A 452,964-nucleotide genomic window follows, 5' to 3' on the forward strand; every position below is an offset into this window, starting at 1 on the left:
AGCGGCATGATGGCCGCCTGGCTGGCGAGCTGGTAGCTCGCGGCGTTCTGGGAGCCGACGGCGGCCGCCGCCCAGGTGTAGCTCGACGCGTCCGCGGAGAGGAGTGCACTCACCTGGCTGCTGACGGTGGCTCCGCCGAGAAGCCCGCCACCACCGGCGCCGGCGCGCGTGCCCGTGCCGCCCCTGGTCGTACCGGTTCCCGTGGTGCCGGTCGCGCCGGGAGCTGTGCCAGTTCCCGCACCGGGAGCCGTGCCGGCTCCACCACCGGTGGTCGTTCCGCCGGGCGGCGTGCCGCCGGCCTGACCGCCCGTGGTCGTGCCACCGGGCCGCGCGCCTCCGGCGAAACCGCCGGCCCCGCCGAAGCCACCGCCCCGGCCGAAGCCGGTGGATGAGGCGACCGTCGGGCCGGCCGTCACAATGGAGCCGGTGTGCGCGGTCGTGAGGGTCTGGATCGTGTACGCCGTCGGGGCGAGCAACGAGGCGGTGAGCGCCACCGCGAGGGTCGCCACACGGAGGGTGCGACGCTTCCAGCGCACCACGAGCATCCCGGCACCCACGATCGCGAGCGCAAGCACCACGAACTTCAGCCAGGGCAGCCAGTCGACGGCCCGGGTGAGGAGCGCGTAGGCCCATACTCCGGTGCCGAGAACGATGACGGCGGCGACGATCCGGGCCCAGAGGTACCGGCGCGTGTTCCAGAGCAGGATGGCCCCGGCGCCGACGGTTCCGGCTATGGCCGGGGCGAGCGCGACGGTGTAGTACGCGTGGAAGATGCCGGCCATGAAGCTGAACACGAGACCGGTGATGACGAGCCAACCGCCGAACATGATGAGGATGGCGCGGCGGGCGTCCACCCGCTTCTGGCGTCGCAGCAGCACGAACCCGACGACGAGCAGAACGAGCGCGGCCGGGATCAGCCAGGCGATCTGCCCGCCGAACTCACCGTCGAGGAGTCTGGTGATGCCGGTCGCACCCCACTGCCCACCCGTCGCGGCCGCACCGCCAACACCACCGGTGACGCTGCCGGTCTCCGCGCCGGTGAGACGACCGAATCCGTTGTAGCCGAAGGTCAGCTCGAGGAAGTCGTTGTTCTGGGACCCGCCGATGTAGGGCCGCATCGACGCCGGCACGAGTTCGACGAGAGCGACCCACCAGCCGGCGGAGACGATCACGGCCGCCAGGGCTGCGAGCAGATGCAGCAGTCGCTTTCCGAATTTCACCGGACCCGCCCAGCCGTACGCCAGCGCGAGCGGGGGCAGGATGACGAAGGCCTGGAGCTGCTTCGTGAGGAACCCGAAGCCGATCATGGCCCCGGCCAGGAGCAGCCAGCGCACACGGCCGCTCTCGATGGCGCGAAGGGTGAAGTAGACCGACGCGGTCATGAGGAGGACGAGCAGTGCGTCGGGGTTGTTGAAGCGGAACATGAGCGCGGCCACGGGGGTCGCGGCGAGCACACCCCCGGCCAGCAGGGCCGCTCCCGCGGAGAAGTGGCGGCGCACGATCACGTAGACGAGCGCGACGGTGACGAGCCCCATGATGACTTCGGGCATGAGGATACTGAAGGAACTCAGGCCGAAGACGCGCACAGAAAGGGCCATCACCCAGAGCGAGGCCGGTGGCTTGTCGACGGTGATCGAGTTGCCCGCATCGGACGAGCCGAAGAGGAAGGCCTCCCAGTTGGTGGATCCGGCCTGCACGGCTGCCGAGTAGAACTCGTTGGCGTAGCCGCTCGCGGTGAGGTTGTAGAAGTAGGCGATCGCCGTGACGAGGAGGAGCCCGAGGAAGGCGGGGCGCTCCCAGGCTGCATGGGTCGCACGGCCACGGATGACGGAGTGGCCGAGCGACCGGATGCGGCCGCCGAGCGCGGATGCTCCCGGCGCGGTGGGCGCGGAGGGCGCGGGAAGAGTGCTGCTGGTCATCAGGCGGCGCTCGCTTTCTGTGAAGAGGAAGAAGAGGAAGAAGAGGAAGAGGAGGAAGACGGGGAAACGGAGGATGCGGAAACGGAGGAAGGGGAAACAGAGGATGCGGACGATTCGGGCGTGGCCCCATCCTGCGCGAGCGCGACCGGTGGCCGAGCGCCCGCCCCAGAATCTGTGGACAACGACGCGGAATCCGCCGCTGGGGAGGAGGAGGTCTTCGGCGCCCGGAACACCCAGCGACGGAGCAGAACGAACCGCACGGCCGTGGCCACCAGGTTCGCTGCGGTCAGCGTGACCAGCTCGACGGCGGTGGGAGCATCCGGAGCAAGCAGGTTCAGAGCCACGAGCGAACCCGACGTGATGCCCCACGCGATCGCAAAGACGATCAGGCCCTGGAACTGGTGGGTGGCAGCCTTCTCGGGCCCGCGAATGCCGAACGTGAACCGGCGGTTCGCCCACGTGTTCGCAATTGTCGTGAGCAGCAACGCCGTGAAGTTGGCCCCCTGGGCCCCGAGCACACCCTGGAACAGCAGGTAGAGCAGGGCGTACGCCAGCGTCGACGCCACCCCGACGACGCCGAACCGGACCACCTGGCCGAGGAACGACGGGCGCGCCACAGCGCCGATCGGCGACCGTCCGAGCTCGGCATACACCGACTGCACGGGAATGACGCCGCGCATCAGGTCGCGCCCCACCCGCACCACACCGCGAAGGTCTTCCATCGCGGTCGGAACGATGTCCACCCGGGAGTCGAGGTCGTCGATCCAGTCCACCGGCACCTCGTGGATGCGGAGCCCACTCCGCTGCGCGATCACCAGCAGTTCGGTATCGAAGAACCACGCGTCATCCTGCACGAGCGGAAGGAGTTTCGCCGCGACATCCGACCGGATGGCTTTGAAACCACACTGCGCGTCGGAGAAGCTCACCCCGAGCATCCCGTGCAGCAGCACGTTGTAGCTGCGGGAGATGAACTCGCGCTTTCCGCCACGCACCACGCGCGACGAGCGCGAGAGCCTCGTTCCGATTGCCAGGTCGGAATGCCCCGACAGAAGCGGAGCGATCAACGGGGGCAGCGCAGACAGGTCGGTCGAGAGGTCGACATCCACATACGCAAGCACCTGCGCCGTCGATGTACCCCAGGCGAGCTTCAGCGCATGACCGCGACCCTTCCGCGCGGTGTGGATGACGCGCACATTCGGATACCGGTCGGCCAGCGAATCGGCGATGGCCGGCGTCTCGTCGACGCTCGCGTTGTCGGCGATCGTGATCTGCCACGGAACCCGCACGGCATCGGTCAGATAGTCGGCGAGCCGCCGGATGCTGGGCTCGAGCGCCGCCTGCTCGTTGTACACGGGCACCACGACATCCAGAGCGAGGGAAGTGTCTTGCGAGGTCATGCAGACACTCTGCGCCCGCAGTCTCCCGGTGCCCCATGGTTGAGCTATGAGAAGGCTATGACCTTCAGGCGGTGGATTCCGCTGGTTTTCGGGGGCAGATGCGGGTAGGGTGTGGTCAGACCACATGGTCTGACCACACCACCTGTACGCCCTCACAGTCGAAGGTTCTGGATGATCGGCGAAACCACCGCCCCCGCGAGCACCCGCGCGTGGCAGGACGTGCTCACCCACATCGAGAACGACCTGCTCTCGGGCGCACTCGCCCCCGGCGACCACCTCCCCTCGGAGCGCACACTGGCTGTCGAGCTCGGCGTCGGCCGGTCATCCGTTCGCGAGGCACTGCGGGTACTGGAGGTGCTCGGGCTGCTCCGCACGCAGACCGGATCGGGTCCCGGGTCGGGGGCGATCATCATCGCGCGGCCGGGCGGCGGAATGTCGTCGCTGATCCGACTGCAGGTTGCGGCTCAGGGATTCCGGGTCGACGATGTCGTGTCGACCCGGCTCATCCTCGAGACCGCCGTGGCCGGGCAGCTGGCCGGCCAACTCGCCGGACAGCTGGCAGCGCAGTCAGCCGGGCGACCTGCCCAACAATCCGCCAGCGCCGCCCCAGACCTCTCACCCGCGGTCGAGATCCTCGACGCCATGGAGGCGACCGGCGACGCCGAGCCGACCCCCGAAGAGTTCCTGGCCCTCGACGCACAGTTCCACTTCTCCCTCGCCGAGATCGCGGGAAACGAGGTCATCGCGGCCATGATGACCGGCCTCCGCAACTCGATCGAGAGCTACGCGCTCGCGGGCGTGCCGAACCTGCCATCGTGGCGCGAAACCTCCGACCGTCTCAGACAGGAGCACCGCGCGATCGTTGCGGCGATCCGATCCGGTGACCCGGCCGCGGCGCGCCAGACCGTCGACGATCACATCACCCAGTACTACGCGGAGGCCGGTTTCGGCACCCCCGCGACATCCACCCTCCCGAAAGGACCACACCATGGTTGAACGACGCCTGCCCAAGATCCGCGACCTCGCACCTCTCATGCAGTTCAAGGCTCCCGACCTGAACGCGAAGAGGCGTCGGCTCGAGTCAGCCCTGACCATCGCCGACCTGCAGAAGATCGCCCGGCGGCGCACACCGAAGGCCGCCTTCGACTACACCGAAGGGGCCGCCGAGGGCGAGATCAGCCTGGCCCGGGCGCGCCAGGCCTTCGAGGACATCCAGTTCAACCCGGCGATCCTCCGCGACGTCTCCGCCGTGAAGACGGGATGGGATGTTCTCGGGGCCCCGGTCTCGCTGCCGTTCGGCATCGCGCCCACCGGCTTCACCCGCATGATGCAGACCGAGGGCGAGATCGCCGGCGCCGGCGCTGCAGCTGCGGCGGGCATCCCGTTCTCCCTGTCGACGATGGGTACGACGGCCATCGAAGACGTGAAGGCGACCAACCCGAACGGCCGCAACTGGTTCCAGCTGTACATGTGGAAGGATCGGGACCGCTCGATGGCCCTCGTCGACCGGGCAGCGGCCGCCGGCTTCGACACCCTCCTCGTGACGGTCGACGTGCCCGTCGCTGGCGCGCGGCTCCGGGACAAGCGGAACGGCTTCTCGATCCCGCCGCAGCTCACACTCGGCACCGTCGTGAACGCGCTGCCCCGGCCGGAGTGGTGGATCAACTTCCTCACCACCGAGCCGCTCGCGTTCGCATCCCTCGACCGTTGGTCAGGCACCGTCGGCGAACTGCTCGACTCGATGTTCGACCCGACCGTGACCTTCGAAGACCTCGCCTGGATCAAGGCGCAGTGGCCGGGCAAGATCGTCGTCAAGGGGGTGCAGAACCTTGCGGATGCCCGTCAACTCGCCGATCTGGGCGTCGACGGCATCGTGCTCTCGAACCATGGTGGGCGCCAGCTCGACCGCGCTCCGATCCCGTTCCACCTGCTGCCGGAAGTCGTCCGCGAGGTGGGATCCGAGTACGAGGTGCACCTCGACACGGGCATCATGTCCGGGGCGGACATCGTCGCGGCCGTGGCGCTCGGCGCCCGCTTCACGCTGGTCGGCCGCGCCTACCTCTACGGCCTGATGGCCGGCGGGCGCGAGGGAGTGGATCGCATGATCCAGATCCTGAGCGGAGAGATCACCCGCACGATGCGCCTGCTCGGCGTGAACTCGCTCGAAGAGCTCGAGCCGGGCCACGTGACGCAGCTCGAGCGCCTCATCCCGCGCGCGCGCGCCGAAGCCGCGGAGCGGGAGCCGAGCGCCCTGTAGACGAAGCGCTCAGCGCACGCCGGCCATCAGGCGGCGCACGAGGGGCGTCGAGAACGCGAGCAGCAGGCCGATCACGATGGCGATGCCGCCGAGAACGCCGAAGTAGGGGGCCTGGTTGGCGGGGTTGTAGAGCGCCGCCAACTGGCCCGAGATGGCCGTGCCCAAGGCGATCGAAAGGAAGAACAGCGCCACCATCTGCGTGCGATAGATCGCGGGGGCGAGTTTGGTGGAGATCGACAGGCCCACCGGCGAGATCAGAAGCTCCGCGATCGTGAACACGAAGAGGATGCCCACCAGCGCCAGCAGCGGAGTCGAGTTCGCCCCGCCCCCCGCGAACGGCAGGAAGAGCAGGAACGCGACCCCCATCACGATGGTCCCGCCAGCGAACTTCAGCGGCGTGGCGGGCTGGCGCGATCCGAGTTTCGTCCAGATCGCAGCGAAGACACCCGACAGGATGATGATGAAGATCGGGTTGATCGACTGCACCCACGACACCGGCATCTGCCAGCCGAAGAGGTCGCGGTTCAGCTGGCTGTCGGCGTAGAGCGTCACCACGGTGAACTGCTGCTGGTAGAGAGACCAGAAGGCGACGCTGGCGATGAACAGCGGAATGAAGGCGAAGACCCGGCTGCGTTCCGTCTTCGTGATGAGCTTGCTGCGAAGGATCACCGCGAAGTACGCGATCGCCGCGATGAGCGTCAGCCCGATGACGACCGTGACGAGGTTCCCGACGTTCAGGATGCCCGTGGCGACGGCGATCGCAACGATAACGACGGCGACCACCGCGACCACGACCGCACGTGTGCGGTGACTGGCCGGCAGCGGGTTCGGCACGATGCTCGCGGCCTTCGGCAGGTGCCGGCGGCCCACGCTGTACTGGATGAGTCCGGCCGCCATCCCGATCGCGGCGAGGCCGAAGCCGTAGTGGAAGCCGAGAGTGGTCTGCGCCAGTCCGGTCAGGAGCGGGCCGACGAAGGCACCGAGGTTGATCCCCAGGTAGAACAGCGAGAATCCGGCGTCGCGCCGCGGATCATCCGCTGAGTAGAGCGTGCCGACGATCGACGTGGCGTTGGCCTTCAGGCCACCACTGCCGATCGCGATGGTCACCAGGCCGACGGCCACGCCGAGCCCGCCCGGGAGGAGCGCCAGGGCGATGTGGCCGAACATGATGAGGATGGCGCTGAAGAACAGCACCCGTTCGGAACCAAGAATCCGGTCGGCGAGCCACGCGCCGAGGATCGTCGAGAGGTAGACCGCCCCGCCGTAGGCACCGACGATGCCGGCCGCAGTGTCCTTCGGGATGCCGAGGCCGCCCTGGTCGGCCGGGTAGAACAGGTACAGCAGCAGGATGCCCTGCATGCCGTAGAACGAGAACCGCTCCCACATCTCCACACCGAAGATGTGGGCGAGCTGTCTCGGCTGGCCGAAGAACGTCTTCGTGCCGCGGTTGGCGTCATCGAGTTCGGTGGTGGTTCCTGCGCTGGTCACAGTCGTATCTTGGCACGCAGATGCACCCCGCACCATGGATCTGGATCGACGTTCGCCCGGACGGGGGGTGACGAGGGAACTAGGGCATTCGCCACGGAAGTCGGGCGGGGCTACGCCCCGCCGAGCTCCTCCAGCACCGCGGCGAGCTGGTCGACCGCCCAGTCGAGGTCGGCCTCCGAGACCACGAGAGGCGGCGCGAGGCGGATGGTCGAACCGTGGGTGTCCTTTGCGAGCACGCCGCGCTCCATCAGTCGCTCGCAGACCTCGCGGCCGGCGGCGAGCGCGGGGTCGATGTCGATCCCGGCCCAGAGACCGGCGGTGCGCACGGCGAGAACTCCGTGGCCGAGGAGCGCCTCGAGGCGCGCCGCGAGAAGGGCGCCCCGGGCATCCGCGAGCCGCTGGTACTCGCCGGTGGCGAGCATGGCGACGACAGCGCTGCCGACCGCGGCGGCGAGCGGATTGCCGCCGAACGTCGAGCCGTGTTCGCCGGGGCGGAGCACCCCGAGGATGTCGGCGTTGCCGACCACAGCGGAGACGGGAACGATTCCGCCGCCGAGCGCCTTGCCGAGCAGGTAGAGGTCGGGCACGACGCCGACGCGGTCGCACGCGAAAGTCGTTCCGGTGCGGCCGAGGCCGGACTGGATCTCATCCGCGATCATCAACACGTTGTGGGCGGTGCAGATGTCACGCACGGCGGGCAGATACGACGCAGGCGGCACGATGATGCCGGCCTCGCCCTGGATCGGCTCCAGCAGAACGGCGACCGTGTTCTCGTCGATTGCCGCCTCGAGCGCCGCGGCATCGCCGTACGACACCGAGCGGAAACCGGGCGTGAAGGGGCCGAAGCCGTCACGTGCGGAGGCGTCGTCGGAGAAGCTCACGATCGAGATCGTGCGCCCGTGGAAGTTGCCGTCGGCGACGACGATGTTCGCCCGCCCGTCGGCGACACCTTTCACGCGGTAGCCCCAGGCGCGGGCGACCTTGATTCCGGACTCCACCGCCTCGGCACCGGTGTTCATCGGCAACACCATGTCCTTGCCGGTGAGGGCGGCCAGCGCCTCGACGAAGGGGCCGAGCTGGTCGTTGTGGAAGGCGCGCGAGGTCAGGGTGATGCGGCCGAGCTGGGCGCGGGCGGCATCCAGCAGCACCGGGTTGGAGTGACCGAAGTTCACGGCCGAGTAGGCGGCGAGGCAGTCGAGGTAACGGCGACCGTCGACGGCTGTGACCCAGGCCCCGTCGCCGGATTCCACCACGATCGGCAGGGGGTGGTAGTTGTGCGCGGCGTGCGCCTCCTCGCGGGCGATGGCCCGGTCGGTCGCGGTGGCGTCCCCGGTGAGGGTGGCGTCCCCGGTCAGGGTGGCGTCCCCGGTGAGGGTGGCGTCCCCGGTCAGGGTGGCGTCCCCGTTCAGGGTGGCGGGCGAAGCGGCTCCGGATGCCGTACCGACCGTGCTCATCGGCGCAGCTCCAGCGTGCAGCACTTGACCCCGCCGCCGCCGAGCAGCAGCTCGGACAGGTCGACGCCGATCGGGTTGTAGCCGCGCTCCCGCAGCTGCGCCTCGAATCCGGTGGCACGCGACGCGATGACCACGTTGTACCCGTCGGAGATCGAGTTCAGCCCGAGCACGGCGGCGTCGGTCTCGCTGACGAGGATCGCGTCGGGGTACCGCCGCTGGAGTTCGGCGCGGCTTGCGGCGTCGAAGGCGCTCGGCAGATAGGCGATGGTCGCGGCATCCGGAGCCTCATCGGCGGACTCGTTCAGCACGGCGATGGCGGTGTCGAGGTGGTAGAAGTTCGGGTTCACGAGGTTCAGGGTGACGACTTCACGGCCGTAGAGCGCTGCGACCTCCTCATGCGAGTTGGATGCACTGCGGAAGCCCGTGCCGGCGAGGATCGTGTCGCCCACGAGCATGAAGTCACCTTCGCCCTCGTTGATGTTCTGCGGTTCGGCGACCGCGAAACCGGCGCCTTCGAACCAGCGCATGAATGCCGGCCCCTCGGCCTGGCGCTCGGCATGCGTGAAGCTGGCCCCGTAGGCCACGTTGTCGATGACGAAACCGCCATTGGCCGTGTAGACCATGTCGGGGAGGCCCTCGATCTGGTCGATGAGTTCGACGGTGTGGCCGAGCGCGATGTAGGTGTCGTACAGCGTCTGCCACTGGGCCACCGCGAGGGCGGTGTCGGTGGGGAGGGCCGGATCCATCCACGGGTTGATCTTGTAGGTCACGGTGAAGAACTCGGGGCGGCACATCAGGTAGGTGTGGGGTTTCGCCTGGCGAACGCGAGGTTCGGAGGGGAAGACCTCTTCGAGAGTGGTGGAAACGGGCAACGAGGTAGACACGGGCATCCTTCGTTCGACGGATGGCGGACGTCGTCCTGAGGCTCCGAGGAGCACGCCAGGCAGCTAGTCTGACACGCTCGTAATGTCAATAGTCGATCATCCAGCGCTGAAAAACTGCGTTGAATGCGGCGCGATGCAACAAAACGTCGTATGCTCGATCGAATGGACAACCTCGATTTTCGCATCATCGACCTCCTGAAGCTCAACGCCCGCACGGGATACGGGGACATCGGGCAGGTGATCGGGCTGTCGGCCTCGGCCGTGAAACGGCGCATCGACAGGCTGATCGCCGACGGGATCATCCGCGGCTTCACCGTTCTGCTCGACACCTCGCTCGACGGGAAGGTGACCGAAGCCTACGTCGAACTCTTCTGTCGGGGAACCGTCGCGCCGGCTGAGCTGAAGCGCATCCTGTCGGGCGTGCCCGAGGTCGTCGACGCTGGCACGGTGACCGGCAGTGCCGACGCCATCGTGCACATGCGATCGCGCGACATCCCGAGCCTGGAGCTGGCACTCGAGAGGGTTCGCATCGCGCCGAACGTCGATCACACGCGGAGTGCGATCGTGCTGTCGAACCTCATCAAACGGTAGGGGCCGAGTCGCGGTCGGGGCTGCGTCGCGGTAGGGGCCGAATCGCGGTCGGGGCCGAATCGCGGTCGGGGCTGCGTCGCGGTGCGACTCGCCCGCTCAGCCGATCCGCACAGCCGCGACGGGGCTGGCTCCGCCGAACCGCCGCGCCGCCACCGTCACCACCTGCGGCGCGAGGAACGGCAGCAGCTCGATGCGGCCCGCCCGTGTGACGTCTCCCGCGTAGACCGTCACGTCGGGCGAACCGCCGAGGGCTTCGGCCAGGGCGCGTGGATCGCCCCCGATCATCCGAATCCGGGACGCACCGTCGCCCACCTTCGCCGCCCGTTCGAGCCACGCCGCGTCGTTCTCGACGAAGACGCGCACCCGCCGCTCCTTCAACAGTGCGCGGAGCGGACGCGGCAACTTCAGTGCTGTGCTGAGGCCGAGGGATGCCCGGGCCCGCGTTCCCGCGGCGAGAACCCGCACGAGGGCATCGAACGGCTCACCCTCGGAGAGCCGCACCACGACGGGAACCGGGCGGTGGCGGAGCACTGTGCGCGTGCCGCCGGAGTCGGGCGCCTCGCCGAGGTCGGGTGCACCGCCGAGGTCGCGCGCCGCGAACACCGCGCCCCACGCCTCCTCGTCATTGAGCGCTGAGCGCCGCACCATGTCGAACTGCCGCCAGTCGAGCCCGGCTGTCGCCGATTCGATGAGCTCCCGCACTTTCGGGTCGAGAGCGCCGAGCGTCAGGTCGGTGCTCTCGGTTCCGGGTTCGGTGGTCCAGGTTCCGAGGCGGAAGAGGGCGCCGGTGCCGGCCGAGCTCTCGTCGCCAGATGCTCCGCTGCCCTGCGCAGCCGGGCCGACGGATGACCGCTTCCAACCGCCGACGGCATGCCGGCCGCTGGCACCTCCCGCCAGGGCGCCGTTCACGAACAGGTTCCCCGCCTCGACGCCGGCGAGCCACGCCTCGACCTCGATCGGATCGAGAGAATGGAGCCCTGCGCTCCACCCGAAGTCGCTGCTGTTCTGCAGCGCGAGCGCCTCGTCGAGCGTTGACGCCTGCATCACTCCGAGCACCGGCCCCGATGGCGCTCCGAGGTGGAACGGCGAGCCGGCCGTCACACCCGACCGCACGCCCGGCGACCACAGGAGTCCCTGATCGCCCGACTGCCTAGGTTCGACGATCCTATGGTCGTCGTCGTCGAGCTTCGTGAGGGCATCCGACACTCGCCCTTCGGCGGGGTGGATGAGCGGACCGACCTCGCTCGCCGCATCCCCCGCCGCCCCGACCTTCAGCGAGGTCACGGCGTCGACGAGCTGGCGCGTGAACCGGCTGGACTTCGCCGCCGACCCCACCAGGATGACCAGGCTCACCGCAGCGCGGCCCTGGCCGGCGCGACCGAAAGCGCTCGCCACGATGTCGGCGACGGCGAGGTCGAAATCCGCGCTCGGGGTCACGACGATGGCATTCCGGCCGACCGTGGAGGCGAGCAGCGGCAGGTCGGGGCGCCACGAGCGGAGGAGTTCCGCCGTCTCGTACGTGCCCGTGAGCACAACGCGATCGACGCGCGGGTCGGTGAGGAGCTGGCGCGTGAGGCCGACAGGGCGGGCGGGCTCGGGGGCGACCGAATGGGCGTCGTCGTGGTCGGTGGCGGCGTCGTCGGTGGTGGCGTCGTCTGCGTCGGCGTCGTCGTCGTCTGCGGCGGCGGCGTCTGCGGCGGCCGGGGCGGGGAGGGCGACGGCCGGGTCCGTCGCGAGGTCGGCCGCGGCATCCGGATGCCCGCCCTCGGCCGCGCGCTCGGCGAGGTCGACCAGCAGCAGCACCTCCCGTGGGATCCCCGCCTCCCAGAGCACCTCGCAGAACACCGCGGATGCTCGGCGAACCTCGGGCGGTGGCGAGAGCACGACGGCCGCGCCCGCCGCGAGCGCGGAGAACACGCCTTCCGCCGCATCGGCGAGAGGCGTGGGTGCCGCCGGACGGACGACGATCAGGGCCGGCGGGACGAAGCGCGCCCCGTCCACCTGTTCGAGTCCGCTGGCGGCCGCCGCGAACCGAACCGCTCCGTCGACTGCCTCGCTGACCTCGGAATCACCCTCGCCGAGGATCGTGCCGACCTCGCTCGCCAACACCTCGACCAGGCGATCGCGGCCCGCTTCGAGCGCGAGGCCCGCGTGCCGGAGTGCTGCGGAACGCGTCTCAGCCGGTGCTGCGCCCCACTGCGCGCCCGCCACGGCGGCTCGCTCGAGGAGAGCGTCGAGCGTCGCCGGTGCGAAGATCCGGGCGGCGGCTATCGTCTCGCTGCCGAGCCGCGAGCCCTCGACACGCGCCAGGATCTCGCGGGCGCGATCGCGGTCAGCCGGCACCGCCGGGTCGAGCCCGCGCCGAGGAGCACGAGTCGAGGTGGCGTCGGATGCTGCGTCGGGCGCGACAGCAGCCAGCCCGTCGGCCCCAGCCAGCCCGTCGACAGCAGCCAGCCCGTCGGCCCCAGCCAGCCCGTCGTGCGCTGCCGACCCCGCAGCGCCATCCAGACCGCCACCTGCGTCGGGCCTGCCCGATTCGCCGAGCGAAGCGAGGAACCGGTCCCGCTCCCGCACGAACACCGGCTGGTCCGTGGCCGGGTCGAAGCCCTCCGCGAGGAGGTTCTCGTCCCGGGCGTCCTCACCGAGGCGCTTCACAAGATCGGCCGCGACGACCGGGAAGTCCCGGGGAGCCACGATCGGCGCAGTGATCACGAGCCCGCCGACCTCCCGGCGCACGGCAGCGGCCACGCCGGGCGACACCCCGAGCTGCAGTTCGACGGCCAGGCGATCGGAGACCCCCCGCTGTGCGGCCAGAAGCCACGCGTATGCCGCATCGAACAGGTTCTGGCCCGCCACGACCACGCGCACGGACTCGGTGCGCTCCGGGGTCAGCGCGGCATCCACCAGCCCGAGGAGTCCGGGCCCCGCCACAATTCGCACCGTGAGCGGAGCTCCGCCGGCGTCGACGCGCACCCGCGCCCACTCCATCAGTCGTTCCAGCGCGGCAGGCGCTTCGGGTGAGCCCGCTGGCAGCGTGATGCCGGCCTCCAGCGACAGCAACTGCGGTCGGGAGAGGATGCTCTGCAGCACGGCGATCGTCAGGTCGAGGTCTGTGGGCCTGCGCACATCGAGCGTGATCATCTTCGGCGCTGAGCCCGCCCCACCGCCGGCCAGCGCCAGCTCGTAGACCGGCAGGAGCGCTTCGGCGACACGCTCGACCGCCTCTTCGAAGGCCCAGGGCGAGGGGGAGGCCGCGACATCCGGAACCGCGAACATGACGCGGTCGACGTTGCCGCGCACCAGCAGCTCGCGGATGCCGTCCCGGCGGCTCGCCGCCCCCGCCCCGCCGAGCACGGGTTCGCCCAGCTGGGTCAGGTTCAGGCGGGAGCCGTCAGCGGTGAGACGTGCGATCGTCTCGGCCAGCCGCGACGGGGTCGCGTCGGCGACGAGGTGCCCGACCATCCGGCGCAGCACCCGTTTCGACGTCGGCACGACGGCCCAGGGCAGCGCCTCTCCGACGGTGCTTCCGACCCGGATGGCCGACCGCAGTCGCGCGGGGAACAACTCGGGTGTGAGCGCGCTGAGCCGCTCGAGGTTCCTCGCGGCGACCGCGTTGTCTTCGGGGCGCACGACGCCGTCGACGAACGCGGTCACGAAGGCAAGCCCGGCGGGTTCGCGCACGACGTGCAGAAGGCGCGTCGCCGCAGAATCGGGGCCGGAACCCGTCTCGCCCGCGGCCCCGCGTGCGGGCGCGTCGCCTGGAGTGTCACCGGGGGTGCTGCTCTCGTTCAGCCAGCGACGCACCAGTGCGACGGCACCGGCACCGAGGCCGTCAGCACTGGGGTCACCGGCACCAAGGTCACCGGCACCGGGGTCATCGGCCCCGAGGTCATTGACGCCGTCACGATCGTCGTCGGCGGCGAGGCCATCAGCTTCGAGGTCATCAGCCTTGAAGCCATCAGCACCGGGGTCATCAGAACCGAGGCCATCCCGCCCGGCGGACCGGTCGCCCCGGGGGTCGCCGCCGACTCCCTCGTCCGTCTCGGCCGCGCGTTCCTCGGACTTCTGGTCGACCATGTTCCGACCCTAACGCGGCGCGACAGGCGCGCACCGGGGGGACACGCCCTCGGCGCACGTCAGCTAGTGCCAGCGGTGATCCTGGATGGTGGCGCGCGGCCCGAACTTCGGTTTCGGAACCCCGCTGGCGAGGATCAGGCGCACCACGCGCTGCCGGTGCCCGCGCCACGGTTCCAGCAGTTCGAGCATCCCGTCGTCGTCGACCGGTTCGCCGATGAGAACCCAGCCGACGTGGGCGGCGAGGTGGAAGTCGCCGACGCTCACGGCATCCGGATGCCCGTGGGAGCGCTGGCTCGTCTCCGCGGCCGTCCACGCGCCGACGCCGTGCACGGTCTGCAGCTTCTCGAGCACGCCCTCGTGCGTGCGAGCGGGGCGCGCACTCACGCCCGCCGCCTCGCCGGCCAGCCCACCGCGCTCCCCCGACACGTCGACTGCACCGGTGCCACCCGCACCCGCCCTCTGCGCCAACCGGTCGAGGCCCGCCGCCACCGCGGCCGCCGCCAGCACAGCGCGCGACCGGTTCGGGCCGACGCCGGCCCGGTGCCACTCCCACGACGGGATCAGTGCCCACTGCCGGGGGCTCGGCTGCACCCGCATCCCCTCCGGTGCAGGGCCCGGCGGGATTTCACCGTACTTGCCCACCAGATAGCGCCACGCGCGGCGGGCCTCGATCGTGGTGACCTTCTGCTCCAGGATGGTCGGCACGAGCGACTCGAAGACAAGCGCCGTCGAGGTGAGCCAGAGTCCCGGATGCTGCCGCCGCACCTCAGCCAACGGCGGAACCCGCGACAGGTCGAGCCCGCTCCAGTCGTCGCCGGCTCCGAGGAGCTCGGGGAGAGCATCCAGAACCCACTCGGCCCCGGCGCCCCACGCGGTCGCGTGCACCTGCCCGTCGCCCGAACGCGTCTCGGCATGCAGGGTCGCGGTGCCCTCGGGCGTGCGGATGACTCGCCAGAACCCGTTCGGAGTGAACCGCATCGTCGGCTCCTGCTGGCCGCGCAGCAGCGGCCCGACCGTCTGGCGGAGGTTCACCGGGCGCGCGGGCGCGTACGCGCTGGTGAGGGGCCGGGGATCGGCGAGCAGAGCATCCATCCTGCCCGCCACCCTAGTTCGCCCGCCCGACACTCGCACCCTGCGCGCACCAGACTCGCGCCCTACTCGCGCCCCGCTCGCACCCCCGCCCACGCCACGCCCCCAACCCGCCCACGCCCAAGGGACCCATAACGTCCCAACGCGACCGCCGCAGCGCGATCTGCGACCCTTCGCGTCTCGCAGCCACGTACGCGGCACCGCTCACGCGGAGAGGGAGGCGACACGCGACGAGATGCGGGTGGATGCCGCAGCCGCGAGTTCCGCGAGGAGCACCGCCGTGGTGGCCCAGTCGATGCACGCGTCAGTGATGCTCTGGCCGAAGACGAGCGACGACGCATCCGCACCCGGCTCGAGCTTCTGCGACCCCGCAACGAGGAAGCTCTCCATCATGATCCCCGAGATCGCATCGCCCGCGAGAACCTGCGCGGCGAGCTCGCGCACCACCGCTACCTGGCGCACGTGGTCCTTGCCGCTGTTGGCGTGGCTGGCGTCCACGATCACGCGGGGCGGCAACCCGGCCCGAGCGAGCAGCGCGGTCGCCGCCGCAACGGAAGCCGACGACGAGTTCGGGCCTCCGCGCCCACCCCGCAGGATGACGTGCCCCGCAGTGTTGCCCGTCGTCTCGACGGCGGCAGCCATCCCGAGCTCGTCGATGCCGAAGAAGACGTGCGGCTGCGCCGACGACACGCACCCGTCGACCGCCACCTGCACATCCCCGTCGGTGGCGTTCTTGAAACCGACCGGCATCGACAGGCCCGAGGCCAGCTGGCGGTGGATCTGGCTCTCCGTCGTGCGGGCTCCGATCGCGCCCCAGCTCACCGCGTCCGCGATGTACTGCGGGCTGGTCGGCTCGAGGAACTCGCACCCCACGGGCAGCCCGAGGTCGAGGATGTCGCGGAGCAGCAACCGCGCAATGCGGAGCCCGTCCGCCACCCGGTGCGTTCCATCCAGGTACGGATCGTTGATGAGACCCTTCCATCCGCCCGTGGATCGAGGCTTCTCGAAGTACACCCGCATCACGATCAGCATCGAGTCCGCGACGGAGGCGGCGATCGGGGCGAGCCGGCGCGCGTACTCGAGTGCGGCATCCGGATCGTGCACGGAGCACGGCCCGACCACCACCAGCAGCCGCGGGTCCTCTCCACGCAGGATGGCTTCGATCTCGGCGCGCGACGACGACACGAGCCCGGACTGCGCCGGTGTGAGCGGCAGTTCGGTGCGGAGCGCCAGCGGTGTCGGCAGCGGAGAGAAGCGGGTGACGCGGAGGTCTTCGGTGGTGCTCATGAAACGGTTCCGTTCCGGCGAGCGGCTTCCAGGCCTACCCGCCCGTTAAAGGCGAAAGGCAGAGACGGGTGTCTCTGCCTGGATGGCTCTGGAGGATGGTGCGCGCGACTACAGCGTCAGCCCTCCCAGAGCCAACCCGAAATACGCATACCAACGACCGTGCATGCCACCACTGTACCCCGCCCGAGCGGCGTGCGTATGCTCAGCAGATGAACGAGCATCCGGAACCCGCCGTCGGCGACGCCGCGGCTGACGCCAGCGCGATCGCCGCAGATGCCGTCGACGCGGCCGTCGACGTCGCGATCGTCGGCGGCGGCCACAACGGTCTCGTCGCCGCGGCCTACCTCGCCCGCGCGGGCCTGGCCGTCACCGTGCTCGAACGCCTGCCCGAGGTGGGCGGCGCGGCCGTTTCGGCGTCGCCGTTCGAGGGAGTGGATGCCCGGCTCTCCCGCTACTCGTACCTCGTGAGCCTGCTCCCCCGGAGGATCATCGACGACCTCGGCCTCGACATCACCCTGGTCAGGCGCCGTTTCTCGTCGTACACGCCCGTTCCGGGGTCGGATCGCGGCCTCCTCGTCGACACCGCCGACGTGGAGGCGACCACCGCCTCGTTCGCCGCGATCGGCGCGGCTCGGGACGCCGCCCTCTTCCTCGAGTTCTACGATCACTGCGCTGCCCTCGCCCGCGAACTCTGGCCCACGATGACCGAGCCGCTCCGCCGCCGCTCGGAGCTTCGGGCGCAGGTCGTCGACGCCGGCGCACCGCACGTCTGGGAGGCGATGGTCGAGCATCCGATCGGCGAACTCATCGAGGCGCACATCCAGAACGACACCGTGCGCGGGGTGATGCTGACCGACGCTCTGATCGGCACTTTCGCGCGCGCACACGACGCGGATCTCGCCCAGAACATCTGCTTCCTCTACCACCTCATCGGCGGCGGAACCGGCGACTGGGACGTGCCGGTCGGCGGCATGGGCGCGGTCACGGCGGCGCTCCACACGGCGGCTCTGGATGCCGGAGCCACCGTCGTGCGGAACGCCGAGGTCACCGCGCTGACGCCCGACGGCGTGGTGACGTACCGCGCCGCGGCGGCCCCCGCTGCGCCCGCGCCCGCTGGCGCGCCCGCGACCGCCACCCTCGCCGCCGCCGCGGCTCCAGCCGGCCCGACCCGCACCCTCCGCGCCACCACCGTGCTCGCCAACGTCGCGCCCGCCGTGCTGACCCGCCTGCTCGCCGCGGCGACTACCCCCACTGCGCAGAGGTCCCCCGCCACCCCCGCCCCATTTGATCGATCGAAAGGACCCGAACTGCTCGAAAGGGGCGCCGATGGAGCAGTTGGCGTCCTTTCGACCGATCCAATCGCGGCGGCGGGTGCGGCGTGGGCGGAGCGCGGGCCGGAGGGCGCGCAGGCCAAGGTGAACCTGCTGCTCTCGCGCCTCCCGCGGCTCCGCGACGAGACCGTCACGCCCGAGGCCGCGTTCGGCGGCACCTTCCACATCAACGAGGGCTACCGGCAGCTCGACGACGCCTGGCTCGCGGCCGACGGCGGCGCCCTACCCGATCCGCTGCCCGCCGAGATCTACTGCCATTCGCTCACCGATCCGAGCATCCTGTCGCCGGAACTGCAGGCCGCCGGCGCCCAGACCCTCACGGTGTTCGCGTTGCACGTCCCGCACCGGCTGGTCACCGAGGCCACGAACGACACCTTCCGCGCTGAGGTGCAGGCCGCCGTTCTAGCCTCGCTCAACAGCGTTCTGGCCGAGCCGATCGAAGACTGCCTGATGCTGGATGCCGCGGGCGAACCGTGCATCGAGACCAAAACCACGCTCGACCTCGAGCACGCGTTGCGGATACCCGGGGGAAACATCTTCCACGGCCCGCTCTCGTGGCCGTGGGCCGACGACGACGAACCGCTCGACACGCCCGCCGAGCGGTGGGGCGTCGCGACGGAACACCGTCGTATCCTTCTCTGCGGCTCCGGTTCGCGCCGGGGCGGAGCGGTGAGCGGGCTCGGCGGGCACAGTGCCGCCATGGCCGTGCTCGAAGCGCTCGGCCTGCAGCTTCCCGGCGCAGAATGAGCAGCGGGCGTGCCGCAGGGCACCTTCGCGAGACGAACAACCAGGAGACGGGCATCCAGTGACCATCACAGACAACGCGGTGTACGTCGACGGACAGCGGAAGGTCGACCCGAAGACCCTCGATGAGACGTTCGAGGTGATGCGTGCCGCCGGCGGCGTGGCGTGGATTGACCTGAGCCACCCCGACAGGAAGGAGCTCGAGGCCGTCGCCGACGAGCTGGGCCTGCACCATCTCGCGGTCGAGGATGCCCTCACCGGCCACCAGCGCGCCAAACTCGAACGGTACGGCGAGACGCTGTTCGTCGTGCTGCGGCCCGCGCACTACCTCGACGATGTCGAGAAGGTGAAGTTCGGCGAAGTGCACGTGTTCATGGGGCAGGACTTCCTCGTGTCGGTGAACCACTCCGACTTTCCCGAGATCGCGGCGGTGCGGAAGCGGTTGGAGGAGCATCCGCAGCTGCTCGCTGAGGGTCCGCACACGATCCTGTACGGCATCCTCGACCTCATCGTCGACGAGTACGCGCCCGTTCTGGCGGGGCTCGAGAACGACATCGACGAGATCGAAGACCAGCTGTTCAACGGCGACCGCGCGGTCTCGAAGCGCATCTACGACCTGCTGCGCGAGGTGATCGCCTTCCAGCGCGCGACACGCCCGCTCGAGGACATGGTGTCCCGTCTCGTCGACGGCCTGCAGGGCGAGGCCGAGCTGGAGATCAAACGTCACTACCGGGACGTGGCCGACCATGTGGTGCGCATCACCGAGCGAACGGATTCCTTCCGATCGCTGCTCGAGAACGCGCTCACCGTGCATTCGACCCTGATCGCCGAACGGCAGAACGACGAGATGACGCGGATGACCGAGACCAGCCTCGCGCAGGGCGAACAGGTCAAGAAGATCTCGTCGTGGGCGGCCGTGCTGTTCGCGCCGACCCTGGTGGCGGCGATCTACGGGATGAACTTCGCCAACATGCCCGAGCTCAAGTGGCCTCTCGGCTATCCGTTGGCGCTGGGGCTGATGCTCGGGTCTGGGGTGGCGCTGTATTTCGCGTTCAAGAAGCGCGGGTGGCTGTGAGAGAGAAGATCAGTTCCAGCTCGTGAGCTTCTCCGGGTTCAGCACCATCCACACGTCGACTATCCGGCCGGCGCGCACCGCCAGCGTCGCCACGCCTGTCACCCGGCCGCTGACGACGGTCACATAGCCGAGGCCGTCGGCCGTCAGTCGTTCCTCGACGACCGCCCCCGGGTTCTTCCTCAGCACACCCAGCAGGAAGCGTGCAACGTTCGATGCGCCGCGCACGGGGTGCCGGGCAGCGCTGACGAACCCGCCACTGTCGGATCGCACGACCACATCGGGGTCGAGGAGGGTCATCAGCGTCGCGATGTCTCCGCCACGCGCCGCCGCACCGAACGCCCGGGCCACCTCGGCGTGCTGGCGAGGGCTGACCTCGCCGCGGCGATCCTCGCTGACGCGGCGCCGTGCAGAGACCGCCAGCTGCCGCACAGCCGCGGCTGACCGCCCGACGACCTCGGCGATGTCGGCGAACGGCACCGCGAACACGTCGTGCAGAACGAAGACCACCCGCTCGGCGGGAGTCATCATCTCGAGCACTACGAGCAGCGCCGTGCTGACGCTCTCGTCGAGCGCGGCCTCCTCGAGCGGGTCGCCGCTCCCGTTCGCGGCGCGCACGGCTCCGGATGCTCCCCCGCCCGCAAAGGCCGGCAGGGGTTCCGGCAGCCACTCACCGACGTACCGCTCCCGGCGTGCCCGCGCCGTGCCGAGCGCATCGAGGCAGACTCGTCCCGCGGCCCTGGTCAGCCAGGCGGCCCGATTGGCGACGGCGTCACGTTCGGACGCCGGCAGCCGGTACCAGCGCAGGTAGGTCTCCTGCACGGCGTCTTCCGCATCGGCCACGGTTCCGAGCATCCGGTAGGCGAGTGAGGCCAACTGGCGTCGTTCAGCAGCGTCAGCGTCGTTGTCGCCGATCATCTCTGTTCCCCCCTGCGGCAGGCTGCTGCGCCCGCACCTCACATTCGGTGCGGCTCTGTCGTCGAACAGAGTATGAGAGAACTCCATCGGATCGCGCTGTTTCTGTCGATCATCGATTACGACCGCGCCCACCTCAGCAGTACGACCGCCGGCCGGCGCGGAGCCATCCAGTGAGGATCGCCATCGCCGGAGCCACCGGAACCGTCGGCCGCCACGTCGTGACCGTGGCCGCCCGCCGCGGTCACGACGTTGTTCCGCTCTCGCGTTCGACCGGGCAGAACGTCATCACGGGCCGCGGAATCGACGAGGCACTCACCGGGGTCACCGCCGTGATCGACGTCACGAGCATCCAGAGCACCTCCGCGGATCGGTCGCGGGAGTTCTTCCGGGCCGCGACCTCCACACTCCTCGACGCCGCGCGCCGCGGTACCGTCACGCACCACGTCGCGCTGTCGATCGTCGGCATCGACGAGCTCCCTCTCGGGTACTACGCGGGGAAAGTCGAGCAGGAGAGACTGGTTTCCGACGCGACCGTGCCGCACAGCATCCTGCGTGCGACGCAGTTCCACGAGTTCGCCGACCAGATCCTGGTGCGCGGCGCGGTCGGCCCGCTCACCCTCGTTCCAACCGGGCTGCTGCGGCCGGTGGCGGCTCTGGATGTCGCGGAAGCACTCGTCGCCATCGCGGAGGCACCCGCCCCCGCCGACGGACGCCACCCCGACCTCCGCGGACCGCGCGACGAGATCCTGCTCGACATGGTGCGGAGGGTGGCCCGGAAGCGGAACTCGCGAAAGCCCATCGTCGGCGTCTCGCTTCCCGGCGCGTACTGGCGCGGGATGCGGAGCGGTGTGCTGCGGGGTGATGCGTCTGCGACGGAGGGTTCCGCGACGTTTGCGGAGTGGCTCGCGCGAGAGGCATGAGCGCCCCGGCGATCGGGGAGCCGGGCATCCGGAGCCTGTAAAATCGGGGGGTGGCCGTTTCGAAGATCATCCTGTTCTACGTGTTCGCGCCACTCCCCGACCCCGACGCGCTGCGGCTCTGGCAGCGCGACCTCTGCGAGAGTCTCGGGCTCCGCGGCCGCATCCTGCTGTCGGCGCAGGGCATCAACGCGACGCTCGGTGGCGAGCTCGACGCGGTGAAGAAGTACCTGCGGAAGACCCGCGAGTACCCGGCGTTCAAGGGTGTCGACGTGAAGTGGAGCGAGGGCAGCGGGCTCGATGCCGCGGGTCGCTCGCTCGACTTTCCGCGCCTCAGCGTGAAAGTGCGTGACGAGATCGTGAGCTTCGGCGCTCCCGACGAGCTGGTGGTGGATGACCGGGGTGTCGTCGGCGGCGGGACCCGCCTGTCGCCTCCCGAACTGCACGCCCTGGTCGACCAGCAGCGCCTGGCGGGCGACGACGTGGTGTTCTTCGACGGACGGAACGCCTTCGAAGCACAGATCGGCCAGTTCGAGGGGGCCGTCGTGCCTTCCGTTGCGAACACGCGGGAGTTCGTCGCCGAACTCGACAGTGGCGCCTACGATCACCTCAAAGACAAGCCTGTCGTCACGTACTGCACGGGCGGGATCCGCTGCGAGGTGCTCTCGTCGCTGATGGTGTCGCGCGGATTCTCGAACGTCTACCAGCTCGACGGCGGCATCGTCCGCTACGGCGAAACCTACGGTGACGCGGGGCTCTGGAAGGGCTCGCTCTATGTGTTCGACGACCGGATGTCGGTCGATTTCACTCCGGATGCCCGGCCGATCGGCTCGTGTGTGCACTGTCGAGCATCCACCAGCCACATGCAGAACTGCGCGGACCTCGCCTGCCGCACCCAGCTCGTGGTGTGCGCGGCCTGCTCCTCCACAACCACGGTTTCCTGCGAGTTCCACACAGCCCTCGCAACCCCCTGACCTGCTCGCGGGCCTCCGTTCTAGGCTGAGGACATGACCACTTCGATCCAGTCCAAGGCCGACGAGCTCCTCCGCCTGCACACCTCCCCCGAGATCCTCACCGTCGTGAACGTGTGGGATGTGATCAGCGCCCGCGCGATCGCCGACATCCCCGAGACCACCGCCCTCGCGACCGCCAGCCACAGCATCGCCGCACTCTACGGCTACGAAGACGGCGAGAACATCCCCGTCGAGCTGATGATCGACATGGTCGGCCGCATCGCCGCATCGACCTCCCTCCCCGTCAGCGCAGACCTCGAGGCCGGCTACGGCGCTCCCGGTGAGACCGTGCGCAAGGCGATCGGGGTCGGCATCGTGGGCGCCAACCTCGAAGACCAGATGAAGCCGTTCGACGAGGCCGTCGCCGCCGTCTCCGCCGTGGTCGCCGCCGCGGCCGCCGAGAACGTGAACTTCGTACTGAACGCCCGCACCGACGCCTTCGTCAAGGCTGGCGACCGCCCCCACGACGAGGTCGTCGCCGACGCCATCGCCCGCGGTCGCGCCTTCCTCGACGCCGGCGCCGCCTGCGTCTTCGTGCCCGGCAAACTCGACCTCACCACCGTCGAACGTCTCGTCGAGGGCATCGGCCAGCAGCGCGTCAGCGTCATCAACGTGCCCGGCTCCCTCGCCCCCGCCACCCTCGAGAAGCTCGGCGTCGCGCGCATCTCCTACGGCCCCTGGACCCAGCGCGTCGCTTTGACGGCCCTCGCCGACCTCGCGATCAGCCTCTACGCGAACGGCGAGCTCCCGGGCGGCACCCGCCCCCTGAACTGACGCGGGCCGCCTACGCGCACCGAGATGATCGAGTGGGCAGTTTGGGCCCTAAAATCCGCGGGGTGGGGCCCAAACTGCCCACTCGAAGTGGCGAGATTCCGTTCCAGGACGGAGGCATTCGCAGAGCGGAGGTGCAATGAAGCCAAATGTGGCGCAGATCTACAGAGCGAAGATTCGGATGAGCACCAGGATGAGTGCGCCCGGAAACTTCATCTGAGCGTCGATCATTCGAGGCCTCCCGGTATCGCGCCTTCGTTCGCGCGGTCCAGTCGAGAGCGAAGGTGGAGAGCGCCGCCGCAGGCGAGCACGCAGACCGCCGCCGCGAGCTCGACCAGGTACTGCGGGGAAGGAGTATGGATGTCCAGATCGAAGATTCCGTACATCCAGATGGCCAACCACACTCCCGGCGCACTGCCCAGCGCAAGGACCACCGCAGCAGTGAGCGGGCGCACTCCGACCGATCGGTCGTTGCCAACCCGTCGCACGGCGAGGTGCGCGCTGAGGCCGCTCACCGCTCCGGAAATCGCGCCCAGGGGAGCGCACACCAGCCCGAAGAAGAAACCGAACTCCACGAAGTAGGACTGGTTCTCCGGCGTGAAGACAGCAGCAACCTGGAGAAAGGCCAGGCAGGCGGCAAGGAACATACTCATGACGACGGCGTAGCCGACTATGCCCAACCGACAGCTCTCGTCGTGCCGGCCACCCTCGCTCGCAGTGGCCGGAGCGAGCAGGCATCGCGTCGACCCTGACCCTGACCCGGACCGATCAGTTCTTCCTCCGACGGTTTCCCCTGTTGCGGTGAACACGAAATCGGCGATTTCGAAAGGCACTCCGACCGGTTCAACTCCCGGCGCCAACGACTGATGAAACTCATACACTGACCCGTGGGCCGCCACTGAGACGATCGCGACCGCGCCCATCCGGCGCAGGGCCGTGTACGACACTTGCTGCCCGTTCTTCGTCAGCCCCGACTCCCACGTCGACAGGTCGTACAGCAGCTCGATCCAGTTGCTCTCAACGGAATCCGCCGGAAGCATCGCCAATCTGTCTCCCGAATCGACGACTCTGATCGTGAGGTCGAGTTGATGGAGCTTCTGATAGAGATCGTCGATGTTCAGGGGGATCGGCAGCGATACAGCGATCCGGACGCAGCAACCAAGTGGACCCCTCTGTCGTGAATCGAGATTCCCATCAGATTCACCCGAGGGGGAATCTGCACTCGACCGATTCTGTAGAGCGCACGAAACAACAGGCCGAGAGTCGACATCTCGCTCACGTTTCACCACCATTGCGACTGACTCGTGACGCAACCTCGCGTCGGAGGTTGAGGGCTTGGGCCACTTCCTCCGTCGCCCGTGCGCCAGGCGGCGTGATGCCGGTAAACCTCGTTTTCTGCAGGACGATCTGGAGCCGCTCGGTGCGATCTGAGAGAAGTATTGGAACGCCGATCCCGTTCGAGGCAGTGGTCTGCTCCATGACCGAGATCGGTTCGATTTCGCCCGCTACTCGCGACCACGGAACGTTGAGCACATCCTGCGGTTCTCTCCCTCCTCCGACGACTCGTATTCCGTGATCATCGCCGATCAACGTCAGGAAGTAGCCCCCGTACCGAACAGTCTGCGAGTCCGAGATCAGGGCGAGCGATGGTTTACTCACTGCTGCCAGACGACAACCCACTATGAGTGCATGGGGTTTCGAACGCTCATATCTTCGTTCCCGAGTTCTCGAAACGGCTCTCATGACGATCAAAATCCCAAAGGCAATCCCGAATCCGGCGACCGAAAGAGCAGGGATGAGGATGGCGCCAGACGCCTCGCCGCCCCCTCCGTTACGAAAGAAAACGATAAGCGACCCCACAGCGATCACGAGTGAGCCCACAGATCCCGCAGTACCGGCCGTCCCGAACCGAGAACCCTTCTGCCAACGGGCTCTCATCTCGTCCCCTCCGATAAGCGAAAAAGAAAGGCCAGGATGCTGGCGGCGACTCCGACGCCCAACAACGTCCACTGCCACCGGCTGCGGTACTGCCGATATGGATCGCTCGGCACCGCTGCTGCGGGGCTGTGAGCCGAAAGGTCGAATCCCGTAGCAATCCGGTCGGCTCTTGTCTTCTGATCGAGGTACGGTTCCCCCGCAGCTCTTATCGTGCGGCCCGACACCGGATCCAACTTCTCGACTTCTTGATAACTGCGCTCGAGGGTCGTGTACCCATGACGCACTTCGTCAGCAGCCCGGTAGAACGCGACATAGTGCAAAGTGCCAGCGCCAAGGACGCTTGTGCCGACCACACCCAAGACCACAAAAAAGACAAGCTCGCTTCCCGGGTAACGGTGTATACCCACCACCGTGAGAATCAGAAGCACGACTATAGATCCGATCGCGAGTCGTGCAATCTCCGCGGCAGGCCGAGCCAGAACACCGGCGGACCTGCCAGGGATCATCAATCGCGCCATCTGTCACTCTCGCCATTGAGCGGGCCTGATAGCACCAGGTCTAGATACTGTTGGAGTTCTCTGCTTCGCATCGGAGTGAACCGGAACAGTCTCGCGCTGAACAGCACCAAAGGTATCGGCTGCGATCGACCTCCGAGAGTGAGCAGAATCGCAGCGAACCTGCGATTCGCCCTCACAACTCCGAGGGTGATTTTCGAGATATCGACGTAGGCAATCTCAGCACGAGGGGCCTTCTCGCCGACTCTTCCCCAGAACTCAAGTGACTTTTGCGTGGGCACCAAGGCGTAGAAATCCGGAACGACCTCTTCAGAAGCCTGCCACCCGCTCTGCTCCCTTAGACCACTCGTCAGCGAGGGAAGGTTCATACCCAACCTCGCTCCGCCGCGCCAGCTGCGGGACATCAGGCGTCGACTTCGTCGCTTCAGTAACGCAATCCAAAGCCAAGCAGCTGCGATAACACCGACGGCCGTCAATGCCCCATTCCCAAGGAGTTCAAAACCCCTGTTGGCCGACTGATCAAATCCAGCCGTCACACGGAAAACCAAAGCCCCGATCAAGAGCACAAAAAACAGGACTGGGGCCGCGCGTAGTTTCAGGCGACCGTTAGGCATCACGGGCAACCATCGCGCAATACCTTAACCGCAATGATGCCGCGAGAAGTTGTTCTCGATGAGCCCATCGATTCCTCCCGTTGTATTGACGGCGGTTGACATTGATATTCATGATCGTTAGCGCCTTTCCGTCCGCGTCACGCCCCCAGATGGCTACCGCGAATGGCCCTAGTCAGCCCTGAACGGCGGAAGTTTGCACGGTAGGCCAGGCATGAACGACTTCCCATCATTGTTGAGGAACAGTTCATGCGTTCCTATGTTGATTGTCTGTAGGGCGTCTCTCAGTTCGAGCACTAGGTCGGAATCTTCACCATTGGCAGACTCGCCCTCAACGATGCGCGCCAAGGCCCGATTTCCAGGCATGCTCAATGCGGCTCCCAGTGACTCCTTGTTTAAATGCACCACAATCGCCCAGCCTTTGCTTACTGGAGAGAAAGCTCGAAGTTGAAGCGCAGCGTCATCTGAACTCATCACCTCAGCCAGCTGAGCGAGATAGGCGAAGAGCTCGCGTACCTGGCTGTACGACGGTATGTTCATCGGTTATTGCCAGGAGTATTGGGGTACGTCGTACCTATCTGCTGGTCTGAAACGACAAAAACGTGATCAGAATTGTTGCTATCGGCAGAAACTCGCACGGCCCTAGCTAGCAAACTAAGAGTGCTCACGGCACCGTATCGAGGTGCTCGATGCCGCAGATCGCGGGCGCTCTTGTTCCGCTCGCCAACCACACTCCGCCCGACCGGCTCAACCGTCTTCGCCGCCTGCTCCGCGAGGTCAGCACGTTCGGTACTCATTTGAGCACACCGGTGCGAACCAGAACAGCCAGCACTCCAGCAGCAATTCCCATACTCCAGACGACCCATTGTCCTGGCGTTCGCCTGCGCGCATACGGGTTGCCCGGTCTAGCGGGGACAGAACTTGACTCGGAGAGGTCGAACCGATCCTCGATTCGTCGGGCTCGTGTTTGCTTGTCTAGGAAGGGTTCGCCGGCACCGCGGATCGTTCGACCCGTTGCCGGATCGAGCTCCTCCACCTCCTGATGCGCCCCTCGAAGGGTGGTGTAGCCGAACCGTACTTCGTTGGCGGCTCGGTAACCCACAATCCCGTAGAGGACGGCCGTCGCACCCACACCAGAAAGCGCGATTGCCACGAACGTGACTACGACAATCACACCCGGATGAGTCTCCGGCAGACCAATCGCAATTGAGGCCACGACCATAAGAAGGAACAGGAAACTGATCTGGCCAATGATCGCGAGCGGGACCGCTAAGGCCCCGGCCGAACGGCCGGGCAACATTGATCGCGCCACAACACACTCCGTCCTGAATGTACGCAAAGTCTCACGGCTGCCACGTCGCAGAGATCGATCCCCGGTCCGCAAGCCCAAATATGGCTGCGGCCGCAGACCACTGACCGCCCCAAATCGCCGTGAACGACGAGGAAGCCTCCGAAATCGACCTCATCTTTGCTAATCGGAATGCATCGCCGACTGCGGGAAGCAGGAAGATCGCATCTAGCGAGACGATACCCCACGACGCACCGGCTACACCGCTCGCAGCTCGCGTCGTATCAACGCCTGTCGCCACTCCTCCGAGGACGAGAGATACTCCCGCTAGGGGGATCGAAGTCGGGCCTGGAACTAGGCTCGCGAACGAGGCGATGCTTGCTGCGAAGTTGTCGATCGATGCCACCGTCCGCCAGTACCAGTCGTTGTCGAAGTGGCCCGACCATGGCGTCCTAGCTTGCCAAGTCCGCTGCGTGATCATGGCCCTGCTGAGCTTCTGGGCTCCGCCACTCACGCTTCCGTTCCGACCGATCGCGAGACCGTTGCACTCCGAGCCGACGCAACCGCGGTTGCCGGACAGGTCGAAACCGTTGATGGTGTCAGTGGGGTAGGTGTAGGCGTTCGAGTTGCCGCCCTCGACGGCGTCGACGCCGAGGAAGCGGCCGAGGGCGGGCACGTACTGGCGCGCGCCCATTTCGACGGTCGCCACGGAACCTTCGTGCTCGTACAGCTTGCTGTTGGCGCCGACCCAGGCGTGGTCGGCGGAGCCGGGGAGGTTGTCGGGTGTGGCGTCGTCACTCGTTGCGGTGCCGATCGCGCCGGTGGCGGAGAGGGGCTGGCCGAACGGGTCGTAGCGGTACTGCGGCGAGCGCGCGCCGGACTGGTTCGCGGTGACGATGATGTCGCCGTGGATGTTCGGGTACGACCAGGTCTGGTTGTACGTCGGCGGGATGACCACGCTGACGCCGCCGGGGAGGGAGAGCATCCGTGAGGGTGCACCCGACCCGTCGACAACCATGACCGGCACGCCACCGCCGGCGTACAGGTAGGTGACCGTCGAGGTGCCTGTTCCCGGACCGGTGCCGGGCACGACGGTGGTGCGCGAGATGACCCGGCCGGAGGCGTCGCGGGAGTAGGTGATCGTGGTTCCGCTGGCGAGGATGGTGACCATGTGGCGGTTGGCGGAGTCGTAGCCGAGGGTCTGGTCGGCGAGCTTCGTGATGTTGCCGTGCGCGTCGTAGGCCAGATCACCGGCCGCCAGGCCATCGCTCACCGGGTTGGCACCCGAAACGGGATTCGTCACGCTGGAGGACGTGAGCCGGTCAGTGTTGTCGTAGCAGTAGTCGGTGGTGGTCGTCACGCCGCCGGCGGTGTCCGTCGAGCTGGTGCGGTTGCCGTTCAGGCCAGCCGCCCTGCTCACGCCGCATCCGCCCGCCGCAGCATAGCCGTAGGTCAGATCGTGGCCGGGGATCGCTGCGGTGGCGAGCCGGCCAGCGGTGTCGTACGAGTAGGTGGAATTCTCTGCGGCGGCTGTGCCGTCGGTGGTGCTGTCGCGAAGGATCCGGCCGGACTGCGAGCGGATGACCGCGTCGGTCATCGCTGCCCCCGCCGGGAAGGTCCAGCTGAGAGACGATGTCGCACCGACGCTGTTTCGCCCGACGCCCGCCAGGGCTGATCCGTTGCCGCCCCCGCCGGCAGCCGAGGGGTAGGCGACCGACACCAGCTGCCCGAGGCTGACTCCTGAGGTGCCGTACGCAGGCGCGGCCACGACCTTGCCGTTGTCGGTGACGCGGATGGCCCGGCCCTCGGCGTCGTAGTCGTATTCCTCGGTGGATGTCGCGGTGCGGCCGTTCGCGACCGTCACCGTGCGCGTGACCTGCCCGAGCGCGTTGTAGCTGGGTGTCGTGACGGTGTTCCACACGTCGGTGTACGACGTGGTGCGACCGAGGAAGTCGACGGTCGAGGTGACGGCGCCCGCCGTGGTCGTCGAGCTGACGCCCGAGTCGGTGATGCTGTTGCGGAGGGGATCACCCCCGACGGCGAAGTTCGCTGTGACGGTGCGGGCGGGCTGGAGAGTGGCCCCCACGCCGAACGCTGGGACGGTCGTCTTGACGACCCGGCCGCGGGCGTCGTAGGTGATGCACGACCAGGTGCCGGAGTCGTCGTCGGTGGTGCCGACCACTCTGCCCATCCGGTCGTAGAGGTACCACGTCGACACGGGGACCGTGCTGCCGGCGGAGAGCGGGCTGGTCACCTTTCGGAGCAGTCCGTACTGCGGGGTGCCGAGGGCGACACCGCACACCGGGCCCGTGTAGTGGGCGGCGGGGTAGAGCTCCTCGAACGCGCCCCTCGGGCTGTAATAGCTGTAGGTGGTGGACCCGCTGCCCGCCGGGAGCGTGCGGGAGGTTCGCCGCTGGTAGCCGTCGGCGGATGTCTCGTAACCGGTGGTCGTGGTGAGTTTGACGCCCTCGGGGTTGACGATCGTCGCGGTCACCTGGCCGAGCCAGGGCGAACTGCCGTAGTCGGTGCTCGTCTGGATGCCGGGCACCCGCGCGCCGCTGATGCCCGGGATTCCGGGGGGCGCGGAGTCGAAGGAGCTGGTTGTGGTGGCGAGGCCGTAGTCGGGAGTCAGCTGTGCGGCGGGAATCGTGACCGGTGCGGATGCTCCGGGTGGCGTCCATTCGAGAACGAGACTGGCACCGGGGCCGGTCTGGTTAGCGTAGTCGAGTCTGATCGGAAGGCTCTGCCCCGCCGTGACCGCTACACGGGTACTGGCCGGCGAGCGATGCGCCGCAGACGAGACGTTGTCGTCGATTCTCTGCACGTTGTCGATCCACAGCCGGGTGCCATCGTCAGCGACGGTGCTGAAGGTGTAGTCGCCTGCCACCGGGAAGCTGATCCGGCCCGTCAGGCGGGCCGCCCACGCGGAGGCGGGGATCCCTGTCGCTGGGGAGGTCGTACCCCACGTTCTGCTGATGACGCCAACACCCGCACTGCCGGGGATCCCCAGACTGTAGGCCTTCGGTGCGCCTGAGAAGGAGGCGTTGTCGTAGTAGGCGACGTTGAGGCTGGTCAGCCCTTCGTCGTAAGCGGTCGTCGTGTGAGCAGTGGTGGTCAGACAGGCTGCATCGGGGATGTAGCGGCCCGCCGCGAAGCAGCTCGTCGCCGCGGGGCCGTAACTCTCGCTCGGTCGGTTGGCCCTGTCGTAGAGGGTGGTGCTCGTGAGTCCCTGCGCACTGGTGACGGAGAGCGTCTGGTCCCGCTCGTTCCAGACGGTCGAGGCGCGGAGACCCGTGGCCGACGTGGCGCTCGTCGCCCGGGCATTCGCGTCGAAGGTGACGGTCTGGGCGTGCCCGGTCGTGCCCGTGGTGTTCGGCAGGGCAGCGCCGGTCGAGAAGTCGACGAGGTCGACGAAGGTCGTGCCGTCGGCGGCCGCCACCCCGGGTGCTGCCGCGACCGGCGCGCTGGAGTAGGTGTACCTCTTCGTCGGCTTGTCGGTGGTGCTGGATCCGTCCGCCGACGACAGCGAGACGCTCACGACCCTGTTCCTGGCCGGATCCGGGTCGTAGGCGATGTCCGTGCGGTTCTGCCCGCCCCCGGTGTGCGAGCTGTCGGCAAGCAGCCAGTCGTTCTGGAGCACATCACGGGTGGAGGCGAGCCGGCCGGCACTGTCGTACGCGAAGGAGGTACGGGCGCTGCCCGGGTTCGTGATGCGCGCCAGGTAACCGTTGGTGTCGTATTCGAGCTCGGTGAAGTCCGGTGAGCCGACCTGGTGATTCGGATAGACGATCCGGCAGAGCAGGGGCCCGACGCTCTGCCGTGCCGCGGGGGTGAAGGTCGCCGGGTTGGTCTTGCACACGCGGGAACTCGAGAGATCCGCCGCATCCAGTCCTGCCGTCGCTGGCGTGTCGGTCGTGTAGATGAACCTCACCTGTCGGTCGTAACCGCCCGACGAGTTCGCCGAGAGCCGGTCGCTGATCGTGTCGACTGCTCCCGTGTCGCTCCGGAAGCGCACGACGGGTGCTGCCGGCTTCCGGGCCTCCGCCGGGTTGGTGACCTCCCTCACCTTCCCGTCTGCGCCGAACAAGTAGGTTGTGCCGGCCTCGTCGGTCAGGCTGATCTGCCCCGAGGCGTCGATGGCGAGAATCCCCGCCTCACCGACGGGCGGCGTGTACGTGCCGGCGCTGGTGGCGGACTTCGTATACGTGTGCGTGGCACCGGCGGCGTCGGTGAGGATGACCGAACCCTCGGCCACTCGTGCGCTCGAGTAGTACCCGCTCGGCCCCGCGATCGGGGTGGAGCTCGACCAGCCGGAGGGGAGCGTTGCGACGCTTCTGGTGAACCAGCTCGCCGGCACGATGAAGCCCGCCCCGGTGTCGCCGGTCTTGCGGGCGAGCAGATGGAAGGATGCACCGCCCTCGTTCTCGTAGTACTGCACGTTCAGCGCAACCGGGATGCGGGACAGGGAACTGGAGGTACCCCACCCGCTGCCGGCGCTCGTCGTCCACTGGTCGATCACTGTGCTGCCGCCGACCCGTGCCCGGACCCCGTCGTCCCTGCTCCAGCCGAACTGGTAAGACGTGGCCGTCTCGTCGGGTGAACGTACGAAGCCGTCCCATTCCGCCATGAAGTGATCGACGTCGACCCCTGCGGCAGGCGAGCCCACACCCCAGCTGAAGTTGATCGACGGGTCCACCCGGGACATCACGGATGTCGCGTGGTCGATGTCGTACGTCGGCGACGTTGCCCCGGGGGCCTGGGCGTTGAAGTACCGCGCGTTCAGACCGGCGTTGGACGGGGCCTGCGAGTTGTAGCTGAACGACATCCCCATCGGTCCGCCCACCGTCGTCACCATCGGTGACGCGACCTGCATCGACAGGTTTCCCGTGGCGAGGTTCACCGAGACCGGGCCCGCCGAATCAGAGGGTGAGGGCCCGCCGGCGCCGAGCCGCTTGTTGACCGTGAAGGTGCTCACCCAGCTCGGCCCGTAGATTCCGCTCGAATCCTTCGTCAGGACCGACCAACTGTACGTGCCGCCGTCCTGGAGGGATGTCGCGTCGGTGGGCGTGAAGGTCGTGCCGGTCTGCCAGCCGGAGTCGAGCACGGCGCCGGTCACAGCATCCGTTCCCGTCGCGATGCGAAAGTCGTAGGTGAACGCGAGACCGTTCGGATGCGTCGTCGGCGCGACCCGGAAGTCGGGTGTGGTCGTCGAGACGACGGCTCGGTCGACCGGTGATGCCGTCGACTGCAGGGTGACGGCCGGATTGTTCGTGGTGAACGAGTAGATTCTGCTGTTCGGCCACACCGGATACGCCGGGTAGACGTTGAAGTACCCGTTGTAGACATGCTCCTTCCAGTAGTAGGTCGTGTTCGGCCTCAGGCGGAGGGCCGGCACCACAATCGAGTCGGTCGTTCCCAGCCAGCCCGAGTCGTAGACGATGTCGAGATCGGGATTCGGATTCGTGCTCAGCCGGAACAGGTGATTCAGCGGCAGACCGTCCGGCGAGGTCGATCCGTCGACCTTGAGGGTGGGCGTCAGCCCGACGTTCTTCGAGCCGGACGCGATCGAGGGGCTGTCCCCGGTCGACGGGTAGTCGAGGTACTGCACGAGCAGGCGGGTCTCGACGTTCTTCAGGGTGAACTGACCCGGGGTCTCATCGCCCCCGAGCATGAACCGGAAGCCGGAACTGCCGCCGCGGATCCAGTCGGCGATCTTGTACTGCAGCCGTGGGTCGGCAGGGTTGGTCTGCCCACCGGTGACATTGTCGGCCGGGATCGTTCCGAGCCCTGTACCCGGGCAGGGGAAACCCGTGCAGGTGATGTCACTGACGTTGATGGGGTGCGGATCCGAGCTGTAGCCCGGGTACACACCGGTGACGCCGATGGTTGCTCCCAGCACCTGTTTGCCGAAGAACTGCTCGTAGTTGTAGTGCACGATCGTGCGCCACATCCCGTGGCCGTTCGAATTGCCGGCCCACACACCCGCATTCGTGTTCGTGAGGTTGACGGTTCTGCCGTCGCTGCTCCGGTAGGCGAGCTCCTCGTCGTTGTCGCTAGAACCGACCGCTGGATCGACGGAGACGGGGAAGACCCTGGCCGGGTCTTCCAACCACGCGGCATCCGGGCTGACGGTGACGAGTTGGTGGCCGTTCTCCTGCCGCAGGCCGAGTCGAACGGGCCCGGCCGCAGCGTCGCCCATCCCACCGGAACCGGAGGAGTCCCACATCGTCGGCGCCGGGATCGAGAAGGCCGGGGCGCCCGAGGCGTCGGAGAACGTGATGCCGCCGTCGGCATCCATCGCGCCCGTGAGACCGCGCGCATCCACCTCCCAGGTCCAGGTCGGGGTGTCGGCGGGCCGCTGGTTGAGCCGCAGGACCTCGTTCACTCCGGCCGGATGGACCTCGTAGAGGAGATCTGTGGACGGAAAGACGGCGCGGTACTCCAGATGGTTCTTCCTCGACGACCACGGGGCGAGATCCCGCTCCAGCACGGAGGCCGACGCGCCGCGGAGAGTGAACCCGATCGTCTCGCCGCCTTTCGTCAGGCGGAGCAGATTGCGATCGTCGGCGTGTTCGGCGAATTCCGGATGGAGCGGATGGTCGTCGACCTTCGCACCGCCCTGCCCGAAGAACGACAGGGCGCCGGTGGTCTGCAGGTCGGTCTGGATCGGAACCCATGCGCCGCCGGCGTTCTGCACGTTGATCGGCGTCGACGACACCGCCGAGATCCTCGACCCGTTCGGGCCCTCGTACGAATCCGAGTACTCGTCGTGCGCGACCACGGCACTGCCGGCCGGGTCGAAGTCCTGCAGGTCGTCATCCGTCGGAACCGGCAGCGCTGCATCGCCCGAGGGACCTGCGGGCGGCACATCGGGTGAAGCCGTGTCAGGCGGAACATCGGCCGCAGAGACCGTGGGAGTCTCGGCGACCGGGAGTTCAGGAGACGCGGAGAGGTCGACGGGAGAGTCCGCCGCCGGCACGGCAAGCGTCGGCTCTGGATGCTCGACCGCCGTCGCACGCACGGGCGAGCCCACCAACAGCACCGCCGCGAGCGAGACCGCGAACGAAACAGAGACAACAGAACGCGTCGACCGCACTCCCACACCCCAACTGGCCGAAGCCCTCAGATCCTCCCCACCGAGGACTATACTGAGGGAACGTCAGTTTAAGAAATGCGAGATGTCAGGAGGCGAGTTCCGCCCGACCCACGGTCAGCGCAGCATTGCGGCGCGCCTCGCGAGCTGCCAGACGTCGGATGCGGCGCTGGCGCGCGAACACCCGCGCGTCTGCGCTCGACAGCGAGAACAGCACGAGAATGTCGAAGGAGAGGTTCACCAACCCGGTCGTGAGCGTGATCGCTGTGCCATTCGTGAAGTAGTCGATCGCCACGGTACCCGCACCCAGCAGGCTGATGCCGAGCACCAGGAAGCGGGCCCAGTTGAAGCCCGCGAACACGAGTTGGGCCAGCAGCAGGTAGACCAGGTACCCGAAGATCGCTGCACCGATGACCGCCCAGAGCACGGCGTTCGCCAGGTCATGGGAGTCGACATCCAGACCGACGGGGAGCTCGATGGTGACAGTGGCGATGTTCTCGGCCCAGGTCGTCAGCACCGCGATGACGGAACCCACTCCGATCGCGCCGCGCACCACCATGAGCAGGTAGCTCACGTAGATCGAGATTGGCCGTTTGACGCGGTTCGACGACCCCGAGTCGCGGGCTGTCTGGATCACGTTCTGCCCGAGCAGCAGCGCATCGGCAGGCAGGAGAGCGGAGTCGACCACGGTGGCGCTCTGGAGACCGGCCGCCGAGGCAGGCACCGCGCGGAGGTCGATGATCGGCAGATCGCCGTCTGTCGTGATCGCGTCACCACCGCCGTTCACTGCGTGGTAGCCGGTCGAGAAGTTGCGGATCACCTCGAAGACGCCCTGCGGGTTCGCCTGCTCCAGCGTGGTCACGATGTGGTCGCGCTCGATGTCCGTTTCGCGCTCGATCCGGTGTGTGACTTGCAGGGTGAAAAGTGAGAGACCGACATTGCGGTCGTAGGTGCCGGCGGCCATCCATTCGGCCGAATACCCGCCGGGCAGCAGCCACCCGGTCGGCGTCTTCCAGAACCTCACATGGTGGCGCTTCGCGGGATTGCCGGCGACCTCCTGCTGGTAGGTGAAGTCCTGGATGTTGCCGAAGAGGTAGAGGGGGCTGACCGGCGCATCGGAGTAGCTGCGGCGGAAGATCGTCGACGTCACGATGCGGAGCGCACTGCGGAAGCCGACCTCGTCGGCCTTGTGCCATCCGGCGGCCAGCATCGCCGTGTGCAGCTGGGCCTCCGACCCGAACAGCGCGAGGTTCACCGGGTCGCCGAGCAGTCCCTCGTGCGTGCGGGCCCGCCCGATGAAGTAGTCGGGCACGTAGATCAGCGTCAGCATGCTGTGGATGCGCGGCAGCAGCAGGTACGCGAGCAGCAACCAGAAGACGAGGAGGAACCAGACGTACTCGAACCCGCGACTGAAGGTCTCAGACAGAAGGAGATAGGCGAGCCAGGCCGCGGCCACCGCACCCAGGAAGAAGAAGACGTTGTCGAGAACGATCTCGAGCGACGCCCGGCGGCGCTCCGGCACGGGAAGACCGCGGGTGGAACGCGGCACGAACGGCACCGGCGAGGGCTCCGCCGGGGGCGTCTCGATCTGCGTCATGCCTCAACCGTAGGGCACCGCCGGCGCCACGACCACGACTGGGAAGCAACTGAGTAAGTTTCACATTACGCTCGTTTGTGCTCTAGCATTCGGGGTGGGACAACCCACGACCAGAGAGAAGCCCATGTCGAGCAGCACGACACGCTCGGTGACCCGTGATCACCGCAGCCGGGAGACGGGTGCCTACTCCGTGGGCGTGGCCGTCGTGCACTCGCGGGCGGCGCGGTCGACGCGGGAGGTGCGCGGTTCGCAGGGGGTGCGCGGGTCGCAGGGGGATGGCCCTGACGGCGACGACGATGGCGGGCGCGCTGGTGAGGACGCGCGCACCGGTGACGGCGGGCGCACCGGAGACGGCGCTCGCAGGGGCGGCTGGTTCGCGCGGACGCCCGAGCGCCTGTTCGGTGGTGCCCAGCGGATGATCGGGCTCGACGTCGCGCGCGGGCTTGCCGTGCTCGGGCTGCTCTTCGGGGTGCTCGCAGGGATGCCCGGCGGGGCGCTGCCGTCGGAGGGCTCGGGGCTGGCCGGCGAATCGGGACTCGCAGCCGGACCAGGACTGGCGGGCGGAGTGGGACTGGCCGCGCTGGTGACCACGGCCCTTTTCGTCTTGGTCGGCGGGGTCTCGGTGTCGCGGATGCTCGTTTCGGCAGGCGACCCGGATGGCATCGTCTCCGATAGCATCGACCCGCATGGCGTCATCCCGGGGGCCGGCGGCAATAGCGCCGCTCTCCGGGTGGCGATGCGCGCCGGAGTGATCTTCGCGCTCGGTGCTGTCGCGGGAGCAGTCGGCACGGGCGTCGGGTCGGTCGTCGAACCTGCTGTGCTGCTCCAGCTTCTCGGAGCACTGGCCTTCCTGGCGCTGCTGGTCCGGCGCTGGCACGCGCGAGGCCTGTTCGTGCTCTCCGGGGTGTGCCTGGTTCTGCTTCCGGCCGCGAACGGCCTCCTGCTGCTCTGGGCAACCGGCGCCGGTGCGGGTGAGACAGCTGGCTCCGGAGGAGCGCAGGGCGATGCGGCGCCAGGGCTCACGAACGGCAGCGGAGCGGTCGCCCCGCTCCACGATCTCATCACCCTTCTGGCAACAGGTGCCTTCCCGTTGTTGACCTGGTGCGCACCGTTCCTGGCCGGGCTGGCGATCGGCAGGTTGCCCCGGGGTCGCCTCTGGCGGCTCTTCACCCTTCTGGCTGTGGGAGGAGGCCTGTTCGCCGTGGCCGTGGGTGGTTCGTTTCTCGCCGATGGTGCCCTGCGAACCGAAAGTCGGAGCCAGGTGCTGATCGGCTTCCTCCTCTCGACGACACCGGCGTCGACTGACGCGGTCGGGACGACGGGCGTTGCGGGCGCGCTCGAGGTGCTCGGTGCGACAGCGGTGGCGCTGACCCTCCTGGCGCTCTGCCTCCTGGCGTCACGGGCTCTCCGCTGGGTGGTGTTCCCCGTCGCGGCGCTCGGCTCGCTCGCGCTGACGGCGTCGACCGCGCTCTTCACGATCATCCTGCTCGCACCAGCGGCGGCGGGTGAAGCGTGGTCCGCCCTGTCCACCCGGGCTGTTGGAGTCTCGCCGGGACTCGGCCTGACCCTTGCCGCTGCGGTGGTGCTGGTCGCCTCCGCCCTTCTCGCTGCGCTCTGGCGGGCGTTACTCGGTCAGGGGCCGGTGGAGCGGCTGGTTTCGGCCGTGGGATCGCTCGCTGCAGCCGGCAGCGGCATACCCGCGGATGACGGCGTGGGCGCACTCCCGCCCCTGCGCCGATCGTCCTTCAGTGCGGCGGACGAGCAGACCCCACTTCCGCCGAACGATCATCCGGTCGACGCACGAACAGAGCGTCCACAGCCTCGACCCCCGATGACCCCCGACCGCCAGACTCAGAATCAGGCCGAGCAACCCCCGTTGGAGACTGCGACCGCACCGCGGGCTCGCTTCTCGCTGAACCGGACAGCCGCCGATGCCCAGCCCGTGCCGCAGGCCGGGCGCCAGATCCAGCCCGAAGCACAGCCACGGGTTCAGCGCCGGGTTCAGCCTCGGATTGAGAGGCCGGAACTCGTCGAGCCGACCGACACGAACGGAACCCCCGGTCGCGGCCGACGGGCTCCGAAGCAGAAGACGAGGCGACCGGAACGGGAGCCCCGGCCGAAGCGCTTCCGCAACAGTCGCGAGCCCGAACCCGCCCTCACCCCCGACCATCGCCCGGAGACTCCCCGCTCGGACACTTCCGGTGCCCCACCCGGTCCCCGCTGGAGCCCCGGCCAGTCGCTCGGCCGGCTCCCCTACTGACCCCCCGACCCGCTCGTCGGCGAGACCCTGTCCGCGACGATCCAGAGTAAGAGAGCCGGGTGAGAGACCTCCTCCATGCAGTACGAAAAGCATGCCGAGCGCCTTCTCCGCGAGAGTGACCGTCTGCCCGCGGGCACGCTCCGACGCGAGCTGCTCGATGAAGCGGTGCGCGTTGCCCGCCTCTCGGGTGACGAACGGTTGCACTACAGCGCGCGCCTCCGGGTGGTGGTGGCCTCCGCGCAGTCGGGCGACACCAGCGAACTGCTCGACACCATCGAATGGTGCCTCGACACGCACCTCGAAGACCCAGAGAGATTCCCCGCCGCACCGCAGAGTTTCGGGGGTGACGTCGACCTCGCCGAGCAGTTCGCGGCCGTGCCACCGGCGCTCGCCCGGAGCCCGCGCCATTCTCTCGAGCTGGTGGACCAGGCCCTTGCCGAGCTCAGGCAGTTGCTCGACGAACGCTCGGGCCGGGCAATCGAGACCCGGGCCATCGAGGCCGGGGAGATCGAGGCCCGGGCGATCGAGTCCGGGGACTGCCAACGTGAGGCGGACATCCTCCTCGCGGCAGCACGCTCGGAGACATTCGAGGCCTGCGGACGAGCGAGGGAGGCGAGCGAACAACGCGCACGGGTGCTGCGCCTGGTCGAGGAGTCCGACACGGGGTCCGCCGGGCATCCACTGCTCCAGAACCGTGGCGCCTTCACTCCCGCCCGCCGGATCGCCGAGTCGCTGGCACCACTTCTCGACGGGGGGCAGCTCTCCGACGCCTACCTCGAGCACCTCCGCGGCTACGAACTGATCCGGGAGGATTCCGGCCAGCTCTCGGTGCTCGCGCTTCATCTCAGATTTCTCCTCGAGAGCGGCAGCATCGAACGCGCGCTGCTGCTGGTGGAGCGACATCTCGACACGATCGCCTGGGATCCGCTCGACGAGTCGGGCCAGTTCGATGTGCTGATCGCGATCGGCGAACTGCTCGACGTGGTCTGCGAGACGGCGACGGTGCCCGCTGCGGGGGGCGGTGTCCGCGCGCTGGGGCCGGGGCTTCGGATGCTCGCAGCCGAGCATCCGGCGCTGCAGGCGGTTCTCGGTGAGCTCGCCGCGCCCGTCACGGCCGAGGCGTTGGCGGACGCCTGCTGGGCCGCAGCCGGGCGGCTTGCCGCCGCCTTCGACCGGCGGAACGGGAACACCTCCTTCGATGACCGGCTGGCGCGCGCCGAAGCCCGGAGCGACGCGCGGTGCGAGGCGTTGGCCAGCCACGCATCACACCGTTCGGCGCCGGTTCCCGCCCCAGCGTCCGGGCGTGCGCCGGCCTCTGGGACGACGCTGGCGCACGCGGCCGAGAATTCGACGGCCGGCCGCACGTCTGCACTCGATCTTGCGTTGACTCCGTGGTTCGGTGAGGCGCAGGCCGCGCTCACGAGCGCCGACTGGCTGCGGGCAGCGAGGGAACGGGCGAGCGTCGAGGATCGGGGCGGGGCAGAGGAGGCCCTCCGGCGCGCACACGAAGAGCTGGACCGGGAGGATGCTGAGCGCGGCCGGGTGATGCAGTCCAGCTCGCGGAGTCTCGCGCGACCGAGGGCGCGGGCCCAGGCGCAGCCGCCGCCGCAGCCGCAAGCGCAGGCGCAGCCGCAGCCGCAAGCGCGGGCCCGGGCCCGGGCCCGGGTGCAGGATCAGACGCACGCGCTGCCGGAGCCGGAAACATCGGCGGCGACCGCTCGGACGGGGCCCCTCGAGCATGCTGACGCGCGGTGGGGAACGCAGCCTTCGCGATTCGACGACCTCCTCTCGGGTGCGACATCCGCCGGCAACAGCAGCAACAACAACGCACCTCATCCGCTGACTCGCCCACCCGGCAACCCGCCCGCCGCAGGAGCGACTCACCCGGCCCGCCTGCCCGGCAACCCCACCACGGACGCACGGCTGGCCCTGTGGGACCTCGGGATCCGGATCGCCGTCGAGGCCGACGACCTCACGGGTGCCGAACGACTCGCTGCCTGCCGCATCGACCTGCTCGAAACCGGCGGCAGGCAGGACCAGGCCGACGCCGAGCGCGAGCTCGGACTTCTGCTGTTCGGCGTCGCCCCCCAACGCCGGGAGGGAGACCTCGAACGCGCGCTCGACATCGTGCGCGACGACGGCTACGGCGCGGACGTGGAGCTGGGCATCCTGAATGCCCTCGGCGAACTGCGCCTCCGACGGCGGCAACCTTCCGAGGCCATAGGGTACCTGCTGTCGTCGGTCGGGCTGTGCGGGCATGATCCCGACAGCGTCGCGGTGCAACGACCGCTGGCGCTGCTCGCGCACGCGCAGGTCGAGGCCGGCCAGGCCATCTGGGCGCGGGCGACGCTCGACCGTCTGCTGCGGCACGACCTCGACCGGGCGCTCCGCGCGAACGCGCTGTTGATGCGGGCGCGCGTGCTGCAGCAGGCCGCGGACTTTCGCGCGGCCGTCGAGGATGCCGACCGCGCGCTCTCGCTGTACCTCGAACTGCGCTACAGCAAAGGGATCATCGACGCCTGCGTGGCGCTTGCTTCGCTGCTCGAGGCGCTGGGGATCCGGGCCGGGGTGGCCGAGGCGTGGCGGATGGCGGTCGCCGAGGCGGTACGCGGATCTGCGCCGACTGGGGCCGGGGGAAACGCCGAGGGGCAGGGAGGCCAGCACCCGGAACTGCCTGCCCTGCGGTTCCGGCTCGCCCGGGCTCTCGTCGCTGCCGATCGGGGCGAGGAGGCTGTGGCGGAGCTGACGCGTATGTACCGGTCGCTGGCCGACGCGGGCGGAATGGGCACGCCAGCCGGCCCGGCACATACCGACGAACAGCCCGACCGAGCCGAGGTGCTGTTCTGGCTCGGGCACGCCCAGCGGCTCTCCGACGACGACGCCGCCGCCTACGCCACCTGGAGCCTGGCGCTGCGGCTCACCTCCGCTGCCCGGGATGCCCGGCGGGCCGTTCGCACAGGGCTCGCGCTCGGCAGGCTCCTGCTCGACGACGACGACACCGACAGCCTTGACGTGCTGGCGCATGCGCTGGATCAGGCGCGCCTCGTTCTGGATGACCCGGGCCCGGAGATCGACACGCTGCACCTGCTCGGGGTCGCCCAGTGCGCGTTCGGCGATACCGCCGGACTCGCGACGCTGGACCGGTCTCTCGATCTGGCCTCGGCAACGGCTTTCGACATCGATGGGATCCTCGCTGACATCACCGAATCGCGCGCCCGGGCCTACGACGACCTCGGTCTCGATACGGAGGCGCTGGCCAGCGCGGCGCGCGCGGCGTGGCTCTACGAGCGGCTCTCAGACCGGGCATCCGCCGGCCGCGCCCACCTGTTCACCGCGCGGCTGCTCGTCACGCTCGGACGACACGAGGAGGCGTTGCCGCTTTACCGCCGGTGCCTCGACCTGCTGCCGGCCGATACACCCGTCGTGGAACTGGCCGCCCAGGAGTGGCAGTCGGTGCATGCAGGGCTGGCCGCGATCGCCGCCGGAAAGAGACCGACGCCCGCGGTCTCGGTCTGACCTGCGGGGTGCCCGGAACGCCTAGTCGGCCGCGATCTCGGTGGCGTGCGCTGCCTCGACCGGCGGAAGCCGCAGGGCGCGCAACAGTGTGAGCGAGTGCCTCGTCGTCACGATCACGCGCGAGAACTCCGCACCGTCGAGATCGATCACGACAGAAGTGCGTGTGCCCTTGATCAGCAGGAAGTCCTTGCCGTCGTGAAACTTCCACGAACCGACGGCGAGCGTCAACGGGATCGCCGTGCCGGGAGCGCGGATGCCGCGCACCCAGATCCACGGATCCTCGGTCAGCACAGCCGAACGGATGCTGTCGAGCGGCACCTCGATGTCGCTCCGCCGCAGCGACATCAGCTTTTCGGCTCGCGTCAACCGGATCTCGAGACGATCGGGGTGAACGAACAGAACAGCCATGCGACTAGTCTGCCCGGGAAACCTCGGCAGCGGAACGAGCCGCGCCCGGGAGCGCCGAGACGATGCGGTCGATTGCCGCGTCATCCAGTGCCGCGGACACGAACCAGGCTTCGAAGACCGACGGCGGGAGGGAGATTCCTGCGTCGAGCATGGCGTGGAAGAAGGGCGCATAGCGGAACGACTCCTGCGCCTGCACCTCGGCGTAGGTGCGCGGTCCGCCGCCAGCGAAGTCGCCGAACGCGAAGCTGAACAGGTTGCCGGCGCGCTGCACCGAGTGGGCGACGCCCTCGGCTGCGAGGGCATCGGAGACGGCGTTCGAGAGAGCGGATGCCGCGGAGTCGAGCTTCGCATAGACAGCATCGTCGGCGAGCCGCAGTGTGGCCAATCCCGCAGCGACCGCCACCGGATTGCCCGAGAGTGTTCCCGCCTGGTAGACCGGCCCGAGGGGGGCGAGGTAATCCATCACGTCGGCTCGCCCGCCGAGGGCGGCGAGCGGCATGCCACCGCCCACCACCTTGCCGAACGTGAAGAGGTCGGGCCGGTACGGCAGTTCGGCGCCGCGGTCGCGCGCGTCGGCCGCGTCTGCTCCGGATGCTCGACCGACGCCCGGGGCAGCAGACCCCGCCGCGCGAGGCGTCGATCCGCTGCCGGAGGTACCGCCCGAGACATCCAGCCCCCACCAGCCGGCCGGGCCGACCCGGAAGCCGGTCAGCACCTCGTCCACGATGAGCAGAGCGCCGTTCTCGTGCACGATGTCGGCGAGCGCGGCGTTGAAGCCCGGGTCGGGGGCGACGACGCCCATGTTCGCGGCTGCGGCCTCGGTGATGACGGCGGCGATGCGACCCTCATTCGTGGCGAAGACCTCCCGTACGGCATCCAGATCGTTGTAGGGAAGCACCAGGGTCTGGGCGGCCGTCGCCGCGGTCACCCCAGCGGAGGCCGGCAGAGCGAGCGTCGCGAGCCCCGAACCCGCCTCGGCGAGCAGGGAGTCGGAGTGGCCGTGGTAGTGCCCGGCGAACTTGACGAGCAGGTCACGGCCGGTGAATCCGCGGGCCAGCCGGATGGCCGTCATCGTAGCTTCGGTACCGGTCGACACGAGCCGCACCTTCTCGACTGGAGAGAGGCCTGCCGCGGAGATCCGCGCCCTGATGGCCTCGGCGAGCTCGGTCTCGCCCGGGGTGGAGGCCCCGAACGAGAGGCCGCGGGCCGCGGCATCCTGAACCGCCTGCACCACCTCCGGGTGGGCGTGGCCGAGGATGGCGGGACCCCACGAGTTGACAAGGTCGACATATTCCACACCGTCAGCGTCGGTCACGTGCGGGCCCTTGGCCGAGACGAGGAAGCGCGGCGTGCCCCCTACCGAACGGAACGCGCGCACCGGCGAGTTGACCCCACCCGGGATGGAGATGCTTGCTCGGGCGAACAGAACGTCGGACTCGGACACGGAGGGCCTTTCGAAAACGGTTGGGGAATATGTCACTGGTCGCGGAGCGTCTGGGCGATCTCGGGTGCGTAGTAGGTGAGAACGGCGTCGGCACCGGCCCGGCGGATGCCCGTGACCGACTCGAAGATCGCCCGTTCACGGTCGATCCAGCCGTTCGCTGCCGCGGCCTCGATCATCGAGTACTCACCCGACACCTGGTAGGCCCACACCGGCACCGTGGACACAGCTGCCACGTCGGCGAGCACGTCGAGGTAACTCATGGCAGGTTTGACCATCACGATGTCGGCACCCTGCTCGAGGTCGAGGAGCGTCTCGCGGAGGCCTTCGCGGCGGTTCGCCGGATCCTGCTGGTAGGTCTTGCGGTCACCCTTCAGCGTCGAGCCGACGGCTTCCCGGAACGGCCCGTAGAACGCCGAGGCGTACTTGGCCGAGTAGGCCAGGATCGCGGTGTTCTGGAAGCCCCGCGCATCGAGCTCATCGCGCACAGCAGCGACCTGGCCATCCATCATGCCGGAGAGACCGACGAGCTCAGAACCGCTCTCGGCCTGCGCCACGGCCATGTCGCGGTAGCGCAGCAGGGTGGCGTCATTGTCGACGCGCCCCTCGGAGTCGAGCACGCCGCAGTGCCCGTGGTCGGTGAACTCATCGAGGCAGAGGTCGGTCTGCACCACGAGCGCATCGCCGACCTCCGCCGCCACGACGCGCGTCGCCTGGTTCAGGATGCCGTCGGGGTCTGTCGCCCCCGACCCGATCGCGTCCTTCGCATCGGGAACACCGAACAGCATCACGCCGCCGAGCCCGAGGTCGGCCGCTTCGTTGACGATCGCGCGCACGCTCTCGGTGGTGTGCTGCACGATGCCGGGCATCGAGCTGAGCGGCCTGGGCTCGGTTCCCTCCCGCACGAACAGGGGAAGGATGAGGTCGGCGGCGTGCAGGCGCGTCTCGGCGACGAGGCGGCGCATTGCCGGCGTGGCGCGGAGACGGCGGGGACGCACGGTCAGATCGGCGCGGGCGCCGTCCCGGGGGGAGTTCATGCCTCAAGCCTACGCTCCGCGGCTGGGCGCAGGATGCCCGGTGCGGGGTGTCGGCGCAAGGGGAGGCGCGGCGCGGCCGGGGCTGGCAGAGTCGCAGCAGCGAGGTCGGGGCGGAGCCCGGGCCCCGCGATCATCCAGAGCCGCAGGAATCGGCCCCGCGGCCGACCGCAGCTGACAGCCTCACCCGAAGGAGTGCACACCGTGCCCGTTGCCGCCATCGATTTCGCCCACCTCCGCCTGACCGTCACCGACATCGCCCGGTCGCGCGCCTTCTACGACGCGGTGTTCGGCTTCGACGTGCTGGTCGAGGCGCCCCCTGCCGATGCGGATGCGGAGACCAAGGAGAAGCTGGCCTTCGTGTTCGGCGGGGTGATCTACCAGTTCGGCGGGGGTGTGCTGGGTCTCCGTCCGGTCGCGCCGGCCCACGACGTCTACGACGAGGACCGTGTCGGGCTCGACCACCTCAGCTTCGCCGTGGCAGAACGAAGCGATCTCGACGACGCCGTCGAACTGCTCGACGGTCTCGGTGTGAAGCACGAGGGTGTGAAGGACATCGGGTCGGGGTTCATCCTCGAGTTCCGCGACCCCGACAACATCGCGCTGGAGCTGACGGCGCCGAAGCCTGCCGCCTGACACCCGACGCGCGTCAGCGCAGGGTGGCTCAGCGCGCGGACGGCGGCGCGTCAGCGCAGGGCGGCCGCGGCCTCGATCAGCGTCTCGATGAGCGACTCGGCCGAGCGTTCCGCCGCGACGAGGTCGACGCGGAGGCCGTAGCTGCGGGCATCCTGCGCCGTTACCGGGCCGATGCAGGCGACGATCGTCGTCTCTGGAATCGGCCCGAGTTGCAACTGCACCTGCTCGGCGACGCTCCCGGAGGTGACGAGGATGGCGCGGATGAAGCCCGCCATCACCTCTTCGCGGATGTTCGGATCGACGGCGACGCCGATCGTGCGGTAGGCGACCACCGACTCCACCGAGTGCCCGCGCTTGATGAGCCCCTCGGTGAGCACCGGCTTCGCGATCTCGCTCCGAAGGGTGAGGATGCGGAGCGAAGCGCCGGCCTCCTCGAACTGTTTCATCTCGCTGAGCAGGCCTTTTGCCGAGTTGTCCTCGAGCGGAACGAGGTCGACGCGGTAGCCGGCCGAGGTGAGCGCGGCGGCAGTGGTCTCACCGACGGCCGCGATGCGGGTCGACGTGGGCACGAGCGCCTGGTGCGCCGAAAGCACGTCGACCGTGGTCGCACTGGTGACTGTCAGCCAGTCGAAGGCACCGGAGGCGAGGCGTTGCAGGGCGCTCTCGAGTGCTGCCGAGTCCTCGGTGGGCGCGAAGTTGATGAGTGGAGCGACAACGGGAACGGCGCCGACGGCCCGCAGGTCGGAGGCGACGCCGTGGCCCCAGGGCCCGCCGCGGGGAACGAGGATGCGCCAGCCGGCGAGCGGTTTCGGTGCCGAAGAGTGGGACGTCATCGGATGCTCGACCCCAGCTGCGCGAGTTCGCCGGCGCCATCGCCCAGGAGTTGAGTGGCGATGGCAGAACCGAGCCCGACAGCGGCGGCCTCGTCGGCGGCGAGCGCCGAGCCGGCACCAGCACCAGCACCACCACCACCCAGCGTCACCGACCGCGTGCTGCCGAGCTCCGCAGAACCATCCGCGCTGTAGACCACGGCGGTGAGGGTGAGGGTGTCACCGTCGAGCGTCGAGGAGGCACCGATGGGCGCGCTGCAACCCGCCTCGAGTGCGGCGAGCACCGACCGTTCCGCCACAATGCGGACGCGGGTGCGTTCGTCCTGGATCTGCGTCAATTCGGGAATGCTGTCCTCCTCGCGTGCTTCGATCGCCAGCGCCCCCTGCCCGGGCGCGGTGGGCCAGACGGAGAGATCGAAGAATTCGGAGACAGCATCAAGTCGTCCCAGACGAGTGAGACCTGCGGCAGCGAGCACCACAGCGTCCAATTCCCCGCTCGACACCTTTGCCAGCCTGGTGTCGACATTACCTCTAATGTCCACCACCGTCGCATCCGGTCTCAGGCTGAGGAGCTGGGCGACACGGCGGGGAGAGCCCGTGCCGATACGCGCACCCTCGGGGAGGGCATCCAGAGTCAGCCCGTCGCGGGAGCAGAGAGCATCGCGGGGGTCTTCGCGGAGAGGCACCGCACCCAACACGAGACCCGGGTACGGAGCGGTCGGCAGGTCTTTCAGCGAGTGCACGACCAGGTCGCAATCACCGGCTGTGAGGGAGGCCCGGAGGGCACTCGCGAACACCCCTGTGCCGCCGATGCTGGCGAGCGACGCCCGCGAGGTGTCGCCCTCGGTGGTCACGACCGTGATGGTGACCTCGACCCCCGTGAGTCGTCGGAGTTCGTCGGCGATCATCCCGGTCTGGGCCAACGCGAGCGCGCTCCCCCGGGTGGCGATTCTGAGCGTTCGCGTCATGTGGACCTACCGATCATCGTGCCGCACCACTCATAGAACAGGTCCGGTCACGGGGCCAGCCCGGCGAGCGCGGGCTTGAAGCCGAGGCGCACGTTCTCACAGCAGCCCGAGCGACAGACGTCGTACCAGGGCCCGAGGGGGGTCAACGAAGGCCGGTCGGCGGTCGGCACACCGTTCACCCGTTCGAGCACGAGGTCGATGAGCCCGCTGACGTACTGCTGGTGTACTCCCGGCGTCGGCACGCGAACACTGTACAACGCATTCTCGTTCGCCGTGTCGGTCGCCTCCTTGTCGAGGTCCCACTTCACTTCCATGTGGTCGCTCACGAAGCCGAGCGGCACGATCACGACGGCGCGGATGCCACGGGCCGGCAGCTCGCCGATCGCATCGTTGATGTCGGGGTCGAGCCACGGCTGGGTGGGCGGGCCACTCCGGCTCTGGAACACCAGCTGCCACTGCGGCAGGGATGACCGGCCGACGCCGACCGCCTCCATGACCACCTCGGCCACCGCCAGGTGCTGCGCCTGGTAGGCACCGCCCGGGCCGAAGCCGCGTTCGGGCGGGCCGGAGCGGTCGGCATCCGTCGACGGGATGGAGTGCGTCGAGAACAGCACCTCGACCTCGGTGCCCAGGTCGATGCCGGGCAGGGCTGCCTCGATCTCGTCGAAGACCGCCGAGACGCCGTCGATGAACGGGGCGACGAAGCCGGGGTGGTCGAAGAACTGGCGCACCTTGTCGATCTGCAGGGTGCCCTCGAGCCCGGTCTCGGTGAGCGCCTTCGCGTAGTCCTCACGGTACTGGCGGCAGCTGGAGTACGAGCTGTAGGCGCTCGTTCCGATGGCGATGAGCTTGGTGAAGCCGCGCTCGTTCGCCTCGCGGAGAGCCTCCGGCAGGTAGGGAGCCCAGTTGCGGTTGCCCCAGAGCACGGGCAGATCGATTCCGCGGCGGGCCAGTTCGGCCTCGAGGGCCGCCTTCAGCTCGCGGTTCTGCTCGTTGATCGGGCTGATGCCGCCGAAGGCGCGGTAGTGGTGGGCGACCTCCTCGAGGCGCTCATCCGGGATGCCGCGACCGCGTGTGACGTTGCGGAGGAACGGGATCACATCGTCCTGGCCCTCGGGCCCACCGAACGAGGCGAGCAGGATCGCGTCGTACGCGACGGCCTCCTCGACGTGTTCGGCTCCGGATGCCGCGGCGGAGGTCGCCGCGCGAACGATGACGCCCTCGGGGAAGGCGTTCGCATCCGCGGCGGGAGCGGTGTCGGTGGCGGGACCGACCGGCGCAGGACGGTCGACGGCTGCTGCATCACTCACTGGAGTACCTCCACGATCTCGGCGGTGCCGATGCGGCGCCCGGTGTAGAACGGAACCTCTTCGCGAACGTGCCGGCGGGCATCCGTCTGCCTGAGGTCCCTCATCATGTCGACGAGGTTCAGCAGCTCGTCGTCTTCGAGCGCGAGGATCCACTCGTAGTCGCCGAGCGCGAAGCTCGCGACGGTGTTGGCCAGCGTCGTGCGGAACGCTGCGCCCTTCATGCCGTGGTCGCGGAGCATGGCGCTCCGCTCCTCCTCCGGCAGCAGATACCACTCGTACGACCGCACGAAGGGGTAGACCGTCACCCAGCCCTGCGGCGGCTTGCCGAGCATGAACGACGGCATGTGGCGCTTGTTGAACTCGGCGTCGCGGTGCACACCCATGGCATTCCACACCGGCAGCAGGCTCTTCAGCAGCGTCGTGCGACGGAGCTGCCGGAGGGCCCACTGGAGGGTCTCGGGAGTCTCGCCGTGGATCCAGACCATCAGGTCGGCGTCGGCGCGGAGCCCCGAGACGTCGTAGAAGCCGCGCACGGTGACGTCTTCACCCTCGATGCTCAGCACCGCGTCATCCAACTCTTCGACGACAGACGGCACGTCATACCCGTCGATCTCGAACGGCGCGTCGGGGTTGCGACGGAACACCGCCCACAGGGCGTACGCGGTGACCAGTTCACCCATCGGCTCGGATGTCGACGGAATGGTGCTGGGGGCAGGGTCTGTCATGGTCTTCTCTCTGGAGCGGCCGCGACCCCCCGCGCCCGATGCTGGTGGTAACCCCCGCTGTGTGTCTGTGCTGGGCTGTGTGGTGTTCGGAGCTGGTGGCGCTCCGGTCAGCGGCGGGTGGCCGAGCGCACGCCGAAGAAGATGCCGGTGCCGACGAGCGCTGCGACTCCCGCGATGCCTGCCACCAGGGCGGCGGGGTTCTCCTCACGGAGAGCCAGCACCTTCGCCTTCAGCTGCGCCGTCTCGTACTTCGCGCGCTTCGGGATGTTCAGCTTGAACTCGATCGCGTCGAGCGTCTGCGCGAGGCTGTCGCGGTTCTTCACGACGTCGCTCTTGATCTGCTCGTGCGAGCGGGTGTCCTTCGGCTTGTCGGGTTTTGGCGGCTGGTTCTTCTTCAGCCCGGCGGCAGCGGCCTTCGACGCCGCACCCGTCCGCGATCCGGCAGTCAGCGCCTTCTTGTCACTCATGGGTCTCACCCAGTCCCTTCACGGCGTTGACGTCTTTCTTGAGGCTGGTGATCGAATCCTCGGGCACAGGAGGCACGCCCTTCTTGATCTGCGCGAGGCCGATCAGCGCCAGGATGATCGCGACGACGAGCAGCGCACCCGCCACGATCAGCGCCGAGAGCCAGGCGGGAAGCGCGGTCGCGATGCCGAGCACCGCTGCCGCCACCAGCACGGAGAAGACGAAGAAAAGCAGGAACAGCGCCGCAGCGATGAGCCCCGCTCCGATGCCGAGCTTCGAGACCTTGCTGATGACCTCGGACTTCAGCAGGGTCAGCTCGTCTTTGACCAGCGTGGTGAGCAGGCTGGGCAGAGCGCTCACCAGTTCGGCGAGGGACTGCTTCGTCTTCGGGTTGCGGGGGTTCGTGTACGACGCGCCGGGATCAGCCACAGTGAACTCCGACTACTCGACGAAACCGGTCAACGGGGGAACGACGGAACCCGATCCGGTGCTCGTTCCCGCGCCACCCGCGCGGGCACCGGGGGTGCTGCAGGCGGAGTTCTTCTGGGCGCTGGCAGAGGACTTGTCGAGGCGGAGCACAGCTCCGAGACCCTTGCGCACGCCATCGGCGATCCTGCCCGAAGCGGCATCCAGTCGCTGGTTGGCGAAACCCTGCACCTGGCTGACACCGGCCTGCACGGGCTGGGACTGCCAGACCTTGTCTGCGCCCGCCTTGATCTGCTCGTACCGCTGGCGACCTGCCCGGGAGCCCAGCACATAGCCTGCACCGATGCCGACCACGAAAAGTAGCTTTCCGCGCATGATTACTCCGATCAGTCGTGAATTGCCTGTTGGTAAATCGTAGCCCTATGAACTGAGGAGACTCGCAGCTAGCTCTGAGGCCTTGACCTTCGCTCCGTCGATGACGTAGGCGAGGCCCGTGCCCGAGATCCAGGCCCCGACGACTCCGAGCCCCGGATGCTCGTGCACCGCCTCGACCAGAGCGTCGACCCGCGCGCGGTGGCCGCCGGTCGCGAACGCGAGGGAGTCGCGCCACTCCACGAGGGCGAAGCCGCGCACCTGCGCGTCGGCGAGGGGAAGGCCGAGGAGGGTGGAGGCGTCGCGGAGGGCCTGGGCGCGCGTGACGGTGGGGGCGGCGGCGGTGCGCTGGGCCGGGCGGCCGGTGGCGGTGGGGCCGGTGGCGGTGGGGGCGGTGGATGTCGCGGGGCTGGCGCCGGGCGGCACTGGGCCAGCGCCCGCACTCTCGCCCCGGCCGTACGACAGGCGCACCACGTGCCGGCCCGGGCCGGCGGCCGCCGCGAGCCACGGCCACTTGGCGGTTGCGTGGGTCAGCGCCTTCGCGCCGACGCTCCTGACATCCTCCGCGACCAGCACGCCGGTGCCGCGCGGGGCCGCGTCGAGCTCGGGGGCGTCGAGCACGAGGGTCGCGAGGGTCACGGCCGAGGAACCTGGCCAGCGTGCATCCGACGCCTGCTCGCTCAGTCCGTCGAGCCCCTGCAGCAGAGTGAGGGCCGCCCGGAAACCGGCCGCGACCATGACCGCGTCGGAGCCCAGCACCGAGCCGTCGTCGAGCACGGTCATCCACTCGGCAGGCGCCGCGCCACCCGCGCCAGCGCCGCCCACCCCGCCCGCACCCGCGTCACCCGCGCCGTCCGCACCCGCACCCGCACCCGCGCCAGCCGCATCGGCGCCGCCCGCATCGCCACCCGCGCCGTCATCACCGCCCGCACCAGGCGCCGAAAGGACGCCAACTGCTCCAAGGGCGTCGCTTTCGAACAGTTCGGGTCCTTTCGGCGACGCGGATGCCGCGTGCGACATGTCGACGCGGCGGATCCCCCGCACGCCGACGCCGAACCGCAGGTCGACGCCGAACCGTTCGCAGTCGGCGACGAGCGCCTCCACGAGTCGGAACATTCCGCCGTCGATGCCGCCCACCGCCGAGCCCGCCTTCGCGCCTGCACCGGTCGCGGGGTCGGGGCGACCACCCGAGGCGGCTGCCGCCGGCTTGCCGCGACGCGCGATCAGCGACATCACGGCGCCCGAGAGGGAGCCCTGCACGCCCATCGCCGCGAGGAGTCCCGGCGCGACGGCATCCACGTCGACGAGGTCGGGGTGAGCGGAATGCACCCCCGAGACGATGGGTGCGACCAGCCGGTCGAGTACCTTCTGGCCCATGCGCCGCCGCACGAGCTCCCCGAGTGACGCCGACTTGCCGACCCGCACCAGCGGCGTGTAACGGTCCAGCTGGGCGCGCAACACCCCCGACCAGCCGATGATGCGGCGCACGTCGTCCGCGAGCGGAACGCCCGGGATGCCCAGCACCGTGTTCTTCGGCAGCGGGGCCGCATCGCCCTCCAGCTGCACCCAGGCGCCCTTCGGATTCGGGGTCACCACGGTTCCACCGAGACCCAGTCCGTCGAGGTACGCGGCGACCGTGCCTCCGCGGGTCGCGAAGCTCTCGGCTCCCGCATCGAGACGGATGCCCGCAACCTCGTGGGTGGCGACGCAACCGCCGGGCGTCGCCGACGCCTCGAGAACGGTCACCCGCAGACCCTTCCGCGCGAGGGTGCGCGCGGCGACGAGGCCGGCGACGCCAGCCCCGACGATGACGACACTCCGACCGGCGGGCACGCGCGTCAGGAGGCGGGGTTCGCGGTCGGGGCAGGAGCCGCAGCCGCAGCCGCCTCGCCCGCCACCTCGTGCACGAACGACACCACGCGCGTGAGCACGGCGGGGTCGGCGTCGGGCGGCACGCCGTGCCCCAGGTTCACCACGTGCGACGGCGCGGCCTTCCCGCGCTCCAGCACGTCGAGCACATGCGCCTCCAGCACCGGCCACGGCGCAGCAAGAAACGCCGGGTCGATGTTGCCCTGCAGCGGCACCGTTCCGCCGAGGCGGCGGGAGGCCACGTCGAGCGGGATCCGCCAGTCGACGCCCATCACGTCGGCGCCGACGTCGTGCATCGCGCCGAGCAGCTCGCCGGTTCCCACGCCGAAGTGCACGATCGGAACGGTGCGGGTCGCGGCATCCGGCGCCGTGTACTGCAGACCGTGCACGCGGCTGAGTGCGAGGGCGGAGGCGGGGGCGACCTTTGCGGTGTAGTCGGCGAGCGAGAGTGCTCCCGCCCAGGAGTCGAAGAGCTGCGCGGCGCTCGCCCCGGCGAGCAGCTGGGCGCGGAGGAACGCGCCGGTGACGGAGGCCGTCCACCGCATCAGAGCCTGCCAGGTCTTCGGGTCGGAGTGCATCATCGTGCGGGCGGCGATGTGGTCCTTCGACGGCCCACCCTCGACGAGGTAGGCGGCAAGGGTGAACGGCGCGCCGGCGAAACCGATGAGGGGGGTGTCGCCGAGCGCGGCGACCGTGAGCGCGACGGCCTCGGAGATCGGTGCGAGAGCTTTCTCGTCGAGCTCGGGGAGGGCCGCGACATCCAGAGCCGTGCGCACCGGATGCGGCAGAACCGGACCCTTGCCGGCGACGATCGACACGTCGACGCCCGCCAACTTGATCGGAACGACGATGTCGCTGAAGAAGATGCCGGCATCGACGCCGTGGCGGCGCACCGGCTGCAGGGTGATCTCGCTCGCCATCGCAGGGTCGAGGCAGGCGTCGAGCATGTCGGTGCCCACACGGAGCGCCCGGTACTCGGGGAGGGAGCGGCCGGCCTGCCGCATCATCCAGATCGGGGTGACCGGCCCGCGGGTACCCTGATACGTGGTGACGAGGGGGCTCGCGGATGTTCGGCCGCTCTGCAGCGGATGGTCGGCCGGAAGCACCTGCACATCGGCCTCAATCGTGGGAAGACTCACGTACTCCAGTGTCTCAGGGTTTGCTCCTGTTTTCCCCAACGGGCCGTCGGGCGGAGTGCTGGTGTTCGCAGCGCTGGTGTGAGTTCTACAAGACGTCGTAGATCCTCGGCAATCTCGCATACGATGTATTGGTGCTGATCTGCCTGACTGCGAGCCATCGCAATGCGAGCTTCACCCTTCTGGAGAAGCTCTCCATCGGCGCACCGTCCGTGGCTCCTTCGCTGGTCGGCGACAGCGACTTCATCCAGGGTGCTGTGGTTCTCGCGACCTGCAACCGCTTCGAGGCCTACCTCGATGTCGACGAGCCGCTGACCGCCGGGAGCGCCCTCGCGGCGAGCGAAGTGATCGAGGCCGTGAGCCGGGCATCCGATGTCGACGCCTCCGACGTCTTCGAGGCCGTCACCGTGCTCTCGGGCGACGCCGTGGCCGAGCACCTCTTCTCCGTGTCGAGCGGGCTCGAGTCGGTCGTCGTCGGCGAAGACGAGATCGCGGGCCAGGTGAAGCGTGCGCTGCAGACCGCCCGGGTGGAGGGCACCACGTCGTCGGCGCTCGAGCGACTGTTCCAGCGGGCATCCCACACCTCCCGCGACGTCAAGACGAAGACCGGTGTCGGCGGTGCCGGCAGGTCGCTGGTGCGACTCGCACTCGACCTGGCCGAGAGCCGCGTGACAAGCTGGGCGGGCACGCGCATCCTGCTCGTCGGCACCGGCAAGTACGCGCGCGTCAGCCTCCTCGCCCTGCAGGAGCGGGGCGCCACCGATTTCTCCGTCTACTCCCCCTCGGGCCGGGTCGCGCCGTTCGCCGCGCGCCACGGGATCCCGCAGGTCTGGGCTGACGACCTCGTGGACGCCATCGCCGCCTCCGACGTGATCGTGACCGCCAGCCAGTCACCCGTGGCCGTTCTCACCGCTTCCCACTTCACGGAAGCGCAGGCGGTTCCGGATGCCCTGCAGCGCCGCCTCGTGATCGACCTCGGCCTGCCGCGGAACGTCGACGGAGCCGTCTCGTCGGTCACCGGCGTCGAACTGCTCGACCTCGAGACGATCAGCCTGCACGCGCCCATCGACGAGTTCGCGTCCACCACGAGCGCGCGCGCCATGGTCGACGAAGCCGCCGCGGAGTACAGCGCCGCCCGAGTCGAGGCCGAAGTCACCCCCGCCGTCGTCGCGCTGCGCTCCCACTTCTTCGACGTGCTCGATGCCGAGATCACCCGCGCCCAGGGTCGCGGGGACAGTTCCCCCGAGACGGAGGCGGCGCTCCGCCACCTCGTGGGCGTGCTGCTGCACACCCCGTCGGTGCGCGCCCGCGAACTCGCCCGCGCCGGTGAGGGCGAGGCGTTCGTCGCGGCCCTCGAGTCCCTGTTCGGCGTGAAGCCGGCCGCCGTCGTGCTGCCGCTCGCAGCCCGCACCGCCGTCGCACCCGCGGCCTCCGGCTCGACCGCCGCCGACGCTTCCTGACCCACTCCCGGCGCCTGCGCCGCGGGTCCCGCCCACCCACTCTCCGCGCGCGCCGTACTCGAGTGGGCGAAAAGGGCTCTAAAACTGGGTTTTTGGGGCCCAAATTGCCCACTCGGTGCCGGGCCCACGCGCGGGGTGGCGTCGTGTGCGGGGGTGGGTGCGGCTGGGAGGGCGACTGCGGCACCCACTCCCCCACACGCGCCGTGCTCGAGTGGGCGAATTGGGCCCTAAAGCAGGGTTTTTGGGGCCCAAATCGCCCACCCGGTGCCGGGCCCACGCGCGGGGTGGCCTCGTGTGCGGGGGTGGGTGCGGCTGGGCGGGCGGGTGGGGGGCGGGTGGGGGGCCGGGAGGCGGGCGGGCTGGCAGAGTGGAGGCATGACCACTTTTGCGCCGATCGAGACCGCGCGGCTGCGACTGCGACCGCTGCGGGAGAGTGACGCCCGGGACATCCACTCCTACCAGCGGCTGCCCGAGGTTGTCGAGTACATGTTCTGGGAGGTGCGAACCCTCGAGGAGACCCGCGAGCATCTCGCCCGCCGGCTGCTGACAACCGGACTGGAGAACGACGGCGATGTGCTGGTGGTCGGGGTCGAACTCGGTGGGGCCGACGGGATCCCGGCGCAGGCACCTCGGCTGATCGGCGAGATCACGGTGTTCCTGCACAGCGTCGCCAACGGGCAGGCCGAGATCGGCTGGGCGTTCCATCCCGACGTCCAGGGTCGCGGGTATGCGAGCGAGGCGGCGGGCCGGATGCTCGACTGGGCCTTCGCGGAACTCGACATTCACCGTGTCGAAGCCCACCTCGACCCGCGGAACACCGCCTCGGCGGCGGTCTGCCGACGACTCGGGATGCAGCAGGACGCCCTGCTGCGCGAGAACCTGCTCTTCAAGGGCGCGTGGGCGGACACCGCGATCTACGGGGTCCTGCGCGACGAACGCGCGGCCTTCGTGGCCGACCGGGGCGGCGCAGACGGCGGGGGCGGCGCGTGAGCGTGCTCCCTCCGATCCGCGTGGCGGCGGTCGTGCTGCTGCGGGAGCGACGGGTGCTCATGGTGACGGCCCGGGCCCGCGACGTGCTCTACCTCCCGGGCGGCAAGATCGACGCGGGTGAGACTGCCGCCGAAGCGCTCGTGCGGGAGTGCCGCGAGGAGATCGCGGTCGGGCTGGAGGGGGCGAGCATCCAGAGCCTGTTCACGGTGACAGTGCAGGCGCACGGCGAGCCGGAGGGGCGGATGGTCGCGATGGAGCTCTTCGCTGCGACGACGCCCGACGAGCCCACGGCGTCATCCGAGGTCGACTCGGTGCACTGGGTGACCTCGGCCGACGCGGGCCGCTGCCCACCCGCCGGGGTCGAGACTCTCGCACGCCTCGTCGCCCTCGACCTGATCGACTGAGCCCGGCGCCCCGGCCCGCGCCGCCGCCCGGCACCCGCCACCCGTCGACCGCCCGGCCGCAGCTCAGTACACGTATTCCAGGATGTCCGTGCCGAGCGTGCGCATCCCGTCGAGCACAGCGAGCCGACCGGTCAGCTCAGCGTCATTGAAGCGCATCGTGATCGCGTACGCGACGCTCGCGCGGGGGCCGCGCAGCACGCCGACCTCCGAGCGGATGCCGTCGCCCGACCCGGTCTTGTTGACCAGCAGCAGCCCGTGGTCGGAGTGCACGTGCGACAGCGGATCCAACCCGAACGCACTCGCCACCATCGACAAGTCGCTGCCGAGGCCGAGCCAGGCGAGCACCTGCTGGCTGGTCGCCACATCGACGATGCTGCCCTCCGCGAGGTTGCGGAACAGTGTCGCGAGCTCACGCGCCGAGCCGACGGAGAAGTGCGGGGCGTCATCGGGCCCGCGGAAGTCGCGCACCTTGTCGAGCAGGAACGTGCGGTGCAGCCCCAGCGATTCGCCGCGCGCCCGCACCGCGTCGAGCCCGATGTGCCGGAGCAGGACATTCGTCGCCAGGTTGTCGCTCGACGAGCCGACCAGAACGGCCAGGTCGGCGATCGGCAGGGTCGGCACCTGCAGGTGCTGCCAGAGGCCGGTGTCGGCGGCCGAGTCCACGACGGTGCGGTCGAGGAGGCCGTGCGCCGAGATGTCACGCTGGGTGAGACGTGCGGCGACCTCGATGAGCAACAGAACCTTGCCGAGACTGGCGGTCGGCACAGACAGGTGGTCGTCGATGGAGAAGAGCACCTTCTCGCTCGCGACATCCAGAGCCGACGCCGTGATCTGCACCCCGGACAGCGCCAACTTCGTCAGCGAGACGAAGCCGCGCTTGAACGTCTCACTGTCGTGCGGCGCGCTCGAGCGTCGCCCGCTCGGCAGACCGGGCGACGCTCGCCGCCGGTCTTTGCGCATCGGTTGTGCCACCGTTGTTTCCTTCGTCTGCGGCCGTCGGGAGCCGCGTCACCTGCACGGGTGCCGGGGCCCCACGACCCCAGCGGTAAAACCTCGAAGCTACCAGATGGTCACACGGTCATCCGGAGCCAGCCAGAGCGCATCGGTCTCACCGACAGAGAACGCTTCGTAGAACTCACCGATGTTCCGCACGATCTGGTTGCACCGGAACTCGTTCGGCGAGTGAGGATCGATCGCCAGCAGGCGGATCACCTCTTCGTCTCTCGACTTCTGCTGCCAGGCCTGCGCCCAGGAGAGGAAGAACCTCTGGGCACCGGTCAGACCGTCGATCACCGGCGGTTCTGCGCCGTCGAGCGAGATCAGGTACGCCTTCCACGCTATGCCCAGTCCGCCGAGATCGCCGATGTTCTCACCGATTGTCAGCGAACCGTTCACGTGATGGTCGGGAACCTGTGCGGGCGCGAGCGCGTCGTACTGCGCAATCAGCGAGGCCGTCAGCTTCTCGAAGGCTTCGCGGTCTTCGGATGTCCACCAGTCCGTCAGGCGTCCGTCGCCGTCGAAGCGGGAACCCTGGTCGTCGAAACCGTGGCCGATCTCGTGCCCGATGACCGCTCCGATCGCGCCGTAGTTGGACGCGGCATCCCGTGCCTCGTCGAAGAAGGGGTACTGCAGGATGGCGGCCGGGAAGACGATCTCGTTGAACCCGGGGTTGTAGTAGGCGTTGATGGTCTGCGGGGTCATGAACCACTCGTCGCGGTCGAGCGGCTTGCCGACCTTGCCGAGTTCGCGCTGGAACTCGAATTCGCTCGTCGCCCGAACATTGTCGAACAGGCTCGACGCGTCGAGGTCGAGGTTCGAATAGTCACGCCACTTCGCCGGAAAGCCGATCTTCGGCGTGAACTTGTCGAGCTTCTCGAGCGCCCGCTCCCTTGTCGACGGCGTCATCCAGGAGAGATCGGTGATCGACTGACGGTAGGCCTCGATGAGGTTGGCGACCAGGATGTCCATCGCGGCCTTCGCCGTGCTGCCGAAGTGGCGGTCGACGTAGATGCGCCCGACGGCCTCGCCCATCGACCCTTCGACGAGCGAGACGCCGCGCTTCCAGCGGGCACGGATCGACGGTGTGCCGGTGAGGGTGTGGCCGTAGAACTCGAAGTTCTCGGTGACGAAGGCGGACGGCAGGAAAGCCGCGGCGCCGTGGATGATCTTCCACGACAGCCAGTCCTTCCACTGCCCGAGGCGGTCCTCGGTGAGGAGGCCCGACAGGCCCTCGAGGAAGCTCGGCTCGCGCACGACGACCTCATCGAGCACCCCCGGCGGGACGTCGAGCGCGTCGCGCCAGATGGTGAGGGCGCCCGCGGGCGAGTCGTCTTCGGCCGCGCCGGCGAACAGGGCGAGCAGGTCGGCCCAGGAGAGCAGGTTGTAGGTGGCCTGCGCGTCACGGGTCTTCACGTTGTCCCAGTGCTTCGACGCGATCGCGGTCTCGAGATCCAAGACGCGCTGGGCGCGGTCAGGCGCGCTTCCGGCGTCAGCGTCAGCGGTGGCGGTCGATCCGCTGGCGGCAAGCTCGAACAGCCGCTGGATGTGCGCGACGTACGCCTCCCGGATGCCCTGGAACTTCTCCTCGCGGTAATAGCTCTCATCCGGCAGGGTGATCCCGCCCTGCTCGACGAACACGAGGTACCGCTCGGGGTTGCCCGGGTCGTTGTCGACGAACAGGTGGAAGAACCCGCCCACACCCTGCCGCTCGAGACGCCCGACCGTGCGCACGAGGTCTTCGACGGATGCGATGGCGTCGACCAGCGCGAGCTGCGCGTCGATCGGTGCCGTGCCGAGCTCTTCGATGCGCTCCTCGTTCATGAAGCTCGTGTACAGGTCGCCGAACTTGCGTTCCTCCGTGCCCTCATCGGCACCCTGCGCCTCGACGATGATCTGCTGCACAGCCTTCTCGGCCTCTTCGGCGAGCTCGTAGAACGACCCGTAGCGCGCTTTGTCTTCGGGGATCTCGGTGCGCGCGATCCAACGCCCGTTCACGTGCCGGAACAGGTCGTCCTGCGCACGGGTGTCGGGGTCGAGTTCGGTCGTGTCGATGCCGGTTTCGCTCATGCGTCCAGAATAGCCGCGCGGTCTGACAGTGCCGCGAGTGTCGGGAGGGCTGGCTACGGTTGGTGGATGCCCCGCCCGAGCCTCGACCGCGACATCCTTCGCCTCGCCGTGCCCGCGCTCGGCGCACTCGTGGCCGAGCCGCTCTTCCTGCTCACCGACACGGCGCTGATCGGTCATCTCGGCGAGGTTCCGCTCGCGGCCCTCGGCATTGCGAGCGCGATCGTGCAGACGGTGATCGGGCTGCTGATCTTCCTCGCCTACGCGACCACTCCGGCTGTGGCCCGGAGGCTGGGCGCGGGCGATCGCACCGGCGCGATCCGGGCCGGCATCGACGGGCTGTGGCTCGCCCTCGGGCTCGGCGTCGTCGTCGTGCTGCTCGGCCTGCTGTTCGCGCGACCCGTGGTCGGCCTGTTCACCGGCGATGCGGATGTCGCGGCCGATGCCGTGACGTACCTCACTGTCTCGCTCGCCGGGCTGCCCGCCATGCTGCTCGTGATCGCGGCGACCGGGCTCCTGCGGGGGCTCCAGGACACCCGCACCCCCCTCATCGTCGCCGTCGCCGGTTTCGCCGCGAACGCCGGGCTGAACGCCGTGTTCATCTACGGGTTCGGCTGGGGGATCGCGGGATCCGCCGCCGGCACCGTCGTCGCCCAGTGGGCGATGGCCGCGGTCTCCATCGTGATCGCGGTGCGGGCCGCCCGCGAAAGCGGAGCGCGGCTGCGGCCGGGACTCGACGGGGCTCTGTCGGCCGCAACATCCGGAGCCTGGCTCTTCGTGCGCACGGCATCGCTGCGGGCGGCGATCCTCGCGACGGTGGCCGTCGCTGCGACGTTCGGCACGGCCGAGCTCGGAGCGTTCCAGATAGCGCTGACCCTCTTCACGACGCTCGCGTTCGTGCTCGACGCCCTCGCGATCGCGGGCCAGGCGATGATCGGCCACGGGCTCGGAGCGGGTGATGTGGTGCGAGTCGGCCTCATCACACGGCGGCTCGTGCGCTGGGGCTGGGGCGTCGGCGCGCTGCTCGGGGCGGGCATCGCCCTGGTCGCCGCGCTCGGGCTGCTCGGGCCGGTGTTCACCTCGAGTCCGGATGTCGCGGCAGCACTCGCTGTCACGGCGCTGGCGATGGGGTTCGGCATCCCGCTCGCGGGGTACGTGTTCGTGCTCGACGGGGTACTGATCGGAGCGGGCGACTCCCGGTACCTCGCGCTCAGCGGGCTCGCGAACGTCGCCATCTACGCGCCGCTGCTCGCCCTCGTGGTGCTGTTCGCGCCGGACGGCGACGCCGGTCTCGTCTGGCTGTGGGCGGCGTTCGGCTACGGCTACATCGGTGCGCGCGCCCTCACCCTCGGCCTCCGCGCGCGCACCGACAAGTGGATGACCGTCGGCGCGCCCGCATAGGCCCCTCCCGCCTGCGCCCTCCCCCGCGCGCACCAGCGCACCTCGCGAGGCGCTCGCATCGAATCGATTCGATGCGACCCGAAGTGCTCGAAACGGGCCGCAAAAGAGCAGTTGGCGTCCTTTCGAATCGATTCGACGCGGCGGGCAGGGGCGCGCGGAGGGGAAGTGCGGCGCGGGGGGCGGGGAGTGCGAGTGCGGGGTGCGGGGGAGCGAGGGGGGAGTGCGTGCGAGGCGCGAGGGGGAGGGGGGAGTGCGCGGGGGCGGGGGCGTCAGACCGTGAAGGTCGCGCCGGACTTGGCGGCGCGGATGTCTCCGGCGAAGGTGGTGCGGGCACGGGCGACGGCTGCGGCGGGGGCGAGGTTCTCGGCGATGTGGGTCAGCACGAGCATCCGGACGCCGGCCTCGGTGGCTTGGCGGCCCGCGTCCTCGGGGGTGCAGTGCACGTATTCGCCGGAAGCGGCCTCGCCGGACCCGGAGGGCGCGACGTCGTAGCCGGCCTCGCAGAGCAGGGTGGCCGACTCCTCGGCGAGCTCGACGAGCGAGATGCAGGGGGCGGTGTCGCCCGAGTAGGTGAAGGCCGTCCGCGGTGTGCCGGCGGCGACTCCGCCGGTTCCGGATGCCGCGGCCGCTCCCGCGCCCGGAGCGCCGTCGGCGGCAGCAGAAGCAGAAGCAGGGGCAGCGGCGGCGGGCACGGCAGCAGCAGTAGCAGTAGCGGAAGCGGAAGCGGCAGCGGCAGCGGGCACGGCAGCAGCAGTGGCGGCAGCAGCAGCGGGCGCGGACGCGCCGCGCTCGACGACCGTCAGCCCGAACGCCGGCACCCCGTGCGACACCGGCCCCCACGACAGGTCGAGGTCTCCCACGCGGGCCTCGCCCCAGCCGTGCAGCTCCGTGAACTCGAAGACCGACTCCAGGCCGGCGAGCGCGGTGGGCCCGAGGTACTCGGCGAGGCGCTCGGCGAGGCCTTCCGGGCCGAACACCGGGATGCGGCGTGAGCCGCGGGCCGCGAGGGCCGGCGCGGTGCTGAACCGGTAGGCGTAGGAGGCCACGAGGAGGTCGGCCGTGTGGTCCGCGTGCCGGTGCGAGACGAAGATCGCGTCGAGGTCTCCCGGCGCTAGGTGCCGCTGCAGTTCGGCGAAGGTGCCGGTGCCGGCGTCGATCCAGAGCGAGGTGGGGCGGGCATCCGGAGCCACCGGCCCGGCCATGGGGAGCGACAGGGCAGAACCCGCGGCATCCGAAGCCACCGGCCCGCCCGACCGCAGGAGGTAGCCCGAGCAGGCGTTTCCGGGCACGGGGAACGGGGCGGACGTGCCGAGAACGGTGAGCTGCATGCCTCCATCCTGCCGTGCGCCGCCCGTTTCACCCGCGCCGGAGCGTCACCGCTTCTGCGGGATGCAGAGTGGGGACTGCCCCACGTGCTGGCCGCAGCTGAAGGCGCTTGCGGCCCCCGCTCCTGAAACCGACATCAGTGCGGTGAGCGCGACGGTCGCTGATGCGACAGCGACCGCACGGCGGAGCGCGTTGGCCTTCTTCATGGTGGGACATCCTTCTTCGACGGGGCCCGAGCGGAGCTCGACGGCCAGTGGTTGGTTCACTTGGGAGATACAGAACGACTTCATCCATTACGCGGGACCGGGAAATAAGCTGGTCGCCCGCAGCGGCCGCAGGCGTTGAGCTGCGGGCGGCCAGTCACGTTGCGACCCTTGTTTAGGGGATGGCAACAAGTCATGTTTGAATGGTCCGGCTTGTCACATCTCACAGCGGGGGTTCACGTGAGGCTCTTCGAAGCCATTCGGCGCCACAAGGCGACGTTTGCTTCGGTGGCGACGGTGTCTGCCGTGTCACTCGCAGTGACGACGATGGCGATCTTCTACCAGGGCGTCTCGACCGCGAATGTGCAGCTGAACGACGGCGGCGTCTGGGTCTCGAAGCCGAGCGGGCTACTGCTCGGCCACCTCAACTACCCGTCGCAGGTGCTCGACAGTGGGCTGCGGATGACGAGCGGCAACTTCGGCATCCTGCAGAACGGCGACACGGTTATCGCCGTCGACCCGGCCTCCTCGACGATGCAGACGGTCGACCCCGCGACGGTCTCGGTCGGCAACCCGGTCGCCGTGCCGGCCGATGCGCAGGTCTCCCTCGGTGCCGACACCGTCTCGGTGCTCGACCCGGCGAGTGGGATGCTCTGGGCCACGTCGCCCGGGTCGCTCGCCAGTTTCCTGCCGGCCCCGCAGGCCCCGCTGTACCGGCTCGGCTCCGGGGCTTCCGCCACGGTCGACAGCAGCGGCGGTATCCACGGCCTCTCGCTCACAGATCGCACGCTGGTCACGATCCCGGCGGATGCCCAGGCGGCACCGGTTCCGGATGAGCAGAGTTCCGACGCACCCGCCTCCGAGACGGCCAGCCCGGCGGCCACCCCACCGGCCGGCACCGCGACCACCGCGGCCGGCGCGACCCCGACGCCCACCCCGACCCCGACCCCGACCTTCGACGGCCGCACCGGAACCACCTCGAAGAGCCCCGACATCACCACCAGCGAACTGCCGGCCGTCGCCGACGACGCCAAGCTCAGCCTCGCCACCGTCGGCACCGACGCGGTCGTCTTTGACAGCGTGAACGGCACCGTCTTCCTGCCGGGCGGCAAGACGGTCACGCTCGACGCCGCCAAGGGCGGCATCCTGCAGCAGAACGGCCCCGAGTCCGGAACGGTGCTCATCGCGACCGCGGGCGCGCTCCTCGAGCAGCCGCTCGACGGCGGTGAGGCAACCACGGTCGACGCTCCGCCGTCGAGCACCGGTGGAGCGGGCCGGCCGACGGCACCCGTCTCCCTCGGCGGCTGCGCCTATGCGGCCTGGTCGGGCGCCTCCACATATGTGCGCGACTGCGACGGCACGGCAAACGACGTCGCGCGGTCGATCGACGGGCTGGCCGACAACGCCGACCTGCTCTTCCGAGTCAACCGGAACGTCGTCGTGCTCAACGACCTCACAAGCGGAGCGGTCTGGCTCGTCAACCAGGACATGAAGAAGGTCGAGAACTGGGACGACGTCGTGCCTCCCGCCGACCAGACCCAGAAGGACGACAACGACGACACCCCCGAAGACGTGCTGCAACAGGTGCTGCCGAACCGCACGGAGCAGAACAACCCGCCGATCGCCGAGAACGACAAGTTCGGCGTGCGGGCCGGTCGGACGACCATCCTGCCGGTGCTCGACAACGATTCAGACCCCGACGGCGACGTTCTGACGGCGAGCCTCGCGGGAGGCCAGCCCACTCTCGGCACGGTGGAGCCGATCCTGAACGGCGCAGCCCTGCAGATCAGCGTGCCGGCCGGCGCGACAGGCGGCACGACGTTCGGCTACACGGCGGATGACGGGCGAGGCGGGCAGGACGCGGCATCCGTCACCCTCACCGTCAGCGCCACCGGCACCAACAGCGCGCCCACCGAGAAACGCATCGGCAGCGTGCCCGTCGAGCAGGGTTCGACGGTGTCGTACAACGTGCTGCCCGACTGGATCGACCCCGACGGTGACGACGTCTTCGTGACGAGCGCGACGGCCGACGGCGCCAACCAGGTGCAGTTCCGCGCCGACGGCCAGATCACCTTCACCGCGCTCGACGCAGAGCCCGGTCGCAAAGACGTGAAGGTCACGGTCTCCGACGGCACGGCCGAAACCGAGGGCACGATCCACTTCGAGATGCGGGCCGCAGGCACTCTGCCGCCCGTGACGAACGCCGACCACTACATCACCCGGCCCAACCAGCAGGTCACCGCGTCCCCACTGCTGAACGACCTGAGCCCGAGCGGCACGCAGCTCCGGCTCGCCAAGGTGAACGAGGTCGCCGGGGCCACCGTCGTGCCGGACTACACCACGGGCACCTTCAGCTTCCTCTCTGCAACTCCCGGCACCTACTACGTGCCCTACGCGGTCACGAACGGCCCCAAGTCGTCGACGAACCTGGTGCGGGTGGATGTTCTGGCCGACGTGCCGACGGATGCCGCACCCATCGCCGTGCGCGACGTCGCCCTGCTCACCAAGGGTCACAGCGTGCTGGTGAACGTGCTCGGCAACGACTTCGACCCGGCCGGCGGCATCCTCGCCGTGCAGTCGATCGACAACCCCGCCGATTCCGGGGTGGGCGTGGAGGTGCTGGAGCACGAGACCCTGCGCGTCACCGATGTTCCCGGCATCACGAGCCCCACGACCATCCGGTACACCGTCACGAACGGTTCGAAGTCGGCTGTCGGCGAGGTCTACATCATTCCCGTGCCGGCCCCGGCGAAGCTGCTGCCCCCGGTGGCCGTCGACGACACCGTGACCGTGCGCGCCGGGGATGTCGCGACCATCCCCGTGCTCGCGAACGACTACAGCCCCAACGGTGACACGATCACCCTCTCGCCGACGCTCGTCGAGCCGCTCGTCGACCCGGCCGACGGGGACATGTTCGTCGCGCAGGACACCCTGCGCTTCAAGGCCGGCCCCGTCGCGAAGACGGTCTACGCGACCTACGAGGTGGTCGACAGCCAGGGCCAGCGTGACGCCGGCTACGTGACCATCCAGATCGTCGGCTCCGATGCCGGCGCGAACTCGCCGCCGCGACCCCGCGACGTGACGGTTCGGGCGCTGCAGGGAACGACCGTGCGGATCCCCATCGTGCTCGACGGCATCGACCCCGACGGCGACTCCGTGCAGCTGGTCGGCCAGGCGAGCGCGCCGACCAAGGGCCGCATCGTGAACGTCGGCGAATCGTGGCTCGAATACGAGGCCTACCCGGTGTCGACCGGCACCGACACCTTCACCTACAGCGTGCGCGACCGCCTGGGGGCCGAAGCCACTGCGACCGTGCAGGTCGGGATCGTGCCGAGCTCGGCCGCGAACCAGAACCCCTACGCCGTGCCGGATGCGGTCAGCGTGCGGCCCGGGCGGAGTGTGGCTGTCGACGTTCTCGCGAACGACTCCGACCCCGACGGCGACCCGATCGCCCTCCGCGAGAACGGACTCCAGCTGCCCGAGGGCATGACCGCCGAGATCAAACGCGGTCGGGTCGTCGTGAATGCTCCGACGACCCCCGGCCAGTACACCGTGCAGTACACGGTGGTCGATCAGTACGGCGCGACCGCCGTCGGTGCACTGCTGGTGAGCGTCGACCCGAACGCGCAACTCATGGCGCCGATCGCGCGCGACGACATCATCGGCGTCGCCGACGTGATGGGCAAGGCGTCGACGACGGTTCCGGTTCGGGAGAACGACGACGACCCCGACGGCACCGTCGACGACCTGACGGTCTCGGTGAACGACCCGAATGCCAGTGTCACTGCCGACAACCAGCTGACGGTCATCCTGCAGCCCGCCGCCCAGATCATCACCTACACGGTGACCGACGTCGACGGCCTCACCGCGTCGGCGTTCGTCTACGCGCCGGGCACCGACACCGAGGCGCCGACCCTGAAGCCGGGTACGAAGGCGATCACGGTCAACAGCGGCGAGACCGTGAGCGTCGCCCTCAGCGACTACGTTCTCGTGGCACCCGGTAAGACGGTGCGCATCACCGAGGCCGGCAAGGTGAGCGCCTCGCACGCGAACGGCGCCTCGCTGGTGACGGATGCCATGACCCTCAGCTACACGTCGAACGCCGACTACTTCGGACCCGACGCCCTCAACTTCGAGGTGACCGACGGTTCGGGGCCAGACGATCCCGCCGGGCACAAGGCCACCCTGGTCATCCCGATCACCGTGGTGTCGACGGTCAACCACTCGCCGACCTTCATCGGCGGCAGCCTCAATGTCGCCCCCGGCGAGGACGCGAAGACGCTGAACCTCCGCACCCTCTCCCGCGATGCCGACAGGGGCGACCTCGACAAGCTCGTCTACAAGGTCACGAACGATCCTGCTTCAGGCATCGACGCGAAGATCGACGGCAACACGCTGACCGTCTCCGCGAGCGCCTCCGCCGCGAAGGGGCCGTCGAGCCTGCAGATCTCGGCCGACGACGGCCAGAGCGAGCCAGGGACCGGCGTCGTCACGGTGAACGTCCTGACCTCCACAAGACCGCTTCCGCTGGCCCGCGACGACAGCGTCGCCAAGGCCGACCAGGGCAAGACCCGCACGGTCGATGTGCTCGCGAACGACTTCAACCCCTACCCCGAGACCGCGCTGAAGATCATCGACACCTTCGTCGAGACCGGCAATGGCTCGGCCCAAATCAACGGCAGCCAGGTGGACGTGACCCCCTCCGCGGACTTCGTGGGCACGATGGTGGTGCGGTACCGCATCTCAGACGCCACGAACGACCCGTCGCGCGAGGCGGACGGGCGCATCCAGCTCACGGTGCAGGGCCGACCCGACAACGTGACCACGCCGTCGGTGACGTCCATCCAGGACAGGACGGTCGTGCTCTCCTGGACCCCGCCGAGCGACAACGGAGCCCCGATCACGGGCTACACGGTGTCGAGCCCACAGGGCTACAGCAAGCAGTGCGCTTCGACCACCTGCACGCTCAACGGCCTCACGAACAACGTCGAGTACACCTTCACTGTCACCGCGACGAACGCGGTCGGCGTCTCCGATCCGTCTCCCGCGTCGGCAGTGGCGAGACCGGATGCCCGCCCCGACCGTCCCGCGGCGCCGACGCTCGTCTTCGGAGACAAGAGCCTCACCGTGAACTGGGTCACGCCGAACACCACCGGTTCGCCGGTGACCTCCTACAACCTCGAGATCTCGCCCGCGCCGGCGAAGGGCGCCATTCAGAAGACCGGCGTGACCGGCAACACCGTGAAATGGGAGGGGCTCGAGAACGGCACCCCCTACGAGGTGCGTGTGCAGGCCGTGAACCGGGCGCCGACCCCCAGCGACTTCAGCCCGTACTCGGCCGCGGAGATCCCCGCCGGCAAGCCGGATGCGCCTGCCGCACCCACTGTGACCCGCCTCGACCCGGTCGGCAACCAGGCACAGCTGCGGGTCAACTGGGATGCTCCCCGCAGCAACGGTGACGCCATCAAGGGCTACACGCTGAAGGTGCTGAAGGGCGGATCGGTCGTGCGCACCCTCACGCCGAGTGCGGATGCGACATCCCAGGCCGTCTCGGTGGACTACTCGGAGACCGACTACACCTTCTCGCTCACCGCCTACAACAAGGCCGGCACCAGCGACAGCTCGGGTGAGTCCGCTCCGCGGCGGGCCTTCGTGGCCCCGGGGGCACCGTCGAACGTGCAGGCCACGGCGGGCGACAACACCGTCACGATCTCGTACGGCGCGGCCGACGGAAAGGGCGCAAGACAGAGCGAACTCGTCTACCAGTACAGCGTCAACGGCGGTGGCTGGACCGGGATGCCCGGCGACAAGGTCATCCGGAGCGGCGTGCCCAACAACGGCTCCTACAGCGTGAAGGTGCGCGCCGTCACCCAACTCGACGGCGAGACCTACGAGGGACCGGCGAGCGGGGCGTCCAACACCGTCAGCCCGTACGGCGCGCCCGGCAATCCCACCGCGAGCGCGAGCGACAACGCGAAGAGCGTCACCGTGACCTGGGGCGCACCCGACCGCAACGGCCAGGACTTCCACATCGAGATCAGCATCGACGGCGGCGGCTGGGAGAACGTGGGGGCCGCGGGAGGCAGCCGTGTGGTCGGTGACGGCTACAGCCAGCGGCACACCATCGACGCCCGCACGGTCGACAATGCCGGCCAGGTCAGCGGAACGGTCTCCGCGGCGGCGACGAGCCGGGCCGAACCGATCACGACGGCGGTGAGCGTGTCGAAGGGTGGCTCCGTGCGGAACTCCGAGTGCTCGAGCGCAGGCTGCGCCTACGTCAATGTGAGCATCACCGATGCGAAACCCGGTTCCTACACGCTGACCTACCGCAGCAACTGCGCCAACGGCGGTGGCTGCAAGACGACCTGGCTGACCAAGACGGTCAACGTCGGATCGAGCGGCAACGCCACCCTCACCAACAACGCCTACTTCGGCTACACCGGATCGTCGGTCTACGTGACCATCGACGGCCCCGGCGGAACCTTCGAGTCCAACCACATCACCTGGTAACCCGGGTCAGGAGAAGAAGACATGAGCATGACCACCGAGCAGGCGACCTGGTTCGCCGGAACGTTCGACCGACTCGTCGGCAACGTCGGGCAGGCCGTCCTCGGCAAGCAGGGCGTCATCCGGCTCACGATCATGGCCATGATCGCCGAGGGGCACGTGCTGCTCGAAGATGCTCCCGGCACCGGCAAGACCTCGCTTGCGCGGGCGATCGCGGCCACCGTGCAGGGCACGCACCAGCGCATCCAGTTCACTCCCGACCTTCTTCCGTCGGATGTCACGGGCGTCACGATCTACGACCAGAACAGCCACGCGTTCGAGTTCCACAAGGGCCCCGTGTTCGCCTCGATCGTGCTCGCCGACGAGATCAACCGTGCGTCGCCGAAGACGCAGTCGGCGCTGCTAGAAGTCATGGAGGAGTCGCGGGTGACCGTCGACGGCGTGGGGCACAGCGTCGGCCGGCCGTTCCTCGTGATCGCGACGCAGAACCCCATCGAACAGGCCGGCACCTACCGGCTGCCCGAGGCGCAGCTCGACCGCTTCCTGATCAAGACGTCGATCGGCTACCCCGACCTGGCGTCGGCGGAGCAGATTCTGGCCGGCGCGTCGATCCGCGACTCATCGGCGGCGCTCACACCGATCATCACGACGAGCGCCGTGGCGGACATGGCCGACCTCGCCGCGACGGTGCACGTGGACAGCGCGATCCTGCGGTACACGGCTCAGCTCGCCGAGGCGACGCGGGATGCCCCCGAGAGCCGGGTCGGCGTGTCGGTGCGAGGAGCGATGGCCCTGATCAGGGCCGCGAAGGTGTGGGCCGCGGCCCAGGGCCGGCACTTCGTGCTGCCCGACGACATCAAAGAACTCGCGCCGCACGTCTGGACGCACCGCTTCGTGCTCGACCCCGAGGCCGAGTTCGCGGGCACGACCGCCGCGCAGGTGCTCGCGCGGGTGCTTGCCGACGTGGCGGCACCGCAGGCGCGGCAGCCGGCCGCGGCCGGCGTCTGACGCGCCGCCCGCCGCGCGGCCCCCGCTCCTCCCTCCTCCCGACGAAACAGGCCCCCCCGATGACCGCACCCGAACCGCAGAGCGCCGCCGGCGCGCCCGCGGCCTCCGGCGCGCCCGGCACGGGTGCAACCGGTCCCGGGCAGAACACAACCGGCGTCCCCAGGCGAAACCGCCGCGCTATTCGCGCCGGAGCGGAGCAGGGTCGCCCATTCGTCGATTCCGCCGCCGTGGGTCGGTCGGGGGAGGGCCGTGGCCTGCGCGCCGCCGCGGGTCGAGCGGGCGCCCGGGCGGGGCGCGCCACGCGGATCGTCGGCGACCGCGTCGGCCGGCCGGCGCTGCGGGCGGCGCAGCCGGCCTGGCGCGCCACCTCACGCGCCGTCTGGCCCGTGCTCTCCCCCGTACTCACCGTCGTCTCGCCGTTCGGCTGGGTCGTGCTCGCCTCAGGGCTCGCCGCCCTCATCGCGGGCACGGTGTTCGGCTGGCAGGAGCTCCTCGTCATCGCCTTCGCCTGCTTCGCCGTGCTGGTGCTCTCCGTCGCCTTCGTGGTGGGCCGCTCGGCGTACACGGTGAAGCTCAACCTCGCGACGAACCGGGTCGTCGTCGGTACCCGGGCGGTCGGCAGCATCGTGATCGGCAACTCCTCGACCCGCTCGCTGCTGCCGTCACGCATCGAGCTCCCCGTGGGAGCCGGGCTCGCCTCGTTCCACGTGCCGCGCCTCGCCCCGGGCGCCGAGCACGACGACCTGTTCGGCATCCCGACCGCCCGCCGTGCCGTGCTGAACGTGGGCCCGGTGAAGTCGGTGCGCGGCGACCCTCTGGGGCTGCTCCGTCGCGAGATCCGGTGGACCGACGCGATCGAGCTGTTCGTGCATCCGCGGACCGTGCGCCTCGAAGGGTCGTCGTCGGGATTCATCCGTGACCTCGAGGGCCAGACCACGAAAGACCTGTCGAACGACGACGTCTCGTTCCACGCGCTCCGGGAGTACGTGGCCGGGGATGACCGGCGGAACATCCACTGGAAGACGAGTGCCCGCACGGGCACCCTGATGGTGCGCCAGTTCGAGGAGACCCGCCGCTCCCACCTCGCTCTGGCCCTGTCGACGAGCCTCGCGGACTACGGCGACCCCGACGAGTTCGAGCTCGCCGTGTCGTCGTGCGGGTCGCTCGGCATCCAGGCGCTCCTCGAGGAGCGGGACGTCACCGTGATGGTGCAGTCGCAGACGCTCCACACCGAGACCGGCCGGCGCCTGCTCGACGACCTCTCCGCCGTGGAGCAACGAACGCACCGCGAGAGCATCGTGCACCTCGCCAAGACCGCCGGCGAAGCCGTGCCGAACGCCTCGGTCGCCGTTTTGCTCTTCGGCGCTTCGGTCACCCCCACCCAGATGCGGCAGGCCTCGGTGCAGTTGCCGTTCGGGGTGAGGGTCATCGCTGTGCGATGCCAGCCGGGCGCACCGGTCGGGCGACGGATGATCGGGGAACTCACCCTCCTCACGATCGGTGACCTCACCGAACTCGCCCCCGCACTCCGGCGGGTGAACGCCTGATGGCGGGCAGACGGGTGCAGGGCACCGGACGTACGACCGCGCCCCGACCGTTCTGGCGGCCCGCGCTCGACTGCGCGGCCATGCTCGCGCTCCTCGTCGCGGGGCTCGTCGGCTTCGGGCCGGCCTTCGGCGGCAGCGGCTACCTTCTGGCGGCCGGCGGCGGCCTCCTTCTCGGAAGCGCGATCGCCGTCATCGGTGCCCGGTTCCGGCTCAACCTGTTCATCCTCACCGCGCTCACCCTGGTGGCGTACCTGCTCTTCGGCTCGGCGCTGGCCACGCCGTCTGCGGCCCTCGCGGGGGTCGTTCCGACCCTCGATTCGCTCCGCCAGCTCGTGCTCGGCATCGTCTTCTCGTGGAAGGACGTGCTGACCCTCCAGACGCCGGTCGGCGGTTTTCCCGGCACGCTCGTGGTACCGCTCCTGCTCAGTCTTGTGGCCTCGGTGCTCGCGCTGAGCCTCGCGCTCCGGTTCCGACGCGGCGCAGCCTGGGCGCTCATGCCTGCAGCGGCATATTTCGTGGCTGCCATCGTCTTCGGTACCCGGGATGCCGCTCTGCCGGTCGCCCAGGGCATCGTGTTCATCGGGGTGGCCCTGCTCTGGTGGGCCGTGCGACGCGCCGAGCTGGCCTCCGATCGGCGTACGGGGGTCGATCGAGCGCCCTCCGCGGGCGGGCCGAATGCCGCTGGTGACGGGGCCGATGCCGCCCAACTCTCCGCGGCGCGCTCCCTCCGCACGTCCCGTCTGGCCGGAGGGGCCGGCCTCCTCGTCGTCGCCCTCGCGGTGGGTGCCGTTGCGGGCGGAGTCGCCGGGACTCCCGCCACCCGCGACGTGCTCCGCGACCAGATCGACCCGCCGCTCGACATCCACGACTACGCCAGCCCGCTGGTCTCGTTCCGCAAGTACGTGCGCGACGACAAGGCGAACGTGCTGTTCACCGTGCAGGGCCTTCCCGACAATGCGCGTGTGAGGCTGGCCACCCTCGACGCCTATGACGGCATCGTCTACAACGTGGCCGCCGACGGGTCGGCGGCATCCGGAGACTTCAAACGGGTCAGCGAGGAGGTGCCGGCCTCCGCTCAGACCAGCCCCGTGCCGACCACCCCCGCCACCCTCAATGTGACGGTCGGTGACCTCACGGGGCCCTGGGTTCCCGACGTCGGCGCCGTCGACAAGGTCACCTTCACGGGCGGCAGCGATCGCGCCTCGACCCTCGCGAACTCGCTGCACTACAACGCAGCGACCGGCGTCAGCCTCAGTACGGTCGGACTCGCGAAGGGCGACACCTACACGATGGATGTCGCGATCCCCGTGATTCCGGGCGATGACGTGCTCGTGACCGACTCCGTCGCCGGTGTGGCGATGCCGAAGGTCTCCGGTGTGGCCGACGCTGTCAGCTCGCTCGGCTCGAACTACGCCGGCGACGCCTCCGACCCGCTGACCCAGCTCCGGAACGTCGCCACCTCGCTCAGCCAGAACGGATTCTTCAGCCACGGGCTCGAAGGGGAGTCGCCCTCGCGGGCCGGCCACGGTGAGGAACGGCTCGCATCGATGCTCTCGGCGCCCCAGATGGTGGGCGACGACGAGCAGTACGCGGTCATGATGGCCCTGATGGCACGCGAGCTCGGGTACCCGGCCCGCGTGGTGATGGGGTTCTACCCGGAGAAGTACGCGGGAGCATCCGCGAGCCAGGAGATCACCGGTGACGATCTGCACGCGTGGGTCGAAGTCGACTTCCAGAAGGCGGGCTGGGTGACGTTCGACCCGACCCCGCCGAAGAACCAGGTTCCGACCGCCGAGGCACCGAAGCCGCGCTCCGACCCGAAGGCCCAGGTGCTCCAGCCGCCGCCCCCGCCGCAGGAGCCGGCCGAGTTGCCGCCCGACGTGCGCACCGACAACTCCGACGAGAACCAGCAGCCCCAGCAGGACGGTTTCCCGGTCTTCGTCTACTACGCGGCCGGTGGAGGGCTTTTGCTCCTGCTCGCACTGCTCGCGCCCCTCATCATCATCGGGGCCCTGAAAGTGCGTCGCCGCAATCGCCGTCGCACTGCAGAGCGTGCCGCTGACCGCCTGAGCGGCGGATGGGACGAGATCGTCGACCGCGCGGGAGACCTCGGCACTCCCGTTCCGCAGGGGGTGACCCGGCGGGAGTCCGCGAACACTCTCGCGACCGTCTATCCCACCGTCGGCATGGTGGGTGTCGCGGAACGTGCCGACAACGGCATATTCGGCCCCGGCGAACCGACACCTACCGATGTGGACGGTTTCTGGGCCGAAGTTGAGGCTATCGTCAGAGGTATGGGGAGCTCACAGAGTGGTTGGCGGCGTCTCCGCGCTCGCACCTCACTGGCCTCGTTCCGGGCCCGGCGGGCGGAACGCCGAACGGCCCGACGCGCAGCGCGAGCAGAGGAGCAGCGCCGGTGAGCGGGGGCGTCGGAACGTCGACCCCCGGAGGCAGCTTTCCCTGCACCCAGTGCGGATCCCCCGTACCCGCGAACGCACCGTTCTGCCTGGCCTGCGGCACGCCGGTGTCGTCGCGCACCCGCGCCACCGCTCTCGGGCTGGCGACGGTGCAGGCGGCTGGCGGGGCAGATGGTGCTCCGGCGGCCAGTGGGGCTGCGGCTGGTGGGGTTGCGACCGGTGGGGTGGCGGCCGGTGGGTTCGCCGCGGCTGCAGGTGACTGGCGACCGACCCCGGTCGTGCCGCCCCTCCACGCCGACACCCTCGTCGCCGCGAACTACGGCCGCCGCGTGCTCGCCTACCTCATCGACGGCGCCTTCGCAGCGGTCATCTCGAGCATTGTCGCAACCGTCGTCGCGCTGACCGGCGGATTCACGTCCGCCCGCCCGGGTTCGATCGCGATCAACGGTTGGAGCTTCGTGATCGTCGTCGCCGGCTCCCTGCTCTACCCCCTCCTCACACTGCTGATGCAGGCCTTCCTCGGCTACAGCTTCGGCAAACGGATGCTCGGCCTCCGCCTCGTGCGCTCCGACACGTTCACCACCCCCGGGCTGCTCCGGATGATCGTGCGCTCCCTCATCGTCGCGGCCGGCAGCCTCGTGCTCGGCGTCGGCCGGCTCGTGGTCTACCTCTCCGCGCTCTGGGACCCCGCCCGCCAGAACCGGGGCTGGCACGACCGGGTCGCGAAGACCTGGGTCATCGATGTCGTGCGCGGACCCGACCCGCTGCGGATCGGCACCGGCGAGATCGTCGGCACGGCCGCACTGTCGTCGAGCACCCCGCTGCAGCAGCCGAGACCCGCGACATCCATCGCACCCGAGCCTCCGGCGACGCCTGACGCACCCTCTCCCGCCTCATCCCCGACACCTGCACCAGCACCTGCACCTGCACCTGCACCTGCACCTGCACCTGCACCTGCACCTGCACCGATCATCTCGGCCGTGCCCGGATTCGGCCCACCCGCGACATCCACCGCCCCGGAGACCCTGCCCGCAGCCGACGAGCCCGACGTCGACAGCACCCGCATCGCCGCCCCGGCTCCCTCCCGCCCGGCCGGCATCGCCTTCCGGCTCGACACCGGGGAGCTCCTGCCGGTCGACCGGGCCGGCGTGCTCGGCCGTGACCCCGTCTCACCCAGCGGTGACCCCGCCGCCCTGCTGCTCCGCGTACCGGGGGACAGCGCATCCGTCTCGAAGACCCACCTCGACGTCGACCCTGCTCCGTGGATCAGCGACCGCGGTTCCACCAACGGCACCCGCCTCGTGCGCGGCACCGTCGTCACCGTGGTCGTGGCAGGGGAGCGCACCGCCCTCCGCGTGGGCGACACCGTCCGGATCGGCACCCGATCCTTCACCGTCGTGGAGGTACCCGCCCGATGACAGCTTCAGAGTCCCTCCCCCTCAGCGACCTCGGCGTGCGGGCGGGTTCGGCCACCGACATCGGCCTCCGCCGTGCCGCGAATGAAGACGCGTTCCTCGCCGAGTCCCCGGTCTTCGTCGTGGCCGACGGAATGGGCGGCCACGACGCGGGCGAGGTTGCCAGCGCGTTGGCCGTCGAGGCGTTCCGCATGCTCGTCGGAGCACCGTCCGCGAGCCCCGCGGAGGTGCGCACAGCCTTCGACAAGGCGGCGGCCGACATCGCCGCCATCCTGCCGGGAGGGCAGCGCCGCGCCGGAACCACCGTCACGGGAGTCACGGTCTCCGAGGTGGAGGGGCAGGCCTACTGGCTCGTCTTCAACCTCGGCGACTCCCGCACCTACCGGCTCGCCGGCGGCACGCTCGAGCAGATCAGCGTCGACCATTCCGTCGTGCAGGAACTTGTCGACGAGGGGGAGATCGACCGCGCGGCGGCGGCCGTGCATCCGGGGCGGAACATCATCACCCGGGCGCTGGGCGCGGGCGGCGTCTACCGGCCCGACTACTGGCTCGTGCCCGTCGAGCCGGGAGACCGACTGATGCTCTGCTCCGACGGTGTCTCCGGCGAACTCGACGACGAAGCCATTCTCGAGGTGCTCCAGCAGGAGCGGGACCCGCAGACAGCGGCAGACCGCCTGGTGCGCGAAGGCGTGCTGCGCGGGGGTCGCGACAATCTCACGGCCGTCGTCATCGATGCTTTCGATGCGACTCTGGATGCTCGGCCACAGCCCGGGCACGACGGGCCGCCCCTCGACACGCACAACCGCCACGACTCCGACGAGGACACGATCCCGCGAGCACCGCTCTCCGCCGGAAAGGCACCCTGACATGCCCCGACAGACGTATGTCCCCGGAACCTGGTTCGCCGTGGTGAGCGAGCGCGGGGTCGCGCTGCTGCCCGGCGACGTACCGGCGACTCTGGCCGAGACGGTCTGGGCGGCGCTCGACGGCGGACGTGGGCTCGGCGCGGTCCTGGAATCGCTCACCGGCGCCTTCGGCACGAGTCTCACCGCCATCCCCCCGTTCGCTGTGGCCCTCTTCACCGGCCCGGAGGTTCGTCTCGCCGTGCGCGGCCCTCTCTCGATCGTGGTGACGGAGCCCGGCAGCGCACCCCTCACGGTCTCCGGTGCCGACATCACCACGTGGAGCGAACGTGTGGCCACAGGCGCAGAGTCCCTGCAGCTCACCGCCGAAGATGCGACTCCGGATGATCGTGCCTCTGCCTCCGCGCACGACCTCCGTATCGGCAGCGGTGTCGTGCTCGCCCGCTCGCTGCGGGTCGATGTGGCCGCGACCAGCAGCGCAGCCCCCGTGGCGGCAGCGGCCGATTCCGCTCCGACGAACATCCTCGCCGTCTCTGCGGTGGAGTCGCGTGCGGTCGCAGAAGACACCCTGGCCGACACGGGGACAGTTCAGGCCGCTCCGTCGCCGGCGGAGCTCGAGCCCGTGCAGCCGACCTCCGTCGAGGAAGTTCACGAACCTCTCACCGATCCGGTCGAGGACACGCGCACGGACATTCCCGATGAGGCATACGACCATCTGTGGGGGACGACGGTGGTGAAGTCCGTCGAGTCGGCGGCGGTGCGCGACCTCGATGACGACGAGAGCGAGAGGCCCGATGCGGCGGCCGTCGCTCCACCCCGCTCTGGCGTCACTCCTGGGGAGTCCGGGGATCCGGAACCCGTTGCTGCTCCGGAGACACCCTCCGCCCCGGCCCAGACGCCCGCCGCTCCGGCGGACTGGACCGCCCCACCCGCAACCGGGCTGATCGACCGCGTGCCCGGGTTCTCGGCCGCCATCGGTGCGCCCGCTCCGGCCCCCGGCGCACAAGTTCCCGTGCCCACCCCTGCTCCCGCCCCCGACCCTGCCCCGGCTGCTGCGTCTGCCGCGTCCAGCGCGGATGTCGACCATGACGGCCTCACGATCACCGTCTCGGAGCTCGACGCACTGCGGCGCCTCGGCGGAGCCGCATCCGCATCCGGAACCGGAACCGGATCCGACCAGGAGACGGGCTCCCAGGCAGCCCCGGTCTCGCACGGCAGCATCCGCCTCTCCACCGGCGACACCGTCACCCTCGACCGCACCGTCATCGTCGGTCGCCGGCCGCGCGCGAACCGCGTCGACGCCGACCGGATGCCCGCGCTCATCACCGTGCCGAGCCCCGAGCAGGACATCTCCCGCAACCATCTGGAGGTGCGCATCGAGGGGCGGCACGTTCTCGCGGTCGACCTCGACACCACGAACGGCTCCGTGCTGCACCGCGAGGGAACGCCTCCTGAACGCCTCACACCGAGCGAGCCGGTGCTGCTGCTCGATGGTGACGTGATCGACATCGGGGACGGCGTGACGCTCGCCTTCGAAGGCCTGTCGTGAGCGCGCGCCGCCCACCGTCGCTCCCACCCGAGATCGCCGGGTTCAGCTATGTCGAGCTTCTCGGATCCGGCGGTTTCGCCGACGTCTTCCTCTACGAGCAGCGGATGCCGCGCCGCCGTGTCGCGATCAAAGTCCTCCTGCCCGAGACCCTCTCGGCGGGAGCCCGCGCCAGCTTCGACGCCGAGGCCAACCTGATGGCCCAGCTCTCCACCCATCCGTCGATCGTCACGATCTACCAGGCCGACATCTCGGCGGACGGCCGGCCGTACCTCGCCATGGAGTACTGCCCGCGGCCGAACCTCGGTGCCCGGTACCGCCGCGAGAAGATCGGCGTCGCCGAAGTACTCCGGATCGGGGTGCAGGTGGCCGGCGCCGTCGAGACCTCGCACCGGGCCGGGATCCTGCACCGGGACATCAAGCCGGCGAACATTCTCACAACGGAATACAACCGTCCTGCCCTGACCGACTTCGGAATCTCCGTCGCCCTGGTGGGTGGGGACGAGCGGGAATCCGTCGGCATGTCGATCCCGTGGTCGCCTCCCGAGGTCTTCGACCAGACCCCGACCAGCAACGCGGCGGCGGACATCTACTCCCTCGGCGCGACGGTCTACACGCTGCTCGCGGGCCGCTCGCCGTTCGAACTGCCGGGGGCGTCGAACGCCGGGCTCGACCTGATCGCGCGCATCCAGAGCGGCCGGCTCGAACCGACCGGCCGGGCCGATGTTCCCGAGTCGCTCGAGCGGGTGCTGGCGATCGCGATGAGCCGGCGGGAGACCGACCGCTACTCGTCGGCGCTGGAGTTCGCGCGGGCACTGCAGAAGGTGCAGCTCGAACTCAGCCTGTCGGTCACCCCCGCCGATGTGCTCGACGACGCGCTGCCGGCGCGCACCGAGGAAGACGAGGACGACGGGAACACCCGCATCCGCGGCATCGTCACGATCGACCCGACCGCCCCCGCGCCGACGGCACCCGCACCCGCACTGCGCGCCCCCGTGGCGCCCATGGCACCCGTTCCACCCGTGATCGTGCCACCACGGATTCCCGAGGTGTCCGCGACCGCCGACGGAGACACCGTCCGTCCGCAGCCGTCCGCAGCCACCCCGGCAGGGCCGGGCCCCGCCGCCCCGCCCGTCGAGGAGACGGTGCGCCGCGAGCAGAGGCCAGCCGGGAACGACCCGCAGCCGTCCGAGGCCCCCGCCCGTCGCTCGCGCCTGCCGCTCCTCATCGGCGGCGCGGCCGTGCTTGTCGTCGTCGTGGTTCTCGGGGTGGTGTTCGCGGTGAACTCCGGCGGCGGCAGCCCCGCAGCGCAGGTCACCTCGTCCGCTGATGCGCCGGTCGACATCCAGCCGGCCGAACGTGTTCCCGCCGTCAGCGGCATCACCGCCGAGACGTCTGCCGCAGGCGTCGTCTTCACCTGGCAGAACCCGAAGCCGGAGGCGGGCGACGTCTTCCTCTGGGGAACCGTCACCCCGGGGGCCGAACCGAAACTCGTGGCCATCACGGAGCCGACCGTCACCGTGCCCGCCGCGGCGTCGGGCCAGGTCTGCATCGAGGTGAGCATCCGGCGAACGGATGGCCGGGCCTCCGATCCCGTCACGAAGTGCCAGCCGTGACCGACCAGAATCTGCCCGGGGACGGCAACCAGGCCTCCGTCGAGTACTGCGGCGAGTGGTACCGGCTCGACCCCGCGACGGCGTTCACCGTGGGGCGCGACGCGGATCTCGACATCGACGACAACCAGTACCTGCACCGGCAATTCCTGCAGATCACCTTCAGCGACGGGCTGTGGTGGCTGAACAACGTGGGGTCGCGGCTCTCGGCGTCGATGTCTGATTCGGCCGGCGGGGTACAGGCGTGGCTCGCCCCGGGCGCGCGACTGCCGATCGTGTTCCGCCTGACGACTGTCGTGTTCACCGCCGGGCCGACCAGTTACGAGTTCGCGGTGCACACCTCGCTGCCCCCGTTCATCGACACCTCGACGACGCCCGACGGCGACGGCGCCACCACTTTCGGGGCGATCGCGTTCACCTCGACGCAGCGGCTGCTCATCCTCGCCCTGGCGGAGCCGATGCTGAAGCGCGACGGGTCGGGCACGAGCGAGATCCCGTCATCGGCGGCCGCCGCCGAGCGGCTCGGCTGGGCTCTCAGCCGGTTCAACCGCAAACTCGACAACGTCTGCGACAAACTCGCCCGCTCCGGTGTCGACGGCCTGCGGGGTGGTGTCGGCGCCCTCGCGACGAACCGCCGCGCGCGGCTGGTCGAATACGCCGTGCTCTCCCGCATCGTGACCCGCGACCAGCTTCCCCTGCTCGACCAGCCGCAGGACGCCTCCGAGAGGGCAGCACCCCGGGCATCCGTGGCCCAGCCTGCCGCTTCCCAGACCCCCACCGACCGGAACGCGAGACTGTAGACCGTGCGAATCAAGATCACCCTGCAGCGCCCCGGTGGCAGCCGCGCCGACCTCGCCGTCACCGCCGACGCCACCACCCGGGTCAGCAACATCGCCGACGCACTGTTCGCGGCCGACCCGCAGAACGCCGCAGCAGCGGCAGCCGCAGCGGGCGCGGGCGGCAGCAGCACCCCCGCGGCAACCCGCCCGCGACTCACGCTCCAGGTCACCGGCCCGACCGGCGAGGCGCGCGTGCTCGACCCCGAGTCGAACCTCCTCGAATCCGGCTTCCGCTCCGGCTCCGTCGTCGAGCTCTGCCAGTTCAGCGAGAGCTTCCAGTCCGGCCAGGGGCGGGGGCCTGCCGCGGCGACCCTCCGCGTGCTGAGCGGCCCTGACGCAGGAGCCGAGTTCGAGCTGCCCTTCGGCTCCAGCCACATCGGCCGCGAGCGCGGCATCGACGTGCGCCTCAGCGACACCCTCGTCTCCAAGCGCCACGCCCGCATCAACATCGGCGAGAACGTCGAGATCATCGACCTGAACTCCGCGAACGGGCTGCTGATGGGCGGCGAGCAGGTCGCGCGCACGGTGCTCGGCCCGGCCGACGTCGTCGTGCTCGGCGACACGGCGGTGAGCGTCATCCCGTTGCAGCGTCTCGGGGGAGCCGCGCCATCCACGCCGGTCATCGAGTACAACCGTTCACCGCGGGTCGTCGCGCGCTACCCCGGCGCCGAGTACCCTGCGCCGGCCCCGCCCACCCGGCCGCAGCAGCAGCGCTTCCCGCTGATCGCACTCCTCGCGCCGCTGGTCATGGGCCTCGTGCTCTTCATCGTCACGCAGTCGATCCTGAGCGTCGTCTTCGTCGCCCTCAGCCCCCTGCTGATGATCGGCACGTATGTGGATCACCGCATCACCTCCCGGCGGCAGCTCCGCGACGCGATCAAGCAGTTCACGGCCTCCCTGAACGCCTACGTGACCAAGCTGCACGACCGCCAGCGCGTGCAGCGGGCCGTGCGGCTCACCGAGGCACCGGCCGTCGCGGACACCGTCGAGGCCGCCCTCCGCCTCGACTCCCCGCTCTGGACGCACCGGCCCGAACACGACGCTTTCCTGACCGTGCGGCTCGGCATCGGGCGCGCCTTCAGCCGTGACCGGGTCGGGCTGCCGTCGAACAACGACACCCTCCCCGAGTACTGGGCGCAGCTCGAGGAGGTCGCCGAGCAGTTCGCCGTGATCGACGACGTGCCTGTGGTGGTCGAACTGCGGAGCGCCGGGGCGCTCGGCGTCGCCGGCCCGGCCGAACTCCGGAGCGGCGTCGCCCGCTCGCTCGTCGCGCAGTTGGCCGGGCTGCACTCCCCCGCCGAGCTCGTCATCTGCGCCCTGGTGTCGCCGACCTCCCGCGCCGCCTGGGAGTGGCTGCAGTGGCTGCCGCACACCTCCTCCCCGCACAGCCCGCTGAGCGGGGACCACCTCACCGACAACGCCGGCAGCGGCCTCGCCCTCCTCGCCCGGCTCGAAGAACTCGTCGCCGCACGCACCCGCAACGCCGTCTCGCTCCGCGGCCCCGTCGGCGCGGGCGGCCCTGCAGGCGGTTCGGCCACCGGCGTCACGATCGGTTCCAGCCGTGCAGCCGGTGCGGCCACGGGCGGCCAGGCCAAGCAGGACGAACAACCCGCCCCGATCGTGCCGGCGGTCATCCTCGTCATCGAAGACGACGCCCCCATCGACCGCGGTCGGCTCACCCGGCTCGTCGAGCGCGGCGCCGACGCGAACATCCACATCGTCTGGTCGGCCCCCTCGATCGGCAGCCTGCCTGCCGCCTGCCGCAGTTTCGTCAGCATCGAGCAGTCCCCCGAAGGTGCGACGGCCGGCCAGGTGAGGCTCGGCGAGAACACCTTCCCTGTCGTCTGCGAGGTCGTCGACGCGGCCCTCGCCCACCGCTTCGCCAAACAGCTCGCCCCGGTCGTCGATGTCGGCGCTCCCATCGACGACGCCTCCGACCTCCCCCAGTCGATCTCGTACCTGGCGCTGGCGGGCACCGAGCTCGCCGAGGCTCCGGATGCCGTGCTCGACCGCTGGCGCGAGAACAACTCGATCAGCCGCCGTGACGGGTCCCCGCACATCCGTCGCTCGAAAGAGGGCAACCTCCGTGCGCTGGTGGGGCACACCGGCACCGAACCGTTCTATCTGGACATCCGCAGCCAGGGCCCGCACGCCCTCGTCGGCGGAACGACCGGCGCCGGCAAGAGCGAGTTCCTGCAGTCCTGGGTGCTCGGCATGGCCGCCGCCCACTCACCCGACCGCGCGACCTTCCTTTTCGTCGACTACAAGGGTGGCGCGGCCTTCGCCGACTGCGTGGGACTGCCGCACACCGTCGGCCTCGTGACCGACCTCTCGCCGCACCTCGTGCGCCGCGCGCTCACGTCGCTGCGGGCAGAGCTCCGCTACCGCGAGCACCTCCTCAACAGCAAGAAGGCCAAGGACCTCGCCTCGCTCGAGAAGACCGGCGACCCGGATGCCCCGCCGAGCCTCCTCATCGTCGTCGACGAGTTCGCCGCCCTCGTCAACGAGGTGCCCGAATTCGTCGACGGCGTCGTGGATGTCGCGCAGCGAGGTCGCTCGCTGGGGCTCCACCTCATCCTCGCGACGCAACGCCCGGCCGGCGTGATCAAGGACAACCTGCGCGCCAACACCAACCTCCGCATCGCCCTCCGGATGGCTGACGCCGACGACTCCAGCGACATCCTCGGCAACCCGAGTGCCGCGTACTTCGACCAGTCCATCCCCGGGCGCGGGGCTGCGAAGACCGGGCCCGGCCGCATCGCTGCCTTCCAGACGGGCTACGCCGGCGGCTGGACCACAGACGAGCCCCCCGTTCCCCGCATCGACATCGTCGAGATGAACTTCGGATCCGGTGTCGCGTGGGAGGCCCCCGTGCCCGAAGACGCCGCCCCCCTCACCGACCAGGGGCCGAACGACATCGCGAGGCTCGTCACGTCGATCACCGCCGCCTCCGCTCTCGCGCGCATCCCCGAGCCCCGGAAGCCCTGGCTCGACGAACTGGCCCCGCTCTACGACTTCTCGCTGCTGCCGAACCCGCGCACCGACGAGCGTCTGCTGCTCGGCGTGATCGACGAGCCCGAGAACCAGGCCCAGCCGACCGTCTTCTACGAGCCCGACCGCGACGGCAACATGGCCGTCTACGGCACCGGTGGATCAGGCAAGAGCGCGACCCTCCGGAGCATCGCCGTCGCCGCCGCCGTCACCCCCCGCGGCGGACCCGTTCACGTCTACGGTCTCGATTTCGGCTCCAGCGGCCTCGCGATGCTCGAAGAACTGCCGCACGTCGGCGCCATCATCGCGGGAGACGACCAGGAACGCGTCATCCGCCTGCTCCGGATGCTGCGCGACCTGGTGGATGACCGGTCCACCCGGTATGCGGCGGTACGGGCCGGCTCGATCGGGGAGTACCGCGCCATGGCGTCGGAGCCCTCCGCCGCGTCGGAGCCGCGCATCCTCGTGCTCGTCGACGGGATCGGTGCGTTCCGCGAACAGTACGAGTTCGGCGGCCACTCCGCCTGGTTCACGGTGTTCTCGCAGATCGCCACCGACGGACGCCAGGTCGGCGTGCACATCGTCGTCGCCGGCGACCGCCCGAACGCCGTGCCCGCCTCGCTCGGCTCGACCATCCAGCGCCGCATCGTGCTCCGGATGGCGAACGACGACGACTACTCGCTGGTCGGGGCGCCCAAAGACGCTCTCTCCGCCGTCTCCCCACCCGGTCGCGGCCTGATGGGCGGCAACGAAGTGCAGATCGCCGTCCTCGGCGGCGACTCCAACATCGCCGTGCAGGCCCGGCAGATCGCCCGGCTCGCCGACTCGATGCGCCGCCAGGGTGTCACCCCCGCGACGCCCGTCGGGCGCCTCGCCGACGCGGTGTCGCTCTCAGAACTGCCGGTGCTCGCCGGGTCGGGCGCATCCGGCCACCCCACTCTCGGCCTCCGCGACGAGGACCTCGCCCCGTTCGGCGTGGCCCAGCGCGGCGGGTTCCTCGTCGCGGGCTCCACCGGCAGCGGCCGATCGAATGCCCTCGCGACCATCGCCACGGCCATCCACCGCGCCCGCCCCGCGGTCAGGCTCGTGCACGTCTCGCCCCGCCCGACCACCCTGACGAAGCTGCCGTTCTGGGCGCTGTCGATCTCCGACCCCGCGCAGCTCACCGCGTTCGCCGACGACGTGGCCGCCCAGCTCGACGCCGGCACCCTCGCGCCCACCGACTTCGTGCTCGTGTTCGAGAACATCGGCGAGCTCAACGGATCCCCCCTCGAAACCGACGTCGACCGCCTCGTGAAACGGGCCCTCCGCGACGACGTCTTCGTCATCGGCGAGAGCGAATCCTCCACCTGGTCGGGCGCCTGGACCCTCGCCGGCCCCTTCAAGACCGCCAAACGGGGCCTGCTGCTCGTGCCCGGCGAACTCGACGGGGACTCCCTGCTCGGCACTTCGCTCGGGCGCTTCAAGCGCACGGACTTCCCGCCGGGGCGCGGCTTCCTCGTGCAGCAGGGCCGCGTCACGAAAGTGCAGATCGCCCTCGCGAACGCCTGACCGCCCCTGCCGCCGCCTGCCGAGAACGGTGCGCTTTGGCCACCACACTCGAAGCGGGCTGGCTCGGAGCCAGCCCAACGGCATCTGAGCGACCAATCGAGTCGAATACTCCTCTTTGGCAGGTTTCGTGAGCTAATCAGTGCTTACGACCCGGACTGGACTCACAATCGGTAGTGACGAGACAGCGGAACTCCCGGTCCCCTACAGTCGACGTATGGGGCGGAAATTGATCGGCAGACGTATTTTCGTTGCCTCGCCGGGAGACGTTGCTGATGAGCGCAAGTTGGTGAGCCAAATTGTCGACGAGTTTAACTCCACGGAAGGCTTCAACCAGGGGACGGCATATTTTGTCCGAGGTTGGGAGCATCTCAGCGGGACTGTACAACGCCCGCAGGAAGCAATCAATGAACTAGTTCTGCGTGACTGTGACTATCTCATTGTTATCCTCGGATCGCGCTGGGGAACTCCGCCTCAAGTTGGCGGGGGATATGACTCCGGCACTGAAGAAGAATTCTTTGAGGCGCTACGCCTTCTCGCTGACATCAAAGCGCCGATGAGAGACATGCTCGTCATGTTCAAGGATCAAGGCATCAAGCCGGATTCCACCGCCCAGAGCAAGAAGGTTGATGAGTTTCGCGACCGGCTCGAACGAAGCCGTCAAATCCTGTTCAACGTGTTTGACAATGAATTCGCATTTGCTGGCTTTGTCCGAGGAGCACTTCAGAACTGGGCGCCTCAAGACATCGCCCCATTTGCTCGAGAGGTAACTTTGCCTGAACCCTCTTCTTTGCCCGAAATATCTGGCGATCGCCAGCCGAGGGAACTCCTGGACATAGCGCAATCCAAGTTAAACAGTGGATTGGTGGTGCAAGCCGAGCGGCTCTTCGACGCTGCGATTGCAGACGGAGATCCTGACAGTCTTGCTGCTTACGCAAAGTTTATGAGACGAGCAGGCCGTTACGAGCGATCTGAAGAGCTCAACAATCTCATTCTTACAAGTCCCAGCATAGCTGATGGACTTGACAACGAGTCCGCGTCTCGAAGAGCAATGGCACTTGCGGGTATTGGAATCGTGAAGCGCAAACTTGGTGAGCTCGGGGCTTCCAAAGCGGCGCTTGAAGAAGCGGTTGGGGAAGCGCAAAAGTCAGGCTCCGCCTCTACCGAGGCTTACGTGATCGACAACCTCTCTCACACACTCCGACAACTCGGGGATGTAGCTGGCGCTCAGAGGTCTCTCGATCGCTCAGAGGTACTTCGTGATGACAACGCCCTCGAAGTTGACACGATGACGCTTGTAAATGAGGCGCGGGAAAAGCTGCGATCCCGAGATCGCAAGGAGTCACTGAGGTTGATCGAAGCGGTTCTCAGCAGGTTCGAGCCGGATCAAGATCCGGCAATGTTCGCCTCTGCAAAGGCGGTAGAGGCGCGAGCTCTGTTCGAACTTGGAAACTATGAAGCATGTATTGTCTCCGCCGGCGAAAGTTTGACGTCGAACGAGAAGGTGAAGAACGATGATGGCGCCGCAATTTGCGAGTCACTAATCTCCCGTGCTTATTTGTCTCTCGGAGACAAACGTCAGGCCCGTACCTATGCTGACAGGAGTCAGCAGCGCGGGATCAAATCTGGCAACCGGACCGGAGAAGCTTCCGGATACTGGAACTTGGCGCAAATAGCCGCAGCGGAGGATGATCTGACAGAAGCCGCTGAGCTGACCGAGTCGGCCCTGCGAGTTGCTAGAGATGGAGCGAACAAACCACTAGAAACAGCCATCGCTCACTGGTTCGAAGCCTACATTGACCAGAAGAACCGTACATAAGGTGCTGCGGCGGCGAATGGATTAGGTATTCCACCGAGAGCAGGAAATTAAAGCCAGGCGTCTGATTGCCACCATTCTTGTGTGGGCCACACGAAGCACGTCAGGCGCCCACCTGCGACTGTCCCGCAGCCCGTGTCGATTAGTGCGGAGGTCTCAGATATTTTCGGGATTAACTCTGCCTGTGTGATGTGCCCAGAAACGACGAATGCACCACTGTCTGGCGCCAACCTTGCGTCATGAACTGCTACTAAACCCCGCTCGAAGTAAGCCGGTTTAAGTGATCGGAGAAAGGATCTGTGCGACTCAGGCACGTCAGCGCGGAATCGTTTGATCGAATTCGAAAATGGGGGAGTGAGATATGACCGAATCGTCTTCGCCCCGCCCATCTTGAGGAAATCGTCTATCTCTCCGTCGCCATCCAAGGCCTTCAAAAAAGCCAAATCATGATTTCCCTGCAAGAAAGTGGTTCGGGCCGGAAATCGCGCCTGAAGTTGTACCAGCTCTTCTATAACCAACCTAGAGTCCATCCCCCGGTCGACATAGTCCCCGAGAAATACTATGTGGTCGGTCGTCAACAACGCCTGTCGAATGACGCTTCGCAACTCGATGATGCATCCATGAATGTCACCGATAAACGCAGTCTTCAAAGGATCACCCTTGGAATGATCGTGTAGGGGGAGCCGTCGTGGTTACCAAGAATCAGGATCGCCGCATCTCCCAAGTCAGTGTCATCGAACTCTACGATGACGTCAGTCAGAGTTTCGGCGGCGAGCGACTCGATTTCTCCCGACAAAGTCTCAATCCTGACCCTTAGTTCGTACAGCAATTCTGGCGTCGGAGGCCCTTGGACGTCAGAGTGCGACGACAGTAATTTGATGAGATCGGGGTCTTTAAAACGTCCCGCAAGCTCTGCAACCGAAAAACACGGAGAGCCAGTTTCGAAGGCTCTCGCGTAAGTTGCTGTCCGAAGTACGTATCTCGCGTGCCGCACAAACCCATCGAGTCTAAAGTGCTGTTCGTCAATGGGGAGGGTGAGCAGTTTGGCCAAGTTCCGTACGCGACTCCAAAGCCGTTCGAGATCGATGCCACCAAACGTCGCCAGTTGATCGATAACGACACCGTCACTGTCATGTAGGACGACGGCGTCCCGTGCCAAATGAGCTCCAAAAAGGGTGTGTATCGCAGTGGCAAATTGTTCAAGATCATACGTGGAGAGATTTGCTCGTCCCGATGCGATTGTCGATCCAGGATGCTGACTCACAGCCAGAAGGTCGATGTCCGACGATGCGGTGTAGTCCCCCCTCGCATAGCTGCCGTACAGGATTACTCCGACCGCGCGAGTCGGCAACGCGACGACAATCTCCTCTACCACCTCGTCGGGTAGGTTACGAACACGCAGAGCGTTGCGTACTGCAGATTCGGAAATCAGCCTCGGAGAACCAAATTGCTCCATCAAATCACGCCCCCCTTGTTCTGTCTCTGCCGCACTGATGCACCGCACCGAGGGGGCTAAGCGGGTTAACTGATTGGATGAGACCAATCAGGCGCCAGCCGGTCAAAGGCCCAACACCGTCCCGTGGATTTCAGTCCAGCTTGCCACAAGGGAGCTCGAAACCAGCGACGTCGGATTTCGTTTTTGAGGCAAGCGACGATTCAAATTGAGCCAAAAAGCGGGTCGGGGATGGCCGCGGACGGGTTGTGCGAACCCGTAACGCACTGACGCGATCCGCAATTCCGATGAGGGATCGCGGTGACCCGTGGCGCGATACCCGGTCGTGACCAGAAAGCGGCCGACGACTCGCAATCAAGAGACCGAAAACCTCGCGACTCGAGCTTGTTCGGCCGACCGTAAATCGAGAGCGTCGTTTCGTATATCTGTTCACGATGATCCTCATTGACGAAAATTAGCCCTAGCCTTGAGGCGAGCGGGCTGATCGTGATGCGATCAACTATCATGATTCCCAAAAGCGATAAGTCTTCACCAATTAGGCGCGTTGTCTGGGTACGTTGGTGGCATGCACTTCGTCGACCGCGACCCCATGGATGCACCCCCGCCCGAGACCGCCGACGCCGCGGCCGCGCGGTTCGGGGTGCCGCTGATGGGCTTCGCGAGGCAGGCGTCACTCACCGAGTTCGGGGTCTCGACGGTCGGATCGTCTTCGAACGGCGGGCCGACGTCGCTCGACTCGGTCGCCCTCAGCTACACCGTCTGGCGGAATCCGGCCGATCCTGCCGACCCGGTGAACCTCGCGGACCTCACCGATGCCCTGCGCGAGTCCCTCGACGCTGAGCCGATCAAACCGCTGCCACCCTGGATGCTCGAACTCCGCCGGCTGATGCACTACCCGGCGCTCTGGGAGGGCACGCTGACGACGCGGATGCCCGCAGCCGCCGGCCAGACCCCGGAAGCGGTTCTCGTGGCGCACGCCAACCACATCCTGACCAACACCTTCCGCGACGAACGGGTCGTCGGCGCCTTCCCGGGGCAGCTGGACTCTCCCGTCGAGCAGCGCCACATCCGGCCGACAAGCGTGCGAATCGACGGCGTCGACGTTCCGGGCCTCGGCATCGACACCGACCCGCACGTCTACGCTGTCGGGGCCGACCTCGGAGACAGGATGCTGACGGCTGTCGTCGCTCGCGACCACCTCCCGTACGTCACCCTCGCCTTCGAGACGCGCCGCCCGCGCGACGCTGCGTGAGCGCGGACGGCCGAGCCGCCGTCAGCGCGAGCCGCCGGCGACCTCGTAGCTCCAGAGTTCGCTGCTGACACCGACATGGGCGGGCGCAGGCTTGCCTTCACGCTCCGCTTCGCTCCGGTGCCCGTGGCTGAAGGCGGGGGAGCTCACCCAGGCCTGGAAGGACTCCTCATCGCTCCACTGGGTGACGACGAGCCAGGTGGTGCGATCATCCACCGGCTTCAGCAGTTCGAAGCCCTCGAAGCCGGCCTGTCCGTCGACTGCCCCGGCGCGGGCGGCGAACCGGTGGGCGAGCTCGTCGCCGCTGTCGGCTGCCACGGTGATGGCGTTGATCTTGATGACCGTCATGAGTCGTTCGTCCTCTGCTCTGCGTCGGCGCGGTCTGCGCCGAAGACCATCGTGGCAGCGTCCGCTGCGAATCCCCCGCGTCCCGGGTCGACCTGTACAGCGTTCCGCGCGCGGACTAGCGTTGAACAGAAGCCTGAGGAGGCTCTCATGATGATGTTCTGGTTCACCGTCGGTTTCGCGGCACTTCTCGTCCTGATGTCGGTTCTGCTGATCATCCGCCAGCACCGGTCCAAGGACTTCCAGGAGAAACTCGACCCGCACGATCTGCCCCGTCAGAAGGACGCTCTGAGCCGGGAGTTCGATGCCGGCATCCACCGGGGCGGCGGCAACGGCGCCGGCCCTGGCGGCTTCTGACTCGGGAGCTTCAGCGCGGGAGCAGTATGCCGAGCGCCGCCCCGACCTCGGCGAGGTTCCGGTCGAGAGAGCGCAGAAGTTCCTCCCGACCGTCGTCGGTGTTCCGGGGGTCGCGGAGCACGGACAGGAAGACGCCCTGGAAGGCCCCGGCGATCGCCATCGGCACCGCGCCGGCCTCGACCTGACCGCAACGGGCCGAGACGAACCGGGCGAGCACGAGCTTCCACAGCTCCCAGTGCTCGTGTGCTTCGGCACGCAGGTCGGAGGTGCCATCGAGCAGCTGGAAGCGTTCGAGCCAGACCTCACTGGAGCGCACTGCGGAGAGGGTCGAGGTGACGACGGCGTACCGCAGAGCATCCATGGTCCCCACAGAGGGAGCCTGGCTGTCGACCGCTGCCTGCAGACCGGCGATCGTGGCGTCGAACGCCGCCCAGATGACGCCTGGCTTGGAACCGAAGTAGCGGAAGAACGTGGTGCGACTGATTCCGGATGCCGTCGCGATGTCATCGACGTTGACCCCGTCGTACCCGTTCCGCAGCATCAGCGTGAGTGCGATCTGTTCGACGTCTGCCCGCGAAGCCGCGGGCGGTCGTCCCGGGCTGCGGGGAGCACCGTCGGTCGTCATGCCCCCAATCTAGGCGCGACGAGCGAACAGGGCGCCATTGGAGGCCGCTTCACAGCATTGTGGTACTGAGGCCCACTATGCTGAAAGGTGCCGACAGGACCCCATGAGGGCCGCTACCGACTCGGTTCCGCACAGGGTGGTGCCGACAGATCCAAGGAGAATCCCGACATGGGAAAGCTAGACGGCAGAGTTGCAATCATCACCGGCGGAGCACAGGGAATGGGCGAGGCGCACGTTCGGCGCTTCGTCACGGAGGGCGCAAAAGTGGCGCTCACCGATCTGAACGAGGAGCGCGGCCAGAAGATCGCTGAAGAACTCGGCGAGAACGTCTTCTACGTCAAGCACGACGTCACCTCGCTCAGCGAATGGAAGCGCGTCGTTGCGGAGGTCGAGGAACACTTCGGCGACCCGGTGACCGTTCTCGTCAACAATGCGGGCATCATCGGCCCGGTCGTTCCGACCGTCGAGTTCGACGAGGAGGACTACCTCAAGGTCGTCGCCGTCAACCAGCACTCGCAGTTCTACGGCATGAAGACGGTCATCCCCTCGATGCAGAAAGCGGGCGGCGGCACGATCGTCAACATCTCGTCGACCGCTGGCATGGTTTCGATCGTCGGGGCGCCGAACCTCGCTTATGTGGGAAGCAAGTTCGCCTCCCGCGGCATGACCAAGCATGTCGCCGTGCAGTACGGTCCCGACAACATCCGCGTCAACTCGGTGCACCCGGGCTACATCAAGACCCCCATGATGGCGGCGGCGACGGATGCCGACGGCGGCGGTATCGCTGCGATGGTACCGATCCGACGCATGGCCGAAGCGGATGAGGTCTCGAAGCTGGTGCTGTTCCTGGCGTCTGAGGACTCGTCGTACATCAGCGGCATGGAGCACGTCATCGACGGCGGCCTCACCGCGTCCTAGACAGCCGCCGGGGGGCGGGACCCCCCGATGGGGAGTTCTCCCCATCGACCAGACGGCCTCACGCCCATACTGTTGAAACGTGAGAGAAAAACCTCACAGGATTCAGGGGGAACCGGAGTTTCCGGTCTCACGCTAACAAAGGAGAGAAAAATGGCCGTATGGGGTCTCGACGTCGAGCAGGTTCGTTCACTCAGCAAGCAGCTCAACACTCAGTCGCAGCAGGTGCAGCAGATCCTCACCACGCTCACCAGCGCCCTGCAGAACGTGCAGTGGACGGGTCCTGACGCTGAGGGCTTCCGCAGCGAGTGGAACACCACCCACACCGCCGCGCTGAAGCAGGTCATCTCAGCTCTCGAAGACGCGTCGCAGAAGTCGGCGAAGAACGCTTCCGACCAGGAAGCAACGTCGAACGCGTAACACGCATCGGAGGCGGGGACCGATCGCTGGTCCCCGCCTTCGTCGTCTCCGGATTCGCTGAAGACACAGATTCGACAGACACAGATTCGATATGCACAGAGGAGTGGTTGGAATGGCCGGTGGTTTCTACGGAGCGGATATCGCGTCCCTCCGCACCCTTGCACAGCAGTTCGACACCGCCGCCACCCGTCTGGCGGGCCTGACGTCGACACTGACGACGAACGTGAACGCGACGCATGCCTGGCAGGGTCCGGATGCTGAAGGCTTCCGAAGCGACTGGAACGGCACTTACACCTCGACCCTGAAGGCCGCGATCCGGGCGCTCTCGGCGGGAAGCGCCGACCTGCTGCGGAACGCCGACGAACAGAACACGGCGTCCACCGATGGGGTCGGCGGGGCGGGCGGCTCCGGCTCCGGCGGCCCGGGCGGCACCGGATCGGGTTCAACGCCGGGCACCGGCCCCGGATCGGGCACCCCCTCTGTCACACTGCCGGGGGGCATCCACATCACCCCCGACAAGGTCACCTGGGGCACCACCGGCCCGATCAAGGGGGACGGTGCGGCCGGCGGCGGTTCGCTCTACATCCAGAACGGCGAGGGCCACGCCAATGCCGGGACCACCTACGGCCCGAACGGCGCCACCGATCACAGCGCCACCGCGGGCTGGGGCTGGGGTGTCGGTGGGGAGGCGCACGGCAACTTCCGCTCCGGAGACATCGTCGGCAGCGGCAGTGTCGACGAGTTCTACGGCGTCAAGGGGGACTCCGGTGCGCACGCCGGTGTCACGAAAGACGGCCAGTACTACGCGAATGCCGACGCCAGCGGCATGGTCGGCGCAGAGGCCAATGCCACGGGCGACGTGAAGCTCAACGAGTTCAGCAGCCTCGGCGGCAACGTCAACGCGCTCGCCGGCGCAGCGGTCGACGCGAATGCCGGCGGCACGATCGGCCCCCAGGGTGCGGGCGTCAACGCCGGCGGCGAGGCCTTCGCCGGTGCCAAGGTCGGTGCGGACGGCACGATCACCGTGGGCGGCATCAGCGAGAAGGTGGGCTACGAGGTCAGCACCGGGATCGGCGCCCACGCCAACGTCGACGCCGACGTCACCTGGGACAAGGTGCAACTCGGCTGGGATGCGGGTGTCACGTTCGGCATCGGCGGCGGCTTCTCTCAGGAACTCTCCTTCAGCCCGAAGGACATCGTCAAGAACGTCGGCGACGTCTTCGGCTTCTAGACCACACACGCGAGAAAGGCTCCACCCGTGACATCCACTCTCACCTTCCCCAGCGACTCGGCACCGGCGTTCCCGGCCCTCAGCCTCGAACTGCCCGAGAGCTGGGCCTCGTTCGGCACGGCCGGGGCGGTCATCGCCGCCGGACGCGCCGTGCCCTCGGGCGAGTTCCGCCCGAACGTCATCGTCGCGGTCTCCCGCTTCGGCGCCGGCTACACCCTCGAGCAGGCGACCGCCGAGGTCACCGCGCAGGTCTCCGCCATCGACGGTGTGGTCGAACTCGGCCGCGACACCCTGCCCGTGCTCGGTGGTGAGGGCTTCCGCATCGAATTCAGCTACACGGATGCCCGGGTCGGCACCCTCATGCAGGGTGTCCGCATCGCGGTGGTCGAGAACGGTCCGGTCGCCGACCTCGTGCAGATCACGGCGACGGCTACGGGCGAGCAGGCGACGACCCTCTGGGGTGAGCTCCGCGACATCCAGGCTTCCGCCGCCCGCGCCTGACCCCCCTCCCCTCCAACCTTAATCGAGTGGGCAGTTTGGGCCCTATAACGGTGATTTTGGGGCCCGAACTGCCCACTCGATCAGGTCGAGGTGGGAACCGGGGAGGTGGGGCGCGCGGTGGGGGGCGCTGTGGGGGGCGGGGCGGCGGTGGTGCCGGGGTGCAGGGTGCAGGCGAAGTGCACGTCGGGTGGATGCCCGCCGGCCAGCAGCTCGGTGACAGCGCGTCCGGCGGCCCGGCCCTTCTCCGTCGCGGGCTGCACCATCGTCGTCAGATCGTGGTCGCTGAGCCCCTCGATGCGGGCACCGTCGAACCCGACCACGGTGAGGTCGGCCGGCACCCTGAGCCCCAGGGACTCCGCCGCGCGGATCACCCCGACCGCGAGCAGGTCGCTCTGCGCGATGATCGCGGTCGGCCGGCCCCGCCTAGATGAGCCCGCACCGGCACCGGCACCGGCACCCACGGCCCCGCCTGAGCCGCCTGCCCCGCCCGCCACATCCGCACCGCCCAGCAGCAGCAGCCCCGCCGCGAACCCGTCATCGCTCGACGAGTTCGCCGCCACGTACCCCCCGAGCCCCGCGTACACCTCCCGCGCGCCCGCCAGCCGGTCCATCGACACGGCCGTCGTGGCATCGGCGACGATCTCGTCGGTCAGCGGGCGCAACTGCCGCAGGGCATCCATCGGCAGAGCGACGACCGCAACCTCCCGGTGCCCGAGGTCGTACACATGCTGCGCGAGCCGCGTCGATGCCTCACGATTGTCGAGGGCGACGCTCAGCACACCGTCGAAGTGCTGGGCCTCGATTGCCACCATGGGTACGTTCCGCTGCCGCATCACCTCGATCGACCGCGTCAGCCGTGGGCTGCAGCCGAGGAACACCGCTGCGTCGAAGACCGCGCTCTGGATGCTCGACTCACCGATCCCGGTCGACGTGAGCAGCAGCAGCCCTCCGTTCTCGTTGCCGAGCTCCTGCGAGATGCCATCGAGCACGGCGATCGTCATCGGGTCGCGGAACGAATGGATGACACGATCCTCGAGCACCACGCCGACGATCCCCGAGCGGCCCTGGCGGAGGGACCGGGCCCGCGGATCGGGACCGAAGTACCGCAGCTCAGCGGCGGCCTGCAGCACGCGGTCCCGGGTCGCAGTCGCGATCGAGCCGATGCCGCTGAACGCGATCGAGGCCGTCGAGACCGACACGCCCGCCCGCTTGGCGACGCCGGCGAGTGTGGAACGCGAAGGGTCTGGCGCCCCCGCCGACTCCCCGGAACGGGCACCGTCGACGGGGTGAGGTTGATTGTTTGCACTCACATCCCATAGCGTAGTCGTATCGCAATCGAATCGATTCGATCCCAGTCTTTTGCAAGGAATACCATGTCACCGTCAGCCGAGTACGGCCCCACGAACCTCGCCGTTCCCGTCACCTCCGGCGCGACATCCGCGAGCCTGAAGCCGTGGCGCAACGCCGTCTTCGTGATCTTCACGCTGAGCGGCCTGGCGATCTCCACGTGGGTCTCGCGCCTGCCTGCCGTGCGAGACGACCTGCGCCTCGACACCTCACAGGTGGGGCTGCTCATCCTCGGCCTCGCCGTCGGTGCGGTGCTCGGTCTCATCGCCTCGCAGCAGTTGCTGCACCTGCTCGGGCCGCGCGCCGGAATCGCGCTCTGCATGGTGCTCGTCGCGATCGGACTCGGCGGCATCGGCATCACCGCCACCTTCGTGCCCGAACTCGCCCTCGGCATGGTGTCGCTCGCCGTGCTCGGTTTCGGCAACGGCGCGATAGACGTGATGATGAACCTCGAGGGCGCGGCCGCCGAGCGGGCCATCGGGCGCACCCTCCTCCCCCTGATGCACGCCTTCTTCAGCCTCGGAACCGTTCTCGGCGCAGGGCTCGGAGCCGCGGCATCCGCCCTCGCCGTCCCCGTCATCTGGCACCTCGTCGTGATCGGGCTGCTCATCGCGCTCACCGGTATCGTCGTCGTGCGCTTCCTGCCCAAGCACGTCGAGACCGAGGCCGAAGTGTCGGGGGGCGCCCGTCCCAGACTCCCTTTCCGCGAGCGCCTCCGCGACAGTCTCGCCGTCTGGGCCGACACCCGGCTGCTGCTGATCGGCCTGATCATGCTCGGAATGGCCTTCGCCGAGGGCAGCGCCAACGACTGGATCGCCATCGCCACCGTCGACGGGCACCACCAGTCGAACACCACCGGCGCCATCGTCTTCGGCGTGTTCGTCGCGGCGATGACCGTCGGCCGGGTCGCCGGCGGCCCCGCGCTCGACCGCTTCGGACGCGTGCCGATCCTCCGCTGGTCGGCCCTGCTCGGCGCAGTCGGCCTGCTCGGGTTCATCCTCGCACCCAGTCTCTGGATGGCCGTGGTCGGCGCCGTGCTCTGGGGCCTCGGTGCCTCCCTCGGCTTCCCGGTAGGCATGTCGGCCGCCTCCGACGACCCCGAGAAGGCCACGGCGAGCGTCAGCGCTGTCGCGATGATCGGTTACATCGCCTTCCTCGCCGGCCCGCCGCTGATCGGATTCCTCGGACAGCACTTCGGCATCCTGAACGCCCTGTTCGTGATCCTGGCGCTGCTGATCGTCGCCGCCTTCGCCGCACCGGCTGCCCGCGAGCGCTCGGGCCGGTTCGCCCGCGCCTGACTCGCGCCTAAACTCGCTGTGTGCGACTTGTAACTGCCCGATGCGCTGTCGACTATGCCGGAAGACTGAGCGCCCACCTCCCCCTCGCAACCCGGTTGCTCATGCTGAAGAACGACGGCAGCATCCTCGTGCACAGCGACGGCGGCTCGTACAAACCACTCAACTGGATGAGCCCGCCCTGCACCCTGCAGATCATGGAACCCGACGACGAACAGCGGGATGCCGGCATCACCGAGCTCTGGAAAGTCACCCACGCGAAAACGGCCGATCTTCTCGTGGTCTCCATCCACGAAGTCTTCACCGACACGTCGCACGATCTCGGGGTCGACCCCGGGCTCGTGAAGGACGGCGTCGAAGCGCACCTCCAGAAACTCCTCGCCGAGCAGATCGAGCTGCTGGGCGAAGGCCATGTGCTGGTGCGGCGCGAATACATGACGGCGATCGGGCCGGTCGACATCCTCGCCCGCGACGCGAACGGCGCAGCGGTCGCCGTCGAACTGAAACGCCGCGGCGACATCGACGGCGTCGAGCAGCTCACCCGATACCTCGAGCTGATGAACCGCGACCCGCACCTCGCCCCCGTGACCGGCATCTTCGCCGCCCAGGAGATCAAGCCGCAAGCACGCACACTCGCGCACGACCGCGGAATCCGCACCCTGCTGCTCGACTACGACGCGATGCGCGGCCTCGACGACAGCGACTCGCGGCTGTTCTGAATATATTCGTGCGCCGCCGCCTCTGCGGCGCACCGTGGGGATACTTCGGGCACCAACGCTCGGCCCCTTCCAACGGTGGGGGCGACGTACACGCCGCCGCCCCCACCCGAGCCCGCTGCGCGCGGCACCGTCCCGCTCGACCCCGGCACGCACCGCCCCGCCCCGCTGCGCGCGGCACCGCCCCCACCCGAGCCCGCTGCGCGCGGCACCGTCCCGCTCGACCCCGGCACGCACCGCCACCTGACCCCTCGCGGAGTCGATTTGTGCCCTAAGACGGTGGGTTTGGGGCGGATTTCGACTCCCGGATGGTGCCAGCCCGGCTGAGGGCGACAGGGTTGGGGGCGGGGCTAGGGGGCGCCGGCACTCAGCCAGAGGGCGAGCACCGCGAGCGGCACCGTCACCAGCACCGCGACCAGGCCGGCGAGCATGAACCGACCCCAGCGGATCGAGATCCCCTGCGACACCACCTTCTGGTGCCAGAGGAGGGTCGCGAGCGACGCCCACGGGGTGACGAGCGGGCCGAGGTTCACCCCGATCAGCAGGGCGATCAGCCGCACCGGCGACCCGGCGGCGGGCTCCAGCACGAGGTAGGCCGGCAGGTTGTTGATGCCGTTCGCCGACACCACGCCGAGCCCTGCCAGCTGCAGCAGGTCGGTGAAGGAGGACCCCGATCCGGCGACCGCACCGACCACCGAACCCAGGCCGTGCACCTGCGCCGCCTCGACCAGCACGAACAGCCCCGCCGCAATGCCGACCGGCGCCCACGGGATCAGCCCCGGTCCGAGCGCAGACCGCCGCCGCAGGGCGAACGCCGCGACCAGCACCACCGCGCCCCCGGTCGCGGGAATCCAGACCGGCAGCCCCGACACCAGCAGCGGCAGCAGCACGACCACCACGACGGCTGACACGATGAGCAGCACCCGGTCGTCGATGGATGCCCGTTCCGGAACCCGGTACGTTCCGCGGAGCTGCCGGCGGAACAGCAGCGTCAGCAGCACGACGGGCACGATGATCCCCACCAGCGCGGGCGCCCACACGATGGACGCGAAACCGAACGGCGACGCCAGATCGACCGTCGAACCCGTCGGCGCCAGCCCCGCGATCTTCGTTGCAGCCAGCAGGTTCGTGAGGTTCGAGATCGGCAGCAGCAGCGACGCCGTGTTGGCCAACCACACCGTCGCGAGCGCGAAGGGAATGGGCGGTAGCCCGGCGTCGAGCGCGAGCAGCACCACGACGGGTGTGACGAGCACCGCCGTCGTGTCGAGCGAGAGGAAGATCGTGCTCAGCGTCGCCAGCACGATGACGAAGAGCCAGAGCATCCAGACCCGACGGCCGCCGCGCCGCGCGAGCCACCCGGAGAGCACGGAGAACAGCCCGGCGCCCGCCGCCAGCTCGGTCACGATCGTGATCGCGACGACGAAGCCGAGCACCGGCACGACCCGGTCGGCGAGGGCCGCGGTGTCCGGGCCGGGAAGTACGCCTGTGGTGATGACCACGAGTGCGGCTACGACGAGTGCGAGGCTCAGGATGCCCGTGGCCGACGGTCTCGCGCGCCGGGGACGGGGGGATGCAGTGGTCTCGATCAGGCGATTTTACACGCGCGCCCTAGAATGTCGTGCGATGACTCAAACACCCGCGTCACCCCAGAAACCGTGGTCGTGCATCCTCTTCGACCTCGACGGAACAATCACCGATTCGGCTCCCGGCATCATCGGCAGGCTCTCCCGTACGCTCGTCGCGCTCGGCCGACCCGTCCCCCCGCCCGCCGAATTGGTGCACTTCGTCGGGCCGCCGATCCTCCAGGGCTTCGAACTCGTCGCCGGCATGAACGAGGCGGAGGCGATCGAGGCCCTGCACATCTACCGCGGCCTGGCCGCGAGCGAAGGGCCGCAGGACGACGCGGTCACCTTCCCGGGCATGGTCGGGCTGGTGAAGTTCCTGCACAAGGGCGGCATCCCGCTGGCCATCACCACCTCGAAGTCGGAGGTGCAGGCGCACCGCATCCTCGAACATCTCGGGCTCGAGCATGCGTTCGTGGTCATCACGGGCGCGAGCGAAGACGAGACCCGGAGCGCCAAAGCCGACGTGATCGATGAGGCGCTGCTGCGACTGCGCGCCGCGAACGTCGACCTGTCGAACCTCGTGCTGGTGGGTGACCGGATCCATGACATGGAGGGCGCCGCCGAGCACGGCATCCCGCCGATCATGGTCGAGTGGGGTTACGGATCCCCGGCCGAGGCGGCCGGCGCCATCGCGGTGGTGCACTCGGTCGACCAGCTCCGCGCGCTGCTGATCTAGCCCCCACCGCACGCCCCCACATCAGCCCACCCCGCCCCGCTTCGCGCTCGGAGGGGACCCATATCGTCGTCCCGCCCTTCGGTTGGAGCGATATGCGTCCCTTCGCGCTGCGGAGGACAGGGGACAGGGACACGGGGACGCGGGCGGAGTGTGACGCCGCGTTACGGCGCACAGGATGCACGGCGGACGCCGACGTACTCTCAACCCATGTCGAACGCACCGAGCACCATCACAGCCCAGGTCACCGAGTTCAACGAGGGCTTCGAAGCCCAGATCGGGCCTGACCTCTCCGCCGTCTTCGCCGCCGAGCAGGCCGCCCTCATCGCGAGCGGAGTCCCCGCCGGCGCTGTCGCCGTGGGCGACACCGTACCCGACGCCGATCTCGTCACACCCGAGGGTGGCAGCACGTCGCTGTCGGCGGCGATCGGCGGGAGCCCTGCCGTGCTCGTGTTCTACCGCGGTGCCTGGTGCCCGTACTGCAACCTGACGCTGAAGACCTACCAGAAGGACCTGCTGCCGGCCCTCCGCGAGCAGGGCGTCGGCCTCATCGCGATCAGCCCGCAGACCCCGGACGGATCGCGCGCGGCGGTCGAGGGCGGCGAGCTCGAGTTCACGGTGCTCTCCGACGCCTCGAACGTGCTCGTGCGCCAGCTCGGCCTGCTCACCGAACCGAGTGCCGAAGCCCGCACCGCCCACACCGCCCTCGGCTTCGACGTGGCAGACAGCAACGCCGACGCGACCGGCGACATCCCGTTCCCGACGGTGCTCATCGTCGACGCCGACCGCACCGTGCGGTTCGCCGACGTGCACGTCGACTACACCACGCGCACTGAGGTTCCGGCGATCCTCGACGCTCTGGCGGGCATCCGCGTCTGACGACCCGCCTCAGCGGGGCGCCGCCACCAGCGTGCGCCCCGCGACCGGCGTGCAACCGAGAAGCACCTGCGCCTCGTGCTTCCCCGGCTCGGACAGCATCGATACCGCGATCCGCCCCATCTCGCGCCGGGGCAACTCGAATCCGGTGAGCCCGTCGGGTGCGTCGGGCGACCCCGACAGCGACACGAGCGAGAAGGCCGAAGGCACGGCCAACCCCTCGGAAGCGAGCGCAGCGGTCAGCTGCTCGACCTGCTCGTGCTGCTCGACGAACACCACGGTCGCCCCCGCCTCCCGGATGACGCGGATCCACTCGTGCGAGTCCCCGACGGGCGGCAGATGGATGCCCGCCCGGCCCGCCTGCGCATCGAACCCCTTCGCGCGGTCGACATACGACTCGACGCCACTGCCGTAACCGAGATAGACGAACCTCTCGTGGCCGAGGCTGCGCGCCCGGTCGACGAGCTCGCCCACCGCGTGTTCGTAGTCGGCCGCCACGTACGGCAGCGGCCCGCCGGCGTCGTCGCGCCGCCCGATCGACACGAACGGGAACCCGCTGCCCACCAGGAACTGCAGTTCCTCTGAGGGCATGTACTGCCCGAGCAGGATGCAGCAGTCGGCGAGCCGCAGCCGGGTCGCCCCCGCGCTCAGACCGAGGTTCCTGCCGCCGGCGCGACCGCTGGTGAGCAGCAGCAGGTCGTGGTCGAGCCGCTGCGCCTCCTCCTCGATTCCCGCGAGGAAGGGGTAGAAGAAGTCCTCCCGGTCGAGCGGGAAGAGTGCTTCGTAGGTGTAGACCCCGATCATCCGGTTGCCCATCTGCTTCAGACGGCGGGCGATCGGGTCGGCGACGTAGCCGGTCTCCCGGATGATCCGCAGCACCCGCGCGCGGGTCGCCTCCGGCACGCGGGCAAGGTTCTCGTCACGCTCGTTGAGCACGAAGGAGACGATCGTCTGGCTCACACCGGCCAGCCGCGCGATGTCCTTCTGGGTGATGCGGGAATTCATCGGACCGACCTCGATGTCGTTGGCGAAGTTGCTGGATAATAGGTATTACGTCTTGACGATCATACGCGGATGCCGCAGGGTTCGTAAGAGACAGAACCGACCATCCGTACCGAAGGACAGCACACCATGTCAAAGATGACAGAGCGTCGCGCAGAATCGAAGGCCCTGAAGGGCGCACCTCTCAGCGAGTTCGGCACAGGCCGCCGCAACTTCCTCGCGGGAGCAGCGATCGCCGCGGCGGGAGTGGTTGCGGCTGCAGCGCCGGCGCGCGCAGACGCGGCAACCCCCGACAACACCGGCACCGCGGCTGCGGCCGAAGCGGCGCGGAAGGGAGGCCCCCACCAGACCCCGATCACCGTCACGGAGGGCCCGATCTCCCCCCTCGACCCCGAGTTCAACTTCAACCAGACTCCCGGCGCCGACAACACGGCCGCCATCCAGGCCGCGATCACCAAGGCGATGACCGCCCCGGGTGGTGAGGTCGCCCTGCCCGCCGGTGAGCTCTACGTGTCCGGCCTCGCCGTCGACTACCGCGGAACGCCGACCCAGCCCTCGAATGGCCTGCCGTACGGCTACGCCGGCCCGAAGATCGTCGGTGCCGGGATGCGGAAGACCCGCATCATCCAGATCGCCGGTTCGACGAAGGACATCTTCACCGTCTGCGGCCAGGTCGACGACAAATCCGGCCCGGCGAACAACAACAAGGCCACGGGCGTGATGCTCGCCGACTTCGAGCTGACCGGTACGCCGGGCGGCGGCAACGGCCTCTACCTGCGGTCTCTGGTGAACTGCGAGTTCCGCAACCTCTGGATCCAGAAGACCGGCAAGTCGGGCATCTTCCGCGAGCGCGCCACGTTCGTCGGCGGCGTGAACGACGAATATTCGTACGCGAACGCGTGGAACAAGATCAAGATCGTCGCACCGGGCGGCTGGGGCGTCGAGGATTCGGGCCTCGCCTCGATCGGCGGCTCGATGACCAATGTCGAGGCGATCAGCCCCGGGCTCGGGGGCTTCCTGCTCGCACCGACGAACATGACCCTGCTCGACTGCCAGGCCATCGGCGGAACGGTCGGCCTGCAGTCGGTGCGCAACCAGAACCTCCGCTCGGTGAATTCAGGCCTGACCCTTCTGAACTTCCGTTCGGAGGGCTCCCGTGGGCCCTACGAGATCAAGATCGACGCCGGCATCAGCCACATGATTGTGAACCCCAACTTCTTCCCCACCTCCGGAGCGAGCTGCCTGGCGGTCGGTGTCGACAACCGCGGATCCGACTACTACGTGCGGAACCTCACGGTCGTGGGCGGCTACTTCGGTGTCATCCGGAGCCAGTTCCCGAACCAGAAGGCGATGGTGCTGGGTTCGGATGCCCGGTCCACCCGTTTCATCACACCGACAATCGAGCTCGGGGCCGGCGTCGACGACGAGTACGCGCTGGTCACCGACGGCGGGTACCGTTCCTCGTTCGACCTGCCCGGAACGACGTCGGTCGCCGCGCAGGGATACACGACGCAGAACCGCTTCGCCGACGCCGTCCCGACCCCGGCCGCCGGTGCGGTGAACGAGGGGTGGGAGAAGAATGGTGCAACGTGGCGGAAGGTGGCCGTGTTCCCCGACGGGCACCGCGTCGTCATCGCGTCGTAACGCACTCCCACACCCCAAGCATCCGGCACAGAGAGCACCCGCACCCCATGCACTTCAGCACCACCCAGATCCAGCAGCGTGTCGAACGGTTCCGCCGGGAGCGCATCCTGCCGGCGCTCCACCGCGCCACGGCACCTCTGAGCATCACCGCGTGGAACGTGCCCGACGAGCCGGTGCCGTTCAGCGGGATGCTCGAGCACCTCGGCGACTTCGAGCCGTTCGCGGTGGGCCGGCTCTGGGGCAAGCCCTGGGGAACGGTGTGGTTCCGGGTCACGGGGGAGATGCCGGCAGAATGGGCGGCCATCGAGGGCACACAGACCCAGCTCGTCGTCGACCTCGGTTACACGGGCGCGCAGTCCGGCTTCGAGGCGGAGGGAACGGTCTACACCGTCGACGGCCGCATCGTGAAGGCGGTCGAGCCGTTCAACAGGACGGTGCCGCTCGGCGCGGCGCAGACGATCGACCTGCTCATCGAAGCCGCCTCGAACCCGAACGTCACCGGCGACTGGTCGTTCGCCCCGACGCCCTACGGCGACAAGGCCACCGCGGGTGCCGAGCCCATCTACCGCCTGGCCCGCCTCGAACTGGGCCTGCTCGACGAGACCGTCTGGGAGCTCGAACAGGACTTCCGCACCCTCGTCGGTCTCGCCGCCCAACTGCCGGAGTCGTCGCAGCGCCAGGCCGAGATCATGGTGGCGCTCGACCGGGCCGTCGATGTGCTCGACCCCGAGGATGTCGCGGGCACGGCCGGCCTCGCCCGCGACATCCTCGCCGTGCCGCTCTCCAAGCCGGCCGGGGCGAGCGCCCACCACCTTCACGCGGTCGGCCACGCACACATCGACTCCGCCTGGCTCTGGCCGACGCGCGAGACCGTGCGGAAGGTGGCGCGAACCTTCTCGAATGTGTGCGACCTCATCGACGAGCATCCGGAATTCGTGTTCGCCGCCTCCTCGGCCCAGCAGTACGCCTGGCTGAAGGAGTTCTACCCCGAGCTCTTCGAGCGGGTGCGCGCGCGTGTCGCATCGGGCAACTTCGTGCCGGTCGGCGGCATGTGGGTCGAGTCCGACACCAACCTGCCGGGCGGCGAGGCGCTGGCCCGGCAGTTCGTCGAGGGCAAGGCGTTCTTCCTCGAGGAGTTCGGGGTCGACACCGAGGAGGTCTGGCTGCCCGACTCGTTCGGATACTCGGCCGCGCTCCCGCAGATCGCCGTCGCGGCCGGGGCCCGCTGGTTCCTGACGCAGAAGATCTCGTGGAACGAGACCAACGTGATGCCGCACCACACGTTCCACTGGGAAGGGATCGACGGCACCCAGATCTTCACGCACTTCCCCCCGGTCGACCTCTACAACTCGGATCTGTCGGGCGAAGACCTGGCGCGCGCCGAGCGCCAGTACGCCGAGAAGGGCCGAGGCACCATGTCGCTGGTGCCGTTCGGCTACGGCGACGGCGGCGGGGGACCCACCCGCGAGATGCTTGCCGCGGCGTCGCGGGCCGAAGATCTCGAGGGCTCCCCGACGGTCGAACTGTCGAGCCCACGACGGTTCTTCGAGGCCGCAGAGGCCGAATACCCGCAGCCGCCCGTGTGGTCGGGCGAGCTGTACCTCGAGTTCCACCGGGGCACCTACACCTCCCAGGCCCGCACCAAGCGCGGCAACCGGCGGAGCGAACACCTTCTCCGCGAGGCCGAGCTCTGGGCCAGCACGGCGACGGTACGCGTCGGTACGCCGTACCCGGTGGATGCCCTGCAGCAGTGCTGGCACACCGTGCTGCTGCAGCAGTTCCACGACGTGCTTCCGGGCACCTCGATCGCGTGGGTGCACCAGGAGGCCGAGCGGAACTACGCCCGCGTCGCCCGGGTGCTCGAGCAGATCATCCGCTCGTCGATCGAAGCCCTCGCCGGCTCCGGAACCGCGGAGTTGACCGTCAACGCCTCGCCGTTCGCCATCGACGGGGTGCCCGCTCTCGGCGGCTCGATGCTGCCCGCGCCGGTCGGTACGGTGGATGCCCGGGCCTCCGCCGACGGCTGGCTGCTCGACAACGGGGTTGTGCGGGTCGGTGTCGACGCGAACGGCCTCATCCGGTCGCTGTTCGACCTGCGGATCGGGCGTGAACTCGTTCCCGCCGGCACCGCCGCCAACCTGCTGCAACTGCACCGCGACACACCCAACAAGTGGGACGCGTGGGACATCGACGACCACTACCGGCACAACACGGTGGACCTCACCGAGGTCGATTCGGTCGAGCTCGTGGCTGCAGGTTCCGGCCCGGACTCCGGCCCCGGCCCCGGCTCGGCCTCGCTCCGCATCGCGCGCTCGTTCGGCTCGTCGACCATCGTGCAGACCCTGACCCTCCGGCCGGGAGCAGCGACCCTCGACATCGAGAACGTCATCGACTGGCACGAGCGGCAGAAACTGCTGAAGCTCGCCTTCCCCCTCGACCTGCACGCCGACCGGGCTGCCTCGGAGATCCAGTTCGGCCACATCTTCCGCTCCACCCACGCCAACACGTCGTGGGATGCGGCCCGCTTCGAGACCTCGGCGCACCGCTGGGTGCACGTCGGCGAGCGCGACTACGGCGTCGTCATCGCGAACGACTCGACGTACGGGCACGACATCGGCCGCACGCGCCCGCCCGCGTCATCCACCCCGCCCGCGTCGCCCGGGTCACCCGCGCAGCCGGGCTCCCGCGCGTCGGCCACCACGGTGCGCCTCTCACTCCTCCGCGCGCCCACCTTCCCCGACCCGGCAGCCGACCAGGGCCTCCACACCCTCAACGTCTCGGTCGGACTCGGCGCGAACATCCTCGACGCCGTCGAAGCCGGCTACCGCAGGAACCTCCCGCTCCGCACGTTCGAGGGGGTGGGTTCCCGGATGATCGAGCCACTCCTCACCGTGGACAACCCCGCGATCGTGGTCGAGGCCGTGAAGCTCGCCCGCGACGGCAGCGGTGACGTCGTCGTGCGGCTCTACGAGTCGACCGGATCCCGTTCCCGCGCCACCGTCACGGCCGGATTCGCCACCTCGGGCATCCACGAGACCGACCTGCTCGAACGTCCCGTGCCGCCCGTCGCCCTCGTGACGCCCGCCACTGCGGTCGGCGTCACCGACGTGCGCCTCGAGCTCCGTCCGTTCCAGCTGCTCACCCTCCGCTTCACTAGCCCCCGCCCCTGAAGACCCCCCCAAGCGGGCTCCAACCCCGCGTCCCCGTCGGCCCCATCCCCCCTCGGGAGGACGTCAGCAGATCCGACCCCGTATACGCCGAGGTTCGGCTGAGCTCCTCCCGGGCGGGACGTGGCACGGCGCAGCACAGCGGCCTCAGCCCCGCAGCACCTCCGCGAACACGCGGAGCGACGCCGCGCGGTCCTCCATCGCCCCGCCCTCGTGCCCGTTGTACGGCCACACCGTCATCTGTTTCGGCCCCGCGTACTCGTTGTACGACGCGAACACGGTCGACGGCGGGCAGACCGGATCCATCAGCGCAGCGCTGTACCAGCCGGGAGCGGAGGCCCGCCGCGCGAAGTTGACCCCGTCGAAGTACGCGAGCGTCGACGCGACCTCCTCAACACGTGAACGTTGCGTCGAGAGGTAGTGCGCGATCTCGGCGTACGGGTTCTCGTTCGTGATCGTGGTCGCGCGCATGATGTCCGACAGGAACGGCACGAAGACCACGGCCGCCGCCAGGTCGTCGCGGAGCCCCGCCACGGCGAGCGCGAGAGCCCCGCCCTGGCTGCCGCCCACCACGCCGAGCCGCGACCCGTCGACGAACGGCAGTGCCGCAACCACGTCGACCGCCAGCACCGCGTCGGTGATCAGGCGCCGATAGTAATAGCTGTCGCGGTCGGCGATGCCCCGTGTCATCACTCCGGAGAACGCCGGCCCGGAGCCGTGCGGGTCTGCGGTCGATCCCGCACCCTGCCCACGGCCGGAGCCCTGCCCGCGCGAGTCCATCACGAAGTGCACGAACCCCGCTGAGGCGTACAGCAGGTGCGACAACGGGTTGCCCCGCCCGCCGCCGTAGCCGAGGTACTCGATCACCGCGGGAAGCTGCGCGCCGCCATCCGCTCCGACCGTGGCCGCGACATCCACGCCCGCCGGCGCGATGAGCCACCCCCGAACCTCGTCGCCCCCGAAACCCGCGAACGCGACATCCGTCACCGTCACACTCGTGAGCGCCGTCGCGAAGGGCGTGAACACGGGCGGCCGCGAGGCGGCGAGCGACCGTGCCGACCCCAGGGTCGCCTCCCAGAACTCGTCGAAGTCGACAGGGTCGACGACGGCGCTGCGGAACGTACGCAGCGCCGCCTCGGGCAGATCGGTGAACATGGCCGTATCTTCTCAGCCTTTGAGGCCGGAGTGGGCGAGACCCTCCACGAACTGCCGCTGCGCGATCAGGAACACGATCAGCACCGGCACCACCGTCATCGTCGCGGCGGCCAGCTGCACGTCCCACATCTCGCCGCCGTAGGCATCCGTGAACCGGGTGAGCGCCTGGGGCAGCGTGAACAGCTCTGGGCTCGTGAGGTAGACCGTCGGTTCGAGGTACATGTTCCACGACCCGAGGAAGGTCAGGATGGCCACCGCCGAGAGCGCGGGTTTCGCCAGCGGCATGCAGATCCGCCACCAGATGGCGATCCGCCCGAGCCCGTCGAGCCGCGCGGCCTCCTCCAGCTCCACCGGCAGCGAGATGAAGAACTGCCGCATGATGAACGTGCCGAGCACCGCCGGCGCCCCGAACGCAGGCACCAGGATCAGCGGCAGATGCGTGTTGATCAACCCCAGCGTCTTGAAGATCTGGAAGAGCGGGATGATCGTCACCTCACTCGGCACCAGCAGCCCGGTCAGCACGATGAGGAAGAGCACGTTCTTGCCGGGGAACCGGATGCGCGCGAACGCGTACCCCGCCAGGCTCGACACCGCCATGGTGACGACCGTGACGATCGCCGCGATGTAGAGGCTGTTGAGGTACTGCCTCGCGAACGGCTGGAACGTGAACGCCTCGGCGTACGCCGACGTCGTCGGGTTGGCCGCGAACAGCGTCGGCGGGGAGGCGAAGATCTCGTTCAGCGGCTTGAACGACGAGGTGATCATCCAGATCGTCGGAACGGCGAACGGGATGACGAGCACGACCAGCGCGGCGATCAGGATGACCGACCGCAGCCGCGAGCGCACGGGCCGGGGCTTCCGGATGCCCGACGGCACCGGCGCCCGGAACGCCGCAGCCGGCGCGGAACCCGTGGGCCGCGCGAGAGTCTCAGTCTTCATAGAACACCCACTTGCGTCGGAGCTGCCACTGCACGATCGTCAGCACCAGCACGAAACTCAGCAGCATGAGTGCGAGCGTCGAGCCGTAGCCGATGTTGTTGAACTGGAACGCCTGCTGGAACACGTAGTAGACCAGCACGGTCGTCGAGAGTTCCGGGCCGCCCTTCGTGAGCACGGCCACCTGCGCAAAGGCCTGCAGCGAACCCACGATCGTGATCACCGACGTCAGCAGCAGGGTCGGCGAGATGAGCGGCAGCGTGATGCGGAAGAAGATGGCCCGCGGGCTGGCTCCATCGATGTGCGCCGCCTCGTACAGATCGCTCGGCACCCCCTGGAGTGCCGAGAGGAACAGGATCATGTTGACCCCGACGCTCCGGATGACCTGGGTGACGATCACGCTGACCATCGCCGTGCCACCGTTCTGCAGCCAGTTCGGGCCGTCGACCCCGGCGAGCGCGAGCAGGTTGTTGATCGCGCCGTTGTCCTGCAGCAGGAAGCCCCAGACCAGCGTCCACGCCACCACCGAGATCACGACAGGGGAGAAGAACAGCGTGCGGAACAGCGCCCCGCCCCTGATGCGCCGGTTGAGCAGAACCGCGAGCCCGAGCCCGACAGCGAGGTTCAGCACGACCACGCCGGCCGAGAAGATCCCGGTCGCGGTCAGCACACTGGACAGCTGCGGGTCGTTGATCGCGGCCGCGTAGTTGTCACCACCGATGAACGTGAGCTTGCCGGTGAAGATGTTCCACTTGTTCAGGCTGAACCAGATGCCGAGCCCGACCGGGATCAGCACGAACGCGATGATCCCGACGAACTGGGGAGCTATGAACAGGTAGCCGGCCAGAACATCGCGGCGCTTCATCGTCCAGAAGCTCCGCTTCCCCTGGCGTACGGCCGTGGTCACGGCGTCACTCCGCCGTCAGCAGGGGCTTCAGGGCCGTGCACATGTCGGTGAGCACCTCTTTCACATTCGCGTCGGGTGTCCACATCCGGTCGAGAACCGTCTTGCCGGTCTGGGCGATCTGCGCCGGCCCGGTGTGCACGGGGGGTGACACCGCCTCGGGCAGCTCATCGACCACGACACGCTGCAGCTGGTCGGCAGTGAGCTTCGTGTTCACGGCGGCGAGCTTCTCACCGGTGAGCAGCGACTGGCGGGGCGGCGGGAAGAACTGGGCCAGCTGGGCCGAGTTCGTCGGGTTGGTCAGGAACGCGAGGAAGTCGGTCGCCTCCTGCGGGTGCTTGCTCGTCTGGAGCACACCCATGCCGGCCTGGCCGAGCACCGAGTAGTCACCCACCGGGCCCTTCGGCAGCGGGTAGATGTCGTAGTCGAACGAGCCGTCGAGCAGGGATGCCCGGCTGACCTGTGCGGTCGTGAAGGCCGAGTCCCCGGCGAAGAAGTCGGCGGTCGTGCCCGGCCCCGGCATCGACTTGTTCACGTAGATCGAGTCGTGCAGGAACTGGAACGCGTCGACCATCTGCGGGCTGTCCATCTCGCAGGTGTCGCCGGCCGCATTCCACGCCTCGGCGCCCCAACCGGTCCAGACCGTGGGCAGGGTCAGCCACGATGAGTAGTTGAAGTCGCGGATGACAAAGCCGGCCTTGCCCGTCTGGGCGTTCACTGCGGCGCCCATCTTCGACACCGTGTCCCAGGTCAGGTTCGCCGGATCCACCGTCTGGCCGGCCTGGGCGAGCAGCGTCTTGTTGACGTACAGCGCGAACGGCGAGTTCGAGAACGGGTAGGCGTACAGCTCGTCGTCCTGCGAGAACGACTTCGCGACGCTCGGCAGGATGTCGCCGTAGTCGTAGCCTTCGGTTGCCTTGAACGGTTCCGTCAGCGGAACCATCGCATCCGACACGATCAGGTCTTTCGCGATGTCGCCGACCCACGCGAGGTCGGGTGCGTTGCCGCCGGCGACCTGGGTGGTGAGCGTGGTGTTGTAGTCCGCGAACGGCAGGGATTCGAAGGTGATCGATTTGATCTCCGGATGTGTCGTCTTGTACTGGTCGGCGATCGAGGTGAAGAGCGCCAGTTGCTTGGCGTCAGAGGTCCACACCGACATCCGCAGGTCGACACTCCCGGGCGCGGCCGAGGTCGGGGCCGCGTTCGGCGACCCTCCCGAGCACGCGGAGACGAGCAGAACCCCCGCCGCAATGGTGGCGAGCGCCGCCAGCTTCCTTGCTGATTTCATTGCCTCTCTCATTCCTTACTAGTAGCCCAGAATCTCGGGCCAGTGGATTTCGATGCCGGACGCCTCGAGACGCGTCTGGAATTCCTCGGTCAGGCTGTCGTCCTCCCACACGGCACACGGGGTCTTCCCCGTTGCCAGGCAGAACGCCGCCAGTTCGCCGGCAGACTCGCCCACATTCCATTCGACAGGATGCAGGCGGTACGCACCGTTCGTGATGTGCGTCGTACCGATGTTCTTCGATGCAGCAAGCAGGTTCACCGTCTCCCGGGGAATGAGGGCCCCCAACGGGATCTCGAACGGGCAGCACTCCACGTCGATGTAGTTGTCGCCACCGGTCGAGGGGTGCAGGTCGATACGGTACATGCCCACGCCGACCGACTTCCCGAAGGTGGCGGGGGCGTCGCTTCCGCGGCTCGCCACCGAGATGTCCTGCTCGACGATGGTCGTGAGGGCCCGGATGCGCCGGGACTCGCGGATGTACGGTGCCTGCGCGAGCCCGTCCGCCGTGCCGAGCACATCGCCGCGGAGGCGGAGCCCCGGCCATCCGAAGCCCCCATCGGGCCGTGGCGCCTCGGTCTGCAACCAGTGGAAGTACGCCAGCGAGAGCTGCCTCGTCGCCTCGAGGTGGGTGGCCGCATCCGGAGCGTCGAGAATCGAGGCGTCGAGGTAGTCGAGCATCGGCCAGTTCGCCAGCACGATGTCACTGTCGTACGTCCCGGGCGTGAAGTTCGACCGGGCGATGATGCGGCGGAACATCCACAGGTCGCTGTCACCGCCCGACAGGCTCTGGTCGGAGTCGAGGCCGTCGACGAGCGGGGGATTCACCACCATCGTGCGGCGTTCCGGTCGGAGGGTGCGCGGGTTCGGGGCGATGAACGACAACAGCCGGTCCCCCCAGAACGACGGTTCGTAGTTCTTCCAGTACTCGTAGTCGGCCGGCCGTTCGATCGTGTTGTCGCCGGGCGCCCAGTCGAAGGCGAAACACCAGGTGACCGCCTGCACATTGTTCGGATCTGCCGTCGCGGGAGCACTCGGCTCACCGTACTCGGCGGCCGATTCCGCGCCCGTGACGTAGGCCGTGCCGGTGAGGGGCAGCAGTTCGCCGGTCTCCGTGGCGTCGAGCACGTATGCCGCACTCACCCTCACCTCGTCGCTGTTCCGGATGTCGCGGAGCAGCACACTCGAGACCCGGCCCTCTGCGTGCTCGGCCGAGACCGGCACGTACGGCTGCAGAACTCGCAGCAACCCGCTCGAACGGAAGGGGGCGAGCAGTTGCTCGATCACAGCTGCCGCCACACGCGGTTCGTGGCAGAGCTTGCTGACCAGGCCCCCGCCGGGGTTCAGCCGCGGATCGCGGCGCGCAGCATCGGTGAGCGGATAGAAGTCCCGGTAGTACTGCCGGATGCTCTCCCTCAGTGTGCGGTAGGAAGCCGTCACGCCGAACTGCTCCACCCACTTGTGCTCATCCGGTGGCACCGCCTGCGAGGTCAGCTGCCCACCGAGCCAGGGGAACTCGTCGCTGAGCACGACGGAACGGCCCCTGCGGAGCAGCGCGAGCGCGGCCGCGACGCCGCCGAGGCCGCCGCCGATCACGGCGACGTCGGCGGTGAGGGTGTTCACGGTCACGCGGGTACCGCGCTCAGCTTGGCGGAGAGCACGCGCCCCATCTCGTGGTACCCGGCATCGTTCGGGTGGATGGTGTCATAGAGCCAGTGATCGGGATCGGATCCGCCCGGGCCCGCCAGCTTGGGGATGTACGCGCCGAAGTCGAAGTAGTCGACGGTCGGATCCGCCGCCGCAACCGACTGCAGGGTGGTGCGGAGCTGCGCCCAGGTGCAGTTCGTCCCGTCGGTCGCGCGCTGGAAGGGAGGCGTCAGCAGGATCGGCGCCGCGGTGTGGGTGCGGAGCAGGTTGATCACATTCTTCGTGTCCGTGTAGATCTGGGCGGGCGTCTTCGAGGAGATGTCGTTCGTTCCCCAGGCCATCGTCACCAGCGAGGGCGAGAACCGGTCGATCGAATCGATCCAGGTGCTCACGCCCGACGAAGCAATCGAGAACTGCCAGGTGGCAGAACCGGACTGCGCGCCCTCCACCACGTGGATCCCCTTGTTCTCGTCGCCGTTGAACAGCCAGACGCCCTCGACGAATGCCGTGCCCACGCCGTAGGTCACTTCGATGAGGTGGGAGGTCGGAGCGTACGAGGCCGAGGTGTACGTGCGGTCACCGACGTTGTCGGCGGTCACCGTGATCCAGGCAGCCCCGTCGACGCGCACCTTGATCTGCGAACCGACCGATTGCGAGCGCCACGCGAGCTTGAAAGAGGTGAACACGGCAGCTGGAAGGGAACCGACGCCAGCAGCGGCCGTGAGCGGCACACACCGACGGCCCACACCGTACTGTGTACCGTTCACCGGCGTGCCACTGAAATCGAATCCGGCTTCGGGCGGCATCTGCTTGTTCTGGGCCACCGTCGTCTGGTGCCGTGCCGCAATGTAGTCGAGGCCGCCGACCGCGCCCGACGAGTAGCTCTGCCGCAGGATGTCGCGCACCTGCGCCGGGTACCCCTTCTGCAGGGCCGTCGCGCCCTGCCCTTCGGTGATCGAGTCACCGAGCATCAGAATGGTGCACTTCTGTGAGCCGGCCAGATTCCGCTGGGCATAGAACGAGGCGAGCTTGTCGTTCGGGCCGTAGGTGAACTGCGGGAGCACCGCCGGAGCGGCGAGCGCGGCCTGCGCCGGACCCATCGCGGCGAGGCCCACCGTCAACGCGGCCGCGCCGCTGCCGACGATGAACGATCTTCTCGAGAATGGTCTGTCGAACGATCCCATGACACTGCTCCTTTGCAGGTAATTCGTATTGTGCGCCGATCTCGCCGGTTCCCCAGTGACTCTAATGCGCCGTCGCACGCAGAGAAAGCTTTACGTCAGGTAATCTTCATTGCCTGCCTGGGGGCCTCGCGGACTAGCTGCGGGCACGCATGAGCCACCCCAGCTCTCGGGGCAGGGGCTCAGCCCTGGCGGCGCTTCTGCTCGCGAATCAGGTCGGCAGCCGTGAACTTGTGTGTGCGACCCGGGATCATGTCCGGCGTGAGCCCCGTCACCCACTGGCCGGGGTCCGCGTTCATCGCCCCTGCGAGCGCCACGATCGTCGACAGGCTCGGGTTCGTCTGGCCCCGCTCGATCTTGCCCACGTTCGTCACATGCATTTCCGCAAGCTCCGCGACATCCTCCTGGCTCAGCCCGAGGCGCTGCCGCGTGTCCCTCATGCGTTCGCCGACCAGGCGCGCAGCTTCGGAGTGGGGTTCGGCCATACCTCAGGACTACCCGCCCGCCCATTCTGCAGCCAGAGTGAATACACCTGAGGTCTATGAGCCTCAAGCCCAAGAAACCTGTTCGAGGCCGGAAGCTAAGCTCAGAGCCATGACCGACTCCGACCCTGCCGGCGCCCCGCGCCGCTCCGCCCCCGCGACCCTGCTCGCCTACGGCTTCCTCATCCTCGCCTTCGGCCTGCTGGTCACGACTCTCGGCCTCGTCTTCAACGGCGCGATCGTCTCCTTCGGCCTCGCGCTGGCCGCGTTCGGCGGCATGTTCGCCGCCTTCGGCGCCTTCCTCACGTTCTTCCCCCGCCGCCCCTGACGACGCACTCCGTCGGCCCTCGGCTCCCTCGCCGAAAAAGAAGAAGGCCCCGGGCCGGATTACCGGTCGGGGGCCTTCTTCTGTGCTGGTGCGCGAAGGGGGACTTGAACCCCCACGTCCTTACGAACACACGGACCTGAACCGTGCGCGTCTACCAATTCCGCCACTCGCGCCAACTCAGCGAGATTAGCACTGATAGAGCGGAATCCGAAAACGGCCGTGCCGGGCATCCTCTCGTCCACAGGCTGCAGATCGACCGGAAGATACTCACTGCAGGCCTTTAACACGTAGGGCCAGTACTATCTGTCGTAGCATTCATGCCGGCACCTTGTGCGCGACGCGACGTCTGGCACACAGAAAATGGGAGACGCGTGGGAATACTGGACAACTTCGAGAAAGGTCTCGAGCGCGCTGTGAACGGCGCGTTCGCCAAGACCTTCCGCTCGGGGCTGCAGCCGGTTGAGATCAGCTCCGCCCTCAAGCGCGAGCTCGACACCAAGGCGGCGGTGGTCTCGCGTGACCGCATCCTGGTGCCCAACAGCTTCCGCGTGCTGGTCGGTTCGAGCGATTTCGAGCGCATGAAGAGCCTCGGCCCGACACTCGTCGACGAGCTCACCCAGGTGGTGCAGAAGCACGCGGGTGCGCAGGGCTTCCAGTTCGCCGGCAGCGTCAGCGTCACCCTTGCCGAACAGCCACGCCTGAGCGCAGGTCTCCTCGAGATCGAGAGCTCGACGGTGCAGCGCGACGTGGTCTGGGCTCCGGTTCTGGATGTCGCGGGGAAGCGCTACCCGATCACCCGGTCCCGCACGATCATCGGCCGCGGCCGCGAAGCCGACATCACCGTCGAAGACACAGGGATCTCGCGAAAGCACATCGAGATCCTCTGGGACGGCAGGCACGCAGAGGTGCGCGACCTCGACTCGACGAACGGGTCACAGCTGAACGGCCAGGCGGTCACCCGGGCCGTCGTCGAGCCGGACTCCGTCATCCAGATCGGGCGCACCCGCGTCGTGTTCCGTGTGCTGGCGCAGGCCTCCGACGTGCAGGCCTTCGATGCGGCGAGCCCATCCGGTGCCACGCACAGTCCCGCACCGCCGGCCGCCGTTCCTCCGGCCGCGACACCGCCGGTTCCTGCACCCGCTCCTGCTCCCGCACCCGCTCCCGCAGAATCGCCTCGCAGGGCCGCCGCAGCCGAAGCCGCTGCCGCTGCTGACCACGACGACGATGCCCCCCGACGGGCGAAACGCGCACCCCAGCGGCCGCGACGCGCCTCCCGTGACGAGCCGGCCCCCGGGGCGGCAGCGCCCTTCCCGCTCGACGACCCCGCACCGGAAAAGGGCCAGCCGCCGGAGCCCGGCGGATTCCGGTGGAATCTATGAGCGAGCTCACCCTCCTGATCCTTCGTTTCGGTTTTCTCGCGTTGCTCTGGGTCTTCGTCTTCGTGATCGTGTACGCGATGCGTTCCGATCTGTTCGGACAGCGCGTGCGCAAGATGCGCGACCCGTCGGGCACAGCGTCCGCCGGCAGCGCGCCGGGCTTCTCGCCGCCCCCGGCCAACGCCGGCATCGGCGCGGCACCGGCCCAGGCGTCCGCCGCGCCCGTCGCACCGTCTGTACCGCAGGGCATCGTCGTCGGTGCCGCCGCATCGGCCGCCGGCCTGCCGGGCACATCGCACCCGCCGACACCGCCGCCGCAGTCGAAGGTCCCCGTGTTCACCCCTCTCGAAGGATCGAGCGCGGGAGTGCATCCGCGGGCCACCACAAGCAACGCCCACAAGCTCGTCATCACATCCGGCACCAAGGCCGGAACCGAGATCGAACTCGGGGTCGACCCGCTCACGATCGGCCGTTCGACGGACTCGAGCGTGGTCATCCGCGACGACTACACCTCGACCCACCACGCACGCCTCCTCAACTGGAACAACGAGTGGGTCATCCAGGATCTCGACTCCACCAACGGCACCTACCTCGACGGCAAGCGCGTCACCCAGCCCACGCCCGTCGCCCTCAACACTCCGGTCAGAATTGGGTCCACCAGTTTTGAACTGCGGCGCTAGGCGACCGGGGGCATCATGGCATTGGTGACGGAGAGCGCTGCGGTCTCGCATGTGGGCCGGGTACGGGCGAACAACCAGGACAGCGGGTACGCCGGCCAGTCCCTGTTCGCCGTGGCCGACGGCATGGGTGGGCACGCCGGCGGTGACGTCGCCAGCGCTCTCGCGCTGAACAAGCTCCTCGAGATCGACGGCGAGTACAGTTCCGCCGTCGACGCGGAGTTCGCGCTGCAGGAGGCCATCGTCAGCGCGAACGCCATCCTCGCCGAAGCCGTGTACGAGCATCCGGAGCTCACCGGAATGGGAACGACCCTCTCAGCGCTGGTGCGGGTCGGCCACAGTGTTGCCCTTGCCCACATCGGCGACTCCCGCATCTACCGGTTCCGCGACGGCAAGCTCAGCCAGATCACCACCGACCACACCTTCGTGCAGCGCCTCGTCGACAACGGCCGCATCACCGCCGAAGAAGCCAAGGTGCACCCGCGGCGCTCCGTTCTCATGCGGGTTCTCGGCGACGTCGACTCGACGCCCGACGTCGACCTGCAGGTGATGGACACCCGGCCCGGCGACCGCTGGCTGCTCTGCTCCGACGGTCTCACCGGCGTGGTCGACAACGACGACATCGCGAAAGCCCTCACCGACAACCCTGCACCGCAGGCTGTCGCCGACCTGCTCGTGAAGCAGAGCCTCGACCATGGGGCACCCGACAACGTCACGATCGTGGTCGTCGACATCAGCGAGTCCTTCACGGGCAGCACCTACATCCCGCAGACGGTCGGTGCGGCATCCCGGCCTGTCGCCTACGGTGGCGCGCAGAACCGCAAGTCGACGCGGATGCCCGGGCTCCGCCTGCACCCCAGGGGAAGCGGCTCGCAGGAGCCGTCGCACTTCGAGGCGCAGGGCGATGACTACCTCGACGAGTTGATCGATGAAGACCGCCGCCGGAGCCGCAACCGCAGGATCACCTGGCTCGTCGGCAGCATCGTCGTGGTGCTCGCCATCGCCGCCGGTCTCCTGCTCGGCTACCAGTGGACGCAGTCGCGCTACTTCGTCGGCCAGACGAACGGCCATGTCGCGATCTACCAGGGCGTTCAGCAGACCATCGGGCCGATCACCCTGTCGCACGTGTTCGAAGACACCGGCATCAGCGTCGACACACTTCCGGCGTACATGCAGAGCCAGGTGCAGAACACGATCAGCGCGGACACGATCGATGCGGCGCGGGCCACCGTGCAGAGCATCAGTGACACGGTGCCGAGTGGCTAGCGGCGGTGTCGCTGTGGCATCCACCACAGAGGGAGCGACCCGGGCGAAGCCGGTGCGCCGCATCCACGTGCCCGAGAAGCTCCGCAATCTCGAGCTCTTCCTGCTGCTCTTCGCCTGCCTCGTGAACGCCGGCGCGGTGGTGCTCGTGCAGCTCGGAGCAGAGGGGGCCGTGGACTACGGGCAGGTCGCCCTGCTCGGGGCCGGCCTCTCCGTGCTGGTCATCGGCGCCCACATCGCGCTTCGGTTCGTCGCGCCGAACGCGGATCCGTTCATCCTGCCGATCGCCACCCTCCTGAACGGGATCGGCATCGCCGAGATCTACCGCATCGACCTCCAGATCCCCGGGTCGACGGGCTGGGACAGCACCGCCGTGCGCCAGGTCGTCTGGAGCGCCATCGCGATCATCGCCGCGCTAGTCGTGATCGTCGCGCTCCGCAACCACCGCGTGCTGCAGCGGTACACCTATGTGTTCATGGCCCTCTCGGGCGTGCTGCTGGTACTCCCTCTCCTGCCCGGAATCGGCAAGGAGATCTACGGTGCACGGGTCTGGATCGGCATCGGACCGCTCTCGTTCCAGCCCGGCGAGGTCGCGAAGATCGCCCTCGCGATCTTCTTCGCCGGCTACCTCGTCTCCCGGCGTGACAGCCTCTCGGCCGTCGGGCGCAAGTTCCTCGGCATGCGGTTCCCGCGCGGGCGCGACCTCGGGCCGATCCTCGTCATCTGGGCCGCCTCGATGTCGGTGATCATCTTCCAGCGCGACCTCGGCACGGCACTGCTCTACTTCGGGCTCTTCGTCGTGATGATCTACGTGGCGACGGCACGCCTCAGCTGGGTGATCATCGGTGTCGGCCTGTTCCTCGGTGGCGCCCTGATCGCCAGCCGGGTGCTGGTGTACGTGAACGACCGCTTCTCCAACTGGCTGGATCCGTTCTCGACCACCAACTACGACGCCCAGGGCGGCAGCTACCAACTCGTGCAGGGTCTCTTCGGGCTCGCCAACGGCGGACTCATCGGTACGGGCCTCGGGCAGGGGCAGCCCGACATCACCCCTCTCGCCCAGAGCGACTACATCGTGGCGAGCCTCGGCGAGGAGCTCGGCATGGCCGGTCTGTTCGCGATCCTCGCGCTCTACCTGCTGTTCATCGCCCGCGGGCTCCGGATCAGCTTCGCGGGCAATGACGATTTCGGCCGGCTGCTCGGCATCGGCCTCACGTTCGTGATCGCGCTGCAGTGCTTCATCGTGATCGGCGGCGTCACCCGCGTCATCCCGCTCACCGGGCTCACCACACCGTTCCTCGCCGCGGGCGGCTCGTCGCTCGTCGCGAACTGGATCATCGTCGCGCTGCTGCTCCGGCTCTCGGACACCGTGCGCAACCAGCCCAGGCTGGTGGTGTAGCCGCCATGAACCGTGAGCTCAAACGCGTCACCATCGTCATCCTGGCGATGTTCGCCGCCCTCTTCCTGTCGGTGACCACCATCCAGTTCTTCTCGGCGGACACCCTGGCCGGCGACTCGCGGAACGCCCGCACCATCAACAACAGCTACTCGAACCAGCGCGGCGCGATCCTGGTCGACGGGCAGCCCATCGCCCAGAGCGTGCCCTCTGCAGACCAGTACAAGTACCAGCGCACCTACACGAACGGTGCCCTCTACAGTGCGATCACGGGCTACTACACCCTCGACCAGGGTTCCAGTGGAATAGAGGACGCCCTCGACGAAGAACTCAGCGGCACCTCCGGATCGCAGTTCCTCAGCCAGCTGAACAACATCGTGACCGGCCAGAATCCGCAGGGCGCGTCGGTCGAGCTGACGATCGACCCGAAGGTGCAGCAGGCCGCCTACGACGCTCTCGGCGACCAGCAGGGCGCCGTGGTCGCCGTGGAACCGAAGACCGGGCGCATCCTCGCCATGGTCTCGAAGCCCGACTACGACCCCAACGTGCTCGCGGTGCACGACTCCGCGGCGGTCATCCAGCAGTACCAGGCCCTCCTCGACGACTCCGGCAATCCGCTCATCAACCGCACGCTCGGGGGCGACCTGGACCCGCCCGGTTCGACGTTCAAGATCGTCACCTCTTCAGCGGCACTGCAGAACGCCGGTCTCACCGCAGACCACCAGCTGCCGAACCCGGCGCGGTACCAGCTGCCCGGCAGCACCAACACCGTGCAGAACGCCGGTGGCGGCACCTGCGGCGCCGGAGACACGGTGAGCATCAAGACGGCGTTCGTGCTCTCCTGCAACATCCCGATGGCCGAACTCGGCGTCGAGATGGGCGAGAAGGGCCTCACCGACATGGCCAAGGCCTACGGCTACAACACCGGCTTCGACTCACCGATCCCGGTCGAGGCGAGCCAGTTCCCGGCGATCGCCGACGACGCCGGCCTCGCGCTCTCGTCGTTCGGCCAGGCCAGCGTGCGGGCCTCTCCGATGCAGATCGTCGAGCAGTCGATGGCCGTCGCAAACGGCGGAACCATCATGCAGCCGAACCTGGTGGACGACATCCGGGCCCCCGACCTGACGGTGCTGAAGCAGTTCGAGCCGAAGACGCTCGCCCAGCCCATCACGTCGGTAACAGCTTCGACACTTTCCTCATGGATGGTCGAGGCTGTCAATTCCGGCGCAGCGACTAATGCAAGAATAGATGGAGTCAGTGTGGCCGGTAAGACGGGAACAGCGGAAAACGGGACGGGCGATCCGTACACCCTCTGGTTCACAGGTTTCGCTCCTGCAGACAACCCACAGGTTGCAGTTGCAGTAGTGGTACAAAATGGCGGCGGACTAGGCGAATCCGGCTCTGGCAACGAAGTTGCTGCTCCGATCGCCAAAAAAGTACTTGAGGCGGTGCTGAACAAATGAGACCCACAGCAGGGCTCACCTTCGGGGGAAGGTACGAGCTGTCCACGCGTATTGCGATCGGTGGTATGGGCGAGGTCTGGCAGGCGACCGACCTCGTCATCGGCCGGAACGTCGCCATCAAGATCCTGAAAGACGAGTACCTCGGCGACCCGGGTTTCCTCGAGCGTTTCCGCGCTGAGGCGCGCCACGCGGCCCTCGTGAACCACGAGGGCATCGCGAACGTCTTCGACTACGGCGAAGAGGAGGGCAGCGCCTACCTCGTCATGGAGCTCGTTCCGGGCGAAGCGCTGTCGGTCATCCTCGAGCGGGAGCACGTGCTCTCGACCGACCGGGTGCTCGACATCATCGCGCAGACGGCCTCGGCCCTCCAGGCAGCCCACAACGCAGGCCTCGTGCACCGTGACATCAAACCCGGCAACCTCCTCATCACACCCGACGGCCGGGTGAAGATCACCGACTTCGGAATCGCCCGGATCGCCGACCAGGTTCCGCTCACCGCGACCGGCCAGGTCATGGGAACCGTGCAGTACCTCTCGCCCGAACAGGCGAGCGGCCAGTCGGCCTCGTCGACCACCGACATCTACTCGCTCGGCATCGTCGCCTACGAGTCCCTCGCCGGAAAACGTCCCTTCACCGGCGAGTCGCAGGTTGCCATCGCCATGGCGCAGATCAACGATGCACCGCCGCCCCTGCCCGCGACGATCGCGGAGCCTGTGCGGAACCTCGTGCTCAGCTGCATCGCGAAGAAGCCCGCCGACCGACCCGCCTCCTGCGCTGCTCTCGCCCGCGCGGCGACAGCCCTCCGGCAGGGAGATGTCGCGCTGGCGGCCGCCGCCGTGCCCGCTGTGATCGGCAGCGGCTCCGTCCCGGCCGACACCGCGACCATGCTCATGCCGACGGCCGGCAACGCCGCGGCTGATCCCACCCAGGCCACGACGGTGCTCGGAACCGCCGGTGCTGCAGGCGCCGGCGCCGCGTTCGGCTCGCTCGTGGGCGGTCCGACCAACGGATCCGGCGTGCCGGGCGGCCCCGGAACGGCATCCCTCGCGACCGCCGCAGGCGACGAGGAGCCGGCAAAGAAGTCCCGGAGCCCGTGGACCTGGCCCCTCATCGTGCTCATCATCATCCTCGTCCTGGTTCTCGGCGGCACCATCTACGCCCTCACCACCAGCAACAACTCCGGCAACCAGGTTCCGTCGACAGGCACGACGACTCCGTCGACCTCGGCGACTCCCAGTTCGCCCCCGCCGACGACGCCGACCCCGACGGCCACCTCGAACACGGTGGTCGTGAACGACGCCGATCTCAAGGGCAAGACCTTCGACGCGGCTGCCGCCGTGCTCTCCGCCCAGGGTCTCGGAGCCGAGCGCATCACCAAGAACGCGGCACCGAGCCCCGACCTCGTCGATGTCGTCTACACCGTGAGCCCCGTCGGCAACATCGCCAAGGGTACGACGATCGGCCTCACCGTCTATGGCGAGACCGTCGCACCCGCCACACCGACCTCGACCCCGACGGCGACCCCGTCGTCTGTCGCCGCCGGCGCGCAGTTCCAGGTCAAGTGGGGGGCGTACACCTGCCCGACCGGTGCGAACCTCACGAGCTACAACCTGAACGCGGGCGATGCGACGGTCGACATCGCACCGGGCACGAACCCGGCTGCGACCCTCACCGCTCCGGACACGGCCGGAACGATCAGCATCTCCTACACGGTCACCTGCACGTCTTCGACCGCACCGTCGGCGGCATCGCCTGCGGTGTCGGTCACCGTGAAGGCCTCCCCGTCGACGCCGACGCCGACTCCGACTCCCACCGACGGATAGAGCCCACCGTGAAGCTGCTTTCCAGCCGTTGGCTCCCCGCCCGCGCAGCCCCCACCCCCGCCCCTTCTTCCGCCACCTGACCCCCGACACTGGCTTCCCGCCAGCAGAGCATGGAGCCTCACCGTGACCGATGACAATCGCCTTCTCGCCGGGCGATACCGCATTGGTGAGATCATCGGTCGCGGCGGCATGTCGAACGTGTACGTCGGCCGCGACGAACGCCTCGGCCGTCCGGTAGCGATCAAGCTCCTCAAGTCTTCGCTGGCCGGTGACCCGATCTTCCGCACGCGTTTCCGCCAGGAGGCGCAGGCCGCCTCCCGTATGGCGCACCCCACCATCGTTCGGGTGTTCGACGCCGGCGAGGAGCGTGTCGCCGAGGCGGGCGGCAGCGAAGCCATCGTGCCGTTCATCGTGATGGAGTACGTGCAGGGCATCCTGCTGAAAGACCTCATCCGGCAGGGCCCGGTCGATCCGGCCGAGGCTGTGCGCATCACCGACGGCATCCTCACGGCCCTCGAGTACTCGCACCGCGCCGGTGTCGTGCACCGCGACATCAAGCCCGGCAACATCATGCTCACCAACTCGGGCCAGGTGAAGGTGATGGACTTCGGCATCGCCCGGGCCATCTCCGACTCCTCCGCCACGGTCGCGCAGACCACCGCGATCCTCGGCACAGCCCAGTACTTCTCACCCGAGCAGGCGCGGGGCGAATCGGTGGATGCCCGCACCGACCTCTACTCGACCGGCATCGTGCTCTTCGAACTGCTCACCGGTCGTGCGCCGTTCCGGGGCGAGACCCCCGTGGCTGTCGCCTACCAGCACGTCAGCGAGGCACCGGTCGCACCGAGCTCCATCAATCCGAAGGTCTCACCGGCGCTCGACCAGGTGGTCGCCCACTCCCTGGCGAAGGATCGCTTCGCCCGCTTCCAGAGTGCCGCAGACTTCAAGGTCGACCTGCAGATCGCGGGTGCCGGCAAGATCCCCTCGAAGCGCCTGCCGCGGGAGGATTTCCAGTCCTCGCTCTTCGGTGCACCCCCCACGCTGACCTCGGGGTCGGATGTTGCACTGACCCAGCTCGCCGGAGACGACGAGTATGCGGTGCGCACCCAGTCCCGCCCGCCGGTGATCTGGATCTGGGCCGGCATTGCGAGCGTCGCAGTGATCCTGATCGCGATCCTGTTCTGGGTGTTCACTCTCAAGGAGACGAACATCGTCCCGGATGCCTCCCGGGTCATCCCGGTCACCGCCGGCCAGACCTACGACGGTGCGAACGCGACTCTCCAGCAACTTGACCTCGTGACGCAACGCTACGACGTCAACGACCCGACCGTTCCGGTGGGCGAGGTCGTGCGCACGGACCCCGGCGCGGGAACAGTGGTCCAGCCGAAGACCCTCATCAGCGTTTACGTCTCGCTGGGTCCGAAGCCTGTCGCCATGCCGAGTGTGGTCGGCAGCTCTGTCGCCGCGGCGACGCCGACGATCACGGCACTCGGCATGAAGATCGGCGCCACCACCAAGGAGAACTCGGCCACGGTCGCAGCCGATGTCATCATCAGCACCACCCCGGCCGCCGGTGCGCAGAGTTTTGCGGGCGACACCGTGAACTTCGTCGTCTCGAACGGCCTCGTCACGGTGCCGAACGTGGTGAACGTGCCGCTCGACCAGGCCACGGTGGCCCTCCGCGCAATCAACTACACCGTCAACACCACCAATGACGACACCTGCCCCACCAGCGGGCAGAACCCGGTCACAAATCAGTCCATCCCAGCGGGAGACGGCGCCCAGGCCGCGGAGATCACGCTCACCTACTGCACCGGGGCCGTCGTTCCCCCGACGACACCGACGCCCACGCCGACAGCCACCCCCTAGGGCTGACCGGCGCGCGAGACTGACGCCTCCGGCTGTCGTCTGTAGGCTCAGCCGATGCGAACGAGCGGGCTCAGCCCGTCGGCGGCCGCCTGCGCCGAGGGGAGTCCGGCCACCGCGAGCCAGTTCGCGAGCATCCGGTAGCCGCCCTCTGTCAGAACGGATTCGGGGTGGAACTGCACTCCGAAGACCGGGGCGTTCGCGTGGCGGAGCCCCATGATGACCCCGCCCTCGGTGCGGGAGGTCACCACGAGCACCTCTGGGACCGTACCGTCGACGACCGCCAGTGAGTGGTAGCGGGTGGCAAGGAAGTTCTGGTCGACCCCCTCGTAGAACGGGCTCGCGTCGTGCACGATCACGGACGTCTTGCCGTGCATCAGCTCTTCGGCATTCGTCACCGTGGCACCCATCGCCTCGGCGATCGCCTGGTGACCGAGGCACACGCCGAGCAGCGGTGTCGAGGATGCGATGGCGGCATGCACGACCGCGATCGACACACCGGCGTCTGCCGGCTTGCCGGGGCCGGGCGAGATGAGCACGGCGTCGTAACGCTCGAGCGCGGCTGCCGCATCCTCGATCGAGAACGCGTCATTCCGAACGACTGTCGTCTCGGCGCCCAGCTGGTGCAGGTAGCCGTTCAGCGTGTAGACGAAGCTGTCGTAGTTGTCGATGACGAGCACGTGGGTCATGGGTTAACCGTAACCGGTTGGCTAGGCGTCAGCAGCCCGTCGACGAAGGGGAAGACCCAGGTGGAGAGGGCGAAGAGGATGATTGCCAGAGCGACGACCAGGATCAGGATGCGCAGCCAGACCGGCCCGGGGAGCACCCGCCAGAGGGAGACGTACATGCTCAGGCCCCCTTTCCGGTGAGGCCCGCGATTTCGGCGGGGGCGCCCGCGCTCCGCGGGGTGAACGAGTCGAGCACACCGTAGGCGATGATCCGCTCCGAAGCTATGTAGAGAGGATTGCAGCTCGTCAGGGTGATGAGCCGGTCGGTCGGTGCGGCATCCGGAACCTGGGGCACCGCACTCAGTACGTCGACACCTTCAGGGGTGACGTACTCGGTGTCGCGGTAGCGGTAGGTGTACCAGCCGTCCTGGGTCTCGACGTAGATCGGGTCGCCGATCTTCAGTTCGTTGATCTTGATGAACGGACTGCCCCAGCCGTCACGGTGGGCCGCGATCGCGAAGTTGCCCATGGCACCCGGCATCGCGCTCTGTTCGTAATGACCGGCGCCGCCCGCGTTCAGCACCGCCTTCGCGTCCACACCCTCGGCGATCGTGCGCTTGTAGTCCGCCCCGAAGCGCGGAACGTAGAGCACCGCGAACTGTTTGGTCTCAGCGGGTGCCGCCATCACGACGGGGGCGGCACCGTTCGAGCCGTCCGCGGGCGCGGCGCCCGTTGCCGGGGCGGCAGGGTCGGTGCTGCCTGGAGAGACAGGGCCGACCGGCGAGGCATTCCACTGTTGGGATAACCCCGACGCCTCGTTCGTCTGCGCACTGTTCAGCGCGATGCCCTGGATCCAGAGCTGCCAGCCGAGGAAGAGGAACACCAGCACACCTGCGGTGATCAGAAGCTCACCGGCTACGCCGATGACGCCACGGACGATCGACTTCGAGCCCCGTCGATTGTCACGGGGACGCCTGTCGCCGGGCCGACCCTCGCCGGCCTCGGCAGGCACGGCAGATCGGCCGGTGTCCTGGGGTTCCGGCTCGTCCGGATAAAGTGAGAATATGTCTGTCACGCCGGCCATCTTAGGAGAAGTGGATCGCGGGATGCTGAATCCTTCCCCAGCGTATCAAGGGCCCCCATACTGCAGGCCGCCAGTATTCCCAGCTAGAATCATCGGCATGGCCCGCGAAAAGACCCGTTCCCAGCAAGTCGTTCAGCGAACGAGCGATGAGTCGAGCCCGAACCCGGTGTGGTTCAAGCCGGTGATGTTCGGCTTCATGCTGCTCGGCCTGACCTGGATCATCGTGTTCTACGTGAGCCAGGGTGTTCTGCCCGTTCCCGGCCTCGGCAGCTGGAACATCCTCATCGGCTTCGGGATCGCCTTCATCGGCTTCCTGATGACCACGCGCTGGCGCTAGTCGATCCTCGGCGCTAATTACACGGGTGTAATTATCCCCAGTGTTAATAACCCTGTGGATAACTCGTCTCTTTCCACAGCTGAGTGCACAGGGCCTTGTGTATAACTCAGACTAAAGATCGCACGAGCGTCGCCGCAACGATGACGACGAAGACGGCGGCGGTGAGCAGGATCTGCGCTGGCTGCAACTGCCGCTTCCGCGTCTCGATGTAGATCAGCCCCACCAGGCCGCCCGCGATCAGTCCGCCGACGTGGGCCTGCCACGAGATACCCGGAACCAGAAAACCAATCGCCAGATTCAGCACGACGAGCACAAGCAGCTGTGACGTGTTGCCGCCGAGCTTCCGGGCGATGATGAAGAAGGCCGCCATCAGGCCGAAGATCGCACCCGATGCGCCAATGACCGGCTGTCCCGCGTCGTTGAGAAGATCGACGGACAGCGCGCCGCCCACCGTCGAGATGATGTAGAGAGCAAGGAACCGCCACCGCCCGATCATCGGTTCGAGGATCCGGCCGAAGATGTACAGCGAATACATGTTGAAGAGGATGTGCAGGATCGAGAACGGCGCGTTGATCGAGAACGGGGTGTGCACCAGCGCATAGGTGAGCATGCGCCACGGTTCGAAGCCGAATGCATAGCCGGGGTCCGGCTGCACGTAGGCACCGGCGAACTGCAGGGCGCCCGTGACGCCGAGTCCGGGGATGGCCTGCAGGATGAACACGAAGACCGTGACGGCGATGATCGCGTACGTCACCACGGGTGTTCCGGATGATCGGCCGGCCGATCTCACAGCCCTCACGAACGCGGGGCGTCGCTTGTACTCGCCGCCCTGCCTGGCATTCCGGGCACAGTCGACACAGTGCACACCGACCGCCGCCTGCACCGAGCACTCCGGGCAGACCGTCTTGCCGCAGCGCTGGCAGAGGATGTAACTCTGCCGGTCGGGGTGGCGGTAGCAGACGTTCGACGACGTCTCGGGAACGGATGTCACAGCGAGACCGTCACGGCGCTTCGCCGGCTTCGATCCTTCGTCACTTACGCGTCAGCGACCTCGACGCTCTCGATGACGATGGCGTCGAGAGGGCGGTCGTAGGAATCCGTGGCCACCGCTGCGAGCTTGTCGACGATACGACGCGACGAGTCGTCGGCCACCTCGCCGAAGATCGTGTGCTTGCCCTGGAGCCACGTGGTGGCACCGACGGTGATGAAGAACTGGGAGCCGTTCGTTCCCTGCCCGCCCTGGATGCCGGCGTTGGCCATCGCGAGGATGTAGGGCTGCGTGAAGTCGAGGTCGGGGCTGATCTCGTCGTTGAACCGGTAGCCGGGGCCGCCGGTGCCGTTGCCGAGCGGGTCGCCACCCTGGATCATGAAGCCCGGGATGATGCGGTGGAAGATGCTGCCGTCGTAGAGCTTGGCGGTCGTGGCCGTTCCCGTCTTCGGGTCGGTCCATTCCCGCGAGCCCTCAGCGAGCCCGACGAAGTTCTTGACAGTCTGTGGAGCGTGGTTGCCGAAGAGGTTGACGGTGATGTCGCCGAGGTTCGTGTGGAGGGTCGCGACGTGGGTGTGCTTGGCCATGGCTCAATTCTCACACATGGGCTGGCGCACACAGTCAAGGGTCAGCGTAAAGTCGGATGATAGTCAGGTCGCGATGTCGGGCCGGACTCCATTGCGTGGCAAGATTGTCCCGACCGCGTTCTCAGCCTATGGAGGTTTCTGATGAGTCTCACCCGTAAACGCCAGAAGGCGCTCAAAAATCTGCGTTCGAGTGCAGACAAGCTCTGGAACGACCAGCAGGAAATTCTGGATCGTGCCAACCACGTCGCTCGCGAGGCGAAGCTTCAGCTCGGTGAGCTGACGAAGGAGGAGGTCGTTCCTCGCGTGCGCACTGCCACCAAGAGCGCCTCCGACACGATCGCCCAGTCGACGGCTCACAGCCTCGCCTCGGTCAAGGTCGCAAGCGACCAGGCCAAGAAGCGTTTCAACTCCGATGTGCTCCCCGCGATCGGCGGCGGGCTCGCTTCCGCTGCGGGCGCGGTCGGCCTGAGCGACAACAAGACCGTCAGGAGTGCCATCGCCAAGGTGAGCCCGAAGGCTGCGAAGAAATCGTCGCATGCCGGCACCTATGTCGCGCTCGTCACCGGCGCGGTCGCCCTCGTCGGTATCGGCTACGCCGTCTGGCAGACTTTCCGGGCCGACGACGAGCTCTGGATCAGCGAAGACGAGATCGACACCCCCTCCGCCTGATCTTCACAAAGAAAGGCCCGGCCACCGTAAGGTGCCGGGCCTTTCTCGTGCGCACGATGGCACAAAGAGAAAATGACCGACTTCTCGTCGGTCATTTTCAGCGTTCGCCCGGCAGGGACGGGCGAAGCCAGCATGTATTCGAGTGGAGCCTAGGAGAATCGAACTCCTGACCTCCTGCTTGCAAAGCAGGCGCTCTACCAATTGAGCTAAGGCCCCGGATGGATCGGGTGGGGGTACCGGGATTTGAACCTGGGACCTCTTCATTATCAGTGAAGCGCTCTAACCAACTGAGCTATACCCCCGTTTGGGCTGTCACGCCTCCCGGGACTTTCCGGGAAACGCAACTTTACGATCTTACCCAAAACCTACTTGTTTGTGAAACCGAGCATCACTCCGCCGGTGATCTTGACCGTCAGGTTGTACAGAACGGCTGCGATTGCCCCGAGGGCGGTGATGACGATCACGTCGAGAATCGCCACGATGATCGCGAATCCCATGACCTGGCCCAGGGACGCGAACTGGTTGATGTCGAAGCCACTCGCGGTTCCGGCGATCTCTGTCAGCACCTTGTTGATCGAGTCGAAGACTCCGGTCTGGTTGAGCAGCGACCAGATCAGGAATGTCGCCACGACGGTCACGATACCGAGGATGATCGACCAGAGGAACGACAGCTTCAGGATCGACCAGAAGTCGACGTAGACCAGGCGCAGGCGCACCTGCTTGGCCTGGGCGGGGCGTGATGATTTCTTGGCGAGCTTCTCGGCCACATTACTCATGGGTCTAGCTTTCCTCTCCAGCATCCGCGGCTTCGCCTGTCGGTTCTTCCGCCGCTTCCGCGTCGGTGGTCTCCTCCAGAACAACGGTGCGTTCGGTGTTCTTGGCCAACGCGATGATCCGATCGTCTTCAGCGAATCGTGCGAAGACAACACCCATGGTGTCTCGGCCCTTGGCCGGGACTTCGGCCACGGAGGAGCGTACCACCTTGCCGCTGGCAAGAACCACCAAGACCTCGTCTTCCTCGTCGACGATCAGGGACCCGGCCAGGTCGCCTCGCGCTTCCTGCAGTTTCGCCACCTTGATGCCGAGACCGCCCCTGCCCTGCAGGCGGTACTGGTCGACCGAGGTGCGTTTGGCGTAGCCGCCCTCTGTCACCACGAAGACGAATCCGTTGTCGGAGACCACCGAGGCGTCGAGCAGGTAGTCGTCGTCACGGAACTTCATGCCGATCACTCCCGCCGTCGAGCGTCCCATCGGCCGGAGCGCGTCGTTCGAGGCGGTGAACCGGATGCTCATGCCCTTCTTCGACACGAGCAGAACATCGCTCGTCTCTTCCACGAGCAGCGCCGAGACCAGTTCGTCGCCTTCACGGAGGTTGATCGCGATGATCCCCCCGGAGCGGTTCGTGTCGTATTCGCTGAGCGCCGTCTTCTTGAGCAGACCGTCACGCGTGGCGAGCGTGAGGTACGTCGCCGTCTTGTAGTCCCTGATGTCGAGGATCTGCGCGATCTGCTCGTCCGGCGCCAACGCGAGAAGGTTGGCCACGTGCTGGCCCTTCGCGTCCCGCCCGGCCTCCTGCAGCTCATACGCCTTCGCGCGGTAGACCCGCCCGGTGTTGGTGAAGAACAGCAGCCAGTGGTGGGTCGTGGTCACGAAGAAGTGGTCGACGACGTCATCCGCCCGCAGCTGGGCGCCCTTGACGCCCTTGCCGCCGCGGTGTTGGCTGCGATAGTTGTCGCTCCGGGTGCGCTTGATGTAGCCGCCTCGGGTGACCGTGACCACCATCTCCTCTTCGGGGATGAGGTCTTCCATGTTCATGTCGCCGTCGAAGCCGAACATGATCTCGGTGCGCCGGTCGTCGCCGAACTTCGTCGCGATGTCGGTGACCTCTTCGATGATGATCTCGCGCTGGCGTTCCGGGCTGCCGAGGATGACGTGGAAACCGTCGATCTCGACCTGCAGGTCGGCTGCCTCGTCGACGATCTTCTGTCGTTCGAGAGCTGCCAGGCGCCGAAGCTGCATCGTGAGGATGGCGTCGGCCTGGATCTCGTCCACGTCGAGCAGCTCCATCAGCCCCGAACGCGCATCGTCGACGGTCGGCGAACGGCGGATCAGCGCGATGACCTCGTCGAGAGCATCCAGAGCCTTCAGGTACCCGCGCAGGATGTGCATGCGCTCTTCGGCCCGGCGCAGACGGAACTGCGTGCGCCGCACGATCACGTCGATCTGGTGGGCGACCCACTCGGTGATGAACCCGTCGATCGGCAGCGTGCGCGGGATGCCGTCGACGATCGCCAGCATGTTGGCGCCGAAGTTCTCCTGCAGCGAGGTGTGCTTGTAGAGGTTGTTCAGCACCACCTTCGCCACGGCGTCGCGCTTCAGCACGATGACGAGGCGCTGTCCGGTTCGACCCGACGTCTCGTCGCGGATGTCGGCGATTCCGCCGATCTTGCCGTCTTTCACGAGTTCGGCGATCTTGATCGCGAGGTTGTCGGGGTTCACCTGGTAGGGCAGCTCGGTGACCACGAGGCAGGTGCGACCCTGCAGCTCCTCGACGTTCACGACTGCACGCATCGTGATCGAACCGCGACCGGTGCGGTAGGCGTCGTGGATGCCCTTGACACCGAGGATCTGGGCGCCCGTCGGGAAGTCGGGCCCCTTGATGCGCTGGATCAATGCGTCCTGCAGTTCTTCGCGCGTCGCGTCCGGGTTCTCGAGGTACCAGACGGCACCGGAGACCACTTCACGCAGGTTGTGCGGCGGGATGTTCGTGGCCATGCCGACCGCGATGCCGACCGACCCGTTCACCAGCAGGTTCGGGAACCTCGACGGCAGAACGACGGGCTCGAGCGTACGGCCGTCGTAGTTGTCCTGGAAGTCGACGGTCTCCTCTTGGATGTCGCGCACCATCTCGAGCGCAAGCGGAGCCATCTTCGTCTCTGTGTACCGGGGGGCGGCAGCGCCGTCGTTGCCGGCCGAACCGAAGTTGCCCTGGCCGAGGGCCAGCGGATAGCGGAGGCTCCACGGCTGGATCAGACGCACCAGCGCGTCGTAGATCGAGGTGTCGCCGTGCGGGTGGAACTGACCCATCACCTCGCCGACCACGCGGGCCGACTTCGAGAATGCGCGATCGGGCCGGTAGCCTCCGTCGTACATCGCGTAGATCACGCGGCGGTGCACCGGCTTCAGTCCGTCGCGCACATCGGGCAGCGCACGCCCGACGATGACGCTCATCGCATAGTCGAGATACGAACGCTGCATCTCGAGCTGCAGGTCGACCTGCTCGATGCGGTCGGTCGTCATGCCGCGCGAATCGGGTGCGATGGAGTCGGCAGGTACGCCCGGGTCGCTCGTGGGAGTTTCGTCAGTCATAGGTCTCTTCGATCAGTTGGAAGGTAGACAGCGGTCGAGGGAGCGTCAGATGTCGAGGAAACGAACGTCTTTGGCATTCTTCTGGATGAAGTTGCGTCGGGACTCGACATCTTCGCCCATCAGGGTCGAGAAGATCTCGTCGGCCGCCGCGGCGTCATCGAGGGTGATCTGGCGGAGGGTGCGCGTCTCAGGGTCCATCGTGGTGTCCCAGAGTTCGCGGTAGTCCATCTCACCGAGACCCTTGTACCGCTGGATCGCGTTCTCTTTCGGGATGCGCTTTCCCGCCGCCTGGCCATGGGTGAGCAACGCGTCGCGCTCCGCGTCGGAGTACACGTACTCGTGCGGCGCATTCGACCATTTGAGACGGTAGAGCGGCGGCATCGCCAGGTAGACGTAACCGAGTTCGATCAGCGGACGCATGTACCGGAACACCAGCGTGAGCAGCAGGGTCGTGATGTGCTGACCGTCGACGTCGGCATCCGCCATCAGAACGATCTTGTGGTACCTGGCCTTGTCGGGGTTGAAGTCCTCACCGATGCCCGCGCCGAACGCGGTGATCATCGCCTGCACCTCGTTGTTGCCGAGGGCCCGATCCAGTCGCGCCTTCTCGACGTTCAGGATCTTGCCGCGGAGGGGCAGGATCGCCTGGGTCTCGGGATTGCGGCCCTGGATCGCGGACCCGCCGGCCGAGTCACCCTCGACGATGAAGATCTCGCTCTTGACGGGGTCACGGCTCGAGCAGTCCTTGAGCTTGCCCGGCATACCGCCGCCCTCGAGGAGGCCTTTGCGCCTGGTCTGCTCGCGTGCCTTGCGAGCGGCCATCCGCGCCTGTGAGGCCTGGATGGCCTTCCGAATGATCTCGCGCGCCTCGGTCGGCTTGCGGTCGAACCAATCGGCGAGTTCCTTGCCTGCCACGCGCTGCACGAAGGCCTTGGCCTCGGTGTTGCCGAGCTTGGTCTTCGTCTGGCCCTCGAACTGCGGTTCGGCGAGCTTGATGGAGACGACTGCGGTCAGACCCTCACGGACGTCGTCACCCGTCAGGTTCTCGTCTTTCTCCTTCAGGATCTGCTTCTCGCGGGCGTACTTGTTCACCAACGAGGTCAGCGCAGCACGGAACCCCTCCTCGTGCGTTCCGCCCTCATGCGTGTTGATGGTGTTCGCATAGGTGTGCACACTCTCTGTGTACCCGTTGGTCCACTGCATGGCCACTTCGAGCGAGATCTTGCGATCGGGAGCTTCGCTCTCGAAGGAGATGACCTCCTCGTGCACCAGCTCGTTCTTCTTGGCCCGGTTGAGGTACTCGACGTAGTCGACGAGACCCTTCTCGTAGAGATAGCTGACGACGACGTCTTCGTCACCGCGCTGGTCGGTCAGGGTGAGGCGGAGCCCCTTGTTCAGGAAGGCCATCTGCTGGAATCGCGCTCGAAGGGTCTCGTAGTCGAACTCGACGGTCTCGAATGTCTCTCGGCTCGGCCAGAACGAGATCGTGGTTCCGGTCTCTGTCGATGTCTCGCCCTTCTCGAGCGGCGCCTGTGGGATCCCATGCTTGTAGCTCTGTCGGTAGACATGACCCTGGCGACGGACCTCGACATCCAATTCGGCAGAGAGCGCATTGACCACCGAGCTGCCCACCCCGTGCAGACCGCCTGAAACCGAATATCCGCCGCCGCCGAACTTGCCGCCAGCATGCAGGATCGTCAACACCACTTCGACGGTGGACTTGTTCTCGTGCTTGTTCAGGTCGACAGGGATGCCCCGGCCGTTGTCGACCACGCGCACCCCACCGTCTTTGAGGATGGTGATCAGGATGGTGTCGCAGTACCCGGCCAGCGCCTCGTCGACAGAGTTGTCGACGATCTCATAGACAAGGTGGTGGAGCCCCCGTGGACCGGTCGAACCGATGTACATTCCGGGACGTTTACGAACCGCTTCGAGGCCTTCGAGGATCTGGATGGCGTCGGCGCCGTATTCATCTTCGGAGTCGGCTTGGTCAAGTGGGGATGTCATGGATATATGGGCTCCAAAGCAGATTGGCAGACCCTTCATTCTACCAAAACAATGCTTCGCCCGGCGGCTTTGAAGCCCTTCTGGGGCGTTTATTTCTGCCCGGTGACCTGTTTTGCCTTGCTACCCGTAGGTATCGCGAGGGCCCCGCCCTGGAATTGATCTGGAGCCTCTTTTCCAGGACGGGGCGTCAGGGGCCAAAAACCGCACTGACTCGATTCCCGCCTCCGGGTACTCCTGGGCGATGCGTGTCATGATCATCGTTCGCATCAATCTCAACTGAGTTGCCCACGCCGTGGAATCGCATTGAACGCTCAGAACCTGGTCTGTAATTCCTACCGGTCGACTGTGCTCCGCGGTCTCCTCGCCGGCAATCTCCTTCCACGCCAGCATGAGGTCGGACTTGGCCAGGGAACCCGACCAGCCGAGTTCGTTGGTGAGGGCATCCATCACCGAACTGATGCCCTTCGGGTCGCGCCCCAGCCCATACGGAACGGTCTCACCCGTCGGCTGTCTACGCTGCCGCAGTCGCGTGCGACTCATCAGGCGGGAATCGCCGAAGACCTTCTTGAACCGGAGGTACACCGACTGCGACTCGTTCTCCGGAAGGGCGGAAGTCTCGGCGGAAGCCTCGACGGGCTTGTCGCTCGGCGTCTCGCCGCGGGTCTCCTCAGGCATCGGCCGGCTCGGAGACGATGGTTCCCGCAGAGATGTGAACCGTGTGTGCGGTGAGTTGCTCAGGAACATCCCCAAAGACGGCGGCGGTGATGAGCACCTGCTCGTAGTCGGCCACTGCAGCGGCCAGACGCGCACGCCTCGCCTTGTCGAGCTCGGCGAAGACGTCGTCGAGGATGACCACCGGATCCCCCAACGCCGAATCGGTGCGGAGCAGGTCGGCCGACGCGAGCTTCACGGCAAGTGCGAACGACCAGGATTCGCCGTGACTCGCGTAGCCCTTCGCGGGAAGACCGTTCAGCTCGAACAGGAGGTCGTCGCGATGGGGGCCGCAGAGCGTGATCCCCCGGTCGAGCTCCTGGCGGCGGAGGTCGGCGAGCGCCGTGCGGAACTGGATTTCGACATCGGCGCGACGGAAGGGTGAACCGAGTCGCTCTGCGGATGCGCCCGGCTGGTCATCCAACTCGTCATCCGACGAAGACGTCGACGACAGGGAGAGGATACTCAGTCGGCTGCTGATCTTCGGTGAGTGGTCCGACCCCGCCACAGCGAGGTAGGCCTTCTCGATGTAGGGCCGCAACTGGAAGACGAGGGCGTCGCGTTCGGCGATGAGTTCGGAACCGAGCACGACGAGCCGATCATCCCAGATCTCGAGCGTCGAGAGCTGGTTCGCCTTGACGCCCGAGTTGCGTGCCGACTTCAGAAGGGTGTTGCGCTGGCGGAGCACCCTGTCGTAGTCGGTCGCGACTCCAGCGAGCCGAGGGCTCCGCGCGAACAGCAGCTGGTCGATGAACCGGCGACGGCCGGACGGGTCGCCGCGCACGAGCGCCAGGTCTTCAGGCGCGAAGAGGACGCTCGAGAAGAACCTCGGAATCTCACGGATCTTCGTGACCGACCGGTTCACCTGCGCGCGATTCGCCTCAGAACGATTGATCTGAACCTCGACCAGCACCTCGCGGCCAGCGTGTTCGAGGCGGGCCCGGATGATCGCCGCCTGCTGCCCCATCCTGATCAGGGCCTGGTCGCTCGAGACCCGGTGCGAGCCGAGCGTGCTCAAGTAGCCGAGGGCCTCGACCAGGTTCGTCTTGCCCTGGCCGTTGCTGCCCACGAACAGGTTCGGACCTGCACCCAGCTCCAGTTCCGCCACGGAGTAGTTGCGGAAGTCGGAGAGACTGAGGTGTCGTACCTGCACGGAAAGCTCCGGGGGGAGTGGATGCCGCGCGCTGACGCGCGCGGTCTCGCTCCTCCGCTCAGTCGGCCTTCTTGACCGCGTGGCCACCGAACTGGTTGCGGAGGGCGGCGACGGCCTTCATCGACGGGGAATCCGCCTGGCGTGAGACGAACCGAGCAAAGATCGATGCGCTGATCGTCGGAACCGGCACCGCGTTCGCGAGGGCCTCCTCGATGGTCCAGCGACCTTCGCCGGAGTCCTCGACGTACCCTTCGATGTCCTCGAACTCGGGATCCTGTTCGAGGGCGAGAACCAGCAGCTCGAGGAGCCAGGAACGGACGACCGTGCCGCGCTGCCAGGCCTTGAAGGTGCCCGTGACATCTTTGATGATGTCCTTTTTGGTGTCGAGGAGTTCGTACCCCTCGGCATACGCCTGCATCAGGGCGTACTCGATGCCGTTGTGCACCATCTTGGCGTAGTGGCCGGCACCGACCTCACCGGCGTGCACGAAGCCCTCATCGCGCGGCCCCTCGGGGCGGAGCGCGTCGAAGATCGGCATGGCGCGGTCGACATCCTCCTTCTTGCCGCCGACCATCAGGCCGTAGCCGTTCTTCAGTCCCCAGATTCCGCCTGACACGCCCGCGTCGACGAAGCTGATGCCCTTCGGGGCGAGGAGCTCTGCGTGCTTGAAGTCTTCGGTGAAGCGGGAGTTGCCACCGTCGATGATGAGGTCGCCCTCGTCGAGCACACCGGCCAGGTCGTTGATGACCGAATCCGTGATCACGCCGGAGGGAACCATCACCCAGACGATGCGGGGTGCAGGCAGTGCTGCGGCGAGTGCAGCGAGGTCGGCGACGTCGCTCACGGCGGGATTGCGGTCGTAGCCCACGACGTCGATGTCCGCCGCGCGAAGACGCTCGCGCATGTTGTTGCCCATTTTGCCCAGGCCGATGAGTCCGAGGTTCATGATGTCTCCTCTTAGCGCAGAAGTAGGTTCGGTTGGAGCAGGTACTTGTAGTCGTCTGAACCGGGCTGGTCCTTCGATGACTGGCTCGTGATCAGAACCGGGCCCGGTTTGTTCGGGTTGTCGGTCTTGGTGAACGAGATGCGGACGTACTCGGAGTGCACGGCCCCCAGACCGTCGAGCAGGAACTGCGGCTTCAGCGAGACGACGGTGTCTGTGCCGGTGAGAAGAGCATCGATGGACTCGGAGGCCTGTGCCTGCTCGGAGCCGATCGCTTCGAGGGTTACACCGTCGATGGTGAACGTGAACCGAAGCGCAGCCTCCCGCTCGAGCACCAGGGAGACACGCCTCGTCGCCTCGATGAGGTCGGCGGTGTTGATGACCGCGTAGTTCTCGACCGATTCCGGGAAGAGACGCTTGACCGGCGGGAAGTTTCCCTTGATGAGCAGGGAGGTCACGGTCTTCTTGTCGGCTCTGAACGCGATGAGCTCACGGTCGTCGGTGTTCGTGATGGCGACGGAGATCGTGCCGCTGTTGCCGAAGGTCTTGCCGATCTCCTGGAGGGTCTTCGCCGGCACGAGTGCCGTGGCCGTCCCGATGTCGGAGGTTCCGGAATCCCAGTCGATGTTGCGCACCGCGACACGGTAGCGGTCGGTGGCCACCAGGGAGAGGCTGTTGTTCGAGATCTCGAGCTGCACGCCGGTGATGACAGGCGTGACATCGTCGCGCGACGCAGCGACGGCCACCTGGGCGATCGCCGCGGAGAAGTCGTCGGACTTCAACAGCCCGGACTGTTCTCCGACGACGGGAAGGCTGGGGTATTCCTCGACGGGCATGTTCAGCAGGGTGAACTTGGCCGAGCCGGCCGTGACGATGATGTGGGTGTCTTCGGTGTAGAAGCGCACCGGTGCGTTCGGCAGGCGGTTGGCGATGTCGGAGAGCAACCGGCCGGAGACGAGGACCCGACCGGGCTCTTCGACGTCGGCCGTGATCTGCGTCTGCGAGGAGACTTCGTAGTCGAACGACGACAGAGTGAGCCCGTCACCGCTGGCTTCGATCAGTACGCCGCTCAGGATCGGCAGGGTGGTTCGTTGCGGCAGCAGCTTGACGGCGAAGGATACGGCTTCGCTGAAAACGTCTCTGTTGGCTTGGAACTTCACTCTTCACCTCAGTTTGTACGTGTCTTGGTCGGTCAATGCTAGCCCGTGGAGGGGTGTTGCGTGTGCGCTCTGCCTGGGCCGCACGATCGGCGGTAGAAGTTGTTGGGCGGAATGATTAAAGGTTTAAAGATTAATCTTCTTAACCGACGTGGATATGTGGACAACTGCTTCGGATCACAGTATTCGACAGGGAACTACAACGGTGTGAGATGTAGAAACTCTGCGGAGAACTCTTGTCATTCGGCCAGTGTGGAGGAGTGGGCGAGTGACCCCATCCCACAACTCCCCACAGCCCGTCAACAATTCGGAGCGTGTTATGCACAGGGTTGTGCACAACATGTGGAAACTGGGTCTCAGATGCCCTTGTAGCGCTGGTTGTGCTTGATTCTGCTGCTGATCTCGGTGACCTGGTTGTAGATCGAACGCTTCTCGGTCATCAGCTTGCCGATCTTGTTGTTGGCGTACATGACCGTGGTGTGGTCACGTCCGCCGAAGAGCTGGCCGATCTTCGGGAGAGACAGGCTGGTCAGTTCCCGACAGAGGTACATGGCGATCTGGCGCGCTGTGGCGATGGCCTGCGAGCGGGAGGAGCCGTAGAGATCATCCACCGACAACTTGAAGTACTCGGCGGTGTGGCCGATGATGTCGACCGGCGCGATGACGTTGTCGTCGTCGAGGGTGATCAGGTCTTTGAGCACGGTCTGCACGAGCGAGAGGTCGACCGGGTTCCGGGTCAGACTCGCGTACGCCGTCACCCGGATCAGTGTGCCTTCGAGTTCCCGCACGTTGGAGGAGACCTTCGACGCCATGTACTCGAGGATCTCGTCGGGCACCTGGAGTCGCTCGCTCTGCGCCTTCTTGCGCAGGATGGCGATCCGGGTCTCGAGGTCGGGCGTCTGCACATCGGTGATGAGACCCCATTCGAACCGGGTACGCATCCGGTCCTCGAAGCCCGTCAGGTGCTTCGGAGGCAGGTCGCTGGTGATCACGACTTGTTTGTTGTGGTCATGCAGGGTGTTGAAGGTGTGGAAGAACGCTTCCTGCGTCTCCGCCTTCCCCTGCAGGAACTGGATGTCATCGATCAGAAGCAGATCGATGTCGCGGTAGCGCGAATGGAAGGCCGCACCGCGGTTGTTGGCGATGGAGTTGATGAAGTCGTTCGTGAATTCCTCAGAACTCACATATCGCACGCGAACGCCCGGGTAGAGGCTCATGGCGTAGTGGCCGATGGCATGGAGGAGGTGGGTCTTGCCGAGCCCCGAGTCGCCGTAGATGAAGAGCGGGTTGTAGGCCTTGGCGGGAGCCTCAGCCACGGCGACGGCCGCAGCGTGGGCGAAGCGGTTGGAGCCGCCGATCACGAAGTTGTCGAAACTGTACTTCGGGTTCAGCCGAGTGTCGTTGTTGCGGAGAGGGCCGACCGTCTCCTGCACAGGAGTCGTCTCGACGTATCCCGCGGGCGGCGTGGGGACGATCTCGATGACCTCGGCCTGCTGCAGGTAGTCGTTCCCGCTGATGTCGGGGTTCACGACCACGGCGAAGTTGTTGACACCGTAGGACTCATCCAGCCGGCCGAGAGCCGACAGGAGCGGGACGCGGATGCGTTGCTCGAGCATCCCTCTCGTCAGGTCGTTGGGGACCTCGAGGTAGAACGACCCGGCCATGATGCCCTTCGGCACCACCAGCCCCAGGAAACCGTGGAGTTGCGGCGTTATTCTCTCGTCAGTCGACAGAGCATCGAGGACGGTGCGCCAGTTGGCTTCCGGTGAACCGGGATCGTCGGCCATGGAACTCCTGTCGAAAGGGCTGAGTGAGTCCAAGCGGATGCCAGGGAGATCACATGAAGTGCGTGACCGATTCCCCAAGACCACTGTCACAAACCTAGGGATCTAAGCTAGTGACTGCACAGACGCAGATCAAGTTGATTGTGGGTCACCTCCGCGTGTCACTGCGGACCTCTGGTAATCGACTGTGGATAATTGGGCGTTTGCGCCGTTTGAGTTTGACCATTCGCATCTCAAGCCGTAGTTTTAATCAGTTGACTTGTGTGCAGCAGCACACCTTACGAAGCTTCCCGGCGCACATGGCTGGGCCACGGAGAACACATCATGAGCAAAAGAACTTTTCAGCCGAACAACCGTCGTCGCGCCAAGGTGCACGGCTTCCGCCTGCGTATGCGCACCCGTGCCGGACGCGCGATCCTCTCGGCTCGCCGTCGCAAGGGCCGTACCGAGCTCTCCGCGTAGTTCGTAGCGCGAAGACCTTCCAGACGATCCCCCCTCCCGGTGCTGGCCAAAACCGCTCGCGTGACGACAGCAGACGAATACCGTTCTGCCGTCCGTCGCGGTGCCAGATTCTCGGGGCCGAACACGGTGACATACGTGCACCGTGAAGATTCGGCCGGCCATCGGGATGGTTCGCCGGCACGATTCGGTTTCATCGTCTCGAAAGCGGTTGGTGTCGCAGTGACACGCAACCGCATTCGGCGACGGTTGAAGGCGGTCTGCTATTCGCTCCAGTCCACGGTCGAGCCGGGCATCGATATCGTCATCCGGGCGCTTCCGAGTGCCGCGACATCCAGTTTCGCCTCGCTCGAACGTGAAGTGACCCGTTCGTTCGCCAAGGCGAAGGTGTTGTCGTGAGTTCCTTAGCGGCTGGCCAGGGCGTGTCGGCCCTGTCGGTCATCCGTCTCTTGGCGATCGGCGTCTATCTCCTGCCGCGGAATGCTGCCGTTCTGCTGTTGAAGCTCTACCGGGCGGTCATCTCGCCGCTCTACGGTGATGTCTGCCGGTACTACCCTTCATGTTCGTCGTATACCCTGCAAGCGATCCAACAGCGGGGAATCCTGCTGGGAATCGCCCTCGGTCTGTACCGCCTCGTGCGCTGCCACCCGTGGGCGGCCGGCGGGATCGATGATGTTCCCCGCCCCCGCACGCAACACTTCCGTGTCACCAGATTCGGTTTCGTCGTAGCCAGTAGCCACGGAAAGGGCTAATCCGAAGCATGGACATCCCCGGTTTCATCAGCACCATCCTCTGGCCCATCAAGTGGGTCGTCGAGGGACTGCTCGTGCTCTTCCACACCGTGCTCACAGGGCTCGGGATGGATCCTGCCGAGGGTCTCACCTGGGTTCTGTCGATCGTCGGAATGGTGTTGGTCATCCGTGCTGCCCTGATTCCGATCTTCGTGCGCCAGATCAAGAGCCAGCGCAAGATGCTCGAAGTCGCGCCACAGCTGAAGAAGATCCAGGACAAGTACAAGGGCAAGAAGGACCAGTTCTCCCGCGAGGCCATGTCGCGCGAGACGATGGAGCTCTACAAGAAGACCGGTACGAACCCTCTGAGTTCGTGTCTTCCGCTGCTCCTCCAGATGCCGATCTTCTTCTCACTGTTCTCTGTGCTGAATGACGCCCAGAAGGGCACGGCCGGCGTCTTCTGGCTGAACTCCGACCTGGCCCTGCAGTTCGGAAACGCGAAGCTCTTCGGTGTTGCACCTCTGCACGAGAGCTTCCAGCAAGCCACCGTGACGGGTGATGTCGCCGTCATGATCATCGCGGTCATCATGGTGGTCCTGATGACCGGTTCGCAGTTCATCACGCAGCTGCAGATCATGTCGCGCAACCAGTCCCCGGAGGCCAAGAACAGCCCGATGTTCAAGCAGCAGCGCATCCTGCTGTACATCCTTCCGCTCGTCTTCGCGTTCTCCGGCTTCAGCTTCCCGCTCGGTGTCATGTTCTACTGGCTGACCTCGAACTTCTGGACGATGGGCCAGCAGTTCCTGGTGATCCGCAACATGCCGACACCGGGCAGTGAGGCTGCCAAGGCCCGCGAAATGCGGTTGGCGAAAAAGGGTAAATTGAACATCGCGACCGCCGCTGACGGCACCGTGAACCATGTTGTTCTCGAGGCGCCGAAGACGACGCAGCGTCAGCAGCCGGTCGGCAAGACCAGAGCGAAGAAGCAGGGTGAGAAGAAGTGAGCGACGTGAGCGAGATCAGCACGACCGACATCGAGCAGGACGTCGTGTCCGACGGCGCTGCTGGACTGAATGACTCCGCTGTGGTGGACGGTGCGGCTGCGGTGGATGGTGCGGCTGAGTTGAATGGTACGGCTGAGCTGGACAGTGCGGCTGAGCCGGGTTCTGCGAAGTCGGATGCTGACCCGCACGCTCTCGAAGACGAGGGCGACATCGCGGCGGACTACATCGAAGAGCTGCTCGACATCTGCGATCTCGACGGTGACATCGACATCGATGCCCGGGGCGGCAGAGCCTATGTCTCGGTCAATTCATCGGAAGACAGCAATCTCCGTCTGCTCTCCCAGCCCGACACCGTGCAGGCGCTACAGGAACTGACCCGTCTCGCAGTGCAGACTAAAACTGGCGGCTTCTCGCGGCTGATCCTGGATGTCGGTGGGAGCCGCAAGATTCGGGAAGCAGAACTGGCGCGCCTGGTGGCCTCAGCCGTCGATCGCCTCGAAGTCGGTGGCGAGGCCAGCGTGGCACTCGACCCGATGTCCTCCTACGAGCGCAAGGTCGTTCATGACCTCGTTGCCGAGCGCGGCTTCGTGTCGAACTCGGAGGGCGAAGGTCGCGATCGCCACACGGTGATCACTGCGGCCTGAATTGGATTTTCCAATTCAATAGTTTCACGTGAAACAGTCTGGCTTGCTTCAAGAATCTGAGTCGCTTCAAAAGGCTGAGTTGATCCGAGAGACTGTGGCCCGACAGATTCTTGCCCCGACCCACCGCAGCGCCACCTGGGTCGTCAGATATGAAAGGTCGTCGGTGATCGATGCCTGAGCTTCCTGAAGACCTCGAAGCAGAACCCAGCGTTGCCCCTGACCTGTTCGGTGACACGATCGCGAAGGCACGTCGTTTCACGGCAAACCTCGCTGTGCACGGGGAAGAGTACGGACTCATCGGTCCCCTGGAGCTGCCGCGTCTGTGGACCAGGCACATTCTGAATTGCGTGCTCGTGGCTCCCCTCCTCAACCCGGGTCGGGTTGGGGACATCGGCAGTGGCGCGGGTCTACCGGGTCTGGTCTTGGCAATAGCGCGACCCGATGTCGACTTTGTACTCATCGAGCCCATGGAGCGCCGGGTCAAGTGGCTGAACGACCAATCAGCCGAACTCGAGCTGGGCAACGTGACTGTCATGCGCGGGCGGGCCGAGGATGTCGGCTTCACGGGTGGACTGGATCAGATCACTGCTCGTGCGGTCAGTGCGTTTGCGAAGCTCATCCCGATGTGCGCTCCCCTGCTCCGTCCTGACGGTGAACTGGTGTTGATGAAGGGTGCTGGCGCTGCGGCGGAAATCGAAGCCGCCGCGAAGCAGATCAAGCGATTCAAGCTGACCGACGTCCAAGTGCGGGAACTCGGTACGGGCGTGCTCGACGATGTGACGCGGGTGATCACGGCTACGGTGCGTTGACGAGTGCTTCTGCCTTCGTTGCACCGTGTGCACAGTGCGGCCAGACACGCCGCCCGACTACGCGTTTACGGACACAGCCGGTACCTTGGTTGAGGCATGTTTCACGTGGAACATAGCAACAAACCGCTTCCACCCGCTCGTCGTTACCAATCCTCATAGCTACCACCCGTTCCATAATCACCACCCGTTCCACAGAGAGACCACATGACAAGCGAACCGATCGGCTACGACGCCTCGACACCGCTCGCGCGTGAAATCGCCGATCTCTCGCGCCGCCGTAAGGCTGCCGCAGCCGCAGAGTATCCTCTCCCCCGCCAGACTCGCGTGCTCACGATCGCGAATCAAAAGGGCGGCGTCGGTAAAACCACCACGACGGTGAATCTTGCGGCTGCAATGGCGAAATCGGGTGCGAAAGTACTGGTGGTGGATCTTGATCCTCAGGGCAATGCTTCGACAGCTGTCGGAGCCGACCATCGCGCCGAAATACCCAGCGTGTACGACGTACTCATCCATGACACTCCGCTCGAAGATGTCGTGCAGAGAAGTGCAGAGTTCGAACGACTCTTCTGTGTGCCGGCCACGATCCACCTTGCGGGCGCCGAAATCGAGCTCGTACCCATGGTCGCCCGCGAACTGCGCCTGAGGGAGAGTCTCGATGGCTACCTCCGGCGCGCAGAAGAGGCTGGCGATCCCTACCACTACGTGTTCATCGACTGCCCGCCATCGCTCGGCCTCCTGACCATCAATGCCTTCGTGGCCGCCCGGGAAGTGCTCATCCCGATCCAGTGCGAGTACTACGCGCTCGAAGGATTGAGCCAGCTTCTCTCCAACATCGCGCTCATCGAGAAGCACCTCAACCCGCACCTCGGGGTTTCGACCATTCTTTTGACCATGTACGACGGTCGGACCCGCCTGGCCACACAGGTTGCAGAGGATGTGCGAAATCACTTCCCCTCCGAGACGCTCACAGCGATCATCCCCCGTACTGTGCGCATTTCGGAGGCGCCCAGCTACGGACAGACGGTCATCAGCTACGATCCGCAGTCGACAGGTGCACTCTCGTACCTCGAAGCCGCATCAGAAATTGCACGAAGAGGAGCAGAACAACATGGCTAACCCCAAAAGGACAGGACTCGGTCGGGGAATCGGCTCCCTCATCCCCACACTCGACGAATCGCGCTCCGGAAGCCCAGTCGACGTCTTCTTCGCCGACCGGGGCGAGGCTGAGCCGGAACTGGTGTCCGTGCCGGGCGCACGCCTCGCGAGCCTCGACCCACAGAGTATCGTTCCGAATGCCAAGCAGCCCCGCACGGAATTCGACGCGGATGACCTCGCCGAGCTTGTCGCGTCCATCCGCGAGGTGGGCGTGCTCCAGCCGATCGTCGTACGCGAACTGACGAAGGTCGGCGCGGCCGAACAGCAGTACGAACTGGTCATGGGGGAGCGCCGGCTTCGGGCCAGCAAGGAACTCGGCCTCGAAACCATTCCCGCGGTGATCAAAGAGACCGCGGACGAGAACATGCTGCGGGATGCGTTGCTCGAGAACCTACACCGGTCGCAGCTCAACCCGCTGGAAGAGGCGTCGGCCTACCAGCAGCTCCTGGCGGACTTCGACATCACGCAGGACCAGCTCGCAACGCGCATCGGACGGTCCCGCCCGCAGATCACGAACACGATCCGGCTCCTGAAGCTCCCCACCGCCGTGCAGAAGCGAGTGGCAGCGGGTGTTCTCAGCGCGGGCCATGCGCGTGCGATCCTCTCGGTGGTCGACGCCGATGAGATGAACCGTCTCGCCGAGAAGATCGTCAACGAGGATCTTTCCGTTCGTGCCGCGGAGGCCGTGGCATCCAGAGCGCCGAAGTCGAAGCGGGTGCGCCCCACCGCCGGACGCCGCAACGATCACCTCGACGAGATCGCCGAGCGCCTCGGAGATCGCCTCAACACGCGGGTGAAAGTGAGCCTCGGGGCGACGAGGGGTCAGATTGTGATCGACTTCGCGACGATCCAGGATCTCAACCGGATCCTCGAAGAGATGGGCGAACCGACTTTCGGAACGCAGGAACCTCGGGGACCACGCTTCCAGTAGAGGGGTCAGCGGGCGTCGCGGATCGCGACCTCGCCGATCGCCTCATACACCGCGCCGAGGTCGAGCCCAGCAGCGAGGATCCCTTGCGGAACGAGAGAAGTCTCCGTCAGACCCGGGAGCACGTTCGCCTCGAGGAACCAGGGGGTACCCTCTGAATCGATGATCAGGTCGATTCGGGAAAGGTGCCGGAGGCCGAGCGTCTGGTGGATGGCGAGGGCCGCTTCGGATGCCACTTCTGCCACCGAATCATCCAACCGCGCGGGCGTGAAGAACTGGGTCTCGCCGGCACTGTACCGCGCCTCGAAAGAGTAAACCCCTGATCGGGGCACGATTTCGACAGCAGGAAGAGCGAACGGACCCGACCCGGTGTCGATGACACCGATCGAGACTTCGGTGCCGAAGACCTTGCGTTCGATGAGCGCTGTTTCGCCGTAGGTGTAGGCGTCGACGACCGCACGCGGCAGATCTCCCGCTTCGGTGACCACGGTGACACCCTGCGCTGAACCACCCATCGCCGGCTTCACGACGACGGGTGTGCCGAGGTGCTGGAGTACCCCTTCGAGAACCTGCGTCGCACCGAGCTCGCGGAACGTCTCACGAGGAAGGGTGATCGACTCAGGCGTCTGGTACCCGGCGCGAGCCACCAGCACTTTCGCGGTTGGCTTGTGCCAAGCCAGTTGGGCGGCCGCGGCCTCAGATCCGACGTAGGCGAGGCCCTGGGCATCCAGAAGCGCTCGAAGCGACCCGTCTTCGCCGCTCGCACCGTGCAGCGCGGGCCAGACCAGGTCGGGAGACTGCGCGGCCAGCGACGCGAGGAGGGTGGAGTCGGGCTCGCGCATGGTCACCCGGTGACCACGAGAGATCAACGAATCGGCAACCCGCCGCCCGGACCGCAGCGATACGTCACGTTCGTGGGAGAGTCCCCCGGCCAGTACGACGACGGTTCGGGGTGCTGTGGTGTCGGTCATTGTCAGTCCATGTCTGGTGGTGGGGCAGAGAACGAGGGGGAAGTCCGGATGGTCGCGAGCGGACCCGTCGCGTGGAATGTCTCGAGCAGGTCGATCTCGCCGTTGATGACGGTGGTGAGCCGACGGATGCCGAGTTTGATCTGGTCGGGTGTCGGGTAGCAGTACGACAGCCGGATCTTGTTCCGCCCTCCGCCGTCTGCGTAGAACGCGGTGCCCGGCGTGTAGGCGACGAGCTCCTTCACCGCGCGGGGGAGCATCTGCTTGGTGTCGAGGTAGTCGGGCAGGGTGAGCCAGACGTAGAAACCGCCGTTGGGGTTGGTCCAGCTGAGCTCCGGCAGGTATTCGGTGAGAGCGGAGAGCATCGTGTTCTTCCGCTCTTCATAGACACCCCGGAAAGTGTTGATCTGACCTTTCCAGTCGGCCGTTTCGAGGTATTCGGAGATGACGAGCTGGCTGAAGGAGCTAGGGCAGAGGATCGCGGATTCTGCGGCCAGAACCAGCTTCTCCCGAATCGCATGCGGTGCGATTGCCCATCCGATGCGGAATCCGGGTGCCAGGGTCTTGGAAAACGAACCCAGGTAGATGACACCCTCGTCTTCGGTACTGCGGAGGGACTGGGGTGGCGGGCCATCGAAGTAGAGCAGGCCGTAGGGGTTGTCCTCGAGCACCAGGATGCCCTCCGACCGGCAGATCTGCAGAACCTCTTCGCGGCGGGACGCGGAGAGTGTGACGCCGGCGGGGTTGTGGAAGTTGGGGATCGTGTAGAGGAACTTGATCGTACGACCGGACGCGCGCACGCGCGCGATCGCCTCCCGCAGGGCATCCGGAATCAGCCCGTCGTCGTCCATCAGCACATGCTCGATGTCGGCCTGGTACGAGCGGAAGACGCCGATGGCCCCGACGTAGCTCGGCGCTTCGGCGAGGATCACATCGCCCGGATTGATGAAGAGCTTGGTGATCAGGTCGAGTGCCTGCTGGGAACCCGTCGTGACGACGACATCGTCGACGCTGCCCCGGATGCCCTCCAGAGCCATCACTTCGAGGATGTGCTCGCGGAGCTTCGGTACGCCCTGCCCGGAGCCGTACTGCAGCGCGACGGGCCCCTGTTCGACCATGACACGATTCATGGCATCGATGACGAGTTCGCGGGGGAGGGCGGAGACGTAGGGCATCCCGCCGGCCAGGGAGACGACCTCGGGCCGCGAGGCCACGGCGAACAGGGCCCGCACCTCGGAGACAGAGAGGCCGGCGGCCCGTTCTGCGTAGTTGTTGTACCAGGGATCGAGGTTGGTTCCCGATGACGACGGGGTGTTTTGGCTGCTCACGTGCACTTCCATCAAGAGGCGAAATTCCATGCTATCGAAAAAGAAAAAGGGTCCGGACCCACATCGTGTGGTCCGGACCCTGGAGCCGGGGGGAGCAGCTGTGCTGCCGGCCCCCGGGCCTGTGGTGCTGTCGTGACCCTCGCTCTAGGCGAGGTAGGCGGCCAGGTCGCTCTCGAGAGCGGCCTTCGGCTTGGCGCCGATGATGGTCTTGACGACCTCACCGCCGCGGTAGACCTTCATCGCGGGGATCGAGGTGATCTGGTACTTCGCCGCGGTCTGCGGGTTCTCGTCGACGTTCAGCTTGACGATCTTGATCTTGCTGGAGTGTTCGGAGGCGATCTGATCGAGGATCGGCGACACAGCGCGGCACGGGCCACACCATTCGGCCCAGAAGTCGACGAGGATCGTCTCGTCGGAGTTCAGAACGTCGGCTTCGAAGCTGGCATCGGTTACTGCGGAGGCACTTGACATGGTGTTCTCACTTTCTTGTTGACAGAAAAAGGCTTTTGATCAGGGTTTTCAGATCAAGGTTTCAGGACTGGCGGCAGCTCAGGACCGAGTCGACTGCAGCGACTCGACGAGCTCGATCTCCGCCTCGGCTTCACGCAGCTCGGCGATGGCGGAAGCTTCAGCCAGACCCGCCAGGTAGTGTTCGGCGTCGAGGGCGGCCACGGTGCCGGAGGCCGCGGCAGTGGCGGCCTGGCGGTAGGTGTCGTCGATCACGTCACCGGCCGCGAAGACACCGGCGATGTTGGTCTTCGAGGAGCGACCCGCGACGGCGATGGTGCCCGAAGTGGTGAGGTCGAGCTGGCCGTGCACCAGGTGCGTGCGCGGGTCGTTGCCGATCGCGACGAAGAGGCCCTGCACCGGCAGCTCGCTCCGTTCACCGGTGACCGTGTTCTCGAGCTTCAGGCTCTCGACCGTGTTCTCGCCGTTGATGCCGACGACGGCCGTGTTGAAGACGAACTCGATCTTCTCGTTCGCGAAGGCGCGCTCCTGCATGATCTTGGATGCCCGCAGCGTGTCTTTGCGGTGGATGAGGTACACCTTGTCTGCGAAACGCGTCAGGAAGGTCGCCTCCTCCATCGCCGAGTCGCCACCACCGATGACGGCGATGGTCTTCTTCTTGAAGAAGAACCCGTCGCAGGTGGCGCACCAGGAGACGCCGCGGCCGCTCAGTCGCTCTTCGTCTTCGAGACCGAGCTTGCGGTAGGCGGACCCTGTGGAGAAGATGACGGCCGGGGCTTCGAAGTCACCGCTGTAACCGGTGCTCACCTTCTTGACGTCACCTGAGAAGTCGACGCTGGTCACGTCGTCGAGCAGAACCTCGGTGCCGAACTTCTCAGCCTGCTCCTGCAGTTTCGTCATGAGGTCGGGACCCTGGATGCCCTCGGGGAAGCCCGGGAAGTTCTCGACCTCCGTGGTCTTCATCAGTTCGCCGCCGGCCTCGACACTGGAGGCGATGAGCAGGGGCTCGAGGCCCGCCCGCGCGGCGTAGATTGCGGCGGTGAACCCGGCAGGACCGGACCCGATGATGATGATCTGACGCATCGACAAGCTCCTTGGTTGCGGTGACGGCGTCACCGGCTTCTCTACTACTGAGATGTTCAACACATCCTATCCGCCGGGTATTCCAGCGCCATGGGCTTGTCCACAGGCACGGAGCAGCCGGCACAGCGGCATGATGGGAGGGTGAGCGAAGCCTTCAATCCCGTCGACGGTACCCGCATCGCCTACCAGGAGACCGGCACCGGCAGCCCAATCGTCCTGGTGCACGGTTCTGCCCTCTCGCGGGCCATCTGGCGGGGGTTCGGCTATGTGAAGGCGCTCCGGGACGACCACCGCCTCATCCTCGTCGACATGCGCGGCCACGGCCTGAGCGGCAAGCCTCACGGGCAGGCCGACTACGCCATGTCGCTCGTGATCGAGGATCTGCTCGCGGTCTACGAGGCGGCGGACATCCCTGCGGCCCACTTCATGGGGTACTCGTTCGGCGCGCGCGTCGGCTTCTCGCTCGCAGACTCCCACCCCGAGCGGATGCTGTCGTTCATCTCGGCCGGCGGTACCTACCGGATCGATGAGGGCGCGGTGAGTTCCCTGTTCTTCCCGGGGTACGACGAAGCCCTCGAATCGGGCGGGATGCGGGCGTTCGTGAATGGCTGGGAGGCTCAGGCGGGCGTCACCATCGATCCGGCGACGACGAACGCCTTCCTCGCGAACGACCCGGTCGCCCTCCAGGCGTATTTCCGACAGTTGGCTGTGGAACAGGGTGTGGAGGAGAAGAGGCTGACGGGCATCCGCACACCGACACTGCTGCTGGCCGGTACGGATGACCGGCAGCGCTACCTCGATTCCGAGCGTGCTGCGGGGCTGATGCCGAACGCCCGGTTCGAGCCGCTGCCCGGCCGCGGGCACGGTGACACGCTGTTCCCGTCGGGTCCGGTGCTGGAGCTCGTGAAGGGCTTTCTGGCGGAGCAGCCGGTCTAGGAGCGCCGCACCCGGCGGAGGATCGGGCCGAGCGCCTCGCTCAGCTCGTTCGACCGCACCACCCGCAGGGCGACGGCGTACACCCCGAGCATCACTGCGCCGATCAGCACCATCGAGAGGATCGCCTGCACTCGGCCCGACATGGCGAAACCGCCGTCCAGGCTGCCGCCGAGCAGGAGGAAGACCACGACGCCGGCAGCCGATGCGGGGAGGGCGGCCAGAGCATCCTTGCCGAAGCTCGAGACGGTGCGCCGGAGCCCCCCGCCGAGCCTGCGGTGCAGGAGGATGCCGACGAGCAGCGCCTGCATCACACCGGCGATCGAGAGTGTCAGGGCGACGGCCGAGCCCACCAGGTCTTTCGGCACGAACCAGAGCACGAGGAGGCAGCCGAGCGCGAACACCACAGACTGGAAGAGGTTGGTGAAGAACGGCGTGCGGGTGTCGCCCAAGGCGAAGAACGCCCGCTGGAGCACGAAGAGGATGCTGAACGCCGGCAGCCCGATGACGAACGCGAGGAGAACGTTGCCGATCGCGAGGGCGCCCGCGTAGTCCTCGGCGAACACGCGGCCGAACGGATACGCGGCCACCAGCAGCACGACGGCGGCGAGGGCCATCACGACGGTGATCTGGCGGATGGATGCCCCGATGTCCGCCCGCACGAGGTCGAGCCGCTTGGCGCTGGCGTTCTCGCTCATCCGAGTGAAGTACGCCGTGGCGATCGAGACGGCGACGATCGAGTGCGGGAGCATGAAGATCAGCCACGCGTACTGGAGCACGGCCACCGAGGCGTCGCTGCCCGAGGCGGTGGAGACCACGTTCGTCTCGACGAGCCCTGCCCCGGTGGTGACCAGGATCATGCCGAACGACCAGCCCGCGATGCGCCCGGTCTGCGCGAGACCGACGCCCCGCCAGCGGAAATCGGGCCGGTAGCTGAGGCCCACCCGCCGCCAGAAGGCGAAGAGGATGAGTCCCTGGATGGCGATGCCGAGGGTGGCGGAACCTGCGAGCAGGGCGATCGAGTCCGGTGTCCACCACGAGTAGGGGCGGAGACCTGCGGCATCGGAGCCGTAGATGCTGAGGAAGACGACGAGCCCGGCCAGGGCGACTACGTTGTTCACGATCGGAGCGAGGGTGAACGGGCCGAACGAATTGCGGGCGTTCAGTACCTCGCCGAGGATCGTGTAGACCCCGTAGAAGAAGATCTGCGGCAGGCACCAGTAGGCGAAGGATGTCGCGAGGGCGGCCTGCTCGGGGGCGAAGTCGTGCACCGTGATCGACACCAGCCACGGCGCGAGCAGGGTGGCGACGAGGGCCGCGACGGCCAGCACAGCCAGGGCGATGGTGACGAGCTTGTTGATGTAGGCCCTGCCGCCGTCGAGGTGCAGGGCGCTCTGTACGATCTGAGGCACCAGCACAGCGCTGAGGGCACCGCCTGCGACGATGACGTAGATGGTGTTCGGAAGCTGGTTGGCGGCAGCGAACGCGTCGCCGATCGCGAAGACGCCGATCGCCTGGATCAGCACGATGGTCTTCACGAAGCCGAGGATGCGGGAGACGATCGTTCCGCCGGCGAGAAGGGCGCTCGAACGGCCGATGCTGCGCTCAGCCACGGTGCTCCTCGGAGGTGTCGGTGGGGGCCGGCTCGGCAGCGGAACGATCGTCGGGGCCCGGCTCGGCAGGGGCCGGCTCGCCAGCGGCCTGCGCTGCCTTCGCCCGCCGCCGCTTCAGTACCTGGCGTACGATGCCGAAAGCCAGCAGCGCGGCCGCCAGAATGGCGATCACGATCGTTCCGATGCCCTCCCAGTCGGCACTCACGTTGATCTGGCGCGGTGCGGCCTGGTTGATGGGGATGCCCGACGGGCTGAAGAGTTCGAGGCGCAGGTCGACCTGGCCACTCGCTACCGCCGCCTTCACCGGGACTCGCGCTGTCTTCTGCGACTTCGCCTCGACGACGACCTCGATGCGCCCGGGCTCGACGACGAGCCGGCCGTTCGACGGGGTCACCTGCAGTTCGACGGTCACCGCCTGGTTGAGGTCGTTGCTGATCAGCACCGGAACTTCACTGCTGGTGGCGAAGAGGTTGATGTTGCTGCCGTCGATGATCTTCACCGAGTCGAGTGTCGTGCGGGTGAGGGTTGCGTAGTCGGCCTCGGCTGCGGTGCGCCCGGTCGGGTCGGCCGACCAGGACTGGGCGAGCACGGCCAGCAGGGTCGAGCGCTGCCTGCCCGTGAGCAGATCGGGTTGCGCCAGGACCGTGGCGAACTCGCCGACCTGGCGTTCGTAGTCGAGCATCGCCATCACGGTCTGCACCCGTGCGGCCGGTTCGTCGCTGTTCTTCACGCTGACGCCGAGGGCGGGTACGCTCAGCACGTCGGCGAGGCCCCGGTCGGAGGCCCAGGGCAGGGACTCGACGAGGTCGAGGGCCCTGGCCACCCCGAACGCCGTGGCGGGAACCTCCCGGCCGAGGTCGACCACGAGGGCGGGGGCCGTGGATCCGCCCTGTGCGCTGACGATCGCGAGGATTCCCGAGACCTCGGCCAACGCGGCGGCGAGCCCCGTGTCGGTGGTCGCCGCGGTGGCCTTCTGCAGAGCATCCGAGAGCCCTGCGTCGACGATGACCGCATTTTTGTCGCCGATGGTGGCGGGGGCACTGGGCGTCAGCCCGTCTTCCGATGCCGGCAGGGCGACGTTGTCGGAGCTGAGGATGCTCGTGCTGAGCCCTCCGGCTGCGAAGAAGTTGAGGTCGTCTGTCGTCACGGTGCCGGCAGCGGGCCAGGCGAGGTCGGTCCGGGTGTAGTTCCACGCGGTCAGGGCGGCGAAGGTCGGGAGAGTGCCGGCGGTCGGGACCGTGGTCGAGGTGGGGCTCGGTGTCGGGGACGCCGCGGCGGGATCGGCGGGGGACGTCGCCGCCGTGGAGCCGGCCGCGACTCCATCCTCCGTGGTCGTGGCAGCCACCTGGCCGGGCAGGGTGAACGGATCGGGCGTCGGCAGGGTCTGGAAGTTCGCGGCCTGCAGGGCGTAGTCGAAGGAGGACGGCGTGAGCAGGGACGCTGCACCCGCCTGGCGTTCCACCGCGATGTCGGAGTCGGCGTAGGAGAGCGCGAAGGTGGGATTCGCGGCGGCCGCGAGCCGGGCCAGCCAGTCGAGCGACGACTGCGGGGCCGCGGTGCCGAGCACCCGGATCGACACGATGACCATGGGGTCGATCGCGAGCGTCACCGGTCGGTCGACGACCGATTCGAGCTTGCGGGTGAGCACTCCGCCGGCGGCCGTGTAACTCTCGAGCTGCGCCGCGGTGAGGAGGCCCTGGCTGCCGGCCGGCACGGTGAGCGGCATGATGGCGGCGACGGCTGTCTCGCGCGCGGGGGCGTCGGCCGACCACACGATGGTGTTGCGCGCGTCGACGACGGTGGTGCCGGCGGTGTAGCCCGCCTCGATGCCGTAGGCGCCGAAGGAGCCGAGCCCGAGCTGGGCGGCAGGCAGCGACACCCGGAAGGTGCCGGTCGACCCGGGGGCGAGTGCGGGGGTCGCGACATCCGCCGCCACGGAATCGCGCGACTGCGTGGCGCCCGTCGAGGGGGTCAGCCAGTTGTCCAGGGCGTCCCGCGACCCGAGTTCGGCACGATCGAGCCAGAGGTGGATGCTCCCCGATAACAGCGCGTCGGCCGTCGTGTTGCTGATGCTCACCGAGACGGCCAGGTCTGCGCCGGGAGCCAGCACGCCGTTGTTGTCGGGCGCGAGCGCGACGGCGACGGTGCCCGTGGCTGCGGCGGTCTCGGTGGCCGTTCCCTCGGTGACCGCGGTCTCTGTGGGTGCCGGTGCGGGGGCGGCGTCCGCCGGGCGGGTGCCGCCGAGCATCCAGAGCAGCGTGAGCAGAACGATGGTGAGAACCGCGGCGAGACGTCGGGACCGGCCCGCCGGGGCCAGCCGGAAGTCACGTCTCGGGCTGCGGCGGACGCCCGAATCTAACGCCGCATCCATGCCTGTGATTCTAGGGTGTCGGCCTGAAGAGGTCGGGTGCGCCTCGCTGGCCGGCAGGTTCGGCCAGTAGGGTAACGGGGTGCGTTCCGTGGCAGACTCCCTCAGTTTCCTGGCCGACCTGGCCGGAAGGCCGCCCATCTCCGTGCTCGCAGAGGCCTTCCACGCGGCGGGGCACGACCTCGCGCTCGTGGGCGGGCCGGTTCGCGATGCGTTCCTCGGCAGGGCCGTGCACGACCTCGACCTGACCACCGATGCGACGCCCGACGAGATCCTCCGCATCGTGAAACCGCTCGCCGACGCGCACTGGGACATCGGCCGGGCCTACGGCACGATCGGTGCCCGCATCGGCGGGGAGACCGTCGAGATCACGACGTACCGTTCGGATGTCTACGACCAGGCCAGTCGTAAACCTTCCGTCGAGTTCGGCACCTCACTCGAGGCCGACCTGCTGCGCCGCGACTTCACCGTCAACGCTCTCGCGCTGAAGCTGCCCGAGCTGGTGCTCGTCGACCCGTCGGGCGGCATGGATGACCTGCTGGCCGGTGTGCTCAGAACACCGTCGACGCCCGAAGTCTCGTTCGGCGACGACCCACTCCGCATGCTGCGGGCCGTGCGTTTCACCGCGCAGCTCGGTTTCACGGTCGACGACGAGACCCGTTTCGCCCTCGACGAGATGGCGGGGCGCATCGAGATCATCAGCGCCGAGCGGGTGAACGAGGAGCTGAGCAAACTCCTGCTCTCCCCCGCCCCCCGCCGCGGGATCGAACTTCTGGTGGAATCGGGCCTGGCCGCCTTCGTGCTGCCCGAGATCCCGGCGCTCAGCCTGGAGATGGACGAACACCACCACCACAAAGACGTGTACCAGCACAGCCTGACCGTGCTCGACCAGGCCATCGACCTGGAGCGCTCGCGGCAGTTCGACGGCGCGCCCGACCTCGTGCTGCGGCTTGCCGCGCTGCTGCACGACATCGGCAAGCCGGCGACCCGGCGCCTCGAACCCGGTGGCGTGGTGTCGTTCCACCACCACGACCTGGTCGGGTCGAAGCTGGCGAAGAAGCGGCTGAAGGCGCTGCGGTTCGACAACGACACGATCGCGGCGGTCTCCCGCCTGATCGAGCTGCACCTGCGGTTCTTCGGCTACACCGACGGTGCGTGGACCGACTCGGCGGTGCGCCGCTACGTTCGGGATGCAGGGCCCCTGCTCGAACGCCTGCACATCCTGGTGCGGGCTGATGTGACCACCCGCAACGTGCGGAAGGCCGACCGCCTGTCATTCGCCTACGACGACCTCGAGGCGCGGATCGCCGAACTCGCCTCGCAGGAGGAGCTCGACTCCACCCGCCCCGACCTGAACGGTGAGCAGATCATGGCGATCCTCGGGCTCGCACCCGGCCGCGAGGTCGGCGAGGCCTACCGGTTCCTGCTGGAGCTGCGCCTCGAGGAGGGGCCGCTCGGTGAGGAGGAGGCGACCCGCCGCCTGCTCGCTTGGGCGAGCGCGCGACCGGCCTGAACGGCCGTCCGCCCCAGCGCGGCGCACACGCCAGCCGTTAGCCGCTAGGAGCCGGAGTTGTCGGCGATGAAGGCTTCGAGCAGGGCCCGGGCCTCGTCGTCGGGGTGCTGCACCGACGGGGACTTCATGAAGTAGGCCGACGCCGACTCGACCGGCCCGCCGAGGCCCGCATCACGCGCGATGGCCGCAGCCCGCAGGGCGTCGATGACGACGCCGGCCGAGTTCGGCGAGTCCCAGACCTCGAGCTTGTACTCGAGGCTGATCGGCGCATTGCCGAACCCGTGGCCCTCCAGCCGCACGAAGGCGAACTTGCGGTCATCCAGCCACGGCACATGGTCGCTCGGCCCGATGTGGATGTCGCGCTCCGGCAGCTCGATGTCGATGTTGCTCGTCACCGCCTGCGTCTTCGAGATCTTCTTCGACTGCAGGCGCTTGCGCTCGAGCATGTTCTTGAAGTCCATGTTGCCGCCCACGTTGAGCTGGTAGGTGTGGTCGAGTTGGATGCCGCGGCTCTCCATCAACCGTGCGAGCACCCGGTGGGTGATGGTCGCCCCGACCTGGCTCTTGATGTCGTCGCCCACGATGGGCACGCCCGCAGCGCGGAACTTCTCGGCCCAGACCGGATCGCTCGCCACGAACACCGGCACGGCGTTCACGAACGCGACACCGGCATCGATGGCGGCCTGCGCGTAGGTCTTCACGGCGTCATCGGACCCGACCGGGAGGTAGCAGACCAGCACGTCGGCACCGCTCTCGCGAAGCGCGGCGACCACGTCGACCTCGGGCGCATCCGACTCGTCGACCACCAGGCGGTAGTACTCCCCCAGGCCGTCGAGCGTCGGGCCTCGCTGCACGGTCACGCCCGAGGGGGCAACATCGGCGAACTTCAACGTGTTGTTCTCGCTCGCCCAGATGGCGTCTGCGAGGTCGAGTCCGACCTTGGCCGCATCGACGTCGAACGCGGCGACGAACTCGATGTCACCGACGTGGTAGCGGCCGAACTGCACGTGCATGAGCCCGGGAACGGTCTCGTCGAAGGGGGCGTCCCGGTAGAAGGTGACGCCCTGCACCAGGGAGTTCGCGCAGTTTCCGACGCCGGCGATTGCGACTTTGATACCCATGGAGCCCGTACTTCTCTCGACTGTTGACGTGTGGCAAGCGCTGAACAGCTTAGCTTTCCGAACGGGAGGTACTCTCTCCGAGCGCATGCTGGTATGCCGCGAGGGTGAGCTCAGCCGTCAGCCGCCAGGTGTGCAGCGCCGCGTGCCGGGCTGCCGACGCCGAGAGTTCCTCCAGCTGCACGGAGTCGCCGAGCAACCGGTCGATGGTCTCGCCCCAGACGGCGGGGTCGCGGGTGCCGAGCAGCAGGCCGGTCGAGAGATGGATGACCGAACTCCCCGTTCCGGTGCCCCGGGACGCGATGACGGGGGTGCCCGACGCCGCGGCCTCGAGCGCGACCAGCCCGAAGGTCTCGGAGTGCGACGGGATGAGCAGCAGGGCGGACTCCCTGATCAGGAGGGCCGCGACATCCCGGGCCTGGGTGCCGGCGAAGACCACGTCGTCCGCCAGCCCGAGCTCGTCGACGAGGGTGTGCAGCGACCGTTCATACTTCTTCTCCCCGGGGGTCGGCGCACCGGCGATGGTCAGGAGCGGTCGGCGCTCGGCGGGGATGGTGGCCAGGGCGCGGATGGCGAGATCCTGCCCCTTCAGCGGCTGGATGCGGCCGAGGGTCAGGATGCGCGGGCGCGAGCCGCGCCGTCGTTCTGCCCCCTTCTCCGGCCCCGGGTGGAACAGCCCCGTGTCGACCCCGGGCGGAACCACCAGCACCCGCCCGGGCTCGGCGCCGTACGCCCGCAGGATGGCCGAGCGCTCCTCGGCGGTCGACGAGAGAGTGACTGACGACTCGAGCACCAGCCGCTGCTCGCCCCAGAGGCGCTCGGCGGGTTCCGGCCGGTCACCGGGAGCGAGGTGCTCGTTCTTCAGGGCGGCGACGGTGTGCAGGCTCTGGATGTGCGGAATGCCCTGCTCCTCGGCCACCGTCAGTGCGGCGGCACCCGACAACCAGTAGTGCGAATGGAGGAGGTCGAAGCGGGGCAGCGCCCGGAGGGCATCCCGGAACGCATACATGTGACGGGCCAGCTCGTCTTTCGGCACCGGCTCGAGTGGTCCGGCCCGCAGGAAGCGCACGGGCACCCCGGCCGCCGTGTACCCGGTCTCCGGATGATCGGGGCTGGCCGCCCGCGTGAGCAGTTCGACCTCGAGTCCGAGTCGTGCGAGCTCCTCGGCCACCGCCACCACGTAGACGTTCAGTCCTCCGGCGTCACCCGATCCGGGCGTCTCCAGAGGAGAGGTGTGCAACGACACCAGACCTACGCGCTTGAGACCCACGGAGGTCACTCTATCGGCGACCCACCGTTCGGAGACCCGATCTGGTAGGCTCTACAGGTTGTCTACACCCAGTGGGGTTCTCCCACGCGGGTCGTGACTGCTGCACACACCCTCCTGCCACAGAAATTCTGTGGCCGATCTAGTCCAAAGGAGGTGGGTTAGTGACGCACAAATACGAACTCATGGTCATCCTCGATCCAGAAATCGATGAGCGCACCGTGGCTCCGAGCCTCGACAAGTTCCTGAACGTCATCCGCAAGGATGGCGGCTCCGTCGACAACGTCGACATCTGGGGACGCCGTCGCCTGGCTTACGAGATCAACAAGAAGACCGAAGGTATCTACGCCGTCGTGAAGCTGACTGCAACGGCAGACTCCACCAAGGAGCTCGACCGCCAGCTGAAGCTGTCCGAAGCCGTCATGCGCACCAAGGTGCTGCGTGCCGAAGAGGCCATCGCCCAGGTCGCCGAAGCTGCGAAGCTCGCCGAGGCCAAGGCTGCCCGTGCTGCCGCGAACCCGAAGACCCCGTCGTCGGCTCCGTCTGCGTCGGCTCCCTCCGCGTCCTCGTCGTCGGCTCCCGCCGGCAAGTCCGCCGCACCTGCTGCCGCTCCGGCCGCTCGCGCTGCTGCTGCCGTCAAGGCCGCTTCGAGCAAGCCTGCCGCTGACGCGGCGCCGGCTGCTGCCCCTGCCGCTGCTGCAACCGCTGAGTAGTCGACAATGGCTGGCGAAACCGTAATCACCGTGGTCGGCAACCTCACCGGCGACCCCGAGCTGCGTTACACGCAGAACGGGCTGGCGGTTGCCAACTTCACCATCGCTTCCACGCCGCGCACCTTCGACCGTGCGTCGAACGACTGGAAAGACGGCGAAGCACTGTTCCTTCGTGCAAGTGTCTGGCGTGAATTCGCCGAGCACGTGGCCGGATCGCTGACGAAGGGTTCCCGTGTCGTCGCGACCGGTCGCCTCCGCCAGCGCTCCTACGAGACGAAAGAGGGCGAGAAGCGCACCTCCATCGAGCTCGAGGTCGACGAAATCGGTCCCAGCCTCCGTTATGCGACGGCCCAGGTCACCCGTGCCTCCTCCTCCGGCAACGCCGGTGGCGGTGGCGGCGGTCGTGGCCAGGTCGCCAGTGGCGGCGACGAGCCGTGGGCCGCAAGCGCGCCCGCTACGGCTACCTCCGGTGGCGGCGCTGATGTCTGGAACACTCCGGGCAGCTACAGCGACGAAACCCCCTTCTAAACTTCACCTTTTTCAGAAAGCAGACCAACCATGGCTGGAAAGAGCAGCGGCGATCGCCGCAAGCCGATCCGCAAGGGTAAGGACGGCAAGAATGCCGCCCCCGCGAAGTCGATCCGCGTCGGCGTCATCGACTACAAAGACGTCAACACCCTTCGCAAGTTCATCTCCGAGCGCGGAAAGATCCGTGCCCGTCGTATCACCGGCGTCTCCGTGCAGGAGCAGCGCCTCATCGCCCGTGCAGTCAAGAACGCCCGCGAGATGGCCCTGCTGCCGTACGCCGGCTCGGGCAGGTAGGAATCCACAATGTCGAAACTCATTCTCACGCACGAGGTCTCCGGCCTCGGTTCAGCAGGTGATGTGGTCGAGGTCAAGAACGGCTTCGCACGCAACTACCTGATCCCCCAGGGCTTCGCGGTGACGTGGAGCCGCGGTGGCGAGAAGCAGATCGAATCGATCAAGGCTGCCCGCTCCGCACGTGAACTCAAGACCATCGAAGAGGCCCAGCACCTCAAGCAGGTTCTCGAGAACAACGTCGTCAAGCTGTCCGTCAAGGCCGGCAAGGAAGGGCGCCTGTTCGGGTCCATCAAGACGAGCGCGATCGCCGACGCGGTGGCTGCTGCCGGCTTCGGATCGATTGATCGCCGCAAGGTCGAGATCACCTCGCCGATCAAGGCCACGGGCACCCACGAGGCTTCCATTCGCCTCCGTGACGACCTGAGCGCGACCATCACCATCCAGGTCGTGGCTGCAAAATAAGCTGTAACCCAAAGGAGGGAGTCGCTGGAATGCGACTCCCTCCTTTGGCGTTTTTGTCAAGTGTTTTGTACACAGGGCGTGTCGCAATCTCAACGTTCAACCGTGTGTTCAGACATCCGTCAGTCCACAGGTAGGGGAAAGACAAAATGGCTGGTCAAGAGGCTGTTGCCAAGAAAAATTAGTTTGTTGTACACAGCCGATTCCACAGGTTGTGCACAAGACGCGCCGTGTTTCCCGTCTTAATTCCACAGAGTTGTGCACAGGACGATTTGTGCCGGGTTCCGAAGGCTTCCTAGTCTTGGCCCGCAGCTCTCGCGTGTCATGTCGCCCGGATGTCAGACGGTGACGGTAAGCCTGAGACCACGAGAAGAGGAGTCCCGGTGTCGATAGCGCATCTCGGCCTGACCGGCGAAACGCGGTCGATCGGCGAGACCCGGGGCCACGAGCGCACTCCCCCGCACGACCTGCTCGCGGAGCAGAGTGCCCTCGGCGGAATGCTGCTCAGCAAAGACGCGGTCGCAGACGTCGTCGAAGTCGTCCGCGGTGCGGACTTCTACATTCCGAAGCACGAGTTCGTGTTCGACGCGATCCTGAACCTGTACTCGCACGGCGAGCCCACCGACGTCATCGCGGTGACCGACGAGCTGACGAAGTCGGGCGACCTCACCCGTGCGGGCGGGGCAGAGTACCTGCACACGCTCACGAGCCTCGTGCCGACCGCGGCGAACGCGGGGTACTACGCATCCATCGTCGCCGAGAAGGCGATCCTCCGGCGCCTCGTGGAGGCCGGTACGCGCATCGTGCAGATGGGCTACGCCAGCGAGGGCGAAGTGATGGACCTGGTGAACAACGCCCAGGCCGAGATCTACGCGGTCAACGGCAACACCGAGACCGAGGACTACGTTCCCCTGACGACCGCCGTGAACGCGGCCATCGACGAGATCGAGGCGGCCAAGGGTCGCGAGGGCCAGATGACGGGCGTGCCCACCGGCTTCGCCGAACTCGACATGCTGACCAACGGCCTGCACCCCGGGCAGCTCATCATCGTCGCTGCCCGCCCCGCGCTCGGAAAGTCGACGCTCGCCCTCGACTTCGCGCGCGCGGCATCCATCAAACACGACATGCCCTCCATCTTCTTCTCGCTCGAGATGGGGCGGAGTGAGATCGCGATGCGACTGCTCTCCGCCGAGTCATCCATTCCCCTGCAGAACATGCGAAAGGGAACGGTCGAGAGCAACGACTGGACCAAGATCGCGGCCACCCGCGGGCGCATCAACGACTCGCCGCTCTACATCGACGACAGCCCCAACATGACGCTCGTCGAGATCCGGGCCAAGTGCCGGCGCCTGAAGCAGCGTGTGGGCCTCAAGATGGTCATCATCGACTACCTGCAGCTGATGACGTCGGGCAAGCGCGTCGAATCGCGTCAGCAGGAGGTCAGTGAGTTCTCCCGGGCCCTCAAGCTGATGGCCAAGGAACTCCAGGTGCCGGTCATCGCCCTGTCCCAGCTGAACCGTGGCCCCGAGCAGCGCGCCGACAAGAAGCCCGCCCTCTCCGACCTCCGTGAGTCGGGCTCCCTCGAGCAGGACGCGGACATGGTCATCCTGCTGCACCGTGAGAGCGCCTACGAGAAAGACAACCCGCGCGCCGGCGAGGCCGACCTCATCGTGGCCAAGCACCGAAACGGGCCCACCGCCACGGTCACCGTCGGCTTCCACGGCCACTTCTCGCGCTTCGCGGACATGCCGCACGCCTGACGCGGGCCGGGTGGGCGGGCGGGGAGCTCACAGGCCGCGCGCAATACAATGGAGGGTCAACACTTCGAGAAGAGGCCATTTCAGGTGAGCAGCCAGGCAGCACGCGCGGAAGGTCGATCGCCCTACTGGGGCGTACCGGTCGCCCGGGCCATCCCTGCGCTCGTCGTGGGAGTGTTCCTCGCCTTCAGCCTCAACCACTCAGCGCAGGTGGGACTGTTCGTGTTCGGTTCCTACGCGGTGGTCTCCGGCGTGCTAGTACTGGTGCTCTCGCCGCGACAGGTGGCCGTGCGGGTCACCCGCCGGCTCTTTGTCGCGCAGGGTGTCGTCGGCATCGTGGTCGGCGTGCTCGCGCTGGTGTTCAACCAGGGCGGGGTCCCGTACTTCCTCTACCTCGTCACGCTCTTCGCGGCGCTCACCGGTTTCCTGGAGCTCTATGCGGGGCTCCGCAGCCGGCCGCGCCGCGCGGTCGTCGACCGGGGTGCGGCGGGTGGCGCGCCCGATGAGCGCGCGACCGATGCGCTCGCCTCGAAGGACTGGCTGGCCGTCGGCGGGTTCACTGCCGTGCTCGCGCTCGTGTTCCTGGTGCTCCCGCTCGACGTCGTGACCGCTGTCGGGCTGTTCGGCGGGTACGCCGTCATCCTCGCCATCTTCCTCGTGATCGGTGGGTTGTCCCTCCGCTGGGGACACCAGGTCGATCACACTGCTCCGCTGAACCAGGAAACGACCTCGTGACTTCTGAAGATCCGAAACCGCCCACCCGCCGCGAGATCCTGAAGCCGGTCGAGTTGGTGCTGCTGTCTGCGGGCCTCGCCGTCTTCGTGGGCGTGACCGTGCTGCTGGCGACGCGCCAACCGCTGCTGGCCGTGGTCTTCTTCGGCATCGCGTTCATCGTCTCCCTGGTGGTGATCGCGATGTTCACGCTGACGTTCAAGCCGAACGCCGCCGAGCAGCAGGAGCTGCAGGGCGAAGACGAGGCCGGCGCCGGTGGCGTGGCCGGTCCCTACCTCGGCCCGGGGCCGAAGGGTCACTGACCGAGCGAATCGGCGGAGCTGGGCCGACACGACGGCGTGGACAGACGCGTGCCGCCTGAAGTTCGCCCGTTCGTTCAGGCGCCGAGGTAGTCGACCAGTTCGCTCGACAGACCGACGTAGGTCGCCGGAGTCAGGGCGACGAGACGGGCCTTAGCCTCCGCACCGATGTCGAGGCCGGAGACGAACGCCACGAGTTCGGCCTGCCCGATCCGCTTGCCGCGGGTGAGGTCCTTCAGCAGGGCGTAGGGGTCGGTGATCGAGCTGCGACCGGCCGCGATCTCGGCGCGCACGACAGTCTGGATCGCCTCACCCAGCACCTCCCAGTTGCCGTCGAGGTCTGCGGCGAGCAGGTCGGCGTTCAAGGAGATCTGGCCGAGGCCGCCGAGGATGTTGTCGAGCGCGAGCAGAGAGTGGCCGAGCGCGACGCCGACGTTCCGTTGCGTGCTGGAGTCGGTGAGGTCGCGCTGCAGGCGTGAGGTCACGAGGGTCTGGCTGAGGGAGTCGAGCAGCGCGCTCGAGAGCTCGAGGTTCGCTTCGGCGTTCTCGAACCGGATCGGGTTGATCTTGTGCGGCATCGTGGACGATCCCGTCGCACCTGCCACCGGGATCTGGGTGAAGTAGCCGAGGGAGATGTACGTCCAGACGTCGGTGCACAGGTTGTGCAGCACCCGGTTGGCGTGTGCGACGCGCTGGTAGAGCTCGGCCTGCCAGTCGTGCGATTCGATCTGGGTGGTGAGCGGGTTCCAGGTGAGTCCGAGCGAGGTGACGAACTCTTCGGAGACGTGCGGCCAGTCTGTCGACTCCGACGCCGCGAGGTGCGCGGCGAACGTTCCGGTCGCCCCGCTGAACTTCGCGAGGTACTCGGTCTGTTCGAGCTGGCGGATGATGCGTTCCAGTCGGTAGACGAACACCGCCAGCTCTTTGCCCATCGTCGTGGGGGTCGCGGGCTGGCCGTGGGTGCGCGCGAGCATCGGCACGGCACGGTGCTCGAAGGCCTGGCGCCGGAGCTCGGCGACGACGCGGCGGAGGGCGGGCATCCAGACCCCGGTGACCGCCTCGCGGATGGTGAGCGCGTAGGAGAGGTTGTTGATGTCCTCGCTGGTGCAGGCGAAGTGGGTGAGTTCTTCGACGGCGGTCAGGCCGAGCTGCTCGAGCTTGTTGCGCACGAGATATTCGACCGCTTTGACGTCGTGGCGGGTGACGGCTTCGAGTTCGGCCAGTTCGTCGATCTCGGGCTGGCCGAACGAGGTGACGAGGTCGCGGAGGGCACGGCGCTGGTCTTCGTCGAGCCTGGATGACCCGAAGAACTCATGGTCGGTGAGGTAGAGCAGCCATTCGACCTCGACTTCGACGCGGGCACGGTTGAGGCCCGCTTCGGAGAGGTACTCGCCGAGACCGGAGACGGCTTGGCGGTAGCGCCCGTCGAGGGGGCTGAGGGGCTGGAGGGGAAGCGTCATGTTCTAGGCTCCGGGGAGGGCTGGGGCCGCGTCGGCGGCAGGGGTGGGCGTGGGGGCGTCGCAGGCATGGGCGAGTGGTGGGTGTGCCGGAGCGCCGGCTCGAGCTGGGCGAACAGCGCGCGGCAGGAACGCTCGATCGTGACGAGCACCTCGTCGAACAGCGCCGCGGTGGAATAGTACGGATCGGGCACATCGAGCTGGCCGCCCGCGTCGGGGTCGAAGCTCGCGAGCAGCCTGACCTTCGAGCGGTCGGCGTCGTTGTCGGCCCAGTCCTTCACGACGCGCTCGTGGCTGCGGTCGAGCACCACGACGAGGTCGAGGCTGTCGAACCAGGCCGGGTCGAACTGGCGGGCCCGGTGCGCCTGCCCGTCGTAGCCGCGCTGGGCGAGGGAGACCAGCGTGCGGGGGTCGGCCTGCTCGCCGACGTGCCAGTCGCCGGTTCCGGCCGAGGTGACGGCGATCCGATCATCCAGGCCGCCTTTTCGCACCAGCTCCCGCAGCACGACTTCGGCCATCGGGGAGCGGCAGATGTTGCCGGTGCAGACCATGCAGACGCGGAACACGCCGTCGGCGGGCGGTGTGGTGTCGGCGGGCATGAGTCCATTGTCTCAGCCGCCGGGCAGTGCCGAGGGCGGATCTGCCTGAGCCGGTGGAACAGGGCTCAGGCGCGAGCGCCCTGACGCCCCACGCGGAAGATCGCCTTCAGGATCGCACCGATGATGGCGGAGAGCACCGCGAGCACCAGGGCACCGAGTACGGCCCACCAGAACCCGTCGACCTCGAGGCCGAAACCGAAGAGGCTCGTGATCCAGCCGGCGAGCAGCAGCAGCACCGCGTTCACGACCAGGGAGATGAGGCCGAGGCTGAGGATGTAGAGCGGGAACGCCACCACCCTGATCGCCGTGCCGATGACCCCGTTCACGATGCCGAAGATCAGCGCCACGAAGAGATACGAGACGATCGCGGCGAACACGCCGGTGTCGTAGGCGACCAGGTTCACGCCCCCGACGATCTGCACGGTGGCCCAGAGGGCGATGGCGTTCGCCACAAGGGAGACAAGGAATCTGCGCATGCCCCCCACTATCCCAGCTATTGCCGGGAGGGGGAAGCCGGGGGTGTCTGCCCGGTCAGGAAGTCGTAGGCCCGCCGGCGTCCGGGTTCGGCTCTCAGGGCTTCGCCGAGACTCTGGGCGCGGGCCGCGACAGTGCCGGCCCCGCCTTCCTCCAGGAGGTGGATGCTCGCCTCGCGCAACTCGCTGACGGTGGCGGTGTTCGGGGCGAGGGCGATCCCGACGCCCGCGTCGACGACTCCGGCAGCACCTGCGAACTGGTCGGTGGAGAAGGGCAGCACGAGCTGCGGCACGCCCGCGGTCGCCGCCTCGGTGACGCTGTTGTTGCCGCCGTGGGTGACGATCAGGGCGGCGCCCTCGAGCAGGGTGACCTGGGGCAGGAAGCCGCGCACGAGCCAGTCCGCCGGGGCGTCGGCGAAGGCCGCGGGGTCGGACGAGCCCGTGGCGAGGGCGACCCGCACGTCGAGGGGCCGGAGGGCATCCGCGACCCGGCGGAGCACGTCAGAGCGCACTGAGAGGAAGCTGCCGAAGCTGACGTAGACGACCCGCTTGGCGCTCGCAGCGAGCCAGGCCTCCACTTCGGGGTCGGCTGGCTCTGTGCGCACCGCGGAGCCGAGGAAGACATGCGTCGGAAGGGTTGCTGTGCGGGCCGGCGGATGAAGCGCCTCGGGGTAGTTCAGCATCAGCAGGGTGCCGTGCTCGGCGAACGCGTCTTCCGAGGGCCGAGCATCCGGGTTCAGGATCGCGAGTGCGGCGTTCCATTCGGCTGTGAAACTGTCTCGCACGCTCTCGTTCAGGGCGCGGAGCGCCTCGAGATCATTCTGCGGCGGTTCGAAGGCCGCCGGCCAGAACGGTGGATGCCCGTAGACCTCGGTACCGATGGGAAGGGCGCTCGGATGCCCGAGGACCACGTCTCCGTAGGGGATGCCCGCGGAGTCGAGCCCGAGCCGCGCGCCGAACGCGAGGTGGTCGACGAGGATCTGGTCGGGGTGCGTCCTCTCCACCACAGCGAGCACTTCGCGCGCCTTCTCCACAGGTTCGTAGAGCAGGTCACTGCTGCGTGCCTCGGCCTGGAATCGTAGGGTCTCGACCATCCCGGCACGGGTGGCGTCGAAGAAGCCCCGCAGGGCGTCGTCCTCGCCCGCCGGCTGGTCTTCCGCGCGAATGACCCCGGGGTTGGAGCCCCGGCCCAATTGGAGGTTGACCCGTGAGAACCCGAAGTCGGCGACGATGGAGGCGGTGGCCGGGCCCGTCGCAACGATCACCTCCTCGCCGCGTTCCTGCCAGGCTGTGGCGAGAGTGGCGAGTGGCAGAAGGTGTGAGGCGTAGTCGGGGCTGATGACGAGCAGGGTCACGGAGCGTACTCCGTGACGGCGGACTCGTGGGAGCGACCGGCGACCTCGCTGTAGACCGCGGTGAGGGCGTGTGCCATCGCGCTGACGGTGAACTCGGAGTGCACCAGGTGCTGTGCACGGGAGATGCGCGCGTCATCGGCTTCACCGGGTGCGGCGGCGAGCTCACAGGCCCCGTGGAGTCCGGCGCGGATGCCGTCGGCGGAACGGGTGTCGACGAGGAACCCGGTGATGCCGTCGGCGATGTAGGTCGCGGGGCCGCCGCCGTTCGGCGCGATCACGATGAGGCCGGCGGCGAGGGCTTCGAGCAGGGCGATGCCGAACTCCTCCTTGAGGCTGCCGCACACGTAGACGCCGCGCGGTGCGACGAGGGGGCCGCCAGCCGTGGGCGCGCTTCCGAACCGCGCGACGCCGAGCCAGCGGGCAACCACGTCATTGGGCCGGTGCCCGGCGAGAATCAGGCCGTCACGCGCTTCGGGGTGCTCGAGCAGGGTGCGTTCGATCCTGTCGAGTTGGCCCTGCTCATCGGCGGACGGATGACCGAGGTCGCCCCCGACGATGATGAGGTTGCTCGCCGTCCGGAGCGCGGGATCAGCCGCCCACGCCTCGACGATCGTGGCCATGCCCTTCACGTGGTGCAGGCGCCCCACCGTGATGGCGAGCGGGAGGCCGTGCCGGTGCGGCGGCAGTGCCGCCACGAGCTCGTCGAGCTGCTCGAAGGGGGCGGTGGATGCGGCTGCGCCGGACGACCCCTGGGCTCGTTCACGCGCCTCTCGGCTGGCGGTCTCGATCACCGAGACGTCGATCCCTTCCGGTACGACCGTGAACCGGCCGGGTTCGCCGTCGATGTCGATTCCCAGCAACTCGCGGAGGTCGTTCCGGAGGTCGGGGCGGGGGAAGAGAACCGTGTGGACCGCCTGCTCGGCGAGCCGCTGCACGAGGCGCGTGCGGAACCAGTAGTGCTCGTGCTCGTCCACGGTACCGAACGACGCGCGGGTCAGGGTGCCCGCCATGTCGAGCGCATGGATGACGCCGTGCGGGTCGGGAGCGAGCGTGAAGACGACCGGGATGCCGAGGCGCGCGGCGACGGTGGCGGCAGCCATACTGCCGACGTCCGCCATCCGGAGGTGCAGCACGTCGACAGGGCCGAGGGCGAGGAGCGCGCGCCGGATGCCGCGTTCCGCCGCCACGCGCGCCGGCCAGGCGCTCGCGGTCGAGGTCGCCTCTGCCAGCAGCGGCACCGGGGCGAGGATGTGCCGGGCGTCGCCGTCGGCGTCCTGCCCGTCGGAGAGCCAGGTGTGCGCCCCGGGCAGCACGGCCAGGGACGCTGCGGCACTGCCGCGGGAGAGCGTGATCACGCGGTCGATCCCGGGCTCTGCGAGCAGGGAGTCCCCGAGTCGCACCAGAAGCGTCGCGATTCCTCCGTTGTCTCCGGCACCCGCCCGGGTGAGCCCACGGTCGATGTCGGCATGCAGGAAGAGTTGCGCGACCGTCAACCCCTTCCGGCCGGCCAGGCCGGTTCCGGTGGGCCGGGCCGGCGAGACACTGGCCCAGGGCCCCGCCGGGTCGAGGGCGAGTTCGATGTCGTAGGCGGCGAGGCGTGCCACGTCACCGAGGAGCCCCGGCTGCTCGGCGTACTCCTGCACGAGCGCGAGGGCCCGGGCATCCGAGGACCGGTCGCCGAGCGCGGCCATCGCGGCGACCCGCACCACCTCGGGCTCCTGGGCATCGGCGGCCAGAGCGCAGAGGGCGCGGCCGGCGACACTGCCGGGGATCAGGCCGAGCGTCTCGGCGAGGCGCGCCCGGGCATCCGCCGGAGCACCGCCGGCGAGCGCGCCCTCGAGAGCGAGCGCGATGTGGTCGGGAGCTGTGAGCGCCCACTGTTGCAGGGTGCGCTCCGCCAGGGCGCCGGTGAAACCGCCCCCGATGACCCCTCGCACCAGACGGGAGACCGCATCGAGGCGGGGAAGCCTGGTCCAGAACGCCCAGGCGGCATGCTCGCGGAGATAGGCGCGATCGGAGGAGAGGAGCTCCGAGAGGGCGAGTTCCGCTTCCTCATCGTAGATCCGGGCGAGTGCGTGCACGGCCGTGATGGCCGTCAGGGAATCATCCGCCTCTTCGGCGATCAACCGGACGAGTGCCGGTACCGAGTCGTCGCCGAAACGATCGACCGCGTCGGCGAGGCCGTCAGCCGACCGCAGGACGTCGAGAATGAACGGGGTCTCGTGCAGCCGCGCCAGTGTCTGGTCAAGGAGTGTCTGTTCAAGATCCATAGTGCCCTCGGTTCGTGCGTAAACGCACTCCAGTGAAGCGCACCCGGCAGACAACCGGCAACACCTTGACAAGCCTCGGAATACCGACTGGATGCCCCGTTGGGGGGAAGGGGAGCTTCGAAGCGGCGTACCCAATAAACTGGCGGAATGGATGTACCCGACACTTCCCCCGTGAAGCTGCGCCCGGAGATCGTCGCCCTTCCGGCCTACCGCCAGGGGAAGACGGTCGAAGGTGGCTTCAAACTGTCGTCCAACGAGAATCCGTTCCCGCCGCTCGACGGTGTGTTGAAGGCCGCTCAGGATGCCGCGGCGGTGCTTCACCGCTACCCGAACGGGCACGCACCCGAGCTCTCGGAGCGGCTGGCCGAGCGTCACGGTGTCGCCCCGGAACAGGTGATCGTCGGCGCCGGGTCGGTGGCGGTGCTCGCGCAGCTCGTCATCGCAGCCGCTGGGGCGGGCGACGAGGTGCTCTACTCGTGGCGGTCGTTCGAGGCCTACCCCCTGCTGCCGGTGATGAGCGGCGCGACCAGCGTGAAGGTGCCGAACCGGCCCGACCACGGGCATGACCTGCCCGCGATGGCCCGTGCGATCACCGGCCGAACCCGGCTGATCATCGTCTGCACGCCGAACAACCCGACGAGCACGATCGTCACGGAGACCGAGTTCGCTGAATTCATGGCCCTGGTTCCGGATGACCTGCTGGTCATTCTCGATGAGGCATATGCGGAATTCGTGACCGACCCCAATGCCGTCCGTGGTATGCCGCTGCTGGCGCGCTACCCGAACCTGGTGGTGCTCCGCACCTTCTCCAAGGCGTACGGGCTCGCGGGGCTCCGCATCGGCTACGGTGTCGGACCGGTGGCGGTCATCGATGCCGCGCGGAGCGCGAGCATCCCGCTCTCCGTCACCCACCACGCCCAGCTTGCGGCGATGGCGTCCCTCGACCAGGAGGCGGAACTGCTCGAGAGGGTCGAGCACATCGCCACACTCCGCACCACGATCTGGAACGGCCTCCTGGCGCAGGGCTGGTCCGTTCCCGAACCCCAGGGCAACTTCGTGTGGCTGGCGACCGGTGAGCACACCGAGGCCGCCGCGGAGATCCTCCTCGCCAACGGGATCATGGCCCGGCCCTTCCACCCGGAGGGGATCCGTATTTCCATCGGGGAGTCGGAATCTGTGGAGAAAGTCCTGACTTCCACGCAGGAGATTGTGGAATTCCTCTCAAACCGGCCCGCCACCCAGCCGATACTGTGAAGCTGGCCCCACTACAGAAGCACGAGGTAAGCCACGTGGCAGAAGTCCCGCCAGCTGTACAGTTCCTCTCGGTCGAAGGCGTTTTCGCCCCGAATGAAGCCGCGGAAGAGTATCTGCCGTACCTCGAGGAGTTGACCGAACAGGATCATCGGCAGTTCTACCGGGACATGGCCGTCACCCGCCGTTTCGATGAGGAGTGCACGAACCTCCAGCGCCAGGGCCAGATGGGCCTGTGGCCGCCGAGCCACGGGCAGGAGGCCGCGCAGGTGGGTTCCGCCCGCGCTGCTCGACCGCAGGACGTGATCTTCCCGAGCTATCGCGAGCACGCCGTGGCGCTGGTGCGCGGTATCGACATCGTCGACGTCGTGAAGGTCATGCGCGGCGTCAGCATGGGTGGCTGGGATGCGACCGACCCGGCGAACGGCAACTTCCGCAACTACTGCCTGGTCATCGGCTCGCAGGCACTGCACGCCACGGGCTACGCCACCGGCGTCAAGTTCGATGGTGCCTACGCCACCGGTGACGCTGAACGGGATATAGCCGTGATGGCATATTTCGGCGACGGCGCCACGAGCCAGGGCGATGTGAGTGAGGCCTTCGTCTTCTCGGCGAGCGGCCAGAACCCGCAGGTCTTCTTCCTGCAGAACAACCACTGGGCGATCTCTGTGCCCGTCACGACGCAGTCACGCACCCCGTTGTACCTTCGCGCACAGGGGTTCGGCATCCCGAGCGTCCAGGTCGACGGCAACGACGTGCTCGCCAGCTACGCGACCTCGCGGAAGCACCTCGACGATGCCCGCGCCGGTGGTGGCCCCCAGCTGGTCGAGGCGCTCACCTACCGGATCGGTGCGCACACGACCTCTGACGACCCGACCCGGTACCAGACCCCCGAGCAGCTCGCCCACTGGGTGGCGCGCGACCCGATCATCCGGTTCGCCACCTACCTGCGCGGGCAGGGTGCCGACGATGCGTTCTTTGCCGACGTCCAGGCCGAAGCCGAGGACTTCTCTGCCGACCTCCGACGCCGCACGCTCGAACTCGGGGCTCCCGCCCTGTCGGCCATCTTCGACCACGCCTACTCGGAACCGCATCCGCTGATGGACGAACAGAAGGCGTGGCTCGAAGCCTACGAATCCTCGCTCGTGGAAGGTGCCTGATGGCCGCGGTGGCAGAAGAACTCCCCCTGGCGAAAGCCCTGAACGCCGGGCTCCGCGCCGCACTCAGAGCGGATGACCGTGTGCTGCTGATGGGCGAGGACATCGGCAAGCTCGGCGGCGTCTTCCGGGTGACGGAAGGGTTGCAGGCCGAGTTCGGCACGCAGCGCGTCATCGATACGCCCCTGGCGGAGTCCGGCATCGTCGGTACGGCCATCGGCCTTGCGATGCGCGGATACCGCCCGGTCTGCGAGATCCAGTTCGACGGCTTCATCTACCCGGCCTTCGACCAGATCACGAGCCAGCTGGCGAAGATGACGGCACGGACGGCAGGCGCCGTTCCGATGCCCGTCGTCATCCGGGTGCCCTACGGCGGGCACATCGGCGCCATCGAGCATCACCAAGAAAGCCCGGAGGCGTACTTCGCACACACCGCGGGACTCCGGGTCGTGAGCCCGAGCACCCCGAATGACGGCTACTGGATGATCCAGGAGGCCATTGCCTCGAATGACCCGATCCTCTTCTTCGAACCGAAGAGCCGGTACTGGCCGAAGGGACCCGTCGACTTCAACCTGAGTGCGGCGGCACTCCATTCGACCCGCGTGGTGCGCACCGGAACCGACGTGACCGTCATCGGTCACGGGGCCATGGTGGCGAACCTGCTCCAGGCTGCGCAGGTGGCAGCCGACGAGGGCATCAGCATCGAGGTACTCGACCTCCGCTCGCTCAGCCCGGTCGACTACGCTCCGATCATCGCTTCGGTCGAGAAGACGGGCCGGCTCGTGGTCTGCCAGGAGGCGACAGGGTTCGCGAGCGTCGGCTCCGAGATCGCCGCCACGGTCGCCGAACGGGCGTTCTACTCGCTCGAGTCCCCCGTGCTCCGGGTGTCGGGCTTCGACACTCCCTACCCGCCGTCGAAGATCGAGTCGTTCTACCTTCCCGACGCCGACCGCGTGCTCGAGGCGGTCGACAGGGCGCTGTCGTTCTGACGCCCACCCGCTGACAATCCCCACCCGCCGATCCCAGGAGTTCCCGTGACTGATTCACTGTTCAGGCTGCCCGATGTGGGCGAAGGCCTGACCGAGGCGGAGATCGTCTCCTGGCGCGTGGCGGCCGGTGACACCATCCAGGTCAACCAGGTCATCGTCGAGATCGAGACGGCCAAGTCGCTGGTCGAACTGCCGTCCCCGTTCGAAGGTGTCGTCGGTGAGCTCATGGTGAGCGAAGGGATGACCGTCGAGGTCGGCACCCCGATCATCCGGGTGACCGGTGCCCCCTCGGGCGCAGCGCCCCAGCAGGCGGCAGCGCCCCCGCAGGTCGCGGCCGAGACGCAGCCGGCTGCAGCAGCTCCAGCGGCAGCGGCAGCACCACCGGCTGCGGCTGCCCCGCCGGAGGAGGCCGCCGGCGCAGTGCTCGTCGGCTACGGAACGAAGGGCCAGGTCACGAGCAGGCGGAGGCCCCGCGGGACTGCCCCGGCCGTGAGTGCGCCGACTCCCCCTCCGGTCGCTGCTCCCCCGGCGGCAGCCCTGCCCCGTACCGTTGCTCCCACCAGCCCCGCGCCCGTGGCCACCCGACCCGTCGGGATCTCCTCCCCTGCTGTGACGGGCCTGCCGGTGATCGCCAAGCCGCCGATCCGGAAGCTCGCCAAAGACCTCGACGTGAACCTGAACGAGGTCACGCCCTCCGGCCTGATCGGTGACATCACCCGCGACGACGTGATCAGGCACGCCTCGCAGGCGAAGGTCTTCCACAACATCGAGACGCCGCAGTGGGCGGACGAACGGGAGGAGCGCATTCCCGTGAAGGGCGTGCGCAAGCAGATCGCGCGCGCCATGGTCTCGAGCGCCTTCACAGCGCCGCACGTCGGCCTCTTCGTCGATGTCGATGCCTCGCGCACGATGGAGTTCGTCAAGCGGCTGAAGGACTCGGCCGACTTCGCCGGAGTGCGCGTGTCGCCGCTGCTCATCCTCGCCAAGGCGATCATCTGGGCGGTGCGCCGCAACCCGATGGTCAACTCGGCCTGGACCGACAAAGAGATCATTGTGCGCAACTACGTGAACCTCGGTATCGCGGCCGCGACCCCCCGGGGCCTGCTCGTACCGAACGTCAAGGAGGCGCAGTCGATGACGCTCCTCGAGCTTGCCACAGCACTCGAGAACCTCACACTGACAGCGCGCGAGGGCCGCACGAGTCCGAGCGACATGGCCAACGGCACGATCACGATCACGAACATCGGCGTGTTCGGCATGGACACGGGAACCCCGATCCTCAACCCCGGCGAAGTCGCGATCGTCGCCCTCGGCACGATCAAGCAGAAGCCGTGGGTCGTCGACGGTGAGGTGCGCCCTCGATTCGTCACGACCCTCGGGGCGAGCTTCGACCACCGTGTCGTCGACGGGGATGTGGCAAGCCGTTTCCTCGCGGATGTTGCGGCGATCGTCGAGGAACCGGCGCTGCTGCTCGACTGACGAACCGCCGGCGGGCTGCCAGCATCACCCCGCTATCGCTTTTGACAATCATTATCAATAAGCTCTAGCATCGGAACGTGCCCGAACAGCGGTGCATCCCCTCGTCTAGATTGACTCGTTCGCCCATGCGCACCTTCCCCTCTTCCCGTCGCCTCGCTGCCGTCGCTGCGGCCGTTCTCGCATCGGTGGCGCTCGCTGGTTGCTCCTCCGGGTCATCGGCGACCTCGGCCGGCTCGAGCGGTGCTGCCGCCTCCGGGCCGATCGCCGTCGTCGCCTCCACCGACGTCTGGGGCGAGATCGCCGCAGAGGTCGGGGGAGACCTGGTCACGGTGACCTCGATCATCGACGACCCGTCGAAGGACCCGCACGAGTACGAAGCCGATGCGCAGAACCAGCTGGCGCTCTCGAAGGCATCGGTCGTCGTGGAGAACGGTGGCGGGTACGACGACTTCGTCGACACCATGCTCTCCAGTTCGAAGAACACCGGAGCGACCGTGGTGAACGCCTCCACCGTGTCGGGTTACGATCTGAACCCCAGCACCGGAGCCTTCAACGAGCACCTCTGGTACGACTTCCCGACCGTGAAGAAGGTCGTCGACCAGCTCGCGACCTCGTTCTCTCGCATCGACCCGGCCGAAGCCTCCACCTTCACCGCGAACGCCGCGGCCTACAACACGAAGATCGACGCCCTCATCGCCACAGAAGCAGAACTGAAGTCGACCTTCCAGGGCGAGGGTGCGGCGATCACCGAACCCGTACCGCTCTACCTGCTGGACGCGGTCGGCCTCGTCGACCAGACCCCGACCGAGTTCAGCGAAGCGATCGAGGGCGGCACGGATGTCGCGCCCGACGTTCTGGCCTCGACTCTCGCGCTCTTCAGCAGTGGCCAGGTGAGCGTGCTCGTCTACAACGAGCAGACCAGCGGCCCGCAGACCGAGGCCGTGCTCGCGGCGGCGAAGGCGGGGAACGTTCCCGTGGTTCCGGTGACCGAGACGCTCGGCTCGGGTGAGAGCTACCTCGACTGGATGACGGGCAACCTGCAAGCTTTGAAAACCGCCCTTTCGCAGTAATCTTCGGTAGATGACTTCGCCTGATCCCCGCAGTGCACCGGCTGGCGCCCAGAAAGCGTCGGCCGGTCCGGTGTTGGCGCTCCGCGACGCGACGCTGGGCTTTGGCAGCCGCACGCTCTGGAGCGGTCTCGACCTCACGGTCTCCGCCGGGGAGTTCATCGCCGTCATCGGCGCGAACGGCTCGGGCAAGACGAGCCTGCTCAAGGTGATCCTCGGGCAACAGCGCCTGACCGGGGGAACGGCCACGTTCCTCGGGGCCCCACTCCGGCGGGGCAACCGCCGTATCGGGTACATCCCCCAGCAGAAGCTCGCAGACGACGGCACACCGCTCCGGGCCCGCGATCTCGTCGGGCTCGGCATCAGCGGTCACCGCTTCGGTGTGCCCCTGCCCTCCGCGGCCCGTCGCCGCCACGTGGCGGACCTGCTCGAGTCCGTCGGGGCGACGCGCTACGCCGACGCTCCGATCTCCTCCCTCTCGGGCGGGGAGCAGCAGCGCCTGCGGGTGGGGCAGGCCCTAGCCGGCGATCCGAGGTTGTTGCTCTGCGACGAGCCCCTGCTCTCGCTCGACCTGAACTACCAGCGCACGGTGAGCGAGCTGATCGACGCGCAGCGACGCGCGCGCGATCTGGGCGTTCTCTTCGTGACCCATGACATCAATCCCATTCTCGACATGGTCGATCGTGTGCTCTACCTCGCGAACGGGCGCTTCCGGATCGGCACGCCCGACGAGGTGCTGCAGTCGTCTGTTCTCTCCTCGCTCTACGGGTCACCGGTCGACGTGATCCGTACGCGCGGCCGGGTGATCGTCGTCGGAACGCCCGACGGCAGCCACGGGCATCCGGATGCCGCGGGCGACACCGCCCACCACGATGCACCGCCCGCCGCGGACCGACAGGCAGAACGATGACGGCCGACAGCGACTTCTGGTCGCAGATCTTCAACTTCGCGAACTACGGCGACCTGCTGGTGCTGCTGCAGAACTCCATCATCGCGGGCGCTGTGCTCGGTGTCGTCGGAGGCCTGATCGGCGTCTTCGTGATGTCGCGGGACATGGCGTTCGCCGTGCACGGCATCAGTGAGCTCTCGTTCGCGGGAGCATCCGCGGGCCTGCTGTTCGGGGTCGGTGTCGTCGAAGGTTCACTGATCGGATCCCTCGTCGCCGCGGCTCTGATCGGCCTGCTCGGCACGCGCGCCAGGGACCGCAACTCGATCATCGCGGTGCTCATGCCGTTCGGCCTCGGCCTCGGTATTCTCTGCCTCGCCCTGTACCCGGGCCGCTCGGCGAACAAGTTCGGCCTGCTCACGGGCCAGATCGTCGCCGTCGACAACCCCCGGCTCGGGTCGCTGATCGCGATCTCGATCGTGGTCGTCATCGGCCTCGCCGTGGTCTGGCGGCCCCTCATGTTCGCCAGCGTCGATGTCGACGTGGCATCCGCGCGAGGCGTTCCCACGCGCTTCCTCTCGTTGTACTTCATGCTGCTCCTCGGCTTGGCAGTGGCCGTCTCCGTGCAGGTGGTCGGTTCGCTGCTGGTGTTGTCGATCCTCGTGACGCCCGCTGCCGCGGCGCTCCGGCTGTCGTCGTCACCGGTGCTGGTGCCGCTGCTCAGCTCGGTGTTCGCCGTGGTCTCGCTGGTCGGTGGCATCATGCTCGCGCTCGGCGGGTCGGTGCCGATCAGCCCCTACGTGACCACGATCTCCTTTCTGATCTACGTGGTCTGCCGCCTCATCGCTGCGGTTCGGAAGCGTCGTGGCAATAGTGGCCGCACAGCCGATCTCCTGCCGGCCCGGAGCTAAAATTGTGGAGAACTGACGACGCACGGCTCTGTGCAGGAGAGGAACCCCGATGAAGCGGAACACCTGGCAACGGGAAGCCGTCCGCAGCGCCCTGGGCACCCAGATGGGCTTCGTCAGTGCCCAGGACCTGCACTCGAACCTCAAGGGAACCGGCTCGCAGATCGGGCTCGCGACCGTGTACCGGGCCCTCGGAGACCTCGCGACGGAGGGCGAGGCCGACTCGCTGCAGTCCCCGGAGGGCGAGAGCCTCTACCGGGCGTGCTCGACCGGCCACCACCACCATCTGATCTGCCGCGGCTGCGGTCTCGCCGTCGAGATCGAGGCCGACGACGTCGAGCAGTGGGCGAAGAACGTGGCGGCCCTGCACGGCTTCTCGCAGGCCGAGCATGTGGTGGATGTCTTCGGTTACTGTTCGGCGTGCGTGCCGGCGGTCGGCTGAGCCGGCCTCCCCTTCGGCTGGTCGTCGGCTTCGACATCCGCTTCCAGCCCGCCCGGAGTGCCGAAGAACATTCCCGGGGCGGTCGGCTCGTCGAGACCTTCACGCTGGTCGACCGGGATCGTGTGGATCGTTCCGGTGTCGGTGGTCAGCAGCCCGTGGCGTGACAGGATCTCGTCGCGCTCGCGGGTCAGGAACTCGCGGTTCGCCGTGTTCGCATCGGCGAACATGGTCGTGCGGCCGGAGATCACCCGGCGCACTCGCCGCCACTCGAGGTAGGGCTTTCCCACGAACATGAGCACCAGGCCGACGACGGCGTAGCCCGCCATCATGATGAATCCGCGGGCGAACCCCGGTCCCACCCCGTAGAGCTCCCGCTTCAGCATCTCGGTGATCCCGCTGCCGACCACCACGTTGTTCAGCCAGGCGAACGGTTCGGGCATGAACCAGGACGGGTACGCAGCCCCCGACGACGGCATCGAGAGGAAGACGAAGATGACCATCGCAGGCACAGCGATGAATCGCCCGGCAAAGTAACTGAGGCCGTTGACGGCGAGGCCGACCGCGACGATCCAGCCCCACGCGATGAGGAAGAGTGCGCCGAAGTGCCCGTCGACAGCGCCCACCACGGGGCCGGCGAGCACGTTGGTGATGAGCGAGATCAGCGCTCCGCCGACGACGATCACGGCCATCCGGGACCGGTGCCTGAGCGGTGCTCCCATCAGGCCGATGAACATGGCGACCATGTAGCCGCCGATGCACCAGGCGAGCATCAGGTACATCGACACCGTGCCGTACTCGTCGTACGGCGGGAGGGGGGCCAGGTCGACCGTCGTCGGAGTGATGTTCTCGGACTGCAGGGCGGGAGTGATGATCACCGGGAGCAGTGCCGCGACCTGGTACTGGTGCGCGCTCGCCTTGTAGATGGTGGATGTCGCGGGCTCGAACGCCACCGCGACGCGGCCCGAGAGCACGGCAGCCCTCGCCTCGTCGACCGTCGCCAGGCTCTCGACGGAGACGACGCCCGGCGCGGTGCGGTCGAGGTCGGACTCGAACTGCTGGGCGGAACCGACGATTCCGACGGGAACGTCGTGCGGATGCGGAGCGTGGAAAGCTGCGACGTAACAGAGGCAGAAGGCGACGATGAAGAACAGCGGCAGCCACAGTTGCAGCCCGATCAGCTGGAGCGACGGGTGCAGCGTGGAGTACCAGCGCCGGTAGGCGTTGACCTCGGGCTTCAGGGGCGTTGCCACGCCGGGGGTGTTCACGCCGGGTGTCGCCATCTGGTCACAACTCGCTTCCCATCTCGATTACCAGAGTACGCGAGGGGGATGCTAGTGTTGGTCGCTGGTCGACGGTATCTCCGTCCGCCTTCGTGTGCGCACCGCGAGAATTCGCAGGCGACGCATGCCGACAAGAAAACTTGGGTAGAGCATCCGCTCTACGGTAATTGGAGGAAAACCATGGCCGCAGTGTGCCAGGTGACTGGAGCCGTTCCCGGCTTCGGACACGCAATCTCGCACTCGCACCGACGCACTAAGCGTCGTTTCGACCCGAATGTGCAGAAGAAGACCTACTACGTTCCTTCGCTGAAGCGCAACGTGAACCTGACCCTCTCGGCCAAAGGCATCAAGGTCATTGATGCCCGCGGTATCGAGTCGGTCGTCAAAGAAATCCTGGCTCGTGGGGTGAAGATCTAATGGCAAAAGCACAAGACGTACGCCCGATCATCAAGCTCCGCTCGACCGCCGGCACCGGGTACACCTACGTGACCCGCAAGAACCGCCGCAACAACCCCGACCGCCTCGTGCTGAAGAAGTACGACCCGGTCATCCGCAAGCACGTCGACTTCAGAGAGGAGCGGTAACACATGGCTAAGACAAGCAAGATCGCTAAGAACGAGCAGCGCAAGGTCATCGTCGCACGCTGGGCAACCAAGCGCCTCGAACTGAAGAAGGCCCTCGTCGACATCAACGGAACCGACGAGTCGCGCGAAGCGGCTCGCGTGGGCCTGCAGAAGCTTCCCCGCGATGCTTCGCCGGTGCGCGTGCGCAACCGCGACGCTGTCGACGGTCGCCCCCGTGGCCACCTCTCGAACTTCGGGATCTCCCGCGTCCGCTTCCGTGAAATGGCTCACCGGGGCGAATTGCCGGGCATCACGAAGTCAAGCTGGTAGGTTACCCTCGCGCGTCGCTTCCGAAGCGGCGCACCCGCATGACAGTTTCATGAGATCCACACGAATTGCTGCTTCAGCAGCAGGATGGTCCGAGGAGGACACTAAATGGCTGACAAGTCACTGAACAAGACCGAGCTCGTCGCTGCAGTCGCCGCATCGTCAGGCCAGACGCAGACCGCCGTCAACGAGGTGCTCGACTCCCTGTTCGCAACCCTCGCCGACTCGGTGTCGAACGGCGTCAAGGTCACGATCCCGGGCTGGATCGCCGTCGAGCGCACCTCGCGTGCCGCTCGTACCGGTCGCAACCCGCAGACGGGTGAGGCCATCGAGATCGCCGCAGGCAACTCGGTCAAGATCAGCGCCGGCAGCAAGCTGAAGGCAGCCGTCAAGTAGTTCGTTCCACAACGACTGAGGGATCCCGGTTCGCACCGGGGTCCCTTTTTCGTTGCAGGGGCGCGTGTCGAGGGTGGCTACTCCTCCACAGTCGCCAGCTGTGAGAGAGTTCTCCACAATCCCCGGCGCGGCGGGGTTCCCAGCCGTGCTGACGTAGGGTTGACGGGTGCCGAAAATGATCCGTGTCGCCGGCCCGGCCGCCCTGGTCGGGGTGGCCTTCGTCGCGCTCATCGTCGGTCTCGAGTACGGGGGAGGCGCGACCGCCCTCCTGCTCTCCGACCCGGGCCCCCTGGTGCGCTTCGGCCTGCCGATCGCCACCATGCTCGTCAACCTGAGCTCGGCCCTCACCATCGGCGCGCTCGTTTTGGCGCTCTTCGCCCTGCGCTCCGACAGGCCCGAGTTCAACCGGGCCCTCGACGTTGCGGCGGCAGGTGCGGCCCTGCTGACCGTGACGGCCGCCGCCACCGGCTTCCTGAGCTTCCTCAACGTGACGTCGTCGTCGGCGAGCCTCGACTCGAAGTTCGGGGAGATCCTCGGGCAGTTCCTGGTGTCGGTGCCTCTCGGCCAGGCCTGGCTCGTGACCACCTTGCTCGCTGCGGCTGTCACGGTGCTCTGCTTCGCTGTGCGGAACCTGACCGCCCTGGTGTTCGTGGCGGTTCTTGCGGTCGTCACGCTGCTGCCGATGGCGCAGCAGGGCCATGCCGCGGGAGCCGACGGGCATGACGCGGCGGTGACCGCCCTGTTCATCCACATCCTCTTCGCGGCGGTCTGGCTGGGCGGCCTGGTGGTGCTCGCCCTGCTCTCGAAGCAGCTCGACAACGCCCGTCTCGTCGACGTCGTCACCCGGTACTCCAGCGTGGCTCTGGTCTGCTTCATCGCGGTCGCCGCCTCCGGCTATGTGAGCGCCGAGCTTCGGGTCGGTTCACTCGACAGGCTGCTAACCCCCTACGGCGTGCTGGTGCTCATCAAAGTGGCGGCGCTGATCGTACTCGGCCTCATCGGTGCGATGTATCGCCGGATGCTCATCCGACGCCTCGCCGACGGCGCGGGCCGGCGCACCTTCTGGAAGGTGGTTGCGGCGGAGCTGGTGTTCATGGGTGTCGCTTCGGGGGTGGCCGTTGCCCTGGCGCGCACTGCGACGCCCGTTCCGGAGACCGTTCCCCCCGAGGCCACCCCCGCCCAGATCCTGACGGGTTCCCCGTTGCCGGTCGAGCTGACCTACGGCAACTTCCTCTCCGCGTGGAACTTCGACCTGCTCTGGATCCTGATCTGCGGGTTCGGCATCTTCTTCTACATCGCCGGCGTCGTCCGTCTGAAACGGCGGGGAGACTCGTGGCCGCTGCACCGCACCATCCTCTGGGTGCTCGGCATGCTGATGCTGCTCTTCGTCACCAACGGGTTCATGAACGTCTACGAGAAGTACCTCTTCAGCATCCACATGCTGGGGCACATGATCCTCGCCATGATGATCCCGATCCTGCTGGTGTCGGCGGGCCCTGTGACGCTCGCGCTCCGCGCCATTCACAAGCGCACGGATGGTACGCGGGGCGGCCGCGAGTGGATCCTGCTCGCGGTGCACTCGAAGATCGGCACGTTCCTGGCCAACCCCATCGTGGCCGCGGCCCTCTTCGCCACCAGCCTCCTCACCTTCTACTACACCCCGCTCTTCCGCTGGGCGACGACCGATCACCTCGGGCACGAGTGGATGATCGTGCATTTCCTGATCGTCGGCTACCTCTTCGCCCAGGCGCTCATCGGCGTGGACCCGGTGCCGTACAAGCTGCCGTACCCGTTCCGGCTGCTGCTGCTCCTCGCCACAATGGCGTTCCACGCCTTCTTCGGCCTCACGCTGATGACGGGCTCGGGACTGCTCCTGGCCGACTGGTACGGCTCGATGGGTCGGCCGTGGGGGCTGAGCGCCATCGCCGACCAACAGGCCGGAGGCGGCATCGCGTGGAGCATCGGCGAGATCCCGACACTGATTCTCGCCATCGTGGTCGCGATCCAGTGGGGGCGGAGCGACACGAAGGAGACGAAGCGGCTCGACCGGAACGCTGACCGCACGAACGACGCCGAGCTGACCGAGTACAACCGCATGTTGGAGCGATTGGGTACGAGACGGTGAGCGGCCCGGTCGGCGCGAAGACGCTCTCGGCCGAGCAGCAGAAGGTCTTCGAGCTCATCGAGGGTACGAAGAAGCACGTGTTCGTGACGGGGCGGGCGGGAACGGGCAAGTCCACGCTGCTCAACCACCTCTCGTGGAACACCGAGAAGCAACTGGTGATCTCGGCGCCGACCGGCGTCGCCGCCCTCAACGTGGGCGGCCAGACCATCCACTCCCTGTTCCGCCTGCCGATCGGGGTGATCGCCGACCACGACATCGAGCAGAACGCCGAAGTGCGAAAACTGCTCAACACGATCGACACCCTGGTCATCGACGAGGTGTCGATGGTGAATGCCGACCTGATGGATGCGATCGACCGCAGCCTCAGGCAGGCCAGGCAGCGTCCGCTCGAGGCCTTCGGCGGTGTACAGGTCGTGCTGTTCGGCGATCCCTACCAGCTCGCGCCGGTGCCGGGCGATTCCGACGAGCGGGCCTACTTCTCCGACCACTACGCCTCGATGTGGTTCTTCGACGCGAAGGTCTGGAGCGAGACCCAGCTCAACATCGTCGAGCTGACGGAGATCCATCGCCAGAGCGACGACGACTTCAAGTTCATGCTGAACGCGGTGCGGCACGGCATGGTGACGAAGGAGATCGCCGACGTTCTGAACGGTGCAGGCGCCCGCACGCCACCGGACGACGGCACCATCACCCTCGCGACGCGCAACGATTCGGTCAACCGCATCAACGCCGAGGCGCTCAAGCGGTTGAAGGGTCCGGTGAAGACGGCGCGGGCCGAGGTCTCCGGCGACTTCGCGGGCCGTACCTTCCCGGCCGACGAGAGCCTCGAGTTGAAGGCCGGCGCCCGGGTGATGTTCCTGCGGAACGACTCCGACCAGCGCTGGGTGAACGGTACGGTCGGCACGGTGACCAAGATCGCAGGCTCCGTCTGGGTCGAGGTGGACGGGGAGGTGCACGAGGTCGAGCCCGTCAGCTGGGAGAAGTACAAGTACTCCTACTCGGCAACGAGCAAGGAGCTGACGAAAGACGTCGTGGGGGAGTTCACGCAGTTCCCCTTGCGCCTCGCGTGGGCCGTCACCATCCACAAGTCCCAGGGCAAGACCTACGACTCGGCGATCGTCGATCTCGGCTCCCGGGTGTTCAGCTCGGGCCAGACCTATGTGGCGCTCAGCAGGTTGACGTCGCTGGAGGGGCTGTACCTCACCAGACCGCTCCGCCCGGCCGACATCATCGTCGACAGCAACGTGCAGCGCTTCATGCGCCGCGGCTGAGCGGAACACAGCCGGGCGGTGCTCTCGCGGGCGGAGCTCCCGCGGGCGGCGATCAGGCCGCGGCGGACGCCTTGGCGTGGGCGAGGTCGCGGAACAGGTCGGTGTTGTACCCGTACGCTCTGATGACCTCGTCGATCACACGTTCGCGCTCCTCGACGCTCCAGTCCACAGCGTCGAGCTGTGCACGGTACGTCTCCTTGAACTCGCGCGGCTGGGCGATGTCTGCGAAGAGGTAGAAACCCACCCCGTTGGTCTCGAAGCCGAACTGGCGTTGCATCAGGGTGCGGATGAACTGCCCGCCCGAGAGATCGCCGAGGTAGCGCGTGTAGTGGTGGGCGACGAAGCCGCCGCTCCACGTCGCCCCGACCTCGTTGATGCGGTTCACGTACCGGGCGGTCGTCGGCAGGGGCGTGATCTGCCCGGCCCAGTCGTCGCCGATCAGAAAGCGGAGGTCTTCGGTGATCGCCGGCAGCCGGGTCAGCTTCGGCGAGAGGAAGGCGGCGGCGACGGGATCGTTCTTCATCCGCTCGGCAGCCGCCTCGATGGCGTCGTAGATGAAGTAGTGCTGGGCGACGAGCGCGATGTAGTCGTCGCGGTGGCCCTTGCCGCTCATGAGGTCGGTCATGAAACCGGCACCCTCGCTGTCGCCGTGGCCCGACCAGGTGCGCTCGCGGAGAGCCTGCGAGAAGGGGATCACATTCGTCACGACGACTCCTGAGTTAGGTTGCCCTTACCTTACCCGACGTGGTCACGCGGAGGAAGACCCAGCGCCGAGCTCGCAGCATCGTGGAGGGCGACGATCTCCCGCCGGATCTCCCCACGCGTCCCGATCGTGCCGGAGGGCCACGGGATGACCACCTGCACCGTCTCGTCTTCGGGAACCAGCCACGCCGCCCACGTTCCCCCGACCGTGTCGAGGTCGATCATGGCGGCCCGCTCGGCATCCGGAGCACCGAAGGCGCGCACGATCACGAGGTTGTCCTCGGGGTGGTCGTCGTTCATGTGGGCGAGGATGGCGGCCACGACGTCGGGAGCGAATGCAGTCATGCGGGCAACGGTAGCGGAAACCGGTTGCTCGTGCGGGTTGGCAGGATGTCGTCGAGAGCTGGCTCGAACCGGGTACGCGGGGCGCCCGGCGGCTTTCTAGGATGGCGGCATGGCTATCGTTCCCGACACGAAGAACTGGACCTGGGTGCTTGAACGCGAGTGCCCCGAATGCGGATTCGACTCGGGCGCCATCGCGTTCGACGACGTACCCGGCCTGATCCGGGCGAACGCGGCGGCCTGGCCTGCCGTGCTCGCGCGGAGGGAGGCGCGCGAGCGGCCGGACGAATCGACGTGGTCGGATCTCGAGTACGCGGCGCACGTGCGCGACGTCTTCCGGATCTTCCGCACACGGCTCGAACTCATGCTGGCCGAGGACGATCCGGCCTTCCCGAACTGGGACCAGGACGCGACGGCGCTCGAGGATCGCTACAGCGAGCAGGATCCGGCGACCGTCGCGCGCGAGCTCACCGAGGCCGCCGCCGAGGCTGCCCGCGCCTTCGAGGCCGTGCCCGCCGGGAGTCGGCAGCGCACAGGCCGACGGGGCGACGGTTCCGCGTTCACCGTCGAGAGCCTCGCCTGCTACTTCATCCACGACCCGGTGCACCACCTCCACGACGTGAAGGGCTGACGGCCCGTCTCAGTCGACCAGCTGCTCCTGCAGGAAGTTCGTCGACCGCGCGAAAGCTAGGGCGGCGGCATTCTTGTCGAGGCGTTCGACCAGGGTCGCGTTCGCGAAGATGTCGTTCGTGCCGACGTAGGTGTGCCTCGTCACCGGGGTGCCCATCTCCTTGAGCCTGCTGACGAACAGGTCGGCCTCGGTTCCGGTGCCCCAGTCGCCGAGGTCGGAGTAGTTCAGCAGCACCGGGCACGGCAGGATGCCCGGCTCGTTCTCGGTGAGACCGCCGGCGTAGGAGACGACCGCATCCGCCGACCCCGCCTGGGCGGCCTGGAGCGCGAGCCAGCCGCCGATCTCGAACCCGATGATGCCGACCTTCGAGGTGCCGTTCCGCCCCAGGGCGATGGCGTCGTCGAGTGTTGCCAGCGCGAAACCCAGATCCATCGCGTCGCGGAGCTCGTCGGCGCTCGGGGCGTCGATCGTCGCGAGACCGTTGAAGAGGTCGGGAACGACCACGAAGAAGCCACGGCTGGCGAGTGCCGTGGCATACGACTCGAGGTACGGCAGCCGGCCGAAACGGTCGTGGATGATCACGATCGACGGGTTGCCGGCCTCGCCGAACGTGAGCGGCCAGCCGGGGGAGGGGATGTCGACGAAGGCACTCACGACGCGCCTGGCGAGGGGCGCGACTCGGCGATGGCGGTGAGGGCGGCGGCCATGCCACGACGCATGTACTGCATCCAGAGCGGGCCGATGATGCGCTTGACGAGAAACCGTCGGCCGGGCAGCGGGCGGTAACCGTAGGTCCACATGATGTGGGTGCGGCCCGTCGAACCCGGCGCATAGGTCCACCGGGCGATGCCCTCGGAGACGATGCGGCTGAGGATGCCCGTGAACTGGGTGACGTCGTAGTCGAAGTGCCCCGGGGCATCCGGAGCCGTCTCGCCCGGGCGCTCGTAGCGCACGATCTCTTCGCGGAACGACCCGCCGTCGGAGAGCTTCACGGTGCGCGACGCGCCCGGGTGGTCGTAGTCGCCGCCCTCGAAGTCGACCGTGTCGACGACGGCCGGAAGCACCTTCAGGTAACCCTTGAAGAGGGTGCTGTCGTCGCGCGGGACGACGACGTCGAACGCAGTGCCGGGCGGCGAGAAGCTCACGCCCACGACCGTGAACATGACCAGCTCTTCGCGCTCCATGAGACTCCCACCAGGCGTTGTCGGTTGATCAACTCTACTTCGCCCGCTCCCGGCCCCGACGTCTAAGCTGGTGGCGTGGCTCCGAGTGGCCGGCAGGCTCACCTGCCTTCGGGGCAGGGCGGTGAGGTTCGAGGGTGATGTCCTCAGCGAGCATTCCCGGTCGCACCCGCATCTTCGGGTCGTATGCAGACATTCTGGGCGTCTCGGGGGCCTGGCGGTTCACGCTCGCCGGCTGGCTCGGACGGTTCGCCCGATCGACGAGCGGTATCGCGACGATCCTGCTGGTGTCGGCCCAGACGGGCAGCTTCACACTCGCCGGTGCGGTCGCCGGAACCATCGTGCTCGGCATCGCTGTCGGGGGCCCGCTGTGGTCGCGGGCGGCGGATGCCCGGGGCCAGGCCGTCGTGTTGCCGCTCAGTCTCGCCGCCACCCTGGTCGCGGCCGCGGCTCTCGCCCTGACGATCGTGCTCGGCGCGCCGGTGTGGAGTTGGTTCGTCTCTGCGTTCGCACTCGGAGCGGGTTCCCTCGACATGGGTTCGCTGGTGCGGGCGCGGTGGCGCGGGGTGCTCGACACGGGGGAGAAGCGCCACACGTCGCTTGCCCTCGAAGCGGTGAACGACGAGCTGGTGTTCGTGGTGGGACCGCCGGCCGTCACGCTGATAGCCGCGACGGCGGGCCCGCTGTCCGGGTTCGCGGCCGGAGTCGTCGTGACCGTCGCCGGGGGAGTGGCCCTGTGGCTGCAGCGGAGTACCATGCCGCGCGTGGTGCGGGCCTCGCCGCCGGAAGCTGCGGCGCATCCCCGGCGGCGCTTCCGTCTCCCCGCGGGAGTGCTGGGGTTGCTCCCCGTCTACCTCGGTGTCGGCGTGGTCTTCGCCTCGTTCGATGTGGGGGCGATCAGCCTCTCCCGGCAGGCGGGCCAGCCGTGGCTGGCCGGGGTGATCCTCGGGGTCTTCGCCCTCGGCAGTGTCGTGGCGGGGTTCGCCTTCGGGCCGCTCAGCGCGCGGTGGGCTCCGGCCACCCGGGTTCTCGCGGCCTCGGTGGCCTACGCGGTCGTCGTGCCGTGTCTTCTGTTGTTGCAGACGCCGGCGGCGATCGCGAGCGCTATCTTCATCGCCGGGCTCGTCACGACGCCGGTGCTCATCTCAGGCACCTCGCTCATCGCCGGCCTGGTCGAGGATGCCCGGCTCACCGAAGCGCTGACCTGGCCGTCCATCGGACTCTCGGTCGGGGTGACGCTCGGCGGGGCGGTGACAGGCGCGGCGATCGACCACGGCACGGCGTTCAGCGCGTTCACGGTCGCGGCCTGCGCTGCACTCGTGGTGGGCGTGTTCGGCGTGCTGTGCGCCCTGGTCGAGCGCCGCCGCCCCTAGGCCGCCGACCCTAAGCCACCGCGTTGTCCCCGCCGGTGTCGTCAGCCATCGTGCTCTGCTGCGAGATGCCCGCGCCGCCGCCGTCGTTCGTCCACGTCCAGTTCGCCACCTCGGGGATGTCCTCCCCGTGTTCGCGGGTGTATGCCCGGGCGCGCATCCGGGCATCCTGCATCTCCTGGCGGAGCGAGGCGGCGCGCACGGCGAGCCCCGGCACCCGGTCGATCACGTCGATCACCAGGTGGTACCGGTCGAGGTCGTTCAGCATCACCATGTCGAACGGGGTCGTCGTGGTGCCCTCCTCTTTGTAGCCGCGCACATGGAGGTTGGTGTGCCCGGTGCGCCGGTAGGTCAGGCGGTGGATGAGCGACGGGTACCCGTGGTAGGCGAACACCACCGGCTTCGTCGTCGTGAAGATGGTGTCGAACTCCCGGTCAGGCAGACCGTGCGGATGCTCGGTCTCGGACTGCAGGCGCATCAGGTCGATCACGTTCACGACCCGCACCGCCAGATCGGGCAGATGCTCGCGGAGCATGGCTGCCGCCGCCAGGGTCTCGAGGGCCGGCACATCGCCCGCGCAGGCCAGCACGACGTCGGGCTCCTCGCCCGGCACCTCGGTGCCGGCCCAGTCCCAGATGCCGAGCCCGCGCGTGCAGTGTGCGACTGCTTCGTCCATCGTGAGCCAGTTGGGGGCGGGCTGTTTGCCTGCCACCACAACGTTGATGTAGTCGACCGAACGGAGGCAGTGGTCGTAGGTCGAGAGCAGGGTGTTCGCATCGACCGGGAGGTAGACCCGCACCACATCGGCCTTCTTGTTCACCATGTGGTCGATGAACCCGGGATCCTGGTGGCTGAAGCCGTTGTGATCCTGCCGCCAGACGTGGGACGAGAGCAGATAGTTCAGCGAGGAGATCGAACGTCGCCAGGGAATCGAGCGGGAGACCTTCAGCCATTTCGCGTGCTGGTTGGCCATCGAATCGATGATGTGGATGAACGCTTCGTAACAGTTGAACAGCCCGTGCCTGCCGGTCAGCAGGTAGCCCTCGAGCCAGCCCTCGCACTGGTGCTCGGAGAGCATCTCCATGACGCGGCCGGCGCGGGCGAGGTGCTCGTCGACGGGCCAGATTGCGCTGTTCCACTGCTTGTCGGTCTCGGTGTAGACGCCCTGCAGCCGGTTCGATGCCGTCTCGTCGGGCCCGAAGATCCGGAAGTTGTCGGGGTTCTGCTCGATCACACCCGCGAGCCAGTCTCCGAGCACCTTCGTCGCCGATTCGCTGGTCGCCCCGGGGGAGGGCACGTCGACCCCGTGTCTGCGGAAATCGGGCAGGTCGAGCTCCCGCCGCAGCACGCCTCCGTTCGCGAACGGGGTGGCGCTCATCCGCAGGTCGCCGGCTGGCGCGAGCGCGGTGATGAAGTCCCGCGGCCTGCCCGACTCGTCGAAGAGTTCATCGGGCTTGTACTTCTGCATCCAGTCTTCGAGGATGCGCGTGTGGGCTTCGGTGTCGCGGGCGTTCGCGAGCGGCACCTGGTGGGCGCGCCAGGTGTTCTCGACCGGCAGGCCGTCGATCTCGGCCGGGCAGGTCCAGCCCTTCGGAGTGCGCAGGATGATCATGGGCCAGTTCGGCGCGCCCTCGAGGGTTCCCTCGGCGGCCTGCTGCTTGATCGCGGCAATCTCATTCAGAACGAGATCGAGGGTCTCGGCCATCCGTTCGTGCACGAGCAGAGGATCTTCCCCGTCGAAACCGCCCGAGACGAAGTGCGGGTTGTGCCCGTAGCCGCGCATCAGGGCGAGCAACTGCTCCTCGGGCATCCGGGCCAGCACGGTCGGGTTCGCGATCTTGTAGCCGTTGAGGTGGAGGATCGGCAGGACGACACCGTCCTGTGCGGCATCCAGGAACGCGTTCGAGTGCCAGCTGGTGGCGAGCGGGCCGGTCTCGGCCTCCCCGTCGCCGATGACGCAGGCGACCAGAAGGTCCGGGTTGTCGAAGGCGGCACCGTAGGCGTGCGAGAGCGAGTAGCCGAGCTCGCCGCCCTCGTGGATGGAACCCGGCGTCTCCGGGGCGTTGTGACTCGGGATGCCGCCCGGGAACGAGAACTGGCGGAACAGTCGCTTCATGCCCTTCGCGTTCTGCGTGATGGGCGAGTAGACCTCGCTGTACGTGCCGTCGAGCCAGGCATTGGCGACCATCCCGGGGCCGCCGTGACCCGGGCCGGTGATGTAGAGCGTCGCCTGATCGCGCTGTTGGATGATGCGGTTGAGGTGTGCGTAGACGAAGTTCAGGCCCGGGGTGGTGCCCCAGTGGCCGAGCAGGCGCGGTTTGATGTCGTCGCGGCTGAGGGGTTCCCGCAGCAGCGGGTTGTCGAGCAGGTAGATCTGCCCGATCGAGAGGTAGTTCGCCGCGCGCCACCAGGCATTGACCCTCTGGAGTTCTTCGCCCTCGAGTTTCTGCGGGTCGAGGCGCGGCCAGGTCTTCGGGGTGTTCATGGGAACCTTCCTTGGAGCTTCATCGGGGGAGGAGCTTCGTCGGTGTCTAGACCGTTGTCTGGGTTGCGGCGAGCACGAGCACACTGCCGAGCGAGACGACCGCCATCAGGATCATCAGGGCGGCGAGGATGCCGAGGCGCGGCCGGCCCCGGCGGGTGAGGAGTTGTGTGATCACCATCGCGACGTACAGCAGCACGACGACCACGAGCGCCACGGCCGCGAGGCCATGCGGGGCGAACGGCATCAGCGCGAACAGCATCACGGCTGCGATCAGCGCGAAGAGCCCGCCGACGACGAGCCAGATCCGACCCGTCGAGGTGGTCAGTGAGGGTTGGTTGGTGACTCTGGTGGGGTCGGATTCGGGCTGACTGTCGGAACCGGGGTTCGTCATTCCTCCGGTCTATCCCACTGGCGGGCCGGGCGTAACCCCTTTCACCTTCTTCGGCGCCCAGGGTTCATCGCACGCTCATAAGTGAAGTATTCTCATGTACAGTTGCGGGATGCGCTTTCACCTTGCTGCTCGAATCAGTACCGGAGTTGTTCTCGCCGCGCTGGCCGGCGGAACATTGGCAGCCCCCGGAGCCCTGGCTGAGTCGCCCGGTGTCTCCCTTGGGCTCCACGCGTCGGCGATCAGTGTGGATTCCGGTCTTGGCCGGGTGTATGTCACAAGCGACCACGACAATCTCGTGACCTCGTTCGATGAGGCCGCGCCCGAAGGGTCGACCCGAACGGTGACCGTCGGCGCTGAGCCGATCGGGGTGGCTGTCGACTCGGTGACGCATCGAGTGTTCGTGGCCAACGCGGCATCGAAGACTATTTCAGCATTCGACGGCACGGTCGGCAGCCCGGTCGTCGCGACAATCCCGCTCCGCTCAATTCCGACGGGAATAGCCGTCGATCCGGTCACGCACACTGTTCTCGTGACCAGTCAGACAACGGACACGGTCTACTCATTCGACGGCACCTTGGTGAATCCGACCCTGTCTGCCCTGGCAGTTCCTGCTGGCCCCTCGTCGATAGCTATAGATCCGGGAGCAGGCGCGGCCTTCGTGGGCAATGTTCAGTCGAACACAGTCAGTCGTATTGACCTGGCCAGCGGACGCGTGACGGCCACCGTGGCAACGGCCTACTACCCGGACAACATCGCCATCGATACGTCGACCCACATCGTCTTCGTGGCGAGCCGGAACGACGGAAGTATCCACTCCTTCGATGGGCGGGATCCAGTTCCGACTTCAAAGAAGGTAGTCAGTGTCAGGGGGGCACTCAGCCTCACGGTCGACCCCATCGACCACCTCGTCTACGTGGCCGACGGATACACCGTGCGATATTTCGACGGCCGAGCTGACGCCCCGTTGCTGCTGGACGGGACAGCCGATCCGTACCCCGTGCGATACCTCCACCTTGTGGCCGCAGATCCGAAGGGCGGTCACGTCTACGCGATCCGATCTGAGCCGATGACCTCCTTCGACACTATCTGGAAGGTTGTACCGCTCCCTGCCACGTCCCCGGCGATCATGCCAGTCGGTGTGAACATCTATGCTGTCGGGTCGTGGGTCGATCTCTACTTTTCGGGAACCGGCAACCCCCTGCCTTCGCTTTCCTTCGGGGGCACCCTGCCTCCGGGTCTCGCTTGGAGTGCAGGTACGCTCAGCGGACGGGTGACGACTGTCGGGCACAGCACCTTCACGCTGACGGCGTCAAACGGGGTCGGGCCGGGTGTGGTTCGTTCGTACGACTTCGTCGTGACCCCGCCGCCCCCTTCCCTGGTGACCTCTGATGAACTGCCGGTTGCCAGAGTCGGGACGTACTATCGCTTCAACCCGGTCGGAGTTTCTCCGCTGGGTGTGACCTGCTCCGTTACGAGTGGCCGGTTGCCAGCCGGAATCGTACTGGCTTCCGCTGGCTGCGCGCTCACCGGGAAGCCGACTACCCCAGGCCCGTTCAGCTTCAGGCTCACCGCTACGAACGAGGGTGGCAGCAGTAGCGTCGAGTACATGCTGACGGTCAGCCCAGTCGGAACTTCCCCGTGTCTTCGTTCGGAAATCGCCGGTCGGCAGGCCTGTTAGGAGTTCTGTAGAACATATGTTCGAATGTCGGTAGGCTCGACGTATGAGCATCGCATTCCAGACCTCTCTCTTCGACGACATCGACGCCGAGCCCGAACTCGAGCCCCTGGGTTCCTCGGTGCACCGCATCGAGTTGGGCGAGGGCGCGTGGCTCGACATCCGGCCGGGGTGGGTGACCAACTCCGACGCGCTGTTCGAGAGGCTCGCCCAGAATGTTCCGTGGCAGGCCGACAAGCGGGAGATGTACGACAGGGTGGTCGAGGTGCCCCGGCTCGTGTCGTGGTTTGGACCGGAGGCGAGGTACCCCGACCCGGTGCTGGAGCAGGCGCAGAACGACCTGAACGATCACTACGCCCGCCCGAGAGACCAGGTCTTCGAGACGGCCGGTCTCTGCTTCTACCGCACCGGCGACGACAGCGTGGCCTGGCACGGTGACCGGGTGGGGAGGGCGATCGACCGCGACACGATGGTGGCGATCGTGTCTGTCGGGGCCGCCCGAACGCTCTCGCTCCGGCCGAAGGGCGGGGGAGACGTGCAACGGTTCCCGGTGGGCCACGGGGACCTCCTGGTGATGGGTGGCAGCTGTCAGCGCACGCACGAGCACGCGATCCTGAAGACGAAGCAGGCCGTCGGCCCGCGCATCAGCTTCCAGTTCAGGCCGCACTGGAAGCGCCTGTCGGCGTGACGGCGTAGTCCGCGGGGTCGAGGATCGTCACGCCGCGCGTGTGACTGAGCAGCTGCGCGCGGAGGCGAACGCCCCGGCGGGCACAGTTCAGGGCGATGGCACTCGCCCACGCCCGGTCGGGTTCGGTCAGCTTCCCCTTTCCGGGGCGTTCCCACACCAGCACGAGTTGCACGGCTGCGACCTGCTGGAGGATGCCGGCGAGGTGCCCGACCAGCACGTCGGTCTCGGCGCGATCCGGTTGCCGGGGCAGGTCGTCGAGCGGGATGACCACCGGCAGCTGGTCGTCGTCGTTGTCGAGGAACATCAGCCAGAGCTGGCGGTGACCGGCGGTGCCGATCAGCGCGAGCACGCGGTCTTCGAGTTGTGCATCAGTGGTCAGCGGGGTGTGGGTGGCCGTGGCGGCCAGGAGAGTGTTCATACCGAGAAGGATGCCCCGGTCATCCACCGTCCGAAGGGCCGCGCGGAGGATCTGTGGACAACCGGGTCAGGACGCGCTCTGGGGAGGAGAAGTGCGGAACGACGGCCGCACCGCCGGGCGCCCGGCCGCCGTGATGACGAATTCGTCGAGCATCTGCCGACCGTCGGGCCAGGCACCCAGCCCGCTCGACGCATTGATGTGGCCCAGGGCACCCAGTACCCGCGGAACCGCCCTCCACGCACGAGCGAGTTTCAGGGCACGCTCACTCGAACAGTACGGATCGTCGGTGCTGATCAGCACTTCCGCCGGCACGTCGAGCCGGATGTCATCGGTGTGGTCGAGGCCCGCGATCATGTCGCGGGCGATTCCGCGCCGGTCGGGCGGTGCCACGAGAAACAGCCCGGCCACGCGGGAGGAGTTCCGCACGGCCCAGTCCACCGCCACGAGGCAGCCGAAGCTGTGCGCGACCAGCACCGCGCGCTCGCTGCCGTGGGCGTCGGCCGCGACGTCGAGGGAGCGGCTCCAGTCCGCCGGGTCGTGATCGTCCCAGGAGGGCGGCGCGATGCGCACGGCGACGGGCAGCTCTGCCTCCCAGAGCGTCTGCCAATGGTCGGGGCCAGAGCCCCCGCTGCCGGGAACGATGGTGAACAGCATCCGCAACCTCTCCGTGAACATCTCGTCGAGAGGCGACGCTACACGAGCGACCCGGTCACGCCCACCTCTGCCACCCCTCGTAGGGCGCCAGGAGCGTGACCGGGCTCAGCTTGCACAAGGCTGCCGGGCGGTTACGCAGCAGCCTTCTCGGAGACGGCCGCGACGACGCCCTGCACGACGGCTTCGAGCTGGCCGACGACCTCTGCGTCGTCCTTCGGGTGGATCTCAGCGAAGCGCACGACGGAGCCGGGGATCGCGAGCTTGATCTCTTCGAGCACCGAGGCGCCGGCGATGGTCAGGGCCTTGCGGGCCTCGTCCTGGGCCCAGACGCCACCGAACTGGCCGTAGGCGCTGCCGATCGCGGCCAGCGGCTTGCCTGTGATGGGGCTCGCACCGAAGGGACGCGAGGCCCAGTCGATGGCGTTCTTCAGCACGGCGGGGATGGTTCCGTTGTGCTCGGGGGTGACGACGAGCACGGCGTCGGCTGCGGCGAGAGCGTCGCGGAAGGCCGTGGCGGCGGCGGGAACCGAGCCCTCAACGTCGATGTCCTCGTTGTAGAAGGGGATGTCGGCGAGGCCTTCGTAGATGGTCAGGTCGACGCCCGCGGGTGCGACGCCGATGGCGGCCTCGGCGAGCTGGCGGTTGGTGGAGCCGGCGCGGAGGCTACCGACGAGAACGAGGATCGAGGTGTCTGACATGGTTTCTCCTGAGAGGTCGGGGGTGTTGCTGTCAGGAGATGCAACCGGACCGTGGTCCGTTTATTCCCGCAGTGCTACGGTCGGGGGATGGATGCCCGGCCACACCCGCCTCGGCCTCTGCTGTTGGGTGCACCTGCGGGGCCGCCCCGCGCCGACGCCGAGCGGAACCACGCCCTCATCCTGGCCGCCGCGCGCCGGCTCCTCGAAGGCCGCGGGGTCGACGGGCTGACGATGGACCTGGTCGCGGCCGAGGCCGGTGTCGGCAAGGGAACGGTCTTCCGGCGGTTCGGAACTCGCACCGGGCTGATGCTCGCCCTCGTCAACGACATTGAGACCGACTTCCAGCGACGGTTCATGAGCGGCCCGCCGCCGCTCGGGCCGGGGGCACCGGCGACCGACCGGCTGGTCGCGTTCGGCCGGGAGCGCATCGCGATGCTCGAGCTGCAGGGCGACCTGCTGCGTGCGGCCGAGGACCGACCTGACGAACGCTACGCCTCGGCCCCGCGCGCGGCGAGTGCGCTGCACCTCCACATCCTGCTGAACCAGGCCGGCTACGACGGGGACACCCCGGTGCTGGTGTTCACCCTGCTCGCCAGTCTCGATGCGACCCTCGTGCTCTACGAGAACCGCAGCCAGAACGTGACGATGGAGCGGGTGGCGAATGCCTGGGAGGACCTGGTCCGACGGGTGACGGCACCGCGGGCATCCTGAGCCGCCGCCGCCCGCGTCACTCCGTCTCGGGCACGTAGCTCAGGATGTCGCCCGGCTGGCAGCCGAGCACGCTGCAGATGGCGTCGAGCGTCGAGAACCGCACCGCTTTGGCTCGCCCGTTCTTCAGGATCGACACGTTCGCCACGGCGAGGTCGATCGCCGAGGCCAGGTCGGTGACGCTCATCTTCTTCTTCGCAAGCTCCACGTCGAGGTTGATCACGATCGGCATCAGATCACCTCGGCGAGTTCGCTCTGCAGGCGGATGGCCGTGTGCAGCAGTCGGCGCATCACGCCGACGAGCAGGGCGAGGGCGGCGCCGACGCCCGCCGCAGCGCCGCACAAGACGAGGAGGGACGGTCCGGCGGAGATCGGAGCCACCCCCTGCAGGGCGGCGAAGAACACGAAGCCCGCGGCTCCGAGCGCCGCGCCGACCACGAGTGCGCCGACAGCGATCCTCACCCAGGGGTCGGTTCGGCCCTGGTCGTCGAAGATGGCGTCACCCGGAACGAGGGCCACGAGCATCCACGCGCTCAGCAGGACGACTTCGACCGCGACCGCTCCCGCGATGATGAGTGCGGCCAGCACGCCGGCTGGAAGGCCTTCCAGGGTCTCCGAAGCGAGCGCGACCGAGGTGACCTGAGCGGCCAGGGCACCGGCGAAGAGCAGGACCAGCAGCACCCGCAGCGTGAGCAGACTCGAACGGGACATCGGCACTCCATATCGAAAAGCGTGCAATAGGTATCGATATTCGATACGTTAACGATCGCAAGACTACCGCAAAGAGAGATCGGATGCCCATGCCAACACCGCAGAACCCGGATTTCGCCGTCTGGGACGCCTACTTCGAAGCCAATACGGCGCGCCACACGCGCCTCGACGCGATGATCCCGTGGCAGTCGGTCTGCCTCCTCCCACCCGCCGACGTCGTCGCGATCGCGCGTTCGCTGCAACGTTTCGAACTCGGCGAGAGCGGCGAGGGCAAGGGCCTGCTCGGCAAGGCGGCGCGACGGAACGACCCCGCCTACGACTCGGCCCTGGTGCGTTTCATCGGGGAGGAGCAGAAGCATTCCGCCCTCTTCGCCGCCGCCCTCGAACGGTTCGGCGAGAGCCGGCTGACCTCGCACTGGTCGGATGTCGCGTTTGTCGTACTGCGCCGGATGCTCGGGCTCCGCACCGAGGTGATGCTCTTCCTCATCGCGGAGACGACGGCGATGGAGTACTTCGGCGCTCTCAGCCGGTCGGCCGACCCGGTCATCCACGGGGTGGCCCGGCGGGTGCTGACCGACGAGGTCGAGCACGTGAAGTTCCAGGTCGACCAGCTGCGGGCCGGCTTCGAACACACGCCCCGGGCGGGACGGATGCTCGCGGCGGGCGCCGCCTGGCTGGTCGCTGTAGGAGCGGCCACTGTGCTCGCGCTCGATCACGGGCCGGCGATGCGCTCCCTCGGGCTCCCTCCCGCCGTGTTCTGGCGGCGGGCGCTCCGCCAGTTCGGGCGCGCGGTGCCTGCGGCGTTCCGGCTGGGCGCGGAGGCGGTGCCGTTCGGGCCGGCCGTCGACTCGATCGAGTACTTCTCGGGCGAGTACGAGCGTCAGGCGCCGCGGGTGTAGTACCCCGCGGCGAGGTCTTCCCGGAGTCCCGGGTGGGTCGGCGTCCAGCCGTACCGTTCCTGGGTGAGGGCGCTCGACGCGGACATGTCGAAGCCGAAGAACATGCCGATCCAGCCGAAGTGGTCGGCCGCGGCATCCGGAGCCACCGACTCTGTCGGAACACTGAGGGCGTCGCCGATGGCCGCCGCGATCTCGCGGGTGCTGATGCCTTCCTCGCCGACCGCGTGCACGATCGCGCCGGCTTCGGCCTGCTCCAGTGCCAGCCGCACGAGCCGGGCGGCGTCGGCGCGGTTCACGGCTGCCCAGCGGTTGGCGCCGTCCCCGACGTACCCCGAGACGCCGCGGTCACGGGCGACTCCGGCGATCGTCGAGATGAAGCCATGGTCACCCTCGCCGTGCACGGTGGGCGCGAAGCGGAGGGCGACGGGGCGCACTCCGCGGGAGGCGTATTCGAACGCGAAGTTCTCCCCGCCCCCGCGGGGGGCATCGGGGCCGACCGCCGGTGAGGCGTCGTTCTCGGTGACGGCGCGGCCCGGGGTGAGCCCGGCGACGCCGGCCGCGAACAGCAGCGGGCGGTCGGAGCCCGCGAGCGTGTCGCCGAGGGCGGCGACGGCGGCCCGTTCGGTGCGCCCGGCCCCGGCCATGTCGCTGAAGTCGTGCTTGAAGCCGAGGTGGATCACTCCGTCGGAGGCGGCGGCCCCCGCCCTCAGGCTGTCGAGGTCGTCGAGACTGCCCGCGAGCGGGGTGACGCCTGCGGCGGTGAGGGCGTCGGCCGACGCCTGGCTGCGGGCGAGACCGGTCACGCGGTGACCGGCATCCAGAAGTTCGGGGATGACGGCCGAGCCGATCCAGCCGGAAGCGCCGGTGACGAATACATGCATGATGCAGAGCTCCATTCCTCCGGCTCGTGGGCCGGAGCATCCATGTCAGTTGCTGACATCAAAACCGTAGCACACCATGTCAGTCACCGACATCACTTTCTCCGCCCTCGCTAGAATGGGCACATGGGACGATGGGAACCGGGCGCCGAGGGCCGCCTGATGCAGAGTGCCATGGAGCTCTATGTGGAGCGAGGGTTCGAGCAGACCACGGCCGCGGAGATCGCCGAGCGGGCCGGCGTGACCGAACGCACGTTCTTCCGCTACTTCACCGACAAGCGCGAGGTGCTCTTCGGCGGTGCGGTGGAGCTCAGGCGGGTCGTTCTCGAGGCGATTGTGGATGCGCCGACCACGGCTCCGCCCCTCGACGCCGTTCTCGCGGGGATGTTCGCGGGCGCCGCCCTGATCGGCGTCAACCGGGGCTGGTCGCGGCAGCGCGCTGCCCTGCTCGCGGCGAACCCCAGCCTGATGGAGCGCGAACTGCTGAAACTCTCGGCGCTCGGGGAGTCGGCCGCCGACGCGCTCCGGCAACGCGGAGTCGCTCCTCTCACCGCGCGGCTGGCCGGGCACACGGGGGTCAGCGTGTTCTCGATCGGCTTCGACACCTGGGTGGGCGACGACTCGCCGGGCGACTTTCCCGCGTGCATCCGTCTCGCCCTGGCCGAGCTTCGGGAGCTGACCGCCGACGCTTGAGACTTTCTGCAGCGCGCGCAAGCCCTGTCGGAGTTCCTGTGTGCCGGGTGAGACTACTGACCCGCCCCTCTTCCGGAAGGACCGCTCATGGAGCTCACCCGCCGCCAGATCCTCATCGGAGCGGGAGCCGCCTCGCTGCCGCTCCTGCTCGCCGGTTGCGGCTTCGCGCCGCCCGCCACGACCTCCGGAGGCGGTGCGACCGGCTCGTCCGGCGGCGCAGCCACCGGCACCCTCACGTTCACGACCTGGGGCACCGACGCCGAACTCGCGGGCTTCCGCTCGGCGATCGACCGCTTCCAGCAGGCGAACGCCGGGGCGACGGTGAACCTCAACGCGGTGCCCTACGCCCAGATGTTCACGAACATCGACGCCCAGCTGCAGGCGGGGAACCCGCCCGACATCTTCCGGGTTCCGTACTACACGTTCGGCAGCTATGCGGGGCGCGGGCAGCTGCTCGATCTCAGCACCTACCTGCCCTCCGGCTTCAGCGACACCTTCACCCCGGCCGCCTGGGCCGCTGTACAGAACAAGAGCACGCCCTACGGTGTTCCCCACCACACCGACACCTCGGTCATCCTGTACAACAAGGCGGCCCTCGAGACGGCCGGCGTCACCAGTGTGCCGACCACTCTCGACGACGCGTGGAGCTGGGACGAGTTCGAGGGTGTGCTGCAGAAGCTCCGCACGTCGCTGCCGGCCGACAAGTACCCGTACGCCGCCAACTGGCAGGGGAACGGGGTCACCCGCTGGCTCAGCTGGCTGTTCGAATCCGATGGCCGGTTCCTGGCCGAAGACCTGGTCGCACCGGCGATCGACTCGGATGCGGGCCGCCAGGCTGTCGACTTCACGAAGAACTTCTTCAGCGCCAACTTCGTGCCGCAGAACAACTCGGTGAAGTCGACGACCCTCGCCAGCGACATCTGGTACGCGCAGACCTCGGCGATGGTGTCGGCGGGTGCGTTCCTCATTCCGGATGCCGCGTCGACGCTCGACTTCGAATGGGGCGCCACTTTCTCCCCCCGCAACGTGCGTTCGGCCGGGGACTTCGGTGGAAACGCCCTCGTCGCGACCAAGGCCACCGCCAACCCGGACCTCGCCAGTGCCTTCCTGCAGTTCGTCACCCAGGAGGACGAGATGCGGCAGTTCTGCGCCGGGGCCTCGCTGCTGCCGACCCGGGCGGACCTCACCGCGAGCGGCATCGACTTCGCCGTGCGCCCCGAGCTCTCACCGGTGTTCGTCGGGCAGGCGTCGAGCGTGCAGGCTAAGGATTCGGGCCAGGTCACCTCGCCGTCGATGTCGAAGATCATCACGGTGCTGCAGGACCAGCTCGAGCAGGCCTTCGTCGGCGGACAGAGCACCACGGACACGCTCTCGGCGATGACGACAGGGATCGCAGCCGCGACGGCCGGGTCATGACCGCGGCCGTGGGCCTGGGCGCGGGCGCAGCCGCCGCTGCGGCCGTGTCTGGCGCGCCTTCCGCATCGGACGCGCGCACGGCGAGCCCCCGCCACCGCGGCCGCAGCCGTGCCCGCGAATCGCTGGCCGGGTACGCCTTCCTCACCCCGAACCTCCTGCTGCTCGGCGTCTTCGTCATCGTGCCGCTGGTGTCGGCAGTGGTCATCAGCTTCCAGCGCACCGACGGTTTCGGCGCCGGCACGTTCACCGGCATCGACAACTACGCGCGGCTCGCCACGGACCCGGTGTTCTGGCGGTCCACCCTCAACACGGCACTGTTCACCGCGATCGTCACCCCTCTGTCGATGCTGCTGGGCCTCGGAGCGGCCGTGCTGATGAACTCGGTGCTTCCGGCGCGTGGGTTGTTCCGCAGCATCCTGATCCTGCCGATGGCGATCTCAGGGGTCGCGACGGCGCTCATCGGCGTGCTGGTGTTCGACCAGAACAACGGCGTGCTCGACAAGCTGCTGAAGGCCGTGGGGCTGCCGGCCGTGGAGTGGCAGTCGGGCGGCGCGGCGGCATTCGCCTCCGTCGTCATCGTGACGCTGTGGTGGCGGGTCGGCTTCAACATGCTGATCTACCTGGCCGGCCTCCAGGGCATCAGCCCGGAGCTGTACGAGGCGGCGCGACTCGACGGCGCCGGCGGATGGCAGCGTTTCCGGTTCGTGACCGTCCCGCTGGTCGGCCCCTCGTCGTTCTTCCTGCTCATCATGAACGTCATCTACTCGTTCCAGGTGTTCGACATCGTCTTCGTGCTCACCGGCGGGGGGCCCCAGAACGCGACATCCGTTCTCGTCACCTACGCCTACAACAACGGCTTCGTCACTCGCGATCAGGGCTACGCCGCCGCGATCGGTGTCGTGCTGCTGGTGCTGACGCTCGTCTTCACCGCCGTGCAGTGGCGGGTCAGCCGCACCCGTGACCTGGTCGACTAGGAGCATCCTGTGACCGAGACCCTCCGCTGGCGCGTGATGCGCCTCGCCCTTGCCGTCGTCATCTCGATCATCGTGATCTTCCCGCTGTACTGGATGATCGTGGTGGCCTTCTCGACCCGCGCCGACCTGCTCGGCGGCGAGCTCCGCCTCTGGCCCGAAACACTCACACTGGCGAACTTCGAGCGGGTGTTCGCGGCGTTCCCTGTGGCGACCTGGTTCGGCAACTCGGCCGCCATCGCGATCACGGTTTCGCTCATCACGGTCGCGGTGAACCTCCTGGGCGGGTACGCGCTCGCCCACCTGCGGTTCCGCGGGTCGACGGTGCTCTTCCTGATCGCTCTGGCGACGCTGATGATCCCCGTGCAGGTGATCATGGTGCCGCTCTTCGGGCTGGTCACCGGGCTCGGGCTCTACGGAACCTACTGGGCGGTCATCCTGCCGACGGCCGCCTCGGCGTTCGGACTGTTCCTCGCCCGGCAGTTCATCCTCGCGATCCCCCGGGACCTGATCGAGGCAGCGCGGATGGACGGGGCCGGCAACTGGAGGGTGTTCACCCGCATCATCCTGCCGCTCTCGAAACCCCTGATCGCGGTGCTGTTCTTCATGAGCCTGCTGCAGACCTGGAACGACTTCGCCTGGCCGCTGATCGCCCTGAAGCAGAATGCGCTGTTCACGTTGCCGATCGGGCTGCTCTACCTGCAGGGCCAGTTCGGCGCGGACTACGGCGGCACGATGGCCTTCGCGATCATCAACGTGCTGCCGATGGTGGTGCTGTTCCTGGTGTTCCAGCGGTACTTCGTGCAGGGCTTCGCGCGGAGCGGGATCCGCTGACCCGGGCCTGACCCGGCCGCTGACCCGGCCCGTCGCTGGTCAGAGCGGCTTCCGCATCTCCATCTCCTGCTGGTGCGGGTTCAGGATGTACGGGAACAGCATCCCCGTGGCGACATACCCGCGGCTCTCGTACGCCGCGATGGCCCGCGCGTTCCCGGTGTGCACGTGGAGGTAGAGCGCATCGGCCTCGCCGCGCGCCCATTCCTCGACCCCCGCGAGCAGCAGATCGGTGACCCCCGACGCCCGTCCACGGTACGCGGGGGAGACGAAGACGCCCACCAGCATCGGACCCGTCGGGTCGAGGTAGCCGCCCATCGTGCCGACCCAGCGTCCGCCCGCCCCGTTGGTCGCGCCCGAGCCCGCTCTCTCGCTCTCGCTCGCGCTCTCGTCGATCGCGGCGAGGGCCGTGCCGCGCGGATTCTCGCCGCGACGTGCGCGTTCACGCCAGACGCGCTCACTGTGCCCCTCCGCCGCGGCGAGCGTCTCGCCGAACGCGATCGGAGTGTCGGCCAGCATCTCGAGCCGGAGGGCCCGCACTGCGGCCCAATCGGACTCCCTGGTGCGGCGGACGCTGATCGACGGGCTGTTCACTCTCCCAGCCTAGGGTGACGGCGTTCGGCGCGGGTGACCTCTGCGGTGCGCGAAAATGGATCCTGTGACCGTGACGATTCTGCCCGCCGACTGGAACCACCCCGACAGTGAGCGTCTTCGACGCGCCCAGCGGGACGAACTCGACACCCGGTATGGCGCAGACACCGAACCGGGAGTGAAACCGTCCGCCGACGACATCGCCGTGTTCCTCATGGCACGTGACGAGAACGGTGAGGCGGTCGGGTGCGGCGCGCTCCGGATGCTCGGCCCGTCCGAAGCGGAAGTGAAACGGATGTTCGTGGCGCAGCCGGCCCGGGGCAGCGGTGTCTCCACGGCGATCCTCCGCGCCCTCGAAGCGGAGGCCACCGCGCGCGGAATCACGACGCTCAAACTCGAGACGGGCCCCGCGCAGCCCGACGCCGTGCGCTTCTACACGCGGGAAGGGTACACACGCATCCCCCTCTTCGGTCACTACGTGCACTCGGAGGGCTCGCTCTGTTTCGCCCGCGACCTCGCCGCCGACTCGGCCGCCGACTCGGCCGCAGACGTGGCCGCCGACTCGGCCGCCGCGGCCGCCGCGGGTTCGGCAACTCCTCCCGCCTGATCTGCTGCGTCTGACCTGCTAGTACCGATGTGCTGCTCCTGACCTGCTAGTACCGATGTGCTGCTCCTGACCTGCCGCGTCGTGCGGCGTTCGTTCGTTCGTTCGTCCGTCGAGCTCTCGTTTCTGCTGGTCGCATCCAAGGTCTGATCCGGAAGCCCTCAGAAGGGTGCTGGTGTGTCGGGTCCGTTGTCGAATCGGACTTGGGGTGGGGCGAGGGGTGTGGGGTCGACGGTGTATTGGTGGCCGGCGGGTGAGGTCCAGGTGATGGTGCCGTCGGGGGTCTGTTCGATTGTCCATTCGGTGTGGTGTTTGACTTTGTGGTGGCTGCTGCAGAGGGGGCTGAGGTTGCGAAGTTCTGTGGTGCCTTCGTTGTTCCAGGGGATGGTGTGGTCGAGGTCTGCGGTCGCTGAAGGTTCGGGGCAGTGGGGGAAGGTGCAGTGGGTGTGGGTGAGGCGGATGAGTTCGTCGAGGTCAGCGGGTGGTTTGTATTTCTGTCGTCCGTAGGCGAGGGCGCAGCCGGTGGCGGGGTCGGTGAGCACGCGGGTGAAGCTGGGTGCGTTGCGGGTGAGGTGGAGGGCGGTGAGCTGGTCGATGGGTCCGTAGCCTTCGAGGTTCGCCCAGCCGTGCCCGCCGGCACCGTTGCGGAGGTCGTCGAGGTCTGCGTCGGTGAGAGCGGTGTCGGTCGCGCCGGTGTTGGCGGTGTCGCTGCCGCTGCCGGGGCCCGGGGTGGCGTCGCTGCCGGTGCTGGAGTGGGCGTGATCGCGATTCCTACTGCTGCTGTCATTGTCACGTCCATCGCCACTGTCGCGGCTACTGCTGCTGCCCTCGCTGTTGCTGACCGTCGGTGCGGGGCCTGTTCCGGTGCCGGGGATTGGGGCGCGGCTGCTCGCCCTGAGGCTGCTGGGGCTGGTGGTGCTGCTCGCCCGGGGGCTGTCGGGGGTGCCGCTGTGGAGGAGGGTGAGGGCGGGGACGGTGACGTGGATTCGGGCGCGGATGCCGGGGGTGGTGCCGGGGGTGGTGGGTTCGGCGTTGAGGAGGAGGTCGGTGAGGGTGTCGACGCGGAGGTGGGTGATCGTGCGGGGGTCGCCGGATTGTTTGGTGGAGCGGGCGAGGTCGGTGGCGCGGTTGTGGATCGCGACGGCTTCGACGGCGGGGATGTAGAGGGTGAGGTAGGCCATGCCGTCGGTGGCGGGGTCAAGGTCCAGGCGTCGCCGGTTGGCGGCGTCGAGGTGGCGTTGCACGGCGGTCGTGGGTTGCGCGGTTTCGGTGGCGGCGCGGGCGAGCGTGTCGAGGCGTTGCACGGTGACTGTCCGGGCGTGCGGGAGCAGGGCGTGTTCGTACGCCGGGAACGAGGCGACAGGCAACGTGTGGCTGTGGTGCACGATCTTCTCGGCGTGCCGGTAGGAGATCGCACCGGAGTGGAGGGCTGCCCGGGTGGCGGTGAACGGGCCGGCCAATCCTTCGCTGGTGTGCAGGAGCCGGCGGGTGTCGTTCTCTGACAGGTGGAGTGCGACGGCGAGTTCGGTGATGATCTGCCGTTCCACGACCATGTCGGAGGACCATTGCGGGCCGCCGGTGAACGAATCGACCGTGTGCAGCGCGGTCCCCGCTTGGCGGGCGACTTCGATGAGGTCGGTGAGGAGGGCGTGGGCGGCAGCGACGGCTTTGTGCTGCGTAATGACAGCGGACACCGCGGCCGCGAAACGGTCACGCTTCGACGGAACCGCAGATGGAACCGCGGACGGCACCGCAGATGGAACCGCGGACGGCACCGTGGCCGCTACCGCCGGCACCGCCGCCACCCGCCCCGCCACCGGCGAGGCCGGCACGCGGGCGGCGGGCGGTGGTGCCGCCGCTTCCGGCCGATCAATGATGAGGGATTCTCGTGTCATGGGTCAAGCCAACCATGATCCACCGACCGCCGCAGCCGAAAACCAGAACTGGTGGATAAGTCGCGAAACACGCCACCTGTGGAGGAGAAGAGGCTGCGGCCGAGGGGGTCGAGCGACGCAGGGAGAGAACGAAAACGAGGGATGCGCGACATCCACATCTCCGCTAATGTGTACGATGTTCACTTGCTGCGCGCCGGGCGTGGCGTGGAATAAACGCCGCTCCGTCCGCCTTCTCCCGAGGAGCCTGACGGCTCAGCTTCGACCTCCCGCGTCGAAGTCCGCACTGCACTCCCGCTTGAACCGACAGGAGCCCTGGTGTCCGACAAGACCCTCCCCGATACACGATCTGCGCAGGCACCGCAGGCACCGCAGAAGCCCCAGCGCCCCAGAACCGAGACCCCGGTCATCCAGAGCGACGAAGAGGCCCGCCTGGCCGCCCGCAACAAACTCGTCATCGGGATCCTGCTCGTCAGCGCGTTCATCGTCATCCTGAACGAGACCATCATGAGCGTGGCGCTGCCTCGCCTGATGGAAGACCTCAGCATCCCGGCCGAGTCGGCCCAGTGGCTCACGACGGCGTTCATGCTGACCATGGCCGTGGTCATCCCGATCACCGGCTTCCTGCTGCAGCGTTTCAACACCCGCCCCGTGTTCATCGCCGCAATGGGGTTCTTCAGCATCGGCACCTTCGTCGCAGCCATGGCGCCCGGCTTCGAGGTGCTGCTCGTCGCCCGCGTCATCCAGGCCTGCGGCACTGCGATCATGATGCCTCTTCTGATGACGACGGTGATGACACTGGTGCCCGCCTCCTCCCGCGGACGCACCATGGGCAACATCTCGATCGTCATCTCGGTCGCGCCGGCCATCGGCCCGACCATCTCCGGCCTCATCCTGAGCGTGCTCGACTGGCGCTGGATGTTCTGGCTGGTGCTGCCGATCGCCGTCGCCGGGCTCATCCTCGGGGCGCTCCGCATCCCGAACGTCACAACGCCGCGCAAGGCACCGTTCGACCCGCTGTCGGTCGTGCTCTCGGTGTTCGGTTTCGGCGGCCTGGTCTACGGTCTCACCACCATCGGCGGCGCGAACCAGGTGAGTTGGATGCCCGCCTGGGGTCCGCTCGTCGTCGGGCTGGTCGCGCTGGCGCTGTTCGTGCTGCGACAGCTGCAGTTGCAGCGCACGGACCGCGCGCTGCTCGACCTCCGCACGTTCCTCTCGAAGAACTTCACCCTCTCGATCGTGATGTTCGCGATCAGCATGATGGCGCTGTTCGGCACGCTCATTCTGCTGCCGCTGTACCTGCAGAACGTCCTGCGGCTCGACACGCTCTCGACCGGGCTGCTGCTGCTGCCGGGCGGTCTCGTGATGGGTGTGCTCGCGCCGTTCGTGGGCCGCATCTACGACAGGCGCGGGCCGACGGTGCTGCTCGTTCCCGGTGCGATCATCGTGAGCGCTGTGCTCTGGTCGCTGACCATGGTCACCTCGACGACGCCGGTGCCGCTCATCCTGACCGCGCACATCGTGCTGAGCGTCGGTCTCGCGCTGATGTTCACCCCGCTGTTCACGGCCAGCCTCGGTTCGCTCAAGCCTGCCCTGTACTCGCACGGCAGCGCCGTCGTCGGAACCGTGCAGCAGGTCGCCGGCGCGGCCGGAACCGCGGTGTTCGTGACGCTGATGTCGTCGCGGGCGGCGTCGCTCGTGGCGACGGGATCCGACCCGATCCTCGCTCAGACCGACGGGATCCGGGCGGCGTTCCTCGTCGGGGCGATCGTCTCGCTGGGAGCCGTCGCGGTGTCGTTCTTCGTGCGGAAGCCGGTCGACCAGCCGGGGGGCGCCCCGGCCCCGATGGGGCACTGAGCCCGGTCGCGACATCCGCGACATCCACTGGGCCGGCTGCTGCCCGGTCAGGTGGCAGCAGCGGCACCGGCCGCCTCGCGGGCGCGCGGATGCCAGAGCGAGACGAACGAACGAATGGACGAGCCTCAGCGAACACGGCTCAGCATGACGTGCCGTATGGCCCGAGGCTCGCCCGTTCGTCTGCGATCGGGGCCGTGGTGTCCGCGAAAGCGGCTGGGCGTCGGCCGTCGGCCCGGGGCCCGCACTACCTACGCGAAGATGCGGAACCCGTTGGCGACGCGGTTCACCGGCACGAACACGGCGAGCAGCGGCACGATGATGCGCAGCATGTAGACGATCACCGTGATGTCGGCCAGGTCGAAGATCAGGAACAGCACGAGAGCGACCAGCCCGAAGAGCAGCGTGCGGAGGGCTGTGCGCACCCAGTCCACGAACAGCAGGCTGAAGCCGACCGCAACCAGCACGAGCCCCGTGTCGACGACGAACGCGCCGAGCAGCGGGTTCTCGACCAGGTGGGCGATGCTGAAAAGCACGATCCCGACGGCCCACATGGAGACGAATGCCAACCCGGCGACCGGCTTCGGCAACGCCTTGCCCGGAGACCTGACCACGATGTTGTCGACCATTGCGCTGTAACTCCTCGTTGGGGGGATCGTCGTAAACCTCCCCTGAGCTTATCCTGCAACGGCAACCCCTCTCGGCGATCCTCGCCCGCGGCTACGCTGGATGGATGACCGGCAATCCCGCATCCCAAGCCGCACGCCAGGCGGAGAGCAGCCCGGTGTTCCGCGTGCTGGCCCGTCTCGGCTACGCGGTCAACGGCCTCCTCCACGTGCTGATCGGCGTCATCGCCCTCACCGTTGCGTTCGGTTCCGACGGCGGCGGCTCGGCCGACCAGTCCGGAGCGCTCGGCCAGCTCGCCTCGAACCCCGCCGGCCGGGCGCTCCTCTGGGTCATCGTCGTCGGCCTCGTCGCGCTCGGTCTCTGGCAGGTCGTCGCCGGGTTCCAGGTGCGGAACAGCGACCCGAAGAAGGCGTGGGGCAAACGCGTCTCCGAGTTCGGAAAGGCCGTGGCCTACCTCGCGGTCGGAGCAACGGCCCTCACGTTCGCGCTCGGCGGCTCGAAGAGCTCCTCCGAATCGAGTCAGAGCGCCAGCGCGACCGCTCTCTCGACGCCCGGCGGTGTCTTCGCGATCGTCGCCGTCGGGTTGGTCGTCGCCGGCATCGGCGTCTTCTTCGTCGTGCGCGGCATCACCCTCCGGTTCACGAAAGACCTCGCTCTCCCGCCGAAGCCTGCCGGCACCCTGGTCGTCGTGCTCGGCGCGGTCGGGTACATCGCCAAGGGCATCGCACTCGCCGTGGTCGGCGTGCTGTTCGTCGTGGCCGCCGTCACGTTCGATCCGTCGAAGGCGACGGGATTGGATGGCGCCCTGAAGGCGCTCGCGGCCCTCCCGTTCGGCACGGTCATCCTGACCGCCGTTGGCATCGGCCTCGTCGCGTACGGCGCCTACCTCGGTGCCCGTGCCCGCTGGGGAAAGCTCTGATCGGCGTGCGACTACTGGTTGTGGGTGCGGGAGCGGTCGGCGGGTTTTTCGGCGGCCGGCTCGTCGCGGCGGGGCGCGATGTGACCTTCCTCGTGCGACCGGCCCGCGCCGCAGTCCTCGCCGCGGACGGACTCGTCGTGCGCACTCTCGAGGGCGACGACCTGCACCTGCCCGACCCGGCGACGGTGACGGCGGACGGGTTGGCCGGCGCCGGCCCGTTCGATGCGGTGCTGCTGTCGGTGAAGGCGTACGCGCTCGAGCAGGCTCTGGATGACCTGGCCCCCGCCATCGTCGGTAACACTTTCATCGTCCCCGCGCTCAACGGCCTGCGTCACATCGACGTTCTGCGCGAGCGCTTCGGCGGTGATCGCGTTGTCGGAGGAGTCTGCGTGGTCGCTGCCCAGCTCGACCCGGACGGCGGCATCCGCCAGGTCGGAGCGGGCAACAGCCTCACATACGGCGAGTTCGACGGTTCGGTCAGCGAGCGGATGCTCGAACTCGACTCCTCGCTCACAGGCGCCGGTTTCGGTACCCGCGTTTCACAGACCATCGAGCTCGACCTCTGGGAGAAGTGGGTGATGCTCGCCTCGGGCGGCGCTCTCACGACCCTCTTCCGCAGCACCGTCGGCTCGATCGTCGCCGCACCCGGCGGCCCGGGCGTCGCCACGGGACTGGCCGAGGAGTGCTTCGCCGTCGCCACTGCCGCCGGCTTCCCTCCTCGGGAGAAGCAGCGCCGGTTCGTGCTCGGCACCCTCACGGCGGAGGGCTCGGCGTTCGGAACGTCGATGTTCCGCGACCTGATGGCCGGCAACGAAGTGGAGTCGGAGCAGATCGTGGGCGACCTGGTCGCTCGCGCCGCCGTTCTGGGTGTGCCGGTGCCGCTGCTGTCGCTCGCGCACACCAACCTGTCGGTCTACCGGGCAGAGCGGGCGGCGCGGCGGGGGTAGCCCTAGGCTGGATCCGACCGCCCGTGGGGGCAGAGAGGTGGGCTCCAGTGGACCCGATTTCCGGAGGCCTCGGCCTCATCGGCCTGATCATCTTCATCGTCACCGTCGTGTCGATCGTACGGAACCCCAACCACGGTGCTTTCGGAAAGTTCCTCTGGATCCTCGCCGCCTTCTTCCTGAACATCATCGGCTCGATCCTCTGGCTGGTCTTCGGCCGCGGCCGCGTGCGCAACTGACCCACCGGTGGAGAGCGATGAAGCGCGCAACAGCGCTGCCGGGGCGGCTGTGCGGCAGCGGCTGGCATCGGCCGGCGACGAGACGGTGGCGATCAGTTCGCTGGTGAAGCTCGAGTGCCTCGTCGGGCCGTTGCGGAACGCCGATCTCGCGCTCGCGGACCACTACCAGCGGGCGTTCGAGCGTTTTGCGATCGTGGAACTGTCAGACGCCCAGTACCTGCGTGCCGCCGAACTGCGGGCCCGCCATGCGATCGGGACGCCTGAGGCACTTCATCTCGCCGCGGCGCAGGGCGCCGGCTGCAGGGAGCTCTGGACGGCTGACTCGCGCCTGGCGGCTCTCTCCCACGGCCTGGCGGTCGACGTACTGGCCTGAATCGGGCGACTGGCCTGAGTCCGGCGACTGGCCTGGGCCGTTCCAGCGATCTCAGGGTGTGCGGGAGCGCTTCGCGATCATCCGGGGGGCGATCCAGACGAGGGCGACCGTGCCGACGATGGCCCGCACCGCAGCGAACACGAGAACCCACCAGCCGAGGCCGTTCGCGCCGAGGAGCAGGCCGATGCCGATGAGCGCCAACGCGACATCCGCGGCGTACGGGACCTTGAGCCAGAACATCAGTCGCCGGGTCGGATCCATGGTCCCATTCTGCGCCTCCCGCAGGAGACCCCGGTCACGGGGTGGCCCGGCTTCTTTGTAAGGTGACTGTGGGAACGAGGGCGCACCGCGGCGGCCCCCGGACCGTTGGAGGGACGATGGCGCGCTCAGGGCGTGGAGCAACGATGCAGGATGTCGCCGCGCTCGCCGGTGTCTCGGTGAAGACCGTCTCGAACGTGCTCGCGGGCTATGAGCACGTCTCGGAGAAGATGCGCACGCGGGTGATGGATGCCGTCGGGGAGCTCGACTACGAGATCAACGTGTCGGCGCGGAACCTGCGGGTCGGCAGCACGAAGGTGCTCGGCCTGGCCGTTCCGGAGCTCAGCCAGGCCTACTTCGCCGAACTGGCGGATGCGGTCATCCGGGCCGCCGGCGCCCGCGGGTACACCGTGCTGATCGAGCAGACGATCGTCGATCGGTCGGCGGAGATCACCGCGGTGTCGGCCATGCGACGGCACTCGATCGACGGGCTCATCTACAGTCCGCTGGCAATCGGCGCGGCCGATGTCGCCCAGCTCGACGTCGACTTTCCGCTGGTCGTTCTCGGTGAGCGGGTGGAGGGGAGCCGGGCCGACCACGTGACGATGTCGAACGTGCAGGCGATGAGAGCCGCCACGACGCATGTGCTGGAGCTCGGACGCCGACGGATCGCGGTGATCGGGGCACAGCCCGACGGCCCGGTCGGCACCGCGGCATCGCGCCTGCGGGGGTACACGGAGGCGCTGGCGGAGTTCGGGATCGCCGTCGACCCCGAACTGGTTGTGACGGCGGCGCTCTGGCACCGCACCTACGGTGTCGAGGCGATGGACAGACTGCTGGCGAGCGGAGTCGACTTCGATGCGGTGGTCTGCTTCAACGACGCCCTGGCCCTCGGGGCGATGAGGTCGTTGCACAAACACGGCAGGCGGATCCCCGCTGACGTGATCGTCGTCGGCTTCGACGACATCGAGGACTCGGCCTATTCGACTCCCTCGCTCACCACGGTCTCGCCGCAGCGCGACGAGATCGCCCGGCGGGCGGTCGAGATCCTCGTCGACCGCATCGAGGGAGACGCCGTGCGCACCGAACCGCAGCACGTCGAGACGGGATATCTGCTGGTGGCCCGCGAATCGTCGAGCGTCGGTTGAGCCGCGCTCCCCGATATCGATCGCGCAGGTTGACAGAGCCGTCCGCGTCGCTTACTGTCTCATTTACATCGATGTAAATTTGATGTCCACCACTCGAAACGTTCCCACACACAGGCGTTGGGAACAGTAAGCAGGTACTCAGTGAAGAAGCTGATCGGAGTCGTCGCGGCAGCCGCTGTCGTGGCCGTGGGACTCTCTGGCTGCGCAGGATCATCCAACGACCAGGCGGCCGGCGGAAAGGTCGCCCTGACCTTCTGGCACGGCTACACCGAAGCCGACGGAGGCGTGCTCGACGACATCGTCACCGAGTTCAACGCCTCGCAGAGCGACATCACGATCTCCACCCAGACCAAGACCTGGGCCGTCATCGACGACACCCTCCTCCCGGCGCTCAGCTCGAAGAACGGTCCCGACATCGTTGCGATGACGTCCGACCGACTCCCGGTCTACGCCGAGAAGAAGGCCTTGGTCGACCTCGACGACTTCTACGCGCAGCCCACGAGCAACACCGACGCACTGAAGCCGGAGGCGGTCGCCATGGAGACGGTCGACGGCAAGAAGTACGGCGTGCCGAGCGGGTTCGTACCCCTCTCGGTGATCTACAACAAGACGCTGTTCGCCCAGGCGGGCATCCAGACCTTCCCGACCACCTGGGACGAATGGGTCGCCGACGCGAAGAAGCTGACCATCGACGCGAACGGCGACGGCACCCCCGAGCAGTACGGTCTGGCCCTGCCCGACCACGCGACGGTGGGCAACGGCATCTGGCCGAGCCTGTTCGAGGGCAACGGCGGATCCATCACCAGCGACGACGGAACCGAGTCGACCATCGACTCGGCTCAGAACGTCGAGACGCTGACGTACTGGTCGAAGGCGATCCAGAACGACAAGATCTCGCCGACCGGCCTCGACGGCATCGCCGCCGACAAACTCTTCACCGCCGGCAAGACGGCGATGGAGGTCGGCGGACCCTGGATGGCCGGGGTCGCGACATCCTCGAACATCGACTACGGCATCGCGGCGATCCCCGCCGGCCCGAAGGCGCAGGCCGCCTCGGCGATCGGAATCTCGCTCGGCGTCACCGCGCAGACGGATGCCGCCAGCCAGAAGGCTGCCGAGACGTTCCTCGCCTACTTCAACGACAAGACCACCGCGACGAAGTGGTCGCTCGGCTCCGGCTGGCCGCCGCTCCGCACGGATGTCACGGCGGCGGATGTCTCGGCCAACGCGACCGTCGCGAGCCTCACTGAGATCGCACCGAACACCGTGGCCCTGCTGCCGGGCGTGGTGAACAGCACCGACGTGCTGACGGCGATCGACACGGCCACGCAGAAGGCCGTGGCCGGTGGCGACCCGAAGGCGTTGCTCTCCGAGGCCTCCACGAGCATCCAGAAAGCACTGAAGAACTGACATGACCACCAAGCACCTCGAGCGGCCGGGCACGAACCGGGGGGCCCGCCACTACCGGCCCCCCGGCCAGCTCGGCGGCCGGACCCCTCTGAACGGCACCTTCAAGCGGCGCGCCACCATCGTGGGTTTCCTCGCGCCGGCCCTGATCGTGCTCGCGGCGTTCGTCGGCTGGCCGATGATCTCGGCACTGCAGCTCTCGTTCACCGACGCCAGCGGGTTCGGCACGCCCGAGTTCGTCGGGCTCGAGAACTACCTGCGGGTGTTCACAGACCCCGATATCGTGCAGTCGATGGGCAACACGGCGCTCTACGCGGTGCTGTTCACGCCGGTCGCGATCGTCGTGGCCCTGCTGCTCGCGCTGGTGATCAACAGCCCTCGACTGCCGTTCCGGGGGTTCTTCCGCTCGACACTGTTCCTCCCGTTCATCGTCTCGTTGGCCGTCGCGGCCTTCGCGTGGTCGTACCTGCTCGACCCGCAGGTCGGCCTGCTGAACTACTGGCTGCAGGCGGTCGGCATCCGCATCGGGAACGTGCTGCAGGATCCGGTGCTCGCGATGCCGACGGTCGTGCTGGTGGCGGTGTGGAAGAACTTCGGGTTCTACATGGTGATCTTCCTCGCGGGGCTCCAGGAGATCCCGACAAGCCTCTACGAGGCCGCCCAGCTCGACGGGGCGAACGGGTGGAAGCGGTTCACCAACGTGACGTTCCCGATGCTCAGCAACACGATGGCCTTCGTCGTCATCGTCGCGCTGATCGCCGCCCTCCAGGCCTTCGACCAGATCTACATCCTGACCAGCGGCGGCCCGTACCGCAGCACGGAGACGATCGTCATGCAGATCTACCAGTCCGGGTTCAAAGACCTCGACCTCGGGTTCGCGTCGGCGCTGTCGTACGTGCTGCTCATCGTCACCCTGTTGCTCAGCCTCGCGCAGTTCCTCTTCTTCGGCCGCCGCGGAAAGGACACCGAATCATGACCACGCTCGCCCACCCGCGCGTTCTCACCGCGAGCCGCGCCGCCGTCGGGCGTCGACGGCGGGACCCGGCCCGGTGGATCTTCTTCGCCGCCTTCCTCCTCGTGACGCTCGCCATCATGCTGCCCGTGATCATCATTGTGCTCACGGCCTTCAAGCCCGCGTCGGAGGTGAACGCCTATCCGCCGACGCTCTTCCCCCACCAGTGGACGCTCGACAACTTCCAGGCGATCTTCTCCGAGCTCCCGTTCGCCCGCCTGATCCTGAACAGCTTCGGCTTCGCGGGCGGGGTGACGGTGTTCGCCCTGGTCTTCGATTCGCTGGCCGCCTACGCCCTCGCCCGCCTCGACTTCCGAGGATCCCGCATCCTGCTGATCGTCATCATCGCCAGCCTGATGATCCCGTTCCAGGCGACGCTCATCCCCATCTACCAGCTCGTGTCGCAGCTCGGCTGGGTGAACACCTTCGCCGGCCTCATCGCCCCGCGGGCCGCCGATGCGTTCGGCATCTTCTTCCTCCGGCAGTTCTTCGTGTCGCTCCCGCGCGACCTCGACAATGCGGCGCGGATCGACGGGGCATCCGAATGGCGCGTCTTCCGGAGCGTGGTGCTGCCGAACGCCGTCCCGGCTCTGCTGACGCTCGGCATCTTCACGTTCGTCAACAACTGGAACGACCTGCTCTGGCCGCTGGTGTTCACCACCGACCAGGAGATGGGCACGATCACCTCCGGCCTGACCCTGCTGACCGGGCCGGGTGGCATCATCCCGCAGGGCGTCATGATGGCCGGCGCGCTGATCGCGGTTCTCCCTCTGGCGATCATGTTCCTGCTCGTCCAGCGCCGCTTCATCGAGAGCGTCGCGAGCACCGGACTCAAATGACAGACGACCGCGACCGCAGGACACACGACCGCAGAACACACGACACCAGGACAGGCGCCCCCATGAAATGGTTCGACGACGGCGAGCTGCACTTCGCGCTCGGCATCGAGGACACCTTCGTTCCGCAGAGCCGGGCGGGCGAGCGCCCGATCGACGAATACGAACTGACCGACCACTACGCCCAGGTCGAGACCGACCTCGGGCTCGCAAAGGATGTCGGTGCGGAACTCGTGCGCTGGGGCGTGCCCTGGTACCGGGTGGCGCCGGAGGCCGGGCGCTGGGACTGGTCCTGGGTCGACAGGGCGATGGCCAGCTTCGAGCAGCTGGGCCTCCGCCCCGTGATCGACCTGCTGCACTACGGCACCCCGCTCTGGCTCGACGGCCAGTTCGCCAACCCCGACTATCCGCAGCACGTCGCAGAATTCGGCACCCGTTTCGCCGAACGCTACGGCTCGTTCGCCGTGGACTACACCCCGGTCAACGAACCCATGATCCATGCCCTGTTCTCGGGCGAGTACGCCTACTGGCCCCCGTACCTCTCGGGTCCCGACGGCCTCGCGAGGATCGCCACGTCACTCGCGAAGGGCTTCGTGCTCACCCAGCAGGGCATCGCCCGGGCTCTCGGCGAACGCGCGACCTTCGTGCATGTCGACGCGGGCATGCGCTACGTCGGTGACGTCGACGCGCCCGAGCATCGCGAGACGGTCGAGCGGCTCCGCCACCAGTCGTACCTCGTCGAAGACCTCGTGACGGGCGGCGTCGGCCCCGGGCATCCACTCGCCGGCCAGCTCGCCGCCGGTGGAGTCTCCGACGACGACCTGGCCTGGTTCGCCGCGAACGCGGTGCAGCCCGACGTGATGGGCGTGAACTACTACCCGCGGCACTCCACAGAGGTCTTCGAGGCCGGAGTGCACCACGGTGGAGGGTTCGCGGACTCACGGCCGTTCTTCGATGCCGGCACCGAGGGTCTCGCCGAGGTGCTGACGGCGTACGCCGCGCGCTACGGCGCACCCGTCATGCTCACCGAGACCTGCGTCACCGGAACCGTCGCCGAACGGCTCGAATGGATGGGCGACTCCGTCGCCTCCCTGCAGAAGCTCCGCCGTGCGGGTGTTCCCGTGGTCGGTTACACGTGGTGGCCGCTCTTCGACATGTACGAGTGGACGTACCGGCACAGCAACGGCCCGCGTGCCGACCACCTGCTCACGATGGGCCTCTTCGACCTGGTGGAGGGGGCCGACGGCCACCTCGGGAGGCGACGGAATCCGCTCGCCGACCGGTTCCGCCAGCTGGCAACGTCGACGCGTCATCCCTCCCTCCCCGTCTCCACTCCCGCCCCCGCCTGAAAGCGACCGCCATGCTCCACGCCCGCCTCACCGTCGACACCCGATCTGCGATCGGCCCCATCAACCGCCGCCTCTTCGGCTCGTTCATCGAACACCTCGGCCGTGCCGTGTACGACGGGATCTACGAGCCCGGGCATCCGACCGCTGGCCCTGACGGGTTCCGGCGGGACGTGATCGAGCTCGTGACGGAGCTCGGCGTGAGCGCCATCCGCTATCCCGGGGGCAACTTCGTGTCGGGGTTCCGCTGGGAGGACAGCGTCGGGCCGAGGGAGCTCCGGCCGCGCCGCCTCGACCTGGCCTGGCACTCCACCGAGACCAACGAGGTGGGGCTCGCCGAGTTCGATGGGTGGCTGAAGCAGGTGGGGAGCGAGCTGATGCTCGCCGTGAACCTCGGCACGCGCGGTGTGCAGGAGGCGCTCGACCTGCTCGAGTACGCGAATCTCGGTGGCGGCACCGCGCTCGCGGAGAAACGGATCGCCGACGGGCATCCGGAGCCCTACGACGTGCGGATGTGGTGCCTCGGCAACGAGATGGACGGGCCGTGGCAGCTCGGTCACCGCTCGGCCGACGACTACGGCAAGGTCGCCGCGCAGACCGCTCGCGCCCTCCGCTCGTTCGACCCGGGCCTCGAGCTCGTGGTCTGCGGTTCGTCGAGCGCCTCGATGCCGACCTTCGGGGAGTGGGAGCGCACCGTGCTGTCGCACACGTATGACGAGGTCGACTACATCTCCTGCCACGCCTACTACGAGGACCGCGGCGACCGGGGCGACTTTCTCGCCTCGGGCGTCGACATGGACCACTTCATCGAGTCGGTCGTCGCGACAGCCGACCACGTGCGGGCCGTTCGGGGCAGTTCGAAGAGGATCGACATCTCGTTCGACGAATGGAACATCTGGTACAACGAACGGTTCGAGAAGGTGGACAAGATCCAGGGCGTGGACAACTGGCCCATCGCGCCGCGCCTGCTGGAGGACAGCTACACGGTGGCCGATGCTGTGGTGTTCGGCAGCCTGCTGATCTCCCTGCTGAAGCACGCCGACCGGGTGACGAGTGCGTCGCTGGCACAGCTCGTCAACGTCATCGCGCCGATCATGACGGAGCCCGGCGGGCCGGCCTGGCGGCAGACGACGTTCTTCCCGTTCGCGGAGACCTCGGCGCACGCGCGCGGTGAGGCGTTGCGCGTCGCGGTGTCGTGCGACACCTATGAGACGGCGACGTACGGTTCCGTTCCGCTGGTCGACGCGGTCGCGACCCTGGATGCCGCCACCGGTGCCGGCGCGGTGTATCTCGTGAACCGGTCAGAGACCGAGGAGATCGAGGTGCAGCTCGACCTCGGCGGGATGGGCGATGACAGTTCCCTGGTCGCCCTGACCCTGCACTCCGACGACCCGACGGCTGCCAATACGCTCGCCGACCCCGAGCGTGTCGGGCTCGAGCCGAACACGTCGCTGCGTCACACGGCCGACGGGTGGTCGGTCGTGCTGCCCGCGGTCTCGTGGACGCAGATCGTCGTCTCCGGGCCTCGGCCCAGCATCGACTGACTCAGGTCGACTGACTCAGGTCGACTGACTCAGGTCGACTGACTCAGATCGACTGACTCAGGGCCGGCGGCGGCGGATGCGGATCGGGCCCTTCGCCGTCGACGGATCCACGACCCGCCCGCCCTGCGTGATCTCGACCTCGCCGGCCGCGACCAGGCGCCGGGCTGCCCGCCGCACGGGCTCCATCAGCGCCCGCCACTCGTCTTCGTCGCCGGTCATCGCCCGCACCACGTCGGAGGGGCAGATCGTCGACGTCGCAGGGCGTGCTGCCAGCAGGTTCCGGATGCCCGACTCGAGTTCCCGGTCGACGGCTGACACCTTGCGCCGCCGGCACGCGTCGCTGCAGTAGGTGACATCGTCCCAGTTGCGCTCCCACTTCTTCCGCCACTCGATGCGGCGCCCGCAGGAGGCGCAGGTCTTGTCGGCGGGAGGCATGGATCCATTCTCCGACCCGGTGCGGGGAGCGCGGGAGGGGTTGTGCTGCCGCGGACTAGTGTTCTGCGGCACGGCGTCGCCGGTCATCCGGAGCCTGCATCGGCTCCTCCACGAGCATGAGGCCCGAGGCGTTGTTCGCCGAATCCAGCATCGCCTCGACCCAGGCTCTGTTGAGGGGGCCCGTGCGGCCGGCGAAATGGAACCGCAACGGAATCGCCGGGTGCAGCCAGAGCACCGTGTGGCCGGCAGCGCCCCGACCCTGGTTCGAGAAGTGGAGCGCAAACGGCTCGCTGCGCTTCAGTTTGTCGACAATCGCGGCCCTCAGGTGGGCGAGTGTCCGATCGTCGAATTCGGCGATGGCGTCGGGACCGCCGTACATCATGCTTCCCACAGTGAACCTCCTCGGCATCGCCGACGATCGGCGCGCCCCATCGGGTGTCAGAAGTATTCGGAGCCGCCGCGCGCCGCGGATTGCGGCTGCCGCCCCGCGCCCAGCCGGCCCGGCGTTGGTACGCTGCTCGGATGATCACTGCCGGAGTCGACCTCGCGGCTGAACCGAAGGGCACGGCGCTCGCCGTGATCGAGTGGGGCGAGGCGCCTCGGGGCGGGGGCGGGGGCGGCCTGGCGCGCGCCACCCTCACCTCGCTCACGCTGGGTGTTGCCGACGAGCTGATCGCCGACACGGCCGAACGGGTCGACAAGCTCGGCATCGACTGCGCCCTCGGATGGCCCGACGAGTTCGTGCAGTTCGTCGTCGCGCACCACGGAGGAGAGACGTTCGACCCGGCGGTCGACGGCGGGATCGACTGGCGCCGCACGCTCGCCTACCGCGAGACAGATCGCGTGGTGCAGGAGCGCACGGGCCGGTGGCCACTCAGCGTCTCGACGGACCGGCTCGGGCTGACCGCCATGCGCGCGGCGGGGCTGCTCGCGCGGATCGCCGAGCGCGGCATCGCCGTCGATCGGTCGGGCGCCGGCCTCGTGGTCGAGATCTACCCGGTCGCTTCGCTCCGGCTCTGGGGGCTGGTGACCACCGGTTACCGGGCGGATGTCGCGCGCCGCGCCGAGCTCATCGACGACCTGCTCGCCGCTGCGCCCTGGTTCGACGTGCGGGGCTTCCGTTCGCTGATGCTGGGCTCGACCGACGCCTTCGACGCTGTCGTCGCGGCGCTGGCCACCCGTTCAGCCGCCATCGGGCTCGCCGACGAACCGGGCGAACGGATGCTCGCGCGGGCCCGGCGCGAAGGGTGGGTCGCGCTGCCGACCGGGTCGCTGCAGTCGCTCGTCGAGCCGGGCTGAGGCGCGGCTGGGCTGCTTCTACTGGGCCGCTTCTACTGCGCGGCGGGGCGGGCCGCCATGCGGCGGGCCGACCGTTCTGCGCGGCGACGCTGCCACCACGAGGTGGCTCTGGCGAGCATCCGGCGCAGGAAGGCGTTGAAGCGCCGGGCCACGGCGAACTCGGTTCCGAGAACGGCGAACCCGAGGAAGACGATCAGCCAGCCCGGTCCGGGGAGGGGGATCAGCACGATGCCGACGAGCACGATCGCGATGCCGACGACCGCGAGGGCGAGCAGGTAGGCGAACCGCAGGCGCGGGTGCCGCTCGATGTAGGCGCGGCGCCTCGCGAGCCAGAGCCGGAAGGGATGCCGGGGCGAGCTGCCCTCGGCCGCACTGCGTTCCACGGCGGTCGTCATGGCCCCCACGTTAGGAGTCGTGGCTGGGAAATGCACGACACCGGGGAGGACGCCCAGCGCTTGCCCAGCCGGGGGGCTACGCTTCGGCGGAAGCGGGGGTCGCTTTCTTCCTGCGCCGCCAGAACGGGGGCTTCCGGGGCGGATCCGGCTGCTCGGGGTGGTTCCACACCTTGACGATGGCCCACGAGACGGCCGCGATCGGCACGGCGAGCACGGCCCCGACGATGCCGCCGAGGATGGTGCCGGCGGTGAGTGCCACGAGGATCACCAGCGGGTGCAGTTTCAGCGAGTTCGCCATCACCACGGGCTGCAGCAGGTTGCCTTCGAGCTGGTTGACGATGATGACGATGATCACCACGAGGAGGGCGATGTACGGACCGTTGGCGACCAGCGCGACCAGGGCGGCCAGCACGCCGGCGAGGGTCGCTCCGACGATCGGGATGAACGCGGTGACGAACACGATGACCGCGAGCGGCAGCGCCAGCGGCACCCCGAGCACGGCCGCGCCGGCCCCGATGAAGACGGCATCGACGAAAGCGACGATAGCGGTTCCGCGGACGTAGCCGCCGAACGTCTTCACGGCGGTGCGCCCGATCCGTTCCCCGCGTTCGCGCCGGTAGCCGCGGAACGGGCGGAGGAAGAACGCCCAGATGCGGTCGCCGTCCTTCAGGAAGAAGAACAGGATCACGATCGCGAGCACGGCGCCGGTGAGCACGGAGCCCGCTGCGGAGACCCCCGCGATGGCTCCGGTTCCGAACTGGCTGCTCGTCACGAAGCCGACCACGGCGTCGCGCGCGGAGTCGAACTGCTCCTGGCTGATGTTGAAGGGCCCGTTCTGCACGAACTGCTGGAGCTGGTTCACGCCTTCGACGGCCGACGACGAGAGCTCGTCCCACTGCCCCTCGACCGCGAACACGATGAGCGTGATGATGCCGCCGAACACCACGATGCCCGCGATGAGCGTGGCCCAGGAGGCGAGGGCGGCGGAGAGCCCGCGCTTTCGGAGGAACGAGATCACCGGGCTGAGCGCCGACGCGAGGATCAGCGCGATGAGCACCGGGATGACGACGAGCTTCAGCTGCACCAGCGCGAACACGATCGCCCCGGCGAGCACGAGCATCACGATGACCTGACCGCTCCGGATGGCGACCTGGCCGAACTTGTCGGTCAGCAGGTCCCGCAGGGAGGGCCTCGGGGAGCCGGTGGGGTCGGCTGCGCTGTCGGTTCCGGATGCTGCGGGCGGGGCGTCGGGCCGTTCAGCGCTTGTGGAGGGCATGCGCCAAGCCTAGGGCGGGAGCATCCGGAGCACCGAAGTGGTTGCCGGGACTTGACAGGCGCTCAGCACTCCGAACGCCGCGGCGAGCCGTGACGACGGGCCGGAAATCACCGATAATCGGGTCATGACCGACTCGTCGAACTCTGCCCGCCTCACCATCCGCGGTGCCGGCCTGGCCTACACCGATACGGGAGCCGAGGGGCTGCCGGTCGTCGTCGACGCCCACGGCCTCACGTCGAGCCGGGCGTCGGCCATCGCGACGACGATCGGGGACTACCGGGCCGTGGGGGAGGCGGGCGCCCGGCGCCTCGTCTCGTACGACGCCCGTGGCCACGGCGAGTCGGATGCCGGCACCGATGCACCCCGCCCCGAGGACTTCGCGTGGGACGCCCTCGCCCTCGACCTGCTTGCGGTGGCCGACCGGTTCTCGCCCGATGCACCCGTCTCGGGCATCGGCCTCTCGATGGGTACGGGAACGCTCCTGCACGCCGTCGTGCACCTGCCCGGGCGCTTCGACAGGCTCGTGTTGAGTGCGCCGCCGACGGCCTGGCAGACACGTGCGGCGCAGGTGGACATGTACACCACGATGGCCGAGACGATCGAACGGTTCGACAGCCCGGAGGAGGCGGCGGCGGCGTTGCAGGCGATGTTCGGAGCCGCCCCCGTCCCTGCCGTGTTCGCGGATGCCCCGGGCTGGCCGCCCGCGCCGGCGGTGCCGATCGGGCTGCTGCCGACGGTGTTCCGGGGGGCCGGGCTGTCGGATCTGCCCCCGTTCGAGCAGCTCGCGGAGATCACCCAGCCCACACTGGTGCTGGCGTGGGAGGGCGACCCCGGGCATCCGGTGTCGACGGCGGAGAAGCTCGCCGAACTGCTGCCGAACGCCGAACTCGTGGTGGCTTCGACGACGGCGGCGATCCAGGGCTGGGGTGCACGGGCGGCAGCCTTCCTCTCCTGACGTGCGGTCTTCCGGGTGAAAGAGTCGCCCGTCAACTGTTGTTGCGTCAATCATTGAGCTAGGCTGTTTTCATGACAGAACAGCGCTGGCTCTCCGACGAGGAATCCCGCGCGTGGAAGAAGTTCATCGCCGTCGTGGAGCTTCTGCCGGGGACGCTCGACTCCCAGCTGCAGCGGGACGCCGAACTCACCCACTTCGAGTACTTCACTCTGGCGATGCTCTCAGAGGCCCCCGAGCACACTCTGCGGATGACCGCGCTCGCGGCGGTGACCAACTCGACCCTGCCGCGGCTGTCGCACGTCGCGAGCCGGCTGGAGCAGCGCGGGTACCTCCGCCGGAGCCCCTGCGCCGAAGATCGCCGGGCCACCAACGCCTCGCTCACAGACGCGGGTTTCGAGAAAGTTGTGCACACGGCTCCGGGCCATGTGGGCACGGTCCTGGCGAACGTGATCGCCCCGCTCGACCCGGCCGACGTGCAGGATCTCGACCGGATCATGGGAAAGATGCTGAAGAAGCTCGATCCCGAGAACAGATTCAAGGCGCAGGGCGCCGATTCTGCCGCCTAGCGCTGCCCGCCCCGCCCCGTCAAGCGCCGCGATGGGCGAAGTGCCATCCCAGCCGTGAGTGCTAGACATGGACCATGAAGAACAAAGTCGCTTTCGTATTCGTCGCCCTCGTCGCGTTCCTTGCCTACACGCTCGGCGCGAAGGCTGGTAAGGCCCGCTACAAGGAGATCAGCTCGGCCGTCAGCAGCTTCTGGAACGACCCGAAGGTGAAGAAGGCCCGCAAGCGTGCGCTCAGCGACGCGAAGAAGGCCACCGAGTCGGCCGCGAAGAAGGCCGAGAAGGCCGCCAAGAAGCGCTTCGCCTGATCTCTGGATGGCCTCTGCCGCTCAGGTGGCGCGGGCCAGTGTGACCCGGGTCACATAGGGCATCGTGTACGAGTCGTGCCCGGAGAGATCCGGATGTTCGTCCAGCAACTGCTCGACCGCACGCACGACCTCGGCCCGGGCATCCGGCGCCAACGCGATGATGTAGCTGCGTGACGTCACCATCGCAAGGAGTTGTTCGCGTCTGAGCGGGTTGTCCCAGAAGAAGTCAGCGTGGGAGACCGTCGTCAGGGGCTTCGAGACCGGGGGCGTGACGCTGTCGTACTGCTCGGCGGCGGAGGGTTCGATGATCCCGGTGAGGCGCGAGACCCAGTCGACGCTCTCGTCGCGGATGTTCCAGACGAGCGCCAGCGTGCCGCCCGGTTTCAGCACGCGGGCGGCCTCCGCCGAGGCGGCCGGGACGTCGACCCAGTGCCAGGCCTGCGCGAACGTCACGAGGTCGGCGGAATCATCCTCGAGAGGCAGGCGCTCGGCCGTTCCCCCGAACGTCTCGACGGCGGGGAACTTCTCGCCGAGCGTGCCTCGCATCGTTTCATCGGGCTCGACGGCGACCACCCTCGCGCCGTGCCCGAGCAGTGATGCCGTGAACTTGCCGGTGCCCGCACCCACGTCGACGAAGGTACGGGCATCCGGGTCCGCCGGGGCGAGCTCCGCGAGGATCCAGTCGATCGCCTCAGCGGGGTAGCTCGGGCGGCCGAGTTCGTAGGCGCCGACGGCTCTGCCGAACGAGAGGGCGTGCTCTGTGTCTCGTGTCATGGTGCTTCCAGTCTAGGAATCACGAGAGCAGAATGGGGCGATGGCAGTCGAGACCCGTCACCTCAGCATCGGCATCCAACGCCCCGCGGGCGAGGTGTACGCCTTCGTGCGGGAACCGTCGAATCTGCCCCAGTGGGCTTCCGGGCTCAGTGCCGGCATCCGGCAGGTCGACGGCCGGTGGGTCGCCGACTCCCCGATGGGCGAGGTCGAGGTGCGCTTCGCCCCGCCGAACGACTTCGGGGTCGTCGACCATCTGGTCACCCTGCCGGGCGGCGAGACGTTCGACAACCCCATGCGCGTGCTCGCAGTGGGTAGCGCCGCCGAGGTCGTCTTCACGCTGCTCCGGATGCCCGGGGTGACCGACGCGGACTTCGAGCGCGACGCGGCGACCATCCTCTCCGACCTCGCGGTGTTGAAGCGCGTGCTCGAGGGGTAGCCGCCGCGCCGTGCCGCGCCCTGTTCGGCCCGACTCCGGCCCGCCTCCGATGTCAGGCCGCGAGGGTGCGGAGGGTGTCGGCGGCCGGCGTCGTCGGGTGGCCGATCAGGGACGAGAGGTCGTCGGACGACTTGTCGAGCGCACCGGTGGCGATGTTCGCATCGAGGCCCGCCACGAAGCCTGCGGTTCCCTCGTCGAGGCCGGCGGCCAGGAGAGCGGCGGTGTGGGCATCCGTCGACAGCGATTCGAAGCGCACGTCGCGGCCGAGCACGTCGCTGAGGATCGCGGCGAAATCGGTGCCCGTCCAGGCGGTGTCGCCCGAGAGTTCGTAGACCGCGCCTTCGTGCCCGTCGGTGGTCAGCACGACCGCGGCCGCTTCGGCGTAGTCGCTCCGCGAGGCGCTCGCGACGCGGCCCTCACCCGTGCTCGCGGCATAGACGCCGGTCTCGGCGACCTGGCTGAGGGTCGAGGCGTAGTTCTCGGTGTACCAGTTGTTGCGGAGGATCGTGAACGGAACCCCGGAAGCCCGCAGGTACTCCTCGGTCGCCTTGTGCTCGGGAGCCAGGATCAGGTCGGTGCTGTCCGCACGGGGGGCGCTCGTGTAGACGATCCGCGAGACGCCGGCGGCCTTGGCCGCGTCGATGGCGTTCCGGTGCTGCTGCAGGCGTCCACCGACGTCGCTGCCGGAGACGAGCAGGAGAGTGTCTCCGCCCTCGAACGCGCTCGCGAGCGTCGCGGGGTCGGAGAAGTCGATGACGGCGGTGCGCACGCCGAGGCTCTTCAGGGCATCCACCTTTTCGGCGTTGCGTCCGGCGGCGACGATGTCGGCCGGCGCGATGCCGCGGGAGAGGAGGTGGGTGAGGGTGAGGCGGCCGAACTGGCCGGTTGCTCCGGTGACGACAATGGACATGAGTGCTCCTTGGGACGGTTCTGGTGTTCGGCCGGCGCGGGCCGACTGTGGCTGACGAAGGGTGCAACGAGCAGGATGCCCGACTACTTCCCACAGGGAGGTACCCACTTTTTGGTAAGTTACTAACCATGTCCATTGTTGCGGAACCCGCCTCGGCCGCCGCGGTGCGCGCCGCCATCCTCCCCGTCGACCCGTTCCAGGCGAACTGCCCGAGCCGGGTCGTGCTCGACCATGTCACGAGCAAGTGGGGCGTGCTGGTGATCGTGGCGCTCGCCGACCAGTCGCAGCGCTGGGGGGAACTGCGGCGGAGCATCCAGGGCATCAGCGAGAAGATGCTCGCGCAGACCCTCCGCACCCTCGAAGCCGACGGGCTCGTCGTGCGGACGGTGCAGGGCACGGTACCGCCGCGGGTCGACTACGAGCTCAGCCCGCTCGGCCACGATCTCGCCGGCCGCCTGCTGCCGCTCGTCGCGTGGGTCGGCGAGCACGCGGCCGACATCGTCGCCGCCCCCACTCCTACTCCCGCCCCCGCGGTGTGATCGAAACCCCGAAAGTTGTCGCTCTGGGCGACGGATACCGACAATTTTCGGGGTTTCGACGGCGCTAGGGGGAGGGGGTGGTGGGGCGCGCGGCTGTGGCGGCGCGGGATGCCTCGAGGTACTCCATCGCGTCGGCGAGGCGGAAGCGGCGGTGCGTGCCGCGGTATTCCACCGGGATCGTGCCCTCGTTGGCGAGCCGCAGGAGGTAGGTCGCGGAGATGCCGATCAGCTCGGCTGCCTGCGAGGTGGTGAGCAGGGCATCCGTCGACCCGACCACCACGGACTGCCCCTCGGCGAACCGCTGCAGCAGATCGCGCACAGCGTCGCGCACGGCAGGCGGCACGGAGAGCTCCACCCCGTCGATGCTCATCGAGGCGTCGCGGGCGGTGCGCGAGCGGGAGCTGGGTGAAGCAGACGACTTCGGCGCGGATTCGCCGGGCGAAGGGATGCTCGAAAGCGCGGCCCCGATCCGCTTCGCCGCTGCGGGCTCGACGGCCTCGGTCGCGCGTTCCCTGAGCAGTGGCATCCGGTCTCCTCGCGTCGCGGTCGCGCCCGCCCGGCGCGCCTCCATCGTACGGGCCCTACACTCGGGGCTGTGACCCCGAAGCCAGCCGCCCGGAAGCCCGCCGCCACCCGCAGAGCACCCGCCGCGAAGGCCGTGCCCACACCGCTCGTCGACTTCGAATCGCTGCCGCCCGAGCAGCTGAACGCTGCACCGGTCGACGGGCTGTTCTCGGGCGACAGCCGCGAGCGTGAGCACTACGATGGCGGAGACGCGGGTGAGGTCGACCTCACCGGATGCTCGTTCCTCGAGTGCCGTTTCACCGGGGTCACGCTCACCGACGCCGATCTCCGCGCCAGCCGGTTCATCGAGACGGTGCTCGAGGCGCCGTTCGCCCACACGCTGAAGGCCGCGCGCACCACCTGGCGTGACGTGCGGATCCACAACCCCCGCTGGGGGTCTGCCGAGTTCTTCGACGCCGAACTCGACTCCGTGCACCTCGTGGGCGGCAAGATCGACTACCTGAACCTCCGCGGGTCGCGGCTGAACAACGTGATCCTCGAGGAGTGCACCATCACCGACCTCGACCTCGGGGATGCGCGGGCCGGCCGCGTCGCGCTGGTGAATTGCCGCATCGGAACGCTCGACGTCACCCGGGCATCCTGCAGCAGCGTCGACCTCCGCACGAGCGAGTTCCAGGCCGTGCACGGTGTCGAGGGTCTCGCCGGCACCATCGTCGACGGGCTGCAGCTGTCGCAGTTCGCACCGCTGTTCGCCGAGCATCTCGGGGTGCGGGTGGAGGGGTGAAGGCGCGAGTTCGTTAGAGTTGGAGCCGAACCGGCACCGGTTCGAAACCGCGCACTCCGTCACCTGTATACCTGTAGGGAACACCCCACCATGGCCCAAGAGCCCCGCGAACAGTCTCGCCTCGACGCCGTCATCGCCCTCGCCCAGCACCGGGGGTTCGTCTTCCCGTCGGGCGACATCTACGGCGGCACCCGGTCGGCGTGGGACTACGGGCCCCTCGGTGTGGAGCTGAAGGAGAACATCAAGCGCCAGTGGTGGAACACGTTCGTGCGCGGGCGCCGGGACATGGTCGGGCTCGACTCGGCCATCATCCTGCCCACCGCGGTGTGGGAGGCGTCCGGCCACGTCAAGGTGTTCAGCGACCCGCTCACCGAGTCGCTCGTGACGCACAAGCGGTACCGTGCCGACCACCTGTTCGAGCAGTACGAGGCCGAGCACGGTCATCCGCCCGTCAACGGGCTCGACGACATCCCCGATCCTGAGCACCCGAAGAAGATCGGGCAGTGGTCGCCGATCCGCCAGATGAGCGGGATGATGAAGACCTACCTGGGCGTCGTCGACGACGAGACCGGGCTGCACTACCTGCGGCCCGAGACTGCGCAGGGTATCTTCACCGACTTCGCGGCGGTGCTGCAGACGTCACGGAAGAAGCCGCCGTTCGGAATCGGCCAGATCGGCAAGGCGTTCCGCAACGAGATCACGCCCGGAAACTTCATCTTCCGCACGCGCGAGTTCGAGCAGATGGAGATCGAGTTCTTCGTCAAGCCCGGCGACGACGAGGAGTGGCAGCAGACCTGGATGGACCTCTGCTGGGCGTGGTTCACCGATCTCGGCATCGACCCCGAGAACATCCGCTTCTTCGAGCACCCGAAAGAGAAGCTGTCGCACTACTCCAAGCGCACCGTCGACATCGAGTACAAGTTCGAGTTCACGGGCAGCGAGTGGGGCGAGCTGATGGGCGTCGCGAACCGCACCGACTACGACCTGAAGACGCACTCGGAGACCAGCGGCAAAGACCTGTCGTACTTCGACCAGACGACGGGTGAGCGGTACATCCCGTACGTCATCGAACCGTCGTTCGGTCTGACGCGCGCGCTGATGGCCTTCCTGGTGGACGCCTACGACGAAGAGGAGGTTCCGAACGCCAAGGGCGGAACCGACAAGCGCGTCGTGCTGCACCTCGACCCGCGCCTCGCGCCGGTGACGGTCGCCGTGCTGCCGCTGTCGCGGAACGAAGCCCTCTCGCCGCTCGCCCGGCAGGTGGCGGATGATCTGGCCGGCGAGTGGAACATCGAGTTCGATGACGCCCAGGCCATCGGCCGTCGCTACCGCCGGTTCGACGAGATCGGCACGCCGTTCTGTGTCACCGTGGACTTCGACTCGCTCGAAGATGCGGCTGTCACCGTGCGCGACCGCGACACGATGAAGCAGGAGCGCGTGCCGATCGCCGAGCTCCACGCGCACCTCGCGGGTCGGCTCCGCCGCGCCTGACCCCCGCTTCCCCCCCCATCGAGTGGGCAGTTTGGGCCCCAAAGCCGCAATTTTGGGGCCCAAATCGCCCACTCGATGAGATCAGAGGAGGGCGAGGCGCTTGGTGAGGCGGTCGACCTTCTTGCGGGGGCCGACGATACTCAGCACGCCTGATCGCAGGTCCGCTGCCGAGGTCGCGGCGAGTTCGGTGAGGTAGCTGTCGTAGACGCGGTTGGTCTGCGCCGACTGCGGCATGTCGGTGAGATGGACGGTGCCGGGGGCGGTGGCGGCGTCTGCGGTGAGCGAGGTGGTGGCCGAGGTGGTGGCCGCGGTGGGATCCGAGGCCGCCGCGTTCAGCTCCAGTACTGCGGCGCGCACCGCGAGCAACTCCTCTGGCGTCGCAGCGAGGATCGAGCATCCGGCCCACGGCAGCCCGGGATGCTCGGCGCCGTCGGCATCGAGGCCGCTCGGCCCGAGCATCCCGCCCACCGACGCGCCCACCGACGCAGCGACGCACGCCGCCGCGTTCACAGCGAGCCCGGCGGGCAGGTCGCGGTCGACGATGATGACCCATTTGAGGCGGGCCGAACGCGTCGACTCACTCGTGGTTATCTCGTGCGACTCGAAGGCGGGGGCGGATGTCGCGGCGGGGGTGCTCATGGATGACCTCTGTTCGTGCGGACTGGTGCGCCCATGCTAGGCAGGCATACGATCGAGGGGCAACTCATCCGTACGACATACGGAAAGGACCTTCACATGCCGACCTTGGACGAACTTGATCAGGCGATCGTGCGCGAACTGCAGCAGGATGCACGGCGCACCAATCGCGACATCGCCGCCGCCGTCGGGGTGTCGCCGACAACCGCGCTCGACCGCACGCGCAGCCTGCGTGACCGCGGTGTGATCACCGGCGCCGCCCTCGAGCTCGACCTCGCCGCCATCGGACGGCCCGTGCAGGCGATGATCGCGGTGCGTATCCGGCCGCCTTCGAGGCGTCACATCGAAGGGTTCCGCAATTGGGCGCGCGGCCTGCCCGAGGTACTCGGGGTCTTCGTGACCAGCGGCACGGAGGATTTCCTGCTGCACCTGGCGGTCGCCGACAACGACAGCCTCTACGCCTTCGTCATCGACCGGCTCACCGAGCGCCCCGAGGTCGCCGACGTGCGGACATCCGTCGTTTATGAGCACTTGCGGAACACCGCTATCGAACCGCTCTGACCCGCTTGACATAAGAAGCTTGTAAGCGCACAATAATTGTGTGTTTACAACTGTTGAACCCCCTGCCCGCGGAGCCCGCCCCCGGATGATCGTCAACCGTGAACTGCGCACGGGCAAGGCATCGCCCAAGGGCCTGGTGCTCGCGATCTGCTGCCTGAGCCTGTTCATCGTGTCGATGGACGTGACGATCGTGAATGTGGCGCTGCCCTCCATCCGCGTCGACTTCGGGGCGTCGGTCTCCGACCTCCAGTGGGTGATCGACGGCTACACCCTGACGATTGCGAGCTTCCTGCTGCTCTCCGGCTCGATGGCCGACCGGTTCGGGCGTCGCCGGGTGTTCCAGATCGGCCTGGTCGTCTTCAGCCTCGGCTCACTGCTCTGCAGCATCGCGCCGAGCATCGGCTTCCTGATCTTCGCGCGCGTGCTGCAGGCCCTCGGCGGCTCGATGCTGAACCCCGTGGCGATGTCGATCATCACCAACACCTTCACGGGTGCCAAGGAGCGGGCGCGCGCGGTCGGCGTCTGGGGCGCGATCGTGGGCGTCAGCATGGCGTTCGGCCCGCTGATCGGTGGCGCGCTCACCGAGAGCATCGGCTGGCGGTCGGTGTTCTGGGTGAACGTTCCGGTCGGCATCGCCGCGATCATCCTGTGCGCCGTGTTCGTACCAGAGTCGCGTGCCGCGGTCGCCCGCCGGCTCGACCCGCTCGGCCAGCTCTTCGTGGTCGTGGCGCTCGTCTCGCTCGTCTTCGGCCTGATCGAAGGGCCGAGGCAGGGCTGGTCGAATCCTCTGATCATCGGCCTGTTCCTGCTCGCGGCGGTCGCCGTCGCCCTGCTCATCCGGCACGAGGGTCGTACGCGTGAACCCTTCGTCGACCTGCGGTTCTTCCGCAGCATCCCGTTCAGCTCGGCGACGATCACCGCGGTGAGCGGGTTCGCGGCCTACGGGGCGTTCCTCTTCGTCAACGCGCTCTACCTGCAGGATGTGCGGGGGCTCTCGGCCTTCCACACCGGCCTCTACATGCTGCCGCTCGCCGTCGCGACGCTTGTCTGCTCACTCATCTCAGGTCGCCTCGTCGCCCGGTTCGGCACCCGTCCCTCGCTCGTGCTGGCCGGTTCGCTGATCGCGGCCAGCGCCCTGGTGCTGACCACGCTGACCATCGACACCCCGAACGTGGTGCTGCTCGGCGCGTACGTGCTCTTCGGGCTGGGATTTGGGATGATCAACGCACCGATCACGACGACAGCGGTCTCCGGCATGCCCCGCTCCCAGGCGGGCGTGGCCGCCGGTCTCGCCTCGACCAGCCGGCAGACGGGCGCCTCCATCGGTGTGGCGCTCGCCGGAACCGTGACGGCGGCGGGCGCGGCTGGCGTGATCGGGGCACCGTTCGCCGTGGCGACTCATCCGCTCTGGTGGATCGTGATCGGCTGCGGGGCGGTCATCGTGATCCTCGGCATCGTGTCGTCGTCGGCGTGGGCGCGCCGCAGCACCGAGCGCATCGCGCACCTGCTCGCCGACGAACCCGCCGCAGAGACGACGCCGCCGCAGGCGGAGTCCGTCGGCACAGCGAAGAGTGTCCAGACGCAGGGGAGCGTTCATGACTGACCGGACAGATGAGGTGTGGGCGTCGATGCTCGACATCGTGACGCACAACCTCGAGGACTGGCGGAGCGTTGTCTCCGAAGCGGTCGGGCTGCCGTTCAGTCGCGTCCGTGTGATCCGGCGGCTGTCCGCCGCGCCGCTGACGATGGGCGGCCTGGCCGACGCGGCGGGAATGGATGCTCCCGCTGCCAGCGTCGCCGTGAATGACCTCGAGCGGCGGGGCCTCGTGGTTCGCGCGACGGATCCGTCGAACCGGCGGGTGCGGATGGTCGCGCTGACGGCCGAGGGGCGCGAGATGCTCGATCGTGTGCATGCTGTGCGCCCGGTCGCGCCGCCCGAGTTCACCGTGCTCGGCTCCGCAGAGCTCGAGGTGCTGGCGGGCATCCTGAGCCGCGTCGAGGACGCCGCGGAGCTGACTCGCGCCTGAGCCCGCGCGTCCGAGCCGCGTCCCGACCGTGCCGGGGGCGTAATCTCGACCTCGACGATGGTGTGTGGAACGAGCAGTGGGAGGCTTCGATGAGAGCGATCCGGTACGACACGTATGGCGGGCCCGAGGTGCTGCAGCAGGTCGAGGTCGAGGTTCCGACCCCGAAGCCGGATGAGGTGCTGGTGGCCGTGCGCTTCGCCGCCGTGAACCCGTTCGACCTGAAGCTCCGCTCCGGGGCTATGGAGGGCATGGTGAAGGTCGCCTTCCCGGTGACGCCCGGCAGTGAGATCGCGGGGGTGGTCACCGCCCTCGGCGCGGAGGTCGCCGACAGCGCAGAGCTCGCCGTCGGCGACGAGGTCTTCGGCTGGGCGACGAGCGGCGGATACGCCGAGTTCGCGACGGCCGCGGTCGTCGCCCGCCGCCCGCAGGGGCTCCGGGAGGAGATCGCAGCCGCGCTTCCGGTGGCCGGTGAAGCGGCTCTCCGCGGCCTCCGCCTGCTCGGGCTGTCGGCGGGCGAGACGCTCCTGGTGCACGGGGCGGCCGGCGCGGTCGGATCCCTCGCGGTGCAGCTCGCGGTCGCCCGGGGCGTGACCGTCATCGGCACCTGCAGCGAGAAGGACGCGGAGGCCGTGCGCGAACTCGGTGCCCATCCCGTGCGCTACGGCGACGGGGTCTTCGAGCGTGTGCGCGAACTCGCGCCCGAGGGCGTCGACGCGGTGCTCGACGCGGCCGGGGCGGGGGACCTGCCCGGCTCGATCGACCTGGTGGGCGGCACGGAACGCGTCATCACCCTGGCGGATCCGGCGGCGTACGGCCTCGGCGTGACCTTCTCGTCGGGCGGACGCAGAGACCAGACTCCGGATGCCCTGCGGCAGCTCGCCGACGCGGCCCTGTCAGGGGCTCTCGTTCTGCCGCCGGCGCGGCATCTGCCCCTCGCGGAGGCTGCCGAGGCGCATCGCCTGGTCGCGGCGGGAGGCCAGCGGGGCAAGGTACTGCTCGACACCTGAGCGGAGTCGGAGGCGCCCGGTCAGACCATGTCGGCGAATTCGGGCAGCTGGCTGCCGATCGATCGGGCTTCGATCTCCCGCCATGACGTCTGGAGGGCATCCACCGCCCGCTGCGTCTCCCTGGGGGAGTAGTTGATCGGCAGGCGGAGGAACCGCTCGAAGGCTCCGCCGATGCCGAAACGGGGGCCGGCGGTGAAGAGCACGCCGTGGCTGCGGGCCGTGAGAACCAGTTGTGAGCTGACCGGCCGGCCGATGTTGACCCATGCGCAGAGGCCGCCGTGCACAGCCGGGAGGCTCCAGCCGGGCAGGCTCCGGCCGAGGGCGGCGTAGAGTTCGTCGCGACCGCTTTCGAGCTGGCGGATGCGAGCCGGCAGCAGTTCGGCCGTCCGCCGCACCAGTGTGGCCGTCACCAGCTGTTCGAACAGGGCCGTTCCGATGTCGACGGAGGCGCGCACCGCCAGGAGGCGGCGGACCATCGACGTGTCGGCCCGGAGCCAGCCGATCCGGAGCCCGCCCCAGAAGGTCTTGCTGGCGGATCCAAGCAGGATCGCGTCACCGTATGCCGCGAGGGGCATATAGGGTTCGCCATCTGCTGCGGCGGGCCGGTCGATGTCGAGTTCTGCTGTTGTCTCGTCGGCGACCAGCACCGTGGCGGAGGCGGCAGCGGCGGCCACCAGCCGGCGACGGAAGGACGGACTCATCGACTCGCCGGTCGGATTGTGGAAGTCGGGCATGACGTAGGCAATGGTCGGCGCGGACTGGGCGAGAGTGTCGAGCAGGGCATCCTCGTCCCAACCGGAGCCTCCGGTGACCGTCACGGGGAGCAGCCTCGCCCCGGCGGCCACGAGAGTGTCGGCGGCGTGCGGGTAGGTGGGTGTCTCGACGATCACCCGGTCGCCCCGGGAGAGAAGCGCGCGGGCGATGAGGCCGAGAGCATTCAGGGCGCCGGACGTCACCATGATCTGGTCGGGTTCGGTCGGCAGGCCGCGCTCGGTGTACCGGTCGGCGATGGCCTCCCGGAGTGCCGGCAGGCCGTGTGCCTCGTAGCCGAGGGTGCCGAGCAGGGGGACGATGTCTGCGGCGGCCTGCTGCATGGCCTCAGCCACGCCCGCCGAAGCCGGCAGGGCGGCCTGGCTGAAGTTCAGGGGGGCGAGGTCGACGCCGCGTGGCTCCGCCCACGACGCGGTGGGGGCCAGACGCGGCCGAGGGCGTGGCGCTCCCGCGGAGACAGACGTGACGGCGCCGCCGGCACGCCCGCCCGGCTCGACGAGCCGCAGGGCCGGAGGCTGCACGGAGCGGGGCACCGGGTGGATCGAGGCTCTGTCGTCTCCCGGCAGCCGGGTCACACTCCCCGACCCGCGCACACTGCTGAGGTACCCGGCCTCCCTCAGCTCGCGATAGGCGGCCGCGACGGTGCTGCGGCTCAGCCCGAGCCGCGTCGAGAGCTCGCGTTCTGCGGGGAGCCTGCTGCCCACGAGGACGCGACCGTCGAGCACGAGCAGGCGGATCCTGTCGGCGAGGGCGCGGTAGGCGGGGCCGTCGCCCGTCCAGTCCCCCAGCAGAACGGTGAGGGAGCGTGCGGTCACATGGAGAGTCGCCATGAGTCCACTTTACCCAAATTGGCCTGTTGTCACCAGCCACTATTGGCTCTTTACTGAGAACAGCGGCATCCAATCCCTGCTTTCACGCCGTGTAATTTCAGAAGTGGAGTGGTTGATCGTGTTCTTTCTCGCCATACTGGGTCTCATTGGCCTGATTGCAATCGCCTGCACGGTGTACGCCGTGCAGACCGACGGCTACGGTTCCCGCAGAACCATTTCGTATGACGGCGGTGAAGTCTGATGCGCGCCAGGCCGTTCCGCCAGGTCGACGTCTTCTCGGGCGTCCCGTACCGCGGCAACCCGCTGGCCGTGGTGCTCGACGGCGAGGGGATCGAGGATGCCGCGCTCGCGGCCTTCGCGAACTGGACGAACCTCTCGGAGACCACCTTCGTGCTCCCGCCGACTCCCGAGGGTCGAGCCGGCGGCGCCGACTACCGCGTGCGGATCTTCACCCCGGCCCGCGAGTTGCCCTTCGCCGGGCATCCGACCCTCGGAACCGCGCACGCCTGGCTCGAGGCGGGCAACACGCCTCGCGACCCGGGCACGGTCGTTCAGGAGTGCGGTGTGGGGCTGGTCGAGGTTCGCCGGCACGACGACCGGCTCGCCTTCGCCGCTCCCGCGCTGAGGCGATCCGGGCCGGTCGAACCGACCGACCTGGCCGTCTTCGCCGATCTGCTCGACATCGACCCCGCCCGGATCGCCGACTCCAACTGGATCGACAACGGCCCCGGCTGGGTCGGCCTGCTGCTCGAATCCGCCGCCGACGTGCTCGAGCTCGAACCCCGCCTCGCGGAGCTCAACGGCAGGAGCATCGGCGTGGTCGGTCCCTACCCCGGAACCGGTGAGCACGAGCACCCGCAGTTCGAGGTGCGCGCCTTCGCCGGCAGCGCGGGCGTGGGCGAAGACCCGGTCACCGGCAGTCTCAACGCGGGCCTGGCCCAGTGGATGATCGGGGCGGGCCACGCGCCGGAGCACTACCTCGCGGGCCAGGGCGGCCGGCTCGGGCGGAACGGCCTCGTTCACCTCGACCGCATCGACGGGCAGGTGTGGGTGGGCGGCAGAAGCACCACGTGCATCACGGGCACGGTCATCCTGTAGCGAGGAGCCGGGCGCACCCCGCGTGGGAAGATGAGATGTGACCGCCACCCGCCCCGCCCGCCTGCACCCCCGGCGGTGGCGGTGGCTGATCGTCGTGGTCGCGGCCCTGCTGGTGCTGACCCTCGCGGCCGTCATCACGGCCGCCGTGCTGGTCAAGCGGGCACCGACCGTGGCGGCTCTCGCCGACGCGCAACCGGGTGCCTGGTCGAGCGTCTCGCTCGGCGACCCGGCCCGGAACGCCGACGGCTCGGCGTACAACCTCTTCGTGCGGCCCGGTTCCAGCCAGAACCTCATCGTCTTCTTCGGCGACGGCGGCCTGAACTGGAACGCGGGGACGACCCTCGAGCCCATCACCCCGCAGTCCAGCCTGTTCGGTGGTGGCGGCAACTTCTACACGAACAACGTGCCGTTCTACGAGCTGAACACCTTCGGCGGGCTGCTCCGCACCGACGCTGACGCGCCCTTCGCCTCCTCGACGATCGTGTACGTGCCGACGACCACCGGCGACCTGGGTGTCGGCGACGCGCAGAACGTCACGATGACCACCGTCGACGGTCCGACGGCCACGGCCGACTTCAACGGCTACAACAACACGACCGCCGCCCTCGACTGGGTCTACGCGAACGTCGCCGACCCGGCGAGCGTGCTGGTCGCGGGAGCCGGTACGGGCGGACTGAACGCCGCGTTCTGGCTGGGCCCGATCGGCGACCACTACGGCACCGCGCCGCTCGTCGAGTACTCCGACAGCTCCTTCATCACCGCGACGTCGCTCGACTACACGATCGAAGGTCTCTGGGGCTCGCAGTTCGAGAAGCGTTTCGGCTTCGCGCCGGGTGCCGATCCGCTCGGCGCGGCCGTGGCCCACAACCAGTCCCGGTTCGGCAGCCGCCTCACCTCGCTGGTGTCCCAGACCGTGCTCGACAAGACCCTCGCCGGTTTCTCGGCAGGCCTCGACGACGGCTACTACACGCCTCAGGCGGGCGCGGACTGGAACTACGCGATGAAGTCCGCGTTCCGCACGCTCAGCGGATCCGCCGTCGGGGCGTACGTCTACGTGACCGACACCGGCGCAGACGGGAACGGTGAGACGCGGCACGTGCTCTCGACGGTCGACACCTTCCAGACCGACCGGCAGAACGGCATCACCGTCGAGGAGTGGCTGGCCGCGGCCGTGCTGCAGGGGCATCCGGAGTCCGTCGGCGCAGAGCTGCTGCGCCGGTAGCGTGCTGGCCCGTGCCGCCCGAACAGGTGGTTGACTGGACGAATGGATGCCGCACCAGACCCCTCCGCCTACATCGACGACTTCGCCCGGTTCATCAGCGCTTCGCCGTCGTCGTACCACGCGGCGGCTGAGGCGGGCCGGCAGCTCGAGCAGGCCGGATTCACCCGGCTGGTCGAGACCGAGCAGTGGTTCGGGGCGGGCGGTGGCCCGGCCGGGCGGTTCTTCGTCATCCGCGACGGCGCGATCGTGGCCTGGGTCACGCCGGAGGGCGCCGGCCCGACGAGCCCGTTCCGCATCGTCGGGGCGCACACCGACTCGCCCGGCTTCAAGCTGAAGCCGAAGCCGACCATCGCCTCGAACGGCTGGCTGCAGGCCGGGGTCGAGGTCTACGGCGGGCCCTTGCTGAACTCCTGGCTCGACCGCGAACTCGAGCTCGCCGGGCGGCTGGTGACGCGGGACGGCCGGGAGCACCTCGTGCGCACCGGTCCGTTCCTGCGGATCCCGCAGCTCGCCATCCACCTCGACCGCGACGCGAACGCCGGGCTGACCCTCGACCGCCAGCGCCACACCGCCCCGGTCTTCGGCGTCGGGGACCTCGGCACGGCCGACCTCGTCGGGCACCTCGCCGGGCTCGCGGATGCCGCACTCACCGGTGCCGACGTGCTCGGCTACGACATCCTGACGGCCGACACCGCGGCGCCTGCCCGGTTCGGCCAGGGCGGCATGCTCTTCGCGGCGGGGCGGATGGACAACCTGAGCTCGGTCTACGCGGGGCTCCGCGCGCTTCTGGATGTCGCGGCCGACGGCCACGCGGACGGAACAGCACCCCACACCAGCGTGCTCGCCGCCTTCGACCACGAAGAGCTCGGCTCGGAGTCGCGGTCGGGTGCGAGCGGACCGCTGCTCGACGACATCCTCAGCCGCATCGTGGCGGCGCTCGGTGCGACCGTCGAGCAGCGGATGCGGGCCTACGCCGGCTCGTGGTGCGTCTCGGCCGATGCCGGGCACTCCGTGCATCCGAACTACCCGGAGAAGCACGACCCCGTGAACCGGCCCGTCGCGGGCGGGGGACCGCTGCTGAAGATCAACGGCAACCAGCGGTATGCGACGGATGCGCACGGTGCGGCGCTCTGGGCGATCGCCTGCCGGGAGGCCGGTGTGGCGTACCAGGAGTTCGTGTCGAACAACACGGTGCCGTGCGGGTCGACGATCGGCCCGCTCACGGCCACCCGCCTCGGTATCCGGGTGGTGGATGTCGGCGTGCCCCTGCTCTCGATGCACTCGGCCCGCGAGCTCGCCCACGTCAACGACCTCGCGGCCCTCCGCCTGGCCCTCGCCGCCTTCCTGGCCCCGGCCGCCTGACCCCCGCCGCCCGACCCTGCCCCCCCCCCGCCAAAGCCGTCGGGGAGTCAGAAAGTGCCCCAAAACCGGAGTTCTGGGGCACTTTTCGACTCCCCATGCGCGGAGCGCGCAGGGGAGCGGGGGGGGGGGGGGGGGGGGGGAGACGGGCGGGTCAGCCCTTGAAGACGTCCTTGACGTTCTCGCCGGCCTTCTTGGCGCTGGCCGAAGCCTGGTCGGCCTTGCCCTCGGCGACCTTGGAGTCGTCGTTGGTGATGTTGCCGACGGCTTCCTTCGCCTTGCCGGCGAGGTCCTGGGCGGCGTTCTGGATCTTGTCTGATGCACTCATGGGAGTCATCCTTTCTGTTGGTGATCTGTGGGTGGTGTGGCCAGGGGAGGCTCAGGCGAGCCGGGTCGCCCCGGCCGTTCGGGTGCGGAAGCCGCCGCTGACCTGGATCAGCGCCGGAATGCTGGTGCCGAGCAGCTCGTCGAGGGCGAGAAGCTGCGCCTCGACGAGGTCTTTCGCGTCGGCGGGTGAGACCCCGCGCCGGCAGGAGACCGACACCTTCAGCACCGACGTGCCCTTCACGGCGTACGTCGAGACGTGCGAGCCGACGAGTTCGGGCCGGGAACTGAGCGAGTCCTGAAGGAGGTGCTCAGCCACCGAGGAGTCGACGATGGTGCGGCCGTGCTCGGTGGGCGCGTCTGCAAGCAGTTCACGGGTGTGCCCGCGCCCCTGCCGCACGATGAAGACCACGAAGAGCACGATGAACAGCACGGCGATGGCGGCGGCAGCGATCCAGAGCCAGCTGTGGCCGGTGCCGGCCAATGGTGTCGCCTTCAGCCAGTCGGTCACCGTGTTCTCTGCGCCGGGTGCCTGGTCGGCGAAACCGGTCTGCACCGACGGAAGGGCCCCGACGGCGAGGGCGCCGAGCCCGACGACGAGCAGGACAAGCCCGGCAAGCAGGATGACCGCGCGGTTCGCGCCGCGATTGGTGCTGTTCATGCTCCGACCTTTCCGTTCGAGCTGATGACGATGCGCGACCGGATGCCCGGCTTCAGTGCGTACGCCGCGAGCTGTTCATCCACCGCGCTGGCCACTGCGGCCTTGTCGACCGAGCTGCCCGACGCGGGGGTGACGTGCACCACCGCGGTGCGGTGCGTGACCGTGACGCTGGTGTTGTCGGGGCTGATGTTGGCGGCGCGGGCGGCGTGCCGTGCCAGTGCCGACGCGATCACCTCGTTGTCGATGACGGTCGCGGACCGCTCCGACGTGAGGGTGTGGCGTGCCCGGCGGGCACCCGAGAAGGCGGTGATCACGAAGACCAGGCCGACCAGCGCGACGACGATGCCGCCGGCGATCAGCGTCCAGGACGGGTAGCTGGGCGCATCCGTGACCCCCTGCGCCAGGGTGGCCGGAGCCGCGAGGAGCGGTGCGGCACCCAGCACGCGGAGCACGGACTCGACACCCAGGTAGGCGAGCACCAGGATGGCGATCACCGCGAGCACGATGGCGAGACCCGAGAGGGGCGAGTGCGTCTCGCGCCGGTTCAGCCGGCGATAGAGCGAGGTGGTGCTCATGAGACGCGCCCTTCTCTCTGGAGGTCGATGCCCGTGAGCCGCACGGTGACGGTGGAGATGTCGGAACCGCTCAACTCCGTACCGCGAATCCGGATCTGCTTTTGGGCGGAGGCCGCTCGTTCGAGGAGGGAACCGCCCGTGCGGGCGACGATCCCCGGCTCAGCCGTGACCCGGGTGAGCGGTACCACGCCGAGCGGCGAGCGAACCGTCACTGCGAGCCGGCCGGAGGAGTCCGCCAGATCGATGCTGACGGTGCGCGCGTCGACGCCCAGAGCATCTGCCGCGACGGCCGCGATGAGCCGGTCGAGGGCCCTCGCGGTGACGCGGGTGTGCCCCAGGGTGGCCGGACTCATGACGACGAACGCTTCCCTCTGAACGCGCCGACCACCGCGGAGAGGTCGAGCTTGCCTTCGATGACACGGCCGACGATCGCGCCGATCGCCATGGCGAACGCGACGAAGACGAAGGCCCAGAACCCGAAGGCGACCCAGGTCAACGCGAGGACGGCACCGATCGCGATGCCGGCGCGGGTTGCTGTGGAGGACATGACTACTGGACCCGGGCTTCGGCCTCAGGGGCGTTGTCGTCGGCCGACGGGATGAACACGTCGTCGACCGTCACGTTGACCTCGGTGACTTCGAGGCCCACGAGGTTCTCGATGGCGTCGATGATCGACGAGCGCACGTCGTTCGCGACATCCTGGAGGGCGACCGGGTACTCGGCCACGATGATGACGTCGACGGCGACCTGGGTCTCGCCCACCTCGACGCTGATGCCCTGCGAGAGGTCGGTGTTGTTGATCGCGTTGCGGATCGACCCGATCACGCGGGCAGCTCCGCCGCCCAGGGCGTGCACTCCGCTGACCTCACGGGCGGCGATGCCGGCGACCTTCGCAACGACGCTGTCGTTGATGGTGGTCTTGCCGATCGCGGTCTCGGCGATGGGGGTGGTCGTGGCCGGGGTGGTGGCGATCGTGGCCGGCGTTACGGGGGTCGTGGTGTTTGCCATGAGATGCTCCAGTTGTGTGTGCACGTCCCCGGGGTTCCGGGGGTGATGTGCGATAGTCACTAGTAAGACGGTGGCAGTGCCAGAATCGTCACGCCACCTCTTGAACTTTTTTTCCGATCCGTGCAAGTGGTCGGCTGGTGGATGTTCGGAGTGGAGGCGCAATCGGATGGATGGAGCATCCACGCCCTCACTCGTCGACGCCGACGACCGCACCCTCGCGGGCCGTGCCGCCGATGGCGACGTGCGCGCCTTCGAGGTACTGGTGCGGCGGTACAGCCCCCTGATGCGCGCCTACGCGACACGGGTGCTCGGTTCGAACGACGAGACCGACGACGTGGTGCAGGAGGCCTTCATCACCGCGTGGCAGCAGCTGTCGACGCTCGCCGACCCGAGTGTGGTGAAGAGTTGGCTGATGCGCATCGTGAGCCGGAAGAGCATCGACCGCATCCGTGCCCGGAAGCTCCACGTCGACATCGACGACCACGAGCAGGAGGCGCCGCCGTCGAGCACGCCCCCGCAGGTCGCCGAGGCCCACTCGCGCGAGGCGGCACTCGGCCAGGCCCTCAACGCCATGCCGGCCGAGCAGCGCCAGTGCTGGATTCTCAAGGAGATCGCCGACTACAGTTACGACGACATCGCCCAGGAGCTCGACCTGCCCGTTTCCACCGTCCGCGGGCTGCTCGCCAGGGCCCGCAAGAACCTGATCCGTGAGATGGAGGCGTGGCGATGACCGGAGACGCAGAACTCGAAGGCTTCGAGCCGGCCGACCTCGACGGCCACACCATCGACGAGCTGAGCGACTACCTCGCGGCGGGCCGCCAGCCGCTCGATCCCAGCATCGAGTCCTCGCCGGGCTGCCAGATCGCACTCGACGCCATGCTCCGGCTGAAGGGGCTGTCGCTGTCGCTGCTGGAATCGGATGTCGCGGAGCAACCGGCCACCGACGAGAGCTTCATCGCGGGCATCCTGAACAGCATCGGCTTCGAAGCGCAGTCCGGGCGGAACATCCCGGTGCAGCATCCGTCGGCGCACGCGTCGCTCACCCTCACGGAGGGTGCTGTGCGGGGGCTCATCCGTGCGGCCGGGGACACGGTGTCCGGAGTGCTGATCGGCCGGTGCGTGCTGCAGGGCGAGGTGAGCATCCCCGGCGAACCGATCTCGGTGCTCGTCGACGCGAGCGTGTTCTGGGGCGAGTCGATTCCGCTGGCCGCTGCGCGCATCCGCGAGGCCATCTACGCCGAGCTGCTGAAACACACCGAACTGAACATCGTCGCGATCGACGTGACCATCCACGATGTGCACCTGTCGCGGAGTCTCGGCGAGCAGTCCGTCGAGGAGATCGAATGAGAGGCCCCGGGATGAACGACAGGCCCCAGCAGGATGATCGAACCGCTGTGAGCCTTGCGCTCACCGAGACCGTGCGCAAGGTGCACGGCGTGAGCGAGGTGTACTCGTCTGCGCCCGTCGTCGTAGCGACGGTCTCGAAGGTGACCCAGCTCGTCACCCGGGGCGCCGTGTCCCCCGACGTGGTCGCGGTGTCGGAGGTCGACGGTGAACTGGTGGTGGCTGTGACCATCGGCGTGAGCGAAGGGGTGTCCGCCACCCAGGTGTGCCGTGACGTCTACGACGCCATCGCTGAACAGCTCGGCGCGGCCCTCTCCGATCCGCTCCGGCCGCTGAGCATCGCGGTCAAGGTGGCGCGGATCGGCTGAGGTCCGAGGCTGCCGTCAGGAGACTGTCACGGCCACTCGTACCGGCGACGCGGTCGGCACCACCGCTGCTGGCGGCGCCACCACCGCTGACGGCACTGCCGTCGGTGCCAGCATCGAGGTCGCCGAGGCCGACCGGAACTCGCGCGGAGTCATGCCGTGGCGGGTCCGCAGCGCGAACCGCATCTCCTTGGTGCTCGAGAAGCCGCTCGCGGCAGCGACTCCGCCGAGCGGAAGCCCAACGTTGCTGCCCGTGTCCGCCAGAAGGGCTGCCGCCGACTCCGCGCGTCGGTCGCGGATCGCATCGCTGATCGTCGACCGGTTCTGCGCAAAAGCGCGCTGCAACTGGCGGAGCGAGATGTGCAGTCGCACGGCCAGGGACGCAGGGTCGAGCAGCGGGTCGCGGAACTCCCGGTCGATCAGGGCGAGCGCGGCAGCCCAGAGGCCGGCAGCGGGCAGGGCCCGGGCTTCGACACGGCCGCTCTGCTCGCGGAACAGTGCCGAGACCAGCTGGCTCAGTGCCCTGACCGCCGGATGCCCGTTGCCGACATCCCCGTCGGTGCCCCCGTCGACGCCGAAGCCCGGCTCATCGGCGCGGCCCATCAGCCCGAGCACGAAGGCGAGCGTCGGTGCCGTGAGCATCAGTGCCTCGTCGAACCGTCCCAACGACCGGTGACCTTGTTCGGCGCCCCCGAGCGACTCGCGCGGAACGGCGACGCGAACCACCCGAGAGGTCTGCACGCTGGTGCCGGAGACCTGTCTCCGGACTGAAAGCCAGCCCGCTCTGCCTTTTCCGAGGGAGAGCTCCCGGTCGGCATCGACGATGTCGTACCCGCCGGAGAGGACGAAGATCGCGCTGACGCGGTCCCGGTCATCCACCCCACCGGTCTCGACAGACGAGACCGTGCACGCCGTGTGGATCGTGTCTGAGACGATCACGTCGCCGAACGTCCACCGTGTGCCACGCGAACGGAAGGCATGCGGGTCGGCGCAGTCGATGCGCACGGGTGCCCGGTCGATTCCGTCCTGGCCGGCGAGGGACCACTGCACCCGGCTGGTGTCTCGAGTCTGTCCCACCCCTTCATCTTGGCTCATTCGGGTGATGAGCTCCATCCCCCGAATGAATCACTCCTGCGGCTTCACTCCCGAGGTTTCTCTCGTGAGGTCGGGGCTCGTGGGGCAGTACAGCTGCGTACGCTCGCCGGAGCGGTCGATCTCATGGTCGGACATCATTCTGCCGCAGAGCGGACACGATCCCGCCTGCGCCCTGGCGGCCTTCGATTCTGCGGACTCGGTGTCGATCGGGCCGAGGGGCGGCGGGCCGAGGTAGGGGAAGAGGCGCGCGTTCAGCCAGTTGCCGAGCCCTCCGGCCTCTTTCAGAGTCGGTTTGTGCACACCGTTCGTTCCCATATCATTAGTGTACTAACTAAAAGCGTGAGGAGCGCACCTGTGCCCGAATCGTTCGACGACCCGCTCGCCCTGGAGAACCAGGTCTGTTACGCACTGGCGGTCGCGGCGCGTACCGTGACCGGTCTCTACCGGCCGATCCTCGAACCCCTCGGGCTGACGCACCCCCAGTACCTCGTGATGCTCGCGCTCTGGGAACAGAATCCGCGCTCGCTCCGCGGCCTCGCGGCGGCGCTCAGCCTCGAACCCGCGACACTGTCGCCGCTCCTCAGGCGCCTCGAATCGGCCGGCCACGTTCGGCGCGAGAGGAACGCGGCAGACGAACGGATGCTCGACATCACCCTCACGGAGAGCGGGCTCGCGCTCCGCGCCGCTGCGCTCAGCATTCCTCCGCGGGTCGCCCAGGCCCTGGACATGTCGGTCGCGGAGCTCGAGCAGCTCCGCGCGGTGCTGCACCGGGTGATCGGGGCCGCGAGCACGACGACCCCGGTTCCGGAGCCGGCTGTTCCGGAGCAGGCGGTGCGGGAGCAGGCGGTGCGGTAGCTTCGGGATGTGATCTGGCTGCCTCGGTTTCGCGCCGCGATGATTCCCGCGGGCATCCTGCTCCTCTACATGGTGGCCGCATTCAGCACCCTGTACAGCTGGCAGAACGCCGGCTTCACCCTCACCGGCGACGAACCGCACTACCTGGTGATCGCCCGGGGCATCATCGTCGACCACACCCTCGAGCAGACCGTTCCGTACCGTGAGGCCTTCGAGCAGGGGCTCTTCTTCGGGGGGACGATCGCCGAACCGCCGTCGCCCGCCAACACCCACGCGTACCTCGGCCCGCACGGTCTCTTCAACATCCACAATTTCGGGCTCCCCCTTCTCATCGCTGTGCCCTACGCACTCCAGGGGGTGCTCGGCGTCAAGGTCTTCCTGGTTCTGGTGGGAGGCCTCGCGCTGGTGCTGATGTGGAAGATCAGCGGCGTCTTCATCCCCTCGACGACGGTCCGTGCGGTCTCGGTCGGGGCCGCCGGGCTCGGGATGCCCCTGCTGCCGGGTGCGAACCAGATCTTTCCCGACATCACGGCCGGCGTTCTCTGCCTGGTCGGCCTGTACTGGCTGCTGACGGTGCGTCACAGCCGGCCGGTCTGGCGGGAGGTGGTGATGGGGGTCGCAGTGGGGTACCTGCCGCTGTTGCAGATCAAGTTCGCGCTGCCCGCGGTGATCCTCGCCGCCGCGCTCGCCGTGGCGATAGCGCAGCGTGACGCGCCGACCCGCGCTCGCCGCTGGGGCCGTGCAGCCGTCATCGTGGTGCCGGTCGGCGTGCTGCTCGGCACTGTCTTCGCCCTCAACCTGTACGCGTTCTCGAACCTGACCGGCCCCTACGAGCCGGGGGCCTTCGATGTGGGGCCCGCCGCGCTGATGTCGTTCGTCGGGCTGCTGATCGACCAGAACCAGGGCCTGCTCTTCCAGAACCCGATCGCGTTCGCCGGGCTCGTCGGAATCGGGCTGCTGTTCGCCTGGCGGCGGGGCTTCGCGTTCGTGTGGGCTCTGGTGTTCCTCGCCCTCATCGTGCCGAACGCTCTTCTCGCGAACGAGTACGGAGGGTATTCGCTGAACGGACGGTTCCAGTACGCGGGAGCGCTGGTGTTCGGCATCGCCACCCTCTTCGCCCTCGGCCGGCTCGCCGAACGCCGCCGGGTGCTGTGGATGATCGTCTGCACCGTCGGCGTCGGCCTCTCTGCGGCGTTCTGGGCTGTGCTGACCTTCTCACCGACGTTCCTCGAATACGGAGGGCGACTCCTCTACCGGCAGGACCCCCTGCCCTGGCTGCTGAACTACAGCGTGTTCTTCTTTCCGCTGCAGAACGCCCTGCCGGCCCTCTACGACGAGGCGTGGGCGTCGACCTTCTGGCCGAACTACGCCTGGGCGGCCGTCGTGCTGGTGCTGCTCGTCTTCGGGTTCGCGGTGGGTGTCGGGGGCTTTCCGCGCCGTACAGTCGGAATGCCGGTCCTCGCCGGTCTCACTGTCACGGTGCTCGCTGGCGCTCTGATCGTTGCGGGCCTCACCGCAGTCACCCCCACACCTCCTCGGCACTACGCGGCCTCCGAGCTCATTGTGCTCCAGGGCACCCCCGTGCCCGAGGGAGTCTCGGCCTCGGCGGCCACCGGCCAGACGGCTGGACCGGTCACCGAGGGCCCGATCACCCTGCTGCGGCAGGGCAGCTACACGCTCTCGCTCACCTACTCGAGCTCGGCCCCGACGTCGGTCGTCGTCGGCAGTTGGCAGCCTGATCCGGCCCACGCCACGGCTCCCCCCGAGCGGGCGCTGACCGGCACCGCAGGGGCCGAGGTGACGGTGAGCCAGACCGTCGAGCTGGCGAACATCGTGCCGGCCACTCTGCAGCTGCGCACGATCTGGAACGGAACCGGCCAGCTCACGGTGCTGGGCGCGACCTACAGCCTCTCCGCAGGCCGATAGTCGCCCTGACGGCCAGGCGGGCGGCCGGACGGGAGGGCGGCCGGGCGGGCGGGCGGACGGGAGGGCGGCCGGGCGGGCGGGACGCTGGGCGGGCGGCCGCACCGTTGCGGCGCGGGGCGGGGCGGGGCCATGGTACGCGGGGGAGTCAGACCAACCGCGCGCAGGTGATGCAGAGCGCGGCCGAGGGGAGGGCATCCAGACGCTCGAAACCGATCGGCTGACCGCACCGGATGCATGCCCCGTAGGTACCGGCCGCGAGACGTTCGAGCGCGGCGTCGACCTCGGCAGAGGACCGCGCGAGTCCGTCCGTCACGCCCGCGATCCGCGACCACTCCGACGAGAGCGTCGGGCCCTCGGGGTCGTGCTCGTCGTCGGCCGAGGCGTCGCTCCGGGCCTCCCGCACGTCGGCGAGCGACCCCGTCATGCGCCGGAGCTCAGCGTCGAGGCTTTCGCGCTGCCGCCGGAGGGCGGCTTCGAGGTGGGCGAGCTGGGCATCCGTCAGCGGTATCGCGTCAGGCATCGCGGGCGGCACCGCGGCCCCCTCGCCCTGCCCGCTCACCGGCTCGTCGCTCACCGGCTCGTCACCCACCGGCCCGTCACTCGGCGGACTTCGCCGCCCGCAGCTCGGGGATGAGCTTCTCGAGATAGGCGGCCGTGTCGTGCCAGCCCTCGACCGCCACGCACTCGACGCCCAGCACCTTCACCGGGTAGTCGTTGCCGTTCTCGTCGAGACGGTCGCCCACGAAGAGCATGTCGTCGAGGGGGATGCCCGTCAGGTCGGCGAGTTTCGTCATTCCGTAGGCCTTGTCGATGCCCTGGCGGGTGATGTCGACGCTCGTCGATCCACCGGCCCGCACTTCGAGGTCGGGGAGCTCGGCCTGTGCCGCCTCGCGGAGGCTGTTCTTCTTCTCACCCGTCGGGTCCCAGGCCGTCTTCACGGCAACAGGCGCGGCCTGGCCGAGGGCCGAGAACGTGATCTGCGAACCCCGGTCCTCGAGGATCGGGCCCCAGGTCTCGGTCTCCCAGTAGCCGAGCTTCTTCGCGATGCGCTCGACGACCTCGAGGGCGCGAGCCTTCTCGTCGTCGGTCAGGTTCTGGGCGTAGATCTGGTTCCACGCGCCGTTCTGGTGCAGGTAGTACTGCGTGCCGCACGTCGGCATCAGGTGCAGGTGTTCGAGCTGCGCATCGCTGGCGGTGGTCAGGTTGTCGATGACCTGCATCTGGAACTGCGAGATCTGGCCGCCCGAGATGATGCACACCTCGGTGACGTCGAGCAGCTCGATGAGCAGCGAAGCCATCGCCGGATCGAGCGGCGATTTCGAGGGGGCGAGAGTGTCGTCGAGGTCGAATGCCACCAGCCGGGGGGTTGTCGTCACGGGTGTTTCCTTCACGTTGTGGGGGCGCGTTGCCGTACGGGTGCGCCGCTCAATGGTACGGGTTCCCCGCTGCATCCTCCTCCGAGCCCTCGCGGGAGGCCCGGATTCCGTTTGGATCGATCGAGAGGACGCTATCTGCGGCTTCGGGCGATCTGTGGAGCAGTTGGCGTCCTTTCGAGGCGGGTGCGGGTGGGGTGCGGGTGCGGGACGGGTGCGGCAGAGTGGGGTGCATGGACGAGAAAGAGACACTCCACAGCTACCTCCGCATCCGCCGGGCCGACCTGCTCGGCAAGCTCGACGGGCTCAGCGAATACGATGCCCGCCGCCCGCTCACGCCCACCGGAACCAACCTGCTCGGCCTCGTGAAGCACGTGGCGAGCGTGCAGCTCGGCTACTTCGGCGAGGTCTTCGGGCGGCCGGCGACGCATCCCGTGGCGGAGCAGATCACGGCCCTGGATGCCGCTGGCGCGGTCGCGGCCGCCGCCTCCCCGGTCGCCGCCGGCGCGGTCGCCGCCGATGCCGATGCCGAGGCCGATGCCTTCGAGGATGCCGACCTCTGGGTGCCCGCCACCCAGTCCCGCGCCGAGATCCTCGACTTCCACCACTTCTCGGCGGCCCATGCCGATGCCACCATCGCCGGTCTCGCCCTCGACGCTCCCGGCGAGGTGCCGTGGTGGCAGCCGGAGCGGCGTGCGGTCACGCTCCACCAGATCCTCGTGCACATGATCGCCGAGACCGCCCGGCACGCCGGCCACGCGGACATCGTGCGCGAGTCGATCGACGGACAGCTCGGCAACGGGCCGGCCGACCCCAACGTGCCCGCCCGCAGCGCCGCCTCGTGGGCGGCCTACCGCGCCCGCATCGAGGAGGCCGCCGTGCATTCGGGAGGAGCTCAGCCGATCCGAGCCGAATAGCGCGTCGCGTTCGCTCCGCTCCTCCCGGGTGGGGTCAGACGGTGAGCTCGAACTCCGCACGGCCCGACGCGACGCCGTTCACCTGCACCTCGATCGCATGGGTGCCCGGGTGGTAGCGGCGCGTCGTGATCAGCTTGAAGGAGTGCCGCCGCTCGTAGGTCACCGACTGACCGGCGGCCAGCGTCACGGTGGCGAGCTTGAACACTTTCGTGGTCTGCCCGCCGTTCGCTTTGAAGTGGTGCACCACATAGTCGACGACGAGCCGCTGCTCCTCGCCGGTCTCGTTGGTGAGGATCACGCTGAACGGCAGCTCGCCGCCGACGGCGACAGAGTCCGCGGCCAGCACCGGCCCCTCGACCTCCACCCCGTGCTGCGGGTCGAACCCGAACAGCGCCAACGTGGCCGGGTGACCCTTCTTCACGAGGGAGCGGAGGCCGTGCTTCACGACCCGCTGCGTGTTCCCGTCGGCGGCGAGCATCCATTCGCTCGCCACGCGCGCCGCCAGATCGGGATGCTGCCGGCTCAGGTCGTTCAGGTGGTTCGCGACCGACCGCCGCACGTACTCGCTCTCGTCGCGGTAGAGCGCCGTGATGACCGGCAGAGTGCTCTCGGGGGCGGCGCTGAGCGCGGGCACCCGGATCGCCCACGGCAGGAACGCCCGCGTGCCCTCGCTCGCGAGCCGCCGCACGTGCTCGTCGTCGCTCCGCGTCCAGCTCTGGATGATCGGCAGAGCCCGCGCCAGGTTCGCCTGCAGCAGCCCGCGGATCGCGAACTCGCTCGTGAGCCGCCCGGTCAGGTCGGCCAGCAGTGCCATCGCGGAGTCGAAGCTCGCGTCGCCACCCTGTTCGAGCGCGCGGGCGGTCACCGCCTCGGTGACGGGCCAGATCATCCAGCCCGTGAAGCGCGGATCGCCCATCGCGTCGCGGAACACCGCCTCGAGCTCGTCGAACCCGCCCGGTAGCTCGTGTCGCAGCGCGGTCGCGACCAGGTCGGTGCGCTGTCGGAGGCCGAGCGGGGCGAACGCTCCGGCGGCTTCCCGCACGGCGTCGAATGGATGCCCGGGGCGCACGCCCGCGAGCACATCGGCCAGACGCGTGGCGACGCCCGGCCCCAGGAGTTCATCGGCGAAGGGCATGCCCCCCATTGTGTCGGCTGCCGCCGACACCGTCACCCGCGTTCGGAAGACGCTTCAGGAGAGCCGGGCCGCTCCGGCGTGGCGGCTTCGAGGCCCCTGATGAGGGTCTGCAGCATGAACTCGAAACTGCCCTGCATCGGCATGACCTTTGCCGAGCTCCAGCGGAGCATGAAGGCACGATTTGCGACGAGGGGCAGCAGTTCACCCAGGGTCGGCAGGTCGTCGCCGCCCAGTCGGAGCTGCTGCTCGAAGCGCTCACGCCACTCGAAATCGGTCTCGTCGGGGTCGATGGCGTACTCCGCTGCGATCCAGCCGAAGACGGTCCCCATGATGGTGTTGTAGACCATCAGCAGCTGCTCCCCTTCGAAACCGCCGTTCTTCAGCACGGTCAGGGTGCGCTCGGCGAGGGTGAGGCTCACGATGCTCACCTGCAGCTGTGACGTGATGTAGGCGGCGAGGTTCGGGTGGTGGGAGAGACTCCGCCGCGTGGCACGCGCCATCTGCGTGACCCAGTCCTGCCACGGAATGGTGACGTCGGGCAAATCGACGGTCTCGAGCACCCGCTGGCAGACGAGCGCCAACAGCTGGGCACGGTTGCCCGCATGCCAGTACAGCGACGCCGGATAGGCGTTCAGCCGCGTGCCGAGCGACCGCATGGTCAGCGAGTCGAACCCCTGGGCGTCGATGATGGCGAGGGCGCCGTCGACGACCTCGTCGCGCGAGAGGGGGCCCCGGGAGTTCTTCTTCTTCGGGCCCTCCAGCGCGGGCGGCGAATCAGGCATGCCTCAACCTAACAGCCTGGCCGGGTTCGCCCGGATCATGGTGTCGAACTCCTCGGCCGAGATCCCTGCTTCGAGCAGGGCGTGCCGGAACCCCTCGAGCACGAAGCCGAAACCGTTGCCGCCGTACGCGCGCAGGTGCGAGACGACGCACACGTCGTGCGAGAGCAGGATGCGCTCGAGGTACCCGGCCCGCACGAGCTCGAGAACCTGGGCGACCCGGGGCGCGACGGCCGCGGGGTTCTTCGAATTGATGGTGTCGAGGCCGATGTAGACCCCGGTGGAGGCCAGCTCGACGGCGAACCCGGGAGTCGGCACCGTGTCGACGTGGCCGACGACGATCTTCGCCGGGTCCACGCCTTCGTGCCGGAGCAGAGCGACCTGGTCGAGGCCCACATGCCAGCGCGCGGCGTGGGTGTAGACCGGCACCCCGGTTGCGACACTGGCCCTCGCCGCCCCGCGGAACGACCGCTCCTCCGTCGCAGAGACGAACCACTTGTCGGCCCCGATCTCGCCGATGATGCCCGCCTTCACCCCGGTGCCGGGGATGCCTTCGGTGAGGTCGCGGATGATCTCCTCAGCGATTCCGTCGACTCCGAGCCGGTCGATGAGGTCACGGCTCATGAACGGGTCGCGGTAGCGCCCGGCGCCGAGCACCACGTTCACCCCGGTGGCGCGGGAGACGCGCTGGATCGCCGCCACGTTCTCGGGATCCCTCGTCTCGCCGGCGGCCGTGGCGGTGAAGGTCGGTTTCGACGCCGTCGTGGAGCCGGGCGTCAGCTCCGCCGTCGTCAGATCGAAGATCGTGCCACCGCCCTGGTCGGCGAAGACCTGCAGTTCGTCGACGACCAGCTGCTCTTCGTGCACGAGCCCGTCGCCCCTGCGCTCGAGCATGAGGTTGATGAAGAGGTGCTCGTGCGACAGGGTGGGGCCGAGGTCTGCGGTGTCGACGGCACCGAGAGCGGTCTCGACCGTGCTCATGCGCCGACCCCCGCGACGAGCGCGAGAGCGCCCTCGTCGAGCAGCTGGGACTCGACCTCCGACAGGGCGAGATCGAGCCCCGCCACCAGGTAGTCGATCTCCTCAGTGCTGATGGTGAGTGGCGGCGAGACGGCGGCGGCCTCGTTGAACCCGCCGGTGGCGACGTAGATGATCACGCCGTGCCGGAGGGCGGCCGCAGCCACACGCCTGCCGAGCTGGCCCTGCGGGAGCGTCACCTCTCTCGTCTCACGGTTCTGCACGAATTCGAGGGCGAGCAGCATCCCGACCCCCCGCACGTCGCCGATGACCGGATGCGACGCGGCCAGGTTCTCGAGCTGCTCGCGCAGGTAGACGGCCATTCGGGCACCGCGGGCGACGAGGTCTTCGGAGACGAGCACCTCGATCACTGCTGACGCGATCGCGATCGACAGCGGATTCCCCGCGTAGGTGTGGCCGCCCTGGATGCGGCCGGAGCCCTGCTCGATCGCCGAGATCACACGCTCGGAGACCAGGGTCGCCGCGATGGGCGTGTACCCCGCGCCGAGGCCCTTACCGGTGGCGACGAGGTCGGGCTTGATGCCCCAGTGGTCGGAGGCGAGCATCCGCCCGGCGCGACCGAGGCCCGTCATCACCTCGTCGGCGATGAACAGCACACCGAACTCCTCGCAGAGGCTCTTCAGTCCCACAAGGTAGTGCGCGGGGGGAACGGTCGCCGAGAGAGTGGCCCCACCGACGGGCTCGATCACGATGCCCGCCAGGTGATGGGCGTGCTCGACGAACTGTTCACGCGCAAGCACGAGCAGGGCATCCGCGTAGTCGCTCTCGCTGAGGCCGGCGCTGTCCCGGTAGGTGTACGGGGTGGGCAGCGTGTGGAACGCGTGCGCCAGCTCGCCCGCGACACTCCGCCGGGCGTGGCCGGAGAGGGAGAGTCCGCCGAGGGTGTTCCCGTGGTAGCTCTGCGACGACGAGAGGAACCACTGCCGTTCGGGCTGCCCGATCTCGCGGAAGTACTGCAGGGCGAACTGGAGGGCGGCCTCGACGGCCTCCGATCCGGAGCTCACGAACCAGACCCCGGCGTACCCGGTCAGCGCGGCGAGACGGTCGGCGAGCTGTTCCGTCTGCACGCTCGTGAAGGCGCCGCGGTGGGTGAAGGTGACGTGTTGCGCCTGCTCTGCCATCGCCGCGATGACGGCCGGGTTGCCGTGGCCGATCGTCGTCACCACAGCGCCGGAGCAGGCGTCGAGGTACCGCTTGCCACGGGTGTCGGTGAGCCAGACCCCCTGGGCGCTCTCGATCGCGGGGAGGTCAGCCGAGAGGTTGTTCTGGATGAGAGATGATTTCATGATGTGACCGCCTGGAGGAATTCTCGGGTTCTGGAGTGTTGGGGATTGAGGATGACCTGCTCGGGCGGGCCCTGCTCGACGACGTGGCCGTCGGCCATGAAGACGACACGGTTGGCCACCTGGCGGGCGAAGTTCATCTCGTGCGTGACGACGACCATGGTCATCCCGTCGCGCGCGAGGTCGCGCATGACCGACAGCACTTCTCCGACGAGCTCGGGGTCGAGTGCACTGGTCGGCTCGTCGAAGAGCATGATGCGGGGGTTCATCGCCAGGGCGCGGGCGATGGCGACGCGCTGCTTCTGGCCGCCCGACAGCTGTGCGGGATACGCCGAGCCCTTCTCGCCGAGGCCCACCCGCTCGAGGAGGCGCTCGGCGTTCGCGGTGGCCTCCTTGCGCGACTGCCCGCCCACGCCGATGGGCGCCTCGACGATGTTCTGCAGCACCGTCAGGTGTGGGAAGAGGTTGAAGTGCTGGAAGACCATGCCGATGCGCCGGCGGCGCACGGCCACTTCGCGTTCCGGCAGTTCGTAGAGCTTCTCGCCGTCCTGCCGGTAGCCGACCAGGTCGCCGTCGATGAGGATGATCCCGTCGTCCACGGTTTCGAGGTGGTTGAGGGTTCGGAGAAGGGTGGTCTTGCCGGATCCGCTCGGACCGATGAGGCAGACCACCTCGCCCTGCTGCACCGTCAGGTCGACGCCCTTCAGTACCTGGTTGGAGCCGTAGGCCTTGTGCACGGCCCGGGCATCGACGATCGGAGTCTCCGTTCGGTCGTTCATCAGTTGCTCCCTGGTTGTGAGTCCGGTCGACATCAGTGGGCGCCTTTCGCCAGTCGTCGTTCGAGGAAGGACTGACCGATGGACGCCACGGCGACCAGGATCAGGTACCAGAAGGTGGCGACGGCGAGCATCTCGATGACCCGGTAGTTGCTGGCCGAGATGTTCAGCGCCTCGGTGAGCACGTCGCCGCCCGCGATGACGGAGACGAGGCTCGTGCCCTTGATGAGGTTGATGAACTGGTTGCCGAGCGGCGGCACGATGACCCGCATCGCCTGCGGCAACACGATTCGTCGCATGGTGTAGCCGGGGGGCATGCCGAGGGCGCTCGACGCCTCGAACTGGCCGCGGTCGATCGAAGCGACGCCACCGCGCACGATCTCGGCCACGAACGCCGCTTCGAGGAGCGCCAGCCCGATGACCGCTGCCGTGAAGGGTGCGATGAGCGAGTTGGTGGTGACCGAGAAGAACTGCACATCGGTGAACGGGATGCCCATGCTGATGTTGCGCACCACGAGGCCGATGTTGCCCCAGAGCAGCAGCTGCAGCAGGGCGGGTACCGACCGGAAGATCATGATGTAGACGCTGGCGATCGTGCGGAGCATCCGGTTCTTCGACATGCGCAGCAGGCCGACGACCACGCCGAGGGCGGAACCGAACAGCATGGCGAGCACCGAGAGCTGGATCGTGATCCAGACGCCGCGGAGGATGCGCTCGCTGAAGAGGTACTGCAGGGTGGTCGCCCAGTTCAGGGCCGGGTTCGTGGCCAGGGCGCCGATCACTCCGACGACGATCACGAGCAGGACCGCCGCGAGGATCCACGGGAAGACGGAGCGTCGGGGAACGACCCGGTAGACCGGCCGGGTGGCGGGCGGGCGCGTCTGGGTGGTTGTCACGATCAGTCGATCGGGAAGGCGGAGGTGCCGCCGCCGTTGATGACGACCTGGTCTTCGGTGAGCTCGATGTCTGCTGCACCGTGCTTCTCCATGATCTCGTGGTACGTGCCGTCGGCGACGAGGATCTTCAGCGCACCGAGGATCGCCGCGGCGAAGTCCTTGCGGTCGAGGGCGACACCCATGGCGAAGGGGTTGTCGGGGTACCGGGCGTCGGTGAGCGCGAAGGTGCTGCCATCGCCGCTCGTCTTCACCGTGTTGGCGAGGATCAGCGCCGGTGCGACGAATCCGGATGCCCGGCCGGACTGCACCGCAGTGGTGGCGTCCGCGGCAGAGGTGAAGGGGTTGATCGTGATCGGCTTGGCCGCGCACTCGGCGTCGCTGATTGTCTTCGCGCGGATCTCCTGCTGGCTGCCGGAGACGACGGCGAGCGTCATCCCGCACATGGAGGCGATGTCGGTGACCTTGTCGGCGTTCTCCTTCGGCACGAGGATGGCCGACTGGTTCTGCATCTGGTCGATCATCGTCAGCACCTGCTGGCGGGCAGGCGTGTCGGAGAGGAACCCGATGGAGATGTCGATCGCGCCGGACTGGATCGCCGGGATCGGCTCCTTCACGTCGCGCCAGACGAAGTCGACTCCGAGGATGTCACCGAACGCGGCGGCGAGATCGGGCGAGATGCCGACAGGCTCGGCGCCGTCACCGATCCCCACCGAGGGCGGGAGCACGTACGGAGCACCGACGTTGACGACACCCGCGTCGAGCACCTCCTTCGGCAGGAGCGCACGAAGGCTCTCGTCGACCGAGTGGGCGACGGTCGTCCCGGTCGTGTCGGCCGCTGCAGCCTCTGTGCCCGCAGAGGTCGAGGAGCAACCGGAAGCGAGGAGGGCGATGGCACTGGCGGTGGCGATGGTCGCCGTGATTCTGGTGAAGACGGTGGCTGTCATGGATCGCTTTCGGTTCAGGGCCGTGGCCGCAGGCGGTGAGCGCTCTTGAACAATGTTCTAGAGATCGAGTGCTGCAACCATAAGTCCGCTGTTGTTTCCGGCAAGTGTCGCCATGTGACGGGCATGTAAACATTGAACGCCGTACAAGAAAATCCTCGTGATGTTTACCGCTCCGAAACATGGCGTACCTATGCTCGCAACATTGAACGCTGTACAAGGAGCCGGATGTCCCACCTCGATCACCGCGCGCGACGAATCACCGTCGCAGCCGCCGCCACGTTCGTGCTGCTTCTCGGGTCGAACATGCCCACACCCCTCTATGCAGTTTTCGCGCAGCAACTCGACTTCGGGGTCTTCACGCTGACCGCGATCTACGCGGCCTACTTTCTCGCCCTCGTGCCCACCCTGCTCGGTTTCGGCAGCCTCTCCGACCGCTTCGGGAGGCGCCCGGTGGTGCGCGCCGGACTCGCCGTGGCCCTGGTCGCAGCACTCGTCTTCGCTTCCGCCGACTCCCTCACCGCTCTGTTCGTCGCGCGGGTGCTGCAGGGTGTCGCGGTCGGCCTTCTCTCCGGCGCTCTCTCCGCCACCCTCGTCGACGCCTCCCCCCGCCGGGGCGCCACCGTCAGTACCGTGTCGATCCTCGCCGGCGGCGCCCTCGGCCCGCTCGTCGGAGGGCTGCTCGCGCGCGCCGTGCCGGGCTCGCCCGGAGCTGCGTTCTGGATCGTCGTCGCGTCATCCGCCGTTGTGCTCGCCCTCACGCACACCCTCCCCCGCGAGCGCCGGCCCACCGCCGACCGTTCGACGAGACGCGCCGCCCTCCCGACCGCCGTCTGGTGGGGCGCAGCGATCGCCGGCCTCGGCTGGGCGACGGCGGGTCTGTCGCTCGGGCTCCTGCCCACTGCGCTCGGGGTCACCCTCCCCAACACCTCGACTTTCACCGCAACCCTCCTGGTCACCGTCATGATGGGCGCCAGCGCGGTGACCCAACTCACCCTCGGCGCGACACGGCTGCCGCTCGGTACGGCGGGACTGGTGGCCGTGCCGCTGGCTGCCGTCACCCTCACTCTCGGCCTCGCGCTAGCGTCCCTCCCGGTCGTCGCCATCGGGAGTGTGCTCTCGGGTGTGGGCCTCGGATGCGCGTTCCTCGGCGGCATGCGCATCGCCGCGGCGGCCGCAGCACCACCGGATCGCGCCCGCGCGCTATCGATCTTCTTCGCCGTGGCCTACCTCGCAACGGGCGTGCCCACGCTGGCGGTCGGCGCGCTCAGCGCGGTGACCGGCCTGCTGCCCGCGATCGTCGGGTTCGCGTGTGCGGTGGTGGTGGTGGCCGTCTGCCTGGGGCTACGCGCTCCCGCTGCTCCTCCGCAGCAACGCAACGGGACCAGAACACACCCTCATCGTGCACATATGTGAAGAAGTATCAACGTATAAGAAAATCCCAGCACGGTTTTGGGGCCCTTCCTGCAGGCCGCCCTCACACCATCGCTAGACGCCTAAGAGCGCGAGCGGGATGACGGCGATACCGTCTGCCCGCCAGTACGCGACCTTTCCCGTGGTGATGACTGCGGCGTCGGGAAGGTCGGTGCCGAGCTGGATTCGTAGCCAGCGGAGGTGCTGCACGTCTTTGTCTGTGACCGCGCTGGCCAACTTCACCTCGAAGGCAACGACCTTTCCGTCGGCACGTTCGACGATCAGATCGATTTCGTGGTCACCATTGTGAGTTCGCACGTGGCTGACGGCAGCTCCAGCGCTCTGCGCGTAGACGCGAACAGAAAGCGTCACCAGCGACTCGAAGAGACCCCCGAGCATCGGCCCGTCTCGCAGCTCCGCCGGGCCGATATCGGATCGTGTGATTAGCGACTGCGCTGATACGCCCAACAACCGTGCGGCGAGCGCCGGATCGGCGAGTTGGTGTTTGGGGCTCTGGCCGAGCCGGTTGAAGTGATTTCGGCTGGGCACCCACCCTGGCACCTCGTCGAGCAGCCACAACCGCTTGAGAACCTCGCGGTAATCCTGCGCAGTTCCTCTCGCCGGCGGGGCCAAACGCTACCGTTTCGCAGGGCCAAACTCTACCGTTTCGCAGACTGTCGCCACTGTGGCCGAGGGTAGGGAAGGCTGCGCGTCTCTCTGTAATCGGTGTCGGTGTTCCGGATCAGCTGGATGGCTTGCGAGCCGAGCCTGCAATCGCCGGGTTTGCCTCGGCCTCTTCCGTCGCGGTGGGCTCGATCGCCGTTTCGCGCGCTCGGCGCCAGCAGCGGTGCCCCTGGGCGGCGCGTACAGCGAAATCCCAGCAACTCGCCTGAAGCCCGCAATTTCAATGATCGAGAGGCGTCCGACGAAATACTTGAGGTTTGCTTGGTTTGACGAGTTGGCGAAGTGGGCGTAGACCGAAACCAAGGTCAGCGGGGGAATCTGGGCCTGAGAACATATCGAGCATTGGAGCACGAAGTGTTTAGAAGCAGGAATTTCCTCCACGGCAGTACCAAAAAATTCGGGATCCGAACGATGGCCGTCGCCCTCGCGACAGGAACGATGCTCACGATCGGAATGGCGCCGGCTTCGGCGAACGTAGAATCAGCGCCGACATCCGAAAGTGGCATCTCTTACGAACTGAGCGTAGGCGGCGAAAGCACCACGCTGGCTGAGGGTCAGTCTGTCGTCTACCCCATGGTGCCCATCGATCCAGACGCCGGCGTCGTCTATCCGTGTGACTACGGCACAATCACAGTCACGGCTGCGGGCGGGGTCTACCACTACGACATCGAAATGTCCGTTCCTGTCACGAACTTCATTGGTGCCTTCAGCATCATGGATCTCACCAGCGGTTTGAGTGGTGGCTCGGTCACCGAACTGATCTTCTCGGGAGATGTCCCGACCAGTAGTCTGCGCAACCATACGTATTCCGGCACGATCGCGGGAGAGGCGTTTTTTGCAGGCATTTCCGTTGCTCACACCGCACCGAACAATACGTCGTACACCTACAACGACTTTTGAGAAATCCAGATCGCAACTTCAGACATCGGAGACCCAGCATGAATCCCGCAGACGAGCTAAGAATTCTCATTGGCGATGGCGGCATCACAGAAGACGCGGTGCGGAGCATCACGGGCATCACCACCGAAAAGCTGAGGTCGTTCCTGAACCAGGCACAATCGGGGATGGTGGTCGCTGATCCGGAGAAGATGGAGGTGCTCTCGACTGACGAGAGTATGAGGCTGTCCATCCTGGTTGCGCAGCTGACCGCGGGGTTCCAAATCGACGACGACGAACGTCTCACTGCGATCCTCGAGTCACTCACCCTCGAGTGCGGCCTCACGGTACCGAACATCGCGCGACTGACAGGCCTCGAAATCGAGGATCTGGAGAGCGGTCTGCACGATCCCGCATCGGTACCGATCGAAAAGAAATACGCGCTTGCTCTTAGAAGTTCCTATGTCATAAATGCCGTGGGGCTAGCACGAACTCGATGAGCTGATCGGGCGTTGACCGCGATGCCCTAGTTCCTGTTGTGCCCCAGCGATCTGGAGCGTAGGACTTCTTTCCAATAACCCTCGCGATCGATCACGTGCTGGTCATCGGTCCGCATCGACCAAAACTCAAGCAGAGCGAATCGCATCGTCAAACGAAAATAGTCCTCGCCCTTCGCCGCAAGGTGAGCTTTCAGTCCGACGTTATCCCCGTGAAGCGTGAGGGCGTACTGGGACCAGCGTTGCCAGATTCCAGTGTCTCCATACGCCGAGCCGACGTAAGGCTCGCCCGTTACCTGATCATGAATGACGTAGACGCCCTTCATATGCTCCAACGCAACACGCCAGTCGGGTCGCCCCTGCTTCACAATCGCCTGAATCTCGGCAAGTGAGTGATTGATACGGTCATGTCCCGGAAACGGGTCACCGTCGAACGGTTGCTCGGCAATCATTGCCACAGACATGTCGTTCAGGCACGCCTCCATGTTCCGACGGCGGTTGCGACCGGCGAGTGCCAACCGAACGTAGAGCCTCTTGATGAACGGACCCATCAGATCCTCTCGAAGAACGACGTCGTACGAGTGTTGCCGCGGTTCAGGACGGCGGCCTAAAACTTCCCAGATCCCCCCAAACAGCCACAGCGTCGGATCGCTTTGATCCTGCGCGAGCGAGAAAATAAACTTCCGGTTGAAGTCGTCATTGACGTTGCGCCATGAGTTCCAACGTTGCCAAGTATCGGGGTCACTGCCGAGCACGTCGATAGGAAATGCTTCGCCGTTGAAAACGGCGCAGTGAAGCTTGTACTCCTTCGGATCGAAGTCCGACGGCAGCAAGGTCGCGAGCGAGATCAGATCCATGGTGAAAGGTTAACGCCGAGCAGCGCGAAGCCGGCTGCCAACTGACGCCCAGCCAAGCAAGCTCCCGCCAGCGCTCTGCCCGCATTGGAACCTCAGAGTCAGCTACAAGCGCCGCGGGTGCGGCAGTAGCACCTCGCTCATTTACGTCTGCCCAGATCGCTCGCGCCGGCCGCTGTCGCAGTATCCGGCACCGGATGCCCGACCACCGCCACCCCGAAGTTCCCACGCGCTCCCAGGGCGATCTCGCCCCACCCAGGCTCACCATCAGACTCGCGAGCGCTCGGGTTCGCCGCAGCCTCCGCCGTCTTGACGATGAACACCTCGGACATCCGCGACCCCGTCGCGCGACCCGCAGATCCACCCCCGGCAGCAATCCGGAAATACATCGACTCCGCGCCATCCACGCCCGGAACCGGCAACACCCCGAGCGGCCAGGTCTCGGTCGGCCACTCCCCCGGCCCGACCTGCGTCCCGGACAGCACATCCGATGCGTCGCAGAGAACTCCAACGGCGACGCGGCGGCCACGGGAGCCCACATCCCCTCCGCACCAGAGGGCAGCTCCAGATCAAGCGGAACCCACGACCCGCCGCTCTGCACCCGAACGGGAAGCGTGTACAACTCAGACGTCAACGATTCGTTCGACTGCCCCAACAGCTGCGCCGTCGGCGACTCTGCGAGTCATCGACCGCGCAGGCCCGTACGGCTTCGCGATCAGCCCGCCATCGCGGTACCCCGCGCCCGCTGTATATCCGCAACCGGCGCACTCGCTAATGGGGCACCGCCCTGAACTTCGGCCTCGTAGGGCGCTGCCGACGGGTCAGCAAAAGCCGTATTCGCGAGAACATCGCTCAGTGGCGCAAGTCGCATCCATTGATCCTCTGCGGCAAGACTCATCGAGGATGGCACTTCATGCTCCGGATACTCGCAGATGGCGGCGATCGCAAGGACGACCCTCTCACGAAGCACTCAACACCTCATCGCGTTTGCCGGCCGCCGAGGCACAATCGGCCGATTAGATCATTCTTTCGGCAGCCGGTTGATCGCTAGCGACAGGCCGCGCGGGCTGAGCCCGGTCACGTGTTGAATCTGAACCCAGGTCGCTCCGCCTTTCAGCGCAGCGCGAATCAGCTCATCACGCCGACCAATCAGTCTTTCGCGCTGCTCAGTCACGCCACGCAACGCCGCTACGGCCTTCCCGAGTTCGTCAAAAATTTCGGCCACAAACGCCACTCTATCAACCGAGGTTTTGTCACGTTACTGGGTAAAGTCCCGATCGAAAGCAGGTAACTTAATGAACCTCGAATCGCGCGACGAGAAAATCGTCTCGCCAAATAGCTCAATCGCGCCTCTCCTGAAATCGCTACGCGAAGATCTCTTCGATCTCGTAGATGGCCTACTCCCTACGCATATCGTCGATCACGTCGCCCATTCCATCCTGGTGCTCGAGTCTCTGAGCGAACCGCCGGTCCAGGGAGATGCGCGTCACCTCAGCTAAGCAACCTTTCCCCCGGATCCGGTAGCGCTCTACCGTTTCATATGCCCACCTGGAGCCATGTCGTCCGAGCCACAACCACAACGGCCGTCCGTGGCTGTCGGGAAACCAGTCCTTCAGGCGACCAACAACACTTCACTCGCTTACCGCGGGACTGTACCCGAAAGTCCTAAATGTGCTTGCGAGACACGGAAGACGCCGAGATGAGTTTGGGAGACAGAACGCAGCAGCGAGATCACGGGGATTCCGGTCGACCGTGATCTAGTAGGTGGCTGCCTCAACAACCTTTACTTTTTTGAGGCAAGCCTGCAGCTATCTCAAGGGTCCTTAACAATCGCTGGCAAGGTGGCCGACTTGGGCTCACCTCAATGTGCATTAGTTGGGCGTGAAAAACCGGCGTCCCAGGGTTGCAACCTATAGAGCAGAGAGACCCCTACCAAGCCCCAAATTCCGAGGCCTGGTAGGGATTAGGTGTTCGCGCTGCCGCGGCTATTCCTCTTTGCTCTCGAAGGTCTCTCCTTCTTGGACCGTGAAATGCTCGCCTTTTTCCGGATCGGATCCGAAGAAGCTGTCGTGCTCTCCAGGCGCCGACGGTACGACGCCTTTGTAGATGACATCGTTCAGGTCGTCGTTGTTTGAGTCGTCTTCCGAATCGTTCTCTCCCATGTTTCACCCCCTCGCGTTGATGATAGGGATGAGGGCGGTGATGCCACTAACAAGTAGCAGCATCACCGTGCCTGCCAAGAACCATTTCATTGCCGTCCTAGTGTGACCGACAATGTTTTTGAGGTCACTCTCGGCCCGGTCATATTCTTTACGAAGTTGACCGATGAGGCTCACGCGAGCATCGTATTTGTTGGCATTGGCCACGCTGCTGAGCACGCCGACGGGGTGCATCACACGGGTTCCAGTTACCGTCATGGACTTCACGGCGTAGACCGTCGCGAGCACGAAACAAATAATGGCCAGGGTGTAACCCGAATTCGCTAACGCTGAGACTAGCGAGGCCGCGATGCCTGAGGCACCAAGGACGCCGGCTGACCGGCCCCGGATGCTTGAAATGCGCCCTATCTGTCGTTCACGAAGCCGCAGTATCTCCTCGTGCGCGAGAATTAAAACGTCTTCCCGCATTTTCGACATCTTCTTTCCTTCCAGACTGGTCTCAGCAGAAAGACCCGCCCCGAGTCTTCGCTGCTAAAGATACTCAGCTGGTTCGGGGGAGCGCGAGCGAAGCGACGGCCTCAGAAGTTTGCCGGCCGATCGCGCGGTACATAGTGTCTGCGCCCTGCCGGGTCTGTTGGGTCCTAGATCGAACCACCCAGATTAATTTTTACGCGGCGGCGGGTGAGATCCTCGTCAATATCTCGCGCATCAGGTAGGGGCCGTGCCAGTCGGTCTAGTTTGATCACCATTGGGGTGTCCCTAGCCCGGTTCTGCGCGACACAAGCTTCATGCCCATAACACTCCCTCGCACAGCGGTAAGTCTCAAAGAACTGCAGGAAGATGACCTCATCGTCGCCTATAGAGATGATGATGATTTTCGGAACGGTGAAGCAGCTCTCGGTGGCGCGATTCTTCTTCGCCATGCCAACGCTCGTCCGGGCTCATGGGACGTGACCTATCGCGACAATCGGAGGGAAGCAGACGGACTCATCAACTTGAGCGACTTTGCGCACAGCTTCAAGATTTCGGCCGGACCCCGCAGTATCGGCGACCATGGGCCCTGGCGATGAGCCCTTCTATACGAGCGTTTGACCTGCAGCGGCGGCGACCAGTAGCGCCATGAGAACGCGGCCGCTGAGCGCTATGGTTCAGTGTTCGAGCCGACCACTGGGGTCCGGGGGGCTCAGAAACTTTCGGGCTTCGATGCAGAAGATGGCCGTAAAGGCCACTTTTCGTCTTCGTACCCTCGCCTCGCCAAGAACCCCTAAGCCGCCGCAGGCGCCGTCTAGGGTTCGATCCACACGGATATGGTTAGCAACATGGCCACAATCCGTCGAAGCATCTACTGGACCGTCCTCACGAGTGCCGGAGACCCGACCGCCCTGATCACGAAAGCGGTCTCGACAACCGACTTCACCGTCACCTCTTCAACTCCCACGTCGATTGTTATCGAGGTGCCCCGCGCGATGATCAAAAACCGCTGGGCCGCGACCATCCAAGGCACGCTCTCGCCCGGCGATTTGGGTACAGACATCGAATGGGTCGTCGAAGGCCTCGGCAACAAACACTTCGAGCACATGGTGACCATCGGGGAAGGAATGCCCGAAGGGTCACTATATGATCACGGAATCCCTGCCGCAGTCGCCAAAATCGCAATGAAATTCTTCGGACGTAAAGAGATCCGGCACCTTGCCAACGTGCTCGACCGCGGCGAGTTCGTGCACGCAATCGGGGTAGGTAACCTGGGCGGCAAGATGGGCATCGTAGCTCTGACCGACAACCGACTGCTCTTCCTCGAAAAGAGTATCGGCAGCGAGAACCTCGTCGAATTCGCTCTGGGTTCGATCGGCGCCCTCTCCTTGGGGAAGAAGATGGGCGGGGAGACATTGACCGTGACCCACTCGGGAACGAACGTCACAATCACGACGCTGCAGCACGGCCAGGGAGACGCCATCGCACGCAAGTTCCGGGAGCTCTCGGAGAAACCGGCAGCGGTGACAGGAGCCGTCACGCCAGCAGCTGATCCCATTGCACAAATCGAACGGCTCGCAGGCCTCCGCGACAAAGGCATCCTGACGGAAGCTGAATTCCAAACTCAGAAGACGCAACTCCTCCTCAACCTGTAACAAGCCGGCCGAGAGCCATCTACGCATCGTCGACACAAGGCGAGCTGACATAGTTGCTCAATGGGGAAGGGGCCATGTTCTCCGTCAACTCGTCTACTCGCTCGTTGGCTTGTCTTGCAAAATAAGCAGATTCGTAGCCGGCGGCGCAGCCGATGACGGCGACTCTCGCTTTTAGCTCCGCGTCTGAGACCCGGACCAATACGATCGGTGAGATGAACGCGACCGTCGTGTAATTGAGGGGGAGTCTTTGCCAAATGAGTTGAAGGTATGAACGCGGCGTACAGGCGATTTTTACGATTCAGACCGAGATACTCCCGAAATCAAGGTAACCCTAGAGAAATCACAGTCAGGTATTAGCATCACCGTGGCTTGGTCGAGCCCGGAGGTTCCGTACGCATCCTGGTTCATGACGAGCGCCACCACCTTGCCGGGCCTTCAGGTAGAGCCCAAACCCGTGCCGAAACGGGTGCTGTTTGAAGATTCTCATGGGACTGTGCTTCTCATCCGTTGTTTGGCTCGAGGCTTCCACGCAGATTCTGGGGGACCTGGGAGTGGCACGTTATGGTCTCGCGCAGCAATTATGGACGTTCGCGAGGACAAGGAATATGACCGCCCACACGGCTAGCAGACGGAGATATCTGGGCTGTCTGGTCGGTTCTGGCGGGGCGCGTTCGCCGGCCCTCCCGGGGCCGGCGGCGAGGGCTCTGCCCTCACGCACCCGCCCGCTGAGCGGGAATGGATGCATTAAGGCAGCACGAGTGGAGACAAAGGCAATGGCCTACCCAGGGCTACGGCATTCAGCATCCGACACATGTTTGCGTAGTCGCACCCCTTTACGGGCAGTGTTCCTCGCATGCAAACCTAGTGCGAGGTGTCATTTTGGTCAGCCCACTCGGCGCCAGAGCCGCCTCCACCAAGACGGCCGGTTTGGCAAAGGCGCTGTTCGTACTCGGTAATTGGTGAGCGCGCGGCGGTCGGACGCCTGCGCCTTCACTGCGTCCGCGGCGTCCAACGGGTCTTGCCAGTCAACTTCACCTCGGGTTATGAAGTAATGGGAGTTGCATGGAAGGCCTGTTGCGCCGACTGACGGTTTGAGGGACACCTCGCCGTCGAAGACGACCCGCCAGCGGGCCGGAGACAACTTCGTTACCACTTCGCGCCCGCAGCCACTTGGACAGATATGCCCCGCGGTCGAGTAGTTCGTGGAAACGTACAGTACGCCTGGCTCCATTGGTGCTGGGAACGACTCCACGAAGCTTGCAACGTAGTGATCAATCTCGGTCATTCAAGGTCGCCGTTTCGGATCTCGTTCGAGAAGAGCTTGTAGATGGTGAGGTTTGAAGGTGCGTGGGTTGCATGGAATCCGAGGTACCGTTTCCACCGAATGACGGCGAAAATCGCGTTTAGGGCGTTCAGTTCTGCCAGCTGGATGTTGCTGCTGTAGTCGTCTTCGCCCGGCGGAACGGCCGGAGCGGTCGGTAGGGGCGAGTCCTCCCCGGGTAGGTAGGCCGAGACCTTCGCTATGCCGGTGAGACCGTGCTCGCCTTCCCTGAAACTCATGCCGACATCGATGAATGGCACACCGCGGTCGCGAAGCCACCGCATGATCGCGGGTCGGGCCTCCGCGTCGGCGGCCGCCAGAAACACGAACGTTGCTCCTTCTAGAAGATGCAGGTTCTCCTCCGTGAGGGCGACGGGGTGCGCGGTAATACCGATGTGCATGCGTCCGTACTCGGCGGCAAAGTACTCGGCCTTATTTGGCTGTGCGGCTAAGACCTCGATGGCCACGGCCCCAGGGGCGCGGTAGGCGTTGTGAGTTTCTAGCGTGTCGCCGTCGATGAGGATGATCCGGTCGACCCAGGTCTTGGCGACTTGATCGAGGATGTAGCTGCCCGTACCGCCGACGCCGACGATCGCGATGGTGTGGCCCCTAAAAAGGTTGTTGAGCGTAATCAGTCCGGCACGGGTTGTGTTCGTGTCCGGGTAAACGAGCGGGAGGTCATCCGGCACGACCTGGTAGGAACCGTCCGTGATGTCGGCGACGGTTGGGTCGACCTGCCAGGCGGGGTTCCGCAGGATGTGTGCGTACTGCCGGATCTTGTCATGCAAACCCGCATAGGCGCCGCTCGGCGGCTTGAAGGACATCATGAACTCGGCGCGTTCCCCAACACCAAAATCATGTGGGTCCGGGGTCGCAAGTGGTCCGCCGTTTTCGTCGCGAGGCTCCTCGCCATCGAACCAGATCCGGTGATCGGTCGCGTCGGTAAGGACGTCTTCGAGAATGGTCACCGGCAGTACCAGCTGGCCGTCACGGCGTAGCCCAGACGGCGCCAGGTAGGGGAGGCGGCGGATGATGAGGTGCCCACTTCGGAGCACCAGGTCGTAACCGTCAGCGACGAGCCGGGCGATCGAACTGTCAGGACCGGTTGGCAGGTTCGACATCGAAGACCATCCCGTCCTTCACTTCGACGTTCTTGCCCGGACGCAGAGCGTGGTCGGAGCCGTGTCCGCGACTGTACTCGACCGTCGTGCCGGCCGGATCGTAAGGCTGCCCCGGGAAAGCGAGCTCGACGACCTGCTCGAATGTGATCTTCTTCTCGGACCAATGCTGCGCCCGAGTGTTGACGATTATCGTCGCTGTCTTGGTTTTTTCTCCAAGTGCTTCAACGGTCATGGTGTTGCCTTTCTGTGGGAAGTGCACGATCCGATTGAAGGTGCGCCGTGGCCATCACTGTATCAGCAAAGCGGCACTGGTGTTCAAGTGATTTGACGTGTCGTGTCACTCGTGCTTCATTTGGGCGTTATTCTCGAAACATGCAACGGATCCCTCATTCGTCAGCGACGTCACCGAGGACGGCGTGACCGGCTCCTCAGGCGCCTCGGGCGCAGAACAGATCGACCTCGCCCAGTTGGGCACCATGCTCCGAGAGCGACGCGGAACTTTATCGCTCCGACAGGCAGCCGCTGAGGTGGGTGTCAGCTTCAGCACGCTCACGCGCGTGGAAGCAGGAGCCCAGCCCGACTTGACGTCCTTCACTCTCATATGCGGCTGGCTGGGGGTATCTCCCGCCCAGTTCTTCATGCCAGTAGCAGAGCGTCGGGTCACACCTATGGACGAGGTCATCGCCCATCTCTCCGCCGATCCCCGACTCGAAGCTGACGCAGCGTCAAAAATCGCCAGCGTACTGAAGAACATGTATGACGTCCTCGCCAAAGCCCCCACACAACGACCCGTGGTTGCATGCCACCTGCGAGCTGCGTCTGCTCTTCGCCCCGGGGTACCGCACCGCCTGAACTCGATGCTGGGTGCAATGCACGACAAGCTGGCTGAGCGTGTCGCGGCCGGGGAGCTGTGACCCTCAGGCGCGGGTTCAAGGCAGAAGCTGAAAGGGAAGCAGCCCGCGTTCGCAAAGAACTCGAACTAGCCCCACATGATCGCCTCGACCCACGGCAGCTTGCAAAGCACCTGAGTATCGCTGTAGTCGATGCCTCCGACCTTGTTGACATCGCAGACCTCGAAGAGCTCGAGCGCCTCCAGGCCTTCGCATTCTCCGCTGCTACCTTCGAGATCGAGGATCGGTCGATCATCGTCGTCAATCCATTGAGAACGATCGGCCGCCAAAACAGCGACATCGCCCACGAACTGGCCCATGTAATGCTCAAGCACGTCCTTTCCGAGATCCGTGAAGTGGACGGCATGCCATTCCGAACCTGCAAACCGGAAGAAGAAGAGGAAGCGACCGCCTTTGGAGGAGCCCTTCTCCTCCCACGTCCGCTTCTGCTGAGCGCGGCACGTCGTCAAGCATCTGTAGATGAGATATCACAGCAGTACGAGGTGACCACCGAGATGGCGCGGTTTCGATACAACTCAACCGGAGTAGCAAAGCAGCTTGGTCGATAGCGCACGCGACAGCCGTAGCCGCAACCCTTTGTTACGGAATGGGGGCGCGAAAATTCTAGTTACGAAAGGTGTCCGTAGCGGGTACCGGACAAGCTTATTGACATAAGAACCGGCATCGGTTTGGCGGCCGCACTGTACACCGGTCAGCTCGATGGACGGCCCCCTCCGCGTCAACGCAGGACTAGTTGGGTGCGTCGCCCGTTTCGCGAGACTCCCGGGTGAGGTCTTCGCGGGCCTCGTGCTCGACGAGAACGGGGATGTAGTCGCGCACGGGCGCATCGGCGAGGGCCTCGTACTCGCTCTGCACGACGTCGTCGATGTGTTCTGGGGAGACGTCGGGGAACTTCTCTGCGAGGCGTTCAGCGACTTTGCCGACCGCTTCTTTTTCCTTTTCGGGTTCCATGGTTCCAGTATCGAGCCGTTACTCCTGTGGGCCAAGGGCGTACGTCATCGACGAGCGCCCGGCCCGCACCGTTGCGCAGAACTCAGGGGGTCTTTCGCTGGCGGGGTCCTGCCGACCGGGGCGGGGTCGCGCGAAGGCGGTCGGCTGCCTGGCCGAGGATGCGCGCGAGCTCGTCGACGTCACGGTCGGAGAGTGCGGCGAAGAGCAGCTGGTGAACGGTGGCGATGTGGCCGGGGAAGACGGCGGCGAGCACCGCACGCCCGGCGTCGGCGAGGGCGACGACGGTGCTGCGTTCGTCGTCGGGTGAGGGCGTGCGGGTGACGAGTCCGCGCTGTTCGAGGAGTTGCGCCTGGTAGGTCAGGCCGCTGCGGCTGTAGACCACTCCGTCGGCGAGATCGGTCATGCGCAGCCGGCCGTCGGGAGCGTCGCCCAGGCGGGCGAGCAGCTGGAACTGCACGTAGCTCAGGTCGCCGGCGCTGCGCAGCTGTTTCTCGACGGCGTGGCGCACCAGGCTGCTCACTTCGGTAAAGGCGAAGTACGCCCCGAGCTGTGCGGGCGTCAGGGACGTGGGCGTCTCGGTCATGAGTGCCATCATACGTGTTGCTTCGAGTTCGAAGCAGTGCTACCTTCGAGCTATTGCTACGAATTCGAAGCATATGACAAAGGGACAGATCATGATGGCAGTGCGTTTCCACGAGGTGGGCGGCCCCGAGGTGCTGAAGTATGAAGAGATCGAGCAGCCGTCACCGGCGGCCGACGAGGTGCGGATCCGCGTTGCGGCGTCAGCATTCAGCCCCGCCGACAACAGCATGCGGGCCGGGTTGCTGCCGATCCCGGTGCTGCTGCCGCACGTGCCGGGCTACGACGTCTCGGGTACCATCGACGCGGTCGGCGAGGGAGTCGACGGCGTCGCGGTGGGCGACGACGTGATCGGCTTCCTGCCGATGGAGCTCGACGGGGGCGCAGCTGAGTACGTGGTCGCCCCGGCGGATTCGGTCGTGAAGGCCCCGACGAGCATCCCGCTCGCTGACGCCGCAGCACTGCCCTCGGTGGCGTTGACCGCATGGCAGGCGCTCTTCGACGAGGGGCGGCTCGAGGCGGGGCAGCGTGTGCTCATCGTGGGTGCGGGCGGCGTGGTGGGCAAGTACGCGATCCAGCTCGCGAAGCGTGCGGGCGTGCACGTCGTGGCGACGGCGAGCCCGCGCAGCATCGACGCGGTGCGCGCGGCGGGCGCCGATGAGATCGTCGACCACACCACCACCGACCTGCGAAGCGCGGTCGGCGAGCAAGTCGATGTTCTGCTCAACCTCGCACCGATCGATCCGGAGCAGTTCGCCTCGTTCGTGGGGCTCGTTCGCGATGGGGGCGCCGTGGTCAGCACCACCGCGTTCATGGCGACTCCGGGCGACGACAGCCGTGGTGTGCGGGCGGCCACCGTCTTCGTGCTGCCGAACCGCGAGCGCCTGGCCGAGCTGGTGTCGCTCGTCGACAGCGGTGAGCTCACTGTCGAGGTGACCCGTCGCATCCCGCTCACCGAGCTGCCGGCCCTTCACGCCGAGGCTGCTGCGGGCGGAATCGCCGGGAAGGTCATCGTTCTGCCCGCCTGATGCTGCAACGGGGCCAGACGGTCAAGGCGAAGTCGGGCGACGGCCGACAGGGCGACAGATGCTGTGGATCACTGGTGCTCGGGCAGCAACGGCGCAGCGCCGGCGCGCGCTGCTGGGCAGTCAGTCTCGGCGGTGTTCGATCAGGATGGTGTCTCGCCACTGGCCGGCCCAGGGTCCGTAGGTCATGAGTGCGATGCGTTCTCGAGTTCCGATGCGACGGAACCCGGCCCGGTCATGCAACGCCAGGCTGGTCTCGTTCTCCGGGAAGATGCTGGACTGGATGGTCCAGATCCCGGCTTCCGTTGCCACGCGGATGAACGTGTCGACGAGCTGGAGTCCAACTCCCCGCCCGGCCGCGCTCGGCGCCACGTAGACGGAGTGCTCGACGACGCCCCGATAGACGGGCCGGCTGGACACGGGCGAGGCGGCGACCCAGCCGAGCACGGCCCCGCTGACGTCGGTTGCGACGAGTCGGCCGACCTCGAGCTTGCCGGCGTGGAAGTGGTCCCACGAGGGTGGTTCTGCTTCGAAGGTGGCGTTGCCGGTTGCGATCCCTGCCCGGTAGATCGATTCGACGGCCGCCCAATCCGGAGCTTCCATCGGGCGGATGCGGATGGTGTCGGTCACGGCCGGAGTGCGTGGGCTGCCCGGTCAAGGGCGTCGTTGACGACGCGGAAATATGCCCAGCGGCCGCGTTGTTCGCGGACGGCGAGGCCAGCGTCGACGAGTTGCTTCATGTGGTGTGAGACGGTGGGCTGCGAAAGCCCGACGGGTTCGGTGAGGTCGCAGATGCACGCCTCGCCGCCTTCGCTTGCCGCGATCAGTGAGAGCAGGCGTACCCGTGTCGGGTCGCCGAGCGCCTTGAAGGTGTGTGCGAGTCGTTCGGCTTCGTCGATGCTGAGTACTCCACCGGTGACAGCAGCGCAACAGGTCGCATCCGGGGTCGGAACGGGAAGCGTGATCGTCATGGTCCGATCCTTGCACGTCGTATTGACTTCTGTCGATACATCCAGCAGTCTCCTCCTATCGAGACTTGTCGATGCATGAAGGAGTTGAACGGTGCAGAAGAGTGAACTTCCCGTGGTTGTGATCGGGGCGGGGCCTCAGGGCCTCGCTGCAGCCGCGCACCTGGTCGAGCGAGGTCAGCTGGTAGAGGTGTTCGAGGCTGGTGGAAGCGCTGCTGCCGCGGTAGCCGAATGGGGTCACGTTCGACTGTTCTCCGCGTGGGGCGAGCTCGTCGACGCAGCTGCTGCCCGCCTGCTCGAACCGACCGGGTGGACCCGTCCGGCGAGCGGGTTCCCGACGGGTGCCCAATGGATCAGCGGCTACCTCGCCCCGCTCGCCGCAGGCCTCGGCGACCGTGTCCGCTACAACTCGCGGGTCGTCGGTGTGTCGCGCCGAGGCCGCGATCGCCTCGTCGATGCCGGACGCGCGGAGCAGCCCTTCACCGTCCACGTTCAGACATCTGACGGGGACGAGTGCCGCGTCGACGCCAGGGCGGTCATCGACGCGTCCGGGACCTGGTCGACTCCGAACCCCGCTGGCGCCGACGGCCTCCCCGCGCTCGGCGAACGCGCAGCTGCGGAGATGTTGGAGTACCGCATCCCTGACTACCGGCACCGCAGCCGGTATGACGGCAAGCACAGTGTCGTCATCGGTTCCGGGCATTCTGCCGTGACCGCTGTGATCGCGCTGGGCCGGATCGCACGCCGCGATCCGGCCACGAGTGTCACCTGGGTGCTCCGCCGCGGCTCTGTGGGGAACACCTTCGGCGGCGGGGGCGCGGATGAACTGCCGGCCCGTGGGCAGCTCGGGATCACCGCGAAGGAGTTCGTCGACGCCGGCCTCATCGCCATGGTCACCGGATTCCGAGTCGAGAGGATCGACCGCGACAGAGACCGGATCATCCTGACCAGCGAGGATGGCCGAACCCTCCTGCCCGCTGATCACGTTGCAGTCCTGACCGGCTTCCGACCCGACCTGTCGTTCCTGTCCGAGCTTCGCCTGGAGCTCGATTCGACCCTGCAGGCCCCGATACGCATCGCCGTGGAGGTCGACCCGAACCAGCATTCCTGCGGTTCGGTCGCCGCGACCGGCGCTCGTGATCTCGCGCAGCCCGAACAGGACTTCTACCTGGTGGGGGCGAAGTCCTATGGGCGGGCGCCGACGTTCCTCGCCATGACCGGGTATGAGCAGGTCCGCTCCGTGGTCGCCGAACTCGCCGGCGACCACGAGGCAGCGACGCGGGTCGAGCTGCAGCTGCCCGACACCGGTGTCTGCGGTGGTGCTGGCCTGTTCGACTCGACCGGCACCGCGATCGGTGGGAGCTGCTGCGGCACACAGCGCTAGCTGCGAGCCATCTCTCGAAGCGACCCATCTCGTTGCTCCATGAGGCTTCACCGCTGGTCGTCGGCGGTCTGCCTCCGTCGCCAGAACCGACCGGACCCGCCGCGCGAACAGGGCGTCGTCGCCCGAAGTCGTTTCCGAGGCGGGTGAGGCGCCTCTCGATTCTGTGCACCAGAAAGTCATTCCGGGCCAGACACCCTGCCGCGTACCGTCGAGTGAAGACGCCGACAAGCGTCGCTCCACGATGATGATTCTCGACCGCCCTGAGCGATCGACACGAAGAGGTGTCACATGTATTCTCCGACTCTCAGCGGGCGACCGTCCGCTGCCGACAGCGGGGACGAGTCGTTCGACGTAGTCGTGCTGGGTGCCGGTATGGCAGGACTCTCGGCAGCGGTAGAAGCTGCCAGGGCGGGCGCTCATGTCGTCGTGATCGAGCAGGCTCCCGCTGTCGGGGGTTCAGCGTGGCTCTCGGCCGGAATGTTCTGGACAGCGCCCGACCTCGCCGCCTACCGGCAGAGAATTCCGCTTGGAGACATCTCGCTCGGTCGACGTCTCGTCGCCGACTACGCGGCTGCACTGGCAGACATCCGCAGAACCGGGGTGAGTGTGGCGACCCAACCGCAGCACAACGTCATGACGTTCGGTGTGGGCTACTCGTTCGATGTCAAAGAGTTTCTGCTGTCGCAGGTTGCCGAGCTGGTCGAGCGCGGCGCTCAAGTTCGCCTCTCGACATCTGTGGAGTCCGCCACCCGGCGGCCCGACGGAAGCATCCACCTCGAACTGCCAGGTGGGTCGGTGACCGCGCCCAGCGTCGTCTTTGCGACGGGGGGTTTCCAGGGTTCGGATCGGAAGCTCGCCAAGCACATGGGCCCCAATGCCGCTGCTCTTGTTCATCGCTCGAACCCGAACAGTCAAGGAACCGGCCTTGACCTGGCTACCGCTCTCGGCGCCGATATCGCCGGAGATCTGTCGACGTTCTATGGCCACCTGCTGCCATCTCCGCTCCAGTCTTTCGCTGTGCAGAATTTCCTTCCGTACTCTCAGTACTATTCCGAACGCACCGTGCTGGTGAATCTCGACGGCAGGAGGTTCGTTGACGAGTTCGACGGGGACGAACTGCTCAACCAGCAGCTGCTCCGACAGCCGGAAGCGCGGGGCATCCTGATTTTCGACCAGTACGTTCGCGCCACGCACGCCACTGCTGAACCGTTCCCGAACCTCGGCGTTCTCGACCGGTACGCCGCGGGAGTCAGTGCCGGTGCCCGTCACGTCGAGGCCGACACGCTCGAGCAGCTCGTAGCCGCCTCAGACATCTTCGATCTCGACACGGCGCAGCTGGCGATCACCCTGCAGAACTACTCCGCTGCGGCAGCTGCCGGCGAACGTACGGTCGACGGGATTCGCCTCGCGGCGGAAGCCCGACCTCCTCAGACCGGTCCGTTCTACGCGATCGAGGTGCAGCCCTCGATCACCTTCACGTTCGGCGGCATCCGCATCGACGACCGCGGCCGTGTACTCCAGGCGACGGGTCGGCCGATCGACGGACTGTTTGCCGCCGGTGCCGACATTGGCGGTCTCTCGAATTACGGTTACGCGGGTGGTCTCGCTCCGGCGTTCATCTCCGGCCGGTGGGCGGGCGAGTCGGCCGCAGCGCATGCGCAGCCGTCTTCGACGACGGATGCCCGACCTGAACTCCAGCGAAACGGACGAGCCCTGTGAAAACGGAACGGAACACCTGCGACGTCGTCGTGCTCGGCGCCGGAATCGCCGGCCTCGCGGCCGCCTGCCGCGCGACAGATGAGGGGCTGTCGGTCGTGCTGGTCGAGAAGTCAGACGCCGTCGGCGGCAGCAGCGCCATGAGTGGAGGATTCTTTGCCTTCTCGGGCACAGACGAGCAGTGCGAGAAAGGGGTCGAAGACTCCGCAGAGCTGTTCCTCGCCGACATGCTGGCCGTCGGTCAGAACGCGAACGATGAGTCGCTCCTTCGGGCGTACCTCGACGAACAGGCCGAGGTCTACGCCTGGCTGAAGAGCAGGGGCGTTGTCTTTCGGGCGCTCGAACTGAGTTCGGGGCAGAGCGTTCCCCGCAGCCACCTCTCTGACATCAAGGATGTTCTGACGATGCTCGCCGACCAGTTCGTGGCCGCTGGCGGCCTTCTCCTGGTAGACAGCCGGGCGACTCGGCTGGTGCAAGACGCCGAACGGGTGACCGGGGTGCACATCGAGTCGCCCAGCGGACCCCAGACGCTGACCGCGACCAGTGGCGTTGTCGTCGCGACCGGTGGCTTCAGCCGCAGCGCCGAGCTGTTGAAGATCTTCGCACCCGAGCAGCTGGCCGCCATTCCCTACGGGGGCAGAGCGAACACCGGCGACGGTCTCACCATGGCCTGGATGCTCGGGGCCGGCCTTGCGGACATGTCGTACGTCTCGGCGACCTACGGCTCGCACCCCGACACGACCGAGGCTTTCCACGAGCTGCTGACGGCCTACTATCTCGGAGCCATCATCGTGAACAGTGACGGACGCCGTTTTGTCGACGAGTCGCAGTCGTACAAGACCCTGGGAATGGCGTGTCTCGCCCAGCCGAACGGGCTCGGCTTCGAAGTCTTCGACAGCGTCGTGAGGGCGAAGTCGCACCCGGGTGTTCCCCTGAACGACATCGGGATGCTCGAAGATCTCGGCCACGTCTTCCGCGCCGACACGTTGACTGACCTCGCCGAGCTCGCCGGCATCGATGCGGCAGCGCTCGAGCAGACCGTCGAGCGTTACAACACCGCGGTCAGAGGACTGGGTGACGACGAGTTTCAGCGAAACGGCCTCTGCAACGGTGTCGGCGAGCTGCTTCCGATCGTTGCACCCCCGTTCTACGCCTACCCGGCCAAAGCGCTGATGACGTCGACATACTGCGGCCTCACGATCCGCCCGGACGGCCGCGTGCTGCGGGTGGACGGCAGCGCGATCGACGGACTCTACGCCATCGGCGAGGTGACCGGAGGGTTCCACGGTGCCGCGTACATGACCGGCACGTCGCTGGGCAAGGGAGCGGTCTTCGGTTCCATCGTCGCGAAGACGCTCAGAAACGCGAGGGAGTGAAGCATGAGCATCCAGAACACCGTGTCAGCCATTGTGACCGGGGGAGCGGGCGGCATCGGCAGCGTCATCTCGACCCGTCTCGCCGAACTCGGTTACAGCGTTGTCGTCGCAGACGCCGACACGGCGGGCGCCGAGCGCCGGGCAGCCGAGCTTCCCACCCCGTCGGAAGGCCAGGTGCATGCCGCTTTCGGAGGCGACCTCACGCGGGCCGACGTGAATCGCGGCGTCGCTCGCGCGGCCGCCGACATTGCTCCGATCGGGGTTCTGGTGAACGCCGTCGGCATCTCACCGAAGGACAACGGGGCGAAGAGATCCTTCTTCGACATCTCTGAAGAGGAATGGGACCTGACCATGGCGGTCAACCTCAAGTCACCGTTCCTTCTGGTGAAGGAGGCCTGCCAGCTGATGGCACACGACGGTTCGGCGAGCATCGTGAATCTGCTGTCGATCACCTCCAAACTCGGCGCAGGGGGAGCAGCAGACGCGCCTTTCGGCCCGCATCTGCCGTCGTCTGCGGCGTACGCGGCGTCGAAGGCTGCACTGCAGAACCTGACGGCCACGCTCTCCCGTGAACTGATTCCCCAGCGCATCCGCGTCAACGGGGTCGCGCCCGGCTTCGTCGCCACCCCGATGATGAGCAGCGTGCCCGACGAGGCGAGCCGCATTCTGGCGACCCAGATTCCGCTCGGCCGCTTCGGCACCGCATCCGAGGTGACAGACGCCATCGAGTTTCTGATCAGCACCAAGGCCGGATACATCACCGGCACCAGCCTCGACGTCAACGGCGGCTGGCTCACCTGCTGAGTCGCCGTCGCCTGGCCCATTCCCTCTCCCACTTCTTGAACAGCACTGTCAGGTAGGAAAAAATGTCTGAAACCGTACACTCCGACGTTCTGGTCATCGGCGGCGGCATGGCTGGCCTCGCGGCCGCATATGCACTTCGCCAGAACGGTGCCACCGTTGTGCTTCTGGAACGTGCATCCGAATTCGGTGAGGTGGGCGCCGGGCTACAACTCGCCCCGAACGCCACACGGCTGCTCGAACACTGGGGCATGCTCGACGAGGTCCTGGCCGTGGGGGTGCGGCCGAAGAATGTGATCTTCCGCGACGCGCTCTCGGGCGATGTTCTGCTCAAACACGAGGTGCAGGGCGAGTTCGCCGAGACCTACGGCTCCCCGTACGTGGTCGTTCACCGCAGCGACCTGCACCGTGTTCTGCTCGATGGCTGCCGCCGGGTCGGAGTCGAACTCATCAACAGTGTCGAGATCGACAGCGTGATCACGCTCGACGGTCTCGCGACCGCTTCTGCGACGGATGGCCGTATCTTCACCGCTCCCGCAGTCATCGGTGCAGACGGGCTGAAGTCGAGACTCCGTGGTCAGATCGTCGACGACGAGCCGGTCGGCTCTGCCTACGTCGCCTACCGGGGAACCGTTCCGGTGTCGGAACTGCCGGGCGGTCAGAAACTCGAAGACGTCAGCGTCTTCATGGGCCCGAACTGTCACATGGTGCAGTACCCGCTCCGCGGCGGGGAGTTGCTCAACACCGTTGCGGTCTTCCGCTCGTCGACGTTCGAGAACGGTAAGGAGCAGGCTCCGGGCCTCGCCGAGCTCGAAGAGGCCTACAAAGACTGTGTTCCCCACATGAGGGAGTCGCTGAAGCACCTGTGGCACGGCATCCGCTGGCCGATGTACGACCGTGAACCGACGGCGAACTGGGTGGATGGTCGACTCATCCTGATCGGCGACGCAGCTCACCCGATGCTCCAGTACCTCGCTCAGGGAGCCTGCCAGGCGCTCGAAGACGCTGCCGCGCTCGAGGAGCTGAGCCGCGGCACCGTGTTCACGGAGACCGGGATCAACCCCGACGCGTGGAACGACGTCTTCCGCGACGTCAACGAGGTCAGAGCTGCCCGGACCGCACGCATCCAGAGCACGGCGCGGGTGTGGGGCGACACCTGGCACGTCGAGGGCGCTGGCCGCGAGATCCGGAATGCTCTGTTCGTCGCTGCGGGTTCGAATGTGTACGAGAAGACCGACTGGCTGTACGGCTACTCGCCTTCGGTTGTTGCGAGCCCGACAGAACTGCAGGAGGCATCGTGAGCAAGACCGTCGACGTACTCATCATCGGTGGAGGGGGATCGGGGCTCACCGCTGCAATCTCCGCAGCCACGAGCGGTTCGACAGCCCTGGTGCTGGAGAAATGCGCCCAGATCGGTGGAAGCACCGCGATGTCTGTCGGTTCATTCACGGCGGCGAACACCTCCTATCAGTACAGGGCAGGCGTCAATGATTCGATCGACCTGTTCATCGAGGACATGAAACTCGCGAACGGCGGCTTCGAAGACCGCGAGAACAAGGAGCTCCGGCGCGTGCTCGCCGAGAACGCTGGGCCGACGGTCGAGTGGCTCTCGAGCATTGGCGTGCAGTTCCTCGGCCCGACTCCGGAACCGCCGTACGAGAAGCCGCGCATGCACAACGTGATTCCGAATTCCACGGCATACGCCACGGCGCTTCTGCGGGAGAGTCGCAAGCGCGGCGTGGAGATCGTGACTGACGCCAGAGTCGACGTTCTGTTGAAGAACGCTGCGGGCGAGGTCATCGGGGCAAGGGTCGGCAATGCCGAGTACTTCGGTCGGCGCGCGGTCATCCTGGCGACGGGTGACTATTCCGCGTCGACAGAGATGAAGTCCGATTTTGTCTCCCCGGCGGCGGCAAAGGTTCCGCCCGTGAACAAGAACAACACCGGGGACGGGCTCAAGCTCGGTGCGGACGCGGGCGGTGTTCTTCTTCAGATGGACCGTCTGTACGAGGGGCTCCGGTTCTTTCCTTCCAAGCGCCCGGACGCCATCAAGATTCTGCCGTCGCATCCGGCACTGTCGAGACTGATGCGCGCCGTCGCAGAGAAGGCGCCGAAGATCATGGCCCTGATTGCCAGAGGCGCGCTGACCAGCTGGGTGGCGCCGAACAACACCATGTACAGGGCCGGGGCCATTCTTGTCGACCCGACGGGCAACAGGGTGGCCAACGAAGACTCTGACAAGGAATTGGCCAGGGGTGTTGCTGCGGGTGCCAACCGGGCATACCTGATCTTCGACGAACCCCTTGCAGAGACGTTCTCGGCGTGGCCGAACCCGGTGTCGACCTTCCCCGGTGTGGCGTATGCGTACGTCAAGGACTACAAGACGTATCGACCGGATGTCTTCTTCCGGGCGGATTCCATCGCCGAGCTTGCCGACAGGACCGGGATTCCCGCTGCTGCGCTCGAGAAGACCGTCTCGAGCTGGAACGCCACTGTCGAGACCCAGCACGACGCAGACTTCGGTCGCCAGCACTTCGGCAACGGAGTGCGGGTCGGACCGTTCTATGCCCTGGGGCCGCTCGGGGCCTTCATCACCCTCGCAGACGGAGGACTCGACGTCGACACGCGACTTCGAGTCGTCGATGCCAGCAGGAACGCGATTCCTGGTCTCTTTGCCGCAGGCTCGACAGGACAGGGTGGTCTCCAGCTCCTGAACCACGGACTGCACATCGGCTGGGCGATGATCTCGGGTCGGCTGGCTGGAAGGCACGCCGCACAGGAGCCGATCCGTTCTGACCTGGAGCCCGTCGCCGGGGCGACCTCGGTGCTCGGACGTCATCTTGTTCCCACCCTCACCGGAGAAAGCAGCGGCACCTCATGACAGACCTGACCGACCTGAGCGGGCAGCGAGCACTCGTTGTCGGAGCATCCAGCGGTATGGGGGCGACGATCGTCAGACAGCTCGAAGCTGCCGGCGTGACGGTCGCCTCTGCCGATCTCGCCTCAGCCGTCTGGCCGGAATCATCGACAGGCACGCACCGTTACTCCATCGACGTCTCCCGCCGCGAGACCGTTGGGGCTGCCTTCGACGCTGCCGTAGACGATCTCGGCGGGCTCGAGATCGTCGTCAACTGCGCCGGCATTCTCGGCAAGGTCGTGCCGACGCTCGACCTTGCGGTCGAAGAGTTCGAGCGACTGCTGCAGATCAACCTGCTCGGAGCGTTCGTTGTCACACAGGCCGCTCTTGCCGTGATGCTGCCAGCGGGCTACGGGCGGATCGTGCACATCGCATCGATTGCCGGCAAGGAGGGCAACCCGCAGATGGCTGCATACTCGGCGTCGAAGGCCGGGGTGATCGGCATGGTCAAGGCGGTGGGCAAGGAGTACGCAACGAGCGGCGTCACGGTCAATGCCGTCGCCCCTGCCTCGATCGAGACGCCGTTGATCGCCGGGATGACTCCGGAACGGCAGCAGGTACAGAAGTCTCTCATTCCCTTGGGACGCTTCGGCAGCACCGCCGAGGTCGCGAGTCTCGTCGGCTACATCGTTTCTCCCGGCGCCTCGTTCACCACGGGATTCGTCTACGACGTCTCGGGTGGGCGCGCCGTCTACTGACGCCACACGACACACCGGTCACCACTCCAGCGGGAGCCCTTCGGGGCGCCCGAAAAACACGACAGCAAGGATCAGTCAATGACGACACGAGTACTGCCAAACACCACATCAGAGAAACCACCCAAGGTGGTCAACCAGGCCAAACGCGCCTCCCTCGCCGGTTTCTTCGGTGCCACGCTCGAGTACTACGACATGTACATCTATGCGTCGGCAGCGGCACTGGTGTTCGGGCGGATCTTCTTCCCGGAATCAGGAGCAGCCGGTCTTCTCCTTGCCCTCGCCACCTACGGTGTCGCGTATCTCGCCAGGCCACTCGGCGGATTTGTCGCCGGTCACTTCGGCGACCGCTTCGGCCGACGCAACGTACTCGTCGCAACCCTGCTCGTGATGGGGGTCGCGACGTTCTTGATCGGCTGCCTGCCCTCGTTCAGCGCCATCGGAATCGCAGCGCCGATCCTGCTCGTGCTGCTTCGCCTCCTGCAGGGTTTCTCGGTCGGCGGTGAAGCCTCCGGTTCCGCGGCCCTGACGCTCGAACACGCCCCCGAAGGCCGCAGAGGGCTGTACATCTCGTGGATGCTCAACGGCATCTGGGTGGGTTACATCGCAGCGAGTTTCGCCTTCCTGGCGATTGCGACAATGCCCCAGGACCAGCTGCTCGCGTGGGGCTGGCGCATTCCGTTCTGGTCTAGCGCGGTCATCGTTGTGTTCGGCCTGATCATCCGGCGCACGCTTCAGGACCCCGAGATCTACGTTGAGGAGAAAGCCAATGACGAGATTCCGAAGGCACCGATCAAGGAGCTGCTTCGCACCCACACCAGCGATGTCGTGCGGGTCATCTTCGCGACGTTCCTGATCGTCATCAGCACTGTCGTACCCGTGTACGGTCTTGCCTACGCCACGAACATCGTCGGCATTCCCGCCTCCACCATGCTGTGGGTGGTCATCGTGGGGTACGTGGTGGCTCTGGTTCTGCAGCCGCTCTTCGCGCTGCTGTCAGACCTCTATGGGCGGAAGCCGGTGATGATCATCGGCAACATCGGTGGCGCCCTCTCGGTCTGGCTGTTCTTCTGGGCGGTGAGTGAACAGAACATCGGTCTGATCTACGTCGGCATTCTGCTGACGATCTCGCTCTCGTTCAGTGCGACCAACGCGATCTATCCCGTGTTCTTCAGCGAGATGTTCAACGTCAAGGTCCGGGTCAGCGGCATGGCGATCGGCCTCCAGCTCGGCATCGTCGTCACCGGGTTCTCGCCGACCATCATCACGGCGCTGGCTTCGGCGACGGGTGACTCGTGGTGGCCCGCAGCAACCTTCGTCTCGGTTGCCTGTGTCATCTCCGCCATCGCCATCGCCACCGCCCGCGAGACCTACAGAGTGCCGCTGGAAGACCTGGGTCGCTCGATGGCCTGAAGCCCGTGCGCCCCGGACACAGCTCTCGGCCCTAGCCCCGTTCGACGAGGGACGTGACGGAGGCGAGATCGACGTCGATCTCGCCTCGCGTCTCCAGCGCGAGCGAGATGACGGACGGTTCGGTGAGCGTACTGGCGCGTGACCTGGGCACGGCGATCGAGAAGGAGGCGATGGGCAGACCCTCGCCGTTGTGCAGACTGAGTCCTATGGCGCAGACCCCTGACTCCGTCTCCTCGATGTTGCGCGCAAAGCCGGTGACGTTGACCTCTTCCAACTCCCTCAGGAGCCGGTGGTAGGTCTGTTCGCTCAGAAGATCACCGGCGAATTCGGCGGCGGTGCTGCGGTACAGGCGGTGGAGGGTCGAAGCGTCGGCCTCGGCGAGCAGTGCCTTTCCGCCCGACGCGGCGCGAGCCTCGAGAACGGTTCCTGTCCTGTCGCCGATGCGCAGGATGTTGGATGACTCCACGGACTCCAGAAAGCGCACCTTGCCGCCGACCCTGATGAGCAGATTGACCGTCTCATTCAGACGCATCGACAGCAGCTCGAGGTGGGGCCGGCACGCCGTACGGAGTGTTCGCGTCCACGGCACCATGGCAGGAGGCGCCCCGAGCGCGGGGCCGGGAGCATAACCGCGCCCATCGTCCTTGATGGCGAAGCCGCGGTAGACGAGCATGGCGAGCAGTCGGTGGATGGTCGACGGCGCGACATCCAGCTCGGTCGCGGCATCCGAAACGCGAACGGAACCCTCGTCTCTGAGCATCTGGATGAGTCTCAGAGCGTGATCCACGGAGGTGATCGCGTATGAGGGGCGTTTGATCTGTTCAGGGCTCGGCATCGGGGAGAGAAGACCTCAGTGACCGGGAAGTTCGTGAGTGGGAGGTGAAGCGGAGAGCACCCGGTCGAGCAACTCGCGGAGCTTCAGCGTATCGTCAGCACCGAGTGGAGCTGTCAGCCGGTCGTTCATGCGTGTGACGCGTGGCAGCAGCGTCTGCCAGACCTCCCTGCCCGTCTCGCTGAGATGCAGAACATTCTTCCGCCGATCGTCTGCGTCGCGGTTGCGTATGACAAGGTTGTTCTGCTGCAGCCGGCCCACGATGTCGGCGATCGTCGAACGGTCGAGGTCAAGCCGATCGCAGAGTTCTCGCTGGCTGGCGCCGGGCGACGCCTGGAGCGTGTTCAGTACCCCGAACTGCACGCTGGTGATGCTGTCGGAGACGTCGCGCTGCCAGGCGGCGACGTGATGTTGTTGCGCTCGCCGAAAGAGGTAGCCAGTGAAGTCTGTGACGCCGGGCGCGCTCATGGCCAGACAGTATCGCATCCGCGCAGCTCACGCACCCTCTGCGGGATCGGGCCCGGCAAGCCTCCGCTCAGAGCCATCGAGGGGCGTCGGGAAGCTCGCTGCCGTCGCTCGTCACGACTCCGTGACGCCTCCTGCCGGTGGCCCAGCCGGCCAGCTGGGCCACCGTTCCGCGAAGCACGACAACACCCGCGCCGTCGTCCTCCGGATTCACCGGAGCGGCCCTGTCGATGGGCTCGAGTACCCAGGTGGGCAGCGACTCCGCCTCTCGCCGTCGACGCCAGGCCGACGTGACGTCGTGCAGGATGCCGTCGGAGACCTCTGAGGGGAAGTCACTGAAGTCGGCGCCGTTGTCGAGGTCGACCGCGTGGATCCACACCTCGCGGGTACGCATCCACACCGTCTCCGAGACCGGAACGGACCGGCCCTGCGCTGTCTGCACGACGTTCGTCCAGGCGCTCTCCGGCAGATCTCTCCACTCGACATTCAGGTGGATGGCCGCGTGGTCAGACAGGTTTCGGAGAGCCTGCACCGGAAGCGTCGCGGCCACCTCGATCTCTTCGTTCCGTTGGCCGGCCGAGGAGTACATCGGCGTCTCGACGCCCGTTGCCGCCCACTCGGTCAACCGGGTGAGGGCCCTGGCGTTCAGGCCGACGTGCGCGATGATCTGTCGCCTGTTCCATCCGTCGAGGAGGGAGGGTCCGTCGAAATCGGTGTCGTTCAGCTCCATGAGTTTTCGCGAATAGTAGGCCTGGCCACGCCTGGCCGTCAGGAGTCGAGCGGCCAGCTCGGGATCGGTGACATTGTCTGTGCGGGCGGCCACGGGATCACCGTTCGGCGACGACGGCGTTCGTCAGAGTGCCCACTCCGTCGATCGTCGTGCTGAGAACGTTGCCGTCGGCGAGGTAGCGCTGAGGTTTCCGCGCGTGACCCACGCCGCCCGGTGTACCAGAAGCGATGACATCCCCCGGGTTGAGCGTCACGATCTGGGAGATGTACGACACCAGCGCCTCGGGTGAGAACACCAGATCGTCGGTCGAGGTCCTCTGCATGACTTCACCGTCGAGCTCTGTGCGGAGTTCTGTGTTCACGTCATAGTCGTCTGCCGTGACGAGCCAGGGGCCGAACGGAGTGGTGGCCTCAAAGGTCTTGCCCTGGAACCACTCCGGCGTGCGGTACTGGAAGTCGCGCATGGTGACGTCGTTGAGCACCGAGTATCCGGCGATGTGCTGCCGGGCATCCGACTCGCTCACCCGGCGAGTCCTGCTGCCGATGACGATGGCGAGTTCACCCTCCCAGTCGACGGCATCCGCCGCACCGACGGGCAGCACGATGGGATCGAACGGGCCGATCAGAGCCTCGGGATACTTTGCGAACAGGGTCGGAAACTCCGGCAGCTCACGCCCCATCTCGAGGATGTGGTTCTTGTAGTTGAGTCCGACGCAGACGATCTTCGACGGGTTCACGACGACGGGTGCCCACGATGACGAGTCGATGTCGGCCAGTGGATGCTCGGCGCCGTGCGCCTCAGTGGCGATCCTCTGCCACTCCGGCTCGGCCAGGAGCATCCCGACGTCGTCAAAACCGGTGATCTCGACGGCGGTGCTGTCGTCGACCCGAACGGCAACGGTGGAGTCGGTGGTGCGGAGGGTGGCGAGTTTCATCGGTGCGCTTCTTTGCTCTGGGAAGGGATGTAGGTTCGTGCGAAGTTGAGACGATCCATGATCGGGCCGTCGTTGAATCGGAAGAGGTTAAAAGAGGTGTTCGCGTGCAGTGACCACGGCACCCAGCTGGGAACCACGAAGAGGTCACCGGTTTCGAGGTGGTGTTCCACGCCGCCGAGCACCACGCTGCCGTCGCCCTCGAAGACCTGCCACACCGACGAGCCCACTTCGTAACGCTCTGCGGTCGAAACACCCGATCGCAGGCGGTGGAATTCGCAGCGGATGGTCGACATGACATCGCCGCCGGTGGTCGGGTTCGTGTACCGGATGGCGGCGTGACCCTGCTCGAGAGTCGCGGGGAACCCCTCGTCCTCCAGAGCGAGCTGTTCGCGGAGCGCGGCATCCGTGTGCTCCCACCGATAGGCCGAGAGCGGAGAGCTCACCTTGTCTTCAAGCACAGACACTGGCCGTAGCCCCGGATGCGCCCAGAGTCGTTCCGCGCGCGACACTGCCGGCGACGCTTCATCTGTCACGCGGTCGGCCCCGAATTCGAAGAAGCCGACGTCGTTGGTGCTGGCGAACGGAATATCGAGGCCGTCGATCCACGCCATCGGGTTCGGAGTGTCGTTGTGGTGACCGTGGAAGTTCCAGCCGGGAGTCAGGAGCAGATCGCCCCGTCTCATCGCGACCGGGTCTCCGTTCACAACGGTCCAGACGCCCTCGCCCTCAACCACGAAGCGGAACGCATTCTGCGCGTGGCGGTGCTCGGGAGCCGTCTCGTTCCCGCCGAGGTACTGGATGGCGCACCATAAAGTGGGCGTTGCATACCCTGTTCCGGGCAGCCCGGGGTTGACCAGCCCCACGGCACGGCGCTCGCCGCCCCGCCCGATCGGCACGAGGTCACCCGACCTCTGGGCGATGTCGTAGAGGGTCTTCCACCGCCAGACGAAGGGAATCGCCGCGGGCGCAGGTGTCATCGGCATGAGGTCGTCGCGCTGGGTCCAGAGGGGCGCCATGTTGTTGGCGTCGAAGTCTCGGTACAACTGCTCGAGTTCGGGAGTGTCGGCGGTGCCGTCCATCTGCTCCATCGCAGGTCCTTTCATGTCGCGGCTGTTCCGCGATTTCATCAGTACACCAACGATATTACCGCTGGCGCCCTGAACAGGTGGGTTTTCCACAGAGCAGAATTGAGCGCCGGTCATGCCTGTGGCCAGGCGAATGCGGTGCCCTCGTCGGTTGAGGAGACCGGCAGAGAGCGAATCGGCGAGAAGGAGGTCGGGTACATGATCTTGTTCTCCATGGTTCTGATCATCGGGCGGATGACGGCGAGGCACGCCTGCCAGTCGGCATCCTGAGCGAGCAGTGCCCGCCTTTCGCGTCTCTGCTCGAGATCTTCGTACGCCCAGAGATGGGTCAGCTGGTTCTGAACGCCGAACTCGGTGACGAAATATCCCAGGAAGCCGCCGAGAAGACGTCGCTGGGCGGGAAGACCGACGTTCTCGTAGGTTTCGAGATAGTCGGCGAGCCGAACTTCGGTGTGCAGCACATAGATGCGTTCCTCGACGAGCACGTTCAGGCCCTCCGGTAGTCGGCGAGCACGGAATCGTCGACGTCGTCGAGATTGACGACGAGGTTGTCCGGCGTGCGTGCGGTGAGCCAGATGAGCTCTTCCGTGACACTCATGTTGGCTTCGACGTGATGGATGAACGGCGGAACAAACACGAAGTCGCCCTCGTACAGATCGAGGAAGACAGAGTAGTCGTCGCCGAAGTAGATGCGGCCGTGCCCCTTCAGTACGTACCCGCCGGTCTCAGCTTCTGCGTGGTGGTGGGGAAGAGAGCGGTACCCGGGTTCGTTGCTCACCCGGCCGAACCAGATCTTCGTCGCCGGGGTGTGCTCCGGGCTCACGCCCGACTGGCGGAGGGCGCCGCCCGACTGCCCGGTGTCACCGTACAAGTGTCCGGCGCGGGTGACGACGGGGGCGACGGGTGTGGTGTTCAACTGTTCAGCCGACACTGGCGTTCTCCGCGACTTTCAGAGCGCGATTTCCGCGGAGCGGGAAAGTCTGGGGAACGCCCTCGAGGCTCGGTCCGTCTTTCATGCGTGCCATCACGACGAGTGCGATGACGATGAATCCCATCCAGATGAGAGTCAGCGAGACGACTCCGCCGAGGCTCGCGATGATGAATGCGGCAGCGAGGGGAGCGGGTGCCGAGAAGATCAGGTTGACACCCGTCAGAGCGAGCGCTGAGCCCGAATACCGCATCTGCGTGGGGAACAGCTCGGCGTACAGGGCCGCCTGGCTGCCGTTTCCGAACTGGGCTGAGATACAGGCGAACGAGACGATGATGAGCGCCAGGGCGTAGCTGTGGAGGTTGATGAGCGGGAAGAAGAGCACTGCGGCCAGCAGGCATCCTGCGCCGCCGGTGAACAGGATGTTCTTCCGGCCGAAGTGGTCTGCAGCCCGGCCGCCCAGGACGATCGCACCGATCGACAGGAGGTTCGCGATCAACACGATCGAGAAGGTCTCTGACGTCGAGAAACCGACGGTCTTCGTCATGTAGGTGATACCGAAGACCGTGACCAGGTAGAACGTGATCGCGATCGGCGAGTAGGCGAAGATCAGGGCGAGGATGGTCCAGCCTTTTGTGCGAAGGACGGTCCACGTGCTCGGGTTCTTGATCTGCTGGTCGAGGACTTTCTCTTTGTAGATCGGTGTCTCGTCGACTCTGAAGCGGATGTACAGGCCGATGATGACGAACAGCACGCTCAGGAAGAACGGGATGCGCCAGCCCCACGATGTGAAGTCTGCCGTGCTGAGAGTCAGGGTCAGAACGAGCAGGAGGGTGTTGGCGAGAACCTGGCTGATTGGTGAGCCGGCCCCCATCAGTGAGCCGAAGAAGGCCCGGCGATCGGCGGGAGCGTGCTCCATGGTCAGCAGCTGCGATCCGGTTGCTTCGCCGCCGAGGGCGAACCCCTGAATGAAGCGCATGAGAACAAGAAGAAGCGGTGCGAGAAGCCCGACCTGGTCATAGGTGGGCAGCAGTCCGATGACGACCGTTGCTGCACCCATGGTCATGAAGGTGATCAGCAGCGTGATGCGGCGACCGTGTCGGTCACCGATGTACCCGAAGAAGATTCCGCCGATCGGCCGTGCCACGAAGCCGACTCCGAAGGTCGCAAACGACGCAATGATGGCCGTCGCGGGGTCGAGGGAGACAAAGAAGAGGGCGGGAAAGACCGTCGCTGAAACCGCACCGTAGATGGCGAAGTCGAACCACTCCAGTGCGGAGCCGAGCGTACCGCTGACCAGGGCTCGTCGTGAAGCGGTACTGGCCTGACCCGCCGGAACGATGAATCCGGGTTCCTGGCCTCTGGATTTCTGTCTGTGCATCACTAACTCCCTCGTCAGTCGCGGTACTCTGCCGCCTGACCGCCCTCGCCTGACGGCGGGGTGGTCAGAAGAGACGGTAGCAACGAGGGATCGAATTCCGGAATTATTTGCCGATTTTTCTGTTGTGCGGAATAGTTTACGGATGGGTGACCACTTACAGTCCGTTTCGCAGGCGCTCCGGATGCTTCGTCTCCTGGAGGAATCCGCTCCGATCGGAGTGTCGACACTGGCGACGGAGCTGAGCATCGCGCCGTCGACTGCGCACCGTCTGCTGTCGACCTTGGTTGAAGAGGGTTTCGCCGAGCAGCTGACGACCTCGCGCAAGTACGCACTGGCGCCCGGGATCACGCTGACTTCGCACTCGAGCGCGCTGTCGAGGTACATCGTTCTGGCCGAAGCGCCGATGCGCGGGCTGCGAGACGCATCGGGCGAGACGGTGCACCTGGCCGTTCGGCTGGGATCGAACATCCGGTACGTCGCCGCCGTCGAATCCGACCAGATGATGAGGGTCACGAGCCGCGTGGGTCGTGAACAGCCCGCGCACGCCACGGCGGTGGGCAAGGTGTTGCTCGCCTCGCTTCCCGATGAAGAGATCCGCCGCATGTACACCAGCGAACAGCTCAACCGGCTCTCAGACTTCACTCTGCGGTCGATGGATGAACTGCTCGACGAGATCGCGACCGTACGTGAAACGGGTTACGCGAGAAACGTTTCCGAGTCGGAGATCGGCATGTACGCGATGGCGGTTGCCGTGCACGATCGGAGTGGAAACGCGGTCTGCGCTCTTGCGGTTGCCGGGCCGGGTGCGCGGATCAGCGCAGGCAGCGGCCGCGACCTGTCGGAGCGAGAGCAGCAGATCCTGCTGTCGCTGCGGTTCCACGTGGCCGAGGTCGACAGGGCCATGCCGCTCGGCCGACCGAGGGAGTGAAGCAACCAGACCGGGCGGAATCGTCCTCCTCATGCAAGCGGACAGTGGCCGACCGATCCTCCGCGCACGCCCACCCCGACGTTTGCTCGTAGTTACCGGCTCGGTGCCCAACGCGCCCTACATCTAGCCGTCGTGCGCGGCTCCCGACCTCACTGCTATTCTTGGGGATTGAGCCACATGCGGATGTAGTTCAATGGCAGAACTTCAGCTTCCCAAGCTGATAGTGCGGGTTCGATTCCCGTCATCCGCTCCAGACCGAGTAAATCTTGCCCGTCAGCTGAGGATCTCGTCGGCGAGCCGACGGCCGACGCGGATGGCCCCGTCGACGTGCTGGTAGCCGAGAGCTGCGACGTCGCTCGAGCCGAACCGGATGGGGCCGACGGGTTCGAGTTGCAGGGCGCCGTAGCGGGTGAGGCCGCCGAGGTCGAAGCTCGCGGCGTAGGCGCCCTGCGTCCACTCTTCCGCGGCCCAGTCGCTCTCGTAGTAGACGACAGGTTCGAGAGCCTTCGGCCCGTAGTACGCGGCGAGGGATTCGAGGATCGCCTGTTGGCGTTCCGCGGGTGGGAGGGCGAGCATCCGGTCGGCCTTCTCGTCGGAGACGAAACCGACGAGCGTGCCTCGCGTCTCGCCGTGGTTCGAGTTGTCGTAGGCCTCGTGCACGAGTTGGTAGGGGCTGAAGGCGGTGCCCGAGAGCCCGTCTGCGCGCCAGAACGGGGTGTCGTAGGTGGCGTGGACTTTGATGACCAGCCCGAGCGACTGGTGCTGCCAGAGCTGCTGGCGGAGGCGCGGGAGCGGGGGCGCGTAGTCGATCCGGGAGTGGAGGTTCGGCGGCACGGCGACGATCACGTGGCGGGCCTCGACCTCGAGGTCGTCGGTGTGCACAGTGGCACCGGCCTCACTCCAGGCGATGGTGCGCACCGGATGCCCGAGCCGGAGGTCGGCGTCGTCCAACTGTTCGGCCAGCCGCAGCGGGACCTGCTGCAGACCGCCGACCACGCGTTTGTCGAGGATGAAGTCCGCGTCGACGAGGTTGCTGAAACTCCCGGCGCTCACTGCCATGAGGAGCGCCTGCAGCAAAGAGAAGGAGTGCGAGGGTTTGGTGAGCATGGCGTCGGCGATGAACAGAGAGATGTTCTCTCGCGCTTCGGCGTCGTCGGACTGCTGCTCGAGCCAGCTGCGGAACGAGATCCGGTCGAACTCGGCCGCGTGCTGCTGGGCCCAGGGGGCCGCCGCATCCGTCGCAGCGACCAGCTCGTCGAGCAGCGCGATCAGGCGCACGAGTTCGGCCTGGGTGTGTTCGCTGGCGGGAAAGATGTCGCCCGTGAAGCGCACCGGCGTGCCGCCTGGCCCGATGTACACGCTCTCGCCGTCGCGGTACCGGGAGTAGGTGTCGAGGCCGAGCTCGTCGAGGGTCTCGAGCAGTGCGGTCTGGTCGGGGGAGACCCACTGGCCGCCGAGCTCGAAGAGCTGTCCGTCGATGTGGTCGGTCCAGAGGCGGCCGCCGACCCGGTCACGGGCCTCCAGGACGATCACGCTGCGGCCCGCGGCGCGCAGTCGGGTGGCGGCGGTCAGCCCGGTGACACCGGCGCCGATGATGGCGACGTCTCGTGACAGGTGTTCCACGACAACTCTTTCCGTAGTGATCCACTGAGTTGAACACGAAATTCGTGTGCAGGAACCATTCTGACGGAAGTTCTGCTCTGCGGGGGGAGCCTGTCGAGGATTTCGGCAGTGTGCTAGCCGAGGTCGGCCACCCAGCGCGACGCCTCCGCGAGCTCGGCCTCGGTGATGCCGTGGCCGCCGGGGCGTCGCACCCGAGTCACAGTCGCTCCGGATGCCCGTGCCGACGTCTCGAGCGTGTCGACGCTGGTCGACGGTGCCATCGGGTCGTCGTCACCGTTCAGCAGGAGCATCGTCGTCGTGATCGGATCGGAGACCGGTGTGCGGTCGCCGAACGGGTACATCCCCGAGAAGGCCACGACGGTGGGTGCGACGGCCGGGTGGAGCATCCCGAGGGCGAGGGCCATGTTGGCGCCGTTCGAGAACCCGGTCGCGATGACCGGGCGGCCGCCCAGGTCGTACTCGGTGAGAGCCCATCCGACGAATTCGGCGAGTTCCCCGGCACGGAAGATCACGTCGTCGACATCGAACACGCCCTCACCGGCACGGCGGAACCACCTGCCCGCCCCGTTCTCGTCGACCCGGCCCCGGGGCGCGAGGATCGCGGCGCCGGGGGCGATCCGTTCGGCGAGGCCGACGATGTCGGACTCGGTTCCGCCGGTTCCGTGCAGGGCAAGCACGAGGGGGCTCGTGGAAGGTCCGGTGGCGGGCCGGAGGATGTGCGGCCAGGCCGCGAACCCGCTCCCGCCCGCGGCGGTCGTCGACGTCGTCATCGGTCGTCGCTCTCGGTGAGGTCGGGGTTGTTCTCATGGGGGAGGGTGACGGGAACGACGGCGTGCTCGATCTGCTCGCGATTCGGTTCGAGCCACGGCGGGAGTTTCAGGCCGCGGCCGAGCTCGAGGAGGGGTTCGTCGATGTCGAATCCGGGTGTGTCCGTCGCGATCTCGAACAGCACGCCGCCGGGTTCGCGGAAGTAGATGGACGTGAAGTACTGGCGGTCGAGGATCTCGGTGACCTGGTACCCCTGGTCGACGAGCTGTGAACGCCAGAGCGCCTGCGTGGCACCGTCGGGCACGCGGAAGGCGATGTGGTGCACGGTGCCGCCGGCTGTGAGACCGAGTTCCGCCCGGGGGTCGGCGACCACGTCGACGATGTGCCCGGCCCCGCCGGGGCCCGCGGAGAACCGCTGACGGTCGGGCGTCTCAGAGATCAGCTGCAGGCCGAGGTGCTCTGTGAGGGTGCGGGCGGTGCCGGCGGCATCCCGCACCGTGAGCACGGAGGAGTGCTGCCCGCGCACGGCGAACTCGGCGGGAACGGATGCCGAATCCCACGGATCGCGCGGATCGACGACGTTCGAGGCGACGAGGTCGAGCTGCAGGCCGTCGGGGTCGCGGAGGCTCAGGCGCTCTTCGTCGGACGACTGCGTCGACACCACAGAGTCGACGCCGAGATCGGCGAAGTGCCCCTTCCACCAGCCGAGGCTGCCCGCCGGAACGGAGAACGCGGTCGTCGTCGACTGGCCGGCACCGACACGGCCCTGGTGTACACCCGGCCACGGGAAGAACGTCATCAGCGAGCCCGGACGGCCCGCGTCATCCCCGTAATAGAGGTGGTAGGTGCCAGGGCTGTCGAAGTTGACGGTCTTCTTCACCAGCCTGAGCCCGAGCCCTGTGATGTAGAAGTCGATGTTGCGCTGCGGTGCGCCGCCGATCGCGGTGACGTGGTGCAGTCCTTGAGTCTGTGCTGGCATGATGCTCTCTTCTCCCGGGACACGTGGCCCGAAACGGGCCTATCTATGCAAACGCATATATGTGGGAGTTATTCCGCGACACACACACCGCCGGCGGAGGCGGACGCCTCACCCGGCGGGTGAAGACGTCGCTGCGCTGTTGAGACGGCCGTAGCCGGAGCCGATGTGCACCTCGATGAGGTGTTCGAAGTCGGCGGCGTGGCCCGCGAGAATGGCGTCGATCAGCTCGGCATGCTCCTCGACGATGATGCTGTGGTAGTCGTCGACCTTCTTCCGACGGGCGAGCAGGAAGAGCGCGACCTGCCATTTGATGGCGGTCCACGCGGTGTAGAGGCGCGAATGGTCGGCCATCACGAAGACCCGCTCGTGAAAGTCGAGGTCGAGCCGAACGAGTTTCGCCTTCTGGTCGCTCTTCACCGCGAAATCCATCTCGCTGATGATCGCCGTGAGATCGGCGATCGCTTCGGGGGTGACGCGTTCCATGGCCCGGGCCCAGGCCAGCTTCTCGAGGGCGATGCGGAGGGTGGAGAGTTCGAGGAAATCCTGGGGGGAGAGCGTGACGACCGACGCGCCCTTATAAGGGAGCGAGACGACGAGCCCCTCCTGTTCGAGGTGCAAGAGTGCTTCGCGGATGGGCGCCCGACTTACTCCGAGCGTCGTGGAGAGGCTTACCTCGCTCAGTCGCTCACCCTGGTTCAGGCGGCCCTCGAGGATCTCCTCGCGCAGCTCGTTGACGGCTGCGCCTGAGAGCCCGGCCCGGGAGAGTGTGTCCATGCACACACCCTATACGACCTGAACTGGATTCAGTAGATTGTCGACAGTCTGCAAATTTGTGCTAGCGTGGCCGAATCAACAGCGCTACATCCAGTCGGCTGCTTGCTCCTGTGAAGGGTCCGGCTCCAAGAGATTAGGGGTTATTTCGTGAAACGAAGCTTGCGAGTCGCGCTGCTGGGCGCAGCCATGGCCATCGCACTGACAGCCTGCACCACGACCGGCACCTCCAGCAGTTCAGGGGGCGGCTCGACCGGTTCCTCCGAGACGGCCCTGTACGGCGGCACCATGACCACGGCTGCGGCCTCCGACCCGGAGACCTTCGACCCGGCCGTCTGCACGGGTGCGACCTGCTGGAACATCATGCGCATGGTCTTCGACCGCATGTACGACTACGACGGCTCCACCAGCAACCTGAAGCTGCAGGCCGCCGAGGACTTCCCCACCGTCAGTGACGATGGCCTCACCTACACGATGAAGCTCAAGTCGGGCCTGACCTTCTCCGACGGTTCGCCCGTGACCGCGAAGGATGTCGCGTACTCCTACGCCCGCGTTCTCGACCCTGCCACGAAGGCCGGCCTCGCCGAGTTCTGGAAGGGCATCGCCGGGGCCGAGGAATACGCTGCCAACCCGACCGGACTGCCGAGCGGTATCGAGGTGGTCGACGACCTGACGCTGAAGATCACGCTGACCGCCCCGAACTCGTCGTTCAAGTACGTGCTCGCGATGCCGGCCGGCTCCATCATCCCGGCCGACTCCGGCTCGACTATCGCCACGAAACCGGTCGGTTCCGGCCCGTTCACGCTCGCGACCTTCGAGCCCGGCGTGCAGGTCATGCTCGACCGCAACCCGAACTACTGGGATTCGCCCCGGCCCTACGTCGACCACGTGCACATGATCCTCGGCGTCGACCCCGACAACCAGGTTCTGATGCTGCAGAAGGGCGACATCGACCTGATGGGCAGCCCGATCCCGCCGGCGAAGTTCCTCCAGGTGACGACCGACACGAAGTACAAGGACCAGATCGTCACGATCGAGAAGCCCAGTACGTACTACCTGACGATGAACCTGAACACCCCGCCCTTCGACAACCCCAAGGTGCGCGAGGCTGTCTCGTATGCGTTCGACCGCACCGGCCTGCTGAAGCTCGTGAACGGCCAGGGCAAGCCCGCAACGGAGTTCATCCCGCCGGGAGTGCTCGGCAACTCGGGTGAGACGATGACGCAGGAGCAGAACGTCGAGAAGGCCAAGTCGCTGCTCGCCGAGGCCGGCTACCCGAACGGGTTCGACACCCAGTTCTATGCCTGGAACGTCGCCCCCTTCTCAGCTCTCGCACCGCAGATGCAGCAGGACCTCAAGGCGATCGGCATCAATGCCGACCTGCAGACCCTCGCGCCGAACACGTTCTCCGAACTGGCCGGCTCCGGCAAGGCTCCGCTCGCGCTGACCTTCTGGGTGGCCGACTACCCCGAGGGTTCGGACTTCCTGCAGGCGCTCCTCTCCTGCGCGACAGCCGTTCCCCAGGGCCAGAACTTCGCCTACTACTGCAACCCCGAAATGGATGCGGACGTGCAGCAGGCACTGGCCGCAACCGACCCGGCCCAGGCGACCGCCGACTACACGACGGCGTCGAAGCTCATGCTCGCCGACAACCCTGTGGTGCCGCTCTACTTCGGCACCAAGACCGAGATCCGCGGCGCGAATGTGGGCAACTACTTCCCGCAGCCGATCTGGGGCTGGGACATGGCCGAGTACTGGAAGGCTGACGGAAGCACTGCCCGTTCCTAGCCTCTCCTGAACGCGTTCCGTTGCCGGTGGCCCTCCTGTCGCCGGCAACGGTTCCCCTTTCCGAAAGGAAGCGCCATGACCGCACTCCTCGAAGTCTCCGATCTTGTCGTCGACTTCCCGACCGCCTCCGACGGGGTGTTCCACGCCGTCGACTCGGTCTCGTTCACCGTCAACGCCGGTGAACGAGTCGGGATCGTCGGGGAGTCCGGTTCTGGCAAATCCCTCACCTCCCAGGCGCTGATGCGCCTTGTTCCCTCTCCCGGCACGGTGACTTCCGGGTCCGTGCTCTTCGACGGTGCCGACGTGATGGCGTTCAGCGCGAAGACGCTGCAGAAGTGGCGCGGCTCGCAGACGGCCATGGTCTTCCAGGATCCGATGTCGAGCCTGAACCCGCTGATGCGTATCGGACGGCAGATCACCGAGTCGCTCCAGGAGCACCTCGGTCTCTCGAAGTCCGAGAGCCGCCTGCGGGCCATAGAACTGCTGCAGCGCGTCGGCATCCCCGATGCAGAATCACGGCTCACTGATTTTCCTGGCGCGTTCTCCGGTGGCATGAGGCAGCGCGTGTGCATCGCCATCGCGACGGCGTGCGCTCCCAGGCTCCTGATCGCTGACGAGCCGACGACGGCCCTCGACGTGACCGTGCAGGCGCAGGTGCTCGATCTGCTCGACCATATGGCGACCGAATTGAACACCGGCGTCATCCTGATCAGCCATGACCTCGGCGTCATCTCCAGCTTCTGCGACCGTATCCTCGTCATGTACGCAGGCCGCATCGTGGAGGAGGGCACAGCCGAGCAGATCGTGGGCGACCCGCAACATCCGTACACGAAGGCGTTGCTCGCCTCGATCCTCAAACTCTCCGAGCCCATTCCGAGGCGGTTGAAATCGATCAGCGGCGCGCCGCCGCTGGCGGGTCGACGGGCTTCCGGATGCTCGTTCGCCCCCCGGTGCGCCCTGGCCACCGACACGTGCCGGGCCATCGACCCCGCCCTCGTCGACGCAGAGAACGGCCAGCCCGGCCAGAAGGTGGCCTGTGGGATCACTGCACCGGCCGCGTTCGAGTTCGCCGAGGGGGCGACCGCAGCATGAGTGCAGTGCTTCTCGAGGTCGACGACCTCGAAGTGACGTTCCGGCGGTCTGCCGGGCCCGGCCGGAAGGCCGCATCCGTTCCCGCCGTACGCGGCGTGAGCTTCCAGCTCGAGGCGGGCACGACGCTCGGTATCGCCGGCGAGTCGGGTTCGGGCAAGAGCACGATCGCCCGCACCCTGATGGGCATCAACAAGCCATCGGGTGGATCGATGCGGCTGAACGGCTCGGATGTCGGGGCCCTCCGGGGCCGCGAGCTCGCGCAGTACCGCCAGACGATGCAGATGATCTTCCAGGATCCCTACGACTCGCTCGACCCGCGCATGAAGGTGTCGGAGACGCTGCTCGAAGCGATCAAGCTGCGGAAGGACAAGCCGGCGAGCCCGCTCGCCGAGGTGTACCAGCTGCTCGACAAGGTGGGCCTCTCGAAGAGTTTCGCGTCACGCCGGCCGCGGGAGCTCTCGGGCGGCCAGCGCCAGCGGGTCTCGATCGCCCGCGCGCTCTGCGTCGACCCACGCCTCATCCTCTGTGACGAGGCCGTGTCGGCGCTCGACGTCTCGGTGCGCGCCCAGGTGCTGAACCTGCTGAAAGACCTGCAGGAGGATCTCGGCCTCGCCTACCTCTTCATCTCGCACGACCTCTCGACGCTGCGGTTCATGGCCGACTACGTGGGCATCATGTACCTCGGCAAGATCGTCGAACTCGGCACACGCGACGAGATCTTCGAACGCCCCCAGCACCCCTACACCCGGGCGCTGCTGTCGGCAGTTCCCGAGCCCGTCGTCGTCGACCGCACCGTGCGGCTGCCGCGGGTGCGTCTCACGGGCGAACCGCCGAGCTCGACGAACCCGCCAACGGGCTGCAGCTTCCACCCGCGGTGTCCGCTCGCTCAGGAGGTGTGCCGCACCACGGCCCCTGCCCTCCGGATGACGTCGTCGGGACAGCTCGCCGCGTGCCACTTCGCCGAACCCGAACAGGTGGTGGCCGAAGCATGAGCGACGTCATTCCCGCCGCCGCGGCCGTCGACCCGTTCGCCCTCGGCGACAAGCCGGTCAGAACGCGTGAGGTCCTCCGTAGCCTGAAGAAGGATCCGGCAGCCCTCGTCTCGATCATCGTGCTGGTGCTGCTCGCCCTCGTCGCGCTCGCGGCGCCGCTGCTCTCGCCGCACGACCCACTGCAGACCTACCCCGACATCGGCCTCGGGCCACAGGGCCAGCCGCTGCCGCCCGGAACCCCGGGCTTCCTGCTCGGCACCGATGCGCTCGGCCGCGACGTGCTGTCGCGGCTGATCTACGGGGCGCAGGTCTCGCTGGTCATCGGTATCGTCGCCAACGGGCTGGCGACGGCGTTCGGGGTTCTCGTCGGCATCGTCGCCGGGTACTTCGGCGGCGTGGTCGAGGCCGTGCTCATGCGCATCACCGACGTGGTCATCTCGTTCCCGATCCTGCTGCTCTGCACCGCGCTCATCGCGGTGACCACCCGCAGTACCTTCAACGTCATCATCGTGATCGCCCTCATCTACTGGACGACCCTGGCCCGCATCATCCGGAGCATGGTGGTCTCGCTGAAGGAGCGTGAATTCGTCGTGGCGTCGCAGACGCTCGGTCTCTCGCACCGCTCGATCATGTGGCGCCACATCCTGCCGCATCTCGTGCCGGCGATCATCGTCTACACGACCCTCGGAGTGGCTTCGAGCATCCTGATCGAGAGTGCGCTGTCGTTCCTCGGTATCGGGGTGCCGATTCCGTCGCCCTCGTGGGGCCAGATGATCTCAGACGGCAGTACGTACTTCCAGATCGCACCGTGGATGCTCTTCATCCCGGGCGTCTGCCTGATCCTGACAGTGATGGCCTTCAACCTGGTCGGCGACTGGCTGAGCGACATGCTCAATTCGTCGACCCCGACGGCGAGGTAGGGGCCATGACCTGGTGGATCCTCCGCAGGCTCGGGCAGATGCTGATCGTGCTGTTCGGCGTGGTGAGCCTCGCGTTCCTGCTCGTCTATGCCGTGCCGGCCGACCCCGCGTCGACGCTCGCCGGGCCGAATGCCAGTGCTGCGACGATCGCCTCGATCCACAAGCAGCTGGGCCTCGACGACCCGCTCTGGCAGCAGTACTTCGGCTTCATCGGCCGGCTGCTGACGGGAGACCTCGGCACGTCGTACGTGCTCCGCGAGACCCCGGTCTTCGGCCGGATCGTCGCCGCGCTGCCCACCACGCTGCTCGTCGCGGTCGGCGGCATCGTCTGGCAGATCATCCTCGGTGTGCCGGCCGGCATCTACGCGGCGTACCGGCGCGGCAGCTGGGTCGACCGCCTGGTGACGTTCCTCTCGCTGATCGGTCTCTCGGCGCCGCCGTTCTGGCTCGGGCTGCTGCTCATCTACTACTTCGCCTTCACCTGGGGGCTGTTTCCGCTGAACGGTCTCGGCAGCCCGGTGTTCTGGTACCTCGTTCTGCCCACGTTCACCCTCGGGGCGGGCGGCGGTGCCTGGTACGCCCGGATGACCCGCACGAACATGATCGAGACGCTCGACTCGCCGTTCGTGCGTATGGCGCGGGCGAAGGGGATGCCCGAGCACGTCATTCTCTGGCGACACAGCTTCCGGCACATCGCCATCCCCCTGCTCACCATGATCGGCCTCGACTTCGGCTACTTCCTCGGCGGGGTGGTGATCGTTGAGACCGTCTTCGGTCTCAACGGGATCGGCCGTCTCGCCTTCGACGCCATCTCGAACCTCGACACCCCGATGATCGTCGGCACTGTTCTGTTCGCCGCCATCTTCATCGTGGTCGTCAACTTCATCGTCGACCTTCTGTACTCCGTCATCGACCCGCGCGTGCGGCTGAACAGCTGACGCACCTCATCTAAGGAGATTCACCATGGAAACACCCAAACTGCGCGTGGCCGTCATCGGTGCCGGCCGCTGGGCCGTCCGCTCGCACATCCCCGGCTGGCAGCGCGACCCGCGCGTCGAGGTCGTCGCGCTCGCCGAGGTCAACGAAGAAGCCCTCGCCGCCGCTGCTGAGGAGTTCGGCATCTCGCGCGCCGTGACCGACTACCGTGAGCTGGTGAACGACCCCGACATCGACGTCATCGACGTTGCCACGGGCAACGCCATGCACTTCGAGATCTCGATGGCCGCAATCGCGGCCGGCAAGCACGTGCTCTGCGAGAAGCCGGTCAACAGCGACTACCTCGAGACCCGGCGTGCGGCCGCGCTCGCCGCGGAGAAGGGTGTGAAGACGAAGCTCGGCTTCACGTTCCGGTTCGCCCCGGCCATCCAGTTCGCCAAGCACCTGATCGACACCGGCTACATCGGCGAGCCCTACATGTTCAACGGCTACGAGCAGAACAGCCAGTGGATCGACCCGCAGACCCCACTCCGCCAGGTCGACCTCGACGCGTCGCCCGACCGCATCGCGGTCTCGTCGATCGAGGGCTACGGCGCCCCGATCATCGACATCATGCACTGGTGGGTCGATGCTCCGATGACGAGCGTCGTCGGAACGATGCGCAACTTCGTGCCCGAGCGCATGGTGCGCGACACGGGCAGGATGCAGGCGATGAACATCGACGACGGTGACATGTGGATCGCGGAGTTCGGGAATAACCGCCTCGCGAGCATCCAGTCGTCGTACGTGACCGTGGGCAACTTCCCGGGCATCGAGGCGCGCATCTACGGCTCAGAGGGCGCGATCATCGTGCGCCTCGTCGAGGAGAACGGCATCTGCCAGACCATCAAGGTCGCCAAGAAGGACTCTGTCGAGTTCGTGGAGCTCGAGATTCCGCAGGAGTTCTTCCCCGAAGGCGGCGCCTCGACCGAGCCGTGGCCGTTCCTCTTCTACTCGAACCTCGTGAAGGACTTCGCCACCGAGATCCTGAGCGGGGAAGACTTCAACCAGGGCAACTTCGACCAGGGCGCCCTCGTGCAGGAGACGATCAATGCCTTCGAGAAGTCGTTCCGCACGCGTGCGTGGTGCGACTTCCCGCTGGAAGTCGAGGCGAACGACACCGCTGCCACCTCTGAACTCGAGCAGCCTGTCGGCGCCCAGGCATGAGCATCGACAGCACGCTCGCCCGGGCTGCGGTCGGGCATCCCGCGCACCGCTGGGGCGACCTGGCCGACGACGCCGCCGCCGCCGAGATGCTGCAGTTCGCGCTGGCTGCGGTGGATGCCCGTGGCGTGAGCTACGCAGACGTCAGACTGATCGAGGCCGAAGAGCTGCGCCTCTACTCCACCCTGGAGGCCGGGCTTGACGAGCGAGTCGAGAACAACCTCGGGGTCGGCATCCGCGTTCTGCTGGACGGCAGTTGGGGGTTCGCCTCTGTTCCCGTCACGAGCACTGCAGACATCACCCTCGCGGCAGAACGCGCCCTCAGCAATGCGCGGGCTGCGGGTTCGGTGGCGAACGCCTACCGCACCACGCTCCCGCCGAAGCCGGCGGCGAGCGGGAGCTACGTCAGCCCCGTGATCACCGATCCTTTCGCTGTGGCGGCTTCCACGCGGTACGAGCTTCTCGGCGAGATCCTCCGCGCGGCCAGCGCACCGGCCGAGGTCGTCATGGCCCAGGCCGGGCTCAATGCGAAGCGGCAGCACCGGCACTTCGCGAACACCGAGGGCTCTGTGCAGCACCAGCACTTCATCGAGAGCGGCGCGATGGCGCTCGTGAATGCCGTCGGAAACGGCACCATGCAGCGGCGTTCGTTCCCGAACTCGTTCCACGGCAACACCGCACAGGCCGGCTGGGAGTACGTCGAAGGCCTCCGGATGGTGGACGAGGCCGACCGCATCGGGCGAGAAGCGGTCGAACTGCTCACGGCACCGCTCGCGCCCGTCGGCTACGCCGACTTCATCATCGGGCCGGCGCAGATGGCTCTGCAGATCCATGAGTCGACGGGGCACGCACTGGAACTCGACCGCATCCTGGGCGACGAGGCGAACTATGCGGGCACCTCGTTCATCACCTCGGATGCCGTCGGGAAACTCCGTTACGGATCCGAGGCCGTCAACATCACCTCCGACCCGACCGTGCCCGGCACCCGCGGCTCGTTCGGTTTCGACGACGAGGGTGTTCCGGCCGTGCGCCGCCCCCTGATCACGGAGGGCATCATCGCCGACTTCCTCTCGACCCGCGACTCGGCAGCGCGTATCGGCGCAGAGTCGACCGGCGCAGCCCGCTCCGACGGATGGGGCTACCTGCCCGTCTGCTTCGCGACGAACGTGTTCCTCGAACCGGGGGAGGGCACCACCGCTGAACTCGAGGAGCGCCTCGGCGAGGGGTACTACATCGACGACAACCGCAGTTGGTCGATCGACGAGCGGCGACACAACTTCCAGTTCGGCACCGAGGTCGCCTACGAGGTGAAGAACGGCAAACGCGGGCGGCTGTTGCGCGGTTTCTCCTACGGCGGCACGACGCCCGAGTTCTGGCAGTCGGTCGAGGCCGTCGCCGGCCCCTCGGAGTTCAAGGCGTTCGGCATGCCCTGCGGCAAGGGCGAGCCGAAGCAGTGGGGCTTTCTCGGGCATGGGGCTTCCCCCACGCTCGTACGCAACGTTCGGATCGGAGTGGACAGATGACCGACATCGCACGCGACACCTTCGCGCCCGCCTTCGGCGGCGACCGTGCGACGGGGGCCCTCGAGCAGGCGCTCGACGGCGCGCCCGCCGACCGCATCGAGGCGTTCATCACCTCCCGCCGGGGTGACTTCACCCGCTTCGCCGGCCAGCGCATCCACCAGAGCCAGGCCATCGACGAGGTGCAGATCATGGTGCGGGCCGAGGTCGACGGCCGGGTCTCGCGCGCGGCCGCCAGCTCGGTCGGCGGGCTGAAGGCCGCGGTCGACCGCAGTTGCGCCGCAGCCGCCCAGCAGGCGGCAGACGGGGTCGCGAAGGCGCCCCAGCACACGCCGTTGCCGGCCCCGGGCACCGACCGGTTCGCCGACTCGTTCGACCAGGCGATCCTCTGGGGCGACGACACCGCGGCGTGGTCGGTCGACGAACATGCCCGGCTGGCCGATCGGGCGATGAACGAGGCCCAGTCGCTCGGCGGCGTGGCTGCCGGGATGTTCGGCAGGGCGGTGACCGAGGTGGCGTTCCACGACAGGGAGTCGCGCCTGTCGCGGTACGCCTATGCCTCCGAGGCGCAGGGGTCGCTCACGGTGCGGATCGACGACGGGTCGTCGCACTGGAAGGACCTCACCCGCTTCTCGAACCGCCTCGGCGCGGAGGCCGCCGTCGAGCGCACCCTCGCCGAGGCCTCCCGCACCCGCGGCCGGGCGAAGCTCGACGCCGGGGAGTACGACGTGGTGCTCGGGCCGCTCGCGGCCGGTGAACTGCTCGACTTCTTCGGCGCGTTCGGCTTCACCGGCTCGGCGCTGAGCTCCGGGTTCGGCGCGGTCGCGACGCGCGGCGGCGAGCAGGTGGCCTCGCCCCTGGTCTCCGTTCACGACGACGCGACGGCCGACATCGGCCTGCCGTTCCCGTTCGACTTCCAGGGCACCTCGAAGCGCGACGTGCCGATGATCGCTGGCGGCCGCGCCGACTCCGTGGTCACCGACCGCGAGACCGCGTTCGCGCTCGGCACCTCGTCGACCGGCAACTTCCACATCGCCCGCGAGGAGGCGCCGCACGCGATTCCGATGAACGTCGTGCTGCGGGCATCCGACTCCACCGAGGAGGAGCTGATCGCCGGCATCGAGAACGGTGTGTACCTGCAGCGCTTCTGGTACACCCGCACGGTCGACCCGGTGCGCACGACCATCACGGGTGTGACGCGCGACGCCTGCTTCGCGATCAGGAACGGCCGGATCGACCACCCGGTGGAGTCGATGCGCTTCACGATGAGTGTTCTGGATGCCCTGGCCCGCGTCGACGGCGTCGGCCGCGACTCGCTGAGCCAGCCCCTGATGAACGTCTTCAACGGCTCGGCCACGTCGCCGGCCCTCCGGGTGCGGGGCTTCTCTCTCGGCACCGCCCCGGTCTCGAAAGGAAACTGATGTCGCTTCGAACCAACGCCGACCGGCTGGTCGCCCAGACCCTCACGGGTGAGGTGTGGCCGCCGCTCGCCGACCGGCACGGTTACCGCGTCGACGCCGACGGGCACCCGTTCCTGCTGCCCGGCATGGGCGGCGTGAGCATGGCCGCGCACATCGGCGAGGCGGCCACCGGGTACGCGAGCGACCACCTCGAGCCGGGGTTGTCGATCCGGCACGCGAACGAGGGCGCGAACGCCGCGCTGCAGTTCCTGAGCTGCGTGGGCAACCGGGTCACCGTGCGCTCCGGGCCGGCCGCAGGGGCCACGGGTACCGTCTTCGGCCAGCACGCCTATGTGCTCGCCGACTTCGACGACGACGCACTCGGCCTCGTGACGACGGGCGACCGGGTCAGCGTCGAGGCTTTCGGCCAGGGCCTGGTGCTGCTCGATCATCCGTCGATTCGCGTGAAGAACCTCGACCCCCGGCTGCTCGGCGGGTTGCCGTTCAGCACGGCGCCCGACGGAACGCTCGCCGTGCAGGTCGCGAAGCGCGTGCCCGCAGAGGCGGCGGGCGCCGGCGGCGGCATGCTCTCGGAGTTCGCGAACACCGACCTGATGGGCGCCTACCCCGGGCTGAGCGACGACCTCTCGCTCGGGCTCGAGTCGCTGCGCATCGGCGACCTCGTTCTGCTCGAAGACCAGGACCACTCCTACGGCCGGGGCTACCGCCCCGGCTGGGTCACCGTCGGCGTGATCTCGACGGGAGAGTGCCGGCTCTTCGGGCATGGCCCCGGCCCGTCGACACTGCTGTCGGGCCCCGCCTCGGCCTTCACCATCACCGAGAGCGACGAGGCGAACCTCGCCATCGCGCTCTCCTCCCCAGCGATCCCGGAGACCACCCATGCCTGACCTCGTCGCGAACAACCTGCTCGGCCTCGCCGAACACGCCGCGCTCACCCCGATGGTCGCCTACCGCATCGACAGGGACGGGCATCCGTACGTTCCTGTCGGCGACGGCGGCATCGTTCAGGGTGTGCACCTCGGCGACTCCGTCTTTGCCACCGACGGTGACCACGTCGCACCGGGAGTCAGCCTGGTTCACAGCGACCCTGCGGCGCGTTTCGCCCTCACCGCCTACTCCTGCATCGGCAACGAGGTCATCGTTCGATCGGGGCTCGCCACGGGCGCGGTCGGCCGGGTGGTCGGCAAGCGGGGCGAGAGCGGTCGCGTGATCGTGGCTCTGCCCGACGAGGCGATGGCCGCGCTGCTGCCGGGCGACCAGCTGAGTGTTCGGGCCGTGGGGCAGGGTTTCGCGCCTGTCGGGCTTCCGGCCGGTGTGGCAGTGATGAACGTCGACCCCGACCTGTTCGCACTGCTGCCGTTCGGTGCGGCCGTCGGAGCTGCCGACACCGGAGCAATCGCGGTCTCGATCGCGGGCGCCCTGCCCAGCAGAGTCTGCGGCAACGGCATCGGCCGCCCCGCGCAGATGTGGGACGTCGATCTCGCCGTGGTCACCGACTCCCCTGACCTCAAGGGCCGCGACATGCGTCTCGGCGAGCTCTGGGCGATCGAGAACCTCGATGTGCGGAACAACATGGGGTACCGGCGCGACTGGGTCACCGTCGGTGTGATCTGTCATGGCGGGTCGCCGATGCCCGGCCACGGGCCCGGGCTTGTTCCCCTCGCGACCGGACCGCAGAGTGCCTTCCGCTTCGAGCTGCAGGATGCCGGGGCCGAGCCCGCACTGACCGAGTCCGTCCTGGCGGCCCTTCCGAACCGCGCTCTCGCGGCACGGGCGAAGTGACCGCCGTGACCACCCGCGTTCTCATCTCCACCTACCTCGAACCGCACCTTGTGGACCGCATCGCGGCCGAGCCCGACGTCGAGGTGCTCTACGAACCCGACCTGCTGCCCATGCCGCGCTACACCGCCGATCACGGCGGCACCCCGCCCGCACTCGACGAGGAGGGCCGGCAGCGTTGGCTCGCTCTTCTGGCGGAGGCCGATGTGGCCTTCGACTTCGACTGGAACGACCCCGTTGCACTGCCGGTCAACGCGCCCGCCCTGAAATGGGTGCAGGCGACCAGCGCCGGCATCGGTGCATTCATGAAGCGGACGGGGCTCGACTCCAGCGGCATCACGGTGACCACGGCGGCCGGTACCCATGCCATCCCGCTCGCCGAGTTCGCCCTCACCGGTGCGCTGTACTTCGTGAAGGGCGTGCCGTTCCTCCGCCGGCAGCAGCACCGGCACGAGTGGCGGCGCTACACCACCCGCCAGCTCGCCGGCCTCCGGCTCACTGTCGTAGGCATCGGAGGAATGGGCAGCAACGTCATCGCCACCTTCCACGCCCTGGGAGCCCGCGTCACCGGGGTGGGCCGCATCGGCGGTGCCTACGATGTGCCCGAGGGTGTTGCGTTGAGCGACATCGGCCGCCTCGACGAGGTGCTTCCCGAAACGGACATCCTTGTGCTGTGCTCGGCGCTCACCGCGGAGACCGAAGGCCTCATCGGGCGGGAACAGCTGGCGCAGCTTCCCGACGGCGCGATCCTCGTGAACATCTCGCGTGGCCAGCTCGTCGACGAAGCTGCGCTGATCGACGAGCTGACCAGCGGACGGATGCTCGGGGCGGCGCTCGACGTCGTGAACCACGAGCCCCTGGCCGGCGATTCACCGCTCTGGGATCTCGAGAACGTTCTGCTGTCGCCGCACTCCGCATCGACAGTCGCCACGGAGAATGAGACGCTCGTCGAACTGTTCGTCGAGAACCTCCGCCGGTGGCGGGGTGGTCAGCCGCTCCGCAACCTCTACGAGGCCGAGCGGGGCTACTAGCCGGGTAGCTGCTCCGCGAGCTCGACCTCGGCGATGAGCTGCACCTCGACGGGAGCGCCCCCCGGGAGCGACGCCACCCCGACGGCGGCCCGCACGGGCAGGGGCGCCCCGGGCATCCGTTCGCTGACCAGTGCACTGGCGGCGTCAGCGACCGCGCTGTGTTCGGTGAACGACGGGATGGCCGCGAGGAACACCGTCAGCGAGACGACTCCGGCAAGCGATTCTGTGGGCAGCAGGATGCTCGCGGCAGCTTCGAGGGCCCGTTCTGTCGCCAGGGTGGTGAGCTCGCGCCCGCTCTCGATGCTGATGTCGCCCCCGATCATCCCGGTCGCCACCAGCGCTCCGCCCCGGCGGGGAGTCATGCCTGCCGTGTGTACGAGGCCACCGATGCGGCGCGCGACCGAGTAGGCGCCGGCCGCCTGCGGGGCGTCGGTGCCGGCCGGCTGCGCGTCGCTCACGCGGTGAGGCCGGCTTCCGCTGCGAACGCTGTCAGGCAGGTCACCATCAGGTCGAGGGCGGCTGACCATTCTGCCTCGTCGCGGGCGTAACAGATGCGGAAGTGCCCGGAGCCCCGGGCTCCGAACTGGTAGCCGGGCGAGACGATCACGCGCGCTTCGCGCTGCAGCCGAGCGGCGATCTCGACGTCGGTTGCGCCGAAAGCCGAGACATCGACGAAGAGGTAGGCCGTCGCGTTCTGCGGCGCCAGACGAAGACCGGGCACGGCGCCCAGTTTCTCGATCGTGAGCGTCCTCAGAACGTCGAGTTCGGCGACACGGTCGCGAAGGAAGTCGTGATCGTCGACGAGCCAGCGGGAGAGCAGGTGCTGCGAGTAGGCCGGCGCGCGCAGCGAGGTCATGGCGAGGCACTGCTCGACGAGCTGGATCACGGTTTCGGGAGCGACAATGACGCCGATGCGGAAGCCGCTCATCGATTCGGTCTTCGAGGGGCCGAGAAGAGTGATCGAGCGTTCGGCCATACCGGGCTGCGTTCGGAGGTGGTGGAATGCACCGTCTCCGTAGATCAATCGGCTGTAGAGCTCGTCGACCATGACGAGGAAGTCGCCCTCGACGGCCAACTCGGCCACGCGGGCGATCATGGCCTCGGAGTAGACCGATCCGGTGGGGTTGTTCGGGTGCGAGAAGAGCAGGAGCTTGGGCTTCTGATCGATGAACGATTCGATGAGGTCGAGGTCGAGGCTCGGTTCGTCGGTGTCGAACGTCAGTGGGATGCGCTCGACCCGGGCGCCGAGAAAGGCGAGGATGCGCTCGCAGAAGAGGTAGTCGGGATCGGCGAGCAGAACGAGATCTCCCTCGTTGACGAGCGCGGCAAGGGTGGTGAACAGGGCACCCTGCGTTCCGGGGGTGAGGGCGAGGTTCTCTCCGGAGACAGGCGAGCCGAGAAAGTCGCCGATGGGTGCGGAGAGCGCTGTGAGAACCTCAGGGTCTCCGCGGTACGGAGAGTACGCCCAGGCGCCGGTGTCGATCGCCGTCGCCATCTGCTCTTTCACCCACGGGGGCGGGGGAAAGCGCACGACGTCGAAGTGTGTGGTGTCGAGCAGGCCGTTGCCGCCGCCGTCGAGTCGCAGGGACGTGTCGGCGTCGCGCACCGAGACCCCGGGAGCAGCTTCTCGCGAGGGGAGGTGCGTGCGCAGGATGCGGTCACTGGCTGAGCCGAGTGGTGCGCCGTCCGTCTCCGGTCGAGGGGCGGTCGTGGTCATCGGGGCTCCTAGCTCTCGGCGCGGGGATGATGCGCAGACGTCGACAGGGTCTGCTGCAGACGACTGTCGTTTGTCGACAATACACTGAATGGCGGTCCGTCACCACTCAACACGGTGAGCATCGGCGGTTCTGACCCGAAAGTCCAATCGCAGGAATATAGTTCCGACGATTGCTGTTCCAGACTGCATGACCTCTTATTCCGACTTCTTCTCCGAGCTCGTGCGGCTCGAGATCACCGTGTGGGATCGACTCGACGATGCGCAGAAGGCCGCGACCGGAACAACCGTCGCGCAGTTGCAGGCTCTGCGAGCCATCAGCGGGCACGGCGGCACTGCCCGGGTGCAGGACGTCTCCGACGCGCTGCAGATCACCGTTGGAGCGGCGAGCAAGCTCATCGACCGGCTCGAACGGGACGGCCTGGCGGAGCGTTCCGCCCATCCGGTCGACCGCCGCTCCATGGTGATCGCCCTGACAGCGAGCGGTACAGAGACCTTCGAGAGGGCGTCGGCCGCGGCGGACCGGAACCTCGAAGACCTGCTGGGCGACGGGCTGACGCCCGAGCGTGCGACCGAGCTCGCGGCCGTCTTGGCCGAGTTGCACGCGACCCTGCGAGACCGAAAGGAAGGATCGTCATGACCGACACCATGCGCGCCGTCGTGATCGAGCATCCGGGACCGCCCGAAGTTCTGCAGCTGCGAGACGTGCCCGTGCCGCGCGTCGAGTCCGGCCGGGTGTTGATCCGCGTGAAGGCGTTCGGGCTGAACCGCTCCGAGTTGCACTTCCGCAGCGGGGTCGCCTCGACGGGCGACTTCCCGCGCATCCCGGGCATCGAGGCCACGGGCGTCGTCGAAGCAGCCCCCGGCGGCGAGGTCGAGCCGGGCACGCAGGTGATGACGATGATGGGCGGCATGGGCCGTTCGTTCGACGGTGGGTACGCCGAGTTCGTCTCCGTGCCCGTGAACCAGGTCATCCCGTTTGAAAGCGACCTCGACTGGTCGACGCTCGGTGCGATCCCCGAGATGCTGCAGACCGCGTACGGCTCGCTGTCGGTCGGGCTGCAGGCCGTCGACGGCCAGAGTCTGCTGATCCGGGGCGGAACCTCCTCGGTGGGGCTCGCGGCCGCGGTGCTCGCGAAGCGGCGCGGGATGACCGTGCTTGCCACGACGCGGAGCGAGGCGAGGTTCGACCTGCTCCGAAGCGCCGGGGTCGATCATCCGCTCGTCGACACCGGTGAGATCTCATCCGAGGTGCACCGCCTGCTCGGCGGGGGAGTGGATGGCGCGATCGAGCTCGTGGGCGTGAACGTGATGCGCGACACGCTCCGCGCGACCCGGCCCGGCGGCACGGTGTGCTTCACGGGCATGCTCTCCGACGACTGGACCATCCCCGAGTTCTATCCGATGGACTGGCTGCCGAACGGGGTGCGCCTCACCGCGTACTCGGGCGAGGCCGAGGGGCTGCCCGCGGCGGTGCTGCAGGACTACCTCGACGCGGTCGCAGCCGGCACCGCCGTGGTTCCGATCGGCCACGTCTACCCGCTCGACCAGATCGTGCGGGCCCACCACGACCTCGAAGAGAACACCGTCGGCGGCAAGGCCGTCGTCGTTCTCGACTGACCGAAGGACCCATCATGACCCGTTCGAAGTACTTCGCTGCGCTCGCGCTCGGCCTTTCTGTCGTCGCTCTCGCCGGCTGTTCCGCCAGTGGGGGAGCAGATCCGCTGGCGGCTCCGAGCGCATCGGGCGACACGATCGTGGTCGGTTCGCAGGCCTACTACTCGAACGAGATCATCGCCGAGATCTACGCGGAGGCGCTCGAGAGCGACGGTTTCGCCGTGAAGCGACAGTTCAACATCGGCCAGCGGGAGGCCTACCTGCCCGAACTCGAATCGGGCGGCGTCGACCTGTTCCCCGAGTACACGGGCCCACTGCTGCAGTACTGGGTGCCGACGACGACGCTCACCCAGGCCGACGAGGTGTACGAGGCGCTCAGGGCGGCTGCGCCCGCGGGGCTGCAGGTGCTCGACCAGTCGGCCGCCACCGACCAGGACGCCTACGCCGTCACCCGCGAATTCTCCGAGCAGTACGGCGTGACGAGTCTCGCCGACCTCGCCTCGGTGCCTGTGCCTCTCGTCGTCGGCGGCAACGCCGAAGGTGTCGACCGGCCGAACGGGCCGAAGGGCCTGCTCGAGCACTACGGCGTGACGGTCGGGTTCACCCCGATCGACGACGGGGGCGGGCCGCTGACCGTCAGCTCGCTGAAGAGCGGGGCCATCCAGCTCGGCATCGTCTACACGGCGAGCCCGACCATCCAGAGCGGCGACCTCGTCATCCTCGACGACCCCGAGAACCTCTTCACCGCCTCCCACGTCGTACCCGTCGCCAGCGACTCCCTGCCCGCCGGGGCGGCCGACACCGTGAACCGCATCAGTGCGGCACTGACGCCCGAAGACCTCATCGCGATGAACGTGCAGAGCGTCGACGGTCAGCAGTCGTCCGACGCGATCGCCGCCGGCTGGCTCGCCGCGCACCCGCTCTGACCGGCACACGTTCCCCCGACCATCCACCCCCCCCCCCGACCATCCCACCCCAAACAGAAGAACAGCGAGAATTTGAAGTGACCCACTCCACCCCCACAACCGCCGTGCTCGTCATCGACATGCAGAACGACACCGTGCACACCGACGGCGCCCACGCCTCGTTCGGTGCCGCAGAGAATGCAGCGAGCCAGAACGTGATCGCGAACATCCGCACGATCCTCGATGCTGCGCGCGCCGTCGACGTGCCCGTCTTCCACAGCCGCATCGTCGTCTATCCCCGGGTCGGCCTCGGCGGCAGCAACGCACCGGTGTTCCGGATGCTCGCGCCCGACACCTTCAAGCTCGGCAGCTGGGGCGCGGCGGTCGTCGACGAACTGGCGCCGCAGGGCGACGAGATCCTCCTCGACCGCACCCGCATGAGCGTCTTCAACGGAACCGAGATCGACAGCCTGCTGCGGAACCTCGGGGTGACGAAGCTGATCGTCGTGGGCGCCTGGACGAACATGGCCGTCGAGCACACGGTGCGCGACGCGGCCGACCACGGTTACGAGGTCACGATTGTCTCCGACGGCACGTCGAGCCTCAGTGCGGACTGGCAGCGCGCCGCCCTCGAGTACGCTCTGACCAACATCGCGACGATCGCCGACACGGCGAGCGTCACCGCTTCTCTCAGCGCGTGAACCGGCGACGGGGACTGTTCCAAAACTGAACAGTCCCCGTCGTGGCCGCTTCGGGCGGCCTACCCTCGGAATCCCCGACGTACGGCCTCTCCGAGGCAGGCGCCTTCGATCCTGAGCAGGAGGACAACGATGTCCACACCCACATTCGGCCTCTGGTACGACTTCCGCAATCCCGACCAGTGGGCGCAGCCGATCGGCGCGTTGTACCGCGACACGATCGACCAGGCGGTCTGGGCCGAGTCGCTCGGTTTCGGGTCGGCGTGGCTCAGCGAGCACCACTTCGCCCCCGACTCCTACGCCTCGTCGCCGTTGATCGTCGCGGCGGCCATCGGGGCGCGCACGACGACGATGCGCGTCGCCACGAACATCGTTGTGGCGGCCTTCCACAATCCGGTGCGGCTGGCCGAGGACGCCAACGCCCTCTCCCTCATCACCGACGGCCGGTTCGACCTCGGTGTCGGCCTCGGCTACAACGAGCGGGAGTTCGAAGCGTTCGGCCGGGTGCGGAAGCAACGACCGAGCCTCCTCGAAGACGCCGTCGCGATCATCCGCACCGCCTGGAGCGGCAGCGACGCAGGCCACCAGGGCACGAGGCTCTCGTCTCCTGCCCTGAAGGTCATTCCGATGGCCGAGAAGACGCCGCGGATGCCCATCGGCGCGGTCGTAGCGAAGGGCATCGAGCGGGCCGCCCGCCTGGGGGATGGCGTGATCACCCTCTCGAACGACAGCATCCCCGTCTACCTCGAGGCCTTAGTGGCGAACGGCAAGTCACTTGACGAGGGGGCAGTGTTCGCGAGCCAGTGGGTCGTCGTCGCCGACGACCCCGAGAAGGAGTGGAGCCGGATCGGTGAGAAGGTGCTCTACCAGGTCAACAAATACATCGAGTGGGGCTCGTTCGAGGGCTCGGGTGTACCCGACCACTTCGATGCTCCGGATGACCTGCTCGACTTCGGCATCTACCAGCTGTGGGACGGGGCGAAGGCCGTCGACGAGCTGGTCTCGCTCGCCGAGCGGTACCCGCAGATCGAGGACTTCCACTTCTGGGCGCAGTTCCCCGGCGAGACGGTCGAGTCGGGCTCGGCTCGCGTGCAGTTCATCGCCGACCGGGTGATCCCAGAGGTCACGCGCCGGCTGACACCCCAGCACGCGACGGTGTGAGCGCGGCCCGGAGGTAGGGGGCCGTGCGGCTTGCGGGGTTCTCGGAGACGTCCTCCGGCGTTCCCTCGGCGACAATGTGTCCGCCCGCGTCTCCAGCGCCCGGCCCGAGGTCGATCACCCAGTCGGCTTCGGCGACGACGCGCATGTCGTGCTCCACGATGATCACCGTGTTCCCACCGTCGACGAGGCGCTGGAGGTGACCGATGAGCCGGTCGGAGTCGGCCGGGTGCAGCCCGGAGGTCGGTTCGTCGAGCAGATAGAGCGTGTCGCCGCGTTGGGCGCGGCGGAGTTCCGATGCCAGCTTGACGCGCTGGGCTTCGCCGCCGGAGAGCTCGGTGGCCGACTGGCCGAGGGAGATGTAGCCGAGCCCCACGTCCAGGAGCGCATCGAGATGCGCGACGACGTCGGCATCCCCCTCGAAGAACTCCCGCGCGCGGCTCACGCTCATCGCCAGAACGTCGGCGACCGTCATCCCGTCCAGCCGGATCTCGAGGGTCTCGTCGTTGTACCGTGTTCCAGCGCAGGCGGTGCACGGCGCGTGCACGGTGGGCAGGAAGAGCAACTCGACCTCGATCATCCCTTCGCCCTTGCAGACGGGACACCGTCCGCTCGGGAGGTTGAAGGAGAACCGGCTCGCGCCGTAGTGCCGTCGCCGTGCTTCCGGGGTCGCCGCGAAACGGCTGCGGATCTGGTCGAAGACGCCCGTGTAGGTCGCCACGTTCGACCGGGGCGTCCGTCCGATCGGCTTCTGGGTCACCTGCACGATCCGCCGAACGCGATCCGCTGGCCCGGATGCCCGGCCGGATGTGGTGACCGGGGCGCCCGAGACCAGCGGGTCCTCCGAGGTGGGTTCGGCTTCGCCCTCGACCTCCTCCGTGGCGCTGGCGAGGTCTGCTCGCAGGAGGTCGGGGATGCCGTGGTTGAGGAGCGTCGACTTACCCGATCCCGAGACGCCGGTGATTGCGGTGAAGGCTCCCAGCGGAAAACTCACGGAGACATCCGACAGGTTGTTCCGCGCGACACCGGTGAGAGCGAGCCGGGCATCGCCGCTGCGCCGCCGGCGTTTCGGCTCAGGTGCAGGCTCTGACTCGGTGAAGAGGTAGCGACGGGTGACGGACTCCTGCACATCACGGAGGCCATCGATCTCGCCCGAGTAGATGACGGTACCCCCTGCGGTGCCTGCCCCCGGACCGATGTCGATGATCCAGTCCGCCTCCCGGATGACGCCCAGGGAGTGCTCGACGTAGAACACCGAGTTGCCGGAATCCCGGAGGCTCCTCAGAATGCCGAGGAGTGCCTCGGTGTCGGCGGGGTGGAGTCCTGCGGAGGGCTCATCCAGCACGAACACGACGCCGAAGAGCCGCGAGAGCACCTGCGTGGCCAATCGCATGCGCTGGAGTTCACCCGACGACAGAGTGGACGTCGTGCGGTCGAGGGTCAGGTAGCCGAGCCCGAGGTCGGTGATCGGGGACAGACGCTGAAGCAGGTCGGTCGCCAATCTCTGGGCGGCGAGACGCTTCTCCGGTGGGAGGTCCTCCGCAGGTGGTCGGTGAGACGTCTGGCGGGTGGTTCCCCAGTCGGGGAGGAGAATCCCTTCCATCAGCCGGGCCACCTCGTCCAGGGGCATCGATGAGATCTCGGTGATGTCGGCACCCTCGAAGGTGACGGCGAGGGCATCGGGCCTCAGCCGTTTCCCACCGCAGGTGGGGCAGAGCACGCTGACCATGAACCCAGCCGCTTTCTCACGCATCCGGGCGCTCTTCGAGCTGGCGAACGTGTCAAGCACATAGCGCTTCACTCCGAGGAACGTGCTCATGTACGACGGCTCCGCTCCGGATGCCACGGCCTTCCGCACCTCGCTGGGCGAGAGATCCCTGAAGATCGGCACCTGGGGCGACTCATCGGTGTAGAGCGCCCAGGTGCGCTGGTCGGCGGGGAGGTCGCGCCACGGCACGTCGACGTCGTAGCCGAGCGAGATGAGGCTGTCCTGCAGTTGCTTGCCGTGCCAGGCCGTCGGCCAGGCAGCCAGGGCGCGCTCGCGGATCGACAGCGAGTCGTCGGGAACCATGAGTTCTTCGGGAACGTCGTAGATGCGGCCCAGTCCGTGGCACGCGGGGCAGGCGCCCTGCACGGTGTTCGCGGAGAAGTCCTCGGCGAACAGCATCGGCGCGCCGACCGGGTAGGTGCCGACCCGGGAGAACAGCATCCGGACGACGTTCGCGACCGTTGTCGCACTCCCCACCGTCGAGCGAGCGGTTCCGCCTGAGCGGCGTTGCGACAGAGCGACGGCCGGCGGCAGGCCGTCGATCGAATCCACGTCGGGGACGCCGACCTGGTCGATGAGGCGCCTCGCATAGGGAGCCACGGATTCGAAGAACCGGCGCTGAGCCTCGGCGTAGACGGTGCCGAACGCCAGCGAGCTCTTGCCCGACCCCGAGACGCCGGTGAAGGCCACGAGGGCGTTCCGAGGAATGTCGACGTCGATGGACTGCAGGTTGTGCTCCCGGGCCCCGCGCACGCGTACGCCGCCCGATCCGGCTCCGGCTGGGGAACCGTTCACGTCACTCATCCCTTACATCTCCCGATTCAAGCGCCATGGCCGTGGTCGTGGTGGTCGTCGTCATCATCCAGCAGCATCCCGACCGACGTCGCACACGCGTCGCCCCGCCACGCCTCGACGCCCTCGCGCAGGGCGAAGACGACGATGACGAGTCCGGCGACCGGATCCGCCCACCACCAGCCGAACAGGCTGTTCAGTAGGAGCCCGAGCAGAACCGCGGCCGACAGGTACGTGCAGATGAGGGTCTGCCGCGAGTCGGCGACAGCGGTGGCCGACCCCAGTTCCCGGCCCGTGCGGCGCTCGGCGAACGACAGGAACGGCATGACGACGACACTGATCGCGGTGAGGGCGATGCCGACCGGGCTGTGCTCCGCCGCCGATCCGCCGAGGAGCCCGAGCACCGACGACACCGCCACGTAGGCGGCGAGGGCGAAGAAGGCGACCGCGATGACGCGGAGGGTGCCCTTCTCCCAGCGCTCCGGGTCGCGGCGCGTGAACTGCCAGGCGACGGCGGCCGCCGAGAGTACTTCGATCGTCGAGTCGAGCCCGAAGCCGATCAGTGCACCGGATGACGCGACCGTACCGGCGGCGAGGGCGACGACGGCCTCGACGAGGTTGTAGCCGATGGTGATGGCGACGATCAGGCGGATGCGCCGCTGGAGGAGAGTGCGCCGATCCTGGACCGCCGTGTGCGTCGGAGCCGTCATCGTGTCGTCTCGCAGCAGCCCGGCACGCGGCAGGCCTCGTCGCTGCAGGGCGCCGAGGCGTCGACGGCGAGCACGACGCCGAGAAGGCCGTCGAGTGCCTGGGCCAGGTGGGCATCCGCGATCTCGTACCGGTGCTGCCGGCCCTCGGGTTCGGCCACCACGATGCCGCAGTCCCTGAGGCAGGTGAGATGGTTCGAGACGTTCTGGCGGGTCAGCCCGAGCTCCGCAGCGATCTGCGCCGGATAGGCCGGCCCGCCCAGCAGCATCAGAAGGATGCGGGAACGGCTCGGATCCGCCATGGCGCGGCCGATCCGGTTCATGACATCGAGTCTGGTGGTGAGCGAGAGCACCGTGCAACAATACAGCGTTGGCTGTATCGAGCACCACCGACGCGAGTCCCTGGACTTGCGGTTCTGGCAAGAACGGGAGATCTTGCTCACCCGCGGTTCGTCACAATGCCCGGGGCAGTACGTACAGTGAAGCCAGACGACAGAAGATCGGCTGGCCCGCATGACTGCTGACACCATCACCATCCCCGGGGTGCTTCCCGTTCAGATCCTCGCGGCGCTCGGGATCACCCAGTCGCGCCTCGAGATCCTCCGCATCCTGCTGTCGCAGCGGGAGACCACGACCGCGGAGCTCATCGGGGAGACGGGGCTGTCGATGAACGGGGTGCGCCAGCACCTGCAGGCCCTGGTGGGCTGCGGCCTGGTGGAGGGCCGACGTGCGACCCACCCGCGCGGGGCAGGCCCGATCACCTACTGGCGGGCCGCCGCGGACCACATCGAAGACCAGATGGACCAGCTCTGCCGCTACCTGCTCGCCTGAGACCTGCTGCGCTCAGTGCGCCTCCTGGCGCGGCACCACGACCCTGTTCACGATGATCAGGCCGGCGGCGGCGACCGGAACCGCCACGAGTGCGCCAAGGATCCCGCCGAGCGCCGCGCCGCCGATCGCCGAGACGATGACGAGAGCGCCGGGCACAGAGACGGCTTTCGCCATCACCCGCGGCGACAGGATGTAGGCCTCGATCTGCATGTAGACGAGCAGCACGATCGCCACAATCAGGGCGCCGCCGGGGTTCACCAGCAGCGTTGCGAGCGCGGCGATCGCCGAGCCGAACACCGTGCCGACCACCGGGATGAGCGCGCCGACGAACGCGACGAGGGCGAGCAGTGCCGGGGCCGGGCTGCCGACGGCGGAGGTGACGATGAACGTCACGACCGCGTTGGCGAGGGCGAGGACCACCTGGCCGCCGACGTAGCGGCCGACGGACTGGAAGATCTCCTCCGCCAGCTCCATCACCCGCGCACGGCTGGAACGGGGCACGAGGGTGTAGCCCTTCGCCTTCACTGCGGGGAGGGTGAGCACGAAGTAGAGGGTCAGGATGCTCACGACGATCACTCCCGTCACCCCGTCGATGATCCCGGTGCCGACGCTCAGGATGCCGCCCGCGAGCCCCAGCAGTTTGCTCGGGTCGGTGAAGAACGCGGTGGTGCTCTTCAGGATGCCGTCGATGTCGATGCTCGGCCCGACGTTCGCCGTGAGCCACTGGAACCAGGCCTGGTTCGGCAGCCCCTGAACGAAAGAGGTGAGCTGGTTGCCGACCACGCTGACCTGCGTGGTGACGGCGGGGATGATCGCGAACACCAGCCCGACGATGGCGCCGAGCGCGACCACCGCGAGCACGGCCGCCGCCGCCCACCGGGGCAGGTTCCGGGCCGTGGCCCGCTGCATCAGGGGGTCGAGGGCGAGTGCGAGGAACAGCGCGATCCCGAGGTAGACGAGCACCGTCGACAGGGTGGAGACGGCACCGAGCACGGCCATCGCGACCCCGACCCCGAGCGTCGCGATGAACGCGTACCGGAACGGATGATCGGGCAGAAGCCCGCGCCGCCCGCCGGAGGTGGTGGTGGTGCGCACCGTGCCACCCCGTCCGGCGAGCCGCCGTGCGCGGCGGTCGAGGGGTGATGTCGGGCTGGTTGTCATGGGGGTAGGTTATCGCCCCGCACCCGCCACCCCCGGTGCGGCGGGAGTGCTAGCCCTGGCGGGCCAGCTCGCCGAGCGTCGGGTAGGTGGTGTAGCCGTCGGCGGACGAACCGTACAGCGTCGCCGGGTCGAGCTCGTTCTCGGGGTGACCGCCCTCCCAGCGCTCCACCAGGTCGGGGTTCGCGATGATCGCGCGCCCCACCGCGACCGCGTCGGCGAAATCGCCCTCGATGAGGGTGGTCGCCTCTTCGCGGGTCGTCATGTGGCTGAAGCCGCTGTTCACGACGAAGCCGCCGCCGAAACGCGTGCGGAGCTCCTGCACGAAGGCGCCGGTCGGGTCGGCGTGCAGGATGCTCACGAAGGCCAGGCCGAGCGGCGACAGGGCGTCCATCAGAGCGCCATAGGTCGCGCGCACGTCGGCGTCGTCGGTCTCGAGCACATCCTGGATGTTGTGCGAGGGCGAGATGCGGATGCCGGTGCGGTCCGCACCGATCGCCTCGGCCACGGCCTCGACGACCGACACCACGAAGCGGATCCGGTTCTCGGGACTGCCGCCGAACTCGTCGGTGCGCTGGTTGGAGGCGGGGGAGAGGAACTGGTGCAGCAGGTAGCCGTTCGCCGAGTGCAGCTCGACGCCGTCGAGACCGGCGCGCACCGCGCGGCGGGAGGCCTCGACGAATTCGCCGCGCACCACGGCCAGCTCGTCGATCGTGAGTTCGTGCGGCTCGGGGAAGGGCTTCTTGCCGCTGGGCACGTGCACCTCGCCGTCGATGGCGATCGCGCTCGGCGCGACGATGCGGGGTGTTCCGGTGATGTCGGTGTGCGACACCCGGCCACCGTTCATGACCTGCATGACGAGCTTCCCGCCGCGCTCGTGCACGGCGTCGGCCACGCGCTTCCAGCCGGCCTCCTGCTCATCGGTCACGATGCCGGGCTGGCCCGGGTAGGAGCGCGACTCGGCGCTCGGGTAGGTGCCCTCCGTGATGATCAGTCCGGCGCTCGCGCGCTGCGAGTAGTGCTCGACGTTCAGGTCGTTCGGCACGCCGGACTCACCCGAGCGGGTGCGCGTGAGCGGTGCCATGACGAGGCGGTTGGCGAGGTCGATGCTGCCGAGGCTGAGCGGGGAGAAGAGATCCACGGAGGTCCTTTCGGGTGGTGTCGCCGTCTGCGGCACCACAGGTCCAACGCGCGGGGCGCTCGTGCATTCCCCGGATTCCCGCACTGACCGCCGCTGGTCAAAAGGTCGGACCAAAGGTATCGTTGGGCCAGCAGTAACGTCGACTCGATGAGGAGCAGCGGATGAATGCGATGGGCATGGCAGAGTGGCTGCGTCGACGGGCCCTGCGGGACCCCGGTCATCCGGCGCTCACCTTCGCGGGCGAGACGCTCTCGTACGCCGCTCTGCAGAAGCGGGTGGAGGAGTTCGCCGACCTGCTCGCGGCGCAGGGCACCACGCAGGGTGACCGGGTCGCGTACCTCGGCTTCAACCACAGCCAGTTCCTCATCGCGATGTTCGCGGCCAACCGGCTGGGCGCGACGTTCGTGCCCCTCAACTTCCGGCTGACCGGCAGCGAGCTCGCCTACATCGTCACCGACAGTGCCCCGCGCATCCTGATCTCTGACGATGCCCACCTCGAATCGATCGACGACCTGCGAGGATCGCTGCCCTGCGAGGTGTACATCCGCTTCGGTGCGGATGCCCGGGGCTGGCGCGGTATCGACTCGCTCCTGGCCGAGCCGAACCCGGCGGTCCGGGAGGTCGCGGTCGACGTCGACGACCCGGCGTGCATCCTCTACACCTCCGGTACGACGGGGAGGCCGAAGGGCGCGATCCTGACCCACCGCAACTTCTGGTCGAACAACGTCAACTGGATGCTCGCCGTCAACTACAACGCCGAAGACGTGGCGCTCACGTCGGCGCCGCTGTTCCACTCCGGCGGCCTCTGCGTGATCACCCTGCCCACCCTGATGGCCGGCGGCCACGTCGTGCTGCAGGAGCAGTTCCAGCCGGGCGCGTTCCTCGCGGCCATCGAGGAGCACCGCATCACGTCGATCTTCTGCGTGCCGGCCATGATGCTCTTCGCCAGCCAGCACGAGCACTTCGCCTCGACCGACTTCAGCAGTGTGCGCATCATCGTGGCCGGTGGGGCGCCGGTTCCCGAGCCGCTGCTGCGCCTCTACGGTGAGCACGGTGTTCCCGTCAGCCAGTGCTGGGGCCTCACCGAGGTGGCCACCGGCGCAACGTTCCTCAGCACAGAGCTCGCACTCGAGAAACTCGGATCCTGTGGCGTCGCCGGCATGCTCAACGAGGTGCGCCTGATCGACTTCGAGGGAAACCCGCTCGCCACCCCGAACGTGCCCGGTGAGCTCTGCGTCCGCGGCGACACGGTGAGCCCGGGCTACTGGAACCTGCCCGAGGCGACAGCCGAGGCGACCGGCGCCGACGGCTGGTTCCGGACGGGGGATGTCGCCTATCAGGATGAGGACGGCTACTTCTTCATCTGCGACCGCCTGAAGGACATGATCATCAGCGGCGGAGAGAACGTCTACCCTGCCGAGGTCGAGAGTGTGCTGTACGACCACGTCTCCATCGCCGAGGTCGCGGTCATCGGTGCGCCCGACGAGCGCTGGGGTGAGCGGGTCGTCGCTGTCGTCGCCCTGAAGCCGAATACGGGGCTGGAACTCGAGCAGTTGCGGGAGTTCGCCGCTTCCCGGCTGGCCCGCTTCAAACTGCCGCTCGAGCTCCGTATCGTCACCGCGCTGCCGCGGAACACGACCGGAAAAGTGCTCAAGCAGAACCTCCGGGCCGGGGTCCCCGTCGAGGCGTAGCGCTCAGTGGTCGGCTGCCCAGCTCCGTACCTGCTCGACGTCGACGCGGAGTTGGGCGATCAGAGCCTCGGAGCCGGTGTAGGCGACCTGGCCGCGGATACGCTCGTGGAGCGCCACGGTCAGCGTCCTGCCGTACAGGTCGCCGGTGAAGTCGAGCAGGAAGGCCTCCAGCAGCAGGATCCCGTCGGCGTAGTAGGTGGGGCGGGTGCCGACGGAGACAGCGGAGACGTAGTGCTGCGAGACGCCCTCGGCGGTGAAGGTCACGGAGCCGGCCCAGACGCCTTCAAGATCGACACCGTCGGCGGCCATCGGAATGTTCGCGGTGGGGAACCCGAGCACGCGGCCCCACGCGTTGCCGTGCTCCACCTCGCCGACGACGAGGAAGTGGCGGCCCGCTGCGGCATCGACCGTGTGCACCTGTGAGACGCGGAGACTGCTCATGATGACCTTCCTTCGGCACGCGCCGACCGATGGTGGCGGGGGAGGAGCGCGGCGCGCCCTGCGTGACTGCGTCCATGCTGACAGAGTCGTGTTACAGGCCTATTGCGCCGCTCGAACTCTCTCTGCCCGAGATCAGCGGGGGGTCATCCGGATGGCGCCGTCGAGCCGGATCGTCTCGCCGTTGAGGTAGTCGCTGTCGGCGATCGTGAGAACGAGGGCCGCGAACTCCCCGGGCCGCGCGAGGCGAGCCGGGAAGGTCACCGTCTTCGCGAGCGACTCGTTGACCTCGGGGCCGAGGGCCGCCAGCATCGGGGTGTCGACGATGCCGGGGGCGATGGTGACCACCCGGATACCGCTGGACGCCAGGTCCCTGGCCGCCGCGATCGTCATCGCCACGACGCCGCCCTTCGAGGCAGCGTAGGCGATCTGCCCGATCTGGCCCTCATACGCCGCGACGGAAGCGGTGTTGACGACCACGCCGCGCGCGCCGAACTCGTCGTAGGGCTCGTCGCCTGCCATCTTCTCCGCCGCCAGTCGCATCACGTTGAACGTGCCCACGAGGTTGATGTCGATCGTCTTCTGGAACAGGGCGAGCTCGTGCACGCCCTTCTTCGACAGGATGCGCCTGGCCGGCCCGATCCCGGCGCAGTTCACCACCACCCGCAGCGGCCCGTCGATGCTGTCGATCGCCTGCTGCACCTGGTCTTCGTCGGTGATATCCGCCGCCACGAACCGCACCGCGCCCGGCAGCGTCGCCGTCTCGAGGGCGCCCGGGAGGTCGAGGCCGGTCACGGTGGCCCCGCGTGCGGCGAGGGCCAGGGCGGTGGCCGCCCCCAGGCCCGATGCCGCACCTGTCACGAGAGCGTGTGCACCTGTCAGTTCCATGGTCATGTTCCTTTTTGTTGTTCGATGATGGAGGGTCTCCGGTCATCGGTGTCTCAGCGCGCGGAGACCTTCCCGAAGAGCGAAGCGATCGGTGCGATCACCAGCGGCCGTGCCGCGATCCAGCCCGCGACCATCACCGCCAGGGAGGCGAAGAAGATCCCGAAACCGATCCAGTTCACGTCGTCGCTTCCGCCGTACATGTGGTTGAGGTTGCGGAGCGCGCCGGTGGCGAAGACGAGGGCGACGTGCACGATCACGAAGCCGACGAAGAAGAGCATGACCGGGAAGTGGATGGCGCGGGCCACCTCGATCGGATACATCGTGTTCAGGCGCTTCGCGTTCTTCGGCCAGATACCCGACATGCGCACCCCGGTGAGCGCGGCGAGCGGAGCGGCGATGAACACGACGATGAAGTACATCAGTTGCTGGAGGCTGTTGTAGTTCACCCAGCCGTTGTCGGTCGGCCATTCGAGGGTGAGGTAGTGGATGAGCGCGGAGAGGGCATTCGGGAAGACCTCCCAGCTCGAGGGCACCAGCCTCAGCCAGTGCCCGGTCACGAAGATCAGCACGACGAAGACCACGCCGTTGGCGAGCCAGAGCACGTCCAGGAACTGGTGGAACCACAGAGTGAGGCTGATCTTGCCCTTCGTCTTGCCCCGCGCCGTCCAGAACGCACTGGGTCGTTTCTGGGTGCGCACCTGCCAGCCCGAACGGATGATCAGCACGATGAAGAACGCGTTGAGGAAGTGCTGCCAGCCGATCCAGGCGGGGAAGCCGGTCTCGACGGTGTCGGGCAGTGGGTACTCACCCGGGTAGGTCTGCAGGAAGTCCTGCACGAACCGGTAGGTGGTGATCCCGCGCACGGCCAGCACGGCGACGGCCGCCACGACCAGCAGGGCGATCAGCCCGAGCACGATCTGCGCGGGGCGCGGCAGCTGCCAGAGCCGTGCGAGGCCGGCGCTGACGGCGGCCGGGGCGGGAGCGGCTGTAGCTGAGGCGGCGGGTGCCGCTTTGGCCGGAGCCGCTTTGGCGGGTGCTGCCTTGGTGGGCGCCGCCGGGGCGGGCGCTGCGTCGGTGCGGATGATGATCGGGGCGCGGGGAGACGCCGTCGCACGGGTCGGGGCGGCCGAGGCTGCCACGGCGGCCTGCTCCGGTGCGGGCGCGGTTTCGGGCGTGCGGGTCGCTGCTGGCGCGGCCGCCGGGGCAGCGTCGGTCTCGGACTCCGGTGCGCCCGGTCCCGCTGAGGCTGCGGGGTCGTCGGATGTCGGTGTCGGGGTCGTTCCCGACGAAGCTGTCGCGGGCTCGGAGCCTGCTGCGGTGCCCGGTCGGGGCAGCCCCGTGCGGCGGCGTGGCCCGGATGCGGGCGCTGCACTCGGTTCGGCCGTACCGGTGTCGGATTCGGCCGACGGTTCGGCCGCGCTGGTGTCGGGTTCGGCCGTCGGCGCGGCGGCCGGGGTGGGCGTGGCGGGGGCTGCTGCGGCGGGCGCTGCTGCGGCGGGCGCGGCATCGTGCGTCGCCGAGGCGGCAACCTCGATGGCCGATACGCTCGGCCACGGCTCGCCACCGACGACTCGAGGGAGTCCCTGCCGCACGGTGCGGGTCGCCGATGTAGGTGCCGGCGCCGGTGCCGGTGCCGGTTCCGGTGCCGCCACGATCGGGTCGGCGATGGTGGCCGTCGCAGCCCCGGATGCCGGGACGACGGGTGCGGAGCTCGGAACAGCAGCCGCCGCGTCGGACGGAGCTGGCGGTGCTTCCGCGCTCGAAGTTTCCACCGTGAGGCCCGCGGGTGCGGGGTCTGAATCGGCGGTCGCGGGGGGCCACGGCTCACCGCCCGCCTGGCGGGGCAGACCGCGTCGGCGGCTTTGGCCGGGGACGGTCCGCGGGGGAGCGACGGACGCGGCGGCACCGGCGGCGGGGGAAACGTGCGTCTCCGCCTGCTCCACGGCCACAACCGGCTCGGCGGCAGGCCTCTCGTCGGCAACCGGAGAGGCAGGCGCCGCGGCCGGCGCAGCGACTTCTGGCGCAGCCCGCCCGGCGCTGGCCGAAGCGTCACTCTGGATCTCGACCGCCAGCAGCACCTCACCCGCGGGCGGCCACGGGTCGCCACCCGGCGTGCGCGGCAGGCCGCGTCGGAGGGGCACGGACGTCTGCTGCGCGGTGTCGGTCACTACTGCTTCTTCTTCTCGAGGGCCTCGATCAGCTGGGGCACCACGGTGAACAGGTCGCCGACCACGCCGAAGTCGGCGATGTCGAAGATCGGGGCATCGCCGTCTTTGTTGATCGCCACGATGGTCTTCGCGGTCTGCATGCCGGCCCTGTGCTGGATGGCGCCCGAGATGCCGAGCGCGACGTAGAGCTGGGGTGCCACCGACACGCCGGTCTGGCCGACCTGGAAGCTCTGCGGCACATATCCGGCGTCGACCGCGGCACGGGAGGCGCCGACGGCCGCACCGAGGGTGTCGGCGAGATTGTCGACGAGTGAGAACTTCTCCTGCGAGCCGAGCCCGCGGCCACCGGAGACCACCTTGGTGGCCCCGCGGAGTTCGGGCCGGGTCGACTTCTCCGTGGTCTCGGTGAACTTCTCGATCGTGGCGGCGGGTGTCGTCGACGTCGACACGTCGAAAGGCTCGGGCTGCGCATCCGTCGCCGCTGCCCGCTGCTCGATCGCGCCGAGGCGAACCGTGACGACGGGCGCGCCGAAGGTCGCGGCCGAGTCGACGTTGTAGGTGCCGCCGTAGACGGAGTGGTGGATGACGATGCCCTCCTCGTCGCGGGAGAGGCCGACGGCATCGACGCAGATCGCCGAGCGGGTGCGGGCGGCGAACCGGCCGGCGACCTCGCGACCCTCGATCGAGTTGGAGATCAGGACGGCGGCGGCGCCGACGGCGTCTGCCGCGGCCTGGAGCGCGGCGACGACGGGGGTCGCGACATCCGTGAGCACCTGCTCGTTCTCGACCAGCAGCACGCGCGCTGCGCCGAGCTGCGCGGCGGCCGCTGCCGCAGCCGCCCCGGTTCCGGGTGCGACGACGATGAGGGCAACGGGGGTGCCGATGTCGGCAGCGGCCCCCAGCAGTCCGGCCGCGCTCTTCAGCGGCTCGCCGTCGGGCGTCGTGTCGACCAGCACGAGGATCGGGTCGGAGGTGTTGTCAGTCATAACGTGCTCCTCAGGCGAGCTTGTTGGAGATGAGGAAGTCTGCGAGCTGCTGCCCGGCGTCACCCTCGTCGACGATCTTGGTTCCCGCCGTACGGGGTGGCTTCTCTGCGACGCTCAGCATGATGGAGCGGGCCACGTTCTGGTCTGCGGGATCGATACCGAGATCGGCGGCGGTCATCGAGACCACCGGCTTCTTCTTGGCCGCCATGATGCCTTTGAAGTTCGGGTAGCGGGCGTCGGGCATGCTCTCGGTGATCGCGATGACGGCAGGGAGAGCCGTGGTGAGGTCGATGGTTCCCGCATCCGTCAGTCGCACGCCGGTGACCCCGGTCTCGGAGATCTCGACGCTCGACAGGGAGCCGGCCAGCGGCACCCCGAGGAGCTCGGCCAGCATCGACGGCAGCACTCCGCCCGATCCGTCGGTGGAGAGGTTGCCGGTGATCACAAGGTCGTAGCCCGTCTTGGTGATGGCTGCGGCAAGAACTTCGGCTGTGAGGCCGAGATCCGCGCCGGCGAGGCTGTCGTCTGCCACGTGCACCACGCTGGTGGCGCCCATCGCGAGACCCTTGCGAAGAGTGGCCGTCGCAGACTCCGGAGCCATGGAGAGCACGATGACCTCCGTGTCGGGGTGGGCATCCTTGTATGTCAGCGCCACCTCGAGGGACCGCTCGCCGATCTCGTCGAGCACGGCTTCGCTCGCAGCGCGATCGGCCAGGCCCGTCTCGGGCACGAGCTTCCGGTCCCCGTACGTGTCGGGAACTTCTTTGACGAGAACGATGATCTTCACTGGTTCATCTCCTTGACTCTTGATTCTGTAGGACGTGAGTGCGTTGTCACAACTCGGCCGATCATGGAACGCGGATGATCAGGGCATCGCCCTGGCCGCCGCCACCGCAGAGCGCCGCCGCCCCGTAGCCGCCGCCGCGTCGCCGGAGCTCCATCGCCAATGTGAGCACGAGGCGTGCTCCACTCATTCCGACGGGATGGCCGAGGGCGATGGCGCCGCCGTTGGGGTTGACGAGGTCGACGTCCACTCCGAGCTGGCGGCTGGAGGCGATCGCCACACTCGCGAACGCCTCGTTCATCTCCAGCACGGCCAGATCGCCGAGGCTCGTCTCGCTCTGCCGCCGGAGGGCGTCACGGATGGCGCCCGCGGGCTGCAGCAGCAGCGAGGGGTCGGGGCCGGAGACCGTGCCGTAGCTGACGATCTCGGCGAGCCAGGACAGCCCCCGGCGCTCCGCCTCCGACTTGCTCATCACGATCAGTGCAGCTCCTCCGTCGGAGAGCTGGGATGCCGAGCCCGCGGTGATCGTTCCATCGGCGCCGAACGCTGGGCGGAGGGTGGAGAGCGTCTCGCTCGTCGTGCCCCTCCGCACGCCCTCGTCGGTGTCGACCACGGTCTCGCCCCGGCGGCTGCTGATCGTCACGGGCACGATCTCGTCGCCGAACCGGCCGAAGTCGATCGCCTCGGCGGCGCGCTGGTGGGATCGGGCGGAGAACTCGTCCTGGGCGGCGCGGGAGATGTCGAGGGCCCGCTGGTAGTGGTCGGTCGCCGCGCCCATCACCTCGTTGTCGATGGAGCAGATCAGGGCATCGCGGTCGAGCGAGTCTTCGAGCGGCGTGCTGCCGTACTTGAAGCCGGTGCGGGCGCCCCGCAACAGGTGGGGCGCATTGCTCATCGACTCGATGCCGCCGGCGATGGCCGCGTTCCAGAAGCCGGCACGGATGGCCAGGTCGGTCTGGCCGATGGCCGCGAGCCCGGAGAGGCAGAGTTTGTTGAGGGTCGTGGCGGGCACGTGCAGGGGCACACCGCCCGCGATCGCCGCCTGGCGCGCCGGGTTCGCCCCGACCCCGGCCTGCACGACGTTGCCGAGGGTGACAGCATCCACTTCGCCCGGATCGATGCCGGCCCGCTCGACCGCCGCCCTGATCGCGATGCCTCCCAGTTCGGGCGCTGTCAGCGTCGACAGCGTTCCGAGCAGCTTGCCGATGGGGGTGCGGGCTCCGGCGACGATGACAGAGGTTTCCATGCGAGATGATCTCATTTCCGGTGGGGTTCCATCCATATTGTCACCCGTACCGTTGATTTACCAGTAGTCCCTAGTTTATTGATGCTGGTCCTTGTATAGTCGGGTCGCACACGCGGTGATGCGTGAGACGAAAAGGATGCCCATGGTTCGCGAACTGACCCACTTCATCGGCGGCAAGCACGTTTCCGGCACGTCAGGCAGATTCGCCGACGTCTTCGATCCGTCCCGGGGTGAGGTCCAGGCCCGCGTGCCGCTTGCCTCGCGGGCCGAGATGGATGCCGCGATCGCGAACGCAGAAGAGGCCCAGCTCATCTGGGGCTCCTGGAACCCGCAGCGCCGGGCCCGCGTCCTGCTGAAGTTCCTCGACCTGATCGCGAAGGACATGGACTCGCTCGCGCGACTGCTGGCCTCCGAGCACGGTAAGACGGTCGCCGACGCGAAGGGCGACATCCAGCGTGGCGTCGAGGTGATCGAGTTCGCCGCCGGCGGACCCCACCTGCTGAAGGGCGAGTACACCACGGGAGCGGGCACCGGAATCGACGTCTACTCGATGCGCCAGCCGCTCGGAGTGGTCGCCGGTATCACGCCGTTCAACTTTCCCGCGATGATCCCGCTCTGGAAGATGGGACCGGCGCTCGCCGCGGGCAACTCGTTCATCCTGAAGCCCTCGGAGCGCGATCCCTCCGTGCCGCTCCGCATCGCCGAGCTGTTCCTCGAGGCGGGTCTCCCGGCGGGCGTGCTCAACGTCGTCAACGGCGACAAGGAGGCGGTCGACGCGATCCTCGAAGACGACCGTGTGAAGGCTGTCGGCTTCGTCGGCTCCACTCCCATCGCGCAGTACATCTACGAGACGGCGGCGAAGCACGGCAAGCGCGCCCAGTGCTTCGGCGGCGCGAAGAACCACATGGTGGTCATGCCCGACGCCGATCTCGACCAGGTCGCCGATGCTCTCATCGGCGCAGGCTACGGCTCGGCCGGTGAGCGCTGCATGGCTATCTCGGTGGCGGTGCCGGTGGGCCAGGAGACGGCTGACGCGCTCTCCGCCAAGCTGGCCGAGCGCGTGAAGCACCTGAAGATTGGTGCCTCGCTCGACGAGACCGCCGACTACGGCCCTCTTGTCACCCAGGCGGCGGTGGACCGGGTCTCCGGCTACATCCAGACCGGCATCGACGAGGGCGCCACCCTTCTCGCCGACGGTCGCGGTTGGAGCGTCGAGGGCTACGAGAACGGTTTCTACCTCGGCCCGACGCTGTTCGACAACGTGACCCCCGACATGACGATCTACCGCGAAGAGGTGTTCGGCCCCGTGCTGATCATCACCCGTGCGGCCACCTACGAAGACGCCATCGCCCTGCCGAGCACCCACGAGTTCGGCAACGGCGTCTCGATCTTCACCCGCGACGGCGACACCGCCCGCGACTTCACCGCCCGCGTGAACGTGGGGATGGTAGGCGTCAACGTGCCGATTCCGGTGCCCATCGCGTACCACACGTTCGGCGGCTGGAAACGTTCCGGCTTCGGCGACCTCAACCAGCACGGGCCCGATGCGTTCCGCTTCTACACCAAGACCAAGACGGTGACCTCGCGCTGGCCGTCGGGTATCAAGGAGGGTGCGAGCTTCGTCATCCCGACGATGGGAGAGGGCCAGTGACCCTGCTCGCCGATGCGCCGGTGCCGGATGACCTGACCGACGACCAGCGCGACATCGTCGAGGCCGTAAGGAACTTCGCTCGGGAGGCTCTGGCGCCGCACGCCGTGGAGTGGGACCAGGCGAAGCACTTCCCCATCGATGTGCTGCAGCAGGCCGGAGAGCTCGGCCTCGGCGGTGTGTACGTGCGCGAAGACGTGGGCGGTTCGGCGCTCAGCCGGTTCGACGCCGTGCTGATCTTCGAGGAGCTCGCCCAGGGCGACACCACGATCGCGGCCTACATCTCGATCCACAACATGGTGGCGTGGATGATCGACAGCTACGGCAGCGACCAGATCCGTCAGCAGTGGCTGCCGGGCCTCTCCTCCCTCGAACTGCGGGGCAGCTACTGCCTCACCGAAGCGGGCGCGGGTTCGGATGCCGCGGCTCTCCGCACGACGGCCGTCGTCGACGGCGACAACTTCGTGCTGAACGGCGAGAAACTCTTCATCTCGGGTGCGGGTTCGTCGGCGGTGTACGTCGTGATGGCACGCACCGGGGGGCCCGGGCCGAAGGGCATCAGCGCCATCCTGGTGCCGGCCGACACCCCCGGTGTCACCTTCGGCGCGAACGAGAAGAAGATGGGCTGGAACGCGCAACCCACAGCGGCCGTGTCGTTCGACAACGTGCGGGTTCCGAGATCCAATCTCCTCGGTGAAGAGGGCGGCGGGTTCACGATCGCGATGAAGGGGCTGAACGGCGGTCGGGTGAACATGGCGGCGTGCTCCCTCGGCGGGGCGCAGTGGGCCTACGACAAGGCCGTCGCCTACATGAGGGAACGCCAGACCTTCGGGCATCCGCTCTCCGACCAGCAGGCTCTCGTCTTCCGGCTGGCAGACATGCGCATCCAGCTGGAGGCGGCCCGCGGGCTGCTCCGGCGTGCCGCCCGGGCGCTCGATGCGGGGGCGCCCGACACGGTGGAGCTCTGCGCAATGGCCAAGAAGTTCGGCACCGATGTCGCGTTCACCGTTGCGAACCAGGCGCTGCAGCTGCACGGTGGGTATGGGTACCTCGCCGAGTACGGCCTCGAGAAGGTCGTGCGCGACCTGCGGGTGCACCAGATCCTGGAGGGCACGAACGAGATCATGAGCCTCATCGTCGGTCGATCGATCATTGCGGGAACCATATGACAGGCGATGTTCCCGAAGCTGCGGCAGTCGAACCCGAGGTGGTGTTCAGCCGGCGCGGCCGGCTCGGCGAGATCGCTCTCAACCGCCCGCGCGCGATCAATGCGCTGACGCACGGCATGGTGACGCTCATCCAGAACCAGCTCGACGAGTGGGCGGGCGATCCGGATGTCGCCACCGTCGTGCTCGTCGGGCGTGGTGAGCGCGGGCTCTGCGCGGGCGGCGACATCGTGTCGCTCTACCACGACGCGACCTCCGGCGACGGGGCCGCCTCCCTCGCGTTCTGGCGCGACGAATACGCCCTGAATGCTCTGATCGACGGGTTTCCGAAGCCCTACGTGGCGTTCATGGACGGCATCGTGCTGGGCGGCGGCATCGGGGTGTCCGCCCACGGCTCCCACCGGATCGTGACCGAACGTTCGAAGCTCGGGCTGCCGGAGACCGGCATCGGTTTCATTCCGGACGTCGGCGCCACGTGGCTGCTCGCACGGGCGCCCGGCAGGCTCGGCGCGCACCTGGCCCTCACCGCGGCATCCGTGCGCGCAGGAGACGCGATCGAGGTCGGCCTCGCCGACAGTTTCGTGCCGAGCGAACGGCTGCCCGACCTTCTGGTCGCCCTCGAGACGACCGATGCGGATGCCGCGATCGCCCTGTTCGCCGACACACCGCCCGACGCTGAGCTCGCGGCCGACCGGGGCTGGATCGACGCGGCCTATGCGGCAGACACGGTGCCGGGCATCCTGGCGAACCTGCGGGCCGACCCGCAGAACGAGAAGGCACTCGCCACCGCCGACACGATCGAGCAGAAGTCGCCGATCGCCGTCGCCGTCACGCTCGAGTCGCTCGACCGGGTCGCCGCGCTGCCGGACCTCGAAGCGGCACTCGAGCAGGAGCTGCGCGTCTCGGCGCATGCTCTTCTGTCGCACGACTTCGCCGAAGGGGTGCGCGCCCAGGTGATCGACAAGGACCGCAACCCGCACTGGGAGCCGCGCTCAGCGAGCGATGTCGGCCAGGCGCAGATCGACGCGTACTTCACTGCGGTCGGCTGATCAGAACCATCCGAAACCCACGAACCACCAGAACCACCGGAATTACAGGGAGAGACATGCGGATCGCATTCATCGGGCTCGGCCACATGGGCGGACCCATGGCCATCAACCTCGCCAAGGGAGGCCACGACGTCGTGGGTTTCGACCTGGTGCAGGCCGCCACGGAACCGGCGCGTGCGGCGGGCGTGACGATCTCGGGATCGGCCGCAGAGGCCGTCGCCGGAGCCGAGGTCGTCATCACCATGCTGCCGGCCGGCCGGCACGTCATCTCGGCGTACTCGGGCACGCCGGAGGCGCCGGGCCTGCTGGCCAGCGCCGCACCCGGCACCCTCTTCATCGACTCGTCGACCATCGCCGTCGACGATGCGCGCCAGGCGCACGACCTCGCGCTCGCGGCAGGGCACAGGGCGATGGATGCGCCGGTCTCCGGCGGCACGGTCGGAGCCGAAGCCGGAACGCTGGCGTTCATGGTCGGCGGAACCGACGAGGACTTCGCTGTGGCCGAGCCGATCCTCGCCGTTATGGGGGGCCGGATCGTGCACTGCGGCGCATCGGGCCTCGGCCAGGCCGCGAAGGTCTGCAACAACCTCATCCTAGGCATCACGATGATCGGCGTCAGTGAGGCTTTCGTTCTGGGTGAGAAGCTCGGGCTGACGAACCAGGCGCTGTTCGACGTGGCATCCAATGCCTCGGGGCAGTGCTGGGCACTCACCACCAACTGTCCCGTGCCGGGCCCCGTGTCGACCAGCCCCGCCAACCGCGACTACCAGCCGGGGTTCGCCGGCGCACTGATGGCGAAAGACCTCGGCCTCGCCGAACAGGCCATCACGTCGACCGGTGTGAGCGCAGAGATCGGACTGCTCGCAGCGGAGATCTACCGGAGGTTCGCCGACGGAGCCGGAGCCGGTCTCGACTTCTCTGGCATCATCGAAGACATCCGCCGCACAAGCGACCAGGGAGTTGCCGCATGACCGACTATGAGAACATCCTCGTCGAGCGGAAGGGTCGCGTCGGCATCATCACGCTGAACCGACCCAAGGCGCTGAATGCGCTGAACGCCGCGCTGATGCGCGAGGTGGTCGTCGCTGCGCAGGAGTTCGACGCCGACCACGGCATCGGCGCGATCGTGATCACCGGCTCCGATCGGGCCTTCGCCGCCGGGGCCGACATCAAGGAGATGGCGACGCTCAGCTACCAGGAGGTCTACCTCGACGGGCTGTTCTCGGGCTGGAAGGCCTTCACCGAGCTGCGCACCCCGGTCATCGCCGCTGTTGCGGGGTACGCGCTCGGCGGTGGCTGCGAGGTGGCGATGATGTGCGACATCCTGATCGCCGCAGACACAGCGAAGTTCGGCCAGCCGGAGATCAACCTGGGCGTCATCCCGGGCATGGGCGGCACGCAGCGGCTCATCCGCGCGATCGGCAAGGCGAAGGCGATGGACCTCATCCTGACCGGGCGCACGATGGGCGCGGAAGAGGCGGAACGGGCGGGTCTCGTGGCTCGCGTCGTGCCGGCGGCCGACCTGCTCGACACGGCCCTCGAGGTCGCAACCACGATTGCGGCGAAGTCGCTGCCGGTCGCCTACGCGGCGAAGGAGTCGGTGCAGGTCGCGTTCGAGTCGACGCTCAGTGAGGGGCTCCGGTTCGAACGGAGCACCTTCCAGTCCCTCTTCGCGCTCGCCGACCAGAAGGAAGGCATGGCGGCGTTCACCGAGAAGCGGGATCCCCACTTCATCAACGGCTGACGCACCCCCCCCGGCTTGATCGAGTGGGCGATTTGGGCCCCAACCTGCCGGTTTTGGGGCCCAAATCGCCCACTCGAATGCAGGGGGGAGGGTGGGGGGAGGGGGGTCAGAGGGGGTCGGGGATGGTGGGGGGGTCGCCGAAGTCGCCGGCTTCGCGGCGGAAACGGGCAAGCACGCCCACCAGCGACGACAGGTCGTCGTCGGGCAACCCGGGCTGGGAGAAGACCGCGGTGTTGAGGGCCTCGGTGGCGCGGTCGACCAACTCGCGACCGGCCCCGGTGAGCTGGAGCAGGGTGGCCCGCCCGTCGGTCGGATGAGCGGAACGCTCCACGAGCCGGTCGCGCTGCAGCCGGTCGACGGTGTTCGAGACGCTCGTCGGGTGCACCTGCAGCCGGGCCGTCGCGCTCGCCATCGGCAGGGTGCCGCCACGGGAGAACGCGAGCAGTCGCAGAAGCTCGAACCGGGCGAACGAGAGCCCGAACGGCTTCAGGGCGCCCTCGACGCGCGCGAGGACCAACTGCTGTGCGCGCATGATCGACGTCACCGCGGCCATGCCCCCCGCAGCATCCGCCCAGCCGTGCTCGAGCCACTGCCGTTTCGCCTCGGCGATCGGATCGATCGGGAGAGGGGACGGGACGGGCACAGGGACTTCCCTTCGGCAGGCGGCGGTGTGCCAAGATCCTACCGTCCCGCGTCTCCGCCCCCCTGCGCGCCGAAGGGTCAGACGGACTGGAGGATGATGGCGGAACCCTGGCCGCCGCCGCCGCAGATGCCGGTGGCACCGATCAGGCCGGGGCCCTCGGCCGCGAGACGCCGGGCGAGGTGGCCCACGATACGCGTGCCGGATGCTCCGACCGGGTGCCCGAGGGCGATGGCGCCGCCATGCGCGTTGACGATGGCGGGGTCGACGCCGAGCTGGCGGGTGGAGTGCACAGCCACGGCCGCGAACGCCTCGTTGATCTCGACGGCCCGGAGCTCCGAGACGGTGTGGGGCGTCTTGGCGAGTGCCGCCCTGATGGCGTTCGACGGCTGGGCGTGCAGCGAGACATCCGGACCCGCGACGAAGGCGTGGGCGAGCACCCGGGCGAGGGGCTTGATGCCGCGGGCGGCCGCGGCGGCCTCGCTCATCAGCACGACAGCTGCCGCGCCATCCGTGATCTGCGAGGAGTTGCCGGCGGTGATGGTGCCGTCCGGGCTGAAGGCGGGGCGGAGGCCGCCGAGCGTCTCCACGGTCGTGTCTGCGCGCAGCCCGTCATCGGCCGAGACCACCGTGGGGCCCTTCCGGCCCGGCACGCTGAAGGGCTCGATCTCGCCGGCGAGGAAGTCGGCCGACGCGGCGAGGCGCTGGTGGGAGCCGGCCGCCCAACCGTCCTGGTCGGCGCGGTCGATCGAGAGGCCCGGGTTGCGCTCCTCGGTCGAGGCCCCCATCGACCGGTGCTCGAAGGCGTCGGTGAGGCCGTCGTGGTCCATCGTGTCGATGAGTTCGATGGCGCCGTAGCGCTGGCCGGCGCGCGACCCCGACCAGGCGTGCGGGGCGAGGGTCATCGACTCCTGCCCGACCGCGACGATGATGTCGGCCTCGCCCGCGTCGATGAGCCGCACCCCGGAGACGATGGCTTCTGTGCCGGACAGGCACACGGCGTTCAGGGTGAGGGCGGGCACGCTGAACGGGATGCCCGCCGCCACGGCCGACTGGCGGGCGGGGTTCTGGCCGGCCCCGCCCTGGAGCACCTGGCCGGCGTGGACGAACTCGACGTCCTCGCCCGTGAGGCCCGCCCGGGAGAGCGCGGCGCGGATGGCCGCGGCTCCGAGCTCCGTCGCCGGAACGGTGGCGAACTGCCCGTTGAACTTCACGAACGGGGTGCGGGCGTAGCTGACGATCACGGTGCTCATGCGGGGGTTCCTTCGGTGGCGCGGATGTCGCGGGTCGGGGTTTCTGTGCGGGTGGATGCCGCTGCGGCGCCGTCGGGCTGGTCGCCGTCGGGCTGGGCGCTGTCGGGTAGGGCGCTGTCTGGCAGGGCGGCGTCGAGTCCGACCGTGAACGGGGCGCCGGTCTGTGCGCGCACACCGTCGACGGTGACGCCGGGGGCCGTGGCGCGCAGCACCAGGGCACCGTGCTCGATGTCGAACACCGCGAGGTCGCTGATGATCCGGTCGACGACCCCTGCCCCGGTGAGCGGCAGGTCGCACTCCGCCACGATCTTCGGCGTGCCGTCCTTCGAGACGTGATCGGTGACGACGACCACCCGCGGGGTGCCGGCGACCAGGTCCATCGCGCCGCCCATCCCCTTCACGAGCTTGCCCGGGATGGTCCAGTTCGCGAGGTCGCCGTTGCCCGCGACCTGCAGTGCGCCGAGGATCGCGATCGCCACATGCCCGCCCCGGATCATCCCGAAGCTCGTCGCCGAGTCGAAGTAGCTGCCACCGGGCAGCAGGGTGACGGTCTGCTTGCCGGCGTTGATGAGGTCGGCATCCTCTTCGCCCTCGAAGGGGAACGGACCCATGCCGAGCAGGCCGTTCTCGCTCTGCAGCGTGACGTGCACGCCGGCGGGCAGGTGGTTGGCGACCAGGGTCGGGATGCCGATCCCGAGGTTGACGTATTCGCCGTCGTGGAGTTCGGAGGCAGCGATGGCGGCCATCTCGTCGCGGGTCCAGGGCATGGTGCTCTCCTTGTTTCTGTCTGTCTCGGGGTCTCGGCGTCTCGGGTGCGTCTCAGGCGAGCGCGGCCGCGGCGCGCGGACGGGTCGTGCGCTGTTCGATGACCTTCTCGCGCGGCACCGCGGTCACGAGGCGCTGCACGAAGATGCCGGGAGTGATCACCGCGTTCGGGTCGAGGTAGCCGTCGACGATCTGCTCCGCCTCCGCGATCGTGAGCCGGCCGGCGGTGGCGACGAGCGGGTTGAAGTTGCGAGCGGTGTTCCGGTAGACGAGGTTTCCCGCCGCGTCGGCGCGCCAGGCGTGCACGAGCGCCACGTCGGCGACGATGCCCCGTTCGAGGAGGTAGGTCTCGCCGTCGAACTCGGCGAGCGGCTTGCCCTCGGCCACGGGTGTGCCGACCCCGGTCTTCGTGTAGAAGCCGGCAATGCCCGCCCCGCCGGCTCGGAGGCGCTCGGCGAGGGTGCCCTGAGGGGCGAACTCCACCTCGAGCTCGCCGCTCAGGTACTGCTCGGCGAACAGCTTGTTCTCGCCCACGTACGACGCGATCACCTTCGCGACCTGCCGGTTCTCGAGCAGGATGCCGAGCCCCTGGCCGTCGATGCCCATGTTGTTCGACACGATGGTGAGGTTCCTGGCGCCGGTGTCGCGGAGCGCCTCGATGAGGTCGGTCGGGTTGCCGGAGAGGCCGAACCCGCCGACGGCGATGGTCGCTCCGTCGGTCACCGTCTCGGCGAGGGCCTCGCGGGCGCTGGTGAAAAGTCTGGACATGACACTCCTTCGGGCCGCACCGTGTCCACGTCGTGATCTGTGGGCCGGTTCGCATCCGACGGTACGGGCGCTCGCGCGCCGTGTCAAAGGTCCGGACTGACTCACACCGCGACATCCTCGCACTCTGATCGTTCGGCTGTCATATGCTCACAATATGGACAAGAGGGTGGATGATCGTGGCTGAGCCCGTGCGCGGGGCCCAGCTGGTCTCGCGGGTGAGCCGCATCCTGAAGGCCGTCTCCGAGCATCCGGACGGCCTCACGGCCGCGGCTGCCGCCCACGCCACCGGGTTCACCCGGCCGACCACCTACCGGCTGCTCGCCTCGCTCGCCGCCGAGGGGTTCATCGACCACGACACGGCTCGCGGCCGCTGGTTCCTCGGGCCCGAGCTCTACCTGCTCGGCTCGCTTGCGGCCGACCGCTACGACATCACCGCTGCCGCGCGGGACAGCGTGCGCCGCCTCGCGAAGGAGACCGGCGAGAGCGCCTTCTTCTCCACCCGCCGCGGTACAGAGACCGTCTGCCTGCTGCGCGAGGAGGGCAGCTTTCCCGTGCGGTCGTTCGTGCTCTACGAGGGCGCGAGGTTCCCGCTGGGCGTGGCGTCGGCGGGGCTGGCGATCCTGTCGTTCCTCGGCGAGGACGAGGTCGAGACCTACCTCGCCGGGGCCGATCTGGTTGAGCGCTGGGGGCCCGCGCACTCCACGCCCGCACTGCGGCAGCGCATCGAAGAGACGCGCGAGCGGGGGTACGCCGTCAACCCCGGGCTGATCCTCGAAGGCAGCTGGGGCATGGGCGCCACCGTGTTCGACGCCGCCGGCCGGCCGGCGTGGGCCCTCTCGCTCACAGGGATCGAGTCGCGTTTCCGGGCCGAACGTCAGCCCGAGCTCGGCCAGCTGCTGCTCGACCACGCCCACGAGGTGGGCGTGCGACTGGCCGCGGAGCGGACGGCGGGCGGGCCGCGTCGGCCGTAGCGCCGGGGGTCAGGCCGTGACAGGTCTCCTCGCGAGGATGTTTGGGATCGGCGACGTGCTGACGAACCATTCCGCCGTCGACATGTCGATGTCCTCGAGAACGGTGTGCATGTTCTTCCACTTCGCCTCGAGGTTCACAGCGAAAACAGGCTCGAGATGCGCTATTCGATTCCTCAGCCTGTATACGCTTTCCACCGCGTCGACCAGCTGTCCGACGGGGCGGACCAGGTTCGGGAAGGCGTGCCTGGTGCAGTTCTGCCAGAGCACCGCCTTACCGGGATCGGTTCGACTGGGAAGCAGAAACCGCCACGTTCCCAGAGATGTCTGGGCGACGATGTCATCGTGATTGATGTTGCGACTCTTGCCAGTTGCTTTGAGTGCGACTGCCGCCCTCTCCCTGGCCGCGCCGAGATCGCCCCCAATCAGACGAACCAGAAGATCAGAAGGACGCTTGCACCATTCGCTGTCGAAGCGATGGCCTCCGTTGTCGGATTGGGTAGCGTTCCAGATGCGGAGCTGAACATCTACAGAGTTGCGCAAGGCGATCTCAAAGACATGGAGACCCTGGTAGAAGGCGCCCGCGATGGCCATGTTCCAGCGGTACAGCGCGAGTGCATTCTTGCGGTGGTCGCCCGTCTCCGTGAGGTAGGGGCGCATCCGCGCAGCGCTGAGGAGACGGTACAGGTCGGAATCCGAACGCATGGCCCGCGGTTCGCTGGAGATTGAGATGTGGTGCTCCCGGAGGTAACATTGAGGGGAAGACAGGATTTGTTTCCTGTTGTCGACTACCTGGAGTCCGGCGGTTTTCACCGTCGGGCTCTTTGTCTTTTCCTCACTTATTGTGCCACGCACGGCTGGTCAGCGGGTTGTGCTGCGGGACGCCGCGTGCTGGGCCAGCCCCTCGATGAACAGCAGCACGCCGAACTCGAACGCCGAAGTGCCCTCGTCGGACTCCGGGCCGGCAGCCACGCCCAGGCTGTCGTACTGCAGGCGCTGCTGCTCGTGCGAGACATGCCCGAGGATGAAGTGCAGCAGGGCAGCGGATGCCCGGCTCACCGTTTCGGCGTCGAACTCTCCGCGGCCGATCGCCGCCCGCAACCGGGTGAGCGGAACCGAGGCGCCGAGCCCGAGGGCGAAGCTGCTGGAGACGACCTCCGCGCCGTCGCGGTAGGCGAGGAGCGCGTCGCGGAGGCTCTGCGCTTCGGCGGCGGTGACGATCATCCAGTCGCCGGGCGTGACCGGGGCGAAGGGCAGCGCCCGCCCGCGCGACGCGATGCGGTCGGAGAGTTCGGCGAGCAGCGTCTGCTTGTTCGGGAAATGCCAGTACAAAGCACTCGGTTGTACGTCGAGCGCGGCCGCCAGCCGGCGCATCGTGAGCTCGGGCAGGCCGTGGTCGTCGAGGATGCGGAGGGCCGTCTCGGCGACGTCGTCACGGGTGTGGCGGGCCTGGCGCGGCTGCTGTTCCGGATCGGATCCGTGCGGCGAGGTCATGGATCCCACTATAGTGAACACCGTTCAGGTGAACAGCGTTCAGGAGACCAGCCATGACCGACCAGACCGTGCAGTCCGCCCCGGCGAAACCCGCGGGCCGTCTGCGGATCGACGCCACAGACATCGCCCGCATCGCGGTCTTCGCGGCCCTCACCGCGGTGCTCGGGCTGCCCGGAGCCTTTCCGGTGTTCGGCTCGGTGCCGATCACCGCGCAGACCCTCGGCGTGATGCTCGCGGGTGCCGTGCTCGGCGCGTGGCGCGGGGCGCTCTCGATGGTCGTGCTCCTGGTGCTCGTGGCGCTGGGGTTGCCCCTGCTCGCCGGCGGCCACGGGGGCCTCGCGGTGTTCGTCGGCCCGACGGCCGGCTACCTGTTCGGCTGGATCGTGGGCGCCTTCGTGATCGGTGCCATCGTGCACGCCGGCGGCCGGAAGCTCACCTGGCCGCGCACCATCGTGGGCGTGCTGGTCGGCGGCATCCTCGTGGTCTACGCCATCGGCATCCCGGTGACGGCCCTGGTGCTGCGCCTGCCGCTCGGCCCGACCGCACTGCAGGCCACCGTCTTCCTCCCGTTCGACCTCATCAAGGCGGCCATCACCGTGGCTGTCACGATGACCCTGGTCAGGGCGTACCCGCGGGCGTTCCGGGTGCGGCCGAAGGAGCGTGCGTGACGGGATCCATCGTCTTCAGCGACGTCTCGGTGCAGCTGGGCGACCGGCTCGCGCTCGACGCGGTGTCGCTGGTGCTCGATGCGCCCCGCACGGCGGTGATCGGCGCGAACGGATCGGGCAAATCCACCTTCGCCCGCGTTCTCGGCGGCCTGGTCGCGCCGTCGAGCGGAACGGTCTCGGTGCTCGGCGTCGACCCCCAGCGCCAGGCCTCGGCGCTCCGCCGGCTGGTCGGGTTCGTCTTCAGCAACCCTGACGCCCAGATCATCATGCCGACCGTCGCCGAAGACGCGGCCTTCTCGCTGCGGAGCGAGAAGCTCCCGCGCGCAGTCGTCGCCGAACGCGTGCGGCAGGCGCTCGACGAGTTCGGCCTCACCGATCTCGCGGATCGCGCCGCGCACGATCTCTCCGGCGGCCAGAAGCAGTTGCTCGCGCTCTGCGGTGCGGTCATCCGCCGTCCCGAGCTGATGATCGCCGACGAGCCGACGGCGTATCTGGATGCCCGCAACAGCCGTCAGATCGCCGAGCACCTGCTCGCGCCGACCGACCGGCGGCTCGTGCTCGTCACCCACGACCTCGCGCTCGCCCAGCGCTGCGACGTCGCCGTGCTCTTCGAAGACGGCAGGATGACCGGCTTCGGCGACCCGGCCGACGTCGTTTCGCAGTACGAGGCGAGCCTCTCGTGCTGACCCTCTACCGGCCGGGCATCGGCTGGCTGCACCGTGCACCTGCCGGACCGAAGGCCTTCGCCCTGCTTGCGGTCGTGCTGGTGGTGTCGCTGCTGCCGTCGACCTGGCTCTCGGCTGCCATCGGCGCCGCGGTGGCTGTCGCCTGCTACCTCGCCTCGGGGCTCGGGGTCGGGGAGCTCGGTCGTCAGGTCGTCGCCGTGCGCTGGATCATCGTGGTGACGTTCGGCTTCCAGGTGATCTTCCTGCCGCTGGAGTCGGCGGTAGCGAACACCACGCGGGTGGTCGCCGCGATCGTCATCGCTGCGCTGTTGGTGCTGACCACGCGCGTCGGTGACCTGCTCGATGCGTTCGAGCGGGGGCTCGGAATCTTCCGCCGGTTCGGGCTGGATCCGGCTCGCGTGGCACTGGTTCTCGCGGTGGCGATCACGACGGTGCCGGTGCTCGCACGGCTCGCGGCCGGGGTGCGCGAGGCCCAGCGTGCGCGCGGTGCACGGCTGGGCGTCCGGGCGTTCGTCATCCCGTTCCTCGTGGTGTCGCTGAAGCACGCGGACGACCTCGGCGACGCCCTGACGGCGCGAGGTGTGGGGTGACGGGCGTGCCGGGGCGCGGTGGTGGGCCGGAGCGGTCTGGCGAGCCGGAGCGGGCTGGCGAGCCCGCATGGCATGCCGGGCCGGAGCGGTCTGGCGAGCCCGCATGGCATGCCGGGCCGGAGCGGGCTGGCGAGCCCGCATGGCATGCCGGGCCGGAGCCGGAGCGGGGGCGGGTGCGCGTGCTCGGCGCCACGGTCGACGACCAGACCCGCTGCATCCACTACCGCTCCCAGCTCGACGTGATCGCGATCCGGTTCGCCTGCTGCAGGGAGTACTACCCCTGCCACCTCTGCCATGCCGAGAGCGCGGGGCACGAGGCGCGCGTCTGGCCAGCCTCGGAGCGGGACGCCCTCGCGGTGCTCTGCGGCGTGTGCCAGACGGAGCTGAGCATCGCCGACTACCTCGGCGTCGACGCCTGCCCCTCGTGCGCCGCGCCGTTCAACCCCGGCTGCAGCCTGCACGCGTACCTCTACTTCGCCCCGGACTAGGCCGCGCGCCCCGCTGCCGCGCGCCGCTGCCGCGCCCCCCGCTGCCGCGCCCCGCTCCCGTGCGCCGCGCTCCCTCGCCTGCGCGATCTCGTGGAGGGTCCCATATCGTTCGGGCCGGCGTGGTTTGGGACGATTTGCGTCCCTTCGCCCGCTGGCTTCAGGACGCGGGGGCGGCGGGCGGTGCGGCAGGGAGGGTCCAGACCTGGCCGAGGGGGCCCATGCCCTGGCCGCCGTCGACGAGGAACGCGCCGATGTACGGCTGCCAGGCCTGGTCGGCGGGGTCGTCCCGCAGGGCATCCTGCATCGCGGCGAAGTCGTCGACGAGCACGAGGTGGAAGAGGTCGGTGCCATCGCGCCAGATGGTCCACTCGTGCACACCCGCGCGGCGGAGCGCGCCGTCGAGGAGCAGCGGGATGACGGCGTGCTCACGTTCGTAGTCGGCCTCGTGGCCGGGCAGGATGCGGGTGTGCAGTGCGACGCGGTGCATGGGGGTGGCTCCTTCGGAGGGGGTCAGGGGAGGGTGTGGCGCCGCAGCGCGCGGGTGCCGGCCCGTGGGGCGCGATGCAGGCGCGGCTCGGCGGGTGCGGCGGGGCGGGTCCGGCTCGGCGGGTGCGGCGGGGCGGGTGCGGGCCCGGCGGGGCGAGCGTGGCCGGGCGGCGCCCCGGCGGGTGGCGCCGCCCGCGACGCTACTGCGGCCGCACCCGCAGGGTGTGCATGCCGCCGTCGACCGCGAGGGCGGTTCCGGTGGTCGACCCCGAGTCGGGGCTCGCGAGATAGGCGATCGCCGAAGCCACCTCTTCGGGGGTGACCATCCGGCCGGTGGGTTGCCGGGCGTTCAGAGCGGCCAGTTCGGCGACGGGGTCGCTGAACTTCGCGAGGTTCGCGTCGACGAAAGGGGTGTGCACGGTGCCGGGGTTCACACAATTGACACGGATGCCCTCCCGCACGTGATCGGTCGCCATCGCGATCGTGAGTCCGTAGACCGCGGCCTTCGAGGCTCCGTAGAGCGCACGCTGGGGCAGCCCGGAGGTCGCCGCGATCGAGCAGAGGTTGACGACGGCGGCGTGGGATGACCTTCGGAGGTGGGGCAGCGCGGCGGCCGAGACGCGGGCCATGCCGATCACGTTGACGTTCAGCACGCGCATCCATTCGGCGTCGTCGTTCTCTTCGACGGTGCCGACCGATCCGATGCCGGCGTTGTTGATGAGGATGTCGACACCGCCGAACCGCGCAGCAACCTCGTCGACCGCGCTGACGACGGAGGGCCGGTCGGTGATGTCGCATTCGAAGCCCTGCAGAGCATCCGGGAGCCCGTCGATGCGGAGGTCGAGCACGGCGACGTTCGCGCCGGACGCGGCGAGGAGGGTGGCGGTGGCGAGGCCGATGCCGGATGCCCCGCCGGTGACGATGGCCGTGAGGCCGGTGAAGCGCCCGGCGCTGGGTGCGCCAGTGGTGCCGGCTGCTGCTTGGTCGCTCATGCCTGCACGAACTCCTGTCGGGCTCGGCCGAGCCCCTCGATCTCGAGCTCGACCACGTCGCCGGCGCGGAGGTACGGGTTGCCGGGCAGGCCCAGCGCGACGCCGGCCGGCGTGCCGGTGTTCACCAGGTCGCCCGGGTGCAGCACCATGAACTGGCTCAGGTACCAGATGACGTGCCGGATGCCGAAGACCATGTTCGACGTCGAGCCGTTCTGTCGCAGCTCACCGTTCACCCAGAGCTTCAGCGCGAGATTCTGCGGGTCGGCGATCTCGTCGGCCGGCACGAACACCGGCCCGAGGGGGTTGAATGTCTCACAGCTCTTGCCCTTGTCCCACTGCCCGCCGCGTTCGATCTGGAACTCTCGTTCCGACACATCGTGCGAGAGCACGTACCCCGCGATGACGGCGTCTGCGCCGGCGGGCGAGTCGAGGTAGCGCGCGGTGCTCCCGAGCACGACACCGAGCTCGACCTCCCAGTCGGTCTTCACCGAGAGCCGGGGGACCAGTACGTTGTCGAACGGGCCGACGACGGTCGACGGATCCTTCATGAACACGACGGGCTCCGCGGGGATGGTCGCCCCGGTCTCCGCGGCGTGGTCGCTGTAGTTCAGGCCGATGCAGACGATCTTGCCCGGACGTGCGATCGGCGGTCCGACGCGCAGGGCTGCGGCGCCGGCGAGCAGTGGCAGCGAACCGGCGGCGTGGGCGGCTCGCGCCCGCGTGACGCCGTCCCCGCCGAGGAAGGCGGCGTCGATGTCGGCTGTCACCCCGCGGAGGTCGTACACCTCGCCATCGGCCAGGTAGGCGGGGATCTCTGCTCCGGGGTCGCCGAGGCGTTGGAAACTCACGGTGTTGCTCCTTGCTGTCGAGAATCGAGGTGGCCGGGCCGAGGGGCACCGGGGTGCGCGGCCCGCCCCGAACCGAGGTAGGCAGGCCGCACGCCTTCGTGCTCGGCCGAGTCGTAGGCAGCCTCGACCACGGCCATTGTGTCGTAGACGTCTTCGACACTCGTCGGCAGGGTCGGGACCGAGCCGTCGAGGTAGCGCTGCAGTGCCCCCATCGAACCGATGAAGGCATCGGGGAACCAGGATCCCTCGAACGGCACCGGCTGCCAACCGAGAGGCTTCTCGGAGCGCCGGATGATCTGCAGGGCATCCGGGCCGCCGGCGGGGTAGTCGAGCAGCAGCCCCATCTGTGCGCGGATGGAACCCTTCGTGCCCTCCCACTTGATGAAGCTCTCTTCGAACTCCGGGCCGAAGTCGTGGTCGTGGTTGGTGCTGATGGTGACCCGGATCGGCCGCCCCTCGTACCGGAACAGGATGAGCGAGCGCGTGCTGGCCAGGTCTTTCTCCGGGTGCACCACCGACACCGCGCTCACCGAGTCGGGGTTGCCGAGGAAGGAGCGCACCAGGTCGATGTAGTGCACGCTGTGCATCGTGATCTCGAGCCGGTCGAGCGTCAGCACGTGCGGGAACAGGTGCCACGGGGTGTCGACGGAGACGCGGATCTCGAGGTCGTACAGCTCGCCGATCTCACCCGCCGCGATCAGCGCGCGGGCCTCCGCCACGTAGGGCGCGAACCGCAGCTGCGTGTTCACCGCGGCGACGAGGTTCTTGCGGCGGCAGATCTCGAGCAGGGCGCGCCCTTCGTCGAGGTAGCTGCCGAGGGGTTTCTGGATGAGCACCGGCGCCCCGTCGGGCAGGGCCTCGAGCGCTGCAGCGTACTGCGCCGGCATCAGCGCGATGTCGTAGACCGTGTCGGCGGGCGAACCCGCGACGGCCTCCTCGACCGTGCCGTATACCGCGGGGATGCCGTACTCGTCTGCAAGACTCTGGGCCCGCGAGACGGTGCGGTTGTAGATGCCCACCACGGGGAAACCCGCCTTGCGGTAGGCCGGCAGGTGGGCATCCTTCACGATGCCACCGGCGCCGAGGATCACGATCGGCCGGGGTGCCGCAGGCAGCGCGAGGCTGTACACCTCGGCGGGTGAGAACTCGGGGAGCGCGCTCGGGTCGTAGCTCATCGGATGATCACACTCATCCCTTGACAGCCCCTACGGTCTGGCCGCTCATCAGGAAGCGCTGCGCACCGAGGAACACCGCGAGCAACGGGAGCATGCTGAGGAACGTCGCCAGGGCGAGCTGCGGCATGTACAGCTTCACGTCGAGGCCGGCCGCAACGGTCGGGTTGAACAGCGGACTCGCCCCGATGAGCTCCTGGATGCCGATCGACACCGTCTTGTTCTGCGAGTTCGAGGTGAGGAGAGCGAGAGGCAGGAAGAAGTTGGTCCAGTTGGCGACGAACGAGAAGAACGCGACCAGCGCGATCGCCTGGCGGGAGATCGGGGTGGCCACCTGGAAGAAGATCGCCACTTCGCCGAGCCCGTCGATCCGGGCAGCCTCGACGAGCTCGGGCGGCATCGTCGTCATGAAGTGGATGTAGGCGAGGTAGACGCCGAACGGGAAGAAACCCATGATGATGATGACCGGCCAGAGCTGCCCCACGGCTCCTGCGGCGCTTACTTCGAGGAACAGCGGGATGACGAGCACGGTGTTCGGCATCACCATCGTGAGCAGCGTGACGAACAGGATCGTGCGGCGGAACTTGAAGCGCAGCCGCGCCAACGAGTAACCGGCCGGGATCGCGGCGGCGACGGCGATCAGGGCGCCGCCGACCGAGACGATGAGCGAGTTGCCGATCCAGCGGAGGAAGAGTCCGCCACCGTTCGGACCGAAACCGATGATCTGCGACCAGCTGAAAGCTGCGCTGTCGAACGAGACCCCGCCGAGGCCGAGGAAGCCGCCGGCGCCGGCCGCGACATCCTCCTGGTTGCGGAAGGCCATTGCGACGAAGCCGATGATGGGGAAGACGAAGAGCGCTGCGACGAACACCATGGTCACGATGCGGGCGAGCCGCCCGATGCTCCAGTGCTTGCTGCCCACGACCTCGGGGGCGTGGTTCTCGAGAGTGGCCTGTGCCATTATTTCTCTTCCTCTCCGAAGAGTCCGCTGCGGAAGACGATCAGCAGGCCGATCGTCAGCGTGATGACCAGCAGGATGATCGACATGGCCGCCGCCGCCGGGAAGTTGTAGTTCGAGAACGCGAACGCGAAACCGAGCTGGGTGGGGGTGTACTGGTCGGGCAGGGAGCCGCCGGCTACCTGGTCGAGCAGGTAGGGCTCGAGGAAGAGCTGGAAGCCGTAGGCGAGGTTCATCAGGGCGGCATACCCGATCCACGGCCGGATCATCGGCAGTTTCACGTGCCAGGCGACCTGCCAGGCGTTCGCGCCATCGAGGCTCGACGCCTCGAAGATCTCCTCGGGGATACCGTTCAGTCCGCCGTTGACAATGACGATCCAGGTGCCGATGCCCTGGAAGAACAGCATGCCGGCAAGGATGAACGGAAGATTGTCGAGCGAGACGACGCCCTTGATGGTGCTGAAGCCACCGTTCTGCAGGAGGAAGCCGATCGGTGACTGCGAGGGGTTCAGCAGGTACACCCAGAGCACGAAGTTGGCGATGCCGGCGAGGGCGCCGGGAACGTAGTAGATGAAGCGCATGATGCCGCCGAAGCGGCCACGGCTGGCGTGCACCAGCAGTGCGAGGCCGACGATGCCGATGAGCATGATCGGCAGCCAGACGATCATCACCTTGAAGATGTCGAGGAAGGAGTCGAGGAAGCGGAAGTCGCTGAAGACGGTGATGAAGCTGTCGAACCCGCCGAAGCCGGCCTGCGGCTGCAGCGGTGTGGGGGAGCGCTGGAGACTGGTGACCAGCGCGTAGCCGATCGGGATGATGCCGGCCACCAGCAGGAGGATGAGATATGGCGCGAGCAGGGTCCAGCCGCCGCGCGCTTCCGTGCGCCGCCCGCGGCGACGCCGCCGCCCCTCGGTGGGGGCGGCGGCGGCCGGACGACTCTCAGCGGGCTTGGCTTCGAGGGTGTCGGTTGTCATTCAGGTCACTTGCCTGCGTCGACGACGGTGTAGCCGAACGACTTGGCCTGGTTCAGCAGTTCGGTGCCGAAGGTGGTCCAGGCCGAGTCCACGCTGTTGCCGGCGACGAGAGCCGGGGTGACCGTCTCCGTCCAGATGCCGCCCGTGTTGTAGAGCATGTAGGCGTGCTTGTCGACGACGTAGCCGGTCGCGGCCTTGAAGGCTGCGAAGGTGGTGTCGTTGTCGGCGAAGTAGTTCGACGCCTTCTGCTTCGCGATCCAGTCGTCCTGCACCGGGCCGTAGCCGGGAAGACCGGTGCTGAGGTCGACCTGCCAGGCCGGGTCGGTGGCCACGAACTTCATGAATTCGACCGTGTTGGCAGCCTCCTTGCCGGTGATGTGGTTCGACATGCCCCAGAGCCCGCCGCCCTCGTCACCGGTGGAGGGAGTGGTCTCTCCCTCCCACTTCAGCGGGTTGACGGCGGTCATCGTTCCGGCAGGGATCTTCCACGTCTGGTTGAAGAGGTAGTCGCCCCACCAGACCGCGCCCGGGCCCATCACGAAGTTCTGGCCGACGGTGGCCGCATCCGCGTCGAAGATGCCGAGAGGCGAGAGCGCCTTGCCCTCAGAGAGCGTGGTCAGCAGCGTCTTGGCGCGCTGGCAGGCCGGGTCGTCGAGGTTGATGTGCACCTCGGTGGCCGACAGGCGGTCATTGGTCGGGCATCCGCTGGCCCAGAGGTAGCGGTCGGGGGCGTAGGCGTCGCCGGTGAAGCCGGAGACCATCCCCGGATGCTCGGTGGCGATCTTGCCGGCGAGGGTGGCGTACTCCTCCCAGGTGGTGGGAACGGTGTACCCATTGGTGTCGAAGAACGTCTTGTTGTACCAGAACACGTCGGGAGCGGCGTCGTTCCGGAGGCAGACGATCTTGCCGTCGACGGCGCACGGCGCGATGACCGCGGGGTCGTAGCCCTTGATCGTCTCGGCGAGCGAGGTGGTGAGGTCTGCCGTGTAGTTGATCTGCGGGCCGGAAGCCCAGGCGATGTCGTCGTTCGACGGGAAGAAGAGGGCGTCGGGCCAGCCGCTGCCGGCCTGGTTGAACTGGGCGAACTGCTGTTGGAGCGTCTTGCCGCCGACGGTGCCGTCGATCTGGGTCAGGTTGACCCTGATCTCGGGGTGCGCGTCGATGAACGCCTGGGCGGCGGGAACGCGGGGCGGGTCGACCCAGATGGTGATGTCGCCGCCGGAATCGGTCTGCGCGCTGCCTCCGGACGTGGATCCGCCGGAAGCGCAGGCGGTGAGGGCGAATGCTGCGATGACGAGCCCCGAGACGGCGACGGTTCTCGCCCGGGCCCGCCCTGTGCCCAGCCAGTGTGGTGCTGTGGTCTTCATTGACACTCCTTTTACGGCCATTCATCACTTCTGTGATCAAACGATATACCTAGATCTGGCTAAGTCAAACGTTTGCGCACGGCTCTCATTCGAGCCGGTACGTCGTTATCGTAGCGATAGATCAGATGAATTGCGAGAGTGTCAGATGAATTTCTGAAGATCGAGGCCGTAGACCTGTTCCGCGGTGCCGCCGTAGACCCGGGTGCGACCGGAATCGTCGGTCGCGGTGGCCAGCACGTCCGCGAGGCCGCTCCAGACGCGCGCGTAGCCGCCGGCCAGCAGTGAGACCGGCCAGTCGCCGCCGTACATCAGCCGGTCGGCTCCGAACACGTCGAAAGCCCTGTCGACGAACGGCCGGACGCCCGCCACATCCCAGCCCGCCGGATCGCCGACCGCCGAATACAGCCCGGAGACCTTGCCCATCACCCGCGGATTCTCCGCGACCCGCTCGATCAGGCTCCACCAGGGTTCGCGGTCTGCCCCGCCGATCGGTGGTTTGGCAAGATGGTCGATCACGATCGTGAGCTCCGGATGCCGCTCGCCGATGCCCGGCAGATTCTCCAGGTGGCGGGGCAGAACCGCGACGTAGTCGAAGGGCAGGCTGGCGGCCTCGAGCAGGGCGAGGCCCTCGTCGACAGCGGGTTGCAGCATCCAGTCGGGATCGGGCTGGTCGTGGATCAGGTTTCGTACCCCGACGACCAGCGGGTTCCGCCGCAGCTCGGTGAGCCGAGCGGCGGCCTCGTCGGGCCGGTCGAGCGGCACGTAGGCCACCACGCCGGCGACCTCCGGGTTCGCGGCTGCGACGGCGAGCATCCAGTCGGTGTCGCCGTCGTTGTCGGCGGACTGCACGAGCACGGTCGCGTCGACCCCTGCGGCCTGGAGTGACGGGCGGAGTTCGGCGAAGTCGACGATGCGGTCGAGTTCCGGCATTCCCGCTTCGAGCCAGTCGTAACGGACCCTCTCCGGGTTCCAGACATGTTGGTGCGAGTCGACGGTGACCACGGAGAACCTCATTCGTTCAGTCGGGGAGGGAGGGATGGCCTCAGGGTATTCATCAGGTCAATCCGGGTCAACCTCGCAATCGGCAGGTGGGGCGGGCGTAAAGTTGGGCCATGTCGACTCTTGCACGCACCTCTGCCGCCACGGAGGCGGTCGCTGCACCCCTTCGGTCGCAGACCGATGTCGTGGTGCACGGCATCAAAGAGATGATCACCACGGGCCGTCTCGCCGCCGGGTCCCGGCTGCCCATCGAGAAGGACCTCGCCGATGAACTCGGGGTCTCGCGGAGCTCTCTTCGCGAGGGCGTGCGGGCGTTGGCCCTGATGGGTGTGCTCGAGACGAGGCAGGGTGACGGTACCTACGTGACCTCGCTCGACGCTTCGCTGCTGCTCGCGCCGATGGGGTTCGTCGTCGATCTCCAGACGCCGGCCGACAGCGCGCACCTGCAGGCCGTGCGACGGGTGCTCGAGACGGAGTCGGCGGCCCTGGCAGCGCAGCACTTCGACGTGGCCGCGGTGGAGGCGGCGACGGCCGTGCTCGCGTCGGTGGAGCCCCTGCTCGATCATCCGGATGAGGCCGACCACGACACGATCATGGAGGCGGACATCGCGTTCCACCGCATCATCGCGCACGCCTCCGGCAACCCGGCTCTCGAGGCGCTCATCGAGTCGCTCGCCAGCCGCACGATCCGGGGGCGGATGTGGCGCGCCATCAGCGTCGAAGGGGCCGTGCGGAGCACCCACCGCGAACACCTCGCGATCCTCAGCGCGCTCGCCCTGCACGACTCAGAGCGGGCGCGGCTGCGGATGGCCACGCACCTGCTCGAAGTCGAGGACTACATCGTCACTCACCCCATCGCTGGCGCCGGCTCGAGCGCGCGTGACGCCCAGTAACTGCCGTTCGGGAAGCTGAACTCGTCGAGGGTGGACTCGAACATCTCGGCGCTGTAGCCGGGGGCGAGGGGCAGCTGGTAGGCGCCGTTCTCGACGATGCACGGCTCGACGAAGTGCTCGTGCAGGTGGTCGACGTATTCGGTGACACGGCCCTCGAGCGTTCCGGAGACGGCCACGTAGTCGAAGATCGAAAGGTGCTGCACGAGTTCGCAGAGCCCCACGCCGCCTGCGTGCGGGCAGACCGGAACGCCGAACTTCTTCGCCATGAAGTAGACGCTCAGGATCTCGTTGACGCTTCCGAGCCGGGCGGAGTCGAGCTGGCAGAAGTCGATCGCCTCGGCCTGGAACATCTGCTTGAACAGCACCCTGTTCATCCCGTGTTCGCCGGTCGCGACGCCGATCGGTGCCACGGCCTTCCGCACTGCGGCGTGGCCGAGCACGTCGTCGGGGCTGGTCGGCTCCTCGATCCAGAGCGGCTTGAACTCGGCGAGTGAGTTGACCCACTCGATGGCCTCCGGCACGTCCCACACCTGGTTCGCATCGATCATCAGGTTCGCATCCGGGCCGATCACCTCGCGGGCGATCGCGAGCCGGCGGTGGTCGTCGTCGCGGTTGGCGCCCACCTTCAGCTTGATGTGCTTGTAGCCGGAGTCGACGGCCTCCTGGCAGAGACGGCGGAGTTTCTCGTCGGAGTAGCCGAGCCATCCCGCGCTCGTCGTGTAGCAGGGGTAGCCGGTGCCGGTGAGCTCGGCGATGCGCGCGGCGCGGGTGGGGGCGAGCTCGGTGAGCAGAGCGATGGCCTCCGTCTTCGTCAGGGCGTCGGAGAGGTAGCGCATGTCGGCCACCTCGACCAGCTGCTCCGGTGTCATGTCGGCGAGCAACCGCCAGAGCGGCTTGCCGGCGGCGCGGGCGGCCATGTCCCAGACGGCGTTCATCACGGCGGCGAGCGCGAGGTGGATCACACCCTTCTCGGGGCCCAGCCAGCGCAACTGCGAGTCGCCCTGCAACTCGCGGTAGATGCCGCCGAGGTCAGCCGTGAGCTCTTCGACGTTCCGGCCGACCAGTGGCAGCGCGCGCTGGGCCGCAGCCATCACGCAGATGTCGTTGCCTCGGCCGATCGTGAAGGTGAAACCGAACCCGCTGAGGTCGGGGTCGTCGGTTCGGATCACCACATAGGCGGCGGAGTAGTCGCCGTCTTTGTTCATCGCATCCGACCCGTCGGCAGTGAGGGAGGTCGGGAAGCGCACGTCGTAGGTGTCGACAGCGGTGATGGTCGTCATGCGGTGGGTGTCCTTCGATCGGGCAGGGCGGTCAGTGTTTCAGCGGGCGCTGCCGCAGCGGGCAGTGTTTCAGCGGGCAGTGTCGCAGCGGTGAGGGCTTCGGCGGCGAGCAGGCCCTCGCCCACGAGGTCGCTCCAGAGGGCATCCGGAACCAGCGCCTCGAAACGAGCGAGCGTCTCTTGCGCCTGGGCTTCGGTGCGGAGCCCCATCACGACAGAGACCACGGCGGGGTGCAGCAGCGGGAAGGCGATCGCGGCCTCGGGGAGGGTGACGCCGTGGCGTTCGCAGACGTCGGCAATGGCATTCGTGCGCGCCAGCAGTTCGGGAGGGGCCGGCTCGTAGTTGTACATCGCGCCGTTGCGGGGCCTGGCTCCGGCGAGGAGGCCCGAGTTGTAGACGCCGGCCGCGACGACGGAGACCCCGCGCTCCAGCGCGAGGGGCAGGAGGTCGGCCAGGGCGGGTTGCTCGAGCAGCGTGTAGCGGCCGGCCAGCATCACGACGTCGATGTCGGACTCCTGCACGAAGCGGGCGAGCAGCTGCGACTGGTTCATACCGGCGCCGACCGCCCCGATCATCCCCTGATCGCGCAGTTCGATGAGCGCGGGGATCGCTTCGGCGAGGGCCTGCTCGCCGAAGTCGTCGGGGTCGTGCAGGTAGACGATGTCGATGCGGTCGAGGCCCAGGCGTTCGAGGCTCGCGTCGAGGGAGCGGCGTACGCCGTCGGCGCTGAAGTCCCATTCGCGCCGCGAGGTCGCAGGCACGGCGAAACCCTCGTCGTCCTGCTGCCCGGCGCCTGCCGGATTGTCGACGATCAGTCGTCCGACCTTTGTCGAGAGCGCGAAGTCATCGCGGCTCCGGCCCTGGAGCAGGCGGCCGAGTCTCCGCTCGGAGAGCCCGAGCCCGTAGTGGGGCGCCGTGTCGAAGTACCGGATGCCGCCCGCCCACGCGGCCTCGAAGGCGCCCTCGGCCTCGGCCTCCGTCGTCTCACGGAACAGGTTGCCGAACTGGGCAGCACCGAAACCCACCTCTGTGACGCTGGTCGCGTTCGACACCGAACGAACTCTCACGACTGATCCTTCCCGCACTGCTGACGAGGATCAGTCTATACATCAGATCAATTCTGCGCTAATCCCAAATTTTCAGCGTTTCTGGCAGATCCGAGGGCGGAAACATCAGGTGTCTCAGCGTCGGATCGGCGGTGCCGTCGACTCGCGCACCAGCAGCTCAGGGGGCGGGTCGCTGACCACCGTGTCGGCGATGGTCTCCCCGTGCAGGCGCGCGTAGAGCGCGTCGACCCCGCGGCGGCCGAGTTCGTAGAGCGGCATCCGCACTGTCGTGAGCGGCGGCCACGTGTTCTCGGCGGTCCACGCGTCGTGGATCGCCACGACAGAGAGTTCTTCGGGAACCCGGATGCCCAGCACCCGCGCCTCGCCCAGAACGCCGATCGCGGCGTTGATGTTCGCGACGACCACGGCGGTGGGCGGTTCGGCGGCGTCCATCAGCTCGCGGAGCGCGGCGCGCCCGGCGCGCGGCTCGTAGCCGTGCCAGGTGATGGGGCCGGAGTCGGCCGCGGCGTCGGGGCCGGGCGCGGTGCCGGCTCCGGATGCTGCGGCCAGCGCCTCGCGGAACCCGATCGCCCGCTGCTGCGCGGTGTGCGTCGTCGTCAGCCCGTTGATCAAGGCGATCCGGGTGTGCCCGAGCGTGAGCAGGTGTTCGGTGGCCAGGCGGCCGGCCGCGATGTCGTCGAGCGTGACCGATCCGCTGAACCCGGGGTGCACAGAGTTCACGAGCACGGTCGGGTTCGCTGCCCGGAGCATGGAGGCGAGGGCCTCGGGCGCCACGTGGTCGCCCACCTGCAGGAGGACGCCATCCACCCGGCCCTCACCGAGCAGCCGGTCGATCATCTCGCCGCCGGGCTGCATGTCTTCGGCGCGGGCGAGCAGCACGACGTAACCGCGTTCGAGGGCGCCATCCTCGACGCCGCGCATCAGTTCGGCGAAGACGGCGTTGGTGAGGTCGGGCACGATCAGCGCGATGACGTTCGACCGCGAGAACTTCAGCGCGCGGCCGGCGAAGTTCGGCCGGTAGTTCAGGGCCTTCGCGGCCTCCGTGATGCGCGTGCGGGTCGTCGCGGAGACGCGCGCGGACGCGTCGTTGCTGAGCACCCTCGAAACCGCTGAGATCGACACCCCGGCGAGGGCCGCGACGTCACCGAGAGTTGCCATGCCCTGATCCTATGTGCGCCCCCGCCCGGTCAGACGGCGGGAAAGCCGGTCACGCGTGCGTAGGCGCCCTCTGCGCCATCCTCGCGCTCGAGTGAGAGCGCATATTCGCGCATATAGGGGAAGCCGATGATGAAGCGGCCCCGAACCCCCGGATCGGCGATGAGGATGCCCGCATCGACGAGGTCTTTGCGGTACGCGGGCAGCCCGGTCTCCTTCGTGCCGAGAGCTGCGGCCATTTCGGTCGGGGTGATATCCGGGTTCTCGGCGATGCTCCGGATGAGCGACTGCTGTTGCCGGTCAGCTCGTCGTACGCCACGCCTGCCACGGAGTTGATCACCTTCGAGAGGAACGCGTCGCGCACCGAGTCGACGTCATCGCGGGTGATCGTGAGCTGGTCGGACTGCTCGTAGGCGAGATAGCCGATCTCCTGGATCATGTAACAGTTCCCACGGCTGAGTGCTGCCATGAGAGCAGTGGCTTCATCTGTCGCCGAGATCTCGGCAGCTTGGAGCGTTACGCGGATCACCTCGCCGCTCTGCTCATAGCTGAACTCCTCCAGGGTGACCTCCTCCGCCCTCTTCAGGAAGGTGATGTGCTCATTGCGCCGGGCCCGTTCGATCGGAATGGGCAGACCTGAGATGACCACACCGACGGGCAGTTGATCTTCGATGAGGGACTGGTAGGCGCCGGAAAAGGTCACAATATGCTCGAGCGTGACGTCGCGGGCGTGTTTGAAGTTGAGTTCGTCGATGATGATGAGCAGCCCCGGCATTCCTCGTTTCGTCAGCCGCTCGACAAGGGTCTGCAGCGAAGCGCGGAAAGGTCGGACGTGGCTGTCCGCCGCTCCCTTCCGCCTCACCAGCTTTCCACCGGGGAGGCCGATCCCGAAGGCCGTGAGCCCCAGGTTGATCTCGGCGAGCGTGAGGTTCGGCCTGCGGTCCAACTCGTCGACGAGCCAGTCGGCCGCATAGTGGATGTCGGACAGGAAGCCCTTCTTGGCACCTGCTCGCAGAACAGGGATACCGAGTGCCTCCGCGCGCCTCGCCGTGGCTGTGAGAAGGGTCGTCTTGCCGATGCCCCTGTTGCCCGTGATGATCGTTGCTCGACTGTGCGCGGGGCTCTTTGTCCCGAATGAACTGGAGGTTTTGTCGACCTGTCTCAGGACGGCTTCGCGTCCCCAGAGCACGGTCGGCGGCGTGCCAAAGCCGGGGGTGAACGGGTTGGGCACCTGACCTCCAGATTCGCACTCTTTCTTATAAACTTATAATACTCTCATTTCCATAAAACGCGGGTCAGGGGCGGCGGTTCACGAGGTAGAGGTGCGTCAGCACGAGCACGACGGCGCCGCGCTGGTTCGTCACCGTCACCTTCTCGTGCAGGTATCCGTGGGTGAGCGGTCGCTTGGGGTGGTCGGCCTTCTCGGCGATCGAGGCCTCGACGGTGATCGTGTCGCCGATGAACACCGGCTCGATGAACCGGATCCGGTCGTACCCGTACGACATCGACTGCGGATTGATGTCGCCCGCGGTCATCCCGACCGCCACCGACAGGATGAGCGTGCCGTGCGCGATGCGCTGCCCGAACGGCTGCGTGGCGGTCCATTCGGCGTCCATGTGGTGCGGGAAGAAGTCGCCGGTCTGCCCGGCGTGCAGCACGATGTCGGCTTCGGTGATGGTGCGGCCGACCGAGCGGCGCACCTCGCCGAGTCCGTAGTCCTCGAAGTAGCGGTCGATGGTCTGCATGTCAGGCCTCCTGGGGGATGGTGGATGTCGCGGCAGCGGCCGCCGCAGGGTGCCCGGCCGGCGGGGAGCCCGCGACATCCGGTGCCACCAGCAGTCGGGCCGTGAGCGCGTCGAGCCTCCGCAGCAGTTCGGCGTCGCTGAGTTCACCGAGCAGGGCCGCCGTCACGAGGGGGGATCCCTCGTCCTGCAGTTCGATGAAGCCGGCGAACCGGGGCCTGACGTACGCGCCCTCGAGGGTTGCCCGGGTGCCCCGGAAGAAGTCGAGCGTCGCGGCATTCGTGCGGTCGTCCTCCCAGGCTTCCGGATGCCCGGGCTGGCCACCGGCGTCGAAGTACACACCCTTCTGCACCTCGGGGGAGTCGAGCCAGAAGGTGAAGTCGGTCGCCTCGGCCCTGTGCGGAGTGAAGGCCGACACTGCGATGCCGGCGCCGCCGAGGAGGGACCCGGCGTGGCCGCGGGGGCCGGCCGGCATGTCGGCGTAGGCGAGTCGGTGCGGACGGAAACCGGCGCGCGAGTAGTTCGTGTAGCCGAAGGCCAGGGGCGAGTAGGCGTACGCCGAATCGCGCACCAGTTCCTCGGCGACCTGGATGGGGTTGAACCAGGCGTTGTCCGGCGGAACGAGCCCGGCGAGCCGGTGCATGATGTCGAGCGCGGGCGCAGCCTGCTCCGGTGTGAGGAAGACGCCGGGCTCGCGCATCGCCTCGCCGCCGTGGTTCGCCGCGATGGTGATGAGGCTCGAGAAGGCGTCGATCGGTTTGTAGGCCCAGAGAACGCGGCCGCCCCGGGCCAGGTCGAACACGTCGTCCCAGCTCGCGGGCAGGTCTGCGGCCGCAAGCAGGTCGGGGCGGTACACGGCGACCTGAGCGGCGGCGTCGGTCGCGAGCCCGTACTGGTGCCCGTCGTGGCGGTAGGTGGCGTGCGAGGCTCCGAGCGAGGCGCTCGCGAGTGCTGCGAGTTCGGCGTCGTGGCCCTGCCCGTCGAGAGCGGCGAAGAGTCCGTCGCGGGCGGCGAGCGGGATGTGCGGGTGGTCGATCACGAGCAGGTCGTGGCCGCGGGCGAGATCGTCGATCGGATGATCGGCGAACGCCTGCAGCGACCGCACGTGCCACGAGATCGTGACGCCCGGGTGTTGGCGGGTGTACTCGGCGGAGGCGGCGACGACGGAGTCGAGACCGCGCGGGTGGTCCCAGGTCATGCCGCGGAGGTGGACGGTGCGCGCCGCGGCCGGCACGGTGCGCGCAGGGGTGTCCGCGACATCCATACCGCTCACGCCAGCGACCTCGCCTCGAGGAACTCGGCCGTGATCTCTGCGTCGTGCTGCCCGAGCTTCGGGGCGGGTACCGAGCTCCGCAGCACGCGACCGTCGATGCGGATAGGGCTCCGTGTCGTGGTGAGTGTCAGCTCGCGGCCCGAATCGGTGTGCCCGTCGCCGCGCACGACTTGCTGTGTCATCTCGATCGCGCGGAAACCGTCGTGGTCGACGAGCTGTTCGAGCGTCAGTACCGGGGCGCACCAGACGTCCCCGGCGTCGAGAAGGTCGAGCCAGTGCTCGGTGGTCTCGAGGGCGAGGTGCGCGGAGAGCAGAGCCTCGATCTGGTCCTGGTGGCTCCACCAGGAGTCCGGGTCGCTGAAGCTCTGCAGGGAATCCAGACCCAGCAGCCGACCGACCTTCGGGATCGGGTTCATCGCGAGGGAGAGGTACCCGTCGCTCGTCGGGAAGACGCCGTACGGCGCGGGCAGGAAGGCGTTCGCCGAATTCGGGCCGTTCCGCTTTACCGTGACCGTGCTGTCGTTGAGGTGGGTGCTCAGCAGTTCGAACTGCAGGTCGAGCATCGCTTCGAGCAGGCTCGTCTGCACGAGCCCCCCGCGGCCGGTGCGGAACCGCCGCACGAGCAGGGCCGTGACGCCCTCCGCGAGGTGGCACGACGTCAGGTGGTCGGCGATCGAGAGGCCGACGGGCACGGGCGGGTCGTCACGCGAACCCTGCAGCCACGGGATGCCGGAGATCGACTGGGCGAGCAGGTCCTGGCCGGGTCGATCCTTCCACGGGCCGGTGTCGCCGTAACCGCTGGCCGAACCGTAGACGATGCGCGGGTTCAGGGCGGCGACGGATTCGTAGTCGAGCCCGATCCGTTCCATCACGCCGGGCCGGAAGTTCTGGATGATGACATCGGCCTGCAGCACGAGCTTCTTCACGCGTTCGAGGTCGCCGGCGTTCTTCAGATCGGCGGTCATGCCCTCCTTGTTGCGGTTCATCGCGTGGAAGGAGATGGTGTCGCCGTCGGCCACCCGCCCGGCGAAGGCGAGCCCGCGCCCGATGTCGCCCACCCCGGGGCGTTCGATCTTGATGACCCGGGCACCCAGGTCGGCCAGTCGCATCGCGGCAACGGGACCGGCGAGGAACTGGCTGAAGTCGAGCACGAGGATGCCGGAGAGGGGCAGGTCGGAATCATCGGATGTCACGGGGGCTCGCTTTCGTGGTGCGCAATCGTTTGATCACACCTTAGATGCTGGATGCAGGCGGGGGCAAGTCTCTGGTCCGTGCGCGACCCGATGGGTATAGTGGGAGAATCATCAGATGAATTGGCGCACTGCTGCGTCGATGACGGAGGAGAAGCTGTGCTGACCGCGAACTATGTGGGCGAGAACACGATCGACATCAGGGAGGCCGAACCCGCGCCGCCCGCCCCGGGGGAGGTGCAGCTGCGGGTGGCCTTCGCCGGCATCTGCGGAACCGACCTGCACATCCTGCACGGCAGCATGGATGCCCGGGTGAGCCTCCCCGCGATCATCGGCCACGAGATGTCGGGCACGATCTCGGCCCTGGGCGATGGCGTGACGGGGTGGTCTGTCGGCGACGCGGTCACCGTGATGCCGCTCGACTGGGACGGCACCTGCCCGGCCTGCCTCGCCGGCAACCAGCACATCTGCCAGAACCTCGACTTCATCGGCATCGACTCGCCGGGTGCGCTGCAGGCTTCGTGGAACGTGAAGGCGAGCGTACTGGTGGCGCTTCCGCCGACGCTCCGGCTCGACCACGCGGCCCTCGTCGAGCCGGCCGCCGTCGCCGTGCACGACGTGCGCCGTTCGGCGTTGGTCGCGGGCGAGAAGGCCGTCGTGATCGGTGGCGGGCCGATCGGGGTGCTCATCGCGACCGTCGCGCGGCGCTTCGGCGGCGAAGTGGTGGTCATCGAGCTCGACGCCGCCCGCCGCCGGGCCGTGGCCGACCTGGGGTTCGCCGTGCTCGATCCGGCGGCTGTCGACCAGGTCGAATGGGTGACCGAGTGGACCGGCGGGGCCGGGGCCGACGTGGTCTTCGAGGTCTCCGGTGCGGCGAGTGCGGTGCTCGGAGCAACCTCGCTCGCGAAGGTACGCGGCCGGCTCGTGGTGGTGGCGATCCATCCGACGCCCCGGCCGATCGACCTGCAACGACTGTTCTGGCGGGAACTCACGATCATCGGCGCCCGCGTCTACGAGCGGGCAGACTTCGAGACCGCTGTCGACCTGCTCGACGAGGGCGCGATTCCCGCCGACCTGCTGATCACCCGGATCGTGCCGCTCGCCGAGACGGCCAGTGCGTTCGCCGACCTCGCGGAGGGCCGGGCGATGAAGATCCTGGTCGACTGCCAGGCGGGGTCGTCGGATGACTCGGGGGCGGCGTCATGACCGAAGGCGGTGAGCCCGGGGTCGACGCGAAGAACGGGGGTGCCGGCATCCGGGGCCGCGGGCCCTTCGACCTGACCGGCACCCTCGCGGTGGTGACCGGTGCGAAACGCGGCATCGGACTCGCGATGGCGGAGGCGCTCGCAGCGGCCGGCGCGGACATCATCGGGGTGAGCGCCACGATCGAGGCGCAGGGCAGTGAGGCTGCCCGGCGGGTCGAGGCGCTCGGGCGTTCGTTCGAGGGCATTGCGGTCGACTTCGCCGACCGGGCCGCCGTCGAGGCGCTGGGGGCTGACCTCGCGGGGCGGGAGCGAGGGGTGGACATCCTCGTCAACAACGCCGGAACGATCGAACGGCAGCCGGCGGCCGAGCACTCGCTCGAGCTGTGGGACAGGGTGCTCGAAGTCAACCTGTCGAGCCCGTTCGTGCTGACGCAGGCGGTTGCGCGGTCGATGATCGCGCGCGGTCACGGCAAGATCATCTTCACCGCGAGCCTGCTGAGCTTCCAGGGGGGTATCACCGTTCCGGGGTACACAGCCTCGAAGTCGGCGATCGCCGGGCTGACCAAAGCGCTCGCCAACGAGTGGATGCCGCACGGCATCACGGTGAACGCGATCGCGCCGGGCTACATCGCGACCGACAACACGCAGGCCCTGCAGGACGACCCCGAGCGGTCGGCGGGCATCCTCTCCCGCATCCCGGCCGGCCGGTGGGGGCGGGCAGTCGACCTCGGTGGGGCGACGGTGTTCCTCGCATCGTCCGCGTCGGACTACGTCACGGGCGTGACGCTGCCCGTCGACGGCGGCTGGCTCGGGCGATGAGCGGCGGGATGACCGGCGGCGCCCGGCCCGGCGATGCGATGCCTGCCGGCGCGGTCGCCGGGGGAGCGCCGGAGGAGTCGGTGCCGGACGCGCTCCGGCGCGTCGGCGTGGTGCCCGTCATCGTCATCGACGACGCCGTCGACGTGCCGGCGCTCGCCGAGGCGCTGCTCTCCGGCGGGATCACAGCTGCCGAGATCACCCTCCGCACTCCGGCCGGTTCGGCAGCCATCGCCGCCGCCGCCCGCGTCGACGGGCTCCTCGTCGGTGCCGGCACGGTGACCACCCTCGAGCAGGTCGATCGCGCCGCGGATGCCGGGGCCAGGTTCATCGTCAGCCCGGGATTCGATCCCGAACTCGTCGAACGCGCTCTGTCGCGGGGGCTGGTCGTGCTGCCCGGGGTCGCGACGGCGTCGGAGGCGCAGGCCGCGGTGCGGTCCGGGCTCGCCGCGGTGAAGCTCTTCCCGATCAGCCAGCTCGGCGGGGTCGACTTCGTCAGTGCCCTGGCCGGGCCGTTCCCGATGCTGGAGTTCATGCCGAGCGGTGGGGTGACGGCGGCGAACGTCACCGGGTACCTCGAACATCCGGCCGTCTTCGCTGTCGGCGGCGGATGGATCGCGCCACGCGCCCTCATCGCCGAGAAGCGTTTCGCCGAGATCGCGCGGAACGCCGCCCACGTCGCCCGGCTCGTCGGGTCGCTGCGATGAGCGCAGGCGGCGCCGGAGGGGCCGACGGTACAGACGGAACCGCCGCGGCCAGCGCGCCCCGCGTCGTCACCTTCGGCGAGACCATGGCGCTGTTCGTCTCCGCGACCCCGGCGCCGTTGGCCCATGTCGACTCCCTCGCCCTCCGCATCGGGGGCGCCGAATCGAACGTCGCGATCGCGCTCCACCGGCTCGGCACCGCGGTCACCTGGGTCGGCCGGGTCGGCGATGACAGCCTCGGTGAACTCATCGCGCGGGAGCTCCGCGCCGAGGGGTTCGACTCACGCGCCCTTGTCAACCCCGGTCGACAGACCGGCTTGATGGTGAAAGAGAAGCGTACGGCCGAGAGCACCCGGGTCTCGTACTACCGGAGCGGTTCCGCGGGCAGCACACTCGCTCCCGAAGACCTCGGCGACACCGGCATCGCCTCGGCCTCGCTGCTGCATGTCACGGGCATCACCCCGGCGCTCTCCGCCTCTGCCAGCGCGGCCACCGAACACGCGATCGCGCTGGCCGCGGCATCCGGAGTCGCCGTCTCGTTCGATGTCAACCACAGGCCCTCGCTCTGGGCGGATCGCGACCCGGCAGCCCTCTACCGGTCGATTGCGGCGCGCTCGCAGCTCGTCTTCGCGGGCGAGGACGAAGCCCGACTGCTGGTTCCGGATGCCCGGACCCCTGCAGAGCTTGCCGCCGGTATCGCCGCTCTCGGCCCCCGGCACGTGGTGATCAAGCTCGGCGCGGACGGCGCGTACGCGCTGGTCGGCGGGGTGGCCTACAGCGAGTCGGCCGTCCCCGTGGTCGTGGTGGACACGGTGGGGGCCGGCGACGGTTTCGTGGCCGGCTACCTCTCCGAGTACCTGGCTGGGCACGGGGCCCCGACCTGTCTGAAGACGGCAGTCACCGTGGGTGCGTTCGCCTGCCTCGCTGCCGGCGACTGGGAGGGCCTGCCGAAGCGCCACGAGCTCAGCTTGCTGCACGCCACGGAGCCGGTCACCCGCTGACCCCCTGCCGCGCGCCCTGCCGTGCCCCTCGGCCGCCCGCTGCCGTGGCCCCCTTGCTCCCGGCCCCAGCCCCACCCGACCCCGCCGCCGCACGTGCATGGAACTTCGCGCGCCAGTTTGTCGCTTCCGCTGGTGCGCGCGCAGGCGCGGAAGCGACAAACGTGGGCGGAACGCACGGCGCGAGTGCGGGAGCGCGGGCGGCCGGCGGGGCGGGCGGTGGCCGGGCGCAGGTGGGTCAGTTCACCTCGAGCAGTACCGTGATGCCGACCATCGCGCTGCCGATCAGCGCGAGAGCCACACCCGCGAGCCCCGAGCGGATGCGGGTGAACGGCGCCCACAGGGTGCCGACGAGAAAGAGTGACGCAATGGCGACCCCGTTCGAGAGGTCGAGGGCCAGGTCGGGTTCGAGCGGGAGGAGGAACGGGATGATCGGCGGGAAGGTCGCGACGATCACCACCACCACGATGGCGCCGGCACCCCGGAGGTCCGCGGCGGTCAGCCTCGGTCGGTACTGCCGCTCTGCCACCTCGCCGGCGATGGTGTCGTAGATCGCCGAGGCGTGCTCCGGGCCAGTGATCTCGTCGAGAGCCGAGTCGAGGGCCTCGCGCACAGCGGTGCGGCGTTCAGCGGGCGAGTGCGGGCCGGACTGCAGCGAGTGAGCGGTGAGATCCCACCGGCCGCGCTGGAACAGCACGTTCATCAGGTACAGCGTCGCATCGATGATCGCCCAGGCCACCGCGGTCGAGAACGCGACGGTGAGGAGGCTGTTGACGCCCTCGTCGGTGTTGATCACATCGAGGCGGGCCGTCGACGTGACGCCGATCACCATCACCAGCCCGACGACGACCTCGGGCAGGGTCTCGGCGGGGCTGAGGTTGCCGAGCACGGGGAACCGTCGCCGGAGAAGCGGGCGCCTGGTCTGCATCGCACCAGCTTGGCATGAGGGGACAGGTTCGTCCGTACGGGTGCGAGGATGGACCAATGAAGTCCGTCAGGCGGCCAGTGAAGGCCGGAGCAGGCGGCCTCGCCGTCGCCGCACTCGGGGTCGTGTTCGGCGACATCGGCACCAGTCCGCTGTACTCGCTGCAGACCGTCTTCAGCATCGACGGCGGGGTGGTCCAGGCGACGCCCGAAGATGTCTACGGCGTGATCTCCCTGATGTTCTGGGCCGTGACGATCGTCGTGTCGGTGAAGTACGTCTCGATCCTGATGCGCGCCGACAACGACGGTGAGGGCGGTGTCATGGCGCTCGCGGCCCTCGCGCAGCGCCTGTACGCTGCGAAGGCCGGCAAAGCGGGACTGCTCCTTCTCATCGGCATCGTCGGGGTCTCGCTGTTCTACGGCGACTCGCTGATCACGCCGGCGATCAGTGTGCTCTCCGCTGTCGAGGGGCTCCGGATCGCGATCCCCGGGGTGGACCATCTCGTCGTGCCGATCGCCGCCGTCATCCTCACCGGCCTGTTCGCTTTCCAGAAGTACGGCACGGGCCACGTGGGCAAGTTCTTCGGCCCGGTGATGCTGCTCTGGTTCGTCGTCATCGCGGCCGCCGGGGTTCCGATGATCATCCAGGACCCCGGCGTGCTGGCCGGGCTCTCGCCGTCGTATGCGGTCGTGTTCTTCGTGGCGCACCCGGTGATCGCGTTCGTGGCCATGGGTGCTGTCGTGCTGGTCATCACGGGTGCCGAAGCGCTCTACGCCGACATGGGGCACTTCGGTCGCCCGCCGATCCGGCGCGCCTGGTTCTTCGTCGTGTTCCCCGCGCTGGTGCTGAACTATCTGGGGCAGGCAGCGCTCATCCTGAAGGATCCGGAGTCGCGGGCGAATCCGTTCTTCCTCCTGTTCCCCGACTGGGCGCGGCTGCCGGTCGTGATCCTCGCGACGGTCGCGACCGTGATCGCGAGCCAGGCCGTCATCTCGGGTGCGTTCTCTCTGACGCGCCAGGCGGTCCAACTGGGACTCCTGCCGCCGCTGACCGTGCGGCACACCTCAGAGAAGGAGGGTGGGCAGATCTACATGCCGGCGGTGAACACGCTGCTGTTCCTCGGAGTGATGACCGTGATGCTGGTCTTCCGCTCCTCGGAGGCCCTGGCGACCGCCTATGGGGTCTCGGTCACCGGCGCGCTGGTCGTCGACACGCTTCTGCTCCTGCTCGTCGCGCGCCGCCTCTGGGGCTGGGGTCCGGTGAAGATCGGCCTCGCCGCGGTCGTTTTCGGAGGGCTCGAGCTCACCTTCCTGAGCGCCAACCTCTCGAAGGTGCTGCACGGCGGGTGGGTGCCGCTGCTCGTCGCCTTCGCGGTGATCCTGGTGATGACCACCTGGCGGAAGGGACGCCAACTCGTCATCGCGGGCCGGATCGTGAAGGAGGGTTCGCTCTCGGAGTTCGTCGACGCCGTCCGCGACAAGAACGTGTTGCGCGTTCCGGGGATCGCCATCTTCCTGCACCCCAACAGGGATTCGACCCCGCTCGCCCTGCGAGCCAATCTGGAGCGCAACAAGGTGCTCCACAAGCGGGTCATCGTCGTGACTGTCGTGATCGAGAACATTCCGCACGTGCATCCGAAGGAGGCGTTCGAGTACAACGACCTCGGGTACTCCGACGACGGCATCGACCACGTGAGGGTGCGCTTCGGCTTCTCGGACACCCCGAACATCCCGCGCGCCCTCCGCCGGGCCTGTTCGCTCGGAGTGCTCGATCTGCGCGCCAAACAGATCGACGCGGCATCCTATTTCGTCTCGCGAGGAGCGATCCGGCCGACCCGCGCCCCCGGGATGGTGGCCTGGCGGAAGGCGCTCTTCGTGGGCCTCGCCCAGAACGCCGCGAACCCCGCCGCCCGGTTCGCCCTCCCCCCGAGCCGCACCGTCACCATGGGCAGCGACATCGACATCTAGCGCGGCCTCCGCCCGGCCCGAGCCGGCCCGACACACTCCGCGAAGCCCCACCCTAGACTCGGTGGATGCCCGATAGCCGTCGTCTCCCGCTGTGGGCGGGGCGCACGGCCGCGCTGCTCGGGATCGTGCTCGTGGCCTTCACCCTGCGTCAGGCGGTCGCGGCGATATCGCCGATCCTCGCCGACATCCGGGTGGACATCCCGATCTCGAACATCGGCGTCGGACTGCTCGGCACCCTGCCACCCATCCTGTTCGCGGCATCCGGGTTCCTCGCGCCACGCGTCGCCCGAGGACTCGGTCTCGACGGAGGCCTGGTGCTCGCGCTGGTGCTCATGACCGCCGGTCACCTCGTTCGCGCGTTCGCCCCGGGATTCGCCGCGCTGCTCGTCGGCAGCATCGTCGCTTTCGCCGGCACAGGCATCGGCAACGTGCTGCTGCCGGCCATCGTGAGGCGGTACTTCCCCGACCGGGTCGCCCTGCTGACGGCGGTGTACGGCTGCATCGTCGGCGTGAGCACCGCCCTGCCCGCCGCCCTGGCGGCGCCGCTGGCGGATCAGCTCGGCTGGCGTTTCTCGCTCGGCATCTGGTCGGTGACCGCGGTCGTCGCGCTGGTTCCGTGGCTCGTGATCATCGTGAAGGAGCGCCGGCAGCGACTCCCGGATGCCGCCACCGCACCGTCACCAGCGCCCGACCTCGTCACGCGGCTGTGGCGGTCACGCGTGGCCCTGTCGATCACGGCCCTGTTCTCGACCAGCACGATCTGCACCTATGCGGCCTTCGCCTGGCTACCCGAGATCCTCGGTGACCTCGCCGGGTCGACGCCGAACGAGGCCGGGCTGCTTCTCGCGGTGACCGGCCTCGTCAGCGTGCCGCTCGCGCTCGTCGCACCCCTGCTCGTCGAGCGTCTGCGGAACGTCGGCTGGCTGATTGCGGCCGGTGTCGCCAGCTTCTTGCTCGGCTACCTCGGGCTGCTGCTTGCCCCTGAACCGCTCACCCTGCTGTGGGTGGTGCTCATCGGCGCGGGCTCGATTCTGTTCCCGGTCAGCCTCGTGCTCATCAATTCGCGTACGCGAACCCACAGCGGCACGGTCGCGCTCAGTGGCTTCGCCCAGGGTGTGGCGTACGCGCTCGGTGCGCTCGGTCCGCTGCTCGTCGGGCTGCTGCACGACGCGAGCGGCGGGTGGATCGTGCCGCTGCTGTTCCTGCTCGCCGTCGCCCTCGTGGCGACCATCCCGGCGATCACACTGGCGGGGCCGGCATTCGTCGAGGACGAGCTCGCCCGCTGGACGCCGCGCCCGGACCACACCAGGCCCAGAGGTGACGCGCCAGTCCGCCGTGGGCAGTAACCTGTGAAAAAAGCTATTCGGGGAGGGCTCAACCGTGACCTACGCGCCGTTCGAGCAGGCAGAAGCCGTAGTCCGACGTAACAACATCTCATGGCAGGGGCCGGAGGGCGCCCCGACCATCGTGTTCGCCCATGGATACGGGTCGAGCCTTCAGATGTGGCGCCTGGTCGCCCCGCAGTTCGCTGACGACCACCGGGTCGTCCTCTTCGACCATGTCGGTTCCGGAGGCTCTGACCGCCAGGCCTACGACCGTGGCAAGTACGACTCCCTCCATGGTTACGCCGACGATCTCCGTGAGATCTGCCACTCGCTCGGACTAAAGGACATCGTGTACGTCGGCCATTCCGTCGGCGCGATGATCGGCTGTCTCGCCGCGATTGCCGAACCCACCCTGTTCAGCTCTCTTGTCCTGGTCGGTGGATCAGCGAGATACATCAACGACGAGGGCTACGTCGGCGGCTTCGAATCCGCCGACGTCGATGCACTCCTCGAGTCCCTGGACGCGAACTACCTCGCGTGGGCGTCCACCATGGCACCCGTCTTCATGGGGAATGCCGATCGCCCTGAACTGGCGGCAGAACTGTTGGACAGCTTTGCGAAAGCCGACCAGTCGGTAGCGCGTCAGTTCGCACGGGTGACGTTCCTGTCCGACATGCGGGCGAAACTGAACTCGGTCTCCACGCCCACGCTCGTGGTGCAGTCGACGAACGACATCGTGGCACCGGTCGTCGCCGGCGAATTCCTGCGCGACAGGATTCCCGGCAGCAGGCTGGAAGTCCTCGAAGCCGACGGCCACTACGTGCACATCTCAGAACCGGAGAAGTTGACCTCGACCATCAGAAGCTTCCTGTCATGAATCCAGGCGTGCAGGGACGGGATCTCTTCGATCTGGTTCCGTGCGGGCTGATCTCTGCGACCACCAGAGGCGTGATCACGACGGTCAATGACACGTTCCTCGCCATGGTCGAGAGGAAGCGTGATGAGGTCGTGGGCCACCACCTCATCGAACTGCTGACTCCCGGAAGCAAGCTGTACTTCGAGACCGCCTTCATGCCGCAGTTGAAGGCCAAAGGACGCGCTGACGAAGTCACCTTCGATCTCCAGCTCCCGAAAGGCGAGACGCTCTCGATCTTCCTGAATGCCGTCGTCGATGCGGATCGCGATGGTGGCTGCATCCTGTTCGCTGTATTCGATGCGACTCTGCGGAGGCACTACGAACGGGAGTTGCTGGCGGCCCGCCGATTTGCCGAACGGTCTGAGACGAGAGTACGGATCCTGCAGACGGCAACGACAGCGTTCGGCGCGGCCGCGAGTGATGACGAGGTGGCGTCCGCTCTCGTCGTCGCTGCACTCGCCGCGACGGATGCGTCGACCGTCAGCGTCCATCTCAGCAATCCGGAGGGCGACTTCAGCGACCCGTCATCGGCAGCCACCGAACCCCGTGTCGAGGCTGCTCTGCACGCCTCACTCATCAGCTCGATCCACCCCTCGCCGGACGGCAGTCGGTCGAATCCCTTCGCGACGGCCGTGTATTCCGGGTCGGCCGAATTGGGCGCCCGCTTTCCCTCGGACCTCCACAGGCTGCATTCGGCCCACATCGAGGCGCTGGCCGTCGTTCCCCTCATCGACGACGGCACCATCTGCGGCCTCCTGCTGATCAGTTTCGGACGCCCGCGTGGCCTGGACCCACAGACACTCCACCTGTTGGATTCGCTCGCCGAGCAGTCTGTTCTCGTTCTTCAGCGCATCCGTCTGCGTGAGCTGATCTCGTACAGGTCACTGCACGACACTCTCACGGGATTGCCGAACCGGCTCTCGCTGCAGATGCGCCTCGATCAGCTCCTCGCAGGATCGCGTCCGAGCCAGCGGGCGATAGCCCTGTTGTTCATCGATCTCGACGGATTCAAGGTGGTCAATGACAGGTTCGGGCACCTGGCCGGCGACAGCGTACTGCGGCGGATCGGGGAGAGCCTCGAACAAGCCGTACGCTCCGGCGACATGATCGGGCGGCTCGGCGGTGATGAATTCCTTCTCGTCTGCGACGATGCCGACGAGCAGACCTTGATCGCCATTGCCGAGCGGCTCCGCGCCGCTGTTCGAAACACGCCCGTGGACGAAGAGTCGGGATTGTTCGTTTCGGCGAGTGTGGGAGTGAGCATCTACCGACCCGCCACGACACGCGAGAAGACAACAGGAGAGGCGCTCATCCAGTTGGCTGACGAAGCAATGTACCAGTCGAAACGAACCGGTAAGGATCGGTCGACGATCGTCTATGCCGGTTCGTCTGAAATCCAGAGTGCCTCGTCTGAGATCTAGAGTGCTTCGCCGAGCACAGCGGGATGGCCGCCCGGGGGTTCAGCGCACGCGCGTCGCCTTGAACTGCAGGCGCGGGTGGGCGTAGAACTCCTGCGCCTCGACGAGCAGCAGTTCGCGGGATCCGGAGCGGTGCGTCAGGTCGATCAGGTCGAAGACGCTCGACGCCGCCCGCTCGAGCGAGACGCGCGCATCGCCCGTCTCGCGGTAGTGCGCCGTGAACAGTGCCGCCGTGACATCCCCGGAGCCGTTCGCCTTGAACGGCAGGTACGGCGTCTGGACGCTCCACGCGCCGGCGTCGTCGACGACGAGCATCTCGATGGTCGACGGATCCCGGTCCGGGCGTTCGACGCTCGTCACGAGAACGACCGCGGGGCCCATCGCGCGGGCGAGGTCCACCGAGGCGAGGGTCGACTCGAGCGTGGTCGGTGTGGTTCCGGTCAGGTAGCCCAGCTCGAACTGGTTGGGCGTGATGATGTCCGCGATCGGCACGACCCGCTCGCGGAGGAGCTCGGGGATCTCGGGTGCCACGAAACATCCGGATTTCGCGTTGCCCATCACCGGGTCGCACGCATAGATCGCCGACGGGTTGGCGGCCTTCACGCGTTTGACGGCGTCGACGATCACGTCGCCGATGCCCACCCCGCCCTGGTAGCCCGAGAGCACCACGTCGATCTCGGGCAGCACTCCGCGCTCCTCGATGCCCAGGATGACCTCCCGCACGTCATCCGGTGAGATGAGCGGCCCGCGCCAGGCGCCGTAGCCGGTGTGGTTCGAGAAGGTCACCGTGTAGACCGGCAACACCTCCACGCCGATGCGCTGCAGGGGGAACACGGCTGCGGAGTTGCCGACGTGCCCGAAGGCGACGGCGGACTGGATGGAGAGGATCTTCACCTCCCCATTCTCGCAGGGAGCAGAGGGCTGCCGGAGGCGTCAGGCGATGCGGATGAGCTTCTTGTTCGCGAACTCCTCGAGCGCGAATCGGCCCATCTCGCGGCCGGAGCCGGACCGTTTCACCCCGCCGAACGGGAGCTCCGCCGCATCCCCGAGCACCAGGTTGACCCACACCATGCCGGCATCGATGCCGTCCGCGACGCGGAGCGCCTGCTCCGGGTCGGTCGTGTACACGTACGAGCCGAGCCCGAACGGGGTGTCGTTGGCGAGGCGCACGGCCTCGGCCTCCGACGACACGCGGTAGAGCGCGGCGACGGGGCCGAAGAACTCCTCCCGGTAGGCATCCATCGTCGGGGTGACATCGGCCAGCACTGCGGGCGGAAAGAAGTTGCCGCGGGGTTCGCCGCTGGCCAGCACGGTGGCGCCCTGCACGACGGCGCGGCCGAGCTGCTCGGTCAGGCGCTCGGTGGCGGCGGCCGAGGAGAGCGGCCCGAGGAGGGTGCCCTCGGCGAACGGATCCGCCGGCTGCGCCTCGGTGAACGCCGCGGTGAACTTCGACGCGAACTCCTCGTAGAGGTCGTCGAGCACGATGAACCGCTTCGCGGCGTTGCAGGACTGGCCGTTGTTGTCGAGCCGGGCGTTCACGGCATCCTGCACGGCGGCGTCGAGGTCGTCGGTGGAGAGCAGGATGAACGGGTCGGAGCCCCCGAGTTCGAGAACGACCTTCTTCAGGTTCTTCCCTGCGAGCTCGGCCACGGCGGCGCCGGCCCGCTCGGAGCCGGTCACCGAGATCCCCTGCACGCGCGGGTCGGCGATCAGGGTCGCCACCTGGTCGTTGTCGGCGTAGATGTTCACGTAGACGCCCGTGTGAGCACCCGCCTCGGCGATCGCCGTGTCGAAGATCTCAGCGATGGCGGCGGCCGACTCCGGGCACTGCGGGGCGTGCTTCAACAGGATTGTGTTGCCCACCACGATGTTCGGGCCGGCGAACCGCGCGACCTGGTAGTACGGGAAGTTCCACGGCATGATGCCGAGCAGCACGCCGAGGCCCGAGCGGCGCACGAACGCCGATCCGTCCCCCTCGCTCAGCTCGATCGGCTCGTCGGCGAGGAACGCGGCGCCGTTGTCGGCGTAGTACTCGTAGATCGCCGCGGCGAAGTCGACCTCGCCGAGGGCTTGCTCGAGCGGCTTCCCCATCTCGCGCACCACGATGCGGGCGAGAGCGTCGCGGCGTTCGGTGTGCAGCTCGGCGACCCGGCGGATGAGGGCGGTGCGGGCATCCACCGACACCGTCCGCGACCACTCCGCGTACGCCGCGTGGGCGCTCGCGGCGGCTGCGTCCAGCTCCTCCGCTGTGATGGTCGGGTACTCCCTGACGGTTTCGCCTGTTGCCGGATCGATCACTGCGTAGTGGCCCATGTCGTTGCTCCTGGGGTCTGGACGGAGACGTGATGGAAGGGGATCGCGTCCACGCTCAGGCTACTGGTTTCCTGTGACGATCCACCGGATCGATTTCGCCCGTACCGATCCTTTTCACATGCGCGAGGCGCAGAATGGTCTCACGGTTCACGAAGACGAGGCGGAAGGAGCGGGGCATGCTGTACGACGGGCCCTCCGGGCCGCTCCGCCTGGCATCGGATGCCGCACAGCACCTGCGCGGCCCGGCAGCCGTTGCAGCGATCGGCCGGAGCGCCGCCACGCAGATCCGCGCCGTCGCCCCCCTGGTGCTGCTCTCGATGACCCGCGTTCTGCCGCACAACCTCGATGTGGGCTGCCCGCACTGCGACGTGGCCGAACGTCCCGTGCGCCTAGCCTTCACCGAATGGGACAGCGGGCGCTGGTTCGTCGTCGACCCGCAGCTCGGGATGCTCGGCGAGATCGAACTCGTCGGAACCTGTTACCGCGTATCCCATGCGGCGGATGCCAAGGGCGCCTCGTTCGGCTTCCCCTCCCTGCCGCTCGCGGTCTCCTACTTCGAGGAGTACGCGGCCGCCCTGGCATAGAACTGTCACTAACGCCCCTGCTAATGTCAGTTAGAGAGGCTAAGTGACATTACGCTCTCGACGACGACAGGAGCGAAGGAATGACGGTGTGGCCGAAGCACGCGAGCCGCACGGTTGCCTGGCAGAGCGCCAGCCGACGCGGCAATCGCGAGGATGGCACCCTATCGGAGGTCACGGTATCGCTGCCGCCTCACATCGCTGAGCTGGCTGTCCCCTCGACTCCTCCGCGTGAACTTCTTCGTGCCCGATATGAGACCGAGGAACTCGAGCGAGTCGCCGGTGACGTGCTGCAGCCTCTCGCGGGGTTCCTGATCCGCATGGAATCGGTCGCCTCCTCCCGCATTGAACAGGTGGAAGCCAGCACCACGGCGTTCGCGCGCGCCCTGGGCGGCCTGAAGGAGAACTCCTCCGCAGTGTCGATGGTCTCCGCCGGTCGCGCCATCACCGCACTCATCGGCGCATCTGAGACAAGAATCGAGCTCGAGCAGATCCTGCACGCGCACGACCTGCTCATGCGCGACGACCCCGACGAACGTCACTACGCCGGCAGAGTCCGCGACGTGCAGAACTGGATCGGTGGTTCGCACTCTTCGCCGCGGAACGCGCTCTATGTGCCGCCACCGCCAGAACTCGTGCCGGACTACCTCATCGACCTGCTGGTGTTTGCCAACAGAGACGATGTCGACCCGATCGCCCAGGCCGCCATCGTGCACGCACAGTTCGAGAGCATCCACCCGTTCACCGACGGAAACGGCCGGATCGGCCGCGCGCTCATCGGCGCGGTGCTGCGCCGGCGCGGCGTGACCCCGGCAACGGTGCTGCCGGTCGCGTCGGGGCTGGCCGCCGATACCGACCACTATTTCAGGCTGCTCACCTCCTACCGGGCTGGCGTGGCCGAAGCGATCATCACCGATGTCGCGCTGTGCGTCGAGGTCGCCGCGCGCGAGGCTCGAGGAACGGCCCGGTCATTCGTCCTGTTTGCCGACGCGTGGCACCACGTGGTCGACAGCCGCGCGGGCAGCGCGACGGACAGCGTTCTCGACCTGCTGGTGGGCCTGCCTGTGTTCACGGCCGAGCAGTTGGCAGAACACGCCGGGCTGGCTGAGCGAGCGGTCTACCGCGCAATCGAGCAACTCCTCGCGTCTCGAATCATCGCTGAAGTCACGGACCGCAAGCGCGACCGGGTCTACGCCGTGAACGATGTGCTCGACGAGTTCGAGGATCTCGACGAACGGATCAGGTCACGCGTCACCCGGCTTTGGGCGGCCGGCTGATCGGCTGGCGCAACGGCGCAGTCGCAAACCGACAGGTCAGGGTTTGGCGACGTCGGCCCGCCGGGAGAGCTGCACGACTCCGTAGACGGCGAGCGCCCCCGCCACGATGAACGCGATGCTGGCCCACCAGGGCGCGGATGCCGCCTCGCCGAGCACCACGATGCCGATCGTCACACCGACCATCGGGTCGATCACGGTCAGTCCGGCGACGACCAGGTCGGGCGGCCCCGAGGAGTAGGCCGTCTGCACGAAGTAGCTGCCCGCGAGCCCGGCGAGGATGAGCCCGACGATGCAGAGGATGGTCAGCCAGTCGCCTGACGTGATGTGGAAGGTGTCCATGAAGAGGGTCTGGATGCGCTCGATCACGACTTTGGCGAGGGTGGCGACGAACCCGAACAGGATGCCCGCCCCCACGATCCAGAAGATCGGCGTCGCGCGGCTCCGGAACAGCACGAAGACCGTGACCACGATGGCCAGCACGACCGCGAGGATGATCAGCACAATGGCGAGCTGCGTCTCGTTGATCGGGAGCGTGGAGGTCGTGAGCGCGGCGACCGTCACGAAGAGGGCGATGCCGCCGACGCAGAAGGCGATCGCGCGGATCGTCGACCGGCTCAGCCGTGTCTTCGTGGTGCGGGAGTTCACGATCGCCGTGATGACGAGCGCGATGGCGCCGAGCGGCTGCACGACGGTGAGGGGTGCGAGGTAGAGGCTGGTGAGCTGGAAGACGATCGCGAGGGCGAGCATCAGGGTGCCGAGCACCCACGACGGCCGCCGGACCAGCGCGAGTAGCTGTCTGACGTCGAGCCCGGACTTGCCGCCGCCGCCCGTGCGGGCGTCGACCTTGTTCACTCCCCGGTGCTGGAATTCCGCCCCGAGGGCAAGGAACACGGCACCGATCAGGGCGACGGGGATGCCGAGGGACTGCATCGGGGTCAGGGAGACGAGCTCAACGGCCATCGCGCCAACTCCGGTTCGTGCTCGGGTGCCGCGGCACCGTTCGACAGGTTCTCTCTATGAGTATCAGGCCTGACCGACGAGGAGCGTGTACTTCGTCTCGAGGTATTCGGCGATTCCCTCGGCTCCGCCCTCCCGTCCGAGCCCGGACTGCTTCACGCCACCGAAGGGCGCGGAGGCATTTGACACCACGCCCGTGTTGAGGCCCATCATGCCGGTGTCGATGCGGTCGATCATCCGGTGACCGCGTGCCAGATCGCGCGTGAAGACGTAGCCGACGAGGCCGTAGGGTGTGTCGTTCGCCTTCTCGACGGCCTCGTCTTCGGTGCGGAACGTCGAGATCGCGAGCACGGGCGCGAAGATCTCCTCGTTCAGGATGCGCGACCCTGCCACGATGCCGGTGAGCACGGTCGGCGCGAAGAACGAGCCCGCTCCGTCGAGCTTCGACCCACCCGTGACCAGCTCGGCGCCCTGCGCGACCGCGTCGTCGACGAGGGCTGCGGTGTTCGCCACGGCGCTGTCGGTGATGAGTGGGCCGATCCGCACGCCCTCCTCGGTTCCGCGGCCCACTTTCAGCTCACTGACCCGGTCGCCCAGGCGTCGGCTGAACTCCGCAGCGACGTCTTCGTGCACGAGGAAGCGGTTCGCGGCGGTGCAGGCCTGGCCGATGTTGCGGAACTTCGCGAGCAGGGCGCCCTCCACGGCGGCGTCGAGGTCGGCGTCCTCGAAGACGACGAACGGAGCGTTGCCACCGAGCTCCATCGAGGTGCGGAGCACGTTGTCGGCGGCCTGCTTCAGCAGCGTGACGCCGACGGGGGTGGATCCGGTGAAGCTGAGCTTCCGCAGCCGGGTGTCGGCGATGACCGACGCCCCGAGGTCTTTCGAGCGGCTCGTCGGCACCACGTTCAGCACGCCGGCCGGGAGCCCCACTTCGTCGAAGAGAGCCGCGAGGTGGAGGGTGGTGAGGGGGGTCAGCTCGGCGGGTTTGATCACCACGGTGCATCCGGCAGCCAGGGCCGGAGCGATCTTGCGGGTGGCCATCGCGAGCGGGAAGTTCCACGGGGTGATGAAGAAGCAGGGGCCGACGGGCCGGTGCGACACGATCGTCTGGCCGGTGCCCTCCGGGTTCAGGCCGTAGCGGCCGCTGATTCGCACGGCCTCCTCGCTGAACCAGCGCAGGAACTCCCCGCCGTAACTGACTTCGCCGTCGGCCTCGGCGAGCGGCTTGCCCATCTCGAGCGTCATCAGCAGGGCGAAGTCGGCCCGTCGTTCGACGAGCAGGTCGAATGCATCGCGGAGGATCGTGCTCCGGCGCCGGGGCGCGGTGGCCGCCCACTCCGCCTGCGCCGCCACGGCCGCATCGAGGGCACGGATGCCGTCGGCGGGGCTCGCGTCCGCGACCCGTCGCAGTTCGAGGCCCGTCGCCGGGTCGCTCACCCCGAAGGTGCGGTCGCCCTCGGCCGGCTGCCACTCACCCCCGATGAAGAGGTCGGTGCGGATTCCCTGGAGGAGTGTGGTTTCAGCGGTTGACGTCATGGCGCTTCCTGTCGTGTCTGCTGTTTCAGCGTAACCCTCGGATCCCGCGTCAGTCTCGGGTTCAGGGTCAGTCTCAGAGAGAATCGGATGCCCGGCGGAGCGCCTGGCCTTCGGGCACGATGATCTGCCGGATGCTCTCGCCGCGGGCGAGGGAGTCCATCGCCTCGTTGATCTCGCCGAGGTGGATCTCGGAGGAGACGAGGCTCTCGACGGGGAGGAGCCCGCGTCGCCACAGATCGACGAAGATGGGGATGTCGCGGGCCGGGATGGAGCTGCCGAGGTAGCTGCCGATGATGGTGCGCCCCGTGGAGACGAGGGCGAGCGGCGAGACGGAGGCGAGGTCATCCGGAGCCGGCAGACCGACCGTGACGGTGCGGCCACCGGGGGCGGTCAGGGCGAGGGCTGTCTCGAACGCGACGGCCCGGCCGACCGCCTCGACGACGGCGGGTGCCTTCACTCCGGCCTCGACCGCTTCGGCCGGGCCGTAGGTCTCGTGGGCGCCGAGCGCACGGGCCTGGGCGAGCTTGTCGGGGTTGGCGTCGACGCCGATCACGCGGGCGCCCTCGACGGCCAGTCCGACGAGCAGGGCTGCCATGCCCACCCCGCCGAGCCCTACGACGATGAGGGTCTCCCCGGGCTGGAGGCGTGCGGCGTTCAGCACGGCGCCGCCACCCGTGAGCACGGCGCAGCCCATCAGCGCGGCGACCTGCGGCGGAACGTCGTCGCCCACCGGCACGATCGACCGCCGGTCGACGACGGCGTGGTCGGCGAAGGCGGAGACGCCGAGGTGATGGTCGATGACTTCCGCGCCGACGTGGATGCGCTTGGCGCCGTCAAGAAGGCGGCCCGCGCCGTTGGCGGCGCTGCCGTTCTCGCACGGGGTGCGGCCGTCGCTCGCGCAGGAGGCGCAGTGCCCGCAGCGCGGCAGGAACGTCATGACGACGCGCTGCCCCACCGCGAGGTCGTCGACCTCTGCGCCCAGCGCCTCGACGATGCCCGCGGCCTCGTGCCCGAGAAGCAGGGGCACGGCGCGCGGGCGTACTCCCGTGAGCACCGACAGGTCGGAGTGACAGACGCCGGCCGCTTCGATGCGCACCAGCACCTCGTGCGGGCCGGGGGCGTCGAGTTCGAGCTCCCGGATGCGGATCGGCCGCGACTCGGCGAACGGCGAGGGCGAATCGAGGCTCTCGAGCACTGCTCCGGTGATCTTCATGGGGTCACACTCCTTCGTGGATGTCGCGATGCGAGCCTACCCACAGCGCCTGCAGTTGCCACACGCTCGGGGACGATGCGTGAAGGGCGAGTACATTCGGTAGCACGACGCAGGCGTTCGGCGTCGCCGGATGCCGAAAAGAGAACACCGTGGTCTTCACCTTCGCCCAGCCCCGCCAGATGCGCATCGGAGGGGGTGCCCGACAGGAGCTCGGCGACCTCGTGCGCGGGCTCGGGGCCAGCCGCCCGCTGCTGGTCACCGACCGGTTCCTCGAGGGGAACGGTGCCGCGGCCGAGCTTCTCGCCGTGCTGGAGGAGGCGGGTCTCTCGCCTGCGCTCTGGGCCGAGACCGTTCCCGACCCGACCAGCGACTCGCTCGTCAGCGGCCTCGCGGCGCTCCACGAGCACCGGGCCGACCTGGTGATCGGGTTCGGCGGCGGCAGCCCGATGGACACCGCGAAGGCTCTCGCGCTCCTCGCCGTGCAGGGCGGCACGATGTCCGACTACCGGGCGCCGCGGCGGAACGACGGGCCGGCCCTGCCGGTCGTCGCCATCCCCACCACCGCGGGCAGCGGCTCGGAGGCCACCCAGTTCACCATCATCACCGACAGCGCCTCGAACGAGAAGATGCTCTGCACGGGGCCCGCTTTCCTGCCGGCGGCCGCGGTGGTCGACTTCGAGCTGACGCTCTCGATGCCCGCCCGGCTCACGGCCGACACGGGAGTGGATGCTCTCACCCACGCCGTCGAGGCGTACGTCAGCCACCGGGCGAACCCGTTCTCCGACACCCTGTGCCTGGCGGCGATCGCCGCGATCGGGGGCAACCTCCGTCGGGTCTACGCCGACGGGCAGGACAGGGATGCCCGCGAAGCCCTCATGCTCGCGGCGACGCAGGCGGGCATCGCGTTCTCGAACTCGAGCGTCGCCCTCGTGCACGGCATGAGCCGGCCGATCGGTGCGCACTTCCACGTCGCCCACGGGCTGTCGAATGCCATGCTCTTCCCCGCGGTCACGGCGTTCTCGATCGGTTCCGCCACCGCCCGCTATGCGGACTGTGCCCGGGCGTTCGGATGCGCGACCGATGCCGACGACGACGCGCGCGCAGCGGCGAGCCTGGTCGAGGCGCTCGGCGCGCTCTGCCGTGACCTGGCCGTACCGACGCCCGAGACCTTCGGCATCGACGAGGCCGAGTGGATGGCGACGATCCCGACAATGGTGCAGCAGGCGATCGCCTCCGGCTCCCCGGCCAACAACCCCCGCATCCCCACCCCCGACGACATCGCAGCCCTCTACGCCGCCATCTACCACTGACCCGCCCCGCATCGCCGACAGGTGACCACCCGGTCAGCGCCCGTCGACGGTCCGCCCGTCGAGCATGTTCGCACTGAATCCCAGGATGCGCTCCTGAAGTCGGGGATGCGCGCCCGCGAGGGGTAATTCTTCTTCTGCCGCGGCGCGCACCTCTTCAAGTGTCTCCTCGACCAGGAGTGGCGCTCGTCGCACTCCCCAGGTGCTGATCTCTGCGCTCAGATCGGTCGCCGAGAGTGCTGTGAACGCATACGTCTTGTTCACAGCCAGCGCGAGCTTTCCACCCGAACGTTCGTGGTGGGCCATCGGCACAACATCGTAGGCGGGAGCAAGACGCACGTCTCCCGCCTCCGCGTGCAGCAGCCCGAGATTCTTCGTGTGCATGTCGAGGTTGCCGATGGCGACACCGGCCACCGTCATTCGAGCAAACAGCCGGAGATCTCCAGCCCTTCCGTTCCTGTTGAGCGACTCCGCAATGCGCCTGAGGCTCGCCACTCCTCCGAGCTCCTGATATTTCTGGTTCCCGCTTGCACCGAGTACCTGACTGAAGTCCTCCTGGTGCAGGCGCTCCCCATGCTGCCTGTCGAAGCGTTCGATCACCAGGGCAGGCAGGCCGTCGAAAGTGTCGATCCTGGTCTCGTGCGTGAGTAGTCCGAGACGACGGGCCAGCCGGGACCCGTACTCCTCGTCGTAGATCACTGTCGGGTTCGCATCGAGCCGAGGCTTCAGGATGTGAGTCGACGGAAACCCGCCGAGGACGCGGGCCCAGGAGTTTTCTCCTCGGGCGAGCACGATCTTGGGTTGGACTCCGGCCAGCGAGGTCCGGCCTCGAACGGCATCGTTTCCGAGCGGTGAGCCCAGCGGGTCTTCGAGGAGTTGCCGGATCCGGCGGTCTGACACCGCCTCCACCTCCGGAGTGCGCGGTTCGGTGGGGTCGTCGACGTCCCACAGCTCGACCGCGCCGGCGATGTCGCGCCCGTAATGCTTGAGGAAGCCAAGAGTGTCACCCCGACGCAGGCCACTCTGGCTGAGCATGAAGTCAAGTTGGTCGCCCTCAGGCAGTAACTCCCCGAACCACGTTCTTCTCCGCGAGATGTGCTGGCGGGTGGCGGCGGCGGTGAGCGGAATCGCCACCGAGAGCACGCGGCTGTTGACGCCGAACCGGGCGACGCCCTCTGTCGACGCGCTGAAGTCGTAGGTGCGACTGTCGGTGCCTTCGATGTGACCGACGACCGAACCGTAGACCTCGACGGCGAGCTTCATGAGCTCTCATCCGTCGCCCAGGTGGCGGTGAGTTCAACACCGGTGGCTCCCATCAGGTCGAAGAGTTTACGAAGGTAGATGGTGGTCTTTCCAGACTCGATCTCACTGATCGAGCGCTGCGAGATACCCAGTTCGCCTGCGAGCTCGACTTGGGACAGTCCGCGGCCGAGCCGCGCCTGTTGCAGAGCGAGTCCGAGGTCAGCCGGCGCACGCAGTCGTGTCGATGTCATCAACCCTCCGGTCTATTACGTTTTCGTCATAGGAGTGACCTATTACGAAAAAAACATACCGCAGCAGTATCCGAAAAATGTCATAGCGAGATTCATGTCGTGCCCGCTCGGCGTCACGATGACATCTGGGATGTCAGCAGCCTCGCGCGAGGGGCCCTGCGAAATATCGTCGGAGTCACTGGCCAGCCGATTCAGCGGCTCAGCCTTTCACACAGAGGAGAACATCGTGACGTGGTTCGGAACTATTCTCGCGGTGGGGATGGTGATCGGAACGCTTGTCGTCATCAGACGACGGCAGAACCGACCATCACACCACCGCACCGCTCACACAGGGCGGTGGTGGTCCACTTTCACCGCGGCGTTCAGCGGCGACAAGAGGGACATCGCCGACGTCGTCGCTGAGAAGTGCGCCGCGCTCGCCCATCCGACTCTCGGCGCCCTGGGTGCGCCGGAGGTGGTCTACATTCGGACATCAGTGGCCGAAGCGACAATCCTGCGACGTCAGCCGATCAAGGCTGAGAAGGTCATCCTCGCGAATCTCAACAGGCGGCTCAAGTCCAAGTGCGAGCGTGCAGGGCTGGAATTCGCGCCGTGCATGTCGATCACTCTGCAGGTGGAGATCGGGCCCCGGGAAGTCGTCGTCTCGTTCGTCGCACTCGATGACCCGTTCGGTGTCCGCGCCGCTGCGTCGGCTTCCACAGACGCTCCCGTCTACGACGACGACACCCTGTGGCCTCCGTTCCGGGGGCGTGCCGGCGACAACAAGCACGACTCTGCGGAGACCGGGTCAATTCCCGTTGAGGACCCTATCGACGGGCACGACATCCCCACACCTCCCCTCAACGATCTCCCGACTCGTCCGATGCAGGGCAGGCGCACCATCGAGCTGGAACTGCATGTTCCCGGTTCCAGCAGCACGGAACTCGTTGCGCCGGCCTCGCCGGACCTGCCGGTCTCCGTGGGGCGCAGCGCGGGATGCGCGCTACGGCTGCCCGAGATGCCCGGTCTCAGCAACCGTCACGTTTCGCTGCACTGGACACCGAACGGTGTCGCTGCGCGTGACACATCGACGTGGGGTACCTACCTCCGGATGGATGCGGGTACCTGGCAGCGTCTGCCGAAGGATACCCTCACGCTGCTGCCTGCCGATGCGCTCCTCGCCCTCGACCCTGAAGGATTCGTGACCCTCGCTGTGACCGTCAGTACCTCCGCGAAGGCGACGCAGTGAGGCGGGAGGCGTCGGCTCTTCTCGGCGCGGCGGCGGCAGGCGGTATGTTCGCGCTCGCCGCGCCCTCGACCATCTCCGAATGGGTGCTCACCGGTGCGATCGCGGTGGGTGCGGCCGCCGGCTTAACCTTCGCAGTGACCCCCGTCTTCCCGCTGCGCTTGGCGCTGTTGTGGCTCGCGGTCGCGCTCGGTTCGGCGTTCCAGATCCGGTTGGGTGGAAGTGGCGCCACGATCCTCTCCATCATCTGTGCCAGCGCGGTGCTGTACGCCGTGGTCTCTGTTGCCGGCGGTCTGTGGATCCGGCATTCTGGGCCTCGACTTCGGCAGAGAATCGCTCTCGGTTCCCTCGCCGCCGCCTTAGTGCTTCGAGTGTCGACGGCGGTGCTCGGCGACCTGCAGAGCGGCGCCTTCATCACCCCATTCGGGTCGGTGCAGGTCGGCGAGTTCACTCGACTCGCCGTCATCGTGGGCGCTGGTCTCCTTCTTGCAGATTTGGCGGTTCTGCTTCGAGGCCGTGTCATCGAGCGACGCGATACGGCGGTCTTTCTCGCCGGCGGAGCACTGCTCGCGCTGAATCTGCTGCTCCTGGCCCTTGTCGACTCGGGCCCGGCAGTCATCATTGCCGTGTCCGTCCTGGTCATGCTGGTGAGTGCTCACGGGCTGCGTGTCTCCCGTCGAGTCGGTTTACGTCACCTTGCCGGCGGTCTCGTCGTCGGCGCTCTGCTGGCCGTCCTCGTCTGGACGACGAGCATTGGCGACCGATTGAGCGCACGGTGGGGTGATGTCGTTGAGCCCGGATATCAACTGTCGCTTGCTCTCCACGCTCTTCAGTCAGGTGGCTTCATCGGCTCGGGAACCGGTTCCTCGCCTACTGCAGCGATCATCCCGGCGGCGAGTTCGGACTACCTGCCCGCCGTGATCGGAGCCGACCTCGGTATCGGCGCCCTGGTGGCAGTGGTAGTGACGCTGCTCCTCGTGCTCGGATCGCTCATCGTGACGGCTGGTTCAGTTGCACGGCCCTGGGGTCTGGCAGCGACTGGACTCCTGGCTGCGCTCTTCGCTCAGACCACCCTGTCGGCTTTCGGGGTCATCGGGGTCATTCCCCTTTCCGGCGTCAGTATGGGATTCGTCACGGTCACCGGGTCGGCGACTCTCGGCTGCTTCCTCGCCCTCGGGGTCGTGAACGCTGCCCTGAAGGTTCAGGACAGCTCCCGCGCGGGCGCCGTCGACGGGCCCAGCCGCGGGGGCCTGAAGCTGATCCTGGCTCCGCTGCCCACGGCCGTTGCCGCCGCCTTCGCCATCTGTGGCCTGGTCCTGTCCTCCCTGGCCCCGGCAGATGAAGCCGTCACGATGCTGAGCACAGCTCGCGGTGACATCACGACGTCGGACGGCGTCGTCATCGCCTCGACCGGCGCTGACGGTTCACGACTGTACCCGCTGGGAGCGTTGTACACCGGGATCGCGTATCTCAAGCCGGGGTACGCTGCCTACGGAGTCGAGGCCAGCGCCGGAGCCGACCTCACCTGCGGAGGACAGCCGAGTCTGGCGGATATCCTCCTCCAGATCGTGCATCCCCTTCCCTGCCGCAACGCGGACGTTATCGTCACACTCGACGATGCAGTGCAGCGAGTACTGGCGGACGCCCTCGACGGGCAGAGCGGCTCGGCTGTCGTTCTGGACTCTGCAACGGGCGAGGTCTCCGGGATGTATTCGACCGATCAGCTCCTTCCAGAAGACATTGCTCTTGACGAGGTGCCGCCCTTCGAAGCCCGAGACGGCGCCGCCTCGCCCGGGTCGACCTTCAAGATGATCGTCGGCGCAGGCGCACTTCTGAACGATGTGGACGCGACGGGCTCATCCCGCTCGATGGTGATGGCCGACGGCCAGACGATCGAGAACAGCAATGAGTTCATCTGTCCGGACCTGAGCATCAGCACGATGGAGGCGAAGAGCTGCAACACCACGGCGGCCACCCTGTCGTTGCGGATGGGCCAGAAGACTCTTCAGGAAACGGCGGAGCGCTACTTCGGAGCCGATCAGCCGCTCGCTTTCGACGGCGGGCCCGTCTCGGCTCTCGAAACCGGTCTGGATGGTGGGCCGCTCGACGGCGGATCCCTTGCTCGCACGGGTTATGGTCAGGAGTCTGTGCAGGCGAGTCCCCTCGCAATGGCCGCTGCAACCGCGGTCATCGCGCGTGGCGCGAGTGCGACCCCCGCAGAGCCGGCACCGCTACCCCACGTCATTGCGGGCACATGTGATCGGGAAACAGGCACCCTTCGGTCTGCTGATGAGCGGCCAGCGTCGATCGGTGAACCCCTGCCGTCTGGTGTTGCCGAAGGAGTGATGGAAGGGATGCGCGAGGCCGTGCTGACCGGCACAGCCACGGCCCTGGAACCGCTGACGGCCCAGTGGGATGTCGCTGCGAAGTCGGGAACCGCCCAGGTTCCGGAGAGTGTCTCCACCACCGGGTTCGACAACTGGATCACCGTCATCATCGATACGCGATGGGTGGTGACCGTCCAGGTTCACGACATCGATGCTGATGCCGAGCAGAATTTCGCCACCGTCGTCGCAGCAAATCTTCTCAACCAGTTGCCGGATCTCGGCCGAGAATTGACCCTGGAAGGGGGGGCGACGTGCCCGACTCGAGTCCCCTAATGTTGCAAGCACGTGCGATCACCAATCCGAAGGGGCACCGGATGACGGCGAATCCGATCGAACTGACCGTTCTGGGTTACCTCTGGGAAAGCGAGGTCGAGGGCTCGACCTCCACGGTCATGATCATCCACAAGCTGGCGCTCGGGCCAGGGCGCCAGCTTGTCGTCGTGCGCCCCACGACTCGACTGGAAGAGTCGCCCGATCGGACAGTCGTGCGATTGAACTCCGGGCACATCGGAGCCTTCCCGGTCAGCGAAGTTCCGCGAATCACCCTCGCGGTGAGTTGCGACTTTCTGGATGGGGAGGATGTGGTGCTCGTCGGACTGCCGACGAGTGCGCCCGAATACTGGCGGTTGAATGTGAATGGCACCCCCGTTTACGGTTCGACCTGGACGCGCGTTCGGTCAGGAGACCTGGTGCACGTGCTGACCCGACGCAACTATGAGCATGGGTCCTACCCACTCCTCAAGCTCGTGGTCAATTCGGCCGGCCGCATGGGCACACGTTCCGACGACATTCCGACAAGGGCGGCGCCCGGGTTAGCCGCCCGCGACGATCTGATCGACCGGTTCAGTAAGGCATTGTTTCCGAAGGAGTTGAGGGAATGGGACAGGAACTCCGTGACCCTGGCCGCTTTCTGTTTCGCTCCCGAGAAAGCACTTGCGACCGCCAGGTCAGCGCTCGAGACGTTCGGAAAGAGCTCGGACAATGTGTCGCAGTCCGACCGGTACCTGAAATTCCTGCGGAACAAAGTTGCGGAAGCGATCCACGGCCAGGTCGATGGCCTCGATGTGTCGTTGGAGAAGATTCTGAGAGTCGAGGCGTTTCACCGGGAACGGGCGGCTCTCCGCAATCAGCTGATTGACCGGCTCCGGAAAGAGAACATCTACACAGCCCGAGTTCACAACCTCGTCAGACCGCTCGTGGGGGATCAGAATGAGTGAGTTGCACTTTGTGAGCGCCGCGGCCAGCCTGCTGGGGCCCAGGGAGTATCAGAATGATGCGTACTCTACGAATCGTCTGGTCGTCGTTCTGGCTGACGGTGCAGGAGCGGGCGCGGATGCACGCCAGGCGGCGGATTTCGTCGTCAATCACTACGCCTCGTTCGACGACATCACATCGGATGGAGTGATTGAAGGGCTTCTGGACGCGCCCCGGTCGATCGGGGCCCAACTACAGGGTGTGGAGTGTGTCGCCGGGTCCACGGCCGCCGCCGCCGTTCTCGATGGCAGCGCGCGGCTCTGGCTCAGCACCCTCGGGGACAGTCGGATTGTCGTTGTACGCCAAGGTCGCATCGTGCATCTCTCCCGGCTGCACAACCGGGCCGCGGCATTGCGAGAGAGCGAACCCACGGCGGTAGTTCCTCCCGGTGCCGCGTCTAGCCTCACCCGAATGATCGCAAGCGGAAGGGATGACGTGCCAGACGTGTCGGTGCTCACTGCGCGCGAAGGAGACCAGGTGATCCTCCTCAGTGATGGAGCAGACTCGAAGGTCTCGCCGCTGCAAGCCGCGAAGTTCGCCCTCGGGGACCGTCGTGGCAGGGCTGCACGAATGATCGTCGACGCGGCGTCCGAGCAGGGGCTGTCAGACAATGCAACCTGCGTTGTCGCTGAGATCTGGCGCACTCTGCCGGCGACCGAGCAATGACGTGGGGCGAGCGGCGCGAGCTCTACATCGCGGGCTATCAGGTGGTGATTGGTGAACGGCTGAGTTCTGACCACGAGGTCTACGCGGCCAAGCTGCTGTCAGGTCTCCCTCTTTCTGTGCCGGTAATGGTCAAGAGGACCAATGTCGACCTCGCCGACCGCAAATTGGGGGCTCGAGAATTCAACGCCTTCAGTAAACTGTCGTCTCTCAAGGGTGAAGAACGGTCGTCGTCGCGAATAGTGCACTGCATCGCCCAAAGCCAGACCGACACCTGGAACTACTTCCTGCTGGAGCGGCACGGAATCTCGGCATCGGCGTACGCCCGGAAGATGCTGAGTGACGGGTCGCGAAGGGAGTTCATCGAAACGCTGCTCGTCGATGTCTACACTGCACTATCGACCATCCGCGATAAGGAATTCGCTCACCGTGATCTGCACCCCGCGAACATCCTGCTGCCTTTCGCCCTGGCTGACGGGGCGGTTCCGGAGCGCGTGACGGTTATCGACTTCAGTCACGCATACCACCTCAATGACGACGATATTCCGACACTCGGTTCACTTCCGGGCTCGCGCGTCGTACAGCCGGTCGACATCCTCTTTCACGATCTTCCTCATCGTGGTTTTGTCGATGACCTTTTCTCCCTGGGCATGACGGCACACATGATGCTCGCTGCCACGCTGCCGACGGCATGGGTCTTCGGTGACTCTGAACGCGTCTACTATGAACCGAAAAGCGACATTTTCAGGCCATTTCTTCCTCGCCAGACGTTCAGCGCCCTGCCGTCCGAGTACGTGATTGTGCCCGATGCCGATCGCATCCGTAACATCCTCGGCGATGGGCCTGCAGCGCGGGCCCTGACCAGCATGTTGGAGCCGGATACAGGCGCTCGGGAAAGGAAGCTTCGCGAGATCGAGAACTCTGTCAATGAGATCCGTGCGGGCCGGAGATCGCGGTACGAAGATCCGCCAACGGGTCGGCCTTGGAAAGAGTCTTGGGCTGATGCGCAGGAAGACCAGATTCTGCCCGATGCGGCGGATCTGCACGGGAGGGCAATCACAGCGGAGGAACCTTCGATGTGGGCCCCGTGGATGGCTCCACCGTCCTTCTATGCCCCGCAGGTCGGCGTGGCTCAACCCAGCCGCCTTCGCCGCCGCCGTGCGCCGCTCGTGCTACCGGCAAAGATAGCGCGTAGCGTCCTGTTTCCGCTCGTCCTCCTCCTCCCGATCGTTGTGCTCGCGGCGAGCCTCATTGTTCCAGGATTCGGCGTCCTGGATCTGGTGCAAGATCGTAACGTTCAAGGCCCGGGTTCGGCTGTCATCGTCGGCCTGTCCGCCCTGGGCGCGCTTGTGGCGACGGTGGCAACGGTGGTCCTCCGGCGCTCAGGCATGAGGCTGGCGCCGGTGGCGGTGCTCTCCTGTGGGGCTGCCCTGGCGAGCGGGTTCGTGTTCCTCGGGGGCCCGCTTCTCGGCGCGAACCTGTTCAGCGCGGTGACGTACTCGTACCTGCCGGGCGTGCCGTGGAGGATCTCGGACTGGTCGTTGTGGCAGGTTTCGTCGTTCGTCGTGCTGTGGGGTGGCCTGATAGCTCTGTTCATCGGTATCGGTGGTGCCGCGCTGAGAATGCTCAAGGGCCGTCGCGTGCTAGTGCCGGTTGTCTCGGGCGCCGTCCTTGTTCTTGCCTGTCTTGCGACTTGGTCTCTGGTGGCATTCCCACTCGGAACCGCGGACCGGGCTCTCCCCGTGGACTGCGGGGCGACAGAGTTCTCGTTTGCGCGCGGCGGGACCGACCGTGTGTGTGTTCCCGGCCTTGATGGGTGGCGTGCCATGACGGAAGCCGAGCTCGCGGCGGATCCGTTCGCAATCGCCAAGGGTTATCCGACGCTCAGTGGCAGTGAAGGGTCGGTCATCGCACTCCGAGCGGCCCGAGTCGACTGTTTGAGTGCGTTCGTGCGAGAACGAGACGATGCATCCGTTGATGTTCCTGACTCCTTCCCGACGGCGATCAGTCCAGACGAACCCGCAGTGGCACTGAGCCGCCTTGACTCCGACGGAAAGGTCGAACGAGCGAGGTTCGGTGGAACGAACTACTCCGTTTATCGCTCGGACGAAGCTACGAATGCCTCCGTCGCCATGTATCTCGCTTTCTCCGCTGAGCCGTTCCAGGACCTGGGCTCCGGCACCCTCGGCAGATTCGGTTCGACTGCAGCATCGGTCTTCGTCGTGCAGTCTGGCTGTGATCCGTCCGTCGCGACAGCGTCACAGGTCGATTCCTCCGTTCAGGAATTGTTGTCCTCCCTCAAGGTGAGCGACACCGGCCACCTCAGCCGTTCCTACCTCGCGTTCGATGCGGCAGCGCTGGCCGCGAGTTCCCTGTCGGCGGATTCACTTCTCATCCCGGTCGGAGGTCGAATCTATCCGGACTTCAGCCCAGAATCCGAGCGAATCCGCTCGGACCAGCAGGCAATCGCCGCCGGGCTCGTCCGGCTCGGGCCACTGGAAGATTCGGCTCGAGCTCGCGTGACATTCTCCGCAAGTGCCCCTCCGGGAATGGAGTCTGCGACCGAGACATATCGCGGCTGGAAGCTGGAGTCCAGACCTTCGGCTACGGCGCCGGTGGATGACACGTACTACAAGAGCTTCAACCGTCAGGATTCTGCCCTATATGCGACGGTCCACGTAACTGCCGGAGTGACGTCGTCTTTCGGCGCAGAGGCGGCAGCAGCACGAGACCAGGTGCTCGACGGCGTCGGCGTCGAGGCCGGCCTCTGATGCGCAATCCAATCATCTGCCTGACCTGCCTCGTGACGTACCCCACGTACCAGGATTCCCGGCTCATCTGGCAGACGGCCGAGGGGAAGAAAGGCACGCCGCCTCCGTTCATCCGAAATCATCGGGACAGGGCGCTGCGGCGCGAATGGCTCGAGAATGGTTTCCTGCTCCACTGCGAGCAGGGGCATCTCATGCCGGGGACGAACGCCAGACAGAACGAGCTCCTCGTGCTCAGTCTCTTCGGCGAGAAGGCGGCGGGAAAGGGGGCACTCCTCCGCGGTATGGAGCGCCAGCTTTCGGCCGGACAGCTTCGGACACGCGGAATCAGAGGGGCGGTGCGAAAGGACCAGGAGAAGCGCTTCGACCTCGAGTACCCGGATCTGAATCTTGAAAGCACCAACCGAGCAACCCGAGGAACACCGCGCGTGCCGATCTACTTCGATCTCACCGCCTCAGGCCCGGAAGCGATCGCGTCGGTCGCCTCGATGAAACGGGACATCGATCTGGCGGTCTTCGACACGGCCTGGGAAGATCAGCAGACGGTGAGTGACGCGGCTACCTCGGCACCGTTCATTCCCGAGACGGACGTTCTCGTGTTCGTCGTTCCACCGGGGAGCCTCGACGGCCTTCCCGAGACAGTGCGGAAACGTGACGGCGAACAGGACCTCCACGATCCGAAGACCACAGAGCGAGGTATGAGCACAGTCGTGGCCCACATGAGAGACAGGGATCTGACCACGTCCGAAGCGCAGTCGCGCGTCACCGTGATCATCGCCTTGAGCAAGTGCGACCGCTACCAAGAGCTCCCTGGGTTCCCACAGGACCTCCTCAGGGATCGTGACTATACACCCGATTCGACATCATCGATCGGCGAACAGATGGCGGCGGAGCAGGCGGGGCTCAACGCCTTCATGATCGGAGCGGGTGGACTCCGTTTTCTCGACACCGCAGCGCAGATCAACGGCACGGTGAGCATCCACGCCATCAGCGGAACAGGGTCGGACACAGGAAACCAGGGTCCAGCGCAGATCACGGCGCCCAACCGCAGTCTCGACCCCCTCGCACTCGGGCTGCTTCGCGCGGGAGTCGGCGATTTCGGGGCGGCACCAGGATGGTGAGGCTCCTGTGACCGCGTCATGCGAGCAGCTCGTGCACACGTGGGCCCTGCGAACACTCGAGGGCAGCGGATCCGGCGTAGTCGGCATGTCGGCGGAGTGGCCCACACCTCCGTCGAGCCTGCACCCTCTGGTCGAGAAGCTCGTCGACTTTCTGCCGCAGGGGTCGTCTGTCAGGATTCGCGAAGGGCTCGCGCCGCCCCGCTCGTCCGAATTTCTCGTGGATGACGAGAGCAGACCCATTCTCGTCGTCAAGCGATACCTTGGCGACGATGGAGCCGGACGACCCGGCCGATACATTGCCCATGCTCTCCTCGATCCGACTCGTGCTCTGACCGCACGGACCGCGTGGCGGATTGCGCGTTCAGGTTCGCTTCCTTCGGAATGGCGCCTCGAAGATGCTCCCGATTCTCGGCTCCCGCGTGTGGATCCTGAGCTGCTTGCGCGTCGGATCGGGCCGCTGATGGTTGATCGAAGCGCTCGGAGCCGGTCCCTGCTCATCACGGTGCTGGGCATCCTCGACACGGGACGACGGGTTGTGATTTCCGGGGAGAGCGATCCGGAACCGCTGCTCGACACGGTGTTCGCTGTACTGCCCTCCCGGATGACGGAGCGTCTGACCTTCTCCACCTATCACGCCGATCCTTACCGCTCCGGTGCACTCCTCACCTTCACCGCACCGGCGTTCACTGCAGAAAGTGTCAGCGCGGCCGATTGCGAAACTGTCGTCCTCCTGACGGGAGAAGCGCCCAGCGAACCGATCGCGCGAGTTGTGTCGGCCCTCCTCGCCGGTGAGCGTGTTCCAGATGACCTGGAAGACGTGAATGCGGTCGACGAGTACCTTCGGCTGCTCGAAGCGCTGCGGATTGACCCGTGGCAGGCCTCTCTTGATCGAATCGTTCAGAACCTCGCGTCCGAGTATGCCGAGAGGTGGCTTCTTCAGCCGAATGTGCTGGTTTCGATCGTGCAGATATTCGCTCAGCTCTCCGCCTCACAGCTTCAGGCCGTCGCTTCGGCCGTGGGGAATCCCGGCATTCGGGATGTGATCTTCCACCACGCCAGTGAAGAAGGGATCACCCTTCTCGAATTCGATCCGCCCGCAAGTAGGCCCTTTCTCGGCGTGGGAGTGGCGTTCGAACCCGTGCCCGCCGAAGTGAGTGTTCGGGTGGCCGCAGAGTTCGATCGCCTTCTTGACCAAGCGCTTCTGGGAAGGCGACACCGCGACGCGTTCCCCCTCGAGTTCGCATCGGTGACAGCAATTCTGCCCTCGGGTGCTCCGGGTCATTCACCTCAGGCACAAGAGCCTTCACAGGTTCCGCTGCTGGCCGAGGCTGAGCTCCCAACGGATCGAGTTCGCCGGATCCGCACCGTTCTTCTGAATGTCGGCGTGATTGCTCTAGTCGCGATCTCAGGAGCGTCGCTCGGAATCTTCGGCGCGTCTCCAGCGACATGGGGAGCACTTGTGGCCAGCACAAGCCTGTCGGTCGCGACCTACCTCATAGGCAGACGACGTTGATCTTTACGCGGTCGCGTTGTCGTGAGGGACGACGCGAGAGAACTCGACTGTGCCGTCGGTCATCAGCCAGAAATGCATCCGGCGCGCAGCGGGGGTGTGAGCCTCAACGCTGACACGCATGCAGCGGGCGCCGTCGGCCGCCCGCACGACGTCCGGCGCGTGCGCAGCTGCGGTTGCTCGGAGTGGATGCGCTGCCAGCGCCGGGCAGGTGCGCCACCGTCCGGTGGCCACGTCGACGGCGCAGCGCCATACCTTCGCCTGCAGATGACACGGCAGAGCGCGAACGCTTGCACCGAATTCAGGCCCGATGATGAACCCCGCGAGCGGCTGACTCAGACGGTCCTCGGGCGAGAAGCGCCGCATCCAGGCCATGGTGATTTCGTGCCGAACCCATTCTTCGTTGCTGGCGAAGACAATCCTGTTCTCGCCTTCGGGTGGTGATGCCTTGTGCCTGGCTGTCGCACGCGCAGAGGCGCGGAGGGAACGGAGTTCGGCATTCGCCTCATCGAGCCGATGGGTGAGTTCGGCGTTCTCGAGCAGTACTGCTCGCATTTCAACTTCCTGACGGTCGAGTCGCGTTCGAAGTGCGCCGATCATGTGGGTGACGTCCGGATCCGCTTTATCAACGGCAGCGACGACGCGGTGCAGACCTGGACCGGGGAGAGGTCGTTGGTTCAGCCCTCTCGGCCCCACATCTGTTGTGGACGAAGTGTTTCTGTCTGCGGAGAGGAGAACCATGCCCGTACCAATCTCGAGTCCCAAACCGACCTGATCAGGCCGTCGATTGTGACTGTAGGGATGGGCAAAGCAACGAGGGGCGTACTGACATCTGTAGTGTCATGACGACGACGCTGCGGGGCGGGCTGGGGGAGGAGGGTCAGTCGAAGAGGGCGGGGTGGCGGGCCAGCTCGAGGCGCGTGCGGCGGATGTGGCCGAGCAGCACCCGTTCGGCATCGTCGGCGTCGGCCCGCCGCAGCGCCTGCACGAGCATGTGGTGCTCGTCGTGCACGATTCGGTTGCCGTCGGGGTCGAGCAGTAGCGTGTACGCGCGACGGTAGTGCTGGGTCGTGTTCCACAGTCGCCGCACGGTGTCTCCGAGAATGGCGGTGTGAGCGCCGGCGTACGACAGCAGATGGAATTCGCGGTCGAGCCGCAGGAACTCCTCCGGGTCGCGGAGCGTCTGCATGGTGACGGCCAGCTCGTCGAGCCGGTCCAGCTGTTCAGGCGTCAGGTTCTGGATGCTGTACCCGAGCAGCAGCGGCTCGATCCGTTCGCGCAGCTGGTAGATCTCCTCGCACTCGGCGAGGCTGAGACGCGAGACCCACGCTCCCGTGTTGGCGACCAGTGTGATGAGGCCGTCGGCCTCCAGGATGCGGAACGCCTCCCTCACCGGCAGCCGGCTCGCGCCGAAGTCGGCCGCCACGTCCTCCTGCAGGATGCGGGTGCCGGGCGGATGCTCGCCGCGGAGGATCGACTCGCGGAGGGCGGTGGCGATCCGTTCGCTGGCGACGCCGTTGCGGGAGGTGGTCACCTTCACAGCGTAGGGCGGGCGGGGTGCCAGAGCAGAATGTCGGCGTCGCTCTCGTAGGCCTTGCCATTCGGGTAGCTGACGAGTTCGAGCTGCATGCCCCAGGGTGTGAGGAAGTAGATCCAGCGCTGCCCGCTGCTGTGGCTGCTGCTCGCGGTCGGCTCGCCGAGCACACGCACGCCCTTCTCGCGCAGGTACGCCACGGCCTCGTCGAGGTCGTCGACGTAGAACGCGAGGTGGTGCCCGCCGACGTCGCTGTTCAGCGGAGGCGCAGCCGCGGCATCCGGAGCGGCCGGCTCGTACTGGAAGATCTCGAAGTTCGGCCCCGTGCGGCAGCGGAAGAACCGCAGCTCACGCATCACCGTGCGAGGCGAGACGTTCATGTGGTCGAGCATCCAGTCGCCCTCCCGCACGAAGGGTCCGAGCGAGTAGACGTACTCGCAGCCGATCACGTCGACGAAGAACGCCTGCGCCTGATCGAGGTCGGGAACGGTGAATCCGATGTGCTCGGTGCCGACGAGACCGGGGATGCCGGATGCCATGAGAACTCCCTTGTCTTGCTCAATGGATCCAATCTACCAAGAATCTTGCTGTTCACTCTCGTTTAACGCCCCCTGTTCAGCTACATTGGAGCCAATCGCGATCAACGGAGACCACCGCATGCCGAAACAACGACGTTTGGAGCCCCTCGCCCCCTGGGTCGAGTTGAGCACCACCGCAGCCGACTACAAGAAGGCCGATCCAGCCCTGCTTGCGACGATGCTGGGCCAGCTGCACCTCATCCGCGCGTTCGAGGAGACGGTGCTCGAACTCGCCGGCGAGGGCCTCGTGCACGGCCCCGCACACTCCAGCATCGGTCAGGAGGGTGGCGCCGTCGGATCCATCGTCGGCCTCCGCTCGACCGACGCGATCAACGGGTCGCACCGCGGGCACCACCAGTTCCTTGCCAAGGCCATCAACCACGTCTCGGGCGGCTCGCTCGACCTCGGCGCGCTCGTCACGAGCGACATCCAGACCGTGCTGCAGCGCACGCTCGCCGAGATCCTCGGGCTCGCGCAGGGCTACTGCCGGGGTCGCGGCGGCTCGATGCACCTCCAGTGGTTCGAGGCCGGCGCGCTCGGCACGAACGCGATCGTCGGCGGCGGCGTCCCGCTCGGGGCCGGCAACGCGTGGTCGCAGAAGCACGCCGGCACGACGGATGTGACGGTCAGCTACTTCGGCGACGGCGCGACGAACATCGGGTCGGTGCTCGAGACGATGAACCTTGCGGCCGCGTGGAAGCTGCCTCTCACCTTCTTCATCGAGAACAACCTCTACGCCGTGTCGACCCGCGTCGACGAGGTCACCGGCGAACCCCGCCTGTCGAGCCGCGGCCAGGGCTTCGGCATCCCCTCGTGGCGGGTCGACGGCATGGATCCGCTCGCCGTTCACCTGGCGATGGATGCCGCGGCCGAGCGTATGCGGAGCGGCGACGGCCCCGCCGTGGTCGAGGTCGAGGTGTACCGCTACTTCCACCAGAACGGCCCGTACCCCGGCAGCGCCTTCGGCTACCGCAGTAAGGAAGAGGAGGCCGAGTGGAAGAAGCGCGACCCCCTCGACCGTGTCGCACGGGAGATGATCGCTCTCGGCCAGCTCGACGAGGCCGGTGTGGCGAGCATCCGGAGCCAGGCGCAGTCGGCGATGACGGATGCCGTGCAGCAGCTGATCGAGGGAGACCCTGAGCGGCCGGGCAAGCGCCGCATCATGCCCGACCTCTGGCCCGACACCGACTTCGTGAACGTCGGCGTGCGCGGTGACACGAGTGAGCTGAACGACGCCCGCACGCTGGAGCCGCTCGAGTATGACGGCGAGCTCGAGAAGCGCAAGTTCGTCGACGCGGTCGCCGCGGTGATGGATCGCCGCATGGAACAGGATGACCGCATCGTCGTTCTCGGCGAAGACGTGCACCGGCTGAACGGCGGCACCAATGGAGCCACGAAGGGTCTGGCTAAGAAGTTCGAGGGCCGGGTGCTCGGCACCCCGATCAGCGAGAACGCCTTCGCCGGGCTCGGCGGCGGAATGGCCCTCGACGGGCGCTACCGGCCCGTCGTCGAGTTCATGTACCCCGACTTCATGTGGGTGGCCGCCGACCAGGTGTTCAACCAGATCGGCAAGGCGCGCCACATGTTCGGCGGCTCGAACCCGGTGCCGCTGGTGCTCCGCACGAAGATCGCCATGGGATCGGGCTACGGCTCGCAGCACCTGATGGACCCGGCCGGCATCTTCGCCACCAGCCCGGGCTGGCGCATCGTCGCCCCCTCGACCGCGGCCGACTACGTGGGCCTGATGAACGCAGCGCTGCTACTCGAAGACCCGGTGCTCGTGATCGAGCACGTCGACCTCTATGCCGACCAGGGCGAGCTGCCCGCCGGTGATCTCGACTACATCCTGCCTTTCGGCAAGGCGGCGCTGCGGCGTTCAGGGGAGGATGTGACGATCATCAGCTACCTCTCGATGGTCAAGCACGTGCTCGAAGCGGTGGAGCAGACCGGGTTCGACGCCGACGTCATCGACCTGCGGTGGCTCGACCGGGCATCCATCGACTGGGAGACCATCGGCGAGAGCATCCGGAAGACGAACAGCGTGCTCATCGTCGAGCAGGGCGCCCGCGGAACCTCCTATGGAGCGTGGCTGGCCGACGAGATCCAGCGGCGCTACTTCGACTGGCTCGACCAGCCCGTCGAGCGCGTGACCGGTGAGGAGGCGTCGCCGAGCATCTCGAAGGTGCTGGAGCGCGCGGCGATCGCCCGCACGGAAGAAGTGGTCGCGGGTCTCGAACGGATCGCGCGCGGAATGGGCGCGGACACGCGCGGAACGGGAGCCGTCTGATGCCCACGATCGTGCGGATGCCCGAGGTGCTCGCCAACGCGACGGAGGCCGCTCTTCAGAGCTGGCTGGCGGAGGTCGGCGACGACATCGCGCTCGGCCAGCCACTCGCCGAACTCGAGACCGAGAAGGCGATGGTGGAGTACAACGCCGAGACCGCCGGAACACTGGTGCGGATGCTCATCGAGCCGGGCGACTCGGTCGATGTCGGCGCGCCCATCGCGGTGATCGCGGCGCCGGGCGAGACGGAGGCCGACATCGACACGCTCCTCGCGTCGGTCGGGATCGGCAGCGCGCCGGGCGGATCGGGTGCCACGGATGCGGCTCCGGCTCCGGATGTCGCGGCTGCCCCGTCGGGCGGGTCGGATGTCGCGGCCGGGGTTGCCCCGTCGGGCGGGTCGGATGTCGCGGCCGGGGATTCCCGTGCCGGCGAACCGACCCCGGCGAACGCCGACGCGCACGGCGGGAGGCTCTTCGCGAGCCCGATCGTGCGGCGGATGGCGAAGGAGCAGGGCATCGACCTCGCGGGCGTCGCCGGCAGCGGACCCGACGGCCGCATCGTGCGCCGCGACCTCGAGAGCCTCGGCGCGTCCGCGGTGGCGGGACCCGCCGCCGGTGGATCGGCCGGTGCGGTCGCCGACTTCCGGGGAGTGGCGGATTCCGCGCCCGACGAGACCGAGCCCGACCGCGGGCCGGTTGCTGTCGGCTCGGAGACGGCCACGCCGGCCGCCGACGAGGCGACGCCCGCCGTGCCGGCAACTTCCGTCGCGGCATCCGGTGCCGCAGCGGGGAGCCCGGCGAAGGCCCCCGCCCCCGCCCAGGCCGCACCCGCGACACCCGCCGCGCCCGCCGCACCCGCGAAAGCGGCACCCGCCGCACCGGCGGCCGCCCCGGGCGACACAGAGCTCGTGCCGCACACGGGCATGCGCCGCGCCATCGCCCGGCGGCTCACCGAGAGCAAGCAGACGGTGCCGCACTTCTACCTCGTCGCCGACTGCCGGGTCGATGCGCTGATGGAATTGCGGGCATCCGTCAACGCCAGCGCGCCGCGCAAGGTGTCGCTCAACGACTTCGTGGTGAAGGCCGCCGCGGGGGCGTTCAGCGAGGTGCCGGAAGCGAACGCGACCTGGGGCGACGACGGGACCACGCGCTACAGCCACGTCGACATCGCCGTGGCCGTCGCGACCCCCGGCGGACTGCTCACGCCTGTCGTGCGCGGGGTCGACCAGCTCTCGGTCACCGGTGTCAGCGAGCGGATCGCCGAACTCGCCGGCCGGGCCCGCGAGGGGAAGCTCCGGCAGAACGAGCTCGAGGGCGGCAGTTTCTCGGTGTCGAACCTCGGCATGTACGGGGTTCAGGAGTTCTCGGCCATCATCAACCCGCCGCAGTCCGCCATTCTCGCCGTGGGCGCGGCGCGGCTGCAGCCCGTGGTCGTCGACGGCCAGCTCGCGGTCGGAACGGTCATGACGGTGACGCTCTCAGCCGACCACCGGGTGATCGATGGCGCACTCGCCGGCCAGTGGCTCGGAGCGTTCGTGAAGCGCATCGAGAATCCCCTGACCATCCTCATCTGAGACAGGAACAGACCATGACAGCGCGACTGGAATCGAAGACCATCATCGTCACCGGGGCAGCCTCGGGGATCGGGGCGGGAATCGCCCGCGGCATGGCTGCGGAGGGCGCCAACGTCGTCATCGCCGACCTGAACCTCGACGCGGCCGAGGCGGTGGCGGCGGGTATCCGTGACGCCGGCGGAAGTGCCATCGCCGTGCGCGTCGATGTGACGGACGAGGAGCAGGTCGCCGCCGGGGTCGCAGCAGCCGTCGCCGAATTCGGGCGACTCGACGTGTACTTCAACAACGCGGGGCTGAATGCGCCTGAGAACTTCCTCGACATCACGAAGGCGAAGTGGGACCTGATCTTCAGCGTCAACACTTTCGGCGTCGTGCTCGGCACCCAGGCCGCGGCGAGGCAGTTCCTCGCGCAGGGAGGCGGCGGCAAAGTGGTGAACACCGCCTCGATCGCGGGCCGCCAGGGATTCCCGAGTTTCGCGCCCTACAGCGCATCCAAAGCCGCCGTCATCTCGCTGACCCAGGCCGCCGCACGCTCGTTCGCGGCCGACGGCATCACGGTCAACGCGTTCGCGCCCGGTGTCGTCGAGACGCCGCTCTGGAAGCAGCTCGACCAGGATCTCGCCGCCATGGGTCAGCCCGAGGCCGGCTTCGAGGGGATGTCGGGCGACATCCTGCTCGGCCGGCCGGCCACTCCCGCCGACATCGTGCCGACGGCTATCTTCCTGGCGTCGGGCGACTCGGACTACATCACCGGCCAGGTGATCCCGATCGAGGGCGGGATGGTGCTCGTCTGATGGCTGACCCGAAGAAGAACCTGAAGATCGCCTTCGTCGGCACCGGGGCCAACGGTGCCGGTATCGCGGCCGACCTCACCCGCGCCGGACTCGACGTCACGTTCATCGAGCAGTGGCCGGCCCATGTCGAGGCCATGCGGGAGAACGGCATCACCGTCGTGATGCCGGACCGCACCGAGAGCACCCGGGTCGAGGTGCGGCACCTCTACGAGGTCGCGGAGCTCCGGGAATCCTACGACATCGTCTTCGTCGTGGTCAAGGCCTACGACACGCGCTGGGCCTGTGAGCTGATCAGGCCGCTCGTCAAGCCCGACGGCCTGGTCGTGGGCCTCCAGAACGGCATGAGTCTCGATGACATCGCCAGCATCGTCGGCCCCGAGCGCACCGTCGGAGCGGTCATCGAGGTCGCGTCGAACATGTGGGAACCCGGGATCGTCAACCGCGAGACGCCGCCCGAGCACGCGTGGTTTGCGATCGGCGGCATCCATCCGTCCGTCGACAGCGACCGGCTGCAGGATGTCGCGGCCGTGCTCGGACACGCGGGAACCGTCGAGGTCTCCGACGACATCCGCTCGTCGAAGTGGGGCAAGCTGATCGTCAATGCGGCCGAGCTGGTGCCGTCGGCCATCCTGGATCTGCGGCTTGCCGACGCCATCCGGGTGCCGGGCATGTACGAGTTCATGCTGCAGTGCGGCAGCGAGGCGGCGCGCACAGCGGTCGCCTCGGGCAGCAGGCTGCGGCCGATCTTCGGGATGACGGATGCCGACCTCGACGACCCGGACGCGTTCGCCGAACAGCTGCTGGGCCAGGTGCTGAAGCGGTTCTCGTCGCCGACCACCCAGACGACGTCGCTGCAGGACTGGATCAAGGGCCGCCGCAACGAGGTCGCGGAGATCAACGGGCTGGTGGTCGACGAGCAGGCGAAGTTGGGCGGCTCGGCGCCCGCGAACGCGCTCGTCGTGGACATCGCGCGCCGCATCGAGGCCGGCGAGCTCGAGCGGGGCGAGGCGAACATCCGCCTGCTCGTGCCCGGTGGCGCGTGATCCGCTGCCATCGAGCGACTGGCGCGCGGGACGAACGGACGAGCGTGGGCGATGACGCAGCTCTCTGCGCCATCACGTCGGCTCATCCTCGTCCATTCGACTCGTGCGGGCGTCGCCGTGCCGGCTAGGGCAGGCGGTCCATCGCGTGCAGCACGTCGACGGCGCTCGTCAGTTCCGGGCCCCGCGCCTCGGCGGCGCCGCCTTCGGGGCCGGCCTCCGGTGTCGACTCGGCGTAGGCCTTCCGGCCCGTCACGAAGAACAGTCCCTTCGCGGGCACCGATCCGTTGTTGACGTACATGTGCGGCCGCACCGAGTCGAAGTTCAGCGAGTCGCCGGCCCGGATGACGTAGGTGTCGAACTCGAGGTGCACCGTGAGTTCGCCCGAGAGCAGGTAGGCGTACTCGTAGCCGCTGTGCCGCATCAGGCGACCCTCGACCGAGCTCGAACCGCCCGGCGCATAGGTCACGAGCAGGGGGTCGACGGGGCCGCCCGATCCGGTCGCCAGCCGCTCCCAGCGCACCCCGTTCTCCATCTCGAGCACCGGGTTGTCGCTGCCGTGCTGGATGGCCGAACGCATGCCCTCGGCCGGTTGCTCCGAAGGCGCCCGGGGCTCAGCCCGCTCGCCGGGCGGCGGCGGAGTCGCCCCCAGCAGTTCGTCGAAGGAGATGCCGAGCTGGTTCACCAGCGCATAGAGCGTACTGACCGACGGCTGCGTCTTGCCGTTCTCGACCTGCGAGATGAGGCTCGCCGAGACGCCGACCTCGGCCGCGATGCTCCGGAGGCTCAGACCCTGTTTCAGGCGGGCGGCGCGGAGCTTGGGACCCACTTCTTCGTTGATGACCCACTCCTTCGTCTCGGTACAGCGGGCGTGTCGGGGCTGCGCAGCAGTGCTGTGCAGTCAAGGTACACGTCAACAGAACGATGTCTTCGAATTCTAGAGGGTGATGTGCAAGATCTGACCGAACGGGACCCCGTCACTTCCCTCAACCGCTCTCAACAATTAAGCTAGAGTGAACACCACGTACATGCTTACTGAACCCCGACAGCGGTGTCGGGGGAGAGGGTCTTCACAATGGGAACAGCAACACGCGGAACGAACGCCGTCGACTGGGAGGAACGGGTCGACTTCGACCGCCTCCGGAGCGAACGGCTCGCCCGTCTGAAGGCCCAGCTCGCCACCTCGGAACTCGGCGCCGTTCTCGCCTTCGACTTCTCGAACATCCGCTACATGACGTCGACCCACATCGGCACCTGGGCGATGGACAAGCTCATCCGATTCAGCCTGCTGACCCGCGTGACCGACCCGATCATGTGGGACTTCGGTTCGGCCGCCAAGCACCACTCCCTCTTCAACCCGTGGCTCGACCTGACCACGGCCGAGGCCGACGCCGACCCGCACGCGCCCCACCACGGTGCGGTGAGGCCCCGCGCCGAGAGCGGCTCCCGCGCCGGCATCTCGACCCTCCGCGGAGCGTTCAGCCCCGACTCCGAGATCGCGGATCGCGTCGCTGCGAAGATCAAACGCGAACTCGAGAAGTTCGGCGTGCAAAACGAGCCACTCGGCGTCGACGTGATCGAGTTGCCGATCCTGTTCGCCCTGCAGAAGCTCGGCATCGAGGTCGTCGACGGCCAGCAGGTGTTCCTCGAAGCTCGCCGCGTGAAGACCGGTGACGAGATCTCGCTGCTCACGCAGGCTGCGTCGATGGTGGATGCGGCCTACGAAGACCTGTACGAATTTTTGAAGCCCGGCGTGCGCGAGAACGAGTGCGTCGGCCTCGTCTCGAAGAAGCTCTACGACCTCGGCAGCGAATACGTGGAAGGGGTCAACGCGATCTCGGGCGAGCGGTGCTCGCCGCATCCGCACGTCTTCTCCGACCGCCTGATCAGGCCCGGCGACCCGGCCTTCTTCGACATTCTGCACAGCTTCAACGGCTACCGCACCTGTTACTACCGCACGTTCGCGGTCGGTTCGGCGAGTTCGGCGCAGCACGACGCCTACAAGCGTGCCCGCGAATACATGGACCGCGCCATCGCCCTGGTGAAGCCTGGAGCGACGACGGCCGACATCGTGAAGGTCTGGCCGAAGGCGGAGGAGTTCGGCTTCCCCGACGAGGAGGCCGCCTTCGCCCTGCAGTACGGCCACGGGGTGGGCCTGTCGATCTGGGAGAAACCGATCTTCTCGCGGCTCGTCTCGCTCGAGCATCCGGAGACCCTCGTCGAGGGCATGGTCTTCGCGCTCGAGACGTACTGGCCGAGCGCCGACGGCTGGGGCGCCGCGCGCATCGAGGAGGAGATCGTTGTCACGGCCACCGGCTGCCAGATCATCACGAAGTTCCCGGCCGAAGACCTGCTCGTCGCCGGCAAGCGGTACTTCACGGTCGGTGGCGCGCTGCCGAACCTCCGCGACTCGCAGTCTCACCTGAACACGGCCGCGGGTCGGGGCGAAGAGGGCGCCTGATGCCCGCCACCGTCGGCTTCGTCGGCCTCGGCACCATGGGCACGGCGATGGTCGCGCACCTGTTGGCGACCGGCCATTCGGTTGTCGTCTGGAACCGCTCCGCGAAGGCGTCGGATGCCCTGGCCGCCCTCGGCGCGACGAAAGCCGACAGCGTGCACGACGTGCTTCAGACCGGTCTCGTCTTCTCCATCCTCTCGAACGACGCCGCGGTGACGGAGGTGTTCTCGGCCGACGAACTCGCCGGAGCCCCCGAGGGCACCCTGCACGTCAACATGGCCACCGTCAGCGCCGCCACCGCCACCGAGCTCGACCGGATGCACCGCGAACACGGAGTGGCCTACGTGGCAGCTCCCGTACTCGGACGCTCGACGGTCGCCGAGCAGGGCGCGCTGACGGTGCTCGCGGCCGGTGCCGACGCCGATCTCGCGCGCGCCATGCCGTACCTCGAGGCGATGGGCCGCCGCGTCTGGACGCTCGGCATCGACCCCGCCGCGGCGAACATAGCGAAGATCTCGATGAACTACCTGATCATCCATGCGTTGCAGGCGATGGCTGAATCGCTCACCCTCCTCGACGCGAACGGCGTGAGCGTCTCGACCTTCGTCGACGTCATGGCCGACAGCCTGTTCCCGGGCCCCGTCTACTCCGGCTACGGAGCCCTGATCGCCGACCGGCGCTACCAGCCGGCCGGCTTCACGACAGAGCTCGGCCTCAAAGACCTCGGGCTCGCGGAGCAGGCCGCATCCGGAGCCGGAGTCGCCCTCGCCACCGCAGCAGACCTCCGGCAGGTGTTCGAGGCGGCCATCACAGGCGGTCACGCCGACGATGACTGGTCGTCGATCGCCGAAGTCACCCGGGCCGGGTCGGCCGGCCTCCCAACCACTACCGTCAACTAGGGCGCAGAACGCCAACCCCCATGCAAAGGAGCATCACGACATGAAGGCAGCTGTCTTCCACGGCGCGAAGGACATCCGCGTCGAGAACGTCGCCGACCCCACCGACGTCGGCGCGTTCGACGTTCTGCTGAAGCCGTACTGGTGCGGCGTCTGCGGAACCGACCTGCACGAGTACGCGATGGGTCCGATCGTGATCCCGTCGTCGCCGCACCCGCTGAACGGGTCGACCGCCCCGCAGATCCTCGGCCATGAGTTCTCGGCCGAGATCGTCGAGGTCGGCCGCAGTGTCACGCATCTGCGGCCCGGCCAGCGCGTCTCGGTCATGCCGCTGCTCTTCTGCGGCGTCTGCTACTACTGCCGCCGCGGCCTCAACCACCTGTGCCAGAAGATGGCCTGCGTCGGCCTGAGCTTCGCCTGGGGCGGTATCGCCGAACTCGCGATCGTCCCCGCCAGCCACGTGAGCGTGCTGCCCGATGGCGTCAGCGACCTGCAGGGCGCGCTCGTCGAGCCCGGCGCGGTCGCGGCCTACGGGGTCGACACCGCCCAGGTGCGCCCGGGCGACTCGGTGCTCATCACCGGGGCCGGCCCGATCGGCGCGCTCGCCTCGCTCTACGCCGCCTCCCTCGGTGCCACCGTCTTCATCTCGGAGGTCAACCCGGTGCGCGCCGCCCTGGCCCGGTCTCTGGATGTCGGGGAGGTGCTCGACCCGACCCAGCTCGATGTCGCCGCCTACCTCAAAGACCTGAACGGCGGGGTCGGTGTGGATGCCGCGATCGAGTGCTCGGGCAACGAGCGCGCCCTCAACACCGCCATCGCCGCGGTTCGGAGTGCCGGCCGCATCTCGCAGACCGGCCTCCACACGAAGGCCGCCGCCATCGACCCGATGGTGCTCTCGGAGCACGACATCACCCTCTCGGGCACCTGGTGCTACCCGGTCACCGACTGGCCGCGCATCGTCGACCTGATCGCGCGCGGACGGTACCCCGTCGAGAAGGTCGTCAGCGCCCAGATCGCGATGGAGGACGTGGTCGCCAAGGGCTTCGAAACGCTGCTGTCGCCGTCGGGCGACCAGGTGAAAGTGCTGGTGAACGCGCGATGAAGGCACTGCAGTACACGGTGCAGGATGTCGCGGAGGTGGTTGATCTCGACGTGCCGGCCCTCGCCGACGACGAGGTTCTCGTCGCGGCCCGCCGGGTCGGAGTGTGCCACTCGGACATCGACCTGCTCGAAGGCCGGTACATCATCCCGTTCAGCTACCCGCTGATCCCGGGGCACGAGTGGTCGGGGGAGGTCGCCGCCGTCGGGTCGCGTGTGACGTCGTTCGCGGTCGGGGACCGGGTCGTGGGGGAGTGCGTGATCGGCGCCGACCACTTCGGCTTCTCGATCTCGGGCGCCGCCGCCGAGTACTTCGTGGCCAAGCCGTCGTGGTTGCACAGGCTGCCCGACGAGCTCTCGTTCGCCGACGGAGCGCTCGTCGAACCGTTCAGCGTGGCGTACTACGCGCTGCGGCGGGTCGGAAACGTCGACGCCAGCGACACTCTCGTCGTGCTCGGTGCCGGTCCGATCGGCCTCGCGGTGACCGCTGCCGCCTCCGCCCTCGGGGCGCAGGTCATCGTCGTCGAGCCTGCTGAGGGCCGGCGGGCGATCGCGGTGCAGTTGGGCGCGGCGTCGGCCGTGCATCCGGATGCCGCATCGGACGCCGTTCTCGCCCTGTCGGCCGGTCGCGGGGCCGACGTCGTGGTGGAGTGCAGCGGACGCCCCGAGGTGATGGCCCAGGCTCTCGAACTCGCCGGCTTCCGCGCCCGCGTCGCCTACATCGGCATCGACGTGGGCCGCCTGGCGAACGCCCGCCTCGGCCTGATCCAGTCGAAGGAGCTGACCATCACCGGGTCGATCGGTTCACCCGGTGTCTGGCCCGAGACGCTGCGCTTCCTGGCCGGCGCTCGCATCGACCTCAGCCCCCTGATCACCCAGGTCTTCGCCGCCGACGAAGCCCTCGCCGCCCTGGCTGCCGCCCACAACCCAGCCACCACGATCAAAGCGCACATCGAGTTCGCGGCCCCCACCCTCCCTGTGTGATCGAGTGGGCGGTTTGGGCCCCGAATTCTGCGAATTGGGGCCCAAACTGCCCACTCGATTGCGTTGGGGGTGAGGCCGCTCGCTATGCTCGCGAAATGACAGCTGAACGACCCCGCAGGCGGCGGTTCCCGTGGCAGGTCGTTGCTGCCGTTCTCGTGGCGGCGCTCGTCTATGCCGTTATTGTTTTGCTGTACGCGGGTGGACTGCGGGAGTCGAGCAACAGCTGCGTGCAGGTTGTGCAGGGTGATGAAAGCGACCTCGTCACAGTGAGCCTTCAGCCTGCGTCCGTGAACGCGGTCAACCAACGGCTGGAGTTTCAGCTGACGCTGTTTCCGCCGACCAGTCTGCTCGACCCCGACGGCTTCACCGCGAACCAGAAGATCAGCCTGTTGACCTTCCCTGTTGACGGGTCGAGCGTGCTGACCTTCGCGGAGGGGGAGGCCCTCGGCAGTTCGACCCAGTCCGACTATGCCAAGGGCATCGTCGAAGAGTGGCCGTTCGACAGCTACCGCGCCGACCTGACGACATTTGCTTTCACCGGCGAGGGCGACGACCGGATCGCCGTGCCCACCGAAGTGTGCCTCGACAACTCGGTGCCGGGCTGGCAGTTGCAAACCAGCCTGGTTCCCAGCAAGGATAACAGCGTCACCACGGCCGGCGGCGAAGTGCCGTTGCCCACCGTGGAGATCGTCGCCACACGCTCCGCGAGCACCGTCGCGTTCGGGATCCTGCTGCTCGGCCTGATGGCGGTCATCCCGGTGCTGGTGCTCTTCGTGGCCATCAGCGCCTACAACGGTCGTCGCAAAGTCGAGGCCACCCTCACCAGCTGGATCGGCGCGATGCTCTTCGCCGTGATTCCCCTCCGGAACTTCCTGCCCGGCTCGCCGCCGGTCGGCTCCTGGATCGACTACCTCGTCGTGCTCTGGGTGATCGTGGGCCTGGTCACCGGGCTCACCATCTACATCCTCGCCTGGAACCGCTGGGGCACCCGGGCCTCCCCCCGCGACCCCGCCCCCGCACCAGCCCCAGCCGAACCCGGCTCGCCCTGACATCCGCACTCAGTCCGGGTCGGTTAAGGGACCCATATCGCGCCCGCAGATCTAGCTTGGCGCGATTTGGGTCCCTTCGTCGCGGGCGCCGCGGGACTGGTCAGCGCGGCGTGCGCCCGATGACCGTCCAGGCGGTGGCGTCGATCGTGAAGGGGATGGCCGGGAGCAATGTGCGCGCGTGGCGCTCGAGCTCAGCACGCCGATCCGGTTCGAGGGCGACGACGTAGGCACCGGCGGGACCGATGCCGAGGGTGAAGGGGTCCCACCATTCGGCGAACGTCGGGAAGGTGATGTCGACGGTCAACTCACCCGTAGTGACGTCGGTCAGGCCGGCGCGGGTGACCATCTCCAGCATGTCTCCTTCGCCTGTGCCCCGCGTGATCTCAGAGACGGATGCCGCGGGGTCCAGATCGAGCGCCGCCTGCTGGAAGACCCCCAGAGGTCCCCGGCTGCCCTTGAAGTCCCACACGTTGGCCGCGATCCGTCCTCCCCGCCGGGTGACGCGCGCCATCTCCCGGATGGCGACCACAGGGTCGGCGATGAAGTGGATCACGAGTTGCGAGAGTGTCAGGTCGAAAGTGTCATCGGGGTAGGGCAGGGACTCGGCTCGGGCAATCTGGATGTCCGCGCCGGGAAATCGCGATCGCGCCGCGCTCACGAACGGTTCCGACGGATCGACGGCACTGACCTGGCCTGCTCCGAGCGCATCGATGAGCTCCTTCGTCAGAGCTCCGGGGCCGCACCCGACATCGAGCGCGAGATCCCCGTCGGTCGGTGCGATCGCCTCGACGAAGCGTTTCGCCAGCGGGGCCGAGAAGCGACCCATGAAGCGGTCGTAGGATTCTGCGTTCTCGAAGTGTGGGGTCATGCCCCATTGTCGCCCCAGCGGTCGCGACAGGGAAGGAGTCCGGAAAGACGGTTCAGGGCACGCGGGCGGCGCGGGCACGGGCCTTGATCGCGAGGATCACCTCGGTCTTGGCGTCGGCGTAGTCGTTCATGTCGTTCCACGGGCGGCTGAGCAGGGCCCGCTTCGTGTTCTCGTAGAGGGCGCGGTCGGCGGCGTCCCGGCGCAGGTGGTCGCGGAGCAGCAGGTACTCGTCGACGGCCGGGTCGCCCCGTTCCAGCACGTGCACGTGCACGTCGCGGGCGGGGGTGCGCACGAGGCGATGCGCGGGCTCCCGGACACGCTCGTAGCCCGCGGCCAGGAGCGTGTCGAGGTAGTCCTCTTCGGCGGTGATGTCGTCGACGACGACCACGATGTCGATGATCGGCTTCGCCGCCAGGCCCGGTACCGACGTCGAACCGATGTGCTCGACACCGACGTTCGACTCGGGGAGGGCATCCAGGATCCGCCGCCGGTGGTCGAGGTAGAGGCCCGCCCACCGGTCGTCGGGGTCGTGCAGCGAAACCGTGAGCGCCTCCGCGCCACCGACGATCTCGATGGTCGTCACGTCGGGTCGCCGCGGCGTGGGATTCGTCATGAGGTGCCCGTTTCCCTGGTGCCGGTGTCGGCGCTGGTGCCGCCGCCGTCGGTGTGAAGCCACGATCCCGTCGACTCGCGCGGCACGACGCGCACGGCACCGCGTCGGACGCCCCGTGCGGTGGTGCCGCCGATCGCCGCCACGAGTTCGAGCGCGGCCGACCGGCCCAGTTGCTCGAGGTTCATCTCGACGCTGGTGAGAGGTGGGCGCGCCTCTTCGGCGAGCAGGTCCCAGTTGTCGAAGCCCATCACGGCCACGTCGTCGGGAACGCTCCGCCGGCTCTCGCGCAGCTGGTCGAGGGCGCCCCGGGCGAGCTGGTCGCTGCCGCAGAGCAGCGCGTCGAACTGCACGCCCGATTCGACGAGGGACTCCGTGCAGCGCCGCCCCCACCGTTCGCCCCACGGCCCGAACAGGTCCGCTCCGCCGACGAGCGACAGGCCCTCCTCCGCGAGTCGCGACGTCGCTCCCGCCACGCGATCCTGCGCGGCCGAGTACGACGGGTCGCCGTTGATGAACGCGATCCGCCGCCGCCCCCGCGAGAGCAGGTGATCGACGGCCTGCCGCCCGGCGTCGAAGTTGTCGGGTGTGAACGACAGGTCTGCGGGGTCGTCGGAGGGGGCGTAGACGTACACCACCGGTACCTTCAGGCCGGCAGTGAGGGATGCCCGGGGGTTCGTCGTGCGCCCGACGACCAGCAGGCCATCCACCCTCTTCGCCAGCAGCATGCCGAGCTGGTGCCGTTCGCGGATCGAGTCACTGCGGGCATCCGCCAGCAGCACCGAGGTCGAGCCGGCACCGAACGCGTCTTCGGCGCCGAGCAGCACGGGCAGCACGAAGCGGTTGTCGAGGTCCTGGGTGAGCATGCCGATGGTGCCGGTGGTGGCGGAGTTGAGGGCCTTCGCGAAGGGGTTCGGTGTGAACGAGAGGGTGGCCGCCGCGTCGAGCACACGCTGGCGCGTCTCGGCGCGCACCTGGCTGACGCCGTTCATCGCCTTCGAGGCGGTGGCGAGCGAGACCCCGGCGAGCTGGGCGACATCGGTCAGCGTGGTCGCGCCGGTGCCGCGCTTCCTGCCGTCCATCGCCCACCTCCATCGTCGGCTCGTGCCCCGCGAACCAGCCCGGGTCTTACCGAAACCTTACCGAAAACGTCGTCGTGTCTGCACCAGCTTTCCGTCGCCACAGGGCCGAAAATTGTTCTTGACGCGGGCATCCGACCGCCATAGAGTCATTCCCGAAACTACTTTCGGTCTTTCGGTACGAAATGACCGACACCGTGTGAACACGTCACATTCAGAGAGGAATACCGTGAACATCTCCGCACAGAGGGGCCGGCTCGCAGCAGCAGCCGTTCTCTCGATCACCGCCCTGGTGGCACTGTCCGCCTGTTCGTCAGGCTCGGATTCGACGTCGACGTCGACCGATGCCGCCGCAGCCGGCGGAACCTACACCTTCTGGGATCCGTACCCCCAGTTCGATGAGACGGCCGACTGGTCGAAGCTGGTCGCGAAGTGCGGCACCGACGCCGGTGTCACGATCGAGCGCACCGGGTACGACACCTCCGACCTCACGAGCAAGGCCCTCCTGGCCGGCCAGCAGGGCAGCTCGCCCGACATCCTGGTCGTCGACAACCCCGTGGTGTCGACTCTCGCCGACGCGGGCATCCTGACCACCACCGCAGATCTCGGACTCGACACGACGAACTTCGAGAAGAACATCCTCGCTGCCGGCCAGAGCAACGGTGACACGTTCGGCGTTCCGATCGGGGCGAACACGCTGGCGCTGTACTACAACAAAGACATTCTCTCTGCGGCGGGCGTCGACATCGCGAGCGTCACCGACTGGACGTCACTGAACGCCGCGCTCGCCAAGGTCACCGCCTCCGGCAAGCAGGGCATCACCTTCTCGGGCATCGGTACAGAAGAGGGCAGCTTCCAGTTCCTCCCCTGGTTCTGGGGAGCAGGGGCCGAACTGACCGACCTCAGCTCGAGCCAGGCCGTCGACGCGGCCACGCTCTGGACGGACTGGGTCAAGCAGGGTTACGCCCCCAACTCGGTGATCAACAACACCCAGACCACGAGCTGGCAGGAGTTCCTGACCGGCAACTTCGCCTTCTCTGAGAACGGCACCTGGCAGCTCGCCGGCGCCGACAAGTCGGGGCTCAACTACGGGGTCATCCCGATTCCGGCGAAGTCGGGCGGATCCGCTGCCGCACCGACCGGCGGCGAGTTCGTCTCCGCTCCCGTGCAGAGTGACACGGGCCGCTATGCGACGACGGAGAAGATCATCTCCTGCCTCACCAGCGACTCGAACCTGCTGACCACCGACACCACGCTGTCGTACGTCGCACCGATCGCCACCGTCCAGACGCAACAGGTCGCCGCGAACGCCGAACTGACCCCGTGGGTCGCCGCCGTCGCAGCCGCCCGCGGTCGTACGAGTGACAATCTCGGCACGAAGTACCCCGTCATCTCGCAGGCCATGTGGGGCGGATTCCAGAACGCCCTCTCGGGGAGCCAGCCCCCGGCCGATGCGATGAAGGCGGCCCAGACCGCTGCTGCGGCAGCGCAGTAGGCAACCCATCGTGACTCTCACGCACAAGGCCGCCGCCTCACCCGTCAACACGGGTGGGGCGGCGGCGCCCGCCCGGGCCGGGCGCGGCGGTAGAGGAGATTCCGCCGGCGCCGGCAGCACCGGGCGCATCCGCTCCCGTCGCCCCCGGTCGACGCAGTGGGCGGCGTGGGCGTTCCTCGCGCCGGTCGTCGTCTACCTGGGGCTGTTCTACGCCCTCCCGCTCTACAAGAACATCGACCTGAGCATCCGGAACTACACGGTGCGGTCGTTCGTGCAGGGCAACGCGCCCTTCGTAGGGTTCGAGAACTACCTGAAGGTCTTCGCCGACCCGACGTTCGGGCCCGCGATCTTCCACACCGGGTTCTTCGTGCTGGTCTCGATCCTCCTGCAGTTCAGTCTCGGCATGGCGTTGGCCGTGTTCTTCTTCAACCGCTTCCGGTTGTCGTCGACGCTCCGGGCGCTGTTCCTGGTGCCGTGGCTGTTGCCGCTCATCGTGTCGGCGTCGACCTGGTCATGGATGCTCAACTCTGACTCCGGCATCGTCAACTCGTTCCTCGAATCGTTCGGCATCGGCAGCATCAACTGGCTGACCTCGCCGCAGTGGGCCCTGGTCTCGGTGACGATCGCCAACATCTGGATCGGCATTCCTTTCAATCTCGTCATTCTCTACAGCGGCCTGCAGAACATCTCGGCCGACCTGTACGAGGCGGCCTCACTCGATGGGGCGAATGCGTGGCAGAAGTTCTGGCGCATCACGTTTCCGCTCCTCCGCCCGGTCTCGGCCATCACCATCCTGCTCGGCCTCGTCTACACCCTGAAGGTGTTCGACATCATCTGGATCATGACCAAGGGCGGGCCGGCGAGTTCCTCGACCACCCTCTCGACCTGGTCGTACCAACTCGGCTTCGGCTCGACCCTGCCCCGCTTCGGCCCCGCCGCCGCGGTCGGCAACATCCTGATCGTCGTCGCCCTCATCTTCGGGCTCATCTACATCTACCTGCAGCGAAGGGAGGCCAGGCGATGACCGCTGTGGCCACACCGCGAAGCTCTGTCGCCCCGCGCACAGCCGCCGAGGACCGACCGGCCCCCCGGCGCCGGAAGCGCCCCACCTGGTACTTCACGCTCATCGGCGTCGTGCTCACAGCGCTCATGCTCTTCCCGATCTACTGGATGATCAACGTCTCCCTGACGAAGACCGCCGACATGCGGAAGAGCCCGCCCAACTGGTTCCCCTTCGACCCGACCTTCTCGGGCTACCAGGCCGTGCTCTCGCAGCAGCTGCCCTACCTCGGCACCAGTCTCGTCATCGGCCTCGGAACGGTCGTGCTCACGCTCGTGCTGGCGGCCCCGGCCGGCTACGCGCTGGCGAAGCTCCGTCCGCGCGGCGGTGGAGCGGTCAGCTTCGTCTTCCTGATCGCGCAGATGATCCCCGGCATCATCATGGCAATGGGGTTCTATGCGATCTACCTGAACCTCGGCATCCTGAACTCGATTCCCGGGCTGATCCTGGCCGACTCGACGATCGCGGTTCCGTTCGGGGTGCTGCTGTTCACGGCGTTCATGTCGGCGATCCCCGATGAGCTGATGTCGGCTGCGAAGATCGACGGCGCATCGTACTGGCGCACGTTCCGCTCGGTGGTGCTGCCGATCAGCCGCAACTCTGTCGTGACGGTGTCGCTGTTCGCGTTCCTCTGGGCCTGGTCGGACTTCATCTTCGCGTCCACGCTCGACGGGGGCGGCAAGATCCAGCCGATCACGCTCGGCATCTACAAGTACATCGGCAACAACAACCAGGAGTGGAACTCGATCATGGCCACAGCCGTGGTCGCGTCGATCCCTGCGGCCGTGCTGCTCATCGTCGCCCAGCGCTACGTCGCCGCCGGCGTGACAGCAGGGGCGGTCAAGGACTGATGGTCAGGTTCCTGAATCTCGGCCGCGCCCTCGAAGTGCGTCACCGGCACGAGGTGCTCCTCATCGAGGCGTGGGGTGCAGACAGCGCCCGCGTGCGAGCGGCCCTCTACCGCCTGCCGGGCGAAAGTGCAGGGGCGCTGGCCGAGGTGGCTCCGGATGTCTCGCCCGCCGTCACCATCACCACGGCCCCCACTCGCGCCACCCTCGTCAACGGCGCCCTCACCGTCACGGTCGCCTTCGATGAGGCCGAACCCTACCCCGAGCCGCACCTCACCTTCTCCGACACCGCCACCGGCCGGGAACTGCTCGCCGAGAGCCGCGAACACTTCTGGATGCCCGGGGCACGCGTCTTCCTCGGCAACAACTCGGGCGCCGCAGAGGTGCACCAGCAGTTCCGCGCCTACGACGACGAGAAACTCTTCGGACTCGGCCAGCGCACCCACGGCCGCCTCGACATCAAGGGGCTCTCGCTCGACCTCGTGCAACGGAATGCTGAGGTGAACATCCCGTTCGTGCTCTCCTCCCGCGGTTATGCCCTGCTCTGGAACGTGCCCGCGGTCGGTCGCGTCGACTTCGCTTCCAACGCGACGCGCTGGCAGGCCGGCCAGGCCCGGGAGATCGACTACTGGATCACCGCCGCCCCGACCCCCGCCGACCAGCTCGCGCGCTACGCCGACGCGACCGGCCACTCGCCCGACCTCCCCGAGTGGGCGAGCGGGTTCTGGCAGTCCAAGCTCCGCTACCGCACTCAGAGCGAGCTGCTGGGCGTCGCCCGCGAACACACGAGCCGCGGCCTTCCGCTCTCGGTGATCGTCGCCGACTTCTTCCACTGGTCGGCGATGGGCGACTACCGCTTCGACGAGAACGAGTGGCCCGACGTGCCCAGCATGGTCGCCGAGCTCCGCTCGCTCGGCGTCGAGCTCATGGTCTCCATCTGGCCGACCATCTCCCCGCTCTCCGAGAACTTCGCCGACTACCGCGATCAAGGCCTGCTCGTCGGCGCCGACCAGGGGGTCGAGTTCCTGCAGACCATCCAGGACAAGGGCATGCAGACCCCGATGCCCGTCGGCTTCTACGATCCGACCAATCCCGAGACCCGCGACTACGTCTGGGGCCTGGTGGCGAAGAACTACCTCGCCCACGGCATCCGGGTCTTCTGGCTCGACGCCTCGGAACCCGAACTGAACCCCGCGCACCCGGCGAACATGCGCCTCTATGCCGGTCCCGGGGCGGAGGTCGCCAACATCTACCCGCGGGACAACGCCCGGCTCTTCGCCGAGGGGATGGCGGCCGCCGGCGAGCAGCCGACCGTGCTGCTCTGCCGTTCCGCGTGGGCAGGATCCCAGAAGTACGGTGCCGCCGTCTGGTCGGGCGACATCCCGGCCACCTGGCTCTCGCTGGCACAGCAGGTGCGGGCGGGCCTTGCCATCGCGGTCTCGGGCATCCCGTGGTGGACCACCGACATCGGCGGATTCCACGGCGGCGACGCCTCCGACCCCGCATACCGGGAGCTGGTCATCCGGTGGTTCCAGTACGGAGTGTTCTGCCCGCTGTTCCGGCTGCACGGCGACCGCGAACCACGCACGCCGACGGGTCACGAGATGACCGGCGGCCCCAACGAGCTCTGGTCGTTCGGCGAGGATGCGTTGCCGATCCTCACGGGCGTGCTGGAGTTGCGTGAACGGCTCCGCCCGTACATCCACGACCAGATGCGGCTCGCCGCCGAAACGGGGCTGCCCCCGATGCGGCCGCTGTTCGTCGACTACCCGTCCGATCGGGCGGCGTGGATGATCGAGGACCAGTTCCTCTTCGGCCCCGACATCCTCGTCGCCCCCGTCACCGAAGCAGGCCAGCGTTCCCGCCCGGTCTACCTGCCGGGAACCGGGCGCTGGATCGATGCCAACTCGGGTGCGGTCTTCGCTGGCGGCCAGACGGTTGTCGTCGATGCGCCCCTCGAACACATTCCCGTTTTCCTCCGAGAAGAAGCACAGGTGTCCCTTGTCCCATGATGTCGCGGTCACCGTGCCCGCCCCGACAGCCGTCGCGTCGGCGACGGCCCTGCGCGGTGGACCCGTCGCGCCTTCCCGCTCCCGCCTCCGCCCGCTCGGCCCCGACGAGATCAGCATCGACGGCGGATTCTGGGGCGAGCGCCAGGCCTTGAACGCCGACGTCATCCTCGCCCACTGCGAGACCTGGATGGAACGCATCGGCTGGAGCGCCAACTTCGACCGCGTCGTCGACGGCACCGTCGGGCGAGCCCATTCCGGTATCGAATTCGTCGACTCGGAGATCTACAAGCTGCTCGAAGCGATGGCCTGGGAGCTGGCCCGTCGCCCATCGCCGGCTCTGGATGCCCGCTACCGCGCCCTCGTCGCGCGGGTCGCTGCGGCGCAGGAGCCCGACGGCTACCTCCACACCAGCTTCGGGCATCCCGGGCAGCCCGCCCGCTACTCGAACCTCGAGTGGGGCCACGAACTCTACTGCTTCGGCCACCTGTTCCAGGCGGCCGTCGCCCGGCTTCGAGGCGGACACGACGACGAACTCGTCGACGTCGCACGGCGGCTCGCCGACCACGTGTACCGCGAATTCGGCCCCGACGGGCGCTCGGCGATCTGCGGGCATCCGGAGATCGAGGTCGCGCTCGCCGAACTCTCGCGAGCGCTCGACGAGCCGCGCTACCTCGAACTCGCCCGCCTCTTCATCGAGCGCCGCGGCAACGGCCTGCTCGCCACCACCGTCCTGTTCGGGCACGAATACTTCCAGGACGACGTGCCCGTGCGCGATGCGACGGTGCTGCGCGGCCACGCCGTGCGCGCCCTCTACCTCGCGAGTGGGGCACTAGACGTCGCCACCGAGACGGGCGACCGTGCCCTCGCCGACGCCGTCGCGCTGCAGTGGAGGAACACCGTCTCGCGGCGCACGTACATCACGGGAGGCATGGGATCCCATCACCAGGACGAGGCGTTCGGCGACGACTACGAACTGCCCGCCGACCGGGCCTACTCGGAGACCTGCGCCGGCATCGGATCGGTCATGCTCAGCTGGCGACTGCTCCTCGAAACCGGGGACACGGCCTATGCCGACCTGATCGAGCGCACCCTGCTCAACAATGTTCTCGCCTCCCCGCGCGAAGACGGCCGCGCCTTCTTCTACACCAACCCCCTGCAGCAGCGCACCGCCGGCGCCTCGCCCCCCGAAGACGTCCTCAGCGAGCGGGCCGAGGCGAGCCTCCGCGCACCCTGGTTCGAGGTCTCGTGCTGCCCCACGAACGTGGCGCGCACCCTCGCGAGCGTGGCGCTGTACTTCGCGACCGCCGACGCCATCGGGGTGCAGCTGCACCAGTACGGGGACGCGAGCATCCGAACGACCCTCCCCGACGGGCGCGTGCTCGCCCTGCAGGTGCGCACCGGCTACCCCTTCGCCGGCGACGTCTCGGTGACCGTGCTCGAGCCTGTCACGGCAGCCATCACTCTGCGCGTCCCGGCCTGGGCCCAGGATGCCGCGACCCTGACGGTCGCGGGTGCCACCACACGCACCGCCGGCGGCTCGGTCGTCGTCGCACGCACCTTCGCGGCCGGTGAGGTGTTCACCCTCCACCTCCCGATGGAGCCCCGGATCGTGCATCCGCACCCCCGCATCGACGCCGTGCGCGGAACCGTCGCCGTCGAACGCGGACCCCTGGTGCTGGCCCTCGAGTCGCCCGACCTGCCCGACCTGTCCGCCGGGACCTCCGGCGGCCCGGCGAGCACCGAGCACGCCGAACTCGACCTCACTCGGCCCCTCCGCTCGACCCCGACCGGTGCGACTGCCTCCATCGCCCTCCGCGCCGACGAGGATGCCGACGCGCGGCCCTGGCCGTACGCCGCCGCGGCCGCCGCCGGCTCTCCCGCTCCGGATCGGGCGGCCGAGGTAGCCCTCACCCCCTACTTCGCGTGGGCGAATCGCGGCCCGTCCACCATGCGCGTCTGGCTCCCCGTCGCCCCGACCACCTGAACTGCGCCGTCAGGCCTTCCGGTACATGCTGAAATCGCAGGTGTGGATGGCCGCGGCATCCATGACGGTGCGCAGGTTGTAGGCGGCGCAGTCCGCGAAGGTGCCGATGCTCGGGCGGCGGGTCGATCGTTCGAGAACGCCCTTCGATTCGCCATTCGATCCGATGCCGGCTCGGTGCACCATCCATTCGATGTCGGGTGCCTCGTCTGTCAGGTACTCCATCACGGCTTCGTTGTCCCGGTGTTGGCCGTCGTATCCGCGAGCGATGGTCTTCCTGATCGCCCAGAGAGCCGGTGACAGTGGCCGGCCCGGGGCTTTGCTCAGCCCACCCGCCTGATAGAGGAAGCGCTTCACGCCGTTCCTGCGCATCGCGGGCACCAGGCGCTGCACGAATTCGGTGTTGACCTTGCGTTCTCTCTGCATCTCGACGTCGCCGAGCATCGACACCACAACATCGGTGCCGCCAACGAGGTCGTCGAGGTCGACGCCACTGTTCGCGTCGCTCACCGATCCCTTGCGTACGTCGAGATTCGGATGCTCGGAGCTGAGCTTGGAAGGAGTGCGGGCGAGCGCCCGCACCCTGTGCCCGGCCTGCAGGGCGAGCGAGGTGAAGTGCTGGCCGGTCTGCCCGGTGGCGCCGAAAACAAGGAAGGTCTTCGGCTCTATGGAGGAAGTCATATCGCTAGACTAGGCAGTGTCTAGTAAATAGTCAATGTCTAGTCCTGGGGTAGACTGAGGCCATGACGTCGCGGCCCTTCCATCACGGAAACCTGCGCGCCGTGCTGCTCGAGCAGGCCGAAAAGGTACTGCGCGAGAGCGGAGTCGACGGCCTCTCGCTGCGGGAGCTCGCCCGCCAGGCCGGCGTGAGCCACGGCGCTCCTCGCAGCCACTTCATCGACAAGCAAGCCCTGCTCGACGCCCTCGCCGAGCAGGGCTTCAACCGGCTGACCGAGCAGGTCGCCGTGGCGATCGCGACCCCGGGCGCGTTCGAGGAGCGTTTCCGCCGCGTCGGCCGTGCCTACGTCGACTTCGGCGTCGACGATGCAGCCCTCATGGAGCTCATGTTCGCGGCGAAGACGAACCACCCCACCCCGGCGCTCGAGGCCGCGGCCGCGCACCTCTTCGACACCCTCAATGGTGCGATGCCAGCCGGCCCTGCCGAGCCTGGCGCGCCTGCCGTCCCCGGCGACTCGCCCTCAGAGCTCCGCACCCGCTTCAAGCTCCTCTTTGCCGCAACCATGCAGGGCACTGCCACCCTCATCACCTCCAGCCGCATCACCCGCGCCCAGGGCGACACCGTCATCGCCGACGCGGCCGCCGCCCTTCTCTCCTCAGATCTCGGCACCAGCATCCTGCACCCCTCCAGCCGCCCCCGCTGAGCGGCTCTCTGCCGAGGGCGGCGATCTTTGCGCCCACCGCCTTCGGCGCGCGTCTTCACGCTTGCGCGCCAAGTGGCTCACAGCGGTGTTCTCGAACGCGGTCGGCGAAGTCAGGGCAGCCCGCTCGCCGAAGGGCTTCCTCCAGCCCCTTCGTCGCCCGCCCTTCTCTCTCGCATGCCTGCCAGTACGACCCCTGCTCGCGGATCACACCACGGACGGCAGCAGAATTTCCGTCATCGACGAGGCAGAGAAACGCGTCGGCGGAGTAAACGTCGTACGGCAGGAGCTTTGCCTCACCGAAGTCGCGGACATTGTCGGTGACGAGGATGTCGGAGCGTGCGTGTGTCGCCGCGGCGTTCACGTGCTGATCGTGCTCATCGCTTCCGACGAAGTCGACATCCCCGGGGAAGTCCTCGATGATCTCGTCGAGAACCGCCCGGATCTTGCGGTCGATCTCCGAGATCACGCCGCCGTCAGCCCGCGGATGTTGCCTGCGTGCCACACGAATGGTTTCGGCGAGCACGTCGAGCGAGGTGTGCAACTGGAACATGTCGCCAGTGCGCAATCGGCACAGCAGGATCCAATCGCGCACCGTGCGACTGGCCAGCACGTTGGAGTCGAGGAAGACGCGATGAGGCACCCGTGAAGACTACTGGGCAAACATGAGTTTCAGTCGTCTAATGCTTCCTCCAGTGCGCGGAGGTCGGCGAACGCTTCCTCGCGGGCCGCCCGACGAGCCTGCGCGCGGGCCATCACCTCACGAGTATCGAAGCGATGGTGCGAGCCGACCATGCGTGAACTCAGCGTTCCCTCCTTCACCCACTTCATCAGAGTCGGTCGGGATACGGCGAGGAGCTCGGCGGCGGAAGTCGATGTGAGCTCGGTGGGAATAGCGGTCACGCTCACTGGTCCGTGAGTGAGCCCCCGCAGAACCTGACTGACGAACGTAGCGAGGCTGGCGGGAAGTGCCACGACGCTGCCGTCGCTGAGCGTGGCTGAAAGCCCGACAACGGTACGGTCCTGGGCGCTTTCGACGAAGTCTCCCGCATCTCTGCGCAGTCCATCATCGACCAACAGGGTGCCGTTGGACATGAGGGTCGAACTCACTGGCGCCTCTCCGATCGTGCAGCGCTCTGGGGCGCAACATGTTCAAGATACACCGGTTGCGCTTATAAGTGCAATCAAGAGCGTGGCAACCGTAGAGCTGAGGCCCGGCCGGTGTCACGGGATGATGCGGGCCTCGCGGTAGCGGGCGACCTTGTCGGCGAAGCTGGCGAAGGTGGTGCGGTAGTTCGGGAAGCCCGCGTCGCGGCTCTTGTTCATGCTCGTGAAGGCCTCGATGTTGCGGCCGAGGTCGCTGTCGGTGTGCCACCACGAGGCGAGGCGGGTGATGTCCGGTTCGGCCAGGCCCTCGCGGAGAGCGATGGCGGCCCAGGCTTCCTCCATGCCCGCCATGCGGCCGTCGAGCGGGCGGGGTTCGCCGTCGAAGCCGACAGGTTCCACGCCGAAGAGTTCGGCGATGCGCGGCCACATCCAGCGCCAGCGGAACACGTCGCCGTTGGCGATGTTGAAGGCCTCATTCGCAGCCGAGGGCGTGGTGCCGGCCCAGATGAGCTGCTCGGCGAGCAGGTCGGCGTCCGTGACATCCGTGACGCCGTTCCACTGCGTGGCAGAGCCGGGGAAGATGAACGGCAGCCCGAGTTCGCGGCAGAGCGTGGCGTACACCGAGAGTGTGAGCACCATGTTCATCGCGTTGCCGACGGCGTAGCCGAAGACGGTGTGGGCCCGGTGGATGCTCCAGGTGAACCCCATGCGCTCCGCGGCGGTGAACACCTCGTCTTCCTGGTTGTAGTAGAAGTTCGGCGACGACAGGCGCGGCTCGTCCTCGTTGAAGGGGGTGTCGGCCATCACTCCGGTGGCGTAGTTGTCGAACGGGCCGAGGTAGTGCTTGAGCCCGGTGACGAGGGCGACGTGGCGCACAGATCCCGCAGGCGACAGGGCGGCGAGGATGTTGCGCACCGTCGCCGAGTTCACCTCGATGTTCTCGGCTTCGGTGTCCTTCTTCATCCACGCGGTGATGATCACGAGTTCGGGGGCCAGCCCGGCGACGGCGGCGGCGAGGGAGGCGGGATCGAGCAGGTCGGCGGCAACGGGGATGACCCCGGGCGTGAGTTCGGCGCCCCCGCGGGAGAGGCCGTAGGTGCTCCAGCCGAGGTCGACCAGCTGGCGGGCGACGCTCTGGCCGGCGATACCGGTGGCGCCGACGACGAGCGCCTGCCTGCCGGTGGTGGGGGTGTCAGTCACGATGGTTCGACCTCTCTGTTGATGCATCCCTCAAAATGTACACCTGTACTGCACGAATCTGAATCGAGAGTCAACAAGCCCTTGTGAACAACGGGGCAGTCTGTAAAGCTACACTCAACGTTGTAGCTCATCGTCGAGAGTCTCAACCCACAGCAACGGGAGTAGGAATGTACGCAATGGAGCGGCAGGTCAGTGGTCTGAAGCGCCCGAGTCGTCGCGCGTCGAAAGGCCTCATCACGGTCGGCGTCGCGCTGGTCATCCTCCTCGTCGCGAGCGCCGTGCTCGCACCGTCGAGCCTCTCACAGGGTGCCGTACTCGGGATGCTCCCGTTCGCTTCGGTGCTCGCCGTGGTGGGCCTCGGCCAGATGCTCGTCGTGCAGCAGGGCGGTATCGACCTGTCGGTGCCCGGCGCCGTCTCGCTGGCGATCGTGATCGTCAGCCGCATCCCGAACGGCGACAACGCGCTGCTGGTACCCGCCATCCTGCTCGCCTTCGGTTTCGCAGCCGCGGCCGGACTGCTGAACGGTTTCCTCGTCGGGCGCCTCGGCCTGAACGCGATCATCGCCACTCTCGGCACCAACGCTCTGCTCTTTGCAGCGGTGCTGGGCATCTCGGGCGGTTCGCCCACGACCACGACCCGGCTGCTCCAGTCCGTCGCCGGTGGGCTCTCGCTCGGCATCCCGAACTCCGTGTTCTTCGCAGCGGCCGTGGCCGTCATCGTCATCGTGCTGGTGAAGAAGACGGTCGCCGGCCGCCGCTTCGAGGCGATCGGTGCGAACCCGATCGCGGCGCGGGCAACGGGCCTCCGGGTGCGGGTGCACCAGACGGCCGCGTATGTCTGGGGGCAGATGCTCTACTGCATCGCGGGCATCCTGCTGGCCGGCATCACGGCCCAGCCCACAGCGTTCCAGGGCAACACCTACCTGATCCCCGCCGTCGCGGTCGTCGTGCTCGGCGGAACCTCACTGCTCGGCGGCCGGGGCTTCCCGCTCGCCACCGTGGTCGCGGCCGTCTTCCTGAGCCAGCTCGACCAGTTCAATCTCGCCGTGGGTGTGCCGTATGCCGTGCGCACACTCGTTCAGGCTGCAGCGCTCGCCGTCGGCGTCGCGCTCTACACAATCGACTGGTCGCGTGTGCGCGCCCGGTTCGGCAGCAGAACCCGAACGACCAAGCCCAAGCCCACCCCCTCGCCAGCCTGACGGATCAACCACACAGCACCACCACACACAGCACCACCCACGCAGCTCCACCACACACAGCACCACCTGACAGAGCAGTCACACACCCCCCTGCGGCAGAGAAGCCGCACCAAGTAGAAGGAACGACGAATGATGATTCGCAAGCGGATCCTGTCCCTCACAGTCGCCCTCGGCCTGAGCGCCGTCGCACTCACGGCCTGCAGCAGCGGCGCCCCCGGCGCTGACGAACCCGTGCCCACCGGTACCGTCGCGGGCGCACCCTCCTGGTGCGGCCCCAAGCAGATCACCCTGGGCCTGCTCGACGGTTTCGGCGGCAACAGCTGGCGCCTGATCACCACGGCGGCCGGTGCCGACGAGGTGAAGAAGTGCCCGAGTGTCACGAAGTACGAGTACGCCGACGGCCAGGGCGACACCCAGAAGTCGATCTCCGACATCCAGGGCATGGTCGCCAAGGGCGTGAACGCGCTGGTCGTGTTCCCGGATGCTGGCGAGGCCATGCTGCCCGCACTGCGGAGCGCCTACCAGGCCGGTGTCGTGACCGTGCCCTACCGCGTGAACCCGGGCGGCAAGGACGGTGTCGACTACGACGCCTGGATCGGCGCCGACTTCAGCCAGGACGGCGCCAACTGGGCCGCCTGGATCCAGAAGAACCTGCCCGACGGCGGCAACATCCTCTTCATGAGCGGGCCGAAGGGCAACAGCCAGGGCGAGGACGAGTACAACGCCATGACCGGCATCCTCGACCCCGCCAAGTACACGTTCGTCGGCGAGACCCCGTTAGAGCCCACCAACTGGGACCCGGCCCTCTCGCAGCAGGTTCTGACGGCGGCGATCGCCAAGAACCCGAAGATCGACGTGATCGTCAGTGACTTCGGCCCGTCTCTCCTGGGGGCTCTGCCCGAGTTCCAGAAGAGCGGTCGCAGCATCCCGGCCCTCGTCACCACCGACGGCAACTCGCTCGGCTGCTTCTACGAGCAGAACAAGGCCGCGAACCCCGACTTCAAGATGATGACGGTCGCGACCGGCAACGACAACGTGCGACTCGCCGTGCAGTACGCGGTGGCGAAGGCCACGGGCGGCCAGCTGCCGACCACCACGAAGTTCGAGGCCCCGATGTTCGAGGATTCGGTGTCGAGCACCCCCAACCCGGTCGAGTGCAAGACCGACCTGCCGGGCGACATCTTCCTCTCGGCCGAGATGCCCGCTGCCGACCAGGCCGCACTCCTGAAGAAGTAGAACGATCCACGCTGCACAAGAACCAAAGGTGAACTCGTGAACAATCAGACGTACGTCCAGGCGGAAGACCCCGTGATGCTGTCGGTGCCGACACTGTCGCTCAGCGACATCACGAAGACCTACGCCGGTGTCGTTGCTCTCGAGAACGTCTCGTTCGACGTTCTCCCCGGGGAAGTGCACGCCCTCCTCGGGGAGAACGGTGCCGGCAAGTCGACGCTCATGAACGTCGCCTCCGGCACGGTGCAGCCCGACAGCGGAACCATCCGGGTGGGCGGCGAGAGCATCGACGTGCTGTCGCCGGCGCTCGCCGCCGCATCCGGAATCGCCATCGTGCACCAGCACCCCGCGGTGCTGCCCGACATGACCGTGCTCGAGAACCTGCAGGTGGCGCTGCCGGCGTCGGCCTTCCGGGTGGATGCCGCATCCAGCGTCGAGCAGACGGCCTCCCGCATGCTGGCCGAGGTCGGCCTCACCGCGCACCTCCGGGATCGTGTCGAGTCGCTCACTGTGGCCCAGAAGCACCTGCTCGAGATCGCGAAGGCGCTCGCGCTGAAGCCGAAGATCCTGGTGCTGGATGAACCCACCGCCCCGCTCGGCCAGGACTCCGTCGACCTGCTGTTCGCCCGCGTGCGCTCGGCCGTCGCCGAGGGCACCTCCGTCATCTACATCACCCATCGCATGGCCGAGGTGCGCCAGCTCGCCACGCGGGTGACCGTGTTGCGTGACGGCCGCTTCCGCGGAACGGCGGATGTCGCGGAGATCACCGACGACGAACTGCTGGCCCTGATCGTGGGCCGGAAGCTCGAGTCGACGTTCCCGCCGAAGCATGAGCCCACGGGCGACGAGCCCGTCAACTTCGTGCTGGATGGCTTCACCGCCGCCGGGTTCGCCGACGTGAACGCCTCCACGACCCGCGGCCAGATCCTCGGGGTGGCCGGTGTCGTCGGCAACGGCCAGAGCGAACTGCTGCGCGCCCTCGCCGGTCTCGAGCCGTTCACCGGTACCGCGACCGTCGGCGACCGGGCCGTGACCCCCGGCGAACTGCTGCACCGCGCAGGCTACATGCCGGCCGACCGGCACCGCGAGGGCCTGATGATGACCCTCACCGTGCAGGAGAACGCCGCCGTCTCCGCGCTCTCGAAGTTCAAGAAGGTCCTCTTCCTCAGCACATCGCGTGAAGTCTCCGAGGTCGGCAGCACGCTCGACTCGCTGAACGTCAAGGCGCCCGCGATGGACGCGGTCGTCTCCTCTCTCTCCGGCGGCAACCAGCAGAAGGTCGTCATGGCTCGGGCACTGCTCAGCGAGCCGCTCATCGTGGTGGCCGACGAACCCACCCAGGGCGTCGACGTCGGGGCCCGGCTCGAGATCTACAAGATCCTCCGCCAGGTGTCGGCCTCGGGCATCCCGGTCATCATCGCCTCCTCTGACGCCAAAGAGCTCGAGGGCCTCTGCGACCAGGTGATCGTCATGTCGCGCGGCCACGCGGTCGACCTCATCGTGGGTGACGACATCACCGAGGAACGCATCGTCCGTGCGGCCGTCAGTTCGACCACGCACACGGTCGAGGTTCCGACCATCCGCAAGCAGCGGCCCTTGGCCGGCACAAAGGTACGGTCGGAGGGTTTCGGCCGTTTCGTGCAGGGCGACTATGCGCCGACGGTGCTGCTGATCGGCATCATCGTGCTGCTCGGAGCCTTCATCTTCGGTCAGAACGCCCGGTACCTCTCGGCCTTCAACATCTATTCGGTGCTGACGCTCGTCGCCGCGCTCGGTTTCATCGCGCTCGGCCAGACGATCGCCCTCATCATCGGCGGCATCGACCTGTCCGTCGGGCCGCTGGCCGGGTTCCTGGTAGTGGTCGGCTCGTTCTTCTTCAACGACGACAAACCGCTCTCGATCGTCGCGCTCGGCCTGGTGCTGATGTTCGTCATTGCGATAGCGACGGGGTTCGTGAACGGTGCGCTCATCCGGTTCGGCAAGTTCACCGCCATCGCCGCGACCCTGACGCTCTACATCGGCCTGCAGGGCCTCAGCTTCCTGCTGCGGGACTCGCCCGACGGCTACATCGGCGCAGGGATGACCGCGGTGATGACCACGAAGGTCGGACCCGTGCCGATCGCCTTCATCGTGCTGGTCGTCGTGGCGGTCGCGCTCGAGTTCGCCCTGCGTCGCTCGCGCTGGGGCCGGCGCCTCCGCGCGACCGGGTCCAGCGAGGAGTCGGCCCGCCGCATCGGCGTGAACATCAACAAGACGGTCGTGCTGGCCTACATGCTGACCTCGATCTTCGCCTTCCTCGGCGCGATCATGCTGATGGTTCAGATCGGCGTGGGCGACCCCGCGCAGGGCGTCAGCTACACGCTCACCAGCATCACGGCTGTGGTGCTCGGCGGCACCTCGCTGCTCGGCGGCCGCGGAACGTTCATCGGCACGCTGTTCGGCTCGATCCTGCTGATCCAGGTGCTGAACGCGACCACCTTCCTCGGGCTCTCCCAGATGTGGCAGTACATCTTCCAGGGCGTGCTGATCCTCGCGGCGGCGGTGCTGTACTCCGTCGCCCGCTCGCGGAAGAAGAAGCTCGAGGCCCTCGGATGACGGGCACCACTTCGTCCGTCGAGCCCTCCACCATGCTGGCGGCTGTCTACCACGGGCCGCACGACATCCGCATCTCGTCGGTTCCCGTGCCGTCGGCCCGCCCCGGCGAGGTGCTCGTGAAGGTGCTGCGGTCGGGCATCTGCGGCACGGATGCCACAGAGTGGTCGGTCGGCCCGAAGGTGTTCCCCGTGCAGGGCACGCATCCCGTGACCCACCACCACGGCCCGATGGTGCTCGGCCACGAGTTCGTCGGCGAGATCGTCTCGCTGCCCGAATCGTCTCTGCCCGGTACGTCGCTGGCCGGCACCGGCGAGGCTCTGGATGTCGCGGCCGCCGCCTCCCTCGCCGTGGGCGACCTCGTGGCGAGCGGCGCCGGCGTCTGGTGCGGCGACTGCGCGCGCTGCAGGGAGGGCCGCACGAACATGTGCGAGAACTACTACACGCTCGGGCTCAGTCTCGACGGGGGCATGGGCGGGTATGTCTCGGTACCGGCACGCACCCTCGCCGCCGTGCCCGACGGTGTCTCGCCCGATGTCGCGGGTCTTGCGCAGCCGCTGGCTGTGGGCATCCATGCCGCCCGTCGATCGGGTGCGGTGGACGGCGACCGGGTGCTCGTGATCGGCGGCGGCGCGATCGCGTCGTTCGTGCTGGCCGGCCTCACGCACCTGGTCGACGTGGAGGTGACCGTCGTCGAGTTCGCGGGCCGCAAGCAGGAGCGCGCGCTGAGGCTCGGTGCCGACCACGTCGTCAGCCCCTCGGAGGAGCTCGCCGCCGACGTTCCGGCGTCGTTCGGCGGCCGACGTCCCGATGTGGTGATCGAGGCCAGCGGTGCGCCCGGCCAGCTCGCGGCGGCCGTCTCCCTGGTGCGGAACGGTGGCCGCGTGCTCGCCGTCGGGCTGCCGAAGGTGCAGCCGACCCTCGACGTGCACTCGCTGGTATTCCGTGAGATCACGCTCGACTCTTCTCTCGCGCATGTCTGCGCGACCGACCTCCCTGCGGCGCTCGCGATCCTCGCCACCACCATGCTCGGCGCGGAACTGGTCGAACGGGTGGTGCCGCTCGACGAGCTCGGGGCGCAACTCGATCGCCTGGCCGCGGGACAGGTGGACGGCAAGATCCTGATTGACCCCTGGCTCTGAGAACTCCCCTCTCACCAACGAAGCGGAAACCCCATGACGATCTCCACGCCCACCCCCGTTCCCTCCTCCTCACCCGACTCGCTCGAAGCCGACCTGCTCGCGCGCGTCCCTTCGCAGCTCTTCATCGGCGGTGACTGGGTGGATGCCCGGGCCGGCGCCACCCTCGACGTGCACGACCCCGCGACCGGCCTCGTCATCAAAACGATCGCCGATGCCCGCGCCGAAGACGGACTCGCCGCGCTCGACGCCGCCGTGGCGGCTGCCGACGAATGGGCCGAGACCGCACCCCGCGCCCGCGGCGAGATCCTCCGCGGAGCTTTCGACCTCCTGCAGGAGCGCCGCGAGGACTTCGCCCTGCTGATGACGCTCGAGATGGGCAAGCCGCTCGCCGAGGCCCGCGGCGAGGTCACCTACGGCGGCGAGTTCCTTCGCTGGTTCAGCGAGGAGGCCGTACGCATCGGCGGCCGCTACGGCCGGAACCCCGAGGGCACCGGATCCATGATCGTCTCCGAGCGCCCGGTCGGCCCGGCCTTCCTCATCACTCCCTGGAACTTCCCGCTCGCGATGGCGACCCGCAAGATCGCTCCCGCTCTGGCCGCCGGATGCACGGCTGTCGTCAAACCGGCCTCCCTCACCCCGCTCACCACCCTGCTCCTCGCGTCGCTGCTCGAAGAGGCGGGCCTCCCGAAGGGCGTGCTGAACGTCTTCACCACCAGCACCACGAGCGCGGTCTCCGACCCGATCATCGCCGACCCGCGCCTCCGCAAGCTGAGCTTCACAGGCTCCACCGGTGTCGGGCAGCAGCTCATCCGCCAGTCCGCCCAGAACGTGCTCCGCATCTCGATGGAGCTCGGCGGCAACGCCCCGTTCGTGGTCTTCGAGGATGCCGACCTCGACAAGGCGGTGGAGGGCGCGCTCGCGGCCAAGTTCCGCAACATCGGGCAGGCCTGCACGGCCGCCAACCGGTTCATCGTGCACACCTCCGTCGCCTCCGAGTTCGCCACGCGGCTCTCCGCCCGGGTCTCCGCGTTCCGGATGGGCCGCGGCACCGAAGAGGGCGTCACCGTCGGCCCGCTGATCAACGACGCGGCGGTCACGAAGGTCGACGCGCTCGTCACGGATGCCGTGTCACGGGGTGCCACGGTTCGCACCGGCGGGCATCCGGTCGACGGCGACGGCAGCTTCTACGAGGCCACCGTCATCACCGGCGTCACGGCCGGCAGCGACATCCTGCGCGAGGAGATCTTCGGCCCGGTGCTCTCGATCGTCGAGTTCTCTGACGAGGATGAGGCCGTGCGCTTGGCGAACGACACTGAATACGGCCTCGTCAGTTACGTCTTCACCGAATCGCTCGCCCGCGGGCAGCGGATGATCGACCGCCTCGACACCGGAATGATGGGCCTGAACGTGGGGGTGCTCTCCAACGCCGCGGCACCCTTCGGCGGCGTCAAGCAGTCCGGCCTCGGCCGCGAGGGCGGCTCGGAGGGCATCCGCGAGTACCTCTCGACCAAGTACACCCTCATCCCGAACGCCTAGCCGCGCGCCGCGCCCGGTGGCCCTGCGACACTGTTACGACGTCAGCGCCGGCGGGGTCCACGATGGCCAGGCGGCGGAGCCGATGAGGCGGCCGCGTTCGTATCGTGCATCGACCTCGAAAGGGTCTGTGGCACGGCTGTTGTCGTAGACGGTTGTGCTGTGGGCGAGGGACCGGGCTTCCGCGACAAGACCCCACAGTCGCCGGTACCGCTCGCGGATCTTCGCCTCCGGCACGGTGTGCCCACCCCGCGTCACTCGGTGTGCAACGCGCCGCACGGTCACGTCTTCGGGCACGAGGATGACGTGCAGGGCCACGAGATACCCCGTTGCTGCCCCGAGCCGAACGAGTTCGAGTTTGCTGGGGTGGCTGAAAACGGTCTCGGTGATGAATGAATGCCGTCCGGCGAACGCCCGCTCACGCTCGATTGAGGCGGCCGCTGACGCATCGTAGGCGTGTTGGGCTTCGCTACCCGGCCACCGCTCGGCCGCGATCTCGTCGGCATTGATGAAGGGGAGGTGAGTGACCGGCTGCAGCACCGCGCGGACGAACGTCGACTTGCCCGCGCCGTTGGGTCCCGCGAGCACGTGCAGAACGGGTGAGCTCACGCGGCGGATGAGGCGGCGGCGGGTGCGCCGGGTAGTGATCCGTTCGCGTGCGCCGTACCACCGTGCTCTGGCCGGTGGTTCACCATGATGACGTTGCCGTCAGCATCCGCCTCGGCCCACGGGAGACCGGCCTCGAGGAGCTCGTCGGTGAAGTCGAGTTCGGCGATCCGGGCGGCGACACGGTCGTTCCACGCGACCCGGACGACGGCCTGTTCGCTGTCTCGGAGATCGTCGTATGACGAGACGCCGGCCAGTACCTCCGTGATCGCCGTGTGCGTGACGGTCGGCGACGACTCGAACTCACGCCCGATGCGCGCCCAGTGGTCGAGCTGCTGCGCGGCGCTGCGGCTCTGCACTTCGCCGGCCGCTTTCGCCGATTCGAACAGTTCGCCGTCGATTCGGGTGGGCATCGTCTTCATGGCTTGAGTGTAGCACTTCGCTACACCTGACATGCCGGGCGGGGTGCCCAGCTTCGCCCTGGCTCAGGCGAGCCAGACGAACTCGTGGGGGGCGAGGGTGAGTCCGGCCCCGAGCGGCATGGGCCGGCCGGTCACGAGGTCGGTCCGGTCGGCCGACAGCCCGCCGAACCTCTCGGCGTCGAGCGTCTGCGCGTGCTCGGAGAAGTTCGCGAGCACGAGCACCTCGCCGCGCTGGTAGCCGAGCACGTGGGGGTTCTGCGTGTGGAACGCGGTCAGCTGCCCGCCCGCGAAGGCCGGCGTGCGGCGGCGCACGTCGATGAGGCCGCGGAACCGGGCGAACAGCTCGCCCGCCCGGGTCTCCGGGTCGTCGCGGGTGGCGTACCGTTCGGCCGGGTAGGGCGGCCGGCCCACCCAGCGGCTGTCCTCTGCGTGCCCCGGCACGTCGAGGTAGCCGTAGTCGTTCAGCTGCCCGACCTCGTCGCCGAGGTAGATCAGCGGCACGCCGCCGGTGCTCAGGATGATCGAGTGGGCGAGCACGATCCGGTCGACGGCCCCGGGGTCGCCGGCCTCGAGGCCCGCGAGCGACGCGGTCGTGCCCGAGATGCGGCAGTCGCCGGTGCGCGGGTTGTCCTGGAACGGCACGCCCCGGGCGAAACTGCCGGGGAACCGGTTCACGTAGAACGCGTTCAGGAAGCGGCGGTGCTCGTACCCGTCGATGCCGAACTGCCGGGCATCCTCGTCGGCGAACGTCCAGCCGATGTCGTCGTGGCTCCGCACGTAGTTCACCCACGCCGTGTGCGGGGGCAGGTTGTGCCGCTGCTCCAGCGCCTGCGCGAGCAGGTTCACCTCGCGGGTGGCGAGAGAGTTCCAGATGAGAGCCATCTGCAGCGGGTTGTAGCTCAGTTGGCATTCATCGGGCCGGATGTACACCACCACGTCATCCGGATGCACGATCGCCTCCGACTTGAACAGCAGCGAGGGCGCGGCGATCCGGCAGACGGCGTTGAACGCCTGGAGCAGGAGGTGCGCCTCGGGCAGGTTCTCGCTCGTGGTGCCGAGTTGCTTCCAGATGAAAGCCACGGCGTCCATCCGCAGGATGTTCACCCCCTGGTTCGCGAGGAACAGCATCTCCCCGGCCATCGCCCGGAAGACGGCGGGGTTGCGGTAGTTCAGGTCCCACTGGAACGAGTGGAACGTCGCCCACACCCAGCGCCCGTCGGCCAGCGGTACGAAGGAGCCGGGGTGGTCATCCGGGAAGATCTCGCGGGTGGTGAGCTCGTACCGGTCGGGCATCGTGCGGTCGTCGAAGATGAGGTAGAAGTCGTCGTAGAGCGGATCGCGCGCGAGCGCGCCTCTCGCCCACACGTGCTCGTTCGAGGTGTGGTTGAAGACGAAGTCGACCACCAGCGAGATGCCGTTCCGCCGGAGCTCTGCCGCCAGGGCGGTGAAGTCGGCCATCGTGCCGAGATCCGGGCGGATGTCGCGGTAGCTCGACACCGCGTAGCCGCCGTCGGAGTTCTCGGCCGGCGCGAGGAACAGCGGCATCAGGTGCAGATAGGTGAGCCCGAGCTCCCGGAAGTACGGGATGCGCGCCCTCACCCCGTCGAGCGTTCCGGCGTAGAGGTCGACGTAACAGACCCCGCCGAGCATCTGGTTCGAGGCGAACCAGTCGGGGTCGGCCTCGCGCTCGTCGTCGAGGGCCTTCAGCTCGGCGGGCCGCGCGTCCCAGGACGCGCGGAGGTCCTGCACGAGTCCGTCGAGCGCGCGGCCCGCCTCCGGCAGGTCGCCGTAGATGCGGCCGAAGAGGGAACGGAGACGGGGGAGCTCAGCGTTGAGGCGTTCGTCGAACGTGGTCATAGTCACGCATCTTGGCAGGTGTTGAGGCCGTGTTCCACCCCCGGCACGCCGCCGCAGAACGCCGTCAGAGGCTGATGGCCGCGATTCCGGCGAGCACGATGACGGCGCCGACGATGCGCCGCGCCAGGTGGGCTTCCCGGAAGAGCCACCACGCGAGCAGTGACCCGATGACGATGGAGGATTCGCGGAGCGGAGCGACGAGGGCCACGGGTGCAGTCTGCATCGCTGTCAGGACGAGGATGTAAGCCAGCGGCGACAGCACCGCGACGGTGAGGATCGGGCCCGCGTCTGCAAGGAGGGTGAACCGGATCCTGCTCCGGCGGCGGAGGGCGAACGGCGTCAGCACCAGGCTCTGCACGAGGAACGTGCCGGTGAAGTAGGTCACCGGGTCGAGGTGGAGGGTCGTCACCGAGAGGCTGTCCCACAGGGTGTAGCCGGCGATGGCGGCTCCGGTGGCTGCGCCCCAGAGCACGCCGCGAAACGGATGCCGTGCGCCGGCCCGGAAGGGGTTGCCCGCGACGACCACGATGCCCGCCACCACCACGACCGCGCCGAGGATCGCGATTGCACTCAGCCGTTCCCCGAACAGCAGGATGGCGAACAGCAGGGTGAGAACGGGCCCCGTTCCGCGGGCGACGGGGTAGACCACGCCGAGGTCGAAACGGTCGTACCCGCTCTGGAGTGTCAGGGAGTAGGTCACGTGCAGGGCGGCGGAGACGACGGCGCCGGCCGCGAGCTGCCAGCTGAGCGTCTGGCTGCCCGCGGCGAGGGCGGCCAGGGCGAGCGGGAGGCAGAGCAGGGTCGCAGCCGAGGTGTACGCCCAGACGAACAGGAACGTGTCGCCCCGCTTGTACTTCGACACCGTGTTCCAGACCGCGTGCGCCAGGGCGGCGACGAGCACGATCGCGATGGTGCCGGGCTGCATCAGGTGATGTCGGGCAGATCGATACCGGCACGCTCGGCCCGGCGCATCCTGTCAGGGTCGCCGAGGGCCAGCGCCGCCGCCAGCGTGTCGACGACGACGAGCTGCGCGAGGCGGCTGCCTGCGGCGGCCATCTGCGTCTGGAGGGGTGCTCCTCCGACGACGAGGGCGACGTCGGCGAGCACCGCCAGGGGAGTGTCGCTCTGGTTCGTGATCGCGACGAGGGTCGCGCCGGAGGAGGATGCCGCGTCGGCGACACTGAGCGTCGAGGCCGTGCGTCCGGTCGAGCTGACGGCGATGACCACGTCTTCCGTGGAGAGGAGCCGCATCGCGATCATCGCCGATTCGTGGTCGGGGATGGCGGAGACCCGGAGGCCGAGCGCCCGGAAGCGGAAGACGGCGTCGGCGGCGACAGCAGCCGACGTGCCCGCACCGATCACGATCACCTGGCCCGCCCGCCGCAGGGCGCCGACCGCCTGATCGAGGGCGGCGGGGTCGAGCGCTCCGCCGAGCGCTCCGAGCGCATCCGCACCGGTGCGGATGGCCGTTTCGAGCACCGCGGCCGTCGTGGCGTTCTCGTCGAGCGCTCCCGGCGGGGCGAAGAACTCCGTGGTGCCGCGGGCACGGGCGATCTCGAGCTTCAGTTCGGTGAATCCGGTGAATCCGACGGCGCGAGCTGCCCGCACCACGCTGGGCGCCGACACACCGGCCCGCGCCGCGACTTGCGCCGTGGTGCTCGTGCCGACGAACAGCGGGTCGGCGAGCAGCAGGTGCACGACCTTCGTCTCGCTCGGTGCGAGGTCGCCACTGCGCGACTGCACGCCGCCCAGCCAGCGGGTGAGGCCGCCGTCGTCGGGTGAAACATGGTTACCGACTTTACCAAGCATGTGTAACAGAGTAACCTCATCGGCATGGCCCAGACCAGTCCCGAGCAGTCAGTGCGCCCGCGCGTCGCGATCGTCGGTCCCGGCGCGATCGGTACCACCGTCGCCGCCGCGCTGCATGCGGTCGGCCGCACGCCCCTGCTCTGCGGCCGCACCGCCCGCGATGGCCTCGAGTTGAGCACGGCAGACGCCGTCATCGAGGTTCCGGGACCGGTTCACACCGACCCGGCCGACATCGGGGGCACCGTCGACCTCGTCTTCCTCGCGGTCAAAGCGACGCAGGTGGATGCTGCGGCCCCCTGGCTCGCGGCCCTCTGCCATTCCGGCACCGTCGTCTGCGTGCTGCAGAACGGCGTCGAGCAGCTGGCGGCCGTCGGGCCGCACGCCCCCGCCGGAGCGGTGCTGCCCGCGGTGGTGTGGTTCCCCGCTGAGACCCAGCAGAACGGATCCGTGCGGCTGCGCGGCCCCGCCCGGCTCACTCTGCCCAACCTTCCGGCGGCCCGCATCGTGGTCGACGTGCTCGACGGGACGCTCTGCGCGGTCGAGCTGGCGCCGGACTTCACCTCGGTCGCGTGGCGGAAGCTCCTGCAGAACGCGATGGCGGGGCTGATGGCGCTGACGGGCCGTCGCGCCGGCATGTTCGGCCGCGATGACATCGCGGAGCTCTCGCTCGACTACCTCCGGGAGTGCCTCGCGGTCGCCCGGGCGGAGGGCGCGGTGTTGGGCGACGAGGTGCCGCGGCAGATCCTCGAGGCGTTCCAGGCGTTCCCGCCCGACCAGGGCACCTCGATCCTGGCCGACCGGGAGGCGGGGCGGCCGCTGGAATGGAGCATCCGCAACGACGTCGTGCGGCGCCGGGGGCGGGCCCGCGGCATCCCGACCCCGATCAGCGACATCGTGGTGCCGCTGCTCGCCGCCGCGAGCGACGGGCCCGGCTGAGGCATCGCAGGCCCGGCCCGGCCCGCCGCACCCCCCACCGGCCGGCCCGCGGCCCAGCCCTCCTACAGCGCGCGCAGTCGCGGGATGACCTCTTCGCCGTAGAGCTTGATGAACCGCTCCTGGTCGTGGCCGGGCGCGTGGAAGACGAGGTGGCGGAACCCCAGGTCGATGTACTGCTGGATGCGTTCAACGTGCTCGTCGGCATCCGTCGACACGATCCAGCGCGACGCGACCCGTTCGATCGGCAGTTCGTCGGCGAGCCGCTCCATCTCGCTCGGGTCTTCGACGCTCATCTTCTCGTCGGGGCTCAGCGCGAGCGCACCCCAGAACCGGGTGTCTTCGAGGGCGCGCGCCCCGTCGTGGTCGAATGAGACCTTCATCTCCATCAGGCGGTCGACGGCGCCCTCGGCCCGTTCGCCCTTCGCGATGCCGTCTTCGAGCGCGGGAACCAGGGTGTCCGAGTAGAGCGCAGGCGCCTTGCCCGACGTGGTGATGAACCCGTCGGCGATGCGGCCCGCGAGGCGCGTCGCCGCGGGCCCGGATGCGCCGATGTAGATGGGCACCGGCTTCTCGGGGCGGTCGTAGATGGTGACGTTGTCGACCGTGTAGAACTCGCCGTTGTGTGTGACGCGCTCTTCGGTCCAGAGACGCTGGATGAGCAGTACGGCCTCCTTCAGGCGGGCGAAGCGCTCCTTGATGTCGGGCCACGGGATGCCGAGAGCCGACTCGTTCAGCGATTCGCCGGTGCCGACGCCCAGGATGACCCGTTCCGGGAACATCTCACCGAGGGTGCCGAACGCCTGCGCGATGACCGCGGGGTGGTAGCGGAACGTCGGCGTCAGAACAGAGGTGCCCATCACGATCTTCGACGTGCGAGCGCCGAGCGCCCCCATCCACGGGATCGCGGCCGGCGCGTGCCCGCCGGTGTGGCGCCACGGCTGCAGGTGGTCGGAGATGAAGATCGACTCGAAGCCGGCCTGCTCGGCCTGCACCCCGAAGTCGAGCAGCTGCGTCGGGGTGAACTGTTCGGCGGACGCCTTGTAGCCGATCGTGAGCTTCTGGTCTGTCATCACATGTCCTTCTCTGGAAGGTCGGTCCGGGTGGATAGGCTTTCCCTATGTACCCTCACGTTGCCGACTCTTCACGTTACGACACAATGCAGTACAACAGGGTCGGTCGCAGCGGCCTGAAGCTCCCCGCGATCTCGCTCGGGCTCTGGAACAACTTCGGCAACGACAAGCCGCTCGAGACCCAGCGGGCGATCATCCGGCGCGCCTTCGACCTCGGCGTGACGCACATCGACATCGCGAACAACTATGGCCCGCCCCCCGGCTCCGCCGAGTCGAACTTCGGGCGCATCTTCGCCGAAGACCTGCGTCCGTACCGTGACGAGCTGATCATCTCATCGAAGGCCGGTTACGACATGTGGTCGGGGCCGTACCAGGTGTTCGGCTCGCGCAAGTACATGCTGTCGAGTCTGGATGCCTCGCTGAAACGTACGGGCCTCGACTACTTCGACATCTTCTACTCGCACCGTCCCGATCCGGAGACCCCGATCGAGGAGACCATGGGCGCCCTCGCGCACGCCGTGCAGAGCGGCAAGGCGCTCTACGTCGGCATCTCGAACTACAACCCCGAGCAGACCCGCGCCGCAGCGGCGGCGCTCGCCGAGTTCAAGGTGCCGCTGCTCATCCACCAGCCGCGCTACAGCATGTTCGACCGCACCCCCGAAGACGGGCTGCTCGACACCCTCGCCGACCTCGGCATCGGCAGCATCGCGTTCTCGCCGCTCGCGCAGGGCCTCCTCACCGACCGTTACCTCGGCGGATCCGTGCCGGACGGGTCGCGGGCATCCGAGGGTCGCTGGCTGCAGCCGGGCGCGATCGGCGACACGTACCTCGCGCGGGCGCGGGCGTTGAACGACATCGCAGCGTCGCGCGGGCAGAGCCTCGCCCAGCTCGCCCTCACCTGGGTGCTGCGGCAGCCGTCGGTCACCACCGCGCTCATCGGCGCCTCGAGCGTCGGGCAGCTGGAGAACAACATCGCCGCCGTGCACGCCGCACCCCTCACCCCAGACGAGATCGCCCTCATCGACCCCCTGGCCGTCCACGGCACCCAACTGCGCTGACCCCCCGCCTCCGTCCCCGCCCCCACCCACCCGGCCCCCACCCCACCCCATCGAGTGGGCACTTTCGGCCCTAAAACGGGCCGTTTGGGGCCCGAACTGCCCACCCGATTGGTGCGGGGCGACTGTACCCCCCGTTGGAGTGAATCGAGCGATCGCGGGGCGCCTGCTGTGTCAGGATCATCACACAACACAAGGGGATCATCGATGAAGGCTTTCACGCGCTCGGCCCGGGCGTTCCGCATCACGTCGGCATGCAGTCTCATCGGGGTGTCGATCGCCGTGCTCGCGGGCTGCGCCCCGTCGACTCCGGCCGCGACCCCTGCGCCCACCGTGACCGTGACGGTCACCCCGACGTCGAGCCCGGCACCGACGCCCACGTGGAGCGCGAGTTCCTCGCCCGCGGCGACGACCGGGAGCCCGGTCACGATCGCCTGCTCATCGCTGGTGGCCGACGCGACCATCGCCGCGATCAGCCCCGACTTCAAGACAGACCCGGGTGCCGAGGTCTCCGGCGACAACAGCTTCGCGACGATCGCGGGGCTCGACGGCAGACTCTGCTCCTGGCTGAACTCGGCCAGCGGCTCGAGTATCTCCGTCGGGGTGGCGAACCCCGGTTCAGCGTCCCTCGCGACGAACGAGGCGAAGATCAAGGCGTCGGGTACGGCCAACGCGGCCCTCTCCGGCACCTCGGGCAACCGCGGCTACGTCGAGAGCAACACCGAGGCTCCCGTCTTCGACGTCTTCACCGAATCCGGCTACTGGATCTCCATCTCGTCGATCATCTTCGACTCGCCGAGCTCCGCCGACAGCATCCTCTCCAACATCCTGCAGACCCTCCCCGCCGGCTAGCCCGACACCGGGTGGCGCGCGGGTGGGGGCGCGGCTCAGCGGCCGCGGAGCAGCCACGGGCGAAGCGCCCGCGTCACGAACGGCAGGGCGAGGTACGTCATCACCGGCGTCAGCACGATCACGGTGACGAGCACCCGCGCCCAGATCGGCCAGTCGCCGAGCAGGGGCGCCGCGAGGTAGTTCGCCAGCACACTCAGCGGGTAGAAGACGATGAAGATCGAGATCATCTGCTTCCACCGCGGGGGAGTGCGCGGCTGCGCACTGATCACCTCGACGGCCGCGGGCTCGTCGAACCAGCCCTCGATGCCGGTGCGGCGTTCCTGGTCGCCGTGCTCCACGAGACCCTGTCCGGTGGAGACCCACCAGGCCCGTTCCGCCGACTTCTCCCACACATCGAGGCTGGCGGTGTCGGCGAACCGGAACAGCATGTGCCAGTCGGCCGACGACGGGTCGGGCCGGATCCAGCCCGACCCGAGGTACCCGGGGTAGGTGCTGATCAGGTCCTGCCCGGATCTCGCCCACGCGGCCGCCTCGCGCGCGCGGTCGGGCGAGACGGTGCGGGTGACCGCCACGGTGATGGGGCCGGCGGTGCGTGCTTCCTGAGGCTCAGTCATGCCTCTAGTCTGCTACCCGGTGGCGCACCCCCGTCTTCCGGGTCACGTACTCGCGGAAATTGTCGAGTTCCCGCGTCACGGCCCGGGAGTCGTCACCGAAGAGGGCTCCGACACGCTCGACGAAACTGCGCGGAGTCCAGACGATCTCGACGGTCAATCGGCAGCCCCCGGCATTCAGGGCCTCGAAGCTCGCACGACCGAGGAGCTCGAGCTCGCCGGTCGTGCTCTTCCAGTCGATATGGTCGCCGCGCACGACGGAGGTGACGATCGCGTCGTACTCCCAGTCGATGCCGCCGAGCCTGATCTCCCAGTAGCTGTGTCGGAGGCCGGTCACCGTCACCCGGGTGACCGTCTCCATGATCGCCGGGAACGACTCGATGTCCATCCAGAACTCGAAGACGGTGGCGACGTCGACGGGCAGGTCGATGCTGTGGACGATCTGTGACATGGGGCTCCCTCGCGAGATCCTGCAGTGCGGCGCCGGTGCCGCGATCAGAGGGTAGTCCCGATTCCGTCCCGACGTCACCGCCATCGCCCGGAGTGATGCAGCGTTTCAGCCGGACGGGGTGCCGGCCAGCTCGGCCATGTCGATGTTCCCGAGCGTCAGGGCACGCCCGTAGGTGAACCGCACCCGGCTCGCGAGCCAGGAGGTGAGGGCGAGTTCGACGAGTTCGCCGGTCTCCCTGAGTCTGCTGCAGGTGGTCACCTCCAGCAGGGGCACATCGCGGTAGGAGCCGAGGAGGGCCGCCTGGCCGGTGGTGGCGAACGCGATGCGCACGGTGCTCGTCGCACTGACGGGGGCTGCCGGCGACGGTGCGGCGCTGGTACCCGGACCGTGGCGGTCGCTGGTGGCCCGCACGGGCATCCACGAATCCGTGACCCCGATCGCCAGGCCGTCGACCTCCTGGACGTGTCGCCCGTGACGGACGTCGTCGGGGGAGTCGTACTCCACGTCGCGCCGCAGGTTCTCGGGCACCGCGACGTGCTCCGAGGTCTCGACGAGCCGGGAGCGCGCGACGTGCCCGGTGGCGAGGAGCTGTTCGCGCCACGGCCGCAGCAGGTCGATGTCGGAACGCTGCACATCGCCGTTCTCTGTGACGAAGGTGCCGGATCCGCGCCTCGCCAGTAGCAGCCCATCGGCGACGAGAGCCTCGATGGCGCGTCGCACGGTCTCCCGGCTGACCCCGTAGTGCGTCACGAGGTCGGCCTCAGAGGGGATGCGCGATCCGCGCGTGAACTCGGCCTGTTCGATGCGGCGTCGGAGGTCGCGGTGCACCTGCCCCCACGCGGTGAGCGGGGAATCGGGTTCGACGACGAAGCGGGCCATGATCCTATTGTCTCCACTTCCAGACAACTTTGCCTCAAGGATGTCTGCGATCCCGTGCAACCTGCTGCGAATCCGGGCCCCCGGGACCCCGGCCGGTCGGTGTGGCTGTTAGTTTTCGAGCGTGTCCGGCTCCCGCCCGCCCGAAGGGTCCGGACACGGCACCGACACCGACAGCGCAGTCAGACGAAGGAGACACCGGCCGTGAACGAGACAGCTGCCCCGCCCGAGGTGCTCCGTGTCGCGATCGTCGGTGCGGGCCCCGCGGGCTGCTACACCGCCGGATTCCTGCGGAAGCGCTGGCCCCAGGCCGCGATCACCGTCTTCGACCGGCACGATGCCCCGTACGGACTCATCCGCTACGGCGTCGCCCCCGATCATCTCGGCACGAAGGCGATCGCGAAGCAGTTCGACCGCCTCTTCGCCCGCGACGGCGTGACGTTCGCCGGCAACACCGACATCGGCACGGATGTCTCCCTCGACCAGCTCCGCGCCGACAACGATGTCGTGGTGCTCGCGACAGGGCTCTGGGCCGATCGCGTGATCGAGACGTTCCACACCGCCCCCGGTACCGGTGCCGCTGCGCCTCTCGCCGGCGTCTACGGCTCCGGACGACTGACCCGCCTCATCAACGGCCATCCCTCCGAGAGCGTCGAGGGCCTCACCATCGGCCGACGCACGGTGATCGTCGGCAACGGCAACGTCGCGGCCGATCTCGTGCGCCTCATGCTCACCCCGGCCGACGTGCTCGCCTCGCACGGCGTGGCCGCCGACGTCATCCACGCTCTCACCGCCGGCCCGCTCGAGCACATCGATGTCGTCGGGCGTTCGCCGGTCGGCGCGGCCAAGTTCGACGTGGCCATGATCCGCGAGCTCGGACGGCTTGCCGATGTGCGGTTCACGAGCGACGCGGCTCCGGATGCCGGCGCTCCGGATGCCGGCGCTCCGGATGCCGGCGCTCCGGATGCCGCTGCCCCGGATGCCGCGGATGCCGACGGGAAGGCGGCCGCCATCCGCGAACTGGTCGCGGGGTCGCCGGAGGCCGCCGGCCGCACGGTGGCGTTCCACTTCGGCTGGACCCCCGACCGCGTGACGGGCGACGGCCGGGTGTCGGCCGTGACGTTCACCGCGACCGGCGCTGCCGGCGGTGCCGGCACTGCCGGAACCGCTGCCGGTTCCGCCAGCCTCGAGCTCCCCGCCGACTCGGTCTGCACGGCGGTCGGCTTCACCGAGACCGACGGCGCCCACATCAGCCGCGCATCCGTGGCCTCGCCCCGGGCCGACCCCGATCGCGGCCGGCTCGATGACGGGCTCTACGCGGTCGGCTGGTTCCGCCGCGGGCCGGTCGGCACGATCCCCGCGAACCGGGCGGACGCCCGCTCGGTGGCCGATGCGATCATCGCCGACCTCGAAGCATCCTTTATCCCCACTCCCACCTCCCTCACCTAAGGAACCCCCCGATGAAATTCGTCATTCTCTACGGCACCGAATCGGGCAACGCCGAGACGGTCGCCGACGACCTGGTCGACGAGCTCGGCACCGACAACGAGGTCGAATCGGTCGACATGACCGACGCCAGCGCCGAGACCCTCAGCCCCGACGCTCTCCTGCTCGTCGTCTGCTCCACCCACGGCGACGGCGGACTACCGGCCAGCGCCGTGCCGTTCGCCGAGCTGCTCGACACCGAGCGGCCGGACCTCACGGGCATCCGCTACGCCATGTTCGGCCTCGGCGACAGCTCGTACGAGACCTACAGTCGAGGCAGCGAACGCATCGACGAACGGCTGAGCGCACTGGGTGCGACCCGCGTGGGCGAATACGGTCGCCACGACGCGAGCGACGGATCGCTGCCGAACGACGCGGCCCTCGAGTGGGCGCGCAACCTGGTCGGTTCCCTCGACGAAGCTCAGGCGGTGGCCCGATGAGCATCACGACGACGGTGCACGCGCCCGAGCTTGTGCTCCCGGCGAACCTCACGGTGCACTACGACCCGCTCTCGTACGCCGACTACGACTACCCGTACGACCTGTTCCGCCGGCTCCGCGACAAGGCCCCCGTCTACTACAACCGCGACCGTGACCTCTACATCGTGTCGCGCTACGCCGACGTGCGTGCCTGCCTCGGTGACCACATCCGACTCTCGAACCGGCTCGGCAACGACATCGACGGAACCCACGACTCCTACGGCAACGGGATGCTCGTCGCCCTCGACCCGCCGCGGCACACCGCCCTCCGCGCGGCCGTCCGGCGCACCTTCTCGGCCCGCGAGATCCTCGCGAAGGAGGACAGCACGCGCGAGTTCACCCGCGACCTCGTCGGGTCCCTCCGGCGGAACGGCGGCGGGGACTTCGCCACAGACGTCGCCATCCCGATGGGCATCGGCATGGGCATCGCCCTGCTCGGCGCCCCGCAGAGCGACAACGAGGCGTTCTCCGAGCATCTGCTCCGCGCGATGGTGCGCATCGTCGGTCACCTGGGGGTTCCGGATGACGCGGCGGAGGCCAACCGCGAGACCGAGGAGATCCTCGCCGAGCGTTTCCAGGAGCGCCGCGCCGAGATCGACGCGGGGTCGCCCACCACCTCGAGCGACGCGTTCACGCAGATCCTCCTCGCCGTGCATGCGGGCAAGGTGATGCCCGAGGAGCAGGGCGGACTCGCCCACCTGGTGCTCTCGGCGGCGAGCGACGCACCGGCGTCGCTGCTCACGAACTGCATCGCGATCCTCGACAAGTTCCCGGCGCTCCAGGGGTTCCTCCGCGAGAACCCGTCGATGATCCCGCAGTTCGTCGAGGAGTCGCTCCGGTACGACACCCCCGGCCAGAACCTCTCCCGCCAGACCACCGAGGAGATCGAGATCGCCGGCACGGTCATCCCGGAGAACTCGCGCGTGATGTTCCTGCAGGGTTCGGCGAACCGCGACGAGCGCATCTACGACGACCCGGACACCTTCGACCTGACCCGCGAGTTCACGCCGGCCAACCGGATCATGTCGTTCGGCGACGGGATCCACGCCTGCATGGGCGCCCCGTTCGCCCGCCTCGCGACACGCATCGTGGTGGAGGAGCTCGTGCAGGCCGGCGAGTTCCGCATCGTCGGCTCGCCCGAACGCTGGACGAAGCAGCTGGTGCGCGGCTTCTCGAAGCTGCCGATCCGGTTCGTGTCGTGACGCTGGTGGCTCCTGGTGCAGGTGTCACCGCACCCGCGCAGGGCGCCCGCCTCGCGCAGGGCGCCCGCCCCGCGCAGGGCGCCCGCCTCGAGTGGGCCGTCAAGGCGAGCTTCGTGGCCTACGTCGAGGCGCTGCCCGACGGGAAGGTCGAGACGTTCGGCGGGGCGGCGCGCGCGGCCGACGGCCGGTTCCTGTTCGCGGCAGCCGGGGGCACTGAAGGCGACCTCGCCTTCACCGGCACCCTGCGTTTCTCGGGCCACCACGGCGTTCTGGATGTTCTGCTCTCCGATCCGCGCATCGAGACCGTCGGCGGCCTGGCCGCCCTGACGATCGCCGTCGGCGCCGAGCGGGTGCACATCGCCACGATCGGGCATCTCGAGGCGGGGACGCCCGGCACGGGCATCCATTCGTCTGAAGGCGCTGCGGCCCGCGCGGACACCCTCACCGCTGCCACCCTCACCGGCACGGGTGTCACCGCGACCGACGACGGCGCGCACCTGCTCGGCGGCGTCTACTCCGCCGGCACCCCCCTCGACGACCTCGTCATCCTGCGCGTGGCCGCCCCGGCCCCCGCGCTGGCCTGATGCCCCCCTGGCGCGACCGTCCTGACCCAACCGTCTTGACCCACCCCCTGACCCAACTGTCCTGACCCACCACCCCGACTCCCTCGAAAGGCACCTCCCATGCACTACAGAACGTTCGGCCGCACCGGCTGGCAGGTCAGCGAGATCTCGTTCGGCGCCTGGCAGCTCGGCGGCCAGTGGGGCACCGTCGACGACGAAGAATCGATCGGCGCGCTGCTGCAGGCCTACGAGCAGGGCATCAACTTCGTCGACACCGCCGAGCTCTACGGCGCCGGGCACAGCGAGGAGGTCATCGGCGAGTCCCTCCGTCGCTGGCAGGGCGACAAGGTCTACGTCGCCACGAAGATCCAGCCGCTCCGCTGGCCCGACCCCGACGACGACGCTCCTCTCATGCGCGGCCGCTACCCCGAGTGGTACCTCCGGGAGGGAGTGGATGCCGCACTCACCCGCCTCGGTGTAGAACGCCTCGACCTGCTCCAGTTGCACTGCTGGGCGCCCTCCGCGCTCACCTCGCTCGACTGGCTCGAGACCCTGAACGCCCTGCGCGTCGAGGGCAAAGTTGACCGCGTCGGTGTCTCGCTCCGCGACTACCGCCCCGATGAGGGAGTGGATGTCGCGGCCCTCGGCCTCGTCGACTCCATCCAGGTCATCTTCAACCTCTTCGAGCAGCGCCCCACCGAACGCCTCTTCCCCGCCAGTGCCGCCAGCGACACCGCCATCATCGACCGGGTCGCGTTCGACTCCGGCTCGCTCTCCGGCCTCTGGACGCCCGCGACCTACGACTCCTGGGAGGAGGGCTCGCAGCAGAAGGAGATGTTCCGGGGCGAGCGGTTCACCGAGACCTACGAACGGGTCGAAGCGCTGAAGAGACTGGTCTCGCCGTACTACTCCTCGCTCGCGGAGGCCGCGGTGAAGTACGTTCTGTCGTCGCCCGAGGTGTCGACGGTCATCGCGGGGATGAGCAGCAGCCGCAACATCTCGCGGAACGTCGGCTACTCGGACGGCCTGCCGTTCCCCGAGGAGTTGCGTGCGCAGCTGGCCGACCACGCCTGGATCCGGAACTACTACCAGTGACGGTCATCCCACCGGCTGTCGGGTCTTCGTCCGGCGCTGCCGGCGCTGGCGGTGCTGTCGGCGCTGATGCTGGGGCGGCGCCGGACGCGCTCGAGGTGCCGCCGGGCGCCCCCGAGGTGCGCGCTGAGCGCCTGAGCCCCGCCGAGCTCGACGTCGCCATCGCGGCCGCACCCCTCGCCTACCTGCCGCTCGGAACCCTCGAGTTCCACGGCCCGCACCTCCCCATCGGCCTCGACGCTATGAACGCCAAAGCGCTCTGCGAAGCGGCGGCACTCCTCACCGGAGGAATCGTGCTGCCGGTCGTCTACCAGGGCACCGGGGGCGGCCACGGCGACTATCCGTGGACGATCATGATGCCCGGCCCCGAGGCGATCGTCTCGCACCTCGAGTCGACGCTGGCGCGCCTCGACTCCTTCGGAGTGCGCACCGCCATGGTCTTCACCGGCCACTTCGCCGACGAGCAGCTGGACATGGTCGACGACCTCACCGCCCGCTGGAACGCCGGCCCCTCCCCGCTCCGCGTCGTCGGCACCGGTGTCAACCGATGCCCCGACGCACCCCTCCCGCCCGACCACGCCGGCGCCTTCGAGAGCACTCTGCTCGCCGCCACCGAGCCCGCCCTCGTGCACCTCGACCGTCTTCCGGCTCTGGATGCCCACCCCTCGCCCGACCCCGCCGGAGACCCCTTCGGCACCCACCGTCACGACCCCGCCCATCCGCTCTGGGGCGTGTTCGGCCCCGATCCCCGCCCCGCCGACCTGTCCGCGGCGCCCGCGTTGCTCGCGCACCTCGCCGGCTGGCTGGCTGCCCTGGCCCGTCCCGCCTGAGCGCCGCCCACCCGGAGTCCCCCCCCCCCCCCGGAGTCGCCGCCCACCCGGCGCCGCCGCCCACCCGGAATCCGGTGGGCACTTTGGGCCCCAAAATGGGAATTTTGGGGCCCAAGTCGCCCACTCGACTGCTCCTGCGCGTGCGTCTTCTCCTCCCGGCCATCCCCGGCCACCGCCGGCCGCCCCGAGTGGGTCAGACCGCGCGGCCGCGCCGGAGTGCCGCGATGAATCCGCCCACGAACGAGTCCCCGAGGCCGATCGTGGTGGGGGAGGGGTCGTCGAGCTGGAACCCCGGGATGCAGACGGCGCCGGGCAGCAGCTCACGCAGCGCCGCAGCCACCGCGACCCCGGCCGGGTTCTGGCGCTCTCCGGCCATCCCCTCATAGTCGGCCAGCGTGAAACCGTCGCCGAAACGGTAGCGGGTGCTGGCCATCAGGATGCCGCCGCGAAGCGCCTCGCGGTAGCCGGCTGCATCTGAGGCTGCACCCGAGGCTGCATCTGAGGCTGGAGCGGTATCCGAAGCCGAGCCGGCATCGCCGCCCATCACCACGGACCAGTACTTCGTGTGCACCACCAGGTGGCGGGCCGGAATGAGCGTGCCGATGTCCACCAGGGCGGCGTGCACCGCCGACGGGTCGAGCAGGTCGACCGTGCGGCCGAGGTGGTTCTCGAGTTCGTCCTCGTTCATCGAGTAGACGTCGATCGTGTCGAGCAGCGCGGCAAGCACCCGCGCGGTGAACTCCGGCCGGTGGAAGCCCGAATCCTCGTAGAAGACGGTGGCGCCGTCGGGCAGGCAGGCCATCGCCGCCCGAAGCTCACCGAGGCGCTCGTCGAGGGCCGCGGCATCCTGCATCGAATTGAACCCGGAGACGAGGAAGAGTGTCGCCTGCCGCAACGCCGCCGGCAACTCGGCGCTCAGGTAGAGGGTCTGGTTGGGCGGGTCGTTCGAGTAGATCAGCCGGTTGGCGTGACTGGCCGCCAGCACTGCACCTCCGACACGCACTCGCGCTCCGACAGGGAACTGGATGATCAGGTGCGGGTCTGTCGAATCGTCTGCCGCGCTGCTGATGTAGCCGCTGCCGGGCGGCAGGAGCCGGCGCACGTGGTCGTCGATGCTCACGAGGTGCAGCGTGCTCGTGACGCCGAGCACCTCCATCGCGAGCGCGGCCCGCACGCCCGTGCCGCCGAGGGTCACGCGGCTGGTGAAACGCGCGGCGAACGTTTCGACGATGCCGGAGGAGGCGACGAAGCGCTCTCCTCCGGAACCGGTCTGGAGGAACGCCAGCACCGAGACGACGAGGTCCCGTTCGCTGGCGATCGGATGCCGCGTGGTGAGCTCCGAGACCGTGACGCCGTATTCGACGGCTAGGTGTTCGAGCACGGCGGAGTCCCAGTCGATCTCGTAGTCGACGGTGCCGCCGAGGCCCAGGACGGTTTCGGAGCTCACCATGCGACTAGTACAGCTCGGCCTTGCCGGCGGCTTCGAACAGGTCGATCTTGTGGGCGGCGACCTTCTTCATGGCGGCGATGGCGGGCGGCTGGATGGTGTTCGGCTCGCGCAGGCCCTTGTTCTCGAGTTCCTTCCGCATCGCGTCATGGTACGCCGCTTTGATGTCGCTGGAGATGTTGATCTTGTTGACGCCGTACTTGACGGCCTCCGCGATCTCCGAGTCGGGGTTGTTCGAGCCGCCGTGCAGCACGAGGGGGATGGGCAGCAGCGCTTTGATCTCCTGCAGCAGGTCGATGCGGAGTTTCGGCTCGAGGTCGGCCGGGTACAGGCCGTGGCTGGTTCCGATGGCGATGGCGAGGCTGTCCACGCCGGTCTGCTTGACGAAGTCGACGGCCTCCGAGGGAACCGTGTAGATGATCTCGCCGCCCTCTTCGGCTTCTTCGTCGAGTTTGCCGATCGTGCCGAGCTCACCTTCGACCGAGAGGCCGACGTCGTGGGCCGTGTCGACGACGCGCTTGGTGACGGCCACGTTCTCGTCGAAGGGCCGCATCGACATGTCGATCATCACCGAGGTGAAGCCGGCCTGGATCGCGGTGAGCATCTGCTCGTACGATCCGCCGTGGTCCCAGTGGATCGCCACCGGGATGCTCGACTTGTGGGCCCGCTCGCGGATCGCCAGGATGGCTTCCACTCCGAGGTGGCTGACCTCGTCCGGGTGGATCGCGATGATCATCGGCGCGTTCTTCTCTTCGCTGATCTCGAAGAGGCCGTTCATCATGGCGTAGTCGCTGACGTTGAACGCCGGAATCGCGAAGTTGTGTTCGTTTGCGACGGCGAGCAGGTCTTTACCGGTCATCAGCATTGTGGGTACTTCTCCTTGTTGGGTGGTGGTGCGGGTGGATGGAGGGTTTGGGGGAGCGGCGGCGGGCCAGGCGACGGATGCCGCGGCTCAGCTCTTGACGGAGCCGGAGGTGAGGCCGCCGATGAAGTAGCGCTGGAAGATGAGGAAGAGCAGGAGCACAGGGATGCTGCCCATGATCGAGATGGCCATCATCTGGTTCCACTCGTAGGAGTTCTGCCCGATGAGCAGCTGGATCCCCACCGGCACCGTACGGAGGTCGTTGGTGCGCGTCAGGGTCAGCGCGAACAGGTATTCGTTCCACGAGATCATGAAGGTGTACACCGCGACCGAGACGATGCCGGGCACCGAGATCGGCACCAGGATGCGCCAGAGCGCCGTCCACGCGCCGGCCCCGTCGACCTTGACGGCCTCGTCGAGCTCCTTGGGCAGGGTGTTGAAGTATGCGGTCATCATGATGATCGCGTAGGGCAGCGTGAACACGATGTAGGTCAGGATCAGGCCCGCGTACGTGTTGTAGAGGCCGAGCGTCACCATCAGGCCGAAGAACGGGATGATCAGGGCGATCGGTGGCACGGCCTGGGTGCCGATGATGATGACGTTCATCACCCGCTTGCCCCGGAACTCGTACCGGCTGAACGCGTAGGCCGCCATGATGGCGAACAGCACGGTCAGCGCGGTCACCGACAGGGCGACGATGTAGCTGTTGATGAAGAAGCGGATCTCCTCCGGGTCGTTCAGCACGGCGAGGTAGGCGTCGAAGCTGAAACCCTGGGTGATGATCTGCGGCGGGTAGGCGAAGATCTCGGTGTTCGTCTTGAAACTGCTGATGAGCATCCAGAACACGGGGAAGCCGGCGAAGACGGCTCCGGCGAGCAGGCCGAGGAGGAGGCCGAGGCGCAACCCGATCTTGCGGGGGGCGCGGTGCACCGTGATGGCCGCGGCGCCGCTTCCGCCTCCTTTGGCGGGCCCGTCGGTGCGGGCATCCGTGGCCCTGGCGTTCTTGCGGGTGGTCGTGATGGTGGCCATGATCAGCTCTCCGATCGCTGTGAACGCACGTAGAAGACGGCGACGATGAGCGAGAAGACCAGCACGATCACTGCGCTCGCCGAAGCGGCCGAGAAGTCGAAGCCCGTGAAGGCGAGCTTGTAGGTGACGGTGCTCAGCATCTCGGTGACGCTGATGGGGCCACCTCCCGTGGTGAGCCAGATGAGCGCGAACTGCTGGGTGGTCCAGAGCACGTCGAGCATGGCCATCGAGATGATGATCGGGCGCAGCTGCGGCAGCGTCACGTTCAGAAACTGCTGGAATCCGGATGCGCCGTCGACGCGCGCCGCCTCATAGAGGTCGGCGGGTACGCCCTGGAGTCCCGCGAGGAGGCTGATCATGAAGAAGGGGTAGCCCGCCCAGATGTTCATCACGGTCACGGCGAGCAGTGCGGAGGAGGGGTCACCGAACCAGGCGATCGGGCTGCCGGTGAGGTGCACCGACTGGAGCAGGTAGTTGATGACGCCCTGCGGGTCGAGCAGCAGTCGCCAGAGCACCGCGATGATGGCGGCGGTGAAGAGCCACGGGAGGATGTAGATCACCCGGAAGACGGCCCGCGGCACCGCGCCGATCAGCTTCGAGTTGAGCATCAGCGAAAAGCCGAGGCCGATGAGGAGGTGGGCGACGACACTCGAGACGGTGAACACCAGCGTGTTGAGGGCGGCGTTCCAGAATTCCGGGTCGGTGAGCAGGGTGATGTAGTTGGTGAGGCCCGCGAACGAGGCGTTCTTGGTGGTGATCGCGCCGTCGGAGACCGAGTAGCCGATGACCAGGATGATCGGAACGACCATCAGCGCGATCAGGAGGATCGCGGTGGGAGCGACGAAGCCGTAGGGGGCGGACTTGGCCGCCAGGCGTGCCGATCCGAACCGGGACGGTGTGCGTCCCGTTCGCAGAGCTGTCATAGTCGTACTTCTTTCAGGAGGGAGGGTCGTGCCACATCCGCCATGGGGGTGATGGATGTGGCACGACCGGTCTGCATCGAGGTCTGGCAGGGGGCCTAGAAGGCCTTGGACCAGCTCGCCTGAGTGGTGGAGAGCATGTCGCTCACGCTCCCGTCGCCGTTGAGCGTCTTCTGGAACTCGGTGTCGAAGTCGCGCATCAGCTGGTCTGAGGTGGGCAGACCGACGAACTCGTTCGCGGGGTATCCGGCCTGGTAGATCTTGAAGGCCTCTTCGTACAGCGGGTCGGATCCGGTGAAGTCGGGCGTCGCCGTGCTGTTCGCCGGGAAGCCGTGCGCGAGGCTCGAGATGTTGGCGTTGACGTCTTTGCTCATCATGTACTGCACGAACTTCCATGCCTCAGCCTTGTGCGCCGAGTTGTTCGAGACGCCGATGCCCCACGAGGCGAACGGGATGCCGCGCTTGCCGGTGTAACCGTCTTCTGCGGGAATCGCCGAGATGCTGAACTTCAGGTCGGGGTTGGCCTTGCGAATGGTGGTGATGTGGGCGAGGGAGTCGACCATCATCCCGACCTGTCCGTTGGTGAACTGGGTCACCTTGTCGGGCTCCTGCAGGGTGAACGTGCCGTCGGCCACGACCTTCGCGTCGTAGAGCGACTTCACGTAGTCGACCGCGCTCTTCACGCCGTCGTTGGTGAGGTCGGGCTTGCCGTCTTTCAGCATGCTGCCGCCGGATGCCCAGAGCCACGACATCACGTCGTTCTGAACGCCGTTCGGGTTGGTGGTTCCGAGCGGGAGGATCCAGCCCTTCGCGGAGGTCTTCGCGGTGACCGCCTCGGCGTCGGTCAGGAACTCGCTCCGGGTCGCCGGGGGAGTGGTGACGCCGGCCTGCGCCAGCAGCGTGTCGTTCGTGAAGAGCGGGTAGACGAAGTTCACGACAGGGATCGCGTAGGTCGACCCGTCGATCTGCACCTGGCTGGAGAGCTGGCTCGCATCGTAGTTCGACGACTTCATCTCGTCGCTGAGGTTGTCGAGCGCGCCCTGCTTGACAAGGTTGTTCACCCAGGCCCCGTCGAGGCCGACCACGTCGGACAGGGTGCCGGAGACGCCTGCAGTGGTGGTCTGGTCCTGCAGGGAGGAGTACGGCTGTGTGAGGAGCTTGACCGTGATGTTCGGGTTCGCGGTCTGGAAGTCGTCCACGATCTTCTGCAGGTCGCCGTCGGGGAGTTCGGATCCCCACCACTGCGAGAACTCGATCGTCACCTTGCCGTCGGCGCTGGTGGAACTGCCACTGCTGCTGCAGCCGGCGGTGAGGAGGACAGCCGTCGTCGCGAGGGCCAGCCCTGCGAGCTTGACCCGACGGCCTCGAGCAACGTTGCTCATGTTCATCCAATCTTCAGTGATTGCTTAGTGTTACGGGAAAGTGCTGTTTTATGCGCTTATCAGCGTGATCCGATGGTAATGCGCGCCGCATCTCGCGTCAACATGAATTTTGCGGCACAAGTATGCATACATTTCGGGTATGGGGCGCACAAATACGCGAAAGCCTGCGACCATCTGCTAGACATGCTCTGTGGGCGACAGGCAGAGCACCGAGAATTCCCTGCAACCCGTGCGCCTGCCGGCCGGGCGGAAGGCCGAGATCGCCGCCTTCGTCGCCGAGGTCGACCAGGTCACCGTCGCCATGCTGTCCGCCCGTTTCGGGGTCTCCTCCGACACCATCCGCCGCGACCTCGACCAGCTCGACGCCGACGGAATCGTCGTGCGCACCCACGGCGGAGCGGTCAGCCGCTCGGCCATGGTCGTCACCGAGAAGAAGCTCGACGTGCGCATGCAACTGCACACCACGGCCAAGGAGAAGATCGGCGAACTAGCCGCAACCCTCGTCGACGACGCCTCCGTCATCATGATCAACGCCGGCACGACCTGCCTCGCCCTCGCCCGGCACCTCCGCAACCACCGCGAGCTGACCATCGCGACCAACAACCTGCGCATCCCCGCCGAGGTCTCACCGAAGGCCGTGAACGACCTCTACCTCTTCGGCGGCGCCGTGCGCTTCGCCGGCCAGTCGACCGTCGGCCCCGTGAGCTTCCGCGTCACCGGCCGCTCCACCGACCTCGAACTGCGCTGCGACCTCGCCCTCATCTCCGTCGGCGCCGTGTCGGCAGACGGCGGCTACTCCACCAGCAACGTCAGCGAAGCCGTCATGATGGGCGAGATGATCGCCCGCGCGACCCGCGTCGCCATCCTCGCCGACTCCTCCAAATTCGGCGCCCCCCTCTTCGCCCAGGTCGCCGCCCTCGGCGCCGCCGACTACCTCGTCACCGACCAGGAGCCGCCCCCCGAGCTCGCCGATGCCCTGCAGCGCCACGGCGTGAAGGTGCTGCTGCCGCCTGCGGCGCCCGCGGTCTGACGCTGCCGTGCAGACGCGGAATGTTTCGTGAGCCTTTGACCGGATGGCTGGATGATCAGCTACAGCTGCCAAATTTGTCCGCTCAGCCGCCGCAAGCCGATATTGGATATTATGTCAAGAGGCTGATTTTAAGATTCGCAGAAGGCGCGAAGACTGCAAGACGCAAAAGCTAGGGCTCGAGGACCGGCCGGGCTTATGCACCACCACCGGTCTCGGCACATCTCTGTGTGGCGGGGTGCGCATTACAGCTATGGCGCGGTGCAACTCATCGCTTGACGGGCACCCGGCGAACCTCCACGAGTTTGTCACCCTCAGCCAGGCCGTCGACAGCTTCCTGCGGTACTGCCGCCTTAGTCTCCAGAGCCAGCGTAATCGCCGCGGGCAACTGTTGAACGGAAAGCCGGTCAAACGTGCTGGTTAGCTCTCGCTGGAAGTCGTACTTCACGTGCGTGTTCAACAAGATCTGTTTTTGCTCGTCGATGAAAGCCTCGGCTGCTATGACAGCGAGCCGTCGTTGACTCGCTTCCTCCGGGCTCATGCTCGCCCGGTATTGATCGAATGCTTCGTCTATGACTCGCGAGAATTCTTCGGGCGCCTTCTTGCTTAGGTCGGCAAGGTAGCTCGTAGCGGCCTGGGCTTCGCTCGGCACGGGTAGTTCCGCTGACCTAGCTAACTTTCGCAACTGCCTGCGCTGTAGCGCCGGGCGTACCGTCTCAACCCACCATCTGCGAACACGCGGCATCGCCTTCTCATGAATGAAGACCGCGAGCTTGGTCAGTGCCACTAGCAACGCCAGCACGTCCGCGATCATCTGTTCGCGTTCTTCTGCCGTCATGGGTTCTTGTTCAGGCTGGGACAAATACTCGTAAACGTATTCATCGTGGTCCCCTGCCCTGGCGTCCTGGAAGAGTTCGGGCGGCCCGAGGAGCTTGCCCGTCTCGATGTCAAACAGGAGCGCTCGCTTGTTTCCGGCGGTGTCCTTAGACTCCGCCAGATACGCGCCCTTTGGCACTCGGACTCGGTAGGTTTCGCCGTCGTCAGTCATCGTCTTCTCCGTGTGTCGACGCTCTGTGCCGTTTGACCCTGCCGGTCTTCACAATGCTGCCCCCGCCGCCGCATTCAACTCTATAGAAGTGCGCCGACATGGCCCGAGCTGTGAATCGCTTACGCTGCCCGTCGTCGCATCGAAGTGGAGCCGGTGAGGACGTTCTGCGGGGCGCTAGCCTCATACTGCTTAGATTTCGCTACGCCCGGCGAGCACCATCGGCTACATCCCCGCGAATGAGCAGGCCGGCCCGGAGCTGTACGCTCGCAACGACCTCGACCGCGGCCACCAGGTCCGCCGTCGCGACCCCGTCTGGGGAGACCTTGCCACCGCGACCGCCGCGAACCACGCCACGTTCGTGTACACCAACGCTGCACCCCAAGCCGGGGAGTTCAACCAATCCGCTGAACTCTGGGCAGGCTTAGAAAACTACGTCCTCAACTAGCAACTGGGGGTGTCTGCGCGAACTTGAAGCCATCGTCACGGCCTTGATTCGGCAGTGGAATCAGGATCATCCATTGCTTTTCAACTGAGGCTGGAGTTGCAAAGTGGAAAGCCTGAGAGTCAAGATCACTCCGTACCCGGCGAGGCGAGCGACCACGCCGCCCTCAAGCCGAGGAACCGGTACCTCATGCCATGCTGTGCTTATGGAGAATCTCGACGTCGTCGTGGAGCAAGCGCATCTCGTCACACTCGCCAAAACACCCAGAGTTGCGCTGGCCGAGCTGGTCTGGAACGCGATCGATGCGGACGCCACGAACATCGCACTTGACGTGGAGTTCGGTGCATTGGGTGGCCCTGAAAAGATCACCGTGATCGATAACGGTACGGGTATTGCACCCGACGATCGCAAACAGACCTTTGGAGCCCTGGGACATTCTTGGAAGCGTCTCACCCAGCAGAGTCTCGGTGGCCGCGCCCTACACGGGAAGCGCGGCGAAGGTCGGTGGGCCGCACTGGGAATCGGCGATTCGGTCCGCTGGACGAGTGTCGCCGAAAGCACGGCAGACGGTCGAGTACGGTTCACCATTTCTGCGAACAAGGCAGAACTAAAGCGATTTGCCGTCTCAGACCTATCGCCCGCCCTCGACGCCGAAACTGGCGTCACCGTCGAGATTGCCGCGCTGTCCCAGCGCGGCGCTGCGTATGCCGAATCAGACGCAGTGGTCGAAGATCTCTTGACGACCTTCGCTCTGCACATCGAGCAGTACGGACTTGACCTGTCCTGGCGCAGGCAACATCTCGATGTCGAAGCGCTCAAGAAAGACCAGGTCGACATCCCGGTCCTCGTTGAAGGTGTTGACGGCTCAATCACTCTCACAGTGATCGAGTGGAAGTCTGCCGTGCAGCGGCATCTGTACCTCTGCGATGCTGCAGGAAACTCACTGCACGACATGAAGCCAGGTATCCAGGCTCCGGGCTATCACTTCACCGGATATGTGAAATGGGCGGGTTTCGCCGCCGATGCCGACCTGCTGACTCTCGAAGACGGTGCACCTGAGCCTATTAAGTCAGTCCTCGACGCGACTCGTGAGGCGTTGAAAACGCATTTCGCATCGAAAGAAGAAGAGCGCTCCGCCAAGCTCATCAAGCAGTGGCGCGACGAGGATTCGTATCCTTTCCGGAAGCCTCCAAAGAACAAGATTGAAGAGGCCGCACGCGGCATCTTCGACATCGTCGCAGTCGCGGCAGCTCCCGTGGTTGAGAAATCTGACTTCGCGTCACGCAAGTTCTCGCTGGAACTGCTGAAGAACGCAGTCGAGACGAGCCCGTCCAGCATTCGACACATTCTTGAGGAGGTTCTTAACCTCCCTCCGGAGCAAGCTAACGAGCTCAGTGATCTCATCAAAAAGACTTCCCTCGGAGCATTACTGCGCGCGGGCAACCAGGTCCTGGGTCGCCTCGAATTTCTGACCGGCCTCGAACAGATCATTAACGATCGCCAGCTGAAGAAATTAGTGACCGAGCGCCGCCAGCTCCACCGCATCCTCGCCGAAGAAACATGGGTGTTCCGCGAGGAGTACGCGCTTACTGTCGACGACAACACACTTCGCACTGCCCTCAGGTCACATACCGGGTTGTTAGGGCGGGATGATCTCACTCCTGGCGATTTGGACGAGCCTGTGGTCGACTCGGATGGACGAGTGATCGTTGTCGACATGATGCTCAGCCGTGTCATCGAACAGTCACGAAACCACCGCGAGCACATTGTGATCGAACTCAAGCGTCCGTCCGTGTCGATCGGGAAGCATCAACTTGATCAGATTGAGAACTATGCCCAGACCGTAGCCAGCGACAATCGCTTTGCTGCGGTCCAGACGACCTGGGAATTCTGGATAGTGGGCGACGAGATCGATCCGCGCATCAAGCACAAGTTTGGGCAGGGCAATCTGCCAGAGGACGTGTATCAGGATTACTCCGAAGACGGTAGGCGCGTCACTATCCGGGCGGTCACTTGGGCTCGCATCATTCAGGACGCACGTCATCGGATGAAGTTCGTGAAGGATGCACTCGGCTACGACCCAGACTCGGAAGCCAGCATCAACTATCTACGTGAACGCCACGGAAAGGTTCTGCCGTCTGTCTTTATGCCCAAAGCCTCGGCAAATGACGAGAACGAAGGCGCTTTTTCTGTCTGAGGCCGCGCACGATCCAGTCGTTATCCTCTAGGACAGCCCGGACAAGATCTCGGGGTTAAGTTCGTTCAAGGCGGTCAGCAGAGTGCCTTGAAAACCTAAAGGTTTTTGAGGCGTCTCAGGTCGGCGCCTCCGTGATGTCTACGTCTTGCCGTTCTGGTGTTGTACGACGATTCGGCGGCTCGCCGAGCAGAGCGCTATGGGTTTGTGAGACACCGGCGTCCTTCCCTTCAACGGAGTGTTCTTCAGCGGTCTCCGCGCGGTAATCGTGAAATTTTTGTCAAAAAGCTGCTGTAGTACGTGTTTCGTTCTGGTCTTCTTGCCAGCCCGCAACCTGTCCGCGACCAACCGTTAAGGTTGTTCGAACTAGATCGCGAGCCGGTAACCGCGCTTGATTACTGTTTCGACGAGCGCGGGCTGTGTGAGATTCTGCCTCAGCCTGCTCAGCGCGACTTCCAACGCATGGTCGTCGAGCATCGTGGGAGTGGAGGCCGCCAGGCTCACGCGGGGAACAACGTCGCCGCCGGCCGCAGCCAGAGTTCGGAGCAGCGCGAGCGAGGTCGGCGGCAGCACCGACCTCGTGCCGTCGAGCAGCACCACCGCGCCGCGGAGCTCGAGAAGTCCGTGCCGGGTCTGGAGCTGCGTGACGCGGTGCTGTTCGAGGTGGTCGCAGACGAGTTTGATCAGCGCGCCGAGGCGGAACCGCTGAGGCTGGATGACCGGGATCCCGAGCGCGATGAGGGGTTCCGCGGTGACCGGTCCCACGGCTGCCGCCAGGACGGCCGACCGGAACCCCCCGGCCACCTCGTTCAGTCTGCCGAGCGCTTCGGCGGTGCTGATGAGTGCGTGCACAGCCGGCGCGCTCGTGAACGTGACCGCGTCGAGTTGCTGTCCCGCGATGGCCTCGATGAGACGCTCGACCCGCGGATCGGTGGTGTCGGGGCTCAGCCAGCGGTAGGGCGCGACGGTGAGCACCCGGTGCCCTGCGGCGCGCAGCCGGTCGAGTTGGTGTTCGTCGGTGTAGCCGTGCAGCTGGATGGCGACGGTCTGCGGGCTCGAGAAGTCGTTCAGAGTCTTCGTCACGAGACTCGCGGTGGTCTCCTGGTCGCTCATGCCCGTGTCATTGAGTCCAGCCGCGCGGATGCCGCCCCGAGCCTTCGGCCCGCGCACCAGGATGGTCGTGTCCTTCAGGGCGTCGAGCAGCTCGTCGCCGAGGCCATCGGCGTCGGCGACTTCGAACCATCGGCGGATGCCATACGACGTCGTCGCCAGCAGAACGTCGGGCCGGGCGGCGATCATGGCGCGAGTGTCGGCCAGGATGGGTTCGTCATCGACCCGGTCGGCCATCTTCAGGGTGGGCGCGTGGAGCACGGTCGCCCCCCGGCGCTTCAGCGCGTCGATGAGGTCTTCTGATCGGCGATCGCTCGTCACCCCGATGCGGAAGCCGTCGAGCTGGTCGAAGCGGAACCCGACGGGGGCGGCATCCGTGGCCGGAGCACCGGCGGGAGCCGCCCCTGCCTCGGCGCGACCACTGTCCTCGGCCACGCGGATCACTCCGCCGGGACGAGCAGCGCCGCCGTGTTCAGAACAGCAGCCGCATCGGCATGCTCCAGTCGGGCATATGCAACCACTTCACCGATCACCAGAACGGCCGGAGAGGTGACGCTCGCCGCAGCTGCGTCGTAGACGACCCGGTCGAGGATGGAGAAAATCGAGCGCTGGTCTGCGGTGTACCCGCGTTCGATGATCGCGATCGGTGTCGCCGCGCGAAGTCCGTGCCGGATCAGTCCCTGGGTGATCTGGGGCAGGTTGGAGACCCCCATCAGAACCACGATCGTGCTGGCGAGCCCGGCCAGGCCGGCCAGCTCAGTCTCGCTGAGCGGCGCGTGGCCCGACACGACGGTGAACATGCGGCTGACGTCGCGGTGCGTCACGGCGATGCCGGCGGCTGCCGGAACGGCCACAGCGCTCGAGACGCCCGGCACCACTGTCACCTCGATTCCCGCCGCACGGCAGGCCATCACCTCTTCGCCACCGCGGCCGAAGACGAACGGGTCGCCGCCTTTGAGACGCACGACGCACGATCCCTGCAGTGCGTGCTCGACCAGCAACCGTTCGATGTCGGCCTGGGGAATCGGATGGTGCCCGGGAGTCTTGCCGACGTCGATGAGCAGAGCGTGCGGAGCGAACTCGCTCAGCCGAGCGTGCGGTGCGAGCCTGTCGTAGAGCACGACATCGGCCGATCCCAGAGCCTTCACGGCACCGAGCGTGAGCAGGTCTTCAGAACCCGGCCCACCGCCGACGAGGATGACGCGGCCGCGGCTCATGCGCCCTCGCGAACGGGGATCCGTGTCCCGGCCAGCAGGACGCCCTTGCCCTCGGCCCGCTCGGCATCGGTCGGCGGCCGGGACTGGCCCCGTTCGGCGACCCGGAGGTGGCTCGGGTCGGCCTCGTGCGGGGCGTTGACGAACGTGCGGAACCGGCGGAGCCGTTCCGGGTCCTTCAGGGTGGCAGCCCATTCGTCCTCGTAGTTGTCGATGTGCCTGGCCATCGCCGACTCGAGCTCGTCGGCCAGGCCGAGTGAATCGTTGACGACCACGTCGTACACGTGGGCGAGGCCGCCCTCGATCTCCTCCATCCACCGGGCCGTGCGCTGCAGCCGGTCCCCGGTGCGGATGTAGTACATCATGAAGCGGTCGATGTAGCGCACCAGCGTCTCGTCGTCGATGTCTCCGACGAGCAGTTGACCGTGGGTCGGCTGGTAGCCGCCGTTGCCCCCGACATACATGTTCCAGCCCTGGTCGGTGGCGATGATACCGACATCCTTGCCCCGGGCCTCGGCGCATTCACGCGCGCACCCCGAGACGCCGAACTTGAACTTGTGGGGGGCACGAAGGCCCCGGTACCGCAGTTCGAGGCGCACGGCCATGGCGACAGCATCCTGAACGCCGAACCGGCACCAGGTCGAGCCGACGCAGCTCTTCACGTTCCGGAGCGCCTTGCCGTAGGCCTGGCCCGACTCGAACCCGGCGTCGACGAGGCGGCGCCAGATGTCGGGCAGTTGGTCGAGGCGGGCCCCGAACATGTCGATCCGCTGGCCGCCGGTGATCTTCGTGTAGAGCCCGAAATCGATGGCGACCTGGGCGATGACAGCGAGCTTCTGCGGTGTCACCTCACCCCCGGGCATCCGCGGCACGACGGAGTAGGAGCCGTCACGCTGCAGGTTCGCGAGGGCACGGTCGTTGGTGTCCTGAAGGCCCGCGCGCCCATCGCCGAGAATGTAGCCCTGGTGCTGGCTGGCGATGATGGATGCGATGACCGGCTTGCAGATGTCGCACCCGCGCCCGGTTCCATACGTCGAGATGATCTCCTCGAATGAGGTCAGGCCGGTCACCCGCACAGTCTCGAAGAGTTCCTGCCGCGAGAGGGGGAAGTGCTCGCAGAGAGCCTTCGACACCGTGCGGCCCGACTTCACCAGCTCCGTTTCGAGGATCTTCTTCACGAGGGGCACGCAGGATCCGCACTGCGTGCCGGCTCGGCTGCACGTCTTCAAGGCGCCGAGCTCGGTGCACGGCTCTCCGTCGGGGGTGCCGATGCCGGCGACCGCCTCGCGGATGGTGTGCGCCGCCACGTTGTTGCACGAGCAGACGAGCGCCGCGTCGGGCAGTTCCGTACTGACTGGCCCGTCGCCACCCGCCGCGCTCAGATACGCGCCGGGTTCGTCGGCGAGCACGGCGCCGAGCAGCGGCCGCAGCAGGGAGTACGGGCTGGCATCGCCCACGAAGACACCGCCGAGCAGCGTCTTGGCGTCGTCGGTCACCACGAGC

428 protein-coding genes, 4 tRNA genes and 5 pseudogenes (2 of these 437 running past the window's edge) are annotated in these 452,964 nt (G+C 67.7%); 221 read left to right on the forward strand and 216 right to left on the reverse strand.

Annotation, left to right across the window (positions count from 1 at the left end):
- A protein-coding gene (locus tag FB464_RS14130) for a glycosyltransferase family 39 protein (protein WP_116413286.1) crosses the window boundary here: on the reverse strand, positions 1-1,919 show its 5' portion. 226 nt of this gene lie to the left of the window's left edge; only the first 1,919 of its 2,145 coding nucleotides appear in the window; the start codon lies at positions 1,917-1,919; its stop codon lies off the left edge, out of view.
- Positions 1,919-3,316 carry a bifunctional glycosyltransferase family 2/GtrA family protein gene (locus FB464_RS14135; RefSeq protein ID WP_116413285.1) on the reverse strand — a complete coding sequence of 466 codons (1,398 nt, stop codon included), beginning with the start codon at positions 3,314-3,316 and terminating at the stop codon, positions 1,919-1,921. The genes FB464_RS14130 and FB464_RS14135 overlap by 1 nt, the downstream gene beginning before the upstream one ends.
- A gap of 171 nt (positions 3,317-3,487) precedes the next feature.
- Between FB464_RS14135 and FB464_RS14140 the strand changes: the two genes are divergently transcribed.
- Both FB464_RS14140 and FB464_RS14145 read left to right on the forward strand, forming a co-directional pair.
- Complete coding sequence (locus tag FB464_RS14140; protein ID WP_116413284.1) at positions 3,488-4,312, forward strand: FadR/GntR family transcriptional regulator; 825 nt, start codon at positions 3,488-3,490, stop codon at positions 4,310-4,312.
- Positions 4,305-5,573, forward strand: coding sequence for an alpha-hydroxy acid oxidase (locus tag FB464_RS14145; RefSeq protein WP_116413283.1), 1,269 nt, complete (start codon positions 4,305-4,307; stop codon positions 5,571-5,573). The genes FB464_RS14140 and FB464_RS14145 overlap by 8 nt, the downstream gene beginning before the upstream one ends.
- Before the next feature lie 9 nt (positions 5,574-5,582).
- Here the strand turns inward: FB464_RS14145 and FB464_RS14150 are convergent, their stop codons facing one another.
- The 3 genes from FB464_RS14150 to ddaH form a co-directional block, all read right to left on the reverse strand.
- Complete coding sequence (locus FB464_RS14150) at positions 5,583-7,061, reverse strand: peptide MFS transporter (RefSeq protein WP_484422037.1); 1,479 nt, start codon at positions 7,059-7,061, stop codon at positions 5,583-5,585.
- Positions 7,062-7,171: 110 nt separating this feature from the next.
- Complete coding sequence (rocD, locus tag FB464_RS14155) at positions 7,172-8,515, reverse strand: ornithine--oxo-acid transaminase (protein WP_116413281.1); 1,344 nt, start codon at positions 8,513-8,515, stop codon at positions 7,172-7,174.
- On the reverse strand, positions 8,512-9,405 hold the full coding sequence (ddaH, locus tag FB464_RS14160; protein WP_116413280.1) for a dimethylargininase: 894 nt from the start codon (positions 9,403-9,405) through the stop codon (positions 8,512-8,514). The genes rocD and ddaH overlap by 4 nt, the downstream gene beginning before the upstream one ends.
- A gap of 156 nt (positions 9,406-9,561) precedes the next feature.
- Between ddaH and FB464_RS14165 the strand changes: the two genes are divergently transcribed.
- Positions 9,562-9,990 carry an Lrp/AsnC family transcriptional regulator gene (locus FB464_RS14165; RefSeq protein ID WP_116281334.1) on the forward strand — a complete coding sequence of 143 codons (429 nt, stop codon included), beginning with the start codon at positions 9,562-9,564 and terminating at the stop codon, positions 9,988-9,990.
- Between the two features lie 96 nt (positions 9,991-10,086).
- Here FB464_RS14165 and FB464_RS14170 read toward each other — a convergent pair whose 3' ends face one another.
- From FB464_RS14170 to FB464_RS14180, 3 genes are all read right to left on the reverse strand, one after another.
- On the reverse strand, positions 10,087-14,067 hold the full coding sequence (locus FB464_RS14170) for an aldehyde dehydrogenase family protein (RefSeq protein ID WP_116413279.1): 3,981 nt from the start codon (positions 14,065-14,067) through the stop codon (positions 10,087-10,089).
- A gap of 63 nt (positions 14,068-14,130) precedes the next feature.
- Positions 14,131-15,159 (reverse strand): DNA-3-methyladenine glycosylase family protein, encoded by a 1,029-nt coding sequence (locus FB464_RS14175; protein ID WP_116413278.1) that lies wholly within the window; start codon positions 15,157-15,159, stop codon positions 14,131-14,133.
- 201 nt (positions 15,160-15,360) lie between these two features.
- Entirely contained in the window at positions 15,361-16,443 is a 1,083-nt protein-coding gene (locus tag FB464_RS14180) for a 3-deoxy-7-phosphoheptulonate synthase (protein ID WP_116413277.1), read from the reverse strand.
- Between the two features lie 209 nt (positions 16,444-16,652).
- On the opposite strand from FB464_RS14180, the gene FB464_RS14185 reads away from it, so the two are divergent.
- Both FB464_RS14185 and FB464_RS14190 read left to right on the forward strand, forming a co-directional pair.
- Complete coding sequence (locus FB464_RS14185) at positions 16,653-18,521, forward strand: phytoene desaturase family protein (protein ID WP_116413276.1); 1,869 nt, start codon at positions 16,653-16,655, stop codon at positions 18,519-18,521.
- 58 nt (positions 18,522-18,579) lie between these two features.
- Complete coding sequence (locus tag FB464_RS14190; RefSeq protein ID WP_116413275.1) at positions 18,580-19,593, forward strand: magnesium and cobalt transport protein CorA; 1,014 nt, start codon at positions 18,580-18,582, stop codon at positions 19,591-19,593.
- Between the two features lie 9 nt (positions 19,594-19,602).
- Here FB464_RS14190 and sigJ read toward each other — a convergent pair whose 3' ends face one another.
- Positions 19,603-20,508 carry an RNA polymerase sigma factor SigJ gene (gene sigJ, locus FB464_RS14195; RefSeq protein ID WP_116413274.1) on the reverse strand — a complete coding sequence of 302 codons (906 nt, stop codon included), beginning with the start codon at positions 20,506-20,508 and terminating at the stop codon, positions 19,603-19,605.
- Positions 20,509-20,678: 170 nt separating this feature from the next.
- Here sigJ and FB464_RS14200 point away from each other — a divergent pair, with 170 nt between their 5' ends.
- The 3 genes from FB464_RS14200 to FB464_RS14210 are packed head-to-tail and all read left to right on the forward strand — an operon-like array spanning position 20,679 to position 23,212.
- Complete coding sequence (locus FB464_RS14200; protein WP_116413273.1) at positions 20,679-21,428, forward strand: SDR family oxidoreductase; 750 nt, start codon at positions 20,679-20,681, stop codon at positions 21,426-21,428.
- 50 nt (positions 21,429-21,478) lie between these two features.
- Positions 21,479-22,399 carry an oxygen-dependent tRNA uridine(34) hydroxylase TrhO gene (gene trhO / locus FB464_RS14205; protein WP_116413272.1) on the forward strand — a complete coding sequence of 307 codons (921 nt, stop codon included), beginning with the start codon at positions 21,479-21,481 and terminating at the stop codon, positions 22,397-22,399.
- Between the two features lie 33 nt (positions 22,400-22,432).
- Positions 22,433-23,212, forward strand: coding sequence for an isocitrate lyase/PEP mutase family protein (locus tag FB464_RS14210; RefSeq protein WP_116413271.1), 780 nt, complete (start codon positions 22,433-22,435; stop codon positions 23,210-23,212).
- A gap of 224 nt (positions 23,213-23,436) precedes the next feature.
- On the opposite strand, the gene FB464_RS14215 is transcribed toward FB464_RS14210, so the two are convergent.
- From FB464_RS14215 to FB464_RS14250, 8 genes are all read right to left on the reverse strand, one after another.
- Positions 23,437-24,249: a hypothetical protein gene (locus tag FB464_RS14215; protein ID WP_116413270.1), complete on the reverse strand. Its 813-nt coding sequence runs from the start codon at positions 24,247-24,249 to the stop codon at positions 23,437-23,439.
- 235 nt (positions 24,250-24,484) lie between these two features.
- On the reverse strand, positions 24,485-24,868 hold the full coding sequence (locus FB464_RS14220) for a hypothetical protein (RefSeq protein ID WP_142206719.1): 384 nt from the start codon (positions 24,866-24,868) through the stop codon (positions 24,485-24,487).
- A 275-nt stretch (positions 24,869-25,143) separates the two neighbouring features.
- Complete coding sequence (locus tag FB464_RS14225) at positions 25,144-25,575, reverse strand: hypothetical protein (protein ID WP_142206720.1); 432 nt, start codon at positions 25,573-25,575, stop codon at positions 25,144-25,146.
- 77 nt (positions 25,576-25,652) lie between these two features.
- A complete protein-coding gene (locus FB464_RS14230) occupies positions 25,653-26,030 on the reverse strand; it encodes a hypothetical protein (protein WP_142206721.1) in 378 nt (125 codons plus the stop codon).
- A 414-nt stretch (positions 26,031-26,444) separates the two neighbouring features.
- The gene (locus FB464_RS14235) at positions 26,445-26,813 is read right to left on the reverse strand and encodes a hypothetical protein (protein ID WP_142206723.1); all 369 of its coding nucleotides are present in this window, start codon (positions 26,811-26,813) and stop codon (positions 26,445-26,447) included.
- A gap of 253 nt (positions 26,814-27,066) precedes the next feature.
- On the reverse strand, positions 27,067-27,573 hold the full coding sequence (locus tag FB464_RS14240; RefSeq protein ID WP_142206724.1) for a hypothetical protein: 507 nt from the start codon (positions 27,571-27,573) through the stop codon (positions 27,067-27,069).
- Between the two features lie 43 nt (positions 27,574-27,616).
- Complete coding sequence (locus tag FB464_RS14245; RefSeq protein WP_116413267.1) at positions 27,617-34,657, reverse strand: PA14 domain-containing protein; 7,041 nt, start codon at positions 34,655-34,657, stop codon at positions 27,617-27,619.
- A gap of 85 nt (positions 34,658-34,742) precedes the next feature.
- Positions 34,743-36,251 carry an LssY C-terminal domain-containing protein gene (locus tag FB464_RS14250; protein WP_116413266.1) on the reverse strand — a complete coding sequence of 503 codons (1,509 nt, stop codon included), beginning with the start codon at positions 36,249-36,251 and terminating at the stop codon, positions 34,743-34,745.
- 124 nt (positions 36,252-36,375) lie between these two features.
- Between FB464_RS14250 and FB464_RS14255 the strand changes: the two genes are divergently transcribed.
- Together FB464_RS14255 and FB464_RS14260 are read left to right on the forward strand one after the other, a co-directional pair.
- Positions 36,376-38,511 (forward strand): hypothetical protein, encoded by a 2,136-nt coding sequence (locus FB464_RS14255; protein WP_116413265.1) that lies wholly within the window; start codon positions 36,376-36,378, stop codon positions 38,509-38,511.
- Between the two features lie 75 nt (positions 38,512-38,586).
- Entirely contained in the window at positions 38,587-42,027 is a 3,441-nt protein-coding gene (locus tag FB464_RS14260) for a hypothetical protein (protein ID WP_116413264.1), read from the forward strand.
- A 21-nt stretch (positions 42,028-42,048) separates the two neighbouring features.
- Here the strand turns inward: FB464_RS14260 and FB464_RS14265 are convergent, their stop codons facing one another.
- The 3 genes from FB464_RS14265 to hemB are packed head-to-tail and all read right to left on the reverse strand — an operon-like array spanning position 42,049 to position 44,913.
- Complete coding sequence (locus FB464_RS14265) at positions 42,049-42,435, reverse strand: hypothetical protein (protein WP_116413263.1); 387 nt, start codon at positions 42,433-42,435, stop codon at positions 42,049-42,051.
- A 4-nt stretch (positions 42,436-42,439) separates the two neighbouring features.
- Positions 42,440-43,879, reverse strand: coding sequence for a glutamate-1-semialdehyde 2,1-aminomutase (gene hemL / locus FB464_RS14270; protein ID WP_116413262.1), 1,440 nt, complete (start codon positions 43,877-43,879; stop codon positions 42,440-42,442).
- Positions 43,880-43,911: 32 nt separating this feature from the next.
- Positions 43,912-44,913, reverse strand: coding sequence for a porphobilinogen synthase (gene hemB, locus FB464_RS14275; protein ID WP_116413261.1), 1,002 nt, complete (start codon positions 44,911-44,913; stop codon positions 43,912-43,914).
- 201 nt (positions 44,914-45,114) lie between these two features.
- Between hemB and FB464_RS14280 the strand changes: the two genes are divergently transcribed.
- Positions 45,115-45,546, forward strand: coding sequence for a VOC family protein (locus tag FB464_RS14280; protein WP_116416390.1), 432 nt, complete (start codon positions 45,115-45,117; stop codon positions 45,544-45,546).
- A gap of 50 nt (positions 45,547-45,596) precedes the next feature.
- Here FB464_RS14280 and FB464_RS14285 read toward each other — a convergent pair whose 3' ends face one another.
- From FB464_RS14285 to hemE, 9 genes are all read right to left on the reverse strand, one after another.
- Positions 45,597-46,379, reverse strand: a complete 783-nt coding sequence (locus FB464_RS14285; protein ID WP_116413260.1) for a uroporphyrinogen-III synthase — start codon at positions 46,377-46,379, stop codon at positions 45,597-45,599.
- Positions 46,376-47,344: a hydroxymethylbilane synthase gene (gene hemC / locus FB464_RS14290; RefSeq protein ID WP_116413259.1), complete on the reverse strand. Its 969-nt coding sequence runs from the start codon at positions 47,342-47,344 to the stop codon at positions 46,376-46,378. Before hemC ends, FB464_RS14285 begins: the two co-directional genes overlap by 4 nt.
- A 47-nt stretch (positions 47,345-47,391) precedes the next feature.
- Positions 47,392-48,558 (reverse strand): ferrochelatase, encoded by a 1,167-nt coding sequence (locus FB464_RS14295; RefSeq protein WP_246093200.1) that lies wholly within the window; start codon positions 48,556-48,558, stop codon positions 47,392-47,394.
- 92 nt (positions 48,559-48,650) lie between these two features.
- On the reverse strand, positions 48,651-49,379 hold the full coding sequence (gene hemQ, locus FB464_RS14300) for a hydrogen peroxide-dependent heme synthase (RefSeq protein WP_116413257.1): 729 nt from the start codon (positions 49,377-49,379) through the stop codon (positions 48,651-48,653).
- Positions 49,380-49,486: 107 nt separating this feature from the next.
- A complete protein-coding gene (locus tag FB464_RS14305) occupies positions 49,487-49,846 on the reverse strand; it encodes a DUF3618 domain-containing protein (protein WP_116413256.1) in 360 nt (119 codons plus the stop codon).
- A complete protein-coding gene (locus FB464_RS14310) occupies positions 49,839-50,273 on the reverse strand; it encodes a phage holin family protein (protein ID WP_116413255.1) in 435 nt (144 codons plus the stop codon). Before FB464_RS14310 ends, FB464_RS14305 begins: the two co-directional genes overlap by 8 nt.
- A 12-nt stretch (positions 50,274-50,285) precedes the next feature.
- Positions 50,286-50,645, reverse strand: a complete 360-nt coding sequence (locus FB464_RS20300) for a YtxH domain-containing protein (RefSeq protein WP_246093070.1) — start codon at positions 50,643-50,645, stop codon at positions 50,286-50,288.
- Positions 50,646-50,690: 45 nt separating this feature from the next.
- Positions 50,691-52,475 (reverse strand): protoporphyrinogen/coproporphyrinogen oxidase, encoded by a 1,785-nt coding sequence (locus FB464_RS14320; RefSeq protein ID WP_211327262.1) that lies wholly within the window; start codon positions 52,473-52,475, stop codon positions 50,691-50,693.
- A 5-nt stretch (positions 52,476-52,480) separates the two neighbouring features.
- On the reverse strand, positions 52,481-53,623 hold the full coding sequence (hemE, locus tag FB464_RS14325; RefSeq protein WP_170152025.1) for a uroporphyrinogen decarboxylase: 1,143 nt from the start codon (positions 53,621-53,623) through the stop codon (positions 52,481-52,483).
- A gap of 158 nt (positions 53,624-53,781) precedes the next feature.
- Between hemE and FB464_RS14330 the strand changes: the two genes are divergently transcribed.
- The 3 genes from FB464_RS14330 (at position 53,782) to FB464_RS14340 (ending at position 56,501) form a co-directional block, all read left to right on the forward strand.
- The gene (locus tag FB464_RS14330; RefSeq protein ID WP_116413253.1) at positions 53,782-55,107 is read left to right on the forward strand and encodes a glutamyl-tRNA reductase; all 1,326 of its coding nucleotides are present in this window, start codon (positions 53,782-53,784) and stop codon (positions 55,105-55,107) included.
- Positions 55,108-55,482: 375 nt separating this feature from the next.
- A complete protein-coding gene (locus FB464_RS14335) occupies positions 55,483-56,097 on the forward strand; it encodes a GNAT family N-acetyltransferase (RefSeq protein ID WP_116413252.1) in 615 nt (204 codons plus the stop codon).
- The gene (locus tag FB464_RS14340) at positions 56,094-56,501 is read left to right on the forward strand and encodes an NUDIX hydrolase (RefSeq protein WP_246093072.1); all 408 of its coding nucleotides are present in this window, start codon (positions 56,094-56,096) and stop codon (positions 56,499-56,501) included. The genes FB464_RS14335 and FB464_RS14340 overlap by 4 nt, the downstream gene beginning before the upstream one ends.
- 63 nt (positions 56,502-56,564) lie before the next feature.
- Here the strand turns inward: FB464_RS14340 and FB464_RS14345 are convergent, their stop codons facing one another.
- The gene (locus FB464_RS14345) at positions 56,565-57,473 is read right to left on the reverse strand and encodes a serine hydrolase (RefSeq protein WP_246093073.1); all 909 of its coding nucleotides are present in this window, start codon (positions 57,471-57,473) and stop codon (positions 56,565-56,567) included.
- An 87-nt stretch (positions 57,474-57,560) separates the two neighbouring features.
- A complete protein-coding gene (locus tag FB464_RS14350; protein WP_116413250.1) occupies positions 57,561-59,567 on the reverse strand; it encodes a M13 family metallopeptidase in 2,007 nt (668 codons plus the stop codon).
- 66 nt (positions 59,568-59,633) lie between these two features.
- Here FB464_RS14350 and FB464_RS14355 point away from each other — a divergent pair, with 66 nt between their 5' ends.
- Positions 59,634-60,965, forward strand: a complete 1,332-nt coding sequence (locus tag FB464_RS14355; RefSeq protein WP_116413249.1) for an MATE family efflux transporter — start codon at positions 59,634-59,636, stop codon at positions 60,963-60,965.
- A gap of 269 nt (positions 60,966-61,234) precedes the next feature.
- Here FB464_RS14355 and FB464_RS14360 read toward each other — a convergent pair whose 3' ends face one another.
- Both FB464_RS14360 and FB464_RS19880 read right to left on the reverse strand, forming a co-directional pair.
- Positions 61,235-62,293: an MBL fold metallo-hydrolase gene (locus FB464_RS14360; protein WP_116413248.1), complete on the reverse strand. Its 1,059-nt coding sequence runs from the start codon at positions 62,291-62,293 to the stop codon at positions 61,235-61,237.
- A gap of 45 nt (positions 62,294-62,338) precedes the next feature.
- Complete coding sequence (locus FB464_RS19880) at positions 62,339-62,497, reverse strand: hypothetical protein (protein ID WP_170151824.1); 159 nt, start codon at positions 62,495-62,497, stop codon at positions 62,339-62,341.
- A 303-nt stretch (positions 62,498-62,800) separates the two neighbouring features.
- Here FB464_RS19880 and FB464_RS14365 point away from each other — a divergent pair, with 303 nt between their 5' ends.
- The 11 genes from FB464_RS14365 (at position 62,801) to FB464_RS14415 (ending at position 86,607) form a co-directional block, all read left to right on the forward strand.
- The gene (locus tag FB464_RS14365; protein WP_142206725.1) at positions 62,801-69,004 is read left to right on the forward strand and encodes an Ig-like domain-containing protein; all 6,204 of its coding nucleotides are present in this window, start codon (positions 62,801-62,803) and stop codon (positions 69,002-69,004) included.
- Positions 69,005-69,025: 21 nt separating this feature from the next.
- Positions 69,026-70,009: an AAA family ATPase gene (locus tag FB464_RS14370; protein WP_116413246.1), complete on the forward strand. Its 984-nt coding sequence runs from the start codon at positions 69,026-69,028 to the stop codon at positions 70,007-70,009.
- 59 nt (positions 70,010-70,068) lie between these two features.
- Entirely contained in the window at positions 70,069-71,556 is a 1,488-nt protein-coding gene (locus FB464_RS14375; protein ID WP_116413245.1) for a DUF58 domain-containing protein, read from the forward strand.
- On the forward strand, positions 71,556-73,976 hold the full coding sequence (locus FB464_RS14380) for a transglutaminase-like domain-containing protein (RefSeq protein ID WP_116413244.1): 2,421 nt from the start codon (positions 71,556-71,558) through the stop codon (positions 73,974-73,976). Before FB464_RS14375 ends, FB464_RS14380 begins: the two co-directional genes overlap by 1 nt.
- Positions 73,973-75,391 (forward strand): RDD family protein, encoded by a 1,419-nt coding sequence (locus tag FB464_RS14385; RefSeq protein ID WP_142206726.1) that lies wholly within the window; start codon positions 73,973-73,975, stop codon positions 75,389-75,391. The genes FB464_RS14380 and FB464_RS14385 overlap by 4 nt, the downstream gene beginning before the upstream one ends.
- The gene (locus tag FB464_RS14390; RefSeq protein ID WP_116413242.1) at positions 75,388-76,254 is read left to right on the forward strand and encodes a PP2C family protein-serine/threonine phosphatase; all 867 of its coding nucleotides are present in this window, start codon (positions 75,388-75,390) and stop codon (positions 76,252-76,254) included. The genes FB464_RS14385 and FB464_RS14390 overlap by 4 nt, the downstream gene beginning before the upstream one ends.
- A 1-nt stretch (position 76,255) precedes the next feature.
- The gene (locus tag FB464_RS14395) at positions 76,256-77,800 is read left to right on the forward strand and encodes an FHA domain-containing protein (protein WP_170151823.1); all 1,545 of its coding nucleotides are present in this window, start codon (positions 76,256-76,258) and stop codon (positions 77,798-77,800) included.
- A complete protein-coding gene (locus FB464_RS14400) occupies positions 77,797-79,413 on the forward strand; it encodes a serine/threonine-protein kinase (protein WP_116413240.1) in 1,617 nt (538 codons plus the stop codon). The genes FB464_RS14395 and FB464_RS14400 overlap by 4 nt, the downstream gene beginning before the upstream one ends.
- Complete coding sequence (locus tag FB464_RS14405; protein WP_246093074.1) at positions 79,410-80,210, forward strand: FHA domain-containing protein; 801 nt, start codon at positions 79,410-79,412, stop codon at positions 80,208-80,210. The genes FB464_RS14400 and FB464_RS14405 overlap by 4 nt, the downstream gene beginning before the upstream one ends.
- 3 nt (positions 80,211-80,213) lie before the next feature.
- Positions 80,214-84,791, forward strand: a complete 4,578-nt coding sequence (locus FB464_RS14410) for a type VII secretion EssC family protein (protein WP_116413239.1) — start codon at positions 80,214-80,216, stop codon at positions 84,789-84,791.
- A gap of 214 nt (positions 84,792-85,005) precedes the next feature.
- On the forward strand, positions 85,006-86,607 hold the full coding sequence (locus FB464_RS14415) for a DUF4062 domain-containing protein (RefSeq protein ID WP_116413238.1): 1,602 nt from the start codon (positions 85,006-85,008) through the stop codon (positions 86,605-86,607).
- 47 nt (positions 86,608-86,654) lie between these two features.
- Here FB464_RS14415 and FB464_RS20605 read toward each other — a convergent pair whose 3' ends face one another.
- Positions 86,655-87,254, reverse strand: a complete 600-nt coding sequence (locus tag FB464_RS20605) for a metallophosphoesterase (RefSeq protein ID WP_116413237.1) — start codon at positions 87,252-87,254, stop codon at positions 86,655-86,657.
- Complete coding sequence (locus tag FB464_RS14425) at positions 87,251-87,979, reverse strand: nucleotidyltransferase domain-containing protein (RefSeq protein ID WP_170207466.1); 729 nt, start codon at positions 87,977-87,979, stop codon at positions 87,251-87,253. The genes FB464_RS20605 and FB464_RS14425 overlap by 4 nt, the downstream gene beginning before the upstream one ends.
- 643 nt (positions 87,980-88,622) lie before the next feature.
- Between FB464_RS14425 and FB464_RS14430 the strand changes: the two genes are divergently transcribed.
- Positions 88,623-89,309, forward strand: a complete 687-nt coding sequence (locus tag FB464_RS14430; RefSeq protein WP_116413235.1) for a hypothetical protein — start codon at positions 88,623-88,625, stop codon at positions 89,307-89,309.
- 21 nt (positions 89,310-89,330) lie between these two features.
- On the opposite strand, the gene FB464_RS14435 is transcribed toward FB464_RS14430, so the two are convergent.
- Positions 89,331-89,654, reverse strand: coding sequence for an antibiotic biosynthesis monooxygenase family protein (locus tag FB464_RS14435; RefSeq protein WP_116413234.1), 324 nt, complete (start codon positions 89,652-89,654; stop codon positions 89,331-89,333).
- Positions 89,655-89,801: 147 nt separating this feature from the next.
- Between FB464_RS14435 and FB464_RS14440 the strand changes: the two genes are divergently transcribed.
- The gene (locus tag FB464_RS14440; protein WP_116413233.1) at positions 89,802-90,008 is read left to right on the forward strand and encodes a hypothetical protein; all 207 of its coding nucleotides are present in this window, start codon (positions 89,802-89,804) and stop codon (positions 90,006-90,008) included.
- 10 nt (positions 90,009-90,018) lie between these two features.
- On the opposite strand, the gene FB464_RS14445 is transcribed toward FB464_RS14440, so the two are convergent.
- A complete protein-coding gene (locus FB464_RS14445; protein ID WP_116413232.1) occupies positions 90,019-90,633 on the reverse strand; it encodes an acyl-CoA-like ligand-binding transcription factor in 615 nt (204 codons plus the stop codon).
- Between the two features lie 168 nt (positions 90,634-90,801).
- On the opposite strand from FB464_RS14445, the gene FB464_RS14450 reads away from it, so the two are divergent.
- From FB464_RS14450 to FB464_RS14465, 4 genes are all read left to right on the forward strand, one after another.
- Positions 90,802-91,551, forward strand: a complete 750-nt coding sequence (locus FB464_RS14450; RefSeq protein WP_116413231.1) for an SDR family NAD(P)-dependent oxidoreductase — start codon at positions 90,802-90,804, stop codon at positions 91,549-91,551.
- Positions 91,552-91,701: 150 nt separating this feature from the next.
- Entirely contained in the window at positions 91,702-91,968 is a 267-nt protein-coding gene (locus FB464_RS14455) for a WXG100 family type VII secretion target (RefSeq protein ID WP_170151822.1), read from the forward strand.
- Between the two features lie 112 nt (positions 91,969-92,080).
- The gene (locus FB464_RS14460; RefSeq protein WP_116413229.1) at positions 92,081-93,199 is read left to right on the forward strand and encodes a WXG100 family type VII secretion target; all 1,119 of its coding nucleotides are present in this window, start codon (positions 92,081-92,083) and stop codon (positions 93,197-93,199) included.
- A gap of 27 nt (positions 93,200-93,226) precedes the next feature.
- On the forward strand, positions 93,227-93,700 hold the full coding sequence (locus FB464_RS14465; protein WP_116413228.1) for a hypothetical protein: 474 nt from the start codon (positions 93,227-93,229) through the stop codon (positions 93,698-93,700).
- 80 nt (positions 93,701-93,780) lie between these two features.
- Here the strand turns inward: FB464_RS14465 and FB464_RS14470 are convergent, their stop codons facing one another.
- Positions 93,781-95,010 (reverse strand): LacI family DNA-binding transcriptional regulator, encoded by a 1,230-nt coding sequence (locus tag FB464_RS14470; protein WP_116413227.1) that lies wholly within the window; start codon positions 95,008-95,010, stop codon positions 93,781-93,783.
- A gap of 63 nt (positions 95,011-95,073) precedes the next feature.
- On the opposite strand from FB464_RS14470, the gene FB464_RS14475 reads away from it, so the two are divergent.
- Both FB464_RS14475 and nucS read left to right on the forward strand, forming a co-directional pair.
- Positions 95,074-96,345, forward strand: a complete 1,272-nt coding sequence (locus FB464_RS14475) for an MFS transporter (protein ID WP_116413226.1) — start codon at positions 95,074-95,076, stop codon at positions 96,343-96,345.
- Positions 96,346-96,365: 20 nt separating this feature from the next.
- On the forward strand, positions 96,366-97,061 hold the full coding sequence (gene nucS, locus FB464_RS14480) for an endonuclease NucS (protein ID WP_116413225.1): 696 nt from the start codon (positions 96,366-96,368) through the stop codon (positions 97,059-97,061).
- A 347-nt stretch (positions 97,062-97,408) separates the two neighbouring features.
- Here the strand turns inward: nucS and FB464_RS14485 are convergent, their stop codons facing one another.
- Positions 97,409-98,590 (reverse strand): SLC13 family permease, encoded by a 1,182-nt coding sequence (locus FB464_RS14485; RefSeq protein WP_211327431.1) that lies wholly within the window; start codon positions 98,588-98,590, stop codon positions 97,409-97,411.
- A 91-nt stretch (positions 98,591-98,681) separates the two neighbouring features.
- Here FB464_RS14485 and FB464_RS14490 point away from each other — a divergent pair, with 91 nt between their 5' ends.
- Both FB464_RS14490 and FB464_RS14495 read left to right on the forward strand, forming a co-directional pair.
- Positions 98,682-99,359 (forward strand): HAD hydrolase-like protein, encoded by a 678-nt coding sequence (locus FB464_RS14490; protein WP_116413223.1) that lies wholly within the window; start codon positions 98,682-98,684, stop codon positions 99,357-99,359.
- A 207-nt stretch (positions 99,360-99,566) separates the two neighbouring features.
- Entirely contained in the window at positions 99,567-100,235 is a 669-nt protein-coding gene (locus tag FB464_RS14495; protein WP_116413222.1) for a peroxiredoxin-like family protein, read from the forward strand.
- Between the two features lie 9 nt (positions 100,236-100,244).
- Here the strand turns inward: FB464_RS14495 and FB464_RS14500 are convergent, their stop codons facing one another.
- The gene (locus tag FB464_RS14500) at positions 100,245-101,237 is read right to left on the reverse strand and encodes a LacI family DNA-binding transcriptional regulator (RefSeq protein WP_116413221.1); all 993 of its coding nucleotides are present in this window, start codon (positions 101,235-101,237) and stop codon (positions 100,245-100,247) included.
- A gap of 126 nt (positions 101,238-101,363) precedes the next feature.
- Here FB464_RS14500 and FB464_RS14505 point away from each other — a divergent pair, with 126 nt between their 5' ends.
- Both FB464_RS14505 and FB464_RS14510 read left to right on the forward strand, forming a co-directional pair.
- Positions 101,364-102,878, forward strand: coding sequence for a hypothetical protein (locus FB464_RS14505; RefSeq protein ID WP_142206728.1), 1,515 nt, complete (start codon positions 101,364-101,366; stop codon positions 102,876-102,878).
- A gap of 47 nt (positions 102,879-102,925) precedes the next feature.
- On the forward strand, positions 102,926-106,048 hold the full coding sequence (locus FB464_RS14510; RefSeq protein WP_116413219.1) for an alpha-mannosidase: 3,123 nt from the start codon (positions 102,926-102,928) through the stop codon (positions 106,046-106,048).
- A gap of 144 nt (positions 106,049-106,192) precedes the next feature.
- Here FB464_RS14510 and FB464_RS14515 read toward each other — a convergent pair whose 3' ends face one another.
- The 7 genes from FB464_RS14515 to FB464_RS14545 form a co-directional block, all read right to left on the reverse strand.
- Positions 106,193-107,200: an acetylxylan esterase gene (locus tag FB464_RS14515; RefSeq protein ID WP_116413218.1), complete on the reverse strand. Its 1,008-nt coding sequence runs from the start codon at positions 107,198-107,200 to the stop codon at positions 106,193-106,195.
- Positions 107,201-107,212: 12 nt separating this feature from the next.
- Positions 107,213-108,139: a carbohydrate ABC transporter permease gene (locus FB464_RS14520; protein ID WP_116413217.1), complete on the reverse strand. Its 927-nt coding sequence runs from the start codon at positions 108,137-108,139 to the stop codon at positions 107,213-107,215.
- Entirely contained in the window at positions 108,129-109,043 is a 915-nt protein-coding gene (locus FB464_RS14525; RefSeq protein WP_246093076.1) for a carbohydrate ABC transporter permease, read from the reverse strand. The genes FB464_RS14520 and FB464_RS14525 overlap by 11 nt, the downstream gene beginning before the upstream one ends.
- A 4-nt stretch (positions 109,044-109,047) precedes the next feature.
- On the reverse strand, positions 109,048-110,328 hold the full coding sequence (locus FB464_RS14530; protein WP_116413216.1) for an ABC transporter substrate-binding protein: 1,281 nt from the start codon (positions 110,326-110,328) through the stop codon (positions 109,048-109,050).
- An 18-nt stretch (positions 110,329-110,346) separates the two neighbouring features.
- Complete coding sequence (locus FB464_RS14535) at positions 110,347-111,948, reverse strand: FAD-dependent oxidoreductase (RefSeq protein WP_116416386.1); 1,602 nt, start codon at positions 111,946-111,948, stop codon at positions 110,347-110,349.
- 2 nt (positions 111,949-111,950) lie between these two features.
- Positions 111,951-113,156 carry an SGNH/GDSL hydrolase family protein gene (locus FB464_RS14540; RefSeq protein WP_116413215.1) on the reverse strand — a complete coding sequence of 402 codons (1,206 nt, stop codon included), beginning with the start codon at positions 113,154-113,156 and terminating at the stop codon, positions 111,951-111,953.
- Positions 113,157-113,335: 179 nt separating this feature from the next.
- Positions 113,336-113,638, reverse strand: a complete 303-nt coding sequence (locus FB464_RS14545; protein ID WP_116413214.1) for a helix-turn-helix domain-containing protein — start codon at positions 113,636-113,638, stop codon at positions 113,336-113,338.
- 109 nt (positions 113,639-113,747) lie between these two features.
- Here FB464_RS14545 and FB464_RS14550 point away from each other — a divergent pair, with 109 nt between their 5' ends.
- Positions 113,748-113,963 carry a hypothetical protein gene (locus FB464_RS14550; protein WP_116413213.1) on the forward strand — a complete coding sequence of 72 codons (216 nt, stop codon included), beginning with the start codon at positions 113,748-113,750 and terminating at the stop codon, positions 113,961-113,963.
- Between the two features lie 86 nt (positions 113,964-114,049).
- Here the strand turns inward: FB464_RS14550 and FB464_RS14555 are convergent.
- Positions 114,050-114,136, reverse strand: a tRNA-Leu gene (locus FB464_RS14555).
- A 198-nt stretch (positions 114,137-114,334) separates the two neighbouring features.
- Here FB464_RS14555 and FB464_RS14560 point away from each other — a divergent pair.
- From FB464_RS14560 to pknB, 7 genes and pseudogenes are all read left to right on the forward strand, one after another.
- Positions 114,335-115,003, forward strand: a pseudogene (locus FB464_RS14560) (FhaA domain-containing protein); the annotation flags it as partial.
- A 335-nt stretch (positions 115,004-115,338) separates the two neighbouring features.
- The gene (locus FB464_RS14565; RefSeq protein WP_116413212.1) at positions 115,339-116,019 is read left to right on the forward strand and encodes an FHA domain-containing protein FhaB/FipA; all 681 of its coding nucleotides are present in this window, start codon (positions 115,339-115,341) and stop codon (positions 116,017-116,019) included.
- 15 nt (positions 116,020-116,034) lie between these two features.
- On the forward strand, positions 116,035-117,282 hold the full coding sequence (locus tag FB464_RS14570; RefSeq protein ID WP_116413211.1) for a PP2C family protein-serine/threonine phosphatase: 1,248 nt from the start codon (positions 116,035-116,037) through the stop codon (positions 117,280-117,282).
- Between the two features lie 13 nt (positions 117,283-117,295).
- Positions 117,296-118,678 (forward strand): FtsW/RodA/SpoVE family cell cycle protein, encoded by a 1,383-nt coding sequence (locus tag FB464_RS14575; RefSeq protein ID WP_246093077.1) that lies wholly within the window; start codon positions 117,296-117,298, stop codon positions 118,676-118,678.
- A 5-nt stretch (positions 118,679-118,683) separates the two neighbouring features.
- Entirely contained in the window at positions 118,684-120,138 is a 1,455-nt protein-coding gene (locus FB464_RS14580; protein ID WP_116413209.1) for a peptidoglycan D,D-transpeptidase FtsI family protein, read from the forward strand.
- Complete coding sequence (locus FB464_RS14585) at positions 120,135-121,961, forward strand: serine/threonine-protein kinase (RefSeq protein WP_116413208.1); 1,827 nt, start codon at positions 120,135-120,137, stop codon at positions 121,959-121,961. The genes FB464_RS14580 and FB464_RS14585 overlap by 4 nt, the downstream gene beginning before the upstream one ends.
- A gap of 123 nt (positions 121,962-122,084) precedes the next feature.
- Entirely contained in the window at positions 122,085-123,830 is a 1,746-nt protein-coding gene (pknB, locus tag FB464_RS14590) for a Stk1 family PASTA domain-containing Ser/Thr kinase (protein ID WP_116413207.1), read from the forward strand.
- 47 nt (positions 123,831-123,877) lie between these two features.
- Here the strand turns inward: pknB and FB464_RS14595 are convergent, their stop codons facing one another.
- Genes FB464_RS14595 through FB464_RS14600 form a run of 3 tightly spaced genes read right to left on the reverse strand, consistent with a single transcriptional unit; the run spans position 123,878 to position 125,570 of the window.
- Entirely contained in the window at positions 123,878-124,516 is a 639-nt protein-coding gene (locus tag FB464_RS14595) for an anthranilate synthase component II (RefSeq protein WP_116413206.1), read from the reverse strand.
- Positions 124,513-124,674 carry a hypothetical protein gene (locus tag FB464_RS19885; protein WP_170151821.1) on the reverse strand — a complete coding sequence of 54 codons (162 nt, stop codon included), beginning with the start codon at positions 124,672-124,674 and terminating at the stop codon, positions 124,513-124,515. Before FB464_RS19885 ends, FB464_RS14595 begins: the two co-directional genes overlap by 4 nt.
- 2 nt (positions 124,675-124,676) lie before the next feature.
- Positions 124,677-125,570, reverse strand: coding sequence for a class E sortase (locus FB464_RS14600; RefSeq protein ID WP_246093078.1), 894 nt, complete (start codon positions 125,568-125,570; stop codon positions 124,677-124,679).
- A gap of 106 nt (positions 125,571-125,676) precedes the next feature.
- Between FB464_RS14600 and FB464_RS14605 the strand changes: the two genes are divergently transcribed.
- Complete coding sequence (locus FB464_RS14605; protein ID WP_116413204.1) at positions 125,677-125,916, forward strand: cell division protein CrgA; 240 nt, start codon at positions 125,677-125,679, stop codon at positions 125,914-125,916.
- A 106-nt stretch (positions 125,917-126,022) separates the two neighbouring features.
- Here FB464_RS14605 and FB464_RS14610 read toward each other — a convergent pair whose 3' ends face one another.
- Together FB464_RS14610 and FB464_RS14615 are read right to left on the reverse strand one after the other, a co-directional pair.
- The gene (locus tag FB464_RS14610) at positions 126,023-126,907 is read right to left on the reverse strand and encodes a rhomboid family intramembrane serine protease (RefSeq protein WP_116413203.1); all 885 of its coding nucleotides are present in this window, start codon (positions 126,905-126,907) and stop codon (positions 126,023-126,025) included.
- 44 nt (positions 126,908-126,951) lie between these two features.
- The gene (locus tag FB464_RS14615; RefSeq protein WP_116413202.1) at positions 126,952-127,491 is read right to left on the reverse strand and encodes a peptidylprolyl isomerase; all 540 of its coding nucleotides are present in this window, start codon (positions 127,489-127,491) and stop codon (positions 126,952-126,954) included.
- A gap of 141 nt (positions 127,492-127,632) precedes the next feature.
- Here FB464_RS14615 and FB464_RS14620 point away from each other — a divergent pair, with 141 nt between their 5' ends.
- A complete protein-coding gene (locus FB464_RS14620; RefSeq protein ID WP_116413201.1) occupies positions 127,633-128,160 on the forward strand; it encodes a hypothetical protein in 528 nt (175 codons plus the stop codon).
- 143 nt (positions 128,161-128,303) lie between these two features.
- On the opposite strand, the gene FB464_RS14625 is transcribed toward FB464_RS14620, so the two are convergent.
- From FB464_RS14625 to dnaA, 10 genes are all read right to left on the reverse strand, one after another.
- Positions 128,304-128,376 (reverse strand) — tRNA-Ala (locus tag FB464_RS14625).
- A gap of 12 nt (positions 128,377-128,388) precedes the next feature.
- Positions 128,389-128,462: transfer RNA gene (locus FB464_RS14630), tRNA-Ile, on the reverse strand.
- Positions 128,463-128,525: 63 nt separating this feature from the next.
- Positions 128,526-128,936 carry a DUF3566 domain-containing protein gene (locus FB464_RS14635; protein ID WP_116413200.1) on the reverse strand — a complete coding sequence of 137 codons (411 nt, stop codon included), beginning with the start codon at positions 128,934-128,936 and terminating at the stop codon, positions 128,526-128,528.
- 4 nt (positions 128,937-128,940) lie between these two features.
- On the reverse strand, positions 128,941-131,460 hold the full coding sequence (gene gyrA, locus FB464_RS14640) for a DNA gyrase subunit A (protein ID WP_116416385.1): 2,520 nt from the start codon (positions 131,458-131,460) through the stop codon (positions 128,941-128,943).
- Positions 131,461-131,574: 114 nt separating this feature from the next.
- Entirely contained in the window at positions 131,575-133,536 is a 1,962-nt protein-coding gene (gyrB, locus tag FB464_RS14645; protein WP_116413199.1) for a DNA topoisomerase (ATP-hydrolyzing) subunit B, read from the reverse strand.
- 120 nt (positions 133,537-133,656) lie between these two features.
- Complete coding sequence (locus tag FB464_RS14650) at positions 133,657-134,211, reverse strand: DciA family protein (RefSeq protein WP_116413198.1); 555 nt, start codon at positions 134,209-134,211, stop codon at positions 133,657-133,659.
- Positions 134,204-135,400, reverse strand: a complete 1,197-nt coding sequence (gene recF / locus FB464_RS14655) for a DNA replication/repair protein RecF (RefSeq protein WP_116413197.1) — start codon at positions 135,398-135,400, stop codon at positions 134,204-134,206. The genes FB464_RS14650 and recF overlap by 8 nt, the downstream gene beginning before the upstream one ends.
- 58 nt (positions 135,401-135,458) lie before the next feature.
- On the reverse strand, positions 135,459-136,346 hold the full coding sequence (gene gnd, locus FB464_RS14660) for a phosphogluconate dehydrogenase (NAD(+)-dependent, decarboxylating) (protein ID WP_116413196.1): 888 nt from the start codon (positions 136,344-136,346) through the stop codon (positions 135,459-135,461).
- Between the two features lie 11 nt (positions 136,347-136,357).
- On the reverse strand, positions 136,358-137,503 hold the full coding sequence (gene dnaN / locus FB464_RS14665) for a DNA polymerase III subunit beta (protein ID WP_116413195.1): 1,146 nt from the start codon (positions 137,501-137,503) through the stop codon (positions 136,358-136,360).
- Between the two features lie 353 nt (positions 137,504-137,856).
- Positions 137,857-139,287, reverse strand: a complete 1,431-nt coding sequence (gene dnaA / locus FB464_RS14670) for a chromosomal replication initiator protein DnaA (RefSeq protein WP_116413194.1) — start codon at positions 139,285-139,287, stop codon at positions 137,857-137,859.
- Between the two features lie 321 nt (positions 139,288-139,608).
- Here dnaA and rpmH point away from each other — a divergent pair, with 321 nt between their 5' ends.
- The 8 genes from rpmH to FB464_RS14710 all read left to right on the forward strand — a co-directional run bounded on the left by rpmH (position 139,609) and on the right by FB464_RS14710 (position 145,017).
- Positions 139,609-139,746, forward strand: coding sequence for a 50S ribosomal protein L34 (gene rpmH, locus FB464_RS14675; RefSeq protein ID WP_022895130.1), 138 nt, complete (start codon positions 139,609-139,611; stop codon positions 139,744-139,746).
- A 39-nt stretch (positions 139,747-139,785) separates the two neighbouring features.
- The gene (rnpA, locus tag FB464_RS14680; RefSeq protein WP_116416384.1) at positions 139,786-140,142 is read left to right on the forward strand and encodes a ribonuclease P protein component; all 357 of its coding nucleotides are present in this window, start codon (positions 139,786-139,788) and stop codon (positions 140,140-140,142) included.
- A gap of 41 nt (positions 140,143-140,183) precedes the next feature.
- Positions 140,184-140,495: a membrane protein insertion efficiency factor YidD gene (gene yidD, locus FB464_RS14685; RefSeq protein WP_116416787.1), complete on the forward strand. Its 312-nt coding sequence runs from the start codon at positions 140,184-140,186 to the stop codon at positions 140,493-140,495.
- A gap of 8 nt (positions 140,496-140,503) precedes the next feature.
- Complete coding sequence (yidC, locus tag FB464_RS14690) at positions 140,504-141,478, forward strand: membrane protein insertase YidC (RefSeq protein WP_116416383.1); 975 nt, start codon at positions 140,504-140,506, stop codon at positions 141,476-141,478.
- A 137-nt stretch (positions 141,479-141,615) separates the two neighbouring features.
- A complete protein-coding gene (locus FB464_RS14695) occupies positions 141,616-142,122 on the forward strand; it encodes a Jag family protein (RefSeq protein ID WP_211327506.1) in 507 nt (168 codons plus the stop codon).
- Between the two features lie 170 nt (positions 142,123-142,292).
- Positions 142,293-142,931: a 16S rRNA (guanine(527)-N(7))-methyltransferase RsmG gene (rsmG, locus tag FB464_RS14700; RefSeq protein WP_116416382.1), complete on the forward strand. Its 639-nt coding sequence runs from the start codon at positions 142,293-142,295 to the stop codon at positions 142,929-142,931.
- A 204-nt stretch (positions 142,932-143,135) separates the two neighbouring features.
- Positions 143,136-144,047, forward strand: a complete 912-nt coding sequence (locus FB464_RS14705) for a ParA family protein (RefSeq protein WP_116416381.1) — start codon at positions 143,136-143,138, stop codon at positions 144,045-144,047.
- Positions 144,040-145,017 (forward strand): ParB/RepB/Spo0J family partition protein, encoded by a 978-nt coding sequence (locus tag FB464_RS14710; protein ID WP_116416380.1) that lies wholly within the window; start codon positions 144,040-144,042, stop codon positions 145,015-145,017. The genes FB464_RS14705 and FB464_RS14710 overlap by 8 nt, the downstream gene beginning before the upstream one ends.
- 5 nt (positions 145,018-145,022) lie before the next feature.
- On the opposite strand, the gene FB464_RS14715 is transcribed toward FB464_RS14710, so the two are convergent.
- The 4 genes from FB464_RS14715 to trxB all read right to left on the reverse strand — a co-directional run bounded on the left by FB464_RS14715 (position 145,023) and on the right by trxB (position 148,861).
- Positions 145,023-145,985, reverse strand: a complete 963-nt coding sequence (locus tag FB464_RS14715) for a D-alanine--D-alanine ligase family protein (RefSeq protein WP_116416379.1) — start codon at positions 145,983-145,985, stop codon at positions 145,023-145,025.
- A gap of 2 nt (positions 145,986-145,987) precedes the next feature.
- On the reverse strand, positions 145,988-147,322 hold the full coding sequence (locus tag FB464_RS14720; RefSeq protein WP_116416378.1) for an aminotransferase-like domain-containing protein: 1,335 nt from the start codon (positions 147,320-147,322) through the stop codon (positions 145,988-145,990).
- Positions 147,323-147,454: 132 nt separating this feature from the next.
- Positions 147,455-147,781 (reverse strand): thioredoxin, encoded by a 327-nt coding sequence (trxA, locus tag FB464_RS14725; protein WP_116416377.1) that lies wholly within the window; start codon positions 147,779-147,781, stop codon positions 147,455-147,457.
- 78 nt (positions 147,782-147,859) lie between these two features.
- The gene (gene trxB, locus FB464_RS14730) at positions 147,860-148,861 is read right to left on the reverse strand and encodes a thioredoxin-disulfide reductase (RefSeq protein WP_116416376.1); all 1,002 of its coding nucleotides are present in this window, start codon (positions 148,859-148,861) and stop codon (positions 147,860-147,862) included.
- 141 nt (positions 148,862-149,002) lie between these two features.
- Here trxB and FB464_RS14735 point away from each other — a divergent pair, with 141 nt between their 5' ends.
- A complete protein-coding gene (locus tag FB464_RS14735; protein ID WP_116416375.1) occupies positions 149,003-149,797 on the forward strand; it encodes an alpha/beta fold hydrolase in 795 nt (264 codons plus the stop codon).
- Here the strand turns inward: FB464_RS14735 and murJ are convergent.
- Positions 149,794-151,407, reverse strand: a complete 1,614-nt coding sequence (murJ, locus tag FB464_RS14740) for a murein biosynthesis integral membrane protein MurJ (RefSeq protein ID WP_116416374.1) — start codon at positions 151,405-151,407, stop codon at positions 149,794-149,796. The genes FB464_RS14735 and murJ overlap by 4 nt on opposite strands.
- On the reverse strand, positions 151,400-153,778 hold the full coding sequence (locus tag FB464_RS14745) for a DUF6049 family protein (protein WP_116416373.1): 2,379 nt from the start codon (positions 153,776-153,778) through the stop codon (positions 151,400-151,402). Before FB464_RS14745 ends, murJ begins: the two co-directional genes overlap by 8 nt.
- Positions 153,779-153,857: 79 nt before the next feature.
- On the opposite strand from FB464_RS14745, the gene FB464_RS14750 reads away from it, so the two are divergent.
- Positions 153,858-155,288 carry a CCA tRNA nucleotidyltransferase gene (locus FB464_RS14750; protein ID WP_116416372.1) on the forward strand — a complete coding sequence of 477 codons (1,431 nt, stop codon included), beginning with the start codon at positions 153,858-153,860 and terminating at the stop codon, positions 155,286-155,288.
- A gap of 44 nt (positions 155,289-155,332) precedes the next feature.
- Here FB464_RS14750 and FB464_RS14755 read toward each other — a convergent pair whose 3' ends face one another.
- Both FB464_RS14755 and FB464_RS14760 read right to left on the reverse strand, forming a co-directional pair.
- A complete protein-coding gene (locus tag FB464_RS14755; protein ID WP_116416371.1) occupies positions 155,333-156,409 on the reverse strand; it encodes an inositol-3-phosphate synthase in 1,077 nt (358 codons plus the stop codon).
- Between the two features lie 49 nt (positions 156,410-156,458).
- Positions 156,459-157,676 carry a glycosyltransferase gene (locus tag FB464_RS14760; RefSeq protein ID WP_170152023.1) on the reverse strand — a complete coding sequence of 406 codons (1,218 nt, stop codon included), beginning with the start codon at positions 157,674-157,676 and terminating at the stop codon, positions 156,459-156,461.
- A gap of 182 nt (positions 157,677-157,858) precedes the next feature.
- Between FB464_RS14760 and rpsF the strand changes: the two are divergent.
- The 7 genes and pseudogenes from rpsF to FB464_RS14795 all read left to right on the forward strand — a co-directional run.
- Positions 157,859-158,188: pseudogene (gene rpsF, locus FB464_RS20520) on the forward strand (30S ribosomal protein S6); the annotation flags it as partial.
- 204 nt (positions 158,189-158,392) lie between these two features.
- On the forward strand, positions 158,393-158,914 hold the full coding sequence (locus FB464_RS14770; RefSeq protein ID WP_116416368.1) for a single-stranded DNA-binding protein: 522 nt from the start codon (positions 158,393-158,395) through the stop codon (positions 158,912-158,914).
- Between the two features lie 30 nt (positions 158,915-158,944).
- Complete coding sequence (gene rpsR / locus FB464_RS14775) at positions 158,945-159,208, forward strand: 30S ribosomal protein S18 (protein WP_104245567.1); 264 nt, start codon at positions 158,945-158,947, stop codon at positions 159,206-159,208.
- A 9-nt stretch (positions 159,209-159,217) separates the two neighbouring features.
- A complete protein-coding gene (gene rplI, locus FB464_RS14780) occupies positions 159,218-159,670 on the forward strand; it encodes a 50S ribosomal protein L9 (RefSeq protein ID WP_116416367.1) in 453 nt (150 codons plus the stop codon).
- Positions 159,671-160,050: 380 nt separating this feature from the next.
- Complete coding sequence (gene dnaB / locus FB464_RS14785; RefSeq protein WP_116416366.1) at positions 160,051-161,427, forward strand: replicative DNA helicase; 1,377 nt, start codon at positions 160,051-160,053, stop codon at positions 161,425-161,427.
- A gap of 84 nt (positions 161,428-161,511) precedes the next feature.
- Entirely contained in the window at positions 161,512-162,159 is a 648-nt protein-coding gene (locus FB464_RS14790) for a DUF308 domain-containing protein (RefSeq protein WP_116416365.1), read from the forward strand.
- Positions 162,156-162,458, forward strand: a complete 303-nt coding sequence (locus tag FB464_RS14795) for a hypothetical protein (protein ID WP_116416364.1) — start codon at positions 162,156-162,158, stop codon at positions 162,456-162,458. The genes FB464_RS14790 and FB464_RS14795 overlap by 4 nt, the downstream gene beginning before the upstream one ends.
- A gap of 74 nt (positions 162,459-162,532) precedes the next feature.
- On the opposite strand, the gene purB is transcribed toward FB464_RS14795, so the two are convergent.
- The 5 genes from purB to FB464_RS14820 form a co-directional block, all read right to left on the reverse strand.
- On the reverse strand, positions 162,533-163,915 hold the full coding sequence (gene purB, locus FB464_RS14800) for an adenylosuccinate lyase (protein WP_116416363.1): 1,383 nt from the start codon (positions 163,913-163,915) through the stop codon (positions 162,533-162,535).
- Positions 163,912-164,511, reverse strand: a complete 600-nt coding sequence (locus tag FB464_RS14805) for a low molecular weight protein-tyrosine-phosphatase (protein WP_116416362.1) — start codon at positions 164,509-164,511, stop codon at positions 163,912-163,914. Before FB464_RS14805 ends, purB begins: the two co-directional genes overlap by 4 nt.
- A 65-nt stretch (positions 164,512-164,576) precedes the next feature.
- Positions 164,577-164,987 (reverse strand): phage holin family protein, encoded by a 411-nt coding sequence (locus FB464_RS14810; RefSeq protein ID WP_116416361.1) that lies wholly within the window; start codon positions 164,985-164,987, stop codon positions 164,577-164,579.
- 17 nt (positions 164,988-165,004) lie between these two features.
- Positions 165,005-166,339 carry a nucleotide disphospho-sugar-binding domain-containing protein gene (locus FB464_RS14815; RefSeq protein WP_116416360.1) on the reverse strand — a complete coding sequence of 445 codons (1,335 nt, stop codon included), beginning with the start codon at positions 166,337-166,339 and terminating at the stop codon, positions 165,005-165,007.
- Complete coding sequence (locus tag FB464_RS14820) at positions 166,336-168,609, reverse strand: glycosyltransferase (RefSeq protein ID WP_116416359.1); 2,274 nt, start codon at positions 168,607-168,609, stop codon at positions 166,336-166,338. Before FB464_RS14820 ends, FB464_RS14815 begins: the two co-directional genes overlap by 4 nt.
- 147 nt (positions 168,610-168,756) lie before the next feature.
- On the opposite strand from FB464_RS14820, the gene FB464_RS14825 reads away from it, so the two are divergent.
- The 8 genes from FB464_RS14825 (at position 168,757) to FB464_RS14860 (ending at position 176,788) form a co-directional block, all read left to right on the forward strand.
- Positions 168,757-169,863, forward strand: coding sequence for a histidinol-phosphate transaminase (locus tag FB464_RS14825; RefSeq protein WP_116416358.1), 1,107 nt, complete (start codon positions 168,757-168,759; stop codon positions 169,861-169,863).
- A 35-nt stretch (positions 169,864-169,898) separates the two neighbouring features.
- Entirely contained in the window at positions 169,899-171,020 is a 1,122-nt protein-coding gene (locus FB464_RS14830; protein ID WP_116416357.1) for a thiamine pyrophosphate-dependent dehydrogenase E1 component subunit alpha, read from the forward strand.
- Entirely contained in the window at positions 171,020-172,006 is a 987-nt protein-coding gene (locus tag FB464_RS14835) for an alpha-ketoacid dehydrogenase subunit beta (RefSeq protein WP_116416356.1), read from the forward strand. Before FB464_RS14830 ends, FB464_RS14835 begins: the two co-directional genes overlap by 1 nt.
- Positions 172,007-172,051: 45 nt before the next feature.
- A complete protein-coding gene (locus FB464_RS14840) occupies positions 172,052-173,485 on the forward strand; it encodes a dihydrolipoamide acetyltransferase family protein (RefSeq protein WP_116416355.1) in 1,434 nt (477 codons plus the stop codon).
- 125 nt (positions 173,486-173,610) lie between these two features.
- Positions 173,611-174,555, forward strand: a complete 945-nt coding sequence (locus FB464_RS14845; protein WP_116416354.1) for a metal ABC transporter solute-binding protein, Zn/Mn family — start codon at positions 173,611-173,613, stop codon at positions 174,553-174,555.
- A 10-nt stretch (positions 174,556-174,565) separates the two neighbouring features.
- Positions 174,566-175,462 carry a metal ABC transporter ATP-binding protein gene (locus FB464_RS14850; protein ID WP_116416353.1) on the forward strand — a complete coding sequence of 299 codons (897 nt, stop codon included), beginning with the start codon at positions 174,566-174,568 and terminating at the stop codon, positions 175,460-175,462.
- Positions 175,459-176,349, forward strand: a complete 891-nt coding sequence (locus FB464_RS14855; protein ID WP_116416352.1) for a metal ABC transporter permease — start codon at positions 175,459-175,461, stop codon at positions 176,347-176,349. The genes FB464_RS14850 and FB464_RS14855 overlap by 4 nt, the downstream gene beginning before the upstream one ends.
- Before the next feature lie 49 nt (positions 176,350-176,398).
- Positions 176,399-176,788: a Fur family transcriptional regulator gene (locus tag FB464_RS14860; protein WP_116416351.1), complete on the forward strand. Its 390-nt coding sequence runs from the start codon at positions 176,399-176,401 to the stop codon at positions 176,786-176,788.
- On the opposite strand, the gene FB464_RS14865 is transcribed toward FB464_RS14860, so the two are convergent.
- On the reverse strand, positions 176,755-178,038 hold the full coding sequence (locus FB464_RS14865) for an ABC transporter permease (RefSeq protein ID WP_170152022.1): 1,284 nt from the start codon (positions 178,036-178,038) through the stop codon (positions 176,755-176,757). The two genes, FB464_RS14860 and FB464_RS14865, sit on opposite strands and share 34 nt — an antisense overlap.
- Before the next feature lie 210 nt (positions 178,039-178,248).
- Here FB464_RS14865 and rpmB point away from each other — a divergent pair, with 210 nt between their 5' ends.
- The 6 genes from rpmB to FB464_RS14895 all read left to right on the forward strand — a co-directional run bounded on the left by rpmB (position 178,249) and on the right by FB464_RS14895 (position 182,750).
- On the forward strand, positions 178,249-178,485 hold the full coding sequence (gene rpmB / locus FB464_RS14870; protein WP_116281233.1) for a 50S ribosomal protein L28: 237 nt from the start codon (positions 178,249-178,251) through the stop codon (positions 178,483-178,485).
- Positions 178,485-178,652 (forward strand): 50S ribosomal protein L33, encoded by a 168-nt coding sequence (gene rpmG, locus FB464_RS14875; protein WP_104245585.1) that lies wholly within the window; start codon positions 178,485-178,487, stop codon positions 178,650-178,652. Before rpmB ends, rpmG begins: the two co-directional genes overlap by 1 nt.
- 3 nt (positions 178,653-178,655) lie before the next feature.
- Positions 178,656-178,961 (forward strand): 30S ribosomal protein S14, encoded by a 306-nt coding sequence (gene rpsN, locus FB464_RS14880; protein WP_116416349.1) that lies wholly within the window; start codon positions 178,656-178,658, stop codon positions 178,959-178,961.
- Positions 178,962-179,066: 105 nt separating this feature from the next.
- Entirely contained in the window at positions 179,067-179,354 is a 288-nt protein-coding gene (locus FB464_RS14885; RefSeq protein ID WP_104245587.1) for an HU family DNA-binding protein, read from the forward strand.
- Positions 179,355-179,529: 175 nt separating this feature from the next.
- The gene (locus FB464_RS14890) at positions 179,530-181,479 is read left to right on the forward strand and encodes a bifunctional copper resistance protein CopD/cytochrome c oxidase assembly protein (protein ID WP_116416348.1); all 1,950 of its coding nucleotides are present in this window, start codon (positions 179,530-179,532) and stop codon (positions 181,477-181,479) included.
- Positions 181,476-182,750 (forward strand): ATP-dependent DNA helicase, encoded by a 1,275-nt coding sequence (locus tag FB464_RS14895; RefSeq protein ID WP_116416347.1) that lies wholly within the window; start codon positions 181,476-181,478, stop codon positions 182,748-182,750. Before FB464_RS14890 ends, FB464_RS14895 begins: the two co-directional genes overlap by 4 nt.
- A 52-nt stretch (positions 182,751-182,802) precedes the next feature.
- On the opposite strand, the gene FB464_RS14900 is transcribed toward FB464_RS14895, so the two are convergent.
- Both FB464_RS14900 and FB464_RS14905 read right to left on the reverse strand, forming a co-directional pair.
- A complete protein-coding gene (locus tag FB464_RS14900) occupies positions 182,803-183,456 on the reverse strand; it encodes a biliverdin-producing heme oxygenase (RefSeq protein ID WP_116416346.1) in 654 nt (217 codons plus the stop codon).
- Between the two features lie 29 nt (positions 183,457-183,485).
- A complete protein-coding gene (locus tag FB464_RS14905; RefSeq protein WP_116416345.1) occupies positions 183,486-183,797 on the reverse strand; it encodes a DUF2470 domain-containing protein in 312 nt (103 codons plus the stop codon).
- Positions 183,798-183,906: 109 nt separating this feature from the next.
- Between FB464_RS14905 and FB464_RS14910 the strand changes: the two genes are divergently transcribed.
- Entirely contained in the window at positions 183,907-184,425 is a 519-nt protein-coding gene (locus FB464_RS14910; RefSeq protein ID WP_116416344.1) for a DinB family protein, read from the forward strand.
- A gap of 9 nt (positions 184,426-184,434) precedes the next feature.
- On the opposite strand, the gene FB464_RS14915 is transcribed toward FB464_RS14910, so the two are convergent.
- Positions 184,435-185,079, reverse strand: a complete 645-nt coding sequence (locus tag FB464_RS14915; RefSeq protein ID WP_170152021.1) for a dienelactone hydrolase family protein — start codon at positions 185,077-185,079, stop codon at positions 184,435-184,437.
- Positions 185,076-185,609: an SRPBCC family protein gene (locus tag FB464_RS19890; protein ID WP_170152020.1), complete on the reverse strand. Its 534-nt coding sequence runs from the start codon at positions 185,607-185,609 to the stop codon at positions 185,076-185,078. Before FB464_RS19890 ends, FB464_RS14915 begins: the two co-directional genes overlap by 4 nt.
- Positions 185,610-185,746: 137 nt before the next feature.
- Between FB464_RS19890 and FB464_RS14920 the strand changes: the two genes are divergently transcribed.
- Positions 185,747-186,979, forward strand: a complete 1,233-nt coding sequence (locus FB464_RS14920; protein WP_116416342.1) for an MFS transporter — start codon at positions 185,747-185,749, stop codon at positions 186,977-186,979.
- 10 nt (positions 186,980-186,989) lie between these two features.
- On the opposite strand, the gene FB464_RS14925 is transcribed toward FB464_RS14920, so the two are convergent.
- Both FB464_RS14925 and FB464_RS14930 read right to left on the reverse strand, forming a co-directional pair.
- Positions 186,990-189,461 (reverse strand): phosphoketolase family protein, encoded by a 2,472-nt coding sequence (locus FB464_RS14925; RefSeq protein WP_116416341.1) that lies wholly within the window; start codon positions 189,459-189,461, stop codon positions 186,990-186,992.
- Positions 189,462-189,507: 46 nt separating this feature from the next.
- Entirely contained in the window at positions 189,508-189,852 is a 345-nt protein-coding gene (locus FB464_RS14930; protein ID WP_116416340.1) for a hypothetical protein, read from the reverse strand.
- A gap of 109 nt (positions 189,853-189,961) precedes the next feature.
- On the opposite strand from FB464_RS14930, the gene FB464_RS14935 reads away from it, so the two are divergent.
- A complete protein-coding gene (locus FB464_RS14935; RefSeq protein WP_170152019.1) occupies positions 189,962-191,530 on the forward strand; it encodes a putative Ig domain-containing protein in 1,569 nt (522 codons plus the stop codon).
- Between the two features lie 43 nt (positions 191,531-191,573).
- Positions 191,574-192,215, forward strand: a complete 642-nt coding sequence (locus tag FB464_RS14940) for an alpha-ketoglutarate-dependent dioxygenase AlkB (protein ID WP_116416338.1) — start codon at positions 191,574-191,576, stop codon at positions 192,213-192,215.
- Here FB464_RS14940 and FB464_RS14945 read toward each other — a convergent pair.
- The 3 genes from FB464_RS14945 to FB464_RS14955 form a co-directional block, all read right to left on the reverse strand.
- Entirely contained in the window at positions 192,184-192,633 is a 450-nt protein-coding gene (locus tag FB464_RS14945; protein ID WP_116416337.1) for a hypothetical protein, read from the reverse strand. The genes FB464_RS14940 and FB464_RS14945 overlap by 32 nt on opposite strands.
- 66 nt (positions 192,634-192,699) lie before the next feature.
- Positions 192,700-193,287 carry an RBBP9/YdeN family alpha/beta hydrolase gene (locus FB464_RS14950; RefSeq protein WP_170152018.1) on the reverse strand — a complete coding sequence of 196 codons (588 nt, stop codon included), beginning with the start codon at positions 193,285-193,287 and terminating at the stop codon, positions 192,700-192,702.
- 131 nt (positions 193,288-193,418) lie between these two features.
- Entirely contained in the window at positions 193,419-193,985 is a 567-nt protein-coding gene (locus tag FB464_RS14955; protein ID WP_116416335.1) for an NAD(P)H-dependent oxidoreductase, read from the reverse strand.
- An 87-nt stretch (positions 193,986-194,072) separates the two neighbouring features.
- On the opposite strand from FB464_RS14955, the gene FB464_RS14960 reads away from it, so the two are divergent.
- Positions 194,073-194,696 (forward strand): TetR/AcrR family transcriptional regulator, encoded by a 624-nt coding sequence (locus tag FB464_RS14960; protein ID WP_116416334.1) that lies wholly within the window; start codon positions 194,073-194,075, stop codon positions 194,694-194,696.
- A 16-nt stretch (positions 194,697-194,712) separates the two neighbouring features.
- Here the strand turns inward: FB464_RS14960 and FB464_RS14965 are convergent, their stop codons facing one another.
- Both FB464_RS14965 and FB464_RS14970 read right to left on the reverse strand, forming a co-directional pair.
- Positions 194,713-194,925, reverse strand: coding sequence for a helix-turn-helix domain-containing protein (locus FB464_RS14965; RefSeq protein WP_116416333.1), 213 nt, complete (start codon positions 194,923-194,925; stop codon positions 194,713-194,715).
- Positions 194,925-195,404, reverse strand: coding sequence for a DUF2975 domain-containing protein (locus tag FB464_RS14970; RefSeq protein WP_116416332.1), 480 nt, complete (start codon positions 195,402-195,404; stop codon positions 194,925-194,927). Before FB464_RS14970 ends, FB464_RS14965 begins: the two co-directional genes overlap by 1 nt.
- 83 nt (positions 195,405-195,487) lie before the next feature.
- On the opposite strand from FB464_RS14970, the gene FB464_RS14975 reads away from it, so the two are divergent.
- On the forward strand, positions 195,488-196,303 hold the full coding sequence (locus FB464_RS14975; protein WP_116416331.1) for a ferritin family protein: 816 nt from the start codon (positions 195,488-195,490) through the stop codon (positions 196,301-196,303).
- On the opposite strand, the gene FB464_RS14980 is transcribed toward FB464_RS14975, so the two are convergent.
- Entirely contained in the window at positions 196,285-197,184 is a 900-nt protein-coding gene (locus FB464_RS14980; protein WP_116416785.1) for an SDR family oxidoreductase, read from the reverse strand. The two genes, FB464_RS14975 and FB464_RS14980, sit on opposite strands and share 19 nt — an antisense overlap.
- A 123-nt stretch (positions 197,185-197,307) precedes the next feature.
- Between FB464_RS14980 and FB464_RS14985 the strand changes: the two genes are divergently transcribed.
- From FB464_RS14985 to FB464_RS15000, 4 genes are all read left to right on the forward strand, one after another.
- Positions 197,308-197,874: a TetR family transcriptional regulator gene (locus tag FB464_RS14985; protein ID WP_116416330.1), complete on the forward strand. Its 567-nt coding sequence runs from the start codon at positions 197,308-197,310 to the stop codon at positions 197,872-197,874.
- A gap of 87 nt (positions 197,875-197,961) precedes the next feature.
- Positions 197,962-199,290: an ABC transporter substrate-binding protein gene (locus FB464_RS14990; protein WP_116416329.1), complete on the forward strand. Its 1,329-nt coding sequence runs from the start codon at positions 197,962-197,964 to the stop codon at positions 199,288-199,290.
- Entirely contained in the window at positions 199,287-200,264 is a 978-nt protein-coding gene (locus tag FB464_RS14995) for a carbohydrate ABC transporter permease (protein WP_116416328.1), read from the forward strand. Before FB464_RS14990 ends, FB464_RS14995 begins: the two co-directional genes overlap by 4 nt.
- A 9-nt stretch (positions 200,265-200,273) precedes the next feature.
- On the forward strand, positions 200,274-201,095 hold the full coding sequence (locus tag FB464_RS15000) for a carbohydrate ABC transporter permease (protein ID WP_246093081.1): 822 nt from the start codon (positions 200,274-200,276) through the stop codon (positions 201,093-201,095).
- 39 nt (positions 201,096-201,134) lie between these two features.
- Here FB464_RS15000 and FB464_RS15005 read toward each other — a convergent pair whose 3' ends face one another.
- The gene (locus FB464_RS15005) at positions 201,135-201,686 is read right to left on the reverse strand and encodes a GNAT family N-acetyltransferase (RefSeq protein ID WP_246093082.1); all 552 of its coding nucleotides are present in this window, start codon (positions 201,684-201,686) and stop codon (positions 201,135-201,137) included.
- Positions 201,687-201,756: 70 nt separating this feature from the next.
- Here FB464_RS15005 and FB464_RS15010 point away from each other — a divergent pair, with 70 nt between their 5' ends.
- Positions 201,757-202,290 (forward strand): GNAT family N-acetyltransferase, encoded by a 534-nt coding sequence (locus tag FB464_RS15010; protein WP_246093083.1) that lies wholly within the window; start codon positions 201,757-201,759, stop codon positions 202,288-202,290.
- A gap of 158 nt (positions 202,291-202,448) precedes the next feature.
- Here the strand turns inward: FB464_RS15010 and FB464_RS15015 are convergent, their stop codons facing one another.
- On the reverse strand, positions 202,449-204,182 hold the full coding sequence (locus tag FB464_RS15015) for an HNH endonuclease signature motif containing protein (protein ID WP_142206729.1): 1,734 nt from the start codon (positions 204,180-204,182) through the stop codon (positions 202,449-202,451).
- A 315-nt stretch (positions 204,183-204,497) separates the two neighbouring features.
- Here FB464_RS15015 and FB464_RS15020 point away from each other — a divergent pair, with 315 nt between their 5' ends.
- Positions 204,498-206,036 carry an MDR family MFS transporter gene (locus FB464_RS15020; protein WP_116416325.1) on the forward strand — a complete coding sequence of 513 codons (1,539 nt, stop codon included), beginning with the start codon at positions 204,498-204,500 and terminating at the stop codon, positions 206,034-206,036.
- A 248-nt stretch (positions 206,037-206,284) separates the two neighbouring features.
- On the opposite strand, the gene FB464_RS15025 is transcribed toward FB464_RS15020, so the two are convergent.
- Positions 206,285-206,662 carry a hypothetical protein gene (locus FB464_RS15025; protein ID WP_116416324.1) on the reverse strand — a complete coding sequence of 126 codons (378 nt, stop codon included), beginning with the start codon at positions 206,660-206,662 and terminating at the stop codon, positions 206,285-206,287.
- Between the two features lie 104 nt (positions 206,663-206,766).
- Here FB464_RS15025 and FB464_RS15030 point away from each other — a divergent pair, with 104 nt between their 5' ends.
- From FB464_RS15030 to FB464_RS15045, 4 genes are read left to right on the forward strand one after another with little or no spacing between them, the layout of a single operon-like run.
- Positions 206,767-207,579, forward strand: a complete 813-nt coding sequence (locus FB464_RS15030; protein WP_116416323.1) for a DUF1206 domain-containing protein — start codon at positions 206,767-206,769, stop codon at positions 207,577-207,579.
- A gap of 5 nt (positions 207,580-207,584) precedes the next feature.
- On the forward strand, positions 207,585-208,526 hold the full coding sequence (locus tag FB464_RS15035) for a 2-dehydropantoate 2-reductase (protein ID WP_116416322.1): 942 nt from the start codon (positions 207,585-207,587) through the stop codon (positions 208,524-208,526).
- Between the two features lie 47 nt (positions 208,527-208,573).
- Positions 208,574-208,762: a PLDc N-terminal domain-containing protein gene (locus FB464_RS15040; protein WP_116416321.1), complete on the forward strand. Its 189-nt coding sequence runs from the start codon at positions 208,574-208,576 to the stop codon at positions 208,760-208,762.
- A 7-nt stretch (positions 208,763-208,769) separates the two neighbouring features.
- Positions 208,770-209,135 (forward strand): type II toxin-antitoxin system VapC family toxin, encoded by a 366-nt coding sequence (locus FB464_RS15045; RefSeq protein WP_116416320.1) that lies wholly within the window; start codon positions 208,770-208,772, stop codon positions 209,133-209,135.
- A 51-nt stretch (positions 209,136-209,186) separates the two neighbouring features.
- On the opposite strand, the gene FB464_RS15050 is transcribed toward FB464_RS15045, so the two are convergent.
- Positions 209,187-209,396, reverse strand: coding sequence for a hypothetical protein (locus tag FB464_RS15050; RefSeq protein WP_116416319.1), 210 nt, complete (start codon positions 209,394-209,396; stop codon positions 209,187-209,189).
- A 143-nt stretch (positions 209,397-209,539) separates the two neighbouring features.
- Here FB464_RS15050 and FB464_RS15055 point away from each other — a divergent pair, with 143 nt between their 5' ends.
- From FB464_RS15055 to arfA, 6 genes are all read left to right on the forward strand, one after another.
- A complete protein-coding gene (locus FB464_RS15055) occupies positions 209,540-210,541 on the forward strand; it encodes a LacI family DNA-binding transcriptional regulator (RefSeq protein WP_246093084.1) in 1,002 nt (333 codons plus the stop codon).
- A 141-nt stretch (positions 210,542-210,682) separates the two neighbouring features.
- Complete coding sequence (locus FB464_RS15060; protein WP_116416317.1) at positions 210,683-211,951, forward strand: ABC transporter substrate-binding protein; 1,269 nt, start codon at positions 210,683-210,685, stop codon at positions 211,949-211,951.
- A 1-nt stretch (position 211,952) separates the two neighbouring features.
- The gene (locus FB464_RS15065) at positions 211,953-212,924 is read left to right on the forward strand and encodes a carbohydrate ABC transporter permease (RefSeq protein ID WP_116416316.1); all 972 of its coding nucleotides are present in this window, start codon (positions 211,953-211,955) and stop codon (positions 212,922-212,924) included.
- Entirely contained in the window at positions 212,921-213,799 is an 879-nt protein-coding gene (locus FB464_RS15070) for a carbohydrate ABC transporter permease (protein ID WP_116416315.1), read from the forward strand. The genes FB464_RS15065 and FB464_RS15070 overlap by 4 nt, the downstream gene beginning before the upstream one ends.
- A gap of 62 nt (positions 213,800-213,861) precedes the next feature.
- Positions 213,862-215,145, forward strand: a complete 1,284-nt coding sequence (locus FB464_RS15075) for a family 1 glycosylhydrolase (RefSeq protein ID WP_246093085.1) — start codon at positions 213,862-213,864, stop codon at positions 215,143-215,145.
- A gap of 11 nt (positions 215,146-215,156) precedes the next feature.
- The gene (arfA, locus tag FB464_RS15080; RefSeq protein ID WP_116416313.1) at positions 215,157-216,686 is read left to right on the forward strand and encodes an arabinosylfuranosidase ArfA; all 1,530 of its coding nucleotides are present in this window, start codon (positions 215,157-215,159) and stop codon (positions 216,684-216,686) included.
- 57 nt (positions 216,687-216,743) lie between these two features.
- Here the strand turns inward: arfA and FB464_RS15085 are convergent, their stop codons facing one another.
- Together FB464_RS15085 and FB464_RS15090 are read right to left on the reverse strand one after the other, a co-directional pair.
- Positions 216,744-217,121: a DUF2256 and DUF3253 domain-containing protein gene (locus tag FB464_RS15085; RefSeq protein ID WP_116416312.1), complete on the reverse strand. Its 378-nt coding sequence runs from the start codon at positions 217,119-217,121 to the stop codon at positions 216,744-216,746.
- A gap of 55 nt (positions 217,122-217,176) precedes the next feature.
- Positions 217,177-217,503 carry a DUF7882 family protein gene (locus tag FB464_RS15090; protein WP_116416311.1) on the reverse strand — a complete coding sequence of 109 codons (327 nt, stop codon included), beginning with the start codon at positions 217,501-217,503 and terminating at the stop codon, positions 217,177-217,179.
- Positions 217,504-217,643: 140 nt separating this feature from the next.
- On the opposite strand from FB464_RS15090, the gene FB464_RS15095 reads away from it, so the two are divergent.
- Positions 217,644-218,420, forward strand: a complete 777-nt coding sequence (locus FB464_RS15095) for a DUF429 domain-containing protein (protein ID WP_116416310.1) — start codon at positions 217,644-217,646, stop codon at positions 218,418-218,420.
- Positions 218,421-218,452: 32 nt separating this feature from the next.
- On the opposite strand, the gene FB464_RS15100 is transcribed toward FB464_RS15095, so the two are convergent.
- Entirely contained in the window at positions 218,453-218,815 is a 363-nt protein-coding gene (locus tag FB464_RS15100; protein WP_116416309.1) for a TIGR02611 family protein, read from the reverse strand.
- A 76-nt stretch (positions 218,816-218,891) separates the two neighbouring features.
- A complete protein-coding gene (locus tag FB464_RS15105) occupies positions 218,892-220,091 on the reverse strand; it encodes an AI-2E family transporter (RefSeq protein WP_116416308.1) in 1,200 nt (399 codons plus the stop codon).
- A 124-nt stretch (positions 220,092-220,215) separates the two neighbouring features.
- On the opposite strand from FB464_RS15105, the gene FB464_RS15110 reads away from it, so the two are divergent.
- The 3 genes from FB464_RS15110 (at position 220,216) to FB464_RS15120 (ending at position 221,917) form a co-directional block, all read left to right on the forward strand.
- Positions 220,216-221,046: an alpha/beta fold hydrolase gene (locus tag FB464_RS15110; protein WP_116416307.1), complete on the forward strand. Its 831-nt coding sequence runs from the start codon at positions 220,216-220,218 to the stop codon at positions 221,044-221,046.
- Between the two features lie 71 nt (positions 221,047-221,117).
- On the forward strand, positions 221,118-221,612 hold the full coding sequence (locus FB464_RS15115) for a MarR family winged helix-turn-helix transcriptional regulator (protein ID WP_116416306.1): 495 nt from the start codon (positions 221,118-221,120) through the stop codon (positions 221,610-221,612).
- A 74-nt stretch (positions 221,613-221,686) separates the two neighbouring features.
- Positions 221,687-221,917 carry a hypothetical protein gene (locus tag FB464_RS15120; protein WP_116416305.1) on the forward strand — a complete coding sequence of 77 codons (231 nt, stop codon included), beginning with the start codon at positions 221,687-221,689 and terminating at the stop codon, positions 221,915-221,917.
- 21 nt (positions 221,918-221,938) lie between these two features.
- Here FB464_RS15120 and FB464_RS15125 read toward each other — a convergent pair whose 3' ends face one another.
- Positions 221,939-222,691, reverse strand: a complete 753-nt coding sequence (locus FB464_RS15125; RefSeq protein WP_116416304.1) for a class I SAM-dependent methyltransferase — start codon at positions 222,689-222,691, stop codon at positions 221,939-221,941.
- Positions 222,692-222,731: 40 nt separating this feature from the next.
- Here FB464_RS15125 and FB464_RS15130 point away from each other — a divergent pair, with 40 nt between their 5' ends.
- On the forward strand, positions 222,732-223,127 hold the full coding sequence (locus FB464_RS15130; RefSeq protein ID WP_116416303.1) for an SRPBCC family protein: 396 nt from the start codon (positions 222,732-222,734) through the stop codon (positions 223,125-223,127).
- A gap of 52 nt (positions 223,128-223,179) precedes the next feature.
- Here FB464_RS15130 and FB464_RS15135 read toward each other — a convergent pair whose 3' ends face one another.
- The gene (locus FB464_RS15135; protein WP_116416302.1) at positions 223,180-224,037 is read right to left on the reverse strand and encodes an SDR family oxidoreductase; all 858 of its coding nucleotides are present in this window, start codon (positions 224,035-224,037) and stop codon (positions 223,180-223,182) included.
- Positions 224,038-224,165: 128 nt separating this feature from the next.
- Between FB464_RS15135 and FB464_RS15140 the strand changes: the two genes are divergently transcribed.
- Positions 224,166-224,576, forward strand: coding sequence for a winged helix-turn-helix transcriptional regulator (locus FB464_RS15140; protein ID WP_116416301.1), 411 nt, complete (start codon positions 224,166-224,168; stop codon positions 224,574-224,576).
- A 64-nt stretch (positions 224,577-224,640) separates the two neighbouring features.
- On the opposite strand, the gene FB464_RS15145 is transcribed toward FB464_RS15140, so the two are convergent.
- Positions 224,641-225,102, reverse strand: a complete 462-nt coding sequence (locus FB464_RS15145; protein ID WP_116416300.1) for a helix-turn-helix domain-containing protein — start codon at positions 225,100-225,102, stop codon at positions 224,641-224,643.
- A 69-nt stretch (positions 225,103-225,171) separates the two neighbouring features.
- Between FB464_RS15145 and FB464_RS15150 the strand changes: the two genes are divergently transcribed.
- Positions 225,172-225,885, forward strand: coding sequence for a pentapeptide repeat-containing protein (locus FB464_RS15150; protein ID WP_116416299.1), 714 nt, complete (start codon positions 225,172-225,174; stop codon positions 225,883-225,885).
- A gap of 90 nt (positions 225,886-225,975) precedes the next feature.
- Positions 225,976-227,376 (forward strand): glycine--tRNA ligase, encoded by a 1,401-nt coding sequence (locus tag FB464_RS15155; RefSeq protein WP_116416298.1) that lies wholly within the window; start codon positions 225,976-225,978, stop codon positions 227,374-227,376.
- 81 nt (positions 227,377-227,457) lie between these two features.
- Here the strand turns inward: FB464_RS15155 and FB464_RS15160 are convergent, their stop codons facing one another.
- Entirely contained in the window at positions 227,458-228,015 is a 558-nt protein-coding gene (locus FB464_RS15160; RefSeq protein WP_116416297.1) for a DUF2000 domain-containing protein, read from the reverse strand.
- Positions 228,016-228,111: 96 nt separating this feature from the next.
- Between FB464_RS15160 and FB464_RS15165 the strand changes: the two genes are divergently transcribed.
- The 4 genes from FB464_RS15165 (at position 228,112) to FB464_RS15180 (ending at position 231,607) form a co-directional block, all read left to right on the forward strand.
- Positions 228,112-228,573, forward strand: coding sequence for an Lrp/AsnC family transcriptional regulator (locus tag FB464_RS15165; RefSeq protein WP_246093086.1), 462 nt, complete (start codon positions 228,112-228,114; stop codon positions 228,571-228,573).
- A gap of 40 nt (positions 228,574-228,613) precedes the next feature.
- Positions 228,614-230,176: an MFS transporter gene (locus FB464_RS15170; RefSeq protein ID WP_246093087.1), complete on the forward strand. Its 1,563-nt coding sequence runs from the start codon at positions 228,614-228,616 to the stop codon at positions 230,174-230,176.
- Complete coding sequence (locus FB464_RS15175; RefSeq protein ID WP_116416295.1) at positions 230,169-230,600, forward strand: MarR family winged helix-turn-helix transcriptional regulator; 432 nt, start codon at positions 230,169-230,171, stop codon at positions 230,598-230,600. Before FB464_RS15170 ends, FB464_RS15175 begins: the two co-directional genes overlap by 8 nt.
- A gap of 89 nt (positions 230,601-230,689) precedes the next feature.
- Entirely contained in the window at positions 230,690-231,607 is a 918-nt protein-coding gene (locus tag FB464_RS15180) for an NADP-dependent oxidoreductase (protein ID WP_116416781.1), read from the forward strand.
- A 20-nt stretch (positions 231,608-231,627) separates the two neighbouring features.
- Here the strand turns inward: FB464_RS15180 and yczR are convergent, their stop codons facing one another.
- The gene (gene yczR / locus FB464_RS15185; protein WP_116416294.1) at positions 231,628-233,208 is read right to left on the reverse strand and encodes a MocR-like transcription factor YczR; all 1,581 of its coding nucleotides are present in this window, start codon (positions 233,206-233,208) and stop codon (positions 231,628-231,630) included.
- Between yczR and FB464_RS15190 the strand changes: the two genes are divergently transcribed.
- The 4 genes from FB464_RS15190 to FB464_RS15205 are packed head-to-tail and all read left to right on the forward strand — an operon-like array spanning position 233,207 to position 236,890.
- On the forward strand, positions 233,207-233,449 hold the full coding sequence (locus tag FB464_RS15190) for a hypothetical protein (RefSeq protein ID WP_142206730.1): 243 nt from the start codon (positions 233,207-233,209) through the stop codon (positions 233,447-233,449). The two genes, yczR and FB464_RS15190, sit on opposite strands and share 2 nt — an antisense overlap.
- The gene (locus FB464_RS15195; RefSeq protein WP_116416293.1) at positions 233,449-234,306 is read left to right on the forward strand and encodes a PhzF family phenazine biosynthesis protein; all 858 of its coding nucleotides are present in this window, start codon (positions 233,449-233,451) and stop codon (positions 234,304-234,306) included. Before FB464_RS15190 ends, FB464_RS15195 begins: the two co-directional genes overlap by 1 nt.
- 37 nt (positions 234,307-234,343) lie before the next feature.
- Positions 234,344-235,528: a hypothetical protein gene (locus FB464_RS15200; protein WP_116416292.1), complete on the forward strand. Its 1,185-nt coding sequence runs from the start codon at positions 234,344-234,346 to the stop codon at positions 235,526-235,528.
- A 42-nt stretch (positions 235,529-235,570) separates the two neighbouring features.
- On the forward strand, positions 235,571-236,890 hold the full coding sequence (locus FB464_RS15205) for a M18 family aminopeptidase (protein WP_116416291.1): 1,320 nt from the start codon (positions 235,571-235,573) through the stop codon (positions 236,888-236,890).
- A gap of 151 nt (positions 236,891-237,041) precedes the next feature.
- Here the strand turns inward: FB464_RS15205 and FB464_RS15210 are convergent, their stop codons facing one another.
- Genes FB464_RS15210 through FB464_RS15235 form a run of 6 tightly spaced genes read right to left on the reverse strand, consistent with a single transcriptional unit; the run spans position 237,042 to position 239,455 of the window.
- Positions 237,042-237,215 (reverse strand): CsbD family protein, encoded by a 174-nt coding sequence (locus tag FB464_RS15210; protein WP_116284587.1) that lies wholly within the window; start codon positions 237,213-237,215, stop codon positions 237,042-237,044.
- A 51-nt stretch (positions 237,216-237,266) separates the two neighbouring features.
- On the reverse strand, positions 237,267-237,872 hold the full coding sequence (locus FB464_RS15215) for a hypothetical protein (RefSeq protein ID WP_116416290.1): 606 nt from the start codon (positions 237,870-237,872) through the stop codon (positions 237,267-237,269).
- Complete coding sequence (locus FB464_RS15220; protein ID WP_116416289.1) at positions 237,869-238,447, reverse strand: hypothetical protein; 579 nt, start codon at positions 238,445-238,447, stop codon at positions 237,869-237,871. The genes FB464_RS15215 and FB464_RS15220 overlap by 4 nt, the downstream gene beginning before the upstream one ends.
- On the reverse strand, positions 238,444-238,800 hold the full coding sequence (locus FB464_RS15225; protein ID WP_116416288.1) for a hypothetical protein: 357 nt from the start codon (positions 238,798-238,800) through the stop codon (positions 238,444-238,446). Before FB464_RS15225 ends, FB464_RS15220 begins: the two co-directional genes overlap by 4 nt.
- On the reverse strand, positions 238,797-238,994 hold the full coding sequence (locus FB464_RS15230) for a DUF2273 domain-containing protein (RefSeq protein WP_116416287.1): 198 nt from the start codon (positions 238,992-238,994) through the stop codon (positions 238,797-238,799). The genes FB464_RS15225 and FB464_RS15230 overlap by 4 nt, the downstream gene beginning before the upstream one ends.
- 2 nt (positions 238,995-238,996) lie before the next feature.
- Entirely contained in the window at positions 238,997-239,455 is a 459-nt protein-coding gene (locus FB464_RS15235; protein WP_116416286.1) for an Asp23/Gls24 family envelope stress response protein, read from the reverse strand.
- A 166-nt stretch (positions 239,456-239,621) separates the two neighbouring features.
- Between FB464_RS15235 and FB464_RS15240 the strand changes: the two genes are divergently transcribed.
- The 3 genes from FB464_RS15240 to FB464_RS15250 are packed head-to-tail and all read left to right on the forward strand — an operon-like array spanning position 239,622 to position 241,167.
- Positions 239,622-240,185, forward strand: a complete 564-nt coding sequence (locus FB464_RS15240) for an RNA polymerase sigma factor (protein ID WP_116416285.1) — start codon at positions 239,622-239,624, stop codon at positions 240,183-240,185.
- The gene (locus tag FB464_RS15245; RefSeq protein ID WP_116416284.1) at positions 240,182-240,802 is read left to right on the forward strand and encodes an Asp23/Gls24 family envelope stress response protein; all 621 of its coding nucleotides are present in this window, start codon (positions 240,182-240,184) and stop codon (positions 240,800-240,802) included. The genes FB464_RS15240 and FB464_RS15245 overlap by 4 nt, the downstream gene beginning before the upstream one ends.
- A gap of 11 nt (positions 240,803-240,813) precedes the next feature.
- Positions 240,814-241,167: a hypothetical protein gene (locus tag FB464_RS15250; RefSeq protein ID WP_116416283.1), complete on the forward strand. Its 354-nt coding sequence runs from the start codon at positions 240,814-240,816 to the stop codon at positions 241,165-241,167.
- Between the two features lie 15 nt (positions 241,168-241,182).
- Here the strand turns inward: FB464_RS15250 and FB464_RS15255 are convergent, their stop codons facing one another.
- Positions 241,183-242,241 (reverse strand): AraC family transcriptional regulator, encoded by a 1,059-nt coding sequence (locus FB464_RS15255; protein WP_170152016.1) that lies wholly within the window; start codon positions 242,239-242,241, stop codon positions 241,183-241,185.
- 48 nt (positions 242,242-242,289) lie between these two features.
- A complete protein-coding gene (locus FB464_RS20305; protein WP_246093088.1) occupies positions 242,290-242,574 on the reverse strand; it encodes a hypothetical protein in 285 nt (94 codons plus the stop codon).
- A gap of 39 nt (positions 242,575-242,613) precedes the next feature.
- On the opposite strand from FB464_RS20305, the gene FB464_RS15260 reads away from it, so the two are divergent.
- Both FB464_RS15260 and FB464_RS15265 read left to right on the forward strand, forming a co-directional pair.
- Positions 242,614-243,114 carry a MarR family winged helix-turn-helix transcriptional regulator gene (locus FB464_RS15260; RefSeq protein WP_246093089.1) on the forward strand — a complete coding sequence of 167 codons (501 nt, stop codon included), beginning with the start codon at positions 242,614-242,616 and terminating at the stop codon, positions 243,112-243,114.
- A gap of 9 nt (positions 243,115-243,123) precedes the next feature.
- Positions 243,124-245,040: a hypothetical protein gene (locus tag FB464_RS15265; protein WP_116416280.1), complete on the forward strand. Its 1,917-nt coding sequence runs from the start codon at positions 243,124-243,126 to the stop codon at positions 245,038-245,040.
- A gap of 145 nt (positions 245,041-245,185) precedes the next feature.
- On the opposite strand, the gene FB464_RS15270 is transcribed toward FB464_RS15265, so the two are convergent.
- Both FB464_RS15270 and FB464_RS15275 read right to left on the reverse strand, forming a co-directional pair.
- Positions 245,186-245,629 carry a TraR/DksA family transcriptional regulator gene (locus FB464_RS15270; protein WP_246093090.1) on the reverse strand — a complete coding sequence of 148 codons (444 nt, stop codon included), beginning with the start codon at positions 245,627-245,629 and terminating at the stop codon, positions 245,186-245,188.
- Between the two features lie 7 nt (positions 245,630-245,636).
- Entirely contained in the window at positions 245,637-246,416 is a 780-nt protein-coding gene (locus FB464_RS15275) for an HAD-IIB family hydrolase (RefSeq protein ID WP_246093091.1), read from the reverse strand.
- Between the two features lie 230 nt (positions 246,417-246,646).
- Here FB464_RS15275 and FB464_RS15280 point away from each other — a divergent pair, with 230 nt between their 5' ends.
- On the forward strand, positions 246,647-247,330 hold the full coding sequence (locus tag FB464_RS15280) for a DinB family protein (protein ID WP_116416278.1): 684 nt from the start codon (positions 246,647-246,649) through the stop codon (positions 247,328-247,330).
- A gap of 34 nt (positions 247,331-247,364) precedes the next feature.
- Here the strand turns inward: FB464_RS15280 and FB464_RS15285 are convergent, their stop codons facing one another.
- From FB464_RS15285 to FB464_RS15315, 7 genes are read right to left on the reverse strand one after another with little or no spacing between them, the layout of a single operon-like run.
- Complete coding sequence (locus tag FB464_RS15285; RefSeq protein WP_116416779.1) at positions 247,365-248,465, reverse strand: DNA alkylation repair protein; 1,101 nt, start codon at positions 248,463-248,465, stop codon at positions 247,365-247,367.
- 32 nt (positions 248,466-248,497) lie between these two features.
- Positions 248,498-249,247: a TetR/AcrR family transcriptional regulator gene (locus tag FB464_RS15290; RefSeq protein WP_116416277.1), complete on the reverse strand. Its 750-nt coding sequence runs from the start codon at positions 249,245-249,247 to the stop codon at positions 248,498-248,500.
- A 3-nt stretch (positions 249,248-249,250) separates the two neighbouring features.
- On the reverse strand, positions 249,251-250,225 hold the full coding sequence (locus FB464_RS15295; protein ID WP_116416276.1) for a phosphotriesterase family protein: 975 nt from the start codon (positions 250,223-250,225) through the stop codon (positions 249,251-249,253).
- Positions 250,222-251,568 carry an aminotransferase family protein gene (locus tag FB464_RS15300; protein WP_116416275.1) on the reverse strand — a complete coding sequence of 449 codons (1,347 nt, stop codon included), beginning with the start codon at positions 251,566-251,568 and terminating at the stop codon, positions 250,222-250,224. Before FB464_RS15300 ends, FB464_RS15295 begins: the two co-directional genes overlap by 4 nt.
- A complete protein-coding gene (locus FB464_RS15305; RefSeq protein ID WP_116416778.1) occupies positions 251,565-252,344 on the reverse strand; it encodes an amino acid ABC transporter ATP-binding protein in 780 nt (259 codons plus the stop codon). The genes FB464_RS15300 and FB464_RS15305 overlap by 4 nt, the downstream gene beginning before the upstream one ends.
- Before the next feature lie 32 nt (positions 252,345-252,376).
- Positions 252,377-253,237 carry an amino acid ABC transporter permease gene (locus tag FB464_RS15310; RefSeq protein ID WP_170152015.1) on the reverse strand — a complete coding sequence of 287 codons (861 nt, stop codon included), beginning with the start codon at positions 253,235-253,237 and terminating at the stop codon, positions 252,377-252,379.
- 2 nt (positions 253,238-253,239) lie between these two features.
- Complete coding sequence (locus FB464_RS15315; protein ID WP_116416273.1) at positions 253,240-254,181, reverse strand: transporter substrate-binding domain-containing protein; 942 nt, start codon at positions 254,179-254,181, stop codon at positions 253,240-253,242.
- Positions 254,182-254,406: 225 nt separating this feature from the next.
- Between FB464_RS15315 and FB464_RS15320 the strand changes: the two genes are divergently transcribed.
- Entirely contained in the window at positions 254,407-255,594 is a 1,188-nt protein-coding gene (locus FB464_RS15320) for an MFS transporter (protein ID WP_116416272.1), read from the forward strand.
- 72 nt (positions 255,595-255,666) lie between these two features.
- Here FB464_RS15320 and FB464_RS15325 read toward each other — a convergent pair whose 3' ends face one another.
- Positions 255,667-256,224 carry a DUF4143 domain-containing protein gene (locus tag FB464_RS15325; protein WP_116416271.1) on the reverse strand — a complete coding sequence of 186 codons (558 nt, stop codon included), beginning with the start codon at positions 256,222-256,224 and terminating at the stop codon, positions 255,667-255,669.
- Between the two features lie 462 nt (positions 256,225-256,686).
- On the opposite strand from FB464_RS15325, the gene FB464_RS15330 reads away from it, so the two are divergent.
- Both FB464_RS15330 and FB464_RS15335 read left to right on the forward strand, forming a co-directional pair.
- Positions 256,687-257,175, forward strand: a complete 489-nt coding sequence (locus tag FB464_RS15330; RefSeq protein ID WP_116416270.1) for a hypothetical protein — start codon at positions 256,687-256,689, stop codon at positions 257,173-257,175.
- A gap of 38 nt (positions 257,176-257,213) precedes the next feature.
- A complete protein-coding gene (locus tag FB464_RS15335; RefSeq protein ID WP_116416269.1) occupies positions 257,214-257,651 on the forward strand; it encodes an HTH domain-containing protein in 438 nt (145 codons plus the stop codon).
- A 26-nt stretch (positions 257,652-257,677) separates the two neighbouring features.
- On the opposite strand, the gene FB464_RS15340 is transcribed toward FB464_RS15335, so the two are convergent.
- The 6 genes from FB464_RS15340 to FB464_RS20525 all read right to left on the reverse strand — a co-directional run bounded on the left by FB464_RS15340 (position 257,678) and on the right by FB464_RS20525 (position 261,584).
- A complete protein-coding gene (locus FB464_RS15340; protein WP_116416268.1) occupies positions 257,678-258,505 on the reverse strand; it encodes a GIY-YIG nuclease family protein in 828 nt (275 codons plus the stop codon).
- 137 nt (positions 258,506-258,642) lie between these two features.
- Entirely contained in the window at positions 258,643-258,987 is a 345-nt protein-coding gene (locus tag FB464_RS15345; RefSeq protein ID WP_116416267.1) for a hypothetical protein, read from the reverse strand.
- A gap of 536 nt (positions 258,988-259,523) precedes the next feature.
- A complete protein-coding gene (locus FB464_RS15350) occupies positions 259,524-259,727 on the reverse strand; it encodes a hypothetical protein (RefSeq protein WP_142206731.1) in 204 nt (67 codons plus the stop codon).
- Positions 259,728-260,487: 760 nt separating this feature from the next.
- The gene (locus FB464_RS19895; RefSeq protein WP_170152014.1) at positions 260,488-260,664 is read right to left on the reverse strand and encodes a hypothetical protein; all 177 of its coding nucleotides are present in this window, start codon (positions 260,662-260,664) and stop codon (positions 260,488-260,490) included.
- A gap of 3 nt (positions 260,665-260,667) precedes the next feature.
- A complete protein-coding gene (locus FB464_RS15355) occupies positions 260,668-261,138 on the reverse strand; it encodes a hypothetical protein (RefSeq protein ID WP_142206732.1) in 471 nt (156 codons plus the stop codon).
- Between the two features lie 164 nt (positions 261,139-261,302).
- The gene (locus FB464_RS20525; protein WP_211327429.1) at positions 261,303-261,584 is read right to left on the reverse strand and encodes a recombinase family protein; all 282 of its coding nucleotides are present in this window, start codon (positions 261,582-261,584) and stop codon (positions 261,303-261,305) included.
- A gap of 396 nt (positions 261,585-261,980) precedes the next feature.
- Here FB464_RS20525 and FB464_RS15365 point away from each other — a divergent pair, with 396 nt between their 5' ends.
- On the forward strand, positions 261,981-262,787 hold the full coding sequence (locus FB464_RS15365; RefSeq protein WP_170152013.1) for a PH domain-containing protein: 807 nt from the start codon (positions 261,981-261,983) through the stop codon (positions 262,785-262,787).
- Between the two features lie 883 nt (positions 262,788-263,670).
- Here the strand turns inward: FB464_RS15365 and FB464_RS20610 are convergent.
- From FB464_RS20610 to FB464_RS15375, 3 genes are read right to left on the reverse strand one after another with little or no spacing between them, the layout of a single operon-like run.
- Entirely contained in the window at positions 263,671-264,072 is a 402-nt protein-coding gene (locus FB464_RS20610; RefSeq protein ID WP_425472431.1) for a ubiquitination-like system serine protease family protein, read from the reverse strand.
- Positions 264,069-265,229, reverse strand: coding sequence for a ThiF family adenylyltransferase (locus FB464_RS15370; protein ID WP_116416264.1), 1,161 nt, complete (start codon positions 265,227-265,229; stop codon positions 264,069-264,071). Before FB464_RS15370 ends, FB464_RS20610 begins: the two co-directional genes overlap by 4 nt.
- Positions 265,204-265,461, reverse strand: a complete 258-nt coding sequence (locus tag FB464_RS15375) for a multiubiquitin domain-containing protein (protein WP_116416263.1) — start codon at positions 265,459-265,461, stop codon at positions 265,204-265,206. The genes FB464_RS15370 and FB464_RS15375 overlap by 26 nt, the downstream gene beginning before the upstream one ends.
- A gap of 244 nt (positions 265,462-265,705) precedes the next feature.
- On the opposite strand from FB464_RS15375, the pseudogene FB464_RS20315 reads away from it, so the two are divergent.
- The 3 genes and pseudogenes from FB464_RS20315 to FB464_RS15385 all read left to right on the forward strand — a co-directional run.
- Positions 265,706-265,849: pseudogene (locus tag FB464_RS20315) on the forward strand (helix-turn-helix domain-containing protein); the annotation flags it as partial.
- Between the two features lie 48 nt (positions 265,850-265,897).
- Positions 265,898-266,143, forward strand: coding sequence for a hypothetical protein (locus FB464_RS20320; protein ID WP_246093215.1), 246 nt, complete (start codon positions 265,898-265,900; stop codon positions 266,141-266,143).
- Positions 266,140-266,688, forward strand: coding sequence for an ImmA/IrrE family metallo-endopeptidase (locus tag FB464_RS15385; protein ID WP_116416262.1), 549 nt, complete (start codon positions 266,140-266,142; stop codon positions 266,686-266,688). The genes FB464_RS20320 and FB464_RS15385 overlap by 4 nt, the downstream gene beginning before the upstream one ends.
- A 181-nt stretch (positions 266,689-266,869) precedes the next feature.
- On the opposite strand, the gene FB464_RS15390 is transcribed toward FB464_RS15385, so the two are convergent.
- Both FB464_RS15390 and FB464_RS15395 read right to left on the reverse strand, forming a co-directional pair.
- The gene (locus FB464_RS15390; RefSeq protein ID WP_116416261.1) at positions 266,870-267,091 is read right to left on the reverse strand and encodes a three-helix bundle dimerization domain-containing protein; all 222 of its coding nucleotides are present in this window, start codon (positions 267,089-267,091) and stop codon (positions 266,870-266,872) included.
- Positions 267,092-267,173: 82 nt separating this feature from the next.
- Positions 267,174-267,674: a MarR family winged helix-turn-helix transcriptional regulator gene (locus FB464_RS15395; protein ID WP_116416775.1), complete on the reverse strand. Its 501-nt coding sequence runs from the start codon at positions 267,672-267,674 to the stop codon at positions 267,174-267,176.
- A gap of 91 nt (positions 267,675-267,765) precedes the next feature.
- Between FB464_RS15395 and FB464_RS15400 the strand changes: the two genes are divergently transcribed.
- Positions 267,766-268,698 (forward strand): NADP-dependent oxidoreductase, encoded by a 933-nt coding sequence (locus FB464_RS15400; protein WP_116416774.1) that lies wholly within the window; start codon positions 267,766-267,768, stop codon positions 268,696-268,698.
- Positions 268,699-268,818: 120 nt separating this feature from the next.
- On the opposite strand, the gene FB464_RS15405 is transcribed toward FB464_RS15400, so the two are convergent.
- Positions 268,819-269,325: a GNAT family N-acetyltransferase gene (locus FB464_RS15405; RefSeq protein ID WP_116416260.1), complete on the reverse strand. Its 507-nt coding sequence runs from the start codon at positions 269,323-269,325 to the stop codon at positions 268,819-268,821.
- The gene (locus FB464_RS15410) at positions 269,322-269,666 is read right to left on the reverse strand and encodes an ArsR/SmtB family transcription factor (RefSeq protein WP_116416259.1); all 345 of its coding nucleotides are present in this window, start codon (positions 269,664-269,666) and stop codon (positions 269,322-269,324) included. Before FB464_RS15410 ends, FB464_RS15405 begins: the two co-directional genes overlap by 4 nt.
- 91 nt (positions 269,667-269,757) lie before the next feature.
- Here FB464_RS15410 and FB464_RS15415 point away from each other — a divergent pair, with 91 nt between their 5' ends.
- The 8 genes from FB464_RS15415 to FB464_RS15450 all read left to right on the forward strand — a co-directional run bounded on the left by FB464_RS15415 (position 269,758) and on the right by FB464_RS15450 (position 279,965).
- A complete protein-coding gene (locus FB464_RS15415; RefSeq protein WP_116416258.1) occupies positions 269,758-271,047 on the forward strand; it encodes an NAD(P)-binding domain-containing protein in 1,290 nt (429 codons plus the stop codon).
- A gap of 288 nt (positions 271,048-271,335) precedes the next feature.
- The gene (locus tag FB464_RS15420; RefSeq protein ID WP_116416257.1) at positions 271,336-272,766 is read left to right on the forward strand and encodes an FAD-dependent oxidoreductase; all 1,431 of its coding nucleotides are present in this window, start codon (positions 271,336-271,338) and stop codon (positions 272,764-272,766) included.
- Positions 272,763-274,139: an FAD-dependent oxidoreductase gene (locus FB464_RS15425; RefSeq protein WP_116416256.1), complete on the forward strand. Its 1,377-nt coding sequence runs from the start codon at positions 272,763-272,765 to the stop codon at positions 274,137-274,139. The genes FB464_RS15420 and FB464_RS15425 overlap by 4 nt, the downstream gene beginning before the upstream one ends.
- A 3-nt stretch (positions 274,140-274,142) precedes the next feature.
- Positions 274,143-274,943 (forward strand): SDR family NAD(P)-dependent oxidoreductase, encoded by an 801-nt coding sequence (locus FB464_RS15430; RefSeq protein WP_116416255.1) that lies wholly within the window; start codon positions 274,143-274,145, stop codon positions 274,941-274,943.
- A 62-nt stretch (positions 274,944-275,005) separates the two neighbouring features.
- Positions 275,006-276,241 (forward strand): FAD-dependent oxidoreductase, encoded by a 1,236-nt coding sequence (locus FB464_RS15435; RefSeq protein ID WP_116416254.1) that lies wholly within the window; start codon positions 275,006-275,008, stop codon positions 276,239-276,241.
- Positions 276,238-277,821, forward strand: coding sequence for an FAD-dependent oxidoreductase (locus tag FB464_RS15440; protein WP_170152012.1), 1,584 nt, complete (start codon positions 276,238-276,240; stop codon positions 277,819-277,821). The genes FB464_RS15435 and FB464_RS15440 overlap by 4 nt, the downstream gene beginning before the upstream one ends.
- Entirely contained in the window at positions 277,818-278,555 is a 738-nt protein-coding gene (locus FB464_RS15445; RefSeq protein WP_116416252.1) for an SDR family NAD(P)-dependent oxidoreductase, read from the forward strand. Before FB464_RS15440 ends, FB464_RS15445 begins: the two co-directional genes overlap by 4 nt.
- Positions 278,556-278,633: 78 nt before the next feature.
- Positions 278,634-279,965, forward strand: a complete 1,332-nt coding sequence (locus FB464_RS15450; protein WP_116416251.1) for an MFS transporter — start codon at positions 278,634-278,636, stop codon at positions 279,963-279,965.
- A 31-nt stretch (positions 279,966-279,996) separates the two neighbouring features.
- Here FB464_RS15450 and FB464_RS15455 read toward each other — a convergent pair whose 3' ends face one another.
- From FB464_RS15455 to FB464_RS15490, 8 genes are all read right to left on the reverse strand, one after another.
- Positions 279,997-280,800, reverse strand: a complete 804-nt coding sequence (locus tag FB464_RS15455; protein WP_116416250.1) for an IclR family transcriptional regulator — start codon at positions 280,798-280,800, stop codon at positions 279,997-279,999.
- Positions 280,801-280,815: 15 nt separating this feature from the next.
- On the reverse strand, positions 280,816-281,265 hold the full coding sequence (locus FB464_RS15460; protein ID WP_170152011.1) for a MarR family winged helix-turn-helix transcriptional regulator: 450 nt from the start codon (positions 281,263-281,265) through the stop codon (positions 280,816-280,818).
- A gap of 67 nt (positions 281,266-281,332) precedes the next feature.
- Positions 281,333-282,085: a maleylpyruvate isomerase family mycothiol-dependent enzyme gene (locus FB464_RS15465; RefSeq protein ID WP_116416248.1), complete on the reverse strand. Its 753-nt coding sequence runs from the start codon at positions 282,083-282,085 to the stop codon at positions 281,333-281,335.
- 4 nt (positions 282,086-282,089) lie between these two features.
- Entirely contained in the window at positions 282,090-282,926 is an 837-nt protein-coding gene (locus FB464_RS15470; protein WP_116416247.1) for a fumarylacetoacetate hydrolase family protein, read from the reverse strand.
- Positions 282,923-284,014: a cupin domain-containing protein gene (locus FB464_RS15475; RefSeq protein ID WP_116416246.1), complete on the reverse strand. Its 1,092-nt coding sequence runs from the start codon at positions 284,012-284,014 to the stop codon at positions 282,923-282,925. The genes FB464_RS15470 and FB464_RS15475 overlap by 4 nt, the downstream gene beginning before the upstream one ends.
- Positions 284,015-284,124: 110 nt before the next feature.
- Positions 284,125-284,496 carry an NIPSNAP family protein gene (locus FB464_RS15480; protein WP_116416245.1) on the reverse strand — a complete coding sequence of 124 codons (372 nt, stop codon included), beginning with the start codon at positions 284,494-284,496 and terminating at the stop codon, positions 284,125-284,127.
- Positions 284,497-284,498: 2 nt separating this feature from the next.
- Complete coding sequence (locus FB464_RS15485; protein ID WP_246093093.1) at positions 284,499-284,927, reverse strand: cupin domain-containing protein; 429 nt, start codon at positions 284,925-284,927, stop codon at positions 284,499-284,501.
- Between the two features lie 4 nt (positions 284,928-284,931).
- Positions 284,932-286,320 carry an MFS transporter gene (locus FB464_RS15490; protein ID WP_170152010.1) on the reverse strand — a complete coding sequence of 463 codons (1,389 nt, stop codon included), beginning with the start codon at positions 286,318-286,320 and terminating at the stop codon, positions 284,932-284,934.
- Between the two features lie 142 nt (positions 286,321-286,462).
- Here FB464_RS15490 and FB464_RS15495 point away from each other — a divergent pair, with 142 nt between their 5' ends.
- Both FB464_RS15495 and FB464_RS15500 read left to right on the forward strand, forming a co-directional pair.
- The gene (locus tag FB464_RS15495; protein WP_170152009.1) at positions 286,463-287,248 is read left to right on the forward strand and encodes an IclR family transcriptional regulator; all 786 of its coding nucleotides are present in this window, start codon (positions 286,463-286,465) and stop codon (positions 287,246-287,248) included.
- A gap of 179 nt (positions 287,249-287,427) precedes the next feature.
- A tRNA-Gly gene (locus tag FB464_RS15500) sits at positions 287,428-287,501 on the forward strand.
- Between the two features lie 20 nt (positions 287,502-287,521).
- On the opposite strand, the gene FB464_RS15505 is transcribed toward FB464_RS15500, so the two are convergent.
- The 4 genes from FB464_RS15505 to FB464_RS15520 all read right to left on the reverse strand — a co-directional run bounded on the left by FB464_RS15505 (position 287,522) and on the right by FB464_RS15520 (position 291,392).
- Entirely contained in the window at positions 287,522-288,892 is a 1,371-nt protein-coding gene (locus tag FB464_RS15505; RefSeq protein ID WP_342780868.1) for a flavin monoamine oxidase family protein, read from the reverse strand.
- 92 nt (positions 288,893-288,984) lie between these two features.
- Positions 288,985-289,641 carry an alpha/beta hydrolase gene (locus FB464_RS15510; RefSeq protein WP_116416240.1) on the reverse strand — a complete coding sequence of 219 codons (657 nt, stop codon included), beginning with the start codon at positions 289,639-289,641 and terminating at the stop codon, positions 288,985-288,987.
- On the reverse strand, positions 289,638-290,618 hold the full coding sequence (locus FB464_RS15515; RefSeq protein WP_116416239.1) for a ring-cleaving dioxygenase: 981 nt from the start codon (positions 290,616-290,618) through the stop codon (positions 289,638-289,640). The genes FB464_RS15510 and FB464_RS15515 overlap by 4 nt, the downstream gene beginning before the upstream one ends.
- Before the next feature lie 108 nt (positions 290,619-290,726).
- Positions 290,727-291,392 (reverse strand): GntR family transcriptional regulator, encoded by a 666-nt coding sequence (locus tag FB464_RS15520; protein WP_116416238.1) that lies wholly within the window; start codon positions 291,390-291,392, stop codon positions 290,727-290,729.
- Positions 291,393-291,539: 147 nt separating this feature from the next.
- Between FB464_RS15520 and FB464_RS15525 the strand changes: the two genes are divergently transcribed.
- The 11 genes from FB464_RS15525 (at position 291,540) to FB464_RS15575 (ending at position 304,071) form a co-directional block, all read left to right on the forward strand.
- Complete coding sequence (locus FB464_RS15525) at positions 291,540-293,177, forward strand: ABC transporter substrate-binding protein (protein WP_142206734.1); 1,638 nt, start codon at positions 291,540-291,542, stop codon at positions 293,175-293,177.
- Between the two features lie 75 nt (positions 293,178-293,252).
- Positions 293,253-294,269, forward strand: a complete 1,017-nt coding sequence (locus FB464_RS15530; protein WP_116416236.1) for an ABC transporter ATP-binding protein — start codon at positions 293,253-293,255, stop codon at positions 294,267-294,269.
- Positions 294,266-295,261, forward strand: coding sequence for an ABC transporter ATP-binding protein (locus FB464_RS15535; protein ID WP_116416235.1), 996 nt, complete (start codon positions 294,266-294,268; stop codon positions 295,259-295,261). Before FB464_RS15530 ends, FB464_RS15535 begins: the two co-directional genes overlap by 4 nt.
- On the forward strand, positions 295,258-296,181 hold the full coding sequence (locus tag FB464_RS15540; RefSeq protein WP_116416234.1) for an ABC transporter permease: 924 nt from the start codon (positions 295,258-295,260) through the stop codon (positions 296,179-296,181). The genes FB464_RS15535 and FB464_RS15540 overlap by 4 nt, the downstream gene beginning before the upstream one ends.
- A 5-nt stretch (positions 296,182-296,186) precedes the next feature.
- Complete coding sequence (locus FB464_RS15545) at positions 296,187-297,119, forward strand: ABC transporter permease (RefSeq protein WP_116416233.1); 933 nt, start codon at positions 296,187-296,189, stop codon at positions 297,117-297,119.
- 25 nt (positions 297,120-297,144) lie between these two features.
- Positions 297,145-298,323, forward strand: a complete 1,179-nt coding sequence (locus FB464_RS15550; RefSeq protein WP_116416232.1) for a Gfo/Idh/MocA family protein — start codon at positions 297,145-297,147, stop codon at positions 298,321-298,323.
- Complete coding sequence (locus FB464_RS15555) at positions 298,320-299,843, forward strand: TldD/PmbA family protein (RefSeq protein ID WP_116416231.1); 1,524 nt, start codon at positions 298,320-298,322, stop codon at positions 299,841-299,843. The genes FB464_RS15550 and FB464_RS15555 overlap by 4 nt, the downstream gene beginning before the upstream one ends.
- Positions 299,840-301,261, forward strand: coding sequence for a TldD/PmbA family protein (locus FB464_RS15560; RefSeq protein ID WP_116416230.1), 1,422 nt, complete (start codon positions 299,840-299,842; stop codon positions 301,259-301,261). Before FB464_RS15555 ends, FB464_RS15560 begins: the two co-directional genes overlap by 4 nt.
- Positions 301,261-302,148, forward strand: coding sequence for a DUF4438 family protein (locus FB464_RS15565; RefSeq protein WP_170152008.1), 888 nt, complete (start codon positions 301,261-301,263; stop codon positions 302,146-302,148). Before FB464_RS15560 ends, FB464_RS15565 begins: the two co-directional genes overlap by 1 nt.
- The gene (locus FB464_RS15570) at positions 302,141-303,043 is read left to right on the forward strand and encodes a DUF4438 family protein (RefSeq protein WP_170152007.1); all 903 of its coding nucleotides are present in this window, start codon (positions 302,141-302,143) and stop codon (positions 303,041-303,043) included. The genes FB464_RS15565 and FB464_RS15570 overlap by 8 nt, the downstream gene beginning before the upstream one ends.
- Before the next feature lie 5 nt (positions 303,044-303,048).
- Positions 303,049-304,071, forward strand: coding sequence for a D-2-hydroxyacid dehydrogenase (locus tag FB464_RS15575; protein WP_211327428.1), 1,023 nt, complete (start codon positions 303,049-303,051; stop codon positions 304,069-304,071).
- Here the strand turns inward: FB464_RS15575 and FB464_RS15580 are convergent.
- Positions 304,068-304,529 carry a RidA family protein gene (locus FB464_RS15580; protein WP_211327427.1) on the reverse strand — a complete coding sequence of 154 codons (462 nt, stop codon included), beginning with the start codon at positions 304,527-304,529 and terminating at the stop codon, positions 304,068-304,070. The two genes, FB464_RS15575 and FB464_RS15580, sit on opposite strands and share 4 nt — an antisense overlap.
- Positions 304,526-305,788: a pyridoxal phosphate-dependent aminotransferase gene (locus FB464_RS15585; protein ID WP_116416225.1), complete on the reverse strand. Its 1,263-nt coding sequence runs from the start codon at positions 305,786-305,788 to the stop codon at positions 304,526-304,528. The genes FB464_RS15580 and FB464_RS15585 overlap by 4 nt, the downstream gene beginning before the upstream one ends.
- 187 nt (positions 305,789-305,975) lie before the next feature.
- Here FB464_RS15585 and FB464_RS15590 point away from each other — a divergent pair, with 187 nt between their 5' ends.
- From FB464_RS15590 to FB464_RS15610, 5 genes are all read left to right on the forward strand, one after another.
- The gene (locus tag FB464_RS15590) at positions 305,976-306,425 is read left to right on the forward strand and encodes a MarR family winged helix-turn-helix transcriptional regulator (RefSeq protein ID WP_116416224.1); all 450 of its coding nucleotides are present in this window, start codon (positions 305,976-305,978) and stop codon (positions 306,423-306,425) included.
- The gene (locus FB464_RS15595; protein WP_116416223.1) at positions 306,422-307,405 is read left to right on the forward strand and encodes a zinc-binding alcohol dehydrogenase family protein; all 984 of its coding nucleotides are present in this window, start codon (positions 306,422-306,424) and stop codon (positions 307,403-307,405) included. The genes FB464_RS15590 and FB464_RS15595 overlap by 4 nt, the downstream gene beginning before the upstream one ends.
- Before the next feature lie 14 nt (positions 307,406-307,419).
- Positions 307,420-308,328, forward strand: coding sequence for an ABC transporter substrate-binding protein (locus tag FB464_RS15600; RefSeq protein WP_116416222.1), 909 nt, complete (start codon positions 307,420-307,422; stop codon positions 308,326-308,328).
- A gap of 77 nt (positions 308,329-308,405) precedes the next feature.
- The gene (locus FB464_RS15605; protein WP_211327426.1) at positions 308,406-309,008 is read left to right on the forward strand and encodes a cysteine hydrolase family protein; all 603 of its coding nucleotides are present in this window, start codon (positions 308,406-308,408) and stop codon (positions 309,006-309,008) included.
- Positions 309,009-309,137: 129 nt separating this feature from the next.
- A complete protein-coding gene (locus FB464_RS15610; RefSeq protein WP_116416221.1) occupies positions 309,138-310,166 on the forward strand; it encodes an LLM class flavin-dependent oxidoreductase in 1,029 nt (342 codons plus the stop codon).
- Here FB464_RS15610 and FB464_RS15615 read toward each other — a convergent pair.
- From FB464_RS15615 to cmtR, 3 genes are read right to left on the reverse strand one after another with little or no spacing between them, the layout of a single operon-like run.
- Positions 310,129-312,735 carry an excinuclease ABC subunit UvrA gene (locus tag FB464_RS15615; protein ID WP_116416220.1) on the reverse strand — a complete coding sequence of 869 codons (2,607 nt, stop codon included), beginning with the start codon at positions 312,733-312,735 and terminating at the stop codon, positions 310,129-310,131. The two genes, FB464_RS15610 and FB464_RS15615, sit on opposite strands and share 38 nt — an antisense overlap.
- Positions 312,736-312,752: 17 nt before the next feature.
- Positions 312,753-313,433 carry a cation efflux transmembrane domain-containing protein gene (locus FB464_RS15620; protein ID WP_116416219.1) on the reverse strand — a complete coding sequence of 227 codons (681 nt, stop codon included), beginning with the start codon at positions 313,431-313,433 and terminating at the stop codon, positions 312,753-312,755.
- Positions 313,430-313,753, reverse strand: a complete 324-nt coding sequence (gene cmtR, locus FB464_RS15625; RefSeq protein WP_211327504.1) for a Cd(II)/Pb(II)-sensing metalloregulatory transcriptional regulator CmtR — start codon at positions 313,751-313,753, stop codon at positions 313,430-313,432. Before cmtR ends, FB464_RS15620 begins: the two co-directional genes overlap by 4 nt.
- 190 nt (positions 313,754-313,943) lie before the next feature.
- On the opposite strand from cmtR, the gene FB464_RS15630 reads away from it, so the two are divergent.
- On the forward strand, positions 313,944-314,261 hold the full coding sequence (locus FB464_RS15630) for an ArsR/SmtB family transcription factor (RefSeq protein ID WP_116416217.1): 318 nt from the start codon (positions 313,944-313,946) through the stop codon (positions 314,259-314,261).
- Between the two features lie 12 nt (positions 314,262-314,273).
- On the opposite strand, the gene FB464_RS15635 is transcribed toward FB464_RS15630, so the two are convergent.
- Positions 314,274-315,422: an AI-2E family transporter gene (locus tag FB464_RS15635; RefSeq protein ID WP_116416216.1), complete on the reverse strand. Its 1,149-nt coding sequence runs from the start codon at positions 315,420-315,422 to the stop codon at positions 314,274-314,276.
- A gap of 49 nt (positions 315,423-315,471) precedes the next feature.
- On the reverse strand, positions 315,472-316,560 hold the full coding sequence (locus tag FB464_RS15640; protein ID WP_116416215.1) for an alkene reductase: 1,089 nt from the start codon (positions 316,558-316,560) through the stop codon (positions 315,472-315,474).
- 161 nt (positions 316,561-316,721) lie between these two features.
- On the opposite strand from FB464_RS15640, the gene FB464_RS15645 reads away from it, so the two are divergent.
- Positions 316,722-318,251, forward strand: a complete 1,530-nt coding sequence (locus FB464_RS15645; RefSeq protein ID WP_116416214.1) for an acyl-CoA synthetase — start codon at positions 316,722-316,724, stop codon at positions 318,249-318,251.
- Positions 318,252-318,254: 3 nt separating this feature from the next.
- Here FB464_RS15645 and FB464_RS15650 read toward each other — a convergent pair whose 3' ends face one another.
- From FB464_RS15650 to FB464_RS15675, 6 genes are all read right to left on the reverse strand, one after another.
- Positions 318,255-318,692 carry a riboflavin kinase gene (locus FB464_RS15650; protein WP_116416213.1) on the reverse strand — a complete coding sequence of 146 codons (438 nt, stop codon included), beginning with the start codon at positions 318,690-318,692 and terminating at the stop codon, positions 318,255-318,257.
- Positions 318,693-318,824: 132 nt separating this feature from the next.
- Positions 318,825-319,577 carry an SDR family NAD(P)-dependent oxidoreductase gene (locus FB464_RS15655; RefSeq protein ID WP_116416212.1) on the reverse strand — a complete coding sequence of 251 codons (753 nt, stop codon included), beginning with the start codon at positions 319,575-319,577 and terminating at the stop codon, positions 318,825-318,827.
- 53 nt (positions 319,578-319,630) lie between these two features.
- Positions 319,631-321,745, reverse strand: coding sequence for a cytochrome b/b6 domain-containing protein (locus tag FB464_RS15660; RefSeq protein ID WP_246093094.1), 2,115 nt, complete (start codon positions 321,743-321,745; stop codon positions 319,631-319,633).
- Positions 321,745-322,731: an electron transfer flavoprotein subunit alpha/FixB family protein gene (locus tag FB464_RS15665; RefSeq protein WP_116416211.1), complete on the reverse strand. Its 987-nt coding sequence runs from the start codon at positions 322,729-322,731 to the stop codon at positions 321,745-321,747. Before FB464_RS15665 ends, FB464_RS15660 begins: the two co-directional genes overlap by 1 nt.
- 10 nt (positions 322,732-322,741) lie before the next feature.
- Positions 322,742-323,518, reverse strand: coding sequence for an electron transfer flavoprotein subunit beta/FixA family protein (locus FB464_RS15670; protein ID WP_116416210.1), 777 nt, complete (start codon positions 323,516-323,518; stop codon positions 322,742-322,744).
- 61 nt (positions 323,519-323,579) lie between these two features.
- Positions 323,580-324,761: an acetyl-CoA C-acyltransferase gene (locus FB464_RS15675; protein WP_116416209.1), complete on the reverse strand. Its 1,182-nt coding sequence runs from the start codon at positions 324,759-324,761 to the stop codon at positions 323,580-323,582.
- A gap of 142 nt (positions 324,762-324,903) precedes the next feature.
- Here FB464_RS15675 and FB464_RS15680 point away from each other — a divergent pair, with 142 nt between their 5' ends.
- The 5 genes from FB464_RS15680 to FB464_RS15700 are packed head-to-tail and all read left to right on the forward strand — an operon-like array spanning position 324,904 to position 330,368.
- Positions 324,904-326,412, forward strand: a complete 1,509-nt coding sequence (locus FB464_RS15680; protein ID WP_116416208.1) for a CoA-acylating methylmalonate-semialdehyde dehydrogenase — start codon at positions 324,904-324,906, stop codon at positions 326,410-326,412.
- Positions 326,409-327,578 carry an acyl-CoA dehydrogenase family protein gene (locus FB464_RS15685; protein WP_246093095.1) on the forward strand — a complete coding sequence of 390 codons (1,170 nt, stop codon included), beginning with the start codon at positions 326,409-326,411 and terminating at the stop codon, positions 327,576-327,578. The genes FB464_RS15680 and FB464_RS15685 overlap by 4 nt, the downstream gene beginning before the upstream one ends.
- Positions 327,575-328,624, forward strand: coding sequence for an enoyl-CoA hydratase/isomerase family protein (locus tag FB464_RS15690; RefSeq protein WP_116416207.1), 1,050 nt, complete (start codon positions 327,575-327,577; stop codon positions 328,622-328,624). The genes FB464_RS15685 and FB464_RS15690 overlap by 4 nt, the downstream gene beginning before the upstream one ends.
- Positions 328,625-328,680: 56 nt before the next feature.
- On the forward strand, positions 328,681-329,595 hold the full coding sequence (gene mmsB / locus FB464_RS15695; protein ID WP_116416206.1) for a 3-hydroxyisobutyrate dehydrogenase: 915 nt from the start codon (positions 328,681-328,683) through the stop codon (positions 329,593-329,595).
- Positions 329,592-330,368 (forward strand): enoyl-CoA hydratase, encoded by a 777-nt coding sequence (locus FB464_RS15700; RefSeq protein ID WP_116416205.1) that lies wholly within the window; start codon positions 329,592-329,594, stop codon positions 330,366-330,368. The genes mmsB and FB464_RS15700 overlap by 4 nt, the downstream gene beginning before the upstream one ends.
- Before the next feature lie 106 nt (positions 330,369-330,474).
- Here FB464_RS15700 and FB464_RS15705 read toward each other — a convergent pair whose 3' ends face one another.
- The 4 genes from FB464_RS15705 to FB464_RS15720 all read right to left on the reverse strand — a co-directional run bounded on the left by FB464_RS15705 (position 330,475) and on the right by FB464_RS15720 (position 333,794).
- On the reverse strand, positions 330,475-331,011 hold the full coding sequence (locus FB464_RS15705) for a MarR family winged helix-turn-helix transcriptional regulator (protein ID WP_116416204.1): 537 nt from the start codon (positions 331,009-331,011) through the stop codon (positions 330,475-330,477).
- 77 nt (positions 331,012-331,088) lie between these two features.
- The gene (locus FB464_RS15710) at positions 331,089-332,261 is read right to left on the reverse strand and encodes an acetyl-CoA C-acyltransferase (protein WP_116416203.1); all 1,173 of its coding nucleotides are present in this window, start codon (positions 332,259-332,261) and stop codon (positions 331,089-331,091) included.
- Positions 332,258-333,028 carry a CoA transferase subunit B gene (locus FB464_RS15715; RefSeq protein WP_116416202.1) on the reverse strand — a complete coding sequence of 257 codons (771 nt, stop codon included), beginning with the start codon at positions 333,026-333,028 and terminating at the stop codon, positions 332,258-332,260. Before FB464_RS15715 ends, FB464_RS15710 begins: the two co-directional genes overlap by 4 nt.
- A gap of 52 nt (positions 333,029-333,080) precedes the next feature.
- On the reverse strand, positions 333,081-333,794 hold the full coding sequence (locus FB464_RS15720) for a CoA transferase subunit A (protein WP_116416201.1): 714 nt from the start codon (positions 333,792-333,794) through the stop codon (positions 333,081-333,083).
- Positions 333,795-333,964: 170 nt separating this feature from the next.
- Here FB464_RS15720 and FB464_RS15725 point away from each other — a divergent pair, with 170 nt between their 5' ends.
- Entirely contained in the window at positions 333,965-334,765 is an 801-nt protein-coding gene (locus FB464_RS15725) for an IclR family transcriptional regulator (protein WP_211327425.1), read from the forward strand.
- Positions 334,766-334,774: 9 nt separating this feature from the next.
- On the opposite strand, the gene FB464_RS15730 is transcribed toward FB464_RS15725, so the two are convergent.
- Complete coding sequence (locus FB464_RS15730) at positions 334,775-335,575, reverse strand: hypothetical protein (RefSeq protein ID WP_116416200.1); 801 nt, start codon at positions 335,573-335,575, stop codon at positions 334,775-334,777.
- Positions 335,576-335,623: 48 nt separating this feature from the next.
- Positions 335,624-336,256 (reverse strand): TetR family transcriptional regulator, encoded by a 633-nt coding sequence (locus FB464_RS15735; RefSeq protein WP_116416199.1) that lies wholly within the window; start codon positions 336,254-336,256, stop codon positions 335,624-335,626.
- 53 nt (positions 336,257-336,309) lie between these two features.
- On the opposite strand from FB464_RS15735, the gene FB464_RS15740 reads away from it, so the two are divergent.
- From FB464_RS15740 to FB464_RS15755, 4 genes are all read left to right on the forward strand, one after another.
- Positions 336,310-336,924, forward strand: a complete 615-nt coding sequence (locus FB464_RS15740) for a biotin transporter BioY (protein ID WP_116416198.1) — start codon at positions 336,310-336,312, stop codon at positions 336,922-336,924.
- Positions 336,921-337,610, forward strand: coding sequence for an energy-coupling factor ABC transporter ATP-binding protein (locus FB464_RS15745; protein ID WP_116416197.1), 690 nt, complete (start codon positions 336,921-336,923; stop codon positions 337,608-337,610). Before FB464_RS15740 ends, FB464_RS15745 begins: the two co-directional genes overlap by 4 nt.
- Entirely contained in the window at positions 337,604-338,200 is a 597-nt protein-coding gene (locus FB464_RS15750) for an energy-coupling factor transporter transmembrane component T family protein (RefSeq protein ID WP_116416196.1), read from the forward strand. The genes FB464_RS15745 and FB464_RS15750 overlap by 7 nt, the downstream gene beginning before the upstream one ends.
- 173 nt (positions 338,201-338,373) lie before the next feature.
- Positions 338,374-338,688 carry a CHY zinc finger protein gene (locus FB464_RS15755; RefSeq protein ID WP_342780732.1) on the forward strand — a complete coding sequence of 105 codons (315 nt, stop codon included), beginning with the start codon at positions 338,374-338,376 and terminating at the stop codon, positions 338,686-338,688.
- Between the two features lie 157 nt (positions 338,689-338,845).
- On the opposite strand, the gene FB464_RS15760 is transcribed toward FB464_RS15755, so the two are convergent.
- The 8 genes from FB464_RS15760 to FB464_RS15795 form a co-directional block, all read right to left on the reverse strand.
- A complete protein-coding gene (locus FB464_RS15760; protein ID WP_116416195.1) occupies positions 338,846-339,175 on the reverse strand; it encodes an L-rhamnose mutarotase in 330 nt (109 codons plus the stop codon).
- Positions 339,176-339,374: 199 nt separating this feature from the next.
- Positions 339,375-340,166, reverse strand: a complete 792-nt coding sequence (locus FB464_RS15765) for an SDR family NAD(P)-dependent oxidoreductase (RefSeq protein WP_116416194.1) — start codon at positions 340,164-340,166, stop codon at positions 339,375-339,377.
- Positions 340,163-341,014 (reverse strand): fumarylacetoacetate hydrolase family protein, encoded by an 852-nt coding sequence (locus FB464_RS15770; protein WP_116416193.1) that lies wholly within the window; start codon positions 341,012-341,014, stop codon positions 340,163-340,165. The genes FB464_RS15765 and FB464_RS15770 overlap by 4 nt, the downstream gene beginning before the upstream one ends.
- Positions 341,011-342,189: a Gfo/Idh/MocA family protein gene (locus tag FB464_RS15775; protein ID WP_116416192.1), complete on the reverse strand. Its 1,179-nt coding sequence runs from the start codon at positions 342,187-342,189 to the stop codon at positions 341,011-341,013. Before FB464_RS15775 ends, FB464_RS15770 begins: the two co-directional genes overlap by 4 nt.
- Positions 342,190-342,202: 13 nt before the next feature.
- The gene (locus FB464_RS15780) at positions 342,203-343,147 is read right to left on the reverse strand and encodes a carbohydrate ABC transporter permease (RefSeq protein ID WP_116416191.1); all 945 of its coding nucleotides are present in this window, start codon (positions 343,145-343,147) and stop codon (positions 342,203-342,205) included.
- The gene (locus FB464_RS15785) at positions 343,147-344,118 is read right to left on the reverse strand and encodes a carbohydrate ABC transporter permease (protein WP_116416190.1); all 972 of its coding nucleotides are present in this window, start codon (positions 344,116-344,118) and stop codon (positions 343,147-343,149) included. Before FB464_RS15785 ends, FB464_RS15780 begins: the two co-directional genes overlap by 1 nt.
- A gap of 5 nt (positions 344,119-344,123) precedes the next feature.
- The gene (locus FB464_RS15790; protein WP_116416189.1) at positions 344,124-345,485 is read right to left on the reverse strand and encodes an ABC transporter substrate-binding protein; all 1,362 of its coding nucleotides are present in this window, start codon (positions 345,483-345,485) and stop codon (positions 344,124-344,126) included.
- A gap of 141 nt (positions 345,486-345,626) precedes the next feature.
- Positions 345,627-346,499: an amidohydrolase family protein gene (locus tag FB464_RS15795; RefSeq protein WP_116416188.1), complete on the reverse strand. Its 873-nt coding sequence runs from the start codon at positions 346,497-346,499 to the stop codon at positions 345,627-345,629.
- A 98-nt stretch (positions 346,500-346,597) separates the two neighbouring features.
- On the opposite strand from FB464_RS15795, the gene FB464_RS15800 reads away from it, so the two are divergent.
- Positions 346,598-347,377 carry a FadR/GntR family transcriptional regulator gene (locus tag FB464_RS15800; RefSeq protein ID WP_116416187.1) on the forward strand — a complete coding sequence of 260 codons (780 nt, stop codon included), beginning with the start codon at positions 346,598-346,600 and terminating at the stop codon, positions 347,375-347,377.
- On the opposite strand, the gene FB464_RS15805 is transcribed toward FB464_RS15800, so the two are convergent.
- The 7 genes from FB464_RS15805 to FB464_RS15835 form a co-directional block, all read right to left on the reverse strand.
- Positions 347,332-348,657: an L-fuconate dehydratase gene (locus tag FB464_RS15805; RefSeq protein ID WP_116416186.1), complete on the reverse strand. Its 1,326-nt coding sequence runs from the start codon at positions 348,655-348,657 to the stop codon at positions 347,332-347,334. The two genes, FB464_RS15800 and FB464_RS15805, sit on opposite strands and share 46 nt — an antisense overlap.
- The gene (locus FB464_RS15810; RefSeq protein ID WP_116416185.1) at positions 348,654-349,724 is read right to left on the reverse strand and encodes an aldo/keto reductase; all 1,071 of its coding nucleotides are present in this window, start codon (positions 349,722-349,724) and stop codon (positions 348,654-348,656) included. The genes FB464_RS15805 and FB464_RS15810 overlap by 4 nt, the downstream gene beginning before the upstream one ends.
- A gap of 114 nt (positions 349,725-349,838) precedes the next feature.
- On the reverse strand, positions 349,839-350,882 hold the full coding sequence (locus FB464_RS15815; RefSeq protein ID WP_116416184.1) for a LacI family DNA-binding transcriptional regulator: 1,044 nt from the start codon (positions 350,880-350,882) through the stop codon (positions 349,839-349,841).
- Between the two features lie 49 nt (positions 350,883-350,931).
- A complete protein-coding gene (locus FB464_RS15820) occupies positions 350,932-352,110 on the reverse strand; it encodes an ATP-binding protein (protein WP_116416183.1) in 1,179 nt (392 codons plus the stop codon).
- A 64-nt stretch (positions 352,111-352,174) separates the two neighbouring features.
- Positions 352,175-352,624, reverse strand: coding sequence for a MaoC family dehydratase (locus FB464_RS15825; RefSeq protein WP_116416182.1), 450 nt, complete (start codon positions 352,622-352,624; stop codon positions 352,175-352,177).
- A gap of 1 nt (position 352,625) precedes the next feature.
- A complete protein-coding gene (locus FB464_RS15830; RefSeq protein WP_116416181.1) occupies positions 352,626-353,885 on the reverse strand; it encodes an ABC transporter substrate-binding protein in 1,260 nt (419 codons plus the stop codon).
- A 5-nt stretch (positions 353,886-353,890) separates the two neighbouring features.
- A complete protein-coding gene (locus FB464_RS15835; protein ID WP_116416180.1) occupies positions 353,891-355,087 on the reverse strand; it encodes a CaiB/BaiF CoA transferase family protein in 1,197 nt (398 codons plus the stop codon).
- Positions 355,088-355,243: 156 nt separating this feature from the next.
- Here FB464_RS15835 and FB464_RS15840 point away from each other — a divergent pair, with 156 nt between their 5' ends.
- From FB464_RS15840 to FB464_RS15855, 4 genes are read left to right on the forward strand one after another with little or no spacing between them, the layout of a single operon-like run.
- A complete protein-coding gene (locus tag FB464_RS15840; protein WP_116416179.1) occupies positions 355,244-356,290 on the forward strand; it encodes a zinc-dependent alcohol dehydrogenase in 1,047 nt (348 codons plus the stop codon).
- Positions 356,287-357,108, forward strand: coding sequence for an SDR family oxidoreductase (locus FB464_RS15845; protein ID WP_116416178.1), 822 nt, complete (start codon positions 356,287-356,289; stop codon positions 357,106-357,108). The genes FB464_RS15840 and FB464_RS15845 overlap by 4 nt, the downstream gene beginning before the upstream one ends.
- An 8-nt stretch (positions 357,109-357,116) precedes the next feature.
- Positions 357,117-357,812, forward strand: a complete 696-nt coding sequence (locus FB464_RS15850; protein WP_211327424.1) for a bifunctional 4-hydroxy-2-oxoglutarate aldolase/2-dehydro-3-deoxy-phosphogluconate aldolase — start codon at positions 357,117-357,119, stop codon at positions 357,810-357,812.
- Complete coding sequence (locus tag FB464_RS15855) at positions 357,809-358,810, forward strand: sugar kinase (protein ID WP_116416177.1); 1,002 nt, start codon at positions 357,809-357,811, stop codon at positions 358,808-358,810. Before FB464_RS15850 ends, FB464_RS15855 begins: the two co-directional genes overlap by 4 nt.
- A gap of 235 nt (positions 358,811-359,045) precedes the next feature.
- Here FB464_RS15855 and FB464_RS15860 read toward each other — a convergent pair whose 3' ends face one another.
- Positions 359,046-359,735: a hypothetical protein gene (locus FB464_RS15860; RefSeq protein WP_142206735.1), complete on the reverse strand. Its 690-nt coding sequence runs from the start codon at positions 359,733-359,735 to the stop codon at positions 359,046-359,048.
- A 56-nt stretch (positions 359,736-359,791) separates the two neighbouring features.
- Here FB464_RS15860 and FB464_RS15865 point away from each other — a divergent pair, with 56 nt between their 5' ends.
- The 4 genes from FB464_RS15865 (at position 359,792) to FB464_RS15880 (ending at position 365,361) form a co-directional block, all read left to right on the forward strand.
- Positions 359,792-361,699 (forward strand): potassium transporter Kup, encoded by a 1,908-nt coding sequence (locus FB464_RS15865; RefSeq protein ID WP_116416175.1) that lies wholly within the window; start codon positions 359,792-359,794, stop codon positions 361,697-361,699.
- A 65-nt stretch (positions 361,700-361,764) separates the two neighbouring features.
- A complete protein-coding gene (locus FB464_RS15870) occupies positions 361,765-363,045 on the forward strand; it encodes an MFS transporter (RefSeq protein ID WP_116416174.1) in 1,281 nt (426 codons plus the stop codon).
- 34 nt (positions 363,046-363,079) lie between these two features.
- Complete coding sequence (locus tag FB464_RS15875; RefSeq protein ID WP_116416173.1) at positions 363,080-363,901, forward strand: alpha/beta fold hydrolase; 822 nt, start codon at positions 363,080-363,082, stop codon at positions 363,899-363,901.
- Positions 363,898-365,361 (forward strand): sensor domain-containing diguanylate cyclase, encoded by a 1,464-nt coding sequence (locus tag FB464_RS15880; RefSeq protein WP_116416172.1) that lies wholly within the window; start codon positions 363,898-363,900, stop codon positions 365,359-365,361. The genes FB464_RS15875 and FB464_RS15880 overlap by 4 nt, the downstream gene beginning before the upstream one ends.
- A gap of 39 nt (positions 365,362-365,400) precedes the next feature.
- On the opposite strand, the gene pdxY is transcribed toward FB464_RS15880, so the two are convergent.
- Together pdxY and FB464_RS15890 are read right to left on the reverse strand one after the other, a co-directional pair.
- Positions 365,401-366,252 (reverse strand): pyridoxal kinase PdxY, encoded by an 852-nt coding sequence (gene pdxY, locus FB464_RS15885; protein WP_116416171.1) that lies wholly within the window; start codon positions 366,250-366,252, stop codon positions 365,401-365,403.
- A 39-nt stretch (positions 366,253-366,291) separates the two neighbouring features.
- Complete coding sequence (locus FB464_RS15890; RefSeq protein ID WP_116416170.1) at positions 366,292-367,671, reverse strand: NAD-dependent succinate-semialdehyde dehydrogenase; 1,380 nt, start codon at positions 367,669-367,671, stop codon at positions 366,292-366,294.
- A 176-nt stretch (positions 367,672-367,847) separates the two neighbouring features.
- On the opposite strand from FB464_RS15890, the gene FB464_RS15895 reads away from it, so the two are divergent.
- Both FB464_RS15895 and FB464_RS15900 read left to right on the forward strand, forming a co-directional pair.
- On the forward strand, positions 367,848-368,255 hold the full coding sequence (locus FB464_RS15895; RefSeq protein WP_142206736.1) for a hypothetical protein: 408 nt from the start codon (positions 367,848-367,850) through the stop codon (positions 368,253-368,255).
- 80 nt (positions 368,256-368,335) lie between these two features.
- Positions 368,336-369,529, forward strand: coding sequence for a Fic family protein (locus tag FB464_RS15900; protein ID WP_116416168.1), 1,194 nt, complete (start codon positions 368,336-368,338; stop codon positions 369,527-369,529).
- A gap of 36 nt (positions 369,530-369,565) precedes the next feature.
- On the opposite strand, the gene FB464_RS15905 is transcribed toward FB464_RS15900, so the two are convergent.
- The 3 genes from FB464_RS15905 to FB464_RS15915 all read right to left on the reverse strand — a co-directional run bounded on the left by FB464_RS15905 (position 369,566) and on the right by FB464_RS15915 (position 373,235).
- A complete protein-coding gene (locus tag FB464_RS15905; protein ID WP_116416167.1) occupies positions 369,566-370,489 on the reverse strand; it encodes a DMT family transporter in 924 nt (307 codons plus the stop codon).
- 63 nt (positions 370,490-370,552) lie between these two features.
- Positions 370,553-372,022, reverse strand: coding sequence for an NAD-dependent succinate-semialdehyde dehydrogenase (locus tag FB464_RS15910; RefSeq protein WP_116416166.1), 1,470 nt, complete (start codon positions 372,020-372,022; stop codon positions 370,553-370,555).
- Positions 372,023-372,095: 73 nt separating this feature from the next.
- The gene (locus FB464_RS15915) at positions 372,096-373,235 is read right to left on the reverse strand and encodes an alcohol dehydrogenase catalytic domain-containing protein (protein ID WP_116416165.1); all 1,140 of its coding nucleotides are present in this window, start codon (positions 373,233-373,235) and stop codon (positions 372,096-372,098) included.
- A 149-nt stretch (positions 373,236-373,384) separates the two neighbouring features.
- On the opposite strand from FB464_RS15915, the gene FB464_RS15920 reads away from it, so the two are divergent.
- Positions 373,385-374,545, forward strand: coding sequence for an iron-containing alcohol dehydrogenase (locus FB464_RS15920; RefSeq protein WP_246093096.1), 1,161 nt, complete (start codon positions 373,385-373,387; stop codon positions 374,543-374,545).
- Between the two features lie 33 nt (positions 374,546-374,578).
- On the opposite strand, the gene FB464_RS15925 is transcribed toward FB464_RS15920, so the two are convergent.
- Together FB464_RS15925 and FB464_RS15930 are read right to left on the reverse strand one after the other, a co-directional pair.
- Complete coding sequence (locus tag FB464_RS15925; protein WP_116416164.1) at positions 374,579-375,805, reverse strand: type II toxin-antitoxin system HipA family toxin; 1,227 nt, start codon at positions 375,803-375,805, stop codon at positions 374,579-374,581.
- On the reverse strand, positions 375,802-376,035 hold the full coding sequence (locus FB464_RS15930; RefSeq protein ID WP_116416163.1) for a helix-turn-helix domain-containing protein: 234 nt from the start codon (positions 376,033-376,035) through the stop codon (positions 375,802-375,804). The genes FB464_RS15925 and FB464_RS15930 overlap by 4 nt, the downstream gene beginning before the upstream one ends.
- 226 nt (positions 376,036-376,261) lie before the next feature.
- Between FB464_RS15930 and FB464_RS15935 the strand changes: the two genes are divergently transcribed.
- From FB464_RS15935 to FB464_RS15965, 8 genes and pseudogenes are all read left to right on the forward strand, one after another.
- Positions 376,262-377,263, forward strand: coding sequence for an FHA domain-containing protein (locus FB464_RS15935; protein ID WP_170152006.1), 1,002 nt, complete (start codon positions 376,262-376,264; stop codon positions 377,261-377,263).
- Entirely contained in the window at positions 377,260-379,920 is a 2,661-nt protein-coding gene (locus FB464_RS15940) for a penicillin-binding transpeptidase domain-containing protein (RefSeq protein ID WP_116416161.1), read from the forward strand. The genes FB464_RS15935 and FB464_RS15940 overlap by 4 nt, the downstream gene beginning before the upstream one ends.
- A 41-nt stretch (positions 379,921-379,961) precedes the next feature.
- Positions 379,962-380,864, forward strand: a complete 903-nt coding sequence (locus tag FB464_RS15945) for a hypothetical protein (RefSeq protein ID WP_142206737.1) — start codon at positions 379,962-379,964, stop codon at positions 380,862-380,864.
- Positions 380,857-381,567 (forward strand): PP2C family protein-serine/threonine phosphatase, encoded by a 711-nt coding sequence (locus FB464_RS15950; RefSeq protein ID WP_116416159.1) that lies wholly within the window; start codon positions 380,857-380,859, stop codon positions 381,565-381,567. Before FB464_RS15945 ends, FB464_RS15950 begins: the two co-directional genes overlap by 8 nt.
- Complete coding sequence (locus FB464_RS15955) at positions 381,564-384,335, forward strand: protein kinase family protein (protein WP_116416158.1); 2,772 nt, start codon at positions 381,564-381,566, stop codon at positions 384,333-384,335. Before FB464_RS15950 ends, FB464_RS15955 begins: the two co-directional genes overlap by 4 nt.
- Positions 384,335-385,453 carry a hypothetical protein gene (locus tag FB464_RS15960; RefSeq protein WP_116416157.1) on the forward strand — a complete coding sequence of 373 codons (1,119 nt, stop codon included), beginning with the start codon at positions 384,335-384,337 and terminating at the stop codon, positions 385,451-385,453. Before FB464_RS15955 ends, FB464_RS15960 begins: the two co-directional genes overlap by 1 nt.
- A 31-nt stretch (positions 385,454-385,484) precedes the next feature.
- A pseudogene (locus FB464_RS20615) lies at positions 385,485-385,868 on the forward strand (GAP1-N2 domain-containing protein); the annotation flags it as partial.
- Positions 385,869-385,874: 6 nt separating this feature from the next.
- Positions 385,875-386,966 carry a GAP1-M domain-containing protein gene (locus FB464_RS15965; protein WP_142206738.1) on the forward strand — a complete coding sequence of 364 codons (1,092 nt, stop codon included), beginning with the start codon at positions 385,875-385,877 and terminating at the stop codon, positions 386,964-386,966.
- A gap of 3 nt (positions 386,967-386,969) precedes the next feature.
- Here the strand turns inward: FB464_RS15965 and FB464_RS15970 are convergent, their stop codons facing one another.
- From FB464_RS15970 to FB464_RS15980, 3 genes are all read right to left on the reverse strand, one after another.
- Positions 386,970-387,563 carry a hypothetical protein gene (locus FB464_RS15970; RefSeq protein WP_142206739.1) on the reverse strand — a complete coding sequence of 198 codons (594 nt, stop codon included), beginning with the start codon at positions 387,561-387,563 and terminating at the stop codon, positions 386,970-386,972.
- Positions 387,564-387,843: 280 nt separating this feature from the next.
- Positions 387,844-388,497: a GntR family transcriptional regulator gene (locus FB464_RS15975; RefSeq protein WP_246093097.1), complete on the reverse strand. Its 654-nt coding sequence runs from the start codon at positions 388,495-388,497 to the stop codon at positions 387,844-387,846.
- Between the two features lie 2 nt (positions 388,498-388,499).
- Positions 388,500-389,036, reverse strand: a complete 537-nt coding sequence (locus FB464_RS15980) for a VOC family protein (protein WP_116416153.1) — start codon at positions 389,034-389,036, stop codon at positions 388,500-388,502.
- A 118-nt stretch (positions 389,037-389,154) separates the two neighbouring features.
- On the opposite strand from FB464_RS15980, the gene FB464_RS15985 reads away from it, so the two are divergent.
- Genes FB464_RS15985 through FB464_RS16000 form a run of 4 tightly spaced genes read left to right on the forward strand, consistent with a single transcriptional unit; the run spans position 389,155 to position 394,770 of the window.
- Positions 389,155-391,362, forward strand: a complete 2,208-nt coding sequence (locus FB464_RS15985) for an alpha-ketoacid dehydrogenase subunit alpha/beta (RefSeq protein WP_116416152.1) — start codon at positions 389,155-389,157, stop codon at positions 391,360-391,362.
- Positions 391,362-392,933: a dihydrolipoamide acetyltransferase family protein gene (locus FB464_RS15990; protein WP_142206740.1), complete on the forward strand. Its 1,572-nt coding sequence runs from the start codon at positions 391,362-391,364 to the stop codon at positions 392,931-392,933. The genes FB464_RS15985 and FB464_RS15990 overlap by 1 nt, the downstream gene beginning before the upstream one ends.
- Positions 392,934-392,947: 14 nt before the next feature.
- Positions 392,948-393,727, forward strand: coding sequence for an SDR family NAD(P)-dependent oxidoreductase (locus FB464_RS15995; protein ID WP_116416151.1), 780 nt, complete (start codon positions 392,948-392,950; stop codon positions 393,725-393,727).
- On the forward strand, positions 393,727-394,770 hold the full coding sequence (locus FB464_RS16000; protein WP_116416150.1) for a ketopantoate reductase family protein: 1,044 nt from the start codon (positions 393,727-393,729) through the stop codon (positions 394,768-394,770). The genes FB464_RS15995 and FB464_RS16000 overlap by 1 nt, the downstream gene beginning before the upstream one ends.
- A 124-nt stretch (positions 394,771-394,894) precedes the next feature.
- On the opposite strand, the gene FB464_RS16005 is transcribed toward FB464_RS16000, so the two are convergent.
- Complete coding sequence (locus tag FB464_RS16005; protein WP_211327423.1) at positions 394,895-395,596, reverse strand: helix-turn-helix domain-containing protein; 702 nt, start codon at positions 395,594-395,596, stop codon at positions 394,895-394,897.
- 246 nt (positions 395,597-395,842) lie between these two features.
- Here FB464_RS16005 and FB464_RS16010 point away from each other — a divergent pair, with 246 nt between their 5' ends.
- The 5 genes from FB464_RS16010 to FB464_RS16030 all read left to right on the forward strand — a co-directional run bounded on the left by FB464_RS16010 (position 395,843) and on the right by FB464_RS16030 (position 401,252).
- Positions 395,843-397,228: a M24 family metallopeptidase gene (locus tag FB464_RS16010; RefSeq protein ID WP_116416148.1), complete on the forward strand. Its 1,386-nt coding sequence runs from the start codon at positions 395,843-395,845 to the stop codon at positions 397,226-397,228.
- Entirely contained in the window at positions 397,228-398,124 is an 897-nt protein-coding gene (locus FB464_RS16015; protein ID WP_116416147.1) for an NAD(P)-dependent oxidoreductase, read from the forward strand. The genes FB464_RS16010 and FB464_RS16015 overlap by 1 nt, the downstream gene beginning before the upstream one ends.
- A 40-nt stretch (positions 398,125-398,164) precedes the next feature.
- On the forward strand, positions 398,165-399,223 hold the full coding sequence (locus FB464_RS16020) for a 2,3-butanediol dehydrogenase (RefSeq protein WP_116416146.1): 1,059 nt from the start codon (positions 398,165-398,167) through the stop codon (positions 399,221-399,223).
- The gene (locus FB464_RS16025) at positions 399,220-400,203 is read left to right on the forward strand and encodes a zinc-dependent alcohol dehydrogenase (RefSeq protein WP_116416145.1); all 984 of its coding nucleotides are present in this window, start codon (positions 399,220-399,222) and stop codon (positions 400,201-400,203) included. The genes FB464_RS16020 and FB464_RS16025 overlap by 4 nt, the downstream gene beginning before the upstream one ends.
- Positions 400,204-400,298: 95 nt before the next feature.
- A complete protein-coding gene (locus FB464_RS16030) occupies positions 400,299-401,252 on the forward strand; it encodes a DUF4436 family protein (protein ID WP_116416144.1) in 954 nt (317 codons plus the stop codon).
- Positions 401,253-401,352: 100 nt separating this feature from the next.
- Here FB464_RS16030 and FB464_RS16035 read toward each other — a convergent pair whose 3' ends face one another.
- Genes FB464_RS16035 through FB464_RS16045 form a run of 3 tightly spaced genes read right to left on the reverse strand, consistent with a single transcriptional unit; the run spans position 401,353 to position 403,812 of the window.
- The gene (locus FB464_RS16035; RefSeq protein WP_116416143.1) at positions 401,353-402,120 is read right to left on the reverse strand and encodes a class I SAM-dependent methyltransferase; all 768 of its coding nucleotides are present in this window, start codon (positions 402,118-402,120) and stop codon (positions 401,353-401,355) included.
- Between the two features lie 52 nt (positions 402,121-402,172).
- Complete coding sequence (locus FB464_RS16040; protein WP_116416142.1) at positions 402,173-402,733, reverse strand: GrpB family protein; 561 nt, start codon at positions 402,731-402,733, stop codon at positions 402,173-402,175.
- Entirely contained in the window at positions 402,730-403,812 is a 1,083-nt protein-coding gene (locus tag FB464_RS16045) for a LacI family DNA-binding transcriptional regulator (RefSeq protein ID WP_116416141.1), read from the reverse strand. The genes FB464_RS16040 and FB464_RS16045 overlap by 4 nt, the downstream gene beginning before the upstream one ends.
- A gap of 226 nt (positions 403,813-404,038) precedes the next feature.
- Here FB464_RS16045 and FB464_RS16050 point away from each other — a divergent pair, with 226 nt between their 5' ends.
- From FB464_RS16050 to FB464_RS16070, 5 genes are all read left to right on the forward strand, one after another.
- Positions 404,039-405,304: a sugar ABC transporter substrate-binding protein gene (locus tag FB464_RS16050; RefSeq protein ID WP_116416140.1), complete on the forward strand. Its 1,266-nt coding sequence runs from the start codon at positions 404,039-404,041 to the stop codon at positions 405,302-405,304.
- 10 nt (positions 405,305-405,314) lie between these two features.
- Positions 405,315-406,328, forward strand: coding sequence for a carbohydrate ABC transporter permease (locus tag FB464_RS16055; RefSeq protein ID WP_246093098.1), 1,014 nt, complete (start codon positions 405,315-405,317; stop codon positions 406,326-406,328).
- Positions 406,329-406,453: 125 nt separating this feature from the next.
- Complete coding sequence (locus FB464_RS16060; protein ID WP_342780871.1) at positions 406,454-407,215, forward strand: carbohydrate ABC transporter permease; 762 nt, start codon at positions 406,454-406,456, stop codon at positions 407,213-407,215.
- Complete coding sequence (locus FB464_RS16065; protein WP_116416138.1) at positions 407,215-409,224, forward strand: glycoside hydrolase family 31 protein; 2,010 nt, start codon at positions 407,215-407,217, stop codon at positions 409,222-409,224. The genes FB464_RS16060 and FB464_RS16065 overlap by 1 nt, the downstream gene beginning before the upstream one ends.
- The gene (locus tag FB464_RS16070) at positions 409,160-411,208 is read left to right on the forward strand and encodes a glycoside hydrolase family 127 protein (protein WP_116416137.1); all 2,049 of its coding nucleotides are present in this window, start codon (positions 409,160-409,162) and stop codon (positions 411,206-411,208) included. The genes FB464_RS16065 and FB464_RS16070 overlap by 65 nt, the downstream gene beginning before the upstream one ends.
- 9 nt (positions 411,209-411,217) lie before the next feature.
- Here FB464_RS16070 and FB464_RS16075 read toward each other — a convergent pair whose 3' ends face one another.
- Positions 411,218-411,886, reverse strand: a complete 669-nt coding sequence (locus FB464_RS16075; protein ID WP_116416136.1) for an NAD(P)-dependent oxidoreductase — start codon at positions 411,884-411,886, stop codon at positions 411,218-411,220.
- 62 nt (positions 411,887-411,948) lie between these two features.
- On the opposite strand from FB464_RS16075, the gene FB464_RS16080 reads away from it, so the two are divergent.
- Positions 411,949-412,587: a TetR/AcrR family transcriptional regulator gene (locus FB464_RS16080; protein WP_116416135.1), complete on the forward strand. Its 639-nt coding sequence runs from the start codon at positions 411,949-411,951 to the stop codon at positions 412,585-412,587.
- 55 nt (positions 412,588-412,642) lie between these two features.
- Here FB464_RS16080 and FB464_RS16085 read toward each other — a convergent pair whose 3' ends face one another.
- The 3 genes from FB464_RS16085 to FB464_RS16095 form a co-directional block, all read right to left on the reverse strand.
- The gene (locus FB464_RS16085; RefSeq protein WP_116416134.1) at positions 412,643-413,227 is read right to left on the reverse strand and encodes a PIN domain-containing protein; all 585 of its coding nucleotides are present in this window, start codon (positions 413,225-413,227) and stop codon (positions 412,643-412,645) included.
- Between the two features lie 29 nt (positions 413,228-413,256).
- Complete coding sequence (locus FB464_RS16090) at positions 413,257-413,694, reverse strand: helix-turn-helix domain-containing protein (RefSeq protein WP_116416133.1); 438 nt, start codon at positions 413,692-413,694, stop codon at positions 413,257-413,259.
- Positions 413,695-413,808: 114 nt separating this feature from the next.
- Positions 413,809-414,891, reverse strand: coding sequence for an SDR family oxidoreductase (locus tag FB464_RS16095; protein WP_246093100.1), 1,083 nt, complete (start codon positions 414,889-414,891; stop codon positions 413,809-413,811).
- 176 nt (positions 414,892-415,067) lie between these two features.
- Between FB464_RS16095 and FB464_RS16100 the strand changes: the two genes are divergently transcribed.
- The 5 genes from FB464_RS16100 to FB464_RS16120 all read left to right on the forward strand — a co-directional run bounded on the left by FB464_RS16100 (position 415,068) and on the right by FB464_RS16120 (position 422,593).
- The gene (locus FB464_RS16100; protein WP_246093101.1) at positions 415,068-416,090 is read left to right on the forward strand and encodes an ABC transporter permease; all 1,023 of its coding nucleotides are present in this window, start codon (positions 415,068-415,070) and stop codon (positions 416,088-416,090) included.
- Positions 416,091-416,219: 129 nt separating this feature from the next.
- Positions 416,220-417,326: a substrate-binding domain-containing protein gene (locus FB464_RS16105; protein ID WP_211327422.1), complete on the forward strand. Its 1,107-nt coding sequence runs from the start codon at positions 416,220-416,222 to the stop codon at positions 417,324-417,326.
- Between the two features lie 36 nt (positions 417,327-417,362).
- On the forward strand, positions 417,363-419,918 hold the full coding sequence (locus FB464_RS16110; RefSeq protein ID WP_246093102.1) for an ATP-binding cassette domain-containing protein: 2,556 nt from the start codon (positions 417,363-417,365) through the stop codon (positions 419,916-419,918).
- On the forward strand, positions 419,915-421,057 hold the full coding sequence (locus FB464_RS16115; protein WP_211327421.1) for a zinc-dependent alcohol dehydrogenase: 1,143 nt from the start codon (positions 419,915-419,917) through the stop codon (positions 421,055-421,057). Before FB464_RS16110 ends, FB464_RS16115 begins: the two co-directional genes overlap by 4 nt.
- A 33-nt stretch (positions 421,058-421,090) precedes the next feature.
- Complete coding sequence (locus FB464_RS16120; protein ID WP_116416130.1) at positions 421,091-422,593, forward strand: NAD-dependent succinate-semialdehyde dehydrogenase; 1,503 nt, start codon at positions 421,091-421,093, stop codon at positions 422,591-422,593.
- A 33-nt stretch (positions 422,594-422,626) separates the two neighbouring features.
- Here FB464_RS16120 and FB464_RS16125 read toward each other — a convergent pair whose 3' ends face one another.
- From FB464_RS16125 to FB464_RS16145, 5 genes are all read right to left on the reverse strand, one after another.
- Positions 422,627-423,199 (reverse strand): ATPase, encoded by a 573-nt coding sequence (locus tag FB464_RS16125; RefSeq protein WP_211327420.1) that lies wholly within the window; start codon positions 423,197-423,199, stop codon positions 422,627-422,629.
- Positions 423,196-423,618, reverse strand: a complete 423-nt coding sequence (locus tag FB464_RS16130) for a TA system antitoxin ParD family protein (protein ID WP_116416128.1) — start codon at positions 423,616-423,618, stop codon at positions 423,196-423,198. The genes FB464_RS16125 and FB464_RS16130 overlap by 4 nt, the downstream gene beginning before the upstream one ends.
- Positions 423,619-423,681: 63 nt before the next feature.
- Positions 423,682-425,475 (reverse strand): alpha-amylase family glycosyl hydrolase, encoded by a 1,794-nt coding sequence (locus tag FB464_RS16135; protein ID WP_116416127.1) that lies wholly within the window; start codon positions 425,473-425,475, stop codon positions 423,682-423,684.
- 64 nt (positions 425,476-425,539) lie between these two features.
- Positions 425,540-426,400, reverse strand: coding sequence for a DMT family transporter (locus tag FB464_RS16140; RefSeq protein WP_116416126.1), 861 nt, complete (start codon positions 426,398-426,400; stop codon positions 425,540-425,542).
- The gene (locus tag FB464_RS16145) at positions 426,400-427,284 is read right to left on the reverse strand and encodes a MurR/RpiR family transcriptional regulator (protein WP_116416125.1); all 885 of its coding nucleotides are present in this window, start codon (positions 427,282-427,284) and stop codon (positions 426,400-426,402) included. Before FB464_RS16145 ends, FB464_RS16140 begins: the two co-directional genes overlap by 1 nt.
- Positions 427,285-427,308: 24 nt before the next feature.
- Here FB464_RS16145 and FB464_RS16150 point away from each other — a divergent pair, with 24 nt between their 5' ends.
- Positions 427,309-428,220 carry an oxidoreductase gene (locus FB464_RS16150; protein ID WP_116416124.1) on the forward strand — a complete coding sequence of 304 codons (912 nt, stop codon included), beginning with the start codon at positions 427,309-427,311 and terminating at the stop codon, positions 428,218-428,220.
- Positions 428,221-428,282: 62 nt separating this feature from the next.
- Here FB464_RS16150 and fgd read toward each other — a convergent pair whose 3' ends face one another.
- The gene (gene fgd, locus FB464_RS16155) at positions 428,283-429,290 is read right to left on the reverse strand and encodes a glucose-6-phosphate dehydrogenase (coenzyme-F420) (protein ID WP_116416123.1); all 1,008 of its coding nucleotides are present in this window, start codon (positions 429,288-429,290) and stop codon (positions 428,283-428,285) included.
- A 47-nt stretch (positions 429,291-429,337) separates the two neighbouring features.
- Between fgd and FB464_RS16160 the strand changes: the two genes are divergently transcribed.
- Positions 429,338-430,348, forward strand: a complete 1,011-nt coding sequence (locus FB464_RS16160) for an aldo/keto reductase (protein ID WP_116416122.1) — start codon at positions 429,338-429,340, stop codon at positions 430,346-430,348.
- 204 nt (positions 430,349-430,552) lie between these two features.
- Positions 430,553-431,197: a hypothetical protein gene (locus FB464_RS16165; protein WP_116416121.1), complete on the forward strand. Its 645-nt coding sequence runs from the start codon at positions 430,553-430,555 to the stop codon at positions 431,195-431,197.
- Between the two features lie 35 nt (positions 431,198-431,232).
- Here the strand turns inward: FB464_RS16165 and FB464_RS16170 are convergent, their stop codons facing one another.
- From FB464_RS16170 to FB464_RS16180, 3 genes are all read right to left on the reverse strand, one after another.
- The gene (locus FB464_RS16170; RefSeq protein WP_116416120.1) at positions 431,233-431,811 is read right to left on the reverse strand and encodes a putative antibiotic biosynthesis monooxygenase; all 579 of its coding nucleotides are present in this window, start codon (positions 431,809-431,811) and stop codon (positions 431,233-431,235) included.
- Positions 431,812-431,815: 4 nt separating this feature from the next.
- On the reverse strand, positions 431,816-432,259 hold the full coding sequence (locus FB464_RS16175; RefSeq protein WP_170152005.1) for an SRPBCC family protein: 444 nt from the start codon (positions 432,257-432,259) through the stop codon (positions 431,816-431,818).
- A gap of 105 nt (positions 432,260-432,364) precedes the next feature.
- Complete coding sequence (locus FB464_RS16180; RefSeq protein ID WP_142206741.1) at positions 432,365-433,138, reverse strand: GntR family transcriptional regulator; 774 nt, start codon at positions 433,136-433,138, stop codon at positions 432,365-432,367.
- A gap of 201 nt (positions 433,139-433,339) precedes the next feature.
- On the opposite strand from FB464_RS16180, the gene FB464_RS16185 reads away from it, so the two are divergent.
- The 6 genes from FB464_RS16185 to FB464_RS16210 all read left to right on the forward strand — a co-directional run bounded on the left by FB464_RS16185 (position 433,340) and on the right by FB464_RS16210 (position 438,786).
- Positions 433,340-434,584, forward strand: a complete 1,245-nt coding sequence (locus tag FB464_RS16185; RefSeq protein ID WP_170152004.1) for an FAD-dependent oxidoreductase — start codon at positions 433,340-433,342, stop codon at positions 434,582-434,584.
- An 11-nt stretch (positions 434,585-434,595) separates the two neighbouring features.
- Positions 434,596-435,060: a flavodoxin domain-containing protein gene (locus tag FB464_RS16190; RefSeq protein WP_116416116.1), complete on the forward strand. Its 465-nt coding sequence runs from the start codon at positions 434,596-434,598 to the stop codon at positions 435,058-435,060.
- Complete coding sequence (locus FB464_RS16195) at positions 435,057-436,301, forward strand: cytochrome P450 (protein WP_116416115.1); 1,245 nt, start codon at positions 435,057-435,059, stop codon at positions 436,299-436,301. Before FB464_RS16190 ends, FB464_RS16195 begins: the two co-directional genes overlap by 4 nt.
- A gap of 5 nt (positions 436,302-436,306) precedes the next feature.
- Positions 436,307-436,885, forward strand: coding sequence for an HtaA domain-containing protein (locus tag FB464_RS16200; protein ID WP_170152003.1), 579 nt, complete (start codon positions 436,307-436,309; stop codon positions 436,883-436,885).
- A 99-nt stretch (positions 436,886-436,984) separates the two neighbouring features.
- Complete coding sequence (locus tag FB464_RS16205; RefSeq protein ID WP_116416113.1) at positions 436,985-437,959, forward strand: aldo/keto reductase; 975 nt, start codon at positions 436,985-436,987, stop codon at positions 437,957-437,959.
- Entirely contained in the window at positions 437,956-438,786 is an 831-nt protein-coding gene (locus FB464_RS16210) for a creatininase family protein (protein WP_246093103.1), read from the forward strand. The genes FB464_RS16205 and FB464_RS16210 overlap by 4 nt, the downstream gene beginning before the upstream one ends.
- A 193-nt stretch (positions 438,787-438,979) precedes the next feature.
- Here FB464_RS16210 and FB464_RS16215 read toward each other — a convergent pair whose 3' ends face one another.
- From FB464_RS16215 to FB464_RS16235, 5 genes are all read right to left on the reverse strand, one after another.
- Positions 438,980-440,236, reverse strand: a complete 1,257-nt coding sequence (locus FB464_RS16215) for an ADP-dependent glucokinase/phosphofructokinase (RefSeq protein ID WP_246093104.1) — start codon at positions 440,234-440,236, stop codon at positions 438,980-438,982.
- Between the two features lie 4 nt (positions 440,237-440,240).
- Positions 440,241-441,092 carry a ketose-bisphosphate aldolase gene (locus FB464_RS16220; RefSeq protein ID WP_246093105.1) on the reverse strand — a complete coding sequence of 284 codons (852 nt, stop codon included), beginning with the start codon at positions 441,090-441,092 and terminating at the stop codon, positions 440,241-440,243.
- Positions 441,093-441,185: 93 nt separating this feature from the next.
- Entirely contained in the window at positions 441,186-442,124 is a 939-nt protein-coding gene (locus tag FB464_RS16225; protein ID WP_116416111.1) for a carbohydrate ABC transporter permease, read from the reverse strand.
- Between the two features lie 2 nt (positions 442,125-442,126).
- Positions 442,127-443,047 (reverse strand): carbohydrate ABC transporter permease, encoded by a 921-nt coding sequence (locus FB464_RS16230; RefSeq protein WP_116416110.1) that lies wholly within the window; start codon positions 443,045-443,047, stop codon positions 442,127-442,129.
- 95 nt (positions 443,048-443,142) lie between these two features.
- The gene (locus FB464_RS16235; protein ID WP_116416759.1) at positions 443,143-444,426 is read right to left on the reverse strand and encodes an ABC transporter substrate-binding protein; all 1,284 of its coding nucleotides are present in this window, start codon (positions 444,424-444,426) and stop codon (positions 443,143-443,145) included.
- Positions 444,427-444,616: 190 nt separating this feature from the next.
- Here FB464_RS16235 and FB464_RS16240 point away from each other — a divergent pair, with 190 nt between their 5' ends.
- Complete coding sequence (locus FB464_RS16240) at positions 444,617-445,456, forward strand: DeoR/GlpR family DNA-binding transcription regulator (RefSeq protein WP_116416109.1); 840 nt, start codon at positions 444,617-444,619, stop codon at positions 445,454-445,456.
- Positions 445,457-445,721: 265 nt separating this feature from the next.
- Here FB464_RS16240 and FB464_RS16245 read toward each other — a convergent pair whose 3' ends face one another.
- Positions 445,722-446,501: a hypothetical protein gene (locus FB464_RS16245; RefSeq protein WP_116416108.1), complete on the reverse strand. Its 780-nt coding sequence runs from the start codon at positions 446,499-446,501 to the stop codon at positions 445,722-445,724.
- Positions 446,502-446,727: 226 nt separating this feature from the next.
- Here FB464_RS16245 and FB464_RS16250 point away from each other — a divergent pair.
- Both FB464_RS16250 and FB464_RS16255 read left to right on the forward strand, forming a co-directional pair.
- Positions 446,728-446,940: pseudogene (locus tag FB464_RS16250) on the forward strand (DNA/RNA non-specific endonuclease); the annotation flags it as partial.
- 208 nt (positions 446,941-447,148) lie between these two features.
- Positions 447,149-449,140, forward strand: coding sequence for an ATP-binding protein (locus FB464_RS16255; protein ID WP_116416106.1), 1,992 nt, complete (start codon positions 447,149-447,151; stop codon positions 449,138-449,140).
- A 363-nt stretch (positions 449,141-449,503) separates the two neighbouring features.
- On the opposite strand, the gene FB464_RS16260 is transcribed toward FB464_RS16255, so the two are convergent.
- The 3 genes in view from FB464_RS16260 to nirB are tightly spaced (at most 5 nt apart) and all read right to left on the reverse strand, a layout consistent with a single transcriptional unit that may run on beyond the window.
- Entirely contained in the window at positions 449,504-450,682 is a 1,179-nt protein-coding gene (locus FB464_RS16260) for a uroporphyrinogen-III synthase (RefSeq protein ID WP_116416758.1), read from the reverse strand.
- A 5-nt stretch (positions 450,683-450,687) separates the two neighbouring features.
- Entirely contained in the window at positions 450,688-451,464 is a 777-nt protein-coding gene (cobA, locus tag FB464_RS16265) for a uroporphyrinogen-III C-methyltransferase (protein WP_116416105.1), read from the reverse strand.
- Positions 451,461-452,964 carry the 3' portion of a nitrite reductase large subunit NirB gene (nirB, locus tag FB464_RS16270; RefSeq protein WP_246093106.1) on the reverse strand. 1,088 nt of this gene lie beyond the right edge of the window, so 1,504 of the gene's 2,592 nt are visible here — the last part of the coding sequence; the start codon falls outside the window, past its right edge — the gene reads right to left on this strand; it ends in the stop codon at positions 451,461-451,463. The genes cobA and nirB overlap by 4 nt, the downstream gene beginning before the upstream one ends.

It is taken from the genome of Subtercola boreus (assembly GCF_006716115.1).
Taxonomy (GTDB): domain Bacteria; phylum Actinomycetota; class Actinomycetes; order Actinomycetales; family Microbacteriaceae; genus Subtercola; species Subtercola boreus.

What these genes read in the sequence shown, in the direction of transcription:
- FB464_RS16150 (WP_116416124.1), top strand. Translation starts at nt 427,309, where the DNA reads ATGGCCCAGACCAGTCCCGAGCAGTCAGTGCGCCCGCGCGTCGCGATC.
- FB464_RS15645 (WP_116416214.1), top strand. Translation starts at nt 316,722, where the DNA reads ATGAATGCGATGGGCATGGCAGAGTGGCTGCGTCGACGGGCCCTGCGG.
- FB464_RS15960 (WP_116416157.1), top strand. Translation starts at nt 384,335, where the DNA reads ATGCGCAATCCAATCATCTGCCTGACCTGCCTCGTGACGTACCCCACG.
- FB464_RS15305 (WP_116416778.1), bottom strand. Translation starts at nt 252,344, where the DNA reads ATGAACGACCGAACGGAGACTCCGATCGTCGATGCCCGGGCCGTGCAC.
- FB464_RS14415 (WP_116413238.1), top strand. Translation starts at nt 85,006, where the DNA reads ATGGGGCGGAAATTGATCGGCAGACGTATTTTCGTTGCCTCGCCGGGA.
- FB464_RS15320 (WP_116416272.1), top strand. Translation starts at nt 254,407, where the DNA reads ATGTCCCACCTCGATCACCGCGCGCGACGAATCACCGTCGCAGCCGCC.
- FB464_RS14755 (WP_116416371.1), bottom strand. Translation starts at nt 156,409, where the DNA reads ATGGGTATCAAAGTCGCAATCGCCGGCGTCGGAAACTGCGCGAACTCC.
- FB464_RS15710 (WP_116416203.1), bottom strand. Translation starts at nt 332,261, where the DNA reads ATGAGCACCGTGATCGTCAGCTACGCCCGCACCCCGTTCGTGAAGTTC.
- FB464_RS14720 (WP_116416378.1), bottom strand. Translation starts at nt 147,322, where the DNA reads ATGGAAGTGCACGTGAGCAGCCAAAACACCCCGTCGTCATCGGGAACC.
- FB464_RS15735 (WP_116416199.1), bottom strand. Translation starts at nt 336,256, where the DNA reads ATGACCTCGCCGCACGGATCCGATCCGGAACAGCAGCCGCGCCAGGCC.
- FB464_RS15955 (WP_116416158.1), top strand. Translation starts at nt 381,564, where the DNA reads ATGACGTGGGGCGAGCGGCGCGAGCTCTACATCGCGGGCTATCAGGTG.
- FB464_RS15235 (WP_116416286.1), bottom strand. Translation starts at nt 239,455, where the DNA reads ATGGCAAACACCACGACCCCCGTAACGCCGGCCACGATCGCCACCACC.
- FB464_RS15950 (WP_116416159.1), top strand. Translation starts at nt 380,857, where the DNA reads ATGAGTGAGTTGCACTTTGTGAGCGCCGCGGCCAGCCTGCTGGGGCCC.
- FB464_RS16100 (WP_246093101.1), top strand. Translation starts at nt 415,068, where the DNA reads ATGGAGCGGCAGGTCAGTGGTCTGAAGCGCCCGAGTCGTCGCGCGTCG.
- FB464_RS15715 (WP_116416202.1), bottom strand. Translation starts at nt 333,028, where the DNA reads ATGCCCTGGACCCGCGACGAGATGGCCGCCATCGCTGCCTCCGAACTC.
- FB464_RS14885 (WP_104245587.1), top strand. Translation starts at nt 179,067, where the DNA reads ATGGCTGACAAGTCACTGAACAAGACCGAGCTCGTCGCTGCAGTCGCC.
- FB464_RS15445 (WP_116416252.1), top strand. Translation starts at nt 277,818, where the DNA reads ATGACAGACCTGACCGACCTGAGCGGGCAGCGAGCACTCGTTGTCGGA.
- FB464_RS15565 (WP_170152008.1), top strand. Translation starts at nt 301,261, where the DNA reads ATGTCGCTTCGAACCAACGCCGACCGGCTGGTCGCCCAGACCCTCACG.
- hemQ (WP_116413257.1), bottom strand. Translation starts at nt 49,379, where the DNA reads ATGACAGACCCTGCCCCCAGCACCATTCCGTCGACATCCGAGCCGATG.
- FB464_RS15165 (WP_246093086.1), top strand. Translation starts at nt 228,112, where the DNA reads ATGCCGACCTTGGACGAACTTGATCAGGCGATCGTGCGCGAACTGCAG.
- FB464_RS14805 (WP_116416362.1), bottom strand. Translation starts at nt 164,511, where the DNA reads ATGCCCGCCGACACCACACCGCCCGCCGACGGCGTGTTCCGCGTCTGC.
- rpsN (WP_116416349.1), top strand. Translation starts at nt 178,656, where the DNA reads ATGGCTAAGACAAGCAAGATCGCTAAGAACGAGCAGCGCAAGGTCATC.
- FB464_RS15740 (WP_116416198.1), top strand. Translation starts at nt 336,310, where the DNA reads ATGACCGACCAGACCGTGCAGTCCGCCCCGGCGAAACCCGCGGGCCGT.
- FB464_RS15890 (WP_116416170.1), bottom strand. Translation starts at nt 367,671, where the DNA reads ATGGGCCACTACGCAGTGATCGATCCGGCAACAGGCGAAACCGTCAGG.
- FB464_RS15295 (WP_116416276.1), bottom strand. Translation starts at nt 250,225, where the DNA reads ATGAGCACGGTCGAGACCGCTCTCGGTGCCGTCGACACCGCAGACCTC.
- FB464_RS15410 (WP_116416259.1), bottom strand. Translation starts at nt 269,666, where the DNA reads ATGACGATCACGCTTCCCGTTCCGACCCCGGATGCGACCTGTTGCGCT.
- FB464_RS14605 (WP_116413204.1), top strand. Translation starts at nt 125,677, where the DNA reads ATGGCCCGCGAAAAGACCCGTTCCCAGCAAGTCGTTCAGCGAACGAGC.
- FB464_RS15760 (WP_116416195.1), bottom strand. Translation starts at nt 339,175, where the DNA reads ATGCACCGCGTCGCACTGCACACCCGCATCCTGCCCGGCCACGAGGCC.
- FB464_RS19890 (WP_170152020.1), bottom strand. Translation starts at nt 185,609, where the DNA reads ATGGAGCGCGAAGAGCTGGTCATGTTCACGGTCGTGGGCGTGAGCTTC.
- FB464_RS15795 (WP_116416188.1), bottom strand. Translation starts at nt 346,499, where the DNA reads ATGAGGTTCTCCGTGGTCACCGTCGACTCGCACCAACATGTCTGGAAC.
- FB464_RS14165 (WP_116281334.1), top strand. Translation starts at nt 9,562, where the DNA reads ATGGACAACCTCGATTTTCGCATCATCGACCTCCTGAAGCTCAACGCC.
- FB464_RS16065 (WP_116416138.1), top strand. Translation starts at nt 407,215, where the DNA reads ATGGTCAGGTTCCTGAATCTCGGCCGCGCCCTCGAAGTGCGTCACCGG.
- FB464_RS15585 (WP_116416225.1), bottom strand. Translation starts at nt 305,788, where the DNA reads ATGACCACGACCGCCCCTCGACCGGAGACGGACGGCGCACCACTCGGC.
- FB464_RS15095 (WP_116416310.1), top strand. Translation starts at nt 217,644, where the DNA reads ATGATCACTGCCGGAGTCGACCTCGCGGCTGAACCGAAGGGCACGGCG.
- FB464_RS15985 (WP_116416152.1), top strand. Translation starts at nt 389,155, where the DNA reads ATGCCGAAACAACGACGTTTGGAGCCCCTCGCCCCCTGGGTCGAGTTG.
- FB464_RS15825 (WP_116416182.1), bottom strand. Translation starts at nt 352,624, where the DNA reads ATGCAGACCATCGACCGCTACTTCGAGGACTACGGACTCGGCGAGGTG.
- FB464_RS15400 (WP_116416774.1), top strand. Translation starts at nt 267,766, where the DNA reads ATGATGGCAGTGCGTTTCCACGAGGTGGGCGGCCCCGAGGTGCTGAAG.
- FB464_RS16140 (WP_116416126.1), bottom strand. Translation starts at nt 426,400, where the DNA reads ATGCAGCCCGGCACCATCGCGATCGTGCTCGTCGCCGCCCTGGCGCAC.
- FB464_RS16000 (WP_116416150.1), top strand. Translation starts at nt 393,727, where the DNA reads ATGGCTGACCCGAAGAAGAACCTGAAGATCGCCTTCGTCGGCACCGGG.
- FB464_RS14985 (WP_116416330.1), top strand. Translation starts at nt 197,308, where the DNA reads ATGGGACGATGGGAACCGGGCGCCGAGGGCCGCCTGATGCAGAGTGCC.
- FB464_RS20300 (WP_246093070.1), bottom strand. Translation starts at nt 50,645, where the DNA reads ATGCGCGGAAAGCTACTTTTCGTGGTCGGCATCGGTGCAGGCTATGTG.
- FB464_RS14520 (WP_116413217.1), bottom strand. Translation starts at nt 108,139, where the DNA reads ATGAAGACTGAGACTCTCGCGCGGCCCACGGGTTCCGCGCCGGCTGCG.
- FB464_RS15230 (WP_116416287.1), bottom strand. Translation starts at nt 238,994, where the DNA reads ATGTCCTCCACAGCAACCCGCGCCGGCATCGCGATCGGTGCCGTCCTC.
- FB464_RS15435 (WP_116416254.1), top strand. Translation starts at nt 275,006, where the DNA reads ATGTCTGAAACCGTACACTCCGACGTTCTGGTCATCGGCGGCGGCATG.
- FB464_RS15225 (WP_116416288.1), bottom strand. Translation starts at nt 238,800, where the DNA reads ATGAGTCCGGCCACCCTGGGGCACACCCGCGTCACCGCGAGGGCCCTC.
- FB464_RS16145 (WP_116416125.1), bottom strand. Translation starts at nt 427,284, where the DNA reads ATGCTTGGTAAAGTCGGTAACCATGTTTCACCCGACGACGGCGGCCTC.
- FB464_RS15190 (WP_142206730.1), top strand. Translation starts at nt 233,207, where the DNA reads ATGAGTCCACTTTACCCAAATTGGCCTGTTGTCACCAGCCACTATTGG.
- FB464_RS15455 (WP_116416250.1), bottom strand. Translation starts at nt 280,800, where the DNA reads ATGCCGAGCCCTGAACAGATCAAACGCCCCTCATACGCGATCACCTCC.
- FB464_RS15865 (WP_116416175.1), top strand. Translation starts at nt 359,792, where the DNA reads ATGAAGTCCGTCAGGCGGCCAGTGAAGGCCGGAGCAGGCGGCCTCGCC.
- FB464_RS14210 (WP_116413271.1), top strand. Translation starts at nt 22,433, where the DNA reads ATGACCACTTCGATCCAGTCCAAGGCCGACGAGCTCCTCCGCCTGCAC.
- cmtR (WP_211327504.1), bottom strand. Translation starts at nt 313,753, where the DNA reads ATGAACCGGATCGGCCGCGCCATGGCGGATCCGAGCCGTTCCCGCATC.
- gnd (WP_116413196.1), bottom strand. Translation starts at nt 136,346, where the DNA reads ATGAACCTCGGACTCATCGGCCTGGGCAAAATGGGCAACAACATGCGC.
- FB464_RS15195 (WP_116416293.1), top strand. Translation starts at nt 233,449, where the DNA reads ATGCGCGCCAGGCCGTTCCGCCAGGTCGACGTCTTCTCGGGCGTCCCG.
- FB464_RS15530 (WP_116416236.1), top strand. Translation starts at nt 293,253, where the DNA reads ATGACCGCACTCCTCGAAGTCTCCGATCTTGTCGTCGACTTCCCGACC.
- FB464_RS15335 (WP_116416269.1), top strand. Translation starts at nt 257,214, where the DNA reads ATGAATCCCGCAGACGAGCTAAGAATTCTCATTGGCGATGGCGGCATC.
- FB464_RS14810 (WP_116416361.1), bottom strand. Translation starts at nt 164,987, where the DNA reads ATGCGCAGATTCCTTGTCTCCCTTGTGGCGAACGCCATCGCCCTCTGG.
- FB464_RS15330 (WP_116416270.1), top strand. Translation starts at nt 256,687, where the DNA reads ATGGCCGTCGCCCTCGCGACAGGAACGATGCTCACGATCGGAATGGCG.
- FB464_RS14530 (WP_116413216.1), bottom strand. Translation starts at nt 110,328, where the DNA reads ATGAAATCAGCAAGGAAGCTGGCGGCGCTCGCCACCATTGCGGCGGGG.
- FB464_RS14635 (WP_116413200.1), bottom strand. Translation starts at nt 128,936, where the DNA reads ATGAGTAATGTGGCCGAGAAGCTCGCCAAGAAATCATCACGCCCCGCC.
- FB464_RS14970 (WP_116416332.1), bottom strand. Translation starts at nt 195,404, where the DNA reads ATGTCCCGTTCGAGTCTGCTCACGCTGCGGGTGCTGCTGGTCCTGCTC.
- FB464_RS14440 (WP_116413233.1), top strand. Translation starts at nt 89,802, where the DNA reads ATGATGATGTTCTGGTTCACCGTCGGTTTCGCGGCACTTCTCGTCCTG.
- FB464_RS15470 (WP_116416247.1), bottom strand. Translation starts at nt 282,926, where the DNA reads ATGAAACTCGCCACCCTCCGCACCACCGACTCCACCGTTGCCGTTCGG.
- FB464_RS14845 (WP_116416354.1), top strand. Translation starts at nt 173,611, where the DNA reads ATGCGCACCTTCCCCTCTTCCCGTCGCCTCGCTGCCGTCGCTGCGGCC.
- fgd (WP_116416123.1), bottom strand. Translation starts at nt 429,290, where the DNA reads ATGACAGACCAGAAGCTCACGATCGGCTACAAGGCGTCCGCCGAACAG.
- FB464_RS15070 (WP_116416315.1), top strand. Translation starts at nt 212,921, where the DNA reads ATGACCACGCTCGCCCACCCGCGCGTTCTCACCGCGAGCCGCGCCGCC.
- FB464_RS14395 (WP_170151823.1), top strand. Translation starts at nt 76,256, where the DNA reads ATGCCCCGACAGACGTATGTCCCCGGAACCTGGTTCGCCGTGGTGAGC.
- FB464_RS15145 (WP_116416300.1), bottom strand. Translation starts at nt 225,102, where the DNA reads ATGCCACTGCTCAGGGAACGCGCGACCGAGGCCGTCGAGCCCGCAGCG.
- FB464_RS14460 (WP_116413229.1), top strand. Translation starts at nt 92,081, where the DNA reads ATGGCCGGTGGTTTCTACGGAGCGGATATCGCGTCCCTCCGCACCCTT.
- FB464_RS16115 (WP_211327421.1), top strand. Translation starts at nt 419,915, where the DNA reads ATGACGGGCACCACTTCGTCCGTCGAGCCCTCCACCATGCTGGCGGCT.
- FB464_RS14145 (WP_116413283.1), top strand. Translation starts at nt 4,305, where the DNA reads ATGGTTGAACGACGCCTGCCCAAGATCCGCGACCTCGCACCTCTCATG.
- FB464_RS15340 (WP_116416268.1), bottom strand. Translation starts at nt 258,505, where the DNA reads ATGGATCTGATCTCGCTCGCGACCTTGCTGCCGTCGGACTTCGATCCG.
- FB464_RS16205 (WP_116416113.1), top strand. Translation starts at nt 436,985, where the DNA reads ATGCACTACAGAACGTTCGGCCGCACCGGCTGGCAGGTCAGCGAGATC.
- FB464_RS15780 (WP_116416191.1), bottom strand. Translation starts at nt 343,147, where the DNA reads ATGGCACAGGCCACTCTCGAGAACCACGCCCCCGAGGTCGTGGGCAGC.
- FB464_RS15995 (WP_116416151.1), top strand. Translation starts at nt 392,948, where the DNA reads ATGACAGCGCGACTGGAATCGAAGACCATCATCGTCACCGGGGCAGCC.
- FB464_RS16160 (WP_116416122.1), top strand. Translation starts at nt 429,338, where the DNA reads ATGTACCCTCACGTTGCCGACTCTTCACGTTACGACACAATGCAGTAC.
- FB464_RS16225 (WP_116416111.1), bottom strand. Translation starts at nt 442,124, where the DNA reads ATGGCCACCATCACGACCACCCGCAAGAACGCCAGGGCCACGGATGCC.
- FB464_RS15055 (WP_246093084.1), top strand. Translation starts at nt 209,540, where the DNA reads ATGCAGGATGTCGCCGCGCTCGCCGGTGTCTCGGTGAAGACCGTCTCG.
- FB464_RS15105 (WP_116416308.1), bottom strand. Translation starts at nt 220,091, where the DNA reads ATGCCCTCCACAAGCGCTGAACGGCCCGACGCCCCGCCCGCAGCATCC.
- FB464_RS14260 (WP_116413264.1), top strand. Translation starts at nt 38,587, where the DNA reads ATGCAGTACGAAAAGCATGCCGAGCGCCTTCTCCGCGAGAGTGACCGT.
- FB464_RS15475 (WP_116416246.1), bottom strand. Translation starts at nt 284,014, where the DNA reads ATGGAGCAGATGGACGGCACCGCCGACACTCCCGAACTCGAGCAGTTG.
- FB464_RS14570 (WP_116413211.1), top strand. Translation starts at nt 116,035, where the DNA reads ATGGCATTGGTGACGGAGAGCGCTGCGGTCTCGCATGTGGGCCGGGTA.
- FB464_RS16075 (WP_116416136.1), bottom strand. Translation starts at nt 411,886, where the DNA reads ATGACTTCCTCCATAGAGCCGAAGACCTTCCTTGTTTTCGGCGCCACC.
- FB464_RS15140 (WP_116416301.1), top strand. Translation starts at nt 224,166, where the DNA reads ATGTCCATTGTTGCGGAACCCGCCTCGGCCGCCGCGGTGCGCGCCGCC.
- FB464_RS15450 (WP_116416251.1), top strand. Translation starts at nt 278,634, where the DNA reads ATGACGACACGAGTACTGCCAAACACCACATCAGAGAAACCACCCAAG.
- FB464_RS14930 (WP_116416340.1), bottom strand. Translation starts at nt 189,852, where the DNA reads ATGACGAACCCCGGTTCCGACAGTCAGCCCGAATCCGACCCCACCAGA.
- FB464_RS15460 (WP_170152011.1), bottom strand. Translation starts at nt 281,265, where the DNA reads ATGAGCGCGCCCGGCGTCACAGACTTCACTGGCTACCTCTTTCGGCGA.
- FB464_RS15515 (WP_116416239.1), bottom strand. Translation starts at nt 290,618, where the DNA reads ATGCCAGCACAGACTCAAGGACTGCACCACGTCACCGCGATCGGCGGC.
- FB464_RS14455 (WP_170151822.1), top strand. Translation starts at nt 91,702, where the DNA reads ATGGCCGTATGGGGTCTCGACGTCGAGCAGGTTCGTTCACTCAGCAAG.
- FB464_RS14745 (WP_116416373.1), bottom strand. Translation starts at nt 153,778, where the DNA reads ATGGATGCGGCGTTAGATTCGGGCGTCCGCCGCAGCCCGAGACGTGAC.
- FB464_RS15030 (WP_116416323.1), top strand. Translation starts at nt 206,767, where the DNA reads ATGACCGGCAATCCCGCATCCCAAGCCGCACGCCAGGCGGAGAGCAGC.
- FB464_RS15850 (WP_211327424.1), top strand. Translation starts at nt 357,117, where the DNA reads ATGACCGGCGGCGCCCGGCCCGGCGATGCGATGCCTGCCGGCGCGGTC.
- FB464_RS20525 (WP_211327429.1), bottom strand. Translation starts at nt 261,584, where the DNA reads ATGGCGAAGAAGAATCGCGCCACCGAGAGCTGCTTCACCGTTCCGAAA.
- FB464_RS15115 (WP_116416306.1), top strand. Translation starts at nt 221,118, where the DNA reads ATGACAGAACAGCGCTGGCTCTCCGACGAGGAATCCCGCGCGTGGAAG.
- FB464_RS14515 (WP_116413218.1), bottom strand. Translation starts at nt 107,200, where the DNA reads ATGTTCACCGATCTGCCCGAGGCGGCGCTGCGTACGTTCCGCAGCGCC.
- rplI (WP_116416367.1), top strand. Translation starts at nt 159,218, where the DNA reads ATGTCGAAACTCATTCTCACGCACGAGGTCTCCGGCCTCGGTTCAGCA.
- FB464_RS14925 (WP_116416341.1), bottom strand. Translation starts at nt 189,461, where the DNA reads ATGAACACCCCGAAGACCTGGCCGCGCCTCGACCCGCAGAAACTCGAG.
- FB464_RS15600 (WP_116416222.1), top strand. Translation starts at nt 307,420, where the DNA reads ATGACCCGTTCGAAGTACTTCGCTGCGCTCGCGCTCGGCCTTTCTGTC.
- FB464_RS16025 (WP_116416145.1), top strand. Translation starts at nt 399,220, where the DNA reads ATGAAGGCACTGCAGTACACGGTGCAGGATGTCGCGGAGGTGGTTGAT.
- FB464_RS16070 (WP_116416137.1), top strand. Translation starts at nt 409,160, where the DNA reads ATGCGCCCCTCGAACACATTCCCGTTTTCCTCCGAGAAGAAGCACAGG.
- FB464_RS15430 (WP_116416255.1), top strand. Translation starts at nt 274,143, where the DNA reads ATGAGCATCCAGAACACCGTGTCAGCCATTGTGACCGGGGGAGCGGGC.
- FB464_RS14430 (WP_116413235.1), top strand. Translation starts at nt 88,623, where the DNA reads ATGCACTTCGTCGACCGCGACCCCATGGATGCACCCCCGCCCGAGACC.
- FB464_RS15180 (WP_116416781.1), top strand. Translation starts at nt 230,690, where the DNA reads ATGAGAGCGATCCGGTACGACACGTATGGCGGGCCCGAGGTGCTGCAG.
- FB464_RS14355 (WP_116413249.1), top strand. Translation starts at nt 59,634, where the DNA reads ATGCCCCGCCCGAGCCTCGACCGCGACATCCTTCGCCTCGCCGTGCCC.
- FB464_RS14505 (WP_142206728.1), top strand. Translation starts at nt 101,364, where the DNA reads ATGTCAAAGATGACAGAGCGTCGCGCAGAATCGAAGGCCCTGAAGGGC.
- FB464_RS14850 (WP_116416353.1), top strand. Translation starts at nt 174,566, where the DNA reads ATGACTTCGCCTGATCCCCGCAGTGCACCGGCTGGCGCCCAGAAAGCG.
- FB464_RS15765 (WP_116416194.1), bottom strand. Translation starts at nt 340,166, where the DNA reads ATGAGCGACCAAGCAGCAGCCGGCACCACTGGCGCACCCAGCGCCGGG.
- rocD (WP_116413281.1), bottom strand. Translation starts at nt 8,515, where the DNA reads ATGAGCACGGTCGGTACGGCATCCGGAGCCGCTTCGCCCGCCACCCTG.
- FB464_RS14940 (WP_116416338.1), top strand. Translation starts at nt 191,574, where the DNA reads ATGAGCATCGCATTCCAGACCTCTCTCTTCGACGACATCGACGCCGAG.
- FB464_RS15800 (WP_116416187.1), top strand. Translation starts at nt 346,598, where the DNA reads ATGTCGACTCTTGCACGCACCTCTGCCGCCACGGAGGCGGTCGCTGCA.
- FB464_RS15110 (WP_116416307.1), top strand. Translation starts at nt 220,216, where the DNA reads ATGACCGACTCGTCGAACTCTGCCCGCCTCACCATCCGCGGTGCCGGC.
- hemC (WP_116413259.1), bottom strand. Translation starts at nt 47,344, where the DNA reads ATGACGCGAACGCTCAGAATCGCCACCCGGGGGAGCGCGCTCGCGTTG.
- FB464_RS14265 (WP_116413263.1), bottom strand. Translation starts at nt 42,435, where the DNA reads ATGGCTGTTCTGTTCGTTCACCCCGATCGTCTCGAGATCCGGTTGACG.
- FB464_RS15970 (WP_142206739.1), bottom strand. Translation starts at nt 387,563, where the DNA reads ATGATCGGCGCACTTCGAACGCGACTCGACCGTCAGGAAGTTGAAATG.
- sigJ (WP_116413274.1), bottom strand. Translation starts at nt 20,508, where the DNA reads ATGATCGGCGACAACGACGCTGACGCTGCTGAACGACGCCAGTTGGCC.
- FB464_RS14820 (WP_116416359.1), bottom strand. Translation starts at nt 168,609, where the DNA reads ATGGATCTTGAACAGACACTCCTTGACCAGACACTGGCGCGGCTGCAC.
- FB464_RS15215 (WP_116416290.1), bottom strand. Translation starts at nt 237,872, where the DNA reads ATGAACAGCACCAATCGCGGCGCGAACCGCGCGGTCATCCTGCTTGCC.
- gyrA (WP_116416385.1), bottom strand. Translation starts at nt 131,460, where the DNA reads ATGACGACCGACCGCATCGAGCAGGTCGACCTGCAGCTCGAGATGCAG.
- rpsR (WP_104245567.1), top strand. Translation starts at nt 158,945, where the DNA reads ATGGCTGGAAAGAGCAGCGGCGATCGCCGCAAGCCGATCCGCAAGGGT.
- FB464_RS15615 (WP_116416220.1), bottom strand. Translation starts at nt 312,735, where the DNA reads ATGAGTGACGTGAACGGTTCCCCAGCCGGAGCCGGATCGGGCGGCGTA.
- FB464_RS15510 (WP_116416240.1), bottom strand. Translation starts at nt 289,641, where the DNA reads ATGACGACGTCGACGACCGCCGCGGGCGGGAGCGGGTTCGCGGCCTGG.
- yidC (WP_116416383.1), top strand. Translation starts at nt 140,504, where the DNA reads ATGGACATCCCCGGTTTCATCAGCACCATCCTCTGGCCCATCAAGTGG.
- dnaA (WP_116413194.1), bottom strand. Translation starts at nt 139,287, where the DNA reads ATGGCCGACGATCCCGGTTCACCGGAAGCCAACTGGCGCACCGTCCTC.
- trxA (WP_116416377.1), bottom strand. Translation starts at nt 147,781, where the DNA reads ATGTCAAGTGCCTCCGCAGTAACCGATGCCAGCTTCGAAGCCGACGTT.
- FB464_RS15630 (WP_116416217.1), top strand. Translation starts at nt 313,944, where the DNA reads ATGACTGCTGACACCATCACCATCCCCGGGGTGCTTCCCGTTCAGATC.
- FB464_RS16180 (WP_142206741.1), bottom strand. Translation starts at nt 433,138, where the DNA reads ATGGCCCGCTTCGTCGTCGAACCCGATTCCCCGCTCACCGCGTGGGGG.
- FB464_RS15280 (WP_116416278.1), top strand. Translation starts at nt 246,647, where the DNA reads ATGGACGAGAAAGAGACACTCCACAGCTACCTCCGCATCCGCCGGGCC.
- FB464_RS14980 (WP_116416785.1), bottom strand. Translation starts at nt 197,184, where the DNA reads ATGCATGTATTCGTCACCGGCGCTTCCGGCTGGATCGGCTCGGCCGTC.
- FB464_RS14495 (WP_116413222.1), top strand. Translation starts at nt 99,567, where the DNA reads ATGTCGAACGCACCGAGCACCATCACAGCCCAGGTCACCGAGTTCAAC.
- FB464_RS15845 (WP_116416178.1), top strand. Translation starts at nt 356,287, where the DNA reads ATGACCGAAGGCGGTGAGCCCGGGGTCGACGCGAAGAACGGGGGTGCC.
- FB464_RS14825 (WP_116416358.1), top strand. Translation starts at nt 168,757, where the DNA reads ATGGATGTACCCGACACTTCCCCCGTGAAGCTGCGCCCGGAGATCGTC.
- FB464_RS16135 (WP_116416127.1), bottom strand. Translation starts at nt 425,475, where the DNA reads ATGACCACGTTCGACGAACGCCTCAACGCTGAGCTCCCCCGTCTCCGT.
- FB464_RS14965 (WP_116416333.1), bottom strand. Translation starts at nt 194,925, where the DNA reads ATGCCGATCGTGATCAACCTCGACGTGGAGCTTGCGAAGAAGAAGATG.
- FB464_RS15540 (WP_116416234.1), top strand. Translation starts at nt 295,258, where the DNA reads ATGAGCGACGTCATTCCCGCCGCCGCGGCCGTCGACCCGTTCGCCCTC.
- FB464_RS16015 (WP_116416147.1), top strand. Translation starts at nt 397,228, where the DNA reads ATGCCCGCCACCGTCGGCTTCGTCGGCCTCGGCACCATGGGCACGGCG.
- arfA (WP_116416313.1), top strand. Translation starts at nt 215,157, where the DNA reads ATGCTCCACGCCCGCCTCACCGTCGACACCCGATCTGCGATCGGCCCC.
- FB464_RS15980 (WP_116416153.1), bottom strand. Translation starts at nt 389,036, where the DNA reads ATGGCATCCGGCATCCCCGGTCTCGTCGGCACCGAGCACATCGGATTC.
- FB464_RS15120 (WP_116416305.1), top strand. Translation starts at nt 221,687, where the DNA reads ATGAAGAACAAAGTCGCTTTCGTATTCGTCGCCCTCGTCGCGTTCCTT.
- FB464_RS19885 (WP_170151821.1), bottom strand. Translation starts at nt 124,674, where the DNA reads ATGTACGTCTCCCTCTGGCGGGTGCTCCCCGGGCCGGTCTGGCTGCGC.
- FB464_RS15395 (WP_116416775.1), bottom strand. Translation starts at nt 267,674, where the DNA reads ATGACCGAGACGCCCACGTCCCTGACGCCCGCACAGCTCGGGGCGTAC.
- FB464_RS14185 (WP_116413276.1), top strand. Translation starts at nt 16,653, where the DNA reads ATGAACGAGCATCCGGAACCCGCCGTCGGCGACGCCGCGGCTGACGCC.
- FB464_RS19895 (WP_170152014.1), bottom strand. Translation starts at nt 260,664, where the DNA reads ATGGGAGAGAACGATTCGGAAGACGACTCAAACAACGACGACCTGAAC.
- FB464_RS14510 (WP_116413219.1), top strand. Translation starts at nt 102,926, where the DNA reads ATGCACTTCAGCACCACCCAGATCCAGCAGCGTGTCGAACGGTTCCGC.
- trxB (WP_116416376.1), bottom strand. Translation starts at nt 148,861, where the DNA reads ATGCGTCAGATCATCATCATCGGGTCCGGTCCTGCCGGGTTCACCGCC.
- FB464_RS14135 (WP_116413285.1), bottom strand. Translation starts at nt 3,316, where the DNA reads ATGACCTCGCAAGACACTTCCCTCGCTCTGGATGTCGTGGTGCCCGTG.
- FB464_RS14140 (WP_116413284.1), top strand. Translation starts at nt 3,488, where the DNA reads ATGATCGGCGAAACCACCGCCCCCGCGAGCACCCGCGCGTGGCAGGAC.
- FB464_RS16080 (WP_116416135.1), top strand. Translation starts at nt 411,949, where the DNA reads ATGACGTCGCGGCCCTTCCATCACGGAAACCTGCGCGCCGTGCTGCTC.
- FB464_RS15785 (WP_116416190.1), bottom strand. Translation starts at nt 344,118, where the DNA reads ATGACAACCGACACCCTCGAAGCCAAGCCCGCTGAGAGTCGTCCGGCC.
- FB464_RS15125 (WP_116416304.1), bottom strand. Translation starts at nt 222,691, where the DNA reads ATGACACGAGACACAGAGCACGCCCTCTCGTTCGGCAGAGCCGTCGGC.
- FB464_RS14550 (WP_116413213.1), top strand. Translation starts at nt 113,748, where the DNA reads ATGACCGACTCCGACCCTGCCGGCGCCCCGCGCCGCTCCGCCCCCGCG.
- FB464_RS14230 (WP_142206721.1), bottom strand. Translation starts at nt 26,030, where the DNA reads ATGAACCTTCCCTCGCTGACGAGTGGTCTAAGGGAGCAGAGCGGGTGG.
- FB464_RS15245 (WP_116416284.1), top strand. Translation starts at nt 240,182, where the DNA reads ATGACCGGAGACGCAGAACTCGAAGGCTTCGAGCCGGCCGACCTCGAC.
- FB464_RS15090 (WP_116416311.1), bottom strand. Translation starts at nt 217,503, where the DNA reads ATGATGTACGGCGGTCCCGACGCCATCGCCGAATTCGACGATCGGACA.
- FB464_RS14615 (WP_116413202.1), bottom strand. Translation starts at nt 127,491, where the DNA reads ATGGCCAAGCACACCCACGTCGCGACCCTCCACACGAACCTCGGCGAC.
- FB464_RS14450 (WP_116413231.1), top strand. Translation starts at nt 90,802, where the DNA reads ATGGGAAAGCTAGACGGCAGAGTTGCAATCATCACCGGCGGAGCACAG.
- FB464_RS14955 (WP_116416335.1), bottom strand. Translation starts at nt 193,985, where the DNA reads ATGTCAGACACCTCGATCCTCGTTCTCGTCGGTAGCCTCCGCGCCGGC.
- FB464_RS14580 (WP_116413209.1), top strand. Translation starts at nt 118,684, where the DNA reads ATGAACCGTGAGCTCAAACGCGTCACCATCGTCATCCTGGCGATGTTC.
- FB464_RS15720 (WP_116416201.1), bottom strand. Translation starts at nt 333,794, where the DNA reads ATGTCCAGACTTTTCACCAGCGCCCGCGAGGCCCTCGCCGAGACGGTG.
- FB464_RS15495 (WP_170152009.1), top strand. Translation starts at nt 286,463, where the DNA reads ATGGGTGACCACTTACAGTCCGTTTCGCAGGCGCTCCGGATGCTTCGT.
- FB464_RS16010 (WP_116416148.1), top strand. Translation starts at nt 395,843, where the DNA reads ATGGGAACAGCAACACGCGGAACGAACGCCGTCGACTGGGAGGAACGG.
- FB464_RS14380 (WP_116413244.1), top strand. Translation starts at nt 71,556, where the DNA reads ATGGCGGGCAGACGGGTGCAGGGCACCGGACGTACGACCGCGCCCCGA.
- FB464_RS15900 (WP_116416168.1), top strand. Translation starts at nt 368,336, where the DNA reads ATGACGGTGTGGCCGAAGCACGCGAGCCGCACGGTTGCCTGGCAGAGC.
- FB464_RS15375 (WP_116416263.1), bottom strand. Translation starts at nt 265,461, where the DNA reads ATGACCGTTGAAGCACTTGGAGAAAAAACCAAGACAGCGACGATAATC.
- FB464_RS15135 (WP_116416302.1), bottom strand. Translation starts at nt 224,037, where the DNA reads ATGTCCATTGTCGTCACCGGAGCAACCGGCCAGTTCGGCCGCCTCACC.
- FB464_RS14910 (WP_116416344.1), top strand. Translation starts at nt 183,907, where the DNA reads ATGGCTATCGTTCCCGACACGAAGAACTGGACCTGGGTGCTTGAACGC.
- FB464_RS20305 (WP_246093088.1), bottom strand. Translation starts at nt 242,574, where the DNA reads ATGGGAACGAACGGTGTGCACAAACCGACTCTGAAAGAGGCCGGAGGG.
- FB464_RS14545 (WP_116413214.1), bottom strand. Translation starts at nt 113,638, where the DNA reads ATGGCCGAACCCCACTCCGAAGCTGCGCGCCTGGTCGGCGAACGCATG.
- FB464_RS15590 (WP_116416224.1), top strand. Translation starts at nt 305,976, where the DNA reads ATGACCTCTTATTCCGACTTCTTCTCCGAGCTCGTGCGGCTCGAGATC.
- FB464_RS14445 (WP_116413232.1), bottom strand. Translation starts at nt 90,633, where the DNA reads ATGACGACCGACGGTGCTCCCCGCAGCCCGGGACGACCGCCCGCGGCT.
- FB464_RS15390 (WP_116416261.1), bottom strand. Translation starts at nt 267,091, where the DNA reads ATGGAACCCGAAAAGGAAAAAGAAGCGGTCGGCAAAGTCGCTGAACGC.
- FB464_RS15370 (WP_116416264.1), bottom strand. Translation starts at nt 265,229, where the DNA reads ATGTCGAACCTGCCAACCGGTCCTGACAGTTCGATCGCCCGGCTCGTC.
- FB464_RS14500 (WP_116413221.1), bottom strand. Translation starts at nt 101,237, where the DNA reads ATGAATTCCCGCATCACCCAGAAGGACATCGCGCGGCTGGCCGGTGTG.
- FB464_RS15290 (WP_116416277.1), bottom strand. Translation starts at nt 249,247, where the DNA reads ATGCCTGATTCGCCGCCCGCGCTGGAGGGCCCGAAGAAGAAGAACTCC.
- FB464_RS15420 (WP_116416257.1), top strand. Translation starts at nt 271,336, where the DNA reads ATGTATTCTCCGACTCTCAGCGGGCGACCGTCCGCTGCCGACAGCGGG.
- FB464_RS15025 (WP_116416324.1), bottom strand. Translation starts at nt 206,662, where the DNA reads ATGGTCGACAACATCGTGGTCAGGTCTCCGGGCAAGGCGTTGCCGAAG.
- FB464_RS15130 (WP_116416303.1), top strand. Translation starts at nt 222,732, where the DNA reads ATGGCAGTCGAGACCCGTCACCTCAGCATCGGCATCCAACGCCCCGCG.
- FB464_RS14960 (WP_116416334.1), top strand. Translation starts at nt 194,073, where the DNA reads ATGGATGCCCGGCCACACCCGCCTCGGCCTCTGCTGTTGGGTGCACCT.
- FB464_RS19880 (WP_170151824.1), bottom strand. Translation starts at nt 62,497, where the DNA reads ATGAAGAAGGCCAACGCGCTCCGCCGTGCGGTCGCTGTCGCATCAGCG.
- FB464_RS14235 (WP_142206723.1), bottom strand. Translation starts at nt 26,813, where the DNA reads ATGAACATACCGTCGTACAGCCAGGTACGCGAGCTCTTCGCCTATCTC.
- FB464_RS16175 (WP_170152005.1), bottom strand. Translation starts at nt 432,259, where the DNA reads ATGTCACAGATCGTCCACAGCATCGACCTGCCCGTCGACGTCGCCACC.
- FB464_RS16165 (WP_116416121.1), top strand. Translation starts at nt 430,553, where the DNA reads ATGAAGGCTTTCACGCGCTCGGCCCGGGCGTTCCGCATCACGTCGGCA.
- FB464_RS15880 (WP_116416172.1), top strand. Translation starts at nt 363,898, where the DNA reads ATGAATCCAGGCGTGCAGGGACGGGATCTCTTCGATCTGGTTCCGTGC.
- FB464_RS15155 (WP_116416298.1), top strand. Translation starts at nt 225,976, where the DNA reads ATGGCCCAAGAGCCCCGCGAACAGTCTCGCCTCGACGCCGTCATCGCC.
- FB464_RS16040 (WP_116416142.1), bottom strand. Translation starts at nt 402,733, where the DNA reads ATGACGAATCCCACGCCGCGGCGACCCGACGTGACGACCATCGAGATC.
- FB464_RS14360 (WP_116413248.1), bottom strand. Translation starts at nt 62,293, where the DNA reads ATGCAGCTCACCGTTCTCGGCACGTCCGCCCCGTTCCCCGTGCCCGGA.
- FB464_RS15635 (WP_116416216.1), bottom strand. Translation starts at nt 315,422, where the DNA reads ATGACAACCAGCCCGACATCACCCCTCGACCGCCGCGCACGGCGGCTC.
- FB464_RS16030 (WP_116416144.1), top strand. Translation starts at nt 400,299, where the DNA reads ATGACAGCTGAACGACCCCGCAGGCGGCGGTTCCCGTGGCAGGTCGTT.
- gyrB (WP_116413199.1), bottom strand. Translation starts at nt 133,536, where the DNA reads ATGACATCCCCACTTGACCAAGCCGACTCCGAAGATGAATACGGCGCC.
- FB464_RS15015 (WP_142206729.1), bottom strand. Translation starts at nt 204,182, where the DNA reads ATGACACGAGAATCCCTCATCATTGATCGGCCGGAAGCGGCGGCACCA.
- FB464_RS15915 (WP_116416165.1), bottom strand. Translation starts at nt 373,235, where the DNA reads ATGAAGATCACCGGAGCAGTGCTCGAGAGCCTCGATTCGCCCTCGCCG.
- FB464_RS15535 (WP_116416235.1), top strand. Translation starts at nt 294,266, where the DNA reads ATGAGTGCAGTGCTTCTCGAGGTCGACGACCTCGAAGTGACGTTCCGG.
- FB464_RS14565 (WP_116413212.1), top strand. Translation starts at nt 115,339, where the DNA reads ATGAGCGAGCTCACCCTCCTGATCCTTCGTTTCGGTTTTCTCGCGTTG.
- FB464_RS14240 (WP_142206724.1), bottom strand. Translation starts at nt 27,573, where the DNA reads ATGTTGCCCGGCCGTTCGGCCGGGGCCTTAGCGGTCCCGCTCGCGATC.
- FB464_RS15050 (WP_116416319.1), bottom strand. Translation starts at nt 209,396, where the DNA reads ATGGATCCGACCCGGCGACTGATGTTCTGGCTCAAGGTCCCGTACGCC.
- FB464_RS15775 (WP_116416192.1), bottom strand. Translation starts at nt 342,189, where the DNA reads ATGAGCTACGACCCGAGCGCGCTCCCCGAGTTCTCACCCGCCGAGGTG.
- FB464_RS14945 (WP_116416337.1), bottom strand. Translation starts at nt 192,633, where the DNA reads ATGAACACTCTCCTGGCCGCCACGGCCACCCACACCCCGCTGACCACT.
- FB464_RS14285 (WP_116413260.1), bottom strand. Translation starts at nt 46,379, where the DNA reads ATGACGTCCCACTCTTCGGCACCGAAACCGCTCGCCGGCTGGCGCATC.
- FB464_RS15175 (WP_116416295.1), top strand. Translation starts at nt 230,169, where the DNA reads ATGACTGACCGGACAGATGAGGTGTGGGCGTCGATGCTCGACATCGTG.
- rpmB (WP_116281233.1), top strand. Translation starts at nt 178,249, where the DNA reads ATGGCCGCAGTGTGCCAGGTGACTGGAGCCGTTCCCGGCTTCGGACAC.
- FB464_RS16235 (WP_116416759.1), bottom strand. Translation starts at nt 444,426, where the DNA reads ATGAGCAACGTTGCTCGAGGCCGTCGGGTCAAGCTCGCAGGGCTGGCC.
- FB464_RS16045 (WP_116416141.1), bottom strand. Translation starts at nt 403,812, where the DNA reads ATGGACGGCAGGAAGCGCGGCACCGGCGCGACCACGCTGACCGATGTC.
- FB464_RS15315 (WP_116416273.1), bottom strand. Translation starts at nt 254,181, where the DNA reads ATGACAGCCACCGTCTTCACCAGAATCACGGCGACCATCGCCACCGCC.
- FB464_RS14995 (WP_116416328.1), top strand. Translation starts at nt 199,287, where the DNA reads ATGACCGCGGCCGTGGGCCTGGGCGCGGGCGCAGCCGCCGCTGCGGCC.
- FB464_RS16130 (WP_116416128.1), bottom strand. Translation starts at nt 423,618, where the DNA reads ATGAAGACGATGCCCACCCGAATCGACGGCGAACTGTTCGAATCGGCG.
- FB464_RS15805 (WP_116416186.1), bottom strand. Translation starts at nt 348,657, where the DNA reads ATGACGACCATCACCGCTGTCGACACCTACGACGTGCGCTTCCCGACC.
- FB464_RS14170 (WP_116413279.1), bottom strand. Translation starts at nt 14,067, where the DNA reads ATGGTCGACCAGAAGTCCGAGGAACGCGCGGCCGAGACGGACGAGGGA.
- FB464_RS16105 (WP_211327422.1), top strand. Translation starts at nt 416,220, where the DNA reads ATGATGATTCGCAAGCGGATCCTGTCCCTCACAGTCGCCCTCGGCCTG.
- FB464_RS16060 (WP_342780871.1), top strand. Translation starts at nt 406,454, where the DNA reads ATGCTCTTCCCGATCTACTGGATGATCAACGTCTCCCTGACGAAGACC.
- FB464_RS14595 (WP_116413206.1), bottom strand. Translation starts at nt 124,516, where the DNA reads ATGACCCACGTGCTCGTCATCGACAACTACGACAGCTTCGTCTACACG.
- FB464_RS14705 (WP_116416381.1), top strand. Translation starts at nt 143,136, where the DNA reads ATGACAAGCGAACCGATCGGCTACGACGCCTCGACACCGCTCGCGCGT.
- FB464_RS14975 (WP_116416331.1), top strand. Translation starts at nt 195,488, where the DNA reads ATGCCCATGCCAACACCGCAGAACCCGGATTTCGCCGTCTGGGACGCC.
- FB464_RS14710 (WP_116416380.1), top strand. Translation starts at nt 144,040, where the DNA reads ATGGCTAACCCCAAAAGGACAGGACTCGGTCGGGGAATCGGCTCCCTC.
- FB464_RS15205 (WP_116416291.1), top strand. Translation starts at nt 235,571, where the DNA reads ATGGATGCCGCACCAGACCCCTCCGCCTACATCGACGACTTCGCCCGG.
- FB464_RS15210 (WP_116284587.1), bottom strand. Translation starts at nt 237,215, where the DNA reads ATGAGTGCATCAGACAAGATCCAGAACGCCGCCCAGGACCTCGCCGGC.
- FB464_RS15285 (WP_116416779.1), bottom strand. Translation starts at nt 248,465, where the DNA reads ATGCCCTTCGCCGATGAACTCCTGGGGCCGGGCGTCGCCACGCGTCTG.
- FB464_RS15925 (WP_116416164.1), bottom strand. Translation starts at nt 375,805, where the DNA reads ATGAAGCTCGCCGTCGAGGTCTACGGTTCGGTCGTCGGTCACATCGAA.
- FB464_RS15910 (WP_116416166.1), bottom strand. Translation starts at nt 372,022, where the DNA reads ATGACGTCAACCGCTGAAACCACACTCCTCCAGGGAATCCGCACCGAC.
- FB464_RS15250 (WP_116416283.1), top strand. Translation starts at nt 240,814, where the DNA reads ATGAACGACAGGCCCCAGCAGGATGATCGAACCGCTGTGAGCCTTGCG.
- rpmH (WP_022895130.1), top strand. Translation starts at nt 139,609, where the DNA reads ATGAGCAAAAGAACTTTTCAGCCGAACAACCGTCGTCGCGCCAAGGTG.
- FB464_RS14585 (WP_116413208.1), top strand. Translation starts at nt 120,135, where the DNA reads ATGAGACCCACAGCAGGGCTCACCTTCGGGGGAAGGTACGAGCTGTCC.
- FB464_RS14215 (WP_116413270.1), bottom strand. Translation starts at nt 24,249, where the DNA reads ATGCTTCCGGCGGATTCCGTTGAGAGCAACTGGATCGAGCTGCTGTAC.
- FB464_RS15355 (WP_142206732.1), bottom strand. Translation starts at nt 261,138, where the DNA reads ATGTCGAAAATGCGGGAAGACGTTTTAATTCTCGCGCACGAGGAGATA.
- FB464_RS14350 (WP_116413250.1), bottom strand. Translation starts at nt 59,567, where the DNA reads ATGAGCGAAACCGGCATCGACACGACCGAACTCGACCCCGACACCCGT.
- FB464_RS15700 (WP_116416205.1), top strand. Translation starts at nt 329,592, where the DNA reads ATGACCGACTATGAGAACATCCTCGTCGAGCGGAAGGGTCGCGTCGGC.
- FB464_RS15550 (WP_116416232.1), top strand. Translation starts at nt 297,145, where the DNA reads ATGGAAACACCCAAACTGCGCGTGGCCGTCATCGGTGCCGGCCGCTGG.
- FB464_RS15790 (WP_116416189.1), bottom strand. Translation starts at nt 345,485, where the DNA reads ATGAAGACCACAGCACCACACTGGCTGGGCACAGGGCGGGCCCGGGCG.
- FB464_RS16195 (WP_116416115.1), top strand. Translation starts at nt 435,057, where the DNA reads ATGAGCATCACGACGACGGTGCACGCGCCCGAGCTTGTGCTCCCGGCG.
- FB464_RS15075 (WP_246093085.1), top strand. Translation starts at nt 213,862, where the DNA reads ATGAAATGGTTCGACGACGGCGAGCTGCACTTCGCGCTCGGCATCGAG.
- FB464_RS15595 (WP_116416223.1), top strand. Translation starts at nt 306,422, where the DNA reads ATGACCGACACCATGCGCGCCGTCGTGATCGAGCATCCGGGACCGCCC.
- FB464_RS15220 (WP_116416289.1), bottom strand. Translation starts at nt 238,447, where the DNA reads ATGAGCACCACCTCGCTCTATCGCCGGCTGAACCGGCGCGAGACGCAC.
- FB464_RS14650 (WP_116413198.1), bottom strand. Translation starts at nt 134,211, where the DNA reads ATGCCTGAGGAGACCCGCGGCGAGACGCCGAGCGACAAGCCCGTCGAG.
- FB464_RS15490 (WP_170152010.1), bottom strand. Translation starts at nt 286,320, where the DNA reads ATGCACAGACAGAAATCCAGAGGCCAGGAACCCGGATTCATCGTTCCG.
- FB464_RS15870 (WP_116416174.1), top strand. Translation starts at nt 361,765, where the DNA reads ATGCCCGATAGCCGTCGTCTCCCGCTGTGGGCGGGGCGCACGGCCGCG.
- FB464_RS15160 (WP_116416297.1), bottom strand. Translation starts at nt 228,015, where the DNA reads ATGAGCACCCCCGCCGCGACATCCGCCCCCGCCTTCGAGTCGCACGAG.
- FB464_RS14770 (WP_116416368.1), top strand. Translation starts at nt 158,393, where the DNA reads ATGGCTGGCGAAACCGTAATCACCGTGGTCGGCAACCTCACCGGCGAC.
- FB464_RS14375 (WP_116413245.1), top strand. Translation starts at nt 70,069, where the DNA reads ATGACCGCACCCGAACCGCAGAGCGCCGCCGGCGCGCCCGCGGCCTCC.
- FB464_RS15520 (WP_116416238.1), bottom strand. Translation starts at nt 291,392, where the DNA reads ATGGACACACTCTCCCGGGCCGGGCTCTCAGGCGCAGCCGTCAACGAG.
- FB464_RS14620 (WP_116413201.1), top strand. Translation starts at nt 127,633, where the DNA reads ATGAGTCTCACCCGTAAACGCCAGAAGGCGCTCAAAAATCTGCGTTCG.
- FB464_RS14950 (WP_170152018.1), bottom strand. Translation starts at nt 193,287, where the DNA reads ATGCTGTTCACCATCGTTCCCGGCAGCGGGGGCTCTGGCCCCGACCAT.
- FB464_RS14435 (WP_116413234.1), bottom strand. Translation starts at nt 89,654, where the DNA reads ATGACGGTCATCAAGATCAACGCCATCACCGTGGCAGCCGACAGCGGC.
- FB464_RS15725 (WP_211327425.1), top strand. Translation starts at nt 333,965, where the DNA reads ATGATCGTGGCTGAGCCCGTGCGCGGGGCCCAGCTGGTCTCGCGGGTG.
- FB464_RS16035 (WP_116416143.1), bottom strand. Translation starts at nt 402,120, where the DNA reads ATGACCCCACACTTCGAGAACGCAGAATCCTACGACCGCTTCATGGGT.
- FB464_RS16215 (WP_246093104.1), bottom strand. Translation starts at nt 440,236, where the DNA reads ATGGTGAGCTCCGAAACCGTCCTGGGCCTCGGCGGCACCGTCGACTAC.
- FB464_RS15545 (WP_116416233.1), top strand. Translation starts at nt 296,187, where the DNA reads ATGACCTGGTGGATCCTCCGCAGGCTCGGGCAGATGCTGATCGTGCTG.
- FB464_RS15690 (WP_116416207.1), top strand. Translation starts at nt 327,575, where the DNA reads ATGACAGGCGATGTTCCCGAAGCTGCGGCAGTCGAACCCGAGGTGGTG.
- FB464_RS14920 (WP_116416342.1), top strand. Translation starts at nt 185,747, where the DNA reads ATGTCCTCAGCGAGCATTCCCGGTCGCACCCGCATCTTCGGGTCGTAT.
- FB464_RS15650 (WP_116416213.1), bottom strand. Translation starts at nt 318,692, where the DNA reads ATGAGCAGTCTCCGCGTCTCACAGGTGCACACGGTCGATGCCGCAGCG.
- rpmG (WP_104245585.1), top strand. Translation starts at nt 178,485, where the DNA reads ATGGCAAAAGCACAAGACGTACGCCCGATCATCAAGCTCCGCTCGACC.
- FB464_RS15855 (WP_116416177.1), top strand. Translation starts at nt 357,809, where the DNA reads ATGAGCGCAGGCGGCGCCGGAGGGGCCGACGGTACAGACGGAACCGCC.
- cobA (WP_116416105.1), bottom strand. Translation starts at nt 451,464, where the DNA reads ATGAGCCGCGGCCGCGTCATCCTCGTCGGCGGTGGGCCGGGTTCTGAA.
- FB464_RS15990 (WP_142206740.1), top strand. Translation starts at nt 391,362, where the DNA reads ATGCCCACGATCGTGCGGATGCCCGAGGTGCTCGCCAACGCGACGGAG.
- FB464_RS14835 (WP_116416356.1), top strand. Translation starts at nt 171,020, where the DNA reads ATGGCCGCGGTGGCAGAAGAACTCCCCCTGGCGAAAGCCCTGAACGCC.
- FB464_RS15560 (WP_116416230.1), top strand. Translation starts at nt 299,840, where the DNA reads ATGACCGACATCGCACGCGACACCTTCGCGCCCGCCTTCGGCGGCGAC.
- FB464_RS14390 (WP_116413242.1), top strand. Translation starts at nt 75,388, where the DNA reads ATGACAGCTTCAGAGTCCCTCCCCCTCAGCGACCTCGGCGTGCGGGCG.
- FB464_RS15620 (WP_116416219.1), bottom strand. Translation starts at nt 313,433, where the DNA reads ATGACGGCTCCGACGCACACGGCGGTCCAGGATCGGCGCACTCTCCTC.
- FB464_RS15570 (WP_170152007.1), top strand. Translation starts at nt 302,141, where the DNA reads ATGCCTGACCTCGTCGCGAACAACCTGCTCGGCCTCGCCGAACACGCC.
- FB464_RS14305 (WP_116413256.1), bottom strand. Translation starts at nt 49,846, where the DNA reads ATGAGTGACAAGAAGGCGCTGACTGCCGGATCGCGGACGGGTGCGGCG.
- FB464_RS15930 (WP_116416163.1), bottom strand. Translation starts at nt 376,035, where the DNA reads ATGACATCGACACGACTGCGTGCGCCGGCTGACCTCGGACTCGCTCTG.
- FB464_RS16020 (WP_116416146.1), top strand. Translation starts at nt 398,165, where the DNA reads ATGAAGGCAGCTGTCTTCCACGGCGCGAAGGACATCCGCGTCGAGAAC.
- FB464_RS15895 (WP_142206736.1), top strand. Translation starts at nt 367,848, where the DNA reads ATGCTGTACGACGGGCCCTCCGGGCCGCTCCGCCTGGCATCGGATGCC.
- FB464_RS15680 (WP_116416208.1), top strand. Translation starts at nt 324,904, where the DNA reads ATGGTTCGCGAACTGACCCACTTCATCGGCGGCAAGCACGTTTCCGGC.
- FB464_RS14490 (WP_116413223.1), top strand. Translation starts at nt 98,682, where the DNA reads ATGACTCAAACACCCGCGTCACCCCAGAAACCGTGGTCGTGCATCCTC.
- FB464_RS15905 (WP_116416167.1), bottom strand. Translation starts at nt 370,489, where the DNA reads ATGGCCGTTGAGCTCGTCTCCCTGACCCCGATGCAGTCCCTCGGCATC.
- FB464_RS15240 (WP_116416285.1), top strand. Translation starts at nt 239,622, where the DNA reads ATGGATGGAGCATCCACGCCCTCACTCGTCGACGCCGACGACCGCACC.
- FB464_RS15610 (WP_116416221.1), top strand. Translation starts at nt 309,138, where the DNA reads ATGTCCACACCCACATTCGGCCTCTGGTACGACTTCCGCAATCCCGAC.
- FB464_RS14860 (WP_116416351.1), top strand. Translation starts at nt 176,399, where the DNA reads ATGAAGCGGAACACCTGGCAACGGGAAGCCGTCCGCAGCGCCCTGGGC.
- FB464_RS14180 (WP_116413277.1), bottom strand. Translation starts at nt 16,443, where the DNA reads ATGAGCACCACCGAAGACCTCCGCGTCACCCGCTTCTCTCCGCTGCCG.
- FB464_RS14250 (WP_116413266.1), bottom strand. Translation starts at nt 36,251, where the DNA reads ATGACGCAGATCGAGACGCCCCCGGCGGAGCCCTCGCCGGTGCCGTTC.
- FB464_RS14370 (WP_116413246.1), top strand. Translation starts at nt 69,026, where the DNA reads ATGAGCATGACCACCGAGCAGGCGACCTGGTTCGCCGGAACGTTCGAC.
- FB464_RS14855 (WP_116416352.1), top strand. Translation starts at nt 175,459, where the DNA reads ATGACGGCCGACAGCGACTTCTGGTCGCAGATCTTCAACTTCGCGAAC.
- FB464_RS15665 (WP_116416211.1), bottom strand. Translation starts at nt 322,731, where the DNA reads ATGACTGACAACACCTCCGACCCGATCCTCGTGCTGGTCGACACGACG.
- purB (WP_116416363.1), bottom strand. Translation starts at nt 163,915, where the DNA reads ATGACGCTTCCCCTCCAGCCCCTCAGCCCCCTCGACGGGCGCTACCGC.
- FB464_RS14255 (WP_116413265.1), top strand. Translation starts at nt 36,376, where the DNA reads ATGTCGAGCAGCACGACACGCTCGGTGACCCGTGATCACCGCAGCCGG.
- FB464_RS14890 (WP_116416348.1), top strand. Translation starts at nt 179,530, where the DNA reads ATGATCCGTGTCGCCGGCCCGGCCGCCCTGGTCGGGGTGGCCTTCGTC.
- FB464_RS16170 (WP_116416120.1), bottom strand. Translation starts at nt 431,811, where the DNA reads ATGACTGAGCCTCAGGAAGCACGCACCGCCGGCCCCATCACCGTGGCG.
- FB464_RS14475 (WP_116413226.1), top strand. Translation starts at nt 95,074, where the DNA reads ATGTCACCGTCAGCCGAGTACGGCCCCACGAACCTCGCCGTTCCCGTC.
- FB464_RS16255 (WP_116416106.1), top strand. Translation starts at nt 447,149, where the DNA reads ATGGAGAATCTCGACGTCGTCGTGGAGCAAGCGCATCTCGTCACACTC.
- FB464_RS14335 (WP_116413252.1), top strand. Translation starts at nt 55,483, where the DNA reads ATGACCACTTTTGCGCCGATCGAGACCGCGCGGCTGCGACTGCGACCG.
- FB464_RS15065 (WP_116416316.1), top strand. Translation starts at nt 211,953, where the DNA reads ATGACCACCAAGCACCTCGAGCGGCCGGGCACGAACCGGGGGGCCCGC.
- FB464_RS14540 (WP_116413215.1), bottom strand. Translation starts at nt 113,156, where the DNA reads ATGGGATCGTTCGACAGACCATTCTCGAGAAGATCGTTCATCGTCGGC.
- ddaH (WP_116413280.1), bottom strand. Translation starts at nt 9,405, where the DNA reads ATGCCCGTGTCTACCTCGTTGCCCGTTTCCACCACTCTCGAAGAGGTC.
- FB464_RS16190 (WP_116416116.1), top strand. Translation starts at nt 434,596, where the DNA reads ATGAAATTCGTCATTCTCTACGGCACCGAATCGGGCAACGCCGAGACG.
- FB464_RS15655 (WP_116416212.1), bottom strand. Translation starts at nt 319,577, where the DNA reads ATGGAACTGACAGGTGCACACGCTCTCGTGACAGGTGCGGCATCGGGC.
- FB464_RS15830 (WP_116416181.1), bottom strand. Translation starts at nt 353,885, where the DNA reads ATGGATGTCGCGGACACCCCTGCGCGCACCGTGCCGGCCGCGGCGCGC.
- FB464_RS15555 (WP_116416231.1), top strand. Translation starts at nt 298,320, where the DNA reads ATGAGCATCGACAGCACGCTCGCCCGGGCTGCGGTCGGGCATCCCGCG.
- FB464_RS20320 (WP_246093215.1), top strand. Translation starts at nt 265,898, where the DNA reads ATGGACGAGGTCATCGCCCATCTCTCCGCCGATCCCCGACTCGAAGCT.
- FB464_RS20610 (WP_425472431.1), bottom strand. Translation starts at nt 264,072, where the DNA reads ATGACCGAGATTGATCACTACGTTGCAAGCTTCGTGGAGTCGTTCCCA.
- FB464_RS14715 (WP_116416379.1), bottom strand. Translation starts at nt 145,985, where the DNA reads ATGACCGACACCACAGCACCCCGAACCGTCGTCGTACTGGCCGGGGGA.
- FB464_RS16220 (WP_246093105.1), bottom strand. Translation starts at nt 441,092, where the DNA reads ATGACCGGTAAAGACCTGCTCGCCGTCGCAAACGAACACAACTTCGCG.
- FB464_RS14175 (WP_116413278.1), bottom strand. Translation starts at nt 15,159, where the DNA reads ATGGATGCTCTGCTCGCCGATCCCCGGCCCCTCACCAGCGCGTACGCG.
- FB464_RS15300 (WP_116416275.1), bottom strand. Translation starts at nt 251,568, where the DNA reads ATGAAATCATCTCTCATCCAGAACAACCTCTCGGCTGACCTCCCCGCG.
- FB464_RS15675 (WP_116416209.1), bottom strand. Translation starts at nt 324,761, where the DNA reads ATGGAAACCTCTGTCATCGTCGCCGGAGCCCGCACCCCCATCGGCAAG.
- FB464_RS15085 (WP_116416312.1), bottom strand. Translation starts at nt 217,121, where the DNA reads ATGCCTCCCGCCGACAAGACCTGCGCCTCCTGCGGGCGCCGCATCGAG.
- FB464_RS15815 (WP_116416184.1), bottom strand. Translation starts at nt 350,882, where the DNA reads ATGGCAACTCTCGGTGACGTCGCGGCCCTCGCCGGGGTGTCGATCTCA.
- FB464_RS16245 (WP_116416108.1), bottom strand. Translation starts at nt 446,501, where the DNA reads ATGACTGACGACGGCGAAACCTACCGAGTCCGAGTGCCAAAGGGCGCG.
- FB464_RS15945 (WP_142206737.1), top strand. Translation starts at nt 379,962, where the DNA reads ATGACGGCGAATCCGATCGAACTGACCGTTCTGGGTTACCTCTGGGAA.
- mmsB (WP_116416206.1), top strand. Translation starts at nt 328,681, where the DNA reads ATGCGGATCGCATTCATCGGGCTCGGCCACATGGGCGGACCCATGGCC.
- FB464_RS14990 (WP_116416329.1), top strand. Translation starts at nt 197,962, where the DNA reads ATGGAGCTCACCCGCCGCCAGATCCTCATCGGAGCGGGAGCCGCCTCG.
- FB464_RS15100 (WP_116416309.1), bottom strand. Translation starts at nt 218,815, where the DNA reads ATGACGACCGCCGTGGAACGCAGTGCGGCCGAGGGCAGCTCGCCCCGG.
- FB464_RS15365 (WP_170152013.1), top strand. Translation starts at nt 261,981, where the DNA reads ATGGCCACAATCCGTCGAAGCATCTACTGGACCGTCCTCACGAGTGCC.
- yczR (WP_116416294.1), bottom strand. Translation starts at nt 233,208, where the DNA reads ATGGCGACTCTCCATGTGACCGCACGCTCCCTCACCGTTCTGCTGGGG.
- FB464_RS16230 (WP_116416110.1), bottom strand. Translation starts at nt 443,047, where the DNA reads ATGACAGCTCTGCGAACGGGACGCACACCGTCCCGGTTCGGATCGGCA.
- FB464_RS16120 (WP_116416130.1), top strand. Translation starts at nt 421,091, where the DNA reads ATGACGATCTCCACGCCCACCCCCGTTCCCTCCTCCTCACCCGACTCG.
- FB464_RS14905 (WP_116416345.1), bottom strand. Translation starts at nt 183,797, where the DNA reads ATGACTGCATTCGCTCCCGACGTCGTGGCCGCCATCCTCGCCCACATG.
- rsmG (WP_116416382.1), top strand. Translation starts at nt 142,293, where the DNA reads ATGCCTGAGCTTCCTGAAGACCTCGAAGCAGAACCCAGCGTTGCCCCT.
- FB464_RS15860 (WP_142206735.1), bottom strand. Translation starts at nt 359,735, where the DNA reads ATGCAGACCAGGCGCCCGCTTCTCCGGCGACGGTTCCCCGTGCTCGGC.
- FB464_RS14935 (WP_170152019.1), top strand. Translation starts at nt 189,962, where the DNA reads ATGCGCTTTCACCTTGCTGCTCGAATCAGTACCGGAGTTGTTCTCGCC.
- hemB (WP_116413261.1), bottom strand. Translation starts at nt 44,913, where the DNA reads ATGAACTCCCCCCGGGACGGCGCCCGCGCCGATCTGACCGTGCGTCCC.